Source organism: Mesorhizobium sp. LSJC269B00 (genome assembly GCF_000502815.1).
Classification (GTDB): Bacteria; Pseudomonadota; Alphaproteobacteria; order Rhizobiales; family Rhizobiaceae; genus Mesorhizobium.
This window is the reverse complement of sequence record NZ_AYVN01000002.1, coordinates 1-461,373: the sequence shown is the minus strand read 5'-3', so window position 1 is coordinate 461,373 and position 461,373 is coordinate 1. Positions and strand designations below refer to the sequence as shown.

The window sequence follows — 461,373 nt, the reverse complement described above, 5'->3', positions numbered from 1 at the left end:
TCGTCGGACGTGGAGGTCGTTTTTCAACATGGGAGGAAAGCAAATGCTGACGAGGCTACGATTACTCGTGCTTGGCTTGATTGTGGCGCTGGCCGTTCCGGCGGCGGCACAGGCCAAGACGTTCTACTGGATTTCGCATGGCGGCCCGGCCGACCCCGTATGGACCTACTTCCTGGCCGGCGCCAAGCAATGGGCGAAGGACACCGGCAACACCGTCAACACCTCGTTCCACAATGGCGACGTTGCCTCGCAGCAGGAGGCCGTGCGCGCCGCGATCTCGGCCAAGGCCGACGGCATCGTCACCACCAGCCCCGATCCGGGCAGCCTGATCGAAATCGCCAAGGAAGCCAACACCGCCAAGATCCCGATCATCAACTTCAACACGCCCGATCCCAAGGCAAGCTTCGACGCCTATGTCGGCGGCGACAACGTCACCTTCGGCAAGCACTGGGCGCAATATCTGGTCGACAAGGGTCTGGTGAAGAAGGGCGACTTCGTCTGGATGCCGGTCGAAATCCCCGGCGCCACCTACGGCGTCCAGGAAGAGGAAGGCATCAAGAGCGTCTTCGAACCGCTGGGGATCACCTATGAGATCACCGAAGCGACGCTCGACCAGGCCGAAGCCATCAACCGCATGGTCGACTATCTCACCGCGAACAAGGCCAAGGTCAAGGCAATCATCGGCCTCGGCGATCTGGTCACCGGCTCGATCAAGCGGGTGTTCGACCAGGCCGGCATCAAGCCGGGCGAAATCCCGGTCGTCGGCTGGGGCAACTCGCTCGACACCACCCAGGAAGTGCTGACCGGCTACGTCAATGCCGGCCAGTGGCAGGACCCGCAGGCGACCAGCTATGTCGCTCTGTCGCTGGCCAACATGGCGGCGTCAGGCATTCCCCCGGGCTTCAACGTCATCACCGGCGCGCTCTATGAAAAGGACACCGCGCAGGTCTACGACGACATCCTGTCCGGCAAATAACCCAGACGTTCAACAGTCGCGGCCGCAGCCGCGGTCGCGACTGTCTTTCGCCGAGCCCTTCGCGTTGCGCGCTGGGCTCAGCCTTTCCCTTCCTGTCGCGGGTTATCAGTGGAAAACCGTTCGCTCATCCAACGCCTGATCGCGAGGCCGGAATTCGGGCCCTTCGTTCTGCTCATCGTCGAAATCGCGGTGTTCTGGAGCATCAACCACGATTTCCTGTCGCCGCAGAACATCTCCAACACGCTGGCCTTCACCGTCGAGCTCGGGCTGATCGCGCTGGCGATGACGCTGTTGATGACGTCGGGTGAATTCGATCTGTCGGTCGGCTCGCTGTTCGGCTTTTCGCCGGTGCTGATGTGGACGCTGTTCAACAGCGGCCTGACCTCGCTGGAGGTCGGCTTCCTCGCCGCGCTGCTGATCGCGGCCTTCATCGGCCTGGTCAATGGCTGGTTCGTCACGCAGCTGAAAATCCCATCCTTCCTGGTGACGCTCGGCATGCTGCTGGTGGTGCGCGGCACCGCGCTGTTCGTCACCGACGGCTTTCCGCAGCGGACGTGGAGCGCCGAGGGCAGCTGGCTGGCCGAAGCGCTGGTCGGTGATTTCTTCATCGGCCCGTTCCGCATCTACATGTCGCTCTTCTGGTTCATCGCGGCGGCCATCGCGCTGGGCTACGTGCTGACGCAAAGCCGGACCGGCAACTGGATCCAGGCAGCCGGCGGCAATCCAGGCGCCGCAAGGGCGCGCGGCGTCAACGTCAGCGGCGTCAAGATCGGCCTGTTCGTGCTGTCGTCGGTGATGGCTTCGCTTGCCGGCGTCATCTCGTCGCTGCGCACGTCGGCCGCCAACCCCAACAGCGGCACCGGCTACGAGCTCGAAGTCATCGCCATGGTGGTGATCGGCGGCACGGCGCTGACCGGTGGGCGCGGCACCATCATCGGCACCGTGCTCGGCATCCTCATCCTGCGCGTCATGCGCAACGGCATCGTGCTGATCGGCGTGCCCGGGCTGGCCTACAACATCTTCATCGGCGCCATCATCCTCGGCATGATGGCGCTGCACTCATGGCTGGAACGCCGGCATCAGGCAGGGACCTAGAACCATGGCTGAACCGCTCATCCGCATGTCCAACATCAAAAAGTCCTACGGGCGCGTGCAGGCGCTCGAAGACGCCAATTTTCATGTCAACGAAAGGGAGATCGTCGGCCTGCTCGGCGACAATGGCGCCGGCAAATCGACGCTGATCAAGGTGTTGTCGGGGGCGGTGCCGCTGACCAGCGGCGACATTTTCATCCGCGGCAAGAAGGTCAATCTGCGCAGCACCAGCGACGCCATCGCGCACGGCATCGAGACGATCTACCAGGATTCGGCACTGGTGACGCAGCTGTCGATCGCGCGCAACCTGTTCCTCGGCCGCGAGCCGATCAAACCGCCGCGCTTTTTGAACCGCATGGACCAGGAGGCGATGAACAATGTCGCCCGCGACCTGTTGAAACAGGTCGGCATCTCCAAGAACATCCCGCCGACGACGCCGATCGGCTCCCTGTCCGGCGGCGAGCGGCAGGCCGTCGCCATCGCGCGCGCCATGCACTTCGACAGCGACCTGATCATCCTCGACGAGCCGACCAACAATCTCGGCGTCGCCGAGACGCAAGGCGTGCTGAGCTTCGTGCGCAACGCGCGCGATTCCGGGCATTCCTGCATCTTCATCGCCCACAACATCCACCATGTCTTCCAGGTGGTTGACCGCATCGTCGTCATGCGCCGGGGCAAGGTGGTGGCCGACGACATCGACCCGAAGAAGACCAGCGTGGCCGAGGTCGAACGCATCATCACCGGGATGTCGGACAAGGAGATCCGCGACGCCATCATCGAAGGCGGGCCATCGCACGGCTGAACCGTCTTCGCGCCGTCTGGCACGGAAACGCATCCGCTCTAACTCGTTGTAGAGCATGACCTTTTGACAAAACGGTTCCCGTTTGTCCGAGAAAACCGGCTTCCCACTTTTCGGGATCATGCTCTATGACTGCAGCCATGAAAGCCACCGTTGCCGACATAGCCAGGAGCTGCGGCCTGTCGACCGCGACCGTCGACCGGGTTCTGAACAACCGGGCCGGCGCGAGCGCCGCCAACCGCCAACGGGTGATGGAGGCGGCCAAGCAGCTCGGCTATTTGCCGGTGGTCGATCAGGTGACGCTGCCGTCGCGGCCGGCGCATCTTGAATTCTTCCTGCCGATCGGCGCCAACGGTTTCATGATCGACCTCGCCGGGCACATCGAGGACTATGCGGGACGCCTGCCGCTGGTCGCCTCGTGCCGGATCCACAATCTCGGCGGCATCTCGCCGGCAGCGCTGCAGGCGGCGGTTGAAAATCTGTCGCTGAAGGCCAATGGCGTCGGCGTCATTGCCGTCGATCATCCGCGAACGCGCAACATATTGCGCGATGTGGTCGAGGCAGGCATCCGCCTTGTCACGCTGGTCTCCGACGTTCCAGCCGCCCCGCGTTCGGCCTATGTCGGCATCGACAACCGGGTTGCCGGACGCACGGCGGCGCTGTTGATGGGGCGCTTCCTCAACGGCCGCCAGGGTCATCTGGCGATGGTCGTCGGCTCGCGTTCCTATCGCGGGCACGAGGAGCGCGAAATGGGTTTTCGGTCGGTACTGACAGAGGAATTCCCCAATCTCACCGTCTCGAGTGCGGTCGAGATCAATGACGAACCCGAAGGCAGCTACACAGCAACGATGCAGGCGCTGCACAACGAGCCGGAACTGCTCGGCATCTATTGCGTCGGGGCCGGGCGCTCAGGTGTGGCGAGAGCGCTGCTCGAGGCCAAGCCAAAGAAGAAGCCGGTCTTCATCTGCCACGACCTGACCAAGGAAACGCGCGGCTATCTCGTCGACGACCTCGCCGATGTCGTCATCGACCAGAATGCGCGGCTGATCGCGGAGCAATCTGTGATCCGCCTGCTCGGCTCGATCGCGTCCGCCGCGCCCTACCTGACGAAGAAGTTCATCGAGCCACGGCTGATCTTCAAGGAAAACGTGCCGGTGCAGTGAAGTCGCGCCGTGGCGGTTTCTCCGATTTGTACGACAAGTCGGGGTAGATGCCGCAAATCTGCACAGCAGCCATGCAACTTTCATTGTTGCCGAATCATTGGGCAACCCGTACTCATCTGGGTGTCGGCCATCTACTCCTCCCAGATGCGATGCCGACGCTGAGCGCGGTGCACCTCCTCCCGCATCTCGTTCGAAATCGAGCCCGCTGCCACCTCCTCCCGGCAGCGGGCTTTTTTCATTCTCAAATGAATCTAAATTAGAGTTGACGGGCAAGTTCGGAGAATAGCCAAAAGCCCCGCCGGATGATGGGGACTCCTCAACTCCGAAAGCTGGAATTCAGCGCGCCCTGAAAGAGCTGATCAGGCCTTCAGCCATGCGCACGAACTGCGTGCTGGGGCCCTGGCAGCCCATGGTCTGCACGCTGACGCGCGCCCCTTCGAACAGCAGCGACAGCGTATCGGCCAGAAGCTCGGCCTGACCGATGCCCGCATCCCGGCACAGCGCAACGAGGCGATCGCGCTGAGCGCTCTTGAGCTCCTTGATCACGCTCCTGGCGGGATGGTCCGGCTCGGTCAATTCGGCGGCGGCATTGGCCATGTCGCAGCCGCGACCGTCAGCCGCCAGGCAAGCAGCGGCCATGCGAATCCAGGCATGCAACTGGGCGAGCTTGTCGCCGGGATGCTCAGCCTCGAATTGGTCCCACATCGCGGCGCCTTTAGCCGCCGACGCGCGCAGGCACTGGACGATCAGTTCGTCCTTCGACTCAAAATGACGGTAGAGCGTCATCTTGTTGGTGCCGGCGGCTTCCGTGATGGCGTCTACGCCGACGCCCTTGATGCCATGTTTGTGAAACATGTCCTGCGCCGTCTCCAGGATTCGATCCCGGGGACGCACGCGATCCATAATGCCGTCTGCCATCGCAGTCTCCTTGTCTCCCTAAAAATTCGGTTCACCTCTTGACTAGGGTGTTACCGGTCTGTAACTATCCGAATGTTACTTACTGGTAACACCTATGTAGCCTTCCGTCAATAACAAGGCCGTGAACTGGTCCTGCCAGATCACAAAGGGTGAAAATTGCAGGTCATGCGGCTCCGGCCGGTGAAGAGATGAAAACCGGTTCGCGATCATCCGATGCGGGCCGCTGGAATGGAGACGCTCCAATGTCGCAGCGCAAGGATTTGACCATCGATGAAGCCATCCGGGATCCGATGATCCGGCTGGTGATGAAAGCGGACCGCGTCAACCCGCGCGCCTTCGAAGCGATGCTGAGGACCGTGGCCGATGAGCAGGGCCTCAGCGGCGCGGCGCCGTCTTCGTATTTTTTGCAGGACCCGGGTTCGGTGCGCGGCAGGCGGCTGTCCCGGTCTGTCCGTTCTTTTAAAGAGGCCGGTTCTTCTAAAGAGGTTTGCGTGTCGTGGTAAATTTTTTCATTCATCGTCCGATCTTCGCCTCGGCGATCGCCATCATCATGGTGCTCGCCGGGACGATTTGTTATTTCCTTTTGCCGGTTTCGCAGTTTCCCGACATCACGCCGCCGCAGGTCGTGGTCAGCGCGCATTATCCGGGCGCCAGCGCGCAAGTGGTCGCCGATACGGTGACGACGCCGCTGGAGCAGCAGATCAACGGCGTCGAAGGCATGACCTACATGTCGTCGTCGAGCTCCAATGACGGCTCCTCGACCATCACCATCACCTTCGATGTCGGCTATTCCTTGAGCACCGCGGCCGTCGACGTCCAGAACCGCGTCTCGCAAGCGGCCTCCTCGCTGCCGGCGATCGTCAACCAGGGCGGCGTGACGATCAAGAAGCAGAACCCAAATTTCGTCCTCATCGTCAACCTGACCTCGCCCGACAGTTCGGTCGATCCGGTGGCGCTGAGTAACCTCGCCTATCTGCAGGTCGTCGATCCGCTGAAGCGGCTGCCTGGCGTCGGCGACGTCCAGATATTCGGCGAGCGCCGCTACTCGATGCGCGTCTGGCTCGACCCGGACAAGCTCGCCAATCTTGGCATCACCGCCGTCGACGTCCAGAATGCCATCTCGGAACAGAACGTCCAGGTGGCCGCCGGCAAGATCGGCCAGTCGCCGGCGCCCGCCGGCACCGCCTTCGAGATGCAGGTCAACGCCGTCGGCCGCCTGAGCGACCCCAAGGAGTTCGGCGACATCGTCGTGCGCGCCAACACCGGCACCGGCTCGCTGGTGCGGCTCCGCGACGTCGCCCGCATCGAGCTCGGCGCGCTGCAATATTCGTCGTCGGCCTTCTTCGGCAAGGACCCGACGGTGGTGCTCGCCGTCTACCAGATGCCGGGTTCCAACGCGCTCGATCTGCAGCAGCACGTCAAGGACAAGATGCAGGAACTGTCGGCCCGTTTTCCCAAGGGCGTCAGCTACGCCATGCACTACGACACCACGCGCTTCGTGTCGGCATCGATGCATGACGTGCTGATCACGCTTGGCGAAGCGCTGGTGCTGGTCGTGGCCGTGGTGTTCATCTTCCTGCAGAGCTGGCGCACGACGATCATCCCGACCATCGCCATTCCGGTGTCGCTGGTGGCGACGATGGTGGTCATGGAAATGATGGGCTTCTCGCTCAACATGCTCTCCCTGCTCGGCATGGTGCTGGCCATCGGCCTCGTCGTCGACGACGCCATCGTGGTGGTCGAGAATGTCGAGCGACAATTGGAGGCGGGCCTCAAACCGCTGGCGGCGACCAAGGCCGCGATGGCCGAGGTCACCGGACCGATCATCGCCACCACCGCGGTGCTGATGGCCGTCTTCGTGCCCGTCGCCTTCATTCCTGGCGTCTCCGGCAAGCTCTACAATCAGTTCGCGCTGACGGTGGCGATTTCGGTCGGCATATCCGCCTTCAACTCGCTGACGCTCAGCCCGGCGCTGAGTGCCGCCTTCCTGCGCCATCGCGGGGAGACGCAGTTCGCCCCGTTCCGCTGGTTCAACACGGGTTTCGATAGGCTGTCGCATGCCTATGCCCATGGCGTACGCATCCTCATCCGGCTGCGCTGGATCATGCTCGGTCTGTTCGCGGCCGGCCTGGTCGCCACCTACTTCGTCTGGCAGAAGCTGCCCTCGACCTTCCTTCCGGTCGAGGACCAGGGTTACTTCTTCGTCGTCATCCAGCTGCCTGACGGCGCCTCGCTGGAACGCACCGACGCGGTGGCCCAGAAGGCGCGCGACATCCTCCAAGCTACGCCCGGCGTCGAGATTGTCGGCTCGATCAGCGGCCTGAACTTCCTGACCAGTGCCGCGCAGTCGAACTCGGCTGTCGAGTTCGCCATCCTGAAGCCGTGGGAAGAGCGCGGCCCCGACCAGAGCGCGTCGAAGCTCGTCGCCGACGTGCGCGGCAAGCTGATGCAGATTCCGGAAGCCTTCGCGCTGTCCTTCGATCCGCCTTCGATCCCGGGTATCGGCACCACGGGCGGCTTCGAATTCGTCGTCGAGGATCTCACCGGGCGCGGCAGTTCAGCCCTCAACGACGCGACGCAAGCCGTGATCGCCGAGGCGCGCAAGCAGCCGGAAATCAATCCGCAGCAGCTGTTCTCGCCGTTCTCGACCTCGACGCCGCAGTTCAACTACGACCTCGACCGCAGCAAGGCCAAACTGCTCGGCCTCAACCTGCCCGACGTCTTCAACACGCTGCAGATCTATCTCGGCTCGCTCTACGTCAACGACTTCAACCTGTTCGGCCGCACCTTCCGGGTGACCATCCAGGCCGACAAGGATGCACGTGCCGACGCAGGCGACCTTTCGCGGCTCTATGTGCGCAACGCCTCCGGCGGCATGGTGCCGCTGAGCACACTGGGCAAACTGGTGCCGTTCGTCGGCCCGGAAACCGTGCCGCACTACAACAACAACGCCTCGGCCACGATCAATGGCGGCGCAGCCCCCGGCTTCTCGTCGGGCCAGGCGGTTGCCGCGATGGAACGGGCCGCCGCCACCGCTTTGCCCAGGGATTTCGGTTTCGAATGGACCGGCATCACCTTCCAGGAGCTCAAGGCAGGATCGATAGCGTCGGTCGTCTTCGGCCTCGCCATCGTCTTCGTCTTCCTGATCCTGGCGATGCAGTATGAGAGCTGGGCGATGCCGTTCATGGTGCTGCTGGCGGTGCCACTGGCCCTGTTCGGCGCCTTCGCAGCCCTGTTCTTGCGCGGCATGCAGATCGACGTCTACTCGCAGATCGGCTTCGTCATGCTGATCGGCCTCGCCGCCAAGAACGCGATCCTGATCGTCGAGTTTGCAAGGCGGCGGCGCGAGGAGGGACTGAGCATTGTCGACGCGGCAATGGAAGCCGCGCGGCTGAGGCTGCGGCCGATCCTGATGACGGCCTTCGCCTTCATCCTCGGCGTGCTGCCGCTGATGTTTGCGACGGGTGCGGGTGCGGCAAGCCGGCAGTCGATCGGCACCACCGTGTTTGGCGGCATGGTCGCGGCGACCATCCTGTCGCTGGTGTTCGTGCCAGTCTTCTACGCGGTCATCGAACAGCTGCGCGAAGGCCGCGTGCGCAGCGAACCGAACGCTGCTCATGACCAGGACAATAATGAACCGACTGCCGAACCAGCGCCGATGCGCCTGGCCGAAGCAGCCGAATAGAATTGGAGACCAAAATGCGTAAATGGAAAATAGCTTTGGGAACGGCCGTCGCCCTGGGAGCGATCTCGGTGGCAAGCGTCCACTTCCTCGACATGGGCAATCTCAGCCTCAATGCCGGCACGGCGGCAGCGACGGCAGCACCTGCGGCATTCGTCATGCCGGTGCCGGTGACGAGCGTGGTCAAGAAGACGATCCCGATCTATCTCGACTACGCCGCCCGCATCGAGGCGATCCGCAGCGTCACCTTGCAGGCCCGCGTGCCCGGTTATCTGCAGGAGCAGACGGCTGAGGACGGCGCGGATGTGCGCCAGGGTGATCTGCTCTACAAGATCTCGCCCGACGACTTCAAGGCGGCTCTCGACCAGGCCAAGGCCGAAGTGCAGCGCGACCAGGCGAGCCTCGACTATGCACGCTCCAATCTCGGCCGCGGCTCCGAACTCGCCAAGAGCGGTTATCTGGCCAAGGATGGGTTCGACCAGCGCACGAGCACCTTGCGTCAGGCCGAAGCGTCGCTTGCCGTCAACCAGGCGGCGGTGCGCACGGCCGAGCTCAATTTGAGCTACGCCGAAATCCACGCTCCGTTTGCCGGCCGCGTCGGCCGCAACCAGGCTTCGGTCGGCACGCTGGTCAGCGTCGCCGGTACGGTGCTGAACACGCTGGTGCAGCTCGACCCGATCTACGTCACCTTCAATCCGAGCGAGACGGATCTGGCCGAAATCGAACAGGCCCGGGCCGCCGGCCCGATCGAGGTCGAGGTGCTGCTGCCCGGCGAGACCGAAGCCAGCCAGAAGGGCGAACTCACCTTCATCGACAACACGGTCGACCACTCGACCGGCACGATTACGGCGCGCGCCACCATCGGCAATGCGAAGTTCTCGCTGCTGCCGGGCCAGTATGTCCGCGTGCGGCTGCACATCAAGCAGCTGCCCGACGCGCTGATGGTGCCGCAGGTGGCGCTGGGTTCGAGCCAGCTCGGCAAATATGTCTATGTCGTCGGCAAGGGCAACACGGTCGACCAGCGCATCGTCTCGCTTGGCGCGACCAGCGGCGACCTTGTGGCGGTCCTCAGCGGCGTTGCCGAAGGCGACCAGGTGATAACGGGCAATCTGCAGAAAATCGGACCAGGAATGCCGATCTCGCCGTTGCCCCAGGAGAAACCGGCCAGCTGATAACCCCCATCAGCCCCGGTCCTGCGGCGCCTTCGGCTTCCACGCCGAGGGCGCCGTTTTTTTATGGAGCGCCGCACGCCGTTTTTGGGGTAACCGCAAGGCACAAGAATCCGGAACAGACATATTGTAGGATTGTCGACAATCTGCTTGTCTGTTTCCGGCTCTCGCTGGAGTGACGGAATGGCCAAGCTGGACTTCAATCCGATCGCGGATACGACACGCCGGGCCGAGATCGTTGCGCTGTTGCGGCGGGCGATCCTGACCGGCCAGCTGGAACCCGGCCAAAAGCTGAGCGAGCTGAGGATCGCCGAGCAGATGCGGGTCAGCCGCGCGCCTTTGCGCGAAGCTATGCGCGAGCTGGTGCAGGAAGGCATCCTGACCAGCATTCCCTATGCCGGCACCTTCGTCATCGATGTCACCGCCAAGGACATTGACGACGCCTACTCGCTGAACAAGGTGCTCGATGAATTCGCCATCGAGCGGACATGGAAGCTGCGCGACCAGCGCTTCTTCGATGAACTCGACCGCCGCCACGAAGCGGTGAAGCAGGCAACGCGCGCGCGCGACACCACCCGCCAGATCGAGACCGCACTGCAATTGCACGGGCTGATCTATGAATGGGCCGACAATTCGGTGCTGCTGGAAACCTGGCAGCGGCTGACCAGCCGGCTGCAGATGTACTTTGCCCTGCACCAGCGGGCCCGCAACGAGCCGGTGCCGGCCGAAGATCTCCACGAAACCTATGTGCGGCTCTTGAAGGGCGCCGACATGCGCGCTGCCCAGCGCCATGCGCGCGAGCATATCGACCTCGATTTCGAAGAGCTGCTTGCCTATGCGCGTGGCCTCGATCAGCGGAACATCGAAGGGCTGACCCTCCTCAACGCCTAGAGACAACGGACAGACAAGTGCAGATCAAAACCATCAAGGCCTATCGCGTCGTGCAGCCCTTCGTGGACGGGCCCTACCGCATGTCAAAGGGGCGGGTTGCAGACTGCTTCGACGCGGTGATCGTCGCCATCACCTCCGACAGCGGCGTGACCGGCTGGGGCGAGATGGCGCCGCTCGGCAATTTCTATTCGGCCGCGTTTCCGGCGGGAACGCGCGCGGGCGTGGTCGAGATCGCGCCGCACCTGATCGGCCAGGACCCGCGTGGCCTCGCCGGCATCGGCCGATTGATGGATACGGTGTTCAAGGGCCATCCCTACATCAAGTCGGCGCTCGACATGGCCTGCTGGGATCTGGCGGCCCGGGCCGCCGACGTGCCGCTGGTGACCATGCTTGGCGGCCGCGAGAGCGACATGGCGGAGACCTACCGCGTCGTCACCCACGGCACGCTCGACCAGATGGCGGCACTGGCCAAAAGGATCATCGCGGAAGGCTGCCGGCGGCTGCAGGTCAAGGTCGGCGGCAATGTGCATGACGACATCGAGCGGGTGAGCGCAGTCGCTTCGGCCGTGCCGAAAGGCACGGTGATTTTCTGCGACGCCAATGCCGGCTGGACGCCCTATCAGGCACGGCAGTTCGCCGACGCAACGCGCGGCATCGACTACACGTTCGAGCAGCCCTGCACGACGATCGAGGAGAACATGTCGGTGCGCCGCATGCTCGACAAGCCGATGGTGCTGGACGAGAGCGTCATCTCGCTCGAGGCGATGGTGGAAATCTATCGCCTGGGCGCCGCCGATGGGCTGACGCTGAAGATTTCGCGGCTGGGCGGCGTAACCAGGACAAGGCAAATCCGCGACGTCGCCGTCGATCTCGGTTTCATGATCACCGTCGAGGATACGGGCGGCGCCGAGATCGACACGGCGGCGATGGCGCATCTGTCGCTGTCGACGCCGGAAGAACGCCGGCTGCATGCCATCGCCTTCCATGAGTGGGTGACGGTGCGCACGGCCTCCAACGCCCCACCGGTCACCGGCAGCCACATGGGCATTCCCGACGGGCCCGGCCTCGGCATCGATGTCGTGCCCGACCTGCTTGGCAAGCCTTTCCTAGAGATCGGTTGAGATCAAGCGCAGCATGAAGCTGTCACCCCACGAATCCTCCGTGGGAGATTTGGTCCTGCAGCCATTCTCCGATTTGCGGGTTGAAATATTTTTCAAATGGAAATAGGAATGTTCAAAATGATGATTTGACGCTGCGGCGCGTCGTGACTGGAGGAAGCGATATGGCCCATCCGCAATTTGCAGCGGAACTTCTGCAGCGCGCTGAAGCCCAAGGGCCTATCACCATCGGTCTCGCCGGCGCCGGGCAGATGGGCACCGACATCGTCGTCCAGGTGGCGCTGATGCCGGGCATGCGGATCGGTGCCATTTCCGAGGTGCGCCCGCAAGCGGCGATCGATGCCGCACTGCTCGCCGGCCATGACCGCTCCGACATCGTCCAGGCTGCGAACGCCTCTGCCATCGACCGCGCCATCGAGGCCGGCAAGATCGCTGTCACCGAAGATCTGCATGCGCTGGCCGCGGCCGGCCGCATTGATGTCATCATCGACGCGACAGGCAATCCCAACATCGGCACGCTGTTTGCGCTCGAAGTGATGAAGAACGGCAAGCACATCGTCATGCTCAATGTCGAGGCGGACATTACGATCGGCCGCTTCCTCAAGGAGGAAGCGCGCAAGGCCGGCGTGGTCTACACCGGTGCGGCCGGCGACGAACCCGCCTGCACGCTGGAGATCATCGGCTTCGCCAAGAGCCTCGGCTTCAACATCATCGCCGCCGGCAAGGGCAAGAACAACCCGCTCAAGATCGACGCCATGCCCGCCGACTACGAGAAGGAAGCGGCCGAGCGCAATATGAATGCGCGCATGCTGGTCGAGTTCGTCGACGGTTCCAAGACGGCGATCGAGATGGTGGCGATTGCCAACGCCACCGGGCTGGTGCCCGACGTGCCGGGCATGCACGGCCCGACGGCGACGCTGGAGGAACTGGCCAGCGTGCTTTGCCCGCGCGAGGATGGCGGCGTGCTGCACCGCAAGGGCGTGGTCGACTATTCCATCGGCAAGGGCGTGGCGCCCGGCGTGTTCTGCATCATCGAAACGAGGCATCCGCGCGTGCTGGAGCGCATGGTCGACCTCAAGGTCGGCAAGGGTCCCTATTTCACGATCTACCGTCCCTATCACCTGACAAGCCTTGAAGTGCCGCTGTCGGCGGCGCGCGCCGTTGTCTACAAGCGCGCCGACATGGAGCCGCTCGACCATCCGGTCGCCGAAGCGGTGGCGGTGGCCAAGAGCGATCTCGGCGTGGGCCAATCGCTCGGCATGATCGGCGAGAACGACTATCGCGGCTTCGCCATGACCTGGGAGGACGCCCGCGCCAAGGGCGCGCTGCCGCTCGGGATTGCCGAACGCGCCAAGGTGGTCAAGCCGGTCAAGACCGGCGACTTCCTCACCTATGAAAATTGTGTACCCGACGATTCGATGGTGATAACGCAGATCCGCCGCCGTCTCGACCAGTCGGACGGACAGTTTGTGACCAACGCCGCCTGAACCTTCGGGATCTCCCTGTGATGGACGATGTCGTTATCGGGATCGATGCCTCGACGACGGCGGTGAAGGCAATCGCCTTCACCGGCGACGGCGCGGAGCTGTTCCAGGCGCGCGAGGCCTATCCGCTGGCCAATCCGAAGCCCGGCCATTTCGAGCAGGATGCCGAACATTGGTGGGCAGCCCTCGTCAGTGCGCTGAAGCAGGTTGCCGACAAGGTCGGCGCCGCGCGCGTGGCGGCAATTGCCATAGCCCATCAGCGCGAGACCTTCACCCTGATCGATCAGGCCGGCACGCCGCTCATCCCGGCGATCCTGTGGCTTGACGAGCGCGCCCGGCCTCAAGTCGCCAAGCTGTCGGCCGAGCTTGGCCGCGAGACGATCCGCGACTGGAGCGGCAAGCCGCCGGATCCGACGCCGGCGCTCTATGCCATCGCCTGGCTGGCGGAACACCAGCCGCAGGTGCTGGCCAACGCCGCCGCCCTGGTCGATGTTCATGGCTTCTTCGTTCACCGGCTGACCGCACGGCTGGTAACCAGCACGGCAAGTGCCGACCCGCTCGGCTTGCTCGATGTCGCGACAGGCGAATGGCACCCTGAGCTTGTCGCGGCTGCAGGGCTGCAGCCACGGCAGTTGCCGGCGCTGATCGGCCCAGGCGAAATCTGCGGCGGCCTTGCCGAAAGCATTGCCCAGCTGACTGGCCTCAAAGCGGGCACGCCAATTGTCGCCGGCGCCGGCGATGGCCAGGCCATGGGTCTCGGCATGGGCGTCTATGGTGCCGGCAGGAGCTATCTCTCGCTCGGCTCCGGCGTCGTCAGCGGCTGCTATTCCGGCACGGTCACCACATCGGACGCGTTTCGCACGCTGGTCTCGCCCACCGGTTCGGGCTTCATGCTGGAAACCGTGCTGCGCTCGGGCATGCAACTGGTCGACTGGATCGTGCGCACCACCGGCGCGTCTTCCGCGGCAGAACTGGAGAAGGGTGCGGTCGATGTTGCGGCCGGCAGCGACGGTCTTTTGGTCATGCCCTATTGGGCCGGCGTCATGAGCCCCTATTGGGATGGCGCGGCGCGCGGCGCCGTTGTTGGCCTGTCGCTCGACCATGAGCCCAGGCATCTCTTCCGCGCAACGCTGGAAGGCATCGCTTTGGAGCAAGCCATCGCCAGCGAGGCGATGGAGGCCGAAAGCGGCGGCAAGCCGGGAGAGATGATTGCCGCCGGCGGCGGCACCAATTCGGCGCTGCTGATGAAGATCATGGCCAGCGTGCTGGAGCGGCCGCTGTTCGTGTCGCCGGTCAACGAGGCGGCGGCTCTTGGCGCGGCCATGCTGGCGGCTTCGGCGATCGGCTGGTTCGCCTCGGCGGAAGACGCCGCCAAGGCAATGGCGGCGGCGCCGGCCAGGTGTGTCGATCCGGATATGACGCTGGTGCCGGCTTACCGGGCGCGCAAGTCGATCTACCGCGACCTCTATCACGCGACACGCGACATCCACGCGCGGCTCGGTGCGATCTGAGTTCAAGCGCAGCTTGCCTGCGTGAGGCTCCCATGCCCAACCTGCCCAGCTTGCCGATTTTGCGTCCTGCCCGGCCAATGCTAGACTCATCGGGCTCATGAAAGCAGTATTTCACCTTGCCGCCCTGCCCTGGATTGTCGCGCTTGCGGCAGCTCCGATGACGGCGCGTGCGCAGGACGAGCCGCCCTTCGAGGTCACGCTCGACATGGACAATGACGGCAGGATGGATCGGGCCGCGATCGCGGCGGATTCCGACAGCGGGCTGGCGGATCTCTCGATCTATCTGGCTGCCGGCGAAGGAAAGCTCGATCCTTCGCGCAAGCCTGACTTTGTCAAAAAGGCGCTGACGCAGGACCGTATTCTCGGGCTCGAAAGCAAGGGTAAGGGATCGCTTGCCGTCACCTCGTGCTTCGGCTGCGGCGCCAACAAATCATGGGATACAACGCTGACCATCGTCTGGCGCGGCGGTAAATTCCTTGTCGCCGGCTACAGTCGCGACTGGGACTGGAATGTGCAGAAAGCCGACGGCTCGGTCGAGACGACGCTGGGCGGCTGCGACATCAATTTTCTCACCGGCAAAGGCACCGCTTCAAAGGACCTGGACGACGGCAAACCGGTCGCGGGAAAATTCGTGCCGATCGCACTGGCCGACTGGTCGGACGACAGTCGTCCGGAGCCCTGCGAATTCTGACCGAGGCCGACAGCGCTCAACGGTTGAGTAGGCCTTTGGCCGCATCCTCATCGGTAATGAGCACCGAAATCCTGGTGTTGGCGAGCGCCGCGCGCATGACGGCGACCTTCTCCTGACCGCCTGACACCAGGATGATGCTCGGAATATCGGACAGATCCTGCAGCGGATAGGCGCAGACGCGGCGGTTGACCTCATGGTCGACAGGGTGGCCCTCGGCGTCGATGAAATGGCACAAGAGGTCGCCGACCGCGCCGGCCGCCTGCAATTCCTCGAGTTCGCTCGGTTTGATGAAGCCGTAATTGGCGATCGGGCTGTCCTTGGAAAACGAGCCGACGCTGAGCACGGCGATGTTGGCGCGGCGCGCGCGGAAGACGACATCCTGAACGCTGCGCTGGCTCATGAAGGCATCGCGCTGTTCCGGCTTGTCGGCATAGACCGGCACCGGCAGCAGGAAACATTCAGCGCCGATCTTTTCGGCGAACTCCCAGGCGCTTTCGGTCGGGTTGAGCGGCTGCGCGTGGGTAAGGCCGCCGAGCATCGAGACGACCGTCGTCCTGGCAATCGGCCGCCTCGGCAATTCGTTGATGGCGAATTTCAGCGTCCGGCCCCAGCCCAGCGCAATGACGTCGCCGGCATTGACGTTGTCGGCGAGATAGGCGGCAGCCGCGTGGCCGATCATCAGCGGCGCGTTGCTGCGGTCGGCGGCCGACGGCACCACGACCGCCTGGCTTAGCCCAAAGCGCTGCTTCAGGCTCTCCTCGAGCTGCACGCATTCGACGACACTGTCGCGAATGCGGAACTGCACGATGCCCTCCTCTCGCGCAGCGGAGAGAATGCGGTGCACCTTGATGCGGCCGACGCCGAGGATCTCGGAAATGCGCTCTTGCGTCAGACCTTCGACATAGTAATGCCAGGCGGCCCGGGCCTTGAGCTCGGCATCGGGGAAGCGCGAGGCCTTCTCGTTTTCGACGGTCGCCATCTTTTGCCCTCCCGCGGCAGATTTCGGAAATCTTTCCGCAAGCGCCGCCCCCTGGCCTTCCCTAGGACAAACCGCCCTGTGGCGCAAACCACCGCCGAATGGCGCAACGGCTCTTGACAATTTTCTAATGAACAGTTTAGCTGAACAAAATTGCATATCAAAGATAAATTGTTCACAGGGAGGTGCCTGGTGAACAAGAGCGGACGGCAGGCCATCGTCGTTTCGCTGACGGAGGAGACGAAGTGGCCGTGAGTAATGATGCAAGCGAGTCGAAGGCTGGCGAGTTGAAAGCCGCGCCCGGCACTCAAGGTGCGACGGCCGCGAAGCTTTCGGCGCTGTTTGCCGGAACCATGGGGCCGCTGATCGGGCTGCTGCTGCTTTGCCTGGCGCTGACGCTGACCACCGACACGTTCCTCACCGTGCGCAACATCCTCAACGTACTTGACCAGATCACGGTGCTCGGCATCATGGCAATCGGGATGACGCTGGTGATCCTGATCGGCGGCATCGATCTCTCGGTCGGCTCGGTGCTGGCGCTGGCCGCCATGGTGATGGGCTTTGTCTCCCACCCCGACTATCTCAATCTCGGCCTTGCGGCCGGCGTAGTCGCAGCACTGGTCGTCGCCGGCCTTTGCGGACTGGTGTCCGGCCTGCTGGTGACCGTCACCCGGCTGCCGCCGTTCATCGCGACGCTGGCGATGATGTCGGTGGCGCGCGGTCTTGCCAATATGATCACCGACGGTTCGCAGATTGTCGGCTTTCCCGACTGGTTCACCAGCCTGTCGATCATCCGCCATTTCGGCTTCCTGTCGGTCACAGTCGGGGTGATGATGGTGCTGGCGATCGTCTTCGCCATCTTCCTCAACTACCGCGCCACCGGCCGCAGCCTTTACGCCATCGGCGGCAGCGCCGAGGTGGCGCGGCTCTCCGGCATTCCGGTGAAGTCACTGACCAACTGGGTCTACGCCATCTGCGCCGTACTTGCGGGTCTTGCCGGCATCGTGCTCGCCGCGCGGCTGGATTCGGTGCAGCCGAGTTCCGGCCTCGGCTATGAGCTCGACACCATCGCGGCGGTGGTGATCGGCGGCGCCAGCCTGTCGGGCGGCATCGGCTCGATCGGCGGCACCGCGGTCGGCGTACTCATCATCGGCGTGCTGCGCAACGGGCTCAATCTGCTCGGCGTCTCGCCCTTCATCCAGCAGGTGGTGATCGGCGTGGTGATCGCGCTGGCGGTCGCCAGCGATACCTGGCGGCGCAGGGCGCGATAGAGAACGGGGCACAATTGAGAATTCGCCCGGAGCGTCCGGGCGATAGACGGATCGGTCGATCCGAAACTGGGATGTTCCAAGGGGCGCGATGCGCTGGCGGGACAGTTTGACTATCAACGGAGGAAAAACATGCTGACCAAACGTTCACTGCTGCTCGCCGCTGCCGCCATCATTCCTATGCTCGGGCTGACCGACATGGCCTCGGCCAAGGAGGCCAAGAAACTCGGCCTCGCCGTGGCCAATTTGCAGGCCGACTTCTTCAACCAGATCAAGCAGTCGGTCGAAGCCTACGGCAAGGAGAAGGGCATCGAGATCGTCACCGTCGACGCCAAGGGCGATTCAGCGACCCAGGTCAGCCAGGTGCAGGATCTGATCACGCAGAACATCGACGCGCTGATCTACATTCCGGCCGGCGCCACAGCCGCCACCGTGCCGACCAAGACCGCCAAGGCTGCCGGCATCCCGGTCGTCAATGTCGACCGCAACGCCGACGGCGCGCCCGGCGACACCTTCATCGCCACCAACAGTGTCGCCTCGGCGCAGGCGGTGTGCGACTACATCGCCAAGCAGGCCGGCGGCAAAGGCGAACTGATCATCATCCACGGCCAGAAGGGCACCACGCCGGAAGTGGATCGCTCGAAGGGCTGCGGCGAAGCGCTCAAGGCCTATCCCGATATCAAGGTGGTCGGCGAATTGTGGAGCGAAGGCTGGCACCAGGACGAAGGCTTCAAGCTGACGCAGGACCTTTTGCAGTCGCATCCCGATGTCTCCATCGTCATCGGCCAGGCCGATGCGCTGGCGCTGGGTGCGGCACAGGCGGTCAAGGTCGCCAATCCCGGCCACAAGGTCTGGGTTGCCGGCTTCGATGGCGACGTGGCCGCGCTCAAGGCGCTGAAGGACGGCGTGTTCGACGTCACCGCGACGCAGCAGACGCAAGGCATGGGCCGGCTCGCCGTCGATGCGGCGATCAAGCTGGTGGCGGGCGAGAGCGTTCCGGCCGAACAGCTGCAGGATGCGACGCTGACCACCAAGGACAATGTCGAGCAGTTCATCGCCAAGCATCCGTAACGACCGGCACCGCTTAAGAGAGCGCCACGATGTCTCCTGATCCTCGCCACAGCGAAAGCCCGCACAACGGGCTCTTCGTCAACGGCCTTTGCAAGAGCTACGGACCGGTCCAGGTCCTGGCCGATGCAAGCTTTGAGGTGCGGCCGGGCGAGGTTGTGGCGCTGCTCGGCGAAAACGGCGCCGGCAAGTCGACGGTGTCCAATATCATCGCCGGCTCGACCCGGCCCGACGCGGGCACCATCATCTGGCGGGGGAAACCTTATTCCCCCGCCTCGCCTGCCGCGGCAATCGATGCCGGTGTGGGCATGATCCATCAGGAACTGAAGCTGCTGCCGGATCTGTCGGTGGCGGAAAACGTCTATGTCGGGCGCCTGCCGATGCGCGGCGGCCGCATCGACCGCGCAGCAATGAACGCCAATGCCTCGGCGCAGTTGAAGCGGCTTGGCCTCGACGTCTCGCCCGAGCGCAAGGTGGGCACGCTGCGCATCGCCGCCCAGCAGCAGGTCGAGATCGCCAAGGCGCTGACGCTGAATGCCGAATTGCTGATCTTCGACGAACCGACCGCAGCGCTTGGCGGCGAGGAAACGGAGCTTTTGTTCCAGCAGATCCGCAAGCTCAAGGCGGAAGGCATGTCCTTCATCTATATCAGCCATCGTCTCGACGAGATCGCGCAGATTGCCGACCGCGTGGTGGTGATGCGCGACGGACGCATCGTCGCCCGCCACGAGCGCGCCGATATTCCCGTGCGCACAGTGGTGGAGCAGATGGTCGGCCGCTCGGTCGAGCGGATGTTCCCGCATCTGTCGCCACCGCGCGAGGAGACGCTGCTCGAGGTCGACAACCTGTCCTCGCCGGAGAAGAGCTTCAACAACGTTTCCTTCTCGGTCAAAGCAGGCGAGATCCTCGGCATTGCCGGGTTGATCGGCGCCGGCCGCACCGAACTGGTGCGGGCGATCGCCGGCGCCGATCCGATCTCGTCGGGCTCGGTGCGCGTTGCCGGCAAACCGGTGCATCTCAGCGGGCCAGCGGCAGCCATCAAGGCCGGCGTCGTGCTGGTGCCGGAAGACCGAAAGGCGCAAGGCGTCGTTCTCGACCAGACCATCGGCGAGAATTTGGCGTTCGGCAATTTCGACCATGTCGCGCCGAAAGGCTGGGTGTTTCCGAAAGCGGTGCAGAAATTCGCCGAAGCCGGCATCGCAAGGCTCGGGGTCAAGGGCAAACCTGGCCAGGCGGTCAGCAAGCTTTCCGGCGGCAACCAGCAGAAGGTGATCATCGCCAAATGGGTGTCGCGACCGCCGAAGGTGTTCATCCTCGATGAGCCGACGCGCGGCATCGATGTCGGTGCGCGTGCGGCGATCTACGACGTGATCGCCGACCTCGCCCGCTCCGGCATGGCGGTGGTGGTGGTCAGCTCCGACCTCGAGGAGGTGCTGGGCCTGTCACACCGGGTGCTGGTGCTGAGCCGCGGCCGCCAGCGCGGCATTCTCGACCGCAGCGAGGCGAGCAATGTCGCGGTGATGGAACTCGCCACGAGCTGAGGACAGGAGTCGGAACAAAGCGCAGCAGGTGGTATCCTCCCAAGGACCGGACCGCGCGGGGCGCCAGCAAAGACTGGCGCCCCTTCATTTCAGGAGGGGGAACAACATGAAACTATTCGATCTCAGCGGCGACGTAGCGCTGGTAACAGGCGCCGGCAGCGGCATTGGCCAGGCCATTGCCATCGGACTCGCCGAAGCCGGCGCCGACATAGCCTGTTTCGGCCATGCCTCGAAAGGCGGGCTGGATGAGACCGCGCACAGGATCGCCGCGCTTGGCCGCAAGGCGGTGGTGCTGACCGGGACGGTGACGTCGGAGGCCGACCTGGCGACCGCAGTCGAGCGCACGGAAAAGGAGCTCGGCGCGCTGACCATCGCCGTCAACAATGCCGGCATTGCAGGAGCCGAGGCCGCCGAGACGCTGTCGCTGGAGAAGTGGCAGAAAATCTACGACGTCAATGTCAGCGGCGTGTTCCTGTCCTGCCAGGCCGAAGCGCGCGCCATGCTGACGCGGCGCAAGGGCTCGATCATCAACATCGCCTCGATGTCGGGCTCGATCGTCAATCGCGGCCTGACCCAGGCGCATTACAATTCGTCGAAGGCGGCGGTCATCCACATGTCGAAAAGCCTCGCAATGGAATGGGCCGATCGCGGCCTGCGCGTCAATGTGGTGAGCCCAGGCTACACGCTGACGCCGATGAACAAGCGGCCGGAGGTCGCCGAACAGATCAAGATCTTCGAACGCGACACGCCCATGGGGCGCATGGCGACGCCGGAAGAAATGGTCGGCCCGACCGTGTTCCTGGCCAGCCGCGCCGCGAGTTACGTCACCGGCATCGACCTGATCGTCGATGGCGGCTTTGTCTGCTGGTAGGAGAAGAAAAGTGCAGAAGCGTTTTGAAGGCAAGACTGCGGTCATCACCGGCGCGAGCGGCGGCATCGGCGCGGCGATGGCGAAGCGCTTCGCCGAGGAAGGTGCCGCGATCGTGGTCAGCGCCATCGATACCCGCGTCGAGGACGTCGCCGCCGGCCTTAAAGCGGGGGGCGCCAAGGTCGCGTCGATGCGCATGGACGTGACCAGGAAGGATGAGGTTACAGCGCTTTACGATCTCGCCGAGAAGGAATTCGGCCGTGTCGACATTTCGGTGCAGAATGCCGGCGTCATCACCATCGCCCGGATCGAGGCGATGACCGAGGCCGAGTGGGACAAGGTGATGGCCGTCAACACCAAGGGCGTGTTCCTGTGCTGCCAGGAAGCGATCGCGCGCATTCGCAAGCATGGCGATGGCGGCCGGCTGATCAACACGGCATCGGGCCAGGCGCGGCAGGGTTTCATCTACACGCCGCACTATGCGGCGTCGAAGTTCGGCGTCGTCGGCATTACCCAGAGCCTGGCCAAGGAAGTGGCCAAGGAAAAGATCACCGTCAACGCCATCTGCCCCGGCATCATCGACACGGACATGTGGGCCTATAATGACGCCGCCTGGGGCAAGCTGATGGGTGACTACAAGCCCGGCGAGCTGATGGCCGAATGGGTGAAGAACATCCCGATGGGGCGCGCCGGCAGCGGCGAGGACGTGTCCGGCCTGGTCAGCTTTCTCGCCAGCGACGACGCCACCTACATCACCGGCCAAACCATCAATGTCGATGGCGGCCTGATCATGTCGTGAACGTCAGCTCTGGCGGTTGGCAATCGACCAGTCTGAAATTCCGCAGTGCACAGGGCATCAGCCGTTGCGCCGCATGAACGTTGGTATATATAATTTCATCTCATGAAACGGCCTTGGCGGGGATGGGGCTCGCCGGCCGAGACCATGGGACCTTGATGGCTCGCACGTCTGAGAGCGCCGCTGGAGCGGCGATCGATCTGTTGACGATTGCTCACGCAGCAATCCATCCGATGCCATGACGCGGGCCCGCCCGGCATCACATAAACACCAAGTCGAGCAACCATTTCGCCTGCGCAAGTTGCGGCCGCGGCAATGGCATGGTGCGAACGAACTTGCGCAACGACCCGCCTTTCCAACACAATCAAGAAAAGACGCAAGAAGGGAATGGTCAAGAAATTTCCACATGGTTTGACAGGAGAACAAGCATGTCATTTCGCAGTGTGATTTCGAACCTATCAATAGGAGCCCTTGCACTTGCCGCCGCAAGTGCGCTTACATCACCGGTCCACGCAGCAGCACCCGAATCCAACGACCCGATCAAGATCGCGCTCTTCGACTGGACCAGCGTCAACCTCAACGCCAAGATCCTTGGCGGTATCCTCGAAAAGCTCGGCTATACCGTCGAATATCCGACAGCCGACTACCTCTCCAGCCTGACCACCGGCCTCACCAATGGCGACCTTGATGTCGGCCTGGAGTTCTGGGACACGACGGCCGGCGAAGCGATGAAGGCTTCAGACGCCACCGGCCAGACCGAGCGGCTCGGCAAGCTCGGGCCGAAGGCCAAGGAGGAATGGTGGTTTCCCGAATATATGAAGGAGAAATGCCCCGGCCTGCCCAATTGGGAAGCGCTGAAGGACCCGAAATGCGCCGAGGCGTTCTCGACAGCGGAGACGGCGCCGAAGGGCCGCTATCTCGGCGGCCCGGTAACCTGGGAGGGTTTTGACGACGAGCGCGTCGAGGCGCTGAAGCTGCCCTTCACCGTCATCCATGCCGGCACCGACGCGGCGATGTTCGCCGAGTTGGACTCGGCCTATCAGCGCAAGGCGCCGATCATGCTGTGGATCTATTCGCCGCATTGGGCGCCGGCCAAGTACAAGGGCGAGTGGGTCGAATTCCCGGAGTATACGCCCGAGTGCTACACCGACCCGAAATGGGGCACCAACCCGGATGCCAAATATGATTGCGGCAAACCGCATGGCGAAATCTGGAAATACTCCTGGTCCGGCATGAAGGACAAATGGCCGGTCGCCTACAAGGTGGCCAAGGCGTACACGATCGACACCGATGAGCTCAACAAGATGAGCGGCGAGATCGACCTCGGCGGCAAGACGCCCGAAGATGTCGCCGCCGCCTGGATCGCCGCCCACGAAGCAGACTGGAAAGCCTGGGCGCAGTGATCGCCTGACTGGAAGCCAGACCCGGCCCTAGCGGCCGGGTCTGGCTCCATTTTCCAGAAGGACCATTGGATGACGGAAGCGACTGAACCGCAGGCAACTGGCACGCCGGAGGATGTGCGGCCGATAAAGCTTGCCTGCCGTAATGTCTGGAAACTGTTCGGATCGAACGCGGCCAGCTTCATCCGCGAGCGTGACGGCAAGGCCAGCATGGCCGACATCGCCGCGGCCGGACTGGTCGGCGCGGTGCGCGCCGTCGATCTCGAAATCCGCCAGGGCGAGATTTTCATCATTATGGGGCTGTCCGGCTCCGGCAAGTCGACGCTGGTGCGCTGCATGTCGCGGCTGGTCGAGCCGACCCACGGCAAGGTCGAATTCGAAGGCAACGATCTGCTCAAGATTTCCGATTCGGCGCTGATCGAACTGCGGCGCCATCGCATGGGCATGGTGTTCCAGAATTTCGCGCTGCTGCCGCATCTGAACGTGCTGGAGAACATTGCCTTCCCGCTGAGTATCCAGGGCCAAGACCGGCCGACGCGCGAAGCGAGAGCGCGGGAGGTGATCGATCTCGTGGGCTTACGCGGCCGCGAGCATTTCTATCCGCGCGAACTCTCCGGCGGCCAGCAGCAGCGCGTCGGCATTGCCCGCAGCCTCGCGACCAAGCCGGAGATCTGGTTCCTCGACGAGCCGTTCTCGGCGCTTGACCCATTGATCCGCCGCGAGATGCAGGACGAGCTGATGCGGCTGCAGACCATGCTGCACAAGACCATCGTTTTCATCACCCATGATTTCGACGAGGCGATCAGGCTGGCCGACCGCATCGCCATCATGAAGGACGGCGAGGTCATCCAGATCGGCACACCGGAGCAACTGGTGGTCAATCCGGCGACCGACTATGTCGCCGAATTCACCCGGGATGTCGACCGCGCCAAGGTGATTTCGGCGCGCAGCCTGATGCGTGCCCTGGATGGCTCCGAGCATGGCGGCACGGTTTCGCCCGACGCCAGGATCGCCAGCTTCTCGGCCAGCATCGTCGCTTCGGGCAAGCCGTTCGCGGTGGTCAACGGCAGCGGCAAGTCGATCGGCGAGGTGACGCCGCAAGCCGTGATCGGACTGCTGGCCGGCATCGACAAGCAAAGAGCTGGCGCATGACGGTCACGGCAAGCGCCAGCCAAACGACGCCGCCGGTTCAGCGCTGGCTGCTGGTCTGGGCTCTCGCGCTGGCCGCCGTGCTGGTGGTGTTTCTGCTGCAGGACAGACTGCCCTGGGCCGTCGACTATCCGGCCGAGGCGGTTATCCCGGTCGCCGACTGGGTCAGCGCGCTGATGCGCTGGATCAAGTCGAACTTGTCCTGGCTGACCCGCTCGATCACCGCGGTGCTCGGCGTCCCGCTCGATTTCGCGCTCGACCTGCTGGCCAAGAATCTCAAGATCGGCCACGGCGCCGATGCCTATGTCCTGCCGCGCCTGTCCTGGGTCGGCGTCTGCGCCGCCGCCTTCATCGCCGGGCACGCCGCGGGCGGTAGAAGGCTTGGCATGCTGGTCGGCGGCTGCTTCCTCTACACCGCGCTGTTCGGCCAATGGACCAGCGCCATGCTGACGCTGGCGCTGATTTCCATCGCGGTGCCGTTCTGCATCGTCACCGGCCTGTTCGCCGGCATCTGGGCGTGGCGCAAGCCATGGGCCGAGCGGCTGATCATCTCACCTGCCCTCGATTTGATGCAGACCATCCCGACCTTCGCCTATCTCATCCCGATGCTGCTCCTGTTCGGCAACAGCCCGGTCTCGGCGATGATCGCCACCGCCATCTTCGCCACGCCGCCCATGGTGCGAGCAACGATGCTGGGTCTGTCGCGGGTGCCCTCCGAGATCGACGATTTCTCAGAGATGGCCGGCTGCACGGCGCGGCAGAAATTGTGGCGCGTGCTGCTGCCGTCGGCGCGGCCGACACTGATGATCGGCGTCAACCAGGTGATCATGCTGACGCTGAACATGGTGATCATCGCCTCGATGATCGGCGCCGGCGGCCTCGGCTACGATGTGCTGCTGGCGCTGCGTGCGCTGAAGGTCGGCGAAGCGATGGAAGCCGGGCTCGCCATTGTGGCGCTCGCAATCGCGCTCGACCGGCTGAGCCAGGCGATCGCGCATAAGCAGGCAAAAGGCCACGTTCAACGGCAGGTGAACCAGAGCGTTTGGCGGCGCTATCCCAATCTGTCGCTGGCCATCGCCATCCTGGTCGTGACGACGCTGCTCGGCCTGTTCGTACCGGCCTTCGCGGCGGTGCCGAAGGCGATCACCTTCACCACTGCGCCATTGTGGAAGGCGGCGGTGAGCTGGGTGACGATCAACTTCTTCGACGTGATCGAAGCGTTTCGCGTGGCGCTCATCCTCAATGTACTGAACCCGCTGCGCGCCTTCTGCGAAGGCTTTCCGTGGCTCGGCGCGGTGGCCCTGCTCGGCCTCGCCGGCTATCAGCTCGGTGGCCTGCGTCTCGCCGCCCTCGTCGCGGCGCTGACCGCATTCTGCGCCGTCACCGGCCTTTGGGAAAAGACCATGGGCACGGTCTATCTCTGCGGCATCTCGGCCTTCATCGCCTGCCTGATCGGCATTCCGATCGGTCTCGCGGCCGCCCGCAGCGACCGCTTCGAAAAGATCGTCACGCCCATCATCGACACGCTGCAGGTGCTGCCGTCCTTCTGCTTCATCATTCCCGTGGTGATGCTGTTCCGGGTCGGCGACGTCACCGCCATGATCGCAACGGTCGCCTTCGCCGTGGTGCCGGCGATCCGCTACACCAATCACGGCATCCGGCAAGTGCCGCCAGCGCTGATCGAGGTGGCGAAGGTGTCGGGCTGCACACCGCGCCAGACTTTCTTTCGCGTGCAACTTCCTTTGGCGCTTCCCGAAATCATGCTCGGCGTCAACCAGACGATCCTGATGGCGCTGGCGATGATCATCATCTGCGCCATGGTCGGCACACGCGACCTCGGCCAGGAAGTCTTCATCGCGCTGTCCAAGGCCGATTCCGGACGCGGCATTGTCGCGGGTCTCGCCATCGCTTTCATCGGCATCGTCGCAGACCGGCTGTTCAATGCCTGGACGGCGAAGGCGCGGGCAAGACTAGGATAATTGTTGAATGTCCAATCCCGGCGAACCGCCTTTTGCCGTACTCGTCTTCGACATGGCCAAGACCGGCGAGCCGGACGGGGAGCACGTAGTTTCGGGGTTTGAGACGCTGGAGGCGGCGACGTCCTACGCCATTGCGCGGGTTCGCGCCTCGGTGGAGGAGTTGCGCAAGCCCGGCATCGCCACTGCTGAGCTTCGCCAGCTCTGGCACCTCTATGGCGAAGACTGTTCGGTTCTGAACGCCGGAGTACGCGGCAGCGATCTACTCGACGATTTCATTGCGACGCCGTCGATGCCGGCCGAATGCAACTGGCAAGTTCTCGCGCCAAGGCTGCGCCGCTTCCGCGCCTCGCTGCTGATCTCCAACGGCAACAACGAATCCGTCTGGGCGGGCGGCTTCTTTCGCTCGACCTACAGGCTGACGCGAGACGGCCTCCTCGAGCGCTTTGGCGACGACGCCATTGCCGCCTTCAAGGCCAAGGGGATCGAGCCGGCGGAGCCGACGAAGCTCATGGTCGCCAATTACTTCGAGCTGCCCGACCCGCCCTACCCGCCGCCAGGCGTGACGCTGCGATCCTGGAAGGTCGAGGTCGGTTTCGTCTGCCATGACGTGAAGTTCGGCGGCGGCGCCGCCGGCATCTTCGCCTGGCCGCAAGAGCCCACCGACTGGGCGCTCAGAACCATGCAGCTCCTGCTGATGGCCGACATGATGGCCATGCGCGGCGATGGCCCCGACTGGGCCAACGACTGCGAGATACTAACCGCCAAAGTGACCGAGACGGAGGCGCCTCCCGACTATCCGCTGGATTGAAGTGATGATCATCACCTGCCCCGTGGCCGGCACACGCGATCTCGGCCAGGAAGTGTTCATCGCACGGTCCAGGGTCGCGGCATTGTCGCGGGCTGGCAACAACCTGCCATCGACATCATCGCGGTCGGTCGTCGACCCCTGAGCCGCGAAAGCTCAAGCACGGCTCGGATAGAACGGTTTCGCCTCTTCTGGAGTTCGCCTCTTCTGGAAATGGCAGGCCGCGCTCCAGCTCTTGACTTTGACGCATTTTCGCGCGGAAAGCTGCTTCATCCTCGACCAGCCTGAGCTTGCTGCCGAATGCCCGATCAGCGCGAACCGCCTTTTACTGTCGTCGTCTTCGACATGGCCAAGACCGGCGAGCATGTGGTTTCGGGGTTTGAGACGTTGGATGCGGCTACGTCCTACGCGATTGCTCGGGTTCGCGCCTCGGTGGAAGAGCTGCGCAAGCCTGGCATCGCAGCAGCCGAGCTCCGGCGGCACTGGCATATCCATGGTGAGGATTGCACGGTGCTGAACGCCAATGTGCGCGGCAGCGATCTGCTTGACGATTTCATCGCGACGCCGGGGACACCGGCCGAATGCGACTGGCGGGCGCTGGCGCCACGACTGCGCCGTTTCTACGCCGCTGTGAACGTCTTCAACAACGATGGCAAATCTATCCGGGTCAGCGGCTTTTTCCGCGCGACCTACCGGTTATGGCACGCTGGCCTGCTCGCACGATTTGGCGACGACGCCATCGCCTCCTTCAAAGCCAAAGGCATCACGCCGGCAGTGCCGACGAGAGTCTCGGTCGACCATCACTTCGAGCAGCCCGATCCGCCGCGCCCGCCGCTCAGCGATATCAGGCCGTTGCTGTCGTGGAAGGTCGAGATCGATTTCGGATGCACCGATGTGAGGTTCGGCGCCAAAACCGACGGCGTCTTCGCCTGGCCCGAGGAGCCGACCGGCCGGGCACTCAACGACATGACACATCTGCTGATGGCTGACAGACTGTCCATGTACGGCACCGGCCCGGAGGGCGCCTATTATAGCGAATTGGTGTGGGTCAAGGTGACGGAGACCGATGCGGCTCCCGACTACCCTCTGAATTGAAACTGGGCCGGTGCCGGCGCATTGTTTTGCATCACGCCGACCTATTCCGCCGCCACGCCCTTCACCTGGAGATAGCTTTCCATCGAGTCGTCCAGCGCCTGCAGCCAGGGCGTATGGTGCAATGGCGCCATGGTGCCGGTCATCAGCGAGCGGTAGGCGTGGTCGCGGAAGCTCATAATGTCTTCCGCCTTGTGGTGCTCCCACTCCATGAAGGTCTGGTTGACCGCCTCGACGTCGAAGCCGGGATAGTCGGTCTGGTCCATCAATTCCTTGGTGTAGTCGCCCTGGAACCAGATCATCTGCTCGGCGTCTTCCAGCGTCTCTTCGCGTGCCCGCCACTTGGCGCCGTGCTCGGCCATCGCCTGTACCGACGGCAGCTTGATACGGCCCATGATGACGTCGCGGGCGAACCAGGCCTGGGCGTCGAACATGTTGAAAGTGTAGAACTGGTCCTGCATGCCGATATAGGACAGTTTCGGGTTCTTCTCCCACACGACGCCCTCATAGAGCCCGTCCGGCCACATGCGATTGGCGGTCTTCAGTTTCAGCTCTTCCGTGAGGAACGGGAAGGAATGCAGGTAGCCGGTGCACAGGATGATGGCGTCGACGTCCTTGGTGGTGCCATCCTTGAAGTGCGCCGTCTTGCCGACGACCTTCTGCAGCAGCGGTACTTCCTTCCAGTTCTCCGGCCATTTGAACCCCATCGGTTTGGAGCGGTAGCTGGAAGTGATCGATCTGGCGCCGTATTTGTAGCACTGCGAGCCGATGTCCTCGGCAGAATAGGAGCGGCCGATGATCAGTATGTCCTTGCCCTTGAACTCCATGGCATCGCGGAAATCATGGCTGTGCAGGATACGGCCGTTGAACGTCGAAAAGCCTTCGAAATAGGGAACGTTGGGAACCGAGAAATGCCCTGAGGCAACGACGACATTGTCGAACTCCTCGGAGTAGGTGACGTCGTTCGTGCGGTCATGCGCGGTGACGGTGAATTTTCTCGTCTCGTCCGAGAAGGTGACCATGCGCACCGGGCTGTTGAAGCGCACCCATTTGCGCAGGCCTGATTTCTCGACGCGACCCTTGATGTAATCCCACAAAACGGCGCGCGGCGGGTAGGATCCGATCGGGCGGCCGAAATGCTCCTCGAACGTATAGTCGGCGAATTCCAGGCATTCCTTCGGTCCGTTCGACCAGAGGTAGCGGTACATCGAGCCGTGGACGGGGTCGCCATGCTCGTCGAGGCCGGTGCGCCAGGTGTAGTTCCACAGGCCGCCCCAGTCCGACTGCTTTTCGAAGCAGACGATTTCGGGGATCTCGGCGCCCTTGTCGGCAGCCGACTTGAAGGCCCTGAGCTGGGCCAGACCGGATGGCCCCGCTCCAATGACGGCAACGCGCGTTTTCATGGCAGGCCTCCCGGTGTCATTCGATTTTTGGAATTGCTCTTACGAAACAAATTTCACTCACAGGACAGTAATTGCCTCTTGGATGCTGTCAACAGGCCTTGTGGAGAAACCGCGTTTCGCCCCAGCGGATTTCCGGAAAAACGGATGACGGCGTAAATCCTGTTCGGACACCATTCGACTTAAGGGGCTTGCTGCGCGGTTGCGTTTCTGTATCGGCACCGAATATGTTCACCTGGAGTGAAATAATCATGGGGATTCGGAGGCGAGATGGCGAAGACAAGTTCCGATTCCAAGACTGCTTCGACAAGGGCAAAGCCACCGGCAAAGGCCTCCGTGGACGGAAAAACCATCCGCGCGCCGCTGACGCAGAATCCGCACGCCATTCGCGACACGCGCGAAAAAGTGCTGGAGGTGGCGATCGGGCGCGAGGTGCGCGCCTTCCGCAAGAAGCTCGGCATCACCGTCGCCGATCTCGCCGTCGCCACCGATATTTCGCTGGGCATGCTGTCGAAGATCGAGAACGGCATCACCTCGCCGTCGCTGACCACACTGCAGGCGCTGTCGAGGGCGCTCGGCGTTCCCGTCACCGCCTTCTTCCGCCGATTCGAGGAAGAGCGCAGCGCCGTCTTCGTCAAGGCCGGCGAAGGGCTAGATGTCGAACGCCGCGGCACCCGCGCCGGCCATCAATACAATCTGCTCGGCCATATCGGCTCCAACACCAGCGGCGTCGTCGTCGAGCCCTATCTGATTACGCTGACCGAGGATTCGGATGTGTTCCCGACCTTCCAGCATGAGGGCATGGAATTCCTCTATATGCTGGAGGGCGAGGTGGTGTACCGGCACGGCAGCAACCTCTATCCGATGAAGCCGGGCGACAGCCTGTTCTTCGACGCCGACGCGCCGCACGGGCCGGAGCAACTGACGAAACTTCCGATGCGGTATCTGTCGATTATTTGCTATCCGCAGAGCGCGGGGTAGTCGGACCGCCGCAGCCCGCTCACCCGGATTGCCCCGAGGGGAGAGGAGTCTGGCGTCAGCGCTGGCGATCTCTTCTCCGCTCGGGGAGAAGGTGGCCGCGCAGCGGCCGGATGAGGGGGCCTTTAGTCCGGCCCGAACCCCGGTGACGTCGCACTGCCATCATCCAGCTTCGACAGCCATTCCACCAATGTCGGCCGATACCGCGTCAGGCCCTTGTAGGTGGCCAGCTCTTCCGGCAAATCCCGGATCACCCGGTGCAGTCGCCTTGCCCATTTCGGCTGTGTCACCAGTTCGTCCATCTTGATCAGATAGCAGCGGATCGGGAAGACGATGCCGTTCGAGCGCGGCAGGCGCCAGAAGCTTTGCAGTTCGACGCGCAGATGCACCTTGTCGCCGACATTTTCGGGCGTCACCGTCGCGCGGTCCGGGCCCCATTTGTGGTAATTCTCCGGACTGGTGTCGAGGCGCGGGTTGATGGTCATCGTCCAGTTGAGACGCCGCGCCGGCTTGCCCTGCTGGATGTTGGTGAGGAACTTCAGCGCCCTGACGAAAATCCCCTTCTCATGCGCCAGCGGCACCGGCGCGTGCCATTCGAAGAAATTCATGCCGATGTCGAAATCGAGCGACCAGTCGGCCTGAGTGGTGACCATGCCGGCGTCCATCCAAAGATTGCCGTCGCGCTGATCGAGAATGCAGAAATCACCCTGGCTCTGGCGGGTGATGTACTCCATCGGCCCGTAAGGCAGTGTCGAGGTGTCGCCGAAGGTGAAGGTGTCGTCGATGCCGAGCGGCCGGTTGATCCAGCGCCAGCGGTCGCCGTCGCGGGTCAGGGTGAAATGCTCGGGATAGCCAAGTGCCTGTTGCTCCATCAAAAGTTCGAGCAGGTCCCAGCCGGCCAGCGTCATATGCGGCAGCGACTGGCAGCGCAGCGGATCGTCGGCCAGCACCAGTGCACGGTCCTGCATCTCGGCGACATAGTGCTCGTCGACGTCGATCAGGTTTTCCAGAACGCTGCCCTTGGGGCCAACCACATGCGGCTCGATGTTGACCGCATACATGTAGGCGTCTTCGTGGAACGGGAACGGAAACCGCCTGATGTGTTCCGGGCTGTTCCTGAAGGTGAAATCGTCGCGAAACGTTTCCTTGCGAAAGGTGATGCCCAAGCTGGCCTCCTATCTTTCCAGGACCAGCGACTTGCCTTCGAAGCGCGACACGCACGGCATGATCTTGCAGCCGGAACGATGGTCTTCCTCGCTGAGCCAGTGGTCGTTGTGGATGAACTTGCCGTCATACGAGACGACGTTGGTCTCGCACTGGCCGCAGACACCGCCGCGGCAGAGATAGGGCGGATCGACGCCGGCGGCCTCGATCGCTTCGAGCAGGCTCTGCTGCTCGCCGACGCGGATGGTCTTGCCGCTAACGGCAAGTGTGACGTCGAACGGCAGGCCGGGCTGGGGTGCCGCGAAATGCTCGTAGTGCACGGTCTCCGCCGGCCAGCCGAGAGCCGCAGCGCGCTCGCGCACCCAGTTGATCATGCCGGCCGGGCCGCAGACATAGAGATGGGTGCCGAGCGGCTGCGAGGACAAGAGACGGTCGAGTTCGATGCGCTCGTCGCGGTCGTCGTGATAGAGCCGGACGCGACGGCCATAGCGCTCCTGCAGCACATCGGCATAGGTGCCGAGCGAGGCGGTGCGGCAGGTGTAGTGCAGCTCGAAATTGCCGCCGGACCCGGCGAGCTGCGCGGTCTGCGCCATGAACGGCGTGATCCCGATGCCGCCGGCAAGCATCAGATGCTTCTTTGCCCTGAGGTCGAGCGAGAACAGATTGACGGGGTAGCTGACCACCATCTCCAGGCCAGGCTTGACGCTCCGGTGCATGAACAACGAGCCGCCGCGGCCGACATCGTCGCGGCGCACCGAGATGGTGTATTCGCGGGTGTCGAGCGGCGATCCCATCAGCGAATAGGGATTGAGCCTTGTGCGGTCGCCATCGCGCATCTCGACCACGACATGGGCGCCGCCGGAAAAGGTCGGCAAAAGCTCACCGTCACGGCGGCGGAAATGGAAGCGCGTCACCAGTTCGTTGACCGGGACGACGTCGCTGACGACGACATCGAGCTTGGTGGTGCCGGTGCTCATGGGAAGACCTCCTCTATGGGAGGGATCTCCGAGCGATCCTCGGCATTTATGCAGACGCCCTGGAATGCTGCCAGCCGTCGCGAATAATGATCGCGCACCAGAAGCAGCAGGCCGCAATGCGCGCAGGTGGCCGGCTGCGTCGTCACATTTTCGGTGATGCCTTTGCAATGCACGCACTGCATGCGCCGCGCCAATGAGCCGCGATGCTCGGTCTGCATGGAGGTATGATCGATGCCGGCTTCGAGCGCCACCTGCATGGCCTGGCCGATCAGCCCTTCGGTGCCGGCGAGATAGAGGCGCAGGCCCATATGCGCGTTGGCAAGCGTCTGCTTCAGCCGGGGCAGCAGGCTGGCGAAGGTTGGCGCGACATGAAATTGCGCGGACTTCAGTGCCTCAAGAGCGGCAACGTGCTTGCCGTCGGCCCCGGGAATGAAGACGATTTCGGCGCCGTCGAAGAAGCCGGGGGGCGCCGTCCTTGCCATATCGACGATCGCCAGCGCGCCTTCCGCATCCGCCACGAAAAGATGATGCTTGCCGGGCTGCGGGGACAGGGTTCCGTAAATGGGCCGGCTGATGATCGTTTTGGCTGCCATTCTCTACTTCGTACCTCGAAACCCCTCGCTGTCGATTGTGCCTCAGCCTTTCGCCGTGCGCTTGGTCTTTTTGGGATCGTCGAAGGGCAGAGGCTGCGCCGTCGCCCTGATCGAACCGCTCTTGTTGCGGATCTCGAGCTTGGTGTCCTTGACCGCGCAGTCGACGTCGAGGCGGGCGATGCCCATCGATTTCTCGACCAGCGGCGAATACATGGCGCAGGTGACCACGCCCACCTTTTTGCCGTCGCGATAGACCGGCGCGCCCTCATCCGCGGGTTGCTTGCCGTCGAGCAGCACGCCGTAGATCTTGAAGCGCTCCTTGCCCTTGAGGCGGTAATGCTCTTCGGCGCCGCGAAAGCCGGTCTTGCCGGGGCTGACGGTGAAGTCGAGGCCGAGCTCCCACAGCGTGTCGCCGGGGCCTTCGTTCTCGAACGGATATTTCTGCGAGTTGTCATAGGGATAAAACAGCAAATAACTTTCGACGCGCAGCATATCGAGCGTGGTGAAGCGGCACGGAATGATGCCGGCGCTCTTGCCCTCGTCGAGGATCCTGTCCCAGATCGTGCCGGCGTCCTGGCCGCGGCAGAATATCTCGTAGCCGCGCTCGCCGGTATAGCCGGTGCGCGAGATCATGACGGGAAAGCCGAACAGCTGCGTCTGCATATGATGGAAATAGTTGAGGTCGCGAATGCCCGGCACATGCTTTGAGAGATAGTCGACCGCGGTCGGTCCCTGCAGCGACAGGTCGTGCAGATTGTCGTCGAAGCGCAGCGATACGTCGCGGCCGACGGAAGCGCGCTGCAATTCCTCATGGCCGGTGCCGGAGCCGTGCACCACCATCCAGGCGTTCGGCCCGGTGCGGTAGAGGATGCAGTCGTCGGTGAATTTTCCGGCCTCGTTCAGCATGCAGGCATAGGCCGACTTGCCGGGATAGATCTTCTCCACGTCGCGCGTCGTTGCCAGGTCGATGAGGTGTGAGGCGTGCGGCCCGGTGATGTGAACCTTCTTCAGGCCCGACACATCCATCAGCCCGGCCCTGGTGCGGATGGCGGTGTATTCCTCGTCGGCGTCCTTGTCGTAGGTCCAGGCGGTGCCCATGCCGCTCCAGTCTTCGAGCTTCGAGCCTAACGCGCGATGGCGATCCGCCAGGGTCGAAAATCTCCAGGATGCCGTCATCCGCAAATCCTCCGTTCGAAAATTCTATTGTGTTCCCGGCTCCCTGCGCGAGGCGGGAGCATTTGGTCGAATATTGATCGCAAACGTCCTGATGCCGCAATACCCGGAAGCAAATAATTTCATTGTCAGGCAAAATTCGCGGCTGGGGACAAACGGTTAACCCAACGTAAAATCGGCTTGACAATTGCTGGATTCGGCCCGAATTTATGAAAAAAATTTCACTCTGTTGAAAGAGGGCAGCGGGCGGCCAATTCGGGGTCGGGCGCTGGAAAAGGGGAAACCGATGTCAGACCTGCAGCAGCGCATCGAAGCGCTGTACCGTTCCGACCTGCGCGGATCCGCGCTCCTGATCATCTGCCTTTGGGCGACGATCCTCTTCGTGCTTGTCATGACATGGCCCTACATCCCGGACACCGGGATCAAGATCGTCGTCGCTATCGCTGCCGCCGCCGTGCTGATCTTCAATACGGCCGCCATCCTGGCGATGGTCAATCACTACAAGGAAGACAAGGACTTCATCTACGGTCTCGACATCAAGAACGCCGACGCGGCCCGCAACCGCAAGTCCTGAAAACAGAACGTCCTGAGAGGTAGAAGTCATGTCGCGCTACACGCCGCCGGAACAAGGCAAGGCCGGGCAGATTTTCGATATCGTGGTCGTCGTGGTCGCCATTTTCGTGGCGCTGTGGCTGCCATTGAAACTCGGCCTGGCGGGTGCGGCGAAATCCATCGACGCGCTCGATGCCAAAACCTGGGAAGCGTTGGGACAGAACCCGACCATGGCCTCGATCTGGGAAAAGCTCGGCTATACGCCGGAGACCGCGCACGACATCATCCAGAACCGCTTCCACTACATCATCGACTGGCCGACGCTGATCATCATGGCGGCGGTGCTGATCGGCTATTTCGTCTTCCTGTTCCGCGCCTCCGACCGCGAATATCGCGACGTCATCAACGAAAAGTTCGACGACAAGTAACGCCAGAGATTTTGGGGAAGCACGCTCATGTGGGTCGCACTCTCTTACGCATCGTGGGGCATCTCGGTCGTGCTTGCGCTGTGGATGCTCTACGACTGGTTCAAGATCGACACGACCTATTCCGAGGAGGTGCTGACTTCCTCGCGCGAAGGCGAGCTTGAAGCCGCTTCCGAAAAACACCGGATCTGAGTGGGGATTGAACAATGACGATCACGCTTGAACCGGCAATACACGGCGACAGGGTTTCACTGCTACGCGTGCTCGGCCCGGCCCATGTCTGGGCGCTTGGCGTCGGCATCGTGCTGGTCGGCGAATTCACCGGCTGGAATTTCTCGGCCGACAAGGGCGGCGCACTGGCGGCGCTGATCGTCTGCTGGGTGGTCGGGCTCTTGTACACTTCGGTCGCCATGATCGACTCCGAGGTGACATCGACGGTTGCCGCCGCCGGCGGCCAATACGCGCAGGCCAAGCACATTGTCGGGCCGCTGATGGCCTTCAACGTCGCGCTGTTCCTGGTCTTTGCCTACACCATGCTGGAGGTTTCGGACGCCATCCTGCTCGGCGACACCATCGTCGCCAAGGCCGGCGTCGAAGGGCTCACCCACAACTCCTTCATTGCCGCCACCATCGTCGTGCTGGCATGGCTGAACTATCGCGGCGTGCTGATGACGCTCAACGTCAACTTCGTCATCACGGCGATAGCCTATGTCTCGATCGTTATCCTGTTCTTCTCGGTCAGCCCCTGGACGCAGGGTGCTGTGCTGAAGCTCAACGAACTGGTCACCCCCGGCAATGCGCTGCCCTATGGCTGGATCGGCGTCATCGCGGCCTTCCAGTTCGGCATCTGGTACTATCTCGGCATCGAAGGCACCACGCAGGCCGCCGAGGAAGTGCGCTCGCCGGCGCGTTCGCTGCCTTACGGCACCATGGCCGGCATGATCACGCTTTTGATCGCCGCCGCCATGACCTGGTATGTCTGCGCCTCGCTGATGCCCTGGGAGTACCTCGGTATCACCTATTATCCCTTGTGGGACGCCGGCAAGCTGACCGGCAGCCCGCTGCTGGAAAACCTGTTGTTCGTCGCCACGCTGCTCGCGGCACTGGCGTCGGCCAATGGCTGTATCAACGATGCGGCCCGCGCGTGGTTCTCGCTTGGACGCGACCGCTATCTGCCGACATGGTTCTCGGCCGTGCACCCGAAATACCGCACGCCCTATCGCTCGATCCTGTTCCTGTTGCCGATCGCGCTCGCCTTCGCCTTCATCGCCGACCTCAACCAGGCGATCACCTTCTCAATCCTGTCGGGCGTGCTGCAATACACCTTCATGAGCATAAACATCATGATGTTCCGCAAAAAGTGGCCGCTGGGCACGATCCGCCGCGGCTATACGCACCCGTTCCACCCGATCCCGGCGATCGTGCTGTTTTGCCTCTGCGTGGTGACCTTCTTTGCGATCTTCCTCGGCTACGGCACGCAGCTGATCGCCATGGTCGCCTTCTACTTCCTGATCTCGCTGTGGTTCCACTTCTACCGTTACCGCTATGTGCGCCGCGGCGACCAGTTCACCATGCCGTGGCCGAAGCCGCAGGGCTATTGACAGGAGAGGGCCTGCCGGTCTGGGCGGGCATGGCGTGACGAGGTGTCTGACGTGACGACAGCATTGCTGGCCGGGGCGGTCGCCGTGGCTCTCGTCCTGCACCTCGCCTGGCATACGCGCGCCAGCCGCAAAAAGGCCAAGGCTGATCTTGCAGCCGAGGCAGCCAGCATCCAGACCGTCATCACAGATGCCGTTGATGTCTCCGATGGCACAGCCGGCGTTGTCACCTGGGCCGGCACATGGAACGGACAGCGCGTGCAGCTGCGCACCATCGTCGACACGCTGGCAACGCGAAAGCTGCCGGCGCGATGGTTGAGTGTCACGATCACAGAGCCGGTTGCGGTGCCGGCGACCTTCGACATGATGATGCGGCCGGGCTCGCCGACGACCTTCTCCAATTTCGATCATCTTCAGCATACGCTGCCGAAGGCTCCGGGATTTCCGGCTGAAGCCGTGCTGCGAACCGACCTCAGGGCGGCGCGCTTTCCGCAGAACCTGATCGCCAGCCATCTCGACATCTTTGCCGAAGGCCGCGCCAAGGAACTCTTGATCACCCCGAACGGCGTGCGCATCGTCTGGCTGCTGGCCGAGGCCGAGCGGGCGCGCTACGGCGTGTTCCGGCAGGCCGCATTCGGCGGCGCAAGGCTGGATCCAACGCTGGTCGAGAGACTGCTGACCTCGGCCTCAGTGCTGCGCGATGCCATCAACCGACAGGAAAGGCAGGTCGCATGAGCGCACCCGCACCGACAAACCCGTATCTGGTGCTCGGCGCTGCCATCGTCTTACCGGCCAGCGGCCACGTCATTCTGGGCGTGCCCGTGCGCGGCCTGCAGTTCCTGTTCTTCATGGTGATCCTCGCCTGGGTGACGGCCAAGATCGCGCCGGCCGATGCCAGCTTCGTCGGCCGCCACGCCGGCGGCTTCCTGATCTATGCGCTGTCGATCCTCGATGCCTACAGAATAGCCCGCATCCGCACCGCCACATGGATTCACAGCGCCCGCGACGGCGGCGATAGTTCACAAGGCCGCATCGAGCCGGATACGTAACTACAGGAATATTTTTTTCATACGATTGAATTCGCACGACGCATTCGATACATCATCGTCTAGTGGTAACGTCGGGAGGCTGACATGTGTGGAATCGTCGGACTTTTTCTGAAAGACAAGTCGCTTGAGCCGCAGCTCGGCTCGATGCTGTCGCAGATGCTGATATCGCTCAGCGATCGCGGCCCCGACAGCGCCGGCATCGCCATCTATGGCGCGCCTTCCAGGAATGAAGCCAAGATCACCATCCAGTCCGCGAAGCCCGAGCGCGATTTCCGCGGCCTCGACGCCGAACTCGCGAAGGCCATCGGCGCGCCGGTGAGCATAGCGGTGAAGTCCACCCATGCAGTGTTGAGAACCGCGCCCGACAAGGTCGATGCCGCGCGCGAAGCGCTGCAGTCAATCCGCCCCGACGTGCGCATCATGGGCGCCGGCGAAGCGGTGGAAATCTACAAGGAAGTCGGTCTGCCGGAAGCGGTCGTCGACCGCTTCGACGTCCGCTCGATGACCGGCACGCATGGCATCGGCCATACCCGCATGGCGACGGAATCGGCCGTCACAACGATGGGCGCGCATCCGTTCTCGACCGGCGCCGACCAGTGCCTGGTGCACAATGGCTCACTGTCCAACCACAATAATATGCGGCGTGAGCTGGTGCGGGAGGGCATGAAATTCGAGACCGAGAACGACACCGAGGTCGCCGCCGCCTATCTCTCGTCGCAGATGGCGCATGGCAAGAACCTCGGCGAGGCGCTGGAAGGCACGCTGTCCGACCTCGACGGCTTCTTCACCTTCGTCGTCGGCACCAAGAACGGTTTCGGCGTGGTGCGCGATCCGATCGCCTGCAAGCCCGCCGTCATGGCCGAGACCGATCAGTATGTCGCCTTCGGCTCGGAATATCGGGCGCTGACCAAACTGCCCGGCATAGACAATGCGAGGGTCTGGGAACCGGAACCCGCAACCGTCTATTTCTGGGAGCATTGAGCTCATGCCGGCAACCAAACTTTCGAAGGCGGCGCAAGACCAGGCGTCCCGGGTCTTCGATCTCGACGTGTCGTCGCTGCGTGAACTGAACCAGGCGCTGCACAATCTGACGCCCGGCTCCAACGAAACGGCGTGGGAAGTGCTGCACCCGAAGGGCAGCCATTCGGTTGCCGTCGGCGTCGACCAGCCTGTCAGCATCGATGTGCGCGGCAGCGTCGGCTACTACTGCGCCGGGATGAATGACGGCGCTGCCATCACCGTGCACGGCTCGGCCGGGCCTGGCGTCGGCGAAAACATGATGTCGGGCTCGATCGTCATCAAGGGCGACGCCAGCCAGTATGCCGGCGCCACCGGCAAGGGCGGGCTGCTCGTCATCGAGGGCAACGCCTCGTCGCGCTGCGGCATCTCGATGAAGGGCATCGACATCGTCGTGCACGGCAATATCGGCCACATGTCGGCCTTCATGGCGCAGTCCGGCAATCTGGTGGTGCTGGGCGATGCCGGCGACGCACTTGGCGATTCCATCTACGAAGCGCGGCTGTTCGTGCGCGGCAAGGTCGAAAGCCTGGGCGCCGACTGCATCGCCAAGGAGATGCGGCCCGAGCATATCGAACTGCTGCAGGGACTGCTCGACCGCGCCGGCGTCACCGGCGTCAAGCCGTCGGAATTCAAGCGCTACGGCTCGGCGCGCACGCTCTACAATTTCAATATCGACAACGCCGACGCGTATTGAGGCAGCATGACCTACAAGAACCCGCCGACGACGCCGCGCAAATCCGCGACCTTCGACGACTACACGCTTTCCGAAATCCGCCGCGCCGCGGCGACCGGCATCTATGACATCAGGGGCGCCGGGGCCAAGCGCAAGCTGCCGCATTTCGACGACCTTTTGTTCCTCGGCGCCTCGATCTCGCGCTATCCGCTGGAAGGCTATCGCGAGCGGTGCGACACGTCGGTCGTGCTGGGCTCGCGCTATGCCAAGAAGCCGATCGAGCTGAAAATCCCGATCACCGTTGCCGGCATGAGCTTCGGGTCGCTGTCCGGCCCGGCCAAGGAAGCGCTCGGCCGTGGCGCTACGCTCTCAGGCACGTCGACCACCACGGGCGACGGCGGCATGACCGAGGAAGAGCGCGGCCATTCCAAGCAACTGGTCTACCAGTACCTGCCGTCACGCTACGGCATGAACCCCAGGGATTTGCGCCGTGCCGACGCCATCGAAGTCGTTGTCGGCCAGGGCGCCAAGCCCGGCGGCGGCGGCATGCTGTTGGGACAAAAGATTTCCGACCGCGTCGCCGAAATGCGCACGCTGCCGAAGGGCATCGACCAGCGCTCGGCCTCACGCCATCCCGACTGGACCGGGCCGGACGATCTCGAGATCAAGATCCTCGAGCTGCGCGAGATCACCGACTGGGAAAAGCCGATCTACGTCAAGGTCGGCGGCGCCCGCCCCTATTACGACACAGCACTTGCGGTGAAGGCCGGCGCCGATGTCGTCGTCGTCGACGGCATGCAGGGCGGCACGGCGGCCACCCAGGAAGTATTCATCGAAAATGTCGGCCAGCCGACGCTTGCCTGCATCAGGCCGGCGGTGCAGGCGCTGCAGGATCTCGGCATGCACCGCAAGGTGCAGCTGATCGTGTCGGGCGGCATCCGCAATGGCGCCGACGTCGCCAAGGCGCTGGCGCTCGGCGTCGACGCGGTGTCGATCGGCACGGCAGCGCTCGTCGCGCTCGGCGACAACGACCCGCGCTGGGAGGCCGAATACAATGCGCTCGGCACCACCGCCGGCGCCTATGACGACTGGCACGAGGGTCGCGACCCCGCGGGCATCACCACGCAGGACCCCGAACTGATGAAGCGGGTCGATCCGATCGCCGCCGGACGGCGGCTGGCGAACTACCTCAAGGTGATAACGCTGGAGGCGCAGACCATTGCGCGTGCCTGCGGCAAGAACAGCCTGCACAATCTCGAGCCCGAGGATCTCGTAGCCCTCACCATCGAAGCCGCCGCCATGGCTGGCGTGCCGCTGGCCGGCACCAACTGGATACCGGGGAAAAACGGCTTCTAAAAAACACATCAAAATAAGCGAGGAACTATAATGGGGAACGATCTCGCCGCATTCGCCAAAGAGAACGGCGTCAAATATTTCATGATTTCCTACACCGACCTGTTCGGCGGCCAGCGCGCCAAGCTGGTGCCGGCGCAGGCGATCGCCGACATGCAGAAGGACGGCGCCGGCTTCGCCGGTTTCGCCACCTGGCTCGACCTCACGCCGGCGCATCCTGATATGCTGGCGGTGCCGGATCCGGATTCGGTGATCCAGCTGCCGTGGAAGCCCGATGTCGCCTGGGTCGCCGCCAACTGCATCATGGACGACAAGGAAGTCGAGCAGGCGCCGCGCAACACGCTGCGCCGGCTGATCGCGGAAGCCGCCACTGACGGCATGCATGTCAAGACTGGCGTCGAGGCAGAGTTCTTCCTGATCTCGCCGGACGGCAGCGTCATCTCCGACAAATACGACACGGCTTCAAAACCCTGCTACGACCAGCAAGCGGTGATGCGCCGCTACGATGTCATCGCCGAGATTTGCGACCACATGTTGGCGCTGGGCTGGAGCCCCTACCAGAACGACCATGAGGACGCCAACGGCCAGTTCGAGATGAACTGGGCTTTCGACGATGTGCTCGCCACCGCCGACAAGCACTCCTTCTTCAAGTTCATGGTCAAGTCGGTGGCCGAGAAACACGGCCTGCGCGCGACCTTCATGCCAAAGCCTTTCCAGGGCCTGACCGGCAATGGCTGCCACGCCCATATTTCGGTCTGGGACAAGGCCGGCAAGGTCAACGTCTTTGCCGATAACGCGATGGAACTCGGCCTGTCGGCCAAGGGCAAGAATTTCCTCGGCGGCATCATGAAACATGCCTCGGCGCTGGCCGCCATCACCAACCCGACGGTGAACTCCTACAAACGCATCAACGCGCCGCGCACCATTTCGGGCGCCACCTGGGCGCCGAACACGGTGACCTGGACCGGAAACAACCGCACTCACATGGTGCGCGTGCCCGGCCCCGGCCGCTTCGAGCTGCGGTTGCCGGACGGCGCCGCAAACCCTTATCTGCTGCAGGCCGTCATCATTGCCGCCGGTCTCGACGGCATCCGCTCCAAGGCCGATCCCGGCAAGCGCTACGACATCGACATGTACCAGAACGGTCACACTGTGAAGGGCGCGCCGAAGCTGCCGCTCAACCTGCTCGACGCGCTTCGCGAATACGACAAGGACAAATCGCTCAAGGCGGCGCTGGGTGAGGAATTCTCGTCGGCTTATCTAAAGCTGAAGCAACAGGAATGGAATTCCTATGCTTCGCACTTCACGCAATGGGAGCGCGACCACACGCTGGACATATAATCGTCCTAGCGGTGCGAGCGACCTCGGAATGACCTGATGAAATATTCGATCTTCTCGCTCGCCCGTGCTGCCCTTTCCGGCCACAAGAACTGGCAGCGCACCTGGCGCGATGCGGCGCCCAAGGACCACTACGATGTTGTGATCATCGGCGGCGGCGGCCATGGGCTCGCCACCGCCTGGTTCCTCGCCAGCGAGTTCGGCATCAGAAACGTCGCCGTGCTGGAAAAGGGCTGGATCGGCTCCGGCAATGCCGGCCGCAACACCACCATCATCCGTTCCAATTACGGCCTGCCCGGCAATACCGGCTTCTACGAGCTTTCGATGAAGCTTTGGGAGCGGATGGAGCAGGACCTCAACTATAACGCCATGGTCAGCCAGCGCGGCGTCCTCAACCTCTATCATTCCGATGCGCAGCGCGACGCTTATGCGCGGCGCGGCAACACCATGCGCATCAATGGCATCGATGCCGAACTGCTCGACCAGGCGGCGCTGAAGAAGATGCTGCCGTTCCTGAATTTCGACCATGCGCGCTTTCCCGTGCAGGGCGGCCTCCTGCAGCGCCGCGGCGGCACCGCGCGGCATGACGCGGTGGTCTGGGGCTATGCCCATGCGGCGAGCGAACTCGGCGTCGACATCATCCAGAACTGCGAGGTCACCGGCTTTGTCCGGGACGGCAACGGCAAGGTGACTGGCGTCGAGACGTCGCGCGGCAAGATCGGCGCCGGCAAGGTCGGCATGGCAGTCGCCGGGTCATCGTCGCGTGTCGCAGCGATGGCGGGCATGCGCCTGCCGATCGAAAGCCATGTGCTGCAAGCTTTCGTCTCGGAGGCGATCAAGCCGCTCATCCCCGGCGTCATGACCTTCGGCGCCGGGCATTTCTATGTCAGCCAGTCGGACAAGGGCGGGCTGGTCTTCGGCGGCGACATCGATGGCTACAATTCCTACGCCCAGCGCGGCAATTTGCCTGTCATGGAAGATGTCTGCGAAGGCGGCATGGCGCTGATCCCGATGATCGGCCGCGTGCGGCTTCTGCGCCAGTGGGGCGGTATCATGGACATGTCGATGGATGGCTCGCCGATCATCGACAAGACACCGGTCGACGGGCTCTACCTCAACGCCGGCTGGTGTTATGGCGGCTTCAAGGCGACGCCCGGTTCCGGCTTCGTCTTTGCCCATCTTCTGGCGCGTGACGAAACGCACAAGGAGGCGGCGCTGTTTCGGCTCGACCGCTTCCAGCGCGGCGCCATGATCGACGAAAAGGGCCAAGGCGCCCAACCGAACCTGCATTGAGGCGGCCGGAACAAGATGCGTATCACCTGTCCTTTCTGCGGCGAACGCGAACTCGGCGAGTTCAGCTATCTCGGCGATGCCAAGCCTGTACGGCCGGCGGCGGATGCCGGCGAAGATGCCGTCTACGACTATGTCTATCTGCGCGACAACATCGCCGGCGTGATGGCAGAGAACTGGTATCACGGCGGTGGCTGCCGGGCCTGGCTGAAGGTCACCCGCAACACGCTGACGCACGAGATCTCGGCGGTGGAACCGGCGGCGGGGGCTGGTGCGAGCCAGGTGGAGACATGAGCTATTCTGTCGAGACCACAGCCGTCGCGAAAAGCGCCAGCCCCCTACCTCCCCCTTGTGGGGAGGTCGGACCGCAGGTCCGGGTGGGGGTCGGTGCCGCACCCCCCCCCCCCCCCCCNGGGGGGGGGTCGGTGCCGCACCCCCACCCCGCTGCTGCGCAGCGACCCTCCCCACAAGGGGGAGGGTGAAGAGCGCGACGGTCCCGCCTGGCATTGGATCGATGAGAGGCCGGCCATCGTGAGTTCCAGCCAATCCCATCGTCTCACATCCGGCGGTCTCATCGACCGCTCGGCGCCGCTCAACTTCCGCTTCGATGGCAAGAGCTTCTCCGGCTTCCAGGGCGACACGCTGGCGTCGGCGCTGGTCGCCAATGGCGTCAAGCTGGTCGGCCGCTCGTTCAAATACCATCGTCCGCGCGGCATTCTGACTGCGGGCTCGGAAGAACCCAACGCGCTGGTCGAACTGCGCACCGGCGCACGGCGCGAGGCCAACACCAAGGCCACGACGGCCGAACTCTATGAAGGCCTCGAAGCGGCCAGCCAGAACCGCTGGCCGTCGCTGCGCCACGATGTGATGTCGGTGAACCAGCTGTTCGCACCGATCTTCGTCGCCGGCTTCTACTACAAAACCTTCATGTGGCCGGCAAAATTCTGGGAAATGGTCTACGAGCCGGCGATCCGACGCGCCGCGGGTCTGGGTCGCGCGGCGGTCACCCCCGATCCGGATCACTACGACAAGGCCTGGGCGCATTGCGATGTGGTGATCGCCGGCTCTGGTCCGGCCGGTCTCGCCGCCGCACTCGCTGCAGGCCGCAGCGGTGCGCGCGTCATCCTGTGCGAAGAAGATTTTGCGCCCGGCGGCCGTCTGTTGTCGGATGGCGGCACGATCGACGGTCTGCCGGCCGCGGAGTGGCTGTCGCGCACACTGGCCGAGCTCAGCTCGATGCCGGATGTCCGCATCATGACCCGCACGACCCTGTTCGGCGTCTATGACGGCGGTACCTATGGCGCGATCGAGCGGGTCAACGATCATCTGCCGGTGCCGCCCGAGCATCAGGTGCGCCAGCGCCTGTGGCGCACCGTGGCCAAGCGCTGCGTCGTCGCCGCCGGCGCGATTGAGCGTCCCATCGTCTTTGCCGGCAATGACACGCCCGGCGTGATGATGGCGTCCGCCATCCGCACCTACGTCACACGTTATGCGGCGACGCCGGCAAAGCGGATCGCGCTGTTCACCAACAATGAGGATGGCTGGCGCACGGTCGAGACGGCACTCGGCGCCGGGCTGCAGATCGCGGCGGTGATCGACGCGCGGCCTGACGTCTCGCCTGCCCATCGTTCTCTCGCTTCCATGAACGGCTTCACCGTGCTGCATGGTTCGGTCAGCGGCGTCGACGGCGGCAAGGACGGCGTAAGAAAAATAGCGGTGTCGCTGACCGGCGGCGCGCGCGCCGAGGTCGAGGCCGACGGGCTTGCCGTTTCCGGCGGCTGGAATCCGGCGGTCGGGCTCACCTCTTACCATCGCGGCCGGCCGAAATGGCGAGACGACATCGCCGCCTTCGTGCCGGACGGCGCGCCGCCCGGTATGGTCGCCGCAGGTGCGGCTAACGGCGACTTCGGGCTAGGCGCCTGCCTGCGCGCAGGTTTCGAGGCCGGCGCCGCAGCGGCGCGGGACGCGGGACGCAATGGCAATCCGGGCTCTGCAGCTGTTGCCGGCGACGAGTCCTTCTCACTGACCCCGCTCTGGCACGTCGCCGGCAAAGGCAAGGCCTTTGTAGACCAGCAGCATGACGTCACCGCGTCCGACATCGAGCTGGCGCAGCGCGAGGGTTTTGAATCGGTCGAGCATCTGAAGCGCTACACCACGCTCGGCATGGCGACCGACCAGGGCAAGACGTCCAATGTCGCCGGCCTCGCCATCATGGCGGCGGTGTCGGGCAAATCCATTCCCGAGACCGGCACGACCATCTATCGCCCGCCGTACGTGCCGGTCGCCATCGGCGCCTTTGCCGGCCACCATCGCGACGAAAATTTCCATGCGACGCGGCTGACGCCGTCGCATCACTGGGCGGCCGAACAAGGCGCGATCTTTGTCGACACCGGCCTGTGGAAGCGCGCGCAATGGTATCCGCGCGCGGGCGAGAAGGACTGGCTGGAATCGGTCACCCGCGAGGTCAAGGCGGTGCGCTCGGGCGTCGGCTTCTGCGATGTCTCGACGCTGGGCAAGATCGATGTGCACGGCCCCGATGCCGGCGCCTTCCTCGACCGCGTCTACATCAACACCTTCTCAAACCTTGCCGTGGGAAAAGCCCGCTACGGGCTGATGCTGCGCGAGGACGGCCTCGTCTATGATGACGGCACGACCTCGCGGCTGGCCGAGGACCATTATTTCCTCACCACGACCACGGCGAAGGCCGGGCTGGTGATGCAGCATCTCGAATTCTGCCGGCAGGTGCTATTCCCCGAACTCGACGTGCAACTGACCTCGGTCTCCGACCAGTGGGCGCAGTTCTCGATTGCCGGGCCAAGGACGCGAGACCTGTTGAAGGAAATCGTCGACCCTGCCGAGGACCTTTCGAACGAAGGTTTTCCCTTCATGGGCGTGCGCGAAGTCGCTTTGCGCGGCGGCATCAAGGCGCGGCTGTTCCGCATCTCCTTCTCCGGCGAGATGGCGTTCGAGATTTCGGTGCCGGCGCGTTACGGTGAAGCGATGGCACGCAATTTGATGCTGGCGGGAAAACCGTTCGGCGTGACGCCGTATGGCACAGAAGCCCTCGGCGTCATGCGCGTTGAAAAGGGCCATGTCGCCGGACCGGAACTGAGCGGCATGACGACCGCCGCCGATCTCGGCCTCGGCAAGATGATGTCGACCAAGAAGGATTTCATCGGTCGCGTCATGGCCGGCCGCGAGGCGCTGGTGGCGCCGGACCGGCAGGTCGTGGTCGGCATCAAGCCGATCGACAAGGCGCGCCGCCTGCGCTCCGGCGCGCACATCATCCCGAAGGGCCAGACGCCCGGGCCTGATAACGACCAAGGCTACGTCACCTCGGTCTGCTTCTCGCCGACGCTCGACCAGTGGATCGGTCTCGGCCTTGTCGAGCGCGGCCGCGAACGCATCGGCGAGATCGTCCACGCGCATGATCCGCTGCGCGGTGAAGACTATGATGTCGAGCTCTGCAATCCCGTCTTCTACGATCCCGATGGAGGGCGCCAGCGTGGCTGATTTTTCCTGGGATGTTCGTAGCCCGCTCGAGCGGGCACTTGTTGTCGGGCCTTACGGCGCGAACGGCAATGTCGGCGTGTTGCTGACCGAAATCCGCAATTTCGACCTGATCCAGGTGATGGCGCGGCGCGGCAAGGCGGGAGATTTGGCCAACGCTGCGAAGGCAAGCTTCGGTGTTGCGGCTCCTGAGACACCCAAGGCGGTGCAGACTTCGGATGCGACGCTGATCTGGTCGGGACCGGACCAGTTCTTCGTGCTGTTGAAGGGCGGCAAGCATGGGACTGAAGCACTCGCCCAGACGTTCGCGTCTTCCGCTTCGCTATCGGACCAGTCGCATGCGCGAGTGCTGATCAGTATCTCCGGTACCAAGGCGCGGGCGATGCTGGGCAAGCTGTCGTCGATCGATCTGCATCCCGATGCATTTCTGGTTGGGGCGGCTGCCGCGACCTCGATGGATCACACCAGCGTCACGCTCTGGCGCGGGAATGACCGGCCGGATGGGCAGGCGGTGTTCAACGTGCTGATGTTTGCGACATTTGCTGAAAGTCTGTGGCACACGATGCTGGATTCGGCGGCGGAGTATGGTGTCGAGATCGGGCATTCCGAGGATTTGGCGTAGCGCTTGTGCGCTTCTTCCTTCTCCCCTTGTGGGAGAAGGAAGATCGGCGCGTTAGTGCCGAGACGGATGAGGGGTGTTCCAGGGTACGCCAACGTCTCACCGCTGGAACACCCCTCATCCGTCGCCTGCGGCGACACCTTCTCCCACAGAGGGAGAAGGGGGAGCCAGCCTTGCCAAACGCAACTGCGCTGCTATTCTTGCAGCTAAAGTAATTTTACACACAGGCAAACTTGTTTCTCGAACCGCAAGGCTGAGATGAGCCAGTCGCCCTACCCTTCAGTGACAGCCGGGCCGCCCCGGCCAAGCCTCATCCTGCGGCCCGGCCAGATCGCGCTGCCGCCGGGCATGGAGCGGTATGCGGCCCCCGGTAACGGCGCGGTGCTGATCGATATCGAGGCCGGCGATACATTTGCCATCCGCAATGTCGAGGGCGGCCAGGCCTGCGAGCTTTTGGCCTGGGACAAGTCAGGCGCCACCGACCCCGCCATCTTCGGCGAAAAGTCCAATAGCAATGCCGCCGGGATCAAGGCGCTATTGGCCGAGGGCGACGATAGCCTCGCTTCCGTGCGCCGCGGACTCGAGCGCCGCCAGGTGCAGCTTGACCAGGCCAAGGCGGTGCGCGTCTTCGGCGGCGCCACGCCGGCAGGCACCGAGCAGGCCTTCACCGTCGCGCGCGATGGCGGCTTGCTGATTGCAGCGCCTAGCGGGCCGATGCTGGTCGACGGCCACGACACGGCAACGCCGCTCACCGTCATCGTCCGCCGTGCCACGGTGCGCCTGAAATCGAAATCGCAGCTCGCCGATCCGCTCGCCGATCCGGTGCTCGATTTGCGCGTCCATTCGGCAACAGCCGAATCCTATTTCGTCAAGGCCGGCGACTATCTGCAGATCATCGACGTCGATGGCCGCCAGTGCACCGACTTCCAGTGCTTTTCTGCGCGCAAGCTGGACAAGGGTCTCGACCACCCGCTCGACGTGACGACGACGCGCACTCTGATGGGATCGAGCTATCCGATGCCCGGCCTGCATTCGAAATATTACGACCAGGACATGGAGCCGCTGGTTGAGGTGGTGCAGGACACATGCGGCCGGCATGACGCGTTCGCGCTGGCGTGTGCCGCCAAATATTACGACGACATCGGCTATCCCGGCCACACCAACTGCTCGGAGAATTTCAACCGCGCGCTGGCCGACAAGGGTGTCACCCCACGTGCCGGCTGGATGGCGATCAACTTCTTCTTCAACACGGCGATCGACGCCCATGGCGTCATGGTGTCGGATGAGCCGTGGTCGCGCGCCGGCGACTATGTCCTGCTCAGGGCGCTCACCGACATCGTCTGCGTCTCCTCCGCCTGTCCCGACGACACGACACCGGCCAATGGCTGGAACCCGACCGACATCCATGTGCGAACCTATTCCGGCCAACACAAATTCTCGCGAGCGATCGCCAGACGCATGACGCCCGATTCGGAACCGAAAATGACCCGCGAGACCGCCTTCCATTCAAGCTTCGCCAAGCACACCCGCAACTTCGTGGAATACCGGGGTTATTGGCTGGCCAATTCCTTCGCCAAGGAAGGCGCCATCGCCGAATACTGGGCCTGCCGGCAGGATGCCGTGATCATGGACCTGTCGCCGTTGCGCAAGTTCGAGGTCACCGGCCCGGATTCCGAGGCGCTGCTGCAATACACGCTGACCCGCGACGTCAAGAAGCTCGGCGTCGGCCAGGTCGTCTATTCCGCCATGTGCTACGAGCATGGCGGCATGATCGACGACGGCACGCTGCTGCGGCTCGGCAAGGACAATTTCCGTTGGGTCGGCGGCGACGACCTGTCCGGCGAATGGCTGCGCGACACCGCGAAAAAGCTTGGCCTCAACGTGCTGGTGCGTTCCTCCACCGATCAGATGCACAATGTCGCTGTCCAAGGGCCGAAGAGCCGTGACATTTTGCGAGAGGTGGTCTGGACCTCGCCGCTGCAACCGTCGATCGACGAACTCGAATGGTTCCGCTTCGCTGTCGCGCGCATCGGCGGCGGCAATGGCATTCCGGTCGTGGTGTCGCGCACCGGTTATACCGGCGAGCTCGGCTACGAAATCTGGTGCCACCCACGCGACGCCGAAAAAGTGTTCGATGCCATCTGGGAGGCCGGCCAGCCGCACGGGCTGAAGCCGATGGGCCTGCAGGCACTCGACATGGTGCGCATCGAAGCCGGGCTGATCTTCGCCGGTTACGAATTCTCCGACCAGACCGACCCGTTCGAGGCGGGCATTGGCTTCACCGTACCGTTGAAGGCCAAGACCGACGATTTCATCGGCCGCGAGGCTCTGATAAGGCGCAAGGAACATCCGCAGCACAAGCTCGTTGGCCTCGACATCGACAGCAATGTCGCCGTCGGCCATGGGGATTGCGTCCATATCGGCCGCGCCCAGATCGGTGTCGTCACCTCGGGCATGCGCTCGCCGGTGCTGAACAAAAACATCGCTCTGGCGAGGCTTGACGTCACCCACGCGGCAATCGGCACAGAGGTGGAGATCGGCAAGCTCGACGGTCATGCCAAGCGGCTGCCGGCGCGCGTCGTGGCCTTCGCCCACTACGATCCGCAAAAGACCAGGCCGCGATCCTGAGGGTTGCACCCCCGGCCCTTCGCAGGCTCAGGGCGTTCGAAGCTCGAAAGCAATTGGCTTTCCGTCCGCTACCGCGGACCGCTTCTCACCCCACAAGGGGAGAAGGACAAAGCGAGCGTTTCGCAACCGTGATGTGCACGACGCCACAAATCACTTGACGTGAAAGCGCGCCGGATCAATCTTCACTGTTAAGAAAAAAATACGACTGAGTGGAAACACTGGAGTCGTGCGGTCATGTACCGGGGAACAAGCTTCGCGAAGCCGAGGCATCACCGGCCGGGAACACAAAATGGGGAATTCAGACAGATGAGCACGATTACCACTGCCCTGGAGCAGCCCGCTGAAGGCAAGCTGCTCCGCAACATCGACTGGCGCGGCGCCTTCTGGGTGGCGAGCGGCGTTCCTGCCCTTGTCCTGTTTTCGATCGGCGGCATTGCCGGAACGACGGGAACGCTGGCCTTCGGGATCTGGATCGCTTCCATGATCATGGGCTTCCTGCAATCCTTCACCTATGCCGAGATCGCCGGCCTGTTCCCGAACAAGTCGGGCGGCGCCTCGATCTACGGCGCCACCGCCTGGCTGCGTTATTCCAAGTTCATCGCGCCGCTGTCGGTGTGGTGCAACTGGTTCGCCTGGTCGCCGGTGCTGTCGCTGGGCTGCTCGATCGCCGCCGCCTATATTCTCAACGCGCTGGCGCCGGTGCCGCTGTTCACCGAGGCGTCGCCGGACGTCGTCGCCTATATCGCGGCGCATGCCGGAACGGTGCCTGCCGACGCCATCGCCGCGGTGACCGCGGCGGCCACGCCGGCGATCCGCAACTGGACGCTGTTCAGCCACACGCTAGGTCCTGTCTCCTTCACCCTCAATGCCACTTTCTTCATCGGCGCGGTGCTGATGCTGATCATCTTCTCGATCCAGCATCGCGGCATTCTCGGCACCGCCAATGTGCAGAAGTATATCGGCCTCCTGGTCATCATCCCGATGCTGATCGTCGGTGTCGTGCCGATCGTCACCGGCCAGATCAACTGGGCGAACTTTTCGCCGCTGGTGCCGCTGGCGGCGGCTTACGCGCCGGAGCCCGGCTCGTGGAACATTGCCGGCTGGACGCTGGTGCTGGGCGGCATGTTCATCGCCGCATGGTCGACCTATGGTTTTGAGACCGCCGTCTGCTACACATCGGAGTTCAAGAACCCGGGCACCGACACGTTCAAGGCGATTTTCTATTCCGGCCTGCTCTGCATGCTTCTGTTCATCCTGGTGCCCTTCACCTTCCAGGGCGTGCTGGGCCTCAACGGCATGCTGGCGACGCCGATCGTCGACGGCTCGGGTGTCGCCGATGCACTGGCCGGCATGGTCGGGGGTGGCGCATTGATCCACAGCCTCTTGGTGATGCTGATGATCCTGGCGCTGGTGCTGTGCATCATGACGGCAATGGCCGGCTCGTCGCGCACGCTCTACCAGGGCTCGGTCGATGGCTGGCTGCCGCGCTATCTCAGCCACGTCAACGAGCATGGCGCGCCGACGCGCGCCATGTGGACCGATCTCGTCTTCAACCTGATCGTGCTGGCCATCGCCTCGGCCGACGCGACGAGCTTCTTCTTCATCCTCGCCGTGTCGAACTGCGGCTACATCATCTTCAACTTCCTCAACCTCAATGCCGGCTGGATCCACCGCATCGACAACGGCCACATCAACCGGCCTTGGAAGGCGCCGAGCTGGCTGCTCGGCCTCGGCGCCATCTTCGCCTATGTAAACGCCATCTTCATGGGCGCCGGCGCCAAGGTGTGGAACCCGATGGCGCTCTGGGCCGGCCTGATCACAGCCGCCTTGATCATCCCGGTGTTCTGCTACCGGCACTACGTCCAAGACAAGGGCAAGTTCCCCGACCACATGCTGGCCGACCTCGGCATGGCGGGCGCAGACCTCTCGGTCAAAAAGGCAGGCATGCTGCCCTACCTGACGCTGGTCGCCGGCCTGGTGGTGATGCTGCTCGCCAACTGGTACTTCGTCATCTGAAAGTGATGGCTGAAAAGAATGGGCGCGCTTCGGCGCGCCCGTTTCTTTTTGTGGCAGGACGTCAGCCGGCCTTGCGAGTGGCCGCTTCGGAGCCTTCGAAGAACCGGTTCGGCGGACGCTTCAGGCCGAGATTCTCGCGCAAGGTGGTGCCCTCATACTCGCGCCGGAAGAGCTTTCGCCGCTGCAGCTCGGGCACCACCTTCTCGGCGAAGTCATCGAGCCCGGCAGGCAGATAGGGGAACATGACGTTGAAGCCGTCTGACCCCTCGGCAACCAACCATTCCTCCATCGCGTCGGCGATGGTTTTAGGCGTGCCGACTAAGGCAAGGCCGGAATAGCCGCCGAGCCGCTGCGCCAGCTGGCGGACGGTCAAATTCTCCCGGCGCGCCAGCTCGATGACGCGCTCGCGGCCGCTCTTCGAGGCATTGGTCTCGGGGATTTCGGGCAAGGGCGCGTCGGGGTCGAAGGCCGACGCGTCATGGCCGAGCGCGATCGACAGCGAGGCAATGCCGCTCTCGTAATAGACCAGGCTGTCGAGCTTGGCGCGTTTGGCCTGTGCTTCCTCGACACTGTCGCCGACGATGACGAAGGCGCCGGGCAGGATCTTGGTGTCGTCGCGCGAACGGCCGAGCTTCTCGGCCCGGCTTTTGACATCGGCAAAGAAGCGCTGCCCAGCCGCCAGATCGGAATGGGCGGCGAAGATCACCTCCGCCGTTTCGGCTGCCAGCTGCCGCCCGGCCTCAGATGCGCCGGCCTGGACGATGACCGGCCAGCCCTGCACCGGCCGCGCAATGTTGAGCGGGCCGCGCACCGAGAGATGCTCACCCTTATGGTCGAGCACATGCAGCTTCGCGGGATCGAAATAGAGCCCGCTCTCGGCGTCGCGGATGAAGGCGTCGTCGGCAAAGCTGTCCCAGAGGCCGGTCACCACATCGTAGAATTCCCGCGCATTGTGATAGCGCTCGTCGTGCTCGACATGCTCGTCGAGGCCGAAGTTCAGCGCGGCGTCGGGATTGGATGTGGTGACGATGTTCCAGCCGGCGCGGCCGCCGCTGATATGGTCGAGCGAGGCGAAGCGACGGGCAATGTGATAGGGCGCGTCGAAGGTCGTCGATGCGGTGGCGACAAGGCCGATATGATCAGTGACGGCGGCGAGCGCCGACAGCAGCGTGAACGGCTCGAACGAGGTCACCGTGTGGCTGCGCCGTAGCGCCTCGATCGGCATGTTGAGAACGGCCAGATGGTCGGCCATGAAGAAGGCGTCGAACTTCGCCGCCTCAAGCGTCTGCGCGAAGCGCTTCAGATGGGCGAAGTTGAAGTTGGCATCGGGATATGAGCCGGGATAGCGCCAGGCCCCGGTGTGAAGACTGACCGGACGCATGAAGGCGCCGAGCCGCAATTGCTTATTGTCTACCATGGGATGATCACCTGATGCGAATGAGCGTTGCCGCTCCGATATGTAAGCAGGATCGGACGGCTTTGCCGTCCTGGAAAGGAATTCTGTTTTGCAAAACCGGCGCCGCGAAGCATTTTCATACAGGTGGCCGTTCAACCTATTTTGATGAACCCGCCTGGTGTTGAGATACTTGCCTGGGTGCTCGGTGCCACCGGCAAGGAGAAAGCCAGAACGCCGCACGTCAAGCGTACGGCGTTCCAGCATTTTCCAAGGAAGATCCTGTGCCCCAGCAGCGCCTACTCGGCGGCCAGGGCCAGTGGCGGCCTGTCATTGTCCTGCACGGCCTCATCAGCCGGCTTCCTGCCTTTCTTCGGCTCGCGGCCGAAGAACAGCGCGTAGCCTGCCGGCAGCACCAGGATGGTGAGTACGGTGGCGACGAGGATGCCGCCCATCATGGCGTAGGCGAGCGGTCCCCAGAACACCGCACGCGAGATCGGGATCAGCGCCAGCACCGCCGTCATCGCCGTCAGCACGATCGGCCGGAAACGGCGCACGGCCGAGCCGATGATGGCCTCCGATCGGTCCATCCCCCTGGCGATGTCCTGATCGATCTGGTCGACCAGGATGATCGAGTTGCGCATGATGATGCCGAGCAGCGCGATGACACCGAGGATGGCGACGAAGCCGAACGGCGCGCCGCTGATCAACAGAGCCGCCGCCGCGCCGATGATGCCGAGCGGACCGGTGGCGAGCACGAGCATCGCCTTGCCGAAATGCTGCAGCTGGATCATCAGGAGCACGACGATGACGGCCAGCATGATCGGCGCCTTGGCGGCAATCGAGGCCTGGCTTTCGGCGGAATCTTCCGCACCGCCCTGGATCTCGATCTTGTAGCCGGGCGCCAGGCCGGCGCGCATGCCCTGCATGTCATTGTAGAGCTTGGTGACGACGTCGTTCGACTGCACGCCATCCGGCAGCGTGGCGCGCACCGAGATGGTCGGCAGGCGGTCGCGCCGCCATTCGACGCCCTGCTCGAGCACCGGCACCACCTTGGCCACCTGCGACAGCGGCACGAAGCCGCCGAAATCGGTCGGGATATAGACCGAGTCGACCGAGGACAGCAGGCTGCGGCTGGCGTCCGGTTCGCGGGCGACGATGGAAACCGTCTCCTCGCCATCACGGAAGTCATCGAGCGGCGCGCCGGACATCGCTGCCTGCAGCATCTGGCGGATGCGCTGCGAGGTGACGCCAAGCGCACGGGCGCGGTCCTGGTCGATGACCAGCTTCATCGCCGGTACCGGCTCCAGCCAGTCGTCATGGACGGCGCCGAGGAGCGGATTTTCGGCGAATTTCGCCTTCACCTGGTCAGCGATGCGGCGCACCTCCTGGCGGTCCGGACCCATGATGCGCATCTGCACCGGCCAGCCGGTCGGCGGGCCGAGGAACAGACGGTCGACCTTGGAACGGATCGAAGGGAAATCCTGCGCCAGGATTGAGCGCAGCTTGAGGATCAGCCGCTCGCGCGCCGGTTCGTCATTGGCCATCACCAGAAGCTGCGCATAGTTCGGATTGCGCAATTGCTGGTCGAGCGGCAGGAAGAAGCGCGGCGCGCCTTCGCCGATATAGGTGGCGATGAAGCGCTTGTCCTTGTCGTCCATCATCCGGGCTTCCAACGCTTTGGCCTGCGTCTCGACTTCCTTGATCGAGGTTCCCTCAGGCAACCAGAGATCGACGAGGATTTCCGGCCGCGAGGATTGCGGGAAGAAGTTTTGTGGGATGAACTGGAACGCCCACAGGCTGGTGGCGAAGGTGACCAGCGTCATCACCAGAACGATGATGCGGTGGCGCACCGCCCAGCCGACCGTGGCGCGCAGCCGCCGGTAGAAGCCGGTGTCGAAGGCGTCATGATGGTTGCCGGCATGCTTGCGCTGCTTGAGGATCATGTAGCCCAGCCACGGCGTGAAATAGACGGCGACGAACCACGACACGACCAGCGCGATGCCGACCACATAGAACAGCGTGCGCACATATTCGCCTGCGGTCGAGGCGGCGAAGCCGACCGGGATGAAGCCGGCGATGGTGATCAGCGTGCCGCTCAGCATCGGGAAGGCGGTCGACGAATAGGCGAAGCTCGCCGCCTCGATCTTGACCAGCCCCTCCTCCAGCTTGCGCTCCATCATCTCGACGACGATCATGGCGTCGTCGACCAACAGCCCGAGCGCGATGATCAGGGCGCCGAGCGAAATGCGCTGCAGATCGATGCCGAGCTCGTACATGATTGCGAAGGTGGCGGCCAGCACCAGCGGAATGGCAATGGCGATGACCAGGCCGGAACGCCAGCCGATCGACAGCAGCGAGACAGCAAGCACGATCAGCAGCGCCTCGCCGAGCGCCTCCATGAACTCGTTGACGGCGTCCTTGACAACCTCGGGCTGGTTGGAAATCTGGTCGACCGCAACGCCGTAGGGCAGCGCTTCCTCGAAGCGCTTGTAGGTCGCCTCGACATCCGTGCCCACGTCCCTGACGTTGAAACCCTTGGCCATGACGACGCCGACCTGGACGCTTTCGTGGCCGTTGAAGCGGTACTTGCGCTGATAGGGATCTTCGAGACCGGAACTCACGGTGGCGATGTCGCCAAGACGTGTCACCTGACCACCGGCGCGCAGGCGCAATTCCCTGATGTCGGCAGCCCTGGTGACATCGCCCTCGACCGAGATGCGCACCGAGCGCAGGCCGGTGTCGACGGAGCCCGCCGGATCGACATTGTTCTGGCCCTTGATGGCGTTCTGCAGGTCGGTCAGCGTCAGGCCGCGTTCGGCCAGGGCCTTGGACGAGACGTCGATATAAAGCTTCTCCGGCTGGTCGCCGATGATGACGGCCTTCTCGACGCCCGGCGTCGTCAGCAGCATGTCGCGAGCCTGGGTGGCGAATTTCTTCAGCTCCGGATAGCTGTAGCCATCGCCGCCGATCGAGTGCAGGGTGATGAAGGTGTCGCCGAACTCGTCGTTGAAATAGGGCCCGAGCAGGCCTTGCGGCAGGTCGCCGGAGATGTCGCCAACCTTCTTGCGCACCTGGTAGAAGGCGTCCTTCACCTCCTCTGCATTGGTGTCGCCCTTGATCTGGACGGTGATGATGGCGCTGCCGGCGCGGGTGTAGGAACGGACGAAGTCGAGGTGCGGCGTTTCCTGCAGCTTGCGCTCGATCTTGTTGACGACCTGGTCTTCCATCTCCTGGATCGAGGAGCCCGGCCAGATCGCCTGGACGACCATGACGCGGAAAGTGAAATCGGGGTCTTCCTTCTGGCCCATGCGCATAAGGCCGAGCGCGCCGGCAATGATGATCAGACCGAACAGGAAGCGCGCGATCGAGGGATGGCCGATGGCCCAGCGCGAAAGATTGAAAGGCTGCTTTTCAGTGCTGTCGGTGGTGGTCATCGGCGTCAGTCCAATTCGTTGATCGTGCGCGCATGCGCTTTGCATGCAGCTAGGATATTCCGATGCTGGCTTCCGGGCGGCGAGGCTTTCCGAGCGGAGAGACACTCATCGCGGTGGGACGCGCGGATCGATGCGGGGGAACTCGATCTTGGCGTCTCGACCATCGGGCGCTCGCCGCCCGGAAACCCTGAATTCGCTTGCCCAGCCCTTTCGCCGAAGCGACGATCAAGCCGGCTTCATGCCTGCGGTCAGCGCAGGGCCTTTGCGGCATCGCCTTCCGCAGAGGCGGCCTGGACCGCATCGCCGGTCAGCTTGACCTTGAGATTCTCGGTCATGAACTGGGTGCCGGCGGCAACGACGACATCCCCCGGCTTGAGCCCGTCGGCGACGCTGACGCCGTCGGCGGTGAACTCCGCAACCTTGACCAGGCGCTCGTGCACCGTCTCGCCGGCGCGGTCGACGGTCCAGACAATCTTGCGACCATCCTTTTCCGCAAGCGCGCTGAGCGGGATCGACACCATCTCCTGCTTCTTGGCCACCGAGGCCTCGATGTTGGCGGTCATGCCGAGCAGCACGCGCGGGTCGTCGGGCAGCGAGACGCGGACGGCAAAGGTGCGCGACTGCTGGTCGGCGCTGCCGGCGACTTCACGCACTTTGCCGGAGAGCGCCAGCGCGTCATCGGACCAGAAGCTGGCCTTGACGTCCTTTCCCGGCTTGAAGGCGGTGATGTCCATTTCGGGAACCGCGATCAGCACTTCCTTTTCGCCGTCGACGGCAACGGTCATCACAGGCGTTCCGGCGCCGACCACCTGGCCGACATCGGCCGAGACCGCCGTGACGATGCCGTTCTCGCTCGCCTTGAGATCGGTGTAGACGACCTGGTTCTGCGCCTGAGCAAGGGTAGAGCGGGCAGCATCGCGCGTCGCTACCGCCTGGTTGTAGCTCAGCGTCGCCTGTTCGAGCTGCGACTTGGAGGTGAAGTTCTTGGCAAAAAGCTGTTCGGCGCGCTTGCGGGACAGATCGACCGTCTCGACCTGCCGCTCGGCGGCGTCGAGGCTGGCCTTGGCGCTCTTGACCGACAACTCATAGTCCGTGGGATCGATACGGGCTAGCACATCGCCTGTCGTCACATGCTGGCCGATGTCGACCAGGCGCTCAGTGACCTTGCCCGAGATGCGAAAGCCGAGGTTCATTTCGGTACGGGCTCGCACCGAGCCGGAATAGGTGAGTTCGCGACTCTTTTCGGCCTGGCCGATCTCGACCACCTTGACCGGACGGATGATGTCCTGGACCTCGGTCTTCTCCTGGCTGCAGGCGGCGAGCCCGAGCGTGGCGACGATCAGGCCGGCGACCGGCAGCTTGCGGATGATGGAACTGAACAAAGACACTTTCGTACTCCCGACTGGAGATGAACGGTCGACACCGGCGCCCGGCGGGCGGCGGCTATTACTTCAGAGCCTTGATCGCGTAATCGATGAGATCGTCGGGCATCGCCCGATTGGTCTTGGCAAGGCACTGCGCCACCATTTGCGGGTGGCACAGAATGACGGTGGCGGCGCCGAAGCAGCGCGATGCGATGACCGGATCCTGGTCGGCAAACTCGCCGGCCTCGATGCCCTCGCGGATGACCTCGGCAAACAGGTCGTGAATGCTGTCGATATGCTTGTCGATGACGCCCCAGTCGCGCTCGAGCGCGACGATGACCATTTCGTGGACCTTCTGGTCGTCGAGCATGACTTCCAGCGTCATCTTGTACTGCGCATGCACGTAGCGGCGCAGCCGCTCCTCGGCGCTGATCGGCAACCGGGAAATCTCGTAGGCCATGTTGTAGCTGGCGAGGAGCATGCGGCCGCAGACGGCCTGGTGGATTTCGACCTTGGAGGCGAAGAAACGGTAGATATTGGCCGGCGACATGCCGAGTTCGCGGGCGATGTCGGCGACATTGGTCTTGCCGTAACCATAGTGCCGGAACAGGCGTTCGGCACAGTCGAGAATGCGGGTGACATTCTCCTGGCGGGTGGAGTCGGCCATTATGCTGGCGGCTTCGGACATGGCTCTCTGTCGATTTATGAGTGACGAATTTCAACTTTCGTCAGTCGTAAATCGAAAAGAGGGAAGTGTCAATGCGAATTCGACGTACGCGTATAATTTGGTGACAGAGGGTGTGCGCGAACTCGACCTTGCGCGTGCCGTTGCACTCTGGAACTAAGATCCCTTCGCCATTTCCCGCAGCTGAAACTTCTGGATCTTCCCCGTCGATGTCTTCGGGATCTCGGCAAAAATCACCGCCTTCGGCACCTTGAAGCGGGCGAGCAGCGCGCGGCAGTGTTCGATGATCTCGGCCTCGCTTGCCACCTTGCCGGGCTTCAGCTCGACATAGGCGACCGGCACCTCGCCCCATTTGTCGTCTGCCTTGGCGACGACGCCGCAGGACGCCACGGACGGGTGTTTGTAGAGGGCTTCCTCGACCTCGATCGATGAAATGTTCTCGCCGCCGGAGATGATGATGTCCTTGGAGCGGTCCTTGAGCTGGATGTAGCCGTCGGGATGCATGACGCCGAGGTCGCCGGAGTGGAACCAGCCGCCGGCGAAAGCCTCGTCGGTCGCCTTCCTGTTCTTCAGATAGCCCTTCATGACAATGTTGCCGCGGAACATGACCTCGCCGATGGTCTCGCCGTCGGCCGGCGTCTTCTGCATCGTCTCCGCGTCCATCACCGTCAGGCCTTCGAGTGCGGCATAGCGCACGCCCTGCCTGGCCTTTCTGGCGCTGCGTTCGCCCTTGTCGAGACCGTCCCAGGCGGTGTGCCATTCGTTGACGACCGCCGGGCCATAGGTCTCGGTCAGGCCGTAGAGATGGGTGACGGCAAAGCCGGCATCGGCCATGCCTGACAGCACGGCTTCCGGCGGCGGCGCGGCAGCGGTGTTGAAGGTAACGGTCTGCGGGAAGTGGCGCTTGTCCTCATCGCTGGCGTTGATGAGCACCGACATGACGACCGGCGCACCGCAAAGATGTGTGACGCCGTGGTCGGCGATGGCATCGTAGATCGGCTTCGGCCGCACCCAGCGCAGGCAGACATGGGTGCCGGCCTGGACGGCCATTGTCCATGGGAAGCACCAACCATTGCAGTGGAACATCGGCAGCGTCCACAGATAGACGGCGTGCTTGGCCATGCCGGCATGGATGGTGTTGGTGTAAGCCATCAGGGCAGCGCCGCGATGGTGGTAGACGACGCCCTTCGGATTGCCTGTCGTGCCGGAGGTGTAGTTGAGCGAGATGGCGTCCCATTCGTCGTCGGGCATCGACCAGGCGTAGCCCTGGTCACCGCCGGCGACGAACGCCTCATAGTCGATCGCGCCGATGCGCTCGCCCTTGGGATAGGGTGCATCGGCGGCATAGTCGGGATCGTCATAGTCGATGACCAGCGGCTTCACCTTGGCCAGTGCCAGTGCCTGTTTGACGACAGCAGCGAATTCGCGGTCGACGATGAGCACCTTGGTCTCGGCATGGTCGAGCTGGAACGCGATGACGGCGGCATCGAGCCTTGTGTTGAGCGAATGCAGCACCGCTTTGGCCATCGGCACGCCGAAATGCGCCTCCAGCATGGGGGGCGTGTTGGACAGCATGACGGTCACCGTATCACCCTTGCCGATGCCGCGCTTCGACAGCGCCGAGGCCAGCTTCAGCGAGCGCCGCCAGAAGGTGCGATAGGTGATGCGCTGGCTGCCATGGATGATGGCGACATGATCGGGATAGGTGCTTGCCGCCCGCTCCAGATAGGTGAGCGGCGTCAGCGGCTGATGGTTGGCGGCGTTCTTGCCGAGATCCTGCTCGTAGGGACTGCCCATCCCGTGCTCCCCGAATTTTCATTGTTGAGAACTTCTATCCACAGCTTCCCGCCACGTCACCATCGGCGATTCCCGACCGGGCACATTTGGCGCAATGATCGTCCAGATTCGATGGGCAAAGAGGTATCGTGTACCCACGCCAGTTTGACTTTTGTCGAGAGCCGTGAATAATGTCAGCCGAGGAGACGGCATGGCGATCCGACCGGCAGAACAGCTTATCCACAAGGCCGCATGGCTCTATTATGCCCATGGTCTGCGCCAGGACCAAGTCGCCAGCCAGCTTAACATTTCCCGCGCCTCGGTCGCCATGTATTTGCGCAAGGCGCGCGAGACCGGCATCGTCAACATCTCGACCTCGACGCAGCTGTTCACCGACGACATGCTGGCGCGCCAGCTCGAGGACGCGCTCAAGCTTGATGCGGTGTGGATCGCGCCGGAGAATGCCTATGTCGTTGACCCTTCGACGGACGTTGCGGTGCTGGCGGCGAGTGTCTTTCTCGAACTGGTCAAGAAGGGCGACCGTATCGGCGTCGCCTGGGGCCGCACCGTCTACACCATCGCCGACGTCATGTCCTATGCCGACCTGCAGGACGTCACCGTTGTGCAGCTCTGCGGCAATCTCGGCGCGCCCTACTCCTACCGTCCCGACCAGTGCACGATGGAGATCGCCCGGCGGCTCAACGCCAAGGGCCTCAATTTCTACGCGCCGCTGGTGCTGACGACGGAATTGCTGGCGCATGGGCTGCGCGCCGAACCGGTGATCCGCGAACAACTGGCCGATATTGCAAACTGCGATCTGGCGCTCTATTCGGTAGGCACGGTCGATGGCGACAGCCATGTCGTCAAATGCGGCGCGCTCAGCCCCGGCGAGATGGGGCTGTTGCGCGAAGCGGGCGCCGCCGGCGTCGTTGCCGGCCAGATCATCGATGCCGCCGGCAAGGCGCTCGACTGCAGCTACAACCGCCGCGTCATCTCGGCCTCGCTGTCGTCACTGCGCCAGATCGAAAAGCGGCTGATGGTGGTGCAGGAAGACAGCAAGTTCGAACCGCTGCTCGCCGCGCTCGCCGGCGGGCTCTGCACGCATCTCGTCGTCGGCGCCAGCATGGCGCGGCGGCTGCTCGACCATGCCGGAGCCAGTGCGGGGGCAAAAAAGGCTTCCTGACCAACGAAATCCCAGCAGCCGGCGCATTGTCATCAAGGCGTCGCGGTACTCCTGTTCACAGCAACATCAAAGACAGCAAAGCGGACATAGCGACATGAAGAACCTTTGGAATGACGGCGACGCGGAAAGACTGGTTGCCGACTATGCGAAAAAGGGCGTTGCCCGCGACCTCGCGCTGCGCGTCTACACGACCCGGCTGCTCGGCGGCGAGCCGCGGCTGGTGCTGCATGGCGGCGGCAACACCTCCTGCAAGACCAAGGCCACCGATCTCGTCGGCGACGAATGGGATGTGCTGTGCGTCAAGGGCAGCGGCTGGGACATGGGTGTGATCGAGCCGCAAGGCCTGCCGGCGGTCAAGCTCGGCGCGCTGCTGAAGGCGCGTGCGCTGGCCAGCCTCGCCGACGAGGACATGGTGGCGCTGCAGCGGGCGAACCTCATGGACCCCGCCTCCCCCAATCCATCGGTCGAGACGCTGCTGCACGCCTTCCTGCCGCATAAATTCGTCGACCACACGCATTCGACCGCGATCCTCGCCATCGTCGACCAGGCGGACAGCAAGCCGCTGATCAAGACCGTGTTCGGCGACAAGATGGGGTACGTGCCCTACATCAAGCCGGGCTTCGACCTCGCCAAGGTGGCCGCCGATGTCTACGACGCCGACCCCAGCGTCGAAGGCCTGATCCTCGACAAGCATGGCATCTTCACCTTCGGCGACGATCCGAAGCAGGCCTATGACCGCATGATCCATTATGTGAACGTGGCCGAAGACTATGTGGCGAAGAACGGCAAGCCGAAGACAGCGAAAGCCGCACTGCCGGCCAAGCTCGCAACGCCGGCAGCGATCGCGCCGATGCTGCGTGGCGCGGTGGCGGTGGCGCGTGGCGAAGGCCGCTTCGACCGCATGATCAGCGATTTCCGCACTTCGGACGCCATCGTCGATTTCATCAACTCAGCCGGCATTGCAGACTATGCCGGACGCGGCGTGTCGACGCCCGACCTGTCGATCCGCATCAAGACCGGACCGATGGCGGTTCCGGCGCCAGACGCCGACAAGATTGGCGACTACAAGGCCGTCATCAAGAGCCATGTCGACGCCTTCGCCAACGACTATCGCGCCTATTTCGAAACCAACGATGCGCTGGACGACGTCCAGCGCACCATGCTCGACCCGATGCCGCGGCTGACGCTGGTGCCGGGCCTCGGCATGTTCGGCCATGGCCGCACGCTGAAGGATGCGAAGATCGCATCTGATGTCGGCGAGATGTGGATCGAGGCGGTGCGCGGCGCCGAGGCCGTCGGCAGCTTCCATCCTCTATCGAAGGCCGACCTCTTCCCGCTGGAGTACTGGTCGCTTGAGCAGGCCAAGCTCGCCTCCAACAAGCCGAAGCCGCTGACCGGCCAGGTGGTGCTGATCACTGGCGGCGCCGGCGCGATCGGTGCTGCGACGGCAAAACTGTTCGCCGCCAATGGCGCGCATGCCGTCGTCGTCGATCTCGATGCGGCCAGGGCGGCCGAGGCGGCAAAGGCAGCCGGCAACAATTCGATCGGCGTCGGCGCCGACATCACCAACCCGGCCGAGCTGCGCGCCGCCTTCGACAAAGCTGTCGCTGTCTATGGCGGCGTCGACATTCTGGTCTCCAACGCCGGTGCCGCCTGGGAAGGCGGCATCGGCGAGCTCGACGATGCCCTGCTGCGCAAGAGTTTCGAGCTCAACTTCTTCGCCCACCAGTCGGCGGCGCAGAACGCGGTGCGCATCATGCTGGAACAGGGCACCGGCGGTGTGTTGTTGTTCAACACCTCCAAGCAGGCGGTCAACCCGGGTCCGAAATTCGGCGCCTATGGTGTGCCGAAGGCGGCGACGCTATTCCTGTCCCGGCAATATGCGCTCGACTACGGCGCGCACGGCATCCGCTCCAATGCGGTCAACGCCGACCGCATCCGCTCCGGCCTGTTGACCGACGCCATGATCGCCAGCCGTTCTGGCGCGCGCGGCGTGTCGGAGAAGGAATACATGTCGGGCAATCTGCTCGGACAGGAGGTGACGGCAGAAGACGTGGCGCAGGCCTTCCTGCACCAAGCATTGGCCGAACGCACCACCGCCGATGTGACGACGGTCGACGGTGGCAACATCGCCGCAGCGCTGCGCTAGACATAGACCTGGAGCGGTTCATCGTTCACCAAAACGACGAACCGCTCTCCCACCTGAAGGACTCCAGGCGGAGAACTGCTTTTGCAGGTCGTGCTGAAAAACTGCTCGAACTGGTCAAAATCCACTCCAATCCTTGGCCTATTGCTCGACCACTTTAGGGCGCGCCTTGTGTTTCGCATGCGAGCTCCGACCCTGATCCTTGGTGGAGTTGTCGATGGCTGCGAAGAGACTTCGTGTCGGCGTGCTGTTCGGCGGGCGCTCCGCCGAGCATGAGGTTTCGCTGCTTTCGGCAACCATGTCATGCGTACTCTGGATCGGCGAAATACGACTCCGTTCCCACCTTCGTCACCCGCGAAGGCCAATGGCTGCTGAGCGATTTCAAGGACGGCGCGCTGGCGACACCGTCTGATGGGACGCAGCTTTGCCTGCCGCCGGGCGGGCATGGCGGATGCTGGCGATCCCGCCAAGGGCGCCGCATGACCTGCCTGCCATCGAATATGGTGTTCCGGTGCTGCACGCCTGCATGGCGAGGACGGCGCGGTGGCTGGTGCGCGTCGGGCGGTCATGACGCAGGGGCAGATTCTAACAGATATTGTTAGATCTTGTTGGATGCATTATAATGTGGGTATGAAAAACGAACCTATGCGCACCCTCACCATATCCCTTACCGCGCAGCAGATAGCTCGCCTGCAAAGCGCTATCGAAGGTGGCGGTTATGCTTCCAACAGCGAGATTGTCCGCGACGCCCTGCGCTTATGGGAGCAGCGCGAGGAATTGCGCACGCTCGAACTCCAGCACTTGAAGCGGGCCTATGCCGACGGGATGGGCAGCGGCAAGCCAGTGGCTGTCGACCACACCGAGTTCATTCGCAGCCTGAAGGCAGAACGCCGCGCCAGTGGCTAGCCATCGGCTCACACCGCGCGCTTCGCAGGATTTGCGAGACATCTGGCACACCATCGCCGCCGACAATGAAAAGGCAGCAGACAGACTGTTGATGCGCATTTTCGAAAGACTGGAGCTGGCGGCGCAGCACCCCAAGATGGGCAGCGCACGGCCCGAGTTAAGCGCAACGGCCCGCGTGCTCGTCGAAGACCGCTAAATCATCATCTACGAGCCGCAGCCCGATGGTGTTATCGCTGTGGCGATTGTCCACGGGATGCGCGATCCAGACCATTGGTTGTAGGCCGGCAGGCTTGCCATCAATATGAAAAGAGCGGCCCATAGCCGCCCTTCGCATCTATCAGACGACCGATCCTACTTCGCGTTCGGGTTCGGCATCCAGGCCGGCATGGCGACATCGGCATGGGCGAATTGCGGCAGCTTGGCCGACAGGTCCTCCATGTTCTTGATGTCCTTGTCGATCAGGTCCTTCTGGGTGATCAGCGTCGGCGGCACGACGACGTTGTGGCCGGGATCTTCACCGGCGAGCAGCTGCGCCAGCGCGCGCACCGAGACCTGGCCGACGACGGCAGGGTTGGTGGCGGCGGTGGCGGCCCAGGCGCTGTCGGTCTCGCGCATGGCCGCGATGTCCGAGGTAGAGATGTCGGCGGAGTAGATCTTGATCTTCTTGTTCAGCCCCGCCTCGTCGACGGCGATCTTCACACCCTTGGCGAACTCGTCATAGGGCGCGAACATCACATTGATGTCGGGATGCGCCTGCAGCACCGAGCGCGCCTGGTTGGCGACCGAGTTGGCGATCGGGTTGTCGAGCGTGCCGAACATCGCGACTTCCTTGATGCCGGCATGTTTCTTCTTCACGTCGACCCAGGTCTCGTTGCGGCGGTCGAGCGGCGCGATGCCAGCGACATAGACATAGCCGGCGTTCCAGCTCTCGCCATTGTCCTTGACCGCCTGCTCGAGCGCCAGGCGCGCAAGGTCCTTGTCGGACTGTTCGATCTGCGGGATCTTGGGGTTTTCGACATTGACGTCGAAGGCGACGACCTTGATGCCGGCATCGACCGCGCGCTGGGCGGCGTCCTTCATCGATTCCGTCAGGCCGTGCTGGATGATGATGCCCTGCACGCCGAGTGCGATGGCCTGGTCGACCATGTCGGATTGAAGGGCGGCGTCCTGGCGGCTGTCGAGCACGCGCAGATCGATGCCGAGCGCCTTGGACTGGGATTCGACGCCCGAGAGATAGGCCTGGAAGAAATCGCCGGTCGAGAGATAGCGCACCAGCGCGATCTTGACGCCGGGTTTGTCGAACGGCGCCGGCTTGTCGGCGGCAAAGGCCGGGACCTGCATCAGCATTGTTGCGCCGGCCAATCCGAGCGCGACCTTCCCCAAAAGTCGTCTTGTGATGTTCACGTTCTTTCCTCCGTTTGTTGAACCCAAAACTGTCCCGGCAGCCATTCTATCTCCTGCCCCGGCCGGAAAGGGCGAAGGTAAAGACAAGGGCGACGACGAGAACCACGCCCTTGACGAAATCCTGCGTGTAGTAAGGCGCGTTCATCATCGTCAGGCCTTGCAGCAGGATGCCGACGAACAGCGCGCCGATGGCGGTGCCGAAGGCGTTCGGCTTGGCGGCGCCGAGCACCGCGTAGCCGATCAGCGCCGCGGCAACCGCATCGAGCAGCAGATTATTACCCGACGCGATGTCACCGCGTCCAAGCCGTGCGGCCAGCAAAATCCCGCCGATCGAGGCAAAAACTCCTGAAATGACGTAGGCCCAGATTTTGTATGCCTTGACAGGCGCGCCGGCGAGTTCGGCGGCCCGTTCATTGCTGCCCACGGCATACATCATGCGGCCGAAGCGTGTGTATTCGAGGAAGAACCAGATCAGCACGGCGAGCACGATCAGCACGACCACCGAGACCGGAATGAGGTTCGGGATGAAGAAGTCGAAGCGGTGGCGGCCGAGCGCCAGGAAGGCGTCGGAGAATTTGCCGTTGGCGACCGAGCCGTCCGGCATTGTCATACCGGTGGCGATGGAGCGTCCTTCAGTCGGGATGCGCTGCAGGCCGACGAGCAGGAACATCATGCCGAGCGTCGCCAGCAGATCGGGCACGCGCATATAGACGATCAGCCAGCCATTGATGAGGCCGACAAGGGCGCCGATGAGCAGGCAGATGAGGACAGCGACGACAACGTTCTGCTCCAGCACCACCATGACATAGGCAGCCGCCATCATGGCCGATGTGGCAACCGAGCCGATCGAGAGATCGAAGCCGCCGACAACCAGTGTGGCGGTGACGCCCAGCGCCAGCACGCCGGTGATGGCGACCGACTGGAAAATGAAGACGGCACTTTGCGGCGAGACGAACCCGTCGGCGGCGATGGCGAAATACGCGATCAGCCCGAACAGAAGCACGATGAACCCGTAGCGGATAGCGTAATCGCGCAGCATCATTCAGCGCCCGCCGTCAATACCCAACTCAAACCCGTGCACTCCATTCCAACCCTCAGTTCTTCAATCATCGTGGCTCAGGCCGCACTGTGCAACGGCCCGCCCGCGACTTCGGCCAGCAGACGGTCGAGATCGACATCGGCGTTGCGGTGTTCGCCGACGATGGTCTGCTCGGACATCACCAATATGCGATCGGCCGTCTCCAGTGCCTCGTCGAGTTCGGTGACGAACAGCAGCGTGGCGCGGCCATTGGCGCTGGCCCTCAGCTTGGCGGCGATGTCGCGCCTGGCGGAGATATCGACGCCCTGGAACGGTTCGTCGAGAATGAACAATCGGGCGTCCTGCGCCATCCAGCGGGCCACCATCACCTTCTGCTGGTTGCCGCCCGACAGAGTGGTCATGTCGTCCTTCTCCGAGCGGCAGACGATGCCGAGATCCTCGATCTGCCGGCGGGCAATAGTGCGTTCAAGGCCGCGTTTGAGAACTGAAAAGCGCGACATGCGCTTGTGGAAGGGCAGGCTGATGTTTTCCTGGATGTTGAAGCCGCCGACGATGCCGTTTTCGCCACGGTCCTTGGCGACTAGAAATACGCCGGCGGCGATGGCTTCGCCCGTCGACCCAGGCGCATAGGGCTTGCCATATAAAGTCATCGTACCGGACAGCGGCTTGCGCAGGCCGAACAGCGTCTCGGCGAGCGCTGTCTTGCCGACGCCGACGAGGCCGGTAATGGCAACGACCTCGCCGTCGCCGAGAGTCAGCGAGAATGGCCGGGCACCAGGGGCGATGCGGAAGGCATCGACGGTCAGGATCGGCTCGGCAGAACTCCTGGCTTCGATGCGGTCAAGATGGATCTTGCGGCCGAGCATGGCGTTAACGGCGCCCTCATAGTCGAGAGGCTTGCTATCGAAGACGCCTGAGATGACGCCATCGCGCATCGAGACGATGCGGTCGGCCAGCCGCCTGATATCCGACATGCGATGCGAGATGTAGAGGATGGCGACGCCCTGCTCGCGCAAGCGGTCGAGCAGCGCAAACAGCCGGTCGGCCTCGGCGCTGGACAGCGACGAGGTCGGCTCGTCGAGGATCAGCACTTTCGGCTGGTGCGCCATGGCGCGCGCGATGGCCACCATCTGGCGATCGGCCAGCGACAGGTCGCTGATGCGGGCCTTGAGGTCGATGGCGAGCCCCATGCGGTCGGCCACCGCTTTGGCTTCGCGGCGCACCCGGCCGGGGTTGAACAGCAGCGGCGCGCCCTTGCCGCTCAGCCGGTCGAGCGTCAGATTGGTGGCGACATCGAGATCGGCGACGACGCCGTCATTGATGTTTTGGTGCACGGTAACGACACCGGCGCGGATCGCCTCTGCCGGCGTGTTCGGCGCAAAGTTGCCGCCAGCGAGGTGCATGATGCCGCCGTCATGGTCGTAGACGCCGCTGATGATTTTGACGAGGGTGGACTTGCCGGCGCCGTTGGCGCCCATCAGCACACTGATCTCACCGGCATGCAATTCGAGCGAGACGCCGCCAAGCACCTCGATATGGCCGAAGGATTTCCTCAGCCCGTCCACGCGGAACACGGCATCATTGCCCATTCGTTCCTCCCTGACGATGACGCTATGGGCTACGTCATCAATTGTCAACTCGATTGACAATTGCCAGTCAGCTTCCTAGCTTGGCCTCACCGCCATCGCTCCACTATGATTGGAGCGAGCAAGCGGGAGGGTGAGGAATGACTGCGAAATTGCCGTTTGAAGCACTGTCGGTGGAGACGCTTGCAACGCGCCTCGGTACGAACGAAGCGCTGTGCGCCAAAATCGGCAAGGGCCCTTGGAAGGTGCGCGAGGTCGGCGACGGCAATCTGAACCTCGTCTTCATCGTCGAGGGCGTGTCGGGTGCGGCCGTGGTCAAGCAGGCCCTGCCCTATGTTCGCCTCGTCGGCGACAGCTGGCCGTTGCCGCTCAAACGCTCCTTCTTCGAGTATCACGCGCTGACGCGGCAAGAGGCGCGCGCGCCGGGTTCGGTGCCGGCGATCCTCCATTTCGACGAAGCCCAGGCGCTGATCATCATGGAATATCTGGCGCCGCCGCACATCATCCTGCGCCGTGCCCTGATCGGCGGCCGCGAGTTGCCAAATATTGCCCGCGACATCGGCCTGTTCATGGCCCGCACTTTGTTCCGCGGCTCCGATCTCTCCATGCCGACCAAGGACCGCAAGGCCGACCTGGCGCTGTTCGCCGACAATGTCGAGCTCTGCGGCATCACGGAAGACCTGGTGTTTTCCGATCCCTATTTCGACGCCAAGCTGAACCGGCACACCTCGCCGCAGCTCGACGGCCTGGTTGCCGAACTGCGTGCCGACCGCGACCTCAAGGTCGAAGCGCAGCGGCTGAAGCATATCTTCGCCGCCAACGCCGAGACGCTGCTGCATGGCGACCTGCATTCGGGCTCGATCATGGTCACCGACACCGAGACGCGGATGATCGATCCGGAGTTCGCCTTCTACGGTCCGATGGCCTTCGACGTCGGCATGCTGCTCGCCAATTTCTGGATGTCCTACTTCTCGCAGCGCGGCCATGAACAGAAGGGCAAGCGTGACGCCATGCGTGCCTATCTGCTCGGGGTGACCAACGACACCTGGACGGTGTTCCGCGCCGAGTTCTCGCATCTATGGCGCACCGAGCGCACCGGCATGCTTTACCAGAAGAGCCTGTTCGAGGATCAGGGCGACATTCTCGCCTCGGAGCAGGCGCTCGACCATGTGCTGCACCAGATCTGGACCGACCTCTTGGGCTTTGCCGGCATCGAGGTGCACCGGCGCATCCTCGGCCTCGCCCACAATGCCGATTTCGAGACCATCGAGGACGAGGATCTGCGAGCCTCCTGCGAGGCCAAGGCGCTGAAATTCGGCCGTCACATCGCCGTCAACCGGCGCCAGATTCACGGCATGGACGAGGTCAATAATCTGGCCGCTTTGATCGAACGGGAGAGCAGGATTTGAACGTCGGCGAGCGCCACTACCGCACCATCTGGCTGAGCGACGACCAGCGTTCGGTCGAGATCATCGACCAGCGCTGGCTGCCGCACGAGTTCCGGGTCGAGACGATCGGGAGCGTTGCCGGCATCGCCACCGCGATCCGTGACATGTGGGTTCGTGGCGCGCCGCTGATCGGCGTCACCGCGGCCTACGGCGTCGCCATCCAGATGGCGGACGATCCGTCTGACGAAGCGCTCGACGCGGTCTGGGAGACGCTGCACAAGACGCGGCCGACTGCGATCAATCTACGCTGGGCGCTGGACGAGATGCGGCGGTTCCTCAGGCCGATCGTATTGGGACAGCGCGCGGAGGCGGCCTATAAGCGCGCCGCGGAAATCGCCGACGAGGATGTGGATCTCAATCGCGCCATCGGCGAGAACGGGCTTGCCATCATCAAGGAGATCGCGGCACGCAAGAAGCCGGGCGAGCCGGTCAACATCCTCACCCATTGCAACGCCGGTTGGCTGGCGACGGTCGATTACGGCACCGCCACGTCGCCGATCTATCTCGCCGTCGAGGCCGGCATTCCGGTCCATGTCTATGTCGACGAGACGCGCCCGCGCAACCAGGGCGCCCAGCTGACCGCCTGGGAGATGGCCGGCCACGGCGTGCCGCACACGCTGATCGTCGACAATGCCGGCGGCCATCTGATGCAGCGTGGCGCGGTCGACATGGTGATCGTGGGCACCGACCGCACCACGGCCAATGGCGACGTCTGCAACAAGATCGGCACCTATCTCAAGGCGCTCGCCGCCTCCGATAATGAGGTGCCCTTCTACGTCGCTCTGCCCTCGCCGACCATCGACTGGACGGTGGGTGATGGGCTGACCGAAATCCCGATCGAGGAACGCTCCGGCGACGAGGTGTCGCTGGTCTGGGGCAAGACGGCGGACGGCAAGATCGCGCAGGTGCGGGTTTCGCCCGAAGCGACGCCGGCGGCAAATCCGGCATTTGACGTGACGCCGGCACGGTTGGTGACAGGGCTGATCACCGAGCGCGGTTTGGCCAAGGCTTCGCGCGAAGGGTTGAAGGCGATGTTCCCCGAACGCGGATAATCTCCCCCCTTGAGGGGGAGATGTCGCCAAAGGCGACAGAGGGGGTCGGCGCGTCCTGACGCGACCTCCCAGCACCGACAGATGATGCTAGCGCTCCAGTCGAACCGACCCCCTCTGGCCTGCCGGCCATCTCCCCCTCAATGGGGGAGATTAGCGCCTCACCGGCTGGCTACCGGATTTCAGCCCTGCAACAAGAATTGCGGCCACGATGGCCGCTGACGGTTGCGGTTCTGGCGAAATCCGGCCAGAAGCATCTAGGCCGGCAACCGGCCGGCCCGCGACGTTGCGCTTGAAACCAGATACGGGAGACTATTGGGTGGCTCGCATAACACTGAGACAATTGCTCGACCACGCCGCCGAATACGGCTACGGCGTACCCGCCTTCAACATGAACAATATGGAACAGGGCCTCGCCATCATGGAGGCGGCCGAGGAGACCAAGTCGCCGGTCATCCTGCAGGCCAGCCGCGGCGCCCGCGCCTACGCCAATGATGTGGTGCTGGCCAAGCTGATCGACGCGCTGGTCGAAATCCACCCCGACATCCCGGTCTGCATGCATCTCGACCATGGCAACAACGAAGCCACCTGCGTCACCGCCATCCAGTACGGCTTCACCTCGGTGATGATGGACGGCTCGCTGAAAGAGGACGGCAAGACGCCGGCCGACTATGCCTACAATTCCGGCATCACCCGGCGCGTCGTCGACATGGCGCATTGGGGCGGCGTGTCGGTGGAAGGCGAGATCGGTGTGCTCGGTTCGCTTGAGAGCGGCGGCGGCGAGCAGGAAGACGGCCACGGCGTCGAAGGCGCCATCAGCCACGACCAGCTCTTGACCGATCCGGAACAGGCGGTCGAGTTCGTCAAGGACACCCATGTCGATGCGCTGGCTGTCGCCATGGGCACCAGCCACGGCGCCTACAAATTCTCACGCAAGCCGGACGGCGCGGTGCTGGCGATGAACGTCATCGAGGAAATCCACCGCCGCCTGCCCAACATGCATCTGGTGATGCACGGATCGTCCTCGGTGCCCGAGGACCTGCAGGAAATCATCAATAGATATGGCGGCCAGATGAAGCCGACCTGGGGCGTGCCGGTGGAAGAGATCCAGCGCGGCATCAAGCACGGCGTGCGCAAGATCAACATCGACACCGACAACCGCATGGCGCTGACCGGCGCCATCCGCAAGGTGCTGACCGAAAACCCGAGCGAGTTCGATCCGCGCAAATACCTGACGCCGGCCATGGCCGCGATGCGCAAACTGTGCAAGGAGCGCTTCGAGCAGTTCGGCACCGCCGGCAATGCCCAGAAGATCAAGCCGCTGCCGGTAGCTGAGATGGCCAAGCGCTACAAGTCGGGCAGCCTTGATCCGAAGTTTGGGTGAAGTCCCCTGGCGCCTCTTCCTTCTCCCCTTGTGGGGAAGAAAGAAGAGCTATTGACATAAAAAAGGCCGGGCGCGAAAGCAGCCCGGCCAAAAGAAGGTCAAGAACCTTCAGAGGGGAACACCGTTCGGTGGAATGGGAGGAAACCGCCGAACGATAATTCCTATATGCGCGCATTCGCTGCGGTTGGCGACGAACGGCTTTCTAAAACAATGCGGGATGCGGAAATTTCGTTCTTGTCTTCCAAGATTTCAGCCGGCTGAGCGCCGGTTTCCAGGAGATCGGCGTAGTGCCGGCGCGCCACGTCGGGATGCGAGCGCAGGCGGCTCTTCAGCACATTGGTACCGACATTGCGAAACAGCGGATTGTCGGGATCGCTGGCCGGACCCCGCGCCTCGGCCGCCAGTTCCTCGGGCAGGTTGAGCAGCGGGATCGTGGCGTCGAGCCGGGCGCTGAAGAAGAAGGGCACCGAAATCCGCTCGACACCGGCCGGTGGCGTTACCACGCGGTGGACCGTTGCTCTCAGATACCCGTTGGAGGCCAGCTCGAGCAGTTCGCCGATGTTGATCACCAGCGTGTCGGGCAGCGGATCGACGTCGACCCAGGCACCGTCATATTCGACCTGCAGCCCCTTGCTCTCGTCCTGCAACAGAAGCGTCAGGAAACCGCCATCCTTGTGCGCGCCGACGCCTTGGTTGTCGCCGGTGGCGTCGCGGCCGGGGTAGCGCACGATCTTCATGCGATGGTTGGGCTCGGCCCGGTAGACGGGATCGAAGGCGTCCTCGGCCTGATCGAGCGACAAAGCGAAGGCCCGGAGCAGCCGGATCGCCACCGCCGTCGCCTTGGCCTGCCATGCGAGTAGCGCCGGCTTCAGCTCGGGCAGCGTGGCCGGCCACTGGTTGGGCCCTTGCAGCCGCGTCCAGGCGGGCACGCCGGGGCCTTGTTCGATGGCCGGGCGTTCGACGCCGATGTCGAGCTGTTCGCGCCAGTCGGCCTTGCCTTTGGTCAGCTCGCCGCCGGCGCGCGTATAGCCGCGGAACTGCGAGGACTTCACCATTTCGATCGCCAGTTTGTCGGCTTCCGGCAAGGCAAAGAACCGGCGCGAGGCGTCGAGCACTTCTGCGGTATCCGCAGCCGATATGCCGTGGCCGGTCAAATAGAAGAAGCCGACATCGCGCGCGGCCGTGCGCAGGTCGAAGAGAAACGTTCGCCGCTCGGAAGCGCCCTGTTCGAGACGGCCGAGATCAAGCACGGGTACGATCCTGGGCATGGTCAAGCTCCTTGTTCCGCTGTCACGGTGGCACGCAGGCCGGTCCGATCAAAGCAACGCGCAATCCAATCTCGGCGCCGATAGAGAAAGCCGGCGCTGCGTTTGGCAGCCTGCCGGCAAATAACGTTCGTGGCGCTCATCCGCGCCGGTCCAGCCTGGCGACCAGCCGGTCACCGACCCACTGGATGCCGCAAACGAGGATGATCAGCACAATGACCACGGCGACCATGACGCTGGTCTCAAAACGCTGGTAGCCGTAGCGGATGGCGAGGTCGCCAAGCCCGCCGGCACCGATGGCGCCGGCCATGGCCGAGGCGCCGATCAGGGTCACCAGCGTCACCGTGAAACCAGCAACGATGCCGGGCAAAGCTTCGGGCACCAGCACCTCACGGATGATCGTCCAGCGGTTGCCGCCCATGGCGCGCGCCGCCTCGATCAGGCCGCGATCGACCTCGCGCAGCGACACTTCGGCGATGCGGGCATAGTAGGGCGTCGCCGCAATCGACAACGGCACGATCGCCGCCCAGGTGCCGATCGAGGTGCCGACGATCAGCCGCGTCACCGGGATCAGCGCCACCAGAAGGATGATGAAAGGCACCGAGCGGAAGCCGTTGATGACGGCGCCGAGCGCGCGGTTCACCCACAGGCTTTCGGCAATGCCGCCGCGCTCGGTGGCAATCAATGCCAGGCCGAGCGGCAGCCCGAAGACGAGCGAGATGAGGCCCGATGCCGCCGTCATCAGGACCGTCTCCCAGATCGAGCGCAGCAGAAGTTCAAACAGAACCGGCGACATGGCCAAGCACCTCCACCCGTGCGTCGCGGGCCTTCAGGAATGCGATTACTTTGGACAGATGTTTCGGATCGTTGCCCGCGACCGCAAGGAACAGCGTGCCGACCGGCTGCTGCTGGACATGGTCGATGCCACCATGGACGAGGCGGAACCGTCCCGGCACGGCCACCGCAAGATCGGACAGCAGCGGACCGCGCGCGGCCTCACCTGCGACGTCGACCCTGAGGATGAGCTCGGCGCCGCCTCCGGGAGCAAGCCGGCCGGCAATCTCGGCCGGCAGTTGCGGGCGGATGCCGCCGAGCAGGCTCCTGGTGATTTCGGAACGCGGCTCGGCAAAGACCGACCACACCGGGCCTTGTTCGACGATGCGCCCGGCATCGATCACCGCGACGCGGTCGGCGATCGAGCGGATCACCTCCATCTCGTGGGTGATGAGCAGGATGGTGAGGCCGAGCTGCCGGTTGATGTCTTTCAGCAAGGCCAGGATGGAGCGCGTCGTCTCCGGATCGAGCGCTGAGGTCGCCTCGTCGGACAGCAGCAGCGCCGGCCGCGCGGCCAGCGCCCTGGCGATGCCGACGCGCTGCTTCTGGCCGCCCGACAGCGAGGACGGATAGGCCTTCGCCTTCTCCGACAGGCCGACGAGGTCGAGCAATTCGGCGGCGCGCGCCAGCCGTTCGGCCTTTGGGCGGCCCTCGATCTTCAGCGGCAGCGCGACATTGTCCTCCACGGTCTTGGCCGACAGCAGATTGAAGTGCTGGAAGATCATGCCGATGCGACGCCGCAGCGGCTGCAATTCACGCTCGCCGAGCCGGCCGATCTCGCGGCCCTCGATGAAGACGTCGCCGGAGTCCGGCCGCTCCAGCCCGTTGAGGCAGCGGATCAGCGTCGACTTGCCGGCGCCGCTGCGGCCGATGATGCCGAGGATCTCGCCCTTGCGCACCGTCAGCGAGACGCCGTCGAGCGCAGGCGTCGCGCCAAAGCGGCGCTTGAGGTCGACCAGGCGTACGACATCTTCTTGCCCGGCCGATATATTGACCGGACCGGATGCCTCGGCCGTGACGTGCTGGTTCATCTCACTGTCCGTTTCAACGCTCGACAAAATGCGACAGCGGCCCGCTCAACAGCGGGCCGCCTGCTCCTGACAACCAGGCGCCAATCAATAGGCGCTGATCCCGGTGCCCTTGTAGACCTTGTCGAACTCGGCCTTGACCGCCTCGTTCTGGTAGGACGCGACCAGCGTCTTCACCCACGCCTCGTTCTCGTTGCCGGATTTCACGGCGATGAAGTTGCGGTAGGGGTTGTCGGCCACTGGCTCCTGGGCGATGCGGTTGTCCGGGCCGAGACCGCTCTTCAGCGCCCAGTCGGTGTTGACGACAGCCGCGTCGAGATCCTCGACCGAGCGCCCGACAATGCCGGCATCCAGTTCCTTGATGACGACCTTCTTCGGGTTCTCGGCAATGTCGGCGGTGGTCGCCAGGATGCCGGTGCCGTCCTTCAGCTTGATCACGCCTTCGTTCTGCAGAACGCGCAACGCGCGGCCCTCATTCGAGGGGTCGTTGGGCAAGCCGATGACGGCGCCTTCGGGCAGGTCGGCAACCTTGGTGTATTTCTTGGAGTAGAGGCCGATCGGCCAGACGCCGGTGTAGCCGACGCGCACGATGTGGTACCCTTGGGTCTTGATCTGGTTGTCGAGATAGGGCTGGTGCTGGAAGGCGTTGGCGTCGATCTCGCCGCGCTCGAGCGCCTCGTTGGGCTGGGTGTAGTCGTTGAACACCACGGTCTCGACGGTCAGGCCTTTTTCGGCGGCCTGGGCGACGACGACGCGCCAGACATCCTCATCCTCGCCGCTGATGATGCCGACCTTGATAGACTTCTTGTCCTCGGCGAAGGACGGCGTCGGCTGAGCCAGACCGGCAAGCGTGACGGCCGAGGCAAAAAGTGCCGCAAGGGCAGCTCGCCGGCTGATGGCTGAAAAAAGAAGAGAGCTGGAAGCGTTTCCGCGTTCGGACATTGTCGATCCCTCGTAATCCTGAAGTCATTGCGGCGAGGTGGAATACCAAGCCTTGACGACATCATCGGCAATGCTGCTTGCCGGATCAAAGAACCGCATTTCTTCTCAAACACGAAGCCGGGAATATTCTCTCAAAGATTTCGCAATTGCGAGAACGGTCACGCCGGACCGGTCAGAATGTCTCGACAAAGGGCCGCAGCTCGACCTCGAAGCTCCAGGCGCTGCGATGCTGGCGATGGGTCGCGAGATAGGTCTGCGCGATCGCATCGGGCGACAGCTGGCTGTCCGGTCGCTCGGGCTTCGTCCCGACCGGCTCGATCTGGCCGTCGATAATGAAATGGGCGACATGGATGTTCTTCGGGAAGAGTTCGCGCGCCATCGACTGAGCCAGACCGCGCAGGCCGAATTTCGGCATGGCAAAGCCGGCGGAGTTGGGAAAGCCCTTGATGCTGGCGGAGGCGCCGGTGAAAAGAATCGAACCGGAGCCGCGCGCAAGCAGCCGCCGCGCCGCTTGCTGGCCGACCAGGAAGCCGCCATAGGCGCCGACAAGCAAGGCTTGTTTGACCGCATCGGGATCGACCTCGGCGATCGGGCCGCGCGTGCGGCCGCTGGCATTGAAGACGGCAAGGGCCAGCGGGCCTTGCTTGTCGGCGGCGTCAAACAGGCCGGCGACGGAGGCCGGATCGGCGACGTCGGTTTCGACGGCCAGCGCGCCGGTTTCCCCGACCAGCGCCGCGAGTTTGGCCGTGTTGCGGGCGGCCAGCACCACACGATAGCCTTCCGTGGTGAGAAGGCGTGCCAAAGAGGCGCTCAGGCCCGCACCCGCGCCGGCGATCACTGCGACTTCGGATGCCATGTCGTTTCTCCTTGGCGATGACGTGTTCGTCTCATAGCTGGCGTCTTGAGCGGCGAGACGCAAGAACGACGTTGCTCGATTTTCGCTGTTCGGTGAAAAACCCTGCCGGCAGGTTCGGAGCAATCGACCGCGGCCAGGGTCTTGCCTGGCGAGACAATCCGTCCGACAGGTGATTGCGTTGGAATCGCAAACGGTGTCGCAAGGGAGTCGACCGTGGAACCAATCTGGGCCGTCGGCCTGATGACCGGCACCGTGCTTGACGGCAATATCGACGTGGCGCTGATCAAGACCGATGGCGAGCGGATCGCCGATTTCGGCACCTATACGCTGGCCCCCTACCCCGCAGCGATCCGTGCCTTGCTGGAGGAGACGCTGCGTCAGGCCCGGGTGTGGAATTTNCCGATGGCGAGCGGATCGCCGATTTCGGCACCTATACGCTGGCCCCCTACCCCGCAGCGATCCGTGCCTTGCTGGAGGAGACGCTGCGTCAGGCCCGGGTGTGGAATTTCGACGGGCCGGAGCCGGCGATCTTTGCCGAAGCCGAGGAGGCGCTGACGCGGGCGCAGTCGGCGGCGGTGAAGGACCTTGTCGAAAGCTACGGCCTGACCATGGGCGATATCGGCGTGGTCGGTTTTCACGGCCAAACCGTGCTGCATCGTGCCCCGCAACCCGGGCGGCGCGGCGATACGCGCCAGTTGGGCGATGGCGCGCTGATGCATTCCATTTTGGGCGCCAAGGTCGCCTATGATTTCCGCTCGGACGATGTGCGCGCTGGCGGCCAGGGCGCACCACTGGCGGCTGCCTACCACGCGGCGCTTTTGAGGGAAGCCGACGCCAGCGGGGACACCGCTGTGCTCAATCTCGGCGGTGTCGGCAACGTCACTTGGTGGGACGGCAAGGACAACATCGTCGCCTTCGACACTGGCCCGGCCAACGCGCCGCTCAACGATTTCATCAAGGCAAACGGCCTCGGCGAGATGGACCGCGACGGCGCACTGGGCGCGGCCGGCACCGTCGATGAAGTGCGGCTGGCCAAATTGCTCCAGCATCCGTATCTGACCAAGCCCTATCCGAAATCGCTCGACCGTTTCGACTTCGGCGCCGCCATGGCCGACGGCCTCGGCGCAGAGGATGGGGCGGCGACGCTGACGGCCTTCACCGTCTCGGCCGTCGGCAAGGCGCTCGATTTGTTGCCGCGCCGGCCGAAGCGGCTGGCGGTCAGTGGCGGCGGCCGCCGCAACCGGACGATGATGGCGATGCTGGCGAGGCGCGCCAACGTCGAGGTTGTGCAGGCCGAGACACTGGGCTGGAAAGGCGATGCGGTGGAGGCCGAATGCTTTGCCTTCCTTGCCGTGCGCGTGCTGCGCGGCCTGCCGATCAGCTTTCCCAGCACCACCGGCGTGCCGCGGCCGATGCAAGGCGGGCGGCTGGCAGGTTAGAGCTTCTTCTGCAGGAAGATGCGGCTGCGGCCGACGGGAAAGTCAGGCAGTTCGCCGAAGCGCCGGTAGCCTTGCCGCTCATAGACTTTGGCCGCTGTCGGATTGAACGTATCAATCCAGGCGTTTTGGCAGCCGCGCTTGACCGCTTCCTCCTCGGCAGCGCCCAGCATGTCGCCGGCCATATGCCGGCCGCGCAGGCGTTCGTCGACCCACAGCCACTGCACATAGAGCCAGCCCCAGGCGGTGTATCCCGAAATGCCGGCGACGACAGCGCCGTGCTCATCACGAACGAAGACGGCGATCGGCTTGCGGCCGGAGGGGCCGACATCGCCGTCATTGAACGCCGTCAGCCGCTCGGCCAGGAAGGCGAGGTCGTCTGACGAGGGGTCGGCAGTGGTTTCAAGCGTCGTCTTCATCCGGGCGGGGCTCGCATGGCAAGCCAAGCTCTAGCGAAGGACGGGATGAGAACGCAAGCTTTACGGCTTGATGGGCAGCGGCGATCGCCATGACCCCGCTGCTGCCGCAACCAGCATCAGCACGGCGGCGACGATGGCGCAGATGGCAAAGCCGAACGATGAATAAAGCGGCCCGAAGCTGGTGGTGCCGATGAAGACGGCGAGGTAGGTGACCGAGCTGTTCAGGCCCATGATGGTGCCACGGCGCGACGGATCGAGCGCGGTAAGGCGCATCACCAGCACGTTCAGGCCGAAATGATTGGCAAGGCCCCAGATGGCGATCATAGCCAGGATCAGCACGAAATTGCTGCTTGCGAGCGCGATCGCGACATAGACGACGGCGACCAGCAGATAGGCGAAAGGCATGACGCGCCGTGCGCCGATGCGGTCGATGACGCCGTCGAGGAAGGCCGCGGCGCCGAAGCCGGCGCCGTAGGCGAGTGCGGCCAGCGCATTGGCGCTGACGGGCTCGCCCAGATCTTGGTGCAGATGATCGAGACCGTCCAGCCGGTCAGCACGACGCCGATCGTGCCGCTTTCGCGGCCGGGCGGCGCAATTGCCGCTGCACTGGCATAGATGGCCGGCATGGCGACGCCGGCGGCGATGCCGGCGACGGCCTGGGCCGCGACCAGCATGATCACCGTCGGCGCCAGCGCGCTGGCGAGAAGCCCGACCGTCAGCAACAGCAGAGCGCCCTGCAGCATGCGGCGGGCGCCGACGCCGTCGATATAGCGGGCGAGGAACAAAGCGCTGGCGGAAGTGCCGAGACCGAAGGCAGCCGACGCGGCCATCACCGCCGGCACGCTGGTGCCGAAGGATGCGGCGACTGCCGGAGCAATTGGACCCAGGACCAGCGAGTTCGAGCCGATGACGGCGATGCAGCCGGTCAGGAGATAGGCCAGCGCCGGGATCGGCTGATGGAGCGTTGCAGCTTGATGCGCGTTCGTCATCGGGTCATAATGGCCGAACTGAATTCCGCGACAACAAGGAATTTCGATATGGACGAAGAAACAGATGGGGTTCTGCAGAATAAGGTAGCTCCCCGAGAGCTCGACGCAATCGACCGAAAAATATTAGGCGTGCTGGTCGAGGATGCGACGATCAGCTACGCCGAACTTGGCGAACGCGTCTGCCTGTCGCCGCCGGCGGCGCATGAGCGGGTCAAGCGCCTGCGGCGCAGCGGCGCCATCCGCGGCACGGCTGTGATCATCGACCCGAAGGCGGTGAAGAAGCCGCTGCTCACCTTCGTGCATATCGATACCAAGGGCTGGGGCAAGACACCGGAGCTGATGGCCGTCTCCCAATATCCTGAGGTCGAGGAAATCCATTCGGTGGCCGGCGACACCTGCATGCTTCTCAAGGTCCGCACCGAGGACACCAGGGCGCTCGAAGGCCTGCTGGCGCGTCTCTACGAAACGCCCGGCGTCACCTCGACGCGAAGCTATGTCGTGCTGTCGACCTATCTCGAGCGCCCGGTGCAGCCCGAGATCACGGCGCAATGGCCGACGCCCCGGCATATGGCCACGCCGTTGTACTGATCTGCGCTATCTTCGTCTTGCCGGGGCCACAACAATCCTTCACAAACGTCACCCTATATTGATGCCAGGCATTGATTTGGGGTGACGAGAGGCGCGGCTTGGAATTCGAACTGAAAACCATCGAGGCGCTGGCCCCCGATCAGGCGTCGCTAAGCGCCGCCTCGAAGCTCACCAAGCGCTCGAACTGGCCGCGGCTGGAGAAGAACGAGCAGCAGGCGCTGATCTGGGGCGAATGCCAGGGCTCGGGATCCAACCCCTATCGCACCGTCGTCGACACCGGCGACCACGGCTACAAATGCACCTGCCCGTCGCGAAAATTTCCCTGCAAGCACACGCTGGCGCTGATGTGGATCGCCGCCACGGCGCCGGCCAGCTTCACATCAGCCGAAACAACGCCGGAATGGGTCAATGACTGGCTTGGCCGGCGCAGGAAGAGTGCGCCCCCGCCGGTCGACGCAAAGTCTGGCAGGGGCGCGTCTGGCAAGAGCATTGGCGAGGCCTCGCAGGCAGAGGAAAGCACCGTCGATGACGCCGCCGCGACGGAGCGCCGCGAGACGGCGCAGCGCAAGCGGGCGGAAGATACGCGCACCGCGGTGGCAGGCGCGCTGGACGAACTCGACCAGTGGATTGCCGACCAGCTGCGGCTCGGCCTTTCCGCCTTTGCCGACGCCAGCAGCGAGCGCTGCCGCCGCATTGCCGCGCGGCTTGTCGACATGAAGGCGACGGCGCTTGCCGGACGCATCGACGAAATCCCGGCCCGGCTAATGGCGCTGCGCAGCGAGGAACGGCCGGACGCGGCGATCCGCGAACTCGGCAAGCTGGTGCTGCTGGCCAAAGCCTGGCGCTCGGCGCCCGACGATCCCGAGCTGAAGCGACTGGTGTCGGCGTCCGAAACCCGCGACCAGGTTCTGTCCAGTCCCGACGCGAAGCAGGTCGACAGCCATTGGGAGGTCGTCGGCGAGAAGATCGAGACCCGCCGCGACGGTCTCGTCAGCCATTCGACCTGGCTGCTCGATCTGAAAAGCCCGACGCCGCAGTTTGCGCTGCTGCTCGATTTCTTTCCGGCTTCGGCCGGCCGCCGCTCGGCGGCGTTCACGCCCGGTGACCGGTTCCACGCCCGCCTGGTATTCTACCCGTCGCGCCAGCCACTGCGGGCCTTGGTGGCGGAGCGCAAGGGCGACGTCGTGTCGGGCGCCTGGCCGGATTTCGGCCTCGACGCTGTCAAGGACCCGCTCGCGGCGCATGCGGCGCACCAGGACGCAGCGCCCTGGTCGACCGATAGCCCGCTGATGCTGCCTGCCGGCGCGATCCTGCTCGATGAGCGCGGCACCGCCTGGTGGCAAGCGGCGCACGACCCGCAAGGGATCGCCCTGCCTGTTAGCGGGACCGTCGATCAGACCGTGCTTGGCCTCGACCTCGCGGCCACGGCGGCACTCTGGAACGGCGCGCGGCTCGATCTGCTGGCCGCGCAAAGCGGCTTCGGGAGGCTCGATCTGTCATGAACGATCTCGAACAGACGGGCTTGGCGACGATGCGCGACTGCTGGATCACCGGCGGAACCACGTTCGATCTGGCGCCAACCGCATGGAAGGAAATCGCCGCCGGCGCAAGCCCGGACGAACGGGAGCGACGTCTCCTGGCGATCGCCGCGCAGGCGCTCGATGTCGGCCTGCGGCCGTCGGCGCCGAAGACGCTGAAGCGCCGTCCGCCGCTGCCAAGGCTTGGCCTGCCGCTGCTGCCGGAGCGGTTGCGGCCGCTGTTGCGGGCGACCCTGAAGAACGCCGCCGATGCGCGGCGCAAGTCGCGTGTCGCGACGCTCGTCGCCAGCCGCGGCTACGTGCTGCATCCGATGGACTGGATGCCGTCGGCATCAGACCAGAACAGCCCTGACATCTATGCGCCGTGGATCGATTGGCAGGCCAGCGTCGAGGGGCTGAAAATTGCCCCGCAGGAGCAGCTGACGGCGCAGAACTGGGATGACTTTTACCCCGCCGCGCGCCGTATCGCGTTGGCCGAGATGCGCCGTCGCGATCCGGCCACGGCCCGCAGCCTGATGGAAGCCAAGGCGACGGGCGAGCCGGCTGAAGTCCGGCTGGCGCTCATCGAACTCATGCATTTCAACCTGACGCCCACGGACGCGCCATTGCTGAAAAGCCTGGCCACCGACCGCTCCGGCAAGGTGCGGGAGCTGGCGGGCCGGCTGCTGGCGAGGCTGGGCGAGCATGGCCGGCCGGGCAACGACGGAGCCGACGACCCCGTTGCCGAACTCGCCGCCTTCATCACAGAAGGCAAATCCGGCTTCATCCGCCGCCGCACCACCTACACGCCGGCAAAGCTCAAATCGCCGGCGCAGGAAAAGCGCCGCGCCGAATTGTTCGAGACCTGCAACCTGGTCGACCTCGCTTCCCGATTTGGGGTCAGCGAACCCGATTTCATTGCAGCCTGGCAATTCGGTGCCGACAAAAATGCGGACATCCAGATCTCACGAATGGTCGCAGCGTCGGGCAGCGACGCTGCCGTAACGCAGATGGCCGACACACTAGTCGCCGGGGGAGGCAAGCCGGCACTATTCGTGCTGCACCTGACACCGCGCCTGGATAGCCGCAGGAAGCGTGTCCTGGTCAGACTGATCCTGAAAGATACGCCGCAGTATATTGGCGCGCTCACCCTTGCCGAGGGCTTCGAAGCCAACTGGCTGGAATGGCCCGACCTGACGAACGGCCAGGGCTTGGCGGCATTGCGTTCGGCTGTCGCCGGCGATGATGACGCTATGAAGCGAACCGCCGACGACCTGCTGGAAACGATGGGCTTTCTGGCCACTGCGGCGACAGCGGAAAAATTGATCGAGCATGTCGTTGCGGCTGGCATGCCGCCGGCGGCAGCCTCGCTCGCTTTCCTGCGCCTCAACGCGGCCCTGACGGGAACCAACACATGACAATCCGGAGAACAGCACCATGAACGCAGCCATCCGCCTCCCTGTCGAGCAGGCCTATGCCGCTGAACTGCAGGCGCTGGCGCGCAATGACGAACGCCAGAAGCCGGCCGGATGGAGCCTGTCGCCGAAGGCCGTGCTGACCTATCTGCTCGGCGGCAAGGCAAGCGACGGCACCGTGATATCGCCGAAATATGTTGGCCGCCGCCGGCTGATGGAAACCGCGGTGGCGACACTCGCTACCGACCGCGCGCTGCTGTTGCTCGGCGTTCCCGGCACCGCCAAGTCCTGGGTGTCGGAACATCTCGCCGCCGCCATCATGGGCAACTCGACGCTGATCGTGCAGTGCACGGCCGGCACCGACGAGAACCAGGTCCGCTACGGCTGGAACTATGCGCAGCTTTTGGCCAAAGGGCCGAGCCAGGAGGCGCTGGTGCCGACGCCGCTCTACCGCGCCATGGAGAGCGGCAAGCTATGCCGCCTGGAAGAGTTGACGCGCATGGGCTCCGATGTACAGGATACGCTGATCACCGTGCTGTCGGAAAAGATGATGCCGATCCCGGAACTCAACACGTCGCTCTATGCCCAGCGCGGCTTCAACATCATCGCCACCGCAAACAACCGCGACAAGGGCGTCAACGAGCTGTCCTCGGCGCTGAAACGCCGCTTCAATGTGGTGGTGCTGCCGCTGCCCGAGGACATGGCGGAAGAGGTGGCGATCGTCTCCAAGCGGGTCGACGAGATGGCCGGCGGGCTCGACCTGCCGGTGCCGAAAAATGTCGGCGAGGAGATCGCTCGCGTGTTGACCATTTTCCGCGAGCTGCGCTCGGGCGCAACCGCCGACGGCAAGGTGACGCTGAAGACGCCTTCGGGTTCGCTCTCGACCGCCGAGGCGATCGCCACCATGGTCGGCGGCCTCAGCCAGGCGGCGTGGTTCGACAGCGGCAAGCTCGGCGCCGAAGGCCTCGCCGCCAGCCTTGTCGGCGCCATCGTCAAGGACCCGGTGCAGGACAAGGTGGTGCTGGAGGAATATCTCGAAACGGTGCTCAAGAAGCGGCCGGACTATGCCGGCTATTACGCGGCGCTGAACGCAGCGATCTGAGGTCATGAGCGACGTCGCCTATTTCGGCATCCGCCATCACGGGCCGGGCTCCGCCGACAGCCTGGTGCAGGCGCTGCGGGACTTGCAGCCGGTCGCGGTGCTGATCGAAGGGCCGAGCGACGCGTCCGCCCTGCTGCCATTGCTGGCGCGCCCGCAGATGCAGCCGCCGGTGGCGCTGCTCTGCTACCCCGAGGACGATCCGGCCGCGACAAGTTTCTGGCCGTTCGCCGAGTTCTCGCCGGAATACCAGGCGGCGGTGTGGGCGGTGGAGAACAAGGCGGCATTGCGGTTCATCGACCTGCCGTCATCGGCACGGTTCGCGGCACCGGCAACCGACGACACCGACAAAACGGCTGACGCCGACAAGCCCGAACCCAAGGACGAAACCGGTGAGGATGGCGAGCCCGCATCGCATCGCGACCCGATCGGCACGCTGGCTGCGGCCGCCGGCTATGAAGATGGCGAAAGCTGGTGGGCCGACATTATCGAGCAGAATCCGCAGCCGGGTCCAATCTTCGCTGCCATCACCGATGCGATGACGACGCTGCGCGACGGCGAAGGTGCGATCGCGCCGTTCGAGGCCAAGCGTGAAGCGCATATGCGATTGGAAATCGCCGCCGCGCGCAAGGAATTCGCCGGACCGATCGCCGTCGTCTGCGGCGCATGGCATGTGCCGGCCCTGCAGGCCGCGCACACGCAGAAAAACGACCAGGCGCTGATCAAGGGAATTGCCCGGCGCAAAAGCATCATGACATGGGCGCCATGGACCGGGCCGCGTCTTGCGCTGGGCTATGGTTATGGCGCTGGCGTCGTCGCGCCCGGCTGGTGCAAGCATCTGTGGCGCACACGAGGGCGGCGCGACGCCGCGACGCTGTGGCTGGCGACGATCGCGGCGGTGCTGCGGGCGAAGGGCCATCTGGTGTCGACCGCGTCGCTGATCGAGGCCGAGCGGCTTGCGCGCACACTGGCTGCCATTCGCGAGCGGCCGAAGCCCGGCTTCGAGGAATTGCGCGATGCCGCGATCGCGGCGCTGTTCAACGGCGAAGCGGTGCTGTGGGCGCTGGTCGAGGCCGAGCTGCTTTTGGGCGCGGATGTCGGCGAGATTCCGCCCGACACGCCGCTGGCGCCGCTGATCGAGGACCTGCAGCGCAACCAGAAGGCGGCGCGGCTGAAGCCGGAGGCGCTGGAACGCGAGCTGTCGGTCGATCTGCGCAGCGAAAGCGGACTGTTTCGTTCGACATTGCTGCACCGGCTGAACGTGCTTGGCGTGCAATGGGGCAGGCTGGCCGACGCCGGCCGCAGCCGCGGCACCTTTCGCGAAAAATGGACGCTGGCCTGGGAGCCGGAATATGCCGTGCGCCTGGTCGAGAACCTGATCTACGGCCCGACTATCGAAAAGGCCGCCAATGGCCGCCTGATCCAGATGCTCGGTGCGGCCGCGAGCCTCGACACGCTTGCCGCCCTTGTCCAGAGCGCCATTACGGCGGATCTGTCGGAGGCCGCGAGCGCCGGCCTTGTAGCGTTGGAGGCGCGCGCAGCGCACAGCAGCGAATGCCTGGAGATGCTGGCCTCGGTGCCGCCGCTTGCCGACATCATCCGTTACGGCGAGGCGCGCAAGACCGAAACCAACCGGCTGTCCGGTTTGTTGGAACGGCTGATCGTCGAAGGCGCGATCGCGCTGCCCTATGCGGTGCGCGACCTGGACGAGCAGGCCGCCACCACGCTGGTCGGTGCTGTGCGCAAGGCCGACGCGGCGATCCGGCTGGTCGAGCCCGGCGAAGGCGTGCTCGATGCATGGCGCAACGGCCTGACCGGCGTGCTGGAAGGTCCGGGCTCGACGGCGCTGCTCGCCGGCTGCGCCGCGCATCTGCTCTATGAAGCCGGCCAACTGTCGGCAGAGGACGCCGCCGGGCTGCTCGGACGCAGGCTGTCGCCGGGGACGCCGGTCGCCCAGGCAGCGGGGTTCTTCGAAGGTTTCTTCAGCACTGCCGGCCAGCGGCTGATCTACGACGAGGGCCTGCGCGGCGCCGTCGATGGGTGGCTGAAATCGCTCGACGAGGACGCTTTCATCGCGCATCTGCCATTGCTGCGCCGCGTCTTCTCCAATCTGGACTCGATGGAGCGGCAGCGGTTGATCGAGGCCGTGCTCGGCCGCACCGCAAGGTTGCCGGCCGGCCTGACGCCGGCGCCGGATGGCGGCGAGGGCTGGCGCCGTCACCTGGAGCGGCTTGGGCCATTGCTGGCGGGCGGAGTGTGACAATGGATGACGAAGCCGAAGTGCCCGAACCCGGCCCAGCATCCTCCGATAGCGGGCGCGAGCGCCGCTGGCGGCTGGCGATCGGCGCCGATGACGAGGCTTCCTCCGCCCTTTCCAGTGATGACAAAAAACTGTCTTCGGCGCTCGATGCGCTTTACGGCGACGGCGCCAATGCCGATGCCGACCCGCGCAAGCGGCGCGGCGGGCTCGGCCGCTCGGCGCCACGCGTGGCGCAATGGATGGGCGATATCCGCTCCTTCTTTCCCGCCCAGGTGGTCCAGATCGTCCAGAAGGATGCCTTTGAGCGGCTGAACCTGAAGCAGATGCTGATGGAGCCGGAATTCCTCAAGGCGATCGAGGCCGACGTCAACCTCGTCGCCGACCTGATCTCGCTGCGTTCGGTGATGCCGGCCAAGACCAAGGACATCGCCCGCACCATCATCGCCGACATCGTTGCCAAGCTGATGCAGCGGCTGGAGCAGAAGACCGCCGAGGCGATCCGTGGCGCGCTCGACAAGTCGCGACGCACCAACCGGCCGCGCCAACGCGACATCGACTGGCCGCGCACCATCTCGGCCAATCTTCGCCACTACCAGCCTGAGCACAAAACCGTCGTGCCGGAAAAACTGGTCGGCTTCATGCGCAAGCAACGCCGGCTGGTCGATCTCGACGAAGTGGTGCTGTGCGTCGACCAGTCCGGCTCGATGGCGAGCTCGGTGATCTACGCCTCGATTTTCGCCGCGGTGATGGCGTCGCTGCCGGTCGTGCGCACCAAGCTGGTCTGTTTCGACACGGCCATCGTCGACCTGACCGAAGAGCTCAGCGACCCGGTCGAGGTGCTGTTTGGCGTGCAGCTCGGCGGCGGCACCGACATCAACCAGGCGGTCGCCTATTGCGCCGACCGCATCGAGCGGCCGACCAAATCCCACTTCGTGCTGATCACCGACCTCTATGAGGGCGGCAACGGCCAGGACTTGCTGCGGCGGCTTGCGGCGCTGGTCCGGTCCGGCGTCAATGTCATCGTGCTGCTGGCGCTGACCGATCAGGGCCGGCCGGGCTATGATCCGGCGATGTCGGCTTCGGTCGCGGCACTGGGCATACCGGTCTTCGCCTGCACGCCGGACCTGTTTCCCGACATGATGGCGGCGGCGTTGCGGCGCGAGGATATCGGCGCCTGGGCAGCCGGCGCCGACATCAAGCTGATCCGCGCCGAGACGGAGCCGAGCAGTCAGGCCTGACTATTCGAACGAATAGGCAAACCCGTCAGTGGAAGCGCTGACGGTCACCTTGGTCATCTTCTCGCCGTCGAGCGACCGGTTCAGCACGCCGCGGCTGAGTTCCGGCAACAGCGTGTTGGTGAGGATGGCGTCGATCATGCGGCCACCGGACTCGATTTCGGTGCAGCGCGCCTTGACCAGCGCCATGACGCCGTCGCCGATCACCAGTTCGGCGTCGTGGCTGGCGCGCAGCCGCCGCGCGATCTTGCCGAACTGATGGCGGGTGATGGCCTCGATCATCGAATCCGAAAGCGGATAGTAAGGGATGGTCACGACGCGGCCGAGGAAGGCCGCTGGAAACACCTTCAGCAGTGGAGCGCGCAGGGCAGCATCGAGGCCGTCGAGCCCTGCCCTCACCGTGCCGTTGCCGGTCCGCTCCATGATGACTTCGGAGCCGACATTGGACGTCAGCAGGATCAGCGTGTTCTTGAAGTCGATGCGCCTTCCCTCGCTGTCATCCATCATGCCCTTGTCGAAGACCTGGAAAAAGATCTCGTGGACGTCGGGATGCGCCTTCTCGACCTCGTCGAGCAGGATCACCGAATAGGGTTTTCGGCGCACGGCCTCGGTGAGAATGCCACCCTTGCCGTAGCCGACATAGCCGGGCGGTGCGCCCTTGAGCGTCGAGACGGTGTGCGCCTCCTGGAATTCGGACATGTTGATCGAGATCAGGTTCTGCTCGCCGCCATAGAGCGTCTCGGCCAGCGCCAGGGCCGTCTCGGTCTTGCCGACTCCCGAGGGGCCGCAGAGCAGGAACACGCCGACCGGCTTTTCCGGCGCTCCGAGCCCGGCGCGGCTGGTCTGCACGCGCTTGGCAATCATCTCCATGGCGTGATCCTGGCCGACGACACGTTCGGACAGCGTGGTGGCCAGCTTGAGCGCCTTTTCGGTCTGGCTGGACAGCATCCGTCCCGTCGGGATGCCGGTCCAGTCCTGGACCACGGCAGCTACCGCATTGCGGTCGACCGACGGCAGGATCAGCGGCGTCTCGCCTTGCGCGGTGGCAAGCTCGGCCATGAGTTCACGCAGCCGCGCCAGATCGGCGGCAGGATCTGACGGCGCACCTTCGGCAGCCGGCGCTTCGGTCTCGGACGTTTCGGCCTTGGGCGTCTCGGCCTTGGGCACCTTGGTCTTTTCTTCGTCCGGCGCTGCCGGTTCGGCTTCGGCCTCAGCTGTCGCCACCGCATCGAGCGGGACGCCGTCGCCGCGCAGCCGCGCGCGCAGTTCGAGGATCTCGGCAACCAGCGCCTTTTCGCGCTCCCAGCGCTCCTCGGCGGCGGCGAGCATGGTCCCGGCCTCAGTGAGCCCGGCCTCGACCCGCGCCTGCCGGTCAGTTACTTCGATGCCGATCGCGGCCTCGCGGCCGATGATGCCGCTTTCGACTTCCAGCGCCTGGCGGCGCCGCAAAATGTCCTCGACCTCGGCCGGCGTCGCATGCTGCGAGATCGCCACCCTGGCGCAAGCGGTGTCGAGCAGGCTGACCGCCTTGTCGGGCAATTGCCGCGCCGGGATGTAACGATGCGACAGGCCGACCGCCGCCTCGATCGCCTCGTCCAGGATCTGCACTTCGTGATGCTGTTCGAGCACGCCGGCTACACCGCGCAGCATGAGCACAGCGACCGCTTCCGACGGCTCATCGATCTTGACCACCTGGAAACGGCGGGTCAGCGCCGGGTCCTTTTCGATGTGCTGCTTGTACTCGGCCCAGGTGGTTGCGGCGATGGTGCGCAATTCGCCGCGCGCCAGCGCCGGCTTCAAGAGATTGGCGGCATCGCCGGTTCCGGCGGCACCACCGGCGCCGATCAGCGTGTGCGCCTCGTCGATGAACAGGATGACCGGCGTCTCGGATGACTGAACTTCGTCGATCACCGCCTTCAGGCGCTTCTCGAACTCGCCCTTGACGCTGGCGCCGGCCTGCATCAGGCCGACGTCGAGCATACGCACGCTGATGCCCTGCAGGGGCGGCGGCACGTCGCCCTGGGCGATGCGCAGGGCAAACCCCTCGACCACCGCGGTCTTGCCGACACCGGCCTCGCCGGTCAGGATCGGGTTGTTCTGCCGGCGCCGCATCAGGATATCGATGATCTGCCGGATCTCCGGGTCTCGGCCGACGACCGGGTCGATCTTGCCGTCATGGGCGCGCTGGGTGAGGTCTGTGGCGTATTTGGCCAGCGCGGAGTCCCCGCCCGGAGCTCGCCGCGGCGCCTCCGCGGTGGGAGCCACTGCTGCCGTGGCGCCGGCTTCGAGCGAACCGTCCACCACCTCGGCAAAGCGGGCGATGACCCCGTCGGCGTCGATCTTGTCGAATTCGCCGCTGATCTTCGCCACCAGGCCTTCCAGCACCGGCGTCTTCAGGCAGGCGAGCACGACATGGGCGCTGCGGACCTCCTCCATGCCGAATTCCAGCGTCGCCAGGTTCCAGGCCTCCTGGATGGCGTGAAAGATGTGGTCGGAAAATTCCTCGATCGAGGTGGCGCCGTAGGGCAGCTTGTCGACGGCGCGGGTCATTTCGCTGGTAAGCCGGCTGGCATCGACGCCGGCATCGGCAATGATCATCTGCACATCCGAACGCTCGGACAGCACCAGTTGTTCTATGAAATGGACGAGTTCGACGTAAGGATTGCCGCGCAGCTTGGCGCTGTCGGCGGCGGCCTTGAAGGCGCGCAGGCAGACCGGATTGAGCTTGCCAACCAGTTCCTTGCGTTTGAACCCCTGCGACGACCGGCGCTGTTCCATCGAACGTGCTCCTGCAATCTGCCCCGTCGACAGCCTGCCACATAAGCAGCCGCTTGACAAAGCGCTTGATGCAGCCGGCCTTTTCCCTTTGTGGAGAGTCCCGCGCCGCCAAATGCAGACAACCACGATTTTTTCTAATCCTATGCGATGCGCTTCACATACGAGGTTGGCCAAGCACGCCATGAATTGCGCCATCCGAGACGCAGTTGCACCGACATTCATTAGCGCTCGTTAACTTTTGAGCGGATGGCGAATTGTGGGAATATGCAACCGTGTGCTAACGTTGGGTCACGTACGGTTTTAGAGCCGGTCGCCGGGGGTATCTGTGATCGATCTCGCACTCTGGCTTGCTCCGCTGGACGGTGAAAATCCGTCAGGCGAAGACTTGCGCAACGATCCGGCTTTTCATGAGCTGGAGCGGCTCACGGAGCCGCAGGTCAAGGTCGTCCATGACGGGCGCAACAAGCCAGCCGCGCAATCGACCATTCCGGTCGACTGGCCTGCCGTGCTCGGCAAGGCCGAGGAGTTGCGTTCGCATGGCCGCGACCTGCGCCTGCTCGTCATTGTCGCCCGGGCGCTGGCCAATGAAGAGGGATTGGCCGGACTGGCACAGGGCCTGACCCTGATTGCAAGGACCTTCGAGACGCATTGGGAGACGATGCACCCGGCGCTGCGGGCCAGCCCCCAACCACGCGAGGCCGCCTTGCGCCGCCTCAACGCGCTGGCCGACCTGCAGAACGGCCAGGAAGGCCTGCTGGCGAACCTCAGGCAGATGGTCTTCTTCGCGCCGCGTCCCATCGGGCCGATCAGCGGACGCGATCTCGAACAGGGTGCGCTCGACGATCGCGTCATGCTTCAGGAAGCGGCGTCGGGATTGAATGCCACGGAGAAGGCAGCACTGGTCAGCGCGCACGGACAGCTCCTGAACCGGGTGGGCAGCGGTTGTGCCGCCCATCAGGACCAGGCCGGTGAACAGATGACGGCGCTCATCGCCGGGGCGCACGCAGCGATCGAGGCGCTCGACGCGGTCGATGCGGCGCTGAATGCCCGCCTTGACAGCAACGGGGCCGCCGTCCCGGACCTGAAACGATTTTTGCAGCGCGTGCTGACGACGCTGGAACGCAATACGGCGGTCGAGACCACGGAAGAGGCAGCGACGAAGGGGGCGGCCAGCCCGGCTGCTCCCCCGGCAAGCCCGGCCGCGCCGGTCAGAAACGGTCATGGAGCCGAGACGATGGCAAGCTACGCGGAGACCGGTGCGGGGCTCCCGGACAGGATTTCCTCGCGCGACGATGTGGTGAAGTGCCTCGACCTTGTGGTCGCGTTCTACGACCGCACCGAGCCGTCGAGCCCGATCCCGCATCTCGCCCGCCGGGTGCGCAGGATGGTGCACATGGATTTCGTTGAACTGATGGAAGACCTCGCCCCGTCGGGGCTCAAGGAATTCCGGCTGCTCGCCGGCGTTCCCGACGCCAAGAAGACTGCCCAGAAGGATGAAAGGTAGCAACACATGCCAGCCGAAAGCAAAGCGAAGGTCATCGAGCGAAATCGCGCCCCGCGCGTGCAGATCGCCTACGATGTCGAAACCTACGGCAGCCCGACGACGATCGAACTGCCGTTCGTCATGGGCGTGATGGCCGACCTGTCGGGCGCATCGCAGACCAGGGAAGCGTCCAAGACGGTGCTCGACCGTTCCTTTGTCGAGACCGATGCCAACCGCTTCCCCAAATTCATGGAAGCGCTGGGACCCAGGGTCAAGGCGCGGGTGAAGAACACGCTGCCGCAGGCCGAGGGACAGGAGCGCGACGAAGAACTGGCGCTCGACCTGACCTTCACCAAGATGGGCGATTTCGCCCCCGACAAGATCGCCGAACAGGTCCCGCAACTGGCCGAAATCCTCAAGATGCGGCGCCAGCTCGAGGAGCTGCTCGGCTTCATGGACGGCCGCGTCGATGCCGAAAAGCGCATCGCCCAATTGCTGAACAACCAGCCGCTGCTTGGCCAGATCGCCGCCCAGGCGCTGTCCGACGACAAGGGTGAGGAATAGATCATGGCCGAACAGCAAAAGACCGCAGCATCCGTCGCCGAGGCCGAGGCCGTCGATCTCGGCGAATTCAGCCAGCTCTTGGAGAAGGACTTCAAGGTCAAGAAGGACGACAGCGAGAAGCTGCAGCAGCTGGTTCGCAACCTGGCTCTGGCGGCGCAGTCGCGCTCCGAGACGACGACGATTTCGTCCAACTCGATCAAGTCGATCAAGTCGTTGATCGCCGGCATCGACAAGATGCTGACGACCCAGGTCAACGAAATCCTGCACGCGCCGGAAGTGCGGCAGATGGAAGGCACCTGGCGCGGCCTCTGGTACCTCATCAACAACACCGAGACGGATCAGAAGCTGAAGATCCGGGTGATGAACATTTCCAAGGAGCAGCTGGCCGATACGCTCGAAGACTATGAAGGCCAGATGTGGGACCAGAGCCCGATCTTCAAGAAGGTCTACACCGACGAGTATTCGATGCTCGGCGGCGAACCGATCGGCTGCGTCATCGGCGCCTACGAGTTCTCCAACCACCCGCGCGACGTCGGCCTGTTGCGCAACATCTCCGGCATCTGCGCCTCGGCGCACACGCCATTCATCGCCGCCGCCTCGCCACGGCTGTTCCGCATGGACAGCTGGCAGGAACTGCCCAACCCGCAGGACCTGCAGCAGATCGTCTCCAACCCGGCCTACGCCTCGTGGCAATCGCTGCGCGAGAGCGAGGATGCGCGCTATATCGGGCTGACCATGCCGCGCGTGCTGGCGCGGCTGCCCTACGGCTCGGAGACCGTGCCGGTCAAGGGCTTCTCCTTCGAGGAGGAAGTGCAGGGCGATCACAACAAATATGTCTGGATGAACGCCGCCTTCCCGATGGGCGTCAACATCAACCGCAGCCACAAGCTCTATGGCTGGGGCACGCAGATCCGCGGCGTCGAGAATGGCGGCACTGTGCTTAACCTGCCGGTGCACTCCTTCCCGACCGATGACGGCTCGATCGCGATGAAATGCCCGACGGAAGTCGCCATCGACGACCGGCGCGAGGCGGAACTGGCCAAGCTCGGGCTGATGCCGATCCTGCACCGCAAGAACACCGATCTCGCGGCCTTTATCGGCGCCCATTCGCTGCAGGATGACGAGACGCGGGCGGGCCGCCTGGTCGACCCCGACGCCCAGTCCAACGAGCGGCTCTCCGCCAACCTGCCCTATCTGTTCCCGGTCTCGCGCTTCGCCCACTACCTCAAGGCGATTGCGCGCGACAAGGTCGGCTCGTTCAAGGAACGCACCGACATGCAGATCTGGTTGACCGAATGGATCAACCGGTACGTGCTGGCCAACCCGGCCTTCGCCGACGACAAGGCGCGCGCCAAGCGTCCGCTTGCCGCCGCCGAGGTGCAGGTCGACAGCGTGGAGGGCCGGCCGGGCTACTACAACGCCCGCTTCTATCTGCGCCCGCACTACCAGCTGGAGGGCATCAACGCCTCGCTTAGGCTGGTGTCGGAATTGCCGTCCGTGAAGACCTGATTGCAGCAACCAAACCTTTGTTTGAAAGCGGTGGAGAACGAAAATGCCCACAATGAAGATCGACGGTTTTCTGAAAGTTCCGGATATCAAGGGGCCCAGCACACGCGACGGCCATGACGACGAGATCGAAATCCATGGCGTCGATTACAAGATGGTCGCGCCCTACGACCCCAATTCCCTCTCGCGCCGAGGCCGCGTGTCGATGGGCATGATCAAGTTCACCAAGCACTATGACAAGGCCTCACCCTATCTGGCCAAGGCCCTGTTCGAAAACAAGGCGCTGGACGAGGTCAAATTCTCCGCGCGGCGGACCATCGACGGCGAGAGCAAGGACTATCTGGTCGTTACCCTGACCGACGCCTCGATCATGGAATACGACATGTCGCAGGCCGATGATGAAGCCGACCTGATCCAGGAGGAAGTCTCCTTCGCCTACAAGAAGATCAAGTTCGTCTATGACGACAATGACGAAGCCGAAATGGATGTCTATGTCGGCAAGTGACGGGCGAGCAAAGCGCCCTGCCGCCGACAAGGTACAGGCGGGCGGTTCACGGGCCAAGCGCGAGGCGGTACAGCCTTCGCTGTGGGACCGCCTCGTCAACGACCTGCCGGGCCTGAGCTCGGAGATAGACGGGCTCAGGCAGGCTCTGCAGGAGGAGCTTGGCGCAGAGCGCCTGGACGAGCTGCTGGCAGACGGACCGAGGCGCATCGACGCCGATGACGCATTGAACCCCGATCAGAAGCGCCGGCTGCACCGGCTGGCGTTTCAGAACCGGCACCGTGGCGAGCTTGAAAGCCGAGGCATCGTGGTGTCGCCCGATGTGCTGCGCGAGGCCGTGCGGCGCGACATCGAGGCGCTGTTCAACACCGAGCGTTTCGAATCCGCGCCGCTGCTATCCGATCTCGAGGCCGAGCAGATGACCGACAGTCCGACATCGCTGGCCGACTTTCCGGAGGTGCGCCGCAGCGTTGTCAATTATGGCGTGCCGTCCTTCTCCGGCCGGTCGTCGCGCGACTTCGATCGCGATGTTCTGGCACGCGAGATCCGCGCCGTGCTCGCCGCATTCGAGCCGCGGCTGAAGGAGAGCGCGACGAAAGTCACGGTCAACCTCGGCGACAAGACCGGCCTGAAGATCGAGATCGACGCCGTGCTGATCATGACGCCGACGCCCGAGCGCATGCGCCTGCGCACGACGATCAATCTCGACAACGGACTGGCGCGCACCGAGTTCAGGGAAGCCTGAGAGATGGACCGGGTCTTCGTAGAATATTACGAGGAGGAACTGTCCCACATACGCGGGCTGGCGGCGGAGTTCGCCGACATGCATCCGGCGGTTGCCCGCAATTTGTCGCTGGATACGGTGCCGTGTCCCGACCCCTATGTCGAGCGGCTGCTCGACGGCGTCGCCTTCCTCGCCGCGCGCACGCGCCTGAAGGTGGATGCCGAGCGCTCGCGGTTTTCGCGCAGCATCCTCGACGTGCTTTATCCCGATCTCGTCACGCCGGCGCCGGCAACCGCCATGGTGGTGCTGAAGCCCGGCCAGCAGGTGCAGACAATGCTTGCCGGCCACGTCGTCAAGCGCGGCACGCGGCTGGTCTCCAGCCTGCAGGCCGGCCTGTCGACACGCTGCACCTTCACCACCGCGCAGGACATGACGCTGTTTCCGATCGCGATCAGTTCGGTCGGCTATTTCCAGGACCGCAGCGCGCTTGCCGCCGCCGGCATCGGCCCGATCGCCGGCAAGGCCGGCGAAGCGGCACTTCGCATCACGCTGGCGCGGACCGGCAAAGGCAAGCTCGACGAACTGGCGCTCGACCGGCTCGACTTCTATTTCGCCAACCGCACCAAGGCGCCGCTGATCTTCGACGCCATCTTCGGAGTCTGCTCTGGTGTCGGCGCTCGACCGGAAGGCAAGACCAATCCATTGTCGCCGCTACCGCCGCCGGAGATGGTCGGCATTGCCGATGCCGAGGCGCTGATGCCGCGCACGCGGCCGACCTTCGAAGGCTACCGCCTGCTGCGCGAATATTTCATGATGCCCGAGCGCTTCCATTATGGGCGCGTCACCGGCTTGCTGCCGGTCGTGCGCAAATGCCAGGCCGGGCTCGAAATCATCTTCCTGTTCCGGCGTCCGGTGCCCGAACTCGCCGATCTGACGCCGGCGGATTTCGATCTCTTCGCCACCCCGATCATCAATCTCTTCGAGCGCGAGTGCAACATCGTCGAGCTCGACCAGCGCAAGACGCGCCAGGTGCTGCATGCCGACCGCACGCGGGCGCGCGACTTTGAAATCTACCGCGTCATCCGCGTCGAAGACGCCGATGCCGAGGGACCCGACGCGGAGATACCGGAACTCTTCAGCCTTGGGCAAAATCGCGGCAGCGGCTGGGTCTATTCGACGGAGCGGCGGCCGCGCCGGCCGACCGAGGACGAGCGGCGCCAGGGCGTGACGCGGACCTCCTATGCCGGCGACGACGTCTTCCTGGCGGTTTCGCGCCCGGTCCACAGTCAGGCTAACCGGCCGCTGAAGCGCGTCGACATCATGGCGCTTTGCACCAATCGCGACCTGGCCATCCTCGACGACACGCCGACCCTGACGCTGGAAGCCGGCGACCCTGTGGAGACGGTCCGGCTGCTCGGCGCATTGCGTTCGCCGCAGCCGGCGATCCCGGCAGCGCTGCCGACCGGCGCCGACGGCGAGTCGCGCGCCGACGACCTGGCCTGGCGACTGGTGTCACAGCTGGCGCTCAACTTCCTCAGCCTGGCCAAGGAAGGCCGCGGCGTCGATCCGCTGCACGCGCTGCTCGATCTCTATGCCGAGCGCGNTCAGCCTGGCCAAGGAAGGCCGCGGCGTCGATCCGCTGCACGCGCTGCTCGATCTCTATGCCGAGCGCGGCGACCCCGGGCTCGCCCGCAATGTGCGCTCGATCGTGCGCATCGACTCGCGCGCGGTGATCGAAAGGCTGGCGATCGAAGGGCCGATGTGCTTCGGCCGCGGCACGGAAGTGACGCTGCATGTCGACCAGTCGGTGCTGGCGGGACAGAGCACTCTGCTGCTGTCGGGCCTGCTGTCGCGGCTGTTTGCCCGCCATGCCGGCATTAACGGGTTCGTGCGCACGCGCACGCGGTTGCTCCAGAAACAGGAGGATGTGCCATGGCCGATGACGCCCGGCAATCGCTACCTGATCTAGAGCGAGCCGCAACCCTGTCCGAGAGTTTCGACTTTTTCGAACTGCTGCGCCGGCTCGAACGGCAAGGCGGCCTGTTCGGCCATTCCGGCCGGCCGGACCGCGAGCCGGCAAGGCTCGGCCAGAATGTGCGGCTGTCCTTCGCAGTGCAGGACGTGGTGGATTTCCGCGAGCCGACGGACAAGTCGCCGGCACGCGTCACGGTCAACAATCTCGGCCTGCTCGGACCCGAAGGGCCGATGCCACTGCATCTGACGCGCTGGGTGCTCGATCGGCTTTCGCAGCGCTGGTATGCGGGCGCCGAGGCGCGGCAGACGAGCGACACGACCTTCGTCGATTTCGTCAACATCCTGCAGCACCGGATGATCGCGCTTTATTATCGCGCCTGGGCGGATGCGCATCCGGCCGTGCAGGTCGAACGCGGTGTCGGCGGCCGAGTCCGTTCGATGCTGGAAGCCATGGCCGGCATTGGGCTGCCGGGCACGCAGGACGCCGTACTCGATGCGGTAAAGCTTCGCCAGGCCGCCTCGCTCGCCAGCCAGGTCGAGGGTCCCGAACGGCTGACGCTGTTCATTGCCGAAGCCTTCAAGGTTCCGGTGGTGCTGAAGGAATTCGTCGGCGCCTGGATGACCATTCCCAAGGCGCTGCAGAGCCGGCTGGCCGGCAGCTATGCCACACTCGGCCGCAGCGCCACCATCGGCCCGCGCAGCTTCAGCCGGCAAAGCCGAATCGAACTGCGCATCGGTGCGCTCAGCTATATTGACTACAAGGCGTTCCTGCCCGGCGGCGAGCGGCTGAAGTTGTTGAAGCAGGCGGTGCGCGACCTGATCGGCGAGACCATCGATGTCGATCTCAGGATCGTGCTTGCGGCAAAGGCAGTGCCGCCGGCGAAGCTCGGCACCGTCCAGCTTGCCCGCACCACCTGGCTGGCGCGACCGGTCGAAAAGGGGGACGCCGACGACATGCGGTTGCGGACCATCGTCGGCTGGCGGGAAGAGGTGGCGGCATGAGCCTGCTTCTGATTCTCGAACAGGGACCACGCGCGCAAGTCACGCGGCAGGCGCGGCTGGACGAGGGCGAGCTGGTAATCGGCCGCAGCGCCGACGCCGACTGGCAGATCAACGATCCCGACATGTTCGTCTCGCGCGCCCACTGCAAGATCACCAGCAAGCAGGGCGGCTATTTCGTCACCGATACCTCCAGCAGCGGGTTGTTCATCGACGATGCCGCCAGCCCGCTCGGCGCGGGAAATACCGCGCGCCTGCAAAGCGGCATGCGACTGCGACTGGGCGACTATGTGGTGTGGGTCGATTTGCAGACGGCGAAGACCGAGGCGCCGGCCTCCAGGCCTTCAGCGCCTGCCAGTAAGCCGGCGGCGTCGCGGGCGCCGGTCAGCCTCGGCGGCGACGATTTCTTTTCGTCCACCACGGAAGAAGAGCCGGGACGGCCACGCCCTGCCAACCTGCCCGATCCATTCGAAAAGCCGGTGCCCGGGGCGTTCGCGCGTGCAGATGAACGCAGCTCGCAGGCGTTCGATGATCCATTCAGCCTCGACCCGGTGGCGACGCCTGCGCCCGAGACCGCCCCCGACAAGGCTGTTGGCAAGCCGCTGTTCGACGATCCCTTCGGCCTCGATTCCGCACCGCTGTCGCGAGAGCCGAGCAGATCCAGTTCCGAGAAGCTGCCGGCCTACGATGACGGGTTTGGTTTTGGCCCGGCCGAGTCCACCAGTCTCGACGCAGGCGCGACGGATGGCGGCGCGATCGATGCGGCCTCGCCTGCTCCCTCCGCCGCGCCTTGGGAGCTGCCGGCTCGCGCGGCCGAGCCATCGCCAAAGCCAACCCCGCAACCACCGCCCCGCCCTCCTGTACGGCAAGCTGCAGCGCGGCCGTCGGCCGGACAACCGGACGCGGACCTTCGCGCTGCTTTCCTGCGCGGCATGGGTGTGGACGAGCCCGGCTTTCCCGGCCGCGATCCGGTTGCCGACATGGAGAAATTCGGCCGCGAGTACCGGCTGATGATGGAAGGGCTGATGCAGCTTTTGCGCAAGCGCGCCGAAGAGAAGGGCAACGCCCGCGTCGCCCAGACCGTGGTTGGCGCGTCCGAGGTCAACCCGCTCAAATTCCTGCCTTCGGTCGACGATGCTCTGGTGACCATGCTGGCCGAGCGCAGCCCCGGTTTCCTCGGCGCCGAAGCGGCGATCAAGGACGCGGTGCGCGATCTGGCGCAGCACCACGTTCGTGCCTGGCGCGGCGTGCAAGGCGCGCTCAAGCGCATGATCGACCGCTTCGATCCGGCGGCGATCGAGCAGGAACTGAAGTCGGGCTCGGCGATCGGCAATCTGCTGACCGGCGGGCGCGGCGCCAAGCTCTGGGAATTGTACCAGAAACGCCACCGTGAAATCGCTCACAGCGCCGAGACGCGCTTTCTGGGCGAAATCGGCGCTGATTTTAGGGACGCATATGAGGAGGACTGAGACATGATCGACAGACGCGAATTCATTCTGGCCATCGGGGCTACGGGACTGCTGACGGCTTGCCAGAGCGGCCCGCCTAAACCGTCCGTCATAACGGTCAATTTGGCCGGTGGGGCCGGCATGAACCCGGGACCGGGCGGCGGCGACAGGCCGGTAACGGTAATGGTCTTGCGGCTGAAGAGCACCGGCGCCTTCAATTCGGCCGATTATTTCGCCCTGCAGGGCGGTGCCGGCTCCGCACTTGGCGGCGATCTCATCGGCTCCGACACGATTTCCGTCGGACCCGGCAAGACCGCATCGAAGACCATCACGGTCGAGCCGGAAGTGGCCGCACTCGGCTTCGTCGCGCTGATCAGGGAACCCGGCGGGCGCAACTGGCGTACGACCAAATCGGTTTCGCCGGGATCGAAGTTCACCGTCAATGTGAAGCTCGGCAGCGGCGGCATTTCCGCCTAAAGCGCGTCGCGTTTGAACGCGATCAGGCGACGCGCTTTAGGTCTTTGTTTTTATGCATGTCGTTCTCTCAAAACCGTGACCACTTTTGAGCGACATGCATTGGGCGGCGAAATCCGCAAAGCCGCCAAGGTGATGAGCAGGAAGCAGAGAGTGCCGGCATGAGCGATGCAAACAGGGTGCTGTGGTCGGAGGGGCTTTTCCTTCGCACCCAGCATTTCCAGCAACAGGACCGCTTCTTCGAAGCGACGGTGCGCGGCGCCTTGCAGGCCGGGCATCTGCATACGTTCGGCTTTCGAACGTTGACGCTCGATCAGGCACAGCTCGATGCCGGCCAGATCTCGGTGCTTTCGGCGCGCGGCATCTTTCCCGACGGGACGCCGTTCGCGATCCCTGAGACGATGGATGCGCCGCGGCCGCTGGCGGTGACGCCGGAGATGGGCGCGGGGCCAGTGCTGATCGCACTGCCGCTCGAACCGCCCGGCGGCGTCGGCTTCGACCCGGCTCACGCCGAGCCGTCAGGCGCACGCTATCGCGGCCGGATCGTCTGGGTGCGCGACGCCGTGCATGGCGGCTCCGACCCCGAGGAAATCGAGATTGCGCGGCCGCAGGCGCTGTTGCTGGCGCCGGGCACGGCCGTCGGCGGTTACACCGCGCTGCCGGTGGCCGAGCTCAAGGGCGTGCGCGCCGATGGCGGCGTGGCGCTCGACGACACCTTCCTGCCGCCGACCTTGGTCATCGGCGCGGCGTCCTGGTACAGCCGCCTGCTGCAGGAAGTGGTCACCGGCCTCGACCAGATCGCCGAGGCGCATGGCAAGATGGTGCTGGGCGGCCCCGGCCGCAGCGTCGAGGATCTTCTGATCCTGAACCTGGTCAACGCCGCGCGGCCGCGGCTGGCGCACATGCTGGCGCAGGACGTGTTCCATCCGGCCGAGGTCTACATGGAACTTGCCGGCCTTGCCGGCTCGATGGCGACCTACGGTTCGAGCGCAAGGCGGCTCGGCGAACTGCCTGTCTACGACCACATGGCGCCCGGACCCGCCTATTCGGCGCTGGCCGACGCGCTGCGTTCGCTGATTCTCAGCCTGCGCTACATCGAGCCGAAATCGCGCGCCCTGCCGGTCATGCGCCATGCCACCAATGTGTGGAAGATCCGCATCGACAACCCGAAACTTCTGGTGGCGAGCCGCATCGTGGTGCGGATCGGCTCCGAACTGTCGGAGGATGCCTTGCGCAAGATTTTCGTCAACCAGGCGACGGTCGGCTCGGCCAGCGAATTCGAAGGGCTGTGGAAATCACGCCTGCCCGGCATTCCGCTGAAGCCCCTTCATTCGCAGCCGCGCGAAATTCCCTATGACGGCGACCGGCTGTGTCTCGAACTGGACCAGAAAAGCGAGCACTGGGCCTCGCTGCTCGAAGCGCCGGGTTTTGTGATCGGCGTTTCGGGCGTGCTGCCCAGCGAACCGCAGGTCGACTGCTACTCGGTCAACAGGTGAGATGATGAGCAGGGACGATCCGTTCGGACTGTCCGAGGATCGCGAGCGGACGCGCATTCGGCTGAGCGGAGCGCCAACGCCGCGCGCCATGCCGCTGCCGGCGTCAGGCGTGACCGCGAAACGCTCCGCGCGCGCGCATCCGAACGTGCTCGTCAACGCGTTCTCGCCGCTGCTGGAATTTGCACCCGAACTCGAAAACGCGCAGCCGCCTGAGAACCCGGAAGCCCTGCGCACCAGGCTGCTCGACGAACTTGTGCGCTGCCGCGACGCCACCATGGCGCAGGGCTCCTCGCTCGAGCGCGCCGACCAGGCCGCGTGGCTGGTGGCTGCGTTGCTTGATGATCTGGCGCTGAACACGCCGTGGGGCGGCGCCAGCGCATGGCCACGCCAGCCGCTGGTGGTGATGCTGCGCGGCGACGTCGATGCCGGCGCGCAGTTCTTCGCCCGGCTCGAAGAGCTTGAACGCCATCCCAATCGCGACCGCGAAATGCTGGAGTTGCAATATCATTGCATGGCGCTCGGCTTCCGCGGCAAATATCGCGTTCCGGGCCGCTCCGGCGACCGTTCGCTCAATGCGGTGCGTGTGGCCGCGGCGCGTTTCCTGCGCGACAGCGACGCCGAAGGCGCACCGCTTTCGCCCAACTGGAAGGGCGTGATCGCCTCCGACGAACCGCAGCGCTTCATCGTGCCGATCTGGGTGATGGTTGCGGCGGCGGCGGTGATCGCCACCGCCATCCATATCGGCCTGTCGATGAGCCTGAGCAGCCAGGCGGTCGAGCTTTCGGCGCTGGTTCGCGCCTTGCCGCCGCCGACGCGTACGGATGTAACCCGCGCTTCGCCGAAGGTCGACGCGCCGCCGCCGGTGGCGGTCGATTTCGCGCTGCTGCCGGAATTCCAGGCGGCGGCGCCGGACGAGCTCAAGAGAGCGCTGAGCGGCACGGAGAGCGTGTCGCTGGCGCGGCTGGTCATCCAGGCCTCCAATCCCGAACTCTTCCAGTCGTCGCGAGCACAGCTGACAGACGGCTTCGATCCGCTCATCGCCTCGGTCGCCAAGGTGATCCTCGAGAATCAGGAGTTGATCGGCGATATCACCGTGGTCGGCCACACCGACGGCGTTCCCTTGCAAAAGACCAACCCACTGTCCACCAACCAGCGGCTGTCTGAAGCCCGCGCCGCGGAAATTGCCGATATCCTGGTTCAGAACGGCGTGCCTAAGGAGCGCGTGCGCTCCGAAGGCCGGGCCGCCACCGATCCGGTGGCCGACGACGGCACACGCGAAGGGCGGGCCTTGAACCGCCGCGTCGAAGTGCTGGTCGAAAAGAGGCTGTGACATGTTCATCCTGCGCTTCCTCTGGGCGGTCCTGACTTCGCGTTTCCTGTGGACGCTGATCGGCCTGGCGCTGCTGTCGCTGATCATCTGGGTATTCGGCCCGATCGTACGGGTCGGCGACTATGTGCCGATGGCGTCTGAGACGGTGCGCATCGTCATCATCGCTCTTCTGGTGATCTTCTGGCTGATCTGGCTGATTGTCGCGCAGCGCCGCGCGATCCGCGCCAACCGCATGTTCGTCGCCGAGATTTCCGCCCCGGTCGAGGAAAAGCGGCTCAGCCCGGGCGAGGAAAACGTCGCCGCGGTCGGCGCCAAGTTCCAGGACGTCATGGTCGAGTTGAAGCGCCGCAAGCTCGGCGGCCGCAAGTTCCTGCGCGAGATGCCGTGGTATGTGATCGTCGGCCCCCCGGCGACCGGCAAGACGACGGCCTTGCGCCAATCCGGCCTCAACTTTCCGATCGACCTCACCGACGATCTGCAGGGCATCGGCGGTACCCGTAACTGCGACTGGTTCTTCTCCGAAAACGCAGTGATGATCGACACCGCTGGCCGCTATGTCCAGCAGGAAAGCCAGCCCGATGTCGACGCCGTGGAATGGCTGGGCTTCCTCGATCTGTTGAAGAAGCATCGTGGCCGTCGTGCGCTCAACGGCGTCATCGTTGCGCTTGGGATCGACGCGCTGTCCGAGGGCGACGAAGCCGTCAAGGCGCATGGCCGCAAGATCCGCAGGCGCTTGGCCGAGCTCGAAGAGCGGCTGGAAATCCGCTTGCCGGTCTATCTCATGCTGACCAAGGCCGATCTGATCAGAGGCTTCGAGGCTTTCTTCGGCGGCCTGTCGACGGCGGCGCGCGAACAGGTATGGGGGACGACCTTCCCGCTCGACGCGCGCGTCGATGCCAAGGCGATCGCGGGCGAAATCACGACGCTGTCGAGGGAGCTGGAAAAGCGGCTGGTGCCGCGGCTGGAGGATGAGGACAAGCTGGCCGAACGGGCCGAGATCTTCCGCTTTCCCGCACAGCTGCAAAGCCTGTCCGAGCCGATCCAGGTGCTGGTCGAGGCGATGTTCGGCGAGAGCCGCTACGAGGAGGCAGCCTGGCTGCGCGGCCTCTATCTCACCTCGGCGACCCAGGAAGGCGCGCCGATCGACCGGCTGACCGCGGCGCTCGCCTCCTCCTTCGGCCTGCCGGCACGACGCACGATGCCGACGCAGCGCTTCGAGAAGCGCAGCTTCTTCCTCAAGAACCTTTTGACCGAGGTGATCTTCAAGGAGGCCGGGCTCGGCACCTTCGATCCGCTGGCGCAGCGCCGCCGCAGCTGGATCTGGCGCGGTGCCGCCGCTGCCAGCGCGGCTGCGGCCATACTCGCCGGCGGCCTGTTCACCTGGTCCTACTACGACAATCGCAACGCCATCGCCGCGCAAGCCGGCCAGTTCGAAGCACTGCAGGCGCCGCTGACGTCGACCGCCGCGACGCCCGCCTCGGTGCTGCAGCCGGCTATGGACGTTGCCCTGACCGCCATGGACGAAGTCGCCAATGCCAGGACTGCGCCTCCCAACAAGGCACAGGACCTGCTCGGACCATCGGCTTCGGCCGAGATGATGCGGGCGCAGACCGACACCTATGACCACGCTCTGCGCAACGTGCTGGAGCCGCGGATGGTGGCGTTGCTCGAAGCGACCATGTGGCGGCAGATCCGCGATCCGGACTTCATGCTGGGGGCGCTCAAGACCTACCGCATGATGACCGGCCTGTCTCAGATGGACTCCGACTTCGTCGAGAATTGGTGGGTGAACGACCTGCCCGAATTCGCGCCGGCCGCGCCCTTCCCGACCGCCGATGCGGAAGAACACCAGTTGGCCGCGATCCGGCGCATGGCGGTCGACGACAGCTACATCGCGCCCGACCAGGCGCTGGTCGCCGAAGCGCTGAAAACGGTCTGCACGATCTCGCTGCCGGCGCGGGCCTACAAGCAATTGCTGGCCGATCCGGCGGTGGCCGGATTGAAGGAATGGATCCCCGCCAATTTCGCCGGGCCGAACGGCGCCAAGGTGTTTTCGCGACGCTCCGACAAGACGCTGCGCGTCGGCATATCAGGCGCCTTCACCTATGACGGCTTCCACGACGCGATCCTCGACCGGGTCGAGGATGTGGCCGCCCAGGCGGCACTCGACCGCGCGGTGTTTGCCGGCGGTTGCTCGGAAAATTCCGAGACCTCGGTGTCGGCGCTGTCGGAAGATATCCTGAAGCTCTACTATGACGATTACATCGCGCAGTGGGACAGTTTTTTGCGCGACATGCGGCTGGCGCCGCTCAGCGACCTCAACATTGCCAGCGAGAATCTGAAAGACCTTTCCAGCGCCGATTCCGCGCTGAAGCGGCTGCTGACGGCGGTGGTCCAGGAGGTCGACCTCACCCGCTCGGACGAGGCGCCGACCGACGACAAGGCGGCGGCGAAGGGCGGCTCGAAACTGCTGGGCAAACTCGGCAAACTGGGCAAGATCGTCAAGACTGGCGCCAAGCTGCTGCCGCGCGCAGGATCGGCCAGCGAAGTCGACCTGACCGGCACGCTGGTGGCCGAACACTTCAAGCCGCTCAAGAGCACGATTGCCGAGGTCGACGGCCAGCCGCCGGCGCTCGATGCCGCGGTCGTTGCGCTGACGGCGCTGTCCAATGTGCTGCAAACGGTGACCGCCAATCCCGACCCGCAGGACGCGATCAAGAAACAGGGCGGGCTGGCCGAACTGACCGGCGCCGTCGCCCGCCAGGCACAGATCCTGCCCGACCCGGTCAACACCTGGCTGAGCGGCATTGCCGGCGACACCAGCGGGTTGACGCAGAAGGCCGTGGCCTCCGAGCTCAACGCCATCTGGCGCGCCGATATCCTGCCCTTCTGCCAGGCCGCGCTCAACGACCGCTATCCGTTCAGCCCAGACAGCGCCGTCGACGTCAATGTGCGCGACTTCGCCCGCCTGTTCGGACCGGCAGGGATGATCGACGGCTTCATCAACGACCATCTGATCAGCTATGTGGACACCTCGGCGCAGCCTTGGAAATGGCGTGCCGATTTCGGCCTCGACCCATCGGCGCTCGCCGCCTTCGAGCAGGCGCGGCGCATCCGCGACGATCTCTTTCCCGGCGGTCAGGGCCCGGTGATGGCGTTCACGCTGGAGCCGACCGACCTGTCGCCCAACGTCACCCGCGTGACGCTCAACCTCGACGGCCAGAACCTGGTCTATTTCAACAATGCGACGCGACCTCAGCCGATGACGTGGCCCGGCAAGGACGGCACCGGCGTCATCTCGCTCGCCTTCCAGCCGATCGACGGCTCGCCCGAAATCATGCTCAACGAGACCGGCAGCTGGGCGTGGCTGAGGATGCTGCGCGGCGGCCGCTTCACCGGGACGTCGCTGTCCGATGTCTACAGCCTGCGGCTGGGGACGGAAGGCATGTACGCCGATTTCAAGCTCAAGGCGGCGAGTGTCGAAAATCCCTACAACCTCCAGATGTTCAAGAAATTCTCATGTCCGCCGCAGATCTGAACACCGGCTTCTTTGGCAAGATTCCGGTGACCGGAGATTTCGTCGCCGCAAACCTGCCGCGGACCTTCATCGACCGCTGGGACCGCTGGATGTCGATGGAGCTGCGTGAGAGGCCCGACGGCGGTGAACTCGACCCGCGTGTGTGGCGCTTTAGGGTGCCGGCTGGCATATTTTGCGACCAGCCTTGCTCGGGCGCGTGGCGGATGAGCGAGGATCGTGTCGGGCGGAGATATCCATTCGTGGTCGCCGCCATCGGACTCTCGCCCCGCATGGATGACGGATGGTTCGATGCGGTTTCCGGGATCGCGGGCGACGCGGTGTCGCACTACTGGACGAGCGCCATGGTCACCGAGCGTCTCCACGCGGTTCCGTTGCCGCCAACCAACAGCACGGAGCCCGGAATAGTCTTCTGGTGCGACGGCTGGAGCGTCCACGAATGCCATTTCAAAGATATTCATGATCTGGCCGACAACGGCCTGCCTATCATGCGCACGGCGCCTCTGCCGGCAGAGGAAAGCTGAACATGGCCATTACCGTCTTTGCTGAGAACATGGGTTTCTTCCATAAGGGCAGCAATGGCAAGGGAATCGCGCCGGGCGATGTCTGTCTGTCGCCGCCGTCACCGCCGGCAGGCCCGGTGCCGGTGCCCTATGTCAATATGCTGTCCTCCTCCGACCTGTCGAATGGCACCAAAAGCGTCAAGATCGACGGCGAACCCACGGCGATCGAGAATTCTTCAGAGATATCGACCAGCACCGGCAACGAGCCGGCAACCCAAGGTCTTGGTGCAGGCGTCATCACCCACAAGATCAAGGGCAAGGGTGTCTTCAAACTGTGGTCGTTTACGGTCAAGGCCGAAGGCAAGGGGGTCGACCGCCATGGCGACATGATGGCGCAGAACACGGCCAGCGATCTGCCCAACTGCATCGATCAGACGGCGATCAATACCTTCAAGGCGTTGTTGAGACGCAAAGGTATCCCGCCAGGCCCCTGTCCCAGCAAGCCTTACGATGCAACGGTCCACCGGCCAGACAAGGATCCTTCCCCAGAGCAGAAGAAGGCAGTCCGCAATAAACCATGTTGGGAATGCGCGCGAGACGACAAACGGGTGAAGCGTGCGCACTGGCGCACTGTAAGGCCAAGCGGCGGAACGCTTACGCGATACGAGGATCCTGTCCATGGAAAGGATATGGCGCGCGGCCCAGGTCATATGACCCATGACCACCAGCCACCGCTGTGCGTGGCCTGGGCGCTTGGAGGATGCAATATGAAACTTGCGGATTTCAAGAAGTATTTCGAACGGGCAAGTCGGGTGAAACCTCACTGTGAAGCGCATTATCGCAGTCAGGGAAGTCAGGCTGAAGCTTATGCCGCCAAGCTGTGAGACAGATGAGCCATGATCGAGATTGCCAAGAGCTATGACGACATCCAGCAGCGCTACATAGCGGAACTGCGCGCGCTCCTCCCTGAGATCAAAGCCTGGTGGAACGGCATCGTCGCGGCAGAAACCTTTGATGCCATCTCCCTAATCTGGCCGACTGGAATCTCCGGACACCCGCGCTTTCTCAATGTCTTTCGAATGTCCTATTTCGAGGTGGAGAACCTAAACCGAAAGAACGAGCACGAGTTCGTGGAAGAGGCCGAGAAGTCACCTGAGGAGAAATGGGGTGTCGACGACCTTGGCGACAGCCCGCGCTATGTTGGCCACATAGACCTGCTAATCGACGATATCCCCAGCAAAGCGCCTGATCTGACCGAGGTGGTCAACGGCTTCATTTTCGTGCCGATAGGGCTCGACCAGGACGAAGAGATCACCTGATGGCGCTGATCACTTACTTTGAAACTGATCGCGGCATTCGTCGCCTGCTACGCCAGCCCGGCTACGTCGAGCCTCGGGATGCGAAAATCGCGGCGCGTAAGCTCGCCCAAAGTTCCGATCGGCACCAGGATCTTTTCGACGGTTACCTGGACGATATCCAAATGGCCTACGAGATGGCGGCGCCTTGGTGGGCCGACACGGTCAAGGCGCAACAACAGCAGGGGTTGGGCCGCGACGAGGCTATCCGCAAGGCGTTCAACAAGCGCGCAGCCGGTGCAGCCGGGCATGGGAATGTGGTCTGGATTGTACGCAACTACTGGCTCGATTGCTGTGATCTCAACAAGAGTTCTGGAGAGATCGTCTACCCTGAAACCCTGCTTCTGCAATGGCTGATCGACGCCAAGAAGAAGGAGCTGGTACGGCTGATCGCCTGTATGCCGTACTGGCCGGTCGGCATGGATGAGAACAGAGCCTGGTGCTGAGCGATGAGCTTTGCTGTCTGGTTGGAAAACCGTACGCCTTTCGAGACTGCGTCTTACACGCTGCCTGACGCGGACGGTCAGGAGGTTTTTCTGGGCCTTTTCTCAGCGAGCTTCGAAGGCGCGGAGGACATGACCTTCCTGAAACCTGCCGAGGAACAACTGCCGGTGACGCTCAGCGATGTCCCTTTCGGCGATCCTGCCCTTTCATCGACGCGATACGAGGCCGATATTGCGATACTGAAGCCCGGCATCGACGTCATCGTCAACGGCACCGCTTGTGCACCAAACGGCAAGCCGGTCCGGGAAATGCAGGCGGGACTGAAGTTCGGACCACTGCAAAAGGTGCTTAGTATCGTCGGAGACCGTATCTACGATGCCGGCAGCTATAGCGCGCCGCATCCATTCACACGGATGCCCATCATCTATGAACGCGCCTATGGCGGCACCAACGCTGATCTGAAGACCGATCCACGCAACCCGCTGGGAGTCGGCTTCGCCAATGCCCGCTCAGTTGATCCAGCAGTGAAGACGCAGGCACCAAACATAACCTACCCGGCCGAACCATTCATGAGTCCCTCGGACAAGCCGCGGCCGGCCGGTTTCGGGGCGCTCGGACGCGGTTGGCAACCGCGCCTGCGGTTGGCAGGGACCTATGATCAGAATTGGATCGACAACCAGTGGCCGTTACCGCCGAAGGACTACGATCCGCGCTACAATCTTGCGGCGCCGGCAGATCAGCAACTTCCAGATCTCAACGGCAGCGATCAGGTCACGCTGATAGGACTGACTCCCGGTGGCCGCTGGAGCTTCAAGCTGCCGCGCGTGGTCGCGCCCATCCGTCTGATCTTCGATGACCGTGTCGAAGATCAAATTTTCAAGGCAGATACGATCATCATCGAGCCCGATATGTTTCGGGTGACGCTCAAGGCCCGGGTGACCGTGACGACGCGACGCAATCGACCTGCATTGCGGGAGCTTGTCTTCGGCCATGTCACACCGGCGCTGATTGCGGCGAAGCGAAAGGGCAAGGACTATTTCGCGCTGCGCGGAACTGACGGTACCATCACCGAACGCCCGGCGTGGCTGCCGTGACGCGGCCACTCTACATCGTCGGCGGTGGCGCGGTGACGCCTGCTGGCCTGAACAGGCGGCAAACGCTCGCCGCGATCCGCGCCGGGCTCTCCGCCTACGAAGAGTACCTGCTGGCCGAGCCTATGGGTGCGTCGCAGGTCGTCTCGCGCATTCCCACTCACTGGTCGTTGAGAACCACGGGCTGGGACTGGCTGGTCAACATGGCGGCGCGCGCGATCATTGACGCGCTTGCATCGACAGGAGCGGACCCGCGCACGACCGTACTTCTGCTGGTATTGCCGGAGCCGTTCAGGAATCATGCAGCCTTCGAAGAAGAAGATCCGTCCAGCTTCCTGAATGCCGTTGTGCGCGCGTGCGGCAACCCATTTCATGAAGCGTCGCGCGCGCTCGACGGCGGTGCCGCCGCAAGCATCGGCGTGCTTGGCCAACTATCCGAGATACTTGGCCAGCCTGGCGTCGAGCGTATCCTGCTCGGCGGCGTCGACAGTATGGTCAACGACAAGGATATTGCGCGGCTCGCCGAGGCGGGGCGGCTGAAGGGCTCCGACAACGCTCAAGGGCTCGTTCCCGGAGAGGCGGCAGCCTTCGTTTGCCTCCAATCGAGGCCGGATCCGAAGTCGCCGGGTCTCGCCGCCATCCACGGCGCTGGCTTTGCCCAAGAAGCCGATACTGTTCTGACGGAGCGATATAGCCAAGGCAAGGCACTGCTCGGTGCGCTTCAAGGTGCGCTGAATGGGACCGGCAATGGTCCGCGTGAGCCCGACATCGTCTTTGTCGTCAGCAATGGCAATGGGGAGCGTTATAGCGGGTGGGAGGCAAACATCGCACGGTCTCGGTTCTATCGCACACGGCGCGAAATCTTGCCGATTGCCTATCCAGCAATGACTGTCGGCGAGGTGGGAGCGGCCGGCGGAGCGCTGGCGCTTCTGGTGGCGGCCGACAGTTTCACCGAAGGCTATGCGCCGGGTCCGGTCGCCATGTGCGAGGTCGCGTCCGAAGCCGGGTTGCGCGCGGCGGCGCTGGTCAGCCAAGTCAAGTCCGCCTGACTACATCCAGGCAGGGAAGCGCTGCGTACGCCGCCAGTCGGCCAAAGGGAGGTCAGGGTTGGCGAAAGAGGCGTGGATCGCGGCGAGCCGCTGCCGACGCATCGAGCGGAATGCGACGTGTTTGCCCGGTCCCCGCCCATGGTCCCACCACGCACTTGCGCGTTCGGCTATTGGAAGCGGCGAGTCCTCAATCTTGGCGAATTGCTTTCCAAGCAGCGCGGGATCGACAGTGAAGACGTTGGTGTCGTTGAAATCGACTTCGAACAGATCGCGCCAAGCTAGGCCCGCGGCATAGGCCGACTGCGGCTCGCGCATGCGTTCGATCAGCCATGGGACGATCGATCTGTCGCCAAGCAGTCCGATGGCGGCTAGAGCCGGCTGTCGCAACGACGATTTGTCCAGACATTTCTGAAGCCAGGCCTTTGCGGAAGTTTGGTCCGAGGCGAGTAAGCGGATGTCGATCACCTCACCTTGCGGAACACTGGCGGAGGCGAGCAAATCATCAAGGACAGGCAGAGCTGTGCGGCTCGCGCCGAGCAGACAAGCGGCGAAAGAGCCTGCCAGCCGCTCCTGCGGCTGGTCGGCAGCGAGACGCTCGATTACCATCGGGAGCAGATCACGGCGTCGCAACCCGCCTGCCAACCGCAGCGCCCGCATGCGGACCTCAGTCTGGCCATTTGTGACCAGTACGCCCAGGCTCGACCTGGCATCGGCGCGATGATGCCAGAGCGCCGCAAGCCCGATGCATTTGAGTATCGTTTCCCTGGAATCGACCCACGTGGCGACAAAAGGACGGAGTTTTTCGCGCGATGTCCGGGCAATGGCGCCTGATATGCCCTTGATTCCAGTCTCGCCAAGCGCGGCGGCGGCTTCGATCACCGCTGCAAGCGGCTTTTCCAATCCCCAATGAAGAGCCAGGCAAGCCATGACAAAGAGTTCTGGGGCTTCCGGATAATCAGAGAAACGTTTGTTTGCCGCCGCCCATGCGGCCTCACCCGATGCGAACAAGCCTTCAAGATTGGCGTCGAGCCGCTGATCGATACGGCCGATATCGATTTCGCCCAGAACCGGACCGTCGATCTCGCGGCGCCGCCGAGACCAGAGGAACGCAGCGTCCTCCGCGTGCTGGTCGACGATGACGGGGATAGTTGCTAGGCGCTGCATTGGCTCGGCCTAATTCAGGTGGACGGCCGCCCCTCGTATCCAGTTCGTACCGGTCGCATGACTGTTGAGCTGTGTGCCGCGGATAGAGACGCGCCCGTTCTTCTCCATAATGATGGACGCCAAGCCGCATCTGAGCTCGATCCGATCGCGCGCGTCCAATGTCACCGCCTCGCCGTCGCGCAACACTTCAACGGGATGCGCACTGGGCCGCGGATCGACTATCCGTCCGACCACAAGCGGCCGGGCGGGGTCACCTGCTTCGAACAGGAGCGCCACTTCCGAGCCGACCGAGGAAGCGTCGAGAGAGGCGAGGCTGCGAGCCTTGAGCGCCGTATCACTTGGGTTGCCAACAAAAACGACGAGCGGCGAACCTCCATCGAAGCCAATCAGAAGGCCGATGACCACACCGTCGATACGCTCCACAACGTCCATCGCTTCGCCCTCAATTGTTGTGAACACTGCTGCCTTTGATCTTGGTCTTGCCGTCGGCCTTCACGTCGATGTCGCCACTGCCGTCGAGCCTTATGTCCTTGCCCTTGAGGCTGATTGTGCCGTCCTTCTTGAGGATGATGCTGGCGTCGCCACATTTGAGCGTAATCTCGTCGGTCGCCTCGATGTACAGCTTCTTGCCGAATTTCATCACGCCATCTTCGCCGACGATGACACTGCTTGCCTTGGCTACTTTTAACGAATAGGCCCCGCCGACTTCGATCCCCTCGTCCGCCGCAATCTTGGCCAGACGCGCCTTGCCAACCTGCGAGGAATGGGCCCCACCGACAGTAAAACTCTGGTCGGCGGCGACGTCAACCGTCTGCGCGGCGCCGATTTGCCATTTGTCTGCCGCGCCAATCGTATGACTTTGCGCTGCGCCGACAGTGACCGACCGCGTCGCGCCGATCGTGTTCGTTTGTGGACCACCAACGGTTCGGGTTTCGGATGCACCAACGCTATCGACGCGTGCTGCGCCAACGGTCACCGTCTGCACAATCGCCACGGTCTGCGTGTGATTGGCGCCGATCGTCTCGGTGGAGTTCGAACCGATGCCGATCGTTTCATCGACCCCCACCGTCAGCGAGCGGTTCTTGCCGACCGTCTCGGTGTCGTTCGACCCGATATTCGTCGTCTGGTCGACGCCGACCTTGACCGTCTTGTTGTTGCCGACGTCCTCGTCGAGGTTGTGGCCGACGGAGTGCTTGGCGTCGTGGTCGATGCGGTCGGACTGGTCGTGCTGCACCGTCTTGTTGCGGTCGTGCTTGATCAGAAGGTGGTGGTCCTTCTGCGCCTGGAAGTTGACCAGTTCGGAGCCGGCCTTGTCCTCGAACATCAGCTCGTTGTAGCCGCCACCGCCCTTCGACGAGTTGGACTTCCAGCCCGATTGCGTGGCGTTGCCGGGCAGCCCGTAGGGCGGCATCTGCGAGGCGTTGTAGACCCGGCCGGTGATGATCGGCAGGTCGGGATTGCCTTCGATGAAATCGACGATCACTTCCTGGCCGATGCGCGGGATCTGGATGAAGCCCCAGCCGCTGCCGGCCCAGGTCTGCGACACCCGCACGAAGCAGGAGCTCTTCTGGTCCTTCTTGCCGAGGCGGTCCCAGTGGAACTGCACCTTCACCCTGGCATATTTGTCGGTGAAGATCTCCTCGCCGGACGGACCGACCACGGTCGCCGTCTGCGGCCCGCGCATGATCGGCCTTGGCGTGATGCGCGGCGGCCGATAAGCAACTGAGGTCGGCGCCACACCGAGCACCACCTTGAAATTCTCGCCATCGGTGTCGACGCCGGCGCGATAGCCCGGATCGAACAGCCGGTACTCGGCGCTGATCACCAGATACTCCTTGTTCTGGTCGTCGCGCGGAAAGCCGTCGAGCTTGAAGGTGCAGCCGGAGAACAGGCCGCGCACGGTGCCGACAGCGGCAATGCGCATATGCGGCGCCTGGATTTCTTCGCGCCTGATCGCCGCCAGGCTGTCGCCGCGCCCGACTTCCAGATGCGCGCCGGGGTGGCGATAGTTCTCGCCCGCGGCCTGCTTGTGGCCGAAGGGCTGCGCCGACTTCGCCATCAAATCGGCGGCGGGTTTTTCGAAGTCATAATCGGTGTGGGCATAGGCGCCGGGGCGCACCGCGCTGCCTGGAATCCAGTCGGTGATGTATTCGACGTCGCGGCGCGAGCCCTGCCCTTCGAACTGATAGAGCACCGTCTCATAGCCCGGCGCCGGCTTGAGCTTGCTCATGGCGTCGGCCAGGATCAGTGTGTGCTCACCCTCGGCATGCTCGAAGAAGTACATGATGCCTTCGTGCTCGAGCAGCCGCTGCATGAAATCGAGGTCGCTCTCGTCGTACTGCACGCAATATTCGCGCGGCGGATAGGAGCCTTGCAAGCGCTTCTCGAACTTGGCGATGCCGCCATATTTGGAGAAGATCTCCTCCACGATCTCGACGGCAGTCTTGTCCTGGAAAATGCGGCAGTCGGTGGTATTGCCGAGGAACCACAGCCACGGCCTGACGACCGCCTCGTAGTGAGCCAGCCGATCTTCGATGCGGGTAAGGCGAAACTCGGCGATGAGGCCGCTGAACCAGCGCTTGGGGTCGGCCTCGCCTTCGATCGAAACGGCGCCGCCCAGCATCTTCAGCGGGTCGATATCGGCATTGGTCGAAACAAATCCAACGGTGTAGGCAAGGCACCGGCTGATCTCGTCGCGGCCGACGAGATGCGTAAAGGTCAACAGCTCGGCGCCGACCGGCGTCTGCACAAGCGCGGCGCGTTGTTCACTCGGCATGGGTCGTGCCCCTCCTGAGCGCTAGTGTGGCAGGTTCGAAGCCCTTCTTGTGTTAACGACCTCACGTTCAGGGATATTTCGCAACTTGCCACCCAAGCCATGTTGAGCCTACCACATGTTCTATGGCAGACCAAAGAGGACAAGCGGCAGGCCGTTGCTGTTTGCGCCGCTTTCGCCAGTGTGAAACGCCGCTCTCCCGCTGTGCCCGCAAGCTGCTAGACTGTGGCACATCGGATCAATGGAAACGGCAGCGGTCGACGGTCCATAGCGCATGTTCATCAGTCTGCAGATCAGCAATGTCGATGTCCTGCCTGCCGGGCTGCCGCCCGGCTACGCATCGCGCGACCGCGGCTTCGAGATAGGGCGGGAGAACTGTGCCTGGACCTTGCCCGATCCGGACAAGTTCATCTCCGGCCGGCATTGCGAAATCCGCTACGAAGGCGGCGCTTTTTTTCTCCACGACGTCTCGCGCAACGGCACATTCGTCAACGGGTCGAGCCAGCGCCTGACCGACCCGCACCGGTTGGCGCAAGGTGACCGGCTCCGGATCGGCCGCTATATCGTCTCGGTATCGATCGATGATGGGAACCCAGCCTTCGGTGGCCATGGTTCGACGCAACGGCAGATGCCCGTTGGATCCTTTCCAGACCATGCCGCATCGCCACGGTCACCGACCGCGCCGCCCGCTTCGCTCTCCAGCCGGCCGCAGCAAGCCGACGAGATCCTGCGCGCGATTGCCGCCGGCGCCGGCATTCCGCCAGAGGTGCTTTTGCTGCGCCAGCCGCAGGAGGTGGCCGGCGAGATCGGCGCGGTGCTGCGCATCGTCGTCGACGAGCTGGTGTTGCTGTTGAAGGCGCGCGCCGCTGCAAAAGTCCTGGCCAAGACCAGCGACCGGACCATGATCAATTCCGCCGACAACAATCCGCTAAAGTTCGTGCCCGGGACAGACGAAATCCTCGACATCATGTTCGCGCGGCGCAGGGCCGGCTATCTCGATGCCAGGCACAGCATCGAAGACGCTTTCCACGACCTCAAAACACATGAATTCGCCACCTTCGCCGCCATGCAGGCAGCGCTGTCGCGGTTGCTTGACGATCTGTCGCCCGAGGCGATTGCGAAAAAACTGCCGCCATCCTCCTTTGCCTCGAAGAAAACGCGCGCCTGGGACGCGCTGGTCGCGACCTGGCGGGCCAAGGAGGAAGCGCACGAGAACGGCATGCTGGACATATTCCTCACCTATTTCAGTGAAGCCTATGCCAAGGCCGCCAAACAGAAGACCGGCAAGGGCTAAGCCCGCGCACCGCTGAAGACACCGTGAAGGCGACCCGAGCACGGGCCGGCCACCAAAATTGCGCCGGGTTTCCATCGCAACCTTCTGAGACTACGATCACATACGACGATTGAGCACGCGGGTACGGTTGGTCGACCTCGGGGGTCTGCGGCACATGTCATGTCACGGCGAGATAGCGTCCTGCGGTCCGCGTTTGCGCGGACATGGCGCTGTGCATCGCGGCGCGCGGGCGTAGAGGCAGGGATCGGCGATGAGCTCGAAGGATGATCCTTTCGATCCGACCGGCAAAACCGTCATCCGCCCCAGCCGCCCCAATCCCGGCCGCAAGCAAAAGACGGTTCTCGCCCGCGATGCGCCGGCCCCCGGCAGTACGGTGATCGCCCCTGCCAGCGTCCCGGAACCCACGGTTTTCGATCCCAACGCCGGCCGCCAGCCGCCGTCCGACGTCACGGGGACGGTGATCTATCAGGGAACGCCCTTCGCCAACGCGCCGGCCGATCCGCCCGTTCACGGCTCAGCCGGGACGGCGGGGAAAACGCCATGGGATGCGCTGCTCGGCGCCAGCGATGCCGTCGATTATGGCGCGGCCAACCCGATCGTCGCTGCCGCGGCGCCCTTGCTGATACTGCTTGGGCATCTGCGGCTGATGGCTGTCGAAAGACCGGCCGAGCCGCTGGCGCAGCATGTCGCCGGCTTGATCGAGGATTTCGACCGCAAGATCGCCAGGACCGATACCTCGGAAGAGGATGCGCGCATCGCCAGCTATGTGCTTTGCGAAACCGCCGACGATATCGTCGCCAATCTGCCCGGTTCCAGCCGGGATGCGTGGGCACAGCACGCCATGCTGCAGCGCTTCTTCCAGGTCAAACCCACCGGCGCCGGTTTTTTCCAGGCGCTGAACACGGTGCTGGCGACGCCGGAACCTCATCGCAATCTCATCGAGCTGATGCATGTCTGCCTGTCGCTTGGCTTCGAAGGCCAGTATCGCGGCCAGCCGCGCGAGAGCCTCGAACGGGTCCGCCGCGACGTCTACGAGACATCAGCCTATTTCCGCGTCCTCGGTGACGACGACATCTCGCCGCGCTGGCAAGGCTTGTCGGTCACATCGGCGCAAGGCTCCAGGCGGGTTCCGCTCTGGGCCATAGCCGCTGCAACCGCAGCGGGCTTGACCGCAGCCTTTTTCACGCTGCGGGTCCTCATCACCAATGATGGCGAGGCTATTGCCGGCGAGTTGCTGGCGCTCAATCCGGCGACGCCGGTCACCATCGAGCGCACCGGCTTCGTCCCGCTGACCGAGGAGGTGAAGGTCGTCGCAGCGCCAACGACGATTGCGCAGGTCGATCGCATCCGCACTGCGTTGGCCAAGGAGATCGAAGCCGGCGGCGTCAGCGTCGGCACCAAGGGTGATTTCATCATCGTGGAAATCAGCAACGCCCTGCTGTTCCAGTCGGGACGAGCCGAGGTCAAACCGGAGTTCGAGCCGGTGGCCGCCAGCATCGCGGCGGCTCTCGATGCGGAGCGCGGGCCGATCCGGATCGTCGGCCACACCGACAACGTCAAACCGAAGAAGACCAGCGCCTTCAAATCGAATTTCGACCTCTCCGTCGCACGTGCCCAGTCGGTGGAAAAGATGATCGCAGCGCATTTCAGCGATCCGTCGCGGACAAAGGTCGAGGGCAAGGGCGAGGACGAGCCCATCGCCGACAATGCAACGCCGGAGGGCCGCGCCAAAAACCGCCGTGTCGATGTAATGATCCCGCGGGAGGAGATGCTGTGACCGGCTGGCTGCTGCGCATCTTCAGCGCGCTCGCGCTCGCCGGCTTTGCAGCCGCGGTCTGGTACGCCGGCCCGTTAATCCGCTTTGCCGGGGCCCGGCCGTTGGATCCCATCTGGCTGCGGGCAGCGATCATCGGCATCGTCGTCGGAACGGTGGCGATCATCTATGCAATCCGGTTCTGGCGCAGGCGCAAGGCGCAGAAGGCGCTGGAGGCCGCCATGGCCAGCGCCGAGGATGACGGCAGCGATGCAAAGGTGCTGGAAGCTCGCATGAACGAAGCGGTCGCGACGCTCAGGCAATCGAGCGGCAAGCGCAACTTCCTCTACGACGTGCCCTGGTACATCGTCATCGGCCCGCCGGGCGCCGGCAAGACCACCGCGCTGGTCAATTCCGGCCTGAACTTTCCGCTTGCCGGGTCGGGCCAAGCGCACCCGGTGGCAGGCGTCGGCGGCACGCGCAATTGCGACTGGTGGTTCACCGACGAGGCGGTGCTGATCGACACGGCCGGGCGCTACACGACGCAGGATTCCCATGCAGGGACCGACAGCAAAAGCTGGCTGGCGTTCCTGTCGCTGCTCAAGCGGCACCGGACGCGTCAGCCGATCAATGGCGTCATCCTGGCGATCAGCCTTGCCGATATGATGGCGGACGGCGAGCAGGCGGCTCGTGTCGCCGAGATCCGCAGCCGCCTGCAGGAAATCCACGAGGTCCTGAAGGTCCGCTTTCCCGTCTACGTGCTGTTCACCAAGGCCGACCTGGTCTCCGGATTCATGGAATATTTCGGCGGTTTCGACGAAGCACGCCGGCGCAAGGTGTGGGGCGCGACCTTCCAGACCGCCGAGCGCGGCCTGAACATGGTCGCAGAAGCGCCAGCCGAATTCGACGCACTGGTGAAGCGCCTGACCGAAGAGATGAGCGAGCGGCTGCAGGCGGAGACCGATCCGGTCGCGCGCATCGCCATTTTCGGCTTCGCCGCGCAGCTCGGTGCGCTGAAAGGCCGGATCGTGCATTTCCTCGAGGGCGTTTTCGAGCCGACGCGCAAGCAGCTGAACGCCCCCCTGCGCGGCCTGTATTTTTCTTCCGGCACGCAGGAAGGCACGCCGATCGACCAGTTGCTGGGCAGCATAGGCCGCAGTTTCGGCAGGAATGCCCAGGCGCATCTTTCCGGCACCGGCAAAAGCTTCTTCCTGCACGATCTGTTGAGCCGCGTCATTTTCGCCGAGTCCGGCTGGGTGTCCTATGACAGGGCGGCCGACAGGCGCGTTGCGATCGCCCGCTACGCCGGCCTGACAGCGATCGCGGCCATAGCGATCGCCGCGCTTGGCGTTCTCGGCCTGAGCTTTACGACCAACAAATCGCTGGTCGCCGCGACCGGCCAGGCGGCAGGCCAATACCGCGCGACAGCCGCGCCGCTGCTGGCCAGCACGACGGTGTTGGATGCCGACCTCGAAACCGTCATCGGCGCGCTCGATGCGCTGCGCGGCCTGCCGGCCGGCTACGATACGAGAGACCAGCCCACCCCGGCCACGGCGACGTTCGGCCTCAGCCAGCGTGAGCGTATCCTTTCGGCTTCCGAGACTGCCTACCGGCAGGGGCTGGAGCGCATGTTCCGCTCGCGCCTGCTGTTCCAGCTCGAACGCACGATCGAGGCCAGGATGGCCGATCCGATGGCGCTATACGAGCCGTTGAAGATTTACCTGATGCTGGGCGGCAAGGCGCCGAAAGTGGATGACGAGCTGGTCGTCACCTGGCTGAAGCGGGACTGGGAACAGAACCGCTATCCCGGCGCCCACAATCGCGACGGCCGGGCGCAACTGGAGAAGCATTTGCGCGCCATGCTGGCGCTCGACGATGACCAGGATCCCTCGTTCGAACTCAACCGCGCGCTGGTCGAATCCGCCCAGCGCTCGCTCGGCCGCATGAGCCTTGCCGATCGCGCCACCGCGCTCATCCAGTCGGCCACCTATGCGGCGGCGCTGGACGATTTTTCGGTGTCATCGCAAGCCGGCGCGGAGGCGCCGATGCTGTTCGAGCGCAATGACGGAAACGATCTCGCCGGCCTTCGCGTCCCCGGTCTCTACACCCATGCCGGCTTCGACTTCTATCTGGCGCAACTTGCCAGGAGCGCGCAGGCGCTGGTCGACGATCAATGGGTGATCGGCTCGAGCGGCGAGCAAGGCGGTTTCGACCAGGAATTGCTCAAGCTCGGCCCGGAGCTGCTCGATCGCTATGGCAAGGGCTTTGCGGCGGCGTGGAACGAGGTGCTCGACAGGTTGAAGTTCAAGGCAATGGCCGCCGACAAACCGCAATATCTGGCGCTGTCCGCAGCGGGATCACCGAGTTCGCCGCTGATGCAGCTGTTCGAGGCGATCGCGCGCGAAACAGCTTTGACGCAAGAGCGCAATCCGGCTGCGCCGTCTCAAGACAGCGGCCAGGAAATCGCGGCACGCGCCAAGGGCCTCGCCCGCATCGGCATCGAGCTTGCAGCGCGCAAATCGCAGAGCAGGGCCGGGACCGCCTTTGTCAGTACGCAGAACCAGGATCCCGGCGCCAACATCGAAGCCCAGTTCCGGTCTTTCCAGGCTTTGGTGGCCGGGGCGCCGGGGCAGCGGCCGCTCGACGCTCTCACCCAGAATTTCCGCGAAATCTATCAGAGCGTGCGGCTGGCCGCCGATGTCCCCGCCCAGACGGACCAGGCCAACGCCAATCTGCAGCTGCAGATCTCGACGTTGCGCGCCAATGCTTCGCGGCTGCCGAAGGCGCTGGCCAGGATGGTGAGCGCGGCGGCGGACGATTTCGAGGGCACCGTCGCCGAAACATCGACCACGCGTCTCAACGAGATGCTGGAGGAGACCGTCGGCCGTCCGTGCGAAGAGGTGATTGCCGGGCGCTTTCCATTCGCCCCCGCCGGCACCGACGATGTCGCCATGGCGGATTTTGCCAGATTGTTTTCTCCGGGCGGGGTTCTCGACCGGTTTTTCGCGCAGAACCTGGCGTCGCTGGTCGACATGAGCGGCCAGGACTGGGACTGGAAACAGGACACCAGGTTCGGCCGCAATCTGGCGAAATCGACGCTGAAGAACTTTCAGCTCGCGGCACAAATCCGCGCGGCTTTCTTTCCGCTCGGCGGGCCGGTGCCGTCGATCAACATCACCTTCACGCCGCTGTCGCTGCATGGCGATGCCGACATGGCGCTGCTCAATATCGACGGCCAGGTGCTGCAGGCCACCCAAGCCGGCAACACGCCGGGCCTGATTCCGTGGCCGGGCAAGACCGGTTCGGCCAGTCTCAGCCTGACGCCGGAGCTGCCCGGCCGCGAGTCCGCAATCAAGTTCGACGGTCCCTGGGCGTTGAAACGATTGCTGGACAAGGGGCAGGTCACCGCCAATGGCGACAGTCTCGAAGCGCATTTCCTCATCGGCGGGCGCGATGTCGCCTACACGATCAAGACCGGGGAGGACGGTAATCCGTTCACGCTGCCGGCGCTCTCCGCGTTCAGCTGTCCGAAGGCTTTCTGATGGGGAATTGCATGGCAGGACCAAAGATTGCAGGACGCAGAGACAGCGGCGGCACCACACCGTCCGTCATCAGCGGCTTAGATTTCGATACTCTAATGAATGGGGCTGTGGCAGACTGGCCAGGCACGTCAGCCAAGGCGTTGCGGAGCGTAGGCAAGTGAACGATGCCGCCTTTGAGAGCTACGGCGTGAGCCACAAGGGCTGCGTGCGCGACCACAATGAGGACAGCTTTCTGGTCGAGCCGCAGATCGGCCTCTGGGTGGTGGCCGACGGCATGGGCGGGCACGAGGCCGGAGAAGTCGCTTCGGCAAGCATTGTCGAGCATCTGGCGACGATCGGCATCGCCAGTTCGGCGCCGGATCTGCGCGCCCGCTTTGAGGATCGGCTGAACCGGGCGCATGCCGAGATTCGCCGGATTTCGCGCTCACGCGGCGTGACCATCGGCTCCACCGTTGCCGCACTGCTGGCCATGGACGGCAGGTTCGCCTGCCTGTGGTCGGGCGACAGCCGCGTCTATCTCGTGCGCAACGCCGCGATCTCGCAGATTTCGCGCGACCACACCGAGGTGCAGGAACTGCTCGACAGCGGCGCGATCAGCGCAGCCGAAGCGGAGAACTGGCCGCGCCGCAACGTCATCACCCGCGCCATCGGCGTCAACGACGAAATCGCCATCGACTTCCAGCAGGGAGAGACCCTTGCCGGCGACATCTTCATCCTCAGCACGGACGGGCTGACGGCGCATGTCAGCGACGCGGAAATTGCGGCAGCAGTGCTCTCGGCAGCGCCGCAGGCTGCCTGCGAAAAGCTGCTTTCCATGGTGCTTGAGCGCGGCGGCACCGACAACGTCACCATCGTTCTGGTCAAGATCAGAGACAAAGGCAATGGCCTGTCCCGAGCAGGAGGCCACGACCGATGAGCTCCGACGACAAGACCCGGCTATTGCCCAACATGGCGGATACCAGCGTCGGCACGCAGCTCAGCGGCATCTACGAGCTCGACGAACGCATCGCGTCGGGCGGCATGGGCGAAGTCTATCGCGGCCACAACATCCAGACCGGCGATCATGTCGCGATCAAGATCGTGCTGCCGGAATTCGCCCGCGATCAGACGATCCTGTCGCTGTTTCGCAAGGAAGCCTCGATCCTCAACCATCTGTCGCATGACGCGGTCGTGCGCTACCACGTCTTCACCATAGATCCCGGCATCGGGCGGCCCTATCTGGCGATGGAATTCGTCGACGGCCAGTCGCTCTACGACATCATGCGCGGCGGGGCGATGGCGACTCCGGATGTGCGCAAACTGTGCCACCGGCTGGCCTCGGGCCTGAGCGCCGTGCACCAGGCCGGCGCCATCCACCGCGATCTTTCGCCCGACAACATCATCCTGCCGGGAGGCCGGGTCGAGCGGGCAAAAATCATCGATTTCGGCATTGCGCGATCGGCCGCGGTCGGTGGCGAGACGCTGATCGGCGGCAAGTTCGCCGGAAAATACAACTATGTTTCTCCCGAGCAGCTCGGGCTCTATGGCGGCGAGGTCAGCGAACAGTCCGACATCTACAGCCTGGGGCTGGTGCTGGCGGCGGCGCTGCGCGGCAAGCCGATCGACATGGGCGGCTCGCAATACGAGATCGTCGAAAAACGGCGGACCGTGCCTGATCTCTCCGGCATCAATGCCGATTTCAGGGACATTGTCGAAGCGATGCTGCAGCCTGACCCGGATGATCGACCGGCCAGCATGGCCGAAATCGCCCGGTTGACGCGCGACGACAGCGACGCGACCTTGCCGCCGGCCTCGCTTGCGCCCCGGCCCGGCCTGCCGCGAACCGGGCAAACCGCCGGGCCTGTTTCGAAGATCGGGGACTCGCCGGCCCAAGGCTTCGGTTCGGCCCCGCCAAGCGGCACGGCGGAGCCGTCTTTCGTGCCGCACGTGCGCCCAGCGCACCTGTCGCAGCCGAAACCGGCTGCTGAAACTCCCAGACGAGCAAGCACACCGCCGAAGCGTGCTACTACAGGCAGAAATCTGACGATCGCGGTGCTGTCGGCGGTGGCCGTGGTATCGCTTGGAGGGCTCTATGCATCGGGTATCGTGGGATTCGGAGACCGGCCTCGCGTCACCGACACCGGCAAGCCGCTCCAACCCGAACTGACAAAGCCGATCGTCGCTGACAAGCCCGTTCCGGACACTGCGCCGGTCGAGAAGACGGTGCCAAAGACGCAACCAGCGGAGACTGCGGCTGAAGATCAGGCCAAAGCGCCGGTCGAGCCGCAGCCGACGCCACCAGTCGCGTCGAGCGCTACGGCCCCGCAGCCGGCCGAACCGACCGACAAGACCGTCGCGCTGCAACCGCCATCCGGCCCGTCGAAGCCCGATGCCGCGAAGAACCCGGAGCCTGTCAGCGCGCCGGTAGAGCCCAAGGCGACAGCGCCGGCCACGCAAACACCTGAACCGACGGCCGAGGCACCCACGCCCACAGCACCGGCGCCGGAACCCACCGCTCAAGCGGCCGAGCCCAAGGCGCAGGCCCCTGAACCGGCCGCGCAGGCGCCCAAGCCGGACACGCAGGCGCCTGAATCGACCGCGGAGCCCAAGCCAAGCCAGCCGGATATCGCCAGCGGTGAGCAGGCCGACAAGCCGGCAGAGCCCGAAATTGCCATGAACGTGCCCAAGCCGGAGGTGCCGCCACCGGCCGATGCGGCCGCGGAGCGGGCCACCTGGGTACGCGCCTTCAATGGTGGTGACTGTTTTTATGCGACGGTGACGTCGGCCACCGACAAGGGTGTCGCGATCGAGGGCTTCGGCACGTCGGTGCCACCCTTCGAACAGTTGCTTGGGGAATTCCAGGCGAAGTTCCATGTCGAGCCGGATATCAGCGTCCGCCTTATCCAGCCCCCGCAATGCGGGATCACCGGCTTCCTGCGTTTCATGGGCGCGAGCACGGCCGACAGGCCGCAGCTTGTCCTCGACCAGACATCGGTGCCGGACGGCTCGCCGATCGACGGCACGCTGATGACGCATGGCGGGCTGGTGTCGAGCGTGTTCCTGATCGACCACAGGGGCATCGCCTTCAACCTCGACGATCATGTTGTCGTACAAGCCGACAAGGCGACCTTCTCGATCCCGATCGGACTCGGCGCCGCCGACAAGGCGGCAGGCAAGGCGTTGCCGCAGATCATCATGGTGATCACCGGGCCGCAGGACATAAAGGCGGCGGACTTCACAACGCCGACGCCGGCCTCGGTGCTGTTGCCCAGGATCCTCGACGAGATCGGCGCCAGGAGTTCGGCATTTTCGGCGACCGCCAAATACTTCCGCCTCGGCGGCTAGCACCGACGCCGATGCAACGCCGTCGCCGAGATCCCGTCCTGCTTGCCCGGAACGTGCGCGTGAAGCTCGCCGCGAGCGCGGTCGCGACGCTGTTGCTGGCGCTTCTTTCCACCGGGCAGGCGCGTGCCGAATTCACCGTCTGCAACCAGACGCTCGACGTCGTCAATCTTGCCGTCGGTCAGAAGGTCGACGATGCCGACCAGACCGATGGCTGGTGGACCATCGGCGCCAATCAATGCGTCAACGTCATTCGCGAGGAGCTGACCAACCGCTACATCTACATCTACGCGACGGATGTCTTCGGCCACGCCATCCTGGCAGGCTCCACCGACATGTGCATCGAGCGGCGGCGGTTCTCGATCCGTGGCATCGATGAATGCTGGCAGCGCGGCCATATCGCGGCGAAGTTTCTCGAAGTCGACACGCAGGAACAGGTGCGCTGGACCTTCTTCCTGACCGGAAGCGCGCCGTGACGCACAGCATCGACACCAGCTTCAGAGCAAAGAAGCAGGCGCGCGCCGCGCTGCGCAGGCGCAGGACCTGGATCGGGCTGGCGGCTGGCCTGGCGACAATCGCCCTTGCCGCGATTGCCACCGGCTTTTATCTCACCGCCGACTACTGGTCGTTTGGCGACGAGGACGAGGAACTGCACGCCGTCGAAGGCTCGGACGACGTACCGGCCGACGCATCGGTCTATGTGCCGGCCATCATCGACCTTGCCGGCGACCCGATGTGGATCACACTGGCGCCGGAGGCCGGCGCCGCCAAGAGCCGCGGGATGCCGCGCCCGACGGAGCTCGACCAGGCCGGCATCTCCCCTCAGATCATGGTTCTCTCCGACGTGATGCTGAGCGCCAGCGAAAAATTCATGACGACGATCCCGTCGACGCAAGAGGATTTCGCTTTCTTTCAGGCGCAGCGGAAGACCGCGGTCGCGCCACCCGCCGAACCCAACGATCCGCAGAATGACCTGCAGAACGATCTTCAACCATCGCCCGGCGCGGACGGGGCTCCGGCGGCCTCCGGCCCAGCTCCTGACCCGCAGACCGCTCCGGGTGCATCGGCGGCGGCCGATGACCCCGAGGCCGGCTGGGGCGAGACCATCGGTGAGGGCGAAGCAGCACTCCCCGCCTTTCAGAAGACACCGGTCGAAAACAACACCAGCGTTGCCACCGTCAGCTCGGAATACCAGCGCTTCGAGGCGACCCAGGACATTTTCGTGAAAATCCTCAACGACCGCAGCCTGGACAGCGTGGCGCTCGATGCGCATTTTTCCGCCGACGACGCAAAGCTTGCCGGCGAGGGGCTGAAGGCGCTGTTCGACAAGGACGGCCTGCAGCCTGGCTATGTCGTGGCGATGCGCGGCTTCAGGCCGACGCGCGAGACCACGACGATGTCGCTGATGCAGGTCTCGATCTACGCCAGGAACGTCTTTGTCGGCACGCTGACACGCAACGCGGCCGGCGCCTTCGTGTCGGGCGTCGACCCGTGGGTGCGCGAGGACCTGTTCAATTATTCGGGCGCCGAGACCGAAGGCACGCAGAAACGGCAATACCGCCTGCTCGACGCGATCTACTCGACGGCGGCCCGCAACAATGTGCCGAGCGGCATCATCGGCGAAGCCATCATGTATCTGTCGCGCGGACAGGATCTGGATGCTTTCGCCAGCGAGGACCAGCGCCTTGTGCTGATCTATTCGCAGACGCCGCGCGGCAAGAACGAGACCGACGGACGGGTGCTCTATGTCGGCATCCAAGGCACGCAAAAGAGCCTCGATTGTTTCGTTTTCCAGCAGAGCGACGGCCAGTTTTCCTGCGTCTCGGGCGACGACCAGGTGCGCTCGCTGACGGTGGCCAAGGGCATGGTGACGCCGGTCAACGGTGTCATGACGTCGACCTTCGGGCCGCGCAAGCATCCAATCCTGGGCGTTGTTCGCATCCACAAGGGCGTCGACTGGGCAGCACCCGTGGGGACCCCGATCGCCGCAGCCTTCGACGGCGAGATCATCTTCCAGGGCGACGGCGGCGGCTACGGCAATGTGGTCAAGATCGCCCATGGCGGCGGCCGCGAGACGCGCTACGCGCATATGTCGAAATTCGCCATTGCCAGCGGTGTCGGCACCAAGGTGAAGGCCGGCGACATCATCGGCTATATCGGCACCACCGGCCTGTCGACCGGGCCACATTTGCATTTCGAACTCTATCAGAGCGGTCAGGCGATCGATCCGCTCGGAACAGTGACCGCTGCAATCGCCGTCACTTCCAGCGATCCCGCCGTCGAAACGCTGACCGACCGTATCGTCCACGTCGAATCGGGCGGTAGCGCGCGGGCCAAGAACCCGCTGTCTTCGGCGACAGGCGCCGGCCAGTTCATATCCAAGACCTGGATCCGGATGATGAACACCTATCGTCCCGAACTGGCGCGCTCGCTGTCGACCGCAGACCTGCTCGCTTTGCGCTACGACGCCACCATCTCGCGTGAGATGGTGCGCAATCTGGCGCGCGAGGGCGAAGCCTATCTCAAGGCGCGTGGCCACCAGATCACCGCCGGCCGGCTCTATCTCTGCCATTTCCTCGGTATGGAAGGCGCCCATCAGGTGCTGGCGTCGCCGGGATCGGCGCAGTTGAGCGCCGTGCTCGGCTCGTCCGTTATCCAGGCCAACCCGTTTCTTGCCGGCAAGACCGCCAGCTACGTCGTCGACTGGGCGGAACGGAAGATGGGCCGCAAATTGCCGACGCCCGCCACCACCGATGCGGGCCAGCAGACGACGACGGAAGTCCGCCAGACATCGCCGGAGTTCGAAAAATACAAGCAGGCGATAACGGCACTGGTCGGCTCGATCCAAAATACTCTTGAGCCGGGCTAGAGCTGGCAGTTCGCCCCGGCTTTCGCCAAGCCGATTGGTTCTGAGGCCGGCGAATGGTATGTTTGCGGATATTTGGGAAGGTTTTTGGGTCCTTGTGAACCAAAACTGTGGCTGGGATCACATACGCCCAACAGCCATTTTGGCAGAAGCGATACAGTCGCTGGTGAAATTTAGCATGCGCAGCCATCAATAACGCGCCCCATTGGGGCGGAGGGCCGATCCCATGAAAGCGTTTGCCGTCCTTTTGAGCGGATTTTTTCTGTTAATGCTGACCGCGCTTGGCACCGTCCAGGCGGCGGCGCCGGATGCCGGTGGCGTCAAACGCGTCGCGCTGGTCATCGGCAACAGCAAATACGTCCATGCCGTCGAATTGCCCAATCCGGCCAATGACGCGCATCTCATCGCATCGACGCTGCGCAATGCCGGCTTCGAGGTGATCGAGGGCGTCGACCAGGACAATGCCGGCATGCACAGCCTGATCAGCAAATTCACCGAGCAGTCCTACGATGCCGACCTCGCCGTCATCTTCTATGCCGGCCACGGCATGCAGGTCGACGGCAAGAACTTTTTGATCCCGGTCGACGCCGAACTGACGTCACCTGCCTATCTCAAGACCCGCACCGTCCAGATCGACGACTTCATGGCCGCACTGCCGCCCGACCCGGCGGTCGGCGTCATCATCCTCGATGCCTGCCGCGACAATCCGCTGGCACGGACGCTGGCGGCCGCGATGCCGAAGACCCGCTCCACCGCGCTGGGCACCGGCCTGGCGCCGATCGACCCTAAATCAGAGGGCGTCGGCACCGGCGGCATCCTGATTGCCTATGCCACCGACCCGGGCGCCATCGCCTTTGACGGCAACGGCGTCGACAGCCCCTACTCGACCGCGCTCGCCAGGCACCTGACCGAACCCGGCGTCGAGATCCAGAGCGCGCTGACGCGGGTGCGCGGCGAAGTGGCCGAGACCACGCAAGGCCGCCAGCGGCCATGGCACAACGCATCGCTGGGCCGCGAGGTCTTCCTCGGCAAACCGGCCGCCGAAGCCGCACCGATGGTAAAACCGGCCGCCGATGACGCGAACGCCGCGGCAGCGCCCGCTTCTGCTCTCGTCACCAGCGAACCGCCTTCGTGGGAAGTCGAGCAGCGGCTTTGGGACGAGGCCTCGAAGCGCAACACCGCGCCATTCTACGAAGCCTATCTCGAACAGTTCCCGAATGGCCGCTTCGCCACGGTGGCGCGGCTCAACATCGATGCGCTGAACGATCCGAAAGCCCAGGAACGGGAAGTCGCCGCGCTTGCTGCGGACGAAGCGAACTCGGGTTCTGCCGTGCGCACCTCGGTCGGCATTTCGGACGACATGAAGAAGGTGCTGGGCACCGAGGCGACGGAGAACGCGATCGGTCTCGATCGCCAGGGCCGCATCGACCTGCAATTGCGCGTCGAGGCGCTGGGCAACGAGCTTGGCCGCGTCGACGGCAATATCGGCGCCAAGACCCGGCAAGCGATCGGCGACTGGCAAGAGGGGAACGGGCTGCCTCCGACCACTTTCCTGACGCGCGAGCAACTGGCGTTCCTGGTTATCCAGACGGACCCGATGATGGAGGCCGTGCGTGCCAAGCATGAGGCCGACCAGGCCGGCGTGGACAGGCCGAGAAAACAGGTGGTGCAGAAGGCCCGCACGCTGAAGCCCGCGGCGGAAAAGCCACGCAAGAAGCAGTACGCCCAGAAGCCGCGCCGGCAACAGCAGTTCGTGCAGAAAAGGCGCAACCGCGAGGTCGTGCGCGAGGATGAACCGCCGCCGCGGGACAACAATGATTTCCTGACCAAGGCGCTGATCTTCGGCACCGGCGTAGCGGTCGGCGGCGTGCTCAAGAACTGATCGATCATGTCAAACAATAAAAACGCCGCGTGTCCGTTGGACGCGCGGCGTTGTGTTTGACGACGGCCGGAAGACGCAGCCGGCGAAGCTACTGCGCCTTGATCCGCATCTCGACCCGCCGGTTGACGGGATCGTAGGGATCGGGATTGCGTGGATTGGCCTCGCCGAGACCGACCGCCTTGATGCGGGTGGATTCGATGCCGTTGGATTCGAGGAAGGCGGTGACCGATTGCGCCCTGCGCTGCGACAGGCCTTCATTGTACGTCGCCGAGCCGGATGCGTCGGTATAGCCTTCGACGACGAAGGACAGCTTGCTCAGCCGATCGTCCTTCAGCGCCTTGGCGAATTCGTCGAGTTCGCTGCGCGCCTTGGCGTCGAGCTCGGACGAATCCAGGCTGAAATTGATCAGCATATCGAGGCCGGTCTTCTCCGGAGGCTTTTCTTTCTGGCTGGTCTTGCTCTTGCACTCGTCCTCGGTGCCGACACAAATCCCGCGTGCCGCGCCGTGATCGGCCGCGCCGGAAAAAAACTTCACAATGTCTTCCGATTTCTGAAGTGGGTCGGCATAGACGTGAGTCGAGAAAAGCACGGTCGCCAATGCCAAGACTGAAATGTGCCGCTGCATAACGGTTACTCCCGTTTCGAGCATCCGATTTTCACTCAGGCCCGATCCATGGATCCGGGCCAACTCTTCCTGTTCGACAATGATCTGTCGAGATCACGGTCGGCTGTGGAATATACCAAACCGTGAGGCGTTTGTCTGTGAACAACGTCATGGACATGTGGTGGTCGACAGACTTGACCCGCGCCTCGCAGGCGGGTTGAGTGAGGGCTGGGGAAGGATAACAGCAGCGATGGTCAACGGGCTTCGATTCCAGACCGCACGCGATCTCTTCGCCGCGAACACGGCTGTCGCCCGGGACATGACGGCCGTTCCGACCGACCAACCCTCGCTCGAGTTCTGCCGCCGGCTGATGGCCGGGCGCATCCCCGAGGAAGCGATTACCTTTTGCGCCTATCTCCTGCCTGACCGGGCCGCAATCTGGTGGGGCCATGAGTGCCTGGGGCATCTGACCGAGCTGCTCGAAGAGCAGGACCTCGCAACGCTGACACTGATCCAGGAGTGGGTCGGCGACCCCAACAATGCAACCCGCCGGGAGGCTGTCGCCGGGGCGGCGATGACGCAGCAGCACACGCCTGCCGGCTGGATCGCGCTCGCGGCGCAACGGCACATCAATGGCCTGACGCCGCAGACCAACGGGTCGAGGCTGCGGCCGCTGCCGGCTGCGCATGCCGTCAATGCCGGCATACTGGCCGGACTGGCGCGGGTTGCGGTGGCGGACCGTTTCTCCGTGCTCACCGCCTTTGTCGAGATGGGCATCCATCTGGCCGAAACCGAGGCGCTGCGCCGAGCCTGATTGCTCTGGATCGTGATGAGATTTCATTGAAATCTGATCCAACCCATTGTTGGCGGTCTCATTTGCAGCCGTTTTGCGCCCATTTGCCGAGTGCCACCTTGAAGCGCGTGCCCAGCGGGTGTTGCAGGCGCAACACCGAGACATCATTGGTGACGTAGGTCTTGGCCTGGTCGCACAGCCGCTCCTCGGTCCATTGATGACAGTTGCTGCACTGGTTGTCCCAGACGGACTTTTCCAGGCCCTCGACCGGACTGAAGTGCGGCTTGCCCTGGATGAGTTGGGCGATGCTCTTGCCGTCGATCGCCGGGTCGCCGAAATTGACCGGAACGTCGAAAAGGACTGGCGCGTCCGAGCCCAGCTTCGGAATTTCCTCACGCAGCTGTTCCAGCGCCTGCTCGCCGGCGTCCGTACCCGGCGGATTGGCGGCCGCGCCGGTGCGCGCCTGCGTATCGCCTTCGGGCGCAGCCGCGCCGGAATCGCCGACGATCAGCGGCGCCTTGAGATCGACCTTGTGAAGCACGACATCGGTGGTCAGCGAAACGCTGACCCAGGGCTGCTGGCGTCCGGCTGTGGCCTTGAACACATCCGACGTAACCCGGTTCATCGCTTCGGTGATCGAGACGTTGACCTCGCCGATATGGGCAAGCAGCGCCGCCGAAAATGGCGAGTGCTCGCCCGGTCCGTCATAGGCGAGCTGGTTGGGACTGGCAGCGAAGGCGACCAGCGTGCCGGCGCCGCCATTCTCGATCGGTATTTCGGCAAGGCCGCTGCTTGCCGTGCTGTCGCCGCCAGTCTCCTTGGCAAGCACATCGGCGAGCGGGTTGTCGCGGCAGGCGTCGAGGAACACCAGCCTGATGCTGGTCTCGCGCGACATCTGCCGCAGGATGAAGTCCACCTGCACGGCTTCGAAGTCGAGCGAGGTCTCGTCCTCCAGCGCCGCATCGACAGGCAGCAGGTAATTCCTGCCCGAGACCTGCAGGCCATGACCGGCATAGAAGAACAGCGCGATATCGGCGCCACGCACCTGCCGCGCGAATTGCGCGATCTTTTCCTGCGTCTGCGCCTTGGTGAGATCGAGGCCGGAGACGATTTCGAAGCCCAGCCCCTTCAGGCGATCGGACATTGCCTGCGCATCGTTCACCGGATTGGGCAGCACCGGCGCGTTCCGGTAGTGGGAATTGCCGAGCACCAGGGCGATGCGGCGTTCGGCACTGGCCGCGGTCATGGTAATGATCATGGTCAACGCAAGCGCCAGCACGGCGAGGCCGATGCCGCGCATGAAGTTGCCGCAACTTGCAATGATGTCCAAACGCACCGGGTTCCTTTTCGGTTGACGGGCCTTCTCAGTTAAGGACCGGCTCAGTTGGAGAGCGGCGTGGCGGAGAACTCGATCCGCCGGTTCAGCGCCTTGTTCTTCGGCGTATCGTTCGGCGCCACCGGCTTTTCCTCGCCATAGCCGGAAGCCGTGATCTGCGCCGATGGAATGCCCGCAGCGATGATCGCGTCGGCGACCGCCTTGGCGCGCCGTTCCGACAGGTTCTTGTTGGCCGTCGGCGAGCCGTCGGAATCGGTATGGCCCGAAACCTCGACCTTCAGTTTCGGACATTTGCCGACGACGCCGACCACCTCGGCCAGCAGTGGGCGGCTCTTTTCATCGAGCCGAGCGCTGGCTGGGCGAAAATAGACGGCGCCGGTGCGCGACAGCACCTCGAACCTGTTCAGGCATTCATCGTCGCTGAAGGACGTCTTGCCTGCATCTGTGGCGACCGGCCCGGCATCGGCTGGGGCTGCGGCCGCGACGGCAGGCGTGGCCGCAGGCTTGGCGCCATCAGCGGTGAAGACGAAGTCGAACGACACCGAAGCCGTCGGGACGATGCTGCTGACATTGGCCGCCTGCTGGAGTTTTTCGATGTTGGGCAACAGGCCGAAATCCTCGACATGCACGGCGACCGGCGCCTCCGAGGCGATCGACACCATGCTGTCGGTGATCATGGTGACCACGACATTGGCCTCAAGGTCCTTGTCGACGCCGTGCAGGCTCAGGCGAAACGGGATATGCGCGCTCATGCGCCGTTTGGTGGCGAGATCAGCAAAAGCGGCGGGATCGACTTTCGCCGTCACTTCCGCCGTCGGGAATTTGAAGGTTTCGAAGAACAGGAAGCGCATGCGGACATTGCGAAGGTCGATACCGGTGTCGACCGAGTTGAGGTCGAACGTGACCTTGGCGGCGCCATCCGATGTCAGCGTGCCCGAGAGGTTCCTGATCTTGTTGGTTTCGACAATGGTGTTCTTCTTCACCGATTGATAGGTGAGTGTCGAATTCGCCGGATCGAGCGTCCAGTTCGGCTGCGCATTCGCCACTTCCGGCGCAAGCAGCAACAGGCCGAACACCACGACCACCAGAGCCGGCGGACGCCAGCGCTGCGACGGCTTTCCATGCCTTACTAATCCGACGACCCCGAACATGCATGCCCCCCGTGACAACACATTTCAGTTGCGATGACGGCGGTCGAACGTCGTCACCTCAGCCACCATAGTGCGTTAGCCGCGGCTTAGCGAGTAGCGGAGGCGTGATATCGCCGTTACTCCCCTTGGACGGGCCCCGGTTACCGGCTGGCCCACAGCACCCCACGCTCGAAGATGGTGCGCATTTGCGGCACGGAAAACTCATCCGCGGTGTGGCCGAGCGCGCTGAAGAAGACGCGGCCCTTGCCGTAGCGGCGCTTCCAGACCACGGGCATGACGACGCCGTCGATGAAGTCGAGATGCTCACCGCTGAACGTCGTCGTCGCCAGCACCTCGTTGCTCGGGTCGACATGCATGTAATACTGCTCGGAATGGTAGGCGAAACCCTCGATACCCCTGACGATCGGATCGTCGCTGATGATGTCGACACGGTAGTCGATGATGTCGCCGGGGTGCGCGACCCATTGGCCGCCGGTCATGAACTGATAGGCCGGCTCGTTGCGAAAACTGTCGCCCATGGTGCCGTGGAAGCCGGCAAGGCCGGTCCCGCCGCTGACGGCGGCGGTGAGGTTTTGCAGCTCCGGTTTATCGATCGTCGACATGGTGATCACCGGCACGATCAGATCGATGGCCGGGAGCTGCGGATCGGCAAGCGCCGATGTGCCCTCTTCTGTCCGCACCTCGAAGCCATGCCCGGTCAATATCTCGCTGACGACAGCGGCGCTGCGAGCCGGCGTGTGGCCTTCCCATCCGCCCCAGAAAATCAGTGCCGTCTTGCTCATGCTCGTCTCTCCTTTGGTCAGCAATATTGATAGGCAAGCGGAACGCTTTTGTCTTCCTTCCATGATGGGCATTCTGGGACGGGCATTTCTGGTCGGAAATCACGAACCGGCGATGAATTCCGTGGATGAGGACCGATTGGCCGCGCTGGCGTCTTGTTTCAATACCGGGCTGCACTCAAATCAGCTGTCTTCGCGTTTGCGCAGACATCGGTCCGATGCGCCCGCAACCAGCCGGAGCCTTCCGGGGAGACCGCTTTATGAGTTTCGACCAGACGACTGTCGCCGCCTATCTGGAAGTCATCACCATCAACCTTGTGCTCTCTGGCGACAATGTCGTGGTGATCGGCATGGCGGCCGCAGGCCTCGCCAAGGCGTTGCGGCAGAAGGCGATCATCGCCGGCATTGCCGCGGCGGCGGTGATCCGCATCGTCTTTGCCGTGATCGCGGTGCAGCTGCTGGAAATTCCTGGGATCATGCTGGTCGGCGGCATGCTTTTGTTCTGGGTGTGCTGGAACATGTTCCAGGAGTTGCGCTCGGCCGGCGACGGCGAGGACGTCGACAATGAAGCCGCAGCACTTGCGACGGCGCGGCCGGCCAAGGCGCTGCGCACCGCGATCCTGCAGATCGTCGTCGCCGATGTCTCGATGTCGCTGGACAATGTGCTGGCCGTGGCGGGCGCCGCCGCCCACGACATGAATGCGCTGGTGTTCGGTCTCATCCTGTCGGTGGTTCTGATGGCGGTCGCCTCGACGCTGGTGGCGGCGCTGCTTGCCAGGTATCGCTGGATCGGCTGGCTCGGTCTGGCAATCATCGTCTATGTCGCGGGAAATATGACTCTGGACGGCGTCGAGCAGATGAGAACGGTCGGCTTCCACGCGCTGCTCTCGCCAGTTGCAAGCTAGATCCTCCTGGCGATCAAATGATATCGAAAATCCGCCCTGGGTTGAGAATGTTGTGCGGATCGAACGCCACCTTCAGCCGGCGCATGGCTGATAGTTCGGCGTCGCTGCGCACGAGGTTCAGCCATTTCTTCTTGTCGAGGCCGATGCCGTGCTCGGCCGAGACGGCGCCACCGCATGCCGCCACGCCGTGATAGATGATCTCATAGGCGGCCGCCGGTTCCGTGGTGTCGACCTGATAGTGCAGATTGCCGTCGCCGAGATGGCCGAAGACGTAGATCTCGGCGCGGCTGTCGACGGCGTGGATCGCGGCTTCGGCGTTGCGCAGGAAATCCGCCATGGTCGCCAACGGGATGCTGATGTCGACGCCGATCATGCCCTCGATCGCAAACAGGAAGCGGTTGGCCTCTTCGCGCACATCCCATAGCGCACGGAATTCGCGCGGCGACTGCGAGACGACCACGTCGGCGACGATGCCGTCTTCGACCGCCTGCATCAGCACCGAAGCGAAACGCTCGCCGTCCAGCTCGGCCTGGTTGCCCTGGATCTCGGCCAGCACGTAAACCGGCGCGCCGGCCGGCAGCGGCGCCGGCGCCGCCATGCCGGCAATCATGGAGCCGTAGAGCGGCGAGAAATTCACCTCATAGGCTGACAGCAAGGGACCGAGCCGCTGCTTGAGCAGGTCGAGCAGCGCAATGGCCGCCCCCAGCGAGCCAAGCGCGCAGAATGCGGCAACCTCGGTGGCGGGCTTGGGATGCAGCCGCAGGCAGGCGCGAGTAACCACGCCCAGCGTGCCTTCGGTGCCAATGAAAAGCTGGTTGAGATCGTATCCCGAATTGTCCTTGGCCAGGCCACGCAACGAAGTCAGGATCGAGCCGTCGGCAAGCACGGCCTCCAGCCCCAGAACCTGGGCGCGGTACATGCCGTAGCGCAGCACGCGAATGCCGCCGGCATTCGTGGCGATGTTGCCGCCGACCGTCGCCGTGCCGCGCGCGCCGATATCGACGCCGAACATCAGGCCGGCTGCATCGGCCGCTTCCTGCACCATTTGCAGCGGCGCGCCGGCCTCTGCCATGATGGTTGCCGCGGCGCGGTCGGGCGCTTCGACCGCGGTCATGCGCTCCAGCGACAGCACCGCTTCGCCCGGCTGCACGCGCGCGCCGCCGGCCAGCCCGGTGCGGCCGCCATGGACGACCAGCTTCTGGCCGATACCACTGCATAGGCGCAGGATTTCGGCGACGTCGGCGGCGTTGCGCGGACGCAAGACCAGTTCGGGCTGGCCGCCGCCCTTGCCGGAGAGGTCGTCGCCATAGCGCGGATCGATAGCATCGCCGATCACAATCGCGGCGGCATCGAGCCGACGATATAGCTGGGAAAGAAGCCGATCGATCTGTTGTGTCATGGTGCCTGGACTTTTCAGCGCTCTTTGTGACCGAGACTTTGATGCGCGACAATTTTCGCGTCAATTGAACAAATTTACGCACGGTATAATCTGTCATTGCGCGTTGAACCCACTGACGTTTCCTGTAAATTTCGTCTGCCGTTGCGTGGCGGACGCGCCGGCTGCAGGACCGTGGGCAGCGTCAAGGGATGACCGAGGTTCTGGCGCGTGCCAGACGAGGATTGAATGCCAATGACGCACAAGACGATGGAGGATTTCGCCCGCTCCTGCGGCGTCTCCAGGCCGACGCTGTCGAAATATTTCGACGATCCGACGAGCGTCAAGCCGGCAACGCGCAAGCGCATCGAAGAGGCGTTGCGGTCGTCCGACTACCAGCCCAATCTGTTTGCCCGCAACCTCAACCGCAAGCGCACCCGCGCCATCGGCATTGTCGTACCGACGGTCACCGATCCCTTCTATTCCGAAATGGTCAGCCGCATCGAGCTCAGGCTGCGCGACGAGGGCTACTGGCCGATCGTCATCTCCTCGCATGGCTCAACCGAGCTCGAAATGGAGGCGACACGTACCATCCTGTCGCTGAAAGTTTCGGGCGCGCTGATCGCGCCGCTCGGCTTGCGTTCGGACCGGCGCACGCTGGAGAAGCTGACCCAGACAATGCCGGTCGTCTATTTCGATACCTATCTTGAAGGCGGCACGCCCTTTGTCGGCAACAACAATGCCCAGAGCGTCTCGACCATCGTCGACTATCTCTGCCGCTCCGGCGACGCCCCGATCTATTTCGACATCCCGCATGTCAATCACAATTCGCCGGAGCGCCTGAACAGTTACGTCGCCGCGATGCGTCAGCTTGGCCAGGAGCCGGTGGTTATCGGCAACACCCGAGACTACACATGGGATTTCGAGCGCATCGGCTACGAGCAGATGGAACAGATGCTCGGGGCCAGCGGCCTGCCGGGCAAGACCAGAGGTCTGCCCGGCAAGACCGGGGGTCTGCCCGGCAAGACCATGCTGTGTGCGAATGACCGCCTGGCCTTCGGCGTGATGGCGGCAGCCTTCGCGAAAGGGCTGAAGATCGGCCGCAAGGCCGATTGCGACCTGCGTATCGCCGCCCATGACGACCATCCGCTGAGCCGCTACACCTGCCCCGCACTGACCACCATCGCGCAGGATTTTGCCGCCATGGCGGGGCGCAGCGTCGAGACACTGCTCGCTTTGCTCAACGAGGATACGGCAAACGTCGCGCCGAAGGTCAGCCTCGACGCCGCCCTGGTGATGCGTCAGTCCGCTTGAGCCTTTCCAAAGGCAGGATCGAAGCTTCGCCACGCGGCAATGGCGGCGGCAACCGCCTGTCTCGCTGCCGGGCCGTGACGGCCCATCGAGACGAAGCCGTGGATCTGACCGGGCCAGTGTTCCAGCACGACCGGCACGCCGGCCTGCTGCAGACGCCTGGCATAGGCCTCGCCTTCGTCGGCGAGGATGTCGTGACCGGCGATGGCGATGAAGGTGGGCGGCGCACCGGCGAGGCTTTCCGCCTTCAGCGGTGAGGTACGCCAGTCGCCGATGTCGGCGGCATTGCGGATATAATGGTCGCGGAACCAGGCCATGGTCGAGGCGGTCAGGCCAAAGCCTGCGGCGAAGCGGCGATAGCTGTCGGCCGTCTGCCCGGCATCGGTGTTGGGATAAAACAGAAGCTGCGCTGCCGGCGGATTTTTGTCCCCCCGCGTGAGCAGGCCGAGCACCGTGGCGAGATTGCCGCCGGCGCTGTCGCCGGCAACCGCGATGCGGGCAGCGTCGATGCCGAGTTCGTCCGCGGCGCTTTGCATGAAGGCAAGTGCCGCTCGGCAATCCTCTATTGCCGCCGGGAATTTGTGTTCCGGCGCCAGCCGGTAGTCGACGGAAACGACGACAGCGCCTGCCTCGTTGGCGAACCAGCGGCAGATCTCGTCATGCGAGTCGAGATTGCCGATTACCCAGCCGCCGCCATGGAGATAAAGCAGCGCCGGAGCGCCTGCCGAAGGCGCGCCCTGCCCGCGATAGATCCTGAGCCTCAGCGGACCGCCGGGTCCTGCAATGATGCGCTCGCTGATCGACGCGACCAGCTCGCGCTCGCCTTGCAGGGTCGGGAAGCCTTCATTGTAGGCGCGGCGCGCCTGCTCAGGCGTTCCCGTTTCGAACGGCGGCGCGCCGGCCTGGCTGCCGAGCTCGAGCACATGCCGGGCCTCCGGATCTAGGGGCGACGGGGACGGTGGCGATGGCGTCACGGGCGAACCTCCGTCAGGCAAGCAGGGTTGCGGCTTCGTCTTCGCCAAGCAGCGGCGGCTGGTCGACCGTGCCGTTGACGGCAACCGAGCCACGGCTTTCGCCCGAAGCCAGGATCGCCTCCATGATCTCAAGCACATGCAGCGCCAGCTCGCCCGAGGCGCGCGGTTTTCTGCCCGCGTCCAGCGCGCGCGCCAGATCGGCGACGCCGAGCATGCGGTAATTGGCACGGTCGGGCGCGGCATAGGGCCAGTTGCGGGCGCCATACAATTCGCTCTCGCTGGCGAAATCGGCCCAGTCGGCGCCACGTTCCGACAGCGAGACCGTGCCGCCGAACGTGTCGGGATCGGGTAGCCTGAGCGAGCCTTCGGTGCCGTGCAGTTCGATCGGATGGTTGGAGTGTTTGAAAACATCCCATGAGGCGCCGAAGGTGACGGTGGCGCCCGAGCGGAATTCGAGCAGCGATATTATGTTGGTCGGCGTGCCGACCTTGAACGTCGTGTTCTTGAACGGCCCGTCGGCCGTGATCAGCCTCTCCTCCTGGCCGCGCGTCGCCATCGCCATGACGCGCTCGACCGGCCCGAGCAGATTGACCAGCACGGTCAGGTAATAGGGACCCATGTCGAACACCGGACCGCCGCCGGGCTGATAATAGAATTGCGGATTGGGATGCCAATGCTCCATGCCGCGCCCCATCATGAAAGCGGTGCCGGTCACCGGCTTGCCGATGGCGCCGTCATCCATCAGCCGGCGCGCGCGGCGGCCGGCTGCACCCAGGAATGTGTCCGGCGCCGAGCCGATCAGCAGGCCGCGCTTCGCGGCCTCGGCGACAAGCCGGCGGCCGTCGGCGGCGGAGGTTGCCAACGGCTTTTCGGTGAAGACGTGCTTGCCCGCCGAAAGCGCCGAGAACGAAATATCGAAATGCGCCGCGGGGATTGTCAGGTTCAGCACGAGGTCGATATTGGGGTCGGCCAGCAGCGCGTCAACGCCGAGGGCGCGGATGCCGTATTCCCTGGCGCGCAGCTCAGCCATGTCAGCGGAAATGTCGGCGCAGGCGCGTAGCTCGACACCACCGAAGAGCGCTGCATTGCGCAGATAGGTCATCGAGATGTTGCCGCAGCCGATGACACCGATGCCGAGCTTTGTCTCTGATCCGTGCATTTCCAGCTTTCCTCTCAAGCCAAGGGCATGCTGCGCAACCGTTGCAGTTCCCACGACCCCCCGCAATCCGCTATACAGGACTTTAAATGTTGACGCGCGTAAAATTTTTTATAGAGCTTATGAGAATTCTGGCGTGCACTGGGAGGCCGCCAGCGTGAGGAGGAGAACATGACCGGCATGAAAAACGGCCGACGGCCGCTGCGAAGCCCGTGGCTCATGCGCGCTTTCCGTCGCGCATCAGAGACCGGGATGGGTTCAGGCATAGATCACCTTGGCCCCGATCCTATCAAGCTCGCTGCGTATTGGACCGGGCAGGCCATCGTCGGTGATCACCACATCGACGGCCGACAGCGAAAATGCCTTGGACGTCCCGCTGACGCCCCATTTGCTCGAATCGGCGAGCAGGACAACGCGCCGGGCCATGCGAACGAGGTTTCGCTTCGTTCGCGCCATGTCTTCGTTCACGTCGACCACATCCAGTGACGAGTCTATCGCATGCGCTCCAACAAAGACCTGATGCGCTACCAGGCCGCCGAGAGCCGTATCGGCATCGGTGATCAGCGTGCTCACCGTGTCGGGATAGACCCGGCCGCCGATCATATGAACGTCGAGCCCGGGACGATGCATAAGATGCTGCACGATATTCATGGCCGTGGCCGCGACCACGACATTGCTGAGCGGCGGTAACTGCATGGCAAGCTGCATCAAGGTCGAGCCACCGTCGAAGATGATCGACTGGTTGTCCTCGAAAAGGTCGAGCGCCGCCCGGGCGATGCGCTTCTTTGCGTCGAGGTTCGTTTGCATCCGCCGCGCGAACGCGGCCGTCGTCGAATCGGTGGTCCGGGTCACCGCTCCTCCACGGGTCTTGGTCAGCAGTCCCTTGCGGTCCAGTATTTCGAGGTCGGAGCGCACCGTGACCTCCGACACGCCAAACCCGTCCGACAGGTCCTTGATGCGAACCTGTCCGCTGCGTTGCACCTCGCCCAGGATCGATTGGCGTCTCTGCTCCGACAACATTGCCCTGCCTTGCCTTCCCGGGCCAGGCAATCGCCCTGGCCTCGGCTCACCTTACCGGAAATATGCAGATTCGAAAGCTTTCGAAAGATTGTTTTTCTTTTTTCTTTCGGAAACACTGGATTTGGCATTTTTAAATCAACCGATCAGGGAATTTTGGACTCATGAGCCTAGGAACCAGGGTGCGCCTCGCGCGCCTCTTCTCGCATCCATCGGGGAACCTTTTTGGCGGCGCGGTCGACCACTTCGTCGGCTATGGCGACGTGCGCAAAGGCGGCCTTGCCGACCTGCCGGGTGCGCTCGCATGCGTCATGGCGGGCAAACCCGACTACGTCAGCATCCAGCCTGGCACCGCGCGCCATCTGTGGCCGCAATATGCGGGCAAAGCTTCCCTGGTGATTCAGGCGGGCTGCTTCACCGCGGACGATCGCATCAGCGAGTTGATCGCAACGCCCGAGGACGCGGTGCGCGCGGGGGCCGATGCGTTGGCCGTGGCCATTCCGGTGCGCGGCGCGACGGAGGGCAAATACATACGCTGGCTGACCGATTCGGTGAATGCGGCGGCCCGCTACGGCATGCCTGTGGTGGCGCATATCTACCCTCGCGATTTCACCGACGGAGCAAAGATCGTCTTCACCCCCGACGAGATCGCCTATGCGGCGCGCATCGGTTACGAGTCCGGCGTCGACGTGATCAAGATCGGCTACACCGGCGATTTCGAGTCGTTCCGGGAGACCGTCCGGACCTGCCCGGTGCCGGTTGTCATCGCGGGCGGTCCAAAGACCGATACGCTGCTCGGCGCGCTTCAGCAGACGGCGGACGCCATCCGTGCCGGCGCGCACGGCGCCGTGGTCGGCCGCAATCTCTGGGGGCACGGCGATCCGGAGAAGGCAGCGCTTGCCTTTCGCGGCGTCATCCATGACGGCCTTTCGGCGCAAGACGCCCTGGCGAAGGCGGGCGCCTGAACGATGCCCACCGTCCCCGCCACCCTCGGCTTCGGCGCTATTGCGATCGACGACATCGTCTACGTCGATCAGCCATTGTCGGCGGGCAAGGGTAAGGTTCTGCAAAGTACCCGCGCTTTCGGGGGAAATGTCGCGACGGCGCTTGCCGCCGTCGCGCGGCTCGGCGGAACCGCCGGGTTCGTCGGATGGCTGGCCAGTGCCGCGGACGACGCCGTTCTGCTCGATCTCGTGGCGAGCGGTATTGAAACCGCATTCGCGCCGCGCCGTCCCGACGCGCGCCCGGTGCACTCGCGGATCACCGTCGGCTCGGACGGGGAAAGGTTCATCGCGTATGACGACGATGCGATGCTGGGCACCGCTCCGGACTTTCCGGACGATATCCTCAGCCGCGCAACCGTCCTGATCGTCGATAGCTATGCGACCGGGTCGCTGGATGTCGTGGCTCGGGCTCGCGATCTCGGCCTTGCGATCCTCGGCGATATCGAATGGAGCAGCGGCCCCGCCACGGAGCGGCTGATCGCGCTCTGCGACCATCTCATTCTTCCACTTAGCTTTGCACGGACTGCCACGGGGCGCCGATCGCCTGCCGAGATGCTCGATGCCTTGTGGTTGCCATCGCGATCCGCCGTGGTTCTGACCGATGGAGGCAGGGGTGTGTACTATCGCGGCCGTGAAGAGACAGGTCTCTGGCACCTGCCCCCGCACCGGGTTGCGGTCGTCGACTCCACAGGCGCGGGTGACTGCTTTCATGGCGCCTATGCCCATGCGTTGACGCGCGGAGCCGACACCGCGGGCCGGATCGCATTCGCGGCCGCGGCGGCGGCCGTTTCGATAACGGGGCGTGGCGGGCGCGAGGCGCTTCCGACCGAGGACCAGGTCACGCAACTCCTGGCATCGGCGAACGCGCCGTCAGCAGTCGACCTGAAAAATGCGCATGTGGATGCTGGAGCATGACCTGAAACGATCCGACGAAACATTTCGCAGGCGAACACAAGCCCAGGAGAATCATAAAAATCAGAGCTTATACTTGTGGAGGGAGGAATATGGCAGAAGTCATTCTTGAGAAGATCTGCAAAACCTACGGGAACAGTTTTCGCGCAATCGACCAGTTGAACCTGTCGGTCAAGGACGGCGAGTTCTTGATCCTCGTCGGGCCTTCCGGCTGCGGCAAATCCACGGCGTTGCGAATGATCGCGGGGTTGGAAGACATCACCAGCGGCAGCCTTCGGATCGGCGGGGTCGACGTCGTCGACATGCCGCCCAAGGACCGCGACATCGCGATGGTGTTCCAGAGCTACGCGCTCTACCCGCATATGACGGTATCCGAAAACATCGCCTTTTCGATGCGGCTGGCAGGCAAGCCGAAGGCCGAGCGCAAGAAGCGCGTGGACGAGATCGCCAAAACTCTTCAGCTGACGTCTTTGCTGGACAGCAAACCCGCGAACCTGTCAGGCGGGCAGCGTCAACGGGTTGCCATGGGCCGCGCCATGGTGCGCGAGCCGGCCGCCTTTCTCATGGACGAGCCGCTTTCCAATCTGGATGCGAAACTGCGTGTGCAAATGCGCGCCGAAATCACCAGCCTGCAAAAGCAGCTCGGCGTCACGACCATTTACGTGACCCACGATCAGATCGAAGCGATGACGATGGGCGACAGAGTCGCGGTGTTGAAAGGCGGTGTGCTGCAGCAGGTCGACACACCCAAGAGGCTCTATGAATCGCCGGTTAACGCCTTCGTTGCCGGCTTCATCGGCTCTCCTTCGATGAACCTTTTCGAGGCGACCCTGAAGGGCGGCGAGCTCGCTTTTCGCGACTTCGCCGTCCGGCTGCAGGATGCAGCCTTCGTGCGCAGGCCGGCCTTGAGGTCGTATGCGGGGCGCAAGGTCGTGTTCGGGATCAGACCGGAGGATCTTTATGACAGCAGCCTTGAATCCGGTCGCAAGTATCAGACGATACCGGCCAGGGTGACCTCGATCGAGGAACTCGGCTCCGAACAGATCGTCCACATGAACATCGACGCGGTCCGGGTGGACTCCGGCGATCCGGATGCGGTGGACGATTTCGGCCTGGCGTCGAACGCGGTGGCGAGGTTCGAGCCGATCAGCGCCGTCCGCTCCGGCTCGGAGATCCGGTTGGCCGTGGATGATGCCAAGTTCCATTTCTTCGATCCCGAAACGCATCTGGCGATCTGAAGATCTGCGGAAGACCGCGGGCGGGAGCGAGGTGCCTGCGGAAGATACAAGAAGGCTTCTGAATGAACAGACGATCGTCCGCATTGTGCGGCCGATCTTGAAGAAGGAGGAGAAAATGATGTTTCGGATACGACCCGCGATGCTGAAAATAGCCGCGGCCGCATGGTTGCTTGGTGCAACCGGCGCCATGGCGGACACCACGCTGGAATTCACCCAATGGTGGGAGCCCGAATTGCCGGGCGGCTCGCTCAGGGCAATCATGAACGACTTCGAGGCTGCAAACCCCGGCATCAAGGTGACGCTGGTCAGCGGTCCCTATGCGACCACGCGAGACCAGATCTCGGTCGGCGCCGCAACCGGAACGCTTAGCGACGTCGTCGGTCTCGACGGCGCCTGGGTGAACAATCTGAACGCGCAGGGTGCGCTGGCCGACATGAACCCGATGATGGATGCGAGCGGGTTCGACAAGACCCAGGTCGCGGATATCATCAAGGTGGACGGCAAGGCGGTGATGTTTCCCGTGGCTTCGTTCGTCTATCCGGTCTTCGTCAATCTGGACCTCGCCGCCCAGGCAGGCGTGACCAAGCTGCCGTCGACCCGCGCGGAGTTTCTCGAAGCCGCCAAGAAGATGACCCATGCCGACAAGAACCAGTATGGCTGGGTGCTGCCCTTGTCGCTGCAAACGCCGTCCGGTGTCCAGAACGACCTGATGTCGTGGGTCTGGGCCTCGGGCCAAACGATGATGGTTGAAGGCAAGCCGGCTCTCGAGGGCAAGCCGGTCGTCGATATGCTCACCTTCGTCAAATCGCTGAACGACGCCGGCGTCATCTCGCCCGGCATTGCCACCAAGACCGAGCAGGAGAAGGTCGAGGAATTCGTCAACGATCGGGTCGGAATGATGATCGACTCGCTTGCGCATGTGAACCTCATCCGCAAACGCAATCCCAAGCTGAACTTCGACCTGATCCCGGTCCCGGTCGTGGCGGACTACAGCGGCAAGCGCGGCCTTCCCTACGCCTCCTGGGGCATCGGCATCTCCGCCGCCTCGAAACATCAGGATGAAGCCTGGAAGCTCGTCCAATATCTGATGAGCGAAAAGGTGAATGCCAAGCTCGTGTCGCTTGCAAACGCCTTCCCGGGCAACGTCAACGCCAAGCCCGATTTCGTGACCTCGGACAAGGCTTTCGCCAAGGCTTTCGAAATCTTCAAGACCGGCTATCTCGCCAACGAGTTCACGGGCCTGCCGGTGGCTGAAGACCTGATGACTCAGTTCGACGTGGAGGCTCAGAAGATGCTTGCCGGCGAGCAGTCTCCGGAACAAGCCGCAACCAACGCTCAAAAGGGCTGGATGGCGAAATTCTGAGCGGCCCATTGCCCGTTTGCTATCTTCCACCGGTGGCCCGGCCTCGCCAGGCCACCCGTCAACAACGGATCGGCAATTTGAGATGGACCTGTTTTTGAAGCGCACCTTCCTCTTGAAGGCACATCCCAGGGCTCGCACATGACCGGGCAGAAGCGCTCCCACCATCGACTGAAACGAGCGGTCGCACCCTATCTCTATCTGTCACCATCGCTCTTCATAATCGGCCTTCTGATGCTGCTGCCGATGGTGACGGTGATTGGCTATTCGTTCCAGAACAGCGCGGTGCTGCGTCGCGACCCGTCCTTTGCCGGACTGAAACACTACCAGGCGATCTTTGCCGATCCGGTGTTCTGGGCCTCGCTGTGGCACACGCTCTACTTCACCTGCATGAGTGTCGTCTTCCATATGACCATCGGCATGCTCTTCGCACTCATGCTGAACAGCGACCGCATCAATCCTACGCTGCGCAACATTCTGCGCGTGCTGTACATACTGCCCTGGCTGTTCACCGCGGTGATTATCGCGGTGATCTGGCGCCTGCTGCTTGAGCCGAACGGTGTCGTCAACAGCGTTCTCATGCAGATGGGCATCATCGGTTCCAAGGTCGAGTGGTTTTCCTCGCCCGCGACCGCGCTGCACGCCGTCACCTTCGCCAATATCTGGGCGGGCTACCCGCTTTTCATGGTCAGCCTGCTCGCAGGCTTGCAGGGCATTCCCAAGGATTTCTACGAGGCCGCCGATATCGACGGCGCGAAGGCCTACCAGAAGTTGATCTTCATCACCATTCCGCAGCTGATGCCGATCATCATCAGCATCTCGCTGCTCGACTTCATCTGGACCATGCAGGTCTTTCCATTGATCTGGATAACGACGGGTGGCGGTCCGATCTACTCGACCGAGGTCCTCAGCACCTACACATACAAGCTGGCGTTTTCGAGCTACAACCTGTCGCAGGCCTCGGCGAGCGCCGTGGTCATCCTGCTGATCTCTCTCGGCCTGACGCTGTTCTACATCCGCTATCAAAAGGCTCGGTAGTCACATGAGGAAAATGCACACGCCCAAAGACAGGCTGATCACCGCCGCGCTCCATGTCGCGCTTGCCGCAGGGCTCTTTTTCGCGGCCTTCCCGATCTACTGGATGCTGAGCAGCTCGTTCAAGTCGAATACCGAAATCTTTGCCCTGCCACCAACCGTCCTGCCGAAGGCCTTCACGCTGGAAGCGTATGCGGCCATCCTGGGCGACCCGGTAAAGCTGCGCTTCTTCTTCAACAGCTACTTCGTGGCCGGAGCGGTGACCGTGCTGACGGTGCTGATCGCCTTGCTGGCGGCCTATGGGTTCAGCCGTTTCAATTTCCGCGGCAAGGGCAGCCTCAACACGCTCATCATCAGCACGCAGACGATCCCGCCGATCACGCTTTTGATCCCCTTTTTCGGGCTTGTCGTCTCGTATGGCATCTTCGACACCTATGTCGCGCTGATCCTGACCTATCTGGTGTTTACGCTGCCTTATGCGATCCTGCTGATGACGGGATATCTGAACACCTTGCCCCGCGACCTCGATGAAGCGGTGGCTGTCGACGGCGGCACCAGTTGGACCGCGCTGTGGCGGGTGATCGTGCCGATTTCACTGCCCGGTATCGTGGCGACGTCGGTCTACACCTTCCTGTTGTGCTGGAACGAATTTCTCTTTGCGCTGACGCTGACGAAGTCAACGTCCATGCGCACCGTCCCGATCGGCATCCAGCTGTTGATGGGACAACACGCCTTCGAATGGAACCAGATGATGGCGATGAGCGTGCTCGGCTCGCTGCCGCTCCTGGTCATCTACCTGGTTGCCCAGAGGTTCTTCCTCGCCGGCATGACCGCAGGGTCGGTCAAATAGGATGTCCCTCCAACGGAGAGTGGAATCAAGAAACGAAAGGATGACCGTGAAAGACCTGAAAGTCGGTTGCCAGACCTTTACCTGGGAAATGCTCGGCGACCGTTTTGCCGGCAGCCCGGACGATCTGCTCAAGGCGATCGCCGATGGCGGCTATGCCGGCATCGAGATCACCGACACGATGATCGGCCGCTATGCCGGCAAGCCAACGGAGTTCGCCGCCGCGCTGAAGTCATCCGGGCTGACGCTCGTCTCCTTCGCCTTCGGCTCCAAGAGCGGTTTCACGCTCAGGGATGAGATCGGCGCCGACCTCGATACCGCCAAACGCTGGATCGACTTCGCCGCCGCCTTTCCCGGCGCGCTGGTGTCGATGGGCTCGGCCACGATCGTTTCCGACGGGCCGCGCGACCACAAGTTTGCCATCGCCGCCGAGGCCTACAACAAAGCCGGCGAGCTCGGGCGCGAGGCCGGCGTCCAGGTCGCGGTGCATCCAAGCTCGCATCACAACACGCTGCTGTTCGACCGCGCCGACTACGACCGCATCTTCGGGCTGCTCGACGCCTCGCTGGTGGGCTGGGTGCCCGACACCGGCCACATCTTGCGCGGTGGCCAGGACATGGCGGATACGCTCACCACTTATCGCGACCGCATCCGCTATGTGCATCTGAAGGATGTCGACGCGAATGGAACCTGGGCGATGCTCGGCAAGGGCGTCTGTGACACGGCGAAGGTGATCGAGATCGCTGGTGCTGCACCCAATTTCAACGGCTGGCTGGTGCTGGAGGAAGAGTCCGAAACGGCCGCCGCCGACCCTGCCGGCGCCGTCAAAACCAACCGCCAGACAATGCGCGGCTACGGAGCCTAAGACGATGACGACGAACAAGCCCCTGTCCGGCCCCGCCGCGATCGCTGCCCTGCCGCGCAACCGGCTGATCGGCGAGTTCTCGCTGTGGTCGGCCGACCTCGCCAATATGGAGCACGATTTGAAGCGCATCGAGACCCATGCCGATGTCCATCATATCGACGTCGCCGACGCCCGCTTCACCCCTGGCTTCCTGTTCTTCCCGGACCTGGTGGCGCGCATCGCCAAGCTCACCGCGAAGCCGATCCATGTCCATTTGATGGTCGAAGCCGAGATCGTCGAAGAACAGACGCGCCAGTTCATCGAGGCCGGCGCCGACCTGATCAGCGTGCACGCCGAAAACGGCGAGACCGGCCTGCGCGCCGTGAAACTGGCGCATGAACTCGGGGCCGAGGCCGGCGTGGTACTGCGGCTGGAAACACCGGTCGCGGCCGTCACGCCCTTCCTGGCGGAAGTGGCGTTCGTGACGCTGCTCGGCACCTCCATCGGCGTCAAGGGCCAGAGCCTGTCGGAGCAGGCGTGTCCGCGCCTGATCGAGGCGCGCGCGCTGATGCGCAAAGCCGGCCGCGAGGCCGACATCGTGCTTGCCGCCGATGGCGGCATCCGCCACGAGACCGTGCCGCTGCTGCGCGCCGCAGGTGCGGAGACCGTGGTGCTGGGCTCGCTGGCCTTCGGCGATCCCGACCTTGCCCGGCGCATGGCCTGGCTGCACGGGCTGGAGGTCGCCGCCTGATGACCAAGCTTGCGCTCGCCTTCGATCTCGGTGGCACGGCGCTGCGCGGTGCGCTGGTCGAGAGCGATGGCCGTATCGTCGCTCATGCTTCGGCGCCGACGCTTGCCGGTGCGGGATCGGAGGCGGTGATCGGCCAGATCGTCGCTCTGGCAGGCACGCTGCTTAGGGAACACCCGCAGGCAAACGTCGCCGGCATCGGCGTCGGTGCGCCGGGGCCACTCGACCCCAAGGCGGGGATCGTCATTGCGCCGCCAACGCTGGCCGGCTGGCACGACGTGCCGCTGATCGACATTCTGGGGCGGCATTTCGGGCTGCCGGTGCGGCTGGAAAACGACGCCAATGCGGCGGCGCTCGGCGAATGGCGTTTTGGCGCCGGACGTGGCAGCGGATCGCTGGTGTTCGTGACTGTGTCCACCGGCATTGGCGGCGGCGTCGTCGCCGATGGCCACATCTATCACGGCAGGCGCGGACTGGCGGCCGAGATCGGCCACATGACCATCACCGGTGAAGGCGACCGCTGCTTTTGCGGCGCCATCGGCTGCTTCGAGGCCGTTGCCTCCGGAACCGCGCTCGGCCGCCGCGCCACGCGACTGACCGCGCCGGGCGACGGCTCGCTCTTACGACGGCTGTCAAATGACGGCGACGTCTCGGCCAGGCATGTCGTAGAGGCTGCCAAGGCCGGCGACGCCAACGCTCTCGACCTGATCGAGGCGGAAGCACAATGGCTGGGCATCGGCTTCACCAATGTCTTGCATCTCTATTCGCCCGATCTGATTGTCATGGGTGGCGGCCTTTCCAACGGGTTCGACCTTCTGGCACCGTCGATCAGAGTGGTCATCCAGCAGCGGGCGATGCCGGCCTATCGCGACGTGCCGATCGTGCAGGCTGAACTCGGCGACCGCGCCGGGCTGATCGGCGCCGCCAGCCTGATCCTGTGGGAAGGCGAACCGGGTGCGCCGCTGGCGATGGCGCAGGACGACAAGGACAGAGGCGCGACCGCCGATGCCAGAGAGGCAAGCCACGGCTGAGCTCAAACTGCGCGGCGCGCAGCGCCAGGGTCCCCGAAGAGGACCCCTACCCTTCGCGATTCCAGCTGGCGTATTTTCGGATCGTTTGCCGCTTGTCTTCCGACAAGCCAACAAAGAGATTCTCCTCGAGATAGCCTTGCCGGATGAGATTGGCGAAGACCTATATTAGCTGTGAATAGCGATAGTCGAACATCTGGTCGATCTTCCGTCGCTGCTGCCGCAGAAAGTCTTCGACGTCCCACATTTCGGAAGGCGTTGCCGCAACGTGGGCCCTGCTCTTGAGTTCAGCCGGCGTCTTGTCGAGCGCCACCTTCAGCGCTGCGTCATAGGCTCTGCGAGCGGCCTTCCTTTCGGACGGAGACCATTTTTCGACGGTCATCGGCTATCTCTATCGAGTTCGCGGTGGCCGGCATCCGGTAGAACCCGCGACAGGCGCAGGACAGCCCCGCTTTTGGGGCCGTTCTACTTCCCGCAATGGTGATCGTTGACCTTGTTCAGCGCATTCGCGTCCGGCCCGACCCTGTCGTAGGAGCAGGGGCCGGCAGCCGTGGTGACCAGCATCTTATCATAGTAGCGCGGGCCGCCGAACAGGGCATAGAAGAGGTCGCGATGGGCGGGAACGTAGCGTTGCTCCGGTTCCGGCTGGCGATGGCGGTGCTTCTTCTCCTTGGCGAGCGCTGCGGTAGACAGGCTGCAGCCAAGCGCGAGAACAAGGGCGGAGGTCGCGAGGATCTTGATGGTCATCGGCAATACCCTTCTGACGGTTCGGAATCGCAGCATATCCAAAAGCGTGGGCCGAACAAAGGTTCCCTGATTACCATAGCCAGCGCCGATATCAGCCTGTAACGGCACTGCGCGCCCGCCGCCTTTCCGCCGCAACCAGCAAGTCGACGAAGGCGCGCACCTTGGCCGGCCTGAAGCGCGCCGGCGGGAAGACGGCGTGGATGCCCCCGGACGGCAAGGTCCAATCCGCGAACACCCGCACCAGCCGTCCCCGCGCAATGTCGTCGGCGACACTGTAGTCCGGAAAGATGCCGAGGCCGATGCCGGCCAGCACGCAGGACAGAACGCCCGGTGTCTTGTCGCAACTGACGACAGGGTTGAGTTCGGCCAGCACCGTTTCCGTGCCCCTCGAGAACAGCCATTGGCCCACCCCGCGCAACTGGGCGTTGCCGACCCAGGGCAGCGACTTCGCCCGCCTGGGGCTGGCTTCCCCAGGCAGCCTGGCGGCCAGTTCCGGGCTGGCGACGACGAATTGCTGCAGGCTGCCCAGCCGCCGCGCCAGATTGCTGGAATCGGCAAGCCAGCCGACGCGGATGCCAAGATCGATCTGCTCGTCGACCAGGTTGCTGACCGCATCGTCGAAGATCGTCTCGACCCGCATTTTCGGGTATTTTCTGAGATAGGCGGCGATGGTCGGCGCCACGACCTTCTCGCCATAGTCGAGCGGCGCCGTCAGCCGCAGCGTCCCCGTCGGTTGCGCCGCGCGCTGCGAAATGTCGCCATAGGCTGCCTCCGCCTCGCGCAGGATGATCGCGGTCCGGTCATAGAACAGACGACCCTCTTCGGTCGCCGTCACGCGCCGCGTCGTGCGCCGCAGCAGCGTTGCACCGAGCTCTTCTTCGAGCTTGCCGACCTGATGGCTGACCACAGCCTTGGCAACATCGAGACGGTCGGCAGCGGCCGTGAACGAGCCGGTCTCCACCACGGTGGCGAAGTAGACGAGCCGGTTGAGATTGAGGAGTTCGGTCACAGGCAGCTCATTGTATGATTTGATCAGACAGATTGTATGATTGATCGCTATTTTTCGCAACCGGTCCAGCTGTCATCTATCGGGCAACAGAATGAGGCCGCCATGACCAATGCAACCCTAACCTATCTTTTCGACCCGCTCTGCGGTTGGTGCTATGGCGCCACGCCGATGCTGGATCGACTGGCCGCCGGCGGGACCGCGCTCCAACTGCTGCCGGTGGGGCTTTTCTCCGGTGCCGGCGCGCGGCCGCTGGATGCTGGTTTTGCCGCCCACGCCTGGGACAATGACCAGCGCATCGCGCGGCTGAGCGGACAGCGCTTCAGCCAGGCCTATCTCGACAATGTGCTCAATGTCAGCGGCACCTTGCTCGATTCTTCCGCTGCCACCATGGGCATCAACGCCGCCGGGCTGGACGACTGGCGCCAGGAACTTGCGGCACTGAAGGCGATCCAGCATGCCCGCTATGTCGACGGCCGCGATATTGTGACGGTTGACGGCGTCGCCGCGGTACTGACCGACGCCGGCATGAGCGACGCGGCAAAGCTTTTGAAAGCGCCGACGCAGCCGTTTCTGGCGAAGCATGACGACCTGGTCAGCCGCGGGCGGATGTTGTTCCAGCGGCTGCATGTCAATGGCGTTCCCGCGCTCGCGGTGATCGGCCAAACGGCGCCGCGCCTGATCGGCGCCAACGCGCTGTTCGGCAGCTACGACAATCTCGTCGCTCACATCGAGGCGGCGTAGGCCCAGAAATTCTCCCCAGACGAAATTCTCCCCAGACGAAAGGAAAATCCCCATGAAAATCGCACTTATCGGCGCGTCCGGCCAGGTCGGCTCCCGCCTGCTTAAGGAACTCTCCGATCGCGGGCACAGCATCACCGCCATTGCCCGGCATCCAGACAAGATCGCGGCACTTCCGGGCGTGATTGCCAAGAAGGGCGACGTCTTCGACAAGGATGGCCTTGCCGCCCTGATCAAGGGTCATTACGCGGTGATCTCCTCGGTGCATTTCCTCGACAGCGATCCCGATACGCTCATCGCAGCCGTGCGTGCTTCCGGCGTCAAACGCTACCTCGTCGTCGGCGGCGCCGGCAGCCTTGAGGTTGCGCCCGGCAAGCGCCTGGTCGACACGCCGACCTTCCCTGATATCTACAAGGCCGAGGCGCAGAAGGGCGCCGACTTCCTCGACACGCTGCGGACGGTCGACGATCTCGACTGGACCTTGCTGTCGCCTTCGGCGCTGTTCGTCGCCGGCGAGCGGACCGGCAAATACCGCATCGGCAAGGACACGCTGCTGACGTCAGACAAAGGCAGCAGCATTTCCTTCGAGGACTATGCCATCGTCATGGCCGACGAGATCGAAAAGCCGGCGCATATCAAGCAGCGCTTTACCGTCGGCTACTGAGCGCACTTCATTGACAGGCGGGCCACTCGACGGAGTGGCCGGCGCCGGTTCCTATCGACGATAGTGCCATCGGAGCCTCCGATGGCACTATCGCTTTCTTCCGTTTCCACTCCTGCCGCCGGTCTGCGAACTCTCGCCCGGAGCGGTTCAGGACAGGAACGGAAACATGGCAGACATCGCAAAATCGAAAATCATTATCGTTGGCGGCAGCTCCGGAATGGGGCTGGCGTTGGCAAGGCGGTGCCTAGTCTCAGGCGCCGAAGTCATCATCGTCGGCCGCAGTGAAGCCAGGCTCAAGCGTGCCGGCGAGGCGCTGCAGAACCCTTCCGGTTTGAGCGCCGTCGCGGCCGATATCGCCAGGGAGGATCAGGTCGCTGACCTGTTCAAGCGAATTGGCCGGCTCGACCATATCGTCAGCACCGCCGCCGACATCGAAGGCGCCTATGAGTTATTGCCTTCAGTCGACCTGAAGGCGGCGCAGCGGGTCGTCGAAAGCAAATTCTACGGGCCGCTGCTGCTCGCCAAGCATGGCGCGCCGCAGCTTTCGGCCAACGGCTCCATCACCTTCACCTCAGGCATTGCCGCCTACCGGCCGGCGGCGCGCGGCTCGGTCGTTGCCGCCGTCAACGCTGCGCTGGAAGGGTTGGTGCGGGCGCTAGCGGTCGAGCTGGCGCCGGTCCGTGTCAACGCCGTCTCGCCGGGCTGGGTCGACACGCCGATCTGGAGTTTTGTGGCCGGCGACAAGAAGGACGAGACGCTCGATGCAATGGCCAGGCGCCTGCCGGTCGGCCGCGTCGGACAGCCGGACGACATTGCCGATGCCATCGCCTTTCTGATGGGCAACGGTTTTACGACAGGGACGGTTCTGCATGTCGAGGGCGGTCACCGGCTGATCTGAGCGCAGCGAAATTCCTGGCCGCGGCCGCCAGCAGCAGTTTCAGCGCCGGCGGCTGGACGCGCCGGCGGCGCCAGATCATGACCAGCGACGCCGTGCGGGCCGGACCCGGCCATGGCAATTCGACGATCTCGCCGCGATCGAGCGCGTCGGCAACGGCCAGCCGCGGCACCAGGCCCACGCCGACACCAGTCGCCACCAGGCCCGCAATGGCGCCGATGCTGCCGACTTCGGCGGCAAGTTCTGGCGCTGCCATCTCGGCAAAGGCAGTGTCGAACAGATGCCGGTAGACGCATCCGGTTTCCGTCACCACGAAACGCATCGCGGCGAGCGCGGCCAGGTCGCTCTGCCCCGATGCGGGCGCATGTTCGGGTGAGGCGACAAGGACCAGCGGCTCGGCCGATATCGTGCGCCGGGCCAGGCGTTCATCCAGACCGCCTTTGTCGAAACAGAAGGCGACGTCGATCTCGCCTTCTTCGAGCTGCCGCAGCAGGGCATCGCTGCCGGCGATTTTGAGCCGCAGACCGATCTCCGGGTGGTCGNCGCCTTCTTCGAGCTGCCGCAGCAGGGCATCGCTGCCGGCGATTTTGAGCCGCAGACCGATCTCCGGGTGGTCGCCTCGAAAGGCCGCCAGCCATTGCGGAAGTTTGACAGTGGCAATCGTCTCCAGCGCGCCGACCGTAACCGTTCCGGCGGTCATTCCCGTCGTTGCCTCGACCGCAATACGCGCCTCCTCCGCCAGTTGCAGAATCTCTTCCGCATAAGGTTTCAGCGCGTCGCCGGCCGTCGTCAGGTCGAGGCCGTGGCGCGAGCGGATGAAGAGGACGACGCCAAGTTCGCTTTCCAGCGACTGGATCTGGTCGCTGACGCTCGACTGCGCCAGATGAACCTCCCGCGCTGCACGGGTGATATTACGGTGCCGCGCCACGGCGAGGAAGGTCTTGAGCAATCGTGGGTGCATGCCGTTTCCGGATCTGTCTCTGTTCGACATTTCGGGCTTGGCTGGTCCACTTGCAACCCTGGTCCATTTGCAACCCCGGTCCATTTGCAACCCATTGACGCCGGCGTCATCTGGTTGCGGCAGACCGAAGGGCCAGAATTTCGCGGCAATGACCCGCAAGTTTTCCCACGGCCGGCGCGGTGGCCCAAGAGATCGCCTCTGGCAGATCGCATCGCACGTATGCTCTATGCCAAGCTGATTTCCAGCACCGATGGAAGGACCGACATGCCCCGCCCGCAAGGAACCATCGCCCCGATCCTGACGCCGTTCGAGAACGATGGCCGCATTGCCCGTGACCTGTGGATCTCACATGCCAAATGGGTGCTGGGCCAGGGCGCCCATTTGCTGTCGCCGTTCGGCACCACGGGCGAGGCACTGTCGCTCTCGCTCGACGAGCGCATGCAGGCGCTGGAATGGCTGGTTGCATCAGGCATTTCGCCGGGGCGCATGACGCCCGGCACCGGCGTCACCGCACTGCCCGAAACCGTCGAACTGTCGAAGCACGCGGTCGGCCTCGGCTGCGCCGCCGTGATGGTGCTGCCATCGTTCTTCTACACGGCCGCCGGGGACGATGGCCAGGCGCGCTACTACAGCGAGCTGATCGAAAGGGTGGCCAACCCGGCGCTGAAGATGATCCTCTACCACATCCCGCAGAACTCCGGCGTGCCGGTAAGCCCTGCCCTGACCGCCCGGTTGAGCGCGGCGTTTCCAGAGACGGTCGTCGCCTACAAGGATAGCGCCGGCGACTGGAACAACACGGCGGCGGTGATTGCCGCCGCACCCGACGTCGCGGTGTTCCCCAGCTCGGAGGCGCAACTGACCAAGGGGCTCGCCAGTGGTGCTGCGGGCTGTATCTCCGCGACCGTCAATCTCAACGCTGCGGCCATCCGCGCCCTCTACGACGCGACGATCGCTGGCCAAGACGTCACGGAAGCGGACGCCGCGATTAGGGCGTTCCGCAAGGTGATCCAGGATGCAGGCCTGATCCCGGCAATGAAGGCCGTGCTGGCGGTGCGCTCCGGCGACAAACGCTGGCTCAACCTCCGCGCGCCGCATGAGAATGCGACGCTGGAAAGCGGCAAGGCGCTGCTCACTGCGCTCGGTCCCGCAGCCGATCACATTGGCCGAGGTCACGCATGATGGCGGTTGGCGCAACCCACATGCTCGCATCTTTTCAATCGGCCTAAAGTGACGAGCCTGCCGCCTCTAACGCCGACACGGGCTTAAGCGGTCGCGGACGATCAGCCCCTTTCAGGCACAGTGCAATACCGCCATTGGCCCTTGAACGGTCAAAATCGAGGCGTACCATCGCGGTATCTGAAACTGAGTCTGTTTTCATTCGTCTGGGCTAATGTCCGGATCGGATTGGGTATTTTCCTTGGCAATGGATGCAACCCGCGGCGCAGCGATGCGCGGCAAATCGTTTGCCCATGTGGCGGAGGCGTCCTGGGGCAAGGGCCTCAGCACGCTGCTGCGCATCCTGCGCATGACGTTGCGCCATCCCTGGCAGGTTGCGATCACCATCGCCTCGACCTTCATCGCCGCGACGCTGCAGCTGTTCATCCCGCGCCTGCTGGGCCACGCCATCGACCAGGCGCAAGGCGTGATGGCTGGAGGCGGCGGCGCGGCGGCTGAGCAGGCGCTGTGGACGACGGCGATCACCTTGCTCGTCGTCAGCATTCTGCGCGGCCTCTTCACCATGGCGCAGAATTATTATGGCGAGGCCGTTGGCCACCGCACCGGCTATGAGCTGCGCCTGGCCTTCTACGAGAAGATCCAGCGGCTGAGCTTCTCCTTCCATGACCGGGTGCATACCGGCGACCTGATTACGCTTGGCCTGCTCGACCTCGACGGCGTGCGCATGTTCTTTTCCACCGGCATATTGCGCGTGGTGCTGCTCGGCGTGCTGATCGGCGTCGGCTCCTATCTCCTGATCAGCACCGATCTCGAGCTCGGGCTGCTCAGTCTGAGTTTCGTGCCGTTCGTCGCCTGGCGCTCCTCGGTCACACAGCTCAGGCTGCGCAGCACCTGGCTGACGCTGCAGGAGCGGCTGTCAGTGCTGAGCCGGGTGATGGACGAGAACCTCGGCGGAATCCGCGTCGTGCGCGCCTTTGCGGCGCAGCGGCATGAGCTGGAAAAATTCGACCGCGCCAAGAAGTCGGCGCTGGAGCTTGCCGACCAGCGCGTCGACATCCGCGTCTCTAACACCAGCGCCATGAATTTTTCTTTCCTGGCGGCCATGGGCCTGGTGCTGTGGTTCGGTGGCCAGAAGGTGATCGCGGGCCAGATCAGCGTCGGCACGCTGGCGCAGTTCCTCACCTTCATGACCATCCTGCAGATGCCGGTGCGCCAGCTCGGGCTGATGGTCAACTCGTTCGCCCGCGCCTCGACCTGCGGCACAAGGCTGTTCGAACTGCTTGACGCCGAACTTGACATCGAGGATGCGCCTGATGCCAAGGATCTCGTGGTCACCGAAGGCTTGCTGCGCTTCGACAATGTCGGCTTCCGCTACGCGGGCGCCGGCGGCCGGCCGGCGCTGTCGGGCATTTCCTTCGAGGCCAGGTCCGGCGAGACCGTCGGCATTGTCGGCTCGCCGGGCAGCGGCAAGTCGACCATCGCGCATCTGATCCCGCGCTTCTACGATGTGACGTCAGGCGCGATCACCATCGACGGGCAGGATATACGCGAGGTCACGCTGCAATCGTTGCGCAAGGCGGTCGGCGTCGTGCAGCAGGACGCCTTCCTGTTCACCACCTCGATCGAAAACAACATCGCCTATGGAAATCCCTGGGCGCGCGAGACCCGCATCGGGCAGGCGGCTGAATACGCCCAGTTGCACAATTACATCATCGGGCTTCCGGCCGGCTACACCACGGTCGTGGGCGAGCGCGGCTCATCGCTTTCCGGCGGCCAGCGGCAGCGCCTGACCATCGCCCGCACCCTGATGCTGCGGCCTTCGGTGCTGGTCTTCGACGATTCCACCGCGGCTGTCGACGCCGGCACCGAGCAGCGAATCCGCACCGCGATGAAGCGCTTCGCCAAGGACCGCGTGACGCTGATCATCTCGCACCGGCTGAGTTCGCTGATGCATGCCGACCAGATCCTGTTCATCGAGAATGGCCGCATCGCCGAGCGCGGCACGCACCAGGAATTGCTGGCGCTGGGTGGTCGCTACCGCGCGCTTTACGACCTGCAGCTGCGGCCGGACGACGATTTGCCGGTGGCGGTGGGAACCGCATAATGTCGACACCGGGTCACGACGAAAAAGAAGACACCAGCCGGCGGCCCACCAGGGCCGTCGTCGGTTCGCACCGCGACGAGGAAGAGGTCTTCGGCAAGGTCTACGATCCGCGCATCGTGCGCCGCATCTGGAGCTTCGTGAGACCGTACCAGGGCCGGATCTTCATCTCGGTGGCCGCCGTTTTGGTGTTCACTCTGACGCAATTGGCGATCCCGCTGGTCATCCGTTACGCCATTGACCACGGCATGGCGGCGGGCAAGGCCGACAGCTCCGTCATGAACTGGGCGATCGGTGCCTTCGCCCTGATCATCCTGATCAACTATGCCGCCAGCTATGTCCAGGAAAGCGTCGTCGGCAAGGTGGCCGAGAATGTGCTGTCGGATTTGCGCCGCGCCATGTTCAGCCATCTGCAGCGCGTCTCGCTGAGCTTCATGGACAAGACCGAGGTGGGCCGGCTGATGTCGCGCCTGCAGGGCGACGTCAATTCCATGCAGGAATTCCTCGAGACCTCGGTGATGTCGGTGGGCGACATCGTGCTGCTGTTCGGCATCGTCAGCGTTCTGTTGTGGCTCGATTTCCGGCTCGGTCTGCTGACGCTGTCGACCATGCCGGCGTTGTTCATCGTGCGCCTGTTCTGGCTGCCGCGCGCCAAGATCGCCTTCATGGCCGCGCATGAGACCAACTCGATCGCCAATGGCGCGCTGGCCGAAGGCATCCATGGCGTTCGCACGGTGCAGAGCCTGGAGCGCCAGCACGTCAATTTCGACCTTTATGACGAGAAGGTGCTGGCCAATCTCAGGGCTCACCTGACCTCGGCCAAATATGCGCAGGTGATGGTGCCGATCGTCGACACGCTGACCGGCATTGCGATGGCAACCGTGATCGTCGTCGGCGGCTCGATGGTGCTGTCGCACAGCCTCGACATCGGCGTCATGGTGGCGTTCCTGTTCTATATCCAGCGCTTCTTCGACCCGATCCGCTCGCTCACCATGCAGTACTCGGTCATGCAGCGTGCCATGGCGTCGGGCCAGCGAATTTCCGAAGTGCTCGACGTGCCGGTCGATGTCAGCGACAGACAAGGCGCGGTGGCGCTGACGCGCGACATGGACGGTTCGGTCGAGTTCAGGAACGTCACCTTCGGCTACCGGCAGAACCAGCCGGTGCTGAAAAACATGTCCTTCCGCGTCAATCCCGGCGAGACGGTTGCGCTTGTCGGTCCGACCGGTTCGGGCAAGTCGAGCTGCATGGCGCTGGTGCACCGCTTCTATGATGTCTGGTCGGGCGAGGTGCGGGTCGGCGGCCACGATGTCCGTGACGTCAGGCAGGATTCGCTCGGCGACCAGGTGGCGATGGTGCTGCAGGAGCCGTTCCTTTTTTCCGGCACGGTGCTGGAAAATATCCGCTACCAGAAGACCGAGGCCACCCGCGAAGAGGTTGTGCGCGCCGCGCAAGCCGTTGGCGCGCACGACTTCATCGAGCATTTGCCCGACGGCTACGACACCGAGCTCGAACAGCGCGGCGGCAATCTGTCCCTCGGCCAGCGCCAGCTGATCAGCTTTGCACGCGCACTGGTGGCGGATGCGAAAATCCTGGTGCTGGACGAGGCGACGGCGAGCATCGATTCCTACACCGAGATGCTGATCCAGAAGGCACTGGTCACGCTGCTGGAAGGCCGCACCGGGCTGGTCATCGCGCACCGGCTGGCGACCATACGCGGCGCCGATCGCATCATCGTCTTACAGAACGGCGAGATCGTCGAGAGCGGCAACCACGAGCAGCTGATGGCGGCCAAGGGCCTCTATGCCAGGCTCTACAACATGAACTACGTATCGTTCGACGATATTGCCGAGGAAGACATAGGCGCGCTGGCCGGCAAGGCGACGTGAGCTGCTGCCGGTTCGGCTCGACTGGAAATGGTGCGGGGCCAAAACTCGTCGTCGACCAATTCGGCTTCAGATGTCGACACGTTTCAGCTCGCCTTCCAGCGTAAGCCCGGCGTCACGCCTGCCGGCGCGTTCGGGTGGACGAGCCGCCGGCCGCCTTAAGGGCGATCCCGCGCAAATTCTGAATTCTACGCGCCGCCCAGCGCGCGCGATGGCACGCCGAGCTTGCGCCTGAACCTCAGCAAACGCCGTGATGATGGCTTTCGTTCCTTAGCCGTCGGATGAAAATCGCCGGGGAACAGGAAGGCTTGCTGGGAGTTTAGTTCTCCGAGCCGCGCCGTGAACGGCGCGGCAGCGAAGGAGACGGCATATGGGCCTGGGTACCATTCTTATTATCATCCTGATCATCGCGTTGCTCGGCGGCTTCAGCGGCCTCGGCGGCGGCCCGTTTTACGGCACTGGTTACTATGGCGGCGGTGGCCTCGGGCTGGTGCTGATCATCGTGATCATTCTGGTTGTTCTCGGGCGAATATAGGTCGCCATTGGCGGCCGCCGAGTTCTAAGGCCGCGTTTTCGCCTGACATCGAGGTTGAAGACATGGCAGCTGAAGACATTGCTGGTCCGGAAACACTGGGCCGGCGTCGGCGCGAGCGAACGCGACGAGCTGGGATATCCTAATGGTGGCACTATCCTAAGGCGGCGGGCGTAAGCTGCAGACCCCGACACCCGCCTGGCGGCCGTGGCGTTCATCGAGGCGGATCGGACGCTTCGAGAAACCCAGGACGGCGACGAGGCGGGTTCGGCCTTTCTCGCTCTTGTCGACAAGGGCAGCATCGGCCTGAAGGCCGCAATGGCAGGCACGCCTTACGCCTGAACGCGGTCAACCCGCCGTAACTCCGCCAGCAGAAACACCACCAGCACGCAGCACAGCAGGCCAAGCGACAATGGCAGTCCCTGATGTCCGGTCAGTTGCATCGCCAGCCCGGCCACGGGTGAGCCGACGATGCCGCCTACCCCCCATACGAACGCGAAGGCGGCATTGCCGGCGATCAAGGCTTGACCGGTGAAACGCTCGCCGAGCTGGATCAGCGACAGCGTGTAGATCCCGAACGAGACCCCGCCCCAGACGAAGAAGAGCGGCCAGACAAGCCATGTAGCGAAGAGCAACGGCAACAGCAAACAACCGGCCAGGCAAGCCAGGACACAGAACAGCATCATCGGCTTCGAGCCAAACCGTTCGGCGGCGCGCCCAAGCACGACCTGCAGCACGGCATTGCCGGCGATGAAACAGGTGATGAGCGAAGCGATGCGCTGCTCAGTGCTGCCGAGCGCGGCACCATAGACCGCGAACAGCGAAAGCAGGACTTGCTCGAAGGCGGCAGCCGTGAGGACTGCGAACAAGAGCAGCGGCGCCAGCGCGAAGAAGCCGCCGACCGACACCGCTTCGCCCTCACGCGGCATGTCGGGCAGGCGCGGCGCGACGGCAAGCACGATCAGGCCGCAGACAAGGAAGGCCGCGCTGCCGATGATGAAGGGTGGCCATCCTTGCGTGCCGACCAAGCCTAGCGACAGCGGGCCGAGGCCAAAGCCGGCGGAAACGATGGAGGAGTATAGGCCCATGATGCGGCCTCGGCGTGCGGCGGGTGTGATCGAGACCAGCCAGGTTTCACTGATCACGTAAAGCGGATTGGCAAAGAAGCCGAGCAGGAAGCGCAACGGCATCCAGGCCCATACATCCTGCGTCCAGGCAATCGCGATCAGGACGGTTGCTGCCAGGATCGAACACACAACCGCAAAGCGCGCCGCGCCCACCCGCCGGACCAGCGCCGGCGTGAAGAGCGACGATATAATGAAACCCAGAGGCGTCATCGCGGCCGAGAGGCCGATAAGGCCCGGTGTCGTCCCTTGCCGTTCCAGGATGAAGCTGAGCAGCGGATACGTCAGCCCCTGTGCTATGGCGAACACCGTAACTGTCGCGATGATGCCGGCCATCGCGGCCCATGCGATGTGGTTCTCCGGCGGTGACGTCGCGTCTTCGGCGCTCATGCCGACTTCGAAGCAGGATCGGCACGTTCCGGCAAGGGCAAATGCCGGCAAAGTGCCGCGGCACGCCCAAACAGGCGGTCGGGTCTTATCCGCGACATCAACTCACACTTGCCAGAAGCGTTTTACGATTTCGGCCTCGACCTGGCGTCTGGTCAGACCGATATCGTCGATCAGGTGCGGATTGGCCTCCGCCATCTGCTTGAGGTCCCAGCGAAAGCGTATCCGCTCGCGCCAGGCCGCGATCATGCCCCGCGGGCTCGTCAGATGCGGGCGAGGCGACACCGCCTTTTCCGGCCAGGCTGCACGAGCAGAAGCAAGGGTATCGTTCATGGCAACCTCCATTCGGTTTAACGGGCGACAGCCCTCGGCTTGCAAGAGGTTGAACTCTGCCGCATGCGGACGGCGCCGTAATTAAGCCCGGCCAAATAGTTCTCAAAAGTTCCAAACTGGCTAGAGCACCTCGCCGTTTCATGGAAACGGCGAGGTGCTCAACTCTTTGTTTTCACGCCATACGTCCGTGAAGCGCTCCGCCGCGCTTTCCCGTGGGAAAACCGCCTTCACACCTTCCCTGGAATTGCTCTATAGATGCGCGTTATGCAGGGATCGCGCTTTGCCTTTGGTCCGTTCGTGCTTGATCCGGGTGCGGGAACACTCCTTCGGGACCAAGTTCCCGTCGCCGCCGGCCACCGCGGACTGCAGCTGCTGGCGGCGCTCGTCGCCCGGCCCGGCGAGATTGTGGCCAAGGCCGAGTTGATGGATGCGGCATGGCCAGGCACCGCCGTTGAGGAAGGCAACCTCACCGTCCAGATTGCGCAATTGCGCAAGCTGCTGGGTCCGGCCACGAACGGCGGAGAATGGATATCGACCGTTCCGCGCGTCGGCTATCGCTTCGCCGGCGCCATCGAACAGCTCGGCGACGAGAAGCGACAGGCTTTGCCGCTGCCCGCCAAACCGTCGATAGCCGTGCTGCCCTTTGCCAATTTCAGCAACGACCCCGAGCAGGAAGCCTTCGCCGACGGGTTGACCGAAGACCTGATCACCGACCTGTCGAGGATCGGCGGCCTGTTCGTCATCGCGCGCAACTCGACCTTTGCCTACAAGGGCAAGGCGGTGGATGTGCGCGAGGTCGCCAGAGAACTTGGCGTGCGCTATCTCTTGGAGGGCAGCGCCAGACGCGCCGCCGGGCGCGTGCGCATCAACGCCCAGCTGGTCGACGCGCTGAGCGGCGAGCATTTGTGGGCAGACCGCTTCGATCGCGGCCTGGAAGATATTTTTGCCGTTCAGGACGAGGTGACGGCCAAGATCGTCGAGGCGCTGCTTGGCCGGCTGCGCGCGCCGCTGCCGCGCAACCGGCCCCGAAATCTCGAGGCCTACGATCTGTGCGTGCGAGCCCGCAACCTGATCGACGTCTCGCCGGAGACGGCGCGCGAAGCGCATCTGTTGCTGACGCGCGCGCTTGCGCTCGATCCTGACTATGCCGAAGCCTATCGCTGGCTTGCCATGAACCACTGGATGGGATGGGTGCATTGGGGAGAGCCCATTGAGCCTGCCCGCGGCCTTGCCCTGGAACTGGCGCGCAAGGCTGTGGCGATCGATCCCAACGATGCCGGCTGCCACTGGGTGCTTGCTAACCTGCTTGCCTATGAGCGCAGATTCGACGAAGCGGATGTGGGATTTGCCAAGGCGTTCGAACTCGACCCGAACGAGGCCGATGCCTGGGCGACATTGTCCGACATCGCGGTCCTGGCCGGGCGCGTCGACGACGGCCTCGACTATATCGGCAAGGCGTTCCGGCTGAACCCGTTTCCGGCAAGCTGGTACTACCTGACGCTCGGCCAGGCGCAATATGCGGCGCGCGACTATGAAGCCGCCGTCGAGACGACGCGCCGGGACGAGACGTATCGGACAAGCTCGCGCCGTTTCCTTGCGGCAAGCCTTGCGCAACTCGGCCGGATCGACGAGGCGCGCGCCGAGGTCGACCTGTTCCTTGTCGCGAACCCACATTTCACCACCCGCCACTGGGTCGAGACGGAGCCGTTCCGCGACACTGCCACGCTCGACCATTTCGTCGATGGCTTCCGAAAGGCCGGCCTTCCGGAGTGACGGACCGGCGTGCTCGATCGATGCCAGGCACCGTCGGTTGCGGATCAATCCTGCCAATGTTTGCAAGTCGCGAGGCCGCTCGACCGATCTTGCTTCCGCGTGCAGTCATCCAACAGCGATGCAGCGAAGCGGCGCGCGAAACCTCTGTCACGGTGAAGCCGGCTGGAACGGCCACGATCGATCCGGCCACGGGTGAGCGCTGGGCGGCGGCTGGCGACTGCCTGTTGCGCTCTCGTCTGCAATGCCGGCATCGCGGTAGCCGTGGGCAATGATCGGCTTGCCTCGTTGAGCTTTCAGCGACGCGCTCCGACAACTCGCGATGATTTTTCTAGATGCCGGATGATTTTTCTAGATGCTGTTTATCGAAGCACGATCTTTTCCGAAAACCGGTTCCCACTTTTCGGGATCATGCTCTCGCGGCTGGCGTGATCGAGAAGTCCGCGCAATCTGATTGTCCGAGCGCCCTTCGGCTTTCCTTGTTTGAGGTCGGCAGCGGGAGTAATAGTCGCCACGGAATTGCGAGGAGGAAAAGATGACGCTGAACTTCGACCCGAAGGCGAAGGCCACGGCGTTGTACCATGGCGAATTCCGACCGATGTTCATTGGCGGCAAGTGGGTCGCGGCGCAGTCCGGCCAGGAGATGCAGGCACTCAATCCGGCAACAGGCGAGGTGCTCGCGACAGTGCCGCGGGGCGGGGCTGCCGATATCGACGTGGCGGTGGCCGCCGCACGCGCGGCCTTCGAAGGCCCATGGTCCAAATTCTCACCCTACGAGCGGCAGTGCGTGCTGCTCAGGATCGCCGATCTGTTCGAGACGCATTGGGAAGAGCTCAGCGTTTCCGACACGCTCGATATGGGACTGCCGATCACGCGCACGCTCGCCAACCGGCGCCGCGTCATCGGCATGCTGCGCTTCTATGCCGGCATGGCGACGGCGCTGCATGGCGAGACGATCGACAATTCGATTCCCGGCGAGATCGTCACCTTCACCCGGCGCGAGCCGGTGGGCGTCGTTGGTGCGATCATTCCCTGGAACGCGCCGACCGCCGCCTCGATCTGGAAGATCGCGCCGGCGCTGGCGACAGGCTGCACCATCGTGCTGAAACCGTCCGAGGATGCGTCGCTGACGCCGCTGCTGATCGCGCAACTGATGCAGGAAGCCGGCGTGCCTGACGGCGTCGTCAACGTCGTCACCGGCACCGGGGCGGAAGCCGGTGCGCGGCTCGCCGAACATCCAGACGTCAACAAGATCGTTTTCACCGGTTCGACGCTGACCGGCCAGGCCATCGCGCGGGCAGCCGTGGCCAACCTCAAACGCGTTTCACTGGAGCTCGGCGGCAAGTCGCCGATAATCGTCTGCCGCGACGCCGACATCGACAAGGCTGTTCCGATCGCGGCGATGGCGGTGTTCGTGCATTCGGGCCAGATCTGCATTGCCGGCTCGCGGCTGTTCGTGGCGCGCGAAATCCATGACGAGTTCGTCCGCCGGCTCGCCGATTTCGCGGGCAGACTGCGGATCGGCCATGGCATCGAGGCAGAGACGGAAATCGGACCGCTCATCAATGCCAGGCAGGCAGGCAAGGTGGAGGGCTATATCAGGGCCGGCAGCGACGAAGGCGCCGAACTGGTCGCCGGTGGCTCGCGGCTGACCGGCGAGCTCTACGATGGCGGCAACTTCATTGCACCGACGGTCTTCGGCGCCGTGTCGGACCAGATGACCATCGCGCGCGAGGAGATTTTCGGCCCGGTCATTTCGGCGATGCCCTTCGACACGCTCGACGAAGCGGTGGCGCGTGCCAATGCGACGCCCTATGGCCTGGCCGCCGGCATCTTCACCACGCATCTGGGCACCGCGCACAAGCTTGCGCGCCGGGTCAAGGCCGGCTCGGTCTGGGTCAACATGTACCATGCCATCGACCCGGCGGTGCCGTTCGGCGGCATGAAGATGTCGGGTTATGGCCGCGAGGGCGGCATCGAGCATCTGCACGAGTATCTGGAGACCAAGTCGGTCTGGATCCAGACCGACTGATATTCGCGCGGCGTACTCTGCGAAATCACGATGAAACCACAAGGGCCAGGACGGCGGCGCAGTCACCGGCTTTGACCAGGCCGGGGAAATGCCGCGCCGCCAGAATGCCGGACATTTTTGCCCGGATTTCCTGCGGAGCGATGCCGGTGCGGCCGGTGGAATGGATGCGCGCCAGCACCGAGCCTTCTTTCACAGGCTCGCCGAGATCGACCATGGTTTCGATCATGCCGTCCTCCTCGGCGAAGGAGAAACAATCGCCTGACGGCATGTCGAGCCACTGAGTTCTGCCCTTCTCGACCGCACCATCAACAATGCCGGCATGGCGCAGCACATTGCTGATGCCGCGCCGCGCGATCCGCACAGTCTGTGCGCGCGAGGTGCCGCCGCCGCCAAGCTCGGTGCTGACGAAGACCTTGCCCATTTCCTCCGCCGCCGTGTCATACATGCCGACGGAGTCGATCTCGATCATGCGCATCGAGAACGGGGCAGAGAATGCGGCGACCGCGTCGAAGGCTTTCTGCTCCAGTGCCTTGTCGGGCACGGTGTGCGCGGCACAGAAGGGCACGAAATCCAGCGTCCTGCCGCCGGAGTGGAAATCGAAGACGAGGTCGGCGCGCGGCAGCAGTTCGCGTTGAAAGTAGTCGGCGATCTTCTCGGTCACCGTGCCGTCGGGGCGGCCGGGAAAGCTGCGGTTCATATTGCCCTTGTCGATCGGCGACGTCCGCGTGCCGGCGCGGAAGGCCGGATAGTTCATCGCCGGCACAATGATCACCGTGCCGCTGACCTGTTTGGGATCGAGCGTGCGGGCAAGATCGTAGAGCGCCAGCGGCCCCTCATACTCGTCGCCATGGTTGCCGCCGGTGAGCAGCGCGGCCGGCCCCTTGCCGTTGCGGATGACGCAGATCGGGATCATCACCGAGCCCCAGGCCGAGTCGTCGCGGCTGTAGGGCAGGCGCAGGAAACCATGTTGCACGCCGTCCTTGTCGAAATCGACGGTCGGCGCGATCGGAGATGGGCGGAGGCTAGGCATCGGGCTCAATTCTTCACCACCAGTTTGCGCGGTACATTGGCGAGGCACTCTACACCGGTTTCGGTGATCAGGATGGACTCGGTGATTTCCAGTCCCATCGTCTCCAGCCACAGGCCGGTCATGAAATGGAAGGTCATGCCGGGCTTGAGTTCGGTGCGGTCGCCGGGGCGCAGGCTCATGGTGCGTTCGCCCCAATCCGGCGGATAGGATAGGCCGATGGAGTAGCCGGTGCGGTTGTCCTTGACGATGCCATATTTCTTCAACACGGCGAAAAAGGCGTTGGCGATGTCCTCGCAGGCATTGCCGGGCTTTGCCGCCGCCAGCCCCGCCTCCATGCCTTCCAGTGTCGCCTTCTCGGCATCGAGGAATTCCTGTGTCGGCTTGCCGAGAAAGACGGTGCGCGACAGCGGGCAATGGTAGCGGTTGTAGCAGCCGGCGATCTCGAAGAAGGTGCCCTCGCCCGACTTCATCGGCTGGTCGTCCCAGGTGAGATGCGGCGCCGAGGCGTCGGCGCCCGACGGCAGCAGCGGCACGATCGCCGGATAGTCGCCGCCGACGCCATCGACACCGCGCGTGCCGGCATCGTAGATCTCGGCGACCAGATCGCATTTGCGCATGCCGACCTGGATCTTGTCGACGATGCGCTGGTGCATGGCTTCGACGATGCGGGCCGCCTTGCGCATATAGTCGATTTCAGTCGGGCTCTTCACCGCGCGCTGCCAATTGACCAGCGCTGTCGCGTCGACGAAGCGGGCGTTGGGCAGGTGCTTCTGCAACGCGGCGAAGGCGGCAGCCGAGAACCAGTAATTGTCCATCTCGACGCCGATGGTCAGCTTGCCCCAGCCGCGATCACTGAGCACTCTGGCCAAAAAATCCATCGGGTGGCGCTCGGTCGACTGCACGTAGTGGTCGGCATAGCCGACGATGTTGTCATGCGCGAGATAGGCGGTGCGCTTGGCGCCATTGGCATCCTGGCCGCGACCGTACCAGACCGGCTCGCCCGATGGTGGCACGATCACCGCCTGATGCACATAGAACGACCAGCCATCATAGCCGGTCAGCCAGGCCATGTTGGATGGGTCGCTGATAACAAGCAGATCGACGCCTTTCCCCTCCATGGCTTTTCGCGTCTTGGCGAGGCGATCCGCAAATTCGCCACGCGAGAATTTTAGGTTCGGCTGCATTGTTCTTGGTCCTCGTTTGTTGGGGTCCTGGAGCCCGTTTTCACTTCGTTGGATCCGGCTCCAGGAATTTTTTGCTTGAGCATGATCTGATCGGAAAACCGGTTTCCACTTTTCCGGATCATGCTTGCGGCCAGCATCAGCTCTCGAAAACGGTTCCGGCATTGGCCGCCCGCGCCCGGTCGCGAGCGAGCGTGGCGATCGCCGTATCCTGCACGCCGGTGCCGGTGAGGTCGGCAATGGTGATATCGCTGGGTGAGCGCCTTCCGTGCCGTTCGCCGGCGATGATCTGGCCGAGTTCGGTGACCTCGGCATCGGCTCCCATCACGCCCGATGCGATGGCGTGATGCAGTTCTCCCAGACGCCGTGTCTGCTTGGCGCTGTCGGCGACATAGAGATCGGCCATGCGCAGGATCGCCGGCGCGATCTCGTTCTTGTGTTCGGCATCCGAGCCCATGGCGGTGATGTGCTGCCCGGCAACGACAAAGCCGGCCTTGATCAGCGGCTCGGTCGACGGCGTGGTGGTGACGATGATGTCGGCGCCGATGGTTGCTTTGGCTGCATCCGGCTCGGCGCGCACGAGGACGCCAAGTTTTTCGCGCAGCGCGCCTGCGGCCGCCTCCGCCTTGACGGCATCGCGCGCCCAGATACGTGCCTCGGCGATCGGCCGCACCAACATGAGCGCTTCGAGTTGCAGCCCGGCTTGCACGCCGGCGCCGAAGATTGCGGCGACGGACGAATCCGGCCGCGACAGATGCTTCGCCGCGACGGCGCCGGCAGCAGCGGTGCGGACATCGGTGAGATAGCCATTGTCGAGCAGCAGCGCCTCGACCACACCGGTTCTTGCCGAGAGCAACACCATCATGCCGCCCCCGCTGGGCAGACCGAGCTTCGGATTGTCGAAGAAGCCGGAGCTTATCTTGACGACGAAACCGTCTATTCCAGGCACATAGGCCGACTTCACATCGACCTCGCCGCGCTGCTCGTGAATGTCCAACCGCAGGATCGGCGGCATCGCCACCGGCAATGTGGCGAGCGCGCGGAAAGCGTTTTCGACGCAGGCGACCGCGTCGAGATCGAGCGGCACGATTGTGCGCAGTTCCTTCTCGGTGAGGATCGTCATCCGGCTCATGCGACGCGCTCCGCGAAGGCGCGCACTGCGAATGATAGTGTTCCGTCACACCCCCCTCTGGCCTGCCGGCCATCTCCCCCGCAAGGGGGGAGATAGGACTGCACTCCTGCCTTCGCCAATCTCCAGCGCAGCAAGAACAGCGACCGCATCGAAGCTGCCGATCTCCCCCCTTGCGGGGGAGATGTCCGACAGGACAGAGGGGGGTGGGCGGGAATTCGGCGTGGGAGAGTTTTCATGCCGCGCGCTCCGCGATTGCGTCACCGCAGACGATCTTGCGATGCGTGTTCATGTCGATATTGCGGCCCGAGAGAAGAACGACCACCAGCCCGGTCGCCCTGACCTTGCCGGCGAGTAGCGCAGCGATGCCGACCGCTCCGGCGCCTTCGACGATCTCGCGCTCCTGTTCATAGGCATGGCGGATGCCGGCGGCGATCTCGTCCTCGCTGAGCAGGATGACGTCGTCGAGCAGATCGCGGCACATGGCGAAGGTCAGCCGGTTGTCGAGACCGATGCCGCCGCCGAGCGAATCCGCCAGTGTCGGCAACTCCTCGATCTCGACCGGCCGGCCGGCGTCGAGGCTGGCCTTCATCGCAGCACCACGTGCCATCGAAACACCTATGATTTTTGTCCCGGGGCTGACGCCCTTCACGGCGGCGGCAATGCCCGAAGCAAGGCCGCCACCGGAGAGTTGCACCAGGACGAGAGCGGCGTCCGGGACCTGCTCGATCATCTCCAGTCCGAGCGTGCCTTGCCCGGCGATGATGGCCGGGTGGTCGAAGGGCGGCAGCATCACCACTCCCTCCTGCGCCACCAGCCGTTCGACCTCCTGCTGCGCCTCGTCCTGACTGTTGCCGATGATGCGGACATCCGCGCCAAGCCGACGGATTTCGTCGAGCTTGTTGCCCGGCACCAGTCGCGACATGCAGATCACCGCACGCATGCCTTCGAGCTTCGCGGCATGGGCCAGCGCACGGCCATGATTGCCGGTCGACGCCGCGACCACGCCGCGCGCCTTCTCCTCGGCGCTCAGCGAAGCAACGGCATTCGAGGCGCCGCGCAGCTTGAAGCTGCCGGTGGTCTGGCGGTGTTCAAGCTTGAGGTGGACCGGGATGCCCAGTCGTTCGGAAAGGCTGTGAGATAACCCTGTCGGCGTGCGTTCGATTTTGCCGGCAATTCGCTCCCGGGCGGCACGAATATCGTTAAGGGTGACTGTCGTCATGATCGTCAATCGCGCGGCAAAGGCAGCGTCATCAGACGGCCAAATTCGGGATGCGACGTCCCGTCGCCACACAACCGCAAACAATTCCAGGCGCTGGCCTGATTGCTGGTGACGACCGGGCGGTCGATCGCCTGTTCCATGCCGGGAACCGCGAGCGCTCCGCGCAATGCGGTGCAGGACACGAACAGTGCATCGGCCTGCGCATGCGTCGCCTCACGAGCTAGGTCGACGATCGCTGCCGGCGCAATGCGCGCCATCTCGCGATCGTCCTCGAAGCCGAGGCAGGTGAAGCTGACGATCTCAAAGCCGCGCTCGCCGAAATACGTCGCCATCGGCCTGGAGGTTTCGACGGTGTAAGGGGTGAGGATGCTGATCTTTTTCGCGCCCAGCGCCTGCAGCCCGCGCACGCCGGCCATCGGCGGCGTGACGACGGGAACACCCGGCTTGGCAGACTGGATCGCGGCCTCGATTTCAGCGTCGCCAATCACCACCGAGGCCGAGGTGCAGGAGTAGCAGATCGCGTCGAGCGGCTCATCGGGCAGGATGAGGGCAGCACCCGCCGCCAGCTCGGGCTGCATCTTGCGGAGATTCTCGGGTGTGGTCGGATTCTTGTAGGGAATGCGCGCGACATAGACGCCGACCCGCTCGCTCGCCACCATGCGGCGGAAATCCGGTTCGCTGGTGTGGTCGGTGGCAAGGATGATCAGGCCGACGCGCTTTTCCAGCGGGCGCGCATCGAGCGCCGGCCTTGTCGGCATCAGCCTGATCTCGGGCAGCGGTTTCATCTCAGAATTACCTTTCGATCTTGCCGTAGCGATGTTCCAGCCAGCGCAGCAGCACGACCGAGAAGAGGCTGATGACGAGGAAGAAAGCGCCGACCAGCGTGATCGGCTCAATGTAGCGATAGTAGGTGTTGGCGACGCTCTTTGCCTGGTTCATCAGCTCCAGCACGGTGATTGCCGATAGCAGCGGTGTCTCCTTGAACATGGCGATGAAATAATTGGCCAGCGCCGGGATCATCGGTGGGATCGCTTGCGGAATGATGATGTTGGTCCAGGTCTGCGTGGCGCTCAGATTGCAGGCCTTGGCCGCCTCCCACTGGCCGCGCGGCACGTTGTCGATGCCGGCGCGATAGACTTCCGCCGTGTAGGTGCCGTAGTGCAGGCCGAGCCCGATGACGCCGGCGACCAGCGGCGGCAACAGGATGCCGAAATCCGGCAGGACATAGAAGATGAAATAAAGTTGCACCAGAAGTGGCGTGCCGCGGATGAATTCGGCCGCCCAGCCGACGGTGCGCGACAGGACCTTGTTGGGCGAGCGTCGCGCCAGCGCGATGCCCAGACCCACGATAGCGGCCAGCACGGAGCCGAGCAGCGTTGCCAGGATGGTGATCTTCACGCCCTGGATCAGCGTCGGCAGGATCTCCCAGACGAAGTTCCAATCCCAATCCATCAGGAAGCCCAATTTATCAGAAGGGCATTGGCCATCAGACGCGCACCCCGTCGAGGCCGCGCGCCATGCGGCGTTCCAGAGAACGCACGCCCCAGGAGATGATCAGCGCCAGGGCGAAATAGATGATCAGGATGGTGGTGAACGGCGCCAGCGTGTTGCCGGTCTGCGAGCGCACGACCTGCGCCTGAAAGGTGAGATCGGCGAGCGAGATCAGCGACACCACGGAGGTCGCCTTGAGCAGCTCGATGGCGTTGTTGCCGAAGGTCGGCAGCATGACCAGCAGCGCCTGCGGCAGGATGACATGGCGCATACCTTGCCAGCGGGCGAGGTTGAGCGCGATGCAGGCTTCATATTGTTCGCGGCCGACCGACTGGATGGCGCCGCGTACCACCTCGGCCGCATAGGCGCCGACATTGAGGCCCAGCGCCAGCACACCCGCCTGCAGCGGGGTCAGTTCGAGGCCGATCAACGGCAACACGAAATAGGCAAAGAACAGCTGCACGAAGATCGAGGTGCCGCGGAAGAATTCTATATAGGCGGTGGCCAGCCAGCGCAGCGCAAAGAAGCGCGACACGCGGCCCATGCCGGCGAGGAAGGCCATGATCAGGGCGAGCACCGACCCCATCAGCGTCAGCTCGATGGTGACAAGCGCTCCCTGCAATATGAGGCCGAGGTAGCCGGACCACTGGGTCATTCGGGTTCCAACGTTGGCGGTTAGCTTCCTTCTCCCCGTTCACGGAGAGAAGATGCCAGTCCACCCTCCGAAGCTGCAGCGCAGCTGCTGCGGAGGACGGGCAGGCAGATGAGGGGCAGCGCTAAATTCTCAGAACTTGGCGCCGCCCCTCATCCGGCCCTTCGGGCCACCTTCTCCCCGTGAACAGGGAGAAGGCAAAAACGGCGCTATTTCGCCGCGCAGAGCTTGTCCCGCGTGGTCGACATCGCGGCTGCGGCCGAGAAGCCGTAGGGCTCGATGATCTTGGCGAACTCGCCGGATTTCTTCAGCTTGGCGAGCTCGACATCGAAGGCATCGCGCAGGGCCTCATCGCCTTTCTTGAAGGCGGCGCCGTCGCAATAGACCGGCGCGCCGACCACCGGGGCGATGACTTCGAGGTTCGGATCGTTGGCTTTCTTGACGAGGTCGTTGATCGACAGGACGGGAAGCGAATAGGCATCGATGCGACCGTCCTGCAGCATCTTCAGGCCGCTCTGGCCGTCCGGCACGACGATGACGCGCTCGCGCGGCACGCCGGCGTTGAGCGCCAGCTTCTCCTCGGTGCCGCCGCCCGGCGCGCCGATGGTGGCCGACGTGTCCTTGGCGACGTCCTCGTAGCTCTTGAAGCCCTTCGGATTGCCCTTCTTCACCAGCATCGCCTCGGCGTCGCACAGCACCGGCTCGGAATAGACGACCGCCGCGCAACGCTCCGGCTTCATGAACAGGCCGGCGGTGACGACGTCGAAGCGGCCGGCCTGCAGGCCGGGAATCATCGCGCCATACTCCGAAATGGAAGCGACGATGTCGGCAACACCGAGGCGCTTGAAGACCTCGCGCGCCACGTCGGGCGCCGCACCCGAAACCTTGCCGTCGGCAGCGACCGCAGTATAGGGCGGCTCGTTGGCGATGGCGACGCGGGCAAAGCCCTGTGCCTTCAATTGCTCGAGCTTGCCGTCATCGGCCGAACCGGTGCTCGACGCGGCGAGCACCGCCGTCAGTGCGAGACCGGCGACGCCGGCCAGAATGCCAAGTTTCTTCATTGTTCCCAACTCCTTGTTGTCTTCTTGGTTTTGTCTGGGGCGGTCTTCCGCCCCGCAAAGCGGTCAGACACGATGTCCGGCTGCGATGATCTTCTTCAGGAAGCCTTGCGTGCGCTCCTGCTTTGGATGGCGGAAAATCTCGTCTGGTTTGCCCTCTTCGACGATCTTGCCGCGGTCGAAGAACAGCACGCGGTCGGCGAAGTCGTGGGCAAAGCCCATCTCGTGGGTGACCAGCAGCATGGTCATGTCGGTCTCTGCGGCGAGCTTGCGCATGACATTCATCACCTCCTCGACCAGCTCCGGATCGAGGGCCGACGTCACCTCGTCGAACAGCATGATCTTCGGCGACAATGCCAGCGCACGGGCAATCGCCACGCGCTGCTTCTGGCCGCCGGACAGCTGCGCCGGCATCGACTTCGCCTTGTCGGCCATGCCGACCATGTCGAGCAGTTCCATGGCCCGCTTTTCAGCGGCGGCGCGAGGCGTGCCCTTGGTCAGCATCGGCGCCAGCGTGACGTTATCCATGACGCATTTGTGCGGAAACAGATTGAACAGCTGGAAGACCATGCCGATCTTCTGCCGCATCTTGGTCAGGTGCCGCTCGTCGGCGGGCAGCAGCTGGCCGTTGCGCTCCATGTGATAGAGCTGCTCGCCATCGATCTGGATATGGCCGCCGTCGATCTTCTCCAGCGTCATCAGGATTCGCAGGATCGTCGTCTTGCCCGAGCCGGACGGGCCGATCAGCGCCAGCTTCTCGCCGGGCATGACCTGCATCGACAGGCCGTCCAGTACCTTGAACGAGCCGAAGCTCTTCGAAATGGCGTCGACCTTGATGATGGGTGAGGACAAATGAATTTCCCCTGCTGGAGAAGCCTGTGCCCTTAACGATGCGGAACGCGCCAAATCATGTCAATTGGGAAAATAAAATCATGACAATATTTCCGGCACTGCATGATTCCAGAGCAATTCCCGCTTAGATTGCGAGCAGCAGATGCTCCGGATCGCCAAGCAGCAACTTGGTGACAACGCCGAGGCCGGCGCGCAGTTCCCCCTCGGTGGTCGAGCCGAGCGAGATGCGCACCGCCGGATGCCAGGGCGCATCCGAGATGCGGAAGGAGGTGCCGGGCGCGATCGCCACGCCTTGCAGGCGGGCCTGGGCGACGAAGCTTTCCTCGGCACGGTCCGCGGGCAGTTGCAACCAGACATGCAGCCCTTCGCGCCTGGCGCGATAACCAACCCCGCCCAGCACCTCGGCTGCGATGTCCTGGCGGCGGCGCAATGCCGCGCGCTGCCAGCGAACGAGTTCCATCGCCGTGCCGTCGGTCACCCATTTGGTGGCGATCTCGGCCACCAGCGGCGTCGCCATCCAGTTCGACACCAGATGCCGGTTGGCAACGGCGGCGACATAGCGGTCGGGCGCCGCGAGATAGCCGATGCGCAGGCCAGGTACGGTGATCTTGGTGAAGGAAGTGACGTAGAGCGTGCGCTCCGGCGCAAAGGCGGCGACCGGCGGCGGCCGGTCCTCGACCAGCGGACCCAGCACATCGTTCTCGATGATGGCGATGTCGTGCTTGCGCGCGACCGCGGCGATCTCTTCGCGCCGCCGAGCGTCCATCAGCGTCGCCGTCGGGTTGATCACCGACGGTTGCACGAATACCGCGCGAATGTCGGTGAGCCGGCAGACCTCGTCCAACGCCTCCGGGATCAGGCCATTGCCGTCGATCGGCAGGCCTTCCAGGTTGAAGCCGAGATAGCGCGCCAGCGGCACCAGCGTGTGGTGGCCGATAGCCTCGGTGGCGACGGTCGAGCCCGGCGGCGCCACGCTCATCAGCGCTACGGTCATCCCAGCAGTGGCGCCGTTGGTCAGGCTGATATTCTGCGCGGAGACGTCAAGCCCGCACAGTTTCAGCCATTCGACCGCCACCGCGCGGTGGCGCGGAAACACCATGTTGGGCCGAAACGACAGCGCCGAACTCGATGGCAGGTTTTCGGCCAGCCAGCCCAGCGCCTGCTTCAGCCGCTCCAGATGCATCGGCTCGCAGACCGGCTTCAGGATCGATAGGTCGATGACCTCGCCGAGGCGCTCCGGCAGATAGGGCGGCTCCGGTTCACGGCGCTGCGTCTGGACAAAGCTGCCGCGGCCGATCTCGCCCGAAATCAGGCCGCGCCGGATCAGTTCTTCGTAGGCGCGGCTGACCGTCTGCACCGACAGTTTTAAATCGTCTGCCAGCCTTCGATGCGTTGGCAGCCGCGCGCCATTGGCCAGCCGCCCGTCATGAATGGCGCGGGCGAACTGGTCGGCCAGCGATTGATAGGCTGGCCGGCGGAGGAGCGCAGGGTCGGGTTGCCATAATGTCATGACTTAATAGAGATCGAAATCAGTGCAATTGACAATCGAAATAATGCGCCGTCATGGTGATGCCGACAAAAAGCGGACGCCGATGACATCGAAACTCGACGCGGTCGACCTCAGGATACTCGACGCCATCCAGCGCGACGGGCGCATCACCAAGCTGGCGCTGGCCGAACAGGTCGGGCTGTCGCCGACGCCGTGCTGGATGCGGCTGCGCAAGCTGGAGAAGGCAGGCATCGTCTCGGGCTACCACGCCAGGATCGCCATGCGCGTGGTGGCGCCGGTCGCCACCGTGTTGATGGAGGTGACGCTGGCCAGCCATCGCCAGGCCGATTTCGACCGCTTCGAACGCGTCATCCGCGACATCCCCGAAATCGTCGCCTGCTGGTCGGTGGGCGGCGGCGTCGACTATGTGGTCAAGGTGATGACGCGCGACATCGACGCCTATCAGCGGCTGGTCGACGACCTGCTGGAGCGCGAGATCGGCATCGACCGCTACTTCACCTACATCGTCACCAAGACGGTGAAGGACGAAATCGTGCTGCCGATAGCCGACCTGCTGCCGGCGTCGGCATAAGCCCGGAGAGAATGTCTGTCGGGACGGCACAATAGAGAGAGTCTCTCTCCTTCAGGGCGTCGAAACAGTCTCTCTGTCTGCATGTGACGGATAGTCTTCCCGCATCGTCCGAACCGGGAGGCCTCGACCATGTCCGCGCATTTTGCCCGCTCGCATCGCCATGAGGCGCTCGACCGCCTCTCCGACCGCCGGCTGCTGCGCGAGCTTGCCTATGTCGATGGGCATTGGACCGCGAGCGAAGCGGCCGAAAGCTTTGAAGTCACCGATCCGGCCACAGGCGCGACGGTCGCGTTTGTCGCCGCGCTCGATGCGCAGCAAACGACAAGGGCAATCGGTGCCGCCGCGCGTGCCTTCCCGGCTTGGCGGTCACTGCTGCCGCAGGAGCGGTCGAGAATTCTGCGAAAATGGTTCGAGCTGATCATCGCGGCGAAAGACGACCTTGCCCTGCTGATGACTTTGGAACAAGGCAAGCCGCTGCAGGAATCGCTCGGCGAAATCGACTATGCCGCCTCTTTCGTCGAATGGTATGCCGAAGAGGCAAAGCGCCTCAACGCCGAGAGCGTCACCAGCCATCTGCCGAATGCCGAGATGATGGTGAGGCGCGAGCCGCTCGGCGTTGTCGGCGTCGTCACGCCCTGGAATTTTCCGGCGGCGATGCTGACCCGCAAGGCGGCCGCCGCACTCGCCGCCGGCTGCACCATCGTCGCACACCCGTCCTCGGAGACGCCGCTGTCGGCGCTGGCGCTGGCTGAACTCGGCGAGCGCGCCGGCCTGCCCGCCGGTGTCTTCAACGTCATCACCGGCAAGGCAGCGACGATCGTCGGGCGCATGTGCGAAGACCCGCGCGTCCGCGCCATGAGTTTTACCGGCTCGACGGAGATCGGCCGGTTGATCGCCGCACAGTGTGCTCCGACGATGAAGCGGCTGGTGATGGAGCTTGGCGGCCATGCGCCGCTGATCGTCTTTGCCGACGCCGATGTCGACAACGCAGTGAGCATTGCCATCGATGCCAAGTTTGCAACGTCAGGCCAGGACTGCCTTGCCGCCAACCGCATCTATGTCCAGCGCCCGATCTACGATCGCTTCTGCGCCGCCTTTGCCGAGCGCATCGAGGCGCTGCGGACCGGCAATGGGCTTGTCGAAAAGATCGATATCGGACCGCTGATGCATGAGCGCGCCGTGACCAAGGTCGAGGAACAGGTCGCCGATGCCGTCGCCCATGGCGCGCGCTGCCTCACCGGCGGCAAGCGGCATCAGGCCGGGCCGCTGTTCTACCAGCCGACGTTGCTGGCCGATGTCAGCGACGAAGCGCTGATCATGCGCGAGGAGACCTTTGGGCCGGTCGCCGCAGTCACGCCGTTCGACAGTGAGGACGAGGTGATCGCCCGTGCCAACGCCACAGAATATGGCCTCGTCGCCTATGTCGTTACCGAGAATGGCGCCCGCCAGCAACGTATGGGCCGCGCGCTCGACTACGGCATGGTCGCCATCAACCGCGTCAAGATCACCGGAGCGCCGATCCCCTTCGGCGGCGTCAAGCAATCCGGCATCGGCCGCGAAGGCTCGCGCCACGGGCTCGAAGCTTTCACCGATCTGAAGTACCTCTGTCTGGACGTCACATAGTCCGTCCGGCCATCTCTCAAGGAGTCAAAAAATGCTCGACCAGTCCAACGAACTCAACGCCTGGGATCGCGACCATTTCTTCCATCCTTCGACCCATATGGGCACGCATGCGCGGGGCGAGAGCCCGACCCGCATCATGGCCGGCGGTGAAGGCGTCACCGTCTGGGACAACAATGGCAAGAAGAGCATCGATGCCTTTGCCGGTCTCTATTGCGTCAATGTCGGCTATGGCCGCCAAAAGATCGCGGATGCCATCGCCACCCAGGCGAAGAACCTCGCCTATTACCACGCCTATGTCGGCCACGGCACCGAGGCTTCGATCACACTGGCCAAGATGATCATCGACCGCGCGCCGAAGGGCATGTCGAGGGTCTATTTCGGCCTCTCGGGTTCGGATGCCAACGAGACCAACATCAAGCTGATCTGGTACTACAACAACGTGCTTGGGCGGCCGGAGAAGAAGAAGATCATCTCGCGCTGGCGCGGCTATCACGGTTCGGGCGTGATGACGGGATCACTGACCGGGCTCGACCTGTTCCACAACGCCTTCGACCTGCCGCGCGCGCCGGTCCTGCACACCGAAGCGCCCTACTATTTCCGCCGCGCCGACCGCTCGATGAGCGAGGAGCAGTTCTCGCAGCATTGCGCCGACAGACTGGAAGAGATGATCCTGGCCGAAGGTCCCGAAACCGTCGCCGCCTTCATCGGCGAGCCGATCCTCGGTACTGGCGGCATCGTGCCGCCGCCGGCCGGCTACTGGGAGAAGATCCAGGCGGTGCTGAAGAAGTATGACGTGCTGCTGGTCGCCGACGAGGTGGTGACGGGCTTCGGCCGTCTGGGCACCATGTTCGGCTCCGACCATTACGGCATCAAGCCAGACCTCATCACCATCGCCAAGGGGCTGACCTCGGCCTACGCGCCGCTGTCGGGCGTCATCGTTGCCGACAAGATGTGGCAGGTGCTGGTGCAGGGCTCCGACAAGCTTGGTTCGCTCGGCCATGGCTGGACCTATGCCGCGCATCCGATCTGCGTCGCCGCAGGTGTCGCCAATCTCGAACTGATCGACGAACTGGACCTGGTGACGAACGCCGGTGAGACCGGCGCTTATTTCCGCGCCGAACTGACCAAGGCTGTCGGCGGGCACAGACACGTCGGCGACGTGCGCGGCGATGGCATGCTGGCGGCGGTCGAATTTGTCGCCGACAAGGACGACCGGGTGTTCTTCGACGCCTCGCTCAAGATCGGGCCGCAAGTGGCGACAGCACTTGCCGCCAGCGGCGTCATCGGCCGCGCCATGCCGCAGGGCGACATACTAGGCTTCGCGCCGCCGCTCTGCCTGACGCGTGAGGAAGCCGACATCGTCGTTTCCAAAACCGCCGATGCCGTCAACAGCGTGTTTTCCAATCTCTGAGATCGACCGTGAATGCCATGACCAAGACCCTCCCCGCCACCATGGCCGCCGTGCTGCTCACCGGGCATGGCGGACCGGAAAAGCTCGTCTATCGCAGCGATGTGAAAGTGCCTGTGCCTGCCGCCGGCGAGGTGCTGGTTAAGGTCAGCGCTTGCGGTATGAACAACACCGATGTCTGGGTACGCCAGGGCGCCTATGGCACGGAGGAGGACGCTACCGCCGTGTCGACGTGGCGGCGGCAAGGCAACACGCTTACCTTCCCGCGCATCCAGGGCACCGACACGGTCGGCACCATCGCTGCCGTCGGCGAAGGCGTTTCCCCGGGCCGTATCGGCGAACGGGTAATGGTCGACTTTTCGATCTACAACCGCGACGACGATTCGCTCGCCGACATCGACTATATGGGCCACGGTCGCGACGGCGGGTACGCCGAGTACCAGACGGTGCCGGGCGAGAATGCGCATTTCGTCGATACTGACATGAGCGACGTCGAACTCGCCACCTTCTGCTGCGCCTACCTCACCGGCGAACAGATGCTGGAGCGCGCCGGGCTGAAAGCCGGCGAACGCGTGCTGGTCACCGGCGCCTCGGGCGGCGTCGGTTCCGGCATCGTGCAGCTGGCGCGGGCGCGCGGCGCCATTCCCTATGCGGTCGTCGGCAAGGGCAAGGAGCAGGCGGTGCGCGACATCGGCGCCGAAGCGGTCATTACCCGTGGGGTTGCCGATCTTCCCGCCGCCGTGAATGAAGCCACTGGCGACCAGCCGATCGATGTGGTCGCCGATCTCGTCGGCGGCGCGATCTTCAACGACCTGCTGCGCATCCTGCGACCTGAAGGCCGGTACACCACCGCCGGCGCCATCGCCGGCCCGGTCGTGCAGCTCGATCTCAGGACCATGTATCTCAAGCAGCTGCAACTGCACGGATCGAGCCAGGGCACGCGCGCCGACTTCCGCCGCATCATTGGATACATCGAAGCGAAGAAAATCCGGCCGCTGGTCGGCGGCGTCTACAGGCTCTCCGATTTTCACAAGGCGCAGGCAGACTTTATTGCCAAGGACTTCGTCGGCAAGCTGGTGATCGTGCCGGACGCCATGTGGAACCCGAATATCCGCACATAACGCCCCTACGTCAGAGCTCGTCGTAAACGGCATCATCAACACCTTGCGGCGTGGAGTCGTCGAAACCCAGCATGCGGTTGGTGACGTAGCCGAATCCGACACCGGCGCCGGGATCGGCAAAACCGAGGGCGCCGCCCCAGCCGCCATCGCAGCGACGCGCGGCTGGCATAGGCGGCGTCGTCGAGTTGAAAGCCGGCGGCGAATTGTCGGCGCTTGAGACATAGCGCGCATGAGGCGAACCGGAATCATCGCAACGAATGCAATCCACAGGCCGGCAACCAGACCCTGCATCTTGACAGACGAGGCGAAAGCCAAAAGAGTGAAACCGGTTTCACTGGGGACCGCCGGTGCATTTCGATCTGTCCACTCTGCTCCCGCATCTGGGTTTTCTGGCGCGCGGCGCCGAACTCACGGCCGCGGCTTGCGCGCTGTCGCTGGTAGGAAGCGTCTTCATGGGCGCGTTGGTGGCGATCGCACGCACCTCCGCCTCGGCACTGCTTCGACGGATCGCCTTCGTCTATGTCGATCTCTTCCGCAATGTGCCGTTCATCGTCCAGCTGTTCTTCTTCTATTACGGCCTGCCCGAGCTCGGCATTTACATCGATGCCTTCACCACCGGCGTCGTGGCGCTTTCGATTGCCGGCGGCGCCTATGCCTCCGACATCATTCGCGCCGGCATCCTCGCCATCGACCAGGGCATCATCGACGCCGCTGAAGTGAGCGGCCTGTCCAGGCGCAAGATCTTCACCCGCATCGTGCTGCCGATTGCGCTGCGCACCTCCGTGCGACCGCTCGGATCCGTGCTCATCAACATGATCCTTACGTCCTCGATCCTCTCGACCATCACGCTCAACGAGCTCACCGGCTCAGCCCAGATCGTGGTCTCGCAGACCTATCGGCCCTTCGAGGTCTATATGGTGCTGCTCTGTGCCTATGCGGCCCTGACCTATCTGGTCTCGCTGGGCGTCACCCTGCTCCACCGCCATCTCAATCGGGACATGATGGAGGCGGTCGACTGATGCGGTTCAGCGACTTCACCTCCTACGACCTGATCCTGCTGGCGCAAGGTCTCGGCACCAACGTCGCGCTGTTTCTCATCACGTCGCTGATCGGACTGCTGATTGGCCTGAGCTGGGCGCTGGTGCGGTTCTACCGTGTGCCGGTTCTGGCCCAGATCGTCACCTTCCTGTCGGAGCTGTTGAAGAACTCGCCGGTGCTGGTGCAGCTGTTCCTGGTGTTCTTCGGCCTGCCGGCGCTGCTGCATATAAGGGTGACGCCGGTCACCGCAGCGACCATCACTCTGTCGGCGAACACCGCGGCATTCGTCTATGTCATCGCGGTCTCGGCGGTCGAGTCGATCGAACGCGAGCAGGTCGAGGCCGCGCGTGTCTTCGGCCTGACCCGGTGGCAGGTCCTGCGCCATATCGTTTCGCCCCAGGCTGCCGCCTTCGCGGTCGGCCCGCTCGTCGCGCTGCTGGTCAACCAGCTTCAGGTGACGTCGCTGATTTCTGTCATCGGCGTCGTCGACCTGACCAAGATCGGCCACATCCTCAACATGCGGACCTTGAAGCCGTTCGTGGTCTGGACCGTCGTCGGACTGCTCTACTATGGCGCGGCAAAGCTGGTCGCCCTGCTTGGCGAGCGTCTTGAAAACCGCCTGCGGGCGCACAGCGCCTGGCGGGGGCTTTAACATGCTCAAGATCGAAAACGTGCACAAAGCGTTCGGCGAGGTCACTGTGCTGGACGGCGTCGACCTGACGATCGCGCCCGGCGAAGTGGTCTCGATCCTCGGGTCGTCAGGGTCCGGCAAGTCGACATTGATCCGTTGCATCAACGGCCTCGAAAAGCTGAAGTCGGGCCGCATCACGGTCGACGATTTCGATGTCAGCAAGCCGAAGGAGCTGGCCGAGGCGCGCAAGCGCTCAGGCACCGTTTTCCAGCTGTTCAACCTCTATCCGCATATGAGCGCGCTTCAGAACATTACGCTCGCCCCGATCGAGGTGCTGAAGATGCCGCGCCCTGAGGCCGAGGCGCTGGCGCGCAAGCTGCTCGAGTCCGTCGGCCTTGCCGATCGGGCCAACGCCTACCCGGCGCAGTTGTCGGGCGGGCAGCGCCAGCGTGTCGGCATCTGCCGGGCGCTCGCCATGCAGCCGCGCTATCTGCTGCTCGATGAAGTGACCAGTGCGCTCGACCCGGAAATGACGGCCGAGGTGCTGGCCATCCTGGCTAATCTCGCCGCGCAAGGCACGACCATGCTGTTCGTCACCCACGAGATCGAATTCGCGCGCGAGATTTCCAACCGCATCGTCTTCCTCGACAAGGGCAGGCTGGTGGTCGATCTGCCGACGGATCGTTTCTTCGCCGCGGACGGCGGCCGGGCGCAGCCGCGGGTTGCGCAGTTTCTCTCCAGGATGCGCAAGGACTAGGAATGCTGCTGTTAGCCAACAACGAAGCATGGCCGGGATTCGAGACCTCGGTGCAAATGCTGCGCGATGGCGCCGTCAGCCTGGACGCGATGGTTGCCGGCATCGGCATGGTGGAGAAAGAGGTCAAGGTTCGCAGCGTCGGCTATGGCGGCTGGCCGAACATGCTGGGCAAGATGGAGTTCGACGCCGGCGTCATGGATGGCAATACAAGAGAGGTCGGTTCAGTCGGCGCTGTGCCAAGGACCTTGGCGGTCGCTGCCCTGGCCCAGCAGGTGATGAAGCGCCTGCCGCATGTGATGCTGACCGGCGAAGGGGCGCGGCGCTTTGCCAGCGAAATCGGTTTTGCCGAAGACGAAGTCTTGTTCGAGGACAGCAAGCGCGTCTGGTGGGAGCGGCTGCAACAGGAACTCACACCGCAACAGCTGGCGAAATTCCCCGATATCGATCTGGCGCCGCTCAGCCGTACTATCACCGATCCCGAGCGGGTCCGCGACACCACCGTCTTCCTGTCGGCGGATGCGCGGCGCGGCGTCCATGCCGCGAGTTCGACCTCGGGCTGGGCGTGGAAATATCCGGGCCGGCTCGGCGATTCTCCCATTCCCGGCGCAGGCTTTTACGCCGACAGCCGCTATGGCGCGGCGGCGTGCACCCATACCGGCGAGATGACGATGCGCTGCGCCACCGCACGGACCGTCGTGCTGGCCATGAAGCTTGGCCGATCCCTGTCGGATGCGGTCGCGCTGGCGGTCGAGGAACTGGCTGAACTCGACACCGGCTTCCTGGCCGGAGTGGTCATCCACGCCGTCGACGCCGAGCAGAACCACGAGGTGGTGAATTTCAGATGCGAGGGCGAGGTCCGCTACTGGCTCTGGAAGGATTCCATGCCCGCACCCGAATTGCGGGCAGCAAAACGCGTCACTAGAAAATAAGGAGGGAACCATGAAAACCGTAGTGCGTGCCTTCGCCGCGCTGGCCATCGTGGCCGGTTCGGCATTTCCAGCCCTTGCCGGCATGATTGACGACATCCGCTCACGCGGCACCATTCGCATCGGCGTATCGCTCGGCGGCGAGCCGATCGGCTTTCGGGATGCACAAAACAACCCTGTCGGCTACGATGTCGATGTCGCGACGCTGCTGGCGCAAAAGCTCGGCGTGCCGGTCGAGTTCGTCGACGTCTCGGGCGATGCGCGTATTTCCATGCTGGTGTCGGGACAGATCGATGTCGCGGTCGCAAACACCTCGGCAACGCTCGAGCGGGCCAAGACCGTCAACTTCACCATCCCCTACAACCGGGCCGGGCTGCGCGTCATCGTCCAGAAGGATGCCGGGATAACCGACCTCAAGGGGCTCGCCGGCAAGAAGGTTGTCGTCGGCCGCGGCACCACGGGCGAAACCTTCCTCAAGGCAGCCGTGCCGGACGCAGAGCTCGTTTATGTCGACCAGTTCGCGCCCGACGGGGTTCTGCAGCTGCAACAGAAGCGCGTCGATGCGGCGATCGAGGATTCCTCACTGCTCGATTACCTCGCAACCAAGACACCGAGCCTGGTGACGCTGCCTGGCCTCTATTCCAACGATCCGATCGGCATCGCGGTCGCCAAGGGCGATCCCGAATTCGTCCGCTGGCTCGACATGTTCGTGTCCGACTTCATCCAGTCGGGCACCTACGAGGCGACCTACAAGAAGTGGTGGGGGCCGGGCTCCAACCCGCCGGCGCTCAACCCGCTGTGGTGACACCCACTACCGGCAACCGATCGGCGCACACTCGAGGCGCCGTCGCAACGATCGCCGATGTCGCGCGGCTGGCAGGCGTGTCGCGTGCCGCGGCGAGCCGTGCGCTGTCGAGCGGACCGCGACCGGTCTCGGCGGACAAACGCGAACGTGTCGTGCAGGCCGCCGCGCAGCTCGGCTACAAACCCAATCTCCTGGCGCAAAGCCTGACCACCAAGACCGTCAATCTGGTTGCCGTCGTGGTCAACCACATTCACGACCTTTCAGATCTCGACCTGTTCGACCGTCTGCTCGACGCAATCCAGTCGATCGGCAAGCAGGTCATCCTCATCCGCATCGGCTCGGCGGAAGGGGTCGAGGATTTTCTGCGCAACGGCGTTGCCTATCATGTCGATGCCGCCGTGGTGTTCTCCGACTTTGCCGATGCAGCGACGGTGCGGCGCATGTTTCGCTCGGACCTGGTCATCATGCTGAACGGACTGCATGACGATCTGTCACCCACCGTCATTCCCGATGAAGGCGTCGGCATCGCCGAGGCCGTGGCGGATGCGGCGGCCAAGCGCGCGCGCACGGCCAGCCTGCTGACCGGCCGTTCGTCCTCGCGGGTCGAACAGCTGCGCATCGGCCACTACCTCGAAGCGTTCCGGCATCATGGAATTGAACTGCTGCAGACGGTCCAGGGAGACTATTCCTACGAGTCGGGCTATGCGGCAGCCGCCGGCCTGACGGGACGCGGCTGTCCCGATGCGGTCTTTTGTACGTCCGACGCGATGGCCATGGGTGTTCTGGATGTCTGCCGGGCGGATTTCCCCGACAACCGGCCCAGCCGCTTCCGCCTCTATGGCTTCGACAATGTGTCCCTGACCAATTTCGACGCCTACCCGATATCGTCAATCGGCTACGACAAATCAGACTATGTGGGTCATATCGTCGGCGCCCTCTCCAATCCGCAGGTCTTCATGCCCGGCCAGCCGCCTGTCGTTATATTGACCCGGCTGATTTCGCGCTTGACCGCGTAACTAGCGCCGATGTTGGACTGCTTGTCCGGCGTCGATCTCCCAGAGCTCGAACGGAGATCGCGCCGGACAATGTACCGGCGCCTACTGCAATTTCGCCTGCAGCGCGTTGACGTCGTCGGTTGTCATTTCACCGTCGGTCGTCACCTTGCCGTCGACGATCTTCCACAGCCGGAACGGACCGGTGATGTCGCCATATTTGTCGAAGCTGACCGGACCGATGACGCCTTCATAGCGGATCGGCCTGCCGTCCTTGATCAGGCCGAGCGCCTTGGCGAACTCGTCCTTGCCGGCATAGATCGGTGTGCCGGCAGGATCGACCGCCTTGTACATGGCATCCTTGATCTTGGCTGGATCCTCGGAGCCGGCAATGGCAATGGCGAGACCGACAATGGCGCCGGCATCATAGGAACGGTCGGCTGCCGGGTTCGACGGTTCGATGCCCGAAAACTCCTTGTAGTTTTTCAGGAAATAGTCGGTGGATGCCGTCGGGCTGGTGCCGGAAGAGGTACCATAGGCATCCTTCAGATAATCGGCGCCGACGGATTCGATGAAGTCCGGGCTGTTCATGCCGTCATTGAGCAGGAATTTCTGCACGCCGCCCTGCGATATCCAGGTGCGGGCGACCGTTGCGCCGTCGACCGGCGTGCTGACGAGGTAGAGTCCGTCCGGCTCGCCTCCCATCGCCGCCGTCACTTCCGAAGCATAGCTCGACTGCTTTTCATTATAGGGCGTGTCGGAGACGATGGTGCCGCCGAGCGCTTTGTAGGCACGCGAGAATTCGGCCACCATGTTGACGCCGAAGTCGTTGTTGACATGGATGATCGACAGTTTCTTGAAGCCCTTGTCGATGGCGTATTTGGCGGCGGCCACGCCTTGCAGCGCATCCGACGTGATGGTGCGGAAGAAGATGCCGTTGGTCTTGCCGTCGCGGCCAAGGGCGGTCAGCGTCGGCGAGGACGAAGCCGGCGACACCTGCACGATCTTGGCCGGCCCGGTGACCGAGGTCAAAATCGGGATCGACACCGAGGAGATGATGCCGCCGATGATCACCGGCACCTTCTTGACCTGTACCAGCTGGGTCGCGGCATCGACCGCGATATTGCCCTGGCTCTGGCTGTCGCGCGTGTCGGTTGCGAGATCGCAGCCGCGTACGCCACCGGCTTCATTGATGTCGCGGAAGGCCATTTCGACGGACTTCGCGCCGGCCTGGCCGTATTCGCCGGCCGGACCGGTGAGCTCCATGACCAGGCCGACGGTGATCTTGCAGTCCGCTGCGTGTGCGGCGCCGGCCATCGTCACGAGAGCCAGTGCTGTGGTGATTTGAAGTATCGTCTTCTTCATTGCCGTTCCCCTTTTCTTGTTTGAACTTTTGCCTGTTCAGCCTTCCGGCGCCTGCAGCCAGGTCTCATGCAGATGCCGCCATTCGACGCCGTTTGGTGCCGATGAACTGGTGGTGAAGACCGCACTGGACTGCCGGCGACTGTGTTTGCCGGCGCGCAGTTGCGCCTCGATGTAGAAGATGACGATCGTGTCCGCGTCCTGCCAACCCGGCCTGATGTCCTCGATCGATATGGCAAAACCGTCGTCGCAAGTGGCGCGGCTTGTCCGGACATGATCTACGACCGCGTCGCGATCGAGGATCTGGCCATTCGGCGCCACCATGGTGAGGCCTTCGCCCATGACAGCCTCGAAGCGGCCGAACTCCACAGCGTCGGCTCGCGCGGCGACAAACCAGTCGACGAAGAAGCGATGCAGGTCGATGATTTCAGCGCTGGCACGCGAAAAAAGGGAAGGCTCTCCGCTCATTTCTTCCCCGCATTGAGGTTGTAATGCATGATCGAGCCGTGGCGGCCATGACGGTCGCGCTCCAGCGCGTAGACATCGCCCGCGAGGCCGGTGCCTTGTGCGATGGCGGCAGCAATCCGCGCGCGATCGTCGGCGTCGAGCGCGACGTCCATGATTTTCGTATTGGCCAGCGCATGTGCCTGGTTGCGCGCACCCACAATGACGGCCGCGACCTGCGGCTGCTCGAGCACCCATGCCGAGGCGATGGTGGCAATGTCGACGCCGTGGCGATCGCCGACCGCTTTCAGCGCCTTGAGCAGGGACTGGAACAGCTCCCAGCCGCCGAAGTCGTCGATGATCAGCTTGTATTTGACCAGCGAGCGGTTTTCGAGCGGCGTGGAGGGCTCGGCCACGCCAAGCCATTTGTCGCTGAGGAAGCCGCCCGCCACCGAGCCGTAGCAGAGGAAGCGGACACCGTTCTTAGCGGCAAGGCCCGCAAGGCTGTTTGCCGGCCGCTGGTCGAGCACTGAATATTGCAGTTGCTGGCTGACCAGCGGGATGCCCGCGGAGAGGATTTCGGCTAGCCTCGGCGTATCGAAATTGGTGGTGCCGAGATTGCGCACCTTGCCTTCCAGCCGAAGCTCGTCGAGCCAACCCATCGCCTCGACGTAACGAGGCTGGTCATAATCCCACCAGTGAAACTGCACGAGGTCGATCCGCTCGGTCTTGAGCCTGCGAAGCGACTGATCGACGATGCCCCTGATGTAGTCGCGGCTGATGCCTGCCAGTCGTTCGAGGTCCGGCACCAGCTTGGTGTGCACCTTCATCCTGGCCGCGACATCGAGACCGCGCTCGCCGGCCAGCCGCAGGCGCGCGGCGCCGATCAGTTCCTCGACGCCGGTGTAGATGTCGGCGCAGTCATAGGTCCAGATGCCGGCATCGAAAGTGGCGATGAGGTCGGTCACCGCCTGGCTGCGGTCGACGGCGCCATGCCCGCCGGCCAGCTGCCAGCCACCGCGGATGACTCGCGAGATCCCATAGCCGGGGCTGAGTTCGATGGTCCTGGCGGTCATCCCTTGTCGGTCTCCTTCGGCAGCGGCACGGCCGTGGTTTCGGCATGGCTGAACCGCCGCTTGGCAAGCCTGACGATGCGGAGCCGGCTGGCGCAATTGGGATCGGGACAGGCGATCTCGGCATCCGAGGTCATCCAGTCATTTGCATGCGTCGGGCGCTGCTTTGCCGCCAGGAGCGGCAACACGGCCGAGATCGAATAGATCGAAAAACCCTGCCCTGCCGGCAGCGAGAGCATTTCGCCCTTGAGTTCGAAATAGTCGCCGGCCCTGGCGCCGCAATAGACCGGCTTGCCCTCGGGGATGACCGCTTCGACGCGCAGATCGAAGAGTTCGAAACTGTCGTCGGCCATTCAGGCCTCCACCAGGCTGAAGGTGATGTCACAGGCGCCGTTGCGGCGGATGACGCCGCAGGCGGCGGCAAACTGATCGCGCTCTCCGGCAAGCACTTGCGCGACCACGCTGCCGGCCAGCCAGCCGATCGGGAACAGCAGCCGCGCCCCCTGCCCGTAGTACAGGCCGATATCGAAGATGGCATTGGGATTGCCGCCCCACACGCGTGGCGGCACATAGGACAGCACGATATCGCCGGGCTGCGGCGTCAGCGTTGCATTCTCCGGTGGCAAAGACTGGGCATAGGCCTGGCCGTGGAGATCGGCTGACGGAACCGGGCACGAGATTTCCGGTCCTGTCCACATCGCATGGATGCCTGGGATGATGCGTGGCTGCGCCAGATACGCCAGCAGGAAGGCGGCATTCTCCGGCGCCTTTTCGGGCAATAGCAGCGCCGTCACGGAAAGCTTCGAGCGTGGTTCTGTGATGCCGATGGCGGGCTTGGGCATGTCAGTCCTTCGCCGATTGAAGTTTGTCGCGCAGGAAGGCGAAGGGGCGGCTGATGTCGGCTACCAGCGCCTCGCGCGCCGCTTGCGCATCCTGTTTGGCAAGTGCCGCGACAATTCGACGATGATAGTGGGCGGTATCAACCTCGCCTGCCTCGGAGAAGGCATAGATGGCGACGCGGATGCAGGGACCCGATTGAAGCCAGAGGCTTTCGATCATCGGGATCAGCACAGCCGAGCCGCAGCAGCGGTAGATCTCAAAATGGAAGCTCTGGTTGAGCGTCGCTTCGCGATCGATATCCTTCTTGTGCTTCAGGGCCCGCATCTCGTCCCACTCGCCCAGCATGGCTTCGATCGATGCGATCTGGCGCGGGCTCATGCGCCTGGCGGCAAGCGCTATCGCTTCGCCTTCGATGAGGGAGCGGGCACGCAGGAGGTCGTCGATGCGCTCCAGCGTGATCGGCGGCACGCGCACGGAACGGTTGGGCAGCGCCTCCAGCGCCTTTTCCGTGATCAGCCGGCCGAGCGCTTCGCGTACCGGCATGGTCGAGGTGACCAGCGCATCGGCAAGACCACGGATGGTCAGCACCTGGTTTGGCTCGAAAAGGCCACCGATCAGAGCACGGCGCAACTCGGAATAGACGCGATCCTGCACCGTCTCGCGGCCGACCGGCGTAAGCTGGGCTGCGATCGTCTCGTTGTTCTTTTCGATGGCAGCCTTCTGCATTACCGGCATTTGCCCCGTTTTCGGCTTGCGAATGAAATTAAAGCCGAATAGCGTGATCAAAGCAAGTGTGATCACAAATCAAAAATCAGGAGGCGACAACGATCGTCTTCGGCCAGAGGGTTTGATGAGCGATGCAGCGGAGCGCCAACGGCAGGAGACCCGTGCGCCAGTTCTGACGGCACGAAACGTCGTCAGGCGTTTTGGCGGCCTTGTCGCCGTCAACGATGTCTCGTTTGATGTCAAAGCGGGCGAAATCCTCGGCCTGATCGGGCCGAATGGCGCCGGCAAGACGACGATGTTCGATCTGTTGGCGGGCAGCATATTGCCAACCAGCGGCGATATCCTGCTCAATGGCACGCGCGTCTCCGGCGAAGCCGCTCATCTGCGTATCGGCCGTGGTCTTGGCCGCACCTTCCAGATCCCGCGCCCCCTGCCCAATCTGACGCTGATCGAAAACATCATGCTGGCGGCGCAGGGCCAAGCCGGCGAAAAATTGCTCGCCAACTTCGTCACGCCGTGGCGAGTGGCGGCACAGGAAAGAGCAGCCAGGGCAAAGGCACTCGAGCTGCTCGAGCTCGTCTCGCTCGCTCGGCTGGCGCACGAACCGGCGCGCGTGCTTTCCGGCGGTCAACGCAAGCTGCTCGAACTCGCCCGCGTCATGATGGCCGATCCGGCGATCATCCTGCTCGACGAACCGGCCGCCGGCGTCAACGCGACGCTGCTCGAGATCATCATCGACCGCATCCGCGACATCAACGCGCACGGCATCACCTTTCTGCTGATCGAGCACAATATCGACATGGTGACGCGGCTCTGCCATCGCGTCCTCGTCATGGCGAGCGGCCAGTTGCTCAGCGAAGGCACGGCGGAAGAGGTCGCCCGCGACCCGCGCGTCATCGAGGCCTATCTCGGAGGTGCGGCATGAGCGAAACTGTCCTCAACGTCCGCAATCTCGAGGCCGGCTATGAGCCCGGCGTGCCGATTGTGCGCGGCGCCTCGATCACCGTCGGCAAGGGGGAGATCGTCGTCGTGCTCGGCCCCAACGGCGCCGGCAAGTCGAGCTTCATCAAGGCGATCGCCGGCCTTGTCCCGATCACCGGCGGCACCGTATTTCTGGACGGCAAGGACATCACCGCCGCTCCCGCGCACACCATGGTTCGGCTCGGCCTGGCCTTCGTACCGCAGACGGAGAACATCTTCCCGCTGATGTCGGTCGAGGACAATCTGAAGGTCGCCTGCGGCATCCTCGAGCGACGCGAAATCCCTGCCCGCATCGAGGAAATGTATGCGGCCTTCCCCGACCTCGTCCGCCAGCGCCGCACCGCCGCCGGCAATCTGTCGGGCGGACAGCGGCAGATGCTCGCCGTCGCACGTGCGCTGATCGTCCATCCCAAGGTGCTGCTGCTCGACGAGCCATCGGCCGGCCTCTCGCCGAAATTCGTATCGATGGTGTTCGAGATGCTGGCCGGCATCCGCAGGTCCGGCGTCACCATCCTGCTGGTCGAACAGAACGCCAAGGCAGCGCTGGCCATCGGCGACCGCGCCTATGTGCTGGTCGAAGGCAAGGACCGGCACGAGGGTGTGGCGTCCGAATTGTGGAACGATCCTGTCGTCGCCGAACTCTATCTCGGCCAACGCCCTCACGCCGGCAAGGGAGGCGCGGCATGAGCCTGCAATTTGTCGTCGATGGGTTGCTGACCGGTTCGATGATCGGCCTCGGCGCCATTGGCGTGACGCTCACCTATTCGATCCTGCGCTTCTCGAACTTCTCCCATGGCGACTTCATGGCCTGGGGCACCTATGCGACGCTCGCCGTCGTCAGCACCATCGGCGCGATGTTCGGCAAGGTGGAGCCCATTGGACCGCTGTCCTTCGGCTGGTCGCTGCTGGTTGCGCTGGTTGTCGGCATGACTTTCACCGCCCTGCTGGCGCTGTTGCTCGACAAGGTGCTGTTTTCGCGGCTGCGCTCGCAGGGGCAAGCCATCATCGTGGTGATGGCGAGCTTCGGCGCCTCGATGGCGCTGCGCAGCCTGCTCGAATTCACCTTCAGCTCACGCCCGACCTATTTCAGCCGGGCGATCCAGATCGCCATGCCGGTCGGCTTCGGCATCCGCATCACGCCCGATCAGATCGCGCTGCTGCTGCTGACCGCAGTGCTGGTGCTCGGCGTGCATCTGTTGATGACACGCACGCAGACCGGCCGCTCCATGCAGGCGCTGAGCCAGAATGCGGCCCTGGCCCGCATCGTCGGCATCGATGTTGCCTCCGTGGTGCGCGTCACCTGGATCATCGGCGGGGCGCTGGCCTGTGTGGCCGGCGTGATGATCGGCATTCTGGTGCAGATCCGCCCGTTCATGGGCTTCGACATGCTGCTACCGATGTTCGCCGCCGCCATCCTGGGCGGCATCGGCAGCATACCGGGCGCCGTGCTCGGCGGCCTGATCATTGGCCTTGCCGAAGCCGGTGCGGTGCAGCTGATCGGCGCCGAATGGCGCGCCGCAATCTCCTTCATCATCCTGATGGCGGTGCTGTTCGTGCGGCCGATCGGCCTGTTTGGTGTGAGGGAACGCTGATGGACCTGCTCGGCTACGGCGCCTTCTTCCTGACCACCGCACTGATCTTTTCGCTGGTCACACTGGGGCTCAATCTGCAGTGGGGGCTGACTGGCCTTTTCAATGTCGGTCTTGCCGGTTTCGTCGCCATCGGCGCCTATACATCGGCGCTGCTCACGACCCCGGACGATGCCGCGCGCTTCGGCGGCTTCGGTCTGCCGATCCTGGCCGGCTGGGCGGGCGCCATGATCGTCGGCGGTATCGCCGCAGCAATTACCGGCATGGCCACGCTGCGTCTGCGATCAGACTACCTGGCGATCACCACCTTCGGCGTCGCCGTCGTCGTGCAGCTGGTCGCGCTCAACGCGCAAAAACTCACGGGCGGCCCGTTCGGCATCGGTTTCATCCCGCGCCCGTTCGGCGGCCTTGCCGAAACGCCGCTGTTGTTCAACGTGTCGAACCTCGCCGTCGTTTCGGCTGTGACGCTGATCGCCTATCTCGCTCTGGAGCACCTGTCGCGCAGCCCCTGGGGCCGCGTGCTCAAGGCGCTGCGCGAGGACGAGCGAGCGGCGATTTCGCTGGGCAAGAGCGCGCGCTTCTACCGCGTCCAGGCCTTTGCCGTCGGCGGCGCCATCATGGCGCTGGCCGGCGCTTTGCAGGCGCATTTCACCGGCTTCATCGCGCCCGATAACTATCTGCCGATCCTGACCTTCCAGGTCTGGGTGATGCTGATCGTCGGCGGCTCGGGCAGCAATGCCGGCGCCATTGCCGGCAGCATCCTGGTCTGGGCGATATGGGCGGGGTCGGGCACGCTGACCAGCGTGCTGTTTGCGCCCGAGCAGCAAGCACGCGCGGCCTCGCTGCAGATCGTCGCCATCGGCGTCATGCTCTGCGTCATCCTGCTGATCCGGCCGAACGGATTGTTCGGCGACCGGCCGCGCCGGCCGAAGCCCGGCAAACAGACAAAGGCGGCGGCCAGCGAGAACGAGGCCGGACCATGAATGCCATGATCCGGCAAGACGTGCATGGCGTTTCACTCTGGCATGCCGTCAGCCGCAACCGCCGCGACCGGGGCACGCTGCAAGGCGGGCTCGACGTCGATCTCGCAATCGTTGGCGGCGGCTTTTCCGGCCTGTCGACGGCATTGCATGCCGCCGAGAAGGGGCTTTCGGTCGCGGTCCTCGAAGCCGAATTCATTGCCTGTGGTGCGACCGGCCGGAATGCCGGCTTCGTCGTTCCGAACTTTGCCAAGCGGGATCCAGACGACATCATCACCGAACTCGGACCCGAGCGCGGCGGGAGGCTGATCGATTTCGCCGCGGGAAGCGCTGACCTGGTCTTCGGCCTGATCAAGCGGCATGGCATCGAATGCGACGCTGTGCAGAATGGTTGGATCCAGCCGGCGCATTCGTCCGCCGCGCTGGAAAAGACGCGATCGCGCGCCGAGCAATGGGCGGCGCGGGGCAGGCCGACCGTAACGCTCGATGCCAAGGCGGTCACGACGCTCACCGGTATCGGCGGCTACGCCGGCGGTTGGATGGATAACTCGGGCGGCGTCCTCAATCCGGTCGAGTATGCGCGCGGCCTGGCCGATGCCGCCGAAAAAGCCGGCGCGCGGATCTTCGAGCAGACGCGCGTCGCTTCCATCGACCGCGCTGCGGATGGCTGGACCTTGACGACCGCATCCGGCGCCGTGCGTGCGGGCAAGGTGGTGATCGCCACCAACGCCTATGGCGGGGCACTGAACCGGACACTGGCGCGGACCTATATCCCGCTGAAAGTCTTCCAGATCGCCACTGCGCCGCTGTCGCGGGCCATACGCGCGCGCCTGCTGCCCGGCGGCCAGGGCGTTGGCGACACCAGGCGCAACCTGTTCACGTGCCGCTTCGATGGCCAGAACCGGCTGATCAGCGGCGGCATGCATGTCGTCGGAGCCGGCGCTGAGACGCGCATGCCGCAAACGATTTGGCGACGGCTCGCCAGGCATCTCGATTTGCCCGACCTGCCGCCGCTTGCCTACAGCTGGACAGGCGTGGCGGCGGTGGTGCCGGATTTCCTGCCGCGTCTCATCGACCTCGGCCCGGGCCTGATCGCCGGCTTCGCCTGCAACGGTCGCGGCATCGCCATGACCACGGCAATGGGCAAAGTGCTGGCGGACTGGGCGAGCGGAACGGACGCCCGATTTCTGCCGCTCCCCTTCGCACCGCCAGCGCCGATCCCGCTGCACAACCTCGTGCGCTATGCACCGAATATGCTGCTCCCCTGGAGCATCCTGCGCGACCGGCTGGATTAGACAGCCAAGCCAGGTGATCCTCCTGCCGGCGCGCTCACAGCGACCCGAAAAGGACCGCCACACCTTCCGCAATCGATGACCGTGGTGGCCCAAGAGGATATAGTCAGATCCCCTCCCCATCCAGCCGCATCTACTCCGCAGCCTGAACCCGATTGGCCTGGATGACCGCCCGGATCTCGGACCGGCAGGAGCCGCAATTGGTGCCGGCCTTCAGGGCGCCGCCTATGGCTTCGACTGTCGCGCACCCGGCTGCCACTGCCGCCGCGATCTGGTTGACCCCGACGCTGAAACAGGAGCAGACGGTCGCGCCCGCATCGGGCCGATCGGCGCCGGCGCGACCGGCGACGATCCTGAAGCGTTCGCGTTGGCTGGTGTGAACCTCCTGGAGTTGCTGTGCCGCCCAACCCCGCGAAACCGCCACCGGTCCCGACGCGATAAACAAAGCCCCGGCGAGGTGCTGGTCGTCGAAGGCAGCAATACGATGCTGGCCGGTATCGCGGTCGTGATAAGCGAGCGTATCGGCTACGGGAACATCGAAAAGCGAACCAGCAAAACCAGCCCAGTCGATGTCGTCGTCAGCAAAGGCAAGCTCCACCCGCCAGCCGCCCTTGCATTTGGCCACGGCCCAGTAATCTGCTGCGACCGCCACCGGCTTGCGGCGCACCACGGCGAAGCCGAAGGCTCTCGCGGCGAACTTCTCGATGCGGGCGCCGACATGTTTCAGCGCAGGCTGACCGGAAACCGGATCGGTCAGAGGCGCGGTCAGCGTGTCGAGCCGGCCTTTTGCCGAAAACTGGTCAGTCCAGTGCATCGGCGCAAACACGCTGCCCTGGCGCTGGCGTGCCGTCACCAGCGCGCGCACCAGCACATCGCCGCGCGGGCTGGAGACGCGCACGATGTCGGCGTCGCCAATGCCGTGATGCGTGGCATCCGCGGGGTGGATCTCGACGAAGGGCTCGGCCATGTGCTGGGAGAGACGTGGGCTTTTCCCAGTGCGGGTCATCGTGTGCCAATGGTCGCGAACACGGCCGGTGTTGAGGATCAGCGGATAGTCCGGGCTGGTGCGTGTCTCGACGATGGGACGAATGGCGATGAAGCGGGCCTTGCGGTCGGGATTGTAGAAATTGCCGTTGGCGAAGAAGCGGGTGCTGGAAGGGTCAAGTCCCGCTTGAACACCCCCCTCTGTCCTGCCGGACATCTCCCCCGCAAGGGGGGAGATTGGCAGCTTTGACGCCGGCATATCTTCTGCATCGTTGGTAATTGGCGAAGGCCGAGGCGACGGCTGATCTCCCCCCTTGCGGGGGAGATGGCCGGCAGGCCAGAGGGGGGTGGCTGTGCTCGGCGCCGGCCACTGGAACGGAGCCAATTCTTCATAGGCGTCGGCATCGATCGCACCATAAGCGCCGATATCGAAATCCCGCGCGCCGTCATTCTCGAAACCCGACAGCGCGGCGTGTTCGGCGAAAACCTCCGCCGGCGTCACATGCGCAAACGCCTCGCCAAACCCCATCCGCTTGCCCACCTCGGCAATGATCTGCCAATCCGGCCGCGCCTCGCCAGGCACCGCAAGAAAGCTGCGCTGGCGCGAGATGCGGCGCTCTGAATTGGTCACGGTGCCGTCCTTCTCGCCCCATGCGGCGGCGGGCAGCCGCACATGGCCGTGGCGCACGGTGTCCGTGCTCGCCAGCACATCCGAAACCGCGACAAACGGGCAGGCCTTGATCGCTGCCTCGACGGCATCGGCATCCGGCATCGAATCGACCGGGTTGGTGGCCATGATCCACAGCGCCTTGATGCGCCCGTCGGCCACCGCCTGAAACATCTCGACCGCCTTCAGACCGGGCTTTTGGGCGACGGCCGGCGCATTCCAGAAACGCTGCACGCGGTCGCGGTGCTCGGGGTTTTCGATCTCCATATGGGCGGCCAGCATATTGGCCATGCCGCCGACCTCGCGGCCGCCCATGGCGTTGGGCTGGCCGGTCACTGAAAACGGCCCTGCCCCAGGTTTGCCGATGCGGCCGGTGGCGAGATGGCAGTTGATGATGGCGTTGACCTTGTCGGTGCCCGAAGACGACTGGTTCACTCCCTGGCTGTAGACCGTGACGGTTTTCGCAGTCGCGGCGAACAGGTTGTAGAAGCGGGTGAGCTCGTCCTCGCTCAGGCCGGTGGCGGCGGCGATGCCGGCAAGGTCGAGCGCCGATGCGGCGAAGAGAGCTTGGCCGAAGCCGGTCGTGTGTGCGGTCACATAGCCACGGTCGAGTGCGTTGTGCCGGCCGAGCCAGGCGAGCAGGCCGGTGAACAAAGCAACGTCGCCATCCGGCGCGATCGCCAGGTGAATGTCGGCGATATCAGCGGTCATGGTGCGGCGCGGGTCGACCAGCACGACCTTCATCTCCGGTCGTTTTTCCCGGGCCGCCGCGATGCGCTGGAAGAGCACGGGATGGCACCAGGCGAGATTGGAGCCGACCAGCACGATCAGGTCGGCGAGCTCGAGATCCTCGTAGGTGCCGGGCACGGTGTCGGAGCCGAAGGCGCGGCGGTGGCCGGCAACCGAGGAGGCCATGCATAGCCGCGAATTGGTGTCGATGTTGGCCGAGCCGATGAAGCCCTTCATCAGCTTGTTGGCGACATAGTAGTCTTCGGTCAGCAACTGGCCGGAGACATAGAAGGCGACGGAGTCAGGACCGTGCTCGGCGATGGTTTGCGAAAAGGTCGAAGCGACGCGGTCGAGCGCCTCGTCCCAGCCGGCACGGCGACCGTGGACTTCGGGGTAGAGCAGCCTGCCGTCGAGGTCGATGGTTTCGGCCAGGGCCGAGCCCTTGGAGCAGAGCCGGCCGAAGTTCGCTGGATGGTCGGGGTCGCCGCGGACGCTGACTTCACCGTTCGCGGCGACTTTCGCCAGCACGCCGCAACCCACCCCGCAATAGGGGCAGGTGGTCCTCACCTCGCGCGCTTCGCCCAGTTCCATGCTTCAGGCCGCGCGGCTGGCCAGCGCTTTCAGCGCAATGAACAGGAGCTCGCCCTCGATCCGCACAGGAATGGTGCGCACGGCGCCCTCGTCGGCGCCGAGCGCCTTGCCCGTCTCCAGCGAGATGACCCAATTGTGCAAGGGACAGGTGACGGCGGTGCCGTGGACGATGCCTTGGCTCAGCGGCCCACCTCTGTGCGGGCAATGATCGTCGATGGCGTAGACCTGATCGTCCTGCGTGCGGAAGACGGCGATCTTACCCTCGGGTGTGTCGACGCAGCGCGCGCCACGCCGCGGGATGTCGGAGAGTGAGCCGATCGATATCCAGTCCATTTTGATCACTCCGCCGCCTGCGCAAACCCGACAGAAGCCATTGGCCGGAACTCGTGCTTGTCCTTGCCGGAGACGCGTTCCGACCACGGGTCGACCTGGGCGAATTTCTGGCTGAAGACGAAGCGCTCGTAATAGGCCTTGCGCTTTGCACCGTCGTCCATGATCTGGCGCTTGATCTCGGGGATGCCGATGCGCTTGGCCCATTTGTAGATGCGCTCGAGATAGCGGCCCTGCTCGCGATACATCTGCGTCAGCGCCACGATATGCTCCAGCGCCTCGTCCTCGGTCTTGACCAGGCCAAGCACTTCGGTGCCCTTGATGTCGAGGCCGGCGGCGCCGGCGAAATGGATCTCGTAGCCACTGTCGACACAGATCACGCCGACATCCTTGCAGGTCGCCTCGGCGCAGTTACGCGGACAGCCCGACACCGCCATTTTGACCTTGGCCGGGGTCCACGAGCCCCACATGAATTTCTCGATGCGAATGCCGAGGCCGGTCGAATCCTGCGTGCCGAAGCGGCACCAGTCGGAGCCGACACAGGTCTTCACCGTGCGCAGGCCCTTGGCGTAAGCATGGCCTGAGACGAAGCCGGCCTGGCCGAGATCGGCCCACACCGCCGGCAGATCCTCCTTGCGGATGCCCAGCATGTCGATGCGCTGGCCGCCGGTGACCTTGACCATCGGTATCTCGAACTTATCGACGACGTCGGCGATGGCGCGCAGTTCGGCGGCGTTGGTGACGCCGCCCCACATGCGCGGCACCACCGAATAGGTGCCGTCCTTCTGGATGTTGGCGTGGACGCGTTCGTTGATGAAGCGCGACTGATAGTCGTCGGCGTAATCGTTCGGCCAGTCGCAGACGAGGTAGTAGTTGAGCGCCGGCCGACATTTTGCGCAGCCGCAGGAGGTCGTCCATTCCAGCTCCTGCATGACGGCGGGAATGGTCTTCAGGCTCTTGGCGATGATCAGCCGGCGCACCTCGTCATGGCCGAGCGTGGTGCAGCCGCACATCGGTTGCACGGCGGCCGGGTTGTATTTGTCGCCGATGGTCAGCACCATCAGCTTCTCGACCAGCCCGGTGCACGAACCGCAGGAAGCCGATGCCTTGGTGTGGGCGCGCACGTCGTCGAGCGAAGCCAGGCCCTTGGCCGTGATCGCGCCGGTGATCTTTCCCTTGCAAACGCCGTTGCAGCCGCAGATTTCCGCATCATCCGGCAAGGCTGCAACGGCCGCCATAGGGTCCAGCGGGGCACCCCCCTGGTAGGACTGGCCGAAGATGAGCGTGTCGCGCATCTCCGATATGTCGGTCTGCTTCTTCTTGAGATCGTTGAACCAGGCCCCATCCGCCGTCTCGCCATAAAGCACGGTGCCGATGATGCGGTCGTCCTTGAGCACAAGGCGCTTGTAGACGCCGGCGGCGGCATCGCGCAGCACGATCTCCTGGCGGTCCTCGCCTTCGGCGAAGTCGCCAAGCGAGAACAGGTCGATGCCGGTGACCTTGAGCTTGGTCGGCGTGTCCATGTGGACGAAGGCCGCTGCCTCGTTGCCGGCCAACTGGTTCGCGGCAACGCGCGCCATCTCATAGAGCGGCGCGACCAGCCCGTAGACCTGGCCGTAGACCTCGGCGCATTCGCCGAGCGCGTAGATGTCGGGGTCATTGCTGCGCATGCCGGCATCGACGACAATACCACGATTGACGGCTATGCCGGCCTCCCTGGCCAGCGCCGCATTCGGCCGGATGCCAACCGCCATCACCACCAGCGTTGCCGGGATGATGGTGCCGTCGGCAAGCTCCACCTGCCCGACCTTGCCGTTGCCGGTGATCGCCTGGGTGTTGGCCTTGGTGATGACCTTGATGCCGCGCTGTTCCACCGCGCGCTGCAGGAGATAGCCGGCGGCTGGATCGAGCTGACGCTCCATCAATGTCGGCATGACATGCAGCACGGTGACGTCCATGCCTTGGGCGTTCAAACCTGCTGCCGCCTCCAGCCCGAGCAGGCCGCCGCCGATGACCACGGCCTTGGCGCGCGACTGGGCGGCAAGCATCATGGCCTGAACATCGTCGAGGTCGCGATAGGTCAGCACCCCCGGCAGATCATGGCCGGGCACCGGAATGATAAAGGGCACCGATCCGGTGGCGATGACGAGCTTGTCGTAAGGCTCGGTGACGCCGTGATCGGAGGTGACTGTCTTGGCCGCCCGGTCGATGGCGACGATCTTGTGACCTTTGTAGAGGGTGATGTTGTTGGCGATGTACCAGCCGTCGCCGTGGATGATGATTTCCTCATAGGCCTTTTCGCCGGAGAGAACCGGCGACAGCATGATGCGGTCGTAGTTCACCCGCGGCTCGGCGTTGAAAATGGTCACGGTGTAGCGGCCCGGCGCCTGTTCGAGCAGATGCTCCAGCATGCGCCCGGGGGCCATGCCGTTGCCGATGATGACGAGTTTTTCGGTCATGGCGTTACTCCGCGGCTTCGACGAAGCGGTGGCGTTCATAGAGGAACTTCAGCACCGCTTCGCGGCAGCGCAGGAAGGTGCGGTCGGAAGAGAGTTCGACGCGTCGACGCGGCCGCAGCAGCGGCACCGCAAGCACCTCGCCGATTGTCGCCGCCGGACCGTTGGTCATCATGACGATGCGGTCGGACAACAGCACCGCCTCGTCGACATCGTGGGTGATCATGATCGTCGTCGAGCCGAGCCTGGAATGGATGTCCATGACCGCATCCTGCAGATGGGCGCGCGTCAGCGCGTCGAGTGCCCCGAACGGCTCGTCGAGCAAAAGGATCTTCGGCTCCATGGCAAGCGCCCGGGCAATGCCGACGCGCTGCTTCATGCCGCCCGATATTTCGGCCGGCCGCTTGTCCTTGGCATGGGCCATCTGCACGAGATCGAGATTGCGCATGATCCAGTCATGTCGCTCGGTCCTGCTCTTGGAACGGCCAAAGACTTTCGACACCGCCAGGCTGATGTTTTCGTAGACGGTGAGCCATGGCAGCAGGCTGTGGTTCTGGAACACCACGGCGCGCTCGGGTCCGGGGCTGTCGACCTCCTTGTTTTCAAGCAGCACGGCGCCGGCGGAAACCTTGGTCAGCCCGGCGATCAGATTGAGCAAGGTCGACTTGCCACAGCCGGAATGGCCGATGATGGAGACGAATTCGCCCTTGTCGATGGTCAGCCTGATGTCCTTGAGCACCTCGCTGACCTGACCGCCGCGGGCAAAGGATTTGTCGATATGGTCGAGCTTCAGATAGGCCGTCATCGCCCTCTCCTCACTTTGCCGTTGTGCCGCGGGTGACGAAAGCGCCGACCGCAGCGACCAGGCGGTCGAGGCAGAAGCCGGTGACGCCGATATAGGCGAGCGCGACGATGATGTCGGGCAGCCGCGACGAGTTCCAGGCGTCCCAGATGAAGAAGCCGATGCCGACGCCGCCGGTCAGCATTTCGGCGGCGACGATGGCGAGCCAGGACAGGCCGATGCCGATTCTGAGGCCGGTGAAGATGTAGGGTGCGGCGGCCGGAACCATGATCTTGACGAAGAATTCGAACTGGTTGAGCCGCAAGATGCGCGAGACGTTGCGGTAGTCTTCCGGAATGTTTCGCACGCCGACGGCGGTGTTGATGATGATCGGCCAGATCGAGGTGATGAAGATAACGAACAGCGCCGACGGGCTGGAATCGCGGAAAGCAGCCAGTGACAGCGGCAACCAGGCCAGCGGCGGCACGGTGCGCAGTATCTGGAACACCGGATCGAGGCCACGCATGGCCCAGATCGACTGGCCGACCAGGGCGCCGAGCGCGACGCCGACGATCGCCGCCAGGCCGAAGCCGATGGCGACGCGCTGCAGAGAGATCAGCACCCGCCACGCAAGGCCGATATCCTGCGGGCCGTTGTTGAAGAACGGATGCGCGATCAGATCATAGGCCTCGTTCCACACCTGGCTGGGCGGCGGCAGGCTGGCGGTCGGCGACGAGCAGGCGATCTGCCACACGACCAGCATGAAGGCGATAACGATGACCGGCGGCACCAGGGCGGTGGCCAGCCTGCCGGCGATCGCGATCGGGTCGAAGCGGCGCCGCGCTTTGGCGGTGAAAGCGATGACCGCGGCAGGCTTGGCGGGGAACGCCTTCACCGTGGTTTCCTCAATGGCTTGGATGGACATGTCTGGGTATAACTCCGGGGTCGATGCGGGCGACAACGGCGAAGCGCCGTTGCGCTGGGGCGACAAACGGCGCAACGCACCGTTTGCGCTGGTCAAGCCGATGCCTTGATCTTCAGGCTGTCGAGATAGGCCGACGGGTTGGCCGGGTCGAAAATCTTGCCGTCGAAGAAGGTCTCGACGCCGCGCGACGACGAGGCCGGAATATCGGCTGCGGCAACGCCGAGATCCTTCGCCGCCTCGCGCCAGATATCCTCGCGATTGACCTGATCGACCAGCGTCTTGATGTCGGTGGTCGGCGCGAATTTTCCCCAACGGATGTTTTCGGCGAGGAACCAGCTGTCGTGGCTCTTGTAGGGATAGGAGACGCCACCCTTCCAGAATTTCATGTAGAGGTCAGTGCCGGTGGCCACGCGGCCGTTGCCGTAGTTGATGTCGCCCTTGAGGCGGCCGATAATGTCGGCGACAGGCACGTTCATCCATTGCCGCTTGCCGATGATGGCGGCCATCTCGTCCTTGTTCTCCGTGGCCTCGCACCATTGCTGGGCCTCCATGACGGCCATCACGATCGCCTTGGTGGCGTTCGGGTATTTGTCGATGAATTCGGCGCGCAGGCCGAGCGCCTTTTCGGGATGACCCTTCCACAGTTCGCCGGTGGTGGCGGCGGTGAAACCAACGCCTTGGTGGACGAGCTGTTCGTTCCACGGTTCGCCAACGCAGAACACGTCCATGTTGCCGACTTTCATGTTGGCGACCATCTGCGGCGGCGGCACGACAATGGTCGAGACGTCCTTGTCGGGATCGATGCCGCCGGCGGCCAGCCAGTAACGGAGCCACAAATCATGAGTGCCGCCCGGGAACGTCATGGCGGCCTTGATTTCCTTGCCTGCCGCCTTCTTGGCGGCGAAGGCGTCCTTCAGCTTGGAGGCGTCGAGGCCGACACCGGTGCCGGCGTATTCCTGCGCAACCGAAATGCCCTGGCAGTCGTAGTTGAGCCGCGCCACGATAGCCATCGGCATCGGCTGGTTGTTCTGCGTCACCTTGCCGGTGTGCATGAGATACGGCAGCGGCGTCAGGATGTGAGCGCCGTCGATGCCGTTGGCTTCGCCGCCGAGCATCAGATTGTCGCGCGTCGCGCCCCAGGAGGCCTGCTTGAGCACCTCGACGTCGGGCATGCCGAACTTGGCGAACAGCCCCTTCTCCTTGGCGATCATCAGCGGCGCCGCGTCGGTCAGCGCGATGAAGCCGAGCTTGGCGCCGGTGACCTCCGGAGCGGTCGTGGCGGCATAGGCGCCCGAGGGGAAGAGCTTGCGGGCCGCCACGAACAGGCCGGCCGTCATGGCGCTGCTGACAAGAAAATCGCGGCGCGTCACATCCTTGAGCGATGTTCCCGTCCCGATCCATTTCCCTATTTTTTCTTTCATCGTGATCTCCGGTTGAACGCTTCGTCGAGTGGCCCAAAACAAAAAAGCCGCCGTCCAGGCCTCGCGCGTCCGTACATCCGGGATCGCGTCGTTGACCTGAGCGGCAGCTTTGCCTGTGGCGCCCGCCATTGGACGCCTGTTCCGTGACCCGCGAAGGGCCTGGCTAATTCAAAGCAGGAACCGTGCCAGTTCTGAGTGAAACGAAAAACCTAAATGAAATCAACATTACGCGCCAGACGCCGGCACGCGAGGCGACATCGCAAGCAGGTCAAAGATTGTTCATTACAGCAATCGCACGCACATTTTTTGTGCAATGCACAAGAATGGCGCGAGAATGATCAGGCTTCCGCGCGAGCCGCTTTCTGGCGCGCAATATAGCCGTCGATCTCGTCGGGGTCGAAGGTCTGACCGTCGAAGAAGCCGTCCGGCCCAAGCACCAAGCCTGCCCCGGTCGCACCGACAGCCGTGGCGACCTTAAGCGCGCCCTCGACCTTCGCATTGGCGCCGGGAAGTGCAACGCCAAGCGGCTTTAGCGCCGAGCGGTAGAGGTCGGGACGGTAGCAGTCACGGGCGATAGCAAGGTTTTCCGGCGTGTGCTCGACATGCCCCCAGCGCACCATCTGCGTATAGAACCACAGCGCATGGCTCTTCCACGGAAAGTTCGCCGCCTTGTCGAAGGGCAGGAAGAAGTCGTCGACATCCAGTTCGGCGCCGCCGCCCAGTTCAAGATGGCCGGTCAGGATCGGCATCTGGACAGCTGGTGGCAGGCCCAGGAAGCCAGCTTGAGCCATCACACCAGCCAGTTCGGCGTGGTTGCCCCGATCCTGGCACCAGCGCGCCGAATGATGCAGCGCGCGCAGCAATGCTGCCAGCGCGACCGGGTTCTCCTGCGACCAGGCCTTGCGCACGCCGATCACCTTCTCCGGACTGTTGCGCCACAGCAGCGCCTTGACGGTGACGATATGGCCGGTGCCGGCGGCGACCGAGGCGCTGTTCCAGGGCTCGCCGACGCAGTAGCCGTCGATCCGCCCGGCGACCAGCGCATCGGCCATGAAGGGCGGTGGCACGATGACGATCTCGATCTCGCGCTCCGGATCGATGCCGCACCCGGCAAGCCAGTAGCGCAGTTCGTAATTATGCCCCGAATGCGGGTGCACCACGGCAAAGCGCAGCGGATCGCCGCCAGCCCCGGCGCGGTCGCGAATGAAGGCACCGAGGGCTGCGCCCGCGCGCGCGGGCTCGAGATCGGGTATGGCGCCGTGTGCCGCCATGCCTTCCCAGACGGCGTTGGAGATGGTGACGCAATTGCCGCCAAGCCCGAGCGAAAACGGCACGATGGTCTCGGAAGCAAGCGGCGTCAGCCCGAGATTGCAGGCGAGCGGCATCGGCCCCAGCATGTGCGCCAGGTGGAAATGGCCGATGGCGATGCGGTCGCGGATGTTGGCCCAGGAGGTCTCGCGGTGCAGTGTGAGATCGATGCCCTCGCGCGCGGCAAATCCAAGCTCACCCGCCGCAACCAGCACGGCACTGTCGAAGAGCGGCATGAAGCCGGCGGTGATCTGGTGCTCGGCGCTCATGCTCATTCGTCCTCCGGCGGCCCGAGCAGCCCGGCGGCAGTCACCAGGCTCTGGGCAATGTCGCCGATCTTGCGGTTCTGGTTCATCGCCGTCTTGCGCAGCAGCGTGTAGGCGGCCTCTTCGGTCAGGCCGCGCGACTTCATCAGGATGCCCTTGGCACGGTCGATCACCTTGCGGCTCTCAAGCTCGCCTCGAACCTCTTCCAGCTCGCGCGCCATGCGCGAGAAAGCGTTGAAGCGGCTGACCGCCATGTCCAGGATCGGCTTGACGCGCTCTTGCCTGAGGCCGTCGACGACGTAGGCCGAAACGCCGGCATCGACCGCCGCTTCGATCGATGCCTGGTCCGATCGGTCGACGAACATGGCGATTGGCCGCTTCACCGCACGCGACAGCTGGAACATGTTTTCCAGCATGTCGCGGTTCGGGTTTTCCAGGTCGATGACGATGACGTCCGGCTCGATCTCGGCAATGCGCCGCGCAATGCCGGTCACGTCGTGGATGACGGTGACCCGCTCATGGCCGGCCTCGCGCAAACCTGCCTCGATGATCGCGGCGCGGATACGGTTTTCGTCGATGACCAGGACGGCGAGTGAGCTGCGGACCATGCGTGCATTGTGGGCAAGGTCGCAAAATTGTGCAATGCGGCATGGTCACAGGCTCCCGCCGCGGAGCAAACCCCGACCGACAACGACCCGGTCTGGGTGGTCGGGACAAGGAATGCAGCGCAACGCTGGCACTGGTGATGACAGCCTTGCCGGTCGCCTGGTGCCCTACCCAACGGTCTAGGTGCGATGAGACTTGCACCGCAACATCGGCTTGTTAAAGGTGGGGGCAACGACGGACATAGCTGTCCTTGCTCGCCGATCTGACCGGAAGGTTACCGCACGATGCTGCTCATGAAACGACGATTAGGGGCCAGGGAGCCGGCGCGCCCAGCACGGCGTCCCGGGAACCTGACGGCGATGTTCGTCCTGATAGCCGGGCCGCTCGTCCTTGGCATCGCCCTCCTGTTGGCTGGTCCGGCACAGGCCCAGGCACCGGCCGCCGTCACGCCCGACAAGGTCAAACAGCTGTTCGAGCTTCTCGACGATCCGTCGGTGAAGGCCTGGGTGGCCGAGCAACGAAATCAGGGCGCAGGATCGACGGATGCGCCTGCCGAGACTGGCGCTCCGCCGGCCGACGCCGTGGCCGCACCGGGCCAGATGAATACTATGGCATCCTCGACGCTCGATCGGATCAAGCATCACATCGAAAAGATCGTGCGAACCTTGCCTTCGCTGCCGGACCAGTTCGCGCGCGTCCGAGCCAATACCATGGATGATATGTCCAGCAAGGGCCCCGTCAGCATATTGGTGCTGATTGCGATCTTTATCGCTGCCGGCCTGGCGCTCACCTGGGCAATATACAAGCTCACCCGTCCATTTCGTCTTTGGATCATCGCGCAGCCCAGAGATACGCCCATCGGGCGGGCCAAGAAGATCGGCGGCCGCACCCTTTATTCCAGCATGATGATCGGCTCGTTCGCATTGGGCAGCGCCGGCGCGTTCATGCTGTTCGACTGGCCAGCGCTCATCCGCGAGATTGTGCTGACATTTCTGATGGCTGCGGTCTTTACGTGGGCTGTGCGCCTGTACGTGATGGCCACGCTCGTCCCTTCCTTCATGGAGGTCGAGCACGCCATCGAGGTTCGTGCCCTGCCGATCACCAACGGAGCTGCTGACCATTGGGCTTATTGGCTGCCCCGGATCGTCGGCGTTTTCGCCTTCTTCGCCGCCGCGTTTGTCCTCTTGCCGGGTCTCGGCATAGACCAGGACGGAATGATGGTCCTGTCCGTCGGCGCCGATTTCATCCTGCTGTTGCTCTTCCTGCTGGCCATTTGGCGTCGGCCAAGGACGCAGCGAGACGGCGCGCGCCACAGCGGTCACACGGCAGTGACATGGTTGTTGACGGCTTATTTCGTCGTTCTGTTCCTCGAACGCATTGCCGGCCTCTACACATTCTTCTGGTTTACCTTCACCGCATTCTTCCTGCCTTTGGCAATTGTGCTGACAGAGCGCGGGGTTAATTTCGTCCTGCGGCCCGGTTCGGAAGATGCGGGCCGGCCGACGATCCCGGCGGTGACGATCGCTGTCATCGATCGCGGTATCCGGATGATTTTCATCCTCGCGGCGGCTTACCTTCTCGCACGCGTACTGGGCCTGGACATGCAATCCATGCGCGGCAGCGATACGACCACCATGCTCATATTGCGCGGCTTGATCAACGTCGTGGTCATTGCCCTTGCTGCCGATTTCGGCTGGTCGATCATCAAAGCCTTGATCGAACGAAAGCTGGGCGTCGCGATACCGCAAGCGGTGGTGAGCGAAGAAGACATCCTCACCCTCGATCCGCATCAGGCGCGGCTGCACACGCTGTTGCCGATCATCCAGAACATTCTGCTAGCAGTGATCATCGTGATGGCGGTGCTGATGATGCTCGCTTCGATCGGCATCCAGATCGGCCCGCTGATCGCCGGCGCCGGCGTCGTCGGCGTCGCGGTGGGTTTTGGCGCGCAAACCATCGTCAAGGACGTGATCTCTGGCGTGTTTTATCTGCTCGACGATGCTTTCCGTGTCGGCGAATACATTTCATCGGGCAGCTACAGGGGTACGGTGGAGAGCTTTTCGCTGCGCTCGGTGAAGCTGCGCCACCATCGTGGTCCGCTGTTCACGATACCTTTCGGCGAACTCGGCGCCGTGCAGAACCAGAGCCGTGACTGGGTCACCGACAAATTCAACATCACCGTTGGCTATGACACCGATATCGACTTTGCTCGCAAACTGATCAAGCGAATTGGCCTGGAACTGGCGGAAGATCCGGAGTTCAAACACTGGGTGATCGAACCGATCAAGATGCAGGGGGTGCAGGAGTTCGGCGAGTACGGCATCGTCTTGAGGGTCAAGGTCACGACCAGACCTGGAGGCGCCTTCAGCATGAAAGGCAGGTTCTTTTTGCGCCTCCGCCAGGCCTTCAAGGAGCAGGGCATCGAACTCCCATTCCCGACCGTCCACGTCCAGGGGCTGCAAGACCCGCATGGGACAGAGAATGCGCCTTTGGAGATCACACCTGAATTGCGAATGGCCGTCGCGCAGTCGCACACCAATCGGCGCAGAAAAAAAGCCGGCACAACGGAGTAGGACGCTGTGATACCCGCCGGTCGCAACACGGCTTTCCGCGCAAAGCCTGGACCCGCGACACCACGCTAGTCGAGCTGCCGATAGCGACGACGCGATCGCCGCCAACCAGCACCAGCGTAGCGTTTCTGAGGCCAAGCTTGACGAAAAGAGCAGATACGCTGGCCTTTCCGCGAGGCTCAGAGCGCAATCCAGGCGGTCTTGAGGTCGACAAATTTCTCCAGCGCATGCAGCGACTTGTCACGGCCGAAACCGGACTGTTTGACGCCGCCAAGCGGCACGGTGATATCGGCTCCGCCATAGGTGTTGACGTGGACGACACCGGCGTTGATGGCGCGCACCATGCGATGGGCCGTGGAAAGATTGGCGGTCCACACCGCCGAGGCAAGTCCGTAGACAGTGGAGTTGGCGAGATGCACCGCCTCCTCCTCGGTCTCGAAGCGCATCACGCCGAGCACCGGTCCGAACACCTCCTCGCGCGCCAACTGCATCTCTTGCGTCACGGTCTCGAAGATCGTCGGCGCCATGTAGCTGCCGCCGGTCTCGGTCAGTATCCGTTCGCCGCCGGCGACGAGACGGGCGCCTTCGGCTTGCGCCATGGCGACGAAGCCGAGATTCTTGTCCAGCTGTTCGGCGCTCGATACCGCACCGATATCGCTGGCGAGATCGAGCGGGTCGCCGACCTTGAGCCGCGTGGTTGCCGAGACAAGTTCGTCCATGAAAAGATCATAGACCGACGACTGGACGAGCAGACGCGAGCCGGCAACGCAGACCTGGCCTGAATTGCGAAAGATGCCGTTGGCCGAGACGACCGCCGCCTGCTTCAGGTCCGGAGCGTCGGCAAAGACGATGTTGGGCGACTTGCCGCCAAGCTCGAGGAAGACCCGCTTCAAATTGGAACGGGCCGAGTATTCGAGCAGCCGCCGGCCGACCGGCCCCGATCCGGTAAAGGCGATGGCGTCGACATCCATGTGGAGGCCAAGCGCTTCGCCGGCGACAGCACCATGCCCGGTAACGACGTTGAACACGCCTTCGGGAAGTCCAGCCTCGCTTGCGAGTTCGGCCAGCCGCAGCAAGGTCAGCGAGGCGATCTCCGGCGGCTTGACGACGACGCTGTTGCCGGTCGCCAGTGCGGGCGCAATCTTCCAGGCGCCGATCATCAGCGGGAAGTTCCACGGCACGATGACGCCGACGACACCGAGTGGCTCCCTGTGGATCAGCCCGAGCACATTGTCGGCCGTCGGCGCGATCTCGCCATAGACCTTATCGATCGCCTCGGCGTAGTAGCGGATGGTGCCGGCCGCCGACAGCGGCTCGGCCTTGTAGGCCATGCCGATCTCGGTGCCGTTGTCGCGCACGCCAAGCACGGCCAGCTCATCGACATGTTTTTCGGTCAGCTCGGCAAATTTCGTCAGCACCTTCTTGCGAAAGGCAGGGGCGGCGCGCGACCATGAACCCTTCTCGAATGCTTTCCGCGCCGATCGGACCGCGCGATCGATGTCGGCGGCATTGCCGTCAGCGATGCTGGCAAAAGGGCGGCCGTCGATCGGCGAAATCACCGCCAGCGTCGCGCCGCTCGTCGCTGCGGCCTGTACGCCGTCGATAAACAAGCCCCGCTCGCCGATCTCCGTCTTGCGCAGCGCGTCGATGGCATTCTGGCTGATCATTGGTGGCGGACTCCCAGGGAAACATACAACGTGGTTGGCGCGCGGAATTCCCAGCCGCGAAACACCGGCACCTTGCCTGGCACCAAGCTGAGATCGGGGAAGCGCAGGAGCAGCAGCCTTAACGCAAGGCACATCTGCTCGCGCGCGAAAAACCGGCCCGAACAGAAATGATGACCAAAGCCGAAGGCGGCATGATTGCCTTCCCTGCGGTTGATGTCGAAGCGGTCTGGATCGGCAAAGCGGCTCTCGTCGCGGCTTGCCGAGGAGACAAGTGCAGCGACCGCGGCGCCGGCAGGGATGGTTACGCCGCCAAGCTCGACCGCCTGCGTCGTCTGCCGCGTCTGGGTTCCGATCGGCGCCACCCAGCGCAAGCCTTCATCGACAGCCCTGGGCACAAAGGTCTCGAGATCGGCGAGCACCTGCCGCAATTGTTCGGGATGCGCAAGCAGGCCGGCGAGGATCGAACCGGCACCATGTCCGGGCTCCTGCATGCCGCCAAGCAGAATGACCTTGATGCTTGGCACCAAGAAATCGATCGGCCGCGTCGTGCCTTCCGGCATGCCGTCATGCAGCATATGCGACAGCGCCGAGTCGTCGGGGGCGCGCGCAAGTCTATCCAGAGTCGGCCGGATGGCAGCGCCGACCTCGGCGCTGATCGCGTCGGCGATCTCTTGCCGTTTTGGGTCGTTCTCGAAATTGATGGCGCCCTGCGCGAGGCCATAGAACCAGCGGCGCAGCGTCGCCATGTCGATGTCGACAAGGCCCAGCGAGCGCGCCAGGCTGAGCGTCGACACCGGCTCGAAATAATCCGCCATCAGCTCGGCGGAGCCTTGTTCGGCGATCCGGTCGAGAAAAGGTTCGGCAATCGACCGCACGAGGTCGCCGGCATAGGCGGCGACGGTGCGCGGCCGGTATTTCGGATCGACGCCTTGGCGCAGCTGTCTGTGCGTTTCGCCGTCGGTGGTCAGGATGGTCGGCTTGCCGAACGAGCGTTCGACCGGAGACGTACCGACGACGGCGGAGAAGATGTCGGGTGACTTTGCAACGGTCTCGACGTCCTTCCAGCGGGTGACGAACCAGAGATTGACCGCCGGCACGAAAGCGACAGGCGCGCTGCGCCGCAGTTCCGCATAGATCGGATACGGATCGGCTTCCAGCGCCTCAACGGTGATGCTCTCGGCAAAGCTCAACGCCGGTACTCCCTTTGCGATGGAAAGGGGCGGCGCCGAACGCGCTACCCCCTTGTCCTTTGTCCTAGTCCTTCAGCGGCACGCCGAGATTTTCGAAGGCAACCGGATCCCGTCTCTTCAACGCACCGGCAAGCAGCAGGCCGACCACCGCGGCAATCAGCACCAGCCCCGGCAGGAACACGCCGAGGGAGCCGCTGGCGCCCGACAGGCCACCGAAATTAATGACGATCAGGTAGATGATGACGACGAAAGCGATGAAGGCCAGCCCAGGCAGGATGGTGGTCTTCAGCGCATTCTCCTGCGTCGACGGGTTGGCGCGGAAGTACATCACCACGGCGAGCGAGGCCACCGCCATCATGACGATGACTCCCAGCGTCGCGACATTGGTCAGCCAGGAAAACAGCGCCAGAACCGGATCGAGGCCGAGCACCGCGAACAGTCCGATGACGATCGCTGCCAACACGCTCTGGATGACGGAAGCAACATGCGGGCTCTGGTGCACTGAATGCGTCACGCCGATCGCTTCAGGCAACAGCTTCTCGCGGCCCGAGACGTAGATGTAGCGGGCAACCGCGTTGTGGAACGCCAGCACGCCGGCAAACAGGCTCGACACGAACAGGATGCCCATGGCGTGCGACAGCATGGTTCCGGCGTAGCGGTCGGACAGGCCGAACAGGAAAGTCGTCGGATCCTGAAGCGCCTGCAGTGCGGGCAACAATTTGTCGACGCCGGCGCCGACCGCCATCAGCCAGGCCGTGACCATGTAGAAGACGCCGATCAGCAACACTGAGAAATAGGTGGCGCGCGGAATGGTCACCTTGGGGTCGCGGGCTTCCTCGGCGTAGATCGTCGTCGCCTCGAAACCAATGAAGGCGGCGAAACAGAACAGGATGGCGATGGCGGGCGAGCCGCTGACGATCTGGCTCCAGCTGAACGGCGCCGCCGAGAGACCACTGTCGCCACCGGTCTTGAGGATGGCGAGGTCTAGCACCAGCACAACGATGTATTCGCACAGCACCAGCACCGTCAGGATCTTGGCCGACAGGTCGACCTGGCGGTAGCCCAACACCGCGACGATGGCGACGGCGATGAAGCTCCACACCCACCAGGGTAGGTCGATGCCCCAGCCGGCGAACAGGCCGGCGGTCGCGGCCCCCAGCAGGCCCATGACCCCGATCTGCATGGCGTTGTAGGACAGGATCGCGATGATTGCGGTTGCGCCGCCGGCAAAACCGCCGAGCCCGCGCGCGGCATAGGCATAGAAGGCGCCGGCATTGCCGACATGGCGCGACATGGCGACGTAGCCGACCGCAAACAGCAGCAGCAACACGGTCACGATAAGATAGGTTCCGGCAAAGCCCGCCCCATTGCCCATAAGCATGCCGAGCGGCGTGCCGCCGGCGACCGCGGTGAGCGGCGCCGCCGCCGAAATCACCATGAAGGTGATAGCGCCGACGCCAAGACTGTTCTTGCGCAGCCTGTTGGCGGGCGCCTGTTCCGAAACTGCTGACATTTGTCCCTCCAGTTTTACGAACCCCTGGGTTCGCGGCCGCTCGGCCTGTTCCCTGAATGCCATCGGTTCATTATTTGAACCCTTATTTTGAATATAGACTTGCAAAGAATGCCGATGCCTGTCAAGTTAATTCACACATTAAGTTTCTATCCGAGCGGGAGGCTGGATGGGTACGGTCGGCAAGGCGATTTCACTTCTGGAGCTGTTCACGGTGGACGAACCCGAGTTCGGACTTTCCGATCTCGCGCGGCGGTGTGCGTTCGACAAGGCGACGACGCGGCGGCTGCTGGTGGCGCTTGGCGGCCATGGTTTCGTCGAGCAGGATGCCGGCACGCGGCACTATCGCCTCGGCGCCGGCCTGTCGCGGCTGGCGCGTATCCGCGAAGCCTGCTTCCCGTTCCTGCAAACGGCAATTCCCGTGGCGCAGGATCTGGCGGGTTCGACAACCGAGACGGTGCATCTGTCGGAATTCGGCGTCGACAGACTGATCACCGTCCATGTCGAGCATTCAAGCTGGGCAAACAGGGTGAACATCGATATCGGCCAGCTTCTGCCGCTGCATTCCACCGCCTCCGGCATCGCCTATCTGGCCTTCGCCGACAACGCGACCGTGAAAGCATGCCTGACAGGTTCGCTTGAGGCCTTCACCGATCATACCCTCGTCGAGCCGGCCGCCATTTCAAAGTCGATCGGCGAGGCGCGCGACCGCGGCTATTCGATCTGCGACCAGGGCCATGAGGACGGTGTGATCGGCGTCGCGGCTGCAATCCGCGCCGCCGATGGTCTTGCGCTGGGGACAATTGCGGTGGCAGCCCCGAAGGCCAGGACGACACCGGCTACGATCGTGGAACGAGGGCTTGCGGTTGTGACTGCGGCACGGGAGATTTCGATGCGCCTCAATGGCGAAAACCTGCAAACCCTGAGGAGGCAGGCCTGATGTCTGCAGATATGGCGACGCCCCGCATCCTGGTCATCGGCACGGGCGACACCAAGACCGACGAACTGCTGTTCATGAAAGCGTGTATCGAGGCATCCGGTGGCCGCGCCGTGATGATGGATGTCAGCGTGCTAGGCGCCCCCGCCTATAGTCCCGATCACGACAAGCATGCCGTTGCGCGGGCCGCTGGCGTGACGATGGCCGAAATCGTCTCGAGCGGCGATGAAAACACCGCCATGACATTGATGGCCGTCGGCGCCGTTCAGCTGGTGCGCCAGCTTCACCAGCGCGGCGAGATCGACGCCTTCATCGCCATCGGTGGTTCGATGGGAACCGATTTGGCGCTCGATGTCGCGCTGTGCCTGCCGCTCGGCGTGCCGAAATTCGTCGTCTCGACCATCGCCTACTCGCATCTCATTCCGCCCGAGCGTGTCGCGCCCGACCTGATGATGATCCTGTGGGCAGGCGGGCTCTACGGCCTCAACACCATCTGCAAGCTGGTCCTTTCCCAGGCCTGCGGCGCGGTGGTCGGTGCGGCGAGGATCGTGCTTGCATCCCGTGCTTCGGCCCCGGCGGTCGGACCGACCATCGGCATGACTTCGCTGGGCAGCAGTTGCCTGCGCTATATGAAGACGCTGAAGCCGGCGTTGGAGCAGCGCGGCTATGACGTCGCAGTCTTTCACACCACCGGGATGGGGGGCCGGGCCTTCGAATCGATCGCCAGCCAGGACCATTTCTGCGCGGTGTTCGACTTCAGCCTGCAGGAGATCACCAATCATCTTGCCGGTTCGGTCGTCAGCTCCGGCGCCGACCGGCTCGAGAATGCCGGCGCCCGCGGCATTCCGCAGATCGCAGCCCCTGGCGCCGTAGACATGGTCGATTTGCCGACCTGGCAGGCGTTGCCGACAAAGTTCGCGCAGCGGCCATTCCATGCTCATAACAGGTTGATCGGCTCGATCACCGTCGATGCCGCCGACCGCCGTGAAGTCGCCAGGACCATCGCCGCCAAGCTCGGTGCGTCGAAGGGGCGCTCCGCTTTCATCCTGCCCTCCGGCGGCATCCAGGAATGGGATGCGCAGGGCGAGCCGCTGTACGAACCCGAAGCCCTCGCGGCGTTCACCGATGAGATGCGCAAGGCCATTCCCGCCGGCGTCGAGTTCCACGAGATCGACGCCCACATCAACAGCGACGAGTTCGTCGGCAAGGCGCTCGAAATCTTCGACCGCTGGGTCGAGGAAGGCATCATCCCGCGCGGCATGCCGGCCAAGGGAGTGGCTGCGTGAGCGCTGTTCCTGCCCAGGCGCTCGTCCTCGATTTCGGCGGCGTCGTCACCCGGACCCTTTTCGAGACCCATGCCTTGACCGAACAGGCGCTCGGCCTCGCGCCGGGAACGCTGCAATGGTACGGGCCGTTCGACCCGGATTCAGATCCGCTGTGGCGCTCAATGCAGGCCGACGAGATCAGCGAGCGCGATTATTGGCGCACCCGCACCAGCGAAGTCGGCCGGCTCGTCGGCGAGGACTGGCAGGCGATGGAGACATTCGTCCAGCGCGCACGCGGAGCCGAGCCGGAAAAGATCGTGCGGCCCGAAGCCGTCCGCGCAATCCGGACCGTGCATGCGGCGGGATTTCGCCTGGCGATCGTGTCCAACGAGCTAGATCTGTTCTATGGCGCCGGCTTCCGTCAGCGGCTGCCGCTGCTCGAGCTGTTCGACACCATCGTCGACGCCACTTATACCGGCATCCTCAAGCCCGATCCGCGCGCCTATGCCTTGGTGACCGAGGCGCTTGGCCTGCCTGCCGGCGCCTGTGTGTTCGTTGACGACCAGCAGCGCAATGTCGATGGCGGCCGTGCCGCCGGCATGTGCACCGTTCATTTCGACGTCGCGCGGCCGGCACTTTCCTATGCCGAGGCCCTCGGCCATTTCGACCTCATCTCCTGAGACATTTGCGGAGCCTTGCGATGCGCGACATCAATTTCCTCACCGAGAAAAACGCCAAGCCGATCTGGCATCCGATGGCACACCCGGCCGAGATGCGGGCCAACCCGCCAAAGGTGATCATGAAAGGCGAAGGCGTGATGGTCACCGACATCGACGGCAACACCGTGCTCGATGCGGTTGGCGGCCTGTGGAACGTCAATCTCGGCTACTCCTGCGACCCGATCAAGAAGGCCATCGCCGACCAGCTCAGCGCCCTGCCCTACTATTCCGGGTTTCGCGGCACGTCGACCGGCCCGTCGATCGAGCTCGCTTACGGACTCAGCGAATGGTTCGAACCGGAAGGCATGGTGCGGACCTTCTTCACCTCGGGCGGCTCGGATTCGGTCGAAACCGCACTGCGGCTCGCCCGCCAATACTGGAAGATCCGCGGCCAGGGCGACCGGACAAAATTCCTCGCGCTGAAGAAGGGCTATCACGGCACCCATTTCGGTGGCGCGTCAGTCAACGGCAACGCCAATTTCCGCCGCAACTATGAGCCGCTTATGCCCGGCGTCTTCCACATTCCCGCACCCTGGACCTTCCGCAATCCGTTCGATGAGACCGATCCGGCGCGGCTAGCCAAACTGTGCGCCAAAGCGCTGGAGGACGAGATCGCCTTCCAGGGCGGCGACACCATTGCCGCCTTCATCATGGAGCCGGTTCTCGGCGCCGGCGGCGTCATCGTTCCGCATGACAGCTTCATGCCGCTGGTCCGCGAGATATGCGACCGCCACGAAATCCTGCTGATCGCCGACGAGGTGGTCACGGGCTTCGGTCGCACCGGCGCCTGGTCGGGTTCGCGGCTATCCGGCGTGAAGCCGGATTTTATGACCATCGCCAAGGCGATCACCTCGGGCTATTTCCCGCTCGGCGCCACCTTGATCGGCGCCAAGGTGGCCGACGTCTTCGAGGCCGACAAGACCAGCTTCGGGGCGATCGGTCATGGCTATACCTATTCCGGCCATCCTGTCGGCTGCGCGGCAGGGCTGGCTGCACTTGCCGAGACCAAGCGGCTTCGCCTGGACGAGAACGCAGCCGCGCGCGGCATCGAGCTCGCGGCGACGCTGGAGGGGCTAAAAGCCAAGCACGCGATCGTCGGCGACATCAGGTACAAGGGCCTGATGGCTGCGCTAGAGCTGGTCTCCGATCGCACGACGAAAAAGCCGGTGGACAAGAAGACCATGGCCGTGGTTTCGGAAGCCACTTATGACGCCGGCGTCATGCTGCGCGTGTCCGGCAACAACATCATCCTGTCGCCGCCGCTGATCATCGGCGCCGCCGACGTGGCAAAGATCGGCGAGGCCATCGATGCAGGTCTGTCGAGGGCCTGATAGACCCGCTGACGCAATGGAGTTTGGTACGCAATGACCCAATCTGAGAAGAACCCGAGCGAGGAAGCGCTCGTCAAGCGGCGTGCCCGCCTGCTCGGCGCGAAATCGCAATTGTTCTACGACGAGCCCGTGCACCTGGTGCGCGGCGAAGGCGTCTGGCTCTACGATGCCGACGGCCGCAAGTATCTCGATGCCTACAACAACGTCGCCCATGTCGGCCATTGCCACCCGCATGTGGTCGAGGCCTTGTGCCGTCAGGCAAGCCTGCTCAACACCCACACACGCTATCTGCACACCGCAATTCTCGACTATGTCGAGCGGCTGACGGCGACCTTCGATGCAAGCCTCGCCACCGCAATCCTGACCTGCACCGGCAGCGAGGCCAACGACATAGCGCTGCGCATGGCGCAGGCCGCCTCCGGCAATATGGGCATCATCGCCACCGACGCCACCTATCATGGCAACACGGCGGCGGTTTCGCAGCTCAGCACGCGCATGCCTCCGATCCGCGGCCGCGCCCCCCATGTCAGGCTGGTGCCGGCCCCCGACAGCTATCGCCATCCCGATGCGATGGCCAATGGCAAGGCCTTCGGCGACGCCGTGCGTCAAGCGATCGCTTCGCTGGCACAGGACGGCATTGGCCTGTCTGGCATCATCTTGTGTCCGCTGCTCGCCAATGAAGGTTTCCCGGCTCTGCCCACCGGATTTTTCGACGACGCCTTGGGGGCCGTGCGCGAAGCCGGTGGTCTGGTCATCGCCGACGAAGTGCAGCCCGGCTTCGGCCGCACCGGCAGCCATTTCTGGGGCCATCAGCGCGCCGGCTTCGTCCCCGACATCGTCACCATGGGCAAGCCGATGGGCAATGGCCATCCGATCGCGGCCGTGGTCACCACCAAGGAGATACTGGCGACCTTCCGCGACGCTTTCCGCTACTTCAACACCTTCGGCGGCAACCCGGTCTCCTGCGCGGTCGCCAATGCCGTCCTCGACGTCATCGAACAGGAAAACCTTGTCGCCAACGCGCAAGACGTCGGCGCTTATGCGCTTGGCCTGCTGCGCCCGCTGGCCGATCGGCATGAGTGCATCGGCGAGGTCAGGGGCGCCGGACTGTTCTTCGGCGCCGAGCTGGTCCACGACCGCGACACGCGCGAACCGGCGCCCGACATTGCCGAGCAGGTCGCCAATCGCATGCGCCATCGCGGCGTGCTGATGGGCAAGACCGGCATCCACGGCAATGTGCTCAAGATCCGCCCGCCCATGCCGTTCTCGCGTGACAATGCCGACTTCCTGATCGGCCTGCTGGACGAGGTGCTGGGCGAAGTCGGCGGAGTGCCGGCGTGAATTCTGTTTCCACCCAATCCGAGCCCGAAACGGCCGCCGATGTCACGGAGCTCGCCAGGCGTGCGCTCGAACATTGGGGCGTCCGCAACTCTGAGCCGGAACTTCTGAAGCACCGCGAGAACGCCGTCTTCCGCGTGCGGCTGCCGGATGGCCAGCCGGCAGCCATGCGCATCCACCGGCTCGGCTACCACACGGACGCCGCGCTGCGTTCGGAACTGCAATGGATGGGCTTCCTGCAATCCGCCGGCGTCGCCACGCCGTCTTGCGTCGCAACACAGGCCGGCGATCCGTTCGTACTTGTCAGCACGGCCACCTCGGCGCAGCCCCGGCAGGCCGATTGCCTGAGCTGGCTGGAGGGCCGCGCCGTGGGCGCACGCGGCGTGCCACTGGCCTACACGGCCGACCAGTCGATCCAGATCTTCACGGCGATCGGGCGGACCATCGCCCATATGCACAATGTCACTGCCTCCTGGACGCCGCCCGCGGGCTTCGCGCGCCATGCCTGGGACTTCGACGGCTTCTTCGGGGCGAACCCGGTCTGGGGCCGGTTCGAGACCTCGCCCTTTCTCGATGGTCCTCGCCGCGCGCTGGTCTTGCAGGCGCGCGACAACGCAGTGAAGGCGCTGTCGGAACATGAGCGCAGCGCGCGCAATTTCGGCATCATCCACGCCGATCTGGTGCGCGAGAACGTGCTCATCCATGACCGTGCCGTACGCATCATCGACTTCGACGATTGCGGCCATGGCTGGCACATGTACGACCTTGCCGTCGCCCTCTACCAGAACCGCGAGGAGGCGATCTACCCGCTGATCGAAACCGCTTTGCTTGACGGCTACCAGCAAGAGCGTGCGCTGACCCCGCAGGACATCGCCGCATTGCCTCTATTCGCCGCCTTGCGTGCCTTCGCGTTCCTTGGCTGGGTGCAAAGCCGCGTCGAAGGCGACATCACCAGGGATGTCGGCTTGCGCATGTCGACCATCGCAGCCGATGTGGTGATTGACTACCTGCGCGGTGAACAGCCCAACTGACGAGCCGATGAGAGCCGTCAGCTCTTGGCGAAATGGATACTGACCGTTCCCGAGCTGCCGAAGTCGGCGACGATCGTATCGCCGGGCCGCGCCTCGACCGGGCGCACGAACGATCCGGACAGCACCACCTCGCCGGCCGCGATGGACATGCCGTAGCGGGCGAGCCTGTCCGCCAGCCAGGCAATGCCCATCGCCGGATGGTTGAGCACGCCGGCGCCAAGCCCGGTCTCCTCGACCTCCGCATTGCGCGAGACGATGGCGCCGATCCAGCGCATATCGGCTTCATCGGGTCGTTGCGGCCGGCCGCCGACGACAATGCCGGCATTGGCGGCGTTGTCGGAAATCGTATCGAAGAAAGTGCGCGCCTTCTTTGTCTCGGCATTGACGCGTTCGATGCGCGTGTCGAGGATTTCGAGCGCCGGCGTGATATAATCGGTGGCGTTGAGCACGTCGAAGATGGTCACGCCTGGGCCCCTCAGCGGCGCCTTCATGACGAAGGCTATCTCGGCCTCGACGCGCGGCTGGATGAAGCGGCCGACGGGTATCGTCGCGCCGTCGTTGAAGAACATGTCGTCGAACAGCACGCCCGAATCCGGCGTGTCGATGGCGAGCGCATATTGCATCGCCTTCGATGTCAGGCCGATCTTCCAGCCCTTCGGGGTCAGCCCGGCATCGGTCTTGCGTTTCACCAGCGCTGCCTGGACGCGATAGGCATCCTCCATCGTCGCGTCGGGAAAATCGAGGCTGAGCAGACGGATCTGGCGGCGCGAACGCTCGGCTTCGAACAGCCTTGCCGCGGCATCTTCAGCTTGCTCGGGGGTCACGATGCTACCTCGTCGACGACGCCGTTGCGGAGCACGCCGATGCCGTCGGCTTCGACTTCGATCACGTCGCCCGGCTTCAGCCAGATCGGCGGGTCGAAGCGGGCGCCGGCGCCGGTCGGCGTACCGGTGACGATGATATCGCCTGGCACCAGCGTGGTGAAGGTGGAGACATAGGCGATGATCTTGCGGAACGAGAAGATCATCCGGCTGGTGCGGTCCTGCTGGCGCAATTCGCCATTGACGCGGGTGGTCAGCGCGATGTCGGCAATCTGCGCCTCGTCGGTGAACGGCACCAGCCACGGACCGAGCGAGCCGGTGCGGTCGAAATTCTTGCCCTGCGTGACGTTGAACTTGGCGTGCCGTACCCAATCGCGAATGGTGCCTTCGTTGCACAGGGCTAGTGCCGCGATATGGTCAAGCGCATCCCTCTCGGCGATGCGTCGTCCACCCTTGCCGATGACGATGACGATCTCGCCCTCATAGTCCAGCTGCGGCGATTCCGGCGGCCGCACCAGCGGCGCGTCGTGGCCGACGAAGGAGCGGGGGAAGCGGATGAACAGCGACGGATTGGAGGGCGCTGCCTGGCCGTCCTTGTACTCCTCGTTGCGGTCGGGATAGTTGACGCCGACGCAGACGATCTTTTCCGGGGACGGCACAGGGATTTCATAAGCGACGGCGTCGACTGGAAAATCGACGGCGTGGGCTTCGGCCTCTTCCGCCAGCCGCCGTAGCACGCCGGCCTCGATCACTTCGCGCAGCGTCGGCCACTGGCTGTGCCGCGCCGACAGGTCGACGACGCCCTTATCTGTGACCGCGCCATAGCGCGTCTTGCCGCCGACAGTGAAGGTGGCGAGCCGCCCATGTGCAGTCATCCCGGTCTCCGTCAGGTTCGCGTCTGTGGTCACGGTGCGATGATCGGCGACGCCGTCAAATCCGGTTGGCGTGCGGCCGCGCCGGCAAAGGTGCTGCCCTCCTCGAACCAGCTTTTCGGCGCCGGCGCGCCCCATAGCGTCTGGCGCTGCGGGTCCTTGAGGTCCCACTTGATCGGCTCCAGATCCGGATCCACCGTCTGGTAGTCCGAGCAGTAGATCTCGATGCGGTGATTGTCCGGGTCTCTGACATAGAGGAAGAAGGCGTTGGAAATGCCATGCCGGCCTGGGCCGCGCTCGATATTTGCGAGGTAACCCGTCGTCGCCATCAGGTCGAGCAGGTCGATGATGTTGAGCGGTGTCGGCACCCAAAAGGCGACGTGATGCAGGCGCGGACCCACACCGTTGGTGAAGGCGATGTCGTGGACGCCGCCCTTGCGGTGCGTCCAGGCCGCCCACAGCTTTCCGCTACTCGCATCCTCGGTGTATTCGGTGACGCGGAAGCCAAGCTCGTTGTAGAAGGCGACGGACTCGTCGACATTGGGCGAGAAGCAGTTGAAGTGGTCGATGCGCAGCGGCTTCACGCCCTTGTAGAGCGCATATTTCTGATGAATCGGCGGCAGCCTTTCCATTTGGGCAAAGAACTCGAGCGGAATGCCGTGCGGGTCGCGGGTGCGGAAGGTGCGCGACTGGTACTGTCGCTCGACCCACTCGACCGGCAGGCCTTTTGCCTTGAAGAAATGCTCGGCCTTGTCGAGATCCTCATCCGAAAAAACCTTGAAGCCGAGATCGCGGGCTTCAGCGCTGCCGGCCTTCTTCAGCACGATGCAGTGGTGTCCGCGCTCTTCCAACGCCCTTAGATAGATGGCTTCCGATGTCTCGTCGGTAACCTGCAGGCCAAGCGTGTCGACATAGAAGGCGCGGGATTTCGCAAGGTCGGTGACCGCCAGTTCGACATGGCTGAGGCGCACGATGTTGAAGGCGGGATAGAGGTTTGGTTTGGGCAGTGGCATGCGATGTCCTCCGGTCAGCCGCCGAGTTTCTGGATCGTGTGCGCTGAAGTGGCGAAGGCGATGTTCTTCGTCTCCATGTAGAAATCGAAGGAATGGTCGCCGCCGTCGCGGCCGATGCCGGAATTCTTGACGCCGCCGAACGGCGTCGGCAAATGCCGCACATTCTCCGAATTGACCCAGATCATGCCGGCGTCCAGCGCATCGGTGAAGCGGAAGGCGCGGGTGACATCCGATGTCCAGAGATAGCCGGTCAGGCCGTATTGGGTGTCGTTGGCCAGCGCCAGCGCTTCGGCCTCGTCCTTGAAGGAAATGGCGGTCAGCACCGGCCCGAAAATCTCTTCCTGGGCAATGCGCATCCTGTTGGTGGCGCCGGTAAACAGCGTCGGGCTGACATAGCAGCCACCGCCCGGACCGGCGAACTTGTCGCCGCCGGCGGCTACCACCGCGCCTTCCGATTTNCATAGCAGCCACCGCCCGGACCGGCGAACTTGTCGCCGCCGGCGGCTACCACCGCGCCTTCCGATTTGCCGATCTCGATATAGGAAAGCACCTTTTCCTCGTGCACCGGATGGATCAGCGGACCAACAACCGTTTTGGGATCGAGCGGATGGCCAACCTTGATGCGCTTTGCCTTCTCCGCAACCAGATCCGTGAATGTGTCGTAGACCGAGGCTTCGACCAGAAGCCGCGACGATGAGGTGCAGCGTTCGCCGTTGAGCGAGTAGATCATGAACACGGCCGCATCCGCCGCACGTTCGAGATCGGCGTCGGCGAAGACGATCACCGGGTTCTTCCCGCCCAGTTCGAAATGCACGCGCTTCAGCGTATCGGCGCCTTGTTTCATGATCATCGAGCCGGTGCGGCTCTCACCGACAAAACCGATCGCCTTGATGTCAGGGTGCTCGGTCAGCGCCTTGCCGGCGTGCTCGCCGAGGCCGTTGACCAGGTTCCACACGCCTTTCGGCAGGCCGGCCTCCTCCGCGATCTCGACCAGCAGGCGAGCGGTCAGCGGCGAAAATTCGGCCGGCTTGTGGACGACGGTGCAGCCTGCCGCCAGCGCCGGCGCGATCTTCCATGTCGACAGCATGAACGGCGTGTTCCACGGCGTGATGATGCCGACCGGGCCGATCGGCACGCGCGTGGTGATGTTGACCTGGCCTGTCGTGCGCAGCGTCTCGCCGTCGCGCGCTTCCGGCGCGCGGTCGGCGAAGAAGCGGAAATTCTCGGCGCCGCGCAGCGCGGCCTTGGCCATGAATTTCAGCGCCTGGCCGGTGTCCATGCACTCGACGAAGGCGATCTCCTCGGCGCGCGCTTCGATCGCATCGGCTATCTTGTGCAGCAGCTTCTTGCGCCCGTCGCCCGGCATGGCGGCCCAGGCCGGGAACGCCGCCTTTGCCGCCTTGGCGGCGCGGTCGATATCGGCGGCACTGCCACGCGCGACCTTGGCCAGCGGCTTGAGATCGACCGGCGACATGCTCTCGAAGGTCGAGCCATCCACCGCCGGCACCGCTTCGCCGCCGATCTGGTTCAGCACGCCGTCGCGCTTGAAACGGGCCAGATAGGCCTCGGCCTTTTTCAGATTGCCTTCGAGGTCGGACATATCAGCTTCCGTCACTTGCCGCGCAGTCGCGGATGGATTGCGTTTTTCTTCCAGCTCAGTACCGGGTCGATCTCCCTGATCTCCAGGGAAAGAGCGAAGTGCGGGGTCTCGAACAGGGGGCCAAGGTATTCGCTCACCGCGGCGAAGACCGCCTCCCCGGTTCGTTTCTTGTCCTGGGCGCTGCGCCCGGTTCCAATGCGAAACGACATGTCGAGGAAAGCGTTTTCCGGCAGGCTGTCGGCGATGGCATAGGCTTCCGCACGGAAGGCCCGCACCCGCACCGCGCCGGTTTCAAACAGCCCGGTGCCGAGCACGGTGCGCAACACCAGCGCGCACAATTCGCTCATGTCGACCTTGGCATCGAGGTTGGCCGAATACTCGATGGAAAAGTGAGGCACCGCGTCTCGTTCCCCGGATTGTTCCACTGTTGTAGTTAACGCGTTAATTACATGCAGCATCACTGAAGTCAAGCCTTGCATCCAAGTTGAGGCGACGATACGGGATGGAAAGGTCAGGTTTTGGCGTGCGGTCCCGCCGACCGCCCGCATCATTGGGGACGCTGCTTCTTGCTGCCTGAAAACACCCGTCGTTCTCTGCCGATGGCGCTGCTCCATGCCCGCGAAGTGGTGATGGCGCGGTTTCGCCCTATGCTAGCGGCGCATGACGTGACCGAACAGCAATGGCGTGTGCTGCGCGTTCTGAGCGAGGCCGGCCCTGTCGAGGCGACGGAACTTGCCGATCGCGCTTCGGTGCTGCCGCCCAGCCTGACACGCATCATCAAGACGCTCGAGGGCCGAAAATTCATCACCCGCAACAAGGCGGAAGGCGATGGCCGCCGTGTCGTTCTGACGATCGCCCCGGCGGGCTCCGCCCTTATCGATGCCTTGTCGCCGGAACGCCTCGTCATCTACCGCGACATCGAACAGCGCTTCGGACATGAGAGGCTCGAGCAATTGCTCGATCTGCTGGAGAGCCTGATCGCCGGCGAGAGCTGATTGCTGCGGCTCAGCCGCCAAAGCTGCCAAGCCCCGTCGGCTGCGTGTAATTGCGGTCGACATAGAGCAAGGCCGAGCCGCCGCTGCCGTGCCTGACATCGATAACGCGGCCGATCATGACATTATGCGTGCCGACGATGTGCACTTCCTCGATCTCGCAATCGAAATTGACGATCGCATCGGACAGCGCTGGCGTCCCTGAGGCCAGCGTTTGCCAGCGCGCCGCCGAATAGCGTGCCTCCATGTCCCTGGTCGCGCCGGCGAACTTGCCGGCCAGGTGCATATGGTCATGCGTCAGCACGTTGACGCAGAAGCGCCGGTTGGCGAGGAACATGGCGGCCTGCGTCGAGCGGCCGTTCATGCACACCAGCAGTGTCGGCGGTTCGTCCGACACACTGCACATGGCGGTGGCGGTGAAGCCGCCGCGCCCGGCCGGACCATCTGTCGTGACGATGTTGACCGGCGCGCAGACCCTTGCCATGGCGTCGCGGAAATCGGCCTTCGAAATCTGCGTGGCCATCTGACATCACCCGGCCGTAGAAGCGAGCGGATTGAGCCAGGTATCTCCCGTCCAGCCGTTCTCGTCATAGTCGGCCATGCAGGTGTCGACCAGTTCTTCCATGGCCTTCAGCCGGCCGCCGCGTTCGGCGCCCTTCAGCACCTGCAGCCGCACCTCTTCCGGCGCACCGGCATAGTTGAGTTCGTAGAGCGCGTGGCGGCCGCCGAACTCGGTGCCGGTCGCGTCCCACAACAGTTTCATGATCTTGATGCGCTCGACATGGCCCATGTCGTTGGAACCGCGCACATATTGCGCGAGGTATTTGTCGATCTCGGGATTGTTGAAGTCGCGCACTGATGACGGCAGGTAGATCAACCCGGAGGCGATCACCCGGCGCACCGTGTCGATGACGCGCGGATAGGCTTCCGACATGAAAGTCCGGTAGGCAAGGGCTGCTTCCAGGTTGGGCAGGACAGCGCCATTCGCCCAGGGGATCGGATTATAAGCCATGGCGTTGGAAAAGCTCCAGAACATGTGCCTGAGCGCGATGACCTCGCCCAGCGCCGCCTGGTTGCCTCGGAAGGCATCTCCGCCGGTGGCGCGCAGCGCCTTGGCCAGCAGCCCGGCGAGGAAGTCGAGCTTGACGGCAAAGCGTGTGCAGCCCTGGAAGCAATAGCCATGCATGAAGCCCGAAGCCGGATGGAAGGACAGGATTTTCTGCGCGTCGCGCAGCACCAGCACGTCCTCCCAGGGGATGAAGACATTGTCGAGCACCAGGATGGCATCGTTCTCGTCGAAGCGCGACGACAACGGATAGTCGAACGGAGCCGCCACCGTGTTGGACATCTGCTCATAGGAGACGCGGCAGAACATCTTTACCCCCGGCGCATTCATCGGCACGATGAACATGACCGACAGCGACGGATCTTCGGTGACCGTCGCCGAACTCTGCGCCAGGAAATTGTAGTGGGTCAGCGCCGAGGACGTCGCCACCACCTTGGCGCCGGAGACATAGATGCCCGCGTCGGTCTCCTTGATGATGTGGACGAAGACATCCTTCACCTGTTCGGCCGGCTTGTGGCGGTCGATCGGCGGGTTGACGATGGCGTGGTTCATGAACAGCACGGCTTCCTGCGCACGCTTGTGCCAGGCGAGCGCATTGTCCTTGAACGGGCCGTACCAGTCGGCATTGGCGCCGAGCGTGTTCATCAGTGCCGCCTTGTAATCGGGCGTGCGGCCCATCCAGCCATAGGACATGCGTGACCACTCGGCGATCGCGGTCTGCTGGGCTGCGAGTTCGCCGGAGGATTTGGCGACGCGGAAATATTTGTGCGTGTAGCCGCCCGAACCAGTATCGGTCGGCGAGGTCAGTGTGCCCCGCCGCTTGGGATCGTGCAGCGCATCATAGAGGCGTGCCAGCGACCGCGCCGAATTGCGCATCGCCGGATGGGTGGTGACATCGGCAATGAGCTCGCCGTTGATGTAGACCTCGCGGCCGTCGCGCAGGCTCTCCAGATACTCGGCCCCGGTGAACGGGCGCCCATTGTCGGCACGAAAGTCTTCCGATCGCATGATGTTCCTCCACTTATGGCATCAACTCTAGCGCTCCTGGCAAGGATCGGTTAGGACGTAACGGCAAAACCGATTGGACTTTTTCCGGCGCCATGAGCCTCAATTCCATTCCTGATTTCTTTGTCTATGGCGAGCCGGTGCGGCCGGTTGATGTCGGCTTCCTGCATGTCGAGACGGTGCTTGCGCGCAGCAATATTCATCTCGGCCAGGTTGCCGCGCACAAGCATCCGCAAATGGGCCAGATCACCTACTGGACCAGCGGCTCCGGCACCTACCGCATCGAAGACCAATCCTGGGACTTTTCGTCACCGGCCGTCAGCTTCGTGCCGAGCACCATCGTGCATGGCTTCTCGATCGGGCCCGGCACCGACGCCATCGTCGTTTCGGTCGCCGATGATGCGCTTGCGGCAATAGCCGCTCACAGCCTGCTGCCATTGGACCGGCCGGTCTTTGCCGATAGCCTTCCTCAGCACGTCGCGTGGAAAAGGCTTGCGGCGGTGCTGGAGATGCTCGCCACGGAATATGCCGAGGCGCAGGCCGGGAGTGACAAGACCCTGCCGGCGCTGATTGCCGTCGCGCTCTCCCACATCGCGCGTCTTGGTCCCGAGGTAATGGATGCCACCGGTTCTTCCGATGCTGCATTGGCGCGCGGCTTGCGCCGTCTGGTCGATGCGCATTTCCGCGACAACTGGCCCGTCGACCGCTACGTCGAGGTGCTGGCCACGACACCGCATCTTCTCGACAAGGCCGCCCATAGGGTGCTTGGCAGCGGCGTCAAGCGGCTCATGGGCGAGCGACGGTTGCTGGAGGCCAAGCGCTTGCTGCTGTTCACCGTGCGCACCGTCGAGGACATCGCCTACGAAATCGGCTTCGACGATCCGGCCTATTTCTCACGCTTCTTCCGGGAGCGGGTTGGCCAGGCGCCCGCCGCCTGGCGCCGCGCGCAGCTGGGGCAGAGTTGAAGCTTCCGCGCCGACCAGGATCAGGCGTTTGGGTCGACACGCCGGCCAGGCGCAGCGCCGCCGAGTTGATCCACCTGTTGATAGGTGTTGCCGCGCAGCATCACCCCGCGCACGGCGCGGCGGATCGAGATTGATGTCGCCGCGAAACTTGCTGGTGTTTTTTGTCGCTTCCAAACGGTTCGTTATTTGAACCACCATTTTATGTGCTATGAGCGGACTGCAAGGTGGATTGGCTTCCCTCCCATGCGAAGTATCTTGAGGATGCACGATGAGCACAGTCGGCAAAGCGATATCGCTGTTGGAACAGTTCACGCTCGGCGAACCGGAGATCGGCCTGTCCGAGCTCGCCCGCAAAACCGGCCTCGACAAGGCGACGGCGCGGCGCCTGCTGATGGCGATGGCCGACCACCGCCTGATCGAACAAGAGCCGGCAAGCCGCCGCTACCGGCTCGGCGCCGGCCTGTCGCGGCTGGCCCGGTTTCGCGACGCGCATTTTCCCTTCGTGCGCGTGGCAGCACCTGTGGTTCGCGAGCTGGCGCTGGAAACCGGCGAGACGGTGCATCTGTCGGAATTCAGCGCCGGCGCACTGCTGACGGTCCATGTCGAGCTGTCGGCAAAGGCCAACCGGGTCAATGTCGATGTCGGCCAGGTGCTGCCCTTGCACGGCACCGCCTCCGGCATCGCCTTTCTCGCCGCTTCGCCTCGGGAAGCGGCCGAGGCCTATGTCGACAAGCCGTTGCCGACCTTCACGCCACACACGGTGACGCAGCCCGACAGGCTGATGAAGGCGATCCGGCTTGCCGCCAAGCGCGGCTATTCCTCGAGCTCCCAAGGCTATGAAGAAGGCGTCCACAGCATAGCCGCGGCAATCCTCGGCTCCGATGGCCGTCCTTTAGGCACTCTGGCGGTGGCCTCGCCTGTGTCACGCGCCGATGACAGCATGGCGGCCAGCCAGGGCGAAGCGGTGATCAAGGCGGCGCGGCTGATTTCAGCGCGCCTGGCCGGCGAAGCCTGACATCTCTACCGTCGCTGGGGAGATGATTAGCGGGTTAAGTTCCCAGCGGCGCACCGGCCTTGCCGCGAGACCGGAACGCTTCGTCTGGGACAGGCGGCTGGAGCGCAGCAAGGAAGAATTGTTGTCGCCCGCCCGTGCGTCGCCCACGATCTCGGAAATCGCCTTTGCTTGGGGGTTCAATTCGAGTGCGCATTTTTCGCGCGCGTTCGAGAGCCGGTACGATGTGGCCCGCGGAAGTTGCGCCAGAGCCTTAGGCGGGTGCATTGAGGGGTGGGCCGTTTGCCGGATCTCGGAGAGCGCCCTAGCTTGCCTAAAGCCGGCATCCGGCAGCAAGTTCTACATATTGGCAGCGGTTGGCCGTACGATCACTTCGTTGACGTCCACGCCATCGGGTTGATCAAGCGCAAAACGGATCGCCCGTGCAATGGCGTCCGGTGTGAGCGACTTCTGCCGCCATTCTTTCAGAGCCGTGGCGACCTGAGGATCGCTGATATCGTCGCCCAGTTCGGTTGCGGTCACTCCGGGGGAGATGATCGTGGCGCGGATGTCGTCATGCTCCTGCCGCAGCCCCTCGGTGATTGCCCAGACGGCATATTTCGTGCCGCAATAGACCGCCGCGGTGGGCAGCACGATATGCGCACCGACCGAGGCGACATTGACGATATGCCCATTCTTCTGGGCGACGAAGCGCGGCAGCACCGCGGCGATCCCGTTCAGCACGCCGCCGATGTTGACATTGATCATGCGAGACCACTCATCGCGCTTCAGCGCGGCAAGCGGCGACAGCGGCATGACGCCGGCATTGTTGACCAGCACATCGATCTGCCCGAATTCGGCATGGGCGGCATCGGCAAAGGCGTCGAAATTCGCCGCGTCAGTCACGTCGAGTTCGCGCCACGCGACGCTTTTGCCTATTCCTGCGGCCAGCGCCTTGAGCCGCTCGGTGCGGCGGGCCCCGATGAACAGTCTGGCGCCGGCACCGGCAAGTTCCCGAACCGTCGCTTCGCCGATGCCGCTGGAGGCGCCGGTGATGAGTACAACCTTGTCTTTAAGTCCCGTCATGATCGTTCCTTTTTCGCTGCGGTGACGGGGAGATAGATGGCGCGAACCGGCAAAGGCCGGTAGCGTGATCGTCCAAAGAGTTTGCACGATCCTCCAAATGAACTCGAAATGCCTTGCAACATTTCGCGCCATGAAGATTTATGCGGCATGGAGAAAATCAATGAACTCGCCGAGCTGATCACCCGCTTTGCGCCGAAATCTGGCATGGCCGGCACTGCGGTGCCGCGGCTGTCGCTCATTCGCGCCAACCAGCCCAGTGCACCCGTGCCTGCGGTCTACGAGGCGTCGCTTTGCATAATCGCCCAAGGATCGAAGCGCGTCTCGCTGGCCGACCAGAGCGTGGTCTATGACGCATCGAGCTACCTGCTCGTCTCGGTCGACCTGCCGCTGGTCGGGCATGTGTTGGAGGCGAGCCCGGCGGCGCCCTACCTCTGTTGCAAGATAGATTTTGATTCCACCGCGCTGGCCGAACTGCTTGTGAAAGAAGGACGTGCATCCCCCAGCAGGGATCTGCCGGTGTTAGCTGCCTATCCAAGTGACCCCGACCTGATTGATGCCGCCTGTCGGCTTGTCAGGCTGCTCGATCGCCCCGAGAGCATCACCGTGCTGGCGCCGCTGATCGAACGCGAAATCCTTTACCGGCTCCTCACCGGACCGCACGGTGACACGCTTCGCCAGATGGCGTCGGTGGACAGCCACCTGAACCAGGTCAGCCGCGCCATCGCCACGATCCGCAATCATTTCCAGGCACAACTGCGCATCGAAGAGATTGCGGCGGCATCAGGCATGAGCGCGTCGTCCCTTCATGCCCATTTCAAGGCGATTACGCGCATGACCCCGCTCGAATACCAGAAGCAGCTGCGCCTGCAGGAGGCGCGAAGGATTATGCTTGCCGGCGGCGCAAACGCAGGCACGGCCGGGTTCGCGGTGGGCTATGACAGCCCTTCGCAGTTCAGCCGAGAATATCGTCGCCTGTTCGGTGCGCCGCCCCGGAAAGATATTGACCGCCTTCAGGCGACACCCAGTTCGGCTGCGGCTTATTGAGTTTTCCGAGCGGCATGCGCCAGCCATGGCTGGTCAGGAGCCAGCCGCCTCCAGGTGGCGAAGCGTCCGATCATGCTCGGTAGAACTCCCGGTACCATTCGACAAAGCGCGGAACCCCTATTTCGATCGGGATTTTGGGCTTGAAGCCGGTCGCCTCCTCGAGCGAGCTGACATTGGCGAAAGTTGCCGGAACGTCGCCTGGCTGAAGTGGCCTGAGGTTGCGGTTTGCCTTGCGTCCCAGCGCGTCTTCGAGCACCTCGATCAATCGGTTCAGTTGAACGGGCGAATTGCCGCCGATGTTGTGAATCCTGAACGGGGCGTTGCTGGTCGCTGGGTCTGGCGCGACACTTTTCCACTCAGGATTGGGTGTCGCGGGTTGCTGCATGACGCGGATAATACCTTCGACAATGTCGTCGATATAGGTGAAATCCCGCTGCATGTTGCCATAGTTGAAGACCTCGATCGGCTCGCCGGCGAGGATAGCCTTGGCGAAGATGAACAGCGCCATGTCCGGCCGCCCCCACGGACCATAGACGGTGAAAAAACGCAGCCCGGTGGTCGGCAGTCCAAACAGATGGCTGTATGTGTGCGCCATCAGCTCGTTCGCCTTCTTGCTTGCGGCGTAAAGGCTGAGCGGATGGTCCGCCGGATCGTGCACGGAAAACGGCATGCGGGTGCTGCCGCCATAAATCGAACTCGACGATGCATAGACCAGATGGCCGACCGACGCCTGCCGGCATCCTTCCAGGATGTTGACAAAGCCGCTGAGGTTGCTTTCCACATAGGCGTGCGGATTGCTGATCGAATAGCGTACGCCGGCTTGCGCCGCGAGATTGACGACAACCTCCGGCGCGGCCGAAAGAAAGAGCTCCGAAATACGGTCCCGCTCCGTGAGATCGGCATGCTCGAAACAAAAATTCGAAAACGCTTTCAGCCGCTCGAGACGAGCCTGCTTCAGGCTGACGTCATAATACTCGTTCATGGAGTCGAGGCCGATAACCTGGCGTCCTTCGGCAAGCAGCCTCAGGCAAAGATGAAACCCTATGAACCCGGCTGCGCCGGTGATCAGTATCGGCCTGCTTGATGTCACTGCATATCCTAGCGTTAATTTCAGGCGAGCTTTACAAGCTCCAGTATTTTATGTTGTCGGGAACTTCATTGGGCTTGATGGCCGACTTGACATCGAACAGTGTCCCCCCCGGCCTGATCATTTGAAAAAGACGCGCTCTTTCGTTGGTGAGATATTGCCTGTGAGGCACCGCCAGAACAAGCGCCTGCAAATCGTTTATCTCATCGAGCGGCAGGATTGTTTCGCCGTGATCACGCCGAGCGGTTTCGACATCGGCAAGGGGATCATGGACTTTGGGGACAATTCCGAACTGCCTTAGTTCCTTGACCATGTCGAAAACGCGGCTGTTGCGCAAATCCGGCACGTCCTCCTTGAATGTCAGCCCGAGAATGCCGACAGAAGCCCCTTTGACGGGCGTGTCAGAACCAATCAGCCGTTTGACAACCTGCTGGGCGACGAAGGCCCCCATGCCGTCATTGATGCGACGTCCGGCGAGGATGATCTGCGGATGGTAACCTTCGGCCTCGGCCTTGGCGGTCAAATAATATGGATCGACGCTGATGCAGTGGCCGCCGACGAACCCCGGTTTGAAGGGAAGGAAGTTCCATTTCGTCGACGCAGCATCAAGAACATCCTGCGTCCGGATATCGAGCCGCTCGAAGATCATTGCCAGTTCGTTCATCAGCGCGATGTTCAGATCGCGCTGGGTGTTCTCGATAACCTTCGCTGCCTCGGCCACCTTGATCGACGGGGCGCGGTAGACGCCGGCATCGATGATACGGCCATAAACGTTCGCGACGCGCTCCAGCGTCTCGTTATTCTCGCCGGAGACGACTTTGACGATCTTTTGCAGCGAGTGTTCTCGATCGCCGGGGTTGGCGCGTTCGGGCGAATAGCCGAGGGCAAAGTCGCGGGGATGTCGCAGGCCGGAAACCTGCTCGATGATCGGCCCACAGAAATCTTCGGTCACACCTGGATAGACTGTCGACTCAAAAACGACGACGGCGCCTTTGCTCACCGCCTCGCCGACGAGTTCGGACGCCAGTTTCAAAGAAGCTAGATCGGGAGCGCGATTTGCGTCGATAGGGGTTGGCACGGCGACGATGAAGAAAGTAGCGCCTTTCAACATCTCCCGGTCGGTGGTCAGCCCTATCGAGGTCTCCTTGAGCGCCGTTGCGTCAACTTCCCCCGTACGATCGACGCCGCCACGCAATTCCCCGATCCGACGCTCGCTGATGTCAAAAGCTATGGTGCCGGGGAAAACCTTCCCAAAGGCAATGGCTACCGGCAGGCCGACATAACCCAGGCCGATAACTGCAATGCGTTCGGACATCCGTGGGGTTCCTCGAGCCACCTGTTGAGCCGACGTGCTTGTATGGCAGGCTGTTGGCCAATTCAACGATGCTCTATCGCGAAGAGGAATGTCTCACGAAAAATGGTCGTTGCCATTTTCATGTTGCCATCCGCCGATGCCATCGATGTTGTGGATAAAATCCAGCAGGACCGGGTTTCGAGCCACTCTCTGCTGCGGATTGGGGTGAACCGTCAGGTTCTGCCGGCCATCTACGCAGCGGCGGCCCTGACGACAGGGCTGATATTCTCTGCTGCCAATCCATAGGCCACTATCGGCCTCAATCGTGCCTTCTGATCAAACCAAATGCCCGGATCGGAATTCGCATCGGCACCGAGCGGATCTGCGAAATTTCAGTTTGGTCCTTGTGCATTGGCTGCGGACACGTCGTATCCTGCGTGTGGCGACCGATATCTGGTCGATCAGCATTTGCCTGGGAGCAGAAATTGGCCAGACTCTATGACAGCCGCAGACGCATTCTCGTTACCGGGGGCGCAGGGTTTATCGGCTCGCATCTTATTGACCGCCTGTTGGAACGAGGCGACGAAATCTTGTGTGTCGACAACCTTTTCACCGGATCAAAGCGCAATATCGACCATTTGGCCAAGCATCCCCGCTTCGAATTCATGCGCCATGACGTGACCTTTCCGCTCTACGTCGAAGTCGATGAGATTTACAACCTGGCGTGTCCGGCCTCGCCTGTTCACTACCAGTACGACCCGGTTCAGACGATCAAGACCGCCGTGCACGGCGCCATCAATGTTCTTGGACTGGCAAAGCGGCTGAAATGCAAAGTCTTTCAGGCCTCCACCAGTGAGGTCTATGGTGACGCGTCTGTGCATCCGCAGCCCGAGAGTTACTGGGGCAATGTAAACCCGATCGGGCCGCGCTCATGCTACGATGAAGGCAAACGCTGCGCCGAAACGCTGTTCTTCGACTATCACCGACAACATGGCTTGTGGGTCAAGGTCGCGCGGATTTTCAATACGTTCGGGCCGCGCATGCACCCGGCAGACGGCAGGGTTGTCTCAAATTTCATCGTGCAGGCGCTTCGTGGTGAACCGATAACCATTTTCGGCGACGGCTCACAGACAAGGTCGTTTTGCTACGTCGACGACCTGGTGAGCGGCATGCTGCGCCTCATGGATACGGGGCCGGAGGTGACCGGTCCAGTAAACATCGGCAATCCAAGGGAAGTAACGATCAGGCGCTTGGCCGAACTGACGACGCAGATGACCGGATCAGGTTCGGATATAATTTACCGCGATCTTCCGCAAGACGATCCGCGGCACCGCCAGCCCGATATCACCCTTGCCAAAAGGCTTGTCGGCTGGGAGCCGACGGTGACTTTAGAAGCCGGGCTGCAACAGACGATCGACTATTTCAAAGCCCTGCTGCCGAAGGTTTCCACAAACTCGCCTTGACCCGGCACCGCAGTGCAACCGTCAAGTCTGACCGATCACCGTCGTGGTAGCGACGCCTTTTGCAGTCGACTCCGGTAGGCTTGAAGTTTTTCGAATTCTAATTATTTTAAGCTTGAAATTATTTTGAAGATCCATGGCGCTTCATCCGTCCGAGCCGGGACACCGGCATTTGGCGGAGAGCAGAAGGAGGAGGAAGATTTGCCGTTGTTCCGGAATAAAACTCCATGAACACAGCACGATTTTCCGAGAGTGTCACAGGCAAGATCGTCGATGGCGTTCTCATCGTCACGATCGAAAATCTGCCGGTCAACGCGCTGTCCCTCCATGTCAGGGCCGGACTGATGGCTGCGCTTGGGCGTGCGGCGTCGGATGAAGTGTCTGCCGTGGTGCTGACCGCCATTGGGCGCACCTTCATCGGTGGCGCCGATATCAAGGAATTCGGCAAGCCCGCTATCGGGCCCACACTGCCTGACGTGATCGAAGCGATGGAGAGCTTCGCCAAACCGATCGTCGCGGCAGTAGGCGGCGCGGCGCTCGGCGGCGGCTGCGAGATTGCGCTGGCCTGCCACTACCGGGTGGCCAGCAAGGCGGCCAGCTTCGGCCTGCCCGAGGTCAAGCTCGGGTTAGTGCCCGGGGCCGGCGGAACCCAACGCCTGCCCCGCCTCATCGGCACGGTCGCCGCAATTGACCTGATCGGCACGGGTCGGCCCGCAAATGCCGACGAAGCTCTCGCTCTCGGTCTGATCGATACCATTGCGGACGATCTTCCCGAAGGCGCGCTTGATGTCGCCCGCCGTCTCGTTGGCCAACCGCTGCGGCGCACGGGCGCGCTTTCCGTCCCGCGCTCGCAACCTGAGGCCGACGCGGCAGCCGCAAGAAAGGTGCTTTCCCGCAGCCGTGGACAGATCGCGCCTGCAGAAGCCGTGAGACTGGTCCGGGCCGCGTCCACGGCCAGACTTGAGGACGGTCTTGTGCACGAACGCGCGACCTTCCTGCGCCTCCGGGATTCTCGCGAGGCGGCAGCGTTGCGCCACGTCTTCTTTGCCGAGAGGCAAGCCAGCAAAGTCGACAGGCTGGAGGGTATCACGCCTCGCAAGGTCGAGACCGTCGGTATCGTCGGAACCGGCCTGATGGGTGCAGGCATCGCGGTCTCGGCCTTGAATGCCGGCTATCGCGTAATCGGCATCGAGCAGACCGACGACGCCGCGGCAAAAGGATACGAGCGTATCGCCGGGCTTCTCGACAAGTCGGTCCAATCCGGCCGACTCACCGATCATGCCCGCAGGGAGGCGCTGAGCCGGTTTGAAGCGGCCAGTGACGCCGGCAGGCTGGTGCAGGCCGATCTGGTCATCGAGGCAGTGTTCGACGATCTCGCGGTAAAAACCGAACTCTTCCGGAAGCTTGATCGTATCGTCCGCCCCGACGCCATACTGGCGACCAACACCAGCTACCTCAACCCCGACGAGATCGCCTCGGCAACCGCCCGGCCCGAACGGATCGCCGGCCTGCATTTTTTCTCCCCGGCCAACGTCATGCGGCTCACCGAAGTGGTGGATTGCGCGGCGACGGCGCCCGATGTGCTCGCCTCGGCTATCGCGTTCGTCAGGAAGCTCGGCAAGCTGCCTGTCGTGTGCGGCGTTACCGAGGGTTTCATCGGCAACCGCCTCTATTCGGCCTACCGCCGCGAGGCGGAGTTCATGGTGGAGGATGGCGCAGCACCGGAAGAGGTGGATGCCGCGCTGGAGGCCTGGGGCTTCCCGATGGGGATCTTCGCGGTCAACGACATGGCTGGGCTGGAGATAGCCTGGGCGCGGCGCAAGCGACAGGCAGCGATGCGCGATCCGCAAGCACGTTATGTCGAGATCGCCGACCGGCTGTGCGAGGCCGGCCGCTTCGGCCGCAAGACCGGGCGCGGCTGGTACGATTATTCCGACGGCGAGCGCAGGAGCGACCCGCAAGTGGCCGCGCTGATCGAGGCCGTTCGGGCGGCCAAGGACATCGTGCCGCGCCGCTTTTCGCCCGATGAGATCGTCACGCGCTTGCTGGCGGCAATGGCCGAAGAGGGCAAGGCCTTGCTTGCCGANCCGCTTTTCGCCCGATGAGATCGTCACGCGCTTGCTGGCGGCAATGGCCGAAGAGGGCAAGGCCTTGCTTGCCGAAGGCATCGCGGCGCGTGCCTCCGACATCGATCTGGTGATGATCAACGGCTATGGCTTCCCGGCCCACAAGGGCGGGCCGATGTTCCACGCCGGAGACATCTGACGGACAAGCTACGACAGCTTGGCTACGACGGCGCGCAACGCCTGGCCGAAACGCCTGACCTCGTCGACCGTGTTGTAATGGACCAGCGAGGCGCGGATGGCGCCGCTGTCCATCGACAGGTTGAGACGCTTCATCAACCGGGGCGCATACATATGGCCGTCGCGGATGCCGATCTGCATCTCAGCCATTTCCTCGACGATCCGCTGCGGCGACAGCCTGCCGATGTTGAAGCAGAAGGTCGGCACGCGCTCGTTGATGCGGGTCTCTTCCGAAACCCCGTAAATGGTCGCGCCGCAAGCTTTGAGCACCGCGAGCATCTCACGCGCCAGGAGCACTTCGTAGTCGCGGATAGCGCCCATGCCGGCAACGATGTTGTCGCGCCGCGAGCGGTTGTTGGAGGGCGCCAGATTGCGGCCGATCAGTTCCAGGTACTGCACCGCGGCATCCATGCCTGAGACGTTCTCGTAGATGAAGGTGCCGGCCTCGACCTTGTAAGGCGGCTCGTCGGGGATGAAATCCTCGCGGAAGGTCGGCAGCCGCTTCAGCGTTTCGAAGCGGCCCCACAGAAAGCCCATATGGGGCGAGAAATTCTTGTAGCCGGAGCAGACGAGATAATCACAGTCCCAGGCCTGCACGTCGATCAGCCCGTGCGGTCCGTAATGCACGCAGTCAAGGAACACTTCGGCGCCGGCCGCATGCGCGATCGCGGCCACCGAAGCGACGTCGACGATCGAGCCGATCGAATGCGCGGTCACCGTGCAGGCGACGAGACGGGTGCGATCGGAAACCAGCGGCTTGAGGTCGTCGACATGCAGGTTGCCGTCCTCGCGCATGCGCCACCATTTGAACTTGGCTCCGGCGGGCTCCAGCGCCAGCCACGTGGCGATGTTGGCGTCGTGGTCCATATCGGTGATGACGATCTCGTCGCGCTCTGTGTCCTTGGCCAGCATCTGGCCGATGCCGAGACTGACCAGGCGAATGAACGAGGTGGCGTTCATGCCGAAGCAGATTTCCGACGGACTGTAGGCGTTGATCAGCAAGGCCACGCTCGTCCGAGCATCCGCAACCGATTGGTCGACCGTGACCGAGCGCCCATAGCGACCACCACGCTGCACATTGTGCGAGACCAGGTGATTGGTCACCGCGTCGAGCACGCTCTGCGGGATCTGCGCGCCGGCGGCGTTGTCCATGAAGATGAAATCACCGGCGCGCTGCAAGGCCGGAAACATGGCGCGGATGGTGTCGACCGGAAAGCCGCCGGCGGCTTGGGAATTGCTCAACTGTATCTCCTGCGAATGGCTTGGGAAGCGGGACGGTTGATGAGGTCAGCGCGTCTTCTCGGTCTTGAAGCGGTCTTCGAGCAGGCTGACGAGGCGGACCATGGGCCAGAGGAAGATGAGATAGACCAAAGCGGCGCCGATCAGCGGCGAGGGATTGGCATAGAGCGATTGCGCGTTGGTCGCTTCCTTCAACAGTTCCGGCAGCGCAACGGTGGAAGCGAGCGACGTGTCCTTGAACATCGAGACGCAATTGCTGGTCATCGGCGGGATGACGACGCGGATCGCCTGCGGCAGCACCACCTTGCGCAAGGTCAAAAGGAAAGGCAGGCCGAGCGCCTGTGCTGCCTCGAATTGGCCTTTCGGAATGCTCTCAATGCCGGAGCGGAACACTTCTGCCGAATAGGCCGACATGATGATGGCGAACGCCGTCACGGCGGAGGCCCAGGACGACAGACGGATGCCGAGGAAGGGCAGCGCATAGTAGATCAGGATCAGCACCACCAGCACCGGCAGGGCGCGGAAGATGTCGGTGTAGCCGACCGCCAGCCAGCGCAGCGGCTTCGGCGCATAGAGCCGCAACAGGCTGATCCCCAGGCCGATGGGAATGCCGATGCCGATACTCAAAATGCCGAGCAGCAGCGTGTTCAGGAAGCCACGCAACAGCGCCGGCAGGCTGGACATGATCACGTCAGGATTGAAGAAGGTGTCGATCAGCGACATGGGAGCGTTCCCGAACCCCAGAGCAAAGGATGCTCAAGTTAAAACCAATCGACCTTGCCTCCGATGAGGCTATCCGTGTGGCAGCAGGCGCCGGAGCGTGAAATGAATCGTGCCGGCCTGGGAGCCGGCACGATTTAAGTGCATTGCCGGTCAGGCCTTGGGCAGCGGCATTACCTTGACCGTCGAGGAATCGGCTGGCGCGTCGCTGCCGAACCACTTCTTGTGGATCGCGGCCAGCGTTCCGTCCTTCTTCATCGCGGTCAGCGCGTCGTTCAGCTTGCCGAGCAGCGGATGGTCCTTGCTCATCATCAGACCGTACTGTTCGCCGGTCTTGATGCGCTGCTTGACCTTGAGGTCCTTCATCTTGGTGAAGGAGTATTCCATGCCCGGAATATCGCTGACGGCGGCGTCCACGCGGCCCGCGCTGAGGTCGAGCAGCAGGTTCTGCTGCGTGTCATAGCCCTTCACGTCGCTGTAGCCGTCAGCCTCCTGATGCGCCTTGACCCAGGTCTCGCCGGTCGAGCCTGAAAGCACGCCGACGATCTTGCCCTTGAGGTCGGCCTCGGTGTTAACAGCGCTATCGGTCTTCGTCGCAATGCCCATGTCGGAGTCATAATAGGGCTGGGTGAAGGACAGCGTTTTCAGTCGCTCCGGCGTGATGGTGATCGAGGAGATCGCGACATCGATGCGGTTGGAACTGACAGCCGCGAACAGCGCCTGGAAGCCGAGGTCGGCAATGTCGGTGGTCATGCCGGCACGCTTGGCCGCTTCGTTGACGATGTCGACTTCAAAGCCCTCGAACGTGCCGCTCTCGTTCTTGTATTCGAAGGGCGGATTGGTCGGGTAGGCGCCGACATTGAGCACATCGGCGGCAAAGGCGGTGGCCGGGCCGGCAGCGATGCCGATCGTGGCGGCGAGAAGAAGCAGGTTGCGACGAGTGAAGCTCATTTTGTGTTCCCTCTGGTTGTGATCGGGCGGGTTTGCTCCCGCACGGTTTGTTGCCGTCCCACCTCCCAGCGGGGCGTCAATTCATGGCGGCGACCATGCGCTCGAGCGCGGTCGCTATCTGGTCGCGTTCACGGCACACGCACATCCGCAGGAAGGCCGCTGCCGAATTTCCAAAGAGGTGGCCGGGAGCCAGCCCGACGCGCGCCGTCTCCAGTATCCTGGCGCAGGCCTGCCGGGCGTCGCTTTCGCCGTCCATGGCAAAGAAGGCATACATGCCTCCGCGCGGTTTCGTCGGCAGGATGATGCCGGGAATCTGGGCCAGCCTGTCATAGGCAAGGTCGAGGCCGGTTTTGATCCGCTGCCTGATCTCCTCGACCAGCGGCTCGCCTTGGCGGATGGCGGCGACAGCGCCTGCCTGGATAGGCGCGGCGGTGCCGCTGTTGATGTACTGCGTCATGGCGCCAAGCTGGTCGGCCACCCCCGACGGATGCGTCAGCCAGCCGATGCGCCAGCCGGTCATCGACCACGCCTTCGAAAAACTGTTGACCGACAGCACCCGGTCGCCATCCTCGGCGATCTGCAGGATGGAAGGAGCAACATTGCCGTCGAAATAGAGCCGGCCATAGACCTCGTCGGAGATGATCCAGATGCCGGTGCGCCGGCTGAAGTCGAGCAGCGCCTGCATCTCCTCGCGCGACGCGGTCCAGCCGGTCGGGTTGGACGGCGTCGACAGGAAGATCGCGCGTGTGCGCGCATCGCAAGTGGCGAACAGCCGGTCGAGATCGAGATGCCAGTCGCCCTTGAAGTCGAGCGAAAACGGCCTTGGCTCGCCGCCGATCAGATGGATGGCGTTGTGGATGTTGGGCCATTGCGGCGCGACATAGACTACGTTGCTGCCGGTATCGACCAGCAGTTCCAGCGCCAGGTACAGCGCCTGCATGCCGCCGGGCGTGACCGTGGTGCGCGCAATCGGGATCGTCCGGCCGTGAATGCGCGTTTGGTATTCCGACAGCGCCTCGTTCAGTAGGGGGTGCCCACGCATGTTAGGGACGTAGAACGTCTGGCCTTCATCGAAGGCGGCCTTCGCCGCGTCGCGGATGAAAGCGGGCGTCACCATGTCGCCTTCGCCGTACCAGAGCGCGATCACGTCGCCCAGTTCTCGGGCGCGCACGGCAAGGTTGGCAATGTTTTCGGTGTGCAGGTCACGGATCTGGGCACGTACGCCGTCGAAAGCATAACGCGCGCTGGACGATGACTGGGGCAGTATGAACGACAAGGACTGAAACCCCTCCCACCCGGAGCACCGCGACGGACTGCCCGGCAAGCCCCACCGGCACGACAGTCGCCATCGAGTTTGGATGCTATCCAATGTGCTGCGCTTTTCAAGGAAAAAGTTTTAAGCTTAAAAAGTTTTTGCCCGATCCCGCCCATCTACCGCAGCTCGGCGCGCGCAGCGGTGCAGTTGGCCGCAGCGCCGGCGCCAAGAAACATCGTATCGCTGGCCAGCACGAAGAAGCTCGCGCCGATAGCGGCCCACTGGCTGATCGTCTGTGGGCTGGCGCAAAATATACCCGATGTCCTGCCATGCGCGACGGTCGCGCGGATGATCCTTGTGATCGCCTCATTGAGCTTGTCCACGCCTTTCGGCCCGATCGCATCGATCGACACGGAGAGATCGCCGGGGCCGACGAAGACCACATCGATGCCGTCTATGGCCGCGATCGCCTCGATGTTGGCCAGTCCCTCCGATGTCTCGACCTGGACCGCGACGACCACCCTGTCATTGGCCGCGGCCAGATATTCGGGAATGCGATAGCCATAGCCGGCCGCGCGGCCAGGCCCGACGCCGCGCTCGCCCAGCGGCGGATAGCGCGAGGCTTTCACCGCCGCCTCGGCCTGAGCAGCGGTCGAGACGCGCGGCACGAGCACGCCTTGTGCGCCGCTGTCGAGCGCCGCTTGGATAGCTTCCGGCGCATGACCGGGAACACGCACCATGGCCGGCACGCGATGCACGTCGGCCGCGCGCACCATGGTTTCGATCGTGTCGCGCGCGATCTGGGCATGTTCCCAGTCGATGCAGACGAAGTCGAGGCCGGTGAGCGCCATCACTTCGACGGCGACGGGATGGGGAATAGCGGCGAAGGAGCCGACGAGATTGGTCTTGCCGATGCACTTCTGACGGAACGCGCTCATATCCATCCCCTTTTCCCCTCCAAATTCATATCCGCAATCGGCGGCGAGGCGAAGCTATTTCAGGCTTGAAATATTTTTGCGCGGGCCTAGCGTGTCGGTCTCCCGCCACGAGTTCCCATGATGATCAAAACGCATCCCCTGCACGGCTCGAACAAACTGAAGCTCGGCGTCTTTTCGACCAATGCCGATGGCGGTCTGGCCATCACCGATGTGCCGGAACGCTGGACGGCAAGCTGGCAGGACAATCTGACGGCGGCGCAGATCGCCGACCGCGCCGGGCTGGAATTTATGCTTCCGATCGCGCGCTGGCGTGGCTTTGGCGGCCGCAACAAGGTGCGCGAATGGTCGTTCGAGACCTTCACCTGGGCAGCAGCTCTGGCGGTGGCCACCGAGCAGATCGGCCTGTTCATGACCGTGCATGTGCCGCTGGTGCATCCGCTCTATGCCGCCAAGGCGCTGGCAACTGTCGACCATATCAGCCAGGGCCGCGCCGGCTTGAACATCGTCTGCGGCTGGAACCCGAAGGAATTCGGCATGTTCGGCACGCCTTTGGTCGAGAAGGGCTACGACCAGGCCGCCGAATGGATCGAAATCCTGGAAAAGCTCTACGCCTCGGACCAGCCTCTGGACTATGAAGGCACCTACTATCGCCTCAAGGAGGCGGTGAGCCGGCCGGCGAGCCTGCAGGTTCCACGCCCGGTGACCATGAACGCTGCTTTCGGTGGCCCGGGCCGGGATTTCGCCGCCGCCCGATGCGATTATCTGTTCACGACCTTTTCGGAAATGAGCGATGCCGGCAAGCATGTCGCCGACATCAGCGAGCGGGCCGACAAGGTTGGCCGCAACGTCGGCGTCTACACGGTGGCGCATGTCGTCTGCCGTCCAACCATGGAAGAGGCGCAGGCCTATTACACGCGCNACTGGAGTTCAGACGTGTGCTCTTCCGATCTGCTACCGGCAGCGTTTCGCCGGCGGCGCCGGCACCTACCCGCTGGTTGGAACGCCGGAGACGATTGCCGCCGAGATGGCGGCAATAGCCGGGCATGGCTACCAGGGCATCGCGCTGTCGTTCGTCAACTACACCCAGGAACTGCCCTATTTCTGCGACCACGTATTTCCGCTGCTGAAGCGGGCGGGGCTGCGCTGCTGATCAATCCGGGAATAACGAATTCGTTAATCCGGAATGACGGCGGTTGCCTGAATTTCGATCTTGGCGCGATCTTCCACCAGCGCCACCACCTGCATGGCGGCCATCGCTGGGAAATGCCGGCCGATCACCTCGCGATAGGCCTCGCCTATACCCTTGAGATTGCCGAGATATTCGGCCTTGTCGGTGAAATACCAGGTCATCGCGGTGATGTGCCGTGGCTCCGCGCCGGCTTCCGCCAGCACGGCGACGATGTTTTGCAGCGTCTGCCGCACCTGGCTGGCGAAATCGTCGGTCTCGAACTGGCACTGCCCGTTCCAGCCGACCTGTCCGCCCACGAAGACGAGCCTGCCGCGCGCAGCAATTCCGTTGGCGTAGCCGACCGGTTTCGCCCAGCCCTCCGGCTGCAGGATCTCGTGCATTTTCAAGCCTCCCCGGTATTCTTAAAGATCAATCTCAAATCAAATACATCGCCGTCCAGGCCGCGCCCATCACCTGCCGCGCGATCACCACCTTCTGCACGTCGGAAGCGCCCTCATAAATGCGCAGCGCGCGGATTTCGCGATACAGGCTCTCGACGATGTGACCTTTGCGGACGCCGTCGCCGCCATGCAGCTGCACAGCCTTGTCGATCACCTCTTGCGCCTTGTCGGTGGCGAACAGCTTGGCCATCGCCGCCTCGCGGGTTACACGCGCCGCGCCCATGTCCTTGGTCCAGGCAGCGCGGTAGACCAGCAGCGCCGCGGCATCGACGTCCAGCGCCATGTCGGCGATATGGCCTTGCACCATCTGCAGCTCTGCCATCGGAGCGCCGAAGAGTTTGCGCTCGGCCACCCTGCTGATGCTTTCTTCCAGCGCCCGGCGGGCAAAGCCGAGTGCCGCCGCGCCTACCGTCGAGCGGAACACGTCAAGCACCGACATGGCGATGCGGAAGCCGTCTCCCGGTTTGCCGATCAGCGCCGAAGCCGGCACCCGCACCTGATCGAAGGAAAGCCGCGCCAGCGGATGCGGCGCGATCACTTCAAGGCGCTCGGCGATGCCAAGCCCCTTGGTGTCGGTGGGTACGAGAAAGGCGGAAAGTCCCTTAGCGCCCGGCGCCTCGCCGGTGCGGGCAAAGACGACGTAGAGATCGGCGATGCCGCCATTGGAAATCCAGGTCTTCTCGCCGGTGAGGATATAGAAGTCGTCATTGCGGATCGCGGTCATTTCGGTGTTGGCGACATCCGACCCGGAGCGTGGCTCCGACAGCGCGAAGGCGGAAATCGTCTTGCCGGCCCTGGTCTTTGCCAGCCATTGCTGCTGGTCGGGTGTGCCGAACAGGCTGAGCGCGCCGGTGCCGAGCCCCTGCATGGCGAAGGCGAAGTCGGCCAACCCGTCATGGCGCGCCAGCGTCTCGCGCGTGATGCACAAGGTGCGGACATCAAGCGGTCCCGGATTGTCGGTATCGAGCGCCGTCGGCTTCAGCCAGCCGTCGCGGCCAAGTTTCGCCACTAGCTCGCGGCAGGCGGCATCGACGTCGTGGTGATCGACGGGAAGGTTTATCGCGCACCATGCTTCCAGCCTTTCGGCCAGTTCGCGGTGGCGATCTTCAAAGAACGGCCAGCTGAGGAAGCTCCTGTCTGCCATCAATTGCCCTCGAACACCGGTTTTTCCTTGGCCACGAAGGCCTTGTAGGCGCGCTCGAAGTCACGCGTCTGCATGCAGATCGCCTGCGCCTGCGCTTCTGCTTCGATCGCCTGGTCGAGGCCCATCGACCATTCCTGGTTGAGCTGTGTCTTGGTGATGCCGTGCGCGAAGGTCGGACCCGAGACGATGCGCGCCGCCATCTCGAGCGCGTCGGCCTCGAGCACTGCGGCATCGACCAGCCTGTTGTAGAAGCCCCAGCGCTCGCCTTCCGCCGCCGTCATCGTGCGGCCGGTGTAGAGCAATTCGGCGGCACGGCCCTGGCCGATGATGCGCGGCAGGATCGCGCACGCGCCCATATCGCAGCCGGCAAGCCCGACGCGGGTGAACAGGAAAGCGGTCTTGGCCTCCGGCGTGGCGATGCGGATGTCGGCGCTCATGGCGATGATGGCGCCGGCGCCGACCGCGACCCCGTCGACCGCCGCGATGATCGGCTTGCCGCAATTGAGCATCGCCTTGACGAAATCGCCGGTCATGCGGGTGAAGGCGAGCAATTCCTTCATGTCCATCTTGACCAAGGGGCCGATAATGTCGTGGACATCGCCGCCCGAGGAGAAATTGCCGCCATTGGGCAGGAACACCACGGCGTCGACGTCGTCGGCATAGACGAGATCGCGGAACGTGTCGCGCAGTTCCGCATAGCTGTCGAAGGTCAGCGGATTCTTGCGCTCCGGCCGGTCGAGCCGCACCCTGGCGATCCTGCCTTCGACTTCCCAAAGGAAGTGCTTCGGCTTGAGGCCGGCCATCGAACTCATTCGCGTCCCTCCCAGTTGCTGCGGAACGAGGTCAGCATGCCGGTCAGCCGGCGCGCATCCTCCTCGCTGACCTTGGCCAGCAATTCTCCGATCCAACCCTCATGCGCCGCGGCCATTGCGGCAAAAGATTTGGAACCCTCGTCGGTCAGTCGCACCATGGATGTGCGGCGATCGCCATTGCGGCGCGCGCGCGCGACCACCCCTTCCGAAACCAGCCGGTCGACAATGCCGGTGACATTGCCGTTGGATACCAGCAGGAAGCGCGACAGATCGCTCATCAGCATGCCTTCCGGCGCGCGGTAGAGGGCGGCCATGACGTCGAAACGCGGCAGTGTCGTATCGAATTCCTTCTTCAGGCGCTCGCGCAGCTCGGCCTCGATCGTGCGCGAGGCGCGCAGCAGCCTGATCCAGAGACGCAGCCGGTCCTTGCCGGGTCCCGACGGCGCGGGCAATGGGCCGGCTACCATGTTTCGCCTCCTGAGATCGAAATCGCTTGTCCGGTAATCGACGCAGCCGCATCGCCGCACAGCCAGAGCACCGCCGCGGCAACTTCCTGCGGCTGGATGAAACGGCCTTGCGGGTTGGTCGAGGCAAGGCTCGCACGCGCCTCGCCAGCCGAGCGGCCGGTCTTTTCGACAATGCGCTGAACGGATGCTTCGAGCATGTCGGTCTCGACGAAGCCCGGGCACACGGCGTTCACGGTCACGCCGGATTTCGCCGTCTCGGCCGCCAGTGCCCGCATCAGCCCGACGACGCCGTGCTTGGCCGCCACATAGGGTGCGACATAGGCGTAGCCTTTCAGTCCTGCCGTCGACGCGACGAAGACGATCCGGCCCGCCTTGCGCGCGGCCATGCCGGCCAGCGCCGGCTTCACCGTCAGGAAGGCGCCGGTCAAATTGACGTCGAGCGTCCGCTGCCAGTCGGCAAGCGAGGTCTTGTACGCCGGCGTGCTGCTGGCCATGCCGGCATTGGCGACGACGATGTCGAACGGGCCTCGCATGGCTTCCGCCTGAGAGTAGAGCGAAATTATCGCCGCCTCATTTGTAACATCGGCTGACATGGCGTGGATGCGGTCGTTCTCTCCAGCCACCTTGGCAAGCTCGGCCTCGCGCCGCCCGCATATGGTCACCTCGATACCGGCTTCGGCCAGCACGAGTGCGATGACCCGGCCGACGCCGGAGCCGCCGCCGGTGACCAAAGCATGTTTGCCTGAAATCGCCCAGGCCGTCGTCATACTTTCAGCCCCGCCGCCGCATCGCGCTCGGCCAGCCGGTAGATCTGGTCGCGTCCGGGCAGATAGGGATCCGGCCATTTGACACCACGATCACCGAGCGTCACGGCCGCATGCAGCGTCCAGTAGGGATCGGCGAGATGCGGCCGTGCCAGGGCCACCAGGTCGGCGCGGCCGGCCATCAGGATCGAATTGACATGATCCGGCTCGTAGATGTTGCCGACCGCCATCGTCGCCATGCCGACCTCGTTGCGGATGCGGTCCGAGAACGGCGTCTGGAACATTCGGCCATAGACAGGCTTGGCGGCAATCGAGGTCTGGCCTGCCGAGACGTCGCATATGTCGACGCCGGCTTCGTGCAGCATCCGCGCGATCTCCACCGCATCGGCCGGCGTCACACCCTCGATGCCGACCCAATCATTGGCCGAAATGCGCACCGAAATCGGCTTTCGCGCCGGCCAGGCGGCGCGCACCGCATGGAAGATTTCCAGGGGATAGCGCATGCGATTTTCCAGCGAACCGCTATACTCATCCGTGCGCTGGTTGGTGACCGGCGTGATGAAGGACGACAGCAAATAGCCATGCGCGGCATGGATCTCGAGCATGTCGAAACCGCAGCGATCTGCCATCTCGGTGGACGCGACGAACTGGTCACGCACCTCGTCCATGTCGGCGCGGTCCATGGCTTTCGGCACCTGATTCTCAGGCGACCATGCAATCGCCGAGGCCGCCATGACCGGCCAATTGCCCGAGGCGAGCGGCACGTCGGTGCCTTCCCACCCGACACGGGTCGAGCCCTTGGCCCCGGAATGGCCAATCTGGGCGCAGATTTTCGCCTCGGTCTCGGTGTGGACGAAATCGACCAGCCGCTTCCACGCCACCTCATGTTCGGACGCATAGAAGCCGGGACAACCGGGCGTGATGCGTCCTTCCGGGCTGACGCAGGTCATCTCGATATAGACAAGCCCGGCGCCGCCCTTGGCACGCTCGGCATAGTGGGCGAAATGCCAGTCGGTCGGGCAGCCATCGACTGCCTTGTACTGCGCCATCGGCGAAACGACGATGCGGTTGTTGAGCTGCATGTCGCGCAGTTTGAACGGCGCGAACATCGGTGCCCGGCGCTGCCTGTTGCCGCCTGCCCCTGCCTGGCGCTGGAACCATTCCTCGGCGCTTTCAAGCCATTTGGCATCGCGCAGCCGCAAATTCTCGTGGCTGATGCGTTGCGAGCGGGTCAGCAGCGAATAATTGAACTGCACCGGATCGAGGCCGAGATAGCGCTCGACCTCCTCGAACCACTCCAGCGAATTGCGCGCCGCCGACTGCAGCTTCAGCACCTCGGTGCGGCGCGCATCCTCATACTTGCGGAAGGCGGCGTCGAGGTCCGGTTCGGTTTTGACATATTCGGCCAGCGCCACCGCGCTTTCCAATGCGAGCTTGGTCCCGGAGCCGATCGAGAAATGTGCCGAGGCCGCCGCGTCGCCCATCAGAGCCAGGTTCTTGTAGGACCAGCGTTCGCACAGCACGCGCGGGAAATTGATCCAGGCCGAACCTCTGATGTGATTGGCATTGGTCATCAGCGCGTGGCCGCCGAGATGTTTCTCAAAGATGCGCTCGCAGACGGCGATGGATTCCTGCTGCGACATGGCGCCGAAGCCGAAGGCAGCCCAGGTCTGTTCGCTGCACTCGACAATGAAGGTCGCTGTCTCGCTGTCGAATTGATAGGCGTGCGCCCACACCCAGCCATGCTCGGTCTTCTCGAAGATGAAGGTGAAGGCGTCGTCGAATTTCTGGTTGGTGCCGAGCCAGACGAATTTGCATTTGCGGGTGTCGATGTCGGGCTTGAAGACTTCGACGAAGGTGTTGCGCGCCCTTGAGTTCAGCCCATCGGCGGCGACGACCAGATCATGCGTCGCCATATAGGGCTGAGGGTCGGCGATATCGCTCTCGAACATCAGCCTCACGCCAAGTTCGCGCGCGCGTCGCTGCAGCAGGACCAGAAGCCGCTTGCGGCCGATGCCACAGAAACCGTGGCCCGACGAGACCGTGCGCACGCCGTCATGGATGACGGCGATGTCGTCCCAATAGGCGAAATGCTTCTTGATCCAGACAGCGCTGACCGGGTCGTTTTTGGCAAGGTTGTCGAGTGTTTCGGCCGACAGCACGACGCCCCAGCCGAACGTATCGTCGGCGCGATTGCGCTCGAACACCGTGATCTCGTGGGCGGCGTCCCGCAGCTTCATTGAAATGGCAAAGTAGAGGCCGGCTGGTCCGCCACCGAGAACCGCAACCTTCATCCGTGCGATCTCCTCTTCGCTTGCTGCATATCAAGTATCGCGCCGGAGATAAAATATTTCAAGCTTAAAGTTTCATGTTGGAACGATTGCTGGACACGGGTGGCGCGCCTGCGGGCTGGCCCCGCAAGCGCGCTCTGGAAATCACTTGTCCGGGTTCTTCGGGCTCCACAGCACAGTCTCGGCACCCTTCTCATAGGCCATCCCATCGGGATAGCTGATCGCCTCCAGTTGCAATCCCCATGGCGCCTGGAAATAGAGGATGGTCTGGCCGGCCGCCGGACCTTCCTTGACCGGCAGCGGACCCATCCGCGTCTTCACCCCCTTGCCGTCGAGATAGGCTTTCGCCGCGGCGACATCATCGACATACATGGCAATGTGGAAGCCGCCGATATCGCTGTTCTTCGGAGTCAAATCCTTCTGGTCAGGCGCAGTGTACTTGAACAGCTCGATGTTCGATCCATAACCGCAACGCACCATGGTGACCTGCTCGATGACAGCCTTCGGATCGACGCCCAGAAGATCCTGCATGAAGGTGCCCTTGTCATCGGCGAACGGACCAAACGACATCGCCTTCTCGCAGCCGACGACTTCGGTGAAGAAGTCGACTGCCTGCTTCATGTCGGGCACCGTGATGCCGGTGTGGTCGTGGCCGCGCATGCCGGGGATCGCATCGGCCGAAGCCGTTCCCATCGAGCAGAACAGGATCGCGGCAAGCATCGTGCCGCGGGCTGCGTAATTCATATTACCCTCCGTTCGCGGGCTGATTTTGCCCTCATGCACGTCCGAAGCCCGCTGTTCGGCGTGGTGGGTGAACAGTCCTATGCCGGCGCTTTCGTTGCTGGCCGCAACCAGTCGGCGTCGATCTCAGGCAGTGGGATGGCGGCAAGCAGGTCGCGCGTGTAGGTCTCCCTGGGATTGTCGAACAGCGCATCGGTGGCGCTCGCCTCGACGATCCCGCCCTCGCGCATCACGATCACTTGTTGGCACAGCCGCCGGATGACCGACAGGTCGTGGCTGATGAAGGCGACCGTCAGCCCCATCTCCGCGGCCAGTCTCTCCAAAAGGGTGAGGATCTGCGCCTGCGTCGATACGTCGAGGCCGGAGACGATCTCGTCGGCCAGCACGAATTTCGGCGAAAGCGCCAACGCGCGCGCAATTCCGACGCGCTGGCGCTGCCCGCCCGACAGTTCATGACGATAGCGACTAGCGAAGCTTTGCGGCAGGCCGACGCGATGCAATGCCTCGGCGACGCGTTCCCTAAGCCTGTCGCCAAGCCCATTCTGCTTGAGCGGCGCGGCAATGATGCCGGCGATGGTGCGACGCGGGTTGAGCGACGACATCGGGTCCTGGAAGATCATCTGCAGGTCGCGGCGCAGAGGTCGCAGCTCTGCATCCGGCAGATGGGCGATATCGCGGCCCTCGAAATGGATGCTGCCGACGCTCGGCTCCAGAAGTCTGACAAGCGTGCGGCCGAGCGTCGATTTTCCGGACCCGGATTCACCGACGATGCCGGTCACCGAACCTCTCGGCAAATCGAAATCCAAGCCTCTCAAAATCTCGGCCAGCGGCGCGCGCCCGATCAGCGGCTTGCGGGTCATGTCGGGCAGCGCCACCTTCAGCCCGCGCACGGAAAACAGCGGCTCAACCATGCGGCCCTCTCCACGCCTGGTCGGAGGCGGCGATCTCCGCAGCGAGTCCTGCCAGCACCGTCTCATCCACCGGCTTCAGCGAGGCAAAGGGATCCGTGTAGCGCGGCGTAGCGGCCATCAATGCCCGCGTATAGGGATGCTCAGGCGCGGCGAAGAGAGCGGCTGTGTCAGCCTCTTCCACCACCTTGCCGGCGTAGAGCACAGACACTTGCTGGCTGATCTTTGCAACGACGCCGAGATCGTGGGTGACGAACAGGATCGCGGTGCCATGCTCGCGCTGCAGCTCGGCGATCAGTCGCAGGATCTGCTTTTGCACGGTAACGTCGAGCGCGGTTGTCGGCTCGTCGGCCACGATCAGCCGTGGCTCGGCGGCGAAGGCGGCGGCGATCAGCACACGCTGGCGCATGCCGCCGGACAGCTCGTGCGGATAGCATTTCAGCACCCGGTCGGGATCGCGGATCTGCACCTCATCCAACAATTGCCGGATACGCTTGTCCGCCTTGTCACCGTTCCAGCCGAGAATGCGCACCAGCCGGTCAGTCATCTGCGGACCGATGCGGCGCGACGGGTTGAGCGCAGTCAACGGATCTTGCGGGATCAGCGCCGTGCGAGCGCCGATCAGCGTGCGCCTTGCCTTGGGCTGCAGCCTGCCGAGGTCTTCGCCTTCGAGCTGCATGGCGCCTTCGACGATGCGCACGCTTGACGGCAGCACACCGAGCACCGCCTTGCCGATCATCGTCTTGCCGGCGCCGCTCTCGCCAACAAGAGCACGCACCTCACCCGGCTGCACGGAGAGCGACACCGACCGCAGCACGCGCTGGCCGTTCGGCAGCACGGCGCTCAGATTGGCAATATCCAGGCAAGCGCTCATCGCAGCACCGGATCGAAGCGTGTCTTCAGCGCCTCACCGAACTGGCTGAACGACAGCACGGTGAGGATCAGCGTGACAAGCGGAAACACCAGCACCCACCAGGCCTGATGGATCGACAGCCGGCCCTCGGCGATGATGCCGCCCCAGGTCGGATCGTCGGTCGAGATCGACAGATTGACGAAGGACAGGATGGCCTCGACGATGACGGCGATGCCCATCTCCAGCGACAGCAGTGCCACGATCGACGGCACCACATTGGGCAGCACCTCGCGCAGCATGATGCCGATGCGGCCATAGCCGGCGATGCGGGCGTTCTCGACATAGTCCATGCGCGACTGGCCCATCGCTTCGGCGCGGATCACCCGGCAAAAGCGCGTCCAGTCGATGATGGCGATGGCGAGGATGACGGAGCTGAGACCAGTGCCGAGCACCGCGACCAGCAGGATGGCGAACAGCACCGGAGGAAATGCCATCCAGACATCGACGATGCGTGAAATGATGCGGTCGGCCCAGCCGCCGAAATAGCCGGCGACCAATCCGAGCGTCGAGCCGACAAGGCAGGCGGCAATCGCCGCAGCGAAGGCGACGATGAAGGCGATTTGGCCGCCGAAGATAAGCCGCGACAAGAGGTCGCGGCCGAGGCTATCGGTGCCCAGCCAATAGCCGGGCTCGGCGCCATCGAGCCAGAAGGGCGGCAGCCGCTCCAGCATCAGATCCTGCGCCAGCGGGTCCTGCGGCGCCACCAGCGGCGCGAACATCGCCGCAAGAAGTACCAGCAGCAGCCAGCCGCCGGCCAGCCACAGCCTCAGGCCCAATCCGCGCCGGGCCATGCGTGCCTCACCCATGGCGCAGCCTCGGATTGAGCAGCGCATACATCATGTCGACTGCAAGATTGATCAGCACGAACAGCAGCGCGAACACCAGCACGATGCCTTGGATCAGCGGCAGGTCGCGGTTGATGACGGCATCGATCGCCATGTTGCCGAGCCCTTCGTAGGAAAACAGCCGCTCGACGATGACCGTGCCGCCGACAAGGAAGGTGAACTGGACGCCGACGAGAGTCAGTGTCGGCAAGGCAGCGTTCTTCAGCGCCTCGCGCAGGATAACCTGCGTTTCCGAAAACCCCTTCACCCGCGCCAGCACGACATAGTCGAGGTCAAGCACTTCCTTCAGCGACTGTTTCAGCAACTGCGCGATGATTGCCGCCAGCGGCAATGCCAAGGCTACTGCCGGCATCAGCATGTGTTTCAGCAGATCCCAGGTCAGGTCGAAGCGCAGCCGAAGCAAGCTCTCGAAGAAATAGAACTGGGTGACGAAGGGCAGATCGAGCTGCGGCGACACGCGGCCGGAGATATCGAAGATCGGCACCAGCACGCCAAACAAAAGGATCAGCACGAGGCCCCACAGGAAATCGGGAATGGAAAGGGCGGCGCCGCTGGCGATATCGATGCCGGCTTCGACCGCCGTGCCGCGCTCGCGGGCTCCGAGGATCGCCGTCGTGCCGCCGAGCCCAACCGCCATGACGAGCGCGATGATGGCAAGTTCCAGCGTTGCCGGCAAACGATTGAAGACAAGGCTGAGCACATCTTGCCTGAGCGAAATCGAGGTGCCAAAATCGCCCCTGACGACGCCGGACAGCCAGATGAAGAATTGCTGCACGATGGTCTTGTCGAGCCCGTAGAGTGCACGCAGCCGGTCGATGTCGGCATCTGTCGCACCGGGGGGCAGCATCATGGCGATCGGGTCACCAGGCGCGACGCGGATCACGACGAAGACGACGACAGCCACGCCGAACAGCGTGATCAGCATCGTCAGCAGACGGATCAGGAATCGTTGCAGGAGCATTCTGGTGTTGGCCCAGTGCGTTTCTAACGAAGAGCCCCCTCATTCGTCCGCTTCGCGGCCACCTTCTCCCCGAGGGGAGAAGAGGTCACGGACAGCTGAGCTGGTCTCTTCTCCCCAGCGGGGAGAAGGTGGCCCGAAGGGCCGGATGAGGGGGCCGCTCAGCGAAGGGTGGCGCCCACAAGCCGATATCAGGCAGGGGTCATCAGCGCCGGCAGCAGCGCGCCGGACACATGCTGCACCACGTTGACGCCCTTGGCATGCACGATAGGTTGCGCATACTGAATCAGCGGCAGCACATAGGCCTGCTCGGCGATATACTTGTCGACAGCCTTCCAGCCGGCGATGCGCTTGGCCTCGTCCTTCTCGCCCCAGAGCGGATTGATCATGTCGATCAGGTCCTGGCTGTCCCACACCGAGTGCGGGCTCGGCCCATACATGGCAAAACCCGTCGACGTCGTCGGGTCGCCGATGGCGTTGCCCCAATTGTAGAAGGCGGCCGGCGCCAGCTTGTCGGCGGCGCGCAGTTCATAGTGCTTGGCGATCTCGTAGACCTCGATCGTCGCCTCGATGCCGACCTTACGCCACATGCCGACGATCGCCTGGATCATCTCATAATCCTTGGGCTTGAAGCCCTTGGTCGTCTGGATGGTGAACTTGACCGGTTTTTCCGGCGAATAGCCGGAAGCCGCGAGCAGCTCCTTGGCCTTTTCCGGATTGTGCTCGACCTTGATCGAGGCGTCGAAGGCCGTGTACTCCGGGGTCTCCAGCGTAGCGATCGGTTGGCCATAGCCGCGCAGCAGCCGCTTGACCAGAAGCTCCTTGTCCACAGCCATGACGGCGGCCTGGCGGACGTTCTTGTCCAGCATCGCTTCGATGTCGTTGAAGAAGATCATGCCGATGTCGGAAACGGGCTTGCACGAGCCGGCAAGCCCGTCCTTGGCGATCAGCCGGTCATACTCTTCATAGGGGACCTCCAGCGTCACCTGCGAGGAACCGGATTCGATTTCGGCAACGCGGCTCGCCGCATCAGTGACGAACTTGATCGTCACATTCTCGAAGGCCGGCTTGTCGCCCCAATAGTGCGGGTTGGCCTTCAGTCGGAGGAAAGCATTTCGCTCGAATTTTTCCACCATGTAAGGGCCGGTGCCGATCGGCGCCTTCTCGAAACCTTCGGCGCCGACCTTCTCATAATAGGCCTTCGGCAGGATGTAGCCGGTCAGGAACGACATCCATTTAAAGTAGACCGGATCGAACTGCACGACGTCGCCGGTGATCTTGTTGCCGTCGATCTTGAAATTGTTGACGTTCTTCCAGACGAACTGGATCGGATTGCCGGTCTTTTCGTCGCCCGCCCGCTGCAGCGACCAGACCACGTCCTCGGGCGTGAAGGGCGAGCCGTCATGCCAGGTCACGCCTTCGCGCACCGTCATCGTCACCTTGGTGCGATCCTCGTTCCAGCCCCATTCGGTGAGCAGGCCAGGCGCAAAGGACAGGTCCGGCTTTTGCGGAATGAACTGGTCGAACACTGACTGGTAGAGGCCCTGGATCGTCGGGTTGACGGCCGAGGGTCCGGTGGTCGGATCCCAGGACGGCAGGTTGACGTTATAGGCGATGGTCAGCTCGCCCGCTGCCGCCTTGGCGATCTCAGGCAGGCCGATCGCCGCCACCCCAAGTGCCGCGGCACTGTATCCCAGCAATTCTCGTCTGTTGATTGTCATGGTCGTTCCCCTTGTTGGTTTTGTTGTCTTTGCGCGGCACTATCAGTTTATCGATCCGGGCTTCGTGGGCAGCAGCGCCTTGCCTCTCGTCGCCTTCATGAAATCTTGCGAGCTACCTCCCGCCAAGCTGTTGCGCGAGCATGAAGCCGGAGGCCGCGCCGGTGCCGGCGCCGGGCCATGTCGCGGCGCCTATGAGATGCAGATTGCCGACCGGCGTGTTCCAGCCGGCATAACCGCGCGCCGGGCGGAACAGGAAATTCTGTGCCAGATGGTGGCTGCCGCAGACCTGGTCGCCACCGACGAGATTGGGGTTCTCACGCTCGAGGTCGATTGGCGAGAACACTGCACGGCCGAGGATTTTCGCGTGCAGTCCGGGTGCGTAGATCTCGATGGTGTCGAGCACGCGTTCGGCATAGACGTCCTTGACCTGATCCCAATGCGCGGGCGCGATCTTGCCGGCCGCATCGCCCAGGATTTCGGCGGGCAGCATGCGCACCTGCACCCACAGCACATGCTTGCCCTGCGGCGCGCGTGACGGATCGACCGCTGTCGGCTGGCCGACGACCAGCACCGGTTGGTCCGGCAGCATGCCCGCCATCGCCTGCTGATAGGTGCGCGACATCGCGTCGAGCGAGGGCGACAGATGCACATAGGCGAACTGCCGCAGCTCGGCCCCGGCGCGCCAGTCCGGCAGGTCGTCGAGCGCCAGATGGATCATCATCGTGCCCGGCGCGTGCCGGAACTTCTGCATAGCCGTGTCGAAGCCGGTGTCGCCGGAACCGTTGGGTAGCAACCTGCCGCTCAACGCCTTGGGCGCGACGCCGGCAATCACTGCCTTGGTCGCCGTATGTGTCTCACCTGAAGCGAGTCGCACGCCCGATGCCTTGCCGCCGGCAACTGTGATCTCGGCAACTTCCGCCCCGGTGACGATCGTGCCGCCGGCCGACGCCACCATGCCCGACAACGCGCGGATGATGGTGTCGGCGCCACCCTTGCCCAGCACCATGCCGAAGCTCTGATTGGCCATCGATTCAAGATAGGGGAATACGGCGCCGCCGGCGATGTCGGGGGCGAAGTCGAGATGCATGCCCCAGGTGGCAAGCGTTGCCCGCACATGCGCGGACTCGAAATTTTCCTCCAGCCAGGCGCGCGGCGATGACAGCAAAAGCCTACCAGTATCGAGCGCGCCTGACATGCCCTTCTTGCGCCACAGGTTCCAGGCGGTGCCGGCAAGCGCGCGGGCACTCATCGGCGAGCCCAGCAGCCGGAACAGATGCTCGGCCTCTGCCGGGAAGGCAGCGACCAGTCTACGCCAGGTCGCGGCATCGGCGGCGGAGAAAGCGGCCATGCGGCCGGTGGTTTTTTCCAGATCGTTGCTGACGCCGAACCAGCGTCCGTCCGGGAAGGCGCTGGCAAAACAGTCGGCGACCGGCGCGAACTCAAGACCCTGTGCTTTCAATTCATTTGCATATTTCCGGTGGAAGGCGGAGCCGGCGAACAGGCTCAGATTCATTGCACCGAAATCGTGCCGGAAGCCGGGAAGCGTGTATTCGTGGGTCTGGACGGCGCCACCGATTGCTGCGCTGCGCTCGAAAATCCCGGTTTTCCAGCCTTTGAGCGCGAGATGCGCGGCGCATGCCAGACTGTTGTGGCCCGCCCCGACGAATATGGCGTCAAACTCGCTCACGCCCCGTTCCCATTTCCTTTATGCTTAAAGATAATTGCAGATGCATATGTTTTCGTCTAGTAGGATATTAAGGGCCGAGACGAGCCTTGATCTTCACCATAAAGAGGGAACTTCAGACCATGGACACGCAAAAACTCCTCGGCGAAGTCGCCGGCCAGCTGCTTTCAGGCGCCATCAGGGTGGTCGACCTCTCTGCGCAACTCGGACCCGACACGCCCCTTATCAAGCTGCCGCCGGAGCTTGCCGTCGACACGCCAAAGGTCGAGATCCATAACATCTCCCGTTATGACAAGAACGGCCCGTGGTGGGCATGGAACTGGCTGAAGCTTGGGGAGCATTCGGGCACGCATTTCGATGCGCCGCAGCATTGGATCAGCGGCAAGGATTATCCGGACGGCGCCACCGACACCATTCCGGCGCAGAACTTCGTCGGCCCGGTCAATGTCATCGACTGCTCGAAGGAAGCCGCCGCCGATCACGATTTCCTGCTCACCGTCGACCACATCAAGGCGTGGGAAGCCAAGCATGGCGCCATCAACGCCGGCGAGTGGGTGGTGATGCGCACCGACTGGTACAAACGCAACGGTTCGGAAGCCGAATTCCTCAACGCCAACGAAACCGGCCCGCATACGCCAGGTCCCACAGCCGAAGCCATCCAGTTCCTGATCAGCAAGGATATCAAGGGCTGGGGCTCGGAGACGATCGGCACCGATGCCGGCAAGGCCGGCGGCATGGAGCCGCCATTCCCGGCGCACACGCTGATGCACAAGGCCAACCGCTATGGCCTTGCCAGCCTCTGCAACCTCGACCAGTTGCCGCCAAAAGGCGCCATCCTGATCGCCGCACCGCTCAAGATCGAACATGGCACCGGCAGCCCGATCCGCGCGCTGGCGCTGGTGTCGAAAGGCTGAGAAAGCACGCTGAGGTGAGCCAGCCGGATCACATCATCGTCGGCAGCGGCATCAACGCGCTGGTCTGCGCGGCGATGCTTGGCGGCAAGGGCGCGAAGGTGCTCGTCCTCGAGCGCAACGACCGCATCGGCGGCTGCATGCGTACCGAGGAGATCACCGCGCCCGGCTTCATCCATGACGTGATGGCGACCACCTTCGTGCTGTTCATCACCTCGCCGGCCTTTGCGGCATTGGGCAGCGATCTCGCGCGGCACGGGCTGGAGTTCTGTCACACCGGCACGCCAACCGGCGTGCTGCGGCCGGACGGCAGTCATGCAGTGCTCACCACCAACCGCGCCGCCAATGTCGCGGCAATCAATGCGATTGCCGCCGACGATGGCGACCGGCATGCGGACGATGTCAGCGGCATCGAGCGCAATGCCGGCCTGTTGTTCGGCCTGCTCGGCGGCAGCCTGTGGTCCTATCCGACGGCGAAACTGCTGGCCGGCGATGCCTGGCGGCGCAGCCCACGCGGCCTTGCCGCCTTTCTGGGTGAGGCACTGGTGCCGGCGCGCAGCTGGTTGGAAAGCACCTATCAGTCCGAGACAATCCGCGCGCTGTGGGCGCCCTGGGTGCTGCATGCCGGGCTTGGACCGGAAGATGCTTTCTCAGGGCAGATCGCCAAGGTCATTGCCTTCGCGCTGGAAGCGGCCGGCGCGCCGATCGTCAAGGGCGGCGCGAAGAACCTGCTCTCAGCTTTCGAGGCTTTGATCAGGGAACGCGGCGGCGATATCCGCACCGGCGCCGATGTCGCCTCGATCGTCCAGAGCGGTGGCCGCGCGAGCGGAGTCCGGCTGGCATCCGGCGAAACGATTACCGCCAACAAGAGCGTCATATGCTCGGTCACGCCGACGCAGCTTTACCACCGGTTGCTCGGCAGCGAGGCTCCCGAAGCCGATATCGAAGCAACGCGGAGATATCGCTACGGCAAGGGCAATTTCCAGATTCACTATGCGCTGAACAAGCCGCCGGCATGGCGCGGCGAAGGCCTCGACAAAGTCGCGCTGCTGCACCTGACGCCGGGGCTCGACGGCGTCTCGAAAGCCTGCAACGAAGCGGCGCGCGGCATGCTGCCGGACGTGCCGACCATCTGTGTCGGCCAGCCGCATGCGCTCGACCCATCGCGCTGCCCGCCTGGCAAAGCAATACTGTGGCTGCAATTGCCCGAAGCGCCACGTCACATCAAGGGCGATGCTGCCGGCACGCTGCAGGCGCCCGCCGACGGACAATGGACCGAGGCGTTGCGCGAAGCCTATGCGGATCGTGCCGAAGCCATCCTGGCCAGCCATATCGATGGCTTCAAGGATAGCGTCATTGCGCGGCGCGCTTATTCGCCGGCCGATCTCGAAGCGATGAACATCAACCTGGTGGGCGGCGACCCCTATGGCGGCTCCTCGACCATCGACCAGTCGTTCCTCTGGCGTCCGTTCAAGACCAGCCGCAATCATCAGACCGGTATCAAAAACCTCTATCATATCGGCGCTTCCACCCATCCGGGCGCGGGCCTCGGTGGCGGTTCCGGCTTTCTCCTGGCGGGGAGGCTGTGATGGAGCAGAAGGTTCCGGAAAAGCGCCAGCGCATTTCGACGCTTGGCCAGATCGGCCTGCAGCAATTCGCGCCCTATCTGATGAACCGCATCATGGGGCGCTACAACGCCACCTTGCGCGACGATTTCCGCAAGCAGGGCCTGACCATTCCGCAGGTCCGCACGCTCGCCGTGCTGTCGGTCACCGACGGTGTCACCGTCAACGACCTCTCGGTCTACACCGTCATCGAGCAGTCGACCTTGAGCCGCACGCTCGACACGCTGGAAGGGCAAGGCTTCGTGAGGCGCGAGCAGGGCGTTACCGACAGCCGCATCCGCCATGTCTTCCTGACCGATGACGGCCGCGCCGAGTTCGCGCGCGCCTGGCCGGCCATGCATGATGCGTTCGAGGCGATGTTCGACGATGTCGACGACGCCGAATACGCGGCGCTGATCGCCACATTGCAGAAGATGCTGAAGAACATTCGCAAGCACGACATCTAGACGCAGGCGCCGGCCGCACCGCCGGCAACGGAAGGTTGGAAAAATGGCCGAACGGTCTTTTGCCAAGGAAGTCGAAAAACTCAGGCTCGGCGCTGGCGAGGAATTTGCCGGCGAAGGCATTCTCGCCATCACCAAGGCGCTGCTGCAATGCGGCGTCGGCTATGTCGGCGGCTACCAGGGCGCGCCGATCAGCCATCTGATGGACGTGCTGGCCGACGCACAGGACATTCTGGGCGAACTCGGCGTGCATTTCGAGGCGAGCGCCTCGGAAGCCACCGCCACCGCCATGCTCGCTGCCTCGGTGCATTACCCCATCCGTGGCGCGGCGACCTTCAAGTCGACGGTCGGCACCAATGTCGCGTCCGACGCGCTGGCCAACCTTGCCTCCGGCGGCGTAACCGGCGGCGCGCTGATCATCGTCGGCGAGGATTATGGCGAGGGTTCCTCGATCATGCAGGAGCGCAGCCATGCCTTTGCCATGAAAAGCCAGGTCTGGCTGCTCGACCCGCGCCCGAACCTGCCGTCGATCGTCAAGGCGGTCGAGGATGGCTTCGAGCTGTCCGAAGCGTCCAATACGCCGGTGATGCTGCAGGTGCGCATCCGCTGCTGCCACGTCCACGGCCATTTCATCGCCAAGGACAACAAGCGCCCGCCGATGACGGTGGCCGATGCGCTGGATGCGCCGCGCCGCGACACCGGCCGAATCGTGCTGCCACCCGCCTCCTTCCTGCACGAGAAGGAGAAAGTGCAAAAACGCTGGCCGGCGGCGGTCGATTTCATCACCAGGAACAAGATCAACGAGTTCTTCGGCTCGGATCATGGTTCGGTCGGCATCGTCATGCAGGGCGGCATGTACAATTCGGTCATCCGCGCCTTGCAGCGTCTCGGCCTTGCCGACACCTATGGCGAGACGGATGTGCCGCTCTACGTGCTCAACGCCGTCTATCCGCTGATCGACGATGAGTTCCTGTCTTTCTGCGAAGGCAAGCACGCGGTGCTCGTGGTCGAGGAGGGCCAGCCCAACTACATCGAGCAAGCCTTTGCCGCCATGCTGCACAAGGCCGGGCGCGGTACCAGGCTGGTCGGCAAGGAGTATCTGCCGATGGCCGGCGAATATACCGGCCAGGTCATGCTGGACGGCATCGGCGCCTTCCTGCGCGCCGAGGCCCCGCATCTCTTGCCGGGCGAGGTGCGCGCGCCCAACAAGGTCGGCGACGGCGTCGACACCGCCGACCTGATCAATGTCGTGCCGGGCCGTCCGCCGGGCTTCTGCATCGGTTGCCCGGAGCGGCCGATCTTTGCCGCGACAAAGCTGGTCGAGCAGGAACTCGGCAAGCACCACATCGCCTCCGACATCGGCTGCCATTTGTTCTCGATCATGCCGCCCTTCGAGCTCGGCGCCACCACCATGGGTTACGGGCTCGGGCCGGCCTCGGCTTCAGCCTTCAATTCGCCCGACGCCAAACGGAGGTCGATCTCCTTCGTCGGCGATGGCGGCTTCTGGCACAATGGCCTGACCTCCTCGATCGGCAACGCGGTCTTCAACAAGAACGACGGCGTCATCGTCATCGTCGACAACTTTTACTCCGCCGCGACCGGCGGGCAGGACATATTGTCGTCGCGCGCGGGCAACAAAACCAAGTCGACAAAACATCCGATCACCGAGGCGGTGAAAGGCATGGGCGTCAAATGGCTGCGCCACATCGACCGCACCTACGATGTCGGCAAGATGCAGGACACGCTGCGCGAAGCGCTGACGACGGAGGAAAAGGGACCGAAAGTCATCGTCGCCTCGTCCGAATGCATGCTCAACCGCCAGCGCCGCGAAAAGCCGCTGGTCGACAAGGCGATCAAGGGCGGGACCCGTGTCGTCAAGCCGAAATTCGGCGTCGACGAAGACATCTGCACCGGCGACCACGCCTGCATGCGGCTGTCCGGCTGCCCGTCGCTGTCGGTGAAGTCGCTCGACGATCCGTTGCGCGACGATCCGGTGGCATCGATCGACCCGAGCTGCGTCGGTTGCGGCAATTGCGGCGAGGTGGCGGACGCCGCCGTGCTCTGCCCGTCTTTCTATCGCGCCGATGTGGTGCACAATCCGAGCCGCTGGGACCGTTTTTTGGAAGGCACGCGCCGCGCCGTGATCGGCCTGATGCAGCGCCGCCGCGAGAGCCGCAGATTGACGTTCGCCGATGCTTGACCAGGCTTCGCCCTTGCGCCCGAAATCCGGTGCCACCGATACCGAGCCGGTGATCAAACTCGCTTTGCTCGCGGTCGGCGGCCAGGGCGGAGGCGTGCTCGCCGACTGGATCACCGATGTCGCCGAGCGCAATTCCTATGTCGCGCAATCGACCTCGGTCGCCGGCGTCGCCCAGCGCACCGGCGCTACGATCTATTACGTCGAGATGGCCCGCGACACCGGCCGGCTGCCGGTCTTTGCCCTGTCGCCTTCGCAAGGCGATGTCGACATATTGATCGCCGCCGAGCTGATGGAAGCCGGCCGCGCCATCATCAGGGGCTTCGTCACGCCCGATCGCACCACGCTGATCACCTCCTCGCACCGTATCGCCGCGGTGTCGGAAAAGATCGAGCCGGGTGACGGCCGGGCCTCGTCTTCCAAGGTACGCGCGACGGCGGAAGCTGCATCGAAACGCTTCATCGCCTTCGACATGGAAAAGATCGCCGCCGACAATGGCTCGATGATTTCCGCCAGCCTGCTTGGCGCGCTGGCCGGCTCCGACGCATTGCCGTTCACGCGTGAAAGCTATGAGCAAGCGATCGGCGCCGGCGGCCGGGGCGCGAAAGCCAGCCTCGCTGCCTTCGCCGTCGCCTACGACCGCGCGCGCGGTACGACGGCCCCCGCGCGACAGGCGGCAGAACCGGCCACGGTCGACCCCGCTCCGGGTACAGGGCGCGTGAGCGGTCCGCAGAACCTGCTGCAGGGTTGGCAGGCGCTGGCCGCCCGCATCGACCTGATGCCCGCGGCGGTGCGCGACATGGCGCTCCGGGGCCTGAGAAAGGTCGTCGACTACCAGGACATCTCCTATGGCGGCGAGTATCTCGACCGGCTCGACCAGGCGGTCGCGCTGGATAGCGCTGAACATGCCCATGCATTGTCCATCGCTGCCGCCAAGCATCTGGCCAACGCGCTGTGCTACGACGACATGATCCGCGTCGCCGATCTCAAGACACGTTCGACGCGTGACCGGCGGGTGCGCAAGGAGGTGGGCGTCAAGAACGGCTCCATCCTGCAGGTGACCGAGTATTTCCATCCGCGCATCGAGGAGTTCTGCGGCACTTTGCCGGTGGGGTTGGGCAGCTACATCGAGAACCGACCGAAACTTGCCGGCTTTCTCGACCGGCGCATCAATCACGGCCGGCGCATCCGAACCGACAGCTTTGCCGGCTTTGCGGTCCTCTGGTTCATCGGCGGCCTGCGCCGCTGGCGCCGCCGCCTGTTGCGCCACAAGGTCGAGACGGCGCATCTGGAGCGCTGGTATGCGCTGGCGCTCGGCCACGCGCCTCAGGACTACGCGCTCGCCGTCGAAATCTTGAACTGCCGCCGGCTGATCAAGGGCTACAGCGACACCCACCTCCGCGCCCAGTCCAAATTCGATCGCGTGCTGTCGGCGCTCGATCTGGTCAAGGGCCGCGATGACGCTGCCGACTGGATCAGGCGGTTGCGCGAAGCTGCGCTGAAAGACGAGAAAGGCGACATGCTCGATGGCGCGCTGAAGACGGTGGCATCGTTGTCTGATCATGGTGTGGGAAGAGGTCGAGCTTAGGCTGGTACCTCTACGCTACTGCCGCCGTTTCCCTACTCCCACTGGATTCGCGGATTGAACACGCCGCTTCAAGCGATCGCAGCTCGGCTTCCACCCGGATTGCGGGAAGCGTTGCCGGCGGATCTGCCGGGCGTCAGTCGCGCGATATGGACAGCCCCGAGAGAAGCGGAGCGTACGCGGCGAGCCTGCGGGATACGAACTCTGTGAAGAGCCGCACCCGCTTCGTCTTGCGTGTCTCGCCTTGCGTGAGAAGCCAGAGTGTCCCATGCATGGGCACGTCGATCCCCGGCACCCTCACCAGCAGGGGGTCGGTATCTCCGACGAAGCACGGCAGTTTCGTTATCCCAATCCCCTGGTGCGCCGCGATGATCTGCGTCTCGGCGTCAGGTGTCCTGAACGGTACTCCCGTGACGTGAACTTCTCCCTCGCGCGCCCAGTCCGGAATTCCATGATTGTCTATGCCTATCCATCGGATGGGATCAAGCGTGCCCGCACGCCACGCGGCTAGTCGATCGCGAGACATGTAGACGCCGCTGAACAGCTCCGGTCCCTTCAGGCCGTGAAGATTGAGCGGCAGGGTCTTGCGGTCGGCGACAATGCGGATCGCGACGTCGGCCTCTCGGTTGGTCAGATTTGCCAGCTCACCGGACGACAAGATTTCCATCTCGATGTCGCGATGCAAACGCGCGAAGTCGGCGAGATCCGACATGAGCAGGTGTGTGGCGAGGAACGGTGGAAGCGTCACCCGCAAAAGTCCGCGCGCGCTCTGGTCACGACCGAAGACGCGCGTCTCCAGCTGGTGCGACGACGCTTCCATCTGGGTCGCGAGATCGAGGACCTCCTCGCCCGCAGCCGTCAAGCGGTAGCCGGAAGGCAGCTTTTCGAACATCTGCGCCCCGAGGCGTTCCTCGAGCTGAGCGATGCGTCGCAGCACGGTCGAGTGGTTCACACCGAGGTGTGCGGCGGCAGCACGCACCGAGCCTACGCGCGCGGCGGCAAGAAAGTAGCGAACGTCATCCCAGTCGATCATGGTGCATTCCTGCGCAGCGAAGTGCGGCTTGCAAAGCCCATACTAACACGATCAGCCGTAGTTCGTGCGGTCGCCGCGGCGTTCAATCATCTAGCTGGATCGTTTTCGCACCAGCGATGTGCGCGATTGCGCACTCACCGCCCGACTTCGGCGAACCCATCTTGAGGCTCTCGCGGGACTTTCCCGTACATCCAAAGATACGAGACGGCGAAACAAAGGATGCATGACATGAACAGACTGAATGGAAAGACCGCTGTGATAACTGGCGGCGCTACGGGCATCGGCCGCGCCGCAGCCAAGCGCTTTATCGAGGAGGGCGCCTTCGTCTTCATCTTCGGCCGCCGGCAGGAAGCGCTCAACGCCGCCGTGGCTGACCTTGGGCCTAGTGCCCGCGCGGTTAAGGGCTCGGTCTCGGATGAGGCCGACCTCGACCGACTCTACGCTGCGGTGAAGGCCGAGCGCGGAAGCCTCGATATCGTCTTCGCCAATGCCGGGGCGGGAAGTCCGCTTCCGCTCGGGCAGATCACCGCCAGGCACATTGACGAAACCTTCGACACTAATGTGAAGGGTACGATCTTCACGGTCCAGAAGGCGCTGCCGCTGATGAGCCAGGGCGGTTCGATCATCCTGACCGGGTCGAGCGCCGGCACCACGGGCGCTCCGGGGTTCACTGCCTATAGCGCGAGCAAGGCGGCAGTGCGCAACCTGGCGCGGACCTGGGCGGAGGACCTGAAGGGCACCGGCATCCGGGTAAACGTGTTGTCGCCCGGGGCGACGGCGACCGAACTCGCGAAGGAGGCGTTANCTGAAGGGCACCGGCATCCGGGTAAACGTGTTGTCGCCCGGGGCGACGGCGACCGAACTCGCGAAGGAGGCGTTAGGCGAGGAAGGCCAGAAGGCCTACGGCGCGATGACCCCGCTCCAGCGCATGGCCGATCCGGCGGAGATCGGCGCCGCGGCCGCCTTCCTCGCGTCGCCGGACAGCAGCTTCATGACCGCCAGCGAGGTCGCCGTCGACGGCGGCCTGGCTCAACTCTGACCCCCAGCGCGGTCCGTACCTGGCCCGTGCGCAACGAAAGACAAAGAATTATGAAAAAACTCGAAGGCAAGATCGCAGTCATCACGGGCGGAAGCAGCGGGATCGGATTGGCCACAGCCAAGCGCTTCGTAGAAGAAGGAGCGCACGTCGTGATTACCGGGCGAAGAGAGAAGGAGCTGAAGGAGGCCGCAGCCTTCATCATGAAAAACGTTACGACGGTCGTGGGTGACGTGTCGCTCCTGGAAGATCTGGATCGCCTCTATGCCGTCGTGAAGGAGAAACATGGTCATATCGACATTCTCTTCGCCAACGCCGGCGCGGGGACGATCGCACCGCTCGCCGTCGCTACCGAGGCACATTTTGATCAGACCTTCGATGTGAACGTGAAGGGTCTGTTCTTTACGGTGCAGAAGGCCCTTCCCCTGTTCAAAGACGGCGGTTCGATCATCCTGAATTCTTCAGTGTCGAACGTGTTGGGGCTTCCAGGGTTTAGTACCTACGCCGCGAGCAAGGCGGCTGTACGCAACTTCGCGCGCGCTTGGACACTGGAATTCAAAGACCGCAAAATCCGCGTCAATGCAATGAGTCCGGGACCAATCGAAACGCCGGCCTTGGAGACAACGACTGGCCTTACGCCTGAGCAAGCCGAGCAAGCGGCCGCCCAGTTTGCGTCACAGATCCCAATGGGCCGCAGGGGCAAACCAGAGGAAATCGCTGCTGCCGTCACGTTCCTCGCCTCCGATGAAAGTTCTTTCGTCACCGGCGTGGATCTCGCCGTCGACGGAGGCATGGCGCAAGTCTGATCCCGGCATTAGCACCAAGATCGGAGAAGCACTATGAACTATGCAATCGTAGGATTCGGCAATATCGGACAGGCCCTTGCCAAGGCGTTTGCCCGAAACGGCATCGAAGTTTCCGTTGCAACCACACGCGACCCGGAAAGCTTTGCCGCCGATGCGGCCGCGATCGGACCCACGATCATCCCCAAAAAACTGGCGGAAGCCATCAAGGCAGACATCATCTTTTTGGCTGTCCGCTTCGAGGCGCACCCGGATGTCGCGAAGGCGCTCCCCACCTGGCAGGGGAAGACGATCATCGATGTGACCAATGCCTATGGCGTGCCCCCGGAGGAACTGGGAGGACAACCTTCTTCCAAGTTCATCGCGCAGGCCTTCTCTCGCGCAAAACTGGTCAAGGGCTTCAACCATTTGGTCGCCCCGGTGCTTGATCAGGATCCGGCCGTACATGGTGGCCGGAGGGTCGTGTTCCTGGCAAGCGACGATGACGCTGCCGCAACACAGATTGGGGAGCTTGCGGAAAATCTCGGTTTCGCGCCGATCAAGCTTGGCGGGGTGTCGGAAGGTGGCCTGCTGGTCCAGGCGCGCGGAAACAGCTGGGGTCATCTGATCTCCAAGGACCTGGTCAAATTCGACTGACGAGCGCGACGTCCTCGGCAAAGAGACGACGCACGCGATCGGAACTCGGATCGGATCAAGCCCGATCCGATCCGAGCAAATGGAGAAATCACTATGAGCACCGAGAAGAATATCCACTCCTAAGGAGATTTCGATGTACGACCAATCCAAGGTGTCCGAATTAATCCGGTTCGCACGAATCGAGGCGGGCTCCACCGTGATCGACGTCTACCCTGGCGACGGAGACTGGACGCGCCTCTTCTCCGACATCGTCGGATCAGAGGGGCGGGTCTACAGCTTCGTGCCGGCCGAAGTCGCCCACTTCAAGAACGATCCGGTCGGCCTCATGCGGACGCTCGCGAAGGAGCCGGGCCGAGAGAACGTCGAAGCCGCCTCGGCGGACCTCGTCGCGATGCCGGAGGTCACGCAGGCAGCCGATGTCCTATGGCTGCACCTGTTTTACCACGATCTTCACACCGCCCTGATCCAGAAGAAAGGTGCGACGGCGGCCGACTTCAATCGAGCTGTCTACAAGCGGCTGAAACCCGGTGGGTCCTACGTCATCGTTGACCACGCCGCCGCCGCTGGGTCGGGCACGAGCGACCTCAGTCGCTGCATCGGATCGACTGCATTCGTCCGCGAGGAGGTGGAGGCGGCCGGCTTCGTACTGGACGCGGAAAGCACCGTGCCGGTGAATAATGATGACCCGCACTCGATCAAGGTGTTCGATCCCGCGACCAAGGGCGAGACCGATCGCTTCGCGTTTCGGTTCGTGAAGCCCTGACAGCTCCCGGGCGCCGACTTCATGTCGACCTCCCATTGAGTCCATCAACTCGGGTTCGCACCCGTCAAGCTGGGAAAGCTCAACGAGGATGGCGCGCTGTGCACGCACGCGATGCGGCAGCGCCTTGAAGGCGTCCGAGGTGATGATGGCCACAGGTTCTGGAGCACACCTGCCGCAGGTTCCTGATCTGAACCTGATGAAATGACGGAAGTCGCCGCGCCGTTTAGGGAGCCGGCGCATCCCCTCAGGATGCGCCGGGACAAACGGTTCAAGAATGGTGGATTTCCGTTCCCAGCACCTTCAGGCATTCACGGATGAATGCCGCAAGCGCGGTCCAGCCTTTGGCTGAAACCATGGTCCCATCGACATAGGCGTCGGTGGGAGACAAATCGATATAAGTGCCGCCGGCAAGCGTCACCTCCGGCTCGCAAGCGGCGAGCGCCGCCACCTTCTTGCCGCGCACGACGCCGTCCACCGCGATCAGAATCTGGACGCCATGGCAGATCGTGAAGATCGGCTTTTTTGCCTCGTGGAAATGGCGCACCATTGCCTGGATCCGCTTGTCGGTGCGGATGTATTCGGGGCCACGACCGCCGGCGCAATACACAGCGTCGTACTGGCTCAGCTGCCTCTCGGCGTCGGCGAAGGTCTTGTTGATCAGCGCATTGTGGCCGGGCTTTTCGGTGTAGGTCTGATCGCCCTCGAAATCGTGCAGCGACGTCTTGATCATGTCTCCGGCGCTTTTGTCGGGGCACACGACATGAACGGTGTGTCCCACCGCTTCCATCGCCTGCTGATAGACGAAGATTTCATACTCCTCGGTGAAATCACCGGTCAGCATCAGGATTTTTTTGGCTGGCATGTCTTTTCCTCTCGGCTTGTTTCAGGGGCGAGGTGCACTGCGCGCCTCCTTCCCGGTATCGAAATCGGCTCAGAACGAGAATTCGTAGGCGGCAGGCTGGGCGGACAGCGGCGCGCCGCGCTTGAGGGTGCCTCGGGCAAGCAGCATCGCCAGGCTACTCGAACGCAGGCAGGAGCCTGTCCCGCGAATTTTCGATGTGCGCACGCATGGCTTTTTCGGCGGCGTCCGGATCGCCCGCGGCAAAGGCAGCGAGAATAGCCTCGTGCTCGTCGAGCGCCTCTTCGGTCACCCTGGAGTGATACATCAGCCGGAAGATATGGAAGTGGGTATGCTGGTGATTCAGTGTCTCGCGAATGAGTTCGTTTTGGGCGAACTCGACGATCTTGTCGTGGAAGATCGCATCCTGACGGGCGAAGTTCGAATAGCGCAGGCGTTCGTCTTTCCCCACCCGCCGAGCCATGACGCCGGCCGTCTCCTGCAGCGCGGCAAGGCGCTCGCCGTCCATTGTTGCGGTGGCTTTGGCCGCGGCGGCAGGTTCAAGCAACAGACGCAGCTCGTAAAGCTCGTCGAAGCGCCGGCGGGTGATTTGCGGGGCGGCGCGATAGCCGATCAGATGGGTTTTCAGAACCAGCCCTTCCCCCTCCAGCCTGCCAAGCGCTTCACGAATGGGGGTATGCGAGACGTTGAATTCCTTGACGAGATTGTCGACGGTGATGCGCGATCCCGGAGCAATCCTCAAGGACATGAGCTGCGCGAAGATTGCTTCGTAAACGTCGCCGGCCAGACTGTTGGCGCGCTGGATACGACCCCTGGCACGGGCTTCATTGTCAACCGTCAGGTCCGTGTTCTGCATCGTTTGCCTCTTGACAGAACCACCCACTAACACGATGCTCCGCGAAACTCAATCCTATATCCTATACGATTTTATTAGAGGGCATCGCATGATCATGACCTGCAGCGCCGAGGTCGGCCTCTGGCACGAAGCCAAGCCTGTCGGCTTCCAACCCGTCTTCGCAGGATCTTGTACATGAGCTTGTTTGCAGCGGCGCGCCTGCCGAGCGAGATTCTGTTCGGCAAAGGCCAGCGCCATGTCCTGCCTTCCATCGCCGCCAAATATGGGCGCCGCGCGTTCGTCTGTACCGATGAGCGCTTCGCGGCGACGTCGCAGTTCGCCGAGATTCTCGCTGGCTTGCACAACGCGGCGATCGAGACGTTGGTCTTCGACCGAACGCTGCCGGATGTGCCGCGCGACAGCGTCGCCGCCTGCATTGTGCAAGCGAAAGATTTCAAGCCGGACATGGTGATCGGCATCGGGGGCGGCAGCTGCCTCGATATGGCCAAATGCGCTGCACTTCTGCTCAGCCACGGCGGCAAGCTCGAGGACTACTATGGCGAGTTCAAGGTACCCGGCCCTACCCTTCCGGTGATCGCAGTGCCGACGACGGCTGGAACAGGCTCCGAGGTGACCCCCGTCGCCGTGATCTCCGACCCGGATCGGACGCTGAAAGTGGGTATCGCCAGTCCGCATCTCATCGCGGCAGTGGCGCTTTGCGATCCGGATCTGACGGTGACCTGTCCACCATCCTTGACGGCGATCGCCGGCGCCGACGCGCTGACGCACGCAATCGAGGCCTTCACAGCGGCCAAACGCGGCGCCGACCCTCATTTGCCGCAACAGCACGTGTTCATCGGCAAGAGCGCTCTGACCGATCATTTCGCGCTTCTGGCCATCAGGCTGCTCGGCCGCAGTCTGGAAAAGGCATATCGCGACGGATCGGACGAGGATGCGCGCGCCGACGTCATGATGGGAGCGCTGGCCGCCGGTTGCGCCTTCGGTACGGCGGGAACGGCCGCCGCCCATGCGGTGCAGTATCCCGTTGGCGCGCTTACCCACACCCCGCATGGCCTGGGAGTGGCCACGATGCTGCCCTACGTGATGACCTACAATCTGGCCGCAGCAGCCGCGGAGATTGCGGAAGTCGGCACTGCTCTCGGCCTTTCCCATCAGGGCGGCGGCGACGCCGATGCCTTGGCGCACGCCACCATCCGTGAGGTGAGCCGGCTGTTTGGCGCCATCGGCATCACACCGACATTGGCCGAACTGGGTCTTCCCGAAGACAAGATCGACTGGACGGCTGAGCAGGCGCTGGGCATCGACCGGTTGATCAAGAACAATCCCCGCCCGTTCGACCTTACCGCGATGCGACAGCTGGTCAGGGCTGCTTATGACGGCGACATGTCCGCCACCACGATGTGATCGACCAGGAGCTCATCCAAAATGAACATCGCCGCAGGCATATCCGACGAGGATCAAGATATGTTCGACTACGCCACGGTCTCGCACGGTCTCTACATTGGCGGACGCTGGCGGCCCTCATCGGAGGGCCGCGTGATCGAAGTGGTCGATCCCTCGACTGAAGCCGTGATCGCTGCGGTTCCCGATGCAACGCTCACTGATGCCGCCGCCGCCGTCGACGCTGCCGCGAAGGCGGCGGCCGGCTGGCGCGAGACCCCGCCACGCAGGCGATCGGAAATCCTGCGACGCTGCTTCGAACTGATGACGGAACGGGCGGAGACGTTGGCCGCGCTGATCTCGCTGGAGAACGGCAAGGCGCTGCGCGATGCGCGCGGCGAAGTCGCCTATGCGGCGGAGTTCTTTCGCTGGAACGCCGAGGAAGCGGTCCGCATCAACGGCGAGTTCGGCCTTGCGCCCTCGGGCGCGAACCGGATCATTGTCGACTACCAGCCCATCGGCATTTGCGTGCTCATCACCCCATGGAATTTCCCGGCTGCCATGGCGACACGCAAAATCGCTCCGGCGCTCGCGGCCGGCTGCACGGTGATCCTGAAGCCCGCCAGCGAGACGCCGCTGACGGCCTATGCGCTTGCGGCGCTCTACGAGGAGGCCGGCGTGCCGCCCGGCGTCGTCAACGTGCTGACGACCTCGACCCCCGGGCCGGTGACGGCGGCCATGCTGGCCGATCCGCGCGTGCGAAAGCTGTCCTTCACCGGCTCGACCGGCGTCGGCCGCGTGCTGCTGGCCGAAGCCGCAAAGCACGTCATTTCCTGTTCCATGGAGCTTGGCGGCAACGCACCCTTCATCGTCTTCGACGACGCCGACCTGGAAGCAGCCCTCGACGGTGCGATGGTTGCCAAGATGCGCAACGCCGGCGAAGCCTGCACGGCCGCCAACCGGCTTTACGTCCAGGCCGGCATCCATGATGCTTTCGCGGAAGGCTTGAGCAAACGCATGGCGGCACTCAACGTGGGCCCGGGCACAGACTCAGACACAGAATGCGGGCCGATGATCACCAGGAAGGCTGTGCACAAGATCGACCGGCTTGTGCAGGACGCCGTTGCCCGCGGCGCCAAAATCCTGTGTGGTGGCGGCGTATCTGAAGGCAGAGGCTTTTTCTATCCGCCAACGGTGCTCAAGGACGTGCCGGCCGACGTTGCCATGGCTCACGAGGAGATCTTCGGTCCCGTGGCGCCGATCAGTCGCTTCGACAGCGAGGCGGAGGTCATCGCCAAGGCCAACGACACAGAATACGGTCTCGCGGCCTACATCTACACGCGCGACCTGGCCAGAGGAATGCGCGTGGCATCGAAGATCGAGTCGGGCATGATCGCGCTCAACCGCGGCCTGATGTCGGATCCGGCGGCGCCCTTCGGCGGAGTCAAGCAAAGCGGGTTGGGGCGAGAAGGCGGCCAGAAGCATGGCGTTGCCGAGTTCATGGAGGCCAAGTACATCGCCGTGACCCTGTGAGCGGACATCCCGCCAAAGATCCGTTTCGCATTCGCGATCATGTGGTCGAGTTCGACGACATGGTCGCCGAGATCGTTCGCAGAAGCGAGGAGACCAGGGCGAACGTTCCCATGGTCGCCGATGTCGCCTACGGGGCTGACGCCACCGAAACCATGGATCTGTTCTTTCCCGAGGGCAAACGGGACCGCCTGCCGGTGCACATGTTCATCCACGGGGGCTATTGGCGCATGTTCTCCAAGCGCGACTATTCCTACGTCGCCGAGACCGTTACGAACGCAGGCGCGATCGCGGTCATTGTCGACTACGCGCTGATGCCGACCGTCAGGATGGCCAGGATCGTCGACCAGGTGCGCCGCGCCAAGCGATGGGTATTTGACAATGTCGCACACCATGGCGGCAATCCCGGCCTGCTGACCGTTAGCGGTCATTCCGCCGGTGCGCATCTGGCAACAATGCTTTTCGACGGTGACGAGCGGCCTTCCGGCATCAAAGCTGCGCTGCTGCTTGGCGGCCTTTACGACCTGAAGCCATTGCAGATGTCGTTCCTTGCCGCGGAGATCGCGATCACCGACGAGGAGGCCCGCCGATTCTCGCCGATCGACCACAGTTTCGATCCATCCGTGGGCGTAGATATCTCGGTCGGCGCCGATGAAACGCCGCCGTTCCACAGCCAGGCCGCACTCTTCACGGACCACCTTGACACACAGGGACTGACTGTTTCGTGCACCACCCTTGGTGGGGCCAATCACATGAGCAGCGTCCGTGACCTTGGCTTGGCTGGTACCGAGGCCGCGTCACTGCTGGCCCGCGTCGTGGCCGCCTGAGACTTCCGCCAGAAGCGCTGCTGGGCGCGACCGTTCTTCAAAGTAGCGTCGCAGCATCGAGGTGCCGACAGCGGTGGCAAATCTTCCGCCACCGGTCGCCATACCGTAAGCCCGCCGGCGATGTCGACGTCGACGTGGTTCATGCTTTCCAGCGTGATTGAGCTTGATAACCGATGTCGGCGATCGCCGTCATGCAGGCAGCCCAGTTGAGTTCTCAAGGCTGGCCGGCCAAAGACGCCCTTCAGCGGAGAGCGGGCCGACGTTCCGCAACACCGGCCCGCAACCTTCAGAATATGATAGCCCGCGGCACCCCGGAGAAGGGAATCTGCGCTCTCACACCAGCATCGACTGCTGGGCGAAGATGCCCGCCGTCGCGCCGTGCGATATTGCCAGGGTGACCGATGGCGGCGTGAGGGGGTTGGCGAGGTCGCCCGCGGCGTAGATGCCGGGCATGCTGGTTTCGCGGCGCTCGTCGACCTTGAGGATTACGCCGAGGGGCGTATCGACCGTGGCGAGGCCCAGTGATTCATGCAGGCTTGCGGACGGCTTGTTGCGCGGATGCGCGAACAGGATGTCGACCGCGACCTTGGGGCCGGTATCGAGCTTGACGGTGGCGTTATGCCCCCCGTGATGGGCGATCTCGCTGATCCGGCCGTCGACGACAGGTATGTTGCGGCGCGCCAGACCGGCCCGGATATCGGGCGGAATGTCGTGACCATCAGCGAAGACCGTCAACCTGTCGGTCCAATCGTGGAACAGCCTGACCTGATTCGTCGACTGTGGGCCGGACCAGACGAGGCCCCAATGCTGGCCGGCGACTTCAAAGCCGTCGCAATAGGGGCAGGGCACGATGGACGTGCCCCAACCTTCGGCAAAGCCCGGAACATCAGGCATCTGGTCGGCGACGCCATAGCTCAGGATCAGCCGGCGCGCGCCGAGGCTTCCGCCATCGCCAGTGAGGACGGAGAAATCGTCGATGGCCCCGGAGAGGCTGTCGGCCCGGGCATTGACCAGCTTGATCGTGGGATAGCGCGCCAGCTGCCGCCGCGCCTCGGCCAGGATGTCCAGCGGTGGCTTGTGATCGTGGCCGAGCAGGCCATGCGAGTGGCCGGCGAAGCGGTTGCGCGGCAGGCCGGTATCGAGAACGGTGACCTTACGGCGGGCACGGCCGAGTTGCAGGGCGCCGGCGAGACCGGCAAAGCTGCCGCCGATGATGATGACGTCATCCATGATGGGCTCCGTGTTGTGGATGAGGGGCTGGTTGGACCTGGTTGAAACCTACCCATCGGCTTGCGCATTTCAGAAACTACATGGTATCGTAATCCGAGAATTTGGATACTGTCAAGGACTGGAATTGTCGTGACCGAAAATAGCCAGGGCCGGCGCGGCCGGCCCGCCAACGAGGCGCTTGGCCAAACGATACTCGACGCTGCGTCCGAACTCTTTGTGGAATTGGGTTTTCAAGCGACCACATTGGACAAGGTCGCCCAGCGGGCGAAGATATCCAAGCTCAGCATCTATCGGCATTTCGAGAACAAGGAGGCGCTGTTCAGCGCGGCCATCTCGGCCGGCTGCCATCAGTTGTTTGCGCCACTGGCCCTTCTTGAAGGCGTCGGCGGTTCGGTCGAAGATCAGCTCATGGCGGTGGGATCATCCCTGCTTCGGACGCTGTTGAGATCAGATGTCCGCAGTGTCGAAGCCATGGTCATGGCCGACCAGACGAATCCAAGGTCGTTAAGCAAGCTCCATTTCGAAGCCGGCCCCGCCCATGTCATCGCCCAAATCGAGGTCCTGTTGCGTCAGTTGCACGCGAAGGCGGTTCTGAACGTGCCCGATCCTCTCCGGTCCGCCCGCTTGTTTGCCGCGCTTTTCAAAGGATCCGATCTTTTGATTATCGCACGCTTCGACGACGCGAGAGCAGCGGACGACAACGAAATCGAATCCTATTGCCGGTCGGCCGTCGCCATGTTCATCGCTGCGCACGGCTAGCAGTCCGCCCTGCCCGCTAATCATTGTATTTCTGCGAAATACTCCGCTAGAGCCGCCGTCGCGATGGCGCCCATCCACCTCATGTCGATCGCGTCGGTCGGGCTGCGCGCCCGCCGGTGAGCGGCATCTCCTACCTGCTCCGGTCACAGCGCTGACCCTTGAGCGCCTCGGCCGACCTGTGAGGGCGAGGAAGAGAATGCCGGTTATGGCCGCGAGAATCGAGCAGATGAGGTGTCGATCGCCGCGAAGGGACACCTGCGGACGGACCTTCTTTGGTACACTTGAGTACGTCCATTCGTGGCTCGGGCTCCGGCGGTTCGTGCCCCGACGCGCCCGCGAAGGCCGCTGGTGCCCGCGACAGATCCTTCCAAGGTGCGGGTCTGGAATGGCCCAAAAATTCTCTCGAGCTCCCGGAACATCGGTCCGCCCCTGTGGTTCGACAAGCAGCGGCACAGTCGATCCAACCAGGCATCGGCCCGCTTAGGACAGGCGCGAGGTCCCTACCCACAGATCTTGCGAAAATAGGAGCAAGCTATGCGAGCGTTGGTCTGGCACGGCAAGGAAGACATACGCTGCGATCAGGTTTCGGACCCGGAAATTGAGGATGAACGTGACGCGATCATCAAGGTGACGAGTTGTGCCATATGCGGCTCCGACCTTCACCTCTACCACAACTATGTGCCAGCCATGCTGCCCGGCGACATCATGGGCCACGAGATGATGGGAGAGGTCGTCGAGGTCGGCAAGGGCGTCAACGGCGCTCTGAAGGAGGGAGACCGCATCGTCGTGCCGTTCACCATAATCTGCGGTGAGTGCGACCAGTGCAAGCGACAGAACTTTTCGGTTTGCGAACGCACAAACCGCAAGAAGAATCTCGGTGACAAGGTGTTCGGGCACACCACCGCGGGTCTGTTCGGCTACACTCATTTGACCGGCGGCTATCCCGGGGGACAGGCGGAATACATGCGTGTGCCGTTCGCCGATGCCACGCACGTAAAGGTGCCTGACAGCCTTACCGACGAGCAGGTTCTCTTCCTCGGCGATATTTTTCCTACCGGCTGGCAGGCGGCGGCACAGTGCGACATTGAGCCTACCGATACGGTTGCGGTGTGGGGCTGCGGCCCAGTCGGGCAGATGGCCATACGCAGCGCCCTGCTGCTCGGCGCGAAACAGGTGGTGGCGATCGATTGCTTGCCGGAACGGCTTTCCATGGCCGCGGCCGGCGGCGCCATCGCCATCAATTTCGCCGAGGAAAGTGTCGTCGAACGACTGCGGGAACTCACCGGCGGAAAGGGCCCGGAGAAGTGCATCGATTGCGTCGGCATGGAAAGCCACGTCTCGCTGGCCCAGCCCGATACCGTGTACGATCGCGCAAAGCAGTTGATGCTGATGGAAAATGATCGACCGCACGTTTTGCGTGAGATGATCTATGTCTGCCGGCCGGCCGGCGTGATCTCGATCCCCGGCGTCTACAGCGGGCTGGTCGACAAGATTCCGATGGGACAGGCAATGAACAAGGGGCTCACCTTCCGAATGGGGCAGACCCATGTCAACCGTTGGACCGAGGATCTGTTGCGCCGCATCGAAGATGGCCAGATCGACCCATCCTTCGTCATCACCCATACCGTGGGGCTCGAGCAGGGACCCGAGATGTACAAGGTGTTTCGCGACAAGCAGGACAGCTGCATCAAGGTTGTACTGAAACCGTAGGGAAATCGTCATGAACGTGATTGCCAAACTTACCAACATCACCCGATCGCCTGGCGATCCCAAAGTGCTGAAGACTGGGCAGAGTGCGGTCGGGGCCTCCGATGGCCTTGCCCGCAAGCTCGGCTGGTTCAGCATCGCGCTTGGCGTCGCCGAGTTGGTTGGCGCCGAGCGGATTGCCGGCGCGCTCGGCATGCGCGGCAAGGAAGATCTGATCCGCGCTTATGGGGCGCGGGAAATAAGCAGCGGCATACTCTCGCTTTCAGTGGACAAGCAAGCGGGGCTGTGGAGCCGGGTGGCCGGCGACGGCCTGGATATCGCGACATTGCTGACAGCGTATCGGCATGGCAACCCAAAGCGCGATAATGTGGGCCTTGCGCTTGCGATGGTCGCCGGCATCACATTGCTCGACATCATCGGTGCGAAAAGCGTGACCGCGCGCCACTCTCGGAGGGGGACCAAGCCACGCGACTACAGCGATCGAAGCGGCTTTCCCGGAGGCACTGCCGCAGCCCGCGACCGTGCCCGCTCGCAGCGCAGCCAGAAGGCCGGCGCAGCCTGATAGAGATTGCGGAACCCTGGCGGCATGCGACCTGGACAGGTGGCATCTCGTCAGGCCCTAACGCCAGAGGTGGTAGCTCTCGGCGAGCCGAGTTTGCTGGAACAGAGTGGACCGTCGCGCGGCCGTTCTCGCCGTCTCCTGGGTCACCGCCGCGCATGGGTTGTGTGGCCGGTGCGTTAAAGGCACGAAGCAAGCAGCGATCCGACCGGCGTCGAGCCTTCCATGTCTCTTGCCTTGGCAAGGTTCCGGCGATCCTCAGGCCGAGCCGCGTTCGGGAAGCTCGGTCTCTTCCGCCACCCCTTTCCGCAGGTCTCGGCGCAAGCGTTCCGCTTCGTCGGAATTATTATCGTCGTCTGTCCGCTCGAGTTCGCGATCGATTGTCTCGCGCGACCCCTCTGCCGGATCCTGTTGCGGAGATGTGTTCGGGCCGGTTTCGATCTTGCCGTCGCCGGGAACGGTGCGGTCGCGAGACTTCGTCATCTTCAGCTTCCCTTTCATCTGTCATCTGCCTCGGCATCTCCGATGGCATGAATTTTGGCCGCTTCCCTGCCGAACCGGATCGTCGACGCTTTGTTCCGGGAAAGCCCCCGCAGGTTCGTGCTGGTCGGCCCCGGGGCATTGGTCGATGCCCTTGCCGGGAAGCATCCTATGCCAACGAGATCGGCGGCAGCCTCATCGATGTCGTTATCAACATGTGGGCTGTGAAGGCGTTTTCGGCCCGGACACGCGAGCACGCCAGGCTCGCGGCGAGTTTTCGAACCGAAGCAGATGCGCAGCGTAACAACTGGATGTATACGGAAAAGGCTGCCTCATCCACGACATCGCGCTTTCGGTAATGGCCGGCGGCATGCTCGCCTGGGCGGTCCGGCAGCTGGTAGCGAACTGGTCATAGGCCTTTGCAAAGCCGCGTCGATTAAGCGGGTGCGGTAGCGCTGGTCGGTGTAGCGTCGAGGCATCTGTCAACCGGAGACAAGCGCGACCGCTTTTGGGACCTCACTGTTTTTTCCACCGGGACTCGACATCTCACTATCATAGTTGATTGTGGCTGCCGGTGACCCTGCGTAATGGATAGCCATTCCAACTCTCCAACAGGAAAACGGTATGTTGTATCCGGGTCGGTTTTTGGGGCCAAGCGAGATTGAGATGCTCGCCCAGGTTTGTCACACGGTCTGCAAAGAGCGCGCCCTACCTCTTGCTTCGCAGAACGGAGAGCGCATAGCTGCGCATATACTCAGGCTGTTTATGAATGGCTTGATTGAGCAGAATGAACTGCTCGATGCTGAGAGGAACTGGGCTCTTCGGCTTGACCGTTCGGTCCAGCAGACGATGTCAACTACGCGCACATGAGAGGCCGCGGGACCCAGTTTGGTTCTTACAGCCGAACACCCGCCGCTATCTGAGATATGTTGCGGGGTTTTCTTCGCCGCGGAGTGATCCGATACAGTGCGCGGAAATCATGGCAATCCTGTTCGCAGTGATTCTATTGAGCGTAATCGCAGTCGCATTCTTGGTCGTCGGAAAGCCGCCAAGGCCAGTTGGGAACAAACCTGACGTTTAAGCGTTTGTAGAGCCCTTCCACCGGGCAACTCACCGAAGTGCTTCTTGCCGTGCATGATGCGATGTCGACGGCCGTTTTGGCGGGCAGGAGCGCCAATGCGGAAATAGTAGGCGTGGTCGACCTCACCAACAAAGCTGAGGTCGACATCGGCATCACCAGCTTGGGAAGAGCCATCCAGTTCGTGGCCAACGCCTCGGTGCTTGGATACGACATTCGCGGCGCCATGGTTCTTCTATGGCGCGCCCGGTACCCCGAGCCTAAGGGCGAGAGAGTGCGAGCGCTTGTGGGCGCAGTTTGGCGGCGCGCTTCTACAGCCGTAGCTCTATCAGGACGTTCGCCCCGCCCGTTCTTGGTATGAACGCGTACGGAACTGAGGCGCTACCCAGCCGCAGCGGGAATGGCTCAGTGGTAGCTCTAGCTGGCGACCGCACTAAGCAGCTTTTCGGTGATGGGCTTTGAGCGGCTGAGCCAGCGTGAGAACGTTCGGCCGCATATCTGCCGGTGCCTGCTTTCATGTGACTGGGCGGGGCTATTGGGGAGCCGGGTTGACCACTGGGCCCTTAGCCGAGGGAAGCACAGCACGGCAACCTCGCCTTTTGCTGGCTAACATCCTTCCGCTCTCAGGGACCGGACCATGCGCACAACAACAGGGTCATACGGTTTCTTTTCGGATTTCCGATAATTCATTGTGAAAAGCGCGGCACGCTGGTTGCAGACCATAATTGCACGGACGTAGCGAATCTCGCCATTCTTGACCCCGGAGTAGCTGGCCCATTTCGGGGCTAGGCGCCGATAGGTCAGTCGCCAACCGGCCTTTTCGTCCTCGATCATGCGATGTTCAATCTCGGCGCGAAAACTTGCTTTGCCCAGTCGCGCGCCCCAAACGACCAGAAACGCGTCTCTTGGGCCCTGAAAAGCCGCGCCCTGCTGCGAATTCTGGGTCAGGACGAAATTCGGAGGAATATCGAAACTAAAGCCAAGCTGTCGGACGCCGAAGGGCTGCCACGCCTCGGCCTGAAGCAACGTGGTCCAAAAGAGAAAAACTGTAAGTCCCAGCAGGAGGCGTCGCATTGCTCTGATTTAGCGCTGGCTAACATGGTGTCCAGACGGACAGAGGTCCGTGACATAAAAAATATGAATCATGGCCGCGCAGCATATGGACGCGGGATTCGCGATTGACGGCGTGCGGTCGAAACGGCTTCCGTCCCACGAAAGGAGAGGACGCAGAGGGAATTGGTGCGTCGGTATGATCGACTGGCAGAAAATTGGCGAGGCCGAATGTCCAACGTTCATTGCCCGCAAAAATGGGCGCCGGCTTCCTCTTGTGCCTAGGGAAGAAGAGCCGAAATTATTCCCTGACGAAGACCCTGATCTACCTCAGACGGGGGGCATGCCCTGTAACTTCGCCGTGACCTGATCCCCTTCGGGGAACAATCAGATCGAGCTCCAGTTTGGCCTTCAAGCGAAAGCACTGATGGAGCATGCCATGAGATTTCCACACAGCACGACGGCCGCGGCCGCCGTTTTCATTGCCCTGACCTCCCCCGCACTCGCCCAGACAAGCGGAACACCATCACCCTCGACACCTGCACCCGCTCCGGCAACCGAACCGCCGACCGCCGGACAGTTGCCGGATGCGACCGGACAAGCGGATGGACCAACACGCGAAATGATCCGCCAGATGGTTGAGCAAGCTGTCCGTGACCGACTGCAGCAGGATCGCGGTTCCGAAGAGGGTTTCCGCGAGGAAGATAGTCGCAACTATCAAGGCGATCGCAACGAGGATGCTGACCGCCACGATGAAGATGGCGACCGTTGGCAGAACCACGGTGACCGCGATCGTGGACACAGAATGGCTGGACGCTGGCATCATCAGATGATGCGCGGTGCCGGCATGCGACTGATGTTCGGGCTGTTGGACACCGATGGCGACGGATCGGTGTCCGAGGACGAGGTTCAACGCGCGGTGGGCAGGATGTTCAGTAGCGTTGACGAGAATGGTGATGGCAAGATCGATGTGAACGAGATCCAGTCCTTCATGCATGGCTCCAGCATGCATGGCACTGATAGCGAGGACAGGCCGTAGCTGTCTTCAAAGGGAATGCCCTCCCTCGGACAAAGCGGGCGCGTGGCGGCCGATCCCGAAGCGGTGTCTCTTGGCTGTTAGGCGCCCGGCCAGCACCCTTTAGGCTTGAGCTATTCCCGCAGTCCCGCGAGACGCCAGCCGTGACAAAAAAGGCTTCGCATTGCTGATCGAGGAACGATCGAAGCCGACCAACGCAAGGTCACTCGGGCGCTCGGTCTTCCAGCAGAACGAAGGATGCGGCGATCAAGTCGTCGCCATTGATACGTCCTTGGCTGTCCTCCAACATAGTTGCAACCTTGTGGAAGGCCATCATTTCACCCGCGTCAATCTGCGCTTCACGCATCTTGGCTGTGAGATCAGCCACGCGATTTCCTAACGAATGTGATTTTGCAGTCTCGCAATTCGACATGATTAGTCATCCTTTGCCTTGGGGTTTCAGGCTGCCGAACGCAATGCTTCAGCGGATGTTCCGAATTTGGCCATCAGTCTTATGGGATAGGACTTGCGTCTGATTGCGGTTGGAAGAAGCCCGAACGGCGGAACACGCAGCCGGACGCAGAATTGGAAACCCACCGTCGATCGAAGTCCCTTGTCGCCGGTTGAGATCCCGCCATCTTCACTGTCGAGAGGGTGGCGGGATCGCCTTCCGAGGAGCGAGCGCATATAAGGTAATAGATATTTGGCAGATGTACTCACGGCCATCCTGCTCGCTTCTTTTGTCTGCGCATGTTCATTCTTTTCGGGAAACCCCATCTCTCCAACAACACGCAACAACCGCGTTGCTACCCACGATTGATGCGATGACAACTGCATCAACAAAACAAAGCCTCTTCGCCTAAGGTGCGATTGCCGCGGGCTTTTTCGACTTGAAGGTCGTCCAACGCGCCCGGTGGTCAGGCCATGGCGTTCAGCGGGAGCCAGGTAGACTCATCGCGAAAATCCCGCAGCGAGGCATGTCGCAAGTCTTCCTCGCCGCGTGCGGATACTGGAATCCGCCTGGCTCGTTGTGACAGGCATGCGAAGATGAGTGTCGGCGCATGGACGCGGAAAAACCCGCCAGCTTGAGCCAGCGGGCCTTGTGATGGGATGGCCCGCGCGTGCGGTCAAGGCTGCGCGGGCCGACCATGATGAATGAGGGGACATCTTGGTCACCGGCACGACCGATGAAGAACGAGCCGGGTGTGACAGAACACCCTTGGAGCGAGGATGTTCCCGTCCGCGCAAAAAAACCGCCGGCGTGAGCCGGCGGGCAGCCGCTATTTTGCCGTCAAGAGGACAGACCGCTTGCGGCCCACCCACTGCAGCATTTTTCCACTTTGAGCCGAAATCATTCTCAACTATGGTTCGCCAGGCTTAAGGCATGGGGGATTGCCGATGGTTTTATCACGCAGGGGTGTCGTGCTCGGCGGTCTGGCGCTGGTCGCGGTCGGTGGAACCGGCAATATTGTTCAAGCCGCGGCGGCAAAATCCTTTTTCGCCGGTACCGCAAGCGATAACGATTTCGTCTATCGCAAGACCAACTTCGCCAAGATCGACAAGAGATGGCATCGCCAGATCGTCAAGTATTTCAGCAGCGAGCCGGTCGGCACCGTCGTGGTCGATACCCGCCACCACTTCCTCTACCTCATCATGGAAAACAAGACTGCCATCCGCTACGGCGTCGGCGTCGGCAAGGAAGGCTTCAAATGGTACGGCCGCGCGACGATCGATCGCCGCGCGCTGTGGCCGCAATGGGTCCCGCCCCCCGAAATGCGTGAGCGCAAACCGGACCTGCCGCCCATGATCGCAGGCGGCGCGTCCAACAATCCGCTCGGGCCGCGCGCGCTCTATCTGTACCGCGACGGCGCCGACATCGGCTACCGCCTGCATGGCACGCTGGAGCCATGGAGCATCGGCACCGACGCTTCCAGCGGCTGCATCCGCATGTTCCCCGAGGACATCATCGACCTCTACCAGCGGTGCCCGATCGGCACCGCGGTGGAGGTCCTGCCGCACATCGCCGACCAGGCGCCCGCTTCCACCACTGTCGAATGATTGGCGCATCATGAACCGCATGATTGAAAACACGTGCCGGCTGCTCGCAGCCGGCCTGCTGGTTGTGGCCGCATCCTGCTCGACCAGCAACACGCTGGCCCCGTCCACGCCTGACGTCACCAACGCCGAGATTGCCGGCTTCCAGAACGTGCAGCCGGGAAGCGAGGAGGATTTTATCCTCAATGTCGGCCGCCGCACCTATTTCACGAAAGGTTCGGCCGCGCTCGATTCTGTCGCCAAGGCCACCCTCGACACCCAGATCGCCTGGTTGACAAAGCATCCGCGCTGGCTGCTCAAGCTGCAGGGTTTCGCCGACGATCCCGGCGCAAGTGAAACGGCGCTGTCGCAGCAGCGCGCCGATGCGGTGATGGACTACCTCGCCGCCGGCGGCATAGACCGGAACCGCATGTGGGCCAAGGGCTACGGCAAGGACAGGCTCGTCCGCGACTGCCCCGACTCCGCCTGCAGGTCGCAGAACCGCCGCGTTGTGTCTAATTTGCGCGATGAGAGGGACGAGTCGTAGAGGCTGCTGTTTTGCTGGCCGCCAAATCAGTCTCACAACGCGACGGCGGCATGGCTGCAATGCGCCTATCAGGGACATTCACCCAGCGTTTGCCCCCCCGAAACCTGACGCTCCGGTTGAACCCGGAATGAAATCAGCTTCCCGTCTACCAACCTCCGGTTCAGGGTCTGGTGGGAGGCTTCGGCATCCGCCTCGACCAGTTTGCGGACGTGGCGGTTGTCCGCGATCGTGATCGGCATGAGCCTCGCCACATGTCGGTGTGCTACGGGGAGTGGGCGCCGTGGAGCTGGCAGGTACGCTCGCTCAAAGCATCGGCCGTCCGCCGGTGACCTCGTAGAGTGCGCCGGTGGTGTAGCTCGATCCTTCCGAGGCAAGCAGCACATAGGTCGCTGCAAGCTCTGCCGGTTGCCCGGGACGCTTGAGCGGCGTGTTCTTGCCGAACTCCTTGACCTTCTCAGAGGGCATTGTCGACGGGATCAGCGGCGTCCAAATCGGCCCGGGAGCGACCGCGTTTACCCGAATGCCGCGTTCAGCTACCAGACCTGCAAGTCCGGCGGTGAAGTTGGCGATCGCTCCTTTGGTAGTGGCGTAGGCAAGCAGTGCCGGCGAGGGACTGGTCGCGTTGATTGAGGATGTGTTGATGATGGTCGAGCCGGGTTCCATGTGCTTCACTGCTTCCTGGGACAGATAGAACATCGCATAGACATTGGTGCGAAAGGTGAGATCCCATTCCTCCGCGCTGATGTCCTCCAGCTTCTCGAACGACGCCTGGTGGGCTGCATTGTTGACGAGGATGTCCAGGCGCCCGCATTCATCGATAGCTCGCTGCACAAGCGACCGCGCGAAGATTTCGTCCGAGATGTCGCCGGGTGCGAGCACCGCCTTGCGCCCCGCTTCCTCGACCAAGCGCGCCGTCTCCTGCGCATCTTCGTCCTCTTCAAGATAGGAGATGATGACGTCGGCGCCTTCGCGTGCAAACGCGATAGCCACCGCCCGGCCGATGCCCGAGTCCGCGCCGGTGATCAGCGCGACGCGGTCCGTCAGCTTACCGCTGCCGCGATAGCTCTCCTCTCCGTGGTCGGGCCGTGGATCCATCTCGTCGGTGTAGCCGGGCATGTCCTGCTGCTGTTCGGGAAGCGGCGGCCGAGGATATTTCTGCTGGGCATCCTGCATGTCAGCTCCTTTTTTGGCTGGAGTTGCGGTTGTGTCGATCCGGTTCCGTGATCGGTCCCTTGGCGGCTTTCGAGCCACCGCCCCATTCCTCGGACTCGCACGCTTGGTCGCCGCCCATGAGGTCCGGCGAACCGCGATTTGCGGTGCCGCTGTCCGTCTTCTTCAACTCGTGCTCCTTCTTGCGTGGCTCGTCATTCTTTCTCGCCAGCGGTAATCATCGACCTCAGCGGCTCTTGCGCCACATTCGCCTCGATTTCCGCGCGTCCGGGGGTATCCGGTAGCGCCTTGCGGAAATTTTTCGCATAATCCGGCGGCATCTTCGGTGGCATCATCGGTTCGTACGGGTCGACCACGGCCTCGATGACCACCGGACCCTCAGCAGCCAGGGCAGCGTCGAGAACGCCTTCCACCTCCTCGGAGCGAGAGACGCTGTAGCCAATGCCGCCCATGGCTTCGGCGGCCATGGCGAAGTCGATGGGCTGGAGTTCGCAGGCGAATTGCGGGTTACCGAGGAACATCATCTGCTCCCAGGCGATCTGATTGAGCATGCCGTTCTTGAGCACGAGCACCTTGAGTGGGACCCGGTACCGAACTGCCGTCGAGAACTCGCCGAGTTGCATCGCGAGACCGCCGTCGCCGACGACCGCGAAGACCGGCCGGCCGGGAAAGGCCAGGCCCGCGGCGATCGCATAGGGCAGTCCGCATGCCATCGAGGCCAGCGCGCCCGAGACGCCGAAGGCCTGCCCGTCACGCAGCTCGATATGGCGGGCCGCCATCTCGGTGTTCTGGCCGGAATCGGCAACCAGGATCGCATCATCGGGCAATCGTTTCCCAAATGCGCGTGTAACCACCTGGGGCTTGAGCGAAGTGGCGGCCTTTTGCTCCGACTGCGCCATCATCTCGCGCCAGCGTCGCATGCCCGCCTGCGCCTTCTCGAGGAAGCTGCGATCATCCTTGCGCTTCAGGCGCTTGTTCAGCAATCGCAGCGTCACGGCGGCATCGCCGGCAAGGCCGGCCTCAACGGGATAGCGCAGGCCGATGCGCTGCGGGTCGCGCTCGATCTGCACCCCGCGCGCCTGTCCCGGCTTCGGGTAGTATTCGATGTAGGGAAAGGTCGAGCCGACGACGAGCAGCGCGTCACATTCCTCCATGATTTCCTGCGACGGCCGCGTCCCGAGAATTCCGATGCCGCCAGTCGTCAGCGGGTGATCGTCGGGCAAGGCAGCCTTACCGAGCAAGGCCTTTGCGACGGGGGCACCAAGCAGCTCCGCCGTCTCTTCCAACTCGTGCCTGGCACCAAGCGCGCCCCGACCGGCGAGGATAGCGACCTTCGTCGCGCCGTTCAGGAACTCGGCGGCTTTCGCAAGTTGTTCTTCGTCGGGAAGCCTGCTTCCTTCGAACCAACGATCCGGCGTATGCGACGGTTTGTTGCGCTTCGAGCGCTTGGCCTGGTCGAGCGTGTGCTCCTGCACATCGCTGGCGATCGAGAGATGCGCAACACCGCGACGTGCCAGCGCCGACCTGCAGGCGAGACCGGCCAGGCTTTCCATATGCGCCGCGTCGGAGACCTGCGCGTTGAAGACGGCGACATCGCTGAAGACGCGCGTCAAGTCGACATCCTGCTGGGTGAAGGTCTCGATGAGGTCGTGGAACTGCATGCCGGTAATGGCGAGCACCGGCGCTTGGTCGAGCTTGGCATCGTAGAGTCCCGTCAGGAGGTGTGTGCCGCCAGGGCCGGAAGTTGCGAGGCAGACACCGAGCTTGCCTGTCCATTTTGAGTAGGCGCACGCCATGAACGCCGCGGATTCCTCGTGCCGCACCTGAATGAAGCGGATACGGTCCTGCCGCCTGCGCAGCGCCTCCATGATGCCATTGATGCCATCGCCCGGCAGGCCAAAGATGATATCGACGTTCCAGTCGATCAGCGTCTCGATGAGGATGTCCGCGGCGGTCGGCATGTCTCAGTCCTACCGCGATGCGGATCCCGCCGCCTGGCTGCTCTTGTTCGCGGTCTTGTCAGTCTTACGCTGGTCTTTGTTGCCGCCGCGATTGCCGCCATGCAACTCGTCGGAAGATTGAGCGGTCTTGCCGTCTTCCAAATTAGTGGCCATGCGCAAAGCTCCCTTCATCCGGCCTGCCTAACCAGAAAGTCGGTGAGATGTTCCGTGCCCGAAGGCAAGGCCGCCTACTCAGGTGCCCAAGCGAAACGTGTCAGGTATTACCACTCGATGAGGCGTGTTCGGCAGTCAGCGGCTGAACAGGCGAGGTGCGATCGAACCAGACGAAGGCATCGAACTGTTGCGAGGCCGAGGATTGCACGTAGTGGCCGAGGCTGCCTGATCGCCAAAAGCGCTCGCGGCAGAGCTGGCCGATGTTCAGGTCGCGTCTTCGCAGACGAATTTCCCGCGCGGGATTCCGCCTCAGTGGCGAAAGGACTCGTTCGTCGCGCACACCGCGGCGGGCGATGTGCGCTTCGACCATGCGGTGCCTGGCGTGCCGGTAGTCTGGCATGGCTCCTCGATAGCTTTAAAAAGACGGCAGGCTTAGTCGTCCTGCCTGCGCTTGTGGTGCTCGCTCTCCTGGTTTTCGCCGCGGATCATCTGGCGATCGTCCTTGTCGGTCAATTCCACGCCCTCGTCGCGCAGATTGGCGCCGTCTTGCCGCGCCTCGCGCTCCTGCTTGGATCTCTTCAGCTCATCCTCGGCATTGAAATCGTCGCCGGCATTGCTGGAGTTCTCGCGCTTTTCGATGATGCGCAGCTGCTGCTCGTGGGTCTTCCGGCCGGCCATGGCAAGGTGCCTCCTACTTGTTCGTGCGTCCGGTCTGGTCAGGGTTGATGCCGCCCTGAGGCGTGACGTCGTTCTCGACATCGCCTTCGAACGTATTGTCCCCATCGAGAGCATCGCTCTCGTCGAGCATATCGCCGCCCTTGACCGCGCCCTTCGAGGTGCCGATTCCCGGGTTGTCTCGCAGATCCTTGTCCGTGGGCTGTTTAGTCTTGGGGTGTTGGTTGGTCATGGAATTTCTCAGCGCTGGTTGAGCTTGGACGAACGACGGTCCTGGCGCTGTCCAACTTCAACGTGGAGAAAATGTTCCGGAACATATTCGCTTGTCAGGTGCGCGTAAGCGGCCAGGCGGCCGCCGTCTCGGCTAGCGAAACTCCAAGCATGCCACATTACATCCCATTCCGAGGCGAATTGGCAGGCTAAAGTGAAAATCGAGACGGTCGAAAGCTTGCAAGGAGTGGGTGCTCTGTTCCGGTGGCGATCTCGGTTGCAAGCAGTTCGCCGGCAATCAAGCCAAGTGTTGCGCCGCTGTGGCTGAAGGCGACGTAATACCCCTCGATCTCCCGCAACTGGCCGAAGACCGGCTCGCCGTCTCCGGGGATCGGCTTGGGCCCGACACCGTAGCTCTCCAATTCCAATTTCGGATGACCGTCCAGAACATTCGACGCTTCCTCGAGAAGCCCCTGGATGGTCGATGCTTTTACGCGATAAGTCCCGTCTGGATTGACTACCACCTCTTCTTCCGACCAGGCAGAATCGAGCGCGAGGGCGCCATCAGGCGTCGGCCGGATGGCGACGCGCGGCGTGTTGAGCACGGCGCGTAGCGGCAAGTCGACTGGCTTGGTCCTGACCAGCAGCGCGATCGGTGTCCCATCGGCAATACGCTGACCGGCCACGGCGACCATTCGCGGCACATCCGCACCGGTCGCCAGAAGCACCGCGTTGGCGGCGAAGCTGATCCCGCTGGTGGTGGTGACGCCGGTGGCGCGGCCGTTGGCGACGGTGACGGTAGCGCTTCCGGCCTCGGTGACCACCTGGCCGCCCCGCTCCACGAATTCCGCGATCAATATTTCGATCAGCGACGGCAGGTCGACCCAGCCCTCACCCGCGTTGAAGATCGCGCCTTGAGGCGTGACAGCGCTTGCGCAGACACCCGGCGTGACCAACCTTATGGCGTCCGCGGACAGATGCTGCGCATCATAGCCGAGACGTTTTTCGTGAGCGAAGACATCGGCGATCTCGTTTGAGGCATCGTCCGCATCCCACGTCAGGCCACCGTCGAAACGCAGCCAGGCGGCATGCGGGCATCGCGCCGACAAACTGCGGTAGCGGTCGATACCGATCATGCGCAGGCGATGATATTCAGCCGAGCGCCTGCGCGCCGAATTGATCCAGGCGAGCGAGCGGCCGGAAGCTCCCTTGGCGAGCGGTCCATCATTGACCAGCACGGTCTCGATGCCGAGCCTTGCAAGATGAACGGCCGAGGAGACGCCAAAAATGCCGCCGCCGACAACAACGACCTTGGAAACCTGATGTGATGCAGCCATGAGATATCTTTCACTGGTGGAGGTTGGTTTGGGCGGCCGTCTTGAAGGGCTCATGCGTGATCAAAGCACTTCGGCAAGGAAGTGCTTCAGACGTGGGCTTTTCGGCGTGTCGAAAATCGCGGCAGGCGTGCCGGCCTCGATGATGCGGCCTTCATCCATGAAGACGACCTGATCGGCGACCTTGCGGGCGAAGCCCATTTCATGCGTCACCACGACCATTGTCATGCCGCGCCGGCCGAGATCCGCCATGAGGTTGAGCACGCCTTTCACCAGTTCGGGATCGAGTGCGCTTGTTACCTCATCGAACAAGATGACCTCCGGGTCCATCGCCAATGCACGAGCGATTGCCACACGCTGCTGCTGGCCACCGGAAAGGCTCCCTGGACGATGGTGTTTGCGGGTCGCAAGCCCGACGTCGGCAAGGCGTGCCTCGGCGATGCGCTCAGCTTCCTGTACAGGGAGCCCCTTTACCTTGGTCAGCGACAGCATGACGTTTTCGAGCGCGGTGTGGTCGGGAAACAGATTGAACTGCTGGAAAACCATGCCGACCCGCCGGCGCAGTTTTTCAGGCTTCATCGCCAGGATGCTCGCACCATCGAGCAACACCTCACCGCCCTTGGGCTCGACCAGGCGGTTGAGGCAGCGCAGCAGGGTCGACTTGCCCGAACCTGATGGGCCAATCACGCATGTGACCGTGCCAGGCTTGACTGCCAGGCTGACGCCTTTGAGAACATCGAGGTCGCCATAGGCCATGTCGAGACCGGTGATGGCGAGACTGCCGCCCTTGAAGCGGGGCAGCGCTGAGCGGGCATCAGAGCCGGCCTCCGAAGGTGCACTGCCGGTGGCGCCCTCCAGTTCGCTCGCTTCGGCCAGGCCGCTGATGACGAGGCCGGCCTTTTGCTTTCCGACCCGCAGCGAGTTGTCGATATAGTTGACCACATGGGTCAACGGCACGGTGATGATGAGATAGAACACGCCGGCCAGAAGCAATGGCGAGAGGTTTCCGGTGACTACTGCCTGGTCCTGACCGACACGGAAAATCTCGCGCTCCGAGGCGAGCAGACCGAGGAAGTAGACAAGGCTTGAATCCTTGACGTTGCCGATGAACTGGTTGACGAGGGCCGGCAAGACGCGGCGGATGCCTTGCGGTATCACGATCAGGCGCATGCCTTGGCCGTAGCTCATGCTGAGCGCCCTGCAGGCCTCCATCTGCCCGCGCTCGACGCTCTGGATGCCCGAGCGGAATATTTCGCCGATATAGGCGCCGGCGATCAGGCTCAGCGCAAGAATGCCGAGCGGAAAGGGCGAAGGGCCGAAGATTTCACGGCCGATGCGGGCAAAGCCCTGGCCTATCAGCAGGATGGTGACGATCGCCGGCAGCCCACGGAATATATCCGTGTAGACCCGCGCCGGAATGCGCAGCCAGCGCGATTGCGAGATGCCCATGACCGCCAGGATCATGCCGAGAATGACACCCAGCACCGTCGACGCGGCGGCGAGGATCAACGTGTTCTTCAATCCGATGGTGATCATGCTGGGCAGCACGTCCGCCATGGCCTGCCAGTCGAGGAAACTGCGCCGCAGGTTTTCGAGCCAGTTCATTCGCCCCCCTTTCGGTTGCGCTATTCACATCGTCCGCATCAAGGACGGCGGCGTAATCCGGCCGCCGGCATGAGAGCCAGCGGCCGGGTACGGTCTACTTCTTGGGAAGATACTGGTCGGGCATCGGCGAGCCGGGGAACCACTTTTCATAAAGCGTTTTCCAGGTGCCGTCCTGCATGGCCGCGTGAAGGGCGGTGTTCAGCGCATTGCGGAGCTTGTCGTTGCCCTTGCGCAGGACGAAGCCGGCCGGGGCGTCAAAGGAAGGAATATTGACCGCGATCTTCAGGTTCGGATAGCGAACGCCATAGTCCTTGGCAGCCTCGTAATCGAGGAAGTGGGCATCCACGGTTCCGTTGTTAAGCGCCGAAACGGCGGAGTTGTTGTCGGGGAATTTGACGAGATCGGTTCCGACAAAATTCTTCGCCGCGTAGATTTCTTGGAGCGTGCCTTGCACGACGCCGAGACGTTTGCCCTTGAGCCCGTCCGCCGACGTGATCGCCTTGTCGGCAGTAAGCACGGACAGATAGCCTGCGATATACCCGTCGGAAAAGTCGACGGTCTTCTTGCGTGCTTCCGTCGTGCCGATTGCCGCGACCGCGACATCGAAACGCTCGTTTGCAACCGAAGGCATCAGCGCCGAGAATTCCTGGCCGGTGAAGATCACCTGGTCGGGCTCGAAGCCAAGGCGGCTCGCGACGTTGCGGAACAATTCGATGTCGAAGCCGGTGAACGACCCATCGGCCTGGGTGAAAGCGTAGGGTTTGGCATCGCCCATGGTTCCGACGCTGATGACCTTCGCATCAATGAGGCCATAGGGATTGTCATCCGCGGCGGCCGCTCCTGAAACCAGCCCAGCGCCGACGCACATCGCCATAAGAGCCATTGCGCCGGTTCTGACCGGGCACATCAACGACTTGAGAATTTCTTTCCTGCTCATGTCTTTCTCCACTCTGAAGGTCTGTTCTTCTTGGTATTTCCGTCGAGCCGCCATCTGGCGCGCCGACATGCCCTTGCCGAAATCACGGTCCGTCACGCCTCTCGGCTCCACTCCTTTCAAAGAGACCGGTCTCATATTGCGTGAGACCGGTCTCTTTGTTAATCGTTATCGCCACGTTGACCTCCCGTCAACAACTCTTGTAGTCGTCATCCGATGAAAAGAACCGCCCCCAAGACCCCGTCGATAACGGTCAGCGACGTCGCCCGCGCGGCCAATGTTTCGAAAGCGACAGCCGCGCGCGTGCTCGGCGGATACGGCGTCGTCAGCGACATGATCCGCGCGGAAGTCATGGCCGCGGCCAAGGCCTTGGACTATCGTGCGAACGAGCTCGCCCGCAGCATGACGACCGGCCGCTCCGGCATCATCGGCGTGGTTGTCGGCGACATCGAGAACCCGTTCTTCAGCCTCGCGGTACGCGGCATCAGCGACGCGGCAAAGGCAGCCGGGTTCAACGTCATCCTGGCCAATTCCGGCGAGAAGATCGAGGCGGAAAAGGCGGCCGTGAAACTGCTCATCGGCAAGCGCGTCGACGGGCTGATCGTCACGCCGTCGGAATCGCGCGACATCGCGCACCTGCGCGATATCCACCGTTCGGGCCGACCGCTTGCCCTGCTGGATAGGGCGCTGGCAGATCTGGATGTCGATACGGTCACGACCGACGATCGCGGCATCGCCATGCTGGCGACCCGCTTTCTAGCCGATGCCGGCCACCGCAACATCGCCTATGTGACCGCGGTCGACGCCGAAGGGCACGAGTACCGCGATCTCGGGCAGATCTACACCTCGTCGGTCCGTGAGCGCATCGACGGTTTCCTCACCGTGTGCCGAGAGGCCGGACTTGATCGGCCAGAACGCTTTGTTCGCCTTGGCGCGACAAGCCCCACCGAAACGCGCAGGGTTGCCGGCGAGATGCTGTCGGCGCCGGATCGGCCGACGGCGATCCTCGCCTCCGACAGCGTCATTGCGCTGGAGATCTTCAAGGTGACCCGCGAGCGCGGCCTGCGGGTTCCCGACGACATTTCGCTCATCACTTTCCATGATGCGGACTGGACGAGCGTCACCACGCCGCCCATCACCGTTATCGACCAGCCCGTCTACGCGCTTGGCAAGAGCGTCGCGGAATTGCTCATCCGGCGATTGAAGGGAGATTCCCGCCCGGCGGAAAAGCTCGTTTTGCCGACCGCCATCATTGCACGCGGATCCGTTGGCCCGCCCTTGAATGGAAAGCCGCAAGTGCGCCAAGCATAGGTGTGACGGCGGTACGGCCCACATGAATACGTTAGAACAAGGTCGACGCACTCCGCTTTAAGAATGTACGTCGATCAACCCAGCAAGCACCCTGATCGCAATGCCGCGTCCACCGTCATCGGGACGGCACGTGCCGGCTCATGGTTTGAAGAGCGTGACGATGAGCCAGATGCCCGGCTACTTCTTGGGCCTGCCTGGCTTCAGGGCTGCCAGAAGATTGGTGATCCTGCCCGCCTTTCGGTTGCGGATCTCGGCCTCGTTCTTGCGGCGGACCGCGGCGCGGACAAGCCTGGCGCCGAGATAACGCAAAGGCTCGGGCGGCAGCGACATGCGCCGCTCGATGCCGACCAGACCACTTTCGCTCCAGCGATCCTTTCGCTCGAGCACCAGGCTCGCCAGAATGCGTCCGGCTATCGGCGTCTGCGCGATGCCGGTGCCGTTAAATCCCATGCCGTAGAAGATATTGGGATGATCGCGCAGGTGGTCGAAGACAGGAACGTGTTCAGGCACGCAGTCGATCGGCCCCGACCAGTCATATTCGATCGCCACACCGCGCAGCGAGGGGTAGACCCGATGCAGCTCTCGCATATTGTCGCGACCGTGCTCCGGGCTGCGGTTGAAGCTGGCGCCGAAATTTCCACTGAAGGCGACGTTGCCGCTGCCACGACCGAAGACCACCCTGCCCCCGATGGTGCGCTGGTAGTAGAGCACCTGGGCCTGGGAATCGCAGATCGAGGCACCGTCGCGCCAACCGATGCTGTCGAGCAGTTCGGGAACGGCGGCAGTGGCAATCACCTCGCTGCCGACGACATAAAGATGTCGCCGCAGTTCCGGCAGCGCGGAAAGCCAGGCGTTGGCGGCAAGCACGATTTTGTCAGCCCGTACCGCGCCATGCGCCGTGCGCACCGTGCATGTCATGCCGGGTTCGATGGCGAGGACCGGGCTGCGCTCATGGATGATGACGCCGCGTGCCAGTGCCAGCTTGCGCAATCCGATGGCAAGTTTGGCGGGATGGACCGTGCCGGCAGTGGTCTCGACGACGCCGACATAGGAGGCCGATGAACCGGTGCGGCGTTGAATGTCCTCGGCTTTCAGCGGGCTGAAACGGTTTTCTCCAACAACCGCCGTCAAGGCCACGGCGGTCTCCCAGGCGCCTTCCTGCGCAATGGAGCTTGCTGTCCACAACCATCCGTCCAGCCTCAGGTCCATGTCTATGGTGCCGTTTTGCTGCAGCGTCTTCAGCTCCGCGATCGATGCCACCGTGTCGGCGCACAGCAGGCGCGCTTCCTCGAGACCGACGACCGCACTGATCTGGTCGATTTCGGCGAACCATGAATGGACCTGACCGCCGTTGCGCCCCGAGGCCCCCGATCCGCACAGATCGGCTTCAAGGATCACCACCCGTGTTTGCGGCGCAAGTTCAAGGATCCGCAGCGCCGTCCACAGACCGGTATAGCCGCCACCGACGATCACCACGTCGGCGCGCTCGTCGCCTCGCAATGGCTCGGTCGCAGGGGCGGCGGCAATGTCCTGCAGCCAAAACGACCGGTCAGATGCAAGCGCGACCGCAGGCTGCCGCAAACGAATTGTACTCACGCTTGGGCTCCCTGCGCATCGACAATGAAGCTGGCATATTTGGCTGGCAGCCAATCGGGTATCGGACGCGGTCTCTGGGGAAACCCGCCAAGATGGGTGCAGGTCTGCGCCGCCGCGATCGACGCCCTGTGCAATGCCTCCAGGGCGCCGAGGCCGCCGAAATGGAAGCCGGCGAGGAAAGTGGCAATGAAACTGTCGCCGGCGCCACACGTATCCACGACATCGACAAGCGTCGCCGGCGCATGCACGACATTCGTGCCATCGTCGAAGTAGGAGCCGCGTCGACCACAGGTCAAAACTACCTGCCTTGCGCCGGCCGCCCTGAGCGCGCCCAGCGATGGCTCGATGGGAACATCGACATCGTCCGGTCCGGACGCAAACAAAAGCGGGACACCGTCGAGCGGCAGCGCCATATGGGCGGTCGATAGATCGATGCTGAACGGCACATGGTCCGTCACCAATCGTTGAACAAGGTGCTTGTTGGCGTTGGTGCCGAGATGCACCCAGTCAGCCGCGGCGATGACCGCATAATGCGCGGGCGCCGGCATGTAGTTTTCGCCCACACCGAAGGATTCGTGCAGGAACTTCCGGTCGCCGGATTCATCGCGCAGCAAGGTGACGGCCGTATCGCCGGGACGCCGTTCGACGTCGTCCGGAGATAGGCCGGCACCTTGCAGTTCGGCAAGCACCACGTCGCCTTCGGGATCGTTCCCGACGGCGCCGAAATAGCGCGCGGACCAGCCGTTGCGCCGCCATTGCGCCGCGACATTCAAGGCATTGCCGCCCACCGTCATCAAGTTGTTGGTCAAATAGGCATCAAGGCAATTGTCCCCGACCGCGATAAGCTTTTTCGACCTCATGCCGGCACCGTTGCGCGATCGATATACGGCGCGATGGCGCCAAGGCAGCGTGTCCAGGCTTTTACCGGATCGAGCGCGTAGGAGCCGTTGCCGAACGGCTCGAAGGTGAACTTACCGGCATAGCCGAGGCGCGCGAGTTCGCTGACATAGTGGTCGAGCGGCAGCGTGCCCTCCCCCCACACCAGATGCCCGCCTGGCGTGCCGTCGACCAGATGAACATGCGCCAGCCGCGAGCCGAACAGGTCGACATAGCCGGCCACGGTGTCGCCGGCCGTGGCCATGGCGACAGTGTCGAGCACGATATCGATATTGCCGGCGCCCACCTCATCCAGCATTTGGCGCAGGCCTGCCGCATTATTGACGAGGTTGCTCTCGAACCGCTGCAACGGCTCGAGCAGGCAGCGCACCCCGTTTGCGGCGGCGCGCCGGGCGATCTCGCCGATCGAACCGACCGCGCGGTCCCATGCCGGTTGCCGGGGTTCGCTCTCGTAGCCCCGGCCGGGCGTCAGGAAGAGATAGCGGGCGCCAAGCGCCGCGCAGATGTCGGCTGCACGCCAAAACCGCTCGATGCTGTCCTGGCGCAGTGCGGCGTCGCCGGAGGCAATGTTGATTGGATACAACACCTGCTCAGGCGTAAAGCACCAGGCCGACAGCTCGTTGTCGGCGAGTACCCGGCGAACGGATTCGACACGTGCGTCCGTGGCGTGGAACAGGTCCAGATGCTGGGCAATCCCCCACAGCTCGATCTCGCGCAGGCCAAAGCCTCGGATCGTCCTGGCGACCTCATCGAAGGGGAAGTGCTGGAAGCTGAAATTGGCTCCGATCAGCTGATGAGCAGCGAGCTGCGGCATGAAGGCTCCTTTCGGGAATTGTTATTTGCCGATGCCTTCGGCCAAGCCACGGATGAAGTAGCGTTGCGCGCCAAAGAACACGATCACGATAGGCAGCGCCGAGATCGTCATGGCCGCGAACACCACGGCATAGTTGGTCCCGTGGGTTGCCATGATCGACGTCAGTCCGACCGGCAGCGTCTGCACATCCGAGCCGCTCGTGAAGATCATGGCGAAGAGATATTCGTTCCAGGCGAACAGGACGTGCAGGATGACGCAGGAAATGATGATCGGCCGGCACAGCGGCAAGGTGATGCGCCAGAAGATCTGACCCTCGCTGGCGCCATCCATCGTCGCCGCCTCGTCGATGTCTTCAGGCAGATCCAGCATGTAGGCGCGGATGAGGAAGGTGGTGAACGGCACACGGAACGCCGTGTAGAGAATGATCAGCGCCCAGTAGGTGTTGTAGAGACCGAGCGCCTGCAACATCTTCACCAGTGGAATGATCGCCACCGTGGGGCTCAGCATCAAGCCGCCCAGAACGATGGCGATAACCAGCGGCTTTGCCGGCATCTTGGTGCGGGTCAGGCCGAAAGCCGTCCAGGCGCTGATCAGCACGGTGCATATGGCCGAAGCGACGGTCACCAGCACCGAGACTGTCACGTAGCCACGCACGCCCTGGTTCCACGCTTGCACGTAATTGTTCCACGACCAATGGGTGGGCAGGGCGAAGGGATCGCCGAAGATCTGCGCATTGTCCTTGAAGCCGCTCAGCGCCATCCAGATCAGCGGATAGATGACGACGACACCAAGGCAGACCAGGAATGAATAGAGCAACGTCCTGGCGATGACCGACCACACATTGACGTGCCGGCTGCGACCGGCTGCGACCATCGCACTCATAGCTGCACCCGGCGGCGCTTGGTGTACCAGAGCTGTGCCGCACCTGTGAGCATGGTCAACATGAAGATGACGGCGGCGATCGCCGCGCCATAGCCGAAATTGTCCTCGATGAAGGCCTTCTGGTAGAGCCACGTGCCCAGCACCTGGCTGCTGTTGTTGGGCCCGCCTGCGGTCATCACCATGACCTCGTTGAACACCTGGAACGCGCCCGTGATGGTGACGATGATCATCAACCCCGTCATTTCCCGGGTCAGCGGAAAGGTGATGCTCCACAGGCGGCGAAGAGGACCCGCGCCGTCGATCGTTGCGGCATCGTAGAGGTCGCGCGGGATCTTCTGGATGGCGATGGCGAACAGCAGCGTCGAATAGCCAAAACCCTGCCATTGGCTCATGGCGATGATGGCATAGATGGCGGTGTGCTCATTGCCGAGCCAAGGCATGACGAGCTGGCTCAGTCCAACACGGCTGAGCGCGGCATCCAGCAAGCCGATCTGCGGCTGGTAGATGAAATAAAACAGCAGGCCGGTCACCGTGATCGAGATTGCCGACGGCACGAAATAGACGGCGCGCCACAGCCGGCGCCAGCTTTCGCTTTTCAGGTCCTCGATAATGGCCGCCAGCAGGAACGCGCCGAAGACCTGGAAGATGACGGAGATGAGAGCGTAGAGGCAGTTGTTCCACAGCGCCAGCAGCACGACCGGGTCATGCAGCAGCCGGTCGTAGTTGGCGAGGCCGACATTGGTGACCTCGCCGGTGTAGATGTCCTGGTCGGTGGTGCTGACGATGAAATTGTCGACGATCGGATAATAGACGAACCAGCCGATGAGGATGAGCGCGATCGCCGCCCATCGCAACGACAACAGGTTGGCGAAGCAGGCCCGCCGGCTCTTTGGCCGTTGCGGCCTGGCGACGCCGATGTCGGCGCCGCTGTCCACTGTGTCCGAGGCCCTTGCCATGCTCGCCTGCTTTATTTGGCCGCGGATGCGGCTTTGCGCACCTCGTCCATCACTTGCTCGGGCGTCATCGAGCCGCCCGCCAGCGCCTGCAGGCTGGACAGCCAGACGGCGGCGACGCGCGGTGGGTTGGCCGTATCCAGCCAGGGCATGAGGTATGAGGCGGCGTTGATATCCTTGAGGCCATCGACCACAGCCGCGCTCATGTTCGATTCCGAGGCGCCGCCGATGGTGGCGCTCGGCTGGCCATAGGGTGGCGCAGACAAGACCTGCGCATTTTCCTTCGAGGTCACGAACTTCATGAAATCGATCGCCAGCGGGATGTTCTTCGATGCCGCATTGATCATGTAGCCCTCCGGCGCGCCCTCGATCGACTTGGCGTCACCCTTGGCGCCGGCGGGCACCGGCAGCCGGAAGAATCCGAAATCGGCGGGCTTTAACGCCGACTCCGGCGTGGCGGCCTGATCGAACTCGATGATTTCCTGGTAGTACATGGCCGACTGGGCGTTGGTGAAGGCCTGGAGAGCCGAGGCATAGGATGTGCCGTTGACGCCGGCGCCATCGGTGCAGCGCTCGACAAGCTGGCTGAACTGCTTGAGTGCTGCGACATAGCCTGGATCGCTGTATTGGGCGGTGGCCGGATCGAAGTCGCGTTCCAGCGTTGCCTGCGGCACGTTGTAGGCGAGCAGCTGGCCTGCAAAGTGGATCGCCGGCCAAGCCTCCTTGTTGCCGAAGGAGATCGGTGTCACGCCGGATTTGCGGATGGCGTCGCAGCTGGTCAGCAAGTCCTCGAAAGTGGCGGGTGCCTTGAGGCTGAGCTTGGCGAAGATCTGCTTGTTGTAGCCCATGAACTTGGCATCCTGGTAAAGCGGAATGCCATAGAACTTGCCGTTGTACTGGAACGCCTTGACGGCGGCTGGAGACAGCGACTTGCCCCACTCGGTATCGGCAGCAATGACGGGCGTGAGATCAACGGCGCGATTGCCGCGCACGAAATTGCCACCCCAGCTGCCTGTCCAGGAGAAATAGATATCGGGCAGCGAGTTGGAAGCGACCAGCGTCTTGGTCTTGCCCTTCACGCTGTCGTCGCTCTCCTGGATAAGTTCGACCTTCACATCCGGATGGAGCTTCTCATAGGCCTGTGCCAGGTTGACGAAATAGGGCGACAGCTGTTGCAGCCCGAACTTGGTCAGGACCGAAAGCGTGCCGGTGTATTCCACCTTGGCGTTTGGGTCGGCCGTGACAGCCGGCGAAGCGGCGGAACTGCCGCTTATCGACAACCCCAATGATGATACCGCGGCCACCGTGACCGCCACGACTTGCAGCGAACGTTTCATGGATAGCTCCTTCAGAGGTAAGAGGGGATCAATATTCCACGCGTTTGTAGTAGCGACGGGTGGTCAGCGGGTGGTTGCGCAGCACCTCGAGATGGGCGCTCAGCCGCTCGAGCAAGGTGGCGAGCAGAACCGGCGAGATCATGCCGCGGACCTTTGCGGAGATGCCCGGCAACTTGACCGAGGCCGCGTCCAGCGTGCGAACGCGGTCCGTGTAGCGCCTGGCGAAGTTCTCGACCCGGTCGGCCAGGGGCCGAAGGGCATCTTCGCCCTTGAACACGAAAACGCTGACGCCCGGCTCGACCAACTCGAGCGTACCGTGGAAGAAGTCGGCGGCGTGCACCGGGCGGGTGCGAATCCACTGCATCTCTTCGAGGATGCACATGCCGTAATAGTGTGCCTCCGGCCACACCGAGCCGGCGCCGGTGAAGATGTGATAGGTATCGTCCTTGATTGTCTGGGCCAGTTCGGCCGCCCTGTCCTCAAAGGCAGCCTTGGCGTCGGCAAGCAGATCCGGCAGCAGTTTGAGTTCGGCGACAGTGCCATCAAAATCATCATATTCGCCGCGCTCTTCCAGCAGGGCCAGGACGATCAGCAGCGTCTGCAGGTAGAAGGATTCCGACGAGGTGTCGTCTTCGGCGAAGTTCGTGAAATTGTGGTCAGCCTCCCGTGCGATTGGCGTATCCGAATGGCCGGTGAGCGAAATCGTGCGCACACCACGTTTTTTCAGAAAGGCCATGAGCTCGACGCCTTCCTTGGTCGTGCCCGACAAGGACGGGATGACCACCACGGCCTTGCTGTCGAGACCGGCGGGCGGATCGATCACGACCTGCGCCGGATAGGCACCGCTCACCGGGAAGGTAGAACAGCGCTGCGCCAACTCGATCGCGGGCAAGGTTAGAAGCTGCACGCCGCCGGTGCCCATGAAAAACAGCCGCTCGACGCCATCTGCCAGCAGTGTGCGCATGAGTGAGCGAACCTCACCTGCGACGGCGACGGCCCCGCTTTGGATCTTCACGAAGCGGTCCCTATCGAAGTTCAGCATGACGTTTTCCTTGTATTTCGCATGTGACAGGCCTCTAGCCCGCCTTAGGCGTCGGTGGGCCGTCTAGCTCGTTTTTCCGATGTGAGATCGATCTCACAAGCAATAATGGGCACGCAATTTCGCCAATGGCAAGTCCTTTAGACGAAATTCTCCGAAATCGAGGGGTTTGCTCTTTAGCGCACAGCGCGCCGGGCAACCGATCCGCGTACGATCAAGCGGGTCTGAAATCGGGTACGGCGCGGTGCAACCTTTTTGCCGGCAAGCCGCTCCAGCAGATATCTGGCGGCGAGCGGTCCGATCTCGGAGATGGGTTGCGCCACGACCGTTATCTGCGGATCGGTGAACGTGGCGAGGTTGAAGTCATCGAAGCCAACCACCGACACATCATGCGGAATCGAGAGCCCCATTGAACGCAGGCCAAGAAGCGCGCCTTGCGTCATGAGGCTGTCCACCGTGAACAGTGCGGTCGGGCGATTGCGCCGGCTGAACAGGCGGATCGTGGCTTCGATGGCGTGCTCGACGGTCGAGCGCGATACGCCGATGAGCGCTTCATCGATTGCGATCCCATGCGAGTGGAGCGAGTTTTGGTAGCCAGCCAAGCGTTCCTGTGCCGTAAAGATGCGTGACTCGTCGCGCAAAAGACCGATCCGGTGGTGACCGTTGCCAACTAGATAGTCCACTGCCTCGCGTGCCCCGCCCTCGTTGTCGACGACGACGCTGTCGCATTGCAGGTCCTTTACCACGCGGTCGATGAGCACGATCGGTGCGCCTTCGCGGGCCAGTTGCACAATATGCTGGCTGTCGGTTGCAGACGTTGGGGCAAGGATGAAGCCGCGAATGCTGAGCGAGCGAAGGCTCTCAAGCAGTTCTTTCTCCTGTTCTACATTCTCCTCGCTGCTGGCAATCAGAAGATTGTGGCGGTGCTTGCGCAGTTCCACCTCTATGTCGTGCGCGATTCGGGCGAAGAACGGATTCTGGATATCGCCGGGCACGAAGCCTATGATCGGCAATTGTCCGCTGCGCAGCGCCTGCGCGACGAGGTTGGCCCGATAGCCCAGCCTTTCGGCTGCCTCAACCACGCGGAGCGCCGTCTCGTCGCCAACGTAACCATAGCTGTTGAGCGCCCGGGCGGCCGTGGCGCGCGACACCTTAGCCGCTGCGGCAACGTCCTTTAGTGTGATTCCTTTCTGGGCCACAGGTAACCGTCCTTCTTGGATCTGAACATTGCGTCAGATCATTCTCGGCTCGTCTTGCCGGCATCGTTGTGCGGCATATCGGACGATTCTCAAACTGCGAACATAGCTTTCGCAACTCCTTGCCACCTAATCGAGATACGCGCGCTGTTTGGCTATCTGGAAATTTGATCCACGAATGCACCTACATGTTGTGCAGTCAGTTCATTGCCTTGCACTGCCAGCATACGGCAATGAGTTCACGCCATGGTCCAGGCGGCCTCCCTGGCATCGATCATAACACCGATGGAGACGACTAGCCTTGCCGCCAAACTCGTCCAGCGATTGGAGGCGAGCTTTCAAAAAGGCCGAGCCAGACGCTCAAGGCCCGCTGCACGGAGAGCCACAGGCTGGGAGACTCTGAGCAAATCGGGAATCTGAGTCGCTTGCTCTGAACCGTCGGCATCATGCTGCTAACCGGTTTTGATCCTTCGGGGCTCCGCATTGGCAATAGCGACGAAAATGCTGTCGAGCAGACCCTTGTCGCGGAAGGAACTTGCCAAGCAAGGGCACCTCGGCCAAGTACGCAAACAACGCCCGGAGACGAGGCGCATCCGGCAGCACCCTTTTGGGGCCAGATAGAGACTCAGAAACCCAAAGCTTTCATCTTCCCGCTATTGAAACGGAGGACTCGATCGTGACGCGTGCGCCCGACCATCGCCAACGGTGGGCTCCAAACTGATCGAAACTTCTCGTCGACCTTTGCAAGGTGATTGATCATCGGGGAGACCAAAGCCGAAACACTGGGGTTGGTGTCTCCAGTGACGCTGAACGAAGCTTCAGGGAAAATCCCAAATCTGCCGATTTCCCTGGCGCTGTCATTGCAACGATCGAGACAATCAGGGAGACCGGACCGGAGGCACGAGACGCCGCGTCCTTCCGTGGGGTCGCTCCTCCAAACCGTTTGACGCAATTTAGAGATGTTGCCTTGACCCCGCACTAGCGTCTACTGCATCTCCCAGCGGGAGCGTCACCAATGGCGAGAAAGTCTGTCCGACGCAAGTCAACGATTTATGATATCGCGGTGGCGGCAAAGTCGTCCCCGACCGCCGTCAGTCTCGTCCTCAATGGCTCGTGGCAACAGCACCGGATCAAGGCGGAAACCGCAGCGACCATCCTCGATTGGGCTGAGCGGCTTGGCTATGCTGTCAACCTCAAGGCACGAGGATTGCGGCTTTCCCGATCCGGACTCGCTGGAATGATCTTGCCACATTACCGCAATCGCTTCTTCGCCGGATTGGCCGAAGCCTTTGAAGCGGAATCCCGCGTCCACCGCTTGTGCCCGATCGTCGTCAGCACCCATCGCAATCCTGATAACGAGTTGAGTGTGACGGAAACCCTGCTGGCTCAGCAGGTGGAATTTCTCTTCCTTGCGGGCGTTCGTGACCCCGATCCGCTGAATGATCTGTGCCGGGCAGCGGGCGTCCGGTGCATCAACATCGATCTGCCAGGCCGCCGGGCTCCCTCAGTTGTTTCTGACAACTACGGGGGCGCCAAGGCGCTCACAGAGATCATTGTTAAGAAATTGAAAGAACGAGGGGGCTCCACCGAAGATCTCTTCTTCTTTGGCGGGGTCAGCGATGATGACGCAACACGTAGCCGTTTGCTGGGTTTTCACGATGCGCTGGCAGCGCATGGGATTGTTACGGGCCCGGGCACGATTGACTGCTGCGGATACGCACCGACCAACGCTGCTCGGTCTCTCGCTGCACGATACGCTCAGCTTGGGCATCTGCCCTCAGGTATGTTCGTCAACGGCGTGACCGCTCTTGAAGGAACATTGCGGTTCACTTCGACACTAGCCTCAAGTGAGCTTGGACGGGTTGTTGTCGGAAGCTTCGACTGGGATCCATTCGCGGCGCATTTGCCCTTCGATGTGACCATGGTCCGACAGAATGTCGAGGTGATGATTGCTGAAGGATTTTCGCTTCTCGAGAATTATTCGATAGACCACTTTCCGCTGGTGACCGTACCGACCAGCTTTGGGCGAACCGGAGAGCATGACGGCGCCCAAGAAGATTGGGATTCGGCATCCAAATCGAGCATCGACCACTAGCAATTCTTTGTCACGAGACATCGTTGCAGAAGTTCAACTCCGTTCATCAGCACCTCGGATCTGGGTAGCACCGCCTCCACCCAAGGCTCGCGGGCGATCGCATGTCGTTCTACGGGTGCAGCCTGAGTGCGAAGGGCGGATCGTTTACATCAATCGAGAAATGTTTTTAGACGCTGGTGGCGTGACCGCCTTGCTAAATCTATTTAGCACCTGGACCGGCCGGCATTCAAAGTCTTTTATGGCGCGTTCTGGGAGGAATGCGGCGCCGAGTGCGTCAATGCCGTCGGGCACAAAGGGGTGAGCCAAACAAAGCCGACATGGGCAATAGGCAACTGAAAAACTCGTCAATCAGGGAGGAATTAAATGTTAGCAAAAACTATACTCGCGGCAGCGTTCGGCGCAGCCCTTTCGGTCGCCACAATGAATGCTGCGCTGGCAAAGGACGTCAAGGTTGGAGTTGTCGTGAAGATCGGCGGCATTCCCTGGTTCAATGCGATGGAAACGGGAATAAAGGAAAAGTCGAAAGAGCTTGGCGACGACGGCTTCATGGTCGGGCCGACCAGCGCCGACCCGGCACTTCAGGTCCGCGCGATCGAAGACCTGATAGCTCAGGGCGTCAGCGTAATTGGGGTCGTGCCGAATGATGCAAACGTTCTCGAGCCAGTTCTAAAAAAGGCGCGCGAAACGGGCATCAAGGTCATAACCCATGAATCGCCAGACCAGGTGAACGCTGATTGGGACTTCGAAATGGTCTCGGCCGTTGGTTTCGGTGAGGCCCATGCTAAGCTATTTGCCGAGAAAATGGGCGGCAAAGGCAAGTACGTGGTGTACGTAGGTTCTCTTACTGTGCCCGCACACAATGCCTGGGCCGATGCTGCAATCGCCTACCTGAAGAAGAACTTTCCCGACATGCAGATGGTTGGCGACAGATATGGCGTCGCCGAGAGCGCCGATGACAGCCGAAAGACGGCTCTGGATGTGCTTGCCGCCAATCCTGACCTCGGCGGCTTCCTGACGTTCGGCAGTCAGGGACCGATCGGCGCCGGACGCGCGATCGAGGAGCAGAAGCTTGGTGACAAGGTGGTTCTTGTCGGTTCATTCTCGCCTAGCCAAGGCAGCGCAATGCTCAAATCCGGCATTATTGACGGCGGCTATATGTGGAATCCTCTGGAAGCGGGCAAAGTATTCGTAACGATGGCTGATTTTCTGGCGGGCGGCGGTGAAATCACCGACGGCATGACGATCGAAGGTCTGGGTGTCGTTCACCCTGACTTCAAAACCGGCACCATCATCGTGGACGCTGTGCAGCCTATCACGGTCGAAACGGTCGATGGTCTTGCAGCCCTAGGGCTTTAGATGGCGGACCATGGCTGGCGTGCCGGGGTGGCAAATCAATCCCGGCACGCCCCATCCTTGTCATTTCAGAAGGGCCCGCCGTGAACCTCGTCGCGTCTACGACGCAGGACCTCCCATCGGTTCTGTCGTTTAGCAACATAAGCGTCACATTTGGTGGCGTTAGAGCCCTCCAGGATGTCGCCTTCGAGGTTCTCCCGGGTGAAGTGCAATGCATCGCCGGTGAGAACGGCAGCGGCAAGAGCACCCTGATCAAGGTAATCACCGGCGTTTGTCAGCCGCTAGCCGGCGCAAACATGTCGATCGCAGGAAAGTCTGTCGACATCATGTCGCCGGCTGCGGCGCGCAGCGCCGGGGTGGAAGTCATCTGGCAGGACCTCGCACTGTTTCCTGAAATGACAGTCGCGGAAAATATCGGGATCAGAACTGTCCTCGGCAACATGCCTCGGCTCGTCGATCATTCGCGCATTCGCGAGGTGGCGCGAGGGCTGTTGGTGCGGCTTGGCGCCGACCTCGATGTCGACGCGCCTCTGCGTAGCTTTGCAATCGCCCAACGTCAGATCGTCGCCATCGCCCGGGCGCTCGCCGGCGATGCGAAGGTTATTTTCATGGACGAGCCCACATCGTCGCTTACTCAATCGGAAACAGACCGGTTGCTCGCGATCGTTCGAACACTCTCGAATGAAGGCATGGCCATCGTCTTCGTCAGCCATCGCCTTGCGGAAGTTCTGGAGATCTCAAGTCGCGTCACCGTTCTGCGCGACGGTAAGGTCGTTGGGGTGTTCCCGACCGCCGGAATGACCCAATCACGCCTCACCGAACTGATGACCGGCAAGACGTTCGACCAAACCGTGAGCACGAGAAACCTTAGTGGATCACCCGTCGTGTTGAAGATCGATCGATTGACCCGCGCAGGCGACTATGACGACGTTTCGCTGACAATACGGCGAGGTGAAACGCTTGGCTTGACCGGGCTACTCGGCGCCGGTCGCACAGAACTCGCGCTTTCTATTTTCGGCATGCTGCGCCCAGACCGCGGCAGCATCGCACTCAACGGGACGGTTCTTCATCTGAACTCCAACCGCGACGCAATCCGCGCGGGTATTGGATATCTCTCCGAAGACCGCTTGTCCCTTGGTCTCATACAAGCTCAGTCCATCGCCGACAACGCCGTTATCCCGGTGCTCGACAAGATCCTTGATCGAGGGCTGATCTCCTCGGAGAAGATCGAGGGCTGATCTCCTCGGAGAAGAAGGATGCGCTCGTCAATCATTGGATCGAGGAATTGGCGATAAAAATCGGGCGGCATACGGATGCGATTTCCACACTCTCGGGCGGCAACCAGCAAAGGGTGGCCATCGCCAAATGGCTGGCGGTCGGCCTGAAACTGATCATTCTTGATTCGCCAACCGTGGGGGTGGACGTTGGCGCGCGGGCCGGCATCTTCGAGATTGTCGCCAAGCTCGCTGCCGAAGGCCTGGCGATTCTGCTGATATCCGATGAAGTGCCGGAGGTCTATTTCAACGCCGATCGCATCCTCCATATGGCCGCGGGCAAGATAGTCGCCGAATACGACCCGCACGCCATCTCGCTCGGCGACCTGGAAGCTGCCGTCTATGCGTAACCGCGGCAAGCTCTTCCGGGCTCATCCCACCGAGACATGGCTCGTTGTGGTTCTTCTCATCATGAGCGCAGGTCTCTCCGTTGCGAGCGACAAATTCTTCACCATTGCCAATCTCTTCAACCTGCTCAACACAAGCTCGACAAATCTGATCTTCGCGGTTGGGCTGCTGGTGGTGTTGATCGCTGGGGGCATCGACATCTCCTTCGCTGTGGCCGCGTCAGTGGTTCAATACGTCGTGGCGCTGGCTCTAGCCCAAATGGGAGGTGGTGATTGGTTCATCGGCCTCACCTTGGCGGCAATTGTCGGGATCGCCCTGGGTGCGGTGAACGCCGGCCTCATCTACTATTTCCAGATCATTTCAATCGTTGTCACCATCGCCACCTTCAATATTTTTTTCGGCCTGCTGATGTTCTTCACGCACGGTGTATCGATCTACAATCTGCCTGCATGGTGGACGCATCGCACTGTGATTTTCGAGTTCCAACAGGCGAATGGCAATTGGGCCGAGCTAACCCTGCCGGTTGCGATCATGGCGGTCTGCGTCGCCGCCACGTGGGGGCTTATCCGGTTCACCACCACGGGACGGCAGCTATACGCTTTTGGCGATAACCCGGAGGGCGCCCGTCGCCTCGGTATCAACATCGCGGCGATGCACTTCATTGCCTTCGGCTGGCTTGGTTTGATGGCCGGGATCGCGGGACTTGTGCAGGTGCACTATTCCCAGGAAGTCGTGCCCAACGCATTGGTGGGGCGCGAGCTGGACGTGCTGGCGGCTGTAGTGCTTGGCGGTGCCAGACTGGGTGGCGGGCGCGGCACCGTGCTCGGTTGCATCCTTGGCGTGTTTCTTGTGTCGGTGACGCAAAACGGGCTGAACCTCCTCGGCATCTCTCCCTATGCTTTCAAGATGATCGTCGGGGCGATCATCTTGATTGCCATCACGCTGTCCAACGCGCCGCTCGGGCATATCCTCGCGGGCTTGCGGCAGAGGCTGGGTACATGACGCAGCGCGTGCTCGAAACTGGAGCGCTACGGCACGGATTCTTGCGCCGTCTTGCCGGCACGTTGGGCGCCGAGAATATCGGGCTTTTGCTGGCATTGATTTTGGTGATTGCATTCTTCGGGTCCCTCTCGCCGCGGTTCCTGTCCAAAGCTACTTTTGAATCGGTGGCCTTCCAGTTGCCTGAACTTGGACTGCTTACGCTTGCGATGTTGATGCCGATCATCTCGGGCGGCATCAATCTCGCCGTGACGTTCACGGCCAATCTCTGTGGCCTCACGCTCGCCTGGGTTCTTCAGGCCAACGGAGGACCGGACGCAAGCATCTATGCCTTTCTACTCGGTTCCGTTCTTGCGGTCGGCGTTGGCACGGCAAGCGGCTTGGTCATGGGCCCGGTGATAGCCTATACCGGCGCGCACCCTATCCTCGTTTCGCTCTCGGTGATGATTTTCCTGCGCGGCCTTGGCGAGTTTCTGACCCGCGGCGCCGACATTTCGGGCTTTCCCGAATTCATCCAGCCCCTGGGCCACGGCAGCATCGTCGGCATTCCTGTCCCGCTGCTGATACTGCTCGGCGCAGTCATCGTCTGGCATGTCTTGATGACCCGAACCAGGCTTGGTTTTTCAAACTATATGGTCGGCTCCAACATCGAGGCGACGCGCTATTCCGGCATCTCGACGCGACGCGTGATCATTCTGATCTACGCGCTGTCTGGCGCCATGTGTGCGTTGGCCGGCATTATCATGATGGCACGATTCAATTCCGTCCGTGTCGGCCATGGCGAGTCCTATGTGCTGATTACGGTGCTTGCCTGCTTCTTGGGCGGGGTGAATCCGTTTGGCGGCTTCGGCAAGGTCGTTTCGGTCTTCCTAGCCCTCATCGTTTTGCAGTTGCTTTCTTCGGGACTGAATCTCTTGGGCGCCAGCCAGCACCTGGCCACAGCCATTTGGGGCATCATGCTGATCGGCGTCATGATCTTGCGATGGGCTGCCGGGCAGCTCAATTTCATGAGGATAACACGATGAAGGGTTTTGGCGTTCATACGAGCATGTGGACGAGTGGTTGGTCCGTAGAGGGCGCCGAGCACACTGTAGCGGCGGTGAAAAAATACGATCTCGATTTCATTGAAATTTCGCTGGCCGATCCATTTTCTTGCGATGCCGATCACACCCGCAAGCTGCTGGCGGCAAATGGCATGCAGGCGGTGTGCTCGCTAGGGTTGCCCGAACATGCTTGGGCATCGCGCCACCCACAGGAGGCGATTGACTTTCTCAAGGTGGCTATCGACAAGACGGCCGACATCGGAGCCCAGGCGCTGTGCGGCGTAATCTATGGCGGCATCGGCGAGCGTACTGGCGTGCCACCTACCCAGGACGAACTTGATAACATTGCGAAAGTGATGACGTCCGCCGCCGCGCAAGCCAAGTCTCGCGGCGTCGAACTCGGTGTCGAAGCCGTGAACCGTTACGAGAACCACATCATCAACACCGCGGCTCAGGCGGTGGCACTAATCGAGAGAGTCGGCGCCGACAATATGTTCGTGCACCTTGATACCTATCACATGAACATAGAGGAGAAAGGTATGGGCAACGGTATTATCGTCGCCCGCGATTACCTCAAATATATCCACCTCTCCGAGTCTGATCGCGGCACCCCGGGCGAGGGCAATTGCAATTGGGATGAGACGTTCGCGACGCTGGCCGCGATCGGCTTCAAGGGCGGGCTCGCGATGGAGAGCTTCATCAACATGGATCCGCGTCTGGCGTTTGGCCTCAGCGTGTGGCGTCCGGTGGCCGAGAGTGAAGCGGTTGTGATGGGCAACGGTCTGCCGTTCTTGCGCAACAAGGCACGGCAGTACGGGCTGATCGCATAAGTTACATCACCATGCGAGATCAAACTCGGCACATCATGAGCCGACTGCATCGACATTGCGGCGACTGCCTTCGAAGCAGGAGCCGCTCGAGAGGCAATATTGCGGCCTTTTAGATCCCGGCCTTCGGCTGCCCCCCGGGCGCAAGCAGCCAACCGGTCGGCGATCGCAACTGCCGCGAACATCTATTTCACCGGCTCGGGCATCGCAGCCCTACCTTCGGCGGCCGCGAGCCGGCTTCGACCCGCTCACCGAACTCGATGGCGACGCCCTCACCGACCGCGGTCACGGTGCCCGAGAGTTCATGCCCCATGATGCGCGGATAGGCCAGGTAGGGAGCTTGCCTTCAAAAATATGGTAGTCGGTCCCACAGAGTCCGACATGGCTGATGCTGACCAGCGCCCATCCGGCTCCCGGCTGGCCGGGCGGCGCGGCGTGGAGCACCTCCGCCGTTGCGGCAAAGATGCTTATCATGTTAAGGATGGCGCGGCGCTGCCGCAGCGTCACAATCCCGCGACAAGACGGGAACAGTGAGAATGTGGAGGAGACTATGACCGCCCACCACGTGAGCGTCGCCGATGGCGAGGCTTTCCTATCCGCGTCGCGGATGCTGTTCGGCCCGATCACCCAGCGTTTCTCGCGCGGCGAAGCGCCGTCGCTGCCGAAGCTCGTGTCCGTGCATCTCGGCTCCTGCCGGCTCTCCGAGATCAAGGCCAAGTCGCATCTCGTCGTCAGCGACCGCACCTTCTGGCGTAGCTTCGATCCCGATGCGATCAAGATCCTGATGCAGCTCAGCGGCCGCAGCCGATTCGAGCAGAAGGAGGTCGCGGTCGATCTCGGCCCACGCGCTGCGATCATCTATGATCCAATGCGCAGCTATTCGCTGCAAAACCTGTCGGATGTCGACCAACTCATCCTGCAGGTGCCGCGCTCGACTTTCGGCGACGGGACGTTGACGCGTCTCTCGGCGCCGGTGCCGTTGCCTGGCAACGACGATAGCCTCACCCATATCGTTTCCGGTCTGATGCAGATGGCGATCGGCACCGCGCACAAGCTCGACGAGGCCAATTGCCGCCGTGTCGGAGAAAGCCTTATACAACTCGTCAACGGACTCATCCAGGCAAGGCCGACGGCACCGGAGTTCCGCCGCTCGCCGCTGGAAGCGCTGCGTGAACGCATCGTCGCCTATATCGACGCCAACTTGGCGCGTTCAAACCTGTCGGCCGAGGACATAGCCCGCCACATGGGCTGCTCCCGCCGCTATCTGCACCGCGCCTTCGAAGGCGAAGGCACCACACTGGAGCGATTCGTGTGGGATAGGCGGCTGGAGCGCAGCAAGGAGGAGCTGCTGTCGCCCGCCCGCGCCTCAGCCTCCATCTCGGAAGTCGCGTTTGCCTGCGGGTTCAATTCTAGCGCACATTTTTCGCGGGCGTTCAGAAGCAAGTATGATGTTACGCCGAGAGACTTGCGGGAGCGAGTGCGAATGGTGGTGGTGCATTAGGAAGGTGCTGCTAGCCGTACCTTTATCGGACACAGCAAATTGTTTTGCACCCACATACGGGCACATTCTATCTCACCTTCTCGAGGACTCTCACTCCCGACCTGCAGCGCTTACGTCTCAATAGGGCTATACTCAGGCCTCAAGCCGTCCGCGCCCGGCCCGCAAAACTTCGCATCAGCCCCTTCGGCAAGAACAGCATCGCCAAGATGATGGTCAGACCCGAAATCACCGGGTGGTAATCCGGCACCACTATGCGCGCCAGGTCGAACACCGCGTACATGACGAAGGCACCGAGGATCGGGCCGAGCACCGTGCCGGTGCCGCCGACCACCGTCATCATCAGCGGCAAAAGCATCCAGTCAAGGTCAAAGACGGAGTCCGGGCCGACATGGAAGATGTAGTAGGTGTACAGGCTGCCGGCGACGCCGGCGATAAAGGCGCTGCCAGCAAAGGCGGCGACCTTGACCCTTAGCGTGTCAATGCCGTTGGCCGATGCCGCCATCTCGTCGTCGCGAACGGCGACTAGCGCCAGGCCGTAGCGCGAGCGCATCAGCAAGCGGATGGCAAGCGCCGTGCCCACCATCAGGCCGAGCCCGACCAGATAGTGCGGCAAGAGCGTATCGAAGGTGCCGGCGGGCGCCACGACGCCGAAGGCGCCGCCGGTGAAATCACCGCCATTGATGAACATCACCTTGACGATCTCGCCGAAGCCGAGCGTGCCGAGCGCGAAATAGTCGCCGCGCAGCTTTGACAGCAACGGCAGGCCGATGATGATGGCGGCGACGGCCGCGACCAGTCCGCCCAGCATCATCGTCGCCGGGTCGAAATAGTAGATCCGCGGATAAGCGTCATAGAACGAGCCCCAGAGATAATTGCCGCTCCACAGGATGGCGGTGGTGTAGGCGCCGAGCCCGAAGAAGGCATGGTTACCGAGGCTGATCTGGCCGCCGAAGCCGGCAACGAGGTTCCAGCCTTGCGCCATGGTGGCGTAGATGAAAACGAAGAACAGGAGCGAAAAGGCATAAGAATCGATCGCGCCGGGCACGAGCGGCACCAGCGCGAGGGCTGCGACCACAGCAATTGCGATCCCAATCCAGAATTGTTTCGGCAAGGCTTTCTTGATCATGACGCTCAAGCCTTCTTGTAGGGCCGGCTGAACAGGCCTTCCGGCTTGAACATGAGCACCGCCAGGAACACGCCGTAGGCGATGGCGTTGGTCCAGCCGCCCGAGATGAAATACTGCACATAGGCTTCGATCAAACCGAGGATGATGCCGCCGGCAAGTGCGCCCGCGACATTGCCGATCCCGCCCAGCGCCAGCGCCACCAGCGCCTTGAGGCTGAAGATGAAGCCGGCGAACGGATTGAACGGGAATGTCGTCGCCACCGCGACCCCGGCCGCTCCGGCAAGCGCTATGCCGATCGCGAAGGCGATGGCGTTGACGCGGTGCGGGCTGATGCCCATCAGAGTCGCCGCCTCAATGTCCTCGGAGGCCGCGCGCACCGCCTTACCGACCAATGTCTTGCGCAGGAACAGCACCACCAGGCCGGTACCGGCGAGCGCAATCACGAAGCCCATCGAACGGGTGAAGGAGGTGCGCACGCCCAAAATCTCGATGCCGCTCGCCGTGTAGGAGGTGACGATTGCCGCGGTGTTGCCGCCCCAGATAACCGTCATCAGGTTCTGGATCAGGAACATCAGACCGACCGCGATCAAGAGCGAGATGTTGCGGTCCTCCGCTGCCGCCGCGCGGCGAAACAGGCCTTGGTAGACCAGCCAGCCGACAACGAGCCCGACGGGCACGACGATCAGCAGCGACACGAAAGGGTCGATGCCGACGCCGTAGAACAGCGCTCGTACGAAATAGGCGGACAGGATGATCATCGCGCCCTGCGCCAGAAAGATCAGCCGCATGGTGCCGAAGATGAGGCTGAGGCCCACCGCCGCAACGCCGTACATGGCGCCACCCAGCGCGCCGTTGAGCGACAGTTGCAGCAGGATTTCGGGAGGCGGAATGTTCTGCATCATTGCACCTCCAATACGCCCATATAGGCCTTCTGGATTTCGGGATCGGCGATGAGCTCGGCACCGGTGCCTTGCATGGCAAGCTCGCCGGTTTTCAGCACAAAGGCGTAGTCGGCGACCTTCAGTGCCTGATGGATATTCTGCTCGACCAAGAGGATGGTGACGCCCTGCTTGTGCAAGGTCTCGATCAGAGCGAACATCTGCTGCACCACGATCGGGCTCAGCCCCAACGACGGTTCATCGAGAATCAGCAGCGACGGGTCCGACATGGTGGCGCGCGCGATGGCCAGCATCTGCTGCTCGCCGCCGGAGAGCGAACCGGCCTTCTGCCCTGCCCGCTCCTTTAGCCGCGGAAACAGCGTGTAAGCTTTCTCCAGCGACTGCTTGAAGCGCTTCCGAACTTTGGGTTGGAAGGCGCCGAGTTCGAGGTTTTCCAGCACCGTCATCTGCCGGAACAGGCCGCGCCCTTCCGGCACATGCGCGATGCCCATCGTCGCGATCTCCTCCGGCGCCTTGCCGGCCAGCAGCGCGCCAGAGAGGAAGATCTCGCCGCGCTTCGGCTTCAGCAGACCGGAGATGGTCTTCAGCAGCGTCGTCTTTCCCGCGCCGTTGGCGCCGACAATGGCGACGATGCTGCCGGGCTCGACGTGGATCGACACGCCCCACAACGCGCCGACGTCGCCATAGGCGACTTCCACGTTGTTCACTTCAAGCAGCCGGTTCGCCAAGATAGGCCTCTATCACTTTGCGGTTGGCAACGATCTCGCGCGGCGTGCCGTCGGCGATCTTCTCGCCATGGTCCAGCACGATTACCCGGCTGCACACCTTCATGATGGCATCGACCTTGTGCTCTACCCACAGGATCGAGACCCCCTTGTCTGTGCGCACGCGGCGAATGACATCGACCATGCGCTGGATCTCGGTCGGATTCAGCCCCGCCATCGGCTCGTCCAGCAACAGCAGCCCCGGGCGGGAGGCAACGGCTCGCGCGATCTCCAGCAGTCGCCGGTCCGACAGCGTCATGTGTGCAGTGCGGATATCGCGCTTGCCAGTCAGCCCGACCAGTTCAAGGGCCTCCTCGGCGGCTGCCGTCGCATGCTTGACCCGGCCGCCGGAGCCATAGACGGCGCCAACCATGACGTTCTCGAAGGCGGTCATGGTCAGGAACGTGCGCACCAGCTGGAAAGTGCGGGCAATGCCGAGCCGACAGATTCGATGCGGGGCCGTGCCGGTGATGTCCTCGCCACGGAAGCGGATACGGCCCTGGGTTGGGGTGTAGAGCGCGGTAATTACGTTGAACAGTGTCGACTTGCCGGCGCCGTTGGGACCGATCAGGCCGATCAGCTCATTGGGTCCGACGGCGATGTCGATGTTGTTGAGCACGACAAGCCCGCCGAACCGCTTCTGGATTGCCTCGAGGCGAAGCAAGGTTTCGTCAGGCTGCATCGTGTGTTTCCGTTTCTCCAGGGGAAGCTGTCCATGCAATCTGTCGAGGTCAGCGCCGCCCTCGTCGCCCCGCGACCCTTCTCCCCGCGTAGGACGGGGGAGAAGGGGCAGGCGGCAATGTCGGAGCCCGTGCCCTCGCCGCTCAGCGCTTGTCCCAGGCCGGGGCCGGCTTGTAGGTCCAGTTGCCATTAGGGAAGATTAGCTGGTGCTTGCCTTGCCACCATTGCGTGGCAACGCTGGGGATCAGGGCAAAGCCTGTCTGGTCGAATTTGAGATCGCCGACGACGGTGTCCTTGAATTCCTGGTTGAAGATCACGTCATGCAGCGCGGCGGCATCGGTGGTTCCCGCCTTTTCGATCGCCTGCGCCAGCACCTGCGCATTAGCGTAGAAGGCGCCGACTGTGACGGAGTCCTTCTTGAATTCGGCCTCGTAGCGATCTCCGAGTTCCTTGGCGCCTCGATAGGGATAGCTCGACGACCAGAAACCGTCAGTCATGATGTAGTCTGAATCCGCTCCGAGCGCTTCGTGGAACTCGCCCGTCCAGGTGCCCTTCCAGCCATGCAGATAGGGCACGGAGAAGCCGAGCTCCTTCATCTGGCGCAGCAGCGTCACGGTGTCGGCCGGCGAGCCGAACACCAGCATGGCGTCGACGTTGGCGGCCTTGAGCTTGGTGATCAGTGCCGAGTAGTCGGTGGCCCCGATCGCCCAGGGATCGTCCACGGCGAAAGTGTAACCATATTTCTTCGCAGCCGCCTCGAAGGCGCCGCCAAAGCCCTTGCCGTCGGGCGAATCCTCGGTGACAAGAGCCGGGTTCTTCGGCTTCTCATTGGCCGGCAGCTTGTTCCAGATCTCGAACGGCACTTCGGCGCCCGGCCCCGGGTGGAAGAAGAAGAGGGCCGAATATTTGAGCTTCAACGGCTGCCACTCGAACGGGAACGCCGTCGTGATCATGTAGAACTTCTTGTATTTCTCGGCGACGATGGCGCCGGCGATGTTCATCGGCCCGGAATGGGTCGATAGCAGCGCGTCGACCTTCTGCACCTTGATCAGGTTTTCCAGCGCCGAGGCGACCTTGCCTTCCGAGCTTTCGTCGTCGGCGACGACGAGGCGCACCGGCAGCTTCTTGCCGGCCGACATGAGCATGATGCCGCCAGCCTTGTTGATATCGGCCACCGCTTGCTCATAGGCCCATTTCTGCTCCTTGCCGTCGCCGGCCAGCGGCCCGGTCAAGGAGATCGGCGCGCCGATGACGATCTCATCGCCGGCGGCATTCGCGACCCCTGTGACGCCGGCCGCAAGTGCGGTCGCCAGCACCAGGCCCGCCAGAATTGCCTTCAGATTTTTTCCCATTGCATCCTCCCAGGTTGTTTCATCGGCCAGACGCATCGGCGCCCGCCCGCATGCCTCAGACCGTCGCTGCCGCGACCAGTCTGGTGTCGGTGAATTGCTCGAAACTCACGGCTTTACCGTCGTCCATCTCCCAGACATGGACGACGCGCGCGGACATTGGCTTGCCGGTCTTCCTGTAGGTGCCCGAATAGGTGCCGATGCCGACGATTGTGGCGCCGCCATCGACCAGTCTTTCGAGCTTCAGCGCGTAGCCGTCCCACTCCTCGCCGATGCGCTTGAAGACCCCCGCTATGATGGCGTCGGGGCCGACATAGGTGCCGGCATAGGGGAAGCCCGCCATTTCGGTCCAGGCGGTGCGGCTGGTGATCGGCGCCATCATCGCGGCCAAATCCTTGGCATCGGAGCCGGCGTAATGAGCCTTGATAGCTTCGTAGTTCTTGTTCATCGCGTTCTCCCGCACGGTCAGACCGGCGCCTTGCCTTCGTCATAGACGGTTCTGGATTTCTTCTCGATGTGAGCGCCTGCCGGCTTGTTCTCGACCTTGCCCAGGCTGGTCACGCCGAGGAATTTCCCGGTCGAGCGCATGACGTCCCAATTGTAGAAGAACAGCGAGGCGACCGGGATGATGAACTCGCGAAAGCCGAACACATATTGGTTGTCTGCAAACTTCCAGGTGGTCGCGAGGTCGACGTCGCCATGGCCACGCTGGATGCCGACGAGGTTCTGCCAGCCATAACGCTCGGAGCTCAGATAGATGTGCTCGTAGACGTGGTTGGGGCTGTAGGTGTAGTGCGCGGTGAGCCCGACCAGGTCCCGGCTCGGCGCCGGCTTGATACCGGTCGGCGCCTTGCCGGGATCCCCGAGTACGCCGGCCGACCAGGTCTGCGCGACGAGCGGCTCGCCGGGCGCTTCGCCTTCTTCACGCACCCGTTCGCGCACCGACAGCACCCGGCGCGTGCTGGTGTTCACGACGTAGGCCTCATCCTCGGTCGGCCGGGCGGCGAAAGTCATGTTGATGAAGAACACGTTAGCGGCGACTTCGAGCGCCTCGTACCAGTCCGCCCCCGCCTCGCTACCCTCGCTCCACGCCACCGTGTCGGCCGACGTGAAGGCAAGGTCGATTGTGCGCCCGGTGTCCAGCGTGATCTTGAAGGTCTGGCCGCGCAACGCTGACGTCGTCGCCAGCCGGTTGGTGGCGATGCCGGCGGCGAAATCATCGAAATGCTTCCAGTCCGCCGGCCTGTTCTGGTCCTTCATCGCACTCTCCCAATCAATCGACAAAAGCTAATGTCGGCAGGTCGACGACGGTAGCGCCGCCGTCGACGGTCAGGATCGAACCGTTCATCATGGCCGCCTCGCTCGAAGCGACGAAGCAGATAACGTTGGAAACCTCTTCCGGTGTCGCCGGACGGCCGAGCGGCACATCCTTGGTCACCAGACGGTAGGCCTCGTCGGTCGAGCCAAGTCCGTGTTTCTCGACGATCAGCGCCATCTGCTCGTCGGCCATGTCGGTTGAGACCCAGCCCGGGCAGATGATATTGGTGCGCACGCCCTTGCGGCCATAGTCGCGCGCCAACGATTTGCCGAAGCCGATGCAGGCATGCTTCATGGTGACGTAGCCGGCAGCGTCCGGGCCGGCAAACAGCCCGGCGATCGAGGCAACGACGACGATGTTGCCCTTCCGCGCGATCAGGTCCGGCAGGCATTCGCGGGCGCAAACGAAAGCGGTGTCGAGATTGGTGCGCGTCGCCAGGCTCCAGGTTTCGTCGCTCATCGAAATCGTCGGGCCGACACCATGGCCGCCGGCATTGGCGACGAGGATATCGACCGGTCCGATTTTTTCATGCACTTCGGCAAGCGCTGCACGCACCGCCTTCGGATCGGCGGCATCGCCCTGCACCACCAGACCGCCAATATCCCTGGTGACGGCCTCCAGCGGCTCGCGCCGCCGGCCCATCAGCACCACCTTGGCGCCGTCCGCCGCCATGCGCCTTGCGACCGCGGCACCAATGCCGGTGCCGCCGCCGGTGATGAAAGCCGTCTTTCCGGAAAATCGCATGGTTCCATCCCGATTGGTGCTGTGCCGGCTATGCGCCGATCTTCGCTGGGCATAGTGCGGCATCAGCCGTTTCGCGTCTTGTCCAAGCGGGAACTTTGTTTTGACTGAGCGCGCACTTCGCGCCTCGTCCGTTGAAGCCGCGCGACCTCTCGGCCGCGCGGCAGCCGCCACCCCCGCAAGAGCAATTCCAGGAAAGTGTGAAGCGGTTTTCCCGGGGAAAGTGCGTAGCGCTTCCCCTGGGGAATTGCGCCAAACAAAGAAAGCAGCCTATTTCTTCACCGCTTCGAGATCGATGACGATGTCGACATCCGGGCCGAGGCCGAAGCCGGCGGCAGCCTTGGCCATCGGGAAGTCCGCGGTGCTGACTTTTCCCGTGGCGGTGAACGCTGCCTTGGTCAGCGTCGCATCCCACGGCGCCGGCGCCTCATTGACCAGCGTCACGTCGAGCGTGATCTCCTTGGACACACCGCTGATGGTGAGATTGCCCGTGACCTTGCCGGTCTTGTCGCTGACCTTCTCGACCTTGCTGCTCTCGAACGAAATCGCCGGGAATTCGGCGGCGTTGAAGAAGTCCGGGCCTTTCAGGTCGCTGTCGCGCTGGTCATAGGCGGTGTGCACCGAGCCGACGTCGAGCTCGGCCTTTACGCTGCTCTTCGACGGATCGGCCTTGTCCATGACGATGGCGCCCTTCACGGCATCGAACTGGCCATGCGCGATGCCATAGATGCCGTGCTTGATGGTGAAGGTAACCCAGGCGTGCTGGCCATCGATCTCGTAGTTTTCGGCGTGCGCGGCCGATGCGAACGCGCACGTCGAGGCAAAGGCCAGCGCGGCCGTCAGTTTTCCTATTGTCACGTATCTCTCCCCATTGTTGGTTGTCATCTCTTGGCTCAGGAAAAGCCAAGCGCGGCTCCGTGCGGCGCCCGAACGATCGCCGTCAGGATGGCCAGCATCGCCGGGATGGCGATCAGCAGACCGGCAACCAGCGGCCGCAACGGCCTGATGCCGGGAACAAGGCGCCGCAGCGGACCGGGCACCAGGGCAGCCACGATCAGCGGCAAGGGCGAAAGCACCAGCGCGACCGGATTGGCCTTAGGCGCCAGCAGCGCCATCTGGATCAGCACCGTGGCCGCGGCGTAGACGAGGATCATCTCGGCGCCCTTGCTCCAGGCGGCCGCCGTGCCGCCGCGCAGGACCGCGATGTACTGGACGAGGCACCAGCCGCCGGCGAGCGCGGCCAGCGATCCCAGCAACTGCCCGGTGACGATCGACGCGCCAAGCACCGAGATGATGGCGCCGGCCAGGCACATGGCGAGCATGGCCGCGGGTGCCAGGAACGGATCCTCCACCGGCGGGGACGGCAAAGCCTTCAGGGACAGCAGCATCGCGACGCCGACGGTTGCGAGAAGGCCGGTGACGAGGGCTGCGATCATCTGAGGATCGAGCGAACCGCCGGCAAGGCGGCGCCAGCCGAGCCACAACAGCGCCGCCGCAAGGGCCGCGGCGACCAGCACGCCCGGGGTGCTCAACAGGCGCTCGGGCAACAGCCCGATGAGAATAGCGGCAACAGCGAGATAGATCAGCTTCTGGCTGGCGGCGACGGGCGGCACGACCGGCGGGCCAAGCGTGTCCCAGTAGAAGAACAGCAGCAACGCCGCCCAGATTAACGAGAGCGCCAGCGAGGATGCCGGCAGCGCAAATCGTTCCAGCAACGCCATCGCCATGCCGAGCACAAGCGGCAGCGCCGCCGTGGTGACCATCGGATTGCCCAGCAATGCGCTCAATGGCCGACACCCCTCCGGCATCGGCGGCCGTGCAAAACGTGCGGCCCGATGCAGCTCTGATCTTGGCCGGCCAGTCGCGCTGCGTCTTGTCCGAGCGGGAACTTTGTTTTGACTGAGAGCGCACTCGCGCTTCCGGCGGCTTGAAGCCGGCTGGCACGCTCCCTAACCCTCTGCGCACTGTGTCCGTCAGCATCGAGGAGGATGGCATGAACGAGAGAATGGTGCCGCCGATCAGCCCAGCCGCCGCCGCGTTCCTTGCGCGTTCGCACCGGCCCTTCATCAATGGCCGCTTTGTTGACGGCCTTGCCGGTAACGACCTCCCCGTCGACGACTCCGCCTCCGGCGAGATCGTCGCCCACGTTCCCGAGAGCGGCCCCGAACTGGTCGACCAGGCGGTGCGCGCTGCGCGTGCCGCCCTTGAAGGCCCCTGGGCGTCGATGCCGCCGGTCGATCGCCAGAACCTGATGCTGAAACTCGCCGACGCGGTCGAGGCCGACGCCGACCTTCTGGCCGAGATCGAAAGCATCGAGAACGGCAAGTCGCTCGGCGTCGCCCGTATGCTCAGCGCCGGCGGCACCGTCGACTGGCTGCGCTACTATGCCGGCTGGGCGACCAAGATCGAGGGCTCGACCTTCCAGGTGTCCATCCCCGTGCCGCCGGGCGCCAGACACCAGGCGATGACGGTGATGGAGCCGGTCGGCGTCGTCGGCGCCATAGTGCCGTGGAATTTCCCGCTGCTGATCGGAATGTGGAAGATCGCGCCGGCGCTCGCTTGCGGCTGCACCGTGGTGCTGAAGCCGCCGCAGGAAACGCCACTAGGCCTGCTCAGGCTCGCCGAACTGATCGAAGCCGTTGGCTTCCCGCCGGGCGTCGTCAACATCGTCACTGGCAGCGGCAGCGTCACCGGCGAAGCGCTGATCCGCCATCCCGGCATCGACAAGCTGACCTTCACCGGCTCGACGGAAGTCGGCAAACGCGTCGGCCATGCGGCGGTCGACCGTGTCGCCCGCTTCACGCTGGAGCTCGGCTCGAAATCGCCGATGATCCTGCTTGCCGACATGGAGGAAGGCATCGAGCCGCTGGTCGCCGGGCTTGGCATGTTCTTCAACCAGGGCCAGGTCTGCACCTCGGCTTCGCGGCTCTTGATCGAGAAATCGATCTACGACCGCACGCTGGCAAGGCTGGCCGAAATCGCCGACGGCATGACGCTGGGCGCCGGCCGCGATGCCGAAGCGCAAATCAATCCGCTGGTCTCGGCCAAGCACCGGAAAAGCGTCGAGGGCTTCGTCGAACGCGGGCTCGCCGCCGGCGGCGAGCGGGTCAGCGGTGCGCGGCCGGTGCCGGCCAGGGGGCATTACGTGGCACCGACCATCCTGCACAATGTCCGCCCCGACATGGAGATCGTGCGCGAGGAGGTGTTCGGGCCGGTGGTGGCGGCAATGCCAGTCGCCGACCTCGACGAGGCGATCCGCATCGCCAACGACACGCGCTATGGTCTCTCAGCCTCGATCTGGACCCGCGACCTGGGCAAGGCGATGACCGCCATCCACAGCCTAAAGGCCGGCACCGTGTGGGTCAATTCGCACAACACGCTCGACCCCGCCGCACCGTTCGGCGGCTTCAAGCAGTCCGGCATCGGCCGCGAACATGGCCGCGCCGCGATCGAAGGCTATCTCGAGACCAAGACCGTCATCATGCGCTACGCCTGACACGATGAGCGCCGAATACGACTACATCATCGCCGGCGCCGGATCGGCCGGCTGCACGCTGGCCAACCGGCTGGTCGGATCAGGCAAGCGCGTGCTCCTCGTCGAGGCCGGGCCGGCCGACAACACCAGGCTCATCGACATGCCCGCCACCTTCGCCAAGGTGATCGGCACGGCGCGCAGCTGGATCTACGAATCCGAGCCGGAACCGAGCGTCGGCGGACGCCGGCTGCCGGTGCCGCAGGGCCGCACACTGGGCGGCGGCTCTTCGATCAATGCCATGCTCTATGTCAGGGGCCAGCCGCAGGATTATGATGGCTGGCGCGACCTCGGCTGCCCCGGCTGGGGCTGGGACGAGGTGCTGCCGGTGTTCCGGCGGCTTGAGCGCAACGAGCGCCTCGCCGGCGAACGCCACGGCACCGAGGGACCGCTCCCGGTCTCCGATCCGCGCTACCGCCATCCGTTGTCCATGGCCTATGTCAAGGCGGCGCAACAGGCCGGCTTCCGCTACAATGACGACTTCAACGGCGCCGGGCAGGAGGGCGTCGGCTTCTACCAGACGACTACATCGAATGGCGAACGCCAGTCGGCGGCAAAAGTGTTCCTCAAGCCGCTGGCCGGCAATACCAATCTCACCGTCGTCACCGATGCGCTGGTCACCGGCGTGACGCTGGAAAACGGCGCGGCGAGCGGCGTTGCCTACACCACTTCGGATGGCCGGAACCACGCGGCGACGGCAAAGGCCGAGGTGATCCTCACCTCGGGCGCGCTGGCAACGCCGAAATTGATGATGCTGTCGGGACTGGGACCCGCCGAACATCTGGCCGGGCTTGGCATTCCGGTCATCCGCGACATGCCTTCGGTCGGCCGCGACCTGCAGGACCATGTCGCCGCCCCCGTCTATGCGCTGACGCGCCAGCCGATCTCGCTGCTCGGCGAGGACCGTGGCCTGCGGGCGCTGCGCCACGGCATACAGTACATGCTGTTCCGCAGCGGCCTGCTCACCTCCAACGTCGTCGAAAGCGGCGGCTTCTTCGACACCGATGGCGATGGCCGGCCCGACATCCAGTTCCACGTCCTGCCGGTGATGATCGAAAGCGCCGAGCACGGCTCGATCGATCGCCACGGCATGGAGCTCAACCCTTGTGTGCTCAGGCCGAACTCGCGCGGCATGGTCAGGCTGCGGTCGCGCGGCGCGGCCGACCCGATCCGCTTCACCACCGGCTTTCTGACCGATCCCGGCGACCTTGCCCTGCTGCTCGCCGGCATGAAGATCGCCCGCACCATCCTGCGTCAGCCGGCCTTGCAGGCGGTGATCGCGGAGGAGCTGTCGCCGGGCGGGGCCGCCGACCTTTCCGATCAGTCCATAACAGACCACATCCTCGAACACGCCAAGACGGTTTATCACCCCTGCGGCACCTGCCGGATGGGCACCGATGACCAGGCGGTGGTCGACCCGCAATTGCGCGTGCGCGGCGTGCCGCGCCTACGCATCTGCGACGCCTCGATCATGCCGCGTCTCATCAGCGGCAACACCAACGCGCCGGTGATCATGATCGCCGATCGGTGCGCCGATTTCATCCTCGGCAGCGCTTAGCGAGAAACGGGCAGCCCAGAGAAATCCAGGCTGTTTTGAGACGGTGTATCTGTCCAGCGCATGCAGCGACTTTGTCGCGACCGAAACCGGACAGCTTGACGCCGCCGGGCGGCACGGTGATGTCGGCGCCGCCATACATTGCATAGGTCCTATCAAATCGAGACTGGGATAGCGATGCCAACGCGCTGCTGTTGGCCGCCAGAAAGCTGGTGCGGATACGCCTGGAGAAATTCAGGCGATGCAGGCAGCTTCACCAGACGCAGCAGTTCCAGCAGCATCCATGACGGCGCCGAAGTCGCGCCCGGCTTCCAGATCATCGCTGCGCCGGCCACACGCCCGGCCACTCGGTCTACCTCGCAAACTACGGCAAGGAACAGCGCATGATTTCGGGCGACACGATGTATGTGCCAGCGCTGCTGGCGCCGCATCCGGAGTGGCAAGGCAGCTACGACCAGGACGGGCCGATGGCGATCACCACGCGGCACAAGCTGATCGATCGCGTGATCGCCGACCACATCCGGATCTCGGGCGGGGGCTCTCAGAGAGGTTCCTGCTATTGCTGCTGCAGGCCGGTGATCATGGCAATGATCTCGTTCTTATCGGTCTTCGCGGTCTCGCGAATTCCAATCTGCTTGCCACGCCTGAGAACACAGATGCGGTCGGAGAGCTTGAAGACCTGGTCGAGGCTGTGGCTGATGATCAGGATGCCGACATTGCGCTGCTTCAGCGACTGGACGATAGCCTCCACCCGGGCGGTTTCGGCAACGCCCAGCGCCGCCGTCGGCTCATCCAGCAGGATCAGCTTGCTTGCCCAATGCGTGGCGCGCGCGATCGCAACGCCCTGGCGCTGGCCGCCGGAGAGATCGCGGATAGTGGCGTGGGCGGAGGGGATGCGCACGTCCAGTTCCTTCACCAGTTTCTCGGTCTCGTCGATCATGCGGCGGCGGTCGAGCAAACCGAGGCGGTTCAGCGGCTCGCGGCCGAGGAACATGTTCATGTAGACCGTCTGCTGGTCGGCCAGCGCCAGGTCCTGGTAGACGACCTCGATGCCGTGCGCGCGCCCCATGGTGGCATTCGACATCGTCACCGGTTTTCCTTCGATGACGATGGTGCCGGACGAGGGCGGGTGGACGCCCGAGACGATCTTGACCAGCGTCGACTTTCCGGCGCCGTTGTCGCCGACGAGTGCAACGATCTCGCCCGGGAAAACCTCGAGCGAAAAACTCTCGATCGCGGTGATGCCGCCGAAATTCTTGCGAATGTCGTGCAGCTGAAGGATGGGCGCGCTCACCGTCATGTGTTTCTCCTAGACTGGCCAGGCATAGGGTTCACCGAAGCCGTTCTCGATGGTTTCCACTTTCGGATTGTCCGTCGAAATGCCCGACACGCCGACAATATGGGCGCGGGTGACGAAGGCCTGGCCACGGAAGCCGAACACGGCGCTGTCGCCAGGCTTCGGCGCGTTCGCGCCGGCGGCATCGATCATGGCGTAATAGTCGATCGCAGAGGGCGGCGGCACCTCGACGCTGCGCAGTGCCGAGCCTGCCGTCGTCGGTTCAGCCGAGACGATCGCCTTGACGTCGTAGTCGGGGAAGATCGGATCGATGTAGAAGCCGCCGCCAAGGCAATAGGCCTTGCCGCCGGAGAGATGCGAGACCTCGGTGAGATAGAGCACCGCCGGCAGCTCCGGCAAATCTTCCATGACATGCAGCGCGGTGGTGCCATGTAGTCCATTGCCGGGCTCGCACTGCGTCGCGCCGGCCTCGGCGAGTGCCGCCAGCATGACGCTCGACGTGGTGCCCGGCGCGTTGATCTCAATGTCCTTGCGGCCTGCCTTGGCCAGCGCTTCCGCAGCTTTCGCGAGCGTCGCCAGATTGGGGGTCGGCAGCACTTTTCGCGAAGCATGGTCGAACAGCAGAGCAGGGAAAGTGGTGATGCCGGCGAAACGGCCGCCTTCGACGGCATCCAGCCGGTCGGCGACATCGACAATGTCGGCGGCATTGAAACCGCCTTCATGGCCGCGATAGAAGATATCGCCTTCGGCGGCGATGCGGGCCAGCAGGTCCTGCACATAGCCGGCCGCCTTGGCGCCTGTTGCCGCTTCCCCAGCCTTGGTAGCGTTGAACACGGTCCAGTAGTCCGGCTTGAAGGTTTTCGCCGCAGCCGCCGCTTCGAATTTTGCGACCTGCTGGAGATGGCCGAGATGGCCAAGCTTCATGCCTGCCTTGTGGGTGGCGCGGGCGCAAGCCATGTCGACGGCGACCGCGCGGTCAATGCCGCCGCGCATCACAGCCCGGCAGAACGACGAGGAGCGGCCGACCTGCTTGGTCATGGCGAAGATCTTCAGGCCGTTGCGGTTGGCCTCGCTCTTGAGAACCCGCGCATTGGCCTCAACCGTGTCGAGATCGAGCACATAAGCATTGGCCGGCAGCTTACCTTGCTGGTGCAACCGGATAGCTGATTCGATGAAGGCGGGGTTGCGGCGGCGCAAAATGTCGAGAAACATGGATGGCTTCCTTCAGCGGTTCTTTTCGCGCAGCGACACGGCGACTGCGGTCAGGATGATGAGGCCGCGCACGATCATCTGGTCGGAGACCGACAGGCCCATCAGGATCAGGCCGTTGTTGAGCATGCCCATCATCAACGAGCCGACCAGCGCGCCGACCACGGAGCCCTTGCCGCCATTGAGCAGCGTGCCGCCGACGATGACGGCGGCGATGACCGTCATCAGGTCGGTTTCGCCGAGAGTATATTTCGCCGCCTGCAGGCGACCGGCATAGAGCAAGCCGGCAAGACCGGCGAGCCCGCCGCTGATGGTCAGCACGGCGAGCCTGATCCTGGGCACGCTGATGCCCGATACGCTTGCGGCGCGGGCATTGTCGCCGGTCGCCAGCACATGCGCGCCGAAACGGGTTTCGCGGAACACCAGGTGGCCGATGGCCACGGCAATCACCGACCACCAGACGAGTGAGGGGACACCGAGCAGCGAGCCGGAACCGAAGAAGCCGGTGAACGCTTCGTTGGTCACCGAGATCGAGCGAAGGTCTGTCATCGAACGCGAAACGCCGGCGAACAGGCCGAGCGTCGCCAGCGTCACCAGGAAGGAGGGCAGCCTGACATACGCCACCAGCACGCCGTTGATGACGCCGATCAGCAGGCCGGCGCCGAGGCCGGCGACTATCCCTGCCGGCATGCCGTACGCGTTGATGGTGACGGCGGCTGCAAGGGCCGCCACCGCCACGATCGAGCCGATCGACAAATCTATTTCGCCGGCCGACATGACGAAGACCAGGCCGATGGCCATGATCGTCACCGGCGTCGTCTGCAACACGATGTTCGATAAGTTTCGGACGGTGAGGAAGCCGCTGTCCCTCAGCACAATGGCGAAGAACAGGAAGATCGCCAGGAAACCGAGGTAGACGACATATTGCTGCAGATTGAAGCGGCTGGCGAAGCTGCTACCGGCGCTGGTGTTGGCACTGGACATTTTATTCCTCCGGTGGTGAGCGCTTCGCCTCGAGCCTATTTCACCGCGTCCGCGATAGCCGCCGGTACGTCCCTGTTGAGGGACTTCTTCCAACCGTCCTTCACCGTGTCCTTGGTGACGGCGATGGAATCTACGGCATAGAATGGTTCGGCCTTCTTGCCGACCAGAGAAACTGCCGAGGCGCGCGCCAGCGTCACGCCAATGCTGTAGGCCTCGTCGGCGACGAGGGCCGCGATGTTGCCGCCCTTGACCATGTCGAGCGCGGCAGGCTCATTGAGGTCGAGCGTGACAATCTTGGTGTGCGTGTTGCCGGCACCGCGCAAGGCCGAAAGCACGCTCAGCGCCGGTTCGGCCCAGGTGACATAGATGCCGTCCAGGTCCGGATGCTGGGTGATCATCGCCTGGGCGATGTCTTCGCTGCGCGCCGGGTCGGCCATGCCGGCCTCGGCCTCGATCTTCATATCGGGATAGTCCTGCTCGATGGTCTTCTTGAAGGCCTGGTCGCGCTGGTTGGTGACGTAGAAGTCGGCATCGTGGAAGATGTAGCCGACCTTGCCTTTCTTGCCGAGCGCCTCGGCCATGGCGATGCCGGCCTTGTTGCCCATCTGAAAGAGATCGTCGGAGACGATGGTGACATAGTCCCTGCCCTGCTTGTAGCCGGCCGGGGAATTGTCGACGAAGCCGAGCTTGACGCCGGCCTGTCGTGCCGGATCGTAGACCGAAGCTGCAGTCGCCGGATCGACGGGAAGCGACAGGATGATCGACGGCTTTTTGGCCATCACCGTCTCGATATCGGCCTTCTGTCGCGCGGCGTCGAAACCGGCATCGGTCTGCGCCACCACCTCGATGCCGAGGCGCTTGAATTCGTCATGGGCGCCGGCATTGACGGCGTTGGTGTATTCGCTCATCTCGTGCCAGACGAGGGCGGCGGTGAACTTGCCGTCCTTGATCTGCTGCTCTTCGGCTGGCGTCAGCGTAAGACTGCTCGCCGGCACCGGCTTTTCACCATTCGGTCCTGTGGTGACGCCTTCGGCGGCGAAGGCGTGCATGGCTAGCAGGCTCGCCACCGTCGTTATGATTGCAGATGCTATGCGCATGTCCCGATTCCCCTTTTTGTTGTCGAAGAAAAGCTCCGGTGCGGCGGGCCGCGCCGGAGCGAGAGCCTTACTTGAACGCGTCGAGCACCGGCTGCGGCGCGTCGCGGTTGAGCGAGTCCTTCCAGCCCTGCGCGACATTCTCCTTGGTGACGGTCAGGGCCGGGGCGACGACGAAGGCTGGTGTCGGCTGGCCAAGCAGCGACTTCATGCCGGAAGCAGCCATGGCGCGGCCGAGTTCATAGGCCTTGTCGGCGACGAGGGCTGCGACATTGCCGCCCTTGACCATGTCGAGCGCGACCGGCTCGGCGAGGTCGAGCGTGACGATCTTGGTCCTGGCGTTGCCGGCGCCGCGTAGCGCCGACAGCACGCCGTCGGCCGGCTCGGCCCAGGTCACGTAGATGCCGTCGAGATCGGGATGTTGCAAAAGCATCGCGTTGGCCAGTTCCTCGGCGCGGGCCGGGTCGGATATGCCCTGTTCGGCGACGATCTTGATGTCGGGATAGACCTTCTCGATGGTGGTCTTGAAGGCTTGGTCGCGCTGGTTGGTGACGTAGTAGGCAGCGTCGTGGAAAATGTAGCCGACCTTGCCCTTGCCGCCGATCGCCTTGGCCATCGCGTCCGCAGCCTGCTTGCCCATCTGGAATAGATCGTCAGTCACGATCGAAGCGTAGTCGGTGCCCTGCTTGTAGTCCTTGGGCAAGTTGGACAGGAACACCAGCTTGGTGCCGTCCTTGACCGCCTGGCGGAAGGCTTCTGCCGAGGTGACCGGGTCGAGCGGCAGCGCCAAGATGACGTTGGGCTTGGCGGCCAACGCCGTCTCGATGTCGCTGCGCTGGCGGGCGGAGTCGAACTGGGCATCCGTTTTGACCGCAATGGTGATACCGGCGCGGGCGAATTCGTCGGTGGCGCCGGCGGTTACCGCATTGGTGAAATCGGACGAGGTGTGCCAGAGCAAGGCAGCCTTGTAGCCCTTGTCCTTGAGCGCGGCGATGTCGGCATCGCTTAGGATCACGTCGGCGCTCGGCGTGGCGCTCTCGCCCTGCGGGCCGACCGTCTGTGCGAAAGCTGGGTTGGCGGCAAGCATCAATCCGCCGGCAAAGGCGGCGGCGATCAGTGTCTTCATCGGCATGTCAGTTCTCCCATTTTGCTTCGTTGGTGGTTCAGTCGGCCACGCCGCAATAGCGGGCCATGAAGGCGGCGAAGCCGACTATGCCGGCGAAATATTCCTCGACATCCACGTGCTCCTCGAATGTGTGGCAATTCCTGATGTCGCCGGGCGCGCAATAGACGGCAGGAATACCGAGCTGATTGATGATGAAGGGGGACTCCGACCAGAACGGTGCGCCCTCGATGACGCCGCGTCCGCTCATTGCGCCGGCCATCGCGTCGGACAGCATGGCGACTTCCGCCCGCGTTTCGCCGATCTCGGCAGCGGTGCCGCCCAGCCTGTGGTCGCGGCCGGCGGGGTAGGCGAACTCTACCGAAATATCCGGATCGGTGATCGCGCCGCGCACGGCAGCCTCGATCTCGGCGGCGGCGGTGTCGAGGTCTTCGCCAGGCAACAGCTTACGGATCAGCGAGAGCGTGCAGCGCTCGGGAACGGCAATGTAGCCGCCGCCGGCAAGCCCGGTGATAAGCAGGAAGCCGCGCCCGACCAGTTTGTGCTCGGCGCGCGCGGCGACCTCATCCGAATGCTTCCAAAGCGCCGTCATCGCGGCATGGCTTGCACGGAGCGCATCCTTGCCGAGTTCTGGCACACCGAAATAGGCGGATTTGCCGGTAATCGAGATATCGGTGATGAAGAAGCCGATCTGCGCCGCATAAACGGCCAGGCGGGTCGGCTCGACATAGACGCTGAAATCGGGTGCTGTGACCTCGCCGGTCTCGATGCGTCCGACGAAGTGCTTGATCCCGGCGGAAATGCCGGTGCCGGGCTGGCCGCTCTCCTCGTCGCCGATAAAAGCGAAGGCGACGTCGCCCTTGAGGCGAACGCCTGCCTTGTCGAGTAGCGCGAGTGCCGCCAGCGAAGCAGTGATGCCGGCCTTGAGGTCGCCTGAGCCGCGGCCCCAGACAGCACCATCAATGATCGGGGCGGCGAACGGATCCTCACGCTCGGTGCCTGCCCAATGCTCGCGCCAGCCGTCGACATGGACGGTGTCGGTATGGCCCATGAACAGCAGGCGCTTTCCCTGGTCGGCCCCCTTGCGCTCGCCCCAGATGTTGGGCCGCCCGGGAAGAAATTCCGTCCTGGTCAGGCCGCTGAGGTCAAGGTCGCGCATCCTGGCTTCTAGGAAGTCGACGAAGTTGGCTTCGTTGCCGGTGATGCTCTCTCGGCCGATGGCGCGGCGAAACAGCGTTAGTGCGTCGTCGCGGTCGAGCGCTGCCTGCAGGCGGGCGGTAATATCGTGAGTCATATCGCGGCCTCCTTCAGGGCGGCGGCCTGGGCAGGCGGCAGCGAAATCCGGCCATCAGGCGCGTCGACGCCGAACAGCGTGTTGTGCAACTGGCCAAGGCCGATTGCCGCCGCGCCAATGAGGGCTGCGCGTGCGCCGAGTTCGCTCGCCTCGACCCTGACCGGATAGGGGAAGCATAGCGGCAGAAGCGCCTGCACCCTGGACAGGATTTCGGGCCGCAACCCAATCGAGCCGCCGAGGATAAACTTTTCTGGATTGGCGATTGCCGCGATTGCCGCAACGCCTTGCGCCAGATGGCGGGCAGTTTCGTCGAGCACGGTGAGCGCGTCCTTGTCGCCAAGCGCGGCATTCTCGAATATTGCCGGCACCGAGACCTGCCTGCCGGTGAGAGCGTGGTAGCGATCGGTCATGGCGTGGGTGGCCACCGCGCGTTCGAATGCGCCGGTGCGCAGTGATTCCTCGGTGAAGGGATCGGCCCCGATCGGCATGAAACCGATCTCGCCGGCGGCGTGCCCAGCACCCCGCACCAGATGGCCGCCCAGCATCAGCCCGCTGCCGATGCCGGTGCCGAGCGCGATGTAGGCGAGATTGTCGATGCCCTGGCCTTGGCCGAGCCAGTTCTCGCCAAGCACCGCGAGATTGACGTCGTTCTCGATCATCACCGCGACGCCGAGCGCTTCTTCGAAGGCATCCAGCACATTCATTGTGTCGAAGCCGGCAATGTTCGGCGCCATTAAAATGCGGCCGGTGGCCGGGTCAGGAGCGCCAGGCGCGCCGATGACGGCCAGGCGTATCTTCTTGCGCGCGACGTGCTGTCTGGCCGCGGCATCGAAGGCCAGCGCTGCAATCTGATCGACGACGAACTGGCCGCCGCGCGGGTCGGTCGGTGTGGCGGCTTCGGCAAAGATCTGGCAGGCAAGGTCCGTCAGCGCGACCCGCACCTTGGTGCCGCCAAGGTCGACGGCGATGATATAGGCTGCGTCGTGGACCAGTTCGTAGGTGACGGCGGTGCGCCCGACATGGCCGCTGGTGCGGCCGGTTTCCTGGACCCAGCCCTCCTGCTCGAGCCCGCGCATGATTTCGGAGATGGTCTGCTTCGACAGGCCCGTCAGCTTGGCGATCGAGGCGCGGGAGATCGGCCCGCCCTGGACGATCGCTTCCATCACGGAGCGCTGTGAGAACTGACGGGATATGCGCGGCAGGTCAGTCACATTGAACTCCCGTTAATTCGTTCTATGACCGAACTTATTATTCGGAACTGGACCTGTCAATGTATGTTCGCGAGCGGCCGTTTTTGCGCACGCGAACATTGATCCGGAGGCAGGATTCAGGCGCGGTGCTGCCGTTCGGCAGAAGATAAATGCGGTCAGGGAGTGGCTGGATCAGCTTCTTGAATCAATTGGGCGAACAGCTTCGCAGCGCATTGACAAATAACGATCATGCTAGTCTCTGAGGGGCACTGTTTTCTACAGGAGATCAATACAGCGGATGGTTCGCCGGTCCATATCTCTCGTATTCTCTCGTATGGGTCTGTCGAACCATGGGACGATGAACGAGACCAACTATTGGCTTCGAGAATATCGGTGATGTACCGCGGGTCTGCGTCCCAGTGAATGGCTCAAATGGGGCCGGCAGCGGAACGTCCGTTTGCAGTTTGCAAACGTGGATAACTACCATACCGCCTTAACTCGCAAAGACCCGTTTGACGCCAACTGGGCTGGCCCGAAGCCGACCTCTCCGTCCAGCATAGTCCGATCATATTCGGCGCAAGCTGCTCGCTTGAACCGTGGGATAGAATTCCGCCAATCTCGACCCGCCTATGCCTGGGTGGCCCCTGCTCACAATCACGAGCGTAGCGCCATCTTTCCGAATGGCCGGGTGAGGCTGGAGAAATCGCCGCTGAACCTTCTCGACCAGCCATTCTCCGGCTTTGGCAAAAAGCCGGTTCGAAGGCTTTTCCGCCATGTGCCGTTGCCTTTCGCAACGAACGGTCAACCGACTGTGAATAGCACTTGCAGGCACGTGGTTGTCAGGCGCCCACCGAACTTGACAAGCAGTCTTGCAGGAACTGCGTCGAGCACTGAACGTTTGACCAAGCGCGGGCATCTCCGCCTTGGCTAAGGACCATCAATGTTCACGTTCATGTTTGCCACCGGCATCGAGAACAGCACCCCCACCATTCGACAAGGCCGGGAGCGCGTCGACGAAATGGAAAATGCCGCTTCTACGAACGATGGCGCACCGACTTCGAACTGGTCCAGGATCTCGGGGTGCATTTCCTCCGCTACGGACCTCCCATCCACAAAACATGGCTGGGTGACGGACGTTATGATTGGGCATTCGCCGATGAGACCTTCGCGGACCTGAAGGCGAAAGACATTCTTCCGATCGTCGACCTTTGCCATTTTGGCGTGCCGGACTGGATTGGCAACTTCCAGAACCCGGACTTTCCGACACTATTCGAGCACTACGCCAGGGATTTCGCGATGCGCTATCCGTGGATCCAGCTCTTCACCCCAATAAATGAGATGTTCATCTGCGCCACCTTTTCGGCCCGCTGGGGATGGTGGAACGAACAACTGAGCAGCGACACTGCTTTCGTCACCGCCCTCAAGCACATCGTGAAGGCGAACGTGCTTGCCATGCGGGCGATTCTCGAGGTGCGGCCGGACGCCATCTTCATTCAGAGCGAATCCTCGGAATACTTCCACGCCGATTCTCCCGAGGCGGTCGGCAGAGCGGAACGGTTCAACAGCGAGCGTTTCCTGTCGCTTGACCTCAACTACGGTCATGACGTCGACGCGCACACCTATCGCTATCTTCTCGAAAACGGGATGACGGCCGAAGAATACAGTTTCTTCCTGGAAAGCCATCTGCGCAGGCATTGCGTGATGGGCACCGACTATTACCAGACCAACGAACATCGGGTTTGGGCAGACGGAACGACGTCCGGGTCCGGCGAGGTGTTTGGCTATGACGAGATCACGCGGCAGTACTTCAACCGCTACCGGCTTCCCGTAATGCATACGGAGACCAACATCAGCGAAGGCCCCAATGGAGACGAGGCCGTCTATTGGCTGTGGAAAGAGTGGGCCAACGTGCTGCGGATCCGCAACGATGGCATCCCCATCGTAGGCTTCACCTGGTACTCGCTGACGGATCAGGTGGACTGGGACAGTGCGCTTCGGGAGAACAACGGACGGATCAATCCGCTCGGCCTCTATGACCTCGACCGAAATCCGAGGGCGGTGGGGCGCGCTTTCAAGGCGCTGATCGCGAACTGGAACAAGCTGTTGGCCACACAAAGTGTCTGCCTTGCTTTGCCGGTCTTTCTTCCCTCACAGCAAGACGATGCCATTGTTCGCGCGCAACAGGATTATGCGCGCAGCCTGCTGAGCGTGGATCGGGTCGCTGAAGGCTGGACTGAACCACTTGCTGCTCCCCAGAAAGAGGTCGAACCCGATGCGCCTGGATAACAAGACTGCATTGTAACCGGTGCTGCAAGCGGCATTGGACTGGCCATCGCCATGCGGTTGGGCACCGAAGGTGCACGGGTGAGCCGACGTGGGTGGAGGCAAGGTCGAGAAGGCGCGCATCGGTTCGACAAGGGGCGCGCCGGGGAGGCCGCTATCACGGTGCTGTCGACTTGCGCTCACGCGTTCGGCAGGTTGGTAATAATCGTCAACAACGCGCCGGCCTGATAATCTTTAACCATTGAGGCATTCACTAGAGCGGGCTGGCTGAAGGTGCTGAGCGTCGACCTGCTGGGAGCAATTTATTTCGCCGGAAAGGCATTCGCTCATATGACATCTGGGGGGCGTCATCGTAAAACATATTGAGTGTGCGCGGTCGAGACGAGCTCCGCATGTCGAGCTATACGCCGCGGCAAAGGCCACCCTCCTGTCTCTAACCGAGACCCGACGCAGTTCGCACCTTGGCCGACTGGGCATGAATCCGGACGATTACCGAACCAAATGGAACCTGCCTCGCAATTACCCGATGGTGGCACCCAACTATTCGGGAAGCGTTCCGCATATCGCCTCTAACACCCAGTAGCGGACAGCTCTCGCCTGAGGCGTCAGTCGTCGTTGAAGCGCTCCGGCATCGCATTCGAGGCCAAGGCTGGTGCACAAGGATCATGACATCGAATTCCACTCTTTACAGGAACAAGTGCCTTTCCTCGGGATTAGGATTCGACGCCGCAACGGCGTCGAACCCCAAAGGAGACTCACATGAAACGTAAGATTTTGACAGCTACAGCGATCTCTCTCTGTCTCGCCACCGCGGCCTTGGCGCAGTCGTCGGGAACATCCAGCGGCACGAACGGAACGTCCGGCTCATCGGCCGGGTCCAGTATGAGCTCTACGTCCGGCTCCGGCCAAAGCGGTATCCCGAGCGGCTGGGACAGCAGGCTCTCCGGCTCATTCTTCAGCGACGCCAATTCGGGAAGACTTCTGTCGCAGGATGAGATCCGCAAGAACTGGTCGTCCCTGAGCTCTGAACAGCAGGCACAGGTTCGCTCCGACTGCTCCAGGATGACGGCCAGTAACGGCACTGGCTCTGGCACAATGACCGGCACGTCAGGTAGCTCGGCTTCGACCGGCAGTGATACAACGGCGAGTATCGGCACCGGCTCTGGCACAGCCACCGGCACTTCAGGCAGCTCTGGTTCGACCGGCAGTAACACCACGGCCAGCAACAGCACTGGTTCGGGTACAACCACCGGCACGTCGGGATCCTCGAATACAGCTGGCGATACGACCGCCAGCACCAGCACGGGTTCGGGCGCGAACTCGGCTGCTCAAATGGCTTCGATGCGGCAACTCTGCACTCAGGTTCAAGGGATGTGAGTGAATGCGGCGCTCCGGGCCGGCTTGGCCGGAATAAGAAGAGGCCTTGGAGGCCCGGGCATCGCTTTGGTTTGGTAGCCATTTCGGCGCTGAAGTCGGCCGGAGACCGGGGTGACAACTCGGCGCTTGTCGCGCTGCTTTTCTATCGCCGGCGACCGTCACTCGCCAATAGCGCGCTTCGCGTCGAGACACTTCTCCCGGCTGAGGCAAGCGAGATTCCGTCCCGTCCATACCTGCCAAGATAGACCGTCTCGCGGCCTCCGTTGAGCCTGTAATCCAGCCGAAAGGAGATCGCGCCACTGGGCATGACGCGAACATACATGCCGTCGCAATCTTGTAGATGTTCTCTTTTGGTTCAGGGCTTTAAGGGCGACGTCCGTCAGCATTCCCCGCTACCTCCTGAAAAGTACCGTCAGTACAATTTCGAGGCTCTTCGGCAGAAATTTTGTTTTATCTTCAATTCCTTAAGGCATAAAAAAATACCGTCAGAGCCTCATTGGATCTGACGGTACTTCGAAAAATCTGAGCTACCAATATGCGGAAGGTCCGTCAGCCGGTCCGTCAATCCAATCTCTGCGCACCGATTGTCGCCGAATGGGTTTATATGTGTTGTCAAATAGTTATGGCGTACAATGGCGTGTTTTCGGCGGCGTTTGAGTGGGCCTGAATCACTCCCACTCGATGGTGCCTGGCGGCTTTGACGTCACGTCGTAGACGACGCGGTTGATGCCGCGGACTTCGTTGATGATGCGGGTGGCCGCCGCGCCGAGGAAAGCCATGTCGTAGTGGTAGAAGTCGGCGGTCATGCCGTCGACGGACGTCACGGCGCGCAGGGCGCAGACGAATTCGTAGGTGCGGCCGTCGCCCATCACACCGACGGTCTGCACCGGAAGCAGCACGGCGAAAGCCTGCCAGATGGCGTCGTAGAGGCCGGCCTTGCGGATCTCGTCGAGATAGATGGCGTCGGCCTCGCGCAGGATTTCGAGCTTTTCGCGGGTGATACCGCCGGGGCAGCGGATGGCAAGGCCTGGTCCAGGGAACGGATGGCGGCCAATAAAACTTTCGGGCAGGCCGAGTTCCTTGCCCAGTGCCCTCACCTCGTCCTTGAACAGTTCGCGCAGCGGCTCGACCAGCTGCATGTTCATGCGCGCCGGCAGGCCGCCGACATTGTGGTGCGACTTGATGGTCACCGACGGGCCGCCGGTGAAGGAGACGCTCTCGATGACGTCGGGATAGAGCGTGCCTTGCGCCAGGAAATCGGCGCCGCCGAGTTTCTTGGCCTCTTCCTCGAACACTTCGATGAACAGCCGGCCGATGGTCTTGCGCTTCTTCTCGGGGTCGGACTCGCCTTCCAGCGCCGAGATGAATTTTTCCGACGCGTCGACCAGGATCAGCGGCAGATTGTNTCGGGGTCGGACTCGCCTTCCAGCGCCGAGATGAATTTTTCCGACGCGTCGACCAGGATCAGCGGCAGATTGTAGTGCTGGCGGAACATCGCCACCACGCCGGCGGCCTCGTCCTTGCGCATCAGGCCATGGTCGACAAGAATGCAGGTCAGCTGGTCGCCGACCGCTTCGTGGATCAAAAGTGCGGCGACCGATGAATCCACGCCGCCCGACAGCGCGCAGATCACCTTGCCCTTGCCGACCTGTTTGCGAATTGTCTCGACCGCATGCTCGCGATAGGCGCGCATCGTCCAGTCGCCTTCGATGCCGGCGATGTTGTGCACGAAGTTTCTCAGCAGCCTGGCGCCATCCGGCGTATGCACAACTTCCGGGTGGAACATGATGCCGTACATCTTGCGCGCGACGTTGCCGAAGATGGCGAAAGGCGAGCCTTCCGACTTGCCGAAGACTTCGAACCCCTTGGGCAGCGAGATGACGCGGTCGCCATGGCTCATCCACACCTGGTGGCGCTGGCCTGGCGCCCACAGGCCCTCGAACAGCGGGCTGTCCTTTTCGATCTCGACGAAGGCGCGGCCGAATTCGCGATGGTTCGAGCTTTCGGCGACGCCGCCCATCTGCACGCAAATGGCCATCTGGCCGTAGCAGATACCGAGCACAGGTACGCCGGCATCGAAGACGATCTGCGGCGCGCGCGGGCTGCCGATGTCCGATGTCGAGGCGGGACCGCCCGACAGGATCACGGCTTTCGGATTGATGCGCTTGAAGGCAGCTTCGGCCGATTGGAACGGCACGATCTCGGAAAACACGCCAGCCTCGCGGATGCGGCGGGCGATGAGTTGCGTAAACTGGCTGCCGAAATCGACAATCAGGACTGTATCGGGATGATTGGCTGTCGTCATGGCGAGCCTTTAGAGAAAGAAACGAGTCGGCGCAATGGGGTGCGCAACCCGACTTTCAGAGCGGCGCCGACTCTTGCCCAGGCTGCTCCTTGTGTAGCGTGCCGGAGCCGATGGCCTGTTCGAGCCGAGCGACCGCATCCGCCAGCTTCTCGTCGATGACATGCAGATATTCGGTCCAGTCGCCAACGTGGCGCAGATCGGCTGCACCGTCTGAAATGCCGCGCAGGCCGATAAGCGGGACATCGAACAACTGGCAGGCGCGCAGGCAGGCGAAGGTTTCCATGTCGACCATATCGGCGGCGATGGCGTCGTAGGCGGCGCCGGTGATGATGGCGCCGCCGGTCGACAGGCTGGCTTCTTTAATGCCCGGTATCCTGAATGATAGCGGGACGGTCACCGGCAGGTCGAGGAACGGCGTCGCGCCTTTTTCGAAGCCTAGCGGCGAAGCGTCGATGTCGCGATAGCTGACCGAGACCGCCTGGTAGATTTCCGTCTGCTCCAGTGTGCGGCTGCCGGCGGAGCCGAGCGAGACGACGAGATCGGGCAACGCCTTCTCGGATTTCAGCCATGACAGTTCGGCGCCGAGCCGCACACCTGCCTCTACCGGGCCGACGCCCGTCATCAGCGGCGTGAACAGTTTTTGCAGATGCGGACCGTACTCGGCCTGCGCCGCCATGACGAAGAGGACGTCCTTGCCACCAATTCGCGTAATTTTGGCCATCAGCCTGCTATCCCGTCACGGCCAACCACCGTCATCATCGTGCCGGTCATGGTCGCGATCAGCTTGGCCTCGCCATCGGCGGCAAAGGCGTAGGCCTGGCCGTCGGCGACGATGATGGTGCGGCCGGGCTTGGTCACCGAGCCGCGGAACAGGAAGCGTTCGCCCCGGCCGGGCGCCAGGAGATTGACCTTGAACTCGATGGTCAGCACGCCGGAATTTTCCGGCATCAGCGAGAACGCGGCGTAGCCGCAAGCCGAGTCCAGTGCGGTCGAAATCACGCCGGCATGCAGGAAACCATGCTGCTGCGTGAGTGCGGCCGAATAGGGCATTTCGATCTCGATGATGCCCGGCGTCACAAGGGTCAGCTCGGCGCCAATGGTCGCCATCGCCTGCTGGCGGGCGAACGACGCCCTGACGCGGTCCTCATAATCGGGTGCGGGTACGATCTTTGCTGCCATGGCCATCGCCCTGATTTATCTGCAAAGCTTATCGCAGACGCCTGAACGCCACGCAAATGCTTTTGCTGCACTGCAGCAAAGCACTCAGTTCAACAGGAGCAGCGACGCGTTGAGCAAGGTGGCGAAGGCCACCCATAGGGAATAGGGCGCAAACAGCCAGCCGGAAACCCGATCGCGGTTCCACACCGTGGCTATGAACAGCGCAATGCTGGCGAGAAGAGCCAGGATCACGACCAGTGCCGGCCCCACCAGTTTGGCGCCGAAGAAAGTCGGCGACCAGGCGAAGTTCAGAACAAGCTGGAGGGCCCAGATCTTCATCGCGGCGCCTGCTCGTTCCCGCTCCCATGTCCGCCAGCCGGCTACGGCGATCAGGACATAAAGGAGCGTCCAGGCCGGCGCGAAGACCCAGTTGGGCGGGTTGAAGGGCGGCTTGGCGAGCGAGGCATACCATTCACCCGGCAACGTCGCATAGCCGATCAACAGGCCGCCGCCGAGCACCAGAATGAGGAAAAGCAGAGGCGACACATATCTTTGCAAGAATTCTACCCCGTCTGGCGGCCGACGCCGCGCATCTGCAACTGGCGCTATGTCAGCCTGTCAATCGCAGCGTCAATTCGCCCGACGCAGCGCACAGAAATGGAACCCGTCGGTGCCGCTGAGCGCCGGCGACAGCGAGATATCGCTTGTCTTGCCGATCCGGGCGGCCGCTGCGTGACCGGGGAAGCTGGCATCCCAGAGCGCGCGATGATCGACCGGGACAAAGCCCTTGTGCCGCTCGCGGAAGGCAGCGATCTGCTCGCCATTCTCCTCGTCGAACACCGAACAGGTGATGTAGACCAGCAGGCCGCCCGGTTTGACATAGGCCTTGGCCGCGTCGAGGATCGCCGACTGCTCGCCCTTGCGGGCATCGAGCTGTCTTTGCGTCAGCCGCCATTTGGCGTCGGGACGGCGCCGCCAGGTGCCGCTGCCGGTGCAGGGCGCATCGACCAGCACAATGTCCATATGGCCCACGAGGGGGCTGAGTTCAGCCGGCTTGGTGACGACCTGCACGTTGCGGTTTTCCGAACGGCGGAGGCGGTCGAAGATCGGCACCAGTCGCGCCTTTTCGGCATCATGGGCGAAGACCTGGCCTTTGTTGGCCATCGCCGCAGACAGCGCCAGCGTCTTGCCGCCGGCGCCGGCGCAGAAGTCGAGCACCTGCATGCCGGCCTGCGCGCCGGCAAGGGCGGCAACGATCTGCGAACCCTCGTCCTGGACCTCGAACCAGCCTTTCTGGAAGGCCGGCTCGGCCTGTACGTTCGGGTGCCTGCCGTCGCCGTCGATGGGCGGGATGCGAATGCCTTGCGGCGCGATAGCAGCCGGTTTGGCGCCAGTGTCGGCGAGTTCGGCCAGCACTTTGGCGCGGTCGGATTGCAGCGTATTGACCCTGATGTCGAGCGGCGGGCGGGTCGCCAAAGCCGCCCCTTCCGCAACCCAGTCTGCGCCAAAGGATCGTTCGAAGAGCGGCGCGCACCAGTCGGGTATGTCCGCCCGCACCGCCTCCGGCGCGTCTTCAGGCCGGCGCTCGGCCAGCGCCTGCAACTCGGCGGCGCTGAGCAGCGGCGGCGCGAACTTGTCACCCTGGAGCGCATCGTTGAGCGATTGCGGCGTCTGGCCCCATTCGATGAGCAGCGCGCCGAAGCCGATGGTGCGGGGCGTGTCTTCACCTAAAAGCCAGCCGGCGGAACGTTTGTGGCGCAGCGCGTCGTAGACGATGTTGCCGATCGCCGCGCGGTCGCCGCCGCCCGCAAAGCGATGCGACAGGCCCCAATCTTTCAGCGCATCGGCCACCGGCCGGTGGCGCCGGCCAATGTCGTCCAGCACTTCAATGGCTGCCGCCAGCCGTCCGCCCAGTCGCATTCGTCATTCCATCTATCGAGCACAGTATCTTTCGGCCTGCTCTTAGAGCGTTTCGCGTCGAGATTGAACCCCGCTTGAATTTCGCGGCGACGAGGCCTTCCGCTCGCGGCCGACGATTTTCCCCGCCGGCAAATGTCCGCCCGCCGGCGATAACAAATCTCAAATATATGCAAGGTCTCTAATGTTGGTAACTGGCCGCCGTAAGCACGATCTGTGGCGCAATTGCTCTGCTTTCCAAGCTTTTGCGTTGGGAATACTCTTTGCGCCATGATTCGCGGCGCGGAAAAGCGGACCGACGGATCGATACGAGGAGAGGGCAATGAAAACGTATCTTGCGGAAGTTCTAGGGACATTTCTATTGGTGTTTATCGGCACGGCGTCGGTGGCGACGGGTGGCTTTCTCGCCGACTTGCCGCTGGGCCAGGAAGCCATCGGCCTGGCGTTCGGCATCGGCCTGATTGCGGCGGCTTACGCGGTGGGTCCCATCTCAGGCGCACATCTCAACCCGGCCGTCACGCTCGGCGTCTTCCTTGCCGGCCGGCTGCCGGCCAAGGGTGTGATTCCTTACTGGATCGCGCAGATCATCGGCGCCATTCTGGCCTCGCTGGCGCTGTGGATCATCGTCTCCGGCCAGACCGGCGGGCACACCACCGGTTTCGGCGCCAATGGCTGGGACGTGGCGAAATGGGGGACGAGTTCGGCCTTCCTGTGGGAGCTGATCGGCACCTTCACCTTCGTCACCGTCATCCTCGGCGTCACCGCCGAGAAGCACTCGACGGCGTTCGCCGGCCTGGTCATCGGCCTGACGCTGGCCGGACTGCACTTCGCAATGATCCCGGTGACCGGCACCTCGCTCAATCCGGCGCGTTCGATCGGCCCGGCGCTGTTTACCGGTGCCGCAGCCCTCAGCCAGCTCTGGCTGTTCATCGTTGCGCCGCTGATCGGCGGCGCAATCGCTGGCGTCGTCGCCAAGGCACGCATCTTCGAAAAGGACTGATTTCGAAGCCTGCGAAAACGAAGGGCGCGGGCCTCGGCCCGCGCCCTTCGTTTGGGAGGTTGTATCAGGCAGCGATGTCGAAACGGTCGGCGTTCATCACCTTGGTCCACGCCTTGACGAAATCGCCAACGAATTTCTGCCCGGCATCCGCCGACCCGTAGACCTCGGCCAGCGCGCGCAGCTGCGCATGCGAGCCGAAGATCAGGTCGGCGCGTGTGGCGGTCCACCTGACTGCCCTGGTCTTGCGGTCGCGTGCTTCATAGACCTCATGCGAGCCCGGCTCGGAGGCCGGATCCCAGATGGTGCTCATCGAGAGCAGGTTGACGAAGAAGTCGTTCGTCAGCGTGCCCGGCCTGTCGGTCAACACACCATGCTTCGAGCCGCCGGTGTTGGCGCCGAGCACGCGCAGGCCACCAACCAGCACCGTCATCTCCGGCGCCGTCAGGTTGAGCAGTTGCGCCCGGTCGACCAGCATGGCTTCGACCGACATCGGCGGTTTGCCCCTGACATAGTTGCGGAAGCCGTCAATTTTCGGCTCGAGCGCCGCAAAGGAATGGACGTCGGTCTGCGCCTGCGAGGCGTCGGTGCGGCCGGGCGTGAGGGGAACCTTCACCGCATTGCCGCCATCCTGCGCCGCTTTCTCGACCGCGGCGACGCCGCCGAGCACGATGAGGTCGGCCAGCGAGACCTTCTTGCCGCCTGCGTTGAACTCGTTCTGGATGGCTTCGAGCTTCGCCAGCACGGTGGCCAGTTCGACAGGCTGGTTGACCTCCCAGTCCTTCTGCGGCGCCAGACGAATGCGCGCGCCATTGGCGCCGCCGCGCTTGTCGGAGTTGCGGAAGGTCGAGGCCGAGGCCCAGGCGGTCGAGACCAATTGCGAAACGCTGAGGTCCGAAGCCAGGATCTTGGCCTTCAGCAATGCGATATCCTGGTCGCTGACCAGCTCATGGTCGACGGCCGGAACCGGATCCTGCCAGATCAGCTCTTCCTTCGGCACCAGCGGGCCGAGATACCGCACGACCGGCCCCATGTCGCGATGGGTGAGCTTGTACCAGGCACGGGCGAAGGCATCGGCGAACTGCTCCGGATGCTCGTGGAAGCGGCGCGAGATCTTCTCATAGGCCGGGTCGGCCCGCAGCGCGAGGTCGGTGGTCAGCATTGCCGGCGCATGACGCTTCGAGGGATTGTGCGCGTCCGGCACCGTAGCCGCGCCAGAGCCGCCCTTCGGCGTCCACTGATGGGCCCCGGCCGGGCTCTTGGTCAGCTCCCATTCGAAGTTGAAGAGATTGTCGAAGAAGTTGTTGCTCCACTTGGTCGGCGTCGTCGTCCAGGTAACTTCGAGGCCGGACGTGATCGCATCGCCGGCAATGCCGGTGGCATGCTTGCTCGACCAGCCGAGGCCCTGCGCCTCGATGCCCGCGCCTTCCGGCTCGGCGCCGACCAGTGTTGCATCACCGGCGCCATGGGTCTTGCCGAAGGTGTGGCCGCCGGCGATCAGCGCCACGGTTTCCTCATCGTTCATTGCCATGCGTCCGAAGGTCTCGCGGATGTCGCGGGCCGAGGCCAGCGGATCCGGCTTGCCGTTCGGCCCTTCCGGGTTGACGTAGATCAGGCCCATCTGCACCGCGCCGAGATGGCCGTGCAACTCACGGTCGCCGGAATAGCGCTTGTCGTCGAGCCACTTGGTTTCCGAACCCCAGTCGACATCCTGCTCGGGCTCCCAGACATCGGCGCGGCCACCGGCAAAGCCAAAGGTCTTGAAGCCCATCGATTCCAGCGCGACGTTGCCGGTGAGAATCAACAGGTCGGCCCAGGAGATCTTGCGGCCGTATTTCTGCTTGACCGGCCACAGCAGCCGGCGCGCCTTGTCGAGATTGGCGTTGTCCGGCCAGCTGTTCAGCGGCGCGAAACGCTGCTGGCCCGCACCGGCGCCACCCCGGCCGTCGCCGATGCGATAGGTGCCGGCGCTGTGCCAGGCCATGCGGATGAACAGCGGCCCGTAATGGCCGAAATCGGCCGGCCACCAATCCTGCGAATCCGTCATCACCTTGTGCAAATCCTCGATCACCGCGTCGAGGTCGAGCGTCTTGAACTCCGCGGCGTAGTCGAAAGCTTCGCCCATCGGGTCCGAAAGGCTCGACTGCTGGTGGAGAACGCCGATGTCGAGCTGGTTCGGCCACCAGTCGCGGTTGGTCCTGGCGGAGGTTCCATGCGCGACCGGGCATTTGCCGGCGCTGTTGTCGTCGGTCATCGCGTCCATCTTGGCCTCCGAATTGCTGATTTATGTGTTGTTTTTTCCGGGCCGGCCGGGAGCCGCGCCACTCTGGAATGGTTCCAGACTAAGCCGTCTCTTCGATAAAAACAAATTGCCTTTCCTGTTTGTTGCGATAGGCTTTCCTTATGATTGGCTTGACCGTGCGGCAGATGCAATACTTCGAGGCTTTGGCGCAAACGCTGCATTTCGGCCGCGCCGCAAAACTTGCCGGCGTCAGCCAGCCGGCGCTGTCCGCGCAGATCGCCGAGATGGAGCAAAGGCTGAACTGCCGGCTGTTCGAGCGCGGCGGCAAGACGGTGCGGATGACGGANCAGATCGCCGAGATGGAGCAAAGGCTGAACTGCCGGCTGTTCGAGCGCGGCGGCAAGACGGTGCGGATGACGGAAGAGGCGGAAGCGCTGCTGCCACGCATCGAGCGCATCCTGCGCGACATCAGTGATGTCGAGACGACGGCCCGGCGCGGCCGCCCGGCCATGGAAGGCCGCTTCCGGCTGGGCATCATCCCGACCGTGGCACCCTATCTGCTGCCGCATGTATTGCCGGAACTGAAACGGCATTTTCCGTCCCTGCAACTCGAACTGCGCGAAGCAGTCACCGCATCGCTAGTCGAGGACACGGCAACCGGACGGCTCGACGCCTTCATCGCCGCGCTGCCGCTCGACCAGCCCGGCCTGGTCACCGAAGAACTGTTCGCCGACCGCTTCTTCCTCGCCGTGCCAGCCGGAGATCCAGCCTTCGCCTCGCCACCGGTGCCGCCGGAAAGCCCGGCGCTGGAGCGGCTGATGCTTTTGGAGGAAGGCCACTGCCTGCGCGAACAGGCGCTCGCGCTCTGCGGCAGCGTGCGCCCGGTGGCAATGGCAAGCTATGGCGCCACCAGCCTGACGACGCTCTTGCAGATGGTAGCGCATGGTCTCGGCGTCACGCTCATCCCCGAAATGGCGGCAAGGCCGGCCAGCGCCATGCCGGACCTCAAGATCGTGCCGTTCCAGGAGCCAATGCCGCAACGCACGATCTGCCTGGCCTGGCGCCGCAATAAGGTGCGGCATGATGAGTGCGTCGAGTTGGCGAAGATCATTCGCGGGCTGGGTGGGGTGGTGATGGGGGTGTGAGTCGTTCGGGTCTTGGATGTCGCCTTGGGAACCCCGAAAAGCTCAAATCAGGCGCGTTCGAGAATACCCGCCTTGATGGCTGGTCGCCAGATCGCACCAAAGCCTCAAGGGATAAATACCAGAAATACATACGTAAAAAACACAACGGCATGGACGATTCCGGTCAGGAAGGTCGTCCTTTCGTTGCTAAAGCTTACGCCGCATATGAAAAGCGCTAAAACCAAAAGTACTGCGTCAGCTTCCGGGAGCCCCAGGGTTAAGCCTCGTCCCGTAAGCAGGCTGGCTGCTGCGACCGCAGGTATCGTCAAGCCAATCGTGGCGCAAGCCGAACCCATTGCGACATTCAGGCCGCGCTGCAGCTCATTGTTGAGTGAAGCACGAACCGCCGAAATGGCTTCCGGCATCAAAACCAGACCCGCGATCATTGCCCCCACAATGCTGTCAGCCTGGGTCACCTGATAAGCAACGAGCGCATTTTCAACACTTGCGGCGACCTGCTCGGCGAGCATGACAATTCCGATCAGTCCGATTATCAGGAGCAGAGCGCTGGAAGAGATGCTTTTGTGAGGGGCGGTTCGCGCCGAAAGGTCGTGTGCCAGTCCTTCGATGAAGTCGTCCCGGTGCCGGACGGTTTGCGCGAACACAAAACTTGCATAGAGCAGCACGGAAAGTACGCTCACAAGGCCAAGCTGAGCTGCCGAAAATGTGCCGGGATCGGTGGTCCGTGTATAGGTCGGCAGGATAAGCGTCATGACGGTCAGTGCGGCCAGAACCGCCAGATATGCGCTTGTCCCTTGCCGGACAATTGCCTGCTTGCGATGACGCCAGCCGCCAAACGTGAGACACGTCCCCACAACGCCGGTGGAGGCAATCATCACCGTCGAGAAGACGGACTCACGTGCAAGCGTGGGGTTGTTCTCTCCATGCAGCATCATGGAAACGATGATCGACACCTCGATTGCCGTCACGGCAAAAGTCAGCACCAATGTGCCGTAGGGTTCCCCCACACGGTGGGCCACCGCCTCGGCGTGATCGAGCACCACGAAAATAGTGATGAACATGATCGCACTCGAGAGCGCTCCGACGAGAATCCTGACGCTCGGCGAACCTTCGTCCATCGATAGCCCGCTGACTCTGACCGCAACGGCCAGTGCCAGCGCGGCCAAAGGCATCGCATAGGAAGTCGCTGATCGTGCGAAACCAGTCATTCAAGCCCCAATGCGTTCGGCGAACCTTGCGGAAGCCTGTCGAGCACCCCAATGTCGTTTCGAAGCGGGCAATCCCGTCCCCCGGCGTTCAACCCTCAAGCCGTCTTCTGCACCACCAGCCCCAGTTCCTCCACCATCGCCTCGCGCATCAGAAACTTCTGCGGTTTTCCCGTCACCGTCATGGGCAGTTCGGTGCGGAAGCGGATGTAGCGGGGGATTTTGTAGTGGGCGATCTGGCCGGCGCAGAAATTCTTGATCTCCTGCTCGGTGGCGATCTGGTTGGGCTTCAGCACGATCCAGGCGCACAGCTCCTCGCCATATTTGGCGTCGGGAATGCCGAACACCTGCACCTCCTTGACCTTGGGATGGCGGTAGAGGAATTCCTCGACCTCTCTGGGATAGACGTTTTCGCCGCCGCGGATGACCATGTCCTTGACCCGGCCGACAATGTTGCAATAGCCCTCGGCGTCGATGGTGGCGAGATCACCGGTGTGCATCCAGCCGTCGGCGTCGATCGCCTCGCGGGTTTTTTCCGCGTCGTCCCAGTAGCCTTTCATGACGGAATAGCCGCGGGTGCACAGCTCGCCCGGCGCGCCGACGGCGACGGTGGCGCCCTCGGCGTCGATGGCCTTGACCTCGACATGCGGATGGATGCGGCCGACAGTGGAGACGCGTTTTTCCAGCGGATCGTCGACGCTGCTCTGGAACGAGACCGGGCTGGTCTCGGTCATGCCGTAGGCGATGGTCACCTCTTCCATATGCATCAGCGTCACCACCTTCTTCATCACCTCGATCGGGCATGGTGAGCCCGCCATGATGCCGGTGCGCAGGCTGGAGAGATCGAAGCTGGTGAAGTCGGCGTGGTCAAGCATGGCGACGAACATGGTCGGCACGCCGTAGAGGCCGGTGCAGCGTTCCTGCGCCACCGCCTTCAGCGTCGCGCCGGCGTCAAAACCCTCGCCAGGAAACACCATGGTCGCGCCCTTGGTGACGCAGCCCATCGTGCCCATCGACATGCCGAAGCAGTGGTAGAGCGGCACCGGGATGCAGAGCCGGTCGTCGACGGTGAGCTTGATCGCAGCGGTGACGAAATTGCCATTGTTGACGATGTTGGTGTGGGTCAGCGTCGCGCCCTTGGGCGCGCCCGTCGTGCCTGATGTGAACTGGATGTTGATGGCCTCGCCCGGCTTCAGCCCTTCGGAGATGCGGTCGAGGCTGTCATGCTCGTCGCGGCCGGCCATCGACAGCACATCGGCGAAATTGAACATGCCGGGCGAGTTGTCGTCGCCCATGCGGATGACGATCTTCAGCGTCGGCAATTTCTGCGCCTTGAGCTTGCCGGGGGTGGCCTTGGCGAGCTCCGGCGCCAGCGTCTCGATCATGCCGAGATAGTCGGAGGTCTTGAAACTGGCGGCGGTGACCAGCGCCTTGCAGCCGACCTTGTTGAGGGCATATTCCAGCTCCGTCAGCCGGTAGGCCGGGTTGATGTTGACCAGGATCAGGCCGATGCGAGCGGTGGCGAATTGGGTGACCAGCCATTCCCAGCGGTTGGGCGACCAGATGCCGACACGGTCGCCTTTTTCGAGGCCGAGCGCCAGGAAGCCGGCGGCGAGCGTATCGACCGTGTCCGACAATTCGCTCCAGGTGAAGCGCTTGTCCTGGCCGACGAAGACGGCAGCATCCTGCGTGGCGTATTTGCTGACCGTGCCGGAGAAAAGCTGAGGGATCGTCTTGTCGAGCAGCGGCACCGAACGGTCGCCCGACACATGTGCCCGGCCGTCGAGCGGAGCGATGAAAGCCCTGCCGCGCCCGCGCAGATTGGTGGCGTTCTTGAGCTCGTCGAGATTGATCGCCATCGCCGTTTCCTCCCGGGATATGGCGAGCCTATCAGCCTGATGGGATGGTGGAAAGTAGAGGCGGTTCCCCTCCCCCTCGCGGGGAGGGTGCCTCGCGAAGCGAGGCGGGTGGGACCCTCGGCGAAGTGCTCGACTTCCTTGCTCACGGTCGACCCGGCTTGGGTCGTCTCGCGTCGAGCACTGCCGGAGCGACCCCACCCTCCATCCGCCTTTGGCGGCTGTCCACCCTCCCCTCAAGGGGGAGGGAGCGCGCTCGTCTTCGCGGCTATTTCCCGCACTAGCGCCTCATCCGCAGCAGCACGATCTTTCCTGGCAGCCACGAGGCAGGCCTGCGACTTCAGCACAACCCCATCGGCCAGCACCTTGAGATGGTTGGCGCGTAGGGTCGAGCCGGTGGTGGTGATGTCGACGATGACATCGGCAAGGCCTGCCGCCGGCGCGCCTTCGGTGGCGCCGAGGCTTTCGACGATGCGGTAAACCTGGATGCCGTGCTTTTGCGAGAAGAATTGTTGCGTCAGCCGCCAATATTTGGTTGCGATCCTCAGCCGCCTGCCGTGGCGCTGGCGGAAATCGGCGGCGACATCGTCGAGATCGGCCATGGTATCGACGTCGAGCCAGATGCCGGGCACCGCGACCACGACATCGGCATGGCCGAAGCCGAGGCGAGCGACGATTTCGGCGCGCGCCTCCCAGTCGGCGAGGTTTTCGCGCAGCAGATCCTCGCCGGTAATGCCGAGGTCGACTGAACCTTGCCCAATCTCGCCGGCGATTTCGGACGCCGACAGGAACGCGACCTCGATGCCCTCGGCGCCGTCGATGCGGGCGCGGTACTGGCGCTCATCGCCGGGCAGGCTGACGGCGAGTCCGGCTTTGGCCAACACTTCCAGCGCCTGCTCCTTGAGCCGGCCTTTCGATGGGATCGCCAGCGTGATCATTGCGGCTCTCCCCGCAGCGCTTCGATGCGGTCGAGCCAGACGGAGAAGCCGACGCCGGGGATCGGCGTCTTGGCGCCGAGCAGGGTCAGCAGCCGGTCGTAGCGACCGCCGCCGGCCAGCGGCCGCTCGCCACCAAGTGCTGCGATCTCGAAGACGATGCCGGTGTAGTAATCCAGCGGACGGCCGAAGGCAGCGTCGTAGCGGATCGTCTTTGCAGGCAGGCCATGTGCCTCGATGGCTTTGGCGCGGGCGGCGAATTTTTCCAGCGCCGCGCCCAGCGAAAGCCCGGCAGAGGCCGCAAAACTTTCGAGCGCAGCACTCGCGCCGTCGAGCGGCACGTCGATGGCGAGAAAATCCCTGAGCGCCGCAAACGCTTCGTTCGACAACCGCACGCTGCGCAATTCGGCCTTTTCGATCAGCCGCCGGGCAATGTCGACTGGCGCGCGTCCGCCGGATGCCAAAAGGCCGGCCTCTTCCATGCCGCCGGCAATGTGGGCGGAAAGCGCTTCGAGATCGCCATCGAGCACCAGGGCCGCGACTTCGCCGTCAAGCTCACCGTTGCGTGGCGGGTTGGCGAGATCGGACAACGCTGCCTGCAGCATCGGCGCCGAACCGAAGGCACGCGCAAGTCGCATGCGCCAGCCGCGCGGCAGGCCGAGGGCCGCCAGCACCGCCTCGAAGATGGTCTGGTCGCCGAGCGTGATCGCAAGAGGTTGCGCCGGCAGCACCAGCTGCAGCAGCGCATGCGCATCGACCAGCGAACGCGCATCGGCCTCGGCCGTATCGCGGTCACCGAGATCCTCGATGCCGGCCTGAAAGAACTCGTTGCCGCCCTCGCGGCGCTGGCGGAACACTTCGCCGATGTAGGAATAGCGACGCGGCGTGCCCGCCTGCGAGGCGATGTGGTCGAGGCAGACGGGGATGGTGAATTCGGGCCGCAGACACAGCGTCCTGCCGGTCTCGCTTTCGGTGAGAAAGATGCGGCGGCGCAGATCCTCGCCGGCCATATCGAGGAATGGGTCGGCCGGCTGCAGCACCGCGACCTCAACCGCATGGGTGTTGCGGGTGGCGAAGAGCTTAGTGATTTCGGATGCGATGGCGGGATAGCGAGTCATCGGCTGGTTGGGTGCGAGGCACCCCCCTCTGGCCTGCCGGCCATCTCCCCCTCAAGGCGGGAGATTGGCAGCTTTAGCGTCGGATCGTTTCCTGCAGCGATGAAGATTTGCGAAAGCGCCGATGACATCCAATCTCCCCCCTTGAGGGGGAGATGGCCGGCAGGCCAGAGGGGGGTGTTCAAGCGCCACCCTTCGCACGGTCGGCCGCCTGCGCCGCCAGAATCTTCTTCACCTCGGCGACCAGCTCGCTCTCCGCCACGGTCACCTGCGCTGGCCTTGCGGCCCGCCATTCGGCGTTGTCGGTGATCTCGGCCGACATGCGTGCGCCTTCGATCAGATCCTTGATCTGCAGCTCGCCCTTGGCGCGCTCGTCCCCGCCCTGAATGATGGCAACCGGGCTGCCGCGGCGGTCGGCATATTTCAACTGCGCCTTCATGCCGGCGCCGCCGAGATACATTTCGGAGCGGATGCCGGCCGCGCGCAGGCCGGCCACCATCTTCTGGTAGCGGCCGAGGCTTTCGGTATCCTTGTCCATCACCAGCACGACGACCGGCGCGATCACGTCTGTGGTGTCCAGCTTGCCGAGGTTCTTCAGCGCCGTCATCAGGCGGGAGACGCCGATCGAAAAGCCGGTAGCCGGCACCGGCTCGCCACGGAAGCGCGAGACCAGCCCGTCATAGCGGCCGCCACCACCGACCGAACCGAAGCGCACGATCTGGCCGTCTTCGTTGGGGATTTCGGCCAGAAGCTCGGCCTCGAAAACCGGGCCGGTGTAGTATTCGAGGCCACGCACGACGGAGCGGTCCATGGCGATACGATCTTCGCCGTACCCTGCCGCCCTGACCAAGGCTTCAATCGTGGAGAGCTCGCCAACGCCTTCCTGATAGATCGCGTTCGCATCGACATTGGAATCCTGGCGGGCCTGTTCCCTCGCTGTCGCGAGAAGAACGGCCTCGGCTTGCGCCTCATTCAGTCCGGCACCCTTGGCAAAGTCACCCTCGCCTTCCTTGCCGCCATCCCAGCGCCCCGGACCAAGCAGCAGTCTCACGCCTTCCGGTCCGAGCTTGTCCAGCTTGTCGATCGCGCGCAGCACCGTCAGCCGACGCCCTGCATTCTCATCGCCGCCAAGGCCGATCGCTTCCAGCACGCCATCGAGCACCTTGCGATTGTTGACGCGGATGACGTAGTCGCCGCGCTTGATGCCGAGCGCTTCCATCACGTCGGCCATCATCATCGCCATTTCAGCATCAGCCGCGACGCCCGGTGTGCCGATGGTGTCAGCGTCGAACTGCATGAACTGGCGGAAGCGGCCGGGGCCGGGCTTTTCGTTGCGGAACACCCAGCCGGAGCGGTAGCTGCGATAGGGCTTCGGCAGTCGCTCAAAATTCTCGGCGACATAACGCGCCGTCGGCGCGGTCAGGTCGTAGCGCAACGACAGCCACTGCTCGTCATCGTCCTGGAAAGAAAATACGCCCTCATTAGGCCGGTCCTGGTCGGGCAGGAATTTGCCCAGCGCATCGGTGTATTCGATCAGCGGCTGGTCGGCCGGCTCGAAACCATAGAGCTCATAGACCGAGCGGATCGTCGCCATCATCTTCTCGACGGCGCGGATGTCTTCCGCACTGCGGTCGGCAAAGCCGCGCGGCAGCCGCGCTTTCGTCTTTTCCGATTTGTCGGCCATGGGATGGGTCTTTTCGCTTAGTAATCGATGACTTGTTTGGAGTGGGCGTGTCCTAACCGAAGCGGCTTTGTGCGGCAAGGGTTTGCGCTTTTTCCTTCTCCTCCGAAACAAAACGCACCAAAAGGAAACAATTCCGCCATCGGCGCGGCATCGTGCCGACACAATCAGAGCCGATAAGCGCGCCGAAACAAAGGGTTGGGGCCATGACTGCGGCACACAAGTTCGACATCAGAGACGACGGCTTGCATGAAGTCCGGCTGCGGCCGGCCGAGAGCCGTGCGCAGGTGACGGCGAGCCTCGGTCCGTTTGAGGTCACCGCCGACGAGCGCAAGGGTTCCACCATGCGCGAGGCGCTGATGACCGGATTGCTGGTGATTTATCCGGCCTTTGCGGCACTGGCGGCGATTGTGGCGGGATTGTTCCTGACTGGCGCCAGCGGGACGTGAGTTCCTTACCCTCCCCTTGTGGGGAGGGTCGACGCGTAGCGTCGGGGTGGGGGTGCGGCGCCAAGATACCCCCACCCGCGCCTTCGGCGCGACCTCTCCACAAGGGGGAGGTAGGGGGACAGCGCCCTACTTCGGCCTCTTAAAGGCCTTGCGTTCCTTCTCCACCTGCTCCCGGCAAACACACCCCTCGAGATGGTCGTTGACCAGGCCCATCGCTTGCATGAAGGCATAGACCGTCGTCGGTCCGACAAAGCTCCAGCCGCGCTTTTTCAACTCCTTCGAAATCCTGATCGAGACCGCTGTCGTCGGGTTGGCCCGCAGGTGGGCGAGGTCGACGATCTCCGGCCGCTCCTCCGACCCCGGCTCGAACTTCCAGAACCAGGCGGCCAGCGAGCCGAATTCATCCACCATTTCGCGCGCGCGTTTGGCGTTGTTGATGGTCGAGACGATCTTGCCGCGGTGGCGGATGATGCCGACATTGGCGACCAGGCGCTCGACATCCTCGTCGGTGAAGGCAGCGACCTTGTCGAAGTCGAAACCGGCGAAGGCCTCGCGGAAATTCTCGCGCTTGCGCAGAATGGTCAGCCAGGACAGGCCGGACTGAAAGCCTTCCAGGCAGATTTTTTCGAACAGCCTGCGGTCGTCGGCGACCGGCCGGCCCCATTCATGGTCGTGGTAGTGCAGATAGTCCGGCAGATTGCCGTGCCAGAAGCAGCGCGTGATCCCGTCGGAGCCGGTAAGCAGTCCGGTGTTGTCTTGCGCCATGGCCAATCCATCCGTTAACGCGCTTTCGCGCTGCATTTACCGCGGCTTTACCAGATTCCTGAACCCGGCGGTAACCACACCAAAAGGTTTACTGACAAAGCGGCATTTTACGCATTCCGATTCATGTTTCGGTTGCCGCTTCGCGCCAAGGATCGCGCAACCGGGGGCAAGTTCCGCCTCCGTCCGTTCGACGATCAAGGTGCGTTCCGATGAAGATCTTTTTGCGTTCCGTGCTCGGCGCCGTGGCCATTCTGGCCGCCGGCGTCACCTCCTCTGCCGCCAACGACCGCTATGCCGACAGGCCGCCGGTGATGGTGAGCCCCGACCTTTCCGCACCCTGGGTGCTGCAGCTTGGCCGGGCGCCCGGCATCGTGCGGCAGAGCCGACAGGTGGTCCAGCAGCCGCGACTTCGCTATGCGCAGCCGGCGCGACCCGATCGGGTGCGCACTGCTTCCGTGCAGGCGCCGGCCAAGCGCGTGGTGATGCGGCCGCAGATCAATCCGCTCTACCTGCCGCAGGAAGTCGCCTATGACGGCCCGCAGAAGCCGGGCACGATCGTGATCGATACGACGCAGAACTTCCTGTTCCTGGTCGAGAAGAACGGCAAGGCGCGGCGCTATGGCGTCGGCACAGGCAAGCCTGGCTTCGAATGGTCTGGCACGCACAAGATCACCAACAAGCGCGTCTGGCCGGACTGGCGCCCGCCAGCGGAGATGATCAAGCGCGAGGCCGCCAAGGGCCGCTACCTCCCGACCTATCTGGCCGGCGGCGAGGAAAACCCGCTTGGCGCCCGCGCGCTCTATCTCGGCACGACGGAATACCGCATCCACGGCACCAACCAGCCATGGACCATCGGCGGCTCGGTGTCTTCCGGCTGCATCCGCATGCGCAACGAGGACGTGGTTGACCTTTACGAGAGGGTCAATGTTGGAACGACCGTGGTCGTGATATAATAGGCTACCGAATCATCTGATCCAGAAGGTTAGACCTTCAGGATCGGGAAGAGTTTGCGGGGGACGGGCCGTGTGGGGATGCGGCCAGTCAGGAAAGGGCAGCCCGGGAAACCGCGCTGCCCTTTCTCTTTGCGGCTATAGCTGAGCCAGGCTGCGCCAGAACGTCGCGCCAGGGGGATGACGGTTCGCTTTCACGCTGCCTTGCCGCATTTCCCCTGCTATAGGGACGGCCAAACTCCCCTGCGCCAAACTCCGCTGCAAAGGTCCAGCCATGTCTCCGCCAGACGATAGCCGCTATCTCCGGGGCGGCCCGGTCGCCCAGCGCATCATGGCATCCGTGCGCGAGGATGCCGCCATCGCTACCGCCGAAGGTTTTCCGCCCAAGCTGGTGTCGATCACCGTCGGCGATACCGCTGCCGTAGATGTCTATGTGCGCAACCAGCGCGCCAAGGCCGCCCTTGCCGGCATCGGTTTCGAGGAGCGGCGGTTCCCCGCCGACATCAGCGCCGGCGAACTCGAGGCGGCGATCCACGGCCTGAACGCCGACCCGCGCGTCACCGGCATCATCATCCAGCGGCCGGTGCCGGCGCATATCCCGATCAAGACGCTGCAAGCGGCGGTGCATCCACTGAAGGACGTCGAGGGCATGCATCCGGCGTCGATCGGCAATATCGTCTACAATCAGCTCGACCTCGCGCCTTGCACGGCTGCGGCCTCGGTCGAGCTGCTCAAGGAAACCGGCCTCGACCTCAAGGGGCTCGAAGTCGTCGTCGTCGGCCATTCCGAGATCGTCGGCAAGCCGATTGCCTTCCTGCTGATGAGCGAAGGCGCGACGGTGACGGTGTGCCATCACATGACGCGCTCGGTGGCGGCACATGCGCGCCGCGCCGATGCGCTGTTCGTCGCCGTCGGCAAGCCGCGGCTGATCAAGGCCGACATGGTGAAGCCCGGTGCGGCCGTCATCGACATCGGCATCAATTCCGAGATCGGCCCGGACGGCACGAGCCGCATCGTCGGCGACGTCGACACCGAGAGCGTGAAGGAAGTCGCGTCCTGGATCACGCCGGTGCCGGGCGGCGTCGGCCCGATCACTGTGGCGATCCTCTTGCGCAACACAATGGTCGCGCTCAGCCGCCAGCGCGCGCGCTACCAGGCGACGTATGGCGTGGTGGACCGGCTGGCAGCGGAATAGCTGCTTACTCGGCGGCGACCAGGTTTCCTTCGGAGACGCCCTCCGGCTTCGGACCACCATAGGCCCAGTCGAGCAGCTTGATCGTGTGCACCACCGGCAGCTTTGCAGCCGAAGCGATCTGGGTGATGCAGCCGATATTGCCTGTGGCAACGATCTCCGCGCCGGTGGCCTCGATGTTTTTCACCTTTCGGTCGCGCAGCTTCTCCGAAATCTCCGGCTGCAGGATGTTGTAGGTGCCGGCCGAGCCGCAGCACAGATGTCCCTCGCGCGGATCGCGCACGACGAAGCCGGCCCTGGCGAGCAATTCCTTCGGCTGGCGGGTGATCTTCTGGCCGTGCTGCATCGAGCAGGCGGAGTGATAGGCGACGACGGTGCCGGGTTTGCGCACCGGCTCGGGCAGGTCGAGGCTTGCGAGATATTCGGTAATGTCCCTGGCCAGCGCCGAGACCCGCGCGGCCTTGTCGGCATAGGCCGGATCGAGGCGCAGCATGAAGCCGTAGTCCTTGATCGTTGTGCCGCAGCCGGACGCGGTGATGACGATGGCATCGAGCCCGCCCTGGTCGATGGCACGCGTCCACGCATCGACATTCTGCCGGGCCGAGGCAAGGGCTGCTGCCTCGCGGCCCATATGATGGACCAGCGCGCCACAGCAGGCTTCGCCCTGCGGCACCACGACCTCGACGCCAAGCCTGGTCAGCAATGCAATCGTCGTCTCGTTGATGGCGGGGTCGAGCACCGATTGGGCGCAGCCGGTGAGGATGGCGACGCGACCTTTCTTCGTCCCCTTGCCAGCATGGACGCCGGGAGAGGCCATTGGCGAGACCGTCGGGATCGAGGCCGGTGCCAGCTTCAGCATCGCGCTGAGCGGCTTCAGGGCCGGCACCTTTTCGAACAGACCAATGAACGGCTTGCCCAGTCTCGCCAGTTTCAGCGCGGCACGAAAGCGCCCGGGATAGGGCAACACGAAGGCCAGCATTGCGCGGGTGAGCCGGTCGAGCACCGGCCGCTTGTAAGTCTCCTCTATATGGGCGCGGGCATGGTCGACCAGATGCATGTAGTTGACCCCCGACGGACAGGTCGTCATGCAGGCGAGGCAGGACAGGCAGCGGTCGATATGGGTGACGATCTCCTTGTCGGCCGGGCGGCCGTTCTCCAGCATGTCCTTGATGAGGTAAATCCGGCCGCGCGGCGAATCCAGCTCGTTGCCCAATGTCACATAGGTCGGGCAAGTGGCGGTGCAGAAGCCGCAATGCACGCATTTGCGCAGGATCTTCTCCGATTCCGCGACATGGGGATCGGCGAGCTGGGCAAGGGAGAAGTTAGTTTGCATCTCTTTTAGTCTTTAGTTTAGACGCAATTCCGGACGGAAAACCGCTTCACACTTTTCCTGGAATTGCTCTAGGCCATGCGGCCGGGATTGAGGATGGACTTGGGATCGAACTCGGCCTTGAGCCGCGCCGACAGTGCGGCCTTATGCGGCGCCTGCGGCTCGAACACCGGAACGGCGGCGCGATACGAAGGGGTGGCGCGCACCAGCGTCGCGTGGCCGCCGCGATGCTTTCTGATCAGCCCGCGCAGCAGGGCGGCCTCGGGATCGCCCTCCTCCATGCGCAGCCAGACCAGCCCGCCCTGCCAGTCGTAGAAGGCGCTGACACCGATCTGCATACGCAGCGTCAGCACCATCTGATGGGCCTGAGACGGCGCCATGGAGACGCGCCAGACCGGCTTTTCGCTACGGTCGGCGAATGGCGTGCAGTCCCTTATGTCACGCCAGAGGGTATGCGATGTCTCACCTGCGATCTCCTGCAGCGGGCCGGCATTTTTCAGCAGGGTCTTCAGCGCCTCAATGCGATAGGCGACCGATGGGCCAAACCCTTCGACGCGCAGCAGCGTTGCAGCGTCAGTGCCTAGACTGCCCCCGGCAACGCGCGCGGCGATGCGTTCGGGCAGATGGGCCGCGCTCGACACTTCGGCGCTGGAGCCGAGCGCCAGCGCCATGGCGGCGGCCGCCGCATCGTCGAGCAGGCCACGCACGGCAAGCGTGACCTCGGTCTCGGCCGCCGGCAACACCTTGAAGGTGACGTCGGTGAACACGGCCAGCGTCCCCCAGCTGTTGGCCATCAGCTTCGACAGGTCGTAGCCGGTGACATTCTTGACGACGCGGCCGCCGGACTTGAAAGCCTCGCCGCGGCCGGCAACGGCGTTGATGCCGAGGATGTGGTCGCGCGCGGCGCCCGCCTTCAGCCGGCGCGGGCCGGACAGGTTCGCGGCAAGCACACCGCCGATCGTGCCTCTTCCCTTGATGCCGCCGAACAATGGGCCGTAGTCCATCGGCTCGAAAGCAAGTTGCTGGCCGTTTTCGGCGAGCAGGCTTTCTATATCGGAAAGCGGTGTGCCGGCCTTCGCCGACAGCACCAGTTCGGCCGGCTCGTAGAGCGTGACGCCGGTGAGTTTTGAGAGATCGAGCGTGTGTTCGCTCTGCTGTGGCCGGCCGATGCGGCGCTTGGAGCCGTGGCCGATGATTTCCAAAGGTGACTCTTCCGCGGCCGCCCATTGGACGATGGAGAGGGTCTCGGCCGATGTGGTGGGAGTGAAGGTCGTCATGGCGAAGATGGGTCGAGTTCCTTCGCGCCCCCCTCTGTCCTGCCGGACATCTCCCCCTCAAGGGGGGAGATCGGAAGTCGCGTCCGATTTCGCCAATCTCCGACCTTGAAGGAAGGGTAAGGCGCGCAAGCTGCCAATCTCTCCCCTTGAGGGGGAGATGTCCGGCAGGACAGAGGGGGGTGTTCACGCGCCAACTTAGCCACTCAAAACCTCGGAATATCCGGAAACGCGACCTGCCCGCGATGCACATGCATGCGTCCAAGCTCCGCGCAGCGGCGCAGTTGCGGGAACACTTTTCCCGGGTTGAGCAGATGGTTGGGATCGAAGGCGCATTTGACGCGCATTTGTTGGTCGAGGTCGATCTGGTTGAACATCTCCGGCATCAAATCGCGCTTCTCGACGCCGACGCCGTGCTCGCCGGTCAAGACGCCGCCGACCTTGACGCAGAGCCGCAAGATGTCGGCGCCAAAACTTTCCGCCTTGTCGAGTTCGCCCGGCACGTTGGCGTCATAGAGGATCAGCGGATGCAGATTGCCGTCGCCGGCGTGGAAGACATTGGCGACGCCGAGGCCGTATTTCTCCGACAGTTCGCGCATGCCGGCGAGCACACCCGGCAATTCCTTGCGCGGGATGGTGCCATCCATGCAGTAATAGTCGGGCGAGATGCGGCCGACCGCCGGGAAGGCCGCCTTGCGACCGGCCCAGAAGCTCAGCCGCTCCTGTTCGGATTGCGAGACGCGGCATGTGGTGGAGCCGTTCCTGTAGGCGATCGCTTCGACGAGACCGATCAGGTGATCGACCTCGACGCCCGGCCCGTCGAGTTCGACGATCAGCAGCGCCTCGACATCAAGGGGATAGCCGGCGTGGACGAAATCTTCCGCGGCATGGATCGCCGGCCGGTCCATCATCTCCATGCCGCCAGGGATAATGCCGGCGCCGATGATGTCGGCGACGCATTGGCCGCCCTGCTCGCTGGTCGGAAAGCCGATCAGCAGAGCACGGGCCGTCTCTGGCTTTTTCAGGATGCGCACGGTGACCTCGGTGACGACGCCGAGCAGGCCTTCGGACCCCGTCATGACGCCGAGGAGATCATAGCCTTCCGAGTCCAGATGATTGCCGCCAAGCCGCACCACCTCGCCGTTCATCAGCACCATCTCGATGCCCAGCACATTGTTGGCGGTCAGGCCGTATTTCAGGCAGTGCACGCCGCCGGAATTTTCAGCGACATTGCCGCCGATCGAGCAGGCGATCTGGGAGGATGGATCGGGCGCATAGTAGAAGCCCTCCTGCTCGACGGCGGTGGTGATGCCGAGATTGGTGACGCCGGGCTGAGCGACGACGACGCGATCGGGATAGTCGATGGCAAGGATGCGGTTGAAGCGGCTCATGACCAGCAGCACGGCATCCTCGAGCGGCAACGCGCCGCCGGAGAGCGAGGTGCCGGAGCCGCGCGGCACGACACGGATGTTGCGGTCGTTGCAGTATTTCAGCACCCGCGACACCTGCGCCACCGTTTCCGGCAGCACCACGACCAGCGGCAATTGCCGGTAGGCGGTGAGGCCGTCGCTTTCGAAGGCGCGCATCTCATTGGTGGCGTCGACGACGCCCTCGCCCGGCACGATGATGCGCATGTCGGCGACGATCTCCGCCCGCCTTCGCATCGTGGCGTCGTCTGGCTTGGGCATGACAAGGCCGGACATCGGCGGCGTTCTCCGCTTGGCTGGTAAAAATCTTTTACCAGTTACATCTGGATGTTGCAAACACCGCATTGGGCAAAGAGCGTACTGCCAGCCTTCCGCAGCGGCAATCTGCCGCTATTCACCCTCCCCCTTGTGGGGAGGGTCGCGAACGCAGTGAGCGGGGTGGGGGTCCGCGCGACGAAAGCTCTTTACGAGCACCCCCACCCCGATCCGCTATGCGGATCGACCCTCCCCACAAGGGGGAGGGTAAAGTGCGCTCCTACTCCCCCGGATGTTTCGCCGGCTCGGAGTGCATCCGCCTCACTCGCCGCACACCCCACCAGACCAGCACGATGGCGACCGGCACCGAGGCGGCGGTGACGACTTCGGGCGCAATGGCATGGCCGAAGATCGAGGCGCCCTTGGCGAGATAGGAGATCAGGCCGACGACATAGTAGGACACTGCCGCCACCGACAGGCCTTCCACCGTCTGCTGCAGCCGCAGTTGCAGCCGGGCACGGTTGTTCATCGACGCCAGCAGATCGCGGTTCTGCTTCTCGACCTCGACATCGACCCAGGTGCGCAGCAGCGTGGTGGCGCGGGTTAGTTTGCGCGACAGGTTGGCCTGGCGCTCCTCGACCGAACGGCAGGTGCGCATGGCAGGCGCCACCCGCCGCTGCAGGAAGCCGCCCCAAGTGTCGTAGCCGGGCACGGCTTCTTCGTCCAGCGCTTCCAGCCGCTCGACAACGATGCCGTCATAGGCGCGGCTGGCGCCGAAGCGATAGAGGCTGGAGGCGGCATCGGCTTCCAGCTCGGCGGCAAGCTCGGTCAGGTCGGCGAGCAGCGTCTGGCTGTCGCGGGTTTCAGTGACCTTCATTTCCAGCGTGGTCTGCGCCAACCGGTCTTCGATGCGGCGGGCGCGGCTCGACAGGGTCAGCGCCAGCGGCAGGCCGAGCATGGCAAGCGTGCGGTAGGTCTCGACGTCGATCAGCCGCTGCGACAGCGCGCCGGTCCGCGCCGGCGTCAGGCCGCGATCAAGCACCAGGATGCGGGTCAGGCCGTCGCCGTCCTGGCGGAAATCGGTGACGATGGCCGCATTGCCGCGCTCGACCAGCGAATAGCAGAGGCTCGTCGGGTCGAAGGCCGCAATCAGCTTCTCGCTTGCCGGCGTCCATTTGCGGATCTCCAGCCTTATGCCTGAGATCACCGTTCCCGGCGGCGAGAACCCGTTGCCGAAAGGAGAATCCTCCTGCGCCCTGCCGCTTTCGGCAAGCGGCCCTTCCCAAAGATAGGTCGAGAATTCCGTATGCCGCTCCCAGCGCAGCGTGCCCTTGCCCCACTTCATGGCGTGGTGGCGGGCATGACGGTCGGGCGCCGCGATGCCGAGGCGCCGCGACAGTTCGGAGAGCACGGCCATGTCGACGCCGGAGCCGCCCTCGGTCATGAAGGCGAGTTGCACAAGCACGCGCGGCTTCTCGATCAGCGGATGCGGCCGGGCATGGACCTCGCCGATCGCGCCGGGCCGTCCCTCATGCGCGGGAAAGCCCATCACGCTGCCCTGGGCGCGCGGCTGGAATTCGAGGTTGGACGTCTCGTCCGACACGGTGGTCCCCCTGTTCTCGACCCTTCGTGTGATGGCGTCCTCTAAAGGCAATCCATGAGGCGCGTAAACACCAAAGTCTAGCATCGTAGGTCCTGCCGGCGCGACGCGCAGACCGACCCGATTGGGCGAATTGGATAAATAATTTGACCAGTTGGCGACGCTGGCTTTATCTTGCGCGACACCGGTTCAATTTCCCAGGCCCCCGTTGAGCGATATTTTCTCCAGGATCGAGCATTCGCGCACCGCCGACGAGGTGGTGCAGCAGATCGAAAGCCTGATCCTTGAAGGCGTGCTGCGCACCGGCGACCGGCTGCCGGGCGAGCGCGAGCTGGCGCGCCAGTTCGACGTGTCGCGGCCGATCCTGCGCGATGCGCTGAAGGCGCTGGAAGGGCGCGGGCTGCTGATCACCAAGGCCGGCGGCGGCACCCATGTCGCCGACGTCATCGGCCAGTTGTTCACCAAGCCGGTGACCGACCTCGTCTCCATGCACCGCAAGGCGGTGACCGACTATCTGGAATACCGCCGCGAGATCGAAGGCGTGGCGGCCGAATATGCGGCGCGGCGCGCGACAGCGGACGACATTGCGCTGCTCGACCGCATCATGGCGCGCATGGACGAGGCGCACCGCACCGGCGATTTCGACGACGAGGCGGAAATCGACGTCGAGTTCCACCATGCTGTGTGCGAATGCGCGCACAACATCATCCTCTTGCACACGCTGCGCTCCTGCTACCGGCTGCTGTCTGAAGGCGTGTTCCAGAACCGGCTTCTGGTGTTCAGCGTGCCCGGAGCGCGGGAGGCGCTGCTGGCCCAGCACCGCGCGATCTACAAAGCCGTGAAGGCCGGCGATCCCTCAGCTGCCCGCCAGGCGGCGATGGACCATATCTCCTATGTCGAGCGCTCGATGCTCGAGGCCGAACGCAGCGGCGACTGGCAGCGCGTGTCGCGGCTCAGGCTTAAGCAGCGCTCCGACGCCGACGACGGCTTCAAGACGACTGGCTAACGAGGAACCACCATGAGCGACATCCTCACCATTGCCGATCTCAAGGACCTGGCGCGCCGGCGGGTGCCGAAGATGTTCTTCGACTATGCCGATTCCGGCGCCTGGACCGAAAGCACCTACCGCGCCAACGAAGAGGACTTCCAGAAGATAAAATTCCGTCAGCGCGTACTGGTCGACATGAGCAACCGCTCGCTGGAATCGACCATGATCGGCGAGAAAGTGGCGATGCCGGTGGCGCTTGCCCCAACTGGAATGACCGGCATGCAGCATGCCGATGGCGAGATGCTGGCCGCGCAGGCGGCAGAGGAATTCGGCGTGCCGTTCACGCTGTCGACGATGAGCATCTGCTCGATCGAGGATGTCGCGTCGGTGACCAAGAAGCCGTTCTGGTTCCAGCTCTACGTGCTTCGCGACAAGGATTTCGTGCTCGACCTGATCGACAGGGCGAAGGCTGCAAAATGCTCGGCGCTGGTGTTGACGCTCGACCTGCAGATCCTGGGGCAGCGCCACAAGGATGTCCGCAACGGGCTGTCGGCGCCGCCCAAGATGACGCTGGCCAACATTGCCAACATCGCCATGCGGCCACGCTGGCTGATGGGCATTGCCGGCACCAAGCGCCGCACCTTCCGCAACATTGTCGGCCATGCCAAGGGCGTCGGCGACGTCGCTTCGCTGGCATCGTGGACGACGGAGCAGTTCGACCCGCACCTGTCGTGGAAGGACGTCGCCTGGATCAAGGAGCGCTGGGGCGGCAAGCTGATCCTGAAAGGTATTCTCGACAAGGAGGACGCGCTGATGGCGGTCGAGACCGGCGCCGAGGCCATCATCGTTTCCAACCATGGCGGGCGCCAGCTCGACGGCGCATCGTCGTCAATCATGGCGCTGGAGGAGATCGCCGATGCCGTCGGCGACAGGATCGAGGTGCATATGGACGGCGGCATCCGCTCGGGCCAGGACGTGCTGAAGGCGCTTTGCCTCGGCGCCAAGGGCACCTATATCGGCCGCCCGTTCCTGTACGGGTTGGGCGCCATGGGCAAGCAAGGCGTGACCCTGGCGCTGGACATCATCCGCAAGGAGATGGACATCACGCTGGCACTGTGCGGCAAACGGCTGGTGACCGAGATGGGCAAGGACCAGTTGCGGCGATAGGGTCTTGTTCACCGATTAGACCCTAGCCTCGCTGGATCACGGAGACGAAGCCGCCTTGACCGAGACCGGCATCCACTACCTCGACGCGCGCGCGCCCGATGGCATGCGCCTCTATGCGATCGGCGACGTGCATGGCCGGCTCGATCTGCTCGCCGCCATGCATCGCCGCATCGAGAGCGAACTCGAATACAAGCCGACCAGCGATTGGCGCGTCATCCACCTCGGCGACTATGTCGACCGCGGACCAGAGTCCAAGGGCGTCATAGACTTCCTGATCGAGGCACAGAAACGCGATCCACGGCATCTGATGCTCGCCGGCAACCACGATATCGGCTTCCTCGATTTTCTCGACGAGCCTGACCCGGAAGGGCTGTTCATCCGCTATGGCGGCGTGCAGACGGCACAATCCTATGGCGTCGACCTAGCGGGACACGCAAGCTGGTTCGGCAAGGCCGAGGCGTTACGGCGGGGACACCAGGCACTGGTCAATGCTGTACCGCAAGCCCATGTCGACTTCCTGCGGTCGCTGCAATTGTCACTGATATCAGGTGATTTCTTCTTCTGCCATGCAGGCGTCAGGCCTGACGTGCCGCTGGAGAGCCAGAGCCCGCAGGATCTGGTCTGGATACGCGACGTCTTCCACAACCATCCAGGGCTTTACCCCAAGGTGATCGTGCACGGCCACACACCGGTGCCGGAGGCGGAGGTGATGCCGAACCGCGTCAATGTCGACACGCTCGCCTGGCAGTCAGGCATGCTCAGCGCGCTCGCCGTGGACGGCGCGGACAAGCGTATCCTGACTGTGCAGGGAAAAGCGTTTTAGCGAAGCGCGGCGGTGACGCCGTAGCCGTCGACGGCCTGATGGTTGTTGGCTGCATCGGCGGAATAAATGCCGAGACCGCACAAAACGATGGCAGAGAGCATGACAAAGGACAGAAGCGCTGCTTTCACGGACGTCATCTCTAGTTGAGCTTCCTGCATCTGGGCACGAGGCGGTTACCAATGGGTTGAAACCGAGAATTCGTCTCAAAGTTTCGACGATTTCGCGCTTGTAAATCGATTCTGTATCGGCGGTGTGTCGCGCGGATCACACAAAGGTTCATCGCGGTTGCATTGCCGATGCATAGCGCGCGCCTTGTAGGATAGCGTTCGGCCACAAACCAAGGACGAAAGAAGTTGTCCCCGGCAGATTCCCCGCCGCGTGCCAATTATGCAACGGCCGCGCGTTGGCTGGGCTCAGATCGTCGCCACCCAGGCGCGGGCAATGGCCAAGCCCGCGGCGTCGGCCTCGGGGCCGTTGCGTGCCATTTCGCTGTCGAGGCGATCCTGCCAGTCGGGATGGCGATCGGCAATCAGCGGCGCGAAGGATGCGCTCCAGTCCCTCACCATCGGCTGGTCGGCCTCGAAATGGAACTGGAAGCCGTAGACGGCGCGGCCGATACGGAACGCCTGGTTCTCGGCAATTTCGCTGCCGGCAAGCCGCACCGCATTTGACGGCAGCGCGAAAGTGTCGTCGTGCCATTCGAAGATGGGGAAATCCTGGGGAAGTGCGCCAAGCACCGGATCGGTTCTGGCGTCCGGCGTCAGCGATACCTTGTGCCAGCCGAATTCCGAGGCGCCGCCGATCTGGTTCTCACCGCCGAAAGTGCGGGCAACCAACTGGCTACCCAGGCAGATACCGAGAACCGAGCGATCCTTGGCGGCGAAATCGCGGGTCAGTTCGAGCAGCGCCGGGAAATACGGGTAGTCATCGTCGGCCAGCGCATTCTGGCCGCCGCCCAGCATCACCATGGCATCGTGTCCGGTCGCGTCGTCCGGCAGCGCATCGCCCTTGTAGGGCCGGCGCAGGTCGAGATCGGCGCCGGCTTCGGCGAGCGCGGCACCAACCTGGCCAAGGCCGGTGTTGTCGTAGTTCTGGACCACCAGCACCCGCATCGCAAAACCCTGCTGACATGAAATGACGCGACGAGCGATATCATGTCGCCCGTATTGCAGCCAAGATGCGTATTCGGGAGAGAGCTATGCCACTGCAGAACCGGGTCGATCCGTTCGGCGCCATCCATGCCATATCCGAGCGCGGCCTGTTCACCGGCAATCGCGGCATCATCCACGATCCTGAGACCAAGACGCTGCTGAAAAAGCGTTGGGCCTTGCCGGCCTGGATCATCTGCGTCTGCCAATTCCGCAATGCGCGGCGCGAGCCGATGGGCAGGAACAGGCCGGGCGGCAGGGCCGGCTGGACCGAGTTGTTCTTCCTCGACGAGGTGACGGCGCTGGCCGCCGGGCACCGTCCCTGTTTCTATTGCCGGCGTGAGCGAGCCACGGATTTTGTCGGGCGTTTCGGCAAAGTCTTCGGTGTAAACGAACCGCGCGCGCCAATGGTGGACAAGCGGCTGCACAAGGAGCGGCTGGCTTCCGGCGGCAAGCCACCTGATGTCACCATGGGAGAGCTTGCCGAATTGCCGGACGGAGCGATGATCGCGGATGGCGGCTCGGCCTATGCGCTGCGCGGCGGCAACGCGCTGCCCTGGTCGTTCGCAGGCTATGGCGATGCGGCGGCCTTCGACAGCCTTGCCGGCCGGTCGCTGCGCCTGCTCACACCGGCCACGACCGTTTCGGTGCTGCGGCACGGTTTTGAACCGGTGTGGCATCGTTCCGCCGAGACTTGACGCCAGGCACCGCCTCGCCCATTCCTCGGCGATGCGCGCCAATTACAAGATGCAGCGGCTGTTCGTGCCGGACGACCTCGCGGCAGGCATCGAATTCGATGCCGGCCAGCAGCAGAGCCATTATCTCACGCATGTGCTGCGGCTCGGCGAAGGCGCCGAGATCCTGGTCTTCAACGGCCGCGACGGCGAGTGGTCGGCGGCGATTGCCACCAGGTCGAAAAGGGCGGTGCGGCTGAAGGTGCTGGCCTCGCAGAGACCGCAACCGCCCCTGCCTGACCTGATCTATTGCTTCGCGCCGCTGAAACAGGGCCGGCTAGACTATCTCGTGCAGAAGGCGGTCGAGATGGGCGCCGGCATCCTGCAGCCGGTGATCACCCAGCACACGCAAGTGGCAAAACCCTCCATCGACCGGCTGCGCGCCAATGTCGTCGAGGCGGCCGAGCAATGCGGCATACTGGCGGTGCCGGAAGTGCGCGAGGCCGAGAAATTCGAGCGCCTGCTCTCCGGCTGGGACAAGGAACGCCGGCTTATCTTCTGCGACGAGGATGCCTCGACCAACAATCCACTGCCAGCGCTGCAGGGGTTGAGGGAAAAGAAACTGGCGCTGATGGTCGGACCGGAAGGCGGCTTTTCCGACGAGGAACGCAAGATGCTGCGGGCGCTCCCCTTCGTCACCGCCATCCCGCTCGGACCGCGCATCCTGCGCGCCGATACGGCAGCGGTGGCGGCGCTTGCGGTGATGCAGGCGACGGTCGGAGACTGGTAAGAAGCGTAAAGATCAATTCCTGTTGACCTGTGGCTCAGGATTTTTCGCTTGATCGGCTGCTGACATTTCGTCCATTTAGCGCCGGCGGGCTCCGAGAGCCGCAGAGGGGGCCCCATGGCGCGCGACACAACCGATTTCCGACCAATCGAAGACATCGACGAACTGGTCGAGCATCTGGCCGAAGGCAACAAGCCGCGCGACAAGTGGCGCATCGGGACCGAGCACGAGAAGTTCCCCTTCTATGTCGACGGCAACGCGCCGGTGCCTTATGGCGGCGAGCGCGGCATCCGCGCCATCCTCGAAGGCATGCAGCAAAAGCTCGGCTGGGACCCGATCATCGATGACGGCCGCATCATCGGCCTGGTCGAGCCGACCGGACAGGGCGCGATCTCGCTGGAGCCTGGTGGCCAGTTCGAGCTGTCGGGCGCGCCGCTGGAAACGATCCACCAGACCTGCCGGGAGGGCAATGCGCATCTGGCGCAGGTACGCGAGATCGCCGAGCCGATGGGCATCCGCTTTCTTGGCCTCGGCGGCAGCCCGAAATGGTCGCTGGCCGAGACGCCGAAAATGCCGAAATCGCGCTACGAAATCATGACCCGCTACATGCCCAAGGTCGGCACCAAGGGTCTCGACATGATGTATCGCACCTGCACCATCCAGGTGAACCTCGACTTCGAAAGCGAAGCCGACATGCGCCGCAAGATGCAGGTGTCGCTGAAGCTGCAGCCACTGTCGACGGCGCTGTTTGCCAACTCGCCCTTCACCGACAGCCGGCCGAACGGGCTGCAGAGCTGGCGCGGCGACATCTGGCGCGACACCGACAACCAACGCTCGGGGCTGCTCGAATTCTGCTTCTCGCCCGAGTTCGGCTTTGCCGACTATGTCGAATGGGCGCTCGACGTGCCGATGTATTTCGTCATCCGCGACGGCCACTATCACGACATGACGCACATCACCTTCCGCCAGTTCATGGCCGGCGCTGCCCGCAATGAAGTACCGGACGGACTGCCGACCATGGGCGACTGGGCGAACCATCTGTCGACCCTGTTCCCTGACGTCAGGCTGAAGCGCTTCCTCGAAATGCGCGGCGCCGATGGCGGGCCGTGGCGCCGCATCTGCGCGCTGCCGGCCTTCTGGGTCGGGCTGCTTTATGACGAGGCCGCGCTCGACGCCGCCGAGGCGCTGACTTCGAGCTGGACCTATGAAGAAACGCTGGCGATGCGCAATGCGGTGCCGGAACAAGGCATTTCCGCGCCGTTCCGCAACACGACGCTGCGTGAGATCGGCCGCGATGTAATGACCATTTCGCGCCTTGGGCTGAAAAATCGCGGCAGGAAGAACCGCGACGGCTATGACGAGACCTCGTTCCTCAACACGCTGGACGAAGTCGTGGCGCGCGGTACCACCAGTGCCGAGGAAATGCTGTCGGCCTACCACACGCGCTGGGGCGGCTCGATCGAGCCGGTGTTCATGGAATATGCGTATTAGCGTCGCGCCTTGAGCAGCGGCAAAAGCCGCTTCAATCGAACATCGAAACGAACTAGGTTCTCCCTCGAGGATTTCCCGGAGGAGAAACCGATGCCTACCTTGTTCGACATATTGGCGCAGGCGCAGAACGGCAACGGCATGCAGGCGCTTGCCCAGCAGTACGGGCTTTCCATGCAGCAGACGCAGGCGGCTGTCACCGCTCTGCTGCCGGCCTTCTCGCAAGGGTTACAACGCAACACCGCCGATCCCTATGGGCTCGGCGCCTTCATGACGGCGATGGCGAGCGGCCAGCACGCGAAATATTTCGAGGACGCGACCAGGGCTTTCTCACCGCAAGGCGTCAATGAGGGCAATGGCATTCTGGGTCATCTGTTCGGCTCGAAGGAGCTGTCGCGCGCGGTGGCCAGCCAGGCCGCGCAGGCGACCGGCGTCAGCCAGCAGATCTTGCAGCAGATGCTGCCGGCCATCGCTTCGATGGTGATGGGCGGATTATTCAAGCAGACGACAAACCAGTTGACCGGAAGTCAGATGCAGGCCGCCGGTGGCTTCGGCGGTGGCAGCAATCCGCTCGGCGAGATCATCGAACAGATGATGCGGCAGGCGGGCGGCGGGGCACAGCCTGCGCCGCAGCCAGCACCCAATCCTTACGGTGAGAACCCGCTGGGCAAAGTGCTGCAGGACATGTTCGGCGGCGGCGCCCAACAGCCGCAAAGCCAGCCGCAACAGGCGCCCAACCCCTATGGCGACAATCCGCTGGGCAAGGTGCTGCAGGACATGTTCGGCGGTGGCGCGGCACAGCAACCGCAGGGTCGGCCGCAGCAGCCAACACAGCCGCAACAGACGCAGAGCCCTTACGGCGATAACCCGCTGGGCAAGATTTTTGAAGTGATGATGCGGCAAGGCGGTGGTGGCGGCTTCGGCCGGCCCGGTGGGCAGCCGGCGCCGCAGCAGCCGCAAGCACCCCAGCCGCGACAGGCACCGCAGGAGCGCCAGGCGCCGCAACCGCAGGCCAATCCGAGCGGCAGGCCACGCAATCCGTTCGACGATATTTTCGGCAAGATGTTCGAGACCGGCGCCCAGCAGCGCGACGACTATCAGAAGGGCGTGGAAACGATCTTCGACCAGTTCAAGCGGGACATGGACCGGCGGTAGTTGGCGGTAGTTGGGCGCTGACCTTCGCGGCTTCGGAGCAAGGAACGAAGCGAGCGGCGCAGACCGCACGATGACGACGGAGCTTTAAAAGAAAAGCCCGGTCCTGGAGGAGGACCGGGCCAGTGTGCAGGCTGGCCGGCGGGGAACCGGCAGGGAGTGGGGAGCCTGCTATACTCGTTGGTCGCGGCGAGCCTGAGAAAGGTTCACGGCAACCGAAACAATGCGCCCGATATCACGCTATCTGGCGGGCGAGATCTTCGATCGTATCGGCACGATCGCTCGCAATCGCACGCAGCTTCACGGTCGGATCGGCGCCGAACGGCACATCGATGGCGACATGGAGGTCCGCGCGCGTCAGGCCGATATCGGCGAGTTCGGCGTCCGACATCTCGCCGAGGCGATAGAAGGCCCGGCGATTTTTCCAGGCCTGGTAGGCATTGAGAAGGGTGTTGGCCACGCGCGTCGCAACGGCCGGACGCGAGGTGATGCGCGAGGTCTCGGTGGCGAAATCAAACGTGGTCATGTCGGTCTCCTTCAGACTCGAACTGGACAAGACCAGGCGATCGGCGCTGGGGACAGCGGCCGTTCCGGTCTCGATTCACATGCTTTCATGTGGACAATGTGAATTTGCCACGCACCGATTGATTAATCCAACGAATGTTTCTAATCTTTAGCATCAACGCTAGTGATGGATTGGACCGATGAAAGCGCCACTCGATCTCGACCAGTTGCAGACCTTCATCTCGATTGCCGATACCGGCAGCTTTACCCGCGCGGCCGAGGAAGTGCTGCGCACGCAATCGGCGGTGTCGATGCAGATGCGCCGGCTGGAAGAGCGGATCGGCAAGCCGCTGTTCGAAAAGGACGGCCGCACCAACAGGCTGACCGAGGAAGGCGACAAGCTGCTCTCCTACGCGCGCCGCCTGCTCTATCTCAACCGCGAAACGCTGGCCGCCTTCGATGACCAGCGGCTCGAAGGCACCATCCGAATCGGCACCCCCGACGACTATGCCGACCGGTTCCTGCCCGAGATCATGGCGCGCTTCACGCGCTCCAACCCACGCGTCGAGCTGACCGTCATCTGCGAGCCGACACCAGGCTTGGTCGAGCATATCAAGCGCGGCAATCTCGATCTTGCGCTGGTGACGCACAACGACACGCGCGGCCAGTCGGAAGTGGTGCGGCGCGAGCCGCTGCTATGGGTGACCTCGGCCAACCATGCCACGCACGAACAGGAAGTGCTGCCGATGGCCTTCGGCCGGCCGAACTGCATCTGGCGGCGCGCCGCCGTCGATGTGCTCGACCGGCAAAGCCGCGACTATCGCATCCTGTTCACCAGCTTCTCGGCGACCGTCATCACCGCCGCGGTGCTGTCGGGGCTGGCGATCTCGGTGCTGCCGGAATGCGCGCTGCGGCCCGGCATGCGGGTGCTGGGCGAAGCCGACGGTTTTGGCGCCCTGCCCGACTGCCGCATCGGCATCATGCGCGGCCAGACCTCGCGGCCCGAAATCGTCGACGCGCTGGCCCGGCACATCTCGGAAAGCCTCGACAATATTTCCGTGCCGCTCGGCGAAGAAACGGGAAGCTTCGATTTTGCCTCGCTCGCCTTCGCCAAGATGAAGCGGAGCAAGCCGAACCAGATCCTGCCTGGCTGGTAGGAACAATCAGGCCGACGCTGCCGCCTCCGTCGTTGCGTTGGCCGACGACAGGCCGGGTAGCGCCACCAATTGCGCCGGCTCCAGCGGCGGCGACAAGAGGTAGCCCTGCAGCTGCTGGCAGCCCATGGCGACCAGCAGCGCCTTTTGCACCTCGGTCTCTACGCCCTCGGCGGTGACCTCGACCTTGAGCGCGCCGGCGAGATCGATCAGCGCCTTGACGATGGCGCCCGAATTGCCGTCGCCGTCGAGAAGCCGCACGAAGGAGCGGTCGATCTTGAGCTTGTCGATGGCATGGCGGCGCAGATAGCTCAGCGACGAATAGCCGGTGCCGAAATCGTCGAGCACAATGCCGACGCCCGACTGGCGCAAGGCTGCCAGAGCCGCTCTGGTGGTGTCGTTGTTTTCCAGGAGAACGTTTTCGGTGATCTCGAGCTGCAGGCGCTTCGGCGCCAGTCCCGTTTCGGCGAGGATCGAGGCAACCTCTTCGGCAAAGCCGGCGTCGCGCAATTGCAGCGGCGAGACATTGACGGCGAGCCACGGCAGTTTGGTCTTCACGGCGAAGCGGCAGGCTTCCAGCAGGGCCCATGCGCCGAGCTGCCCGATCATGCCGCGTTCCTCGGCGATGGCGATGAACTGCGCCGCCGGCAATGCGCCATGGACCTCATGCGCCCAGCGGATCAGCGCCTCGGCGCCGACAATGGTCTTGCCGTCGCTGGCAAAGACCGGCTGGTAGGCGAGCTTGATACCGGTGCCGCCGTTCAGCGCGCTGCGCAGCTCGCTCTCGACCTTGCGCTTGCGCAGCAAAAGGTCGTCCATGTCGCCGGCGAAGACCTGGTAGCGGCCACGGCCGTTCTTCTTGGCTTCGTAGAGCGCGATGTCGGCCTTGCGCAGCAGATCGTCTGCATCGGCATCAGGGCCTGTCGACAAGGCTATGCCGATGCTGGCGCTGATAAAGACCTGATCGTCCATCAGTTTGAACGGCTCCTGCAGTTTCTGCAGCACCCTCTCGGAAATATCCTCTGCGTTCCTGACGTCGCGGACATCGATCAGGATCACCGCGAATTCGTCGCCACCCAGCCTTGCCACCGTGTCGACGTCGCGAACAGTATGGTGAAGCCTGGCCGCCGTCTGGCGCACGAGTTCGTCGCCTGCCGGGTGACCAAGCGTGTCGTTGACATGCTTGAAGCGATCTAGATCGAGATAAAGCAGCGCGACCTTGCTTTCATTGCCGGAGGTAAGCAAGGCACGCCGCAGCCTGTCCTCGAACAGTGCCCGGTTGGGCAGGCCGGTGAGCGTGTCGTGAAAGGCGAGATATTGCGCCTGGGCCTGGCTGGTCTGCAGCGCCGATGACGCACGGCGCAGACGCCGGAGCAGAAAGGCGAGCACGCTCGCCGCGACTAGCGCGGCCAGAGCCAGGGCCGGGCTGGCCTTGCCCACCAGCGTCAGGCCGGGCCGTTCCTGGTCCCAGGCAATATAGCCGAGGATGACACCCTGTTTGTCGATAAGCGGAATGGCAGCCGAGCCAAGCGGCTGAGCCATCGGCAGGAGATGCGCCCCCGCCAGCAGATATTTCTGGGCAATCTTGCCGATCACCGCGTCGTTGATGAACTCTATGGAGACATGCAGATATTCGCTGCCGGGTGCCTGGGTGACGCGATCCGAACTAGGCACCAGAGGCATGACGCTGAGTATGGCAGGCTGACCGCCAAGCGAGACCAGATCGTCGGCAACGAATTTTGCGCCGGCCTGGCTTGCGTCCTTGCTCATCATCTGGCGCAACCTGGCGATTGTCGGCCGCAAAGCGGGTTCGTCCTCGCCAAAGACGGCAGGCGACACGACCTTCCCTTCGCGCATGGCGTGGACCGGCCGGTTGGCGTCGTCCAGCACATAGACCCGGTTGTGGCCGTAATACGAGGACATCCAGACGCTGAGATTCTCTGCCATCCAGGTCTGGTTGCCGGCCTTGGCGTTGATAACGGAATCATCCCAGACGGCGACGCTTTCCTGCTCGCGCTTTACCGCGGCGACCTGGTCCTGCAGGCCGTTGGCCAGGAAAACCTTCTGCCGCTCGAGCGAGACCCGGTCGGCCTGCATGGTGGCGTAAAGGCCGAAGCCGACAACGATGGCCAGTGCAAAAACGGCAAGCGTCAGCACCGTCAGGGTGACCTGGAACGTCAACGGGCTGCGTTGTCTGCGGGCGCTCATGCGTCCTCCTTGGCCCAGAGTCAATCAGGACAGGCTTAAGATCAAGTTATGGAATCTTGACGCGGAGCGACAACAGCCGCTCAATCGGCCGATGAGCGACGCAGAATCCGAATCACGAACCAATGCCACCGAATACACGGTGAGCGAGATTTCCGGCGCGCTGAAGCGCACGGTCGAGGATGTCTTCGGCCATGTGCGGGTGCGCGGCGAAATTTCCGGCTATCGCGGGCCGCACTCTTCCGGCCATGCCTATTTCACACTGAAGGACGACCGCGCGCGGCTCGATGCCGTGGTCTGGAAAGGCACGATGAGCCGGCTGAAATTCCGCCCCGAAGAGGGGATGGAGGTGATCGCCACCGGCAAACTCACCACCTATCCCGGCAAATCCAACTACCAGATCGTCATCGACAATCTAGAACCCGCCGGCGCCGGGGCGCTGATGGCGCTTTTGGAAGAGCGCAAGCGGCGACTGCAGGCCGAAGGGCTGTTCGATGCCGGCCGCAAGCGGCGGCTGCCCTTCATGCCGCGCACCATCGGCGTCGTCACCTCGCCGACCGGATCGGTCATCCGTGACATCATCCATCGCATCAAGGACCGCTTTCCGCTGCATGTGCTGGTCTGGCCGGTGAGAGTGCAGGGCGAAACGGCGGGGGCGGAAGTGACGGCGGCCGTCAACGGCTTCAACGCGCTGGCCTGGGATGGAGCGATTGCCCAGCCCGACCTTCTGATCGTGGCGCGCGGCGGCGGCAGCCTCGAGGACCTCTGGGGGTTCAACGATGAAGGGCTGGCGCGCGCCGTCGCTGCCTCGCGCATCCCGGTGATTTCGGCCGTCGGCCACGAGACCGACTGGACCTTGATCGATCTCGTCGCCGACATGCGGGCACCGACGCCGACAGGCGCGGCGGAGATCGCGGTGCCGGTGAAAGCGGACCTCGAAGCGACACTAGCCAGTCTTGGCGCACGTCTCAAAGCAGCTACCTTGCGCAATTTCGAACGCAAGCGGCAGGCCTCGCGTGCGGCCGCCCGCGCGCTGCCCTCGCCCGACCAGTTGCTGGCGCTGCCGCGACGGCGGCTGGACGAGGCGGCCAGCCGGCTTAGCCGGGGGCTGATGGTCTCCACCGAAAGAAAGCAAGCTCGGTTCTTCGCCGTGAAGCTCACTCCGGCAACGCTGTCGCGGCGAATTGCCGAGGCGCGACGCACCAACGACCGCAACCTTTTGCGCGCTCAAGGGGCGCTGCGCGCATTGGCGAGAGCCCGGCGCGCGGAGTTGAATCGTGCGGCGGATCAGTTGCCAAAATGTGCGAAAGCATCCCTGCAACGGCACAGGCAGCAACTGGCTTTGCTGCAAGGCCGCATTACGATCGAGCCAACGGCACGGCGGCAAACCGTGCAGAGGGATCTGCTGACAGCTTTGACGAGACGCGGCACGCAAGCGGTACTGCTCAGGCTGGAGCGACTGCGCGGCCGCATCGTCCAATCCGAGAGGCTGATGGCAACGCTGTCGCACAAGGCTGTGCTGGCCCGCGGCTTCGCGCTGGTCAAGGATGCCGACGGCGCGGTGATCAAACTGGCAGTTGATGTGGCGCCGGGCGCTGGCCTGCAGCTGGAGTTCGCCGACGGTATCGTAAATGCAGTCGCGACCGGCGACGCCGAGCGGGTGCAGGCCGTTGCCAAACCAGCGGCCACGCCGCCCGCCAGCAAACCCGCCGCAAAGCCGACGGCCAGCAAACCGAAAGAACCGGGCAATCAGGGCTCGCTTTTTTAGAGGACCGCATGACCGGACATGACCCGCATCTTCAAACGCCGGCGGGCAAGCCGCGCGCCCGTGCTTTCGGCATTGCCTTCGAGGGCACGCCGGGCGGCTTCAACGCCATCACCGATGTGCCCGGCGTATCGGTCGGCTATGCGACGCTGATTTCCGGCGAGGGTCTGCTCGAGGTTGGCACGGGGCCGGTGCGCACCGGCGTCACCGCCATCCTGCCGCGGCCGTTGGCTGAGCTCGCCACGCCGGTGTTTGCCGGTGTCTTCAGCCAGAACGGCAATGGCGAGTTGACGGGGTCGCACATTATCGAGGAAGTCGGCGCCTTCAACCTGCCCGTCACGATCACCAACACGCATTCCTGCGGCGTTACCCGCGACGGCACGCTGCGCTGGATGCAACGCGTGCTGTCGGCGGCGCTCGAAAGCGGCTGGGGCCTGCCGGTTGCGGCGGAGACCTATGATGGTTTCCTCAACGACATCAACGGTCATCACGTCGGCTTCGAACATGTCGAAGCCGCGCTCGACGGTGCCGCCGGTGGAGCGATCGAGGAAGGCAGTGTCAGCGGCGGCACCGGCATGATTGCCTTTGGCTTCAAGGCCGGCTCGGGCACGGCATCGCGCATCGTTGAGTGGCAGGGCATCAGGCATACGGTCGGCGTATTCGTGCAGGCGAATTTCGGCAAGCGGCGCAATTTCACACTGCGCGGCGCCCGCGTCGGGCCCGATCTGGTGGAGCCCGCGATGCGCGAAGGCACGCCGCGTGCCGAAAAGGGCTCGATCATCGCCATCGTCGCCACCGATGCGCCATTTCTGCCGCACCAGATGAAGCGGCTGGCAAAGCGCGTGCCGCTCGGCATCGCCATGACAGGCGGCTTCGGCTACCACAGTTCGGGCGACATTTTTCTGGCCTTCACCACCGCCAATCCGCAAGCAGCACTTGCACCGTCGGGACGAACCGCAAACGCGGCTTACATCCCGGACGTCGATATCGATCCGTTCTCCGATGCGGTGGCGCAAGGCGTAGAGGAGGCGATCCTCAATGCAATGGTCGCCAACGAGGATATGAGCGGACGCGACGGCAATTTCGTGCCGGCGCTGCCGAAGGCCTGGCTGAAAGATCGATTTGGATAGAGGACAAGGCCTGGCGGCGCCAGGCCTGTTGCGTCACGGCTTGGCCGCGTTGCTCTGGTCGGCCTCGGCCGCCTCTTCGAGCCGCGATGCGATCAGTTCCTGGATGTCGCCAACTTCTTCCTGGATATCTTCCAGCGGAATGCCGACCTCAGCGGCCTTGGCCGCGCACTCCTTGGCGAGGGTCTCGGCCTGCTTCTCGATCTTTACCGGCGAGTGCTGGCAGTGGACCTTTTCACCGATCCATCCGCGCAAGAACTCGATCGCATGTTCACTCATACTGCTTTTCCCTGGCGGCTATGCCGGTTGGTAACCGTAAACGTCCGCACCCGGTAAAGGATGCATGCTGCCATTCGAACCGAGTCGGCTTCGCCCGGCAAGTTGATCTTGTCGGAGGTCCGAAGAGCCGAATGAAGGGAAGGGTTCAATGAGCACGTTCTGATGGTTGATAGAGTGGTACGTTGGCCGGGATCGGCTTCGGCTCTATGCTGTTGTTCTTACGATCTTTTCCTGCTGTCGACGGCCGATTTGTATCACAATAGGGATCACAACGCGTAACACATTTTCTGCTTCTTCGTGGTACACCGCCACAGCTACACGGTCGAAGCCGCCGCTATATAGTGACATCATTATGCGATGTCGACTCTATCAGCCATCCTGCTTCTTTCCGCCGCGCTGTGTCAAACGTCATCCCCGTCCAGTATGGAGATCGGATGGCCCCGGAGGGCGTATGAAGATGTTGATTTTATTGCGTTTCGTGGGCCAAAATCAGAAAGCTCTCGTCAGCGTCACCCGCTCGACTGCCTCCGCCACACTCAGCGCCTCCGACGTCGATTCCTTGCACGTAAGGCGCGGGCCGGATGAACGACAACATTGGCGCTTTGGCAGCGCGCTCCTCCTAAGGACGATGTCTCGATGCAACAAGCTCTGCCTTTCGCTGCGCCGTCTCCAGCCCGATTGCGATGAAGGCGCGCGCATGCCGGGCCAGTTCCATATTGTCGGCCCACAGATTGCGCCAGATCGCGGTCTTCCGTGACAGGTTCTCGTCGACGATCTTCGACGAGAAGGATTCAAAGCTGAGGTCGTCCCTATAGCCGATTGCGGTCAGCGCATCGAAGATAGCGGCAAAGTCGATATTGCCGGTGCCGAGGAAACCGCGATGGCTCTCGCCGATATGGACATAGCCGATCTTGTCAGCGGCATGACGGATAGCCAGTCCGACATCGGCCTCCTCGATGTTCATGTGGAAGGTATCGAGATGCAGGAAGATGTTGTCGGAGCCGGTGTCCGCGATGAAGGCCAGGCCTTGTGAAGCGGTGTTGAGCAGATTGCTTTCGAAGCGGTTGACGATCTCCAGATTGAGTGTGACGCCGGCGGCCTTGGCCGTCTCCGCAACCTTCGCAAGTGTCCCCGCGCTGCGGTTCCACTGATCGCGCGTCGGCGCCTGCGTCTGCAAGCCGTGGCTGGTACTGAGGATGCCGCCAATCTTCTGGCCGCCGAGATCGCGGGTGAGCGCGATCGTCTCGTTGAGGATCTTGACGCCGCGCGCGGCAACCGCCTTGTCGGCACTCGAAATGTCGCCGTCGGCCGGCAGGCCGATGCTGATCGCGACGCCAAGCTTGAGGTCGGCGATGCGCCTGGCCAGCCCGCCAACGTCGACATTGGCGGGGTCAAGATAGGAGAACTCGATCAGGTCGAAGCCGGCCTCTCTGGTGTTGGCCAGCGTGCGTTCGAGGTCGCCTTGCGCCGAACTCGCCGACCAGACGAAGGAATGAATACCGATGCGCGACATGATCGTCTCCCGTTTCTGGAATTGAGATGCGGCCGGGTTGCCCCGGCCGCATCGGCCTTGGGAGGCTTAGCGGGCTGCGGTCCAGCCCTTGTAGTCTTTCAGGTTCTCGGCCGTGATCAGCTTCGGGTCGAGCAGCACGGTCGGCTCCGCCGGCTTCTTGCCGGCAAGCAGCTCAGCCGCCATCGTCAGCGACTGGCCAGCCATCACGTAGGGATCCTGCGAAGCCGAGGCCTTGATCATCGAGGTGCCGGAAGCGAGTTCCTTCTCGATATCGGGAGCGCCATCCACTGCGGTGAAGATGAACTCCGAGCGATTGAGCTGCTTGGCCGCAAGCTGGGCGCCGATCGCCGTCGGATCGTTGATGGCAAACACCGCATCGATCTTGTCGAAGCGGGTGAGCAGCGACTGGAAGACCTTCAGGCCGCCGTCGCGCGAGCCTTCGGCATTCTGGTCATCGGAGAGGATCTTGATGTCGGGGTGTTTTGCAAGGACGTCTTTGCAGCCCTTCACCCGCTCCAGGATCGACGACGACGCCGGGCCGTTGAGGATAACGTAGTCGCCCTTGCCGCCGGTGTGGTCGACCAGATACTGGCAGGCCTCTTCGCCGGCCTTGACGTTGTTGGTCATCACGGTGACGTCGGCGCCTGGCGCCGAGACGTCGAAGGCGGCAACGACGATGCCCGCTGCTTGCGCCTTCTTCACCGCCGGGCCGATCGCCTTGGCATCGACCGCATTGAGCATGATCACGTCGACCCCGGCGGCGATGAAGGAATCGACCTGAGAGACCTGCTTGTTGAGGTCGTAGTCGGCCGACACTGAGGTTACCTCGACCTTCGGGTTGATCTTCTTGGCCGCGTCCTCGATACCCTTGATGGTCGCGACGAAGAAGGGGTTGCCGAGCAGGCCGACCGAGATGCCGACCTTGTTGAGGTCCTTGGCCGATGCGGGCGCGATGGCGGCAGCCGCGAGTGCGACGCCGCAGAGCAGTTTAGCGATGGTCTTCATTGCTTTCCTCCAATTGCCCCGCGCCTCTCACGGTGCGTTACACAAACCGGTCGTTTACGCCGGCGACCAAGGTCAATCACGTTCTCGCTCCTGCCTGGAGCCTGTAGCGGTCGAGGGCGACTGCCACGATGATGACCAATCCCTTGATGATGTACTGCCAGATGTCCGAGACACCGGCCAAGATAAGCCCGTTGGAGAGCACCGCTATGATCAGGCCACCGATCAGCGTACCCCAGATCGAGCCGACGCCGCCGACGAAGCTGGTGCCGCCGAGAATGACCGCAGCAATGGCGTCGAGTTCGTAAGACTGCCCAAGCTGCAGCCCGTTGGCCGCATAGAGCCGGGCCGCTGACATGGCGCCGCCAAGGCCGGCCAGCAGGCCGGAAACGCCATAGACAAAGAGCAGCACCAGCGGCACCTTGATGCCGGTCAGCCGCGCCGCTTCGGCATTGCCGCCAACGGCATAGATCCAGGTGCCGAGCACGGTGCGCTTGAGCACCAGCCAGGACAGCACCACGACCGACAAGGCGATGATGACCAGCCACGGAATGCCTAACAGCGAACCGTTGCCGATGAAGTCGAACGGCAGGTCCGAGTTGAACACCGTGGTGTCCTGGCCGAGCAGGCGGGCGACGCCGCGCACAGCGGTCAGCGACCCCAGCGTGACGATGAAGGGCGGCAGTCTGATATAGGCGATCAGCAGCCCGTTGATGACGCCGAAGCCGAGGCCGACGAGAATGGCCGCCGGCACGCCCAGCAGTCCCCAATCAGGCACCAGCGACACCATCACCGCCACCATCGCCGAGGCGGCAAGTATCGAGCCGACGGACAGGTCGATCCCGCCGGTCAGGATGACGAAGGTCATGCCCGCTGCCAGCACAATGTTGATCGACGATTGCTGCATGACGATCAGCAAATTGGTCTGGGTGAAGAAGCGCGCGTTCATCAACTGAAAGCCGACCGCCAGCAGGATCAGGATCGGCAGCATACCAAGGGCGGCGAAGGCGGTGCGCAACCGCCGGCTCCTGCCGACAACCTGGCCACTGATCTCGGTCGCCTTGTCGGTCATCCCTTAGCCGCTCCCGTTGCAAGTTCCATGATTGCTTCCTGGCGCAGCGGCTGGTCTTTGGACGCCGTAACCTCGCCGGCAATCGTGCCGTCGCGCATTACCAGCACGCGGTCGGCAACGCCGATCACCTCCGGCAGTTCGCTGGAGATCATCAGGATGGCGATGCCCTTTTTGGCGAGATTGTCGATCAGCCGGTAGATTTCCGACTTCGCTCCGACATCGACGCCGCGCGTCGGTTCATCCAGGATGACCACTTGCGGCTCGGTCTCGAGCAGGCGGGCAAGCAACACTTTCTGCTGGTTGCCGCCCGACAGCGAACCCGCATTAGCCTGTACCGACCTGGTGCGGATGGAGAGATCCGAAACGGCCGTGGCAGCACGTCTCTCGGCGGCTTTGAAATCGCGCAAGCCGCCGGGCCGCGCATCCCTAGCCAGCACGCCCATGCTGATGTTGTCGGATATCGACATGTCGAGAAACAGGCCGAGTTCCTTGCGGTCTTCGGTGAGATAGGCGATGCCGGCATTCAGTGCCTCGCTTGGCGAGCCGATGGTTACTGGCTTGCCGTCGAGTTCCAGCGTGCCGGCGATGCGTCTGTCGGCACCGAAGATCAGTCGCGCGAGTTCGGTGCGGCCCGAGCCGACAAGGCCAGCCAGAGCCAGCACCTCGCCCTTGTACAGTTCGAAGGAGCAGTTCTTCAGGAGATTGCCGTCTGCCATGCCGCGCACCGACAAGGCGACCGCGCGCTTGCTGTCCGGCGGGCGATGATCCTTCCTGTAAAAAGCCGACAGGTCGCGGCCAACCATCATCGAGACGAGGCGCGAGGCGTTCAGCTCGGCGCGCTCGAGTGTGCCGACATAGCCGCTGTCGCGCAGCACGCTGACACGGTCGGCCAACTGGTAGACCTCTTCCATGCGGTGGCTGATGTAGATGATGGCGATGCCTTGCGACTTCAGCGTCGCGATGACCTCGAACAGACGGTCGGTCTCGCGCGAGGTCAGCGAGGTGGTTGGCTCGTCCATGACGATGATGCGCGCGCTGGTCGAAAGCGCGCGGGCGATTTCGACCAGCTGACGCTCGCCGAGCGACAGGCTGGAAACCTGGGCCCGTGCGGAGAAGGACACGCCGAGACGCTTGATGATCTCATTGCTGCGCCGGTAGCATTGGTCGCGGTCGACGATGCCGAAACGCCTCGGCTCATTGCCGAGGAAGATGTTCTGCGCGACCGTCAGGTTGGGCGCCAGCGACAGTTCCTGGTAGATAACCGCAATGCCGTGAGCCCGCGCCTTGATCGGGTCGCCGGTGGCGACCGGCACGCCGTCAATCAGTATCTCGCCGCCGGCATCAGGCCGATAGGCGCCGGACAGCACCTTCATCAAAGTCGACTTGCCGGCACCGTTTTCACCCATCAGCGCATGGACTTCGCCCGCATGGACGGTCAGCGACACGTCCTGCAAGGCGCGGACTGGCCCGAACGTCTTCGAGATGTGCCGCATTTCCAGCACTGGCCGGCGCGTGACTTCGGCCTGAGCAGCGACGATCACCGTGCGCCTCCCGCTGCCGCGCGGGGGATGCCCTGCTCGCCGATGAGGCCACGCCATGTGTCGCGATATCGGGCAAGTCCGGTGAAGCTTGCGGCACGCACGGGCTCCGGCACTTCCGCGGCAAATTCGCGGCCGACGGTCTCGAAGGCCAGCGCCGCCGCCCCGGTGGCGCTGCCCTCCAGTGTGGCCCCTTGCAGGAAGGCCTGGCTGGGACGCAGTTGCGCCACTAGCCCGGCGAGCAGGCCGCCAGCGTTCAGTCCGCCATCGACGATCACGGTGTTATCCGAATGGATCTGGTCGAGGCAGAGGTCGACCATCAGCGCGACGTAGAGCAGCGCCACGGCTGCGCGTTCCTCGGCGCTTGGCATGCGGCCGACCAATTTGCCGGCGCGGCCGGGCATTGGGCCGCCCGGCGCGAAGCTCGGCAGCGCCATGCTGCCGGCGTTGATCACCCGCTGCACTGTCGCCGGCGCGATCGCGCCTTGCCAGCCGTCGCTGATCGTGGCGAATTCGCGCCCGCCCATAAAGCGGATGGTCGGCACAGGGCCGCCGTCGACATCGACATTGACCAGCATGTCGCGCTGGCCATCGAGCGCGTCGAGCAGGCAATCCGGATTAAGCACGACGACCCAGGTGCCGGTCGAGACGACGGTGACCGGGCCAAGCTCCTGCCGGCGATAGGCATGGAGCGCGGCATTGCTGTCATGGACACCATTGTGGATGGCGATCCGCCGCTTCGTATCGCCGAGGCGTTGCTCGCCGACAACCGAGCCCGCCCGCTCGAAAGCGGGCATCCGGTCGCGCCAGCCCTCAATGTCGACCAGCGAACTGAAGTCGCGCTTGCGCGGCGCCCATAAATGCGAGTGGCAGCCGAGATAGGACACTTCCGAGACCGCCCGGCCGCCAAACCGCCAGCTCCAGTATTGTGGATAGCCGAGGATCAATTTCGCGGCCGTGAATGCACCGGGTTGCACCGCCTGTAGCCACAGCATGTGGCGACCGTAGTTGAAGCCGAGCGGCAATCGCGGCGAGAAGGTCTCGGTGAAATCCGGAACGAGGCGATCAATTTGCGCGGCAATATCAGCCGGCGGCTCTTGCTCGTAATCGAGTATCGGATGCGTCAGCGCCGCCTCGTCGACCAGGGCAAAGGTGCAGCCATGGCCCGACACCATCACGCCCTCTACGCCATGGATGTCGGCGGCCTCGCTTACGGCGCGAACCGCCCAATCGTGAAGTGCTGCCTCATCAAGCACGCTGAAGCCATCTTTGCGCATCCAGTTCGGCCGGGTCCGGCGCTCGTCGACGATGCGCCCGTCCTGAGCGAAGACGAACAGCTTCGAATTGGTCTTGCCGAAATCGAGGACGGCCATCTTCACTGGATGGCTCCCGAAGCCGAGGCGACGCGCACCATGACGCCCGCGTCTTCCAGCATGCGCGCGTCGACGTCGGACAGGCCGTCATCGGTCACCAGCGTGCCGATGCGCGACAAGGGCAGCGCGATGTTACGGGCGTGGATCGACAGTTTGCGGCTGTCGGCCAGCACCACGATCTGGTCGGCACACAGGCTGAGATCGGCGATGGAGCGGACCAGCAGCGGGTGCGATTCCAGCACGCCCTCCTGGCCAAGGCCTTGCGCGCCGAGAAAGAACTTCGATGCGTAGAACGGCTCCGCCTGGGTCGGTGAATGGATGATGCCCGGCTCACGATGCAGATCGCCGCCGGCAACGGTCAGGCTGCAATGGCCGTGGTCGCTCAGATAGGCCGCGAGCGGCATCGAATTGGTATAGAGACGGATGCTGCGCTCAGCCAGCTTGACCCCAAGGTGGAAGCAGGTCGAACCGCCATGCACGATGACCGCATCGCCGTCGCGCACCATCGTGGCCGCGAGAGCGGCGATCTGCCGCTTGGCCTCGACCGCGAGGTCGCGGTTCTCGTCATAGGGCCTGGCATAGGCAACACCCGCCTGTGAAGCGCCGTCGAGCGCCGAGATGCCACCATAGACCTTCCGTGCTTCACCGGCCTCGTCGATCTTGTCGATGTCGCGCCGCACCGTCGCCGCCGACACGCCGAGCTGCTCCTGCAGTTCGCGCACCGACGCGAAGGGGCGATCCCGCAGCAACTCGACGATCTGACGCTGGCGGCCGGAGTCGCTCAATCGTTTTCCTCCCAGGAGCCGTTTTTGCCACGGCATTTGACGTAACTTACTCAACATCTTTCCGATTGCAAGAACCTTTGATGACATTAGATCACTATTGACGTAAGTCGCTCGCATCTGCGATACACATCAACATCCCACGACGGGTATCCGAAGCTGCGAGGCTGACGGAGCTGATAGAGGAAATGCGCCATGGCGAGCTATGCGGATGCGCAGGAAATGGCTGCTTTGCGGGCGCTTTCGGCCAGCATCGGGCGCAATCCAAATCTGACCCAGGCCGCCGGCGGCAACACCTCGCTGAAAGCCGGCGACACGCTGTGGATCAAGGCTTCCGGCACATGGCTGAAGGATGCGCTCTCCGAAGACATCATGGTCCCGGTGGCGATGGCGCCGCTGCTCAGGGCTGTCGAACAGCGCGACAGCGCCGCCGACCAGCCGCAGATCTTCGCCATCGAGACGCTCAACGCCCGGCGCCTGCGCCCTTCGATTGAAACCACCGTTCACGCGCTGATGCCGCAGCGCGTCGTCCTGCATGTCCATTGCGTCGAAACCATTTCGCTGGCGGTACAGGCCAATTGCGAGGTGGAAGCCGCCAGACGCCTTGATGGTCTCAAATGGGCGTATGTTCCTTATTTCCGGCCAGGCCTGCCGCTTGCCCAGGGTATTGCCGAGCGGCTTCAGGCTGGGGTCGACGTGCTAATCCTTGCCAATCACGGGCTGGTCGTCGCGGCCGATACCGTCGCCAAGGCCGAAGTGCTGCTGCGCCGCGTCACGCTGCTTCTGGCGCGGCCGGCGCGCCAAGTGGCGGAACCGGATGTTGCGGGATTGGCGGCGCTGGCCGGGAAAACCGGTTACAGGCTGCCGGCGGAAATCGAGGCGCACGCGGTCGCCATCGATCCCGAAAGCCGCCGCATGGCGTCCGGGGGCAGCCTCTACCCCGATCACGTCATCTTTCTGGGTCGGGGGTCGGTGGTGGCAAAGCCCGGTGAGGATGTGCCGCGCGTCATCGAGCGGTGCGGTACAAACCCCGTGGCGATCCTGTTTCCCGGGCTGGGCGTGCTGATGCGCGGCGATGCCAGTGCGGGCGCCGACGCCATGCAACGCTGCCTTGCCGACGTGACGGCACGCATCGACATTGCAGCGCGGCTGAACTACCTCACCGCCGCCGAGAACGATGAACTGGTCAACTGGGACGCCGAGAAGTATCGCCAGAAACTCAATGCCGCCAGCCGCTGACACGCCGCTTGCCATAGGCATCGACATCGGCACGTCCGGCGCGCGCGCGGTCGCCATGCGTCCGGATTTTTCCATTGCCGCGCGTTCCGCCGTTTCGCTCGAGTTGTTTGGCCGGAATGCCCGCGACCCTGCAGTGTGGTGGTCAGCGGTCGGCGCAGCGCTGGCGGAACTGCTTTCGGGCATCGACCGAACAGCGGTCCGGTCGATCGCTGTTGACGGCACTTCAGGTACGTTGCTGCCGGTCGACGGCGCCGGGCGGCCGCTGGCCGAGCCGCTGATGTACAACGATACGGTCGCCGACAACGCCATTCTGGTCGCGATCGCTCGCGAAGCCCCAGCGACCAGTGCCGCACTTGGGGCGACGTCCGGTCTCGCCAAGGCGCTCTGGTTCCAGCGCACGCCCGGTGTTGCCGCGGTGCTGCATCAGGCGGACTGGATCGCGGGACAATTCTCCGGTCGCTTCGATGTCAGCGACGAGAACAATGCCTTGAAAACCGGTTACGACATCACGGCCCGCTGCTGGCCGGACTGGATTGCGGCCACCGAAATGCGCATGGAGTTGCTGCCCGGTATCGCCAGGCCGGGCGATGTCGTCGGCAAACTCACCGCGGATGCCGCGGATATGTTCGGCTTACCGCGCGAAATCGCCGTCGTCGCCGGAACGACCGATGGCTGCGCCTCGTTCCTGGCGACAGGTGCCGCGGCAATAGGCGACGGCGTCACCGCGCTGGGGTCGTCGTTGACCGTCAAGATCCTGTCCGACCGGCCTATCTCGGCGCCACGCTTCGGCATCTACAGCCATCGGCTTGGAGATGTCTGGCTGGCGGGCGGCGCATCGAACTCCGGCGGCAAGGTGCTGACACAGCATTTCCCTCTGGCGCGCATCGTCGAGCTGAGCATGGCGATCGACCCGATGACCGAGACCGGCCTCGACTACTATCCTCTTGCCACTGCAGGCGAACGCTTTCCGATCGCCGATCCGGCACTGCCGCCGCGTCTTGTGCCGCGACCGGTGGAGGACGCCGACTATCTGAAAGCCATGTTGGAGGGTATCGCCGCGATCGAGGCGCTCGGCTATGACAGGCTCGCCGAGCTCGGCGCTCCGCAGCTGACGTCGGTCAGAAGCGTCGGCGGCGGTGCGGCGAATGCCGCCTGGACGGCGATCCGGCAGCGCAGACTTGGTGTTGATTTCCTGCCGGCGCTTTCGGACGAAGCCGCCGCCGGCACAGCGCGGCTGGCGCTGATGGGCGCAAGCGCGGCGGGGCTTCTATGAGCGCGAAAACAGTCGAACACCTCAACGGCGTCAACCAGCTGGCCGAGCGCTATGATTTTTTCCTGCTCGATCAGTTCGGCGTGCTGCATGACGGCGCCAGCCCCTATCCAGGGGCAGTGGAAGCACTGTCGGCGCTGAAGCGCGCCGGCAAGACCATTGTGCTGATCTCGAACTCCGGCAAGCGGGCGGGGCCTAACGAGAGCCGGCTGCTAAAGCTCGGCTTCGAACCGGGAAGCTGGGACCATTTTGTTTCTTCCGGCGAGGTCGCGTGGGAGTTCTTCCACGACATGGCGGTATCCGGAAAGCTACTGCCAAACACGAAATGCCTGTTGATAAGCCGCGACGATGACCGCTCGGCGATCGAAGGTCTGCCGTTCGCATTGACTAAGGACGGTGACGATGCCGGGCTGGTGCTGATTTCGGCCAGCGAGGGCGACCGCTATGATCTTGAGCACTATCGCCGACTTCTTGCGCCGGCTGCGGTGCGGCAGGTGCCATGCTTCTGCACCAACCCTGACAAGATCATGCTGACGGCAGTGGGGCCGCGCTTCGGTGCCGGCCGGCTGGCGGATCTCTACGAGGACCTCGGTGGTAGCGTCACGCGTATCGGCAAGCCTTACCCCGCCATATTCGGCGCCGCACTAGCGCTGGCAGGCAATCCAGACCGCGGCACTGTGGTCTGCGTCGGCGACAGTGTCGAACACGACATCGCTGGCGGACTTGCTGCCGGCGTGGCCACGGTGCTGGTTCTGTCAGGAATATTGGCGGACACACCTGACCTGTTCGACCTGTTCGACACGATGGACGCATACCCGGATTACACCATGGATGGCTTCAGGTTTCGCTGATTTGATTCACCCCGCAGCGCTCGCGCCCGAATCCGGCCTCAACGCCTCGTGGCCGGCGAGCATTGGCCGGCTGGCTCAAGGCTGCCGAACAGCGCGGATCCAGTCGAGCCGCGCGGCTGGAATGAGGCCGTAATTGTAGAAATTGATGCCGTCGACACCGGGCGCCAGCGCTGGCTTCACCTTGGCCGCAAGAATGTCGGGGCGGGCCATTTCCGGATAGAACAGCCGGTAGCCGGCGCCGAGGAATTTGTCCGCGCCCAGTGCCGCACGGCCGGCCGCCATCAGGCTGGCGACATCGCCGGCCTGCATGTCGTAGGCGCACAGGATCGCCCCGTCGCAGACCTTGCCCAGCGCTGCCAGATCGCAACCGCCAAGCCAGCCGTCTTTCAGATCGATAATAACGACCCGCGTCGTGGGATCGGCTACCTCGCGCAGTTCGGCGACCAGGCTGGTCACTGGCTCGAATCGCCACAAGAGATAGGCATGGAGCTCCGGCCAGGGGGCAAAGGCGTCGATGCCGCAGGCGGGAAAATCGGGAAAGCGCCGCTCAGGCATCGCACGCTCGCAGGTCTCGACGATCCATTGCCTGGTGAGCTTGCGCGCCGCCTCGGCATCGATGCCGGCTTTTGCCGCACGGGCGACGCAGGACGGACAGAAGCACAGAGACAAAAGAAAATCGTCTTCCGGCGTCAGCCCGACACCGTCCTTCTCGTGATGGTATTCATGGGCAAAGCCCATGAAGGACGGGCTTTCAAGTTCTATCCGGTCCGGCCGGTAGCTGTGCGAGATGTCTGCGATCAGCGCGCGGACATAGGCGCGCGCATCGGGATGGGAGGGGCAGAGATTGTAGTAATTGGCATCGCCGAAGGCGTTGCGGGTGACGGCCTGCGGATGCAGCATGCCCAGGCGGGTGTTGTGCAGGCAGACCGTCCAGCACGAAACTCCTAGTCCGCCCGCGTCGCGACGGCGGATGAGCTGACCGAGCACGTCGCCGCCCTCAGTGATCACGTCAGCCACCTTGGGCTGGATGGCTAGACTTCCCCAGCGCGCAGCGGTCGGCTTGAAATAGATGGTGCCGTCCTCAGGGAAATAGGCCTTGCGGCGCGGGCTGCGCGGCTGCAGGAAGCGCCCGGCATGATAGGATGTCGCCAGGCTGATCATGTTGAGCCCGGCGCGCTCGACAAGATCACGTTCGACCGTCTCCAGGCCGAGATCCTGGATGTCCCAGGGATAGGTCCACATGGACAGTTGCTGCATGGAATATCCTCTGCCTTTGGCTCAGCCGTCGACCGGCTCTGCGACCTGCATTAGGCAGTCGCCCGCCTCACACATCGTGTGCAGCCGGCGCGACAGCACCAAGCCGCTTTCGGCGAAATGCAGGGCCTCCTCGGCAACATCGAGCCGCTCGAGATCGTGGTACCAGCCGGCCAATTGTCCTGAAGTGACACTGTCGCCGAGCCTAGCGGCGGGCTCGAACCAGCCGCGGCGGGTGGCATAGAGGCCCTGGCTGTGCCTGGACAGGGACAGCAGCCTTGTCGGCGCCGAAGGCTTTTCGCCCGCGCCAAGAACCGGCGCGTCGACCACACCCATTGCTATCATCAGACGGTCGAGCGCGCGGGCCGTGATCGCCATCGAATCGACCGTTGCGGTGCCACCGCCGCCGAACTCACCGCTGACGCCGACGGCGCCGGCGCGGCGCGCTGCGCCCATCGAGGTTGGCGAGGCCTGGCCGTTGTCAGCGATAAAGCCGTAGGGCATGCCGAGCGTGCGCATCAGCTCGACGCCACGCCGGTGGCGCTCGGGATCGGCGTTGCGTTCGACCAGCGCGGTCGGCAGATGCTCCATCGACGTGCCGCCCGAATGGATATCGAAGACGACGTCGTGACGAGGAAACAGCTCCGTCTCAAGGAAATTGGCGAGCCGGCTTGTCGGCGTTCCCGAGGGATCGCCGGGAAACGCCCGGTTGAGATTGCCGCCGTCGAGCGGCGAGCAGCGCTTGGCGGCCATCACCGCAGGGGCGTTGGCCATCGGCATGATGGTGATGCGGCCCTTGATCCGCTTCGGATCGAGCCGGCGCGCCAGTTTTGCCAGCGACAGCTCGCCCTCATATTCGTCGCCGTGATTGCCGGCCATCAAAAGCAGTGACGGGCCGTCGCCATTGCGGATGAGGCAGATCGGCACCTTGACCTGAAAGTAGGGCGAGCGATCGATCGAGAACGGAATGCTTAGATGGCTGAGCGTCTTGCCGTCGCGGTCGAAATCGAGCGTGTGGGCGAGGCCGGTGTGCATGGTCAGACCGCCGCGACCGCGGTGATTTCGATGCGGAGATCAGGGTCGGCAAGCCGCGCCTCGACGCAGGCCCGCGCCGGCAGGCGGGCAGGATCGATCCAGGCATCGTAGATGCTGTTCATGGCCTCGAAATCACCGATCTGCGGCAGGAAGATGTTGACCGCCACCAACTTCGACTTGCTGCTGCCGACCTCGACCAGCAGCGCCTCGACTTTGGCAAGCACGTCGCTGGTCTGGCCTTCGATGCCGGCCTTGCGATCGTTGGCCACTTGGCCGGCTATGTGAACGAGGCCGCCATAGACGACTGCCTGCGACATGCGCGAGCCGGACTGAAAATACTTGATCATATCGGATCCTTTCGAGGTTCTCTTTTTGGGGGATCTGGTCAGCCGAACCAGGTGGGGAAAGCGTGGCGGACGTGGCCGGTCGCGTCGACGCCGAAGATCACGCGATAACGGTCGAGGCAGGTGCATGGATGCGAGATGCCGAATTCGACGACGTCGCCGACGGCCACGTCGTCGCTCGGTGCAATCGACAGGAAGGAATGCTGGTCGTTGAGCTTGACCACCTCGGCGCGCGCCGCCGGCATCGGCAGCGGCTTGCAGGCACGAAAGACGGTGAGCGGCGTTGGAAAGCCCTGGTCGAACGACACGTCGCGCATGCCCATGCCGCAGATGACAAGGCCCGGCTCCGGACGCGACAGCACTTCGGCCCAAAGGCGTAGCGCAGGGCGAAAGGAATGCCGCGCCGAAGCGCTGATGCCGCCTATGGCAAAACCTTTGCGGGCATCGAGGGCGCCGAGCGAACGGTCATAGGTGCCGTGGTCGTGGAAGAAGATGGCGCCGCTGCGCAGCACCAGCGTTGCGTTGCCGTCGCTGGAAACGAGGGGTGCAAGCGCCGCGACCACCTGGTCGAAGAAGGCGGAGCCGCCGGCTGTGACGATCAGCGGTGCGTCGCCGCCGACGCGGGCACGCAGCCGCAGGAACATGTCGGCGGTCATTGCCAGCAGGCCGGATATCACCTCATCGGTGCGACCGGGCTCGGGTTGCGCCGCCGCCCCTTCATAGGTCGCAACGCCGGCGATCAGCAGCCGCCCGCCGGCAGCCGTGATCGCATCGGCGATGGCCTCGGCTTGCGCGGTGGTGCGGGCGCCCGCCCTGCCCGCACCAAGTTCGACCAGCACGCGCAGCGGCGGCAGCGCCGCATTGGCGCGCCAAGCCTCGGCAAGCGCGTTCACGGCGTCGACCGAGTCGGCAAAGACATAGAGCTCGGCATCCGGCCAGGCACCAGCAAGCACGGCCAGCCGGTTGGCGCCGCCGGCTCCTCCAACCTCATTGGCGATGATCAGCCGTGTCAAGCCGGCCTTCAGCATCACTGTCGCTTGCCTGATGTCGGCGACCGTCGTGCCCCATGCGCCGGCCTCGACCAGCGACCGGGTAAGATCGGGCGCCATCGGCGTCTTGGCATGCGGAGCGATCGCAACATTGTGTTCGCGCGCATAGCGCAGGAACAGGTCGCGATTGGCGGAGAAGGCCGCCTCGTCGAGGGTCAGCACCGGAAGCGCCATGCGTCCATCGGCCGGATGCCAGTGCTCGGCCGCGACAAGGCTGCTGTCCAGCCCGGTTGTGCCGGGAGGCACGCCGCGGATGCGGTCGTCGAGCCGAAAATTTTCGCGCACCGAAAGGGCTGGAACCGGTGAGTTTTCAGTCATGCGATGCTAACCCTTTTACCGTCGCAGAACGAAGCCAGGATCGATCGCCGGTCACAGCCTGAGAGAGATACGTGCCAGAACCTTACGCCGGACCGATCATCGACGCCCATCATCATCTTTGGGATCTCAGACTGGGACGGCATCCCTGGCTCGCCGCCACGGCCAGCGAGCGCGGCGGCCTCGGCGAGCTTGGCCCCTTGCGGCGGAACTATCTGCCCGGGGATTATGCGCGCGATGCCATAGGGCATAATGTCGTCGCCACCGTCCATGTCGAAGCCGGCTGGGCGAGTGGCGACTGCATCGGAGAAACGCGCTGGCTTGAAACACTCGACAAATCGCGCGGCGTCGCCGCCCGCTATGTGGTTCACGTGCCGCTCGCCGATCGCCAGGCGCCGGCGCTGATCGAAGCGCAAGCCGCGTTCGAGCGTGTCGCCGGCGTGCGCGACATATTGAGCTGGGATCCCGACCCTGCCCGCCGTTTTGCGGCCCGTGACGGCATCATGGACGATCCGGCCTGGCGCGCCGGGCTTGCCTTGCTTGGCCAGCATCGGCTGGCCTTCGACATGATGGTGTTTCCGCGCCAGCTCGCCGACGCGGGGCTGCTTGCCAGGGCCTTCCCCGATCAGCAATTCGTGCTCAACCATTGCGGTAGCCCGATCGACCGCGACGCCGATGGCATGCAGGTGTGGCGCGACGGGCTGCGGCTTCTGTCGCAATTCGACAACGTCGCCATCAAAATATCGGATCTGGTCGCCTACGATCATGACTGGACGCTCGACAGCCTGAAGCCCGTCGTCCTGCATTGCATCGATTGTTTCGGCACCGGTCGCGCCATGTTCGGCAGCGACTTTCCGGTCGCCGGCCTGCATGCCTCGTTCGATGACATATATGACGGCTTCAAAACCATCACAGCGGACTTTTCCGCCGACGAGCAGACGGCGCTGTTCTTCGGCAACGCAAGGCGCATCTATCGGCTCGACGATGTGTCATCGGCGCGCCTGCTCCCGGCCTGAGAGCAGCAGCAGGCCGAGGATCAGCGAGCCGAACAGGATGCTGCGCCAGCCGGGCGATGCGTTGACGACGGTGATCAGCGCGGTGATGGTGACCAGCAGGATGGCGCCGGGGATGGTGCCGGCATAGGTGCCAAGCCCGCCGAGGATCGAGGTGCCACCGAGGACCACGGCGGCAATCGAGGCGAGCAGATAGGGATCGCCGATGCCGACATAGCCCTGTCCGTTCATGCCCAACACGAGCACGCCGGCAAGTCCCGAGCAGAAGCCGCTGATGCCGTAGACCGCAAGCGTCGTGGACGTGACCGGAACACCGGACAGCGCCGCGGCAAGCGGGTTGGCGCCCATGGCAAAAATCCGGGCGCCGAGCGATGTCGCATGCATCGTGGTCAGCACGATCGCCGAGACGACCACCCACAACAATACGCCAGCGGGAATGCCGGCCGGCCGGCCATTGCCGAGCCAGTGGACCAGCGGGTTCTCGGCGGTCACGGCGCTGCCGCCGGCGATGATGATCAACAGACCCTGCAAGAATGTCGCCATGGCCAATGTCATGATCATCGGGTGGACGCGCAGCAAAGCGACGCCGAGCCCGTTGACCAGGCCGATTGCCGTGGTCAGCACCAGAACGGCAAGAATGGCGGTGATGCCGGTCGGATCCACCTGCCACGACAGCAGCGGCAGGCTGACGGCGCTGACCGTGACGATGGCCGCGACGGAAAGGTCGATGCCGCCGGCGATCACCACAAAAGTCTGGCCCGCGGCAACCAGGCCGATGACGGCGCCGAGCTCCACCAGATAGCGCAGATGGCCATAAGCGCCGAAGCCGCGCGAAACGAAGCTCGCCACGATCCAGACCGCGGCAACGATGGCAACGGTGAGAAACGGCCGGCTGCGCAGGACCGTCAGGGCGCGTTTGCCGCCCGCGCTGTCATTCCATGCTGTCATTGCTGTGCCTTGCGGAATTGCGGGATGGCGACCGCGCCGATGATGATCAGGCCCTGGGCCACATATTGTGCGACCGGCGTGAAGCCGAGGAAGAACATGACGCTGATCATCAGGCTGAGCAGCAGGCTGCCGGCAAGCGCGCCGCGCATCGTGCCCTGGCCGCCGAGGAAGCCGATACCGCCGAGCACCGCAGCGGCAATCGAGTTCAGGGTAAAGGCGGCGCCGATGACCGGGTCGCCCGAACCGGTCTGTGCGGCGACGAACAAGCCGGCGCCGGTGGAGAGCAGACCGCTGATCGCATAGGCCGCAATGCGCGCGCCGTCGACCGGCACGCCGGAGCGATAGGCGCCGACCGGATTCTCGCCGGCGGCATAGAGGCTCAAGCCAAGCGGCGTGGCGAGATAGAGCTTCCACAGGAGAACGATGAGCACCAGCAGCACGAATGCCGCCGGTGTGTTGCCGGCAAGCAGGTCGGACAGCCACGCCGGGATTGCGCCGCCGGGCCGCGGCAGGATCAGCAGTGCGGCGCCGCCGATGATGAACGACCCGGCAAGCGTCACCACGATGGCCGGCAGCCGAAGCCGTACCACGATGAAGCCGGTCGCCGCCCCGATGCCGAGGCCCGTCAGCGCCACCGCGGCAGTGCCCCCGGCGACGCCCAGCGGCCCGGCCATCGTCGTCGCGGCGATGACCGCGCCCAAGCTGACCGTCGCGCCGATGGCCAGGCTGATGCCGCCGGTGAGCATCAGGATCGCCTGCGCCATCGCGACCAGAGCCAATGGAAACCAGCTCTGCGTGAATTTGGCGAAGCCGGACGCCGTGAACAGACCCGGAAAGAGGACGCCATAGGCGATGAGAAACACCAGGACGACGGCAAACAGGCTGCGCACGCCGACATTGCGACGCAGTTGCACCGGCCAGTAGAGCGCGCCGGTCTGCCGGGCGGAGGAAGATGTGTTCATGCCGCAACCTTCCGCTGTTCGGCGCCCATCGCCGCGGAGACGATGGCTTCCTCGCTCAGCGCTCCACGCGCCAGCATGGCGACGATGCGGCCTTCGCGGACGATGGCTACACGGTCGCAAAGGTGCACGAGTTCGGGCGTGTCGGAACTGAGCAGCACGACCGCCTTGCCGGCGGCGGCGAAATTGCGAAGCATCATGTAGATCTCACGCTTGGTTTCGACGTCGACGCCGCGCGTCGGATCGTTGAGCAGAAGCACCAACGGGTCGTGCGGCATCCATTTCGCCAGCGCCACCTTCTGCTGGTTGCCGCCCGATAGAGCCTGCGCCGCCCGGCCGAGGTGACCCTTGATGCCGAGTTGGGCGGCAAGGCTTTTGGCCGTCTCGCGCTCTGCGCGGCGGCTGCGCAGCTTCAGCGCCGGCAGCCTGGCAAAGGCGGGCAGCATCATGTTGGTGATGATGGGATGGATCAGGTGCAGGCCCTCGCGCTTGCGATCCGCGGGCACATAGGCCAGCCCCAGCGCGTTGGCTTTCGGCACGCCGCCGGGCAGGCCGGAGGCGCCGTTGACGGTCGCCGACGCCGTCCGTGCCGGAATGGCGCCGTAGAGACCGAGCAGCAGATCTTCCTGCCCTTGCCCGACCAGGCCGCCAATGCCAAGCACTTCGCCCGTTTTGATATCCAGATCGACGTCGCGCATCAGGCCGGCCGAAAGATTTCGGACGGAGATAGCGTCGGCAAGCAAACTGGAAGGCTGCCATTGCGGAAAAAGATCACCGGGATCGCGGCCGACCATCAGCCGAACCAACCCGGCGGCGTCGGTGCCTTCCAGGGTGCGGTCGGCCGTGCAGGTGCCGTCCTTCAGCACGGTGACGTGCTGGCACAGCGCCATGACTTCGTTCAGTCGGTGCGAGATGTAGAGAATGGCGATGCCTTCGCCGCGCAACCGCTGCAGCAGATCGGTGAGGATTTTGGTTTCGGTTGCCGATAGCGACGATGTCGGTTCGTCGAGAATGAGCACGCGCGGCCGGCGGTAGAGCGCCTTGGCGATCTCCACCATTTGGCGGCGGCCGAGCGACAGATTCCCGACCGGCGTCGACAGCGGCTCGTGCAGCCCGACAAGTTCGCATGCGGCCCTCGCCCGCGCAGCGAGTTCGCGGTAGTCGATCAGGCCGAACCGTTTGGGATAGGCGCCGAGACCAACATTTTCGGCGATGGAAAGACTGGCCGTCAGGCTGAGTTCCTGCTGGACGACGGCGATGCCGGCCTGCCGCGCAACAGCTGGCGTCATGCGTGAGACCGCGCGTCCATCGACCTCGATCGTCCCGCCATCCGGTCTCAAGGCGCCGGACAAAAGGTTGATCAAGGTCGACTTTCCGGCGCCGTTCTCGCCGAGCAGCGCATGCACGCGGCCCGGCTGGAGAGCGATTGAAACGTCGCGCAGGACGGGGTTGCCGAAGAAAGACTTCGACACCCCGCGCGCCGCGAGCAGCGGAGCCATGGTTGTCAACGCTACAACCCTTCAGGCTTATTTCTGAGCCAGCAGCTTCTTGAACAGCTCCTCATCGTAAGGAGAAAAGATGTAGCCGTCAGCCGGGAAGTCCTTGGCCCGGGCGAGGTATTCGTCGATGTTGGAATTGTCGATCACCGGCAGCGGAATCTTGACGAAAGCCGGCACATCCTTGCCTTCCAGCGCCTGAACGGCGGTGTAGGTGGCGAAGGCGCCGAGCCAGTTCGGCTGCATCGTCGCCCAGCTCTTCAAGCCCTTTTCTTTCCAGAGTTCCAAAAACTGCCGGGCGTTCTCACCGGTGATCGGCACCTGTTCACGGCCCTGCTTGTCGAGGGCCAGCACGGCGCCTGCCGACAGAGCGCCGCCGAGCGACAGGATGCCGTCGATCTCGGGGTTGGCGAAGAGCAGGCTGGTGACGGCTTCCTGTGCCGGCGCGACGTTGTAGGGCGTGTTGGTCTCGGCAAGCACCGTCACGTCGGGATGGGCCTTGAGCTCAGCGTCGGCGCCTTTGCGCCTGTCATCGCTGACCGAAACCCCGGCGGGGCCATTGAGGATCAGGATCTTGCCCTTGCCGCCGATGGCGTCGATCAGGAACTTGGCGGCCTGGTCGCCCCATTGCGAAGAATCGGTGTTGACCTTGGCGGTGACCTTGTCGGTGTCGACGAGGCTGTCGAAGTTGATGATGGCGATGCCCTTGGCGCAGGCGTCGGCCAGAACGCGTGCCGGTGCGGTCGACGAACCGGCGATCAGGATGATGGCGTCGACATCGGAATCGATCATCGACTGAATCTGCTGGATCTGGACGTTGGCATCGCCCTGAGCGTCGGTGACGACGAGCTTGTCGACCAGTCCCTGCTTCTTCAGGGTCTCGACTTCGGCTTCGATCGTGCCTTGGGTCTGCTTCATCCAGGTCGGCACGGAATAGATGTTGGCCCAGCCGATCGTGTACGGCGCCTTGCGGTCGCCCTTGATGCAGTTGGCGGCAGCATTGGCCTGCGAGGCGACGCCAAAGCTCAGCACGAGACCGAGGCAAAGCGCGCTGGCGGATGCGAAAAACGGTGATTTCATCATGACTGTTCCCTTCAGAGGTTGTGGCCTCGACGTGCAGAACAAGGGCGAGGAAACCCGTCGGTCGCCGGGTCTTGGAAACCGTGTGTCCTCTCGGGATTTGTCTGCGTCCGGCTCGTTAGTTTGTCTGGTATTTCAGACAATGTGTCTGTATATCGGACAAATTGGATGCTAGACCGAGCCTTGACATCTTTCAAGCGCCTTGAGACGAGAACCGAAATGATTTTGGCGGATGGTCATGAGCGACGGCACTAACGATGCGATCGGGAAGGAAGCCGGCGCGGAGCCGCGCAACGGCGAACGACGACGCGGCATTGACCGCGTCATCATGCTGCTCGAGGCGTTGCTGCGGCACCGCGCGCCAATGCGCGTCGGCGACATCGCCAAGATGATCGGCGCGCCGCGTTCGACCACCTACGAGATCGTCAACAGCCTGCTCGACGCCGAAATGCTCGAAAACGTCGGCGGTGAAGGTTACGTCTATTTCGGACGCGCCATGCATCTGTTCGGCTGGGCCTACTCACATCACAACGCCCATTACCGTCGCATCATCGAGACCTTGGATAAGTTGGCCGCCGAGACAGGCGAGACGGTCCAGCTATGCGGCCTGCGTGGCAACAAATACGTCGTTCTGGACTGCCGAGATTCGCCGGGCCCGTTCCGGATCTCAAGCGATGTCGGGGTCGAGGTGCCGATCCCATGGACGGCATCCGGACGGCTGCTCCTCGGCCATATGAACGAGCAAGAGTTGAGGGACTTCATCCCATCTGGCGACTACAAGCTTCCCGACGGCCGCATCATTGCACCAGCCGAATTCTTTGCCGATGTTGCCCTGGCCCACCGGCAGGGTTTCAGCGAGACCGCCGCTCTGGCGGACCGCTTCACCTGGTGCATGGCAGCGCCCATCCACGACGGCCACGGCGCCATCAAAAGGACCTTGTGTCTGGTGTTACCCGTCGACACGCCGGAGCCACGGCGCGACGAACTGCTTGCCTTGCTGCGCGAGCGCGCCCGTGGACTGTCTCTGGCGGGAGGCTGACGATCAGCCGTCGTGCCCTCTGGTTGAAGCCTCTTAAAGGCACATGGATTCCGCTCTTCCCCATCGGTTCCATTTAGGTTCGGGACCTTAGTCCCATAGTCGGTGGATAAGGTCCGAACCAGGGAACACGCAACCGGAAGCCACATTAGGAGAAGACCGTCGATCAAAGTCCCTTCATCGCCGGTTGAGGATCCCGCCGCTCTTACTGTCGAGAGCGCGGCGGGATCCTTACGCGCGGAGCGAGCACATGAGATTTGTCGAAATTTTCACAGATGTGCTTACGGCCCTGCTTCTCGCTTTATTCGTGTGCGGGATATTCGCTGTTTTCGGAGGCCATCTGGTTCCTCCACGCTACGCAAAGATGGTGTTGCTGCCGGACCTCGATAAGATGACGACTGCATCATCTACACCCAGCTTGCCCGATTCCATCGACTTGCAAGTTCAAAAGCGCCCAGAGGTGCAAAGGTCTGCCGGCGTGACACAGCGCGCAGTCGGTCTGGAGCCGCCAGTGCCATCCAGCAAGCGGTAAGAATCAGCGGAGGTTTCCCCAGCTATCAGAGAGCGCCGGCGATTATTGACAGACCCGGCTCTTGAAATTGGCTGAAATCGCCGCTCCACATTTCCGCATCTGTTTGAATTGTGTTTATCAACTAGTGCGAACGCTATGGCGAAGCAGGTTGAGTTGGCGGCGTTCCTGGCTGATCCCCGCCAGTGCTTGATCGCGGCGTGGGATCCTTGTCGAGCTTGGGATTTCGGTCCACCGGTTCGCCATTCACATCATCGGCCTTGGAGTTTGCGGGGTCCGTTTGGCCAGGATTTGGGCTGTAAGTATCTGGCGATGGAACCCGGCTGTTTTGTTGTGTCGCCGGTGTCTTAGCCTGCTCGCCATAGATTTCAGCGATCCCCCAGGCAACGAGCGCCAAGACAAGGCCTGCCAAGAGCACGCCAAGGACCGGTCGCCCCAAGCCACCCTGCCTGGCCCGCTTTTCCGGAATGTTTCTGCTCATGATCGCAACCTTGGGCTAAGAGGAGTGGCCCGCGCTCCAGGAGCGAAGACGCGGGCAGTCAAGAGCTCCGGCAGTCGGCCATGCGGCGAACAGGGAACTCGCTGCACATACCGAACTCGCTGGCGCTGTTGATGTTCCCACGGAATCCAAACAGCGCGCCGCCGGGAGCCGGACTGGCAATTTGGGTTGGAGTGGCTGGAACGAGCCAGCTCAAGGTCAACGAGCGGCGGTGTGCGTAAGCGGGCATTGCGAGCCAGACTGGAACTTTGCCGAATCTGCCGCGTTGCCGACCATGGCCGCCAGCGGCAGGAGCATCATCATGAACGTCGAACGTAACCCGGCCGAAGACAGAGGCGATATTCAGTCTGGGGTGACAGAGGACAAGACGCCGGGATTCGACCCGGCGGCGGCGCCTATGGAAACCGATGCCGAAGCAGCAGACACCTGCGCCGTGCCGGTTCCCGCAGCGACGGGCACGCCGGCTTTCGCTAATCAAGCAAGCTTCGCCAATGCGATGCGGCGGCCGGACGACGAGCGAGCCCCGGCCCCGAGTAAAAACGGCCCGGTGCTGGCCATTGTCGCGCTTGTCGTCGTTGCCGCCGTCGTGTTCGTTGTCGCCGCGATGCTGGCGCGATAGCAGATCCTGCGCTTGCGCCAAACCTCTGCCCTGCGAAGCGATCAGGGATGCGGTCGTGGCAGCAGGCGATCAGCGGCTGGAAAAACAAGCTGCAGGTTGCAGCGGCGCATGGCACGCCGGCCGGCACCCTGGCCGAGCAGCATTGCGGCATGGCCGAACCCGGCTCGGCCGCCAAGGGTTGAGGCCGGATGCTCGTTGGAAGCGGGAACATTTCACATCAAGCCAAGTTCGGGCTCGCAGGGCTTGTCGTCAAGGAACAGCACATGAAGGCCCTCACATGGCACGGCAAAGGCGACATACGTTGCGAACAGGTGGCCGATCCGACGATCCAGGATGAACGCGACATCGCTGCAGAAAGTCGTGATGCGCCCGCACGGCTGACCGTTCTGCCCCAGTGGCCCGACTTTGTTGTCCGGCCGTCTGCATGCTGAAAAGGCGAGAGTTGAAAATGGCCAAGGACAAACCCGTATCGACAAACCCGGCCGCCACACCTTCGGCCAGATCGCCCGAGGCCGCCGGCCTGCCACATCCCCGTCGCGATGCTGAAGACAGCGATTCCGGCGCCAAGCCGACGGCACCCAAGACCGCTGGCGCCCAGCAAGCGTCCAGATCGCCGCTCGACAGCCGCGTTGCAAATCGCAATGCCGGCCGTCCTCGTCAGGCAGGCACGACGCCTCGGCCGACCGACGAACCGCTGGAGTAAAATGAAACCTAAGCTGCGGCGCGGGTATCCGCACCGCGGTGTGTGTGCAGTCAGGGTCTTCCTGCCCTGCCGACAGCGCATACAGGTCTTGACCTCTCGTGGATCGTCGATCGGCAATCAAGACTTTAGCGGGAAATTCGATGGTACCTTGGCTGGGATCGGCTTCGGCTCTACACGATTGTATTTACTATATTTTTCTTCGTAACGGTGGGCAATTTGTATCACAATAGGTATCGCAACGCGTAACACATTTTCTGCTACTTCATGGTACATAACCACACGCGGTTGAAGCCGGCGCTACGATGCCGCTTCTCGGCGCTTTCATCAATTGATCTGCCAAGTCGCTGGCGGCGATCGGATCGTCTGGCGCCGCAATGGGGAATTGCTCGGCAACCCACCTGTCCAAAAACTTCAGTCCGGGAACACTCAACCCGTCAATCCCGCGTAGTGATGGCATCGAGTATCTTACTACCCACGCAGCTTGGCGTGTCCACGAACCTCCTGGCCACCGGCGCGACGCAATGGCTCCTCGTGTATGAAGGCCTAGTAGGTCGAAACGTTAACTGCCGCCGCAGCCTTAGCACCGTCGTGACGAGGGCAAGGGTGCAGCGAGCAGTCCCATTCCCAAACCAAGGAATCCATCCCATGGCCCGAATTCCGGATCGTACAGCTGGCCGTCGCTGCAACCTGTGTACTCAAGCCCCTGCCCCTTTTTCCCCGTGCAGATCGCTTGCCCAGTACCAGGGGCGAGCGGCTCGCGTACGAGCAGTTACCAAATTCGACACGTCGTTGCTACAATCCCGCGCAAAATCGTCTCAGCCGGTCCATTCCGCTCTCGATCACGGAGTCGGCACCCGAGAACGAGATGCGTATGAAGTTTTTCATATTCGGCCCAAACGCGACGCCCGGGACGATTGCCAGTCGTTCCGTGGAGTACAGACGCTCGACAAACTCAGTGCCGGGTAAACCCGTCGCACTGACGTCGACGAAACAGAACATGCCGCCACCCGGCCGCGCAAATTTCAGCTGGGGAATCTCGGACAAGCTAGCGCACATCAGATCGCGTCTGCGCTTCAGTTCGCTTGAGAAAAACCGCATCTCCTCGTCACCCGCCGCATCGAGAGCCACCGCTGCGGCATCCTGAATAAAGGTCGGCGATCCGAAGAGCATGCATTGCGCAAGATTTTCCAAATGAACTGATGCCGAGACCGGCCCAAGCGTCCATCCTAGTCTCCAGCCAGTCATTGCATGAGACTTGGACAGGCTGTTCACAATTATCGTCCGCTCCGTCATGCCGGGAATGGACGTTACTGAGAGGAACTCGCCGTCGAAGATTGTGCTGCGGTAAACCTCATCACTGATGATCCACAGATTGTGCCGCTCAGCAAATCTCGCAACGGTTTCCAGATCCTGCTTGCCGAACACATATCCGCCGGGATTGTTTGGGGAGTTCAGCAAGATTGCCCGCGTTCGATCTCCGACCACTGCACTGAGAATATCCTCGGACATTTTCTCCCGCGCATTTTGCAGCGATAGTTTGACGGGTCGGGCCACTGCTCCACCGGCGCGTATTGCCGCTTCGTATGTGGCATACCAAGGCTCGAGGCAGAGCACCTCGTCGCCAGCTCCGGCAACGGTCATCAGGGCGGCGAAAAGAGCATTTTGTGCTCCACCGAATACAATGGCTTGTGCTGCACTCCAATCACGCCCATCGAACCGTTTTTGCGCGGCAGCAATGCTGCGACGAAGGCCCGGCGTGCCCGGAACCGGAGCGTAGTGCGTCCGACCGCCTCGGATGCTTTGAATGGCAGCTTCAGATATCCTCGTCGGCGTGTCGAACGAGGTATCCCCAAGGCAGAGGCTGACGACGTCTTCGCCTCGATCTACAGCATCCGCCGCCGCGTCCGCGATCGCCCAGCCTGCCGCTCCTTCACTGGCAATGGCCCGAGTGTGCTCCGAAAACCGTGGCAGCTCCTGATCAGTGTTAGTTCGCCGCAATGTTTCCATCGTTGCCTCCTCCCGAAAGCGCTGTGTGAGATAGTTACGCATCACTTTCCGAGTTGAAGGTAGATGCTTTTTGTTGTCAGGAATCCGTCGAGTTGTTCCGGTCCCATGTCCTTGCCAAAGCCCGAAGCTCCCACCCCACCGAATGGCATGGTCGGATCCAGCAGCCCATGTGCATTGATGTAAATGTTCCCGGCTTTGAGCCGCCGGGACAGCTGCACTGTTTCGTCGACATTGTCGGAATAGACAGCGGCAGCCAGCCCATAGATGCTCGCATTGGCCTTTTCCACCGCCTCATCAAAGGTCTCAAATCGTGCAACGCCCAGAACGGCGCCGAAGATTTCTTCGCGGAAAATTCCCATTCCTTCGGAGCATTCAGCGAAGATCGTCGGACGAAGAATGCCGTCCTCGCGACCCGTTCCGCCTGGCCCTTCGCCTGTAACGAGTAATGCGCCTTCCAAATGTGCGCTCTTGATATGCTCCAGGACGCGGCCCCGATGCGCCGCCGAGACGAGTGGGGTGATCCTGGAGATCGGATCCAAACCAGAACCAATTGCCAAACTCTCTGCACCATCCTTCAGCTTCTCGACCAATTCGTCGTGGACGCTGGCATGGGCATAGACGCGCGATCCCGCGTCGCAGACCTGGCCGGAATTCATGAATATTCCTGACAAAATTGCGTTCGCTGCGTTATCCAGGTTCGCCTGCCTCGTCACGATCACAGGCGATTTACCTCCGAGCTCAAGCGTCAGGCGCTTCATCGTATCGAGCGCGGTTTTCCCAACCGCCGTTCCCACGGCTGTCGAACCTGTAAACGAAAGTTTGTCGATACCCGGGTGGGCGGCCAACGCCTGGCCGATGATATGCCCAAAGCCATTTACGACGTTGATAACGCCGTCAGGAAAACCAACCTTGGTCGCGAGTTGGGCGACCCTCATTGCCGAGAGAGGCGTGAGCTCCGACGGTTTGCAGACGACCGTGCATCCGCAAGCAAGCGCGGCCGCAAGTTTCCACGAGAGGATCTGCAGTGGGAAATTCCACGGGATGATTGCCGCCACAACCCCGACCGGCTCCTTGATGGTGTAGGTCAGCGTCTCGCCAGGTAGGGAGACTGCGCTCGCTGTCCTGCCATCCAGCTTGCTTGTCCAGCCTGCAAAATAGTCGAAATTTGCGATCGAGCCGAAAACGTCGATCGACCTCGCGTCGGAAATCGCTTTCCCAACGTCGATGGTTTCCAGATGGGCCAGGAAATCTGCGTCGGCGTCGATCGCTTCAGCCAATCGCAGGATAAGCTTCTGTCGTTCCAGCGCCGGCATTCTGCCCCAATGGCCGTTGAGAGCCTTGCGGGACGAACGCACCGCGCGATCGACAACTTCAGCATTTCCGCTTGCCATTCCCGTCAATCTTTGACGAGTGAACGGTTCGATGACATCGATGACTTCGGCGGCTGAATCAACTTCCTTGCCGTCGATGAAATGGCCTATCGGACGGCAGACGAAGGAAATGACTTCGGACGGGACGGAGAACCGATTGAAGTAGCTGCCAATGTCCTGGTTCATGCTTTTGCTCTCTTACCTCCATCGGTGACGCATCGAAGAGCGCCTGCCGGCTATGGTGATCCTCAAAGATCCGACGCGCCGAAATCACCCAAGGTGGCGGTTCGGCTGGAAGCCGATCGAGCACCCCCTCGTCCCGTCCTGAGCTTTTGGTCTACGGGAAGCCCGGCTTCGCCGCATCGCTGCGCAGGAGAGGCCGAGACTCACCTGGCCTTGTTTAGATCACCGGGGGAAGTTCGAAATTATGTTGCACCAAACGAAGGTTTGATGATTGCGAACGTCAAAGCCTTCACGATGGCCATTGCCGCGACGAGAGCCGAATTGAGGACACTTCCGCAAATGGCACCCATTCCGCCACGCTTACCAGGCCTCGATCATCGGCTACGAAATACTCAAGCAGATGTATTGATGTTGATGTAGTCGTCGGCTCCGTATTTCGAGCCCTCCCGTCCCATCCCCGATTGCTTCACGCCGCCAAACGGAGCGACCTCGGTCGAGATCAGACCTGTGTTGATACCACCATCCCAGTTTCGGCAACGCGGAATATACGTGCGACATCTCGCGAGTAGAAATAGCCGGCAAGACCGAACTCGGTCTTGTTTGCCATCGCTACGACCTCCTCCTCTGTCTCGAAGGAGAACAGCGGAGCAAGGGGACCAAAGGTTTCCTCCGCCGCAACCTTCATCTTGGAGGTGACACCGAGGAGTACGGTCGGCGAGAAAAACTGTTTGCCCTGTTCACCGCTTGTCCCGCCTGTCGCTATATGCGCGCCGTGCGACAGCGCATCCTGCAGATGCTCATTGACCTTGTTGACTGCATTTTCATCGATCAGAGGGCCGATCTGTGCCCCTTCAGCAAAGCCATTGCCGACGTTCAGGTTGCGCACCCGGCCTGCGAGTTTCGACGCAAACTCCTCGTAGACTCCCGACTGCACATAGATGCGGTTTGCGCAGACGCAGGTCTGGCCCGCATTGCGGAATTTGGCAACGACCGCCCCTTCCACGGCCGCGTCGATATCGGCGTCGTTGAAAACGATGAACGGTGCATTGCCGCCAAGCTCAAGGCTGAGCTTCTTGATCTGGTCCGCACCTTGCCTCATCAGGATCCGTCCGACATTCGTCGAGCCTGTAAACGAGATCTTTCGAACTTTGTCGCTTGCGCAGAGCACCGAACCAACCATTGCTGCGTTGGTGGATGTGACGATGTTCAGCACGCCCGCCGGGATACCGGCCCTCTCCGCAAGTACCCCAAGGGCGAGCGCCGACAATGGTGTCTGCGCGGCCGGCTTGGCGACCACCGAACATCCCACCGCCAAAGCGGGCGCAAGTTTCCGGGCGAGCATCGCGCTTGGAAAGTTCCAGGGCGTAATTGCTCCAACCACACCAACCGGACTCTTCAGCACGAAAATGCGCTTGTCAGCCTGATGGCCGGGAATGACATCGCCGTAAATCCGTTTTGCTTCCTCGGCGAACCATTCGATGTAGGACGCCCCATAGAGAATTTCGGTCCGGGCTTCTTGCAGGGGCTTGCCCATTTCCGCGGTCAGAATGATCGCAAGATCTTCGACATTTTGAACGACGAGATCATACAGCTTTCGAAGGTATGATGCTCGCTCCTTTCCGGTCAGCTTCGCCCACTTCTTCTGTGCTTCGTGCGCGGCATCGATTGCCTCCCGGAGCTCCAGTTCGCCCATATCTGGGACTGAAAGGATGTGTTCGCCGGTGGCGGGTCGGTCACGGCGAAGACGGATCCTTCCCTGGCACCCACCCAGCGCCCGCCCACAAACGCCTTGTTTACCAGGAGAGTGTCGTCTTTCAATTTGGATGCAAGGTCGGAATTGGTCATGTAACTCCTCATAGTGCCGGTGGCTTTGCCTGGGACTGGTCCTGGCTTTGGCCGTGCTCGCTCCATCGGCCGAGGGCAGCATTGTGACGTCGCAGAGTGACTGCCGGGCGCCGCGGCGTCATTCGCTACCAGCCCACACTTGGCCGGCGGCTTGACGCTCACCTTCGGCGACACCGCAGGCTGTTTTCAGCAGACGGTCCAGATCGCTTTCGGCTCACCGCCAGATCGCAACGAGCACGTCCCACCGATCCCAGCTGCGATCCAATCGATGCCAAAAACGGAGATGACGCGCGATGAAACCCGCCTTCTCGGGGAATGTCGCAAAGCAGCTCTGGACGCGTATGAATTATTGGTGCGAGCAACGACCGAATCGGGTCCAGTCACGAGCTCCATTCTATTTGGGTTTTTATTGGCAACCATGAAGGTACAGCGGCTATCCCCTTGTCGTGGCTTCCACAAAAGAACGCACTCTGGAATTTTGAGACGCGTTGAAGAAGCAGTCGGGCGGCGTAAGCTCGACGATCTCCCCCATATCCATGAAGACGATCTGGTCGGCGATCTGCCTCGCAAATCGCATCTCATGCGTGACGATCATCATCGACATCCCTTCGTCGGCAAGACCCAGCATGACGTCGAGCACTTCGTTCACCAGTTCCGGATCGAGCGCCGAGGTCGGCTCGTCGAAGAGCATCACGGCAGGCTGCATCGTCAAAGCACGGGCGATTGCCACGCGTTGCTGCTGACCTCCTGATAGCTGAGACGGATACTTGTCCTTCAGTTGCTCCACGCGCACCTTTCTCAACTGCGCCATGGCAATTTCCTCCGCAGCAGCCCGTGTCATCTTCCTTACGCGCCGCGGGGCCAGGATGAGGTTTTCCATGACGGTCAGATGCGGGAAAAGATTGAATTGCTGGAAGACCATTCCGACGTCGCCGGCGAGTTGCCTTGCGTTCGCACAATCGGGATCGAGATCATGACCCGCTACCCTGATTGAGCCTGCGGATCTTCGCTCAAGACCGACGATGCAGCGTACAAGGGTCGACTTGCCCGATCCCGACGGACCGCAGACGACGAACCGTTTTCCGGCCGGCATCTGCAAGGTGATTGCGGTCAAAACCGGGTGTTGGCCAAATCGCTTGGACACTCCGGCGACATCGATCGCCGGATCGGTTGTGTGTCGTTCGGAATCCATGCTCTTGCTCCGAATGCTCATGGCTTCTTCGGAGAGATATCCATGCCAAAATACTTCTGGCTCAGTGTTTTGAACTCGCCGGAGTCCTGTACCGCCTTCAGGCCCGAAGCAAGCGCGGATGCCGTAGCCTTTTCGTTCTGGCGAATTCCAATGCCTGGGCCGATGCCGAAATGCTTGGTGTCCGACAGCGCCGGTCCGATAAACTCAAACTCCTTTCCTTCAGGCTTCTTCAAAAATCCCTCGGAGAGGGCGATCGCGTTGTCAAGGACGAGTTCGACGCGGTCGGCCGACAAGTCAAGAAGAGCATTGTCCAGGCTCGGATAGCTCGTGATTTTTGCTGTTGTCCCTGCAACGTCGCGAACGTAACTCTCGCTGATCGTTCCCGACGCTACACCGATGGTTCTGCCCTTAAGCCCCGCCGGGGTGACATCGGCAGACGATCCAGATTTGCCAACGAAGCGAGGCGGATCGACGTAATAGGGCCCGACGAACGTGATGACTTTCTTGCGTTCGTCGGTGATGTTCATCGAGGCGATGATCGCATCGATCTTCTTTGCCTTGAGTGCAGGAATAAGACCGTCGAACGCGATGGCGGTAAATGTGCAATTCAGCTTGGCCGCCTTGCAGATTGCATAACCGAGATCGACTTCGAACCCTTGCGGCTGGCCATTCGCGTCGACAAAATTGAAGGGAGGAAAGGCACCCTCCGTTCCGATTTTCACGTCTTGCTGTGCGTAAGCCGAGTTGACCGAACATACAGCCGCAAAGACGGCTGCCGTCGTAAGACGCTTCCAATTCATTGGTTCCTCCCAGAGGGGTATCGTTCGAATTTCATTGTCGACAGTCGGCAATCTATCGATGCGAAGATATCTGTCAATGGCTGTTCGGCAGATGCCGCCGAAACCGGCGATCGAGGACATTCCAGCTCAACCTGAGCACCTCAACGCAGCAGATGTAGATAAGCCCCGCCCAAAGATATGGGCTTAGTTCAAAGCTCCGCGCATAGACCAATCTGGCGGAACCCATCAGGTCATAGACGGCGACGATGGAGGCGACGGCGCTCGCCTTTACAAGAAGAACGAGTTCATTGCCGAGCGGTCTCACCGCGACGACCATCGCTTGCGGAATCAAGATGTCGACAAACGTGTTGTAGGGGGACAAACCGAGGGTCTGCGCCGCTTCGGTTTGCCCGCGCGCGACCAAGTTTATGGCGCCGCGGTAAATCTGGGCTTGATAGGCTGCGGTGTTCAGCGAAAACGTCAAGATCGTGCAGAAGAAGGGGTCTGCGAAGAGCCACCAGAGGCCGACATGGTCCAGGGCTGTGCGGAACTGGCCGCTTCCATAGTAGACCAGGAAAAGCTGTGCGAGCAGCGGCGTACCGCGGAAGAAGAGCAGGTATGAACTGGCTATGAGACGGATGGATGCACGACCACTGAGAAGCGCCATCGTCAGCGGAATCGCCGCAAGGAACCCCAGAAAGGCGGACACGGCCACGATCTTCAGGGTGACGGCAAAACCGGCCAGAAGCTGAGGGGCAAAATCGGGCAGGAACAAATTCAAGACGCGCTCCTGGCATATCCGCGAGAGAACCGTGCCTCGAGTACACCTGCGGTGCGTTCCGAGACCGTGGTCAACAGGAGATAGATGATGCAGGCGGCCCCGTAGAACGCGAACGGTTGCTTGGTGCTCGATACCGCCAGGCTGGTCGTCCGCATGAGGTCATTGAGCGCGATGATCGAGACCAATGATGTATCTTTCAACAATACAATCCACGTATTCGACAGGCCAGGCATCGCCGCCCGCAGCATCTGAGGTGCGATGACATCCTTGAATGTCTGAAAGCGATTAAGGCCGATCACCTGCGCGGCCTCGGCCTGGCCGCTGGCGATGGAGTTCAGCGCAGACCGGAAGACTTCCGCGGAGAAGGCTCCGAAAACGAGAGCCAGGGAGAATACGCCCGCTGCAAACGGGCTGATCTCGCCAAAGCCGTCAATCCCGATTTCGTCTGCGAACTGATTGAGCAGTTCCTGCGCTCCATAGTAGATCACGATCAGCGTCAGAAGCTCCGGCAAGCCGCGGAAGACTGTCGAGTAGACCGCCGCAACGGACCGCAGGCAAAGACTTTCCGACCTTGATGCCAAGGCCAGCACCAATCCAAGCAAGAGCCCTACCGGAAGCGTCGCAAGTGCCAGCCCAACGGTCAAAACCGTCCCCGACGCGATCTGTCCAGCCCAGTCCAATCTGAAACCTCATCTCACACGTCGCCGATATCTAGCATGGCGAACCTATTGTCCACTGTCGACAATATGGCTCTCAAACCCTTGTTTGAAAGTTTGACATCATGTGCCGTCCGATTGGGGTCTACTGGGAGCCCAAGTCTGGGGAACGTTCGTCTCGGCGGTTGGATGTATTGCAAGGACATATCGGCTTGCCTGGCTCACCTCTCATACTCCGCGGAATGCACAATGTTGGCGCGGCGGCCAACGGCATCCTCCCATTTGCCGGCTGACGGCGACGGCGGCTTCATCCTTCGGGCTAAGTCGCCGTCGCAGCCACTGGAACCAAAGGTCGAATGAAGGATGCCCTCCACAGACGCTATCGAGATCCTATCCAAGCTGGTGGGATTTAAGTCGCTATCGGGTCAATCCAACCACGACATCGCGGACTATGTCGAAACGTTCGCCAGATCCCTGGGGGCGACCATCCAAAGGTTCCCCTCAGCCGATGGCACCCGAACCAGCCTGCTCATGACGCTCGGACCAATGGTTCCGGGCGGAATTGTCCTGTCGGGCCATATGGACGTGGTTCCCGCGGGGAACCAGCCCTGGACTTCCGACCCATTCGCGTTGCGGCAGGCGGATAAACGCCTCTACGGGCGTGGTGCGGTGGACATGAAAGGCTTCCTCGCCCTTGCCCTCTCGCTTGCCGCGACCATGCCCATTGCCGAGCTCACCAAGCCGCTCCACCTTGCGTTTTCTTATGACGAAGAAATCTCCTGTGAAGGGGTAAAACCGATCGTGCGCCATATCGCCAAGTCGGTTCCGAAGCCTCTCGCGGTCATCGTCGGCGAACCCACCGAAATGCAGGTTGTAGGCGCGCACAAAGGCGCGCTCGATTGGACGATCGAGGTTCTCGGCAAGGCGGCCCACTCAAGTCTTCCGCATCTGGGCGCGAATGCCATTCACGCGGCCGCCCGCCTGGTTTGCGAGGTGGAGGAGATTGCCAGGGAGCTTGAGAAGCAGCCGTCACCGAATGCCGAGCTCTACGACGTGCCGCATCCCACTGTCACTGTCGGAGTCATCGAAGGAGGCACCGCTGGAAACGTCATCCCAGCGCGGTGCAGCTTCCAGATGGAGGCCCGAACAGTGGAGCAGGGCCAGGCTGCAACTATCCTTGCCCGGATTTCAAACCTTGCGCGCGATGTTGTGCTTCCTGGGCTGTGCGCGACTGCTCCCGGTTGTGAGATCAAGATCACGGAGCGTTTCGATATTCCGCCACTTGTCAGAGAGGCCTCCAGTGTTGCGGAACAGCTCGTCAGCCGCTTCAGTTCCTCGCCGGATGTGAAGGCCGTGTCGTATGCAACCGAAGCCGGCTTCTTCCAGGCCGCGGGGCTTTCCACAGTGGTCTTTGGGCCAGGGAGCATATCACAGGCTCATCAGGTCGACGAGTTTATCGACAAAGAGCAATTCAGGGAGGGAGAAAGAGTGCTGGCGCTGATCGCCAAAACCCTCTTCTGACGTGGTTCAATTCGCCTCCTGGTTTGCAAGTTGCCGCGACTCGCTGAGGAGATCATCTCGAAACGTCGAGACGAGGACAGAGGGAGCGTTGCTCTCCCGAGACACGATGTACACCGGCCAATCCACGCTGAATCGTTCCGGATTGATCTTTCGCAGTATGCCCAGGTCAACCCATGCCGCAGAGTACTGATCCGGAAGATAGCCGATATGGAGACCCGTCAAGATGAATTCGAGGGTCGCTTCGACGTGCATCGAAACGACGGTTGAGTTCCAATTGGTTTCAACCATTTCCTGTTGCCGCGTTAAAAACCCTCGCCGGACGAAATCGACTTGACGAAGGTCATCATCGCTAAGCGCACTTGCCGAACGATCGAAAAGTGGATGCTTCGAACCACAGTAAAGCGATATTCTTTCGGAGTAGGCCTGCTCATACTTCAAGCCATTCAGCGGGCTTCGGCTTCCGGTAAGACCAAGATCGCAACGACCGTCATAGACACCCCGCTCGACATCGTTGGACGGCACAACATTCATGGTTATCTCAACGCCATTCGAACGCTCTCGAAATCGCCGAAGCGCACCAACCAAGGGGTTCAGCCGATCGCTGGCTATGTTTTCCATCTGCCATATCGTCAGTTCGCCCATGAGTTGCCCCTTGGAACCGGCAACCGTTGTTCTGAAACTGTTGATCTCGCTAAAGAGCCGCAGGGTGGCCTCATACACAACCTGTCCCTGTGGCGTCAGCGAGAACCCGCTAGGACCGCGAACACAAAGCTTCAGGCCAAAGCGCGTCTCCAAATCTGCTATGTGGATTGAGATCGTTGATCGACCCAGACCTAGCGTTTCCTCTGCGGCCGCGAAACCATTGCATTCGGTCACCGCCTTGAAGACCCGAAGGAGCCGGATATCAACCTTGTCCAGGGGTGGGATTTCTACGCGCATACTCCGCCTTTCGACCGTGCCTCCGCCGTTTCAGGATAATCCCGCACGACTTGATGGGGTGATGCCAGCCCCATAAATCACAGTTATCGCGAGAGGACCATTTCGCATTGACTAGATCGGACTTATGTGAGACGAAATATTGTCGACAGAAGACAGTCGTCAAAAAACAGCGATGGGGAACGTCAATGAAACTGCTTAAGGGACTCGCTCTCGCGGGCGTAATCGCCATGTCTGCAAGCTGGAACGCCGCTGATGCGGCGGAAAAAATTTCGGTCGCGCACTCGACCTGGATCGGTTACGGCGCGCTCTACATCGCCAAGGAAAAGGGCTTCTTTGAAAAGGCAGGACTGGATGTAAACCTGCAGATCATCGAGGCATCTTCAGACGCCATCGCCGCAATGCAGGGCGGTCAGATCAACATCGTCGCCTCGACGATGGACAACTTCGCGCTGTTTACCGGAAATGGAGCTGACCTCGAGGTTCTGACCGCGCTCGACGAGTCGGCCGGCGGCGACGGAATTGTCGCGAAGAAAGAGATAGCTACCGTCGCCGACCTGAAGGGCAAATCAGTCGGTGTCCAGAAAGGCTCGGTCTCGCAGTTCCTTCTCGCGCAGGCGCTTAACAAGGCCGGATTGAAGCTCGAAGACGTCCATGTCATCGACATGAAGTCGGGTGACGCCGGCGCAGCGTTCGTTGCGGGGAGCGTCGATGCAGCCGTGACGTGGCAGCCCTGGCTTTCCAAGGCCGCAGCCACCGACTTCGGCAAAATTCTGGCCGACACCAGCACGATGCCCGGCCTGATCGTCGACGCGCTCGCCGCGAAGTCAGACTATGCCAACGGGCACAAGACGGAGATGAAGGCTTTCGTCGACGCCTACTTCGAAGGCATCGCTTTCATGGGGACGAACCCGGCAGAGGCGCATGAGATCATTGCTCGAAATCTGAAAATGAGCACCGAGACACTCGAGGGCACGCTGAAGGACGTTCGCTTCTTTACCAAACAGGACAACGTGGCGTTCTTCTCCGGCGATCGCAGCCCGGCCTTTGCACTCGTGTCCCAGGCGGGCGGGTTCTATCAGAAAATCGGCGTGCTGCGCTCGACGCCGGACGCGGCAAAGGTCGTCGGCATCGCCGGCGAACTGGCAAAGTGAGCTTGGAGGGACGATGCGGACTTCCCAAGCGCTTCCAATGAAAAGCGAACTCAAAACGGCGGGCGTCTCTGAGATACGCCCAGGCTTCCTCACCAAGGTGCGGACATATTTGAGACCAAGGGCAATCCTGCCTGCAAGCGAGCGGATGACGATTTCCGTCGTTGGCGTACTGGCCTTTTTTCTGCTGTGGTTGCTTGTCACCGAGGCCGGTTGGATTCAACCCTTCTTCCTTCCCAGCCCCATCGCAGTCGCCAGTCGTCTGGCCAACATGGTCGTGAGCGGTGGCTATTTGGAGGATGTCTGGGCAAGCTCTTACCGTGTATTCGGCGGATTTTTTATCGCGGCGGTAGTGGCCGTGCCGATCGGCATCCTCATCGGGAATTTCCCGTTCTTCCGTTCGCTTCTCGAGCCGTTGCTCAGCACCGCGCGCTATTTGCCTGCAACGGCCTTCGTGCCGCTGATGATCATCTGGCTTGGGATCAACGAATCGCAGAAAATCTCGATCGTCTTCATGGGCACGTTCTTCCCGCTCGCCCTGTTCATCGCGAGCATTTCGGAAGGCGTCTCAAGTGACCTTATGAACAGTGCCTACTCGCTTGGAGCGAGTTCGCGACAGGTGTTTTTCAAGGTTCTGCTGCCCGCCTGCGTTCCGGCAATCGTGGATGCGCTGCGCATTACGGCGGGCATCGCCTGGACCTATGTCATCGTTGCGGAACTCGTCGGAGCAGACAAGGGAATGGGGATCGCCATCCTGCAATCCCAGCGCTTTCTTCTGACGGATCAGGTCATCGCCGGCATCGTGGCCGTCGGCATCCTGGGCGTCTTGACCGACCTCGCATTCCGCTATGCGCACCGCAAGTTTTTCCCCTACATTTACTGAGGACCACCATGACACGCGTTCTTGTCGACAACGTCAGCGTGGAATTCGCTCGGCATCGGGAAGCTCCGCAGATAGCGCTGACGAATACCAATCTGGAAATCGAGCAAGGCGAGTTCGTCTGCCTTCTCGGGCCATCCGGATGCGGAAAATCCACTTTGCTCAATGTTGTGGGCGGGCTGGTGGAAGCTTCGACTGGATCGATCAAGGTCGATGGACGACCCGTTGCCCAACCGGGCCCGGATCGCGGAATGGTCTTCCAGAACTATTCGCTCTATCCTTGGCTTACAGTGAGACAGAACATCGAGTTCGGCCCGAAACTAAATCGCTGGCCGAAGGCCAAGGTCTCTCAAATCGCCAATGAACTCATTGAGATTGTGGGTCTCAAGGAATACGCGGACCAGTTTCCAAAAGTCCTGTCGGGCGGCATGAAGCAACGCGTGGCGATCGCCCGCGCGCTGGCGATGGAGCCTGGCGTTCTGTTGATGGATGAGCCGTTCGGGGCGCTCGACGCGCAGACGCGCTCTCGGATGCAGGAACTGCTGCTCGACATCTGGTCTCGTAAGCGGACCACCGTGATCTTCGTGACCCATGACATCGAGGAAGCCGTCTATCTCGCGGATCGCGTGCTGGTCATGAGCGCACGCCCCGGCAGGATCATCGAAGACTTCAGGATTGAACTGCCGAGGCCGCGGGTCCCCGACATCGTCGCGAGCGAGGAATTCACCCGTTACCGCAAACACATGCTCCACCTGCTGAGGCATTGACGCGCTGATCTCAATTTGCGGCCGCTTGACCCCACTGGCCGACAAGAAAGGAATGAAATGTCGAACGAATTCAATCCCGTAGATTCATCCGTAACCCCGCGATACGCCGAGATCGCAACGTTCATGCGCGCCGCCCGGTCGGAAATTTCGCCTTCCATCGACATCGCTCTGGTCGGTGTCCCCCTGGATCTCGGTGCGACGTATCGGTCTGGTGCGAGACAGGGACCGGCGGGCGTTCGCGAAGCCTCGCGCCTGATCCGACAGGTCAATCCGACCACCGGCGTCGCGCCATACCGCATCGCGAATATCGCCGATATCGGCGACGCGCCAACCCATCCACTCAGCGTCGAGAAAAGCGTCGAGCACATCGAACAGTTCTTCCAGCGCGTCCACGAAGCTGGTGCCGTTCCGATCTCAGTGGGCGGAGACCACACGGTCCCGCTTCCAATTCTCAGGGCGATCGCGAAGGACGGCCCGGTCGGCCTGATCCAGATCGACTCGCATTCCGATACCTTCGACGAATTCATGGGAACGAAGTACAACCACGCCACCTTCGTCCGTCGTGCGGTGGAAGAAGGCCTTCTTGATCCCAAGCGGATCGTCCAGATCGGTCTGCGAGGCACCCGCTACGGCGACGACGACATCGTCTATGGTGGTCAGGTCGGCATCCGAATGATCACGATGGACGAGTACGAGACGATGGGCCGCGCAGCGGTCATCGAGGAGATCAAACGCGTAATCGGCGCCGGCCGGACTTACTTCTCGATCGACATCGACGGTCTGGACCCGAAGGACGCACCCGGCACGGGTGTCCCTGAGCCAGGCGGCATCATGATGCGGGACGCCCAAATGATCCTGCGGTCGCTCAATGGCATCGATTTGATCGGCGGTGACATCTGCGAAGTCGTGCCGTCGCTGGATCCGACCGGGATCACCTGTATCAACGCCGCGAACCTGATGTTCGAGCTCACGTGCCTGGCGGCGGTAGCCCACTTGAACCGCACGACGAAACAGGCCTGATCGGCCCGAACAGAACAAACGTAAGGGAGGACATCATGTCAGGCCAAGCCGCGTTGCGCGAACTCGCAAACAAGTACTTCGACGCGCTGTATTTCGGGAAGGCGGACCTCTTCGCTGAGGTGTTTCATCCCGCAGCGATGCTCTACTGCTTCACGGAAGCGGAACCCGTAATCATGGGCGTAGACAAGTACCTCGAGATCGTGCGGGGCCGTGTTTCACCGGCTTCCCGCAACGATCCGAGGCGAGACGAGGTCGTTGCAATCGAGATCGCCAGCCTCACGACAGCTCATCTTCGGGTCAAGGAGATTTTCATTCCGAAGAACTTCGTGGACGAACTGACCTGCGTCAAAACCGCCGCCGGATGGAAGATCGTCTCGAAGGTTTGGCACTTCACTTTGGATGCGCAATGATTGCGAGAATGGAATAGCAAAATGACATCCGTGAACGACAAGGAACTTCACACAAGTGCCGAAATTTTCGACGCCTTCATCGAGCGGTCCTGGCGGTCGAATGCTGAGCGGCAGAAGGCGAAAGGCGCTGAATTCGTCATCGGCAAACGCGAAGGCGTTTACATGTGGGACATCGAAGGCAAGCGGCGTCTGATCGACTGCGGCACCGGCGGCGGCGTGCACGCCTTGGGACATCGCCATCCAGAGATCCTGGCTGCGCTGCGGCAGGCTCTCGACGACGGCCGGGACACCGGGCTTTGGTCGGTACCCAATGCCAAATATTTGGAACTCCAGGACAAGCTGGCGGCGCTCGCGCCCAAGGCCCATCTGAATCGGAGCGTGATTACGCTTTGCTCCACTCTTTCGGTCGATCTGGCCACAATGTTCGCGTTCCGCGTGACCAAGCGCCAGAAGATGCTTGCCTACAGATATGGATATCACGGCCATACAGGATTCGCGGCTATCGTCACGGGCTCGCCCGAAGAAGGGATCATCGACCACTATAATCTTCCCTCGCACGCGAACTTTCTCGAGCGGTTCGGCGATATCGAGGAACTCGACCGGCTTCTTACCTCCGAGATCGCGGCCTTCATCATCGAGCCGATGGACTACGAGACCTTCGAGGCGGCTTCCAAGGACTTCTTCACCCAGGCGTCCCGCCTTTGCAAAGAGCGCGGAGTGTTGTTCGTCGTGGACGAAACACGCACCGGTTTGGGTCGATCGGGGACACTGTGGGCTTCGGAGCAGTATGACATCGATCCGGACATGATGATCACCGGCAAGGGCTTGTCGGGGGGCCTGTATCCAGCGAGTGCCGTATTGATGCGGGCGGAGATCTACGAGCAGTGCATGAATCAGCATCGGTTCGCGTATATCTCCAGCCTCGGCGGCAACGAGATTAGCTGTGTTGTCGCGGCGAAGGTGCTTGACGTCGCCTCCAGTCCGGCTTTGTTGGAGAACGTCCGCAAAGTTGGAGCGTACCTCCACAACGCCTTCCAAGCGCTCTGCTCGAAACACTCCGACGTTCTCAAGGGCGTTACATCCTTCGGGCTCGCCGTCTCGGTTCAAGTTGCCAACCGGGATGTGGGGCGTGAACTCTACAGGAAGATTCTCGCCGATGGCGTTTTATGCCACAGCGTCGCGGAGATCGATCCGCCCGGTCTGAAGTTCTTTCCTCCACTGGTGCTTACCGAAGCGGAGGCAGACCAGATCGTTGATGCTCTCGACCGCGCTGGCTCTTCACTGCGCAAGTCTGTGAAGTCTGCCGCGTAATCCGCCCACCCTCCCTGGCGAAGAGCCGGGGAGGTTCTCCACACTGGAAAACGGAGCGAATCAGTACTGTGCACGGTTTCGTATTCTTTTTCCGCAAGTTCCGCTAAGTTGCCTGCGCTGATGCTGGACCGAATTCGGTAGGCTGCGCCAACCATGAAGAGAGGCCCACCATGGGTGTCGTGAAACAAGATGAAACCAACGGTTTGGTGATCCAGCGTAATTCGGTTGCTGACCAGGTGTACTTCGACCTCCGTGCCAAACTTCTTTCAGGACAGATCGCCCAGGGGGAGCGCATCGTCGAAGCCAGCATCGCCAAATCTCTCGGCATCAGCCGCGCGCCGATCCGCGAAGCCGTCAACCGCCTGACCGAAGCCGGGCTTCTTGAGAGCCGCACCCATTACGGGACCTCGGTCATCCAGATGAGTGCGGAGAAAATTCGCGAATTGTATGTCGTGAGGAATGCCATCGAGGCGTTGGCGATCAGGGCGGTGGCCGAGCGCCATACTTCCGAAGACATCAAGAAGCTGCGCAAGCTCATCAAAACGATGTCGAATTTTGCGAAGAATCGCGATTTGCCTGGCTTGGTCGACGCAGAACTCGAATTCCACGAAGCTCTCTGGCGGATGGCCAAGAACCCGTACATCGAAAAGGTCGCCGGACTTCTGTTCGACCATCTTCGCCTCGCGCTTACGATCGACAATGCCGGTTACAAGAACCTCATGGACGTGGCGCAGGAGCACGAGCCTCTCGTGCAAGCGATAGAAAGCGGCGACCCAGATAAGGCGGCCGCAGCGCTCGCTGAGCACATAATGACTTCACTGGACGCCTTTGCTTCCACGAAATAGGTCAACGCGGCCGCACGGCAGCATCACGAGTTCAGCCCAAAACTTCCCCGTAATCCCGACATGAGGCCGTTCCTAAAGGCCGAAAATGTCGACAGTAGACAGAAGAGTACTTCATCATGCTCAGAAATTCAGTTGGTGCTGCTATTGACGAAGCGATCGACACTCCTGCGCTTATCGCGGCTTGCCAGAAGGTGGTACGGATCGAGAGCCTCACCGGCCAGGAGGCGAATGTCGCGAAGTTCGTCGCCGAAAAGATGATCGAGCTTTCCTTTGACGACGTGAAAATCGATGCGAACGGAAATGTCATCGGGACGGTTTTCGGTGACGGGACCGGGCCATCCGTCATGATCAACGGCCACATCGATCACGTCCCCGTTGGCGCTATGCAGAATCCGTTCTCCGGTGAGCTCGTGGACGCTTCCCGTTGGGGCGAAAGCGGTCAGGCCATTTTCGGCCGTGGATCGTGTGACATGAAGTGCAACGTCATGTCGGCCGTGTATGCGGTGGGTGCCCTGCAGCGCAGCGGCCTGAAGCCGGGCGGCGATGTGATCGTTGTCGCCGACGTCGAGGAAGAGACCGACTCTCCCAAGGGTGTGAAGTCCGTTATCGAAGGAGGCATTCGCGCGGACTACGGAATCTCCGTGGAATCGACGAGGGGACAGGTCTATCTCGGTCATCGCGGCAAGCTGGAGTTCGAGGTCTGCTTCCATGGGCGAACCTCCCACGCGTCGGAGCCGTCGAACGGCGTCAATGCGATCTACCTTTCGATGGCGTTCATCGGTGCTCTGGAGCAATACGCGTCAACACTGCCCGAAGACGACCTTCTTGGTCCTGCCACGGTTGTCGTGACCGGCATGCATTCCTTCCCGGACAATGGGACCGCCGTCGTACCAGACCTCGTGAAGATGAGGGTAGACCGTCGCTACATTCGGGGGGAGGATGAAGAGAGCTGCCTTTCGGAAATCAGTCAAATCCTGACGGCTGCATACGGAGAAACCGATGGGGTCAAGTGGAGTGCGGAAGTCACCAACCACTATCCGTTGATGTTCACCCCACAAACCAGCCTGGTGGCTCAGGCTGCCATCGTCGCGGCGCTCGACGTCGACGACACCGCCCCGGCAATCTCGGCCTGGCGTTTCGGTGTGAACGGCACGTTCATGAACGCGGCCGGCATCCCCACGATCGGTCTTGGCCCCGGCGACGAGAAATGGGCGCACACACCGGAGGAACACATCGGGACGGCAGACCTCGTCAATTCCGCGCGCAAGATTGCCAGGACCGTCATGGCTCTGACCAAAGGCGGGGAGGCCTGATATGGGTGACGACAAGCAAGTCGTCGAGACGACGGTGGCCGACGCCATCCTTCGTCTCATGGAATCCTATGGGATCGACACGATTTTCTCCATTCCCGGAGTCCACACCGTCGACTTCTATAAATCTCTACCCGAACGGCGGATCAGGCACGTCACGCCTCGGCATGAGCAGGGTGGCGCGTTTATGGCGTACGGCTACGCGTTCGCGACCGGCCGGCCGGCTGCGTGCATGCTCATAACCGGCCCCGGCGTGCTCAATGCTGCCACCGGTATTGCCGAAGCCTATTCGGACTCCATTCCGGTGTTCGTGATCGCCGCGAACAACTTGCGCGGAGAAATCGGAGTGGGTCGCGGCGCCCTGCACGAGACCAAGTCGCAGTCCGCAGTCCAAGAGCAGATTGCTGCTTTCACGCATACTTTGCTCGAGCCTTCAAACATCGAGGAGGTTTTCCACCGGGCCATGTCGTCGATGGAGGTGTCGCGTCCGCGGCCGGCCTTGATCGAAGTTCCGAGAGACCTCCTCAGTTCGAAGGTGGCGGTGCCCGTTGAGCAAGCTCTCCAACTGTATAGGCCCGGGCCGCACCCGGATGTGATCAGCCGAGTCTCCTCGATGCTGGTGGGCGCCAAGCGCCCCATCATGATCGTCGGCGGAGGCGCTCGCAGCGCGAGCCGAGAAGTCCTGGCGCTCGCGGAGGAACTTGGCATTCCCGTGGTGACGACGAACACCGGTAAGGGAATCCTGCCGGAAACCCATCCCCTTTCCCTCGGCTCAAGCCTTCCTTTCCCTCCGATGCATCGCGCAATCGAGGATGCCGACGTCGTGCTGGCAGTCGGAACAGAACTCAGTGAGACGGATCTGCTCTACACCTGCAAGAGTTACCGGATAAATGGCGCGCTAATCAGGATCGACATCGATCCGCGGCAGTTGACCATGAACTATCTCCCACGCGTCGCCATGCTCTCCGACGCCAAGGTCGCGCTCCAGGCGATAATCGACGGATGCGGCGATGGCGACGCGGATCAGAGAGAAATCGCTCGGCGACGGGTCGCGGACATCCGGACGTCGGTGGAGAAAGACGCCGGTTGGTCCTCGGAGTCTCACAAGCACAAGCCGATCTTGGGAGCCATAGCGGCAGCGCTTGATCCGAATGCCGTCATCTGCGCCGACTCCACTCAACTTGCTTACACAGGCAATCATTTCTTCCCCTCGAAAGAGCCTGGCACATGGCTGTTCCCGAACGGGTACGGCACGCTCGGAAGCGCCCTTCCAGCCGCTATCGGAGCGAAGATTGGCTGCCCGGATCGTCAGGTGGTCGCGATCGTCGGCGACGGCAGCTTCCTCTACACGATCGAGGAACTCACCTCAGCAGTTGAGAATGAAGTCAGCCTTCCCGTTATTCTCTGGAACAACCGAGCATATGGCGAAATACGAGATGCCATGATTGCGTCGGACATCCCCACGGTGGGCGTAGATCTCTACACGCCCGACTTCCAGATGATTGCGACGGGTTTCGGATGCCATGCCGTTCAAATTGAATCACTCATACAGCTCACCCATGAACTCAAGGAAGCTTTCAAAAGAAACAGACCGACCCTGCTCCAGATAGACAATGACGCGGCAATGTTTTCAGGCGCAGGCGTGTCATGAACAACGAGACCCTTGAGGCTGGACTTCGGCAGGTCGTGGGCGAGTCGAATGTCATTGCCGGGCCGCCAGGTGGCCCAGCGCTTGTCGTCAGACCCGGGACCACCAAGGCAGTGGCGGAGTGCCTGAAGCTCTTTCATGAGCAACAGGCTCCAGTGGTTACGCTGGGCGGGCTCACCGGGCTCGTGCATGGCACCCACACCCCATCGCACTACTTCGGAATTTCCACCGAGAGGCTAAATCGGATCGAGAGCTTCGACCCGAGCACGCGCCTGGTTGTGGTGGGGGCAGGAACGAAGTTGGAGGCGGTCCATGATTTCGCTGCGGACCACGATCTACGATATGGGGTCGATCTCGGCGCTCGGGGTAGCTGCACCATCGGCGGAAATATCGCCACGAACGCGGGCGGGAACTCCGTCATCCGCTTCGGCATGACCCGATACAACGTTGTCGGCATTGAGGTGGTCCTTTCCGATGGGGCGATACTTACCGATCTGCGGGGTTTGCCTAAGAACAACGCAGGTTACGACCTGAAGCAGATATTCATCGGCTCCGAGGGAACTCTGGGTGTTGTGACCAAAGCGTTGCTGAAGCTCAGCCGTCGACCGGCCGGCACGGCAAGTGTTCTGTTGGCACTCAACCACCTGAACAGCGCCCTCGTGGTGATGGAGGCACTAGAGCGTGCCTGCTGCCATTCTTTATTGGCGTTGGAAATCATGTGGAACCGCTATTTCGAGAAAGTGAGCACCGCACTGTCGGCAGAGACGCCTCCGCTTCCACCGGGTCATCCCGTTTATTTGCTCGCCCAGGTCGAGGGCATGGATAGCAGCGAACAGGCAGTCGACAGTTTGGTCGGAGCTTTGGAGGGCATCGACGACATTATCGACAGCGCGTTGGCGACAACACCGGTCCAGGAGCGCCGTCTCTGGTCGATCCGTGATGGGTCCGATGTCATCGAGCGAGCCCATAAACATGTGCTTTCCTTCGACGTCAGCATGCGGCCACATAAGTATGCCGCTTACATCGCAGACGTCGAAGCGCGCCTCAAAGCCCGAATATCAGACGCCGTCGCCTACTATTTTGGGCATCTCGCGGACGGCAACATTCATTTCATGATCGGACACGACGGGTCTTTGTCCGACGCGACACGCCTTATCGAGGAATGCGTCTATGACGCCTTGGCGTCGTACGAACCGTCTTCGATTTCTGCCGAACATGGGATCGGCCGAGAGAAGGCGGCCCATCTTTGGCGATCGCGATCAACGGCCGAAATCGCAGCGATGAACCGCATCCGCGCTGCTCTCGATCCTGCAGGAATTCTAAACCCGCATATATCGTACGAACCCAAGTCTCTTGATGCTCAATACGCATCAGCTCGTTAACGGGAGCAACAGCGTACAATATGCGCGCTACAGCCTGATATTTTTCCGGCACAACGTGCGGACTTCATCTTTTGGATCTGCTCATCCCCCAGTCGTGAGGCAATGAATGTCGAGCAGGTTGGATGCCCTAACGGATTGTGACGAAGCGCGTCCGACTGGCCGCCGGGCGCAGCATTCCTGGTCGTACGTTGGCGGCAAGAGACGCATCACTCTCAATTTCCGAATCAGGTTCCATGAGGACCTTGCCAAGTCAGTCGCTGCTGGCTGGGACACCAACGTTGCCAGTCGACCGGTAATCAACATACAGATGCGGCGCCAGCATCGCCCGGCGACATCGTTCAGGGTAAGGCCGATTTATCGAGACCCGGCCAAGCCCGGGCTGAGCTTAGCATCGGCATGCTGCTCATTTGCAGGTCGACAGCCCAAGATATTGATCCCATTCGCGTTTTGCAGGATCGTCGGGAATGCATCCATATTTTACATAGGTCGTGCGCAGAGGCAGGGATTGCTTTGATGAAACGAGGAACAACACCAATGTAAACATCCCACAAACAGCCCCCGCGAGGGCCACATACCAAAGCCTGCCCGGAACGCTCTGAGGACTAGCCACGCTTATACCTGGTGAAACCATGGTTGTCGGAGCTTGGCCGCGGTTGAATTGACATTCATCGTCGGACCGGTCTCGCTGAAAAGCTTCAGAATGGAACTCATGCCAATGATGTCGGCCACAAAGAAAAGCTTCCATGTCGAACTTAACCGGGGCAGCACGAAGATACCTAGATCGTACGTTCAAAATGCGCATCCCATGTCTCAAGTCGTCCAGCAATCAATTATCGGCGGACGCACAGGCGGCATCTTGTCTACGCTCACCCCAAATTTTCTAAAGTGATTTGAATGAAACGATGGTTTGACAGCATCAAACTTGGATATGCTTGATGAACGGGAGCTCAACCGTTCTCGCTTGGACGGGCGGCCGACGATCGAACTGAGTGAGAACGACTCATGCCGGCGACTTCGGCCAATTCTCCACCGTCAGCGCCTCCGCATAGGCCGCTCTGATAAGCGCGACGGCCGGCCCGAGGCGGCTTGCATGGCTGTCGGTGATTCCCGAGCGCGTGGATGCCTGCACCGTGGCGACCTGTCAGCAGCCAGTAGTGCATCTCACGAATAAGCTGGTTCTGCAGGATTGGGATTGACGCCGGACGATCGAGTAGTTTCATCAAACGCAATGCCAAAACCAGGGCGCCCGGACCAATCACATTGCCGAGAAAGAATCACGCTGTCCGGGAATAAAAAGCCGCTTGCCCTGGTCCTCCATGCATGAGCTGCTGATTGACCTTGAAGGGACGCCGCACTGCAAACCCACACATTGCCGAGCACGACGGTATCGGTCGACGCGTTCCAGGACCTCTGGAAGGCGATAGGTCGGCCGCCTGCGGCCGGCTGGCTCACCTGTCTGCCGAAGGTGCTGCCGCGGTCGGGATCGGGAAAGCTGAGGTGCCGCGCATGCGAAATGGGTCGTGAATTCGGCAATGCTTGTGCTCGAGAAGCATCCATCTGGATGCATGTTTGCGGTCCAGTGCGTGATTGACACCGATGCGACGTTTGCCCTCACATTCAACGCAGTTGGCGACCCGGGATGTTTCCTCTGGGTTCGATCGCAACGCAGAACCATTCTCGCCCCATGAGCACTCAAGGCGAGGCGCATGTGACGGTGTACCGATGCTAAGCAGCAATGCGCGAGCCGACCGCTTCGGCGAAGTGGTAATGCCCCATCTCGCCGACGCGCTTTCGCTGGCCCGCTGGCTGACCGGCAATGCCACCGACGCCGAGGATGTCGTGCAGGACGCCTGCATGAAGGCACACGCCAACATCGCAAGCTATGCCGGCGGCAATGCACGTGCCTGGCTGCTCACCATCGTTCGCAACTCGTGTTACACATGGCTGGCGCGCAATCGCCCGCGCAGCATCGTCTCGGTGGGCGACCTCGGTGATCTCGACGAGGTGAGCGCCGCTCACGCAGTCGATCCGACTGAGAGCGAAAGCCCGGAGGCGAGCCTGATTGCCAGGGCAGACGTGGCGGCCCTGGAGGCGGCGATCGCCGCTCTGCCGCAACCCTTTCGAGAAACGCTCGTGCTGCGCGACGTCAATGGCCTAGCCTACCGCGATATCGCAGCCATGCTGGGCGTGCCGATGGGCACGGTGATGTCGCGGCTGGCGCGGGCGCGTGGCCTGCTGATCTCTGACCTTGGGAGGGCGCAATGAGTGCGCACAACGATGGATTGCCCGAGGACGCCGCAGGCATGAACCTGATGCTGCACGCGCTGATAGATGGCGAGCTTGACGCCGCCGCGGCCATGGCTGTCGAGCGGCGCATCGCGGCCGATCCCAAGCTGGCGGCCGAACATGCCCGCATCATGGTCTTGCAAGGGGCTGTGGCCAGGCTTCCGAAGCCCCAGGTGAGCGACGAGTTCAGCGCGCGCATTGCAGCCATGGCAGCATCCGGCAGCGTCGAGGTGCTGCGGCCCAGAGCGCCGATACGGGCGAAGTCCGCTCGAACGTGGTGGTCGGCGCGCAACTTCGGATCATTCGACTGGCGCACCATGGCGGCCTCGATCATGATCAGCGCTGTTCTGGCCAGCGGCGCGACGCAATGGGCGATGCAGCCTAGCGTAGCCGATAGCTTTGCCGCAGGCGTGGCCAGCGGCCACCAACGCAGCCTGCTGGCGACCAGCCCCGTCGATGTAGTCTCGTCGGACCGGCACACCGTAAAGCCATGGCTCGATGCAAGGCTCGGCCTTTCGCCGCCGGCTCCTGATATGGTGAAAGACGGATTTGCGCTCATCGGTGGCAGGGTCGAGGTCATTGGCGGCCGGGCAGTGCCGGCGCTGGTTTATCGCCACCGCGAGCATTTGATCACCCTTGTCGCCGAGCCGCAAAATGCCGGGGCGGTGACCGACCCCGTCGATCTCTCGGAGGGCGGCTTCTCGCTGGTGCAATGGAGCGACGGCGCCTTCTCCTACTGGGCGATTTCCGACATGGAGCGGCCGGAGCTCGACGACTTCGTGGCGCGCTTCCGCGCCGCGGTCGTCCCCGGCTGATAACCGACCGTCGGCACTCCAACCGATATCGAGTGCCGACCTGCGCTAGCCTTGACGTTCCTGCCCGGGTGACAGACCACGGCAGCATGGCGCCGACGTCGAACGCGTCCTCGTGCAGCGTCGGCTCCAGTTCGGGGCGGACGCCGGCCCCTGTTTTCGGGAAATCTCAAAAGAATTTCGCGCCGCCCGGGAATAAAGGGATGTCCTGATGGGTCTTGTTGTTAGCGGGGCCAATTTCCCGGCACGCACCCAAGAAACGAAAAAAGGATCTACCGAAATGACCAAGCTCGCTCTCAGCGTGGCTGCCATGCTGCTTGCCTCAACCGCTGCCTTTGCCGGCAGCGACCATGGCGGCAACAACTCCAATCAGCCGGTCGCTACCGTTGACACCAATGCCACTGCTTCCATTTCCCCCTCCCCGCGCCAAGCCGGCGTCGACACCATGGTGACGACCGGGCCGCGCCAGGGGTCGGTTCAGGACATCATCACCAGGCACAACAACGACGGCATCTGGGGCCGCTGAAGGCACCCTTCCGAACATCTTCTCTTACCACTCACGATGGAGAGCCAAACCTTTGGCTCTCCATCATCACCCCATAAGGCTGCAGGAGATCACCTATGTTCATGATGACACGTCGCACGTTGCTTGGAACCACGCTCGCCGCGACCGCCTTCGGTCTGGCCGGCAAGCTGGAATTCACCCGTCCCGCCTTCGCCGAAACGTCGGTCGAGCCGACCGTCGGCTTCTACAAATACAAGGTCGGTGATATCGAGGTCACCGCCATCTATGACGGCATCTGGCGCAAGCCGCACGACCCGGCCTTCATCAAGGATGTTTCCGTCGAGGACACCAAGGCAGCGCTTGCCAAGGCCGGCCTGACGACAGACTTCATGCCCATCCCGCTCACCGTCATCGTCCTCAAGATGAACGGCAGGCTGATCATGATGGATGCCGGATCGGGCGTCGGCCAATGGCAGACCAATGCCACCCATCTGCCGGCCAACATGGCCGCCGCCGGCATCGACTATAAGACGATCGACACCATCATGATCTCGCATTTCCACCCCGACCATGTCTGGGGCCTGATGGAAAAGGGGACCGATGCACCGGTGTTCCCCAATGCCGAGCTGATCGTCAACGCCACGGAATACAATTGGTGGACCGACCCCAGCCGGCTGGCCAAGCTGCCGGAAGGCCGCAAGCCGGCGGGCAAGCGCATCGCCGAAAACTTTCCGAAATGGAAGAACTGGAAGCTGGTCAATGACGGCGCCGAAGTCGCACCCGGCATCCAGATCATCGCTGCGCCCGGCCACACGCCGGGACATTCGGTCTACCTCGCCAACTCCGGCAAGGAACAGCTGATGATCTCGGCCGACACCATGTATGTGCCCGCCCTTCTGGCGCCGCATCCGGAGTGGCAGGGCAGTTACGACCAGGACGGGCCGATGGCGATCACCACGCGGCACAAGCTGATCGATCGCGTGATCGCCGACAACATCCGGATCTCGGGTTCGCATTTCCCGTTCCCCGGCACCGGCGTCTTCGTGAAAGACGGCAATGCCTATGGTTTCACCCCAGTTCAGATTTGAGCGCGAGCTCCCAACCCAAGCGAGAAAGATGATGAAGCAATCCTATCTGGGCAAGCACGCCCTGTTTGGCCTGCTCGGCGCCATTGCCGTGCTGACCGTCGTTCCCGTGGCCACTATCATGCCGGCCTATGCGGTCGACGACCTCGAAGGCACCGATGCACCCGACCTCACCGCCGTCCAGGCCAAGATCGCCGTCAAGGACTACAAGGGCGCGCTGGCCGATCTGCGTGATCTCGCGCAGGACAACCAGCAGGCCGACGTCTACAACCTGCTCGGCTTCACGCTGCGCAAGACGGGCGATTTCACCACGGCGCTGACCTACTACAACAAGGCGCTCGAGCTGAAGCCCGACCACAAGGCCGCCCGCGAATATCTGGGCGAACTCTATGTAGAGACCGGCGACATGGCCAAGGCCAACGAGCAGTTGGCGTCGCTGCAGAAGCTGTGTCCCGCCGGCTGTGAAGAACTCGAAGACCTCCACAAGGCCATCGACACCAAGGTGACAAAGTAAACCAGGCAGGTGCTGCAAGGCGCCTGCCCCTTTCCCATTGCCTGGAGCCCATCGTGACAACGACACAAACCGCCTGGAAACCACATCTCACCGACTTGACCCTGCTGACGGGTCGCCTGCTGCTCTCATTGCTCTTCGTGCATGAAGGCCTGGAGCTGGCGACGCATTTCGCCGGTGCAGCCAAGGCGATGACGGCGCTCGGCGTCAGCCTGCCGCTTTTAATAGCCACCATAGCGCTGCAGCTGGGAGCTGGCTTTTCGGTCGGCCTTGGTCTGCAGACGCGTCTGGGCGCGGTGGCGCTCGGACTGTTCTGTTTGGCAACGGCAGCTTTGTTCCACACCAATTTCGCCAACCAGAACGAATTGCTGCATCTCGAAAAGGATCTCGCCATAGCGGGCGGCATGTTCGTCCTGGCCGTAGCCGGCGCCGGGGCGATATCTCTCGATAGGGTGCTGAACGGCCTCGTGAAGCGCCGGCAACAGGACAGAGAGACGGTTGCGGCGCTCATAGCGGCCGGTAGGCCTCTCTCGGTGGGCGAAATCAAGCTTCCATTCTAAACCGGCCAACACGCCGGGCATCATACAACCCGCCCGCCCGGTCGGCGCCCGCAAACTGCCTCGGGGGGTGACGCAAGCCGTTCCTGGCGTGTCCTCCATTTTACGTCCGCTTATCGGCGCGGATAGTAATGCCCAGGAAGGACCTGCGACGATTCCGATCAGCAAGCCTCTTAATCGTTGTTGCAGTCGGCGATCTGCAGAGGTTCAAGGCATCCGTTGTTTGAATTACGTGCTCCCGCGCCGCGGATCATTCGCGGTTCTGGTATGCCAGAAGGCCAAGCATCGCGAGCGTCACTTTTCCGAGATTTGCATGGCTGTCAGAAAACGACACGTACCAACCCGCTCAAGATGATCCATATGCGCCGCGATGATAGATCAACGCTGGGCCAGGCTCTCCGCTCACCACATGTCGGACGGTGCCGAGGATCAGCGCATGGCTGTGACGAATGATGGTGTCCTCGACCGTGCAGTCTACCGCGGCAAGCGCACCTTCGAGTGCCAGTGCGCCGCTTGCAAGGGTGGACCAGCGCGCACCCTCGTAGCGCGCCTGCCCCTTGAGGCCGCCTCGGCCGGCAAAACGGTCGGCAATCGCGATCTGGTCGGCGCGTAGCACATTCACGCAGAAGTGCCCATGCCGGCTGATGGCTGCCCATGTCGACGAGCTCAGGTTGATGCTGACGACCATCACCTCCGGTTCGACCGACAAGGAATGGGCGGTGGTAATTGTTGCGCCCGTCCGCTCGTCGCCGATGCCTGCGGTGACCACGGACACGGCTCCGGCCAGGTGTCGCATCGCAAATTTCAGGGGGATCCGGGTTTCATCCGGCAGAATGCGTTCGGTTAGTGTCATCTGGATAGCCTCATCGTGTTTGCATCTTCACGACGCCCTGCGACGCAACGCCGTCTGGTAACCCAACCATTGGTGAATTTCAGTGGCGATGCTCTCGGCATGGGCGGTGACTTCAGGGATGCCCATCAGCTCGCCGACGCTGCCGCGCGCCAGGGGTCCGCTGATGAAAATATTGTCGGCCGGGTGACCTGACGCATCGACCGCGCGGCCGTGGCTGTCGGTGTCGAGACCAAGGCCGGTTGGGTCAAGACGGACCAGGCCCAGATGTCCAAGGGCGGCAATCGCCGTGTTGGTGCGAAGAATGTCGGCATGCGCCGGCCCGGTCGTCACGATCACGCTGTCGAACGTCTCGACGATGAGGTCGTGTCGGCGCCTTGACCGCTGCGTGACGCGGATATGCCCGTCGGCCTCATCGGCCTCGACAATCGATGCGGCGCGATAAGCGAGCGTCCCCTCGGCAAGGCGGCGATCCAGCACGACTGCTACCTGTGGCGCGATGCGGAAACGATGTACATCCCAGAGCGCGCGAAGATGGCGCACCACGCGGCGCTGCTCGGCGAGCGGCAAGGCCTGCCAGATCAACTGCCCCTGACGCCGGACAGCGTCGAGGACCGGATACCAGTCTCCGCCCTGTCGCCTCGCTGCCGCGATCGTGGCCCGGATGTGCCCGAGCAGCACCGTGGCGCTGCATAAAGGCAGGCTGGTGAAGTCGCCTATCGGGTCGCCCTGCGTCGCGGCCTGCACATGCGAGCGGTAGCCATGGCGCGACAGTGCCGTGATACGGCCGCGATGACCTCTACGGTCGAGGGTTGCAATGACGTCGGCCGAGGTCAGACCGGTGCCAACAATGAGAACACGGTCGTCGCGGCCGATCGCCTGCAGCCGTTCGAGATCGTAGGGATTGGCCACCAATCCGGCGACTGAGACCACGCTGCGCAGCGGCGCCGGGAGGGCCGGCAATGGATGCGTCGCCGCGATCACCACAGCATCGGCGGAAAGCGTTGCGCCATCGGACAGGACGAGCCGGTAGCCCTCGCCACTGCGCTCGACCCAAGCAACTTCGGCCCTGACATGGCGGATCGCCTTGCTTTGCAGGAAGGGCTGCAAGTGGGATTCGACATAGCGGCCGAAGACCCGACGCTGCGGGTAGATCGCGCCGCTGGCGGCGATGGCCTGCGTATCGTCCAGAATGGCGCCGGTCTGCTCCAGCCAGTCGGAAAAATGGCCCTCCTCACCTGAGATCAGCGTCATCCTGGACGCCCGCACGTTGATGCGGTGCGAGGGATCGGCCGTCGAATAGGCCAGACCATAGCCGAGCGCCTCGCGCGGTTCGACGACCCCTATATCGGCTGCATCGGCGGGCAGCAGCCGCGCCAGGTGAAACGCGGTTGCGGCGCCGGAAAAGCCGCCGCCAATGATGGCGACCGTCAGTTTCCCAGCCCTGCGGGAAGCGCTCAAGACTGGCTCGCGCGCAGCGCCGATGGTCGATGATCTCCGGCCACCGTTTCGCCGAACGGTCCCATGTTCACCGTCGTCGGCCGGGTCGAGATTTCGTGATCGAGCGGCAGCAGCGGCAGCACCAGTTCGCCGAAGCGATAGGCTTCCTCCAGATGCGGATAGCCGGACAGGATGAAGGTATCGATGCCAATCCTTCGGTATTCGTCGATCCGTTCCGCCACGGTCGCCGCATCACCGACCAAGGCGGTGCCGGCGCCGCCGCGCACAAGGCCAACGCCGGCCCAAAGGTTCGGGCTGATTTCGAGCTTGTCGCGGCTGCCGCCATGCAACCGGCTCATGCGCGACTGACCGACGGAGTCCATGCGGGCAAAAACCTTTTGCGCCTCGGCGATCGTCTTGTCGTCGAGGCGGCTGATCAGCCGGTCGGCATCGGCCCAGGCCTCGTCATTGGTCTCGCGAACGATGACATGCAATCGGATGCCGAAGCTCACTTCGCGGCCGGCCTTTTCGGCAAGGCCGCGCACATGCTCGACCTTGGCGGCGACGTCCGCCGGCGGCTCGCCCCAGGTGAGGTATTTGTCGATCTGCTCGGCGGCGACCGCATTGGCCGCGTCCGACGAGCCGCCGAAATAGAGCGGCGGGTGCGGCGTCTGCACCGGCGGGAACAGCAACCTGCCATCTTCGATGTGGAAATGCTTGCCTTCGAAGGCTACGGTTTCGCCGCTGAGCACGGCCTTGTAGATGTCGAGGAATTCCCGCGTCACCTCATAGCGCTCGTCATGGCTGAGGAATATGCCATCGCCCTTGTTCTCGACCGGATCGCCGCCCGTGACCACGTTGATCAGCAAGCGCCCGCCCGAAATGCGGTCGAGCGTCGAGGTCATGCGCGCGGCGAGCGTCGGCGACTGCAGCCCTGGACGGACCGCAACGAGAAAGCGAAGTCGTTGCGTCAGCGGCGCCAACGCCGACGCCACCACCCAGCTGTCTTCGCAACTGCGCCCGGTCGGCAGCAGCGCGCCATAATAGCCGATGGCGTCGGCCGCCTTGGCGACCTGGGTGAGATAGGGCAGGTCGACCGCCCTGCCGCCCTCGGAGGTGCCGAGATAGCGGCTGTCGCCATGGGTGGGCAAGAACCACAGGACCTTGATCCTGTCGGGGGTGGCAGTGCTCATGAATAGTCCTTTGTGACTTTACGGCGTTCCCGCTCAGCTCCAGGCGTGGAGGGGCGGGTTGACCTCGTTCAGGTAATAGTTGCCGAGGATCGCGTATTTCCAGCGGACGGGATCGTGCAGGGTGTGGGTGCGCGCATTGCGCCAGTGGCGGTCGAGATTGTGCTCGGCCAGCGTGGATCGCGTGCCGGCGAGTTCGAACAGTTTGTTGGTGGCGGTGATGGCGATCTCGGTGGTGAGGATCTTGGATTCGGCGACCGTGATCTGCGCCTCCGCGACCGTCTTCTCGTTAGGATCGGCCACGGCGCGGTCGACCGCAAGGCCGGCCTTTTCCAGAATAGCCTCGGCCGCATTGGCGCGCAGGCGAAGGTCGCCGATCGCCTGGATCGTATAGGGATCCTGCCAGGCATTATCGACGCCGCTGTCGATCCACGCGCGCGACCTGGTGCGCACGAAGCTGACCGTCTCGTCGATCGCCGCCTTGGCGATGCCGAGATCGACCGCCGCCTGGATGATCTGGAAGATGGGTCCGTCGGCTGTCGGTTTGTCGTACCCCTTGTAGCCGGGGACGAGATGCGTCTTCGCCACCTTCACATTGTCGAGCAGGACCGTGCCGGAGAGCGTCGTCTTCTGGCCGAAGCTCGACCAGTCATCGATGACGGTCAGTCCGGGCGCGCCGCGATCGGCGATGGCATACCAGGCGCGCCCCTCGTCATCGAGCGCCACAATCGGCACCAGATGGGCGAGCAGGGCGCCGCTTGAATAGAATTTCTGGCCGTTGACCACGACATGGTCACCGGCATCGACGAACTTGGTCTCGAAGTCGGCGGCACGCTTGGAGCCGAACTCGGAAAACGCGTTGCCAAAGCGCGTGCCGGACAGTGCCTCGGCGAAGAGCAGCTTTTTCTGCGCCTCGTCCGAAACCGTGCGGATGGCGGCGACCACGCCGAGATGGTTTTGCGGAATCTGGCCAAGCGAGGGATCAGCCGCCGAGATGATGGTGATCACCTTCGACAGCGTCACATAGGAAACCTCCGGCCCGCCATAGGCCTTCGGCACATTGATCGACCACAAGCCGCTCTGCGAAAATGCATCCAGCTCTTCCTTCGGCCAGATGCGCTCGCGATCCCGCTTCGAGGCTTCCCTGGTGAATTCAATGGCAAGTTTTTCGGCGATGGCGATCGCCTCGGCATCGGTCTTGATGATATGCGCCTTGGCCGAGGGGCGCTCGACCGGAGGCACGGCGACGCGCGCGTCGGACGGCTGCTTGGATTGGATGGTCATGCTGCTGTCTCCTGGGGAAAGTGTTGCAATGGGAGCGGCGCGCCGCCGAGATAATAGGTCTTGATGTCGTCGCGCTGGCGCAGGTCGGCAGCCGACCCTTCCAGCACGCTTTTTCCGTTTTCGAGCACGGTGGCACGATCAGCATATTTCAGCGCCACCGCCGAATTCTGCTCGGCGACAAGGATCGAAAGATCTTCGTCCCGATTGAGCCGCTTCAAGGCGCTGAAGATCTCGTCGACGATCAGCGGCGCGAGCCCCATCGAGGGCTCGTCGAGCACGAAGAGTTTCGGCCGCGACATCAGTCCGCGACCGATCGCCGTCATCTGCTGCTCGCCGCCGGAGGTGAGGCCGGACCGCGTGCGCCGTTTCTCGAGAAGCCTCGGAAACAGCGCGTAGACACGCTCAAGGTCGGCCTTCACGCCAACGCGCGAGGATGAACGCCCGAGCGCCCCGGTCAGAAGGTTCTCCTCGACCGTCAGCGAGCGGAAACAGTGCCGGCCCTCGAGAACCTGGACCAGGCCCTTGCGGACAAGGTGCGAGGGGCTTGCCCTTGAAACATCCTCGCCATCGAAAATGATCCGGCCGGCGGTAACGGCGCCGCGCTCTGCCGGCAGAAGATTGGATGCGGCTCGCAACAACGTCGTCTTGCCGGCGCCATTTGAGCCGAGCAGCGCAACGATCTCGCCCTTGCCGACCGAGAGGTCAACGCCATGCAAAGCGGCGATGGCGCCATTGTAGACGGCCTCGACGCGGCTGACCGACAGGATCGGATTTTCCGGGCTGGACATCGATAACTCCGCTGCGAAGATGGATGGCACGGCCGGCCCGCGGGCCGGCCGTGAGCTCTTCAAACTCAGTTGCTGACCACCGCATCGGCGTCTTCGGCCGTGCGGATCTTGAGGCCCTTTTCCTTGGCATAGGCCTCGGACGACTTCTCGATGATCGGGCGCAGCAGCTTCCAGTCCGGCGCGATCCAGTCGGACACGACGTTCCACTTCTTGCCGTCCCACTGCTGGAAGGTCACGTAGCCATCACCTTCGTGATTGTCCCAGGAGACGTTGATCGAGTGGAACAGGTCCTTGGCACCGAGCGCCTCGACGCGCGCCGGGTCGAGCTTGAGGTGTTCGAAGCCCCAGCGGACCTCATCGCCGGTCAGCGTGCGATTGCCGAATTTGGCCTGCGCGATGCGGATGGCTTCGACATTGAGGATGCCGTTGACGATGCCGAGATTGTGGTAGACCGAGCCGATGCGGCTCTTGTCCTCGAGATTGCCCTTGCCGGCGTCGTAGACCGTCTTGACGATCTCCTTGACGACCGGGTAGTCGGCGCCAGACGCCTGGGTGGTGATGGCGGTGTAGCCCGTGGCGGCGTCGCCGGCGGGGATGACGTCCTCTTCAGAGTTGGACCAGACATTGCCGACGATGTGATCGGCCGGGAAGCCGGTCTTCTGCGCGGTCTTCAGCGCAACCGGGTTCATCACGCCCCAGCCGCGCAGCACGACATAGTCGGGACGATCGCGACGGATCGTCAGCCACTGTGCCTGCTGCTCGTTGCCGGGGTGCGGGACCTCGATCTGCGACAGTTCGAAACCGTATTTCTGCGACAGCAGCTCATATATCGGGATCGTCTCCTTGCCGTAGGGCGAGCCGTGATAGAGCACGACGATCTTCTTGCCCTTGAGCTTGTCGAGGCCGCCTTCCTTGGAGGCGATGTAGTTCACGATGCCCGATGTTTCGCTGTAGGGGTTGAGCAGCAGCGGGAAGACGTAAGGGAATACCCGGCCGTCGGTGGTGTCGGTGCGGCCGTGATTGATGGTGATAAGCGGCACCTTGTCGTCGGTGATGCGGTCGATCATGGCGTAGGCGATGCCGACCGAGAGCGGGTTCCAGGCGGCGATGCCGGGATTGCTCTTCAACCGTTCGTAGACCTCGACGCCCTTCTCGACCTCATACTGGGTTTCGCCCTCGCTCCAGGTCAGCTTGACGCCATTGACGCCGCCGTCGCGGATGTTGATCAGGTTGAGATAGTCGATGAAGCCGCCGAAGAAGCCGGTGCCGCCCGCGGCATAGGGGCCGACGCGGTAGCTCTGCAGCGGGAAATATTGTTCGTCGGCATGGACGGCTGTCGCGCCGAGCACGAAAGCGGTGGCGATCGCCGCTTTCTTGAGGTGACTGAAGAAGGTCATGAGTTGCGTCTCCTGAGGTTTTGGGTCCGTGAGAGAATGTCGAGCGGCGCTCAGCTGGACCTTGAGCCGATCCGTCGTTTCAGGCGGTCGACGAGGGCCGACAGCCCGTTCGGTTCCGCGATGAGGAATATGATGATGAGGGCGCCAAGCACGATGCGCTGGCTCATATCGAGCACACCAGAATCGAACAGGCCGCCGAACACGAAGGCGCCGAGCCGAGACAGAACGAGCGGGAAGACGACGATGAATGCGGCGCCCAGAAACGCACCGCGTATCGAAGCCAGCCCGCCGATGATGATGATGAACAGGATCTGAAACGAGCGGTCGAGATTGAAGCCGGCCGGCTCGACCGTGCGCAGATAGGTGAAGGCCCACAGCACGCCGGCGACGCCGATGATGAAGGATGAGATGGCGAAGGCCAGCAGCTTGGTCCGCAGCACCGGCACGCCAATGACGCGCGCGGCGGTTTCATTGTCGCGCACGGCAATGAAGTTGCGGCCGGTCGCGCTGTTGACCAGCCGCCAAACCAGCGCCGTCAGCACGATGACGGTGGTGACGGAAAGTAAATAGCGTCCGGCGGCACCGTCGAGCGAAAACCCGGCGACGGCAAGGTGCGGCGCGGAAATCACCCCGGACGGATTGTCGTTGGAGAACCAGCCGAACTTGGTCAGCGCCCACTGCACGAAGAACTGAGCGGCGAGCGTCGAGACGGCGAGATAGAAGCCCCGCAGGCGCAGGCTCGGCAACCCGAAGATGACGCCGATGCCGGCGGCCGAAATCCCGGCCAGGATCATGGTCGCAGCCAGCGGCAGTCCTTCGACTCGCAGGTTGAAATTGTATGCGGCGAAGGCGCCTACCGCCATGAAAGCGGAGGAGCCAAGCGAAAGCTGGCCGCAATAGCCGGTCAAGAGGTTGAGGCCGACTGCCGCCAGGCTGAGCGCAAGGAACGGCAGCAGGATCGCCTCGACCAGATAGCTCGACGCAAAGGCCGGGACCAGGCCGTAGACGACGACGATCGCCACGGCCGGCAAAGCTAATTTCCGGGCGAACCTCAGCCAGTCGATTGGAGCCCTTGCGGCATCGAGCGCTTGCACGGCCATCGGTCAGACCCTTTCGACGATTTTCTGGCCAAACAGGCCGGAGGGGCGCACCAGTAGGACAACCAGCGCCAGCGCATAGGCGAACCAGCCTTCGATGCCGCCGCCGACGAAGGGTCCGAGATAGACCTCAGCGAGCTTTTCGCTGGCGCCGATGATGAGGCCGCCGACGATGGCGCCAAGGATGGAATCGAAGCCGCCAAGCACCAGCACCGGCAGCGCCTTCAACACGATCAGCGATAGCGAGAACTGGACGCCGAGGCGTGCGCCCCACAGCAGTCCCGCGACCAGCGCCACGAAGCCTGCAGCCGTCCACACCGTTCCCCAGATCCGCGGCAGCCGCAGCCCGACGGCAAGTGCCGCGAACTGATCGTCGGCGACGGCGCGAAAAGCCAGCCCGATCCGCGTCCAGTAGAAGAATGCGCTCAAGCCGGCCACCATCGCCGCGGCAATGCCGGCCGCGAGCAGATCGAAGGACGAGATGAGGATGCCGCCGACCTCGAAAGGCGTGTCGTCGATGCCGAGATCGAGCCCGTGCACCTGCGTTCCCCAGATCAGCTGGGCTGCACCCTCGATGATGTAGGACAGGCCAAGCGTGGCCATGAACAGCGTCATCGGCGAGCGGTTGACCAGCGGCCTGAGCACGGTTCGCTCGATGGTGAAACCGAGCGCGACCATGACCGCAAAGGTGATCAGCAGCGCAAGCGCAAACGGGATGCCGCGTTCGACCAGGCTGACAAAGGTGAGTGCCGCAAACAGCACCATCGACCCTTGCGCGAAGTTCAGCACACCCGACGTCTTGTAGATCAGCACGAAGCCGATGGCGACGAGCGAATACATGACTCCCGACAACAGGCCGCCGACCAGCACTTCGACAACGAAGAGAAAATCATAGTAGCTCATCAGATGCCCTCGCCATCCTCGCCCTCGGCGGCGCCGAGATAGGCCCGGATCACGTCCGGATCGGCGCGCACTTCGGCCGGCGTGCCGTCGGCGATCTTGCGGCCGTAATCGAGCACGGCGACGCGGTCGGACAGGCCCATGACGACCCCGATGTCGTGCTCGATCAGGATGATGGTGACGCCATGCCGGTCGCGCGCGGCGCGCACGAACGCGGCCATCTCGGCTTTCTCGGTCGCCGTCATGCCGGCCATCGGTTCGTCGAGCAGCAGGATCTTCGGCTCGGCAACCAGCGCTCGCGCCAGTTCGACCCGCTTCTGCAAGCCGTAGGGCAGCGTCGCGACCAGCTGATCGGCGACCGTTTCCAGATGCAGGAAGGCGATTGTCTGGTTGACCTTTTCGGCTATGCCCGCATCTTCGCGCCGGGCGCGTGGCAGACCCGCAATATGTTCGACGAAGCTGGCGCGCCTGGTGTGGACGCGGCCGGACGCGATGTTGTCGCGCACCGAAAGCCCGGGAAAGAGCGCCAGGTTCTGGAAGGTGCGCGCGACGCCCAGACGTGCCAGACGGCTCGCCGGCACACGGGAGAATGACTGGCCGGCGATCGCGATCTTGCCGTGGTCGGCGTGATAGAGGCCGCTGATGATGTTGATCAGCGAGGATTTGCCTGCGCCGTTGGGGCCGATCACGGCGCGGATTTCGCCGCTCTTGACCTCGAGGTCGACATCGCTCAGCGCCGTGACACCGCCAAAGGAAATGCCTACCCTGCTCAGGGCCAGGATTGCATCGAACTTTGCCGACAAGCGCGCCGGGCGCGCCTCCTCGACGGAAGCAGCGACAGCAGGAAAGATCGGAAGAGCACACGTCTNACGGAAGCAGCGACAGCAGGAATGCCGGAAATTTCGGGCGCACGCTCGTATGCGGCTGCTCCCAGCGAAGCACCAATCATGACACGTTCCTGATTTTTGAAGGAGTGCGCGGTCCGAAGGCCGCGCCCTGACCTATTCGGCGGCGACAAGCTCCCTGTCGCGCGCCGCTTCCAATTCGCGCACCAGCGGGATGATGCGCTTGCCGAAGAACTCGACCTCTTCCTGGAAATGCAGGAAGCCGAGCAGGATCAGGTCGGCGCCGGCGTCCTTCAGCTTGAGGATGCGTTCGGCGATCTGTTCCGGCGTGCCAATCAGATTGCTGCGGAAGCCGTCATTGTATTGCACCAGATCCTCAAGGGACGATTTCGCCCAGTTGCCCTCGCCTTCCGGCGAGGCCTTGCCGGCGTTCTTGACCTGATCGGCGAAGCCCTGCACCGCTTCGGGATTGGCCTTGGCGACGATCTCGTCCAGCACCGCGCGCGCTTCTGCCTCGGTTTCGCGAGCAATGGCAAAGGCGTTGACGCCGATCTTCACCCTGTGGCCATTGGCCTTCGCCTTGGCCTGGATGTCGTCGACCTGCTTCCTGATCTCCTCGGGCGTGTTGCCGTTGGTGAAATACCAGTCGGACACCCGCGAAGCCATGTCACGCGCGGCGCGCGACGAGCCGCCCTGGAAGATCTCGGGCTGCGGATCGATCGGCTTAGGCTTCATCGAGTAGTTGGTGAAGCGATAGAAATCGCCCTTCAGCGTGAAATTGTCCTCGGTCCAGATGCCACGCAACGCGCGGATAAATTCCTCCGAACGGCGATAACGCTCGTCATGGTCGAGCCAAAGTTCGCCGATGGCGGCGAACTCGCCGCGGAACCAGCCGCTGACGACGTTGACGGCCACGCGGCCATTGGTCAGGTGGTTGATGGTGGCGATCTGCTTGGCGGCCAGCGCCGGGTTCCATGGACCGGGCAAGACGGCCGCAATCACTTTCAGCGTCGTGGTCGCGGCCAGCAGTGCGTGGCTGAACGACACGGATTCATGCTGGTTGTCGGCGCCGTAGCCGGCGGTGAAGCGGATCTGGCTCAGTGCGTAGTCGAAGCCGTTGGCCTCTGCGATCTGGGCGAGCTTGCGGTTGTAGTCGATGTCCCAACCGGTCCGCTGCTCGATGTTGGAGATGACCAGGCCGCCGGAGACGTTCGGAACCCAGTAGGCGAATTTCAGGCCGTCGGAATGAGACGTCATGTCGTTGTTCCCTTTTTGGTTGGCTCAGCCGACGCGCGCTGCGGCGGCCGTTGCACGATTGGAATTGAGCAGTGAAACCGCTTCGGATGCGGCCCGTGAAATGCGTTCGCGTATCGCCTCGCCGACGATTTCGGCGCCGATGAAATCGTCGGGCGCGCCATAGACGCCGGTCGGTATGGTGACGGCGCCGAAAAAGCCGAATAATGGCCGCAACTGATGTTCGAGAACCAGGCCATGGTATGGACTTCCGCCTGTCGCCGCGAGAAGCACGGTCCTGCCGGCGAGCGCGCGATAGTCGACGAGGTCGAACAGGTGCTTGAGGGCGCCGGTGTAGGAAGCCCGATAGACAGGCGTTCCGACCACGAGCAGATCGGCCTTCTCGACACGCTGGATAATCGCTTCGCCGGACGCGCCGAGGGCGCCACGGGACAGTCCGACAAAAAGCGAAGGCGCCGCCTCGGTGATTTCGATCAGGCCCGTGTCTGCCGGGACGCGCAGCGCCACGTCCTTGACCAGCGCGTTCACCACCGCGGTTGTGCGCGATGGCGTGCTTACGCCGCCGGATATTCCGAGAACCGATAGCCTTGCCAACTCATCAATCTCCCAGACCCTGCATGCGCATCGGTCATTTCCAAACCGGGGCAGACGATATTCGACAAAATCTATAGAGATAAGGAACGACGTTTCGATTTTTCGCCTTTGGCGAGAAAAATCCGGTTCTGCTAATGTGCGGTAGCAACGTCCATCTGGCGATGGCCGGGAAGGATCAAAACGGCTCGCAGTCATCTATCGACATTTTTGAAAGCGCCGATGCCTTTGGGCAATAAGGTTCGTTGCCATGATGCCTGGCGTCGCCGTCGCGCAATACTACGAAGTGGATTCCCTTGCCGGCGACATCACCAGTTTCTGGGTTCCCAATCGGGATTGTCTCTTTCCATGGTGCGCGACATTGGCTTTAGGATTAGCCGCAGCGACAGTTGGGACACACGCATCCTTGTGGACGCCTCGAGTGCGACAACGTCCAGCAGCGCTGGACGGCTGGACGGCGCCAGTTGCTCGCGATCGACACGGGCAAGCTCTATGGCGGGCGTGGGGATTTCCTGCCGGTGGCCGAGGCGATAGCCCAGCAGATCGTCCATCTCGGTAAGTCGACGAGATCGTCACCGCCTATCACCCACGGCGTCAATGACGGCCCAGGGATCTGGTGGGCTTTTCTGCTGGGTCAGGTGTTGAATGTGGGCCGATCGTACGGTCCGCGATCAATCCGCCGCAGCTCGGCGGCCTTGACCACCCGTTGCAGCCCGCCGACGTCACGAAATGACGGACGGGCACCAGGAAGTCCCACGGGTTGCCTCTTCACGCCAGCACGCCTGTGCCACCGTCGCTGCCTAAGAGGCGGCGACGGTGGCCGCTTGAAGCAGAACCCGCGCGCCGGTAACCGCGTGGGCAGGCTCCACATATTCCGCCTCGTTGTGGCTCAGCCCGTCACGGCACGGCACAAAGATCATCACGGCAGGCGCCACCCGGGCGAGGAACAGCGCGTCATGGAATGCACCCGAGATCATCTGTTTGTGCGGCAGCTTTAGGCTATTGGCGGCCTCCTCGACGGTTTTGACCATATCGGGAGAGAATGCCGCCCCCGGCATGTCGAACGACCGACTGATCGTTACCGTGCAATGCTGAGCTTCTGCCTCCGCCGCGCACACCTGGCGCAGTTCTGCTTCGATGGCATCGAGCCGCTCTACCCGCGGATGCCTGATATCGACGGCGAAGACCACAGACTGCGGTATGGCGTTGATCGATCCCGGCTGGGCGGTCACCCGGCCCACCGTCAGCCTTGCCCTGCTGTCGAACGGCATGATCGTCGTCTGGAGCCTGTGAATCGCGGCAACAGCCGCGACCATCGGATCCCTACGGTAGGCGAGGCCGGTTGTACCGGCGTGACCGGCGGCGCCCTCAAAGCAGACCTCCAGCCAGCGCGTACCTTGCACGGCTGTGACGATACCGATCGGCAACCGCTCCTTTTCCAGCGATGGTCCCTGTTCGATATGCAGCTCGATGTAGCCGGATATCGGCATGCCGAGGGGGCGAAGGGTTGCCTCTGGCAAGGCGGAGATCGTTGCCCCGAGCTCCTCTGCGAGGGACGCACCGTCGCTACCGACTATGGACCGCCATGCGCAAATGTCGGCTCCGGTGAAGGCCATGGAGCCCATGACACCCGGCGTAAACCGGCTGCCCTCTTCATTGGCCCAGGCGACGACCTCGATCGGCATCCGAGTCTCGGCCCTCGCGTCCTCCAGCGCTTCGAGCGCCTCGAAGGCGGAAAGCGTGCCCAGCGCTCCATCGAAGCGCCCGCCGGTCGGCTGGCTGTCGAGGTGGCTGCCGATCAGCAGCGGCGGCAGGGTGGCATCCGTGCCCTCGCGGCGGATGAAAAGGTTTGCCATGGCGTCCTGGAAAACCGCGAAGCCGCGCGCGAGCGCCAATTCCGCCAACAGGCGCCGGGCGCCGCGATCCTCGATGCTGAACGCCTGTCGGTTTACGCCACCGGCTGGCGTCGCGCCGATCCGGGCGAAGGCATCGAGCCGGCCCAGCAGCCGCTCGCCGTCGATCTCCGGCACTGAAGTCACCGCTTGAGGCCGCGGATGAAGGCCTTTACCCGTTGCGGATCGACCTGATTCCACCACACTCCATCATGTTTCAGCGAGCTGGCGACAATGACGCCGTCGACGATGTCCAAGATATCGTTGGCGTTGTCGGGTGTCACCCCGCTGCCGACAAGCGTCGGCAGTCCGGCGGCGTCCTTGATCATCCTGATGTAGCTGAGGTCGGCGGCGTGGCCAGTGCGCTGGCCGGTGGCGATCACCGCGTCGGCATCGAAGAACACGAGGTCCTTGACCTGCTCCTCGATCGGCCGGTCGCCGACGATCGCATGGGCGCCATGCTTGACATGCGCGTCGGCGAAGATGCGGATGCCGTTGGCCCGAAGTTTAGCGCGGAAACGCATGGCGCGCGCCGCTTCGCCTTCGATAAGGCCCTCATTGGCGACATAGGCGTTGGCCCATTGGTTGACGCGCACGAAGGCTGCACCGGAGGCACTGGCGATCGACAGCGCGGGAATGGAGGCATTGGCAAGCACATTGATGCCGATCGGCCGGCCGAGTTCGCGGCGGATGCGGTCGGAGACGACGGACATATAGGCTGAAGTCTCCGGCCCAATGTCATCCGGCTTAGCAAAAGGCACGTCGCCGTGGTTTTCGACGATCACGCCGTCGCAACCGCCATGCAGATAGGCTTTCGCATCGTCGAGGCCGCGTTGATATATGGCCTCGACCGCCTCGCCATCGTAGCGCGGCGCACCCGGCAAGGGTGCAAGGTGAACAACGCCGATCACCACCTTGCTCCTGCCGAAGATCGACTGCAGCACATCATCCGCGACCTGGCCAATGGGTTTGGAGTTAGGGGAATTTGTCATGCGGTTTTCGCTTCCGTCGTTTCCATAAGCACTTTCATTTCCCGTCTGTCGGGGCAGGAACCGAGGGTGCCGGCGCGCCCGACCGAGATGGCTGCGGCGCGGACCGCAATCCGCGCTGCCGCGGGGAGCTCCATGCCGGCCGCAAGGCAACCAGCGAGGCAACCGCAAAAGACGTCGCCCGCGCCGCTGGTGTCTAGCACGGCCACCCTGGGCGCCGCGATCCGGTCGATCCGTCCTTCGCCATCGGCGACAAGGCAGCCGAGTGCGCCAAGCGTCACGATGGCAGCGCCGGCGCCCTGACGGATCAAGTCGCGGGCCGCCATGGCAGGGTCGCCAGCCCCGGTCAGTTGCGCCGCTTCGCCCGCGTTGGCGATGACGACGCTGACGTCGCTCAAGCCCGGTGTGTGGTCGGCCGCAAGCGGGCTCGGATTGAAGATCGTCATCGCTCCCGCGCCGCGCGCCACCTTCAGGCAAGTGGCCGTCATATCCGGAGCCAGATTGCCCTGAAATACCACGATATCGCCGCGTTCGATCGCTCGGGTAAAACCGCTGTCGGCCATAGGATTGTACGCGGCGGCGCAACTGGCTCCGGTGACGATCAGGTTCTCGCCCCGCGCATCGACCATGATCGTTGACCGATCGCTGGGCAGTGGCAGCACCGCCAGATGGCTGGCATCGAGATCGCGGCTCAACTGCTCTGCGATCCAGGCTCCGGCGGGATCGTTGCCGATCGCGGCACGGAAGCGAACATCGGCTCCGGTGCGCGCCGCGGCCACCGCCTGGTTCGTACCCTTGCCGCCAAGTCCTTCAGCATGTTCCGATGCGTTCAGCGTCTCGCCTGCCGCCGGAAACCGGTCCAACCGAAAGGTTGTATCGACGCAAACATTGCCGACGACATGGACGCGCATGGCTAATCCCTGGCCGTTGCCCAGCCTAGCATCTGTTCGAACAACGTCTTGTAGCCATTCCAGGCGATGAAGCCCGGCGGCAGCCAGTGCGGGCCGACATCCGACGTCCAGGCGACGGTGCGGCCCTGGCCATATTTGCCGGTCACCAGCAGCGGCAGCGAACGGTAGTCGGAAGAGACGGTGGCGAGAACTTCCGCGCCGTCCTTGACCGTGACCTCGTTGAAGCCAAGCAGGATTGGCCAATCCTTGCCGAGGCCCTTGAGGATCGGATGGGTCTGCGGGCCAACGACGACCGGCGCATAGCCTTCTGGAACCTCGACACGGTCGTCCACCGGCAGGCAGATGACCGGCAAAACGTCCTCAACCGGCGTCTTGTGATAGCGCGCGCCGCCATTGATGCCCTGAAAGCTGTAATAGCCGCCGAACATCAACAGGCCGCCGCCATTGCCGACATAGTCGCGCAACAGGCGCAGCCGGTTCGGCGTCGGTTTGGAGTGGATCCAGGTATCGGGGTGAAGCAGCAGCGTGTTGGCCCCAAGATCGGAGAGCACGACCGCGTCATAGGCCGAAAGCGCTTCCATGGTCTGCGGGAAGTTCCGCTGTGCCTCATGCGCCGGCATGAAGGTGACGTCGAACAGGCTGTCCTTCAGCGCGGCCAGCAACTCATCGGCACCGGTGTGATATGTCACGGTGGGAAACTGATCGAAGCCTTTGATGTGGGTCGCGGTCGAGACCCAGGACTCGCCTGCGAGAAGAACCTTCTTCCTGGACATGTAGTCTCCCTATCTTGTTTTGGAGCCGCGGCTCAGAGGCCCTCGGCGAACACAGTCTTTGGATTGTCGATGAGCATCGTGTCGATTGCCGACTGCTCGACACCATGGCGTTTCAGTCTCGGCACGAAATGCTTGAGGATGAAGCCGTAGCCGAAACCGCCGAAGCGGGTCAGCATGATCTTGAGAAAGACGTCCTGCGACAGCAGAATCCTGTCGAGCAGTCCCATATCGATCAGCGAGCGGATCGCCCGCGCATTCTGCTCGTCGGACGGCGACTGCGCATCCTGGTCGGCATAGTAGAAATCCATGCCGATCATGTCGTATTCCAGGAAGGCGCCACGCGCGGCGAGGCTTTGCTGGTAGGCAAGATCGTTGTGGCTGGGGTTCATGTGGCAAAGCACCGTATGCCGGAGATCGGCGCCTTCTGCCTCGACCACGTCAAGCACATCATGCGCCAGCCGCTCCCAGCCGGGCAGATGAATCGTCAGCGGCACGCCGGTCATCTTGGCCGCACGGGCGGAGGCCCGCAGCGACTTGCGCTCCTCGTCGGTAAAATCCTTGCTGACGCCAACCTCACCGATAATGCCGGCAATGATTTCGGGCTGCGCCGACCCGCCGCCTACATCATTGACGAGGAATTCGGTGACGTCGTCAATGTCCATCGCTTTCAGCCAGACGGGATGGGTGTGCTGCAGGTAGAAGCCCGTCCCCATGACGATCCGCAGTCCAGAGGCGCGGGCGATGCGCGCCAGCTTCACCGGATCGCGGCCAATGCCAATGTTGGTCGCATCCACCACGGTATGGCCGCCGAGCGCCCGGTATTTCGCCAACTCCGAAAGGGCTAGGTCGCTGTCGTCGAGCGAGACGTTGTCGTGGTTCATGTAGGGGTTCATCCGCAACTCGCCGATGATCTCCATGCTGACCGGCTGCTCGGCGATCTTCTTCTCGTCGGGATGGCAAGGGCATTTCCACGACGTCGCGCCATCGAGCAGTATGTGTTCATGCATCAGCGTCACGCCCATATCGGCGATCGCAACCGGGCCAGTAACGGTCATCACCGTGCCGGAGCGAACACCGATCGGTGCCCGTTCCCTTGGCTTGTCGTCGAACAGATGATCCATGTCAGCGGCTCCGCGTTACGCCCTTGAACAGCCGGAAATTCAGCCAGATGGCAACGAGGATGATTGTGCCGGTAACGATCGGCGTCAGGAAGGGCGACATATGCGCAAGGATCAAGCCGTTGCCGATGACCGCGACGGTCAACCCGCCGAGCACAGTGCCGATGATCGTACCGCGCCCGCCGAACAGACTGGTGCCGCCAAGCACCACGGCGGCGATGACATCGAGCTCGAAACCCTGGCCGGCATTCGACGAGCCGGAACCGAGCCGGGCTGCGAGGATGATGCCGGCCACCGCCGCCGCCATGCCCGACAGGATGTAGACGAAGAGCGTCATGAAGCGCGTATCGACACCGGCTCGGCGCACGGCCTCTGTATTGGCGCCGATGCCGGTGACATAGCGGCCGAACGGCGTCTGGTTGAAGGCGAGATAGGCAATGATCAGCACGACAAGGGCGAGCAGCGCCGGTACCGGCACGCCGAGAAACCAGGCCCTGCCGATGTTGACGAAGAAGCTGGTCGGTTCGACCGGGATCGAATAGCCGCCGGTGATCAGCAACGCCACGCCGCGGATGACGGAGAGCCCGGCAAGGGTAACGATGAAGGGCGGTATCCGCTCGTAGGCGATGAAGAAGCCGTGCAAGGCGCCGATCGCAGCACCAAGCGCCAGCATGGCGATGACGACCAGCGGCCATGGCAGGTCGGCCTGCAGGAAAACCGCCGACAGCGTTGCCGTCAGCGCCAGCACGGAGCCGACCGAGAGGTCGATGCCGCCGGTGGTGATGACGAAGGTCATCGCGGCCGCAACGATCAGCAGCGGCGCCGACTGGCGCGCGATGTTGAGCAGATTGGGCGTCGTCAGGAAGGAACCGGTGATCAGCGAGAAGACCACGCAGACGACGATGAAGAACAGCGCAATCGAGACGACGCTGCCATTGGCTAACGCCACATCCTTCCACGTGCTGTTGTGAGCGCGTTTGGGCGAGGCGCCGACACCGGCGGAGGTAACGTTCATGGTTGGACCCCCTCATCGCGGCTTGCGCGGGCCGAGCGCGCGGTGAATTTGCGGCCGACGATCAGGTTGACGACCTCCTCGATGCTGGTCTCGCCGATCTTGCGCTCGGCGACATTGCGGCCTTCGTACATGACCTGGATACGATCGCAGACCAGGAACAGGTCCTGCAGGCGATGGGTGATGAGGATGACGCTGACACCACGGGCGCTGACGGCGCGGATGAGTTCCAGAACCGCCTCGACTTCCGCCACCGCAAGGGCGGCCGTCGGCTCGTCCATGATCAGCACCGAGGGGTCGAAAGAAGCGGCGCGGCCGATGGCGATCGACTGGCGCTGGCCGCCGGAGAGGTTTTCGACCTTGAGCTTGGTATCGGCAATGACGATGCCGAGCCGGTCGAGCATCTGGCGCGTCTCGCCATGCATGCGCTTGTTGTCGAGAAAGGGGACGCCGAGAACGCGGCGACGCGGTTCGCGGCCGAGGAAGAGATTGCCCGCCACATCCACCGTGTCGCAGAGCGAAAGGTCCTGGTAGACCATCTCCACCCGTGCGGCGCGGGCATCGGCCGGCGACGAGAAAGACACCGCCTTGCCATCGATCTCGATGGTGCCGGCATCAGGAATTACCGCACCGGACAGGACCTTGCTCAAGGTGGATTTGCCGGCGCCATTGTCGCCGACCAGGCCGAGCACTTCGCCAGGCTTCAGGTTCAGCGAGACATCGTCCAGCGTCTGGATAGGGCCGTACCGTTTGGAAATACCGGTCATCCTGACGCGGTAGGTCTCGCCATCGCTCATCATGGTTCCAATTCTCTGGGCGCGACATGTTCAATCGGTCGCCGGGCTGCGCAGGCAACCCTCGGGTCAATGCGCAGCCCAGCGGTCCGGGGAGGATACTACTTGAACATGTCCTTGAACTGGCCGACATTTTCCTTGGTCACGATGGTGATCGGAACGTTGATGATCGGGTCGATCTTCTCGCCCTTCTTGAGCTTGACGAAAGCTTCGATGGCAGCCTTGCCTTCACCGGCCGGATCCTGCTGGACGACAGCGACCACCCAGCCCTCTTCGAGACCCTGCACCGCCGACTTGGTCAGGTCCCAGCCGAACACCTTGACGTCGCCCGTACGGGCCTGGCTGGAGACGGCGGAAACCGCGCCGAGCAGAGCCGGCTCGCCGGTCGCGTAAAGCGTCGTCATGTCAGGATTGGCGGTCATCAGGTTTTCGGAGGCGGACAGGGCGACGTCCTGGACGTTCTGGCCGTCGACCGTGTCGAGGAAGGTGACCTTCTGGCCGCTGTCGGTGACAGCCTTCTTGAAGCCGTCGAGGCGCTGGTTCTGGATAAACGAATTGAGCGCGCCAACGACGCCGATCTTGGCGGTGCCGCTCAGCTTAGTCTTCACGTATTCGGCGTAGGACTTGCCGATATCCTCGCCTGCCTTGGTGTTGTCAACGCCGACGAAGGCGACGTTGTCGCCATTTGGGATCTGCGCGTCAATGGCGATGACCGGAATGCCGGCGGCTTTGGCCGCGGTGATGGCCGGCTTCACACCGTTGACATCGATGGCGACGAGAATGATGCCGTCGACCTTCTGGGTGATGTAGTTCTCGATGGCGTCGTTCTGCGCGCTTGGTACATTGTTGGCGTTGAAGATGACGAGGTCCACGCCGGCAGCCTTTGCGGCAGCCGTTGCGCCGTCATTGATCTGGTTGAAGAACAGGGCCTGCTGGTTGATGGTCACCAGCGCATAGGTCTCGGCCATGGCGGAAGCAGAGCCGAGGGCGAGGGTCATGGCGATGGCTGCGGCGCAGCCTGAAAGGATCTTGGTAAGACGCATTCCGGTTCCCCTTGGTTTTCTCGAAAAGGCCCTTGATCGGGCTCACCTGGCGCCTGAGCGCAGAGCATATTTCAAGATGCTTGATTTCTTGTCAAGTGACTTGAATTGGCATCAACGAAGACAAATGAGGGGCTCGCCCGATCAGAATGTTGCCGGCGTGTTCACCCAGAAAATGCTGGCGCGTTCGTCGCCGACATTGCGGTACCAGTGCGGCAGTTCGGAATTGAAGACGAAGGAATCGCCGGCCGACAGGCGAAACGTCTTTTCGCCGACCATCAATTCGATCGCACCTTCCAGGAGGTAGCCGACTTCCTCGCCAGCGTGCTGGATCGGGCCGGCGCTCTCACCTCCCGCCTCGATGTGATGGATGTTGCACTGCAGGAGATGGCCGGGCGAATACGGAATGACGCGCTCGAGCGAAATGCCTTCGCCGCGCCGAAGCGGATCGAGCGCGATCAACGGCCGCGATCCAGCCCGAAAGACGATGCCTTCCTCACCATCGGATTCCTCGAACATCCAGCCAATGTTGGTGCCAAGCACCTCGACAAGCCGGTGCAGCATGGGAAGCGAGGGCGAGACCTTGCCGTTCTCGACCTTGGAAAGCAGGCTTTCAGAGCAGTTCGCGGCGGCAGCTAGCGCCTTCAAGGTCAGCCCACGCGTCTGCCGGGAGAGTTTCAACCGTATGCCGAGCCGCAGAAGGCTGGTGGCGGTCGAGCGCTCGTCGCCGCCCTTGCTGTTTTGGGTGTCCATCTTGTTCATTTGGGGACGCGAACATCTCCGCTGGTTGGGCTGACTCGTAAAACTGATCCCAGGCGTTGTCCATCCTGTGAAAAACGGACGATGCATCCAATCGACTCGGCTGGGCTTTTCAAAACCATCATCCCCGACCAAACGCTACGACGCCTTCGGCGCATTTGCGAGTAACTGCCCGGAAGAATTATTCCTCTCAAGCCTCTTGGCTGGAAAGGGCTTTCGCAAGTTCAACAACAACGCGCAAAGCCCGTATTGGCTCACATCCAAACAATCGCACATAGTGCTCCCGCGCCATCTCGGTCGCGTTTTCGCATCTTGGGTGTGTGCGGCGCGTCTCGGCGAAGGGCTATGGAGAATTCGTATTTCGTTCCTTCGCCGCCTTGAATGAGACCAAGGATTTCATGGGTGTCAGAAAACGACACGTACCAACCCGCTCACGGAAATCCATAGGCGCCGTGATGATAGATCGGTGCCGGACTGGGCTCTCCGCTCACCACATGCCGGACGCTGCCGAGGATCAGCGCATGGCTGTGGCGAACTATGGTATCCTCGACGGTGCAATCGACCTCGGCAAGCGCACCTTCGAGCGCCAATGCGCCGCTTGCAAGGGTGGACCAGCGTGCACCCTCGTAGCGAGCCTGCCCCTTGAGGCCGCCTCGACCAGCAAAACGGTCGGCAATCGCGATCTGATCTGCGCGCAGCACATTCACGCAGAAGTGCCGATGCCGGTTGATGGCTGCCCATGTCGAGGAGCTCAGGTTGATGCTGACGACCATCACCTCCGGTTCGACCGACAAGGAATGGGCGGTGGTAATTGGACCTTCAAGGATGACGCCGAAGCGCTGGCAATCGCCAACTACACGCTGTACGGCCTCGGGGCCGGTGTCTGGACACGCGACAGCAATCGCGCCTATCGGTTCGGCCGCGCGATCCAGGCTGGCCGCGTCTGGACCAACTGCTACCACGCCTACCCCGCGCATGCGGCCTTCGGCGGCTACAAGCAGTCCGGCATCGGTCGTGAGACGCACAAGATGATGCTCGACCACTACCAGCAGACCAAGAACATGCTGGTCAGCTACAGCCCGAAGAAGCTGGGCTTCTTCTGATCGCGGCTTTGACTTACAGGCGCGGCTCCGCGAGGGGCCGCGCCACAGGCTGGAAATCGGAAAACACAATGCAGGCTAAGGTCGCGGCGGCACCGGCAGCCCTTGAACTGATCGCGGAGATCGTTGCCGAGCACGGTCCGGTGCTGTTCCATCAGTCCGAGCAAGGAAGGCGCCACTGCAATCTCTACCTTCCAACGATGATCCTCAAATCTCCTCATCGGCACTCGTCATAAGTCTGACGGTTTTGATCCACACGTTTGGTCTGATCGCGTCACGCACGCGATGGGACACCTGGTCGCGCGGTTTCGCATGCACGGACGCCGCAGCCGTATCGTCGCCATGATCGCGTGTTGATGGGCCTCTTTGCCGTGATGACCGCGGAGGTCTGGCTCTGGGCGAACCTGTACCGGTTGCTTGATATCTTCGCTGATTTCGAAACCGCCCTGTACTTTTCCACCATCACTTTCTCGACGGTTGGCTACGGCGACATCGTGCTGGCCCACGGATGGCGTGTCCTGGCGGCGCTTGAAGGCGTGAACGGATTTCTTCTGATTGGCTGGTCGACCGCCTATCTGATCGCGGCAGGCACCCGCATCGGCCCGTTCAAGGCCGGCGAACATTTCTGACAGGAGCCAATGCTCAGACCGCCACCGAATGCCTGGCTTTGCCGGTTTCGAAATATTTGTCGAACTTTGCCGCGATGCTTCTGACAAAGGGCCGACTTTCCGCCGGCACGACGAAACTGTCGCCATCAAGCTCGAGCAACCGCGCAGGATCATGAAGGGCTGTCGCACTTGCCTTGCCGAGAAGACTTTGGCCGGCTTCGCCAAAGCGCTCCACCAGCTCGATCGCCGAGAAGGCGAAATCACACATCAGCCGCTCGATGATCCAGCCGCGAACCCGGTCGTCCTGGGAAAGCGCGATACCGCGGACCGCGGCCAGCCCGCCGTCTTCGACCATGCGCCCATACTCGGCGGTCGATGGCATGTTCTGTGCATAGCCTTGCCGAAATTGGCTGATGGATGACGGGCCGAGGCCGATCAATGTCTCGCAGCGATCCTCGGTATAGCCCTGAAAGTTCCGGTGCAGAGTGCCGGTTCGGGCCGCTACGGCCAACGCATCGTTAGACTTGGCGAAATGGTCGAGCCCAATTGCTTCGTATCCCTGGTCCACGATCGCCCGCGCTGCCAGCTGCGATTGGGCAAAGCGCTCCGCCGGACCCGGCAACCAGGCCTCGTCGATCATCGTCTGGTGTTTCTTGAACCACGGCACATGGGCGTAGCCAAAAAGCGCTATCCTGTCGGGTTCCAAGGTCAGCGCCTGCGCCACGGTGGAGGAGACGCTCTCCCTCGTCTGGTGCGGCAGGCCATAGAGCAGGTCCAGATTCACGGACTCGACCCCACGCGAACGAACACCGTCGACTACAGACTTGGTCTGCAAAAAGCTCTGCTCGCGGTTGATTGCCTTTTGCACCTTCGGATCGAAATCCTGGACGCCGAGGCTCGCACGGGTCATGCCGATTTCTGCAAGCGCATCGAGGCGGGCATCGTCGATATCGTTGGGTTCGATTTCAACGCTGATCGTGGCGCTTGGAAGAAAGCCGAAGCCCTTGCGCAGGGCGGTTCCCAGCGCCACCATATCTTCGGGCTTGAGCATCGTCGGCGAACCACCGCCGAAATGGACGGCACGCACACGACCTTTGCCTGCAACAAGACCGGCGACGGTAGCGATCTCGGCATGCAGTGAGCGGAGATAGATCGTCACCGGTTCGTAATGGCGTGTCTGCTTGGTATGGCAGGCACAAAACCAGCAAAGCTTGTCGCAGTATGGGATGTGCAGATAGAGCGAGATTTCGTCGCCCTCNCGTCACCGGTTCGTAATGGCGTGTCTGCTTGGTATGGCAGGCACAAAACCAGCAAAGCTTGTCGCAGTATGGGATGTGCAGATAGAGCGAGATTTCGTCGCCCTCGTTGAGCGCTTGCAGCCAGCCACCACAAACGGCGGCATCAACGCCTGGATGGAAATGCGGCGCGGTCGGATAGCTGGTGTAGCGTGGAACGTTCTCACCGAGCCTGGCAACTAATTCTGGCCGCATGTCGCTATCCGATCCCCTTTGCATGGCGCGACACTGATCACATTGGGCGCGAGCGGCCTTGATTTCGGTCAAGGCCGCCCGCGGACAAACTGCCGCAAGGTTCTTTTGTGCGCCAATGCTACCTTCTGGACAGATGGAATCTCTCGGACGATGAAGATGACCGTGCGCCAAGACGTTCACAGTTCCAGCATTCCAGTGCTTTGCCAGTCTTGCGAGGCACGGCACCGCGGCGTTTGCGGTGCGCTCGATCCCGACCAATTGGTAAGCCTGGCCAAAACCTCATCGAGGCATACCGTTGAACCGGGCACAGAACTGATTGGCGACGCCGAGACCGTCGACAGCTATTCGAACGTGCTTTCCGGCGTTGTGAAGCTGACCAAGAGCCTTTCGGACGGACGCCAGCAGATTGTCGGCCTCCAGTTCGCCCCCGATTTTCTGGGCAGGCCCTTCAAGGTGGAAAGCGCGATCAACGCTGAAGCCGCAACCGCGGTTTCCGTGTGTTCGTTTCCAAAGGCCGCCATCGAGCGGATGATGAAGGAATCTCCGGAAATCGAGCATCGTCTGCTCAAACAAGCGCTCAACGAACTCGACGAAGCCCGCGACTGGATGGTGACGCTCGGGCGCAAGAGTGCTTCGGAAAAGGTGGCGAGCTTTCTCCTGATGATCGCCAGGAACATCGATCCCACGCTGGACCCGGCGGCGCAGTCGACGACCTTCGACCTGCCTTTGACCCGCGCCGCTATCGCCGATTTTCTCGGCTTGACGATCGAGACGGTCAGCCGCCAACTGACCAGGCTGCGAACAGACAGCGTGATCCGGATCGACAATAATCGGCGCGTGACGGTGGACAACATGGGCCGGCTGGAACGCCGCTCCGGCGCCTAACCGCCATCGACCCCGATCATCGGCAAGACGTGCTCGCGTTCGAAGGCGATATGCCGGCGCAAACTTTCGAAGAAGCCGCGCAGCATGAAGCCGACAGCCTCGGCATTCTCAACACTCTCGCCATGGCCGATCGCTAACAGATTTTCAGTCACTTCGCCGGCAAAGCATTCATCCTCCACGTGTTCGGCGCGCAGTCGACGAGTTGAAGCAAGGTTGGCATCCCTGCCGGTCAAAACAGCCTCGTAGGCCGGAAAGATCACCGTCTCCTCATATTGATGAATGTTGCGCAACAGCGGAACGATCGCGTTTGCCGCAGCCAGGCATGCCAGGCTATCGACCCTGGGCAGGGTGTCGGCTATTTTTTCCAAGGCATCGCAGAGCTGCAGCTTTTCCAGATGCGCACGTTTCATGAGCGCAACCGGGACTGCTTCTCTGCCAGATCGAACTATCGGCATCGATCTGTCGCGGCTCGTTTCGAACAGCGACGATCGCAGCTCCCTCTCCCTGTTCAATGACAGCCTCCCGATCCTTTGCAAATCCAACGCTGCCCAATCCAAAATCAAATGGCTTTGACATGGATCAAGGCGCCAGCCGCGTGACTGCTGGATTGGTGTCAGGCGGATTGACGTCCGCGCACAGGAATCCGAAGTCGGGGACAGGTCATGAAGTTCGGCACGCAAGTCTTCGCTTTGGCCCTTTTTACCTTTGCCGCCCTGGTGGCCGCCGGTTTCGGAGTGGACGAGCCCTTCCGGCAGCATATGTGGGTGCTGTTTCTTGTGCTGCTCGGTTTTGTCGCCATCCTCCTCCGCAACACGAGTTTCGAAGCTGCCGCTCCGATCGACCCGTCCGCCTACATGGATGGTCCAATCCGCTACGGCGCCATCGCCACCATGTTCTGGGGTGTGGTTGGCATGCTGGTCGGGGTNCTACATGGATGGTCCAATCCGCTACGGCGCCATCGCCACCATGTTCTGGGGTGTGGTTGGCATGCTGGTCGGGGTGGTCATCGCGCTGCAGCTTGCCTATCCCGATCTCAACATCCAGCCCTGGTTCAACTTCGGCCGCTTGCGGCCTCTGCACACCTCGGGCGTCGTCTTCGCCTTCGGCGGCAACGCGTTGCTTTGCACGTCTCTCTATGTCGTCCAACGCACATGCCGCGCCCGGCTGTTCGGTGGCGATCTCGCCTGGTTCGTGTTCTGGGGCTACCAGCTCTTCATCGTCATGGCCGCGACCGGTNCTACATGGATGGTCCAATCCGCTACGGCGCCATCGCCACCATGTTCTGGGGTGTGGTTGGCATGCTGGTCGGGGTAGTCATCGCGCTGCAGCTTGCCTATCCCGATCTCAACATCCAGCCCTGTTTCAACTTCGGTCGCTTGCGGCCTCTGCACACCTCGGGCGTTGTCTTCGCCTTCGGCGGCAACGCGTTGCTTTGCACGTCTCTCTATGTCGTCCAACGCACCTGCCGCGCTCGGCTGTTCGGTGGCGATCTCGCCTGGTTCGTGTTCTGGGGCTACCAGCTCTTCATCGTCATGGCCGCGACCGGTTATCTGCTCGGCATCACCGAGAGCCGCGAATATGCGGAACCCGAATGGTATGTCGACATCTGGCTGACCATCGTCTGGGTCGCCTACCTGATCCTGTTTCTGGGCACCATCCTGAAGCGCAAGGAACCGCACATCTACGTCGCCAACTGGTTCTACCTTTCCTTCATCGTGACCATCGCGATGCTGCATGTGATCAACAACCTATCGATGCCGGCCTCCTTTCTCGGCTCCAAGAGCTATTCTGCATTTTCCGGAGTTCAGGACGCCCTGACGCAATGGTGGTACGGCCACAATGCCGTCGGGTTCTTCCTCACAGCCGGCTTCCTCGGCATGATGTANTATTTCGTGCCCAAGCAGGCCAACCGGCCGGTCTATTCCTACCGCCTGTCGATCGTCCATTTCTGGGCAATCATCTTCCTCTACATCTGGGCCGGGCCCCATCACCTGCACTACACCGCCCTGCCCGATTGGGCGCAGACGCTCGGCATGGTGTTCTCGATCATGCTGTGGATGCCGTCATGGGGCGGCATGATCAACGGCCTGATGACGCTGTCGGGCGCCTGGGACAAGCTGCGCACCGATCCCATCATCCGCATGATGGTGATAGCCATCGCCTTCTACGGCATGTCGACCTTCGAAGGCCCGATGATGTCGATCAAGACGGTCAACTCGCTGTCGCATTATACCGACTGGACCATTGGCCACGTCCATTCCGGCGCACTCGGCTGGGTCGGCATGATCTCGTTTGGCGCAATCTACTTCATGGTGCCGAGACTCTGGAACCGTGAACGCCTCTATTCGCTCAGGCTCGTCACCTGGCATTTCTGGCTGGCGACGCTCGGCATCGTCGTCTACGCCGCGGTGATGTGGGTGTCCGGCATCATGCAGGGCCTGATGTGGCGCGAATACGACGAACAGGGCTTCCTGGTCTACTCCTTCGCCGAAACCGTGGCAGCCATGCATCCTTACTACATCATGCGTGCCATCGGCGGCGCCATGTATCTGGCCGGCGCCCTGCTCATGGCCTGGAACATCGCCATGACCATCCTCGGCTACCAGCGCGAAGAAGAACCTATGCCGGGCGCCCTGCCCGTCCTGCAGCCTGCCGAATAAGGAGCCAGACAATGGGCTTGATGGACAAACACGCGCTGATCGAGAAGAATGCCACGCTTCTGCTCATCGGTTCGCTTCTCGTGGTCACCGTGGGCGGTATCGTCGAGATCGCACCGCTCTTCTATCTCGATAATACGATCGAGAAGGTGGAAGGCATGCGGCCTTACTCGCCGCTCGAACTTGCTGGTCGAAACATCTATGTCCGCGAGGGCTGCTACCTCTGCCACAGCCAGATGATNTACTCGCCGCTCGAACTTGCTGGTCGAAACATCTATGTCCGCGAGGGCTGCTACCTCTGCCACAGCCAGATGATCCGCCCGTTCCGCGACGAGGTCGAGCGCTACGGCCACTACAGCCTGGCGGCCGAGTCGATATACGACCACCCCTTCCAGTGGGGATCGAAGCGCACCGGACCGGATCTCGCCCGCGTTGGCGACCGGTATTCCAACCTGTGGCACGTGGATCACCTGACAGATCCACGGTCCGTGGTGCCGGAATCGATCATGCCGAGCTATGCCTTCCTGAAGGACAAGCCGATCGCGGTGAAGGACTTCTCGACGCATCTGGTCGCCAACAGGCGCGTCGGCGTCCCCTACTCCGACGACATGATCGCTAACGCCAATGCCGATTTGATGGCGCAGGCTGATCCCAACGCCGACACATCCGGCCTCGAGGCCCGCTACCCCAAGGCTAAGATCGGCGACTTCGACGGCAACCCGCAACAGGTCACCGAGATGGACGCGCTGGTCGCCTATCTCCAGATGCTCGGCACGTTGGTCGATTTCAAGAACTACGACGAAGCAGCCGGCTACCGCTGAGGAGGTTTGTCCATGGATTACAATTTGATGCGGGAGTTCGCTGACAGCTGGGGTCTGGTCGCCATGGCGCTGTTTTTTGTCGGCGCAATCATCTTTGCCCTGCGCCCCGGCAGCCGCAAGCTGGCCGACGAAGCTGCCCGGATTCCCCTTGAGGACGAGTGATCATGAGCGAGGAGCACATCGATGAAATCTCTGGTGTTTCAACCACCGGTCATGAGTGGGACGGCATCCGGGAGCTCAACAACCCGCTTCCGCGCTGGTGGGTCTGGACGTTCTACATCACCATAGTCTGGGCGATCGGGTACACGATCGTCTATCCGGCATGGCCTCTGCTGCACACGGCGACCAAGGGTGTGCTCGGCTATTCCAGCCGCAGCGATGTCGGGAACGAGTTGTCCAAGGCTGAAGCAGCCAAGGGCAAATATGTCGCCGCGATAGAAGCGAAAAGTGTTTCGGAGATCGCGGCGGACGACACGCTGCGCGAATTCGCCGTCGCCGCCGGCGGTGCCGCGTTCAAGCTCAACTGCGTCCAGTGCCATGGCTCCGGCGCCCAAGGCTCCAAGGGCTTCCCCAACCTCAACGACGACGACTGGCTGTGGGGCGGCAAGGCGGACCAGATCCAGCAGACGNGGCCAAGGGCAAATATGTCGCCGCGATAGAAGCGAAAAGTGTTTCGGAGATCGCGGCGGACGACACGCTGCGCGAATTCGCCGTCGCCGCCGGCGGTGCCGCGTTCAAGCTCAATTGCGTGCAGTGCCATGGTTCCGGCGCCCAGGGCTCCAAGGGCTTCCCCAACCTCAACGACGACGACTGGCTGTGGGGCGGCAAGGCGGACCAGATCCAGCAGACGGTTACACATGGCATTCGCTTCGCCTCCGATCCGGATACGCGCCTGTCCGAAATGCCGGCCTTTGGCGACATCATCACTGCCGATCAGATCAAACAGGTCAGCGCCTATATTGCCAGCCTGTCCCAAACCGTCAGCGATCAGGTGTTGGTGGCGCCCGGCGCCAAGGTCTTTGCCGAAAACTGCGTGGCCTGTCATGGCGACAATGCAAAGGGCAACAAGGAACTCGGCGCTCCTGATCTGACCGACGCCATCTGGCTCTACGGATCGGGCGAAGCCGCCATCGCCGCCCAGGTAACCGCACCGAAACAGGGCGTGATGCCGGCCTGGGGCGCGCGCCTGGGCGAAACCAGGGTCAAGGAACTTGCGGTTTACGTGCATTCGCTTGGCGGTGGGGAATAGGAACGGGGGCCTATTCCCTGCCCTTCACCGTCCAAGCGACGAGGCCCGGCTCTGCCGGGCCTCGATCTGTTTGCGTGTACCCGGCGATTGACCTGCATCAACGCGGCGCCATCCGGTCGGCGGCACAATCCGATCCACGCTGCATTTCGCTGACCTGACTGCACCAGCCAGGACATTTACCCCGGCGAAATCACGAGTTGCGCGACGGGAGAAACCAGTGCTGGACAATACGCAGGTAGAACGGCTCGAGGCTGAGGCGGTCAACTCCGCCAAGGTGCGCCAGCCAATGTATGCCGCGCGCAGGAAGATCTTCCCGAAGCGGGCCTCGGGCAGCTTTCGCCGATTTAAATGGATCGTGATGGCGATCACGCTGGGCATCTACTATCTGACGCCGTGGCTGCGCTGGGATCGGGGTCCGTTTGCCCCCGACCAGGCGGTGCTGCTTGATGTCGCCAACCGGCGCTTCTATTTCTTCTTCATCGAGATATGGCCCCAGGAATTCTACTATGTCGCCGGCCTTCTGGTCATGGCCGGCGTCGGTCTTTTCCTGATCACNTGGTGTGGCTACACATGCCCACAGACCGTATGGGTCGATCTGTTCCTGGTCGTCGAGCGCGCGATCGAGGGCGACCGCAACGCACGCATCAAGCTCGATGCCGGTCCTTGGACCACTCGTAAGCTTGTGCTGCGGGCATCGAAACACGTCATCTGGCTGGTCATAGCCGCAGCGACTGGTGGCGCATGGATCTTCTATTTCGCCGATGCGCCGACGCTGGTCGGCGAACTCTTCACCGGCACGGCAGCGCCTGTCGCCTACATCACCGTCGCGGTTCTGACGGCGACGACCTACACGTTTGGCGGGCTGATGCGCGAACAGGTCTGCACCTATATGTGCCCNCTACACATGCCCACAGACCGTATGGGTCGATCTGTTCCTGGTCGTCGAGCGCGCGATCGAGGGCGACCGCAACGCGCGCATGCGGCTCGATGCCGGTCCATGGACCACCCGCAAGCTCGTGCTGCGGGCATCGAAACACGTCATCTGGCTGGTCATAGCCGCAGCGACTGGTGGCGCATGGATCTTCTATTTCGCCGATGCGCCGACGCTGCTCGGCGAACTCTTCACCGGCACGGCAGCGCCTGCCGCCTACATCACCGTCGCGGTTCTGACGGCGACGACCTACACGTTTGGCGGGCTGATGCGCGAACAGGTCTGCACCTATATGTGCCCTTGGCCGCGCATCCAGGCAGCCATGCTCGACGAGAGCTCGCTCACCGTCACCTACAATGACTGGCGCGGCGAACCGCGCACCCGTCACGCCAAGAAGGTTCTTGCCGCAGGGCATCCCGTCGGCGATTGCGTCGACTGCAATGCCTGTGTCGCCGTCTGTCCGATGGGGATCGACATACGCGACGGTCAGCAACTCGAATGCATCACCTGCGCGCTCTGCATCGATGCCTGC

404 protein-coding genes and 23 pseudogenes are annotated in these 461,373 nt (G+C 63.1%); 216 read left to right on the top strand and 211 right to left on the bottom strand.

Annotation, left to right across the window (positions count from 1 at the left end; all coding sequences use genetic code 11):
• Positions 1-43 precede the first annotated feature (43 nt).
• The 4 genes from X771_RS158320 to X771_RS158335 all read left to right on the top strand — a co-directional run bounded on the left by X771_RS158320 (position 44) and on the right by X771_RS158335 (position 4,030).
• Positions 44-976, top strand: a complete 933-nt coding sequence (locus X771_RS158320; protein ID WP_023687083.1) for a substrate-binding domain-containing protein — start codon at positions 44-46, stop codon at positions 974-976.
• Between the two features lie 108 nt (positions 977-1,084).
• Positions 1,085-2,071: an ABC transporter permease gene (locus tag X771_RS158325; protein ID WP_023668514.1), complete on the top strand. Its 987-nt coding sequence runs from the start codon at positions 1,085-1,087 to the stop codon at positions 2,069-2,071.
• Between the two features lie 4 nt (positions 2,072-2,075).
• Positions 2,076-2,870 carry an ATP-binding cassette domain-containing protein gene (locus X771_RS158330; RefSeq protein WP_023668515.1) on the top strand — a complete coding sequence of 265 codons (795 nt, stop codon included), beginning with the start codon at positions 2,076-2,078 and terminating at the stop codon, positions 2,868-2,870.
• A gap of 137 nt (positions 2,871-3,007) precedes the next feature.
• The gene (locus tag X771_RS158335; RefSeq protein WP_023668516.1) at positions 3,008-4,030 is read left to right on the top strand and encodes a LacI family DNA-binding transcriptional regulator; all 1,023 of its coding nucleotides are present in this window, start codon (positions 3,008-3,010) and stop codon (positions 4,028-4,030) included.
• Between the two features lie 336 nt (positions 4,031-4,366).
• Here the strand turns inward: X771_RS158335 and X771_RS158340 are convergent, their stop codons facing one another.
• Positions 4,367-4,948 (bottom strand): TetR/AcrR family transcriptional regulator, encoded by a 582-nt coding sequence (locus X771_RS158340; protein ID WP_023687082.1) that lies wholly within the window; start codon positions 4,946-4,948, stop codon positions 4,367-4,369.
• A 242-nt stretch (positions 4,949-5,190) separates the two neighbouring features.
• Here X771_RS158340 and X771_RS158345 point away from each other — a divergent pair, with 242 nt between their 5' ends.
• The 8 genes from X771_RS158345 to X771_RS1000000165825 all read left to right on the top strand — a co-directional run bounded on the left by X771_RS158345 (position 5,191) and on the right by X771_RS1000000165825 (position 15,494).
• Positions 5,191-5,451: a hypothetical protein gene (locus X771_RS158345; RefSeq protein WP_023687081.1), complete on the top strand. Its 261-nt coding sequence runs from the start codon at positions 5,191-5,193 to the stop codon at positions 5,449-5,451.
• Complete coding sequence (locus X771_RS158350; RefSeq protein WP_023687080.1) at positions 5,445-8,633, top strand: multidrug efflux RND transporter permease subunit; 3,189 nt, start codon at positions 5,445-5,447, stop codon at positions 8,631-8,633. Before X771_RS158345 ends, X771_RS158350 begins: the two co-directional genes overlap by 7 nt.
• Before the next feature lie 14 nt (positions 8,634-8,647).
• Positions 8,648-9,802 (top strand): efflux RND transporter periplasmic adaptor subunit, encoded by a 1,155-nt coding sequence (locus X771_RS158355; protein ID WP_023687079.1) that lies wholly within the window; start codon positions 8,648-8,650, stop codon positions 9,800-9,802.
• Positions 9,803-9,982: 180 nt separating this feature from the next.
• Positions 9,983-10,690 carry a GntR family transcriptional regulator gene (locus tag X771_RS158360; protein ID WP_023687078.1) on the top strand — a complete coding sequence of 236 codons (708 nt, stop codon included), beginning with the start codon at positions 9,983-9,985 and terminating at the stop codon, positions 10,688-10,690.
• A gap of 17 nt (positions 10,691-10,707) precedes the next feature.
• Entirely contained in the window at positions 10,708-11,811 is a 1,104-nt protein-coding gene (locus X771_RS158365; RefSeq protein ID WP_023687077.1) for a mandelate racemase/muconate lactonizing enzyme family protein, read from the top strand.
• Between the two features lie 161 nt (positions 11,812-11,972).
• Positions 11,973-13,295: a homoserine dehydrogenase gene (locus X771_RS158370; RefSeq protein ID WP_023687076.1), complete on the top strand. Its 1,323-nt coding sequence runs from the start codon at positions 11,973-11,975 to the stop codon at positions 13,293-13,295.
• Positions 13,296-13,315: 20 nt separating this feature from the next.
• Positions 13,316-14,803, top strand: coding sequence for an FGGY family carbohydrate kinase (locus X771_RS158375; protein WP_023687075.1), 1,488 nt, complete (start codon positions 13,316-13,318; stop codon positions 14,801-14,803).
• 97 nt (positions 14,804-14,900) lie between these two features.
• Complete coding sequence (locus X771_RS1000000165825; RefSeq protein ID WP_023687074.1) at positions 14,901-15,494, top strand: hypothetical protein; 594 nt, start codon at positions 14,901-14,903, stop codon at positions 15,492-15,494.
• Positions 15,495-15,510: 16 nt separating this feature from the next.
• Here X771_RS1000000165825 and X771_RS158380 read toward each other — a convergent pair whose 3' ends face one another.
• Positions 15,511-16,473, bottom strand: a complete 963-nt coding sequence (locus X771_RS158380) for a sugar-binding transcriptional regulator (protein WP_023668527.1) — start codon at positions 16,471-16,473, stop codon at positions 15,511-15,513.
• Between the two features lie 242 nt (positions 16,474-16,715).
• Between X771_RS158380 and X771_RS158385 the strand changes: the two genes are divergently transcribed.
• The 11 genes from X771_RS158385 to X771_RS1000000165815 all read left to right on the top strand — a co-directional run bounded on the left by X771_RS158385 (position 16,716) and on the right by X771_RS1000000165815 (position 28,439).
• A complete protein-coding gene (locus X771_RS158385; protein WP_023687073.1) occupies positions 16,716-17,741 on the top strand; it encodes an ABC transporter permease in 1,026 nt (341 codons plus the stop codon).
• A 129-nt stretch (positions 17,742-17,870) separates the two neighbouring features.
• Positions 17,871-18,809, top strand: a complete 939-nt coding sequence (locus X771_RS158390) for a sugar ABC transporter substrate-binding protein (RefSeq protein ID WP_023668529.1) — start codon at positions 17,871-17,873, stop codon at positions 18,807-18,809.
• Between the two features lie 29 nt (positions 18,810-18,838).
• Positions 18,839-20,347 (top strand): sugar ABC transporter ATP-binding protein, encoded by a 1,509-nt coding sequence (locus X771_RS158395; RefSeq protein WP_023687072.1) that lies wholly within the window; start codon positions 18,839-18,841, stop codon positions 20,345-20,347.
• A gap of 106 nt (positions 20,348-20,453) precedes the next feature.
• Positions 20,454-21,218 carry an SDR family oxidoreductase gene (locus X771_RS158400; protein ID WP_023684416.1) on the top strand — a complete coding sequence of 255 codons (765 nt, stop codon included), beginning with the start codon at positions 20,454-20,456 and terminating at the stop codon, positions 21,216-21,218.
• Between the two features lie 10 nt (positions 21,219-21,228).
• Positions 21,229-22,014, top strand: coding sequence for an SDR family oxidoreductase (locus X771_RS158405; RefSeq protein ID WP_023687071.1), 786 nt, complete (start codon positions 21,229-21,231; stop codon positions 22,012-22,014).
• Between the two features lie 425 nt (positions 22,015-22,439).
• Positions 22,440-23,414: an ABC transporter substrate-binding protein gene (locus X771_RS158410; RefSeq protein WP_023687070.1), complete on the top strand. Its 975-nt coding sequence runs from the start codon at positions 22,440-22,442 to the stop codon at positions 23,412-23,414.
• Between the two features lie 69 nt (positions 23,415-23,483).
• Entirely contained in the window at positions 23,484-24,563 is a 1,080-nt protein-coding gene (locus tag X771_RS158415) for a glycine betaine/L-proline ABC transporter ATP-binding protein (RefSeq protein WP_023668534.1), read from the top strand.
• Positions 24,560-26,539 carry an ABC transporter permease subunit gene (locus tag X771_RS158420; RefSeq protein WP_023668535.1) on the top strand — a complete coding sequence of 660 codons (1,980 nt, stop codon included), beginning with the start codon at positions 24,560-24,562 and terminating at the stop codon, positions 26,537-26,539. The genes X771_RS158415 and X771_RS158420 overlap by 4 nt, the downstream gene beginning before the upstream one ends.
• 7 nt (positions 26,540-26,546) lie before the next feature.
• A complete protein-coding gene (locus tag X771_RS1000000165820) occupies positions 26,547-27,347 on the top strand; it encodes a hypothetical protein (RefSeq protein WP_023687069.1) in 801 nt (266 codons plus the stop codon).
• 4 nt (positions 27,348-27,351) lie between these two features.
• On the top strand, positions 27,352-27,489 hold the full coding sequence (locus X771_RS1000000167945) for a hypothetical protein (protein WP_023687068.1): 138 nt from the start codon (positions 27,352-27,354) through the stop codon (positions 27,487-27,489).
• Positions 27,490-27,644: 155 nt separating this feature from the next.
• Positions 27,645-28,439: a hypothetical protein gene (locus X771_RS1000000165815; protein ID WP_023687067.1), complete on the top strand. Its 795-nt coding sequence runs from the start codon at positions 27,645-27,647 to the stop codon at positions 28,437-28,439.
• Positions 28,440-28,480: 41 nt separating this feature from the next.
• On the opposite strand, the gene X771_RS158425 is transcribed toward X771_RS1000000165815, so the two are convergent.
• Positions 28,481-29,839 (bottom strand): NAD(P)/FAD-dependent oxidoreductase, encoded by a 1,359-nt coding sequence (locus X771_RS158425; protein ID WP_023668538.1) that lies wholly within the window; start codon positions 29,837-29,839, stop codon positions 28,481-28,483.
• 267 nt (positions 29,840-30,106) lie between these two features.
• On the opposite strand from X771_RS158425, the gene X771_RS158430 reads away from it, so the two are divergent.
• Positions 30,107-30,817: an XRE family transcriptional regulator gene (locus X771_RS158430; protein ID WP_023687066.1), complete on the top strand. Its 711-nt coding sequence runs from the start codon at positions 30,107-30,109 to the stop codon at positions 30,815-30,817.
• Between the two features lie 122 nt (positions 30,818-30,939).
• On the opposite strand, the gene X771_RS158435 is transcribed toward X771_RS158430, so the two are convergent.
• Genes X771_RS158435 through X771_RS158450 form a run of 4 tightly spaced genes read right to left on the bottom strand, consistent with a single transcriptional unit; the run spans position 30,940 to position 34,724 of the window.
• Positions 30,940-31,980, bottom strand: coding sequence for a DUF3445 domain-containing protein (locus X771_RS158435; RefSeq protein WP_023687065.1), 1,041 nt, complete (start codon positions 31,978-31,980; stop codon positions 30,940-30,942).
• 9 nt (positions 31,981-31,989) lie between these two features.
• Positions 31,990-32,955 carry a PDR/VanB family oxidoreductase gene (locus tag X771_RS158440; protein WP_023687064.1) on the bottom strand — a complete coding sequence of 322 codons (966 nt, stop codon included), beginning with the start codon at positions 32,953-32,955 and terminating at the stop codon, positions 31,990-31,992.
• Positions 32,952-33,548, bottom strand: coding sequence for a dimethylamine monooxygenase subunit DmmA family protein (locus tag X771_RS158445; protein WP_023668542.1), 597 nt, complete (start codon positions 33,546-33,548; stop codon positions 32,952-32,954). Before X771_RS158445 ends, X771_RS158440 begins: the two co-directional genes overlap by 4 nt.
• Before the next feature lie 42 nt (positions 33,549-33,590).
• Positions 33,591-34,724, bottom strand: a complete 1,134-nt coding sequence (locus tag X771_RS158450; RefSeq protein WP_023668543.1) for an aminomethyltransferase family protein — start codon at positions 34,722-34,724, stop codon at positions 33,591-33,593.
• A gap of 184 nt (positions 34,725-34,908) precedes the next feature.
• On the opposite strand from X771_RS158450, the gene X771_RS158455 reads away from it, so the two are divergent.
• From X771_RS158455 to X771_RS158530, 16 genes are all read left to right on the top strand, one after another.
• Positions 34,909-35,295 (top strand): hypothetical protein, encoded by a 387-nt coding sequence (locus X771_RS158455; protein WP_245261080.1) that lies wholly within the window; start codon positions 34,909-34,911, stop codon positions 35,293-35,295.
• A gap of 28 nt (positions 35,296-35,323) precedes the next feature.
• On the top strand, positions 35,324-35,701 hold the full coding sequence (locus X771_RS158460) for a hypothetical protein (RefSeq protein ID WP_023668545.1): 378 nt from the start codon (positions 35,324-35,326) through the stop codon (positions 35,699-35,701).
• Positions 35,702-35,728: 27 nt separating this feature from the next.
• Entirely contained in the window at positions 35,729-35,890 is a 162-nt protein-coding gene (locus X771_RS1000000166415; RefSeq protein ID WP_023668546.1) for a hypothetical protein, read from the top strand.
• 14 nt (positions 35,891-35,904) lie between these two features.
• A complete protein-coding gene (locus X771_RS158470) occupies positions 35,905-37,299 on the top strand; it encodes an APC family permease (RefSeq protein ID WP_023668547.1) in 1,395 nt (464 codons plus the stop codon).
• Positions 37,300-37,341: 42 nt separating this feature from the next.
• Positions 37,342-38,031 (top strand): hypothetical protein, encoded by a 690-nt coding sequence (locus tag X771_RS158475; protein ID WP_023687063.1) that lies wholly within the window; start codon positions 37,342-37,344, stop codon positions 38,029-38,031.
• Positions 38,028-38,345, top strand: coding sequence for a hypothetical protein (locus tag X771_RS158480; RefSeq protein WP_023668549.1), 318 nt, complete (start codon positions 38,028-38,030; stop codon positions 38,343-38,345). Before X771_RS158475 ends, X771_RS158480 begins: the two co-directional genes overlap by 4 nt.
• 84 nt (positions 38,346-38,429) lie before the next feature.
• Positions 38,430-39,326, top strand: coding sequence for a glutamine amidotransferase family protein (locus X771_RS158485; protein ID WP_023687062.1), 897 nt, complete (start codon positions 38,430-38,432; stop codon positions 39,324-39,326).
• Between the two features lie 4 nt (positions 39,327-39,330).
• On the top strand, positions 39,331-40,059 hold the full coding sequence (locus tag X771_RS158490; RefSeq protein WP_023668551.1) for a GXGXG domain-containing protein: 729 nt from the start codon (positions 39,331-39,333) through the stop codon (positions 40,057-40,059).
• 6 nt (positions 40,060-40,065) lie between these two features.
• The gene (locus X771_RS158495; RefSeq protein ID WP_023687061.1) at positions 40,066-41,394 is read left to right on the top strand and encodes an FMN-binding glutamate synthase family protein; all 1,329 of its coding nucleotides are present in this window, start codon (positions 40,066-40,068) and stop codon (positions 41,392-41,394) included.
• Positions 41,395-41,424: 30 nt separating this feature from the next.
• Positions 41,425-42,732, top strand: coding sequence for a type III glutamate--ammonia ligase (glnT, locus tag X771_RS158500; RefSeq protein WP_023684436.1), 1,308 nt, complete (start codon positions 41,425-41,427; stop codon positions 42,730-42,732).
• Positions 42,733-42,768: 36 nt separating this feature from the next.
• Complete coding sequence (locus X771_RS158505; protein WP_023668554.1) at positions 42,769-44,022, top strand: sarcosine oxidase subunit beta family protein; 1,254 nt, start codon at positions 42,769-42,771, stop codon at positions 44,020-44,022.
• Between the two features lie 15 nt (positions 44,023-44,037).
• A complete protein-coding gene (locus X771_RS158510) occupies positions 44,038-44,313 on the top strand; it encodes a sarcosine oxidase subunit delta (RefSeq protein WP_023684437.1) in 276 nt (91 codons plus the stop codon).
• A gap of 237 nt (positions 44,314-44,550) precedes the next feature.
• Complete coding sequence (locus tag X771_RS158515) at positions 44,551-47,532, top strand: sarcosine oxidase subunit alpha (RefSeq protein ID WP_023687060.1); 2,982 nt, start codon at positions 44,551-44,553, stop codon at positions 47,530-47,532.
• Complete coding sequence (locus tag X771_RS158520) at positions 47,525-48,151, top strand: sarcosine oxidase subunit gamma family protein (protein WP_023687059.1); 627 nt, start codon at positions 47,525-47,527, stop codon at positions 48,149-48,151. The genes X771_RS158515 and X771_RS158520 overlap by 8 nt, the downstream gene beginning before the upstream one ends.
• A gap of 255 nt (positions 48,152-48,406) precedes the next feature.
• Positions 48,407-50,776, top strand: a complete 2,370-nt coding sequence (locus X771_RS158525; RefSeq protein ID WP_023687058.1) for an aminomethyltransferase family protein — start codon at positions 48,407-48,409, stop codon at positions 50,774-50,776.
• Between the two features lie 306 nt (positions 50,777-51,082).
• Positions 51,083-52,792, top strand: coding sequence for an APC family permease (locus X771_RS158530; RefSeq protein ID WP_023668560.1), 1,710 nt, complete (start codon positions 51,083-51,085; stop codon positions 52,790-52,792).
• A gap of 61 nt (positions 52,793-52,853) precedes the next feature.
• Here X771_RS158530 and X771_RS158535 read toward each other — a convergent pair whose 3' ends face one another.
• From X771_RS158535 to X771_RS158555, 5 genes are all read right to left on the bottom strand, one after another.
• Positions 52,854-54,209: an LLM class flavin-dependent oxidoreductase gene (locus X771_RS158535; protein WP_023687057.1), complete on the bottom strand. Its 1,356-nt coding sequence runs from the start codon at positions 54,207-54,209 to the stop codon at positions 52,854-52,856.
• 275 nt (positions 54,210-54,484) lie between these two features.
• Positions 54,485-57,622: an efflux RND transporter permease subunit gene (locus X771_RS158540; protein ID WP_023687056.1), complete on the bottom strand. Its 3,138-nt coding sequence runs from the start codon at positions 57,620-57,622 to the stop codon at positions 54,485-54,487.
• A 248-nt stretch (positions 57,623-57,870) separates the two neighbouring features.
• Positions 57,871-59,010 (bottom strand): efflux RND transporter periplasmic adaptor subunit, encoded by a 1,140-nt coding sequence (locus X771_RS158545; protein WP_031202468.1) that lies wholly within the window; start codon positions 59,008-59,010, stop codon positions 57,871-57,873.
• A 58-nt stretch (positions 59,011-59,068) separates the two neighbouring features.
• Positions 59,069-59,674, bottom strand: coding sequence for a TetR family transcriptional regulator (locus tag X771_RS158550; protein WP_023668564.1), 606 nt, complete (start codon positions 59,672-59,674; stop codon positions 59,069-59,071).
• Between the two features lie 153 nt (positions 59,675-59,827).
• The gene (locus tag X771_RS158555; RefSeq protein ID WP_023687054.1) at positions 59,828-61,468 is read right to left on the bottom strand and encodes an acyl-CoA synthetase; all 1,641 of its coding nucleotides are present in this window, start codon (positions 61,466-61,468) and stop codon (positions 59,828-59,830) included.
• 190 nt (positions 61,469-61,658) lie between these two features.
• On the opposite strand from X771_RS158555, the gene X771_RS158560 reads away from it, so the two are divergent.
• The 5 genes and pseudogenes from X771_RS158560 (at position 61,659) to X771_RS01000000164750 (ending at position 65,878) form a co-directional block, all read left to right on the top strand.
• The gene (locus tag X771_RS158560; protein ID WP_023687053.1) at positions 61,659-62,630 is read left to right on the top strand and encodes a sugar-binding transcriptional regulator; all 972 of its coding nucleotides are present in this window, start codon (positions 61,659-61,661) and stop codon (positions 62,628-62,630) included.
• A gap of 94 nt (positions 62,631-62,724) precedes the next feature.
• Positions 62,725-64,779, top strand: coding sequence for a bifunctional aldolase/short-chain dehydrogenase (locus tag X771_RS158565; protein ID WP_023687052.1), 2,055 nt, complete (start codon positions 62,725-62,727; stop codon positions 64,777-64,779).
• 208 nt (positions 64,780-64,987) lie between these two features.
• A pseudogene (locus X771_RS1000000169095) lies at positions 64,988-65,328 on the top strand (D-alanine--D-alanine ligase A); the annotation flags it as partial.
• A 93-nt stretch (positions 65,329-65,421) separates the two neighbouring features.
• Positions 65,422-65,682, top strand: coding sequence for a type II toxin-antitoxin system ParD family antitoxin (locus tag X771_RS158570; protein WP_023687050.1), 261 nt, complete (start codon positions 65,422-65,424; stop codon positions 65,680-65,682).
• The gene (locus X771_RS01000000164750) at positions 65,675-65,878 is read left to right on the top strand and encodes a type II toxin-antitoxin system RelE/ParE family toxin (RefSeq protein WP_023668570.1); all 204 of its coding nucleotides are present in this window, start codon (positions 65,675-65,677) and stop codon (positions 65,876-65,878) included. The genes X771_RS158570 and X771_RS01000000164750 overlap by 8 nt, the downstream gene beginning before the upstream one ends.
• A gap of 155 nt (positions 65,879-66,033) precedes the next feature.
• Here X771_RS01000000164750 and X771_RS158575 read toward each other — a convergent pair whose 3' ends face one another.
• The 3 genes from X771_RS158575 to X771_RS158585 form a co-directional block, all read right to left on the bottom strand.
• Entirely contained in the window at positions 66,034-67,086 is a 1,053-nt protein-coding gene (locus tag X771_RS158575; protein ID WP_023687049.1) for a substrate-binding domain-containing protein, read from the bottom strand.
• A 46-nt stretch (positions 67,087-67,132) separates the two neighbouring features.
• The gene (locus X771_RS158580; protein ID WP_023687048.1) at positions 67,133-68,128 is read right to left on the bottom strand and encodes an ABC transporter permease; all 996 of its coding nucleotides are present in this window, start codon (positions 68,126-68,128) and stop codon (positions 67,133-67,135) included.
• Positions 68,129-68,202: 74 nt separating this feature from the next.
• Positions 68,203-69,714 carry a sugar ABC transporter ATP-binding protein gene (locus tag X771_RS158585; protein WP_023687047.1) on the bottom strand — a complete coding sequence of 504 codons (1,512 nt, stop codon included), beginning with the start codon at positions 69,712-69,714 and terminating at the stop codon, positions 68,203-68,205.
• A gap of 137 nt (positions 69,715-69,851) precedes the next feature.
• Here X771_RS158585 and mtnK point away from each other — a divergent pair, with 137 nt between their 5' ends.
• The 3 genes from mtnK to fba all read left to right on the top strand — a co-directional run bounded on the left by mtnK (position 69,852) and on the right by fba (position 73,592).
• Entirely contained in the window at positions 69,852-71,120 is a 1,269-nt protein-coding gene (mtnK, locus tag X771_RS158590; RefSeq protein ID WP_023687046.1) for an S-methyl-5-thioribose kinase, read from the top strand.
• Positions 71,117-72,211: an S-methyl-5-thioribose-1-phosphate isomerase gene (gene mtnA, locus X771_RS158595; protein WP_023687045.1), complete on the top strand. Its 1,095-nt coding sequence runs from the start codon at positions 71,117-71,119 to the stop codon at positions 72,209-72,211. Before mtnK ends, mtnA begins: the two co-directional genes overlap by 4 nt.
• A 316-nt stretch (positions 72,212-72,527) precedes the next feature.
• On the top strand, positions 72,528-73,592 hold the full coding sequence (gene fba, locus X771_RS158600; RefSeq protein WP_023687044.1) for a class II fructose-bisphosphate aldolase: 1,065 nt from the start codon (positions 72,528-72,530) through the stop codon (positions 73,590-73,592).
• A gap of 161 nt (positions 73,593-73,753) precedes the next feature.
• Here fba and X771_RS158605 read toward each other — a convergent pair whose 3' ends face one another.
• The 5 genes from X771_RS158605 to X771_RS158625 all read right to left on the bottom strand — a co-directional run bounded on the left by X771_RS158605 (position 73,754) and on the right by X771_RS158625 (position 78,517).
• On the bottom strand, positions 73,754-74,860 hold the full coding sequence (locus tag X771_RS158605; protein ID WP_023687043.1) for an isopenicillin N synthase family oxygenase: 1,107 nt from the start codon (positions 74,858-74,860) through the stop codon (positions 73,754-73,756).
• 136 nt (positions 74,861-74,996) lie between these two features.
• Positions 74,997-75,653: a methionine ABC transporter permease gene (locus X771_RS158610; protein ID WP_023668578.1), complete on the bottom strand. Its 657-nt coding sequence runs from the start codon at positions 75,651-75,653 to the stop codon at positions 74,997-74,999.
• On the bottom strand, positions 75,634-76,722 hold the full coding sequence (locus X771_RS158615) for a methionine ABC transporter ATP-binding protein (protein WP_023687042.1): 1,089 nt from the start codon (positions 76,720-76,722) through the stop codon (positions 75,634-75,636). Before X771_RS158615 ends, X771_RS158610 begins: the two co-directional genes overlap by 20 nt.
• An 84-nt stretch (positions 76,723-76,806) precedes the next feature.
• The gene (locus X771_RS158620) at positions 76,807-77,661 is read right to left on the bottom strand and encodes a MetQ/NlpA family lipoprotein (RefSeq protein ID WP_023668580.1); all 855 of its coding nucleotides are present in this window, start codon (positions 77,659-77,661) and stop codon (positions 76,807-76,809) included.
• A 172-nt stretch (positions 77,662-77,833) separates the two neighbouring features.
• The gene (locus X771_RS158625) at positions 77,834-78,517 is read right to left on the bottom strand and encodes an SDR family NAD(P)-dependent oxidoreductase (RefSeq protein WP_023668581.1); all 684 of its coding nucleotides are present in this window, start codon (positions 78,515-78,517) and stop codon (positions 77,834-77,836) included.
• 213 nt (positions 78,518-78,730) lie between these two features.
• On the opposite strand from X771_RS158625, the pseudogene X771_RS1000000167940 reads away from it, so the two are divergent.
• A pseudogene (locus X771_RS1000000167940) lies at positions 78,731-78,913 on the top strand (anhydro-N-acetylmuramic acid kinase); the annotation flags it as partial.
• Between the two features lie 5 nt (positions 78,914-78,918).
• Positions 78,919-79,956, top strand: a pseudogene (locus X771_RS0133430) (anhydro-N-acetylmuramic acid kinase); the annotation flags it as partial.
• Here X771_RS0133430 and X771_RS158630 read toward each other — a convergent pair.
• Both X771_RS158630 and X771_RS01000000164745 read right to left on the bottom strand, forming a co-directional pair.
• Positions 79,953-80,372, bottom strand: a complete 420-nt coding sequence (locus tag X771_RS158630) for a GNAT family N-acetyltransferase (RefSeq protein WP_023684459.1) — start codon at positions 80,370-80,372, stop codon at positions 79,953-79,955. The pseudogene X771_RS0133430 and the gene X771_RS158630 overlap by 4 nt on opposite strands.
• A gap of 60 nt (positions 80,373-80,432) precedes the next feature.
• Positions 80,433-81,361 (bottom strand): annotated as a pseudogene (locus X771_RS01000000164745) (MFS transporter).
• Positions 81,362-81,409: 48 nt separating this feature from the next.
• Here X771_RS01000000164745 and X771_RS158635 point away from each other — a divergent pair.
• The 6 genes from X771_RS158635 to X771_RS158655 all read left to right on the top strand — a co-directional run bounded on the left by X771_RS158635 (position 81,410) and on the right by X771_RS158655 (position 89,478).
• Entirely contained in the window at positions 81,410-81,949 is a 540-nt protein-coding gene (locus X771_RS158635; protein WP_023687041.1) for an Lrp/AsnC family transcriptional regulator, read from the top strand.
• Positions 81,950-82,047: 98 nt separating this feature from the next.
• Positions 82,048-83,451 (top strand): SWIM zinc finger family protein, encoded by a 1,404-nt coding sequence (locus X771_RS158640; RefSeq protein ID WP_023687040.1) that lies wholly within the window; start codon positions 82,048-82,050, stop codon positions 83,449-83,451.
• Positions 83,448-84,884: a DUF5691 domain-containing protein gene (locus tag X771_RS23095; RefSeq protein WP_023687039.1), complete on the top strand. Its 1,437-nt coding sequence runs from the start codon at positions 83,448-83,450 to the stop codon at positions 84,882-84,884. The genes X771_RS158640 and X771_RS23095 overlap by 4 nt, the downstream gene beginning before the upstream one ends.
• A 19-nt stretch (positions 84,885-84,903) precedes the next feature.
• Positions 84,904-85,983: an AAA family ATPase gene (locus X771_RS158645; RefSeq protein WP_023687038.1), complete on the top strand. Its 1,080-nt coding sequence runs from the start codon at positions 84,904-84,906 to the stop codon at positions 85,981-85,983.
• 4 nt (positions 85,984-85,987) lie between these two features.
• Positions 85,988-88,240 carry a DUF5682 family protein gene (locus X771_RS158650; protein WP_023687037.1) on the top strand — a complete coding sequence of 751 codons (2,253 nt, stop codon included), beginning with the start codon at positions 85,988-85,990 and terminating at the stop codon, positions 88,238-88,240.
• A 2-nt stretch (positions 88,241-88,242) separates the two neighbouring features.
• Complete coding sequence (locus X771_RS158655) at positions 88,243-89,478, top strand: VWA domain-containing protein (protein WP_023687036.1); 1,236 nt, start codon at positions 88,243-88,245, stop codon at positions 89,476-89,478.
• On the opposite strand, the gene tssH is transcribed toward X771_RS158655, so the two are convergent.
• Positions 89,479-92,253, bottom strand: coding sequence for a type VI secretion system ATPase TssH (gene tssH / locus X771_RS158660; protein ID WP_023687035.1), 2,775 nt, complete (start codon positions 92,251-92,253; stop codon positions 89,479-89,481).
• Between the two features lie 325 nt (positions 92,254-92,578).
• Here tssH and tssA point away from each other — a divergent pair, with 325 nt between their 5' ends.
• The 18 genes and pseudogenes from tssA to X771_RS158735 all read left to right on the top strand — a co-directional run bounded on the left by tssA (position 92,579) and on the right by X771_RS158735 (position 112,730).
• A complete protein-coding gene (tssA, locus tag X771_RS158665; protein ID WP_023687034.1) occupies positions 92,579-93,757 on the top strand; it encodes a type VI secretion system protein TssA in 1,179 nt (392 codons plus the stop codon).
• 6 nt (positions 93,758-93,763) lie between these two features.
• Positions 93,764-94,300 (top strand): type VI secretion system contractile sheath small subunit, encoded by a 537-nt coding sequence (gene tssB / locus X771_RS158670; protein ID WP_023673718.1) that lies wholly within the window; start codon positions 93,764-93,766, stop codon positions 94,298-94,300.
• A 3-nt stretch (positions 94,301-94,303) separates the two neighbouring features.
• Positions 94,304-95,809 carry a type VI secretion system contractile sheath large subunit gene (tssC, locus tag X771_RS158675; protein ID WP_023682611.1) on the top strand — a complete coding sequence of 502 codons (1,506 nt, stop codon included), beginning with the start codon at positions 94,304-94,306 and terminating at the stop codon, positions 95,807-95,809.
• Positions 95,810-95,861: 52 nt separating this feature from the next.
• Positions 95,862-96,311: an Hcp family type VI secretion system effector gene (locus X771_RS158680; RefSeq protein ID WP_023673716.1), complete on the top strand. Its 450-nt coding sequence runs from the start codon at positions 95,862-95,864 to the stop codon at positions 96,309-96,311.
• The gene (gene tssE / locus X771_RS158685; protein ID WP_023687033.1) at positions 96,298-97,053 is read left to right on the top strand and encodes a type VI secretion system baseplate subunit TssE; all 756 of its coding nucleotides are present in this window, start codon (positions 96,298-96,300) and stop codon (positions 97,051-97,053) included. Before X771_RS158680 ends, tssE begins: the two co-directional genes overlap by 14 nt.
• Before the next feature lie 3 nt (positions 97,054-97,056).
• Positions 97,057-99,001, top strand: a pseudogene (gene tssF / locus X771_RS01000000164740) (type VI secretion system baseplate subunit TssF).
• Positions 98,965-100,008 (top strand): type VI secretion system baseplate subunit TssG, encoded by a 1,044-nt coding sequence (tssG, locus tag X771_RS158690; protein ID WP_023687032.1) that lies wholly within the window; start codon positions 98,965-98,967, stop codon positions 100,006-100,008. Before tssF ends, tssG begins: the two are co-directional and overlap by 37 nt.
• A complete protein-coding gene (gene tagH / locus X771_RS158695; protein ID WP_023687031.1) occupies positions 100,005-101,474 on the top strand; it encodes a type VI secretion system-associated FHA domain protein TagH in 1,470 nt (489 codons plus the stop codon). The genes tssG and tagH (X771_RS158695) overlap by 4 nt, the downstream gene beginning before the upstream one ends.
• A 3-nt stretch (positions 101,475-101,477) precedes the next feature.
• Positions 101,478-101,930 (top strand): type VI secretion system lipoprotein TssJ, encoded by a 453-nt coding sequence (gene tssJ / locus X771_RS158700; protein WP_023687030.1) that lies wholly within the window; start codon positions 101,478-101,480, stop codon positions 101,928-101,930.
• A 158-nt stretch (positions 101,931-102,088) separates the two neighbouring features.
• A complete protein-coding gene (tssK, locus tag X771_RS158705) occupies positions 102,089-103,423 on the top strand; it encodes a type VI secretion system baseplate subunit TssK (protein ID WP_023687029.1) in 1,335 nt (444 codons plus the stop codon).
• Between the two features lie 4 nt (positions 103,424-103,427).
• On the top strand, positions 103,428-104,753 hold the full coding sequence (gene icmH / locus X771_RS158710) for a type IVB secretion system protein IcmH/DotU (RefSeq protein ID WP_023687028.1): 1,326 nt from the start codon (positions 103,428-103,430) through the stop codon (positions 104,751-104,753).
• 1 nt (position 104,754) lies between these two features.
• A complete protein-coding gene (gene tssM / locus X771_RS158715; RefSeq protein WP_023687027.1) occupies positions 104,755-108,291 on the top strand; it encodes a type VI secretion system membrane subunit TssM in 3,537 nt (1,178 codons plus the stop codon).
• Positions 108,273-108,812, top strand: coding sequence for a type VI secretion system-associated protein TagF (tagF, locus tag X771_RS1000000165810; RefSeq protein WP_023687026.1), 540 nt, complete (start codon positions 108,273-108,275; stop codon positions 108,810-108,812). The genes tssM (X771_RS158715) and tagF overlap by 19 nt, the downstream gene beginning before the upstream one ends.
• Before the next feature lie 2 nt (positions 108,813-108,814).
• Positions 108,815-109,675, top strand: a complete 861-nt coding sequence (locus X771_RS1000000165805; RefSeq protein ID WP_023687025.1) for a DUF4150 domain-containing protein — start codon at positions 108,815-108,817, stop codon at positions 109,673-109,675.
• 12 nt (positions 109,676-109,687) lie between these two features.
• Complete coding sequence (locus X771_RS158720) at positions 109,688-110,110, top strand: hypothetical protein (RefSeq protein ID WP_023687024.1); 423 nt, start codon at positions 109,688-109,690, stop codon at positions 110,108-110,110.
• Entirely contained in the window at positions 110,110-110,592 is a 483-nt protein-coding gene (locus X771_RS158725) for a hypothetical protein (protein WP_023687023.1), read from the top strand. Before X771_RS158720 ends, X771_RS158725 begins: the two co-directional genes overlap by 1 nt.
• A 3-nt stretch (positions 110,593-110,595) precedes the next feature.
• Positions 110,596-111,684, top strand: a complete 1,089-nt coding sequence (locus X771_RS158730; RefSeq protein WP_023687022.1) for a DUF2169 domain-containing protein — start codon at positions 110,596-110,598, stop codon at positions 111,682-111,684.
• Positions 111,672-112,730, top strand: coding sequence for a hypothetical protein (locus X771_RS158735; RefSeq protein WP_023687021.1), 1,059 nt, complete (start codon positions 111,672-111,674; stop codon positions 112,728-112,730). The genes X771_RS158730 and X771_RS158735 overlap by 13 nt, the downstream gene beginning before the upstream one ends.
• Here the strand turns inward: X771_RS158735 and X771_RS158740 are convergent, their stop codons facing one another.
• From X771_RS158740 to tssI, 3 genes are all read right to left on the bottom strand, one after another.
• Positions 112,731-113,738, bottom strand: a complete 1,008-nt coding sequence (locus X771_RS158740) for a hypothetical protein (RefSeq protein ID WP_198025810.1) — start codon at positions 113,736-113,738, stop codon at positions 112,731-112,733.
• A 165-nt stretch (positions 113,739-113,903) separates the two neighbouring features.
• On the bottom strand, positions 113,904-114,326 hold the full coding sequence (locus tag X771_RS158745; RefSeq protein ID WP_023687019.1) for a DUF6484 domain-containing protein: 423 nt from the start codon (positions 114,324-114,326) through the stop codon (positions 113,904-113,906).
• 10 nt (positions 114,327-114,336) lie between these two features.
• Positions 114,337-116,670 carry a type VI secretion system tip protein TssI/VgrG gene (tssI, locus tag X771_RS158750; protein ID WP_023687018.1) on the bottom strand — a complete coding sequence of 778 codons (2,334 nt, stop codon included), beginning with the start codon at positions 116,668-116,670 and terminating at the stop codon, positions 114,337-114,339.
• A 271-nt stretch (positions 116,671-116,941) separates the two neighbouring features.
• Here tssI and tagH (X771_RS158755) point away from each other — a divergent pair, with 271 nt between their 5' ends.
• From tagH (X771_RS158755) to X771_RS158790, 8 genes are all read left to right on the top strand, one after another.
• Positions 116,942-117,961, top strand: coding sequence for a type VI secretion system-associated FHA domain protein TagH (gene tagH, locus X771_RS158755; RefSeq protein ID WP_023687017.1), 1,020 nt, complete (start codon positions 116,942-116,944; stop codon positions 117,959-117,961).
• Between the two features lie 250 nt (positions 117,962-118,211).
• Positions 118,212-119,738, top strand: a complete 1,527-nt coding sequence (gene tssL, locus X771_RS158760; RefSeq protein ID WP_023687016.1) for a type VI secretion system protein TssL, long form — start codon at positions 118,212-118,214, stop codon at positions 119,736-119,738.
• Positions 119,735-123,256: a type VI secretion system membrane subunit TssM gene (tssM, locus tag X771_RS158765; protein WP_023687015.1), complete on the top strand. Its 3,522-nt coding sequence runs from the start codon at positions 119,735-119,737 to the stop codon at positions 123,254-123,256. Before tssL ends, tssM (X771_RS158765) begins: the two co-directional genes overlap by 4 nt.
• A 157-nt stretch (positions 123,257-123,413) precedes the next feature.
• Positions 123,414-124,172: a protein phosphatase 2C domain-containing protein gene (locus X771_RS158770; RefSeq protein ID WP_023687014.1), complete on the top strand. Its 759-nt coding sequence runs from the start codon at positions 123,414-123,416 to the stop codon at positions 124,170-124,172.
• Complete coding sequence (locus X771_RS158775) at positions 124,169-126,580, top strand: serine/threonine-protein kinase (protein WP_023687013.1); 2,412 nt, start codon at positions 124,169-124,171, stop codon at positions 126,578-126,580. Before X771_RS158770 ends, X771_RS158775 begins: the two co-directional genes overlap by 4 nt.
• An 11-nt stretch (positions 126,581-126,591) precedes the next feature.
• The gene (locus X771_RS158780; RefSeq protein WP_023667922.1) at positions 126,592-127,053 is read left to right on the top strand and encodes a DUF1036 domain-containing protein; all 462 of its coding nucleotides are present in this window, start codon (positions 126,592-126,594) and stop codon (positions 127,051-127,053) included.
• The gene (locus X771_RS158785; RefSeq protein ID WP_023687011.1) at positions 127,050-129,446 is read left to right on the top strand and encodes a M23 family metallopeptidase; all 2,397 of its coding nucleotides are present in this window, start codon (positions 127,050-127,052) and stop codon (positions 129,444-129,446) included. Before X771_RS158780 ends, X771_RS158785 begins: the two co-directional genes overlap by 4 nt.
• Before the next feature lie 265 nt (positions 129,447-129,711).
• Entirely contained in the window at positions 129,712-131,325 is a 1,614-nt protein-coding gene (locus tag X771_RS158790) for a caspase family protein (RefSeq protein WP_245262525.1), read from the top strand.
• A gap of 88 nt (positions 131,326-131,413) precedes the next feature.
• On the opposite strand, the gene X771_RS158795 is transcribed toward X771_RS158790, so the two are convergent.
• A complete protein-coding gene (locus tag X771_RS158795) occupies positions 131,414-131,950 on the bottom strand; it encodes an OmpA family protein (RefSeq protein ID WP_023687009.1) in 537 nt (178 codons plus the stop codon).
• 229 nt (positions 131,951-132,179) lie between these two features.
• Here X771_RS158795 and X771_RS158800 point away from each other — a divergent pair, with 229 nt between their 5' ends.
• On the top strand, positions 132,180-132,743 hold the full coding sequence (locus X771_RS158800; protein ID WP_023687008.1) for a hypothetical protein: 564 nt from the start codon (positions 132,180-132,182) through the stop codon (positions 132,741-132,743).
• 58 nt (positions 132,744-132,801) lie between these two features.
• Here X771_RS158800 and X771_RS158805 read toward each other — a convergent pair whose 3' ends face one another.
• The 3 genes from X771_RS158805 to X771_RS158815 all read right to left on the bottom strand — a co-directional run bounded on the left by X771_RS158805 (position 132,802) and on the right by X771_RS158815 (position 135,991).
• Positions 132,802-134,052 carry a caspase domain-containing protein gene (locus X771_RS158805; protein ID WP_245262524.1) on the bottom strand — a complete coding sequence of 417 codons (1,251 nt, stop codon included), beginning with the start codon at positions 134,050-134,052 and terminating at the stop codon, positions 132,802-132,804.
• 50 nt (positions 134,053-134,102) lie between these two features.
• A complete protein-coding gene (locus X771_RS158810) occupies positions 134,103-135,209 on the bottom strand; it encodes an OmpA family protein (RefSeq protein ID WP_023687006.1) in 1,107 nt (368 codons plus the stop codon).
• A 140-nt stretch (positions 135,210-135,349) separates the two neighbouring features.
• Positions 135,350-135,991 carry a ThuA domain-containing protein gene (locus tag X771_RS158815; RefSeq protein ID WP_023687005.1) on the bottom strand — a complete coding sequence of 214 codons (642 nt, stop codon included), beginning with the start codon at positions 135,989-135,991 and terminating at the stop codon, positions 135,350-135,352.
• Positions 135,992-136,248: 257 nt separating this feature from the next.
• Between X771_RS158815 and X771_RS158820 the strand changes: the two genes are divergently transcribed.
• A complete protein-coding gene (locus X771_RS158820) occupies positions 136,249-136,893 on the top strand; it encodes a YjbE family putative metal transport protein (RefSeq protein WP_023687004.1) in 645 nt (214 codons plus the stop codon).
• Between the two features lie 13 nt (positions 136,894-136,906).
• Here X771_RS158820 and X771_RS158825 read toward each other — a convergent pair whose 3' ends face one another.
• A complete protein-coding gene (locus tag X771_RS158825) occupies positions 136,907-138,292 on the bottom strand; it encodes an FAD-binding oxidoreductase (protein ID WP_023687003.1) in 1,386 nt (461 codons plus the stop codon).
• 225 nt (positions 138,293-138,517) lie between these two features.
• Between X771_RS158825 and X771_RS158830 the strand changes: the two genes are divergently transcribed.
• A complete protein-coding gene (locus X771_RS158830; RefSeq protein WP_031202457.1) occupies positions 138,518-139,582 on the top strand; it encodes a LacI family DNA-binding transcriptional regulator in 1,065 nt (354 codons plus the stop codon).
• Here the strand turns inward: X771_RS158830 and X771_RS158835 are convergent.
• From X771_RS158835 to X771_RS158845, 3 genes are all read right to left on the bottom strand, one after another.
• The gene (locus tag X771_RS158835; RefSeq protein WP_245259884.1) at positions 139,570-140,502 is read right to left on the bottom strand and encodes an alpha/beta hydrolase; all 933 of its coding nucleotides are present in this window, start codon (positions 140,500-140,502) and stop codon (positions 139,570-139,572) included. The genes X771_RS158830 and X771_RS158835 overlap by 13 nt on opposite strands.
• Positions 140,503-140,566: 64 nt before the next feature.
• A complete protein-coding gene (locus tag X771_RS158840; RefSeq protein WP_023687000.1) occupies positions 140,567-141,712 on the bottom strand; it encodes a Gfo/Idh/MocA family oxidoreductase in 1,146 nt (381 codons plus the stop codon).
• Positions 141,713-141,967: 255 nt separating this feature from the next.
• The gene (locus X771_RS158845) at positions 141,968-142,729 is read right to left on the bottom strand and encodes a DeoR/GlpR family DNA-binding transcription regulator (protein ID WP_023686999.1); all 762 of its coding nucleotides are present in this window, start codon (positions 142,727-142,729) and stop codon (positions 141,968-141,970) included.
• Between the two features lie 161 nt (positions 142,730-142,890).
• On the opposite strand from X771_RS158845, the gene X771_RS158850 reads away from it, so the two are divergent.
• The 9 genes from X771_RS158850 to X771_RS158890 all read left to right on the top strand — a co-directional run bounded on the left by X771_RS158850 (position 142,891) and on the right by X771_RS158890 (position 151,745).
• Positions 142,891-143,691 (top strand): class I fructose-bisphosphate aldolase, encoded by an 801-nt coding sequence (locus X771_RS158850; protein ID WP_023686998.1) that lies wholly within the window; start codon positions 142,891-142,893, stop codon positions 143,689-143,691.
• A gap of 3 nt (positions 143,692-143,694) precedes the next feature.
• Positions 143,695-144,645 (top strand): PfkB family carbohydrate kinase, encoded by a 951-nt coding sequence (locus X771_RS158855; RefSeq protein WP_023686997.1) that lies wholly within the window; start codon positions 143,695-143,697, stop codon positions 144,643-144,645.
• An 89-nt stretch (positions 144,646-144,734) separates the two neighbouring features.
• Positions 144,735-145,880, top strand: coding sequence for an ABC transporter ATP-binding protein (locus X771_RS158860; protein WP_023686996.1), 1,146 nt, complete (start codon positions 144,735-144,737; stop codon positions 145,878-145,880).
• Between the two features lie 115 nt (positions 145,881-145,995).
• The gene (locus X771_RS158865; RefSeq protein WP_023686995.1) at positions 145,996-147,243 is read left to right on the top strand and encodes a sugar ABC transporter substrate-binding protein; all 1,248 of its coding nucleotides are present in this window, start codon (positions 145,996-145,998) and stop codon (positions 147,241-147,243) included.
• Positions 147,244-147,381: 138 nt separating this feature from the next.
• On the top strand, positions 147,382-148,278 hold the full coding sequence (locus tag X771_RS158870) for a sugar ABC transporter permease (RefSeq protein WP_023686994.1): 897 nt from the start codon (positions 147,382-147,384) through the stop codon (positions 148,276-148,278).
• Positions 148,279-148,282: 4 nt separating this feature from the next.
• Complete coding sequence (locus X771_RS158875) at positions 148,283-149,125, top strand: carbohydrate ABC transporter permease (protein ID WP_023686993.1); 843 nt, start codon at positions 148,283-148,285, stop codon at positions 149,123-149,125.
• 40 nt (positions 149,126-149,165) lie between these two features.
• On the top strand, positions 149,166-149,987 hold the full coding sequence (locus X771_RS158880) for a sugar phosphate isomerase/epimerase (protein ID WP_023686992.1): 822 nt from the start codon (positions 149,166-149,168) through the stop codon (positions 149,985-149,987).
• A 4-nt stretch (positions 149,988-149,991) separates the two neighbouring features.
• On the top strand, positions 149,992-150,717 hold the full coding sequence (locus X771_RS158885) for a ribulose-phosphate 3-epimerase (protein ID WP_031202456.1): 726 nt from the start codon (positions 149,992-149,994) through the stop codon (positions 150,715-150,717).
• The gene (locus X771_RS158890) at positions 150,717-151,745 is read left to right on the top strand and encodes an ROK family protein (RefSeq protein WP_023686990.1); all 1,029 of its coding nucleotides are present in this window, start codon (positions 150,717-150,719) and stop codon (positions 151,743-151,745) included. Before X771_RS158885 ends, X771_RS158890 begins: the two co-directional genes overlap by 1 nt.
• 160 nt (positions 151,746-151,905) lie before the next feature.
• On the opposite strand, the gene X771_RS01000000164735 is transcribed toward X771_RS158890, so the two are convergent.
• The 3 genes from X771_RS01000000164735 to X771_RS158900 all read right to left on the bottom strand — a co-directional run bounded on the left by X771_RS01000000164735 (position 151,906) and on the right by X771_RS158900 (position 153,498).
• A complete protein-coding gene (locus X771_RS01000000164735) occupies positions 151,906-152,124 on the bottom strand; it encodes a hypothetical protein (RefSeq protein WP_023686989.1) in 219 nt (72 codons plus the stop codon).
• Between the two features lie 83 nt (positions 152,125-152,207).
• Positions 152,208-152,489, bottom strand: a complete 282-nt coding sequence (locus X771_RS158895) for a hypothetical protein (RefSeq protein WP_023686988.1) — start codon at positions 152,487-152,489, stop codon at positions 152,208-152,210.
• Positions 152,490-152,580: 91 nt separating this feature from the next.
• Positions 152,581-153,498: a LysR family transcriptional regulator gene (locus X771_RS158900; RefSeq protein WP_023686987.1), complete on the bottom strand. Its 918-nt coding sequence runs from the start codon at positions 153,496-153,498 to the stop codon at positions 152,581-152,583.
• 102 nt (positions 153,499-153,600) lie between these two features.
• Here X771_RS158900 and X771_RS158905 point away from each other — a divergent pair, with 102 nt between their 5' ends.
• The 3 genes from X771_RS158905 to X771_RS158915 all read left to right on the top strand — a co-directional run bounded on the left by X771_RS158905 (position 153,601) and on the right by X771_RS158915 (position 155,798).
• Entirely contained in the window at positions 153,601-154,239 is a 639-nt protein-coding gene (locus X771_RS158905) for a DsbA family protein (RefSeq protein WP_023686986.1), read from the top strand.
• A gap of 52 nt (positions 154,240-154,291) precedes the next feature.
• A complete protein-coding gene (locus X771_RS158910; protein WP_023686985.1) occupies positions 154,292-154,900 on the top strand; it encodes an NAD(P)-dependent oxidoreductase in 609 nt (202 codons plus the stop codon).
• A gap of 166 nt (positions 154,901-155,066) precedes the next feature.
• The gene (locus tag X771_RS158915; protein WP_023686984.1) at positions 155,067-155,798 is read left to right on the top strand and encodes an SDR family oxidoreductase; all 732 of its coding nucleotides are present in this window, start codon (positions 155,067-155,069) and stop codon (positions 155,796-155,798) included.
• On the opposite strand, the gene X771_RS158920 is transcribed toward X771_RS158915, so the two are convergent.
• Entirely contained in the window at positions 155,749-156,756 is a 1,008-nt protein-coding gene (locus X771_RS158920) for a LysR family transcriptional regulator (RefSeq protein WP_023686983.1), read from the bottom strand. The two genes, X771_RS158915 and X771_RS158920, sit on opposite strands and share 50 nt — an antisense overlap.
• A 264-nt stretch (positions 156,757-157,020) precedes the next feature.
• Between X771_RS158920 and X771_RS158925 the strand changes: the two genes are divergently transcribed.
• From X771_RS158925 to X771_RS1000000169700, 5 genes are all read left to right on the top strand, one after another.
• Positions 157,021-157,935: a dihydrodipicolinate synthase family protein gene (locus X771_RS158925; RefSeq protein ID WP_023686982.1), complete on the top strand. Its 915-nt coding sequence runs from the start codon at positions 157,021-157,023 to the stop codon at positions 157,933-157,935.
• 268 nt (positions 157,936-158,203) lie between these two features.
• Entirely contained in the window at positions 158,204-160,036 is a 1,833-nt protein-coding gene (locus tag X771_RS158930) for an ABC transporter ATP-binding protein (protein ID WP_245262523.1), read from the top strand.
• On the top strand, positions 160,036-161,922 hold the full coding sequence (locus tag X771_RS158935; protein ID WP_023686980.1) for an ABC transporter ATP-binding protein: 1,887 nt from the start codon (positions 160,036-160,038) through the stop codon (positions 161,920-161,922). The genes X771_RS158930 and X771_RS158935 overlap by 1 nt, the downstream gene beginning before the upstream one ends.
• A gap of 367 nt (positions 161,923-162,289) precedes the next feature.
• Positions 162,290-162,454, top strand: coding sequence for a DUF3309 family protein (locus tag X771_RS1000000166400; protein ID WP_023667887.1), 165 nt, complete (start codon positions 162,290-162,292; stop codon positions 162,452-162,454).
• A gap of 204 nt (positions 162,455-162,658) precedes the next feature.
• Positions 162,659-162,793, top strand: coding sequence for a hypothetical protein (locus X771_RS1000000169700; protein WP_023686979.1), 135 nt, complete (start codon positions 162,659-162,661; stop codon positions 162,791-162,793).
• Here X771_RS1000000169700 and X771_RS158940 read toward each other — a convergent pair.
• Together X771_RS158940 and X771_RS158945 are read right to left on the bottom strand one after the other, a co-directional pair.
• Complete coding sequence (locus X771_RS158940; protein ID WP_023686978.1) at positions 162,784-163,965, bottom strand: MFS transporter; 1,182 nt, start codon at positions 163,963-163,965, stop codon at positions 162,784-162,786. The two genes, X771_RS1000000169700 and X771_RS158940, sit on opposite strands and share 10 nt — an antisense overlap.
• Before the next feature lie 102 nt (positions 163,966-164,067).
• Positions 164,068-164,295 carry a DUF1127 domain-containing protein gene (locus X771_RS158945; protein WP_023686977.1) on the bottom strand — a complete coding sequence of 76 codons (228 nt, stop codon included), beginning with the start codon at positions 164,293-164,295 and terminating at the stop codon, positions 164,068-164,070.
• A 255-nt stretch (positions 164,296-164,550) separates the two neighbouring features.
• Between X771_RS158945 and X771_RS158950 the strand changes: the two genes are divergently transcribed.
• Together X771_RS158950 and X771_RS158955 are read left to right on the top strand one after the other, a co-directional pair.
• Positions 164,551-166,068, top strand: a complete 1,518-nt coding sequence (locus X771_RS158950; RefSeq protein WP_031202454.1) for a winged helix-turn-helix domain-containing protein — start codon at positions 164,551-164,553, stop codon at positions 166,066-166,068.
• Between the two features lie 532 nt (positions 166,069-166,600).
• A complete protein-coding gene (locus tag X771_RS158955; protein WP_023686975.1) occupies positions 166,601-168,097 on the top strand; it encodes an aldehyde dehydrogenase family protein in 1,497 nt (498 codons plus the stop codon).
• 25 nt (positions 168,098-168,122) lie between these two features.
• On the opposite strand, the gene doeB is transcribed toward X771_RS158955, so the two are convergent.
• The 10 genes from doeB to X771_RS159005 all read right to left on the bottom strand — a co-directional run bounded on the left by doeB (position 168,123) and on the right by X771_RS159005 (position 178,222).
• Positions 168,123-169,127: a N(2)-acetyl-L-2,4-diaminobutanoate deacetylase DoeB gene (gene doeB, locus X771_RS158960; protein WP_023686974.1), complete on the bottom strand. Its 1,005-nt coding sequence runs from the start codon at positions 169,125-169,127 to the stop codon at positions 168,123-168,125.
• Between the two features lie 5 nt (positions 169,128-169,132).
• Positions 169,133-170,311 (bottom strand): ectoine hydrolase DoeA, encoded by a 1,179-nt coding sequence (doeA, locus tag X771_RS158965; protein ID WP_023667880.1) that lies wholly within the window; start codon positions 170,309-170,311, stop codon positions 169,133-169,135.
• A gap of 136 nt (positions 170,312-170,447) precedes the next feature.
• On the bottom strand, positions 170,448-171,440 hold the full coding sequence (locus X771_RS158970; RefSeq protein ID WP_023686973.1) for a cyclodeaminase: 993 nt from the start codon (positions 171,438-171,440) through the stop codon (positions 170,448-170,450).
• Between the two features lie 232 nt (positions 171,441-171,672).
• On the bottom strand, positions 171,673-172,659 hold the full coding sequence (gene eutB / locus X771_RS158975; RefSeq protein WP_023686972.1) for a hydroxyectoine utilization dehydratase EutB: 987 nt from the start codon (positions 172,657-172,659) through the stop codon (positions 171,673-171,675).
• Between the two features lie 5 nt (positions 172,660-172,664).
• Entirely contained in the window at positions 172,665-173,444 is a 780-nt protein-coding gene (eutA, locus tag X771_RS158980) for an ectoine utilization protein EutA (RefSeq protein WP_023686971.1), read from the bottom strand.
• 7 nt (positions 173,445-173,451) lie between these two features.
• A complete protein-coding gene (gene ehuD, locus X771_RS158985) occupies positions 173,452-174,111 on the bottom strand; it encodes an ectoine/hydroxyectoine ABC transporter permease subunit EhuD (protein ID WP_023686970.1) in 660 nt (219 codons plus the stop codon).
• Positions 174,112-174,145: 34 nt separating this feature from the next.
• Positions 174,146-174,805 (bottom strand): ectoine/hydroxyectoine ABC transporter permease subunit EhuC, encoded by a 660-nt coding sequence (gene ehuC / locus X771_RS158990; RefSeq protein WP_023686969.1) that lies wholly within the window; start codon positions 174,803-174,805, stop codon positions 174,146-174,148.
• Between the two features lie 206 nt (positions 174,806-175,011).
• The gene (gene ehuB / locus X771_RS158995) at positions 175,012-175,863 is read right to left on the bottom strand and encodes an ectoine/hydroxyectoine ABC transporter substrate-binding protein EhuB (RefSeq protein ID WP_023686968.1); all 852 of its coding nucleotides are present in this window, start codon (positions 175,861-175,863) and stop codon (positions 175,012-175,014) included.
• A gap of 63 nt (positions 175,864-175,926) precedes the next feature.
• Positions 175,927-176,712, bottom strand: coding sequence for an ectoine/hydroxyectoine ABC transporter ATP-binding protein EhuA (gene ehuA, locus X771_RS159000; protein WP_023682675.1), 786 nt, complete (start codon positions 176,710-176,712; stop codon positions 175,927-175,929).
• Positions 176,713-176,836: 124 nt separating this feature from the next.
• The gene (locus X771_RS159005) at positions 176,837-178,222 is read right to left on the bottom strand and encodes a PLP-dependent aminotransferase family protein (RefSeq protein WP_023686967.1); all 1,386 of its coding nucleotides are present in this window, start codon (positions 178,220-178,222) and stop codon (positions 176,837-176,839) included.
• Between the two features lie 82 nt (positions 178,223-178,304).
• Between X771_RS159005 and X771_RS159010 the strand changes: the two genes are divergently transcribed.
• From X771_RS159010 to X771_RS159025, 4 genes are all read left to right on the top strand, one after another.
• Entirely contained in the window at positions 178,305-178,793 is a 489-nt protein-coding gene (locus X771_RS159010) for an Lrp/AsnC family transcriptional regulator (RefSeq protein WP_023686966.1), read from the top strand.
• A 129-nt stretch (positions 178,794-178,922) separates the two neighbouring features.
• Positions 178,923-180,416, top strand: a complete 1,494-nt coding sequence (locus tag X771_RS159015) for an NAD-dependent succinate-semialdehyde dehydrogenase (RefSeq protein WP_023686965.1) — start codon at positions 178,923-178,925, stop codon at positions 180,414-180,416.
• A 31-nt stretch (positions 180,417-180,447) separates the two neighbouring features.
• A complete protein-coding gene (locus X771_RS159020; protein ID WP_023686964.1) occupies positions 180,448-181,827 on the top strand; it encodes an aspartate aminotransferase family protein in 1,380 nt (459 codons plus the stop codon).
• A gap of 17 nt (positions 181,828-181,844) precedes the next feature.
• Entirely contained in the window at positions 181,845-182,945 is a 1,101-nt protein-coding gene (locus X771_RS159025; protein ID WP_033001348.1) for an alcohol dehydrogenase family protein, read from the top strand.
• A 10-nt stretch (positions 182,946-182,955) separates the two neighbouring features.
• Here the strand turns inward: X771_RS159025 and X771_RS1000000167935 are convergent, their stop codons facing one another.
• Entirely contained in the window at positions 182,956-183,114 is a 159-nt protein-coding gene (locus X771_RS1000000167935) for a hypothetical protein (protein ID WP_196814892.1), read from the bottom strand.
• A gap of 178 nt (positions 183,115-183,292) precedes the next feature.
• Here X771_RS1000000167935 and X771_RS159035 point away from each other — a divergent pair, with 178 nt between their 5' ends.
• From X771_RS159035 to X771_RS159060, 6 genes are read left to right on the top strand one after another with little or no spacing between them, the layout of a single operon-like run.
• Positions 183,293-183,964, top strand: coding sequence for an amino acid ABC transporter permease (locus X771_RS159035; protein ID WP_023682680.1), 672 nt, complete (start codon positions 183,293-183,295; stop codon positions 183,962-183,964).
• Positions 183,964-184,635, top strand: a complete 672-nt coding sequence (locus tag X771_RS159040; protein ID WP_023682681.1) for an amino acid ABC transporter permease — start codon at positions 183,964-183,966, stop codon at positions 184,633-184,635. Before X771_RS159035 ends, X771_RS159040 begins: the two co-directional genes overlap by 1 nt.
• A 1-nt stretch (position 184,636) precedes the next feature.
• The gene (locus tag X771_RS159045) at positions 184,637-185,371 is read left to right on the top strand and encodes an amino acid ABC transporter ATP-binding protein (protein WP_023682682.1); all 735 of its coding nucleotides are present in this window, start codon (positions 184,637-184,639) and stop codon (positions 185,369-185,371) included.
• A 2-nt stretch (positions 185,372-185,373) separates the two neighbouring features.
• Positions 185,374-186,300: an isoaspartyl peptidase/L-asparaginase gene (locus X771_RS159050; protein ID WP_023686962.1), complete on the top strand. Its 927-nt coding sequence runs from the start codon at positions 185,374-185,376 to the stop codon at positions 186,298-186,300.
• 10 nt (positions 186,301-186,310) lie between these two features.
• A complete protein-coding gene (locus X771_RS159055) occupies positions 186,311-187,102 on the top strand; it encodes a transporter substrate-binding domain-containing protein (RefSeq protein ID WP_023682683.1) in 792 nt (263 codons plus the stop codon).
• Positions 187,096-188,118, top strand: coding sequence for a LacI family DNA-binding transcriptional regulator (locus X771_RS159060; RefSeq protein ID WP_023732245.1), 1,023 nt, complete (start codon positions 187,096-187,098; stop codon positions 188,116-188,118). The genes X771_RS159055 and X771_RS159060 overlap by 7 nt, the downstream gene beginning before the upstream one ends.
• An 81-nt stretch (positions 188,119-188,199) precedes the next feature.
• Here X771_RS159060 and X771_RS159065 read toward each other — a convergent pair whose 3' ends face one another.
• The 6 genes from X771_RS159065 to X771_RS159090 are packed head-to-tail and all read right to left on the bottom strand — an operon-like array spanning position 188,200 to position 192,539.
• A complete protein-coding gene (locus X771_RS159065; RefSeq protein ID WP_023667861.1) occupies positions 188,200-189,459 on the bottom strand; it encodes an ABC transporter substrate-binding protein in 1,260 nt (419 codons plus the stop codon).
• Between the two features lie 36 nt (positions 189,460-189,495).
• Positions 189,496-189,924 carry a hypothetical protein gene (locus tag X771_RS159070; RefSeq protein ID WP_023667860.1) on the bottom strand — a complete coding sequence of 143 codons (429 nt, stop codon included), beginning with the start codon at positions 189,922-189,924 and terminating at the stop codon, positions 189,496-189,498.
• Positions 189,921-190,976: an aldo/keto reductase gene (locus X771_RS159075; protein WP_023667859.1), complete on the bottom strand. Its 1,056-nt coding sequence runs from the start codon at positions 190,974-190,976 to the stop codon at positions 189,921-189,923. Before X771_RS159075 ends, X771_RS159070 begins: the two co-directional genes overlap by 4 nt.
• A complete protein-coding gene (locus X771_RS159080) occupies positions 190,973-191,326 on the bottom strand; it encodes a TIGR04076 family protein (RefSeq protein WP_023667858.1) in 354 nt (117 codons plus the stop codon). Before X771_RS159080 ends, X771_RS159075 begins: the two co-directional genes overlap by 4 nt.
• Complete coding sequence (locus X771_RS159085; protein WP_023667857.1) at positions 191,327-191,815, bottom strand: DUF3830 family protein; 489 nt, start codon at positions 191,813-191,815, stop codon at positions 191,327-191,329. It abuts the gene before it with no gap.
• Position 191,816: 1 nt separating this feature from the next.
• A complete protein-coding gene (locus X771_RS159090) occupies positions 191,817-192,539 on the bottom strand; it encodes a GntR family transcriptional regulator (protein WP_023686960.1) in 723 nt (240 codons plus the stop codon).
• A 124-nt stretch (positions 192,540-192,663) separates the two neighbouring features.
• Between X771_RS159090 and X771_RS159095 the strand changes: the two genes are divergently transcribed.
• From X771_RS159095 to X771_RS159115, 5 genes are read left to right on the top strand one after another with little or no spacing between them, the layout of a single operon-like run.
• Positions 192,664-193,464, top strand: coding sequence for an ABC transporter ATP-binding protein (locus X771_RS159095; RefSeq protein ID WP_023686959.1), 801 nt, complete (start codon positions 192,664-192,666; stop codon positions 193,462-193,464).
• Positions 193,461-194,207: an ABC transporter ATP-binding protein gene (locus X771_RS159100; RefSeq protein WP_023686958.1), complete on the top strand. Its 747-nt coding sequence runs from the start codon at positions 193,461-193,463 to the stop codon at positions 194,205-194,207. The genes X771_RS159095 and X771_RS159100 overlap by 4 nt, the downstream gene beginning before the upstream one ends.
• Positions 194,204-195,112 carry a branched-chain amino acid ABC transporter permease gene (locus tag X771_RS159105; RefSeq protein ID WP_023682690.1) on the top strand — a complete coding sequence of 303 codons (909 nt, stop codon included), beginning with the start codon at positions 194,204-194,206 and terminating at the stop codon, positions 195,110-195,112. Before X771_RS159100 ends, X771_RS159105 begins: the two co-directional genes overlap by 4 nt.
• Entirely contained in the window at positions 195,109-196,092 is a 984-nt protein-coding gene (locus X771_RS159110; RefSeq protein ID WP_023686957.1) for a branched-chain amino acid ABC transporter permease, read from the top strand. The genes X771_RS159105 and X771_RS159110 overlap by 4 nt, the downstream gene beginning before the upstream one ends.
• Positions 196,089-197,384: an FAD-dependent oxidoreductase gene (locus X771_RS159115; protein WP_023686956.1), complete on the top strand. Its 1,296-nt coding sequence runs from the start codon at positions 196,089-196,091 to the stop codon at positions 197,382-197,384. Before X771_RS159110 ends, X771_RS159115 begins: the two co-directional genes overlap by 4 nt.
• A gap of 130 nt (positions 197,385-197,514) precedes the next feature.
• Here the strand turns inward: X771_RS159115 and X771_RS159120 are convergent, their stop codons facing one another.
• From X771_RS159120 to X771_RS159155, 8 genes are all read right to left on the bottom strand, one after another.
• The gene (locus X771_RS159120; RefSeq protein WP_023686955.1) at positions 197,515-200,352 is read right to left on the bottom strand and encodes a nitrate reductase; all 2,838 of its coding nucleotides are present in this window, start codon (positions 200,350-200,352) and stop codon (positions 197,515-197,517) included.
• 3 nt (positions 200,353-200,355) lie between these two features.
• Positions 200,356-200,685 (bottom strand): nitrite reductase small subunit NirD, encoded by a 330-nt coding sequence (gene nirD, locus X771_RS159125; RefSeq protein ID WP_023686954.1) that lies wholly within the window; start codon positions 200,683-200,685, stop codon positions 200,356-200,358.
• A 5-nt stretch (positions 200,686-200,690) separates the two neighbouring features.
• Positions 200,691-203,141, bottom strand: a complete 2,451-nt coding sequence (nirB, locus tag X771_RS159130) for a nitrite reductase large subunit NirB (RefSeq protein ID WP_023686953.1) — start codon at positions 203,139-203,141, stop codon at positions 200,691-200,693.
• Between the two features lie 4 nt (positions 203,142-203,145).
• Positions 203,146-203,943 carry an ABC transporter ATP-binding protein gene (locus tag X771_RS159135; protein ID WP_023667847.1) on the bottom strand — a complete coding sequence of 266 codons (798 nt, stop codon included), beginning with the start codon at positions 203,941-203,943 and terminating at the stop codon, positions 203,146-203,148.
• A gap of 10 nt (positions 203,944-203,953) precedes the next feature.
• Entirely contained in the window at positions 203,954-204,844 is an 891-nt protein-coding gene (gene ntrB, locus X771_RS159140; protein WP_023682697.1) for a nitrate ABC transporter permease, read from the bottom strand.
• Positions 204,845-204,936: 92 nt separating this feature from the next.
• Positions 204,937-206,265, bottom strand: coding sequence for a CmpA/NrtA family ABC transporter substrate-binding protein (locus X771_RS159145; RefSeq protein ID WP_023704740.1), 1,329 nt, complete (start codon positions 206,263-206,265; stop codon positions 204,937-204,939).
• Positions 206,266-206,603: 338 nt separating this feature from the next.
• Positions 206,604-207,842 carry a CmpA/NrtA family ABC transporter substrate-binding protein gene (locus X771_RS159150; protein ID WP_031201114.1) on the bottom strand — a complete coding sequence of 413 codons (1,239 nt, stop codon included), beginning with the start codon at positions 207,840-207,842 and terminating at the stop codon, positions 206,604-206,606.
• A 2-nt stretch (positions 207,843-207,844) separates the two neighbouring features.
• Entirely contained in the window at positions 207,845-208,447 is a 603-nt protein-coding gene (locus X771_RS159155) for an ANTAR domain-containing response regulator (RefSeq protein ID WP_023686949.1), read from the bottom strand.
• A gap of 282 nt (positions 208,448-208,729) precedes the next feature.
• On the opposite strand from X771_RS159155, the gene X771_RS159160 reads away from it, so the two are divergent.
• Entirely contained in the window at positions 208,730-211,018 is a 2,289-nt protein-coding gene (locus tag X771_RS159160; RefSeq protein WP_245262522.1) for a mechanosensitive ion channel family protein, read from the top strand.
• A 176-nt stretch (positions 211,019-211,194) separates the two neighbouring features.
• Here X771_RS159160 and X771_RS159165 read toward each other — a convergent pair whose 3' ends face one another.
• From X771_RS159165 to X771_RS159175, 3 genes are all read right to left on the bottom strand, one after another.
• Entirely contained in the window at positions 211,195-212,682 is a 1,488-nt protein-coding gene (locus X771_RS159165) for an aldehyde dehydrogenase (protein WP_023686947.1), read from the bottom strand.
• Positions 212,679-213,872: a cytochrome P450 gene (locus X771_RS159170; protein ID WP_023686946.1), complete on the bottom strand. Its 1,194-nt coding sequence runs from the start codon at positions 213,870-213,872 to the stop codon at positions 212,679-212,681. The genes X771_RS159165 and X771_RS159170 overlap by 4 nt, the downstream gene beginning before the upstream one ends.
• 64 nt (positions 213,873-213,936) lie before the next feature.
• On the bottom strand, positions 213,937-215,385 hold the full coding sequence (locus X771_RS159175) for an APC family permease (protein WP_023686945.1): 1,449 nt from the start codon (positions 215,383-215,385) through the stop codon (positions 213,937-213,939).
• A 166-nt stretch (positions 215,386-215,551) separates the two neighbouring features.
• Between X771_RS159175 and X771_RS159180 the strand changes: the two genes are divergently transcribed.
• The 6 genes from X771_RS159180 to X771_RS159205 are packed head-to-tail and all read left to right on the top strand — an operon-like array spanning position 215,552 to position 222,003.
• Complete coding sequence (locus X771_RS159180; RefSeq protein WP_023686944.1) at positions 215,552-216,322, top strand: IclR family transcriptional regulator; 771 nt, start codon at positions 215,552-215,554, stop codon at positions 216,320-216,322.
• On the top strand, positions 216,322-217,605 hold the full coding sequence (locus X771_RS159185; RefSeq protein ID WP_023686943.1) for a Tm-1-like ATP-binding domain-containing protein: 1,284 nt from the start codon (positions 216,322-216,324) through the stop codon (positions 217,603-217,605). The genes X771_RS159180 and X771_RS159185 overlap by 1 nt, the downstream gene beginning before the upstream one ends.
• Positions 217,602-218,264: an HAD-IA family hydrolase gene (locus X771_RS159190; protein WP_023686942.1), complete on the top strand. Its 663-nt coding sequence runs from the start codon at positions 217,602-217,604 to the stop codon at positions 218,262-218,264. The genes X771_RS159185 and X771_RS159190 overlap by 4 nt, the downstream gene beginning before the upstream one ends.
• Before the next feature lie 20 nt (positions 218,265-218,284).
• Complete coding sequence (locus X771_RS159195) at positions 218,285-219,634, top strand: aminotransferase class III-fold pyridoxal phosphate-dependent enzyme (RefSeq protein WP_023686941.1); 1,350 nt, start codon at positions 218,285-218,287, stop codon at positions 219,632-219,634.
• Positions 219,635-219,667: 33 nt separating this feature from the next.
• Positions 219,668-220,975 (top strand): aminotransferase class III-fold pyridoxal phosphate-dependent enzyme, encoded by a 1,308-nt coding sequence (locus tag X771_RS159200; RefSeq protein ID WP_023686940.1) that lies wholly within the window; start codon positions 219,668-219,670, stop codon positions 220,973-220,975.
• Positions 220,972-222,003, top strand: a complete 1,032-nt coding sequence (locus X771_RS159205; RefSeq protein WP_023686939.1) for a phosphotransferase — start codon at positions 220,972-220,974, stop codon at positions 222,001-222,003. The genes X771_RS159200 and X771_RS159205 overlap by 4 nt, the downstream gene beginning before the upstream one ends.
• Positions 222,004-222,020: 17 nt before the next feature.
• On the opposite strand, the gene hpaH is transcribed toward X771_RS159205, so the two are convergent.
• The 5 genes and pseudogenes from hpaH to X771_RS159225 form a co-directional block, all read right to left on the bottom strand.
• Positions 222,021-222,830, bottom strand: coding sequence for a 2-oxo-hept-4-ene-1,7-dioate hydratase (gene hpaH / locus X771_RS159210; RefSeq protein WP_023686938.1), 810 nt, complete (start codon positions 222,828-222,830; stop codon positions 222,021-222,023).
• Complete coding sequence (locus X771_RS159215; protein ID WP_023686937.1) at positions 222,824-223,699, bottom strand: fumarylacetoacetate hydrolase family protein; 876 nt, start codon at positions 223,697-223,699, stop codon at positions 222,824-222,826. Before X771_RS159215 ends, hpaH begins: the two co-directional genes overlap by 7 nt.
• Before the next feature lie 29 nt (positions 223,700-223,728).
• Complete coding sequence (gene hpaD / locus X771_RS159220; RefSeq protein WP_023686936.1) at positions 223,729-224,709, bottom strand: 3,4-dihydroxyphenylacetate 2,3-dioxygenase; 981 nt, start codon at positions 224,707-224,709, stop codon at positions 223,729-223,731.
• A gap of 14 nt (positions 224,710-224,723) precedes the next feature.
• Positions 224,724-226,309, bottom strand: a pseudogene (hpaE, locus tag X771_RS01000000164725) (5-carboxymethyl-2-hydroxymuconate semialdehyde dehydrogenase).
• A gap of 11 nt (positions 226,310-226,320) precedes the next feature.
• Positions 226,321-226,707 carry a 5-carboxymethyl-2-hydroxymuconate Delta-isomerase gene (locus X771_RS159225; RefSeq protein WP_023686935.1) on the bottom strand — a complete coding sequence of 129 codons (387 nt, stop codon included), beginning with the start codon at positions 226,705-226,707 and terminating at the stop codon, positions 226,321-226,323.
• A gap of 201 nt (positions 226,708-226,908) precedes the next feature.
• Here X771_RS159225 and hpaR point away from each other — a divergent pair, with 201 nt between their 5' ends.
• A complete protein-coding gene (gene hpaR / locus X771_RS159230) occupies positions 226,909-227,304 on the top strand; it encodes a homoprotocatechuate degradation operon regulator HpaR (RefSeq protein WP_023704722.1) in 396 nt (131 codons plus the stop codon).
• A gap of 10 nt (positions 227,305-227,314) precedes the next feature.
• On the opposite strand, the gene X771_RS159235 is transcribed toward hpaR, so the two are convergent.
• A complete protein-coding gene (locus tag X771_RS159235) occupies positions 227,315-227,824 on the bottom strand; it encodes a flavin reductase (protein WP_023686933.1) in 510 nt (169 codons plus the stop codon).
• 6 nt (positions 227,825-227,830) lie between these two features.
• Positions 227,831-229,375, bottom strand: a complete 1,545-nt coding sequence (locus X771_RS159240) for a 4-hydroxyphenylacetate 3-hydroxylase N-terminal domain-containing protein (RefSeq protein ID WP_023686932.1) — start codon at positions 229,373-229,375, stop codon at positions 227,831-227,833.
• Positions 229,376-229,467: 92 nt separating this feature from the next.
• On the opposite strand from X771_RS159240, the gene X771_RS159245 reads away from it, so the two are divergent.
• Both X771_RS159245 and X771_RS159250 read left to right on the top strand, forming a co-directional pair.
• Positions 229,468-230,337, top strand: a complete 870-nt coding sequence (locus X771_RS159245) for a helix-turn-helix domain-containing protein (protein WP_023686931.1) — start codon at positions 229,468-229,470, stop codon at positions 230,335-230,337.
• A gap of 268 nt (positions 230,338-230,605) precedes the next feature.
• A complete protein-coding gene (locus X771_RS159250; protein WP_023686930.1) occupies positions 230,606-231,352 on the top strand; it encodes an IclR family transcriptional regulator in 747 nt (248 codons plus the stop codon).
• Between the two features lie 336 nt (positions 231,353-231,688).
• On the opposite strand, the gene X771_RS159260 is transcribed toward X771_RS159250, so the two are convergent.
• Positions 231,689-232,414 (bottom strand): SDR family oxidoreductase, encoded by a 726-nt coding sequence (locus X771_RS159260; RefSeq protein ID WP_023686928.1) that lies wholly within the window; start codon positions 232,412-232,414, stop codon positions 231,689-231,691.
• 147 nt (positions 232,415-232,561) lie between these two features.
• On the opposite strand from X771_RS159260, the gene X771_RS159265 reads away from it, so the two are divergent.
• Entirely contained in the window at positions 232,562-233,458 is an 897-nt protein-coding gene (locus X771_RS159265) for an AraC family transcriptional regulator (RefSeq protein WP_023686927.1), read from the top strand.
• Positions 233,459-233,528: 70 nt separating this feature from the next.
• Here the strand turns inward: X771_RS159265 and X771_RS159270 are convergent, their stop codons facing one another.
• Both X771_RS159270 and X771_RS159275 read right to left on the bottom strand, forming a co-directional pair.
• Entirely contained in the window at positions 233,529-234,548 is a 1,020-nt protein-coding gene (locus tag X771_RS159270) for an NAD-dependent epimerase (RefSeq protein WP_023695199.1), read from the bottom strand.
• 31 nt (positions 234,549-234,579) lie between these two features.
• Positions 234,580-235,860, bottom strand: coding sequence for a nucleotide sugar dehydrogenase (locus X771_RS159275; RefSeq protein ID WP_023686926.1), 1,281 nt, complete (start codon positions 235,858-235,860; stop codon positions 234,580-234,582).
• Between the two features lie 102 nt (positions 235,861-235,962).
• Here X771_RS159275 and X771_RS1000000168705 point away from each other — a divergent pair, with 102 nt between their 5' ends.
• From X771_RS1000000168705 to X771_RS01000000164720, 3 genes are all read left to right on the top strand, one after another.
• A complete protein-coding gene (locus tag X771_RS1000000168705) occupies positions 235,963-236,145 on the top strand; it encodes a hypothetical protein (RefSeq protein ID WP_023667816.1) in 183 nt (60 codons plus the stop codon).
• A 179-nt stretch (positions 236,146-236,324) separates the two neighbouring features.
• Positions 236,325-237,302, top strand: a complete 978-nt coding sequence (locus X771_RS159285) for a UDP-glucuronic acid decarboxylase family protein (protein WP_023667815.1) — start codon at positions 236,325-236,327, stop codon at positions 237,300-237,302.
• A 224-nt stretch (positions 237,303-237,526) separates the two neighbouring features.
• The gene (locus X771_RS01000000164720) at positions 237,527-239,404 is read left to right on the top strand and encodes a 3-hydroxyacyl-CoA dehydrogenase NAD-binding domain-containing protein (RefSeq protein WP_348625467.1); all 1,878 of its coding nucleotides are present in this window, start codon (positions 237,527-237,529) and stop codon (positions 239,402-239,404) included.
• Between the two features lie 168 nt (positions 239,405-239,572).
• On the opposite strand, the gene X771_RS159290 is transcribed toward X771_RS01000000164720, so the two are convergent.
• The 18 genes from X771_RS159290 to X771_RS159375 all read right to left on the bottom strand — a co-directional run bounded on the left by X771_RS159290 (position 239,573) and on the right by X771_RS159375 (position 259,585).
• Positions 239,573-240,844 carry a cysteine desulfurase-like protein gene (locus tag X771_RS159290; RefSeq protein ID WP_023686925.1) on the bottom strand — a complete coding sequence of 424 codons (1,272 nt, stop codon included), beginning with the start codon at positions 240,842-240,844 and terminating at the stop codon, positions 239,573-239,575.
• Between the two features lie 45 nt (positions 240,845-240,889).
• Positions 240,890-241,564: an amino acid ABC transporter permease gene (locus tag X771_RS159295; RefSeq protein WP_023667812.1), complete on the bottom strand. Its 675-nt coding sequence runs from the start codon at positions 241,562-241,564 to the stop codon at positions 240,890-240,892.
• A gap of 150 nt (positions 241,565-241,714) precedes the next feature.
• Positions 241,715-242,512: an ABC transporter substrate-binding protein gene (locus tag X771_RS159300; protein ID WP_023686924.1), complete on the bottom strand. Its 798-nt coding sequence runs from the start codon at positions 242,510-242,512 to the stop codon at positions 241,715-241,717.
• 76 nt (positions 242,513-242,588) lie between these two features.
• On the bottom strand, positions 242,589-243,788 hold the full coding sequence (locus X771_RS159305) for a pyridoxal phosphate-dependent aminotransferase (RefSeq protein WP_023686923.1): 1,200 nt from the start codon (positions 243,786-243,788) through the stop codon (positions 242,589-242,591).
• A gap of 155 nt (positions 243,789-243,943) precedes the next feature.
• Positions 243,944-244,705 (bottom strand): HpcH/HpaI aldolase/citrate lyase family protein, encoded by a 762-nt coding sequence (locus tag X771_RS159310; RefSeq protein ID WP_023686922.1) that lies wholly within the window; start codon positions 244,703-244,705, stop codon positions 243,944-243,946.
• Positions 244,706-245,878: 1,173 nt separating this feature from the next.
• On the bottom strand, positions 245,879-246,274 hold the full coding sequence (locus X771_RS159315; protein ID WP_023686920.1) for a RidA family protein: 396 nt from the start codon (positions 246,272-246,274) through the stop codon (positions 245,879-245,881).
• A 34-nt stretch (positions 246,275-246,308) separates the two neighbouring features.
• The gene (locus X771_RS159320; RefSeq protein ID WP_023686919.1) at positions 246,309-247,478 is read right to left on the bottom strand and encodes an acyl-CoA dehydrogenase family protein; all 1,170 of its coding nucleotides are present in this window, start codon (positions 247,476-247,478) and stop codon (positions 246,309-246,311) included.
• A complete protein-coding gene (locus tag X771_RS159325) occupies positions 247,478-248,290 on the bottom strand; it encodes an enoyl-CoA hydratase family protein (RefSeq protein WP_023686918.1) in 813 nt (270 codons plus the stop codon). The genes X771_RS159320 and X771_RS159325 overlap by 1 nt, the downstream gene beginning before the upstream one ends.
• Positions 248,287-248,757: a MarR family transcriptional regulator gene (locus X771_RS159330; protein ID WP_023667803.1), complete on the bottom strand. Its 471-nt coding sequence runs from the start codon at positions 248,755-248,757 to the stop codon at positions 248,287-248,289. Before X771_RS159330 ends, X771_RS159325 begins: the two co-directional genes overlap by 4 nt.
• A complete protein-coding gene (locus X771_RS159335) occupies positions 248,751-249,524 on the bottom strand; it encodes an SDR family NAD(P)-dependent oxidoreductase (protein ID WP_023686917.1) in 774 nt (257 codons plus the stop codon). Before X771_RS159335 ends, X771_RS159330 begins: the two co-directional genes overlap by 7 nt.
• The gene (locus X771_RS159340) at positions 249,521-251,815 is read right to left on the bottom strand and encodes a bifunctional salicylyl-CoA 5-hydroxylase/oxidoreductase (protein WP_023686916.1); all 2,295 of its coding nucleotides are present in this window, start codon (positions 251,813-251,815) and stop codon (positions 249,521-249,523) included. The genes X771_RS159335 and X771_RS159340 overlap by 4 nt, the downstream gene beginning before the upstream one ends.
• A 141-nt stretch (positions 251,816-251,956) precedes the next feature.
• Positions 251,957-252,556, bottom strand: a complete 600-nt coding sequence (locus X771_RS159345; RefSeq protein ID WP_023667800.1) for a VOC family protein — start codon at positions 252,554-252,556, stop codon at positions 251,957-251,959.
• A 77-nt stretch (positions 252,557-252,633) separates the two neighbouring features.
• On the bottom strand, positions 252,634-253,464 hold the full coding sequence (locus X771_RS159350; protein ID WP_023686915.1) for an ATP-binding cassette domain-containing protein: 831 nt from the start codon (positions 253,462-253,464) through the stop codon (positions 252,634-252,636).
• On the bottom strand, positions 253,457-254,335 hold the full coding sequence (locus X771_RS159355; protein WP_023686914.1) for an ABC transporter ATP-binding protein: 879 nt from the start codon (positions 254,333-254,335) through the stop codon (positions 253,457-253,459). Before X771_RS159355 ends, X771_RS159350 begins: the two co-directional genes overlap by 8 nt.
• Entirely contained in the window at positions 254,332-255,180 is an 849-nt protein-coding gene (locus X771_RS159360) for an ABC transporter permease (RefSeq protein ID WP_023667797.1), read from the bottom strand. The genes X771_RS159355 and X771_RS159360 overlap by 4 nt, the downstream gene beginning before the upstream one ends.
• A complete protein-coding gene (locus X771_RS159365) occupies positions 255,173-256,180 on the bottom strand; it encodes an ABC transporter permease (RefSeq protein ID WP_023667796.1) in 1,008 nt (335 codons plus the stop codon). The genes X771_RS159360 and X771_RS159365 overlap by 8 nt, the downstream gene beginning before the upstream one ends.
• Before the next feature lie 188 nt (positions 256,181-256,368).
• Positions 256,369-257,898 (bottom strand): ABC transporter substrate-binding protein, encoded by a 1,530-nt coding sequence (locus X771_RS159370; protein WP_023686913.1) that lies wholly within the window; start codon positions 257,896-257,898, stop codon positions 256,369-256,371.
• A gap of 112 nt (positions 257,899-258,010) precedes the next feature.
• Positions 258,011-259,585 (bottom strand): NAD(P)/FAD-dependent oxidoreductase, encoded by a 1,575-nt coding sequence (locus X771_RS159375; protein ID WP_023686912.1) that lies wholly within the window; start codon positions 259,583-259,585, stop codon positions 258,011-258,013.
• Between the two features lie 119 nt (positions 259,586-259,704).
• Between X771_RS159375 and X771_RS159380 the strand changes: the two genes are divergently transcribed.
• From X771_RS159380 to X771_RS159400, 5 genes are read left to right on the top strand one after another with little or no spacing between them, the layout of a single operon-like run.
• Complete coding sequence (locus X771_RS159380; protein ID WP_023686911.1) at positions 259,705-260,496, top strand: cyclase family protein; 792 nt, start codon at positions 259,705-259,707, stop codon at positions 260,494-260,496.
• Between the two features lie 14 nt (positions 260,497-260,510).
• Positions 260,511-262,082 carry an NAD(P)/FAD-dependent oxidoreductase gene (locus tag X771_RS159385; RefSeq protein ID WP_023686910.1) on the top strand — a complete coding sequence of 524 codons (1,572 nt, stop codon included), beginning with the start codon at positions 260,511-260,513 and terminating at the stop codon, positions 262,080-262,082.
• Complete coding sequence (locus tag X771_RS159390; protein ID WP_023686909.1) at positions 262,082-262,564, top strand: MarR family transcriptional regulator; 483 nt, start codon at positions 262,082-262,084, stop codon at positions 262,562-262,564. The genes X771_RS159385 and X771_RS159390 overlap by 1 nt, the downstream gene beginning before the upstream one ends.
• Before the next feature lie 43 nt (positions 262,565-262,607).
• Positions 262,608-264,761, top strand: a complete 2,154-nt coding sequence (locus X771_RS159395) for an indolepyruvate ferredoxin oxidoreductase subunit alpha (protein ID WP_023686908.1) — start codon at positions 262,608-262,610, stop codon at positions 264,759-264,761.
• Positions 264,754-266,346 (top strand): indolepyruvate oxidoreductase subunit beta family protein, encoded by a 1,593-nt coding sequence (locus X771_RS159400; RefSeq protein WP_023686907.1) that lies wholly within the window; start codon positions 264,754-264,756, stop codon positions 266,344-266,346. Before X771_RS159395 ends, X771_RS159400 begins: the two co-directional genes overlap by 8 nt.
• Before the next feature lie 133 nt (positions 266,347-266,479).
• Here the strand turns inward: X771_RS159400 and X771_RS159405 are convergent, their stop codons facing one another.
• Positions 266,480-267,376 carry a LysR family transcriptional regulator gene (locus tag X771_RS159405; protein ID WP_023686906.1) on the bottom strand — a complete coding sequence of 299 codons (897 nt, stop codon included), beginning with the start codon at positions 267,374-267,376 and terminating at the stop codon, positions 266,480-266,482.
• A gap of 228 nt (positions 267,377-267,604) precedes the next feature.
• On the opposite strand from X771_RS159405, the pseudogene X771_RS1000000166380 reads away from it, so the two are divergent.
• From X771_RS1000000166380 to X771_RS159420, 4 genes and pseudogenes are all read left to right on the top strand, one after another.
• Positions 267,605-268,415: pseudogene (locus X771_RS1000000166380) on the top strand (SDR family oxidoreductase).
• A 50-nt stretch (positions 268,416-268,465) separates the two neighbouring features.
• The gene (locus X771_RS159410; RefSeq protein ID WP_023686905.1) at positions 268,466-269,218 is read left to right on the top strand and encodes a glucose 1-dehydrogenase; all 753 of its coding nucleotides are present in this window, start codon (positions 268,466-268,468) and stop codon (positions 269,216-269,218) included.
• A gap of 33 nt (positions 269,219-269,251) precedes the next feature.
• Positions 269,252-269,851 (top strand): NADPH-dependent F420 reductase, encoded by a 600-nt coding sequence (locus tag X771_RS159415; RefSeq protein ID WP_023686904.1) that lies wholly within the window; start codon positions 269,252-269,254, stop codon positions 269,849-269,851.
• A gap of 133 nt (positions 269,852-269,984) precedes the next feature.
• A complete protein-coding gene (locus X771_RS159420) occupies positions 269,985-270,614 on the top strand; it encodes a class I SAM-dependent methyltransferase (protein ID WP_023686903.1) in 630 nt (209 codons plus the stop codon).
• Between the two features lie 268 nt (positions 270,615-270,882).
• Here X771_RS159420 and X771_RS159425 read toward each other — a convergent pair whose 3' ends face one another.
• Positions 270,883-271,476, bottom strand: a complete 594-nt coding sequence (locus X771_RS159425; protein ID WP_023686902.1) for a DJ-1/PfpI family protein — start codon at positions 271,474-271,476, stop codon at positions 270,883-270,885.
• A gap of 154 nt (positions 271,477-271,630) precedes the next feature.
• Positions 271,631-272,329: a GntR family transcriptional regulator gene (locus X771_RS159430; protein ID WP_023686901.1), complete on the bottom strand. Its 699-nt coding sequence runs from the start codon at positions 272,327-272,329 to the stop codon at positions 271,631-271,633.
• 174 nt (positions 272,330-272,503) lie between these two features.
• Between X771_RS159430 and X771_RS159435 the strand changes: the two genes are divergently transcribed.
• The 3 genes from X771_RS159435 to X771_RS159445 are packed head-to-tail and all read left to right on the top strand — an operon-like array spanning position 272,504 to position 276,066.
• Complete coding sequence (locus X771_RS159435) at positions 272,504-273,733, top strand: iron-containing alcohol dehydrogenase (protein ID WP_023686900.1); 1,230 nt, start codon at positions 272,504-272,506, stop codon at positions 273,731-273,733.
• A 60-nt stretch (positions 273,734-273,793) separates the two neighbouring features.
• Positions 273,794-275,242, top strand: coding sequence for an NAD-dependent succinate-semialdehyde dehydrogenase (locus X771_RS159440; RefSeq protein ID WP_245262531.1), 1,449 nt, complete (start codon positions 273,794-273,796; stop codon positions 275,240-275,242).
• Positions 275,243-275,283: 41 nt separating this feature from the next.
• Entirely contained in the window at positions 275,284-276,066 is a 783-nt protein-coding gene (locus tag X771_RS159445; RefSeq protein WP_348524257.1) for an alpha/beta hydrolase, read from the top strand.
• Positions 276,067-276,399: 333 nt separating this feature from the next.
• Here X771_RS159445 and X771_RS159450 read toward each other — a convergent pair whose 3' ends face one another.
• Positions 276,400-277,296, bottom strand: coding sequence for an NAD(P)/FAD-dependent oxidoreductase (locus tag X771_RS159450; protein WP_023686896.1), 897 nt, complete (start codon positions 277,294-277,296; stop codon positions 276,400-276,402).
• A 129-nt stretch (positions 277,297-277,425) separates the two neighbouring features.
• Between X771_RS159450 and X771_RS159455 the strand changes: the two genes are divergently transcribed.
• The 3 genes from X771_RS159455 (at position 277,426) to X771_RS159465 (ending at position 280,324) form a co-directional block, all read left to right on the top strand.
• On the top strand, positions 277,426-278,055 hold the full coding sequence (locus tag X771_RS159455) for a TetR/AcrR family transcriptional regulator (RefSeq protein WP_023686895.1): 630 nt from the start codon (positions 277,426-277,428) through the stop codon (positions 278,053-278,055).
• 534 nt (positions 278,056-278,589) lie between these two features.
• Positions 278,590-279,765 (top strand): zinc-dependent alcohol dehydrogenase, encoded by a 1,176-nt coding sequence (locus X771_RS159460; protein WP_023682758.1) that lies wholly within the window; start codon positions 278,590-278,592, stop codon positions 279,763-279,765.
• A gap of 10 nt (positions 279,766-279,775) precedes the next feature.
• Positions 279,776-280,324, top strand: a complete 549-nt coding sequence (locus X771_RS159465; RefSeq protein ID WP_023686894.1) for a hypothetical protein — start codon at positions 279,776-279,778, stop codon at positions 280,322-280,324.
• 255 nt (positions 280,325-280,579) lie between these two features.
• Here the strand turns inward: X771_RS159465 and X771_RS159470 are convergent, their stop codons facing one another.
• On the bottom strand, positions 280,580-280,804 hold the full coding sequence (locus X771_RS159470) for a hypothetical protein (RefSeq protein WP_155922421.1): 225 nt from the start codon (positions 280,802-280,804) through the stop codon (positions 280,580-280,582).
• 1,681 nt (positions 280,805-282,485) lie between these two features.
• The gene (locus X771_RS159485) at positions 282,486-282,953 is read right to left on the bottom strand and encodes a hypothetical protein (RefSeq protein WP_023686891.1); all 468 of its coding nucleotides are present in this window, start codon (positions 282,951-282,953) and stop codon (positions 282,486-282,488) included.
• 415 nt (positions 282,954-283,368) lie between these two features.
• Between X771_RS159485 and X771_RS0133375 the strand changes: the two genes are divergently transcribed.
• A complete protein-coding gene (locus X771_RS0133375) occupies positions 283,369-283,968 on the top strand; it encodes an EF-hand domain-containing protein (RefSeq protein ID WP_031202448.1) in 600 nt (199 codons plus the stop codon).
• A gap of 199 nt (positions 283,969-284,167) precedes the next feature.
• Here X771_RS0133375 and X771_RS159490 read toward each other — a convergent pair whose 3' ends face one another.
• Positions 284,168-284,332: a hypothetical protein gene (locus X771_RS159490; protein ID WP_023667766.1), complete on the bottom strand. Its 165-nt coding sequence runs from the start codon at positions 284,330-284,332 to the stop codon at positions 284,168-284,170.
• A gap of 1,010 nt (positions 284,333-285,342) precedes the next feature.
• Here X771_RS159490 and X771_RS159495 point away from each other — a divergent pair.
• Together X771_RS159495 and X771_RS159500 are read left to right on the top strand one after the other, a co-directional pair.
• Positions 285,343-286,002, top strand: coding sequence for a L,D-transpeptidase (locus X771_RS159495; protein WP_023686888.1), 660 nt, complete (start codon positions 285,343-285,345; stop codon positions 286,000-286,002).
• Between the two features lie 10 nt (positions 286,003-286,012).
• Positions 286,013-286,525, top strand: coding sequence for an OmpA family protein (locus X771_RS159500; RefSeq protein WP_023686887.1), 513 nt, complete (start codon positions 286,013-286,015; stop codon positions 286,523-286,525).
• Positions 286,526-286,593: 68 nt separating this feature from the next.
• Here the strand turns inward: X771_RS159500 and X771_RS1000000167925 are convergent, their stop codons facing one another.
• From X771_RS1000000167925 to X771_RS159540, 11 genes are all read right to left on the bottom strand, one after another.
• Positions 286,594-286,764, bottom strand: coding sequence for a hypothetical protein (locus X771_RS1000000167925; RefSeq protein WP_023686886.1), 171 nt, complete (start codon positions 286,762-286,764; stop codon positions 286,594-286,596).
• A 64-nt stretch (positions 286,765-286,828) separates the two neighbouring features.
• Positions 286,829-287,698 (bottom strand): SDR family oxidoreductase, encoded by an 870-nt coding sequence (locus tag X771_RS159505; protein WP_023686885.1) that lies wholly within the window; start codon positions 287,696-287,698, stop codon positions 286,829-286,831.
• Between the two features lies 1 nt (position 287,699).
• Positions 287,700-287,864, bottom strand: a complete 165-nt coding sequence (locus tag X771_RS1000000168700) for a hypothetical protein (protein WP_023686884.1) — start codon at positions 287,862-287,864, stop codon at positions 287,700-287,702.
• Between the two features lie 25 nt (positions 287,865-287,889).
• A complete protein-coding gene (locus tag X771_RS159510; RefSeq protein ID WP_023686883.1) occupies positions 287,890-289,656 on the bottom strand; it encodes a thiamine pyrophosphate-dependent enzyme in 1,767 nt (588 codons plus the stop codon).
• Positions 289,657-289,665: 9 nt separating this feature from the next.
• Positions 289,666-289,827 carry a hypothetical protein gene (locus X771_RS1000000168695; protein ID WP_023667760.1) on the bottom strand — a complete coding sequence of 54 codons (162 nt, stop codon included), beginning with the start codon at positions 289,825-289,827 and terminating at the stop codon, positions 289,666-289,668.
• Between the two features lie 82 nt (positions 289,828-289,909).
• Positions 289,910-290,209 carry a hypothetical protein gene (locus X771_RS1000000169090; protein WP_245262521.1) on the bottom strand — a complete coding sequence of 100 codons (300 nt, stop codon included), beginning with the start codon at positions 290,207-290,209 and terminating at the stop codon, positions 289,910-289,912.
• 32 nt (positions 290,210-290,241) lie between these two features.
• Positions 290,242-290,487 carry a hypothetical protein gene (locus X771_RS159520; protein ID WP_023686880.1) on the bottom strand — a complete coding sequence of 82 codons (246 nt, stop codon included), beginning with the start codon at positions 290,485-290,487 and terminating at the stop codon, positions 290,242-290,244.
• Positions 290,488-290,500: 13 nt separating this feature from the next.
• Positions 290,501-290,716, bottom strand: coding sequence for a hypothetical protein (locus tag X771_RS159525; RefSeq protein ID WP_023686879.1), 216 nt, complete (start codon positions 290,714-290,716; stop codon positions 290,501-290,503).
• A gap of 187 nt (positions 290,717-290,903) precedes the next feature.
• The gene (locus X771_RS159530) at positions 290,904-292,031 is read right to left on the bottom strand and encodes an FAD-binding oxidoreductase (RefSeq protein ID WP_023686878.1); all 1,128 of its coding nucleotides are present in this window, start codon (positions 292,029-292,031) and stop codon (positions 290,904-290,906) included.
• A gap of 60 nt (positions 292,032-292,091) precedes the next feature.
• Positions 292,092-293,633: an amino acid ABC transporter permease/ATP-binding protein gene (locus X771_RS1000000169695; RefSeq protein WP_023686877.1), complete on the bottom strand. Its 1,542-nt coding sequence runs from the start codon at positions 293,631-293,633 to the stop codon at positions 292,092-292,094.
• A gap of 94 nt (positions 293,634-293,727) precedes the next feature.
• Positions 293,728-294,570 (bottom strand): ABC transporter substrate-binding protein, encoded by an 843-nt coding sequence (locus X771_RS159540; RefSeq protein WP_023686876.1) that lies wholly within the window; start codon positions 294,568-294,570, stop codon positions 293,728-293,730.
• Between the two features lie 213 nt (positions 294,571-294,783).
• Between X771_RS159540 and X771_RS159545 the strand changes: the two genes are divergently transcribed.
• Positions 294,784-295,878, top strand: a complete 1,095-nt coding sequence (locus X771_RS159545; RefSeq protein ID WP_023686875.1) for a LacI family DNA-binding transcriptional regulator — start codon at positions 294,784-294,786, stop codon at positions 295,876-295,878.
• A 177-nt stretch (positions 295,879-296,055) separates the two neighbouring features.
• Here X771_RS159545 and X771_RS159550 read toward each other — a convergent pair whose 3' ends face one another.
• The 8 genes from X771_RS159550 to X771_RS159585 form a co-directional block, all read right to left on the bottom strand.
• Positions 296,056-297,474 (bottom strand): FAD-binding oxidoreductase, encoded by a 1,419-nt coding sequence (locus tag X771_RS159550; protein WP_023686874.1) that lies wholly within the window; start codon positions 297,472-297,474, stop codon positions 296,056-296,058.
• A complete protein-coding gene (locus X771_RS159555; RefSeq protein ID WP_023686873.1) occupies positions 297,471-298,334 on the bottom strand; it encodes a PfkB family carbohydrate kinase in 864 nt (287 codons plus the stop codon). The genes X771_RS159550 and X771_RS159555 overlap by 4 nt, the downstream gene beginning before the upstream one ends.
• Positions 298,331-299,185, bottom strand: coding sequence for a sugar phosphate isomerase/epimerase family protein (locus X771_RS159560; RefSeq protein WP_023686872.1), 855 nt, complete (start codon positions 299,183-299,185; stop codon positions 298,331-298,333). Before X771_RS159560 ends, X771_RS159555 begins: the two co-directional genes overlap by 4 nt.
• 21 nt (positions 299,186-299,206) lie before the next feature.
• Positions 299,207-300,067, bottom strand: a complete 861-nt coding sequence (locus tag X771_RS159565) for a carbohydrate ABC transporter permease (protein ID WP_023686871.1) — start codon at positions 300,065-300,067, stop codon at positions 299,207-299,209.
• A complete protein-coding gene (locus X771_RS159570; protein WP_023682778.1) occupies positions 300,064-301,023 on the bottom strand; it encodes a sugar ABC transporter permease in 960 nt (319 codons plus the stop codon). The genes X771_RS159565 and X771_RS159570 overlap by 4 nt, the downstream gene beginning before the upstream one ends.
• 11 nt (positions 301,024-301,034) lie before the next feature.
• Positions 301,035-302,357 (bottom strand): extracellular solute-binding protein, encoded by a 1,323-nt coding sequence (locus X771_RS159575; protein WP_023686870.1) that lies wholly within the window; start codon positions 302,355-302,357, stop codon positions 301,035-301,037.
• Positions 302,358-302,385: 28 nt separating this feature from the next.
• A complete protein-coding gene (locus X771_RS159580) occupies positions 302,386-303,399 on the bottom strand; it encodes an SIS domain-containing protein (RefSeq protein ID WP_023686869.1) in 1,014 nt (337 codons plus the stop codon).
• A 173-nt stretch (positions 303,400-303,572) separates the two neighbouring features.
• Entirely contained in the window at positions 303,573-304,595 is a 1,023-nt protein-coding gene (locus tag X771_RS159585) for a LacI family DNA-binding transcriptional regulator (protein WP_023686868.1), read from the bottom strand.
• Positions 304,596-305,607: 1,012 nt separating this feature from the next.
• On the opposite strand from X771_RS159585, the gene X771_RS159590 reads away from it, so the two are divergent.
• The 6 genes and pseudogenes from X771_RS159590 to X771_RS159610 all read left to right on the top strand — a co-directional run bounded on the left by X771_RS159590 (position 305,608) and on the right by X771_RS159610 (position 312,534).
• Positions 305,608-306,687: a substrate-binding domain-containing protein gene (locus X771_RS159590; RefSeq protein WP_023686867.1), complete on the top strand. Its 1,080-nt coding sequence runs from the start codon at positions 305,608-305,610 to the stop codon at positions 306,685-306,687.
• Positions 306,688-307,050: 363 nt separating this feature from the next.
• Entirely contained in the window at positions 307,051-308,043 is a 993-nt protein-coding gene (locus X771_RS159595; protein WP_023686866.1) for a substrate-binding domain-containing protein, read from the top strand.
• 80 nt (positions 308,044-308,123) lie between these two features.
• Positions 308,124-309,664 (top strand): annotated as a pseudogene (locus tag X771_RS01000000164710) (sugar ABC transporter ATP-binding protein).
• Positions 309,657-310,664 (top strand): ABC transporter permease, encoded by a 1,008-nt coding sequence (locus X771_RS159600; protein WP_023686865.1) that lies wholly within the window; start codon positions 309,657-309,659, stop codon positions 310,662-310,664. Before X771_RS01000000164710 ends, X771_RS159600 begins: the two are co-directional and overlap by 8 nt.
• Positions 310,661-311,686, top strand: a complete 1,026-nt coding sequence (locus X771_RS159605) for an ABC transporter permease (RefSeq protein WP_023667740.1) — start codon at positions 310,661-310,663, stop codon at positions 311,684-311,686. Before X771_RS159600 ends, X771_RS159605 begins: the two co-directional genes overlap by 4 nt.
• Positions 311,683-312,534 carry a sugar phosphate isomerase/epimerase family protein gene (locus X771_RS159610; RefSeq protein WP_023686864.1) on the top strand — a complete coding sequence of 284 codons (852 nt, stop codon included), beginning with the start codon at positions 311,683-311,685 and terminating at the stop codon, positions 312,532-312,534. Before X771_RS159605 ends, X771_RS159610 begins: the two co-directional genes overlap by 4 nt.
• A gap of 256 nt (positions 312,535-312,790) precedes the next feature.
• On the opposite strand, the pseudogene X771_RS1000000166365 reads toward X771_RS159610, so the two are convergent.
• Positions 312,791-313,005: pseudogene (locus X771_RS1000000166365) on the bottom strand (alcohol dehydrogenase catalytic domain-containing protein); the annotation flags it as partial.
• Between the two features lie 76 nt (positions 313,006-313,081).
• Between X771_RS1000000166365 and X771_RS159615 the strand changes: the two are divergent.
• Complete coding sequence (locus tag X771_RS159615) at positions 313,082-314,032, top strand: helix-turn-helix domain-containing protein (protein WP_023686862.1); 951 nt, start codon at positions 313,082-313,084, stop codon at positions 314,030-314,032.
• A 139-nt stretch (positions 314,033-314,171) separates the two neighbouring features.
• On the opposite strand, the gene X771_RS159620 is transcribed toward X771_RS159615, so the two are convergent.
• From X771_RS159620 to X771_RS159665, 10 genes are all read right to left on the bottom strand, one after another.
• Positions 314,172-315,158, bottom strand: a complete 987-nt coding sequence (locus X771_RS159620; protein ID WP_023686861.1) for a branched-chain amino acid ABC transporter permease — start codon at positions 315,156-315,158, stop codon at positions 314,172-314,174.
• 5 nt (positions 315,159-315,163) lie between these two features.
• Positions 315,164-316,060 (bottom strand): branched-chain amino acid ABC transporter permease, encoded by an 897-nt coding sequence (locus X771_RS159625; protein ID WP_023686860.1) that lies wholly within the window; start codon positions 316,058-316,060, stop codon positions 315,164-315,166.
• Positions 316,057-316,773 (bottom strand): ABC transporter ATP-binding protein, encoded by a 717-nt coding sequence (locus X771_RS159630; protein ID WP_023686859.1) that lies wholly within the window; start codon positions 316,771-316,773, stop codon positions 316,057-316,059. Before X771_RS159630 ends, X771_RS159625 begins: the two co-directional genes overlap by 4 nt.
• A complete protein-coding gene (locus tag X771_RS159635) occupies positions 316,766-317,503 on the bottom strand; it encodes an ABC transporter ATP-binding protein (RefSeq protein ID WP_023723345.1) in 738 nt (245 codons plus the stop codon). Before X771_RS159635 ends, X771_RS159630 begins: the two co-directional genes overlap by 8 nt.
• 142 nt (positions 317,504-317,645) lie before the next feature.
• Positions 317,646-318,854, bottom strand: a complete 1,209-nt coding sequence (locus X771_RS159640; RefSeq protein WP_031202447.1) for an amino acid ABC transporter substrate-binding protein — start codon at positions 318,852-318,854, stop codon at positions 317,646-317,648.
• A 55-nt stretch (positions 318,855-318,909) separates the two neighbouring features.
• Entirely contained in the window at positions 318,910-319,299 is a 390-nt protein-coding gene (locus X771_RS159645; protein ID WP_023686856.1) for a nuclear transport factor 2 family protein, read from the bottom strand.
• A gap of 17 nt (positions 319,300-319,316) precedes the next feature.
• Complete coding sequence (locus X771_RS159650) at positions 319,317-320,111, bottom strand: MoaF C-terminal domain-containing protein (protein ID WP_023686855.1); 795 nt, start codon at positions 320,109-320,111, stop codon at positions 319,317-319,319.
• 13 nt (positions 320,112-320,124) lie between these two features.
• A complete protein-coding gene (locus X771_RS159655; RefSeq protein ID WP_023686854.1) occupies positions 320,125-320,913 on the bottom strand; it encodes an SDR family oxidoreductase in 789 nt (262 codons plus the stop codon).
• 267 nt (positions 320,914-321,180) lie between these two features.
• Positions 321,181-321,768, bottom strand: coding sequence for a YceI family protein (locus tag X771_RS159660; protein ID WP_023686853.1), 588 nt, complete (start codon positions 321,766-321,768; stop codon positions 321,181-321,183).
• Between the two features lie 35 nt (positions 321,769-321,803).
• Positions 321,804-322,697 (bottom strand): hypothetical protein, encoded by an 894-nt coding sequence (locus X771_RS159665; protein WP_023804477.1) that lies wholly within the window; start codon positions 322,695-322,697, stop codon positions 321,804-321,806.
• Positions 322,698-322,903: 206 nt separating this feature from the next.
• Between X771_RS159665 and X771_RS159670 the strand changes: the two genes are divergently transcribed.
• A complete protein-coding gene (locus X771_RS159670; protein WP_156935968.1) occupies positions 322,904-324,406 on the top strand; it encodes an aldehyde dehydrogenase family protein in 1,503 nt (500 codons plus the stop codon).
• 4 nt (positions 324,407-324,410) lie between these two features.
• Positions 324,411-326,000, top strand: coding sequence for a GMC family oxidoreductase N-terminal domain-containing protein (locus tag X771_RS159675; protein ID WP_023686850.1), 1,590 nt, complete (start codon positions 324,411-324,413; stop codon positions 325,998-326,000).
• A gap of 158 nt (positions 326,001-326,158) precedes the next feature.
• Here the strand turns inward: X771_RS159675 and X771_RS1000000169690 are convergent.
• Positions 326,159-326,272 (bottom strand): annotated as a pseudogene (locus X771_RS1000000169690) (peptide ABC transporter ATP-binding protein); the annotation flags it as partial.
• A 4-nt stretch (positions 326,273-326,276) separates the two neighbouring features.
• On the opposite strand from X771_RS1000000169690, the pseudogene X771_RS1000000169075 reads away from it, so the two are divergent.
• Positions 326,277-326,530, top strand: a pseudogene (locus X771_RS1000000169075) (MBL fold metallo-hydrolase); the annotation flags it as partial.
• 23 nt (positions 326,531-326,553) lie between these two features.
• Here X771_RS1000000169075 and X771_RS159680 read toward each other — a convergent pair.
• From X771_RS159680 to X771_RS159710, 7 genes are all read right to left on the bottom strand, one after another.
• Positions 326,554-327,297: an ATP-binding cassette domain-containing protein gene (locus X771_RS159680; protein WP_023686849.1), complete on the bottom strand. Its 744-nt coding sequence runs from the start codon at positions 327,295-327,297 to the stop codon at positions 326,554-326,556.
• A 9-nt stretch (positions 327,298-327,306) separates the two neighbouring features.
• A complete protein-coding gene (locus X771_RS159685) occupies positions 327,307-328,506 on the bottom strand; it encodes an alanine racemase (protein WP_023686848.1) in 1,200 nt (399 codons plus the stop codon).
• Positions 328,507-328,518: 12 nt separating this feature from the next.
• Complete coding sequence (locus X771_RS159690; protein WP_023686847.1) at positions 328,519-329,487, bottom strand: ABC transporter permease; 969 nt, start codon at positions 329,485-329,487, stop codon at positions 328,519-328,521.
• 35 nt (positions 329,488-329,522) lie between these two features.
• Positions 329,523-330,584 carry a substrate-binding domain-containing protein gene (locus X771_RS159695; RefSeq protein WP_023686846.1) on the bottom strand — a complete coding sequence of 354 codons (1,062 nt, stop codon included), beginning with the start codon at positions 330,582-330,584 and terminating at the stop codon, positions 329,523-329,525.
• 67 nt (positions 330,585-330,651) lie between these two features.
• Complete coding sequence (locus tag X771_RS159700; protein ID WP_031194643.1) at positions 330,652-331,713, bottom strand: substrate-binding domain-containing protein; 1,062 nt, start codon at positions 331,711-331,713, stop codon at positions 330,652-330,654.
• Positions 331,714-331,744: 31 nt separating this feature from the next.
• Complete coding sequence (locus tag X771_RS159705; RefSeq protein ID WP_023667730.1) at positions 331,745-332,998, bottom strand: M20/M25/M40 family metallo-hydrolase; 1,254 nt, start codon at positions 332,996-332,998, stop codon at positions 331,745-331,747.
• A complete protein-coding gene (locus tag X771_RS159710; RefSeq protein ID WP_023681814.1) occupies positions 332,995-334,209 on the bottom strand; it encodes an ROK family transcriptional regulator in 1,215 nt (404 codons plus the stop codon). Before X771_RS159710 ends, X771_RS159705 begins: the two co-directional genes overlap by 4 nt.
• Positions 334,210-335,268: 1,059 nt before the next feature.
• Here X771_RS159710 and X771_RS01000000164705 point away from each other — a divergent pair.
• Together X771_RS01000000164705 and X771_RS1000000166360 are read left to right on the top strand one after the other, a co-directional pair.
• Entirely contained in the window at positions 335,269-336,474 is a 1,206-nt protein-coding gene (locus X771_RS01000000164705) for a family 1 glycosylhydrolase (protein ID WP_348625466.1), read from the top strand.
• Between the two features lie 454 nt (positions 336,475-336,928).
• A pseudogene (locus X771_RS1000000166360) lies at positions 336,929-337,054 on the top strand (MucR family transcriptional regulator); the annotation flags it as partial.
• Between the two features lie 172 nt (positions 337,055-337,226).
• Here the strand turns inward: X771_RS1000000166360 and X771_RS159715 are convergent.
• The 7 genes and pseudogenes from X771_RS159715 to X771_RS159735 all read right to left on the bottom strand — a co-directional run bounded on the left by X771_RS159715 (position 337,227) and on the right by X771_RS159735 (position 343,231).
• Positions 337,227-337,775, bottom strand: a complete 549-nt coding sequence (locus tag X771_RS159715; protein WP_023667727.1) for a hypothetical protein — start codon at positions 337,773-337,775, stop codon at positions 337,227-337,229.
• Positions 337,776-338,009: 234 nt separating this feature from the next.
• Positions 338,010-338,234, bottom strand: a pseudogene (locus X771_RS1000000166355) (Arm DNA-binding domain-containing protein); the annotation flags it as partial.
• Positions 338,235-338,516: 282 nt separating this feature from the next.
• A pseudogene (gene guaA / locus X771_RS01000000164700) lies at positions 338,517-340,153 on the bottom strand (glutamine-hydrolyzing GMP synthase).
• 55 nt (positions 340,154-340,208) lie between these two features.
• Positions 340,209-340,874 (bottom strand): 5'-methylthioadenosine/S-adenosylhomocysteine nucleosidase, encoded by a 666-nt coding sequence (locus X771_RS159720; RefSeq protein ID WP_023745697.1) that lies wholly within the window; start codon positions 340,872-340,874, stop codon positions 340,209-340,211.
• The gene (locus tag X771_RS159725; protein ID WP_023686843.1) at positions 340,874-341,332 is read right to left on the bottom strand and encodes a PaaI family thioesterase; all 459 of its coding nucleotides are present in this window, start codon (positions 341,330-341,332) and stop codon (positions 340,874-340,876) included. The genes X771_RS159720 and X771_RS159725 overlap by 1 nt, the downstream gene beginning before the upstream one ends.
• Positions 341,333-341,416: 84 nt before the next feature.
• On the bottom strand, positions 341,417-341,857 hold the full coding sequence (locus tag X771_RS159730) for a TspO/MBR family protein (RefSeq protein ID WP_245261809.1): 441 nt from the start codon (positions 341,855-341,857) through the stop codon (positions 341,417-341,419).
• A gap of 84 nt (positions 341,858-341,941) precedes the next feature.
• On the bottom strand, positions 341,942-343,231 hold the full coding sequence (locus X771_RS159735; RefSeq protein WP_023686841.1) for an RsmB/NOP family class I SAM-dependent RNA methyltransferase: 1,290 nt from the start codon (positions 343,229-343,231) through the stop codon (positions 341,942-341,944).
• Between the two features lie 319 nt (positions 343,232-343,550).
• Between X771_RS159735 and X771_RS159740 the strand changes: the two genes are divergently transcribed.
• The gene (locus tag X771_RS159740) at positions 343,551-344,228 is read left to right on the top strand and encodes an MIP family channel protein (protein WP_023686840.1); all 678 of its coding nucleotides are present in this window, start codon (positions 343,551-343,553) and stop codon (positions 344,226-344,228) included.
• A gap of 64 nt (positions 344,229-344,292) precedes the next feature.
• Here X771_RS159740 and katG read toward each other — a convergent pair whose 3' ends face one another.
• A complete protein-coding gene (gene katG, locus X771_RS159745; protein WP_023686839.1) occupies positions 344,293-346,488 on the bottom strand; it encodes a catalase/peroxidase HPI in 2,196 nt (731 codons plus the stop codon).
• A 140-nt stretch (positions 346,489-346,628) separates the two neighbouring features.
• Here katG and X771_RS159750 point away from each other — a divergent pair, with 140 nt between their 5' ends.
• Positions 346,629-347,612, top strand: coding sequence for a hydrogen peroxide-inducible genes activator (locus X771_RS159750; protein ID WP_023686838.1), 984 nt, complete (start codon positions 346,629-346,631; stop codon positions 347,610-347,612).
• Positions 347,613-347,716: 104 nt separating this feature from the next.
• On the opposite strand, the gene X771_RS159755 is transcribed toward X771_RS159750, so the two are convergent.
• The 5 genes from X771_RS159755 to hisS all read right to left on the bottom strand — a co-directional run bounded on the left by X771_RS159755 (position 347,717) and on the right by hisS (position 354,407).
• Positions 347,717-348,820 carry a calcium:proton antiporter gene (locus X771_RS159755; protein WP_023686837.1) on the bottom strand — a complete coding sequence of 368 codons (1,104 nt, stop codon included), beginning with the start codon at positions 348,818-348,820 and terminating at the stop codon, positions 347,717-347,719.
• 95 nt (positions 348,821-348,915) lie between these two features.
• Complete coding sequence (locus X771_RS159760; RefSeq protein WP_023686836.1) at positions 348,916-350,676, bottom strand: AMP-binding protein; 1,761 nt, start codon at positions 350,674-350,676, stop codon at positions 348,916-348,918.
• Positions 350,677-350,909: 233 nt separating this feature from the next.
• Complete coding sequence (hisG, locus tag X771_RS159765) at positions 350,910-351,611, bottom strand: ATP phosphoribosyltransferase (RefSeq protein WP_023686835.1); 702 nt, start codon at positions 351,609-351,611, stop codon at positions 350,910-350,912.
• Positions 351,608-352,726 carry an ATP phosphoribosyltransferase regulatory subunit gene (locus X771_RS159770; RefSeq protein WP_023686834.1) on the bottom strand — a complete coding sequence of 373 codons (1,119 nt, stop codon included), beginning with the start codon at positions 352,724-352,726 and terminating at the stop codon, positions 351,608-351,610. The genes hisG and X771_RS159770 overlap by 4 nt, the downstream gene beginning before the upstream one ends.
• A gap of 178 nt (positions 352,727-352,904) precedes the next feature.
• Positions 352,905-354,407 carry a histidine--tRNA ligase gene (hisS, locus tag X771_RS159775; protein ID WP_023686833.1) on the bottom strand — a complete coding sequence of 501 codons (1,503 nt, stop codon included), beginning with the start codon at positions 354,405-354,407 and terminating at the stop codon, positions 352,905-352,907.
• A gap of 203 nt (positions 354,408-354,610) precedes the next feature.
• On the opposite strand from hisS, the gene X771_RS159780 reads away from it, so the two are divergent.
• Positions 354,611-354,853 carry a hypothetical protein gene (locus X771_RS159780; protein WP_023681830.1) on the top strand — a complete coding sequence of 81 codons (243 nt, stop codon included), beginning with the start codon at positions 354,611-354,613 and terminating at the stop codon, positions 354,851-354,853.
• Positions 354,854-354,979: 126 nt separating this feature from the next.
• On the opposite strand, the gene X771_RS159785 is transcribed toward X771_RS159780, so the two are convergent.
• Positions 354,980-355,618, bottom strand: a complete 639-nt coding sequence (locus tag X771_RS159785) for a DNA-3-methyladenine glycosylase I (protein WP_023686832.1) — start codon at positions 355,616-355,618, stop codon at positions 354,980-354,982.
• A gap of 209 nt (positions 355,619-355,827) precedes the next feature.
• On the opposite strand from X771_RS159785, the gene X771_RS159790 reads away from it, so the two are divergent.
• Positions 355,828-356,571: a L,D-transpeptidase gene (locus X771_RS159790; RefSeq protein ID WP_023686831.1), complete on the top strand. Its 744-nt coding sequence runs from the start codon at positions 355,828-355,830 to the stop codon at positions 356,569-356,571.
• Between the two features lie 271 nt (positions 356,572-356,842).
• Positions 356,843-357,763: a bifunctional 5,10-methylenetetrahydrofolate dehydrogenase/5,10-methenyltetrahydrofolate cyclohydrolase gene (locus X771_RS159795; protein ID WP_023670547.1), complete on the top strand. Its 921-nt coding sequence runs from the start codon at positions 356,843-356,845 to the stop codon at positions 357,761-357,763.
• Positions 357,764-357,767: 4 nt separating this feature from the next.
• On the opposite strand, the gene glcF is transcribed toward X771_RS159795, so the two are convergent.
• From glcF to X771_RS159815, 4 genes are all read right to left on the bottom strand, one after another.
• Positions 357,768-359,093 carry a glycolate oxidase subunit GlcF gene (gene glcF / locus X771_RS159800; protein WP_023686830.1) on the bottom strand — a complete coding sequence of 442 codons (1,326 nt, stop codon included), beginning with the start codon at positions 359,091-359,093 and terminating at the stop codon, positions 357,768-357,770.
• A 68-nt stretch (positions 359,094-359,161) separates the two neighbouring features.
• The gene (locus tag X771_RS159805; protein ID WP_023686829.1) at positions 359,162-360,367 is read right to left on the bottom strand and encodes an FAD-binding protein; all 1,206 of its coding nucleotides are present in this window, start codon (positions 360,365-360,367) and stop codon (positions 359,162-359,164) included.
• A 203-nt stretch (positions 360,368-360,570) separates the two neighbouring features.
• Entirely contained in the window at positions 360,571-362,067 is a 1,497-nt protein-coding gene (locus X771_RS159810) for an FAD-linked oxidase C-terminal domain-containing protein (RefSeq protein ID WP_023686828.1), read from the bottom strand.
• Between the two features lie 259 nt (positions 362,068-362,326).
• Positions 362,327-363,649 carry a DUF3422 family protein gene (locus X771_RS159815; RefSeq protein ID WP_023686827.1) on the bottom strand — a complete coding sequence of 441 codons (1,323 nt, stop codon included), beginning with the start codon at positions 363,647-363,649 and terminating at the stop codon, positions 362,327-362,329.
• A gap of 205 nt (positions 363,650-363,854) precedes the next feature.
• Between X771_RS159815 and X771_RS159820 the strand changes: the two genes are divergently transcribed.
• From X771_RS159820 to X771_RS159830, 3 genes are read left to right on the top strand one after another with little or no spacing between them, the layout of a single operon-like run.
• Positions 363,855-364,652, top strand: a complete 798-nt coding sequence (locus X771_RS159820) for an FCD domain-containing protein (RefSeq protein ID WP_023686826.1) — start codon at positions 363,855-363,857, stop codon at positions 364,650-364,652.
• A 12-nt stretch (positions 364,653-364,664) separates the two neighbouring features.
• Complete coding sequence (locus X771_RS159825; protein ID WP_023686825.1) at positions 364,665-365,801, top strand: alpha-hydroxy acid oxidase; 1,137 nt, start codon at positions 364,665-364,667, stop codon at positions 365,799-365,801.
• 55 nt (positions 365,802-365,856) lie between these two features.
• Entirely contained in the window at positions 365,857-366,624 is a 768-nt protein-coding gene (locus X771_RS159830; RefSeq protein ID WP_023686824.1) for a metallophosphoesterase family protein, read from the top strand.
• On the opposite strand, the gene X771_RS1000000166340 is transcribed toward X771_RS159830, so the two are convergent.
• Both X771_RS1000000166340 and X771_RS159835 read right to left on the bottom strand, forming a co-directional pair.
• Positions 366,621-366,761 carry a hypothetical protein gene (locus tag X771_RS1000000166340; RefSeq protein WP_006206855.1) on the bottom strand — a complete coding sequence of 47 codons (141 nt, stop codon included), beginning with the start codon at positions 366,759-366,761 and terminating at the stop codon, positions 366,621-366,623. The two genes, X771_RS159830 and X771_RS1000000166340, sit on opposite strands and share 4 nt — an antisense overlap.
• Positions 366,762-367,037: 276 nt before the next feature.
• On the bottom strand, positions 367,038-367,736 hold the full coding sequence (locus X771_RS159835; RefSeq protein ID WP_023686823.1) for a type 1 glutamine amidotransferase: 699 nt from the start codon (positions 367,734-367,736) through the stop codon (positions 367,038-367,040).
• Between the two features lie 86 nt (positions 367,737-367,822).
• Here X771_RS159835 and X771_RS159840 point away from each other — a divergent pair, with 86 nt between their 5' ends.
• The 4 genes from X771_RS159840 (at position 367,823) to X771_RS159855 (ending at position 371,876) form a co-directional block, all read left to right on the top strand.
• Positions 367,823-368,470, top strand: coding sequence for a hypothetical protein (locus X771_RS159840; protein ID WP_023686822.1), 648 nt, complete (start codon positions 367,823-367,825; stop codon positions 368,468-368,470).
• Positions 368,471-368,501: 31 nt separating this feature from the next.
• The gene (locus X771_RS159845) at positions 368,502-369,236 is read left to right on the top strand and encodes a 16S rRNA (uracil(1498)-N(3))-methyltransferase (RefSeq protein WP_023686821.1); all 735 of its coding nucleotides are present in this window, start codon (positions 368,502-368,504) and stop codon (positions 369,234-369,236) included.
• A 114-nt stretch (positions 369,237-369,350) separates the two neighbouring features.
• Positions 369,351-370,724 (top strand): glutamate--cysteine ligase, encoded by a 1,374-nt coding sequence (locus X771_RS159850; RefSeq protein WP_023686820.1) that lies wholly within the window; start codon positions 369,351-369,353, stop codon positions 370,722-370,724.
• A 90-nt stretch (positions 370,725-370,814) separates the two neighbouring features.
• The gene (locus tag X771_RS159855; RefSeq protein ID WP_023686819.1) at positions 370,815-371,876 is read left to right on the top strand and encodes a DUF937 domain-containing protein; all 1,062 of its coding nucleotides are present in this window, start codon (positions 370,815-370,817) and stop codon (positions 371,874-371,876) included.
• 232 nt (positions 371,877-372,108) lie between these two features.
• On the opposite strand, the gene X771_RS159860 is transcribed toward X771_RS159855, so the two are convergent.
• The gene (locus X771_RS159860) at positions 372,109-372,399 is read right to left on the bottom strand and encodes a DUF1127 domain-containing protein (RefSeq protein WP_023670560.1); all 291 of its coding nucleotides are present in this window, start codon (positions 372,397-372,399) and stop codon (positions 372,109-372,111) included.
• Positions 372,400-372,577: 178 nt separating this feature from the next.
• On the opposite strand from X771_RS159860, the gene X771_RS159865 reads away from it, so the two are divergent.
• A complete protein-coding gene (locus X771_RS159865; RefSeq protein ID WP_023670561.1) occupies positions 372,578-373,534 on the top strand; it encodes a LysR substrate-binding domain-containing protein in 957 nt (318 codons plus the stop codon).
• A gap of 6 nt (positions 373,535-373,540) precedes the next feature.
• On the opposite strand, the gene X771_RS159870 is transcribed toward X771_RS159865, so the two are convergent.
• Complete coding sequence (locus tag X771_RS159870; RefSeq protein ID WP_033001339.1) at positions 373,541-375,739, bottom strand: EAL domain-containing protein; 2,199 nt, start codon at positions 375,737-375,739, stop codon at positions 373,541-373,543.
• A 91-nt stretch (positions 375,740-375,830) separates the two neighbouring features.
• Here X771_RS159870 and xseA point away from each other — a divergent pair, with 91 nt between their 5' ends.
• Both xseA and X771_RS159880 read left to right on the top strand, forming a co-directional pair.
• Positions 375,831-377,504 carry an exodeoxyribonuclease VII large subunit gene (gene xseA, locus X771_RS159875; RefSeq protein ID WP_023686817.1) on the top strand — a complete coding sequence of 558 codons (1,674 nt, stop codon included), beginning with the start codon at positions 375,831-375,833 and terminating at the stop codon, positions 377,502-377,504.
• An 8-nt stretch (positions 377,505-377,512) separates the two neighbouring features.
• Entirely contained in the window at positions 377,513-378,631 is a 1,119-nt protein-coding gene (locus X771_RS159880) for a P1 family peptidase (RefSeq protein ID WP_023686816.1), read from the top strand.
• A gap of 33 nt (positions 378,632-378,664) precedes the next feature.
• Here X771_RS159880 and X771_RS159885 read toward each other — a convergent pair whose 3' ends face one another.
• The 7 genes from X771_RS159885 to X771_RS159915 all read right to left on the bottom strand — a co-directional run bounded on the left by X771_RS159885 (position 378,665) and on the right by X771_RS159915 (position 386,190).
• On the bottom strand, positions 378,665-378,907 hold the full coding sequence (locus X771_RS159885; RefSeq protein WP_023670565.1) for a DUF768 domain-containing protein: 243 nt from the start codon (positions 378,905-378,907) through the stop codon (positions 378,665-378,667).
• Between the two features lie 619 nt (positions 378,908-379,526).
• Complete coding sequence (locus tag X771_RS159890; protein WP_023686814.1) at positions 379,527-380,420, bottom strand: sugar phosphate isomerase/epimerase; 894 nt, start codon at positions 380,418-380,420, stop codon at positions 379,527-379,529.
• Between the two features lie 66 nt (positions 380,421-380,486).
• The gene (locus X771_RS159895; RefSeq protein WP_023670567.1) at positions 380,487-381,425 is read right to left on the bottom strand and encodes an ABC transporter substrate-binding protein; all 939 of its coding nucleotides are present in this window, start codon (positions 381,423-381,425) and stop codon (positions 380,487-380,489) included.
• A 76-nt stretch (positions 381,426-381,501) separates the two neighbouring features.
• A complete protein-coding gene (locus tag X771_RS159900) occupies positions 381,502-382,494 on the bottom strand; it encodes a ribose ABC transporter permease (protein ID WP_023686813.1) in 993 nt (330 codons plus the stop codon).
• A complete protein-coding gene (locus X771_RS159905; protein ID WP_050587408.1) occupies positions 382,491-383,987 on the bottom strand; it encodes a sugar ABC transporter ATP-binding protein in 1,497 nt (498 codons plus the stop codon). Before X771_RS159905 ends, X771_RS159900 begins: the two co-directional genes overlap by 4 nt.
• A 44-nt stretch (positions 383,988-384,031) precedes the next feature.
• Positions 384,032-385,411 carry an FGGY-family carbohydrate kinase gene (locus tag X771_RS159910; RefSeq protein ID WP_023686811.1) on the bottom strand — a complete coding sequence of 460 codons (1,380 nt, stop codon included), beginning with the start codon at positions 385,409-385,411 and terminating at the stop codon, positions 384,032-384,034.
• On the bottom strand, positions 385,408-386,190 hold the full coding sequence (locus tag X771_RS159915; protein WP_023686810.1) for a DeoR/GlpR family DNA-binding transcription regulator: 783 nt from the start codon (positions 386,188-386,190) through the stop codon (positions 385,408-385,410). Before X771_RS159915 ends, X771_RS159910 begins: the two co-directional genes overlap by 4 nt.
• 192 nt (positions 386,191-386,382) lie before the next feature.
• Between X771_RS159915 and X771_RS159920 the strand changes: the two genes are divergently transcribed.
• Genes X771_RS159920 through X771_RS159930 form a run of 3 tightly spaced genes read left to right on the top strand, consistent with a single transcriptional unit; the run spans position 386,383 to position 389,547 of the window.
• Positions 386,383-387,426 (top strand): class II aldolase/adducin family protein, encoded by a 1,044-nt coding sequence (locus tag X771_RS159920; RefSeq protein ID WP_023686809.1) that lies wholly within the window; start codon positions 386,383-386,385, stop codon positions 387,424-387,426.
• Complete coding sequence (locus tag X771_RS159925; protein ID WP_023723356.1) at positions 387,410-388,699, top strand: FGGY-family carbohydrate kinase; 1,290 nt, start codon at positions 387,410-387,412, stop codon at positions 388,697-388,699. The genes X771_RS159920 and X771_RS159925 overlap by 17 nt, the downstream gene beginning before the upstream one ends.
• Positions 388,696-389,547: a TIGR01459 family HAD-type hydrolase gene (locus X771_RS159930; protein ID WP_023686807.1), complete on the top strand. Its 852-nt coding sequence runs from the start codon at positions 388,696-388,698 to the stop codon at positions 389,545-389,547. The genes X771_RS159925 and X771_RS159930 overlap by 4 nt, the downstream gene beginning before the upstream one ends.
• A gap of 75 nt (positions 389,548-389,622) precedes the next feature.
• Here the strand turns inward: X771_RS159930 and X771_RS159935 are convergent, their stop codons facing one another.
• The 4 genes from X771_RS159935 to X771_RS159950 are packed head-to-tail and all read right to left on the bottom strand — an operon-like array spanning position 389,623 to position 393,547.
• Positions 389,623-390,804: a hypothetical protein gene (locus X771_RS159935; RefSeq protein WP_023807587.1), complete on the bottom strand. Its 1,182-nt coding sequence runs from the start codon at positions 390,802-390,804 to the stop codon at positions 389,623-389,625.
• A gap of 21 nt (positions 390,805-390,825) precedes the next feature.
• Positions 390,826-391,836, bottom strand: coding sequence for a succinylglutamate desuccinylase/aspartoacylase family protein (locus tag X771_RS159940; RefSeq protein WP_023686805.1), 1,011 nt, complete (start codon positions 391,834-391,836; stop codon positions 390,826-390,828).
• Positions 391,837-391,838: 2 nt separating this feature from the next.
• Entirely contained in the window at positions 391,839-392,183 is a 345-nt protein-coding gene (locus X771_RS159945; RefSeq protein ID WP_023686804.1) for a RidA family protein, read from the bottom strand.
• Between the two features lie 38 nt (positions 392,184-392,221).
• Entirely contained in the window at positions 392,222-393,547 is a 1,326-nt protein-coding gene (locus X771_RS159950) for an alanine racemase (protein WP_023686803.1), read from the bottom strand.
• 71 nt (positions 393,548-393,618) lie between these two features.
• Between X771_RS159950 and X771_RS159955 the strand changes: the two genes are divergently transcribed.
• A complete protein-coding gene (locus X771_RS159955; RefSeq protein ID WP_023686802.1) occupies positions 393,619-394,560 on the top strand; it encodes an amidohydrolase family protein in 942 nt (313 codons plus the stop codon).
• Here the strand turns inward: X771_RS159955 and X771_RS159960 are convergent.
• The 4 genes from X771_RS159960 to X771_RS159975 are packed head-to-tail and all read right to left on the bottom strand — an operon-like array spanning position 394,534 to position 399,043.
• Positions 394,534-395,505 (bottom strand): ABC transporter permease, encoded by a 972-nt coding sequence (locus X771_RS159960; RefSeq protein WP_023695084.1) that lies wholly within the window; start codon positions 395,503-395,505, stop codon positions 394,534-394,536. The two genes, X771_RS159955 and X771_RS159960, sit on opposite strands and share 27 nt — an antisense overlap.
• Positions 395,502-396,467, bottom strand: a complete 966-nt coding sequence (locus X771_RS159965; RefSeq protein WP_023686801.1) for an ABC transporter permease — start codon at positions 396,465-396,467, stop codon at positions 395,502-395,504. Before X771_RS159965 ends, X771_RS159960 begins: the two co-directional genes overlap by 4 nt.
• Entirely contained in the window at positions 396,464-397,963 is a 1,500-nt protein-coding gene (locus tag X771_RS159970) for a sugar ABC transporter ATP-binding protein (RefSeq protein WP_196815217.1), read from the bottom strand. Before X771_RS159970 ends, X771_RS159965 begins: the two co-directional genes overlap by 4 nt.
• Positions 397,964-397,990: 27 nt before the next feature.
• Positions 397,991-399,043 carry an ABC transporter substrate-binding protein gene (locus X771_RS159975; RefSeq protein WP_023748647.1) on the bottom strand — a complete coding sequence of 351 codons (1,053 nt, stop codon included), beginning with the start codon at positions 399,041-399,043 and terminating at the stop codon, positions 397,991-397,993.
• 235 nt (positions 399,044-399,278) lie between these two features.
• Here X771_RS159975 and X771_RS159980 point away from each other — a divergent pair, with 235 nt between their 5' ends.
• The 5 genes and pseudogenes from X771_RS159980 (at position 399,279) to X771_RS160000 (ending at position 402,426) form a co-directional block, all read left to right on the top strand.
• Positions 399,279-400,079 carry an IclR family transcriptional regulator gene (locus tag X771_RS159980; protein ID WP_023686799.1) on the top strand — a complete coding sequence of 267 codons (801 nt, stop codon included), beginning with the start codon at positions 399,279-399,281 and terminating at the stop codon, positions 400,077-400,079.
• A 1,326-nt stretch (positions 400,080-401,405) separates the two neighbouring features.
• On the top strand, positions 401,406-401,723 hold the full coding sequence (locus X771_RS159990) for a hypothetical protein (protein ID WP_031196696.1): 318 nt from the start codon (positions 401,406-401,408) through the stop codon (positions 401,721-401,723).
• 68 nt (positions 401,724-401,791) lie between these two features.
• Positions 401,792-401,905 (top strand): annotated as a pseudogene (locus X771_RS1000000167920) (oxidoreductase); the annotation flags it as partial.
• A gap of 81 nt (positions 401,906-401,986) precedes the next feature.
• Positions 401,987-402,067, top strand: a pseudogene (locus X771_RS1000000166330) (oxidoreductase); the annotation flags it as partial.
• A gap of 104 nt (positions 402,068-402,171) precedes the next feature.
• Positions 402,172-402,426 carry a hypothetical protein gene (locus X771_RS160000; protein ID WP_031202443.1) on the top strand — a complete coding sequence of 85 codons (255 nt, stop codon included), beginning with the start codon at positions 402,172-402,174 and terminating at the stop codon, positions 402,424-402,426.
• 792 nt (positions 402,427-403,218) lie between these two features.
• Here the strand turns inward: X771_RS160000 and X771_RS160005 are convergent.
• From X771_RS160005 to X771_RS160030, 7 genes and pseudogenes are all read right to left on the bottom strand, one after another.
• Positions 403,219-404,433 carry a pyridoxal phosphate-dependent aminotransferase gene (locus tag X771_RS160005; RefSeq protein WP_198025437.1) on the bottom strand — a complete coding sequence of 405 codons (1,215 nt, stop codon included), beginning with the start codon at positions 404,431-404,433 and terminating at the stop codon, positions 403,219-403,221.
• 41 nt (positions 404,434-404,474) lie between these two features.
• A complete protein-coding gene (locus X771_RS160010) occupies positions 404,475-405,989 on the bottom strand; it encodes an aldehyde dehydrogenase family protein (protein WP_023686793.1) in 1,515 nt (504 codons plus the stop codon).
• A 378-nt stretch (positions 405,990-406,367) separates the two neighbouring features.
• A pseudogene (locus X771_RS01000000164695) lies at positions 406,368-407,831 on the bottom strand (NAD-dependent succinate-semialdehyde dehydrogenase).
• 433 nt (positions 407,832-408,264) lie between these two features.
• A complete protein-coding gene (locus X771_RS160015) occupies positions 408,265-409,023 on the bottom strand; it encodes an amino acid ABC transporter ATP-binding protein (RefSeq protein ID WP_023686792.1) in 759 nt (252 codons plus the stop codon).
• 17 nt (positions 409,024-409,040) lie between these two features.
• Positions 409,041-409,823, bottom strand: a complete 783-nt coding sequence (locus tag X771_RS160020) for a transporter substrate-binding domain-containing protein (protein ID WP_023686791.1) — start codon at positions 409,821-409,823, stop codon at positions 409,041-409,043.
• 73 nt (positions 409,824-409,896) lie between these two features.
• Positions 409,897-410,583, bottom strand: a complete 687-nt coding sequence (locus tag X771_RS160025) for an ABC transporter permease subunit (protein ID WP_023670591.1) — start codon at positions 410,581-410,583, stop codon at positions 409,897-409,899.
• Positions 410,580-411,263, bottom strand: coding sequence for an ABC transporter permease subunit (locus tag X771_RS160030; RefSeq protein ID WP_023723365.1), 684 nt, complete (start codon positions 411,261-411,263; stop codon positions 410,580-410,582). Before X771_RS160030 ends, X771_RS160025 begins: the two co-directional genes overlap by 4 nt.
• Before the next feature lie 339 nt (positions 411,264-411,602).
• Here X771_RS160030 and argE point away from each other — a divergent pair, with 339 nt between their 5' ends.
• Positions 411,603-412,760: an acetylornithine deacetylase gene (gene argE / locus X771_RS160035; RefSeq protein ID WP_023686789.1), complete on the top strand. Its 1,158-nt coding sequence runs from the start codon at positions 411,603-411,605 to the stop codon at positions 412,758-412,760.
• A gap of 6 nt (positions 412,761-412,766) precedes the next feature.
• Here the strand turns inward: argE and X771_RS160040 are convergent, their stop codons facing one another.
• Positions 412,767-413,699: a LysR family transcriptional regulator gene (locus tag X771_RS160040; RefSeq protein WP_023686788.1), complete on the bottom strand. Its 933-nt coding sequence runs from the start codon at positions 413,697-413,699 to the stop codon at positions 412,767-412,769.
• A gap of 185 nt (positions 413,700-413,884) precedes the next feature.
• Between X771_RS160040 and X771_RS160045 the strand changes: the two genes are divergently transcribed.
• From X771_RS160045 to X771_RS160090, 10 genes are all read left to right on the top strand, one after another.
• Positions 413,885-414,850: an ABC transporter substrate-binding protein gene (locus tag X771_RS160045; protein WP_050587398.1), complete on the top strand. Its 966-nt coding sequence runs from the start codon at positions 413,885-413,887 to the stop codon at positions 414,848-414,850.
• A gap of 37 nt (positions 414,851-414,887) precedes the next feature.
• A complete protein-coding gene (locus X771_RS160050) occupies positions 414,888-415,730 on the top strand; it encodes an ABC transporter permease (protein WP_245262520.1) in 843 nt (280 codons plus the stop codon).
• 8 nt (positions 415,731-415,738) lie between these two features.
• Positions 415,739-416,494 carry an ABC transporter ATP-binding protein gene (locus X771_RS160055; RefSeq protein WP_023686785.1) on the top strand — a complete coding sequence of 252 codons (756 nt, stop codon included), beginning with the start codon at positions 415,739-415,741 and terminating at the stop codon, positions 416,492-416,494.
• Between the two features lie 57 nt (positions 416,495-416,551).
• Positions 416,552-417,514 carry an agmatinase gene (locus tag X771_RS160060; RefSeq protein ID WP_023686784.1) on the top strand — a complete coding sequence of 321 codons (963 nt, stop codon included), beginning with the start codon at positions 416,552-416,554 and terminating at the stop codon, positions 417,512-417,514.
• Between the two features lie 35 nt (positions 417,515-417,549).
• Positions 417,550-417,924, top strand: coding sequence for a nuclear transport factor 2 family protein (locus tag X771_RS160065; protein WP_023686783.1), 375 nt, complete (start codon positions 417,550-417,552; stop codon positions 417,922-417,924).
• Positions 417,925-417,945: 21 nt separating this feature from the next.
• A complete protein-coding gene (locus X771_RS160070; RefSeq protein ID WP_023686782.1) occupies positions 417,946-419,235 on the top strand; it encodes an aspartate aminotransferase family protein in 1,290 nt (429 codons plus the stop codon).
• A 170-nt stretch (positions 419,236-419,405) separates the two neighbouring features.
• Positions 419,406-420,080 (top strand): GntR family transcriptional regulator, encoded by a 675-nt coding sequence (locus tag X771_RS160075; protein ID WP_023686781.1) that lies wholly within the window; start codon positions 419,406-419,408, stop codon positions 420,078-420,080.
• A 116-nt stretch (positions 420,081-420,196) separates the two neighbouring features.
• A complete protein-coding gene (locus tag X771_RS160080; protein WP_023686780.1) occupies positions 420,197-421,393 on the top strand; it encodes a M20/M25/M40 family metallo-hydrolase in 1,197 nt (398 codons plus the stop codon).
• Between the two features lies 1 nt (position 421,394).
• A complete protein-coding gene (locus tag X771_RS160085; protein WP_023686779.1) occupies positions 421,395-423,041 on the top strand; it encodes a 5-guanidino-2-oxopentanoate decarboxylase in 1,647 nt (548 codons plus the stop codon).
• Positions 423,038-424,420 (top strand): FAD-binding oxidoreductase, encoded by a 1,383-nt coding sequence (locus X771_RS160090; RefSeq protein ID WP_023686778.1) that lies wholly within the window; start codon positions 423,038-423,040, stop codon positions 424,418-424,420. The genes X771_RS160085 and X771_RS160090 overlap by 4 nt, the downstream gene beginning before the upstream one ends.
• A gap of 947 nt (positions 424,421-425,367) precedes the next feature.
• Here the strand turns inward: X771_RS160090 and X771_RS1000000166320 are convergent.
• Complete coding sequence (locus X771_RS1000000166320) at positions 425,368-425,640, bottom strand: AraC family transcriptional regulator N-terminal domain-containing protein (RefSeq protein WP_348524313.1); 273 nt, start codon at positions 425,638-425,640, stop codon at positions 425,368-425,370.
• Between the two features lie 502 nt (positions 425,641-426,142).
• Here X771_RS1000000166320 and X771_RS160095 point away from each other — a divergent pair.
• The 6 genes from X771_RS160095 to X771_RS160115 all read left to right on the top strand — a co-directional run bounded on the left by X771_RS160095 (position 426,143) and on the right by X771_RS160115 (position 430,179).
• Complete coding sequence (locus tag X771_RS160095) at positions 426,143-426,685, top strand: sigma-70 family RNA polymerase sigma factor (protein WP_023670608.1); 543 nt, start codon at positions 426,143-426,145, stop codon at positions 426,683-426,685.
• A complete protein-coding gene (locus tag X771_RS0133345) occupies positions 426,682-427,521 on the top strand; it encodes an anti-sigma factor (protein ID WP_023723369.1) in 840 nt (279 codons plus the stop codon). Before X771_RS160095 ends, X771_RS0133345 begins: the two co-directional genes overlap by 4 nt.
• Before the next feature lie 277 nt (positions 427,522-427,798).
• Positions 427,799-428,044 (top strand): DUF680 domain-containing protein, encoded by a 246-nt coding sequence (locus X771_RS160100; protein ID WP_023670610.1) that lies wholly within the window; start codon positions 427,799-427,801, stop codon positions 428,042-428,044.
• 95 nt (positions 428,045-428,139) lie between these two features.
• Positions 428,140-429,111 carry an MBL fold metallo-hydrolase gene (locus X771_RS160105; protein ID WP_023670611.1) on the top strand — a complete coding sequence of 324 codons (972 nt, stop codon included), beginning with the start codon at positions 428,140-428,142 and terminating at the stop codon, positions 429,109-429,111.
• A gap of 31 nt (positions 429,112-429,142) precedes the next feature.
• Positions 429,143-429,622, top strand: a complete 480-nt coding sequence (locus tag X771_RS160110; protein ID WP_023670612.1) for a tetratricopeptide repeat protein — start codon at positions 429,143-429,145, stop codon at positions 429,620-429,622.
• A 53-nt stretch (positions 429,623-429,675) separates the two neighbouring features.
• Entirely contained in the window at positions 429,676-430,179 is a 504-nt protein-coding gene (locus X771_RS160115; protein WP_023686775.1) for a DoxX family protein, read from the top strand.
• Positions 430,180-430,522: 343 nt separating this feature from the next.
• Here the strand turns inward: X771_RS160115 and X771_RS0133340 are convergent, their stop codons facing one another.
• From X771_RS0133340 to X771_RS0133335, 22 genes are all read right to left on the bottom strand, one after another.
• The gene (locus X771_RS0133340) at positions 430,523-431,029 is read right to left on the bottom strand and encodes a flavin reductase family protein (protein ID WP_050587397.1); all 507 of its coding nucleotides are present in this window, start codon (positions 431,027-431,029) and stop codon (positions 430,523-430,525) included.
• A 27-nt stretch (positions 431,030-431,056) separates the two neighbouring features.
• Positions 431,057-432,487 carry an FAD/NAD(P)-binding protein gene (locus X771_RS160120; RefSeq protein WP_023686774.1) on the bottom strand — a complete coding sequence of 477 codons (1,431 nt, stop codon included), beginning with the start codon at positions 432,485-432,487 and terminating at the stop codon, positions 431,057-431,059.
• Positions 432,484-433,659, bottom strand: a complete 1,176-nt coding sequence (gene ssuD, locus X771_RS160125) for an FMNH2-dependent alkanesulfonate monooxygenase (protein WP_023686773.1) — start codon at positions 433,657-433,659, stop codon at positions 432,484-432,486. Before ssuD ends, X771_RS160120 begins: the two co-directional genes overlap by 4 nt.
• A 33-nt stretch (positions 433,660-433,692) precedes the next feature.
• Positions 433,693-434,940, bottom strand: a complete 1,248-nt coding sequence (locus X771_RS160130; RefSeq protein WP_023686772.1) for an SfnB family sulfur acquisition oxidoreductase — start codon at positions 434,938-434,940, stop codon at positions 433,693-433,695.
• Complete coding sequence (locus X771_RS160135) at positions 434,937-435,728, bottom strand: ABC transporter ATP-binding protein (protein ID WP_032905207.1); 792 nt, start codon at positions 435,726-435,728, stop codon at positions 434,937-434,939. The genes X771_RS160130 and X771_RS160135 overlap by 4 nt, the downstream gene beginning before the upstream one ends.
• A 65-nt stretch (positions 435,729-435,793) precedes the next feature.
• Positions 435,794-437,125: an ABC transporter substrate-binding protein gene (locus X771_RS160140; protein WP_023686770.1), complete on the bottom strand. Its 1,332-nt coding sequence runs from the start codon at positions 437,123-437,125 to the stop codon at positions 435,794-435,796.
• Between the two features lie 50 nt (positions 437,126-437,175).
• Complete coding sequence (locus X771_RS160145; RefSeq protein WP_023686769.1) at positions 437,176-438,225, bottom strand: branched-chain amino acid ABC transporter permease; 1,050 nt, start codon at positions 438,223-438,225, stop codon at positions 437,176-437,178.
• Positions 438,226-438,228: 3 nt separating this feature from the next.
• Positions 438,229-439,125, bottom strand: coding sequence for a branched-chain amino acid ABC transporter permease (locus tag X771_RS160150; RefSeq protein WP_023686768.1), 897 nt, complete (start codon positions 439,123-439,125; stop codon positions 438,229-438,231).
• Positions 439,125-439,925, bottom strand: a complete 801-nt coding sequence (locus tag X771_RS160155) for an ABC transporter ATP-binding protein (RefSeq protein ID WP_031202435.1) — start codon at positions 439,923-439,925, stop codon at positions 439,125-439,127. Before X771_RS160155 ends, X771_RS160150 begins: the two co-directional genes overlap by 1 nt.
• A gap of 198 nt (positions 439,926-440,123) precedes the next feature.
• Positions 440,124-441,224 (bottom strand): dimethylsulfone monooxygenase SfnG, encoded by a 1,101-nt coding sequence (gene sfnG, locus X771_RS160160; protein ID WP_023686766.1) that lies wholly within the window; start codon positions 441,222-441,224, stop codon positions 440,124-440,126.
• 24 nt (positions 441,225-441,248) lie between these two features.
• Positions 441,249-441,815, bottom strand: coding sequence for an FMN reductase (msuE, locus tag X771_RS160165; RefSeq protein ID WP_023686765.1), 567 nt, complete (start codon positions 441,813-441,815; stop codon positions 441,249-441,251).
• 305 nt (positions 441,816-442,120) lie between these two features.
• Positions 442,121-442,363 (bottom strand): hypothetical protein, encoded by a 243-nt coding sequence (locus tag X771_RS160170; RefSeq protein ID WP_023686763.1) that lies wholly within the window; start codon positions 442,361-442,363, stop codon positions 442,121-442,123.
• Positions 442,364-442,612: 249 nt separating this feature from the next.
• Positions 442,613-443,851: a Zn-dependent hydrolase gene (locus X771_RS160175; RefSeq protein WP_023686762.1), complete on the bottom strand. Its 1,239-nt coding sequence runs from the start codon at positions 443,849-443,851 to the stop codon at positions 442,613-442,615.
• A complete protein-coding gene (locus tag X771_RS160180; protein WP_023686761.1) occupies positions 443,848-444,696 on the bottom strand; it encodes a BtpA/SgcQ family protein in 849 nt (282 codons plus the stop codon). Before X771_RS160180 ends, X771_RS160175 begins: the two co-directional genes overlap by 4 nt.
• Positions 444,693-445,604, bottom strand: coding sequence for a ribokinase (locus X771_RS160185; protein ID WP_023686760.1), 912 nt, complete (start codon positions 445,602-445,604; stop codon positions 444,693-444,695). The genes X771_RS160180 and X771_RS160185 overlap by 4 nt, the downstream gene beginning before the upstream one ends.
• Positions 445,605-445,606: 2 nt before the next feature.
• Positions 445,607-446,377 carry a glutamine amidotransferase gene (locus X771_RS160190; RefSeq protein WP_023686759.1) on the bottom strand — a complete coding sequence of 257 codons (771 nt, stop codon included), beginning with the start codon at positions 446,375-446,377 and terminating at the stop codon, positions 445,607-445,609.
• Between the two features lie 32 nt (positions 446,378-446,409).
• Positions 446,410-447,498: a phosphotriesterase gene (locus tag X771_RS160195; protein ID WP_023686758.1), complete on the bottom strand. Its 1,089-nt coding sequence runs from the start codon at positions 447,496-447,498 to the stop codon at positions 446,410-446,412.
• Position 447,499: 1 nt separating this feature from the next.
• Positions 447,500-448,510, bottom strand: a complete 1,011-nt coding sequence (locus tag X771_RS160200; RefSeq protein WP_023686757.1) for an ABC transporter permease — start codon at positions 448,508-448,510, stop codon at positions 447,500-447,502.
• Positions 448,507-449,304: an ATP-binding cassette domain-containing protein gene (locus tag X771_RS160205; protein WP_023686756.1), complete on the bottom strand. Its 798-nt coding sequence runs from the start codon at positions 449,302-449,304 to the stop codon at positions 448,507-448,509. The genes X771_RS160200 and X771_RS160205 overlap by 4 nt, the downstream gene beginning before the upstream one ends.
• Positions 449,305-449,402: 98 nt before the next feature.
• The gene (locus tag X771_RS160210) at positions 449,403-450,344 is read right to left on the bottom strand and encodes a substrate-binding domain-containing protein (RefSeq protein ID WP_023672470.1); all 942 of its coding nucleotides are present in this window, start codon (positions 450,342-450,344) and stop codon (positions 449,403-449,405) included.
• A gap of 141 nt (positions 450,345-450,485) precedes the next feature.
• Positions 450,486-451,103 carry a cupin domain-containing protein gene (locus tag X771_RS160215; protein WP_023672469.1) on the bottom strand — a complete coding sequence of 206 codons (618 nt, stop codon included), beginning with the start codon at positions 451,101-451,103 and terminating at the stop codon, positions 450,486-450,488.
• A 428-nt stretch (positions 451,104-451,531) separates the two neighbouring features.
• The gene (locus tag X771_RS0133335) at positions 451,532-451,873 is read right to left on the bottom strand and encodes a flavin reductase family protein (protein WP_348524392.1); all 342 of its coding nucleotides are present in this window, start codon (positions 451,871-451,873) and stop codon (positions 451,532-451,534) included.
• A 42-nt stretch (positions 451,874-451,915) separates the two neighbouring features.
• Between X771_RS0133335 and X771_RS1000000165800 the strand changes: the two are divergent.
• From X771_RS1000000165800 to X771_RS01000000164690, 3 genes and pseudogenes are all read left to right on the top strand, one after another.
• Positions 451,916-452,203 (top strand): annotated as a pseudogene (locus X771_RS1000000165800) (aldehyde dehydrogenase family protein); the annotation flags it as partial.
• A 68-nt stretch (positions 452,204-452,271) separates the two neighbouring features.
• Positions 452,272-452,436 carry a hypothetical protein gene (locus X771_RS1000000169070; RefSeq protein ID WP_023686754.1) on the top strand — a complete coding sequence of 55 codons (165 nt, stop codon included), beginning with the start codon at positions 452,272-452,274 and terminating at the stop codon, positions 452,434-452,436.
• Positions 452,412-452,829, top strand: a pseudogene (locus X771_RS01000000164690) (potassium channel family protein). Before X771_RS1000000169070 ends, X771_RS01000000164690 begins: the two are co-directional and overlap by 25 nt.
• A 13-nt stretch (positions 452,830-452,842) precedes the next feature.
• On the opposite strand, the pseudogene hemN reads toward X771_RS01000000164690, so the two are convergent.
• Positions 452,843-454,298: pseudogene (hemN, locus tag X771_RS160220) on the bottom strand (oxygen-independent coproporphyrinogen III oxidase).
• 156 nt (positions 454,299-454,454) lie between these two features.
• On the opposite strand from hemN, the gene X771_RS160230 reads away from it, so the two are divergent.
• Complete coding sequence (locus tag X771_RS160230) at positions 454,455-455,183, top strand: Crp/Fnr family transcriptional regulator (protein ID WP_023686751.1); 729 nt, start codon at positions 454,455-454,457, stop codon at positions 455,181-455,183.
• On the opposite strand, the gene X771_RS0133325 is transcribed toward X771_RS160230, so the two are convergent.
• On the bottom strand, positions 455,180-455,593 hold the full coding sequence (locus X771_RS0133325) for a hemerythrin domain-containing protein (protein ID WP_023686750.1): 414 nt from the start codon (positions 455,591-455,593) through the stop codon (positions 455,180-455,182). The genes X771_RS160230 and X771_RS0133325 overlap by 4 nt on opposite strands.
• A gap of 252 nt (positions 455,594-455,845) precedes the next feature.
• Here X771_RS0133325 and X771_RS1000000166305 point away from each other — a divergent pair.
• The 7 genes and pseudogenes from X771_RS1000000166305 to X771_RS1000000169065 form a co-directional block, all read left to right on the top strand.
• A pseudogene (locus X771_RS1000000166305) lies at positions 455,846-456,419 on the top strand (cbb3-type cytochrome c oxidase subunit I); the annotation flags it as partial.
• Complete coding sequence (gene ccoN / locus X771_RS160235) at positions 456,335-457,843, top strand: cytochrome-c oxidase, cbb3-type subunit I (protein ID WP_023686749.1); 1,509 nt, start codon at positions 456,335-456,337, stop codon at positions 457,841-457,843. The pseudogene X771_RS1000000166305 and the gene ccoN, both read left to right, overlap by 85 nt.
• Positions 457,844-457,854: 11 nt before the next feature.
• The gene (ccoO, locus tag X771_RS160240; RefSeq protein ID WP_023686748.1) at positions 457,855-458,661 is read left to right on the top strand and encodes a cytochrome-c oxidase, cbb3-type subunit II; all 807 of its coding nucleotides are present in this window, start codon (positions 457,855-457,857) and stop codon (positions 458,659-458,661) included.
• 12 nt (positions 458,662-458,673) lie between these two features.
• Positions 458,674-458,823, top strand: coding sequence for a CcoQ/FixQ family Cbb3-type cytochrome c oxidase assembly chaperone (locus tag X771_RS160245; protein WP_023673929.1), 150 nt, complete (start codon positions 458,674-458,676; stop codon positions 458,821-458,823).
• 2 nt (positions 458,824-458,825) lie between these two features.
• Positions 458,826-459,910: pseudogene (ccoP, locus tag X771_RS1000000168690) on the top strand (cytochrome-c oxidase, cbb3-type subunit III).
• 217 nt (positions 459,911-460,127) lie between these two features.
• Positions 460,128-460,807 (top strand): annotated as a pseudogene (locus X771_RS1000000166300) (cytochrome c oxidase accessory protein CcoG); the annotation flags it as partial.
• A gap of 356 nt (positions 460,808-461,163) precedes the next feature.
• Positions 461,164-461,373 (top strand): 4Fe-4S dicluster domain-containing protein (locus X771_RS1000000169065; RefSeq protein ID WP_245262519.1); only part of this gene is annotated, 210 nt, incomplete at its 3' end.

Excerpts from the sequence above, each read along its gene's own strand:
- X771_RS158320 (WP_023687083.1), top strand. The coding sequence starts at position 44 with ATGCTGACGAGGCTACGATTACTCGTGCTTGGCTTGATTGTGGCGCTG.
- X771_RS158330 (WP_023668515.1), top strand. The coding sequence starts at position 2,076 with ATGGCTGAACCGCTCATCCGCATGTCCAACATCAAAAAGTCCTACGGG.
- X771_RS158335 (WP_023668516.1), top strand. The coding sequence starts at position 3,008 with ATGAAAGCCACCGTTGCCGACATAGCCAGGAGCTGCGGCCTGTCGACC.
- X771_RS158340 (WP_023687082.1), bottom strand. The coding sequence starts at position 4,948 with ATGGCAGACGGCATTATGGATCGCGTGCGTCCCCGGGATCGAATCCTG.
- X771_RS158345 (WP_023687081.1), top strand. The coding sequence starts at position 5,191 with ATGTCGCAGCGCAAGGATTTGACCATCGATGAAGCCATCCGGGATCCG.
- X771_RS158355 (WP_023687079.1), top strand. The coding sequence starts at position 8,648 with ATGCGTAAATGGAAAATAGCTTTGGGAACGGCCGTCGCCCTGGGAGCG.
- X771_RS158360 (WP_023687078.1), top strand. The coding sequence starts at position 9,983 with ATGGCCAAGCTGGACTTCAATCCGATCGCGGATACGACACGCCGGGCC.
- X771_RS158370 (WP_023687076.1), top strand. The coding sequence starts at position 11,973 with ATGGCCCATCCGCAATTTGCAGCGGAACTTCTGCAGCGCGCTGAAGCC.
- X771_RS158375 (WP_023687075.1), top strand. The coding sequence starts at position 13,316 with ATGGACGATGTCGTTATCGGGATCGATGCCTCGACGACGGCGGTGAAG.
- X771_RS1000000165825 (WP_023687074.1), top strand. The coding sequence starts at position 14,901 with ATGAAAGCAGTATTTCACCTTGCCGCCCTGCCCTGGATTGTCGCGCTT.
- X771_RS158380 (WP_023668527.1), bottom strand. The coding sequence starts at position 16,473 with ATGGCGACCGTCGAAAACGAGAAGGCCTCGCGCTTCCCCGATGCCGAG.
- X771_RS158390 (WP_023668529.1), top strand. The coding sequence starts at position 17,871 with ATGCTGACCAAACGTTCACTGCTGCTCGCCGCTGCCGCCATCATTCCT.
- X771_RS158395 (WP_023687072.1), top strand. The coding sequence starts at position 18,839 with ATGTCTCCTGATCCTCGCCACAGCGAAAGCCCGCACAACGGGCTCTTC.
- X771_RS158400 (WP_023684416.1), top strand. The coding sequence starts at position 20,454 with ATGAAACTATTCGATCTCAGCGGCGACGTAGCGCTGGTAACAGGCGCC.
- X771_RS158410 (WP_023687070.1), top strand. The coding sequence starts at position 22,440 with ATGTCATTTCGCAGTGTGATTTCGAACCTATCAATAGGAGCCCTTGCA.
- X771_RS158415 (WP_023668534.1), top strand. The coding sequence starts at position 23,484 with ATGACGGAAGCGACTGAACCGCAGGCAACTGGCACGCCGGAGGATGTG.
- X771_RS158420 (WP_023668535.1), top strand. The coding sequence starts at position 24,560 with ATGACGGTCACGGCAAGCGCCAGCCAAACGACGCCGCCGGTTCAGCGC.
- X771_RS1000000165820 (WP_023687069.1), top strand. The coding sequence starts at position 26,547 with ATGTCCAATCCCGGCGAACCGCCTTTTGCCGTACTCGTCTTCGACATG.
- X771_RS1000000167945 (WP_023687068.1), top strand. The coding sequence starts at position 27,352 with ATGATCATCACCTGCCCCGTGGCCGGCACACGCGATCTCGGCCAGGAA.
- X771_RS1000000165815 (WP_023687067.1), top strand. The coding sequence starts at position 27,645 with ATGCCCGATCAGCGCGAACCGCCTTTTACTGTCGTCGTCTTCGACATG.
- X771_RS158425 (WP_023668538.1), bottom strand. The coding sequence starts at position 29,839 with ATGAAAACGCGCGTTGCCGTCATTGGAGCGGGGCCATCCGGTCTGGCC.
- X771_RS158430 (WP_023687066.1), top strand. The coding sequence starts at position 30,107 with ATGGCGAAGACAAGTTCCGATTCCAAGACTGCTTCGACAAGGGCAAAG.
- X771_RS158440 (WP_023687064.1), bottom strand. The coding sequence starts at position 32,955 with ATGAGCACCGGCACCACCAAGCTCGATGTCGTCGTCAGCGACGTCGTC.
- X771_RS158445 (WP_023668542.1), bottom strand. The coding sequence starts at position 33,548 with ATGGCAGCCAAAACGATCATCAGCCGGCCCATTTACGGAACCCTGTCC.
- X771_RS158450 (WP_023668543.1), bottom strand. The coding sequence starts at position 34,724 with ATGACGGCATCCTGGAGATTTTCGACCCTGGCGGATCGCCATCGCGCG.
- X771_RS158460 (WP_023668545.1), top strand. The coding sequence starts at position 35,324 with ATGTCGCGCTACACGCCGCCGGAACAAGGCAAGGCCGGGCAGATTTTC.
- X771_RS1000000166415 (WP_023668546.1), top strand. The coding sequence starts at position 35,729 with ATGTGGGTCGCACTCTCTTACGCATCGTGGGGCATCTCGGTCGTGCTT.
- X771_RS158470 (WP_023668547.1), top strand. The coding sequence starts at position 35,905 with ATGACGATCACGCTTGAACCGGCAATACACGGCGACAGGGTTTCACTG.
- X771_RS158480 (WP_023668549.1), top strand. The coding sequence starts at position 38,028 with ATGAGCGCACCCGCACCGACAAACCCGTATCTGGTGCTCGGCGCTGCC.
- X771_RS158485 (WP_023687062.1), top strand. The coding sequence starts at position 38,430 with ATGTGTGGAATCGTCGGACTTTTTCTGAAAGACAAGTCGCTTGAGCCG.
- X771_RS158490 (WP_023668551.1), top strand. The coding sequence starts at position 39,331 with ATGCCGGCAACCAAACTTTCGAAGGCGGCGCAAGACCAGGCGTCCCGG.
- X771_RS158495 (WP_023687061.1), top strand. The coding sequence starts at position 40,066 with ATGACCTACAAGAACCCGCCGACGACGCCGCGCAAATCCGCGACCTTC.
- glnT (WP_023684436.1), top strand. The coding sequence starts at position 41,425 with ATGGGGAACGATCTCGCCGCATTCGCCAAAGAGAACGGCGTCAAATAT.
- X771_RS158505 (WP_023668554.1), top strand. The coding sequence starts at position 42,769 with ATGAAATATTCGATCTTCTCGCTCGCCCGTGCTGCCCTTTCCGGCCAC.
- X771_RS158510 (WP_023684437.1), top strand. The coding sequence starts at position 44,038 with ATGCGTATCACCTGTCCTTTCTGCGGCGAACGCGAACTCGGCGAGTTC.
- X771_RS158525 (WP_023687058.1), top strand. The coding sequence starts at position 48,407 with ATGAGCCAGTCGCCCTACCCTTCAGTGACAGCCGGGCCGCCCCGGCCA.
- X771_RS158530 (WP_023668560.1), top strand. The coding sequence starts at position 51,083 with ATGAGCACGATTACCACTGCCCTGGAGCAGCCCGCTGAAGGCAAGCTG.
- X771_RS158535 (WP_023687057.1), bottom strand. The coding sequence starts at position 54,209 with ATGGTAGACAATAAGCAATTGCGGCTCGGCGCCTTCATGCGTCCGGTC.
- X771_RS158540 (WP_023687056.1), bottom strand. The coding sequence starts at position 57,622 with ATGACCACCACCGACAGCACTGAAAAGCAGCCTTTCAATCTTTCGCGC.
- X771_RS158550 (WP_023668564.1), bottom strand. The coding sequence starts at position 59,674 with ATGTCCGAAGCCGCCAGCATAATGGCCGACTCCACCCGCCAGGAGAAT.
- X771_RS158555 (WP_023687054.1), bottom strand. The coding sequence starts at position 61,468 with ATGGGCAGTCCCTACGAGCAGGATCTCGGCAAGAACGCCGCCAACCAT.
- X771_RS158560 (WP_023687053.1), top strand. The coding sequence starts at position 61,659 with ATGGCGATCCGACCGGCAGAACAGCTTATCCACAAGGCCGCATGGCTC.
- X771_RS158565 (WP_023687052.1), top strand. The coding sequence starts at position 62,725 with ATGAAGAACCTTTGGAATGACGGCGACGCGGAAAGACTGGTTGCCGAC.
- X771_RS158570 (WP_023687050.1), top strand. The coding sequence starts at position 65,422 with ATGCGCACCCTCACCATATCCCTTACCGCGCAGCAGATAGCTCGCCTG.
- X771_RS158580 (WP_023687048.1), bottom strand. The coding sequence starts at position 68,128 with ATGATGCTGCGCGATTACGCTATCCGCTACGGGTTCATCGTGCTTCTG.
- X771_RS158585 (WP_023687047.1), bottom strand. The coding sequence starts at position 69,714 with ATGGGCAATGATGCCGTGTTCCGCGTGGACGGGCTGAGGAAATCCTTC.
- mtnK (WP_023687046.1), top strand. The coding sequence starts at position 69,852 with ATGACTGCGAAATTGCCGTTTGAAGCACTGTCGGTGGAGACGCTTGCA.
- X771_RS158605 (WP_023687043.1), bottom strand. The coding sequence starts at position 74,860 with ATGCCCAGGATCGTACCCGTGCTTGATCTCGGCCGTCTCGAACAGGGC.
- X771_RS158610 (WP_023668578.1), bottom strand. The coding sequence starts at position 75,653 with ATGTCGCCGGTTCTGTTTGAACTTCTGCTGCGCTCGATCTGGGAGACG.
- X771_RS158615 (WP_023687042.1), bottom strand. The coding sequence starts at position 76,722 with ATGAACCAGCACGTCACGGCCGAGGCATCCGGTCCGGTCAATATATCG.
- X771_RS158620 (WP_023668580.1), bottom strand. The coding sequence starts at position 77,661 with ATGTCCGAACGCGGAAACGCTTCCAGCTCTCTTCTTTTTTCAGCCATC.
- X771_RS158625 (WP_023668581.1), bottom strand. The coding sequence starts at position 78,517 with ATGGCATCCGAAGTCGCAGTGATCGCCGGCGCGGGTGCGGGCCTGAGC.
- X771_RS158630 (WP_023684459.1), bottom strand. The coding sequence starts at position 80,372 with ATGAAGACGACGCTTGAAACCACTGCCGACCCCTCGTCAGACGACCTC.
- X771_RS158635 (WP_023687041.1), top strand. The coding sequence starts at position 81,410 with ATGGACGAAGAAACAGATGGGGTTCTGCAGAATAAGGTAGCTCCCCGA.
- X771_RS23095 (WP_023687039.1), top strand. The coding sequence starts at position 83,448 with ATGAACGATCTCGAACAGACGGGCTTGGCGACGATGCGCGACTGCTGG.
- X771_RS158645 (WP_023687038.1), top strand. The coding sequence starts at position 84,904 with ATGAACGCAGCCATCCGCCTCCCTGTCGAGCAGGCCTATGCCGCTGAA.
- X771_RS158650 (WP_023687037.1), top strand. The coding sequence starts at position 85,988 with ATGAGCGACGTCGCCTATTTCGGCATCCGCCATCACGGGCCGGGCTCC.
- X771_RS158655 (WP_023687036.1), top strand. The coding sequence starts at position 88,243 with ATGGATGACGAAGCCGAAGTGCCCGAACCCGGCCCAGCATCCTCCGAT.
- tssH (WP_023687035.1), bottom strand. The coding sequence starts at position 92,253 with ATGGAACAGCGCCGGTCGTCGCAGGGGTTCAAACGCAAGGAACTGGTT.
- tssB (WP_023673718.1), top strand. The coding sequence starts at position 93,764 with ATGCCAGCCGAAAGCAAAGCGAAGGTCATCGAGCGAAATCGCGCCCCG.
- tssC (WP_023682611.1), top strand. The coding sequence starts at position 94,304 with ATGGCCGAACAGCAAAAGACCGCAGCATCCGTCGCCGAGGCCGAGGCC.
- X771_RS158680 (WP_023673716.1), top strand. The coding sequence starts at position 95,862 with ATGAAGATCGACGGTTTTCTGAAAGTTCCGGATATCAAGGGGCCCAGC.
- tssE (WP_023687033.1), top strand. The coding sequence starts at position 96,298 with ATGTCGGCAAGTGACGGGCGAGCAAAGCGCCCTGCCGCCGACAAGGTA.
- tssG (WP_023687032.1), top strand. The coding sequence starts at position 98,965 with ATGGCCGATGACGCCCGGCAATCGCTACCTGATCTAGAGCGAGCCGCA.
- tagH (WP_023687031.1), top strand. The coding sequence starts at position 100,005 with ATGAGCCTGCTTCTGATTCTCGAACAGGGACCACGCGCGCAAGTCACG.
- tssJ (WP_023687030.1), top strand. The coding sequence starts at position 101,478 with ATGATCGACAGACGCGAATTCATTCTGGCCATCGGGGCTACGGGACTG.
- tssK (WP_023687029.1), top strand. The coding sequence starts at position 102,089 with ATGAGCGATGCAAACAGGGTGCTGTGGTCGGAGGGGCTTTTCCTTCGC.
- icmH (WP_023687028.1), top strand. The coding sequence starts at position 103,428 with ATGAGCAGGGACGATCCGTTCGGACTGTCCGAGGATCGCGAGCGGACG.
- tssM (WP_023687027.1), top strand. The coding sequence starts at position 104,755 with ATGTTCATCCTGCGCTTCCTCTGGGCGGTCCTGACTTCGCGTTTCCTG.
- tagF (WP_023687026.1), top strand. The coding sequence starts at position 108,273 with ATGTCCGCCGCAGATCTGAACACCGGCTTCTTTGGCAAGATTCCGGTG.
- X771_RS1000000165805 (WP_023687025.1), top strand. The coding sequence starts at position 108,815 with ATGGCCATTACCGTCTTTGCTGAGAACATGGGTTTCTTCCATAAGGGC.
- X771_RS158720 (WP_023687024.1), top strand. The coding sequence starts at position 109,688 with ATGATCGAGATTGCCAAGAGCTATGACGACATCCAGCAGCGCTACATA.
- X771_RS158725 (WP_023687023.1), top strand. The coding sequence starts at position 110,110 with ATGGCGCTGATCACTTACTTTGAAACTGATCGCGGCATTCGTCGCCTG.
- X771_RS158730 (WP_023687022.1), top strand. The coding sequence starts at position 110,596 with ATGAGCTTTGCTGTCTGGTTGGAAAACCGTACGCCTTTCGAGACTGCG.
- X771_RS158745 (WP_023687019.1), bottom strand. The coding sequence starts at position 114,326 with ATGGACGTTGTGGAGCGTATCGACGGTGTGGTCATCGGCCTTCTGATT.
- tssI (WP_023687018.1), bottom strand. The coding sequence starts at position 116,670 with ATGCCGAGTGAACAACGCGCCGCGCTTGTGCAGACGCCGGTCGGCGCC.
- tagH (WP_023687017.1), top strand. The coding sequence starts at position 116,942 with ATGTTCATCAGTCTGCAGATCAGCAATGTCGATGTCCTGCCTGCCGGG.
- tssL (WP_023687016.1), top strand. The coding sequence starts at position 118,212 with ATGAGCTCGAAGGATGATCCTTTCGATCCGACCGGCAAAACCGTCATC.
- X771_RS158775 (WP_023687013.1), top strand. The coding sequence starts at position 124,169 with ATGAGCTCCGACGACAAGACCCGGCTATTGCCCAACATGGCGGATACC.
- X771_RS158780 (WP_023667922.1), top strand. The coding sequence starts at position 126,592 with ATGCAACGCCGTCGCCGAGATCCCGTCCTGCTTGCCCGGAACGTGCGC.
- X771_RS158790 (WP_245262525.1), top strand. The coding sequence starts at position 129,712 with ATGCTGACCGCGCTTGGCACCGTCCAGGCGGCGGCGCCGGATGCCGGT.
- X771_RS158795 (WP_023687009.1), bottom strand. The coding sequence starts at position 131,950 with ATGCAGCGGCACATTTCAGTCTTGGCATTGGCGACCGTGCTTTTCTCG.
- X771_RS158800 (WP_023687008.1), top strand. The coding sequence starts at position 132,180 with ATGGTCAACGGGCTTCGATTCCAGACCGCACGCGATCTCTTCGCCGCG.
- X771_RS158810 (WP_023687006.1), bottom strand. The coding sequence starts at position 135,209 with ATGTTCGGGGTCGTCGGATTAGTAAGGCATGGAAAGCCGTCGCAGCGC.
- X771_RS158815 (WP_023687005.1), bottom strand. The coding sequence starts at position 135,991 with ATGAGCAAGACGGCACTGATTTTCTGGGGCGGATGGGAAGGCCACACG.
- X771_RS158820 (WP_023687004.1), top strand. The coding sequence starts at position 136,249 with ATGAGTTTCGACCAGACGACTGTCGCCGCCTATCTGGAAGTCATCACC.
- X771_RS158825 (WP_023687003.1), bottom strand. The coding sequence starts at position 138,292 with ATGACACAACAGATCGATCGGCTTCTTTCCCAGCTATATCGTCGGCTC.
- X771_RS158830 (WP_031202457.1), top strand. The coding sequence starts at position 138,518 with ATGCCAATGACGCACAAGACGATGGAGGATTTCGCCCGCTCCTGCGGC.
- X771_RS158840 (WP_023687000.1), bottom strand. The coding sequence starts at position 141,712 with ATGCACGGATCAGAGACAAAGCTCGGCATCGGTGTCATCGGCTGCGGC.
- X771_RS158845 (WP_023686999.1), bottom strand. The coding sequence starts at position 142,729 with ATGTTGTCGGAGCAGAGACGCCAATCGATCCTGGGCGAGGTGCAACGC.
- X771_RS158850 (WP_023686998.1), top strand. The coding sequence starts at position 142,891 with ATGAGCCTAGGAACCAGGGTGCGCCTCGCGCGCCTCTTCTCGCATCCA.
- X771_RS158855 (WP_023686997.1), top strand. The coding sequence starts at position 143,695 with ATGCCCACCGTCCCCGCCACCCTCGGCTTCGGCGCTATTGCGATCGAC.
- X771_RS158860 (WP_023686996.1), top strand. The coding sequence starts at position 144,735 with ATGGCAGAAGTCATTCTTGAGAAGATCTGCAAAACCTACGGGAACAGT.
- X771_RS158865 (WP_023686995.1), top strand. The coding sequence starts at position 145,996 with ATGATGTTTCGGATACGACCCGCGATGCTGAAAATAGCCGCGGCCGCA.
- X771_RS158870 (WP_023686994.1), top strand. The coding sequence starts at position 147,382 with ATGACCGGGCAGAAGCGCTCCCACCATCGACTGAAACGAGCGGTCGCA.
- X771_RS158875 (WP_023686993.1), top strand. The coding sequence starts at position 148,283 with ATGAGGAAAATGCACACGCCCAAAGACAGGCTGATCACCGCCGCGCTC.
- X771_RS158880 (WP_023686992.1), top strand. The coding sequence starts at position 149,166 with ATGACCGTGAAAGACCTGAAAGTCGGTTGCCAGACCTTTACCTGGGAA.
- X771_RS158885 (WP_031202456.1), top strand. The coding sequence starts at position 149,992 with ATGACGACGAACAAGCCCCTGTCCGGCCCCGCCGCGATCGCTGCCCTG.
- X771_RS158890 (WP_023686990.1), top strand. The coding sequence starts at position 150,717 with ATGACCAAGCTTGCGCTCGCCTTCGATCTCGGTGGCACGGCGCTGCGC.
- X771_RS01000000164735 (WP_023686989.1), bottom strand. The coding sequence starts at position 152,124 with ATGACCGTCGAAAAATGGTCTCCGTCCGAAAGGAAGGCCGCTCGCAGA.
- X771_RS158895 (WP_023686988.1), bottom strand. The coding sequence starts at position 152,489 with ATGACCATCAAGATCCTCGCGACCTCCGCCCTTGTTCTCGCGCTTGGC.
- X771_RS158905 (WP_023686986.1), top strand. The coding sequence starts at position 153,601 with ATGACCAATGCAACCCTAACCTATCTTTTCGACCCGCTCTGCGGTTGG.
- X771_RS158910 (WP_023686985.1), top strand. The coding sequence starts at position 154,292 with ATGAAAATCGCACTTATCGGCGCGTCCGGCCAGGTCGGCTCCCGCCTG.
- X771_RS158915 (WP_023686984.1), top strand. The coding sequence starts at position 155,067 with ATGGCAGACATCGCAAAATCGAAAATCATTATCGTTGGCGGCAGCTCC.
- X771_RS158925 (WP_023686982.1), top strand. The coding sequence starts at position 157,021 with ATGCCCCGCCCGCAAGGAACCATCGCCCCGATCCTGACGCCGTTCGAG.
- X771_RS158930 (WP_245262523.1), top strand. The coding sequence starts at position 158,204 with ATGCGCGGCAAATCGTTTGCCCATGTGGCGGAGGCGTCCTGGGGCAAG.
- X771_RS158935 (WP_023686980.1), top strand. The coding sequence starts at position 160,036 with ATGTCGACACCGGGTCACGACGAAAAAGAAGACACCAGCCGGCGGCCC.
- X771_RS1000000166400 (WP_023667887.1), top strand. The coding sequence starts at position 162,290 with ATGGGCCTGGGTACCATTCTTATTATCATCCTGATCATCGCGTTGCTC.
- X771_RS158940 (WP_023686978.1), bottom strand. The coding sequence starts at position 163,965 with ATGAGCGCCGAAGACGCGACGTCACCGCCGGAGAACCACATCGCATGG.
- X771_RS158945 (WP_023686977.1), bottom strand. The coding sequence starts at position 164,295 with ATGAACGATACCCTTGCTTCTGCTCGTGCAGCCTGGCCGGAAAAGGCG.
- X771_RS158950 (WP_031202454.1), top strand. The coding sequence starts at position 164,551 with ATGCGCGTTATGCAGGGATCGCGCTTTGCCTTTGGTCCGTTCGTGCTT.
- X771_RS158955 (WP_023686975.1), top strand. The coding sequence starts at position 166,601 with ATGACGCTGAACTTCGACCCGAAGGCGAAGGCCACGGCGTTGTACCAT.
- doeB (WP_023686974.1), bottom strand. The coding sequence starts at position 169,127 with ATGCCTAGCCTCCGCCCATCTCCGATCGCGCCGACCGTCGATTTCGAC.
- doeA (WP_023667880.1), bottom strand. The coding sequence starts at position 170,311 with ATGCAGCCGAACCTAAAATTCTCGCGTGGCGAATTTGCGGATCGCCTC.
- X771_RS158970 (WP_023686973.1), bottom strand. The coding sequence starts at position 171,440 with ATGAGCCGGATGACGATCCTCACCGAGAAGGAACTGCGCACAATCGTG.
- eutB (WP_023686972.1), bottom strand. The coding sequence starts at position 172,659 with ATGACGACAGTCACCCTTAACGATATTCGTGCCGCCCGGGAGCGAATT.
- eutA (WP_023686971.1), bottom strand. The coding sequence starts at position 173,444 with ATGAAACCGCTGCCCGAGATCAGGCTGATGCCGACAAGGCCGGCGCTC.
- ehuD (WP_023686970.1), bottom strand. The coding sequence starts at position 174,111 with ATGGATTGGGATTGGAACTTCGTCTGGGAGATCCTGCCGACGCTGATC.
- ehuC (WP_023686969.1), bottom strand. The coding sequence starts at position 174,805 with ATGACCCAGTGGTCCGGCTACCTCGGCCTCATATTGCAGGGAGCGCTT.
- ehuB (WP_023686968.1), bottom strand. The coding sequence starts at position 175,863 with ATGAAGAAACTTGGCATTCTGGCCGGCGTCGCCGGTCTCGCACTGACG.
- X771_RS159005 (WP_023686967.1), bottom strand. The coding sequence starts at position 178,222 with ATGACATTATGGCAACCCGACCCTGCGCTCCTCCGCCGGCCAGCCTAT.
- X771_RS159010 (WP_023686966.1), top strand. The coding sequence starts at position 178,305 with ATGACATCGAAACTCGACGCGGTCGACCTCAGGATACTCGACGCCATC.
- X771_RS159015 (WP_023686965.1), top strand. The coding sequence starts at position 178,923 with ATGTCCGCGCATTTTGCCCGCTCGCATCGCCATGAGGCGCTCGACCGC.
- X771_RS159020 (WP_023686964.1), top strand. The coding sequence starts at position 180,448 with ATGCTCGACCAGTCCAACGAACTCAACGCCTGGGATCGCGACCATTTC.
- X771_RS159025 (WP_033001348.1), top strand. The coding sequence starts at position 181,845 with ATGACCAAGACCCTCCCCGCCACCATGGCCGCCGTGCTGCTCACCGGG.
- X771_RS1000000167935 (WP_196814892.1), bottom strand. The coding sequence starts at position 183,114 with ATGCCAGCCGCGCGTCGCTGCGATGGCGGCTGGGGCGGCGCCCTCGGT.
- X771_RS159040 (WP_023682681.1), top strand. The coding sequence starts at position 183,964 with ATGCGGTTCAGCGACTTCACCTCCTACGACCTGATCCTGCTGGCGCAA.
- X771_RS159045 (WP_023682682.1), top strand. The coding sequence starts at position 184,637 with ATGCTCAAGATCGAAAACGTGCACAAAGCGTTCGGCGAGGTCACTGTG.
- X771_RS159050 (WP_023686962.1), top strand. The coding sequence starts at position 185,374 with ATGCTGCTGTTAGCCAACAACGAAGCATGGCCGGGATTCGAGACCTCG.
- X771_RS159055 (WP_023682683.1), top strand. The coding sequence starts at position 186,311 with ATGAAAACCGTAGTGCGTGCCTTCGCCGCGCTGGCCATCGTGGCCGGT.
- X771_RS159065 (WP_023667861.1), bottom strand. The coding sequence starts at position 189,459 with ATGAAGAAGACGATACTTCAAATCACCACAGCACTGGCTCTCGTGACG.
- X771_RS159070 (WP_023667860.1), bottom strand. The coding sequence starts at position 189,924 with ATGAGCGGAGAGCCTTCCCTTTTTTCGCGTGCCAGCGCTGAAATCATC.
- X771_RS159075 (WP_023667859.1), bottom strand. The coding sequence starts at position 190,976 with ATGACCGCCAGGACCATCGAACTCAGCCCCGGCTATGGGATCTCGCGA.
- X771_RS159080 (WP_023667858.1), bottom strand. The coding sequence starts at position 191,326 with ATGGCCGACGACAGTTTCGAACTCTTCGATCTGCGCGTCGAAGCGGTC.
- X771_RS159085 (WP_023667857.1), bottom strand. The coding sequence starts at position 191,815 with ATGCCCAAGCCCGCCATCGGCATCACAGAACCACGCTCGAAGCTTTCC.
- X771_RS159090 (WP_023686960.1), bottom strand. The coding sequence starts at position 192,539 with ATGCAGAAGGCTGCCATCGAAAAGAACAACGAGACGATCGCAGCCCAG.
- X771_RS159095 (WP_023686959.1), top strand. The coding sequence starts at position 192,664 with ATGAGCGATGCAGCGGAGCGCCAACGGCAGGAGACCCGTGCGCCAGTT.
- X771_RS159100 (WP_023686958.1), top strand. The coding sequence starts at position 193,461 with ATGAGCGAAACTGTCCTCAACGTCCGCAATCTCGAGGCCGGCTATGAG.
- X771_RS159105 (WP_023682690.1), top strand. The coding sequence starts at position 194,204 with ATGAGCCTGCAATTTGTCGTCGATGGGTTGCTGACCGGTTCGATGATC.
- X771_RS159115 (WP_023686956.1), top strand. The coding sequence starts at position 196,089 with ATGAATGCCATGATCCGGCAAGACGTGCATGGCGTTTCACTCTGGCAT.
- X771_RS159120 (WP_023686955.1), bottom strand. The coding sequence starts at position 200,352 with ATGGAACTGGGCGAAGCGCGCGAGGTGAGGACCACCTGCCCCTATTGC.
- nirD (WP_023686954.1), bottom strand. The coding sequence starts at position 200,685 with ATGGACTGGATATCGATCGGCTCACTCTCCGACATCCCGCGGCGTGGC.
- nirB (WP_023686953.1), bottom strand. The coding sequence starts at position 203,141 with ATGACCGAAAAACTCGTCATCATCGGCAACGGCATGGCCCCCGGGCGC.
- X771_RS159135 (WP_023667847.1), bottom strand. The coding sequence starts at position 203,943 with ATGACGGCCTATCTGAAGCTCGACCATATCGACAAATCCTTTGCCCGC.
- ntrB (WP_023682697.1), bottom strand. The coding sequence starts at position 204,844 with ATGTCCATCCAAGCCATTGAGGAAACCACGGTGAAGGCGTTCCCCGCC.
- X771_RS159145 (WP_023704740.1), bottom strand. The coding sequence starts at position 206,265 with ATGAAAGAAAAAATAGGGAAATGGATCGGGACGGGAACATCGCTCAAG.
- X771_RS159150 (WP_031201114.1), bottom strand. The coding sequence starts at position 207,842 with ATGAGCGCCGAGCACCAGATCACCGCCGGCTTCATGCCGCTCTTCGAC.
- X771_RS159155 (WP_023686949.1), bottom strand. The coding sequence starts at position 208,447 with ATGGTCCGCAGCTCACTCGCCGTCCTGGTCATCGACGAAAACCGTATC.
- X771_RS159160 (WP_245262522.1), top strand. The coding sequence starts at position 208,730 with ATGCTGCTCATGAAACGACGATTAGGGGCCAGGGAGCCGGCGCGCCCA.
- X771_RS159165 (WP_023686947.1), bottom strand. The coding sequence starts at position 212,682 with ATGATCAGCCAGAATGCCATCGACGCGCTGCGCAAGACGGAGATCGGC.
- X771_RS159175 (WP_023686945.1), bottom strand. The coding sequence starts at position 215,385 with ATGTCAGCAGTTTCGGAACAGGCGCCCGCCAACAGGCTGCGCAAGAAC.
- X771_RS159180 (WP_023686944.1), top strand. The coding sequence starts at position 215,552 with ATGGGTACGGTCGGCAAGGCGATTTCACTTCTGGAGCTGTTCACGGTG.
- X771_RS159185 (WP_023686943.1), top strand. The coding sequence starts at position 216,322 with ATGTCTGCAGATATGGCGACGCCCCGCATCCTGGTCATCGGCACGGGC.
- X771_RS159195 (WP_023686941.1), top strand. The coding sequence starts at position 218,285 with ATGCGCGACATCAATTTCCTCACCGAGAAAAACGCCAAGCCGATCTGG.
- X771_RS159200 (WP_023686940.1), top strand. The coding sequence starts at position 219,668 with ATGACCCAATCTGAGAAGAACCCGAGCGAGGAAGCGCTCGTCAAGCGG.
- X771_RS159215 (WP_023686937.1), bottom strand. The coding sequence starts at position 223,699 with ATGACTGCACATGGGCGGCTCGCCACCTTCACTGTCGGCGGCAAGACG.
- hpaD (WP_023686936.1), bottom strand. The coding sequence starts at position 224,709 with ATGCCACTGCCCAAACCAAACCTCTATCCCGCCTTCAACATCGTGCGC.
- hpaR (WP_023704722.1), top strand. The coding sequence starts at position 226,909 with ATGGCGCTGCTCCATGCCCGCGAAGTGGTGATGGCGCGGTTTCGCCCT.
- X771_RS159235 (WP_023686933.1), bottom strand. The coding sequence starts at position 227,824 with ATGGCCACGCAGATTTCGAAGGCCGATTTCCGCGACGCCATGGCAAGG.
- X771_RS159240 (WP_023686932.1), bottom strand. The coding sequence starts at position 229,375 with ATGCGATCGGAAGACTTTCGTGCCGACAATGGGCGCCCGTTCACCGGG.
- X771_RS159245 (WP_023686931.1), top strand. The coding sequence starts at position 229,468 with ATGAGCCTCAATTCCATTCCTGATTTCTTTGTCTATGGCGAGCCGGTG.
- X771_RS159250 (WP_023686930.1), top strand. The coding sequence starts at position 230,606 with ATGAGCACAGTCGGCAAAGCGATATCGCTGTTGGAACAGTTCACGCTC.
- X771_RS159260 (WP_023686928.1), bottom strand. The coding sequence starts at position 232,414 with ATGACGGGACTTAAAGACAAGGTTGTACTCATCACCGGCGCCTCCAGC.
- X771_RS159265 (WP_023686927.1), top strand. The coding sequence starts at position 232,562 with ATGGAGAAAATCAATGAACTCGCCGAGCTGATCACCCGCTTTGCGCCG.
- X771_RS159275 (WP_023686926.1), bottom strand. The coding sequence starts at position 235,860 with ATGTCCGAACGCATTGCAGTTATCGGCCTGGGTTATGTCGGCCTGCCG.
- X771_RS1000000168705 (WP_023667816.1), top strand. The coding sequence starts at position 235,963 with ATGGTCGTTGCCATTTTCATGTTGCCATCCGCCGATGCCATCGATGTT.
- X771_RS159295 (WP_023667812.1), bottom strand. The coding sequence starts at position 241,564 with ATGTCGCTGATCGACACCTTCTTCAATCCTGACGTGATCATGTCCAGC.
- X771_RS159300 (WP_023686924.1), bottom strand. The coding sequence starts at position 242,512 with ATGAGCTTCACTCGTCGCAACCTGCTTCTTCTCGCCGCCACGATCGGC.
- X771_RS159310 (WP_023686922.1), bottom strand. The coding sequence starts at position 244,705 with ATGAGCGCGTTCCGTCAGAAGTGCATCGGCAAGACCAATCTCGTCGGC.
- X771_RS159315 (WP_023686920.1), bottom strand. The coding sequence starts at position 246,274 with ATGCACGAGATCCTGCAGCCGGAGGGCTGGGCGAAACCGGTCGGCTAC.
- X771_RS159320 (WP_023686919.1), bottom strand. The coding sequence starts at position 247,478 with ATGGCAGACAGGAGCTTCCTCAGCTGGCCGTTCTTTGAAGATCGCCAC.
- X771_RS159325 (WP_023686918.1), bottom strand. The coding sequence starts at position 248,290 with ATGAGTTCGATGGCCGGCCTCAAGCCGAAGCACTTCCTTTGGGAAGTC.
- X771_RS159330 (WP_023667803.1), bottom strand. The coding sequence starts at position 248,757 with ATGGTAGCCGGCCCATTGCCCGCGCCGTCGGGACCCGGCAAGGACCGG.
- X771_RS159335 (WP_023686917.1), bottom strand. The coding sequence starts at position 249,524 with ATGACGACGGCCTGGGCGATTTCAGGCAAACATGCTTTGGTCACCGGC.
- X771_RS159340 (WP_023686916.1), bottom strand. The coding sequence starts at position 251,815 with ATGAAGGTTGCGGTTCTCGGTGGCGGACCAGCCGGCCTCTACTTTGCC.
- X771_RS159345 (WP_023667800.1), bottom strand. The coding sequence starts at position 252,556 with ATGAATTACGCAGCCCGCGGCACGATGCTTGCCGCGATCCTGTTCTGC.
- X771_RS159350 (WP_023686915.1), bottom strand. The coding sequence starts at position 253,464 with ATGGTTGAGCCGCTGTTTTCCGTGCGCGGGCTGAAGGTGGCGCTGCCC.
- X771_RS159355 (WP_023686914.1), bottom strand. The coding sequence starts at position 254,335 with ATGAGCGCTTGCCTGGATATTGCCAATCTGAGCGCCGTGCTGCCGAAC.
- X771_RS159360 (WP_023667797.1), bottom strand. The coding sequence starts at position 255,180 with ATGGGTGAGGCACGCATGGCCCGGCGCGGATTGGGCCTGAGGCTGTGG.
- X771_RS159365 (WP_023667796.1), bottom strand. The coding sequence starts at position 256,180 with ATGCTCCTGCAACGATTCCTGATCCGTCTGCTGACGATGCTGATCACG.
- X771_RS159370 (WP_023686913.1), bottom strand. The coding sequence starts at position 257,898 with ATGACAATCAACAGACGAGAATTGCTGGGATACAGTGCCGCGGCACTT.
- X771_RS159380 (WP_023686911.1), top strand. The coding sequence starts at position 259,705 with ATGGACACGCAAAAACTCCTCGGCGAAGTCGCCGGCCAGCTGCTTTCA.
- X771_RS159390 (WP_023686909.1), top strand. The coding sequence starts at position 262,082 with ATGGAGCAGAAGGTTCCGGAAAAGCGCCAGCGCATTTCGACGCTTGGC.
- X771_RS159395 (WP_023686908.1), top strand. The coding sequence starts at position 262,608 with ATGGCCGAACGGTCTTTTGCCAAGGAAGTCGAAAAACTCAGGCTCGGC.
- X771_RS159400 (WP_023686907.1), top strand. The coding sequence starts at position 264,754 with ATGCTTGACCAGGCTTCGCCCTTGCGCCCGAAATCCGGTGCCACCGAT.
- X771_RS159405 (WP_023686906.1), bottom strand. The coding sequence starts at position 267,376 with ATGATCGACTGGGATGACGTTCGCTACTTTCTTGCCGCCGCGCGCGTA.
- X771_RS159410 (WP_023686905.1), top strand. The coding sequence starts at position 268,466 with ATGAAAAAACTCGAAGGCAAGATCGCAGTCATCACGGGCGGAAGCAGC.
- X771_RS159415 (WP_023686904.1), top strand. The coding sequence starts at position 269,252 with ATGAACTATGCAATCGTAGGATTCGGCAATATCGGACAGGCCCTTGCC.
- X771_RS159420 (WP_023686903.1), top strand. The coding sequence starts at position 269,985 with ATGTACGACCAATCCAAGGTGTCCGAATTAATCCGGTTCGCACGAATC.
- X771_RS159425 (WP_023686902.1), bottom strand. The coding sequence starts at position 271,476 with ATGCCAGCCAAAAAAATCCTGATGCTGACCGGTGATTTCACCGAGGAG.
- X771_RS159430 (WP_023686901.1), bottom strand. The coding sequence starts at position 272,329 with ATGCAGAACACGGACCTGACGGTTGACAATGAAGCCCGTGCCAGGGGT.
- X771_RS159435 (WP_023686900.1), top strand. The coding sequence starts at position 272,504 with ATGAGCTTGTTTGCAGCGGCGCGCCTGCCGAGCGAGATTCTGTTCGGC.
- X771_RS159440 (WP_245262531.1), top strand. The coding sequence starts at position 273,794 with ATGTTCGACTACGCCACGGTCTCGCACGGTCTCTACATTGGCGGACGC.
- X771_RS159450 (WP_023686896.1), bottom strand. The coding sequence starts at position 277,296 with ATGGATGACGTCATCATCATCGGCGGCAGCTTTGCCGGTCTCGCCGGC.
- X771_RS159460 (WP_023682758.1), top strand. The coding sequence starts at position 278,590 with ATGCGAGCGTTGGTCTGGCACGGCAAGGAAGACATACGCTGCGATCAG.
- X771_RS159465 (WP_023686894.1), top strand. The coding sequence starts at position 279,776 with ATGAACGTGATTGCCAAACTTACCAACATCACCCGATCGCCTGGCGAT.
- X771_RS159470 (WP_155922421.1), bottom strand. The coding sequence starts at position 280,804 with ATGACGAAGTCTCGCGACCGCACCGTTCCCGGCGACGGCAAGATCGAA.
- X771_RS159485 (WP_023686891.1), bottom strand. The coding sequence starts at position 282,953 with ATGCGACGCCTCCTGCTGGGACTTACAGTTTTTCTCTTTTGGACCACG.
- X771_RS0133375 (WP_031202448.1), top strand. The coding sequence starts at position 283,369 with ATGAGATTTCCACACAGCACGACGGCCGCGGCCGCCGTTTTCATTGCC.
- X771_RS159495 (WP_023686888.1), top strand. The coding sequence starts at position 285,343 with ATGGTTTTATCACGCAGGGGTGTCGTGCTCGGCGGTCTGGCGCTGGTC.
- X771_RS159500 (WP_023686887.1), top strand. The coding sequence starts at position 286,013 with ATGAACCGCATGATTGAAAACACGTGCCGGCTGCTCGCAGCCGGCCTG.
- X771_RS1000000167925 (WP_023686886.1), bottom strand. The coding sequence starts at position 286,764 with ATGCCGATCACGATCGCGGACAACCGCCACGTCCGCAAACTGGTCGAG.
- X771_RS159505 (WP_023686885.1), bottom strand. The coding sequence starts at position 287,698 with ATGCAGGATGCCCAGCAGAAATATCCTCGGCCGCCGCTTCCCGAACAG.
- X771_RS159510 (WP_023686883.1), bottom strand. The coding sequence starts at position 289,656 with ATGCCGACCGCCGCGGACATCCTCATCGAGACGCTGATCGACTGGAAC.
- X771_RS1000000168695 (WP_023667760.1), bottom strand. The coding sequence starts at position 289,827 with ATGAAGGGAGCTTTGCGCATGGCCACTAATTTGGAAGACGGCAAGACC.
- X771_RS1000000169090 (WP_245262521.1), bottom strand. The coding sequence starts at position 290,209 with ATGCCAGACTACCGGCACGCCAGGCACCGCATGGTCGAAGCGCACATC.
- X771_RS159520 (WP_023686880.1), bottom strand. The coding sequence starts at position 290,487 with ATGGCCGGCCGGAAGACCCACGAGCAGCAGCTGCGCATCATCGAAAAG.
- X771_RS159525 (WP_023686879.1), bottom strand. The coding sequence starts at position 290,716 with ATGACCAACCAACACCCCAAGACTAAACAGCCCACGGACAAGGATCTG.
- X771_RS159530 (WP_023686878.1), bottom strand. The coding sequence starts at position 292,031 with ATGGCTGCATCACATCAGGTTTCCAAGGTCGTTGTTGTCGGCGGCGGC.
- X771_RS1000000169695 (WP_023686877.1), bottom strand. The coding sequence starts at position 293,633 with ATGAACTGGCTCGAAAACCTGCGGCGCAGTTTCCTCGACTGGCAGGCC.
- X771_RS159540 (WP_023686876.1), bottom strand. The coding sequence starts at position 294,570 with ATGAGCAGGAAAGAAATTCTCAAGTCGTTGATGTGCCCGGTCAGAACC.
- X771_RS159545 (WP_023686875.1), top strand. The coding sequence starts at position 294,784 with ATGAAAAGAACCGCCCCCAAGACCCCGTCGATAACGGTCAGCGACGTC.
- X771_RS159555 (WP_023686873.1), bottom strand. The coding sequence starts at position 298,334 with ATGAGGTCGAAAAAGCTTATCGCGGTCGGGGACAATTGCCTTGATGCC.
- X771_RS159560 (WP_023686872.1), bottom strand. The coding sequence starts at position 299,185 with ATGCCGCAGCTCGCTGCTCATCAGCTGATCGGAGCCAATTTCAGCTTC.
- X771_RS159565 (WP_023686871.1), bottom strand. The coding sequence starts at position 300,067 with ATGAGTGCGATGGTCGCAGCCGGTCGCAGCCGGCACGTCAATGTGTGG.
- X771_RS159570 (WP_023682778.1), bottom strand. The coding sequence starts at position 301,023 with ATGGCAAGGGCCTCGGACACAGTGGACAGCGGCGCCGACATCGGCGTC.
- X771_RS159575 (WP_023686870.1), bottom strand. The coding sequence starts at position 302,357 with ATGAAACGTTCGCTGCAAGTCGTGGCGGTCACGGTGGCCGCGGTATCA.
- X771_RS159580 (WP_023686869.1), bottom strand. The coding sequence starts at position 303,399 with ATGCTGAACTTCGATAGGGACCGCTTCGTGAAGATCCAAAGCGGGGCC.
- X771_RS159590 (WP_023686867.1), top strand. The coding sequence starts at position 305,608 with ATGGCGAGAAAGTCTGTCCGACGCAAGTCAACGATTTATGATATCGCG.
- X771_RS159595 (WP_023686866.1), top strand. The coding sequence starts at position 307,051 with ATGTTAGCAAAAACTATACTCGCGGCAGCGTTCGGCGCAGCCCTTTCG.
- X771_RS159600 (WP_023686865.1), top strand. The coding sequence starts at position 309,657 with ATGCGTAACCGCGGCAAGCTCTTCCGGGCTCATCCCACCGAGACATGG.
- X771_RS159605 (WP_023667740.1), top strand. The coding sequence starts at position 310,661 with ATGACGCAGCGCGTGCTCGAAACTGGAGCGCTACGGCACGGATTCTTG.
- X771_RS159610 (WP_023686864.1), top strand. The coding sequence starts at position 311,683 with ATGAAGGGTTTTGGCGTTCATACGAGCATGTGGACGAGTGGTTGGTCC.
- X771_RS159615 (WP_023686862.1), top strand. The coding sequence starts at position 313,082 with ATGACCGCCCACCACGTGAGCGTCGCCGATGGCGAGGCTTTCCTATCC.
- X771_RS159620 (WP_023686861.1), bottom strand. The coding sequence starts at position 315,158 with ATGATCAAGAAAGCCTTGCCGAAACAATTCTGGATTGGGATCGCAATT.
- X771_RS159625 (WP_023686860.1), bottom strand. The coding sequence starts at position 316,060 with ATGATGCAGAACATTCCGCCTCCCGAAATCCTGCTGCAACTGTCGCTC.
- X771_RS159635 (WP_023723345.1), bottom strand. The coding sequence starts at position 317,503 with ATGCAGCCTGACGAAACCTTGCTTCGCCTCGAGGCAATCCAGAAGCGG.
- X771_RS159640 (WP_031202447.1), bottom strand. The coding sequence starts at position 318,854 with ATGGGAAAAAATCTGAAGGCAATTCTGGCGGGCCTGGTGCTGGCGACC.
- X771_RS159645 (WP_023686856.1), bottom strand. The coding sequence starts at position 319,299 with ATGAACAAGAACTACGAAGCTATCAAGGCTCATTACGCCGGCTCCGAT.
- X771_RS159650 (WP_023686855.1), bottom strand. The coding sequence starts at position 320,111 with ATGAAGGACCAGAACAGGCCGGCGGACTGGAAGCATTTCGATGATTTC.
- X771_RS159655 (WP_023686854.1), bottom strand. The coding sequence starts at position 320,913 with ATGCGATTTTCCGGAAAGACGGCTTTCATCACCGGCGGCGGCACCGGC.
- X771_RS159670 (WP_156935968.1), top strand. The coding sequence starts at position 322,904 with ATGAACGAGAGAATGGTGCCGCCGATCAGCCCAGCCGCCGCCGCGTTC.
- X771_RS159675 (WP_023686850.1), top strand. The coding sequence starts at position 324,411 with ATGAGCGCCGAATACGACTACATCATCGCCGGCGCCGGATCGGCCGGC.
- X771_RS159680 (WP_023686849.1), bottom strand. The coding sequence starts at position 327,297 with ATGACGGTGAGCGCGCCCATCCTTCAGCTGCACGACATTCGCAAGAAT.
- X771_RS159685 (WP_023686848.1), bottom strand. The coding sequence starts at position 328,506 with ATGTTTCTCGACATTTTGCGCCGCCGCAACCCCGCCTTCATCGAATCA.
- X771_RS159690 (WP_023686847.1), bottom strand. The coding sequence starts at position 329,487 with ATGTCCAGTGCCAACACCAGCGCCGGTAGCAGCTTCGCCAGCCGCTTC.
- X771_RS159695 (WP_023686846.1), bottom strand. The coding sequence starts at position 330,584 with ATGCGCATAGCATCTGCAATCATAACGACGGTGGCGAGCCTGCTAGCC.
- X771_RS159700 (WP_031194643.1), bottom strand. The coding sequence starts at position 331,713 with ATGCCGATGAAGACACTGATCGCCGCCGCCTTTGCCGGCGGATTGATG.
- X771_RS159705 (WP_023667730.1), bottom strand. The coding sequence starts at position 332,998 with ATGACTCACGATATTACCGCCCGCCTGCAGGCAGCGCTCGACCGCGAC.
- X771_RS159720 (WP_023745697.1), bottom strand. The coding sequence starts at position 340,874 with ATGGCCAAAATTACGCGAATTGGTGGCAAGGACGTCCTCTTCGTCATG.
- X771_RS159725 (WP_023686843.1), bottom strand. The coding sequence starts at position 341,332 with ATGGCAGCAAAGATCGTACCCGCACCCGATTATGAGGACCGCGTCAGG.
- X771_RS159735 (WP_023686841.1), bottom strand. The coding sequence starts at position 343,231 with ATGCGACTGGGCGGACGGCTGGCGGCAGCCATTGAAGTGCTGGACGAC.
- X771_RS159740 (WP_023686840.1), top strand. The coding sequence starts at position 343,551 with ATGAAAACGTATCTTGCGGAAGTTCTAGGGACATTTCTATTGGTGTTT.
- katG (WP_023686839.1), bottom strand. The coding sequence starts at position 346,488 with ATGGACGCGATGACCGACGACAACAGCGCCGGCAAATGCCCGGTCGCG.
- X771_RS159755 (WP_023686837.1), bottom strand. The coding sequence starts at position 348,820 with ATGACTGGTTTCGCACGATCAGCGACTTCCTATGCGATGCCTTTGGCC.
- X771_RS159760 (WP_023686836.1), bottom strand. The coding sequence starts at position 350,676 with ATGGCGATCAATCTCGACGAGCTCAAGAACGCCACCAATCTGCGCGGG.
- hisG (WP_023686835.1), bottom strand. The coding sequence starts at position 351,611 with ATGATCACGCTGGCGATCCCATCGAAAGGCCGGCTCAAGGAGCAGGCG.
- X771_RS159770 (WP_023686834.1), bottom strand. The coding sequence starts at position 352,726 with ATGACTCGCTATCCCGCCATCGCATCCGAAATCACTAAGCTCTTCGCC.
- hisS (WP_023686833.1), bottom strand. The coding sequence starts at position 354,407 with ATGGCCGACAAATCGGAAAAGACGAAAGCGCGGCTGCCGCGCGGCTTT.
- X771_RS159780 (WP_023681830.1), top strand. The coding sequence starts at position 354,611 with ATGACTGCGGCACACAAGTTCGACATCAGAGACGACGGCTTGCATGAA.
- X771_RS159785 (WP_023686832.1), bottom strand. The coding sequence starts at position 355,618 with ATGGCGCAAGACAACACCGGACTGCTTACCGGCTCCGACGGGATCACG.
- X771_RS159790 (WP_023686831.1), top strand. The coding sequence starts at position 355,828 with ATGAAGATCTTTTTGCGTTCCGTGCTCGGCGCCGTGGCCATTCTGGCC.
- X771_RS159795 (WP_023670547.1), top strand. The coding sequence starts at position 356,843 with ATGTCTCCGCCAGACGATAGCCGCTATCTCCGGGGCGGCCCGGTCGCC.
- glcF (WP_023686830.1), bottom strand. The coding sequence starts at position 359,093 with ATGCAAACTAACTTCTCCCTTGCCCAGCTCGCCGATCCCCATGTCGCG.
- X771_RS159805 (WP_023686829.1), bottom strand. The coding sequence starts at position 360,367 with ATGACGACCTTCACTCCCACCACATCGGCCGAGACCCTCTCCATCGTC.
- X771_RS159810 (WP_023686828.1), bottom strand. The coding sequence starts at position 362,067 with ATGTCCGGCCTTGTCATGCCCAAGCCAGACGACGCCACGATGCGAAGG.
- X771_RS159825 (WP_023686825.1), top strand. The coding sequence starts at position 364,665 with ATGAGCGACATCCTCACCATTGCCGATCTCAAGGACCTGGCGCGCCGG.
- X771_RS1000000166340 (WP_006206855.1), bottom strand. The coding sequence starts at position 366,761 with ATGACGTCCGTGAAAGCAGCGCTTCTGTCCTTTGTCATGCTCTCTGCC.
- X771_RS159835 (WP_023686823.1), bottom strand. The coding sequence starts at position 367,736 with ATGCGGGTGCTGGTGGTCCAGAACTACGACAACACCGGCCTTGGCCAG.
- X771_RS159840 (WP_023686822.1), top strand. The coding sequence starts at position 367,823 with ATGCCACTGCAGAACCGGGTCGATCCGTTCGGCGCCATCCATGCCATA.
- X771_RS159845 (WP_023686821.1), top strand. The coding sequence starts at position 368,502 with ATGCGCGCCAATTACAAGATGCAGCGGCTGTTCGTGCCGGACGACCTC.
- X771_RS159850 (WP_023686820.1), top strand. The coding sequence starts at position 369,351 with ATGGCGCGCGACACAACCGATTTCCGACCAATCGAAGACATCGACGAA.
- X771_RS159855 (WP_023686819.1), top strand. The coding sequence starts at position 370,815 with ATGCCTACCTTGTTCGACATATTGGCGCAGGCGCAGAACGGCAACGGC.
- X771_RS159860 (WP_023670560.1), bottom strand. The coding sequence starts at position 372,399 with ATGACCACGTTTGATTTCGCCACCGAGACCTCGCGCATCACCTCGCGT.
- X771_RS159865 (WP_023670561.1), top strand. The coding sequence starts at position 372,578 with ATGAAAGCGCCACTCGATCTCGACCAGTTGCAGACCTTCATCTCGATT.
- X771_RS159870 (WP_033001339.1), bottom strand. The coding sequence starts at position 375,739 with ATGAGCGCCCGCAGACAACGCAGCCCGTTGACGTTCCAGGTCACCCTG.
- xseA (WP_023686817.1), top strand. The coding sequence starts at position 375,831 with ATGAGCGACGCAGAATCCGAATCACGAACCAATGCCACCGAATACACG.
- X771_RS159880 (WP_023686816.1), top strand. The coding sequence starts at position 377,513 with ATGACCGGACATGACCCGCATCTTCAAACGCCGGCGGGCAAGCCGCGC.
- X771_RS159885 (WP_023670565.1), bottom strand. The coding sequence starts at position 378,907 with ATGAGTGAACATGCGATCGAGTTCTTGCGCGGATGGATCGGTGAAAAG.
- X771_RS159890 (WP_023686814.1), bottom strand. The coding sequence starts at position 380,420 with ATGTCGCGCATCGGTATTCATTCCTTCGTCTGGTCGGCGAGTTCGGCG.
- X771_RS159895 (WP_023670567.1), bottom strand. The coding sequence starts at position 381,425 with ATGAAGACCATCGCTAAACTGCTCTGCGGCGTCGCACTCGCGGCTGCC.
- X771_RS159900 (WP_023686813.1), bottom strand. The coding sequence starts at position 382,494 with ATGACCGACAAGGCGACCGAGATCAGTGGCCAGGTTGTCGGCAGGAGC.
- X771_RS159905 (WP_050587408.1), bottom strand. The coding sequence starts at position 383,987 with ATGCGGCACATCTCGAAGACGTTCGGGCCAGTCCGCGCCTTGCAGGAC.
- X771_RS159920 (WP_023686809.1), top strand. The coding sequence starts at position 386,383 with ATGGCGAGCTATGCGGATGCGCAGGAAATGGCTGCTTTGCGGGCGCTT.
- X771_RS159925 (WP_023723356.1), top strand. The coding sequence starts at position 387,410 with ATGCCGCCAGCCGCTGACACGCCGCTTGCCATAGGCATCGACATCGGC.
- X771_RS159930 (WP_023686807.1), top strand. The coding sequence starts at position 388,696 with ATGAGCGCGAAAACAGTCGAACACCTCAACGGCGTCAACCAGCTGGCC.
- X771_RS159935 (WP_023807587.1), bottom strand. The coding sequence starts at position 390,804 with ATGCAGCAACTGTCCATGTGGACCTATCCCTGGGACATCCAGGATCTC.
- X771_RS159940 (WP_023686805.1), bottom strand. The coding sequence starts at position 391,836 with ATGCACACCGGCCTCGCCCACACGCTCGATTTCGACCGCGACGGCAAG.
- X771_RS159945 (WP_023686804.1), bottom strand. The coding sequence starts at position 392,183 with ATGATCAAGTATTTTCAGTCCGGCTCGCGCATGTCGCAGGCAGTCGTC.
- X771_RS159950 (WP_023686803.1), bottom strand. The coding sequence starts at position 393,547 with ATGACTGAAAACTCACCGGTTCCAGCCCTTTCGGTGCGCGAAAATTTT.
- X771_RS159960 (WP_023695084.1), bottom strand. The coding sequence starts at position 395,505 with ATGACAGCATGGAATGACAGCGCGGGCGGCAAACGCGCCCTGACGGTC.
- X771_RS159965 (WP_023686801.1), bottom strand. The coding sequence starts at position 396,467 with ATGAACACATCTTCCTCCGCCCGGCAGACCGGCGCGCTCTACTGGCCG.
- X771_RS159970 (WP_196815217.1), bottom strand. The coding sequence starts at position 397,963 with ATGGCTCCGCTGCTCGCGGCGCGCGGGGTGTCGAAGTCTTTCTTCGGC.
- X771_RS159975 (WP_023748647.1), bottom strand. The coding sequence starts at position 399,043 with ATGATGAAATCACCGTTTTTCGCATCCGCCAGCGCGCTTTGCCTCGGT.
- X771_RS159980 (WP_023686799.1), top strand. The coding sequence starts at position 399,279 with ATGAGCGACGGCACTAACGATGCGATCGGGAAGGAAGCCGGCGCGGAG.
- X771_RS159990 (WP_031196696.1), top strand. The coding sequence starts at position 401,406 with ATGAACGTCGAACGTAACCCGGCCGAAGACAGAGGCGATATTCAGTCT.
- X771_RS160000 (WP_031202443.1), top strand. The coding sequence starts at position 402,172 with ATGGCCAAGGACAAACCCGTATCGACAAACCCGGCCGCCACACCTTCG.
- X771_RS160005 (WP_198025437.1), bottom strand. The coding sequence starts at position 404,433 with ATGGAAACATTGCGGCGAACTAACACTGATCAGGAGCTGCCACGGTTT.
- X771_RS160010 (WP_023686793.1), bottom strand. The coding sequence starts at position 405,989 with ATGAACCAGGACATTGGCAGCTACTTCAATCGGTTCTCCGTCCCGTCC.
- X771_RS160015 (WP_023686792.1), bottom strand. The coding sequence starts at position 409,023 with ATGGATTCCGAACGACACACAACCGATCCGGCGATCGATGTCGCCGGA.
- X771_RS160020 (WP_023686791.1), bottom strand. The coding sequence starts at position 409,823 with ATGAATTGGAAGCGTCTTACGACGGCAGCCGTCTTTGCGGCTGTATGT.
- argE (WP_023686789.1), top strand. The coding sequence starts at position 411,603 with ATGCCCTCCACAGACGCTATCGAGATCCTATCCAAGCTGGTGGGATTT.
- X771_RS160040 (WP_023686788.1), bottom strand. The coding sequence starts at position 413,699 with ATGCGCGTAGAAATCCCACCCCTGGACAAGGTTGATATCCGGCTCCTT.
- X771_RS160045 (WP_050587398.1), top strand. The coding sequence starts at position 413,885 with ATGAAACTGCTTAAGGGACTCGCTCTCGCGGGCGTAATCGCCATGTCT.
- X771_RS160050 (WP_245262520.1), top strand. The coding sequence starts at position 414,888 with ATGAAAAGCGAACTCAAAACGGCGGGCGTCTCTGAGATACGCCCAGGC.
- X771_RS160055 (WP_023686785.1), top strand. The coding sequence starts at position 415,739 with ATGACACGCGTTCTTGTCGACAACGTCAGCGTGGAATTCGCTCGGCAT.
- X771_RS160060 (WP_023686784.1), top strand. The coding sequence starts at position 416,552 with ATGTCGAACGAATTCAATCCCGTAGATTCATCCGTAACCCCGCGATAC.
- X771_RS160065 (WP_023686783.1), top strand. The coding sequence starts at position 417,550 with ATGTCAGGCCAAGCCGCGTTGCGCGAACTCGCAAACAAGTACTTCGAC.
- X771_RS160070 (WP_023686782.1), top strand. The coding sequence starts at position 417,946 with ATGACATCCGTGAACGACAAGGAACTTCACACAAGTGCCGAAATTTTC.
- X771_RS160075 (WP_023686781.1), top strand. The coding sequence starts at position 419,406 with ATGGGTGTCGTGAAACAAGATGAAACCAACGGTTTGGTGATCCAGCGT.
- X771_RS160080 (WP_023686780.1), top strand. The coding sequence starts at position 420,197 with ATGCTCAGAAATTCAGTTGGTGCTGCTATTGACGAAGCGATCGACACT.
- X771_RS160085 (WP_023686779.1), top strand. The coding sequence starts at position 421,395 with ATGGGTGACGACAAGCAAGTCGTCGAGACGACGGTGGCCGACGCCATC.
- X771_RS160090 (WP_023686778.1), top strand. The coding sequence starts at position 423,038 with ATGAACAACGAGACCCTTGAGGCTGGACTTCGGCAGGTCGTGGGCGAG.
- X771_RS1000000166320 (WP_348524313.1), bottom strand. The coding sequence starts at position 425,640 with ATGAAACTACTCGATCGTCCGGCGTCAATCCCAATCCTGCAGAACCAG.
- X771_RS160095 (WP_023670608.1), top strand. The coding sequence starts at position 426,143 with ATGCTAAGCAGCAATGCGCGAGCCGACCGCTTCGGCGAAGTGGTAATG.
- X771_RS0133345 (WP_023723369.1), top strand. The coding sequence starts at position 426,682 with ATGAGTGCGCACAACGATGGATTGCCCGAGGACGCCGCAGGCATGAAC.
- X771_RS160100 (WP_023670610.1), top strand. The coding sequence starts at position 427,799 with ATGACCAAGCTCGCTCTCAGCGTGGCTGCCATGCTGCTTGCCTCAACC.
- X771_RS160105 (WP_023670611.1), top strand. The coding sequence starts at position 428,140 with ATGTTCATGATGACACGTCGCACGTTGCTTGGAACCACGCTCGCCGCG.
- X771_RS160110 (WP_023670612.1), top strand. The coding sequence starts at position 429,143 with ATGAAGCAATCCTATCTGGGCAAGCACGCCCTGTTTGGCCTGCTCGGC.
- X771_RS0133340 (WP_050587397.1), bottom strand. The coding sequence starts at position 431,029 with ATGACACTAACCGAACGCATTCTGCCGGATGAAACCCGGATCCCCCTG.
- ssuD (WP_023686773.1), bottom strand. The coding sequence starts at position 433,659 with ATGAGCACTGCCACCCCCGACAGGATCAAGGTCCTGTGGTTCTTGCCC.
- X771_RS160130 (WP_023686772.1), bottom strand. The coding sequence starts at position 434,940 with ATGACCATCCAATCCAAGCAGCCGTCCGACGCGCGCGTCGCCGTGCCT.
- X771_RS160135 (WP_032905207.1), bottom strand. The coding sequence starts at position 435,728 with ATGTCCAGCCCGGAAAATCCGATCCTGTCGGTCAGCCGCGTCGAGGCC.
- X771_RS160140 (WP_023686770.1), bottom strand. The coding sequence starts at position 437,125 with ATGACCTTCTTCAGTCACCTCAAGAAAGCGGCGATCGCCACCGCTTTC.
- X771_RS160145 (WP_023686769.1), bottom strand. The coding sequence starts at position 438,225 with ATGGCCGTGCAAGCGCTCGATGCCGCAAGGGCTCCAATCGACTGGCTG.
- X771_RS160150 (WP_023686768.1), bottom strand. The coding sequence starts at position 439,125 with ATGAGCTACTATGATTTTCTCTTCGTTGTCGAAGTGCTGGTCGGCGGC.
- sfnG (WP_023686766.1), bottom strand. The coding sequence starts at position 441,224 with ATGACGTCTCATTCCGACGGCCTGAAATTCGCCTACTGGGTTCCGAAC.
- X771_RS160170 (WP_023686763.1), bottom strand. The coding sequence starts at position 442,363 with ATGGACGATCTGCTGGGCTATCGCCTCGGCCACCGGCAGGAAATCCCC.
- X771_RS160180 (WP_023686761.1), bottom strand. The coding sequence starts at position 444,696 with ATGACAAATTCCCCTAACTCCAAACCCATTGGCCAGGTCGCGGATGAT.
- X771_RS160185 (WP_023686760.1), bottom strand. The coding sequence starts at position 445,604 with ATGCGCGTCCATGTCGTCGGCAATGTTTGCGTCGATACAACCTTTCGG.
- X771_RS160190 (WP_023686759.1), bottom strand. The coding sequence starts at position 446,377 with ATGTCCAGGAAGAAGGTTCTTCTCGCAGGCGAGTCCTGGGTCTCGACC.
- X771_RS160195 (WP_023686758.1), bottom strand. The coding sequence starts at position 447,498 with ATGGATCATCTGTTCGACGACAAGCCAAGGGAACGGGCACCGATCGGT.
- X771_RS160200 (WP_023686757.1), bottom strand. The coding sequence starts at position 448,510 with ATGAACGTTACCTCCGCCGGTGTCGGCGCCTCGCCCAAACGCGCTCAC.
- X771_RS160205 (WP_023686756.1), bottom strand. The coding sequence starts at position 449,304 with ATGAGCGATGGCGAGACCTACCGCGTCAGGATGACCGGTATTTCCAAA.
- X771_RS160210 (WP_023672470.1), bottom strand. The coding sequence starts at position 450,344 with ATGCGTCTTACCAAGATCCTTTCAGGCTGCGCCGCAGCCATCGCCATG.
- X771_RS160215 (WP_023672469.1), bottom strand. The coding sequence starts at position 451,103 with ATGAACAAGATGGACACCCAAAACAGCAAGGGCGGCGACGAGCGCTCG.
- X771_RS0133335 (WP_348524392.1), bottom strand. The coding sequence starts at position 451,873 with ATGGTCGTCAGCATCAACCTGAGCTCCTCGACATGGGCAGCCATCAAC.
- X771_RS1000000169070 (WP_023686754.1), top strand. The coding sequence starts at position 452,272 with ATGCAGGCTAAGGTCGCGGCGGCACCGGCAGCCCTTGAACTGATCGCG.
- X771_RS160230 (WP_023686751.1), top strand. The coding sequence starts at position 454,455 with ATGACCGTGCGCCAAGACGTTCACAGTTCCAGCATTCCAGTGCTTTGC.
- X771_RS0133325 (WP_023686750.1), bottom strand. The coding sequence starts at position 455,593 with ATGAAACGTGCGCATCTGGAAAAGCTGCAGCTCTGCGATGCCTTGGAA.
- X771_RS160245 (WP_023673929.1), top strand. The coding sequence starts at position 458,674 with ATGGATTACAATTTGATGCGGGAGTTCGCTGACAGCTGGGGTCTGGTC.